Origin of the sequence: Pseudomonas capeferrum (assembly GCF_000731675.1) — a bacterium.
Lineage (GTDB): Bacteria > Pseudomonadota > Gammaproteobacteria > Pseudomonadales > Pseudomonadaceae > Aquipseudomonas > Aquipseudomonas capeferrum.
The window spans coordinates 275013-736385 of sequence record NZ_JMIT01000003.1 but is presented as its reverse complement, the minus strand read 5'-3'; the positions used below and the strand labels follow the sequence as shown (position 1 = coordinate 736385).

400 protein-coding genes, 1 other RNA gene, 5 pseudogenes and 2 riboswitches (2 of these 408 running past the window's edge) are annotated in these 461373 nt (G+C 63.5%); of the genes and pseudogenes, 225 read left to right on the top strand and 181 right to left on the bottom strand.

The genetic code is table 11. From position 1 onward, the window contains the following. Positions 1-70 carry the 5' end (the start) of a DNA-directed RNA polymerase subunit omega gene (gene rpoZ, locus PC358_RS20950; protein ID WP_012312123.1) on the bottom strand. It extends 194 nt beyond the left edge of the window, so 70 of the gene's 264 nt are visible here — the first part of the coding sequence; its start codon is at positions 68-70; the stop codon falls past the left edge of the window. 179 nt (positions 71-249) lie between these two features. After that, on the bottom strand, positions 250-1122 hold the full coding sequence (locus PC358_RS20945) for a LysR family transcriptional regulator (RefSeq protein ID WP_033702318.1): 873 nt from the start codon (positions 1120-1122) through the stop codon (positions 250-252). A gap of 244 nt (positions 1123-1366) precedes the next feature. Here PC358_RS20945 and PC358_RS20940 point away from each other — a divergent pair, with 244 nt between their 5' ends. The 3 genes from PC358_RS20940 (at position 1367) to PC358_RS20930 (ending at position 5142) form a co-directional block, all read left to right on the top strand. Further along, a complete protein-coding gene (locus PC358_RS20940) occupies positions 1367-2710 on the top strand; it encodes a glutamine synthetase family protein (RefSeq protein ID WP_371856399.1) in 1344 nt (447 codons plus the stop codon). A gap of 4 nt (positions 2711-2714) precedes the next feature. Further along, positions 2715-3488 (top strand): gamma-glutamyl-gamma-aminobutyrate hydrolase family protein, encoded by a 774-nt coding sequence (locus tag PC358_RS20935; protein WP_033702315.1) that lies wholly within the window; start codon positions 2715-2717, stop codon positions 3486-3488. 112 nt (positions 3489-3600) lie between these two features. Next, the gene (locus tag PC358_RS20930) at positions 3601-5142 is read left to right on the top strand and encodes an APC family permease (protein WP_033702314.1); all 1542 of its coding nucleotides are present in this window, start codon (positions 3601-3603) and stop codon (positions 5140-5142) included. A gap of 34 nt (positions 5143-5176) precedes the next feature. On the opposite strand, the gene gmk is transcribed toward PC358_RS20930, so the two are convergent. Together gmk and PC358_RS20920 are read right to left on the bottom strand one after the other, a co-directional pair. Beyond that, entirely contained in the window at positions 5177-5797 is a 621-nt protein-coding gene (gene gmk / locus PC358_RS20925; RefSeq protein WP_033702313.1) for a guanylate kinase, read from the bottom strand. Positions 5798-5810: 13 nt separating this feature from the next. Continuing rightward, positions 5811-6674, bottom strand: coding sequence for a YicC/YloC family endoribonuclease (locus PC358_RS20920; protein WP_033702312.1), 864 nt, complete (start codon positions 6672-6674; stop codon positions 5811-5813). A 226-nt stretch (positions 6675-6900) separates the two neighbouring features. Here PC358_RS20920 and rph point away from each other — a divergent pair, with 226 nt between their 5' ends. After that, a complete protein-coding gene (gene rph, locus PC358_RS20915; RefSeq protein WP_033702311.1) occupies positions 6901-7623 on the top strand; it encodes a ribonuclease PH in 723 nt (240 codons plus the stop codon). Positions 7624-7684: 61 nt separating this feature from the next. Here rph and PC358_RS20910 read toward each other — a convergent pair whose 3' ends face one another. After that, a complete protein-coding gene (locus tag PC358_RS20910) occupies positions 7685-8464 on the bottom strand; it encodes an exodeoxyribonuclease III (protein ID WP_033702309.1) in 780 nt (259 codons plus the stop codon). 80 nt (positions 8465-8544) lie between these two features. On the opposite strand from PC358_RS20910, the gene pyrE reads away from it, so the two are divergent. The 4 genes from pyrE (at position 8545) to PC358_RS20890 (ending at position 13329) form a co-directional block, all read left to right on the top strand. Then, positions 8545-9186 (top strand): orotate phosphoribosyltransferase, encoded by a 642-nt coding sequence (gene pyrE / locus PC358_RS20905; protein WP_016394033.1) that lies wholly within the window; start codon positions 8545-8547, stop codon positions 9184-9186. A gap of 130 nt (positions 9187-9316) precedes the next feature. Continuing rightward, positions 9317-9856, top strand: coding sequence for a sigma-70 family RNA polymerase sigma factor (locus tag PC358_RS20900; RefSeq protein WP_050506147.1), 540 nt, complete (start codon positions 9317-9319; stop codon positions 9854-9856). Beyond that, positions 9849-10817, top strand: coding sequence for a FecR domain-containing protein (locus tag PC358_RS20895; protein WP_033702307.1), 969 nt, complete (start codon positions 9849-9851; stop codon positions 10815-10817). Before PC358_RS20900 ends, PC358_RS20895 begins: the two co-directional genes overlap by 8 nt. A 79-nt stretch (positions 10818-10896) precedes the next feature. Continuing rightward, the gene (locus tag PC358_RS20890) at positions 10897-13329 is read left to right on the top strand and encodes a TonB-dependent siderophore receptor (RefSeq protein ID WP_033702305.1); all 2433 of its coding nucleotides are present in this window, start codon (positions 10897-10899) and stop codon (positions 13327-13329) included. 76 nt (positions 13330-13405) lie between these two features. On the opposite strand, the gene argB is transcribed toward PC358_RS20890, so the two are convergent. The 4 genes and pseudogenes from argB to coaBC form a co-directional block, all read right to left on the bottom strand. Next, positions 13406-14311, bottom strand: coding sequence for an acetylglutamate kinase (gene argB, locus PC358_RS20885; protein ID WP_027592158.1), 906 nt, complete (start codon positions 14309-14311; stop codon positions 13406-13408). Positions 14312-14341: 30 nt separating this feature from the next. After that, positions 14342-15715: pseudogene (locus PC358_RS20880) on the bottom strand (phosphomannomutase/phosphoglucomutase); the annotation flags it as partial. 135 nt (positions 15716-15850) lie between these two features. Then, complete coding sequence (dut, locus tag PC358_RS20875) at positions 15851-16306, bottom strand: dUTP diphosphatase (RefSeq protein ID WP_027592160.1); 456 nt, start codon at positions 16304-16306, stop codon at positions 15851-15853. A gap of 5 nt (positions 16307-16311) precedes the next feature. Beyond that, positions 16312-17523, bottom strand: a complete 1212-nt coding sequence (gene coaBC, locus PC358_RS20870; protein ID WP_033702301.1) for a bifunctional phosphopantothenoylcysteine decarboxylase/phosphopantothenate--cysteine ligase CoaBC — start codon at positions 17521-17523, stop codon at positions 16312-16314. A 127-nt stretch (positions 17524-17650) separates the two neighbouring features. On the opposite strand from coaBC, the gene radC reads away from it, so the two are divergent. Beyond that, a complete protein-coding gene (radC, locus tag PC358_RS20865) occupies positions 17651-18331 on the top strand; it encodes a RadC family protein (protein WP_033702300.1) in 681 nt (226 codons plus the stop codon). Between the two features lie 134 nt (positions 18332-18465). Here the strand turns inward: radC and PC358_RS20860 are convergent, their stop codons facing one another. After that, complete coding sequence (locus tag PC358_RS20860) at positions 18466-20055, bottom strand: ABC transporter substrate-binding protein (protein ID WP_033702297.1); 1590 nt, start codon at positions 20053-20055, stop codon at positions 18466-18468. A gap of 360 nt (positions 20056-20415) precedes the next feature. On the opposite strand from PC358_RS20860, the gene rpmB reads away from it, so the two are divergent. Then, positions 20416-20652: a 50S ribosomal protein L28 gene (gene rpmB, locus PC358_RS20855; protein ID WP_003253504.1), complete on the top strand. Its 237-nt coding sequence runs from the start codon at positions 20416-20418 to the stop codon at positions 20650-20652. Between the two features lie 11 nt (positions 20653-20663). Further along, positions 20664-20819, top strand: coding sequence for a 50S ribosomal protein L33 (gene rpmG / locus PC358_RS20850; protein ID WP_003253507.1), 156 nt, complete (start codon positions 20664-20666; stop codon positions 20817-20819). 68 nt (positions 20820-20887) lie between these two features. On the opposite strand, the gene PC358_RS20845 is transcribed toward rpmG, so the two are convergent. Together PC358_RS20845 and PC358_RS20840 are read right to left on the bottom strand one after the other, a co-directional pair. Then, positions 20888-21091, bottom strand: a complete 204-nt coding sequence (locus tag PC358_RS20845; protein ID WP_033702296.1) for an I78 family peptidase inhibitor — start codon at positions 21089-21091, stop codon at positions 20888-20890. A gap of 82 nt (positions 21092-21173) precedes the next feature. After that, positions 21174-21533, bottom strand: a complete 360-nt coding sequence (locus tag PC358_RS20840; RefSeq protein WP_033702294.1) for a cupin domain-containing protein — start codon at positions 21531-21533, stop codon at positions 21174-21176. Between the two features lie 197 nt (positions 21534-21730). Here PC358_RS20840 and PC358_RS20835 point away from each other — a divergent pair, with 197 nt between their 5' ends. Beyond that, positions 21731-23224 (top strand): aldehyde dehydrogenase, encoded by a 1494-nt coding sequence (locus tag PC358_RS20835; protein ID WP_033702292.1) that lies wholly within the window; start codon positions 21731-21733, stop codon positions 23222-23224. A gap of 142 nt (positions 23225-23366) precedes the next feature. Then, a complete protein-coding gene (locus PC358_RS20830; RefSeq protein WP_033702291.1) occupies positions 23367-24506 on the top strand; it encodes an MFS transporter in 1140 nt (379 codons plus the stop codon). A gap of 62 nt (positions 24507-24568) precedes the next feature. Here PC358_RS20830 and PC358_RS20825 read toward each other — a convergent pair whose 3' ends face one another. Both PC358_RS20825 and PC358_RS20820 read right to left on the bottom strand, forming a co-directional pair. Next, entirely contained in the window at positions 24569-26122 is a 1554-nt protein-coding gene (locus PC358_RS20825; RefSeq protein WP_033702288.1) for a phospholipase D family protein, read from the bottom strand. 60 nt (positions 26123-26182) lie between these two features. After that, positions 26183-27613: an aminotransferase-like domain-containing protein gene (locus tag PC358_RS20820; RefSeq protein WP_162181158.1), complete on the bottom strand. Its 1431-nt coding sequence runs from the start codon at positions 27611-27613 to the stop codon at positions 26183-26185. Between the two features lie 178 nt (positions 27614-27791). On the opposite strand from PC358_RS20820, the gene PC358_RS20815 reads away from it, so the two are divergent. Continuing rightward, positions 27792-28022: a DUF1127 domain-containing protein gene (locus PC358_RS20815; RefSeq protein ID WP_033702284.1), complete on the top strand. Its 231-nt coding sequence runs from the start codon at positions 27792-27794 to the stop codon at positions 28020-28022. Between the two features lie 92 nt (positions 28023-28114). Here the strand turns inward: PC358_RS20815 and PC358_RS20810 are convergent, their stop codons facing one another. Next, a complete protein-coding gene (locus PC358_RS20810; protein WP_033702281.1) occupies positions 28115-29407 on the bottom strand; it encodes an NAD(P)/FAD-dependent oxidoreductase in 1293 nt (430 codons plus the stop codon). 161 nt (positions 29408-29568) lie between these two features. On the opposite strand from PC358_RS20810, the gene PC358_RS20805 reads away from it, so the two are divergent. Continuing rightward, positions 29569-29922: a YkgJ family cysteine cluster protein gene (locus PC358_RS20805; protein ID WP_033702279.1), complete on the top strand. Its 354-nt coding sequence runs from the start codon at positions 29569-29571 to the stop codon at positions 29920-29922. 2 nt (positions 29923-29924) lie between these two features. Here PC358_RS20805 and dadR read toward each other — a convergent pair whose 3' ends face one another. Beyond that, positions 29925-30413 carry a transcriptional regulator DadR gene (dadR, locus tag PC358_RS20800; RefSeq protein WP_003258963.1) on the bottom strand — a complete coding sequence of 163 codons (489 nt, stop codon included), beginning with the start codon at positions 30411-30413 and terminating at the stop codon, positions 29925-29927. Between the two features lie 155 nt (positions 30414-30568). On the opposite strand from dadR, the gene dadA reads away from it, so the two are divergent. From dadA to PC358_RS20775, 5 genes are all read left to right on the top strand, one after another. Beyond that, positions 30569-31870 carry a D-amino acid dehydrogenase gene (dadA, locus tag PC358_RS20795; RefSeq protein ID WP_033702277.1) on the top strand — a complete coding sequence of 434 codons (1302 nt, stop codon included), beginning with the start codon at positions 30569-30571 and terminating at the stop codon, positions 31868-31870. Positions 31871-31958: 88 nt separating this feature from the next. Then, positions 31959-33032 carry an alanine racemase gene (gene alr, locus PC358_RS20790; RefSeq protein WP_033702275.1) on the top strand — a complete coding sequence of 358 codons (1074 nt, stop codon included), beginning with the start codon at positions 31959-31961 and terminating at the stop codon, positions 33030-33032. A gap of 122 nt (positions 33033-33154) precedes the next feature. Continuing rightward, positions 33155-33703, top strand: a complete 549-nt coding sequence (locus tag PC358_RS20785; protein ID WP_033702273.1) for a cupin domain-containing protein — start codon at positions 33155-33157, stop codon at positions 33701-33703. A 154-nt stretch (positions 33704-33857) separates the two neighbouring features. After that, on the top strand, positions 33858-34262 hold the full coding sequence (locus PC358_RS20780) for a c-type cytochrome (protein ID WP_033702594.1): 405 nt from the start codon (positions 33858-33860) through the stop codon (positions 34260-34262). Between the two features lie 127 nt (positions 34263-34389). After that, positions 34390-36249 (top strand): acetyl-CoA hydrolase/transferase C-terminal domain-containing protein, encoded by a 1860-nt coding sequence (locus PC358_RS20775; protein WP_033702271.1) that lies wholly within the window; start codon positions 34390-34392, stop codon positions 36247-36249. A gap of 94 nt (positions 36250-36343) precedes the next feature. Here the strand turns inward: PC358_RS20775 and PC358_RS20770 are convergent, their stop codons facing one another. After that, on the bottom strand, positions 36344-36916 hold the full coding sequence (locus PC358_RS20770) for a xanthine phosphoribosyltransferase (RefSeq protein ID WP_033702269.1): 573 nt from the start codon (positions 36914-36916) through the stop codon (positions 36344-36346). A 65-nt stretch (positions 36917-36981) separates the two neighbouring features. Beyond that, complete coding sequence (gene rep, locus PC358_RS20765) at positions 36982-38991, bottom strand: DNA helicase Rep (protein WP_033702267.1); 2010 nt, start codon at positions 38989-38991, stop codon at positions 36982-36984. 285 nt (positions 38992-39276) lie between these two features. Between rep and PC358_RS20760 the strand changes: the two genes are divergently transcribed. Continuing rightward, positions 39277-40941 (top strand): putative bifunctional diguanylate cyclase/phosphodiesterase, encoded by a 1665-nt coding sequence (locus tag PC358_RS20760; protein ID WP_033702266.1) that lies wholly within the window; start codon positions 39277-39279, stop codon positions 40939-40941. Between the two features lie 36 nt (positions 40942-40977). On the opposite strand, the gene PC358_RS20755 is transcribed toward PC358_RS20760, so the two are convergent. After that, positions 40978-42366, bottom strand: coding sequence for a NorM family multidrug efflux MATE transporter (locus PC358_RS20755; RefSeq protein WP_033702265.1), 1389 nt, complete (start codon positions 42364-42366; stop codon positions 40978-40980). A 156-nt stretch (positions 42367-42522) separates the two neighbouring features. Between PC358_RS20755 and PC358_RS20750 the strand changes: the two genes are divergently transcribed. Further along, on the top strand, positions 42523-43476 hold the full coding sequence (locus PC358_RS20750; RefSeq protein ID WP_033702263.1) for a LysR substrate-binding domain-containing protein: 954 nt from the start codon (positions 42523-42525) through the stop codon (positions 43474-43476). Between the two features lie 3 nt (positions 43477-43479). On the opposite strand, the gene hglS is transcribed toward PC358_RS20750, so the two are convergent. Together hglS and PC358_RS20740 are read right to left on the bottom strand one after the other, a co-directional pair. Next, the gene (gene hglS, locus PC358_RS20745; protein WP_033702261.1) at positions 43480-44874 is read right to left on the bottom strand and encodes a 2-oxoadipate dioxygenase/decarboxylase HglS; all 1395 of its coding nucleotides are present in this window, start codon (positions 44872-44874) and stop codon (positions 43480-43482) included. 130 nt (positions 44875-45004) lie between these two features. After that, a complete protein-coding gene (locus PC358_RS20740; RefSeq protein ID WP_033702259.1) occupies positions 45005-45895 on the bottom strand; it encodes a LysR family transcriptional regulator in 891 nt (296 codons plus the stop codon). A gap of 135 nt (positions 45896-46030) precedes the next feature. On the opposite strand from PC358_RS20740, the gene amaB reads away from it, so the two are divergent. Continuing rightward, positions 46031-47521 carry an L-piperidine-6-carboxylate dehydrogenase gene (gene amaB, locus PC358_RS20735; RefSeq protein WP_033702257.1) on the top strand — a complete coding sequence of 497 codons (1491 nt, stop codon included), beginning with the start codon at positions 46031-46033 and terminating at the stop codon, positions 47519-47521. 170 nt (positions 47522-47691) lie between these two features. Continuing rightward, positions 47692-48978, top strand: coding sequence for an L-pipecolate oxidase (amaA, locus tag PC358_RS20730; protein ID WP_033702256.1), 1287 nt, complete (start codon positions 47692-47694; stop codon positions 48976-48978). 157 nt (positions 48979-49135) lie between these two features. On the opposite strand, the gene PC358_RS20725 is transcribed toward amaA, so the two are convergent. Both PC358_RS20725 and PC358_RS20720 read right to left on the bottom strand, forming a co-directional pair. Then, positions 49136-50563 (bottom strand): mechanosensitive ion channel family protein, encoded by a 1428-nt coding sequence (locus PC358_RS20725; RefSeq protein WP_033702254.1) that lies wholly within the window; start codon positions 50561-50563, stop codon positions 49136-49138. Positions 50564-50829: 266 nt separating this feature from the next. Further along, entirely contained in the window at positions 50830-51390 is a 561-nt protein-coding gene (locus PC358_RS20720; RefSeq protein ID WP_033702253.1) for a PBECR2 nuclease fold domain-containing protein, read from the bottom strand. Between the two features lie 352 nt (positions 51391-51742). On the opposite strand from PC358_RS20720, the gene ycaC (PC358_RS20715) reads away from it, so the two are divergent. The 4 genes from ycaC (PC358_RS20715) to PC358_RS20700 all read left to right on the top strand — a co-directional run bounded on the left by ycaC (PC358_RS20715) (position 51743) and on the right by PC358_RS20700 (position 56065). Beyond that, on the top strand, positions 51743-52372 hold the full coding sequence (ycaC, locus tag PC358_RS20715) for an isochorismate family cysteine hydrolase YcaC (RefSeq protein ID WP_033702251.1): 630 nt from the start codon (positions 51743-51745) through the stop codon (positions 52370-52372). 118 nt (positions 52373-52490) lie between these two features. Then, positions 52491-53057, top strand: coding sequence for an antibiotic biosynthesis monooxygenase (locus PC358_RS20710; protein ID WP_081874765.1), 567 nt, complete (start codon positions 52491-52493; stop codon positions 53055-53057). A gap of 46 nt (positions 53058-53103) precedes the next feature. Further along, the gene (locus PC358_RS20705; RefSeq protein WP_033702249.1) at positions 53104-53922 is read left to right on the top strand and encodes an alpha/beta fold hydrolase; all 819 of its coding nucleotides are present in this window, start codon (positions 53104-53106) and stop codon (positions 53920-53922) included. 301 nt (positions 53923-54223) lie between these two features. Continuing rightward, complete coding sequence (locus PC358_RS20700; RefSeq protein ID WP_162181163.1) at positions 54224-56065, top strand: amidohydrolase; 1842 nt, start codon at positions 54224-54226, stop codon at positions 56063-56065. 63 nt (positions 56066-56128) lie between these two features. Here PC358_RS20700 and PC358_RS20695 read toward each other — a convergent pair whose 3' ends face one another. The 4 genes from PC358_RS20695 to PC358_RS20680 all read right to left on the bottom strand — a co-directional run bounded on the left by PC358_RS20695 (position 56129) and on the right by PC358_RS20680 (position 61508). Beyond that, positions 56129-57391, bottom strand: a complete 1263-nt coding sequence (locus PC358_RS20695) for an OprD family porin (protein ID WP_033702245.1) — start codon at positions 57389-57391, stop codon at positions 56129-56131. A 102-nt stretch (positions 57392-57493) separates the two neighbouring features. Continuing rightward, positions 57494-58405, bottom strand: a complete 912-nt coding sequence (locus PC358_RS20690) for a LysR substrate-binding domain-containing protein (RefSeq protein WP_033702243.1) — start codon at positions 58403-58405, stop codon at positions 57494-57496. Positions 58406-58598: 193 nt separating this feature from the next. Beyond that, positions 58599-60386 (bottom strand): monovalent cation:proton antiporter-2 (CPA2) family protein, encoded by a 1788-nt coding sequence (locus PC358_RS20685; protein WP_033702242.1) that lies wholly within the window; start codon positions 60384-60386, stop codon positions 58599-58601. Positions 60387-60533: 147 nt separating this feature from the next. Further along, positions 60534-61508, bottom strand: coding sequence for a GlxA family transcriptional regulator (locus PC358_RS20680; RefSeq protein ID WP_033702240.1), 975 nt, complete (start codon positions 61506-61508; stop codon positions 60534-60536). Between the two features lie 179 nt (positions 61509-61687). Between PC358_RS20680 and PC358_RS20675 the strand changes: the two genes are divergently transcribed. Both PC358_RS20675 and ycaC (PC358_RS20670) read left to right on the top strand, forming a co-directional pair. Then, complete coding sequence (locus tag PC358_RS20675; protein ID WP_050506146.1) at positions 61688-62068, top strand: helix-turn-helix domain-containing protein; 381 nt, start codon at positions 61688-61690, stop codon at positions 62066-62068. Positions 62069-62149: 81 nt separating this feature from the next. After that, positions 62150-62776 carry an isochorismate family cysteine hydrolase YcaC gene (ycaC, locus tag PC358_RS20670; RefSeq protein WP_033702238.1) on the top strand — a complete coding sequence of 209 codons (627 nt, stop codon included), beginning with the start codon at positions 62150-62152 and terminating at the stop codon, positions 62774-62776. An 80-nt stretch (positions 62777-62856) separates the two neighbouring features. On the opposite strand, the gene PC358_RS20665 is transcribed toward ycaC (PC358_RS20670), so the two are convergent. Beyond that, complete coding sequence (locus PC358_RS20665) at positions 62857-67959, bottom strand: trifunctional serine/threonine-protein kinase/ATP-binding protein/sensor histidine kinase (protein ID WP_033702236.1); 5103 nt, start codon at positions 67957-67959, stop codon at positions 62857-62859. A 245-nt stretch (positions 67960-68204) separates the two neighbouring features. On the opposite strand from PC358_RS20665, the gene PC358_RS20660 reads away from it, so the two are divergent. Together PC358_RS20660 and PC358_RS20655 are read left to right on the top strand one after the other, a co-directional pair. Beyond that, a complete protein-coding gene (locus PC358_RS20660) occupies positions 68205-69197 on the top strand; it encodes a response regulator (protein WP_033702234.1) in 993 nt (330 codons plus the stop codon). Next, complete coding sequence (locus PC358_RS20655; RefSeq protein WP_077068701.1) at positions 69194-69580, top strand: response regulator transcription factor; 387 nt, start codon at positions 69194-69196, stop codon at positions 69578-69580. Before PC358_RS20660 ends, PC358_RS20655 begins: the two co-directional genes overlap by 4 nt. A 55-nt stretch (positions 69581-69635) precedes the next feature. Here the strand turns inward: PC358_RS20655 and PC358_RS20650 are convergent, their stop codons facing one another. Further along, on the bottom strand, positions 69636-71123 hold the full coding sequence (locus PC358_RS20650; protein ID WP_033702233.1) for a YifB family Mg chelatase-like AAA ATPase: 1488 nt from the start codon (positions 71121-71123) through the stop codon (positions 69636-69638). A 255-nt stretch (positions 71124-71378) separates the two neighbouring features. On the opposite strand from PC358_RS20650, the gene PC358_RS20645 reads away from it, so the two are divergent. Further along, positions 71379-73406 carry a DUF4034 domain-containing protein gene (locus tag PC358_RS20645; protein ID WP_033702231.1) on the top strand — a complete coding sequence of 676 codons (2028 nt, stop codon included), beginning with the start codon at positions 71379-71381 and terminating at the stop codon, positions 73404-73406. 3 nt (positions 73407-73409) lie between these two features. Here PC358_RS20645 and PC358_RS20640 read toward each other — a convergent pair whose 3' ends face one another. Next, positions 73410-73670 carry an accessory factor UbiK family protein gene (locus tag PC358_RS20640; protein WP_033702230.1) on the bottom strand — a complete coding sequence of 87 codons (261 nt, stop codon included), beginning with the start codon at positions 73668-73670 and terminating at the stop codon, positions 73410-73412. Between the two features lie 384 nt (positions 73671-74054). Between PC358_RS20640 and glnK the strand changes: the two genes are divergently transcribed. The 3 genes from glnK to sutA all read left to right on the top strand — a co-directional run bounded on the left by glnK (position 74055) and on the right by sutA (position 76531). Beyond that, positions 74055-74393 carry a P-II family nitrogen regulator gene (gene glnK, locus PC358_RS20635; RefSeq protein ID WP_002555808.1) on the top strand — a complete coding sequence of 113 codons (339 nt, stop codon included), beginning with the start codon at positions 74055-74057 and terminating at the stop codon, positions 74391-74393. Positions 74394-74440: 47 nt separating this feature from the next. Next, the gene (locus PC358_RS20630; protein WP_033702228.1) at positions 74441-75772 is read left to right on the top strand and encodes an ammonium transporter; all 1332 of its coding nucleotides are present in this window, start codon (positions 74441-74443) and stop codon (positions 75770-75772) included. 432 nt (positions 75773-76204) lie between these two features. Beyond that, positions 76205-76531 carry a transcriptional regulator SutA gene (gene sutA, locus PC358_RS20625; protein WP_033702226.1) on the top strand — a complete coding sequence of 109 codons (327 nt, stop codon included), beginning with the start codon at positions 76205-76207 and terminating at the stop codon, positions 76529-76531. A 94-nt stretch (positions 76532-76625) separates the two neighbouring features. On the opposite strand, the gene PC358_RS20620 is transcribed toward sutA, so the two are convergent. The 6 genes from PC358_RS20620 to lptM are packed head-to-tail and all read right to left on the bottom strand — an operon-like array spanning position 76626 to position 81248. After that, the gene (locus PC358_RS20620; RefSeq protein WP_033702224.1) at positions 76626-77321 is read right to left on the bottom strand and encodes an HAD family hydrolase; all 696 of its coding nucleotides are present in this window, start codon (positions 77319-77321) and stop codon (positions 76626-76628) included. After that, the gene (gene xerC, locus PC358_RS20615; protein ID WP_033702222.1) at positions 77318-78217 is read right to left on the bottom strand and encodes a tyrosine recombinase XerC; all 900 of its coding nucleotides are present in this window, start codon (positions 78215-78217) and stop codon (positions 77318-77320) included. The genes PC358_RS20620 and xerC overlap by 4 nt, the downstream gene beginning before the upstream one ends. Continuing rightward, complete coding sequence (locus PC358_RS20610) at positions 78217-78927, bottom strand: DUF484 family protein (protein ID WP_033702220.1); 711 nt, start codon at positions 78925-78927, stop codon at positions 78217-78219. The genes xerC and PC358_RS20610 overlap by 1 nt, the downstream gene beginning before the upstream one ends. A gap of 13 nt (positions 78928-78940) precedes the next feature. Further along, a complete protein-coding gene (gene dapF / locus PC358_RS20605; RefSeq protein ID WP_033702218.1) occupies positions 78941-79771 on the bottom strand; it encodes a diaminopimelate epimerase in 831 nt (276 codons plus the stop codon). A gap of 4 nt (positions 79772-79775) precedes the next feature. Beyond that, complete coding sequence (gene lysA, locus PC358_RS20600; RefSeq protein ID WP_033702216.1) at positions 79776-81023, bottom strand: diaminopimelate decarboxylase; 1248 nt, start codon at positions 81021-81023, stop codon at positions 79776-79778. Between the two features lie 9 nt (positions 81024-81032). Beyond that, entirely contained in the window at positions 81033-81248 is a 216-nt protein-coding gene (lptM, locus tag PC358_RS20595) for an LPS translocon maturation chaperone LptM (RefSeq protein WP_033702214.1), read from the bottom strand. 191 nt (positions 81249-81439) lie between these two features. Between lptM and cyaY the strand changes: the two genes are divergently transcribed. The 3 genes from cyaY to rnk all read left to right on the top strand — a co-directional run bounded on the left by cyaY (position 81440) and on the right by rnk (position 82529). Then, positions 81440-81772: an iron donor protein CyaY gene (cyaY, locus tag PC358_RS20590; protein ID WP_033702212.1), complete on the top strand. Its 333-nt coding sequence runs from the start codon at positions 81440-81442 to the stop codon at positions 81770-81772. A 1-nt stretch (position 81773) separates the two neighbouring features. Next, a complete protein-coding gene (locus tag PC358_RS20585) occupies positions 81774-81986 on the top strand; it encodes a DUF1289 domain-containing protein (protein WP_033702210.1) in 213 nt (70 codons plus the stop codon). A gap of 132 nt (positions 81987-82118) precedes the next feature. Then, positions 82119-82529: a nucleoside diphosphate kinase regulator gene (gene rnk, locus PC358_RS20580; RefSeq protein WP_033702208.1), complete on the top strand. Its 411-nt coding sequence runs from the start codon at positions 82119-82121 to the stop codon at positions 82527-82529. Positions 82530-82560: 31 nt separating this feature from the next. Here the strand turns inward: rnk and PC358_RS20575 are convergent, their stop codons facing one another. Beyond that, positions 82561-85416 (bottom strand): class I adenylate cyclase, encoded by a 2856-nt coding sequence (locus PC358_RS20575; protein ID WP_033702206.1) that lies wholly within the window; start codon positions 85414-85416, stop codon positions 82561-82563. A gap of 198 nt (positions 85417-85614) precedes the next feature. On the opposite strand from PC358_RS20575, the gene PC358_RS20570 reads away from it, so the two are divergent. Continuing rightward, positions 85615-86070, top strand: a complete 456-nt coding sequence (locus PC358_RS20570; protein WP_033702205.1) for a YaiI/YqxD family protein — start codon at positions 85615-85617, stop codon at positions 86068-86070. Between the two features lie 170 nt (positions 86071-86240). Here the strand turns inward: PC358_RS20570 and elbB are convergent, their stop codons facing one another. Continuing rightward, on the bottom strand, positions 86241-86909 hold the full coding sequence (elbB, locus tag PC358_RS20565; RefSeq protein ID WP_033702203.1) for an isoprenoid biosynthesis glyoxalase ElbB: 669 nt from the start codon (positions 86907-86909) through the stop codon (positions 86241-86243). Between the two features lie 112 nt (positions 86910-87021). On the opposite strand from elbB, the pseudogene PC358_RS28170 reads away from it, so the two are divergent. Continuing rightward, a pseudogene (locus PC358_RS28170) lies at positions 87022-87648 on the top strand (sterol desaturase family protein); the annotation flags it as partial. 501 nt (positions 87649-88149) lie between these two features. Here PC358_RS28170 and PC358_RS20555 read toward each other — a convergent pair. Continuing rightward, positions 88150-88794: a DedA family protein gene (locus PC358_RS20555; RefSeq protein ID WP_033702588.1), complete on the bottom strand. Its 645-nt coding sequence runs from the start codon at positions 88792-88794 to the stop codon at positions 88150-88152. Between the two features lie 216 nt (positions 88795-89010). Here PC358_RS20555 and ppk1 point away from each other — a divergent pair, with 216 nt between their 5' ends. Continuing rightward, on the top strand, positions 89011-91260 hold the full coding sequence (ppk1, locus tag PC358_RS20550; RefSeq protein WP_033702202.1) for a polyphosphate kinase 1: 2250 nt from the start codon (positions 89011-89013) through the stop codon (positions 91258-91260). Here the strand turns inward: ppk1 and ppx are convergent. Beyond that, on the bottom strand, positions 91247-92749 hold the full coding sequence (gene ppx / locus PC358_RS20545) for an exopolyphosphatase (protein WP_033702200.1): 1503 nt from the start codon (positions 92747-92749) through the stop codon (positions 91247-91249). The genes ppk1 and ppx overlap by 14 nt on opposite strands. A 245-nt stretch (positions 92750-92994) precedes the next feature. Between ppx and trxA the strand changes: the two genes are divergently transcribed. The 7 genes from trxA to PC358_RS20510 all read left to right on the top strand — a co-directional run bounded on the left by trxA (position 92995) and on the right by PC358_RS20510 (position 99140). Beyond that, the gene (gene trxA, locus PC358_RS20540; RefSeq protein WP_033702198.1) at positions 92995-93324 is read left to right on the top strand and encodes a thioredoxin TrxA; all 330 of its coding nucleotides are present in this window, start codon (positions 92995-92997) and stop codon (positions 93322-93324) included. 228 nt (positions 93325-93552) lie between these two features. Beyond that, the gene (gene rho / locus PC358_RS20535) at positions 93553-94812 is read left to right on the top strand and encodes a transcription termination factor Rho (RefSeq protein ID WP_003253661.1); all 1260 of its coding nucleotides are present in this window, start codon (positions 93553-93555) and stop codon (positions 94810-94812) included. Positions 94813-95011: 199 nt separating this feature from the next. Beyond that, positions 95012-95332: a type II toxin-antitoxin system RelE/ParE family toxin gene (locus tag PC358_RS20530; protein ID WP_033702196.1), complete on the top strand. Its 321-nt coding sequence runs from the start codon at positions 95012-95014 to the stop codon at positions 95330-95332. Next, positions 95329-95661 carry an addiction module antidote protein gene (locus tag PC358_RS20525; RefSeq protein WP_033702194.1) on the top strand — a complete coding sequence of 111 codons (333 nt, stop codon included), beginning with the start codon at positions 95329-95331 and terminating at the stop codon, positions 95659-95661. Before PC358_RS20530 ends, PC358_RS20525 begins: the two co-directional genes overlap by 4 nt. A 147-nt stretch (positions 95662-95808) precedes the next feature. Next, positions 95809-97275: a 4-hydroxy-3-polyprenylbenzoate decarboxylase gene (ubiD, locus tag PC358_RS20520; protein ID WP_033702193.1), complete on the top strand. Its 1467-nt coding sequence runs from the start codon at positions 95809-95811 to the stop codon at positions 97273-97275. Continuing rightward, on the top strand, positions 97275-98243 hold the full coding sequence (locus PC358_RS20515; protein ID WP_033702191.1) for a CDP-6-deoxy-delta-3,4-glucoseen reductase: 969 nt from the start codon (positions 97275-97277) through the stop codon (positions 98241-98243). Before ubiD ends, PC358_RS20515 begins: the two co-directional genes overlap by 1 nt. A gap of 246 nt (positions 98244-98489) precedes the next feature. Next, a complete protein-coding gene (locus tag PC358_RS20510; protein ID WP_033702189.1) occupies positions 98490-99140 on the top strand; it encodes a gamma-glutamylcyclotransferase in 651 nt (216 codons plus the stop codon). Between the two features lie 94 nt (positions 99141-99234). Here PC358_RS20510 and PC358_RS20505 read toward each other — a convergent pair whose 3' ends face one another. Then, positions 99235-100212: an NADPH:quinone oxidoreductase family protein gene (locus tag PC358_RS20505; RefSeq protein ID WP_033702188.1), complete on the bottom strand. Its 978-nt coding sequence runs from the start codon at positions 100210-100212 to the stop codon at positions 99235-99237. 157 nt (positions 100213-100369) lie between these two features. Here PC358_RS20505 and PC358_RS20500 point away from each other — a divergent pair, with 157 nt between their 5' ends. After that, a complete protein-coding gene (locus tag PC358_RS20500; RefSeq protein ID WP_033702186.1) occupies positions 100370-100774 on the top strand; it encodes a flagellar basal body-associated protein FliL in 405 nt (134 codons plus the stop codon). Here the strand turns inward: PC358_RS20500 and PC358_RS20495 are convergent, their stop codons facing one another. The 4 genes from PC358_RS20495 to PC358_RS20480 all read right to left on the bottom strand — a co-directional run bounded on the left by PC358_RS20495 (position 100775) and on the right by PC358_RS20480 (position 106109). Continuing rightward, the gene (locus PC358_RS20495) at positions 100775-101887 is read right to left on the bottom strand and encodes an ABC transporter permease (RefSeq protein WP_033702184.1); all 1113 of its coding nucleotides are present in this window, start codon (positions 101885-101887) and stop codon (positions 100775-100777) included. 1 nt (position 101888) lies between these two features. Next, the gene (gene rbbA / locus PC358_RS20490; protein ID WP_033702182.1) at positions 101889-104609 is read right to left on the bottom strand and encodes a ribosome-associated ATPase/putative transporter RbbA; all 2721 of its coding nucleotides are present in this window, start codon (positions 104607-104609) and stop codon (positions 101889-101891) included. Then, on the bottom strand, positions 104606-105565 hold the full coding sequence (locus PC358_RS20485) for an HlyD family secretion protein (RefSeq protein WP_033702180.1): 960 nt from the start codon (positions 105563-105565) through the stop codon (positions 104606-104608). The genes rbbA and PC358_RS20485 overlap by 4 nt, the downstream gene beginning before the upstream one ends. Before the next feature lie 94 nt (positions 105566-105659). Then, positions 105660-106109, bottom strand: a complete 450-nt coding sequence (locus tag PC358_RS20480; RefSeq protein WP_033702178.1) for an EVE domain-containing protein — start codon at positions 106107-106109, stop codon at positions 105660-105662. A gap of 178 nt (positions 106110-106287) precedes the next feature. Here PC358_RS20480 and PC358_RS27945 point away from each other — a divergent pair, with 178 nt between their 5' ends. After that, positions 106288-106440 (top strand): hypothetical protein, encoded by a 153-nt coding sequence (locus tag PC358_RS27945; RefSeq protein WP_167334468.1) that lies wholly within the window; start codon positions 106288-106290, stop codon positions 106438-106440. A gap of 19 nt (positions 106441-106459) precedes the next feature. On the opposite strand, the gene PC358_RS20475 is transcribed toward PC358_RS27945, so the two are convergent. The 4 genes from PC358_RS20475 to PC358_RS20465 all read right to left on the bottom strand — a co-directional run bounded on the left by PC358_RS20475 (position 106460) and on the right by PC358_RS20465 (position 107834). Continuing rightward, the gene (locus PC358_RS20475; protein WP_033702176.1) at positions 106460-107068 is read right to left on the bottom strand and encodes a 5-formyltetrahydrofolate cyclo-ligase; all 609 of its coding nucleotides are present in this window, start codon (positions 107066-107068) and stop codon (positions 106460-106462) included. A 69-nt stretch (positions 107069-107137) separates the two neighbouring features. Next, a non-coding RNA gene (ssrS, locus tag PC358_RS27340) (6S RNA) lies at positions 107138-107317 on the bottom strand. Positions 107318-107334: 17 nt separating this feature from the next. Continuing rightward, positions 107335-107655 carry a cell division protein ZapA gene (locus tag PC358_RS20470; RefSeq protein WP_033702174.1) on the bottom strand — a complete coding sequence of 107 codons (321 nt, stop codon included), beginning with the start codon at positions 107653-107655 and terminating at the stop codon, positions 107335-107337. Continuing rightward, entirely contained in the window at positions 107652-107834 is a 183-nt protein-coding gene (locus PC358_RS20465) for a TIGR02449 family protein (RefSeq protein ID WP_033693939.1), read from the bottom strand. The genes PC358_RS20470 and PC358_RS20465 overlap by 4 nt, the downstream gene beginning before the upstream one ends. A gap of 181 nt (positions 107835-108015) precedes the next feature. Between PC358_RS20465 and PC358_RS20460 the strand changes: the two genes are divergently transcribed. The 10 genes from PC358_RS20460 to gcvP all read left to right on the top strand — a co-directional run bounded on the left by PC358_RS20460 (position 108016) and on the right by gcvP (position 120372). After that, on the top strand, positions 108016-108570 hold the full coding sequence (locus PC358_RS20460) for a YecA/YgfB family protein (protein ID WP_033702172.1): 555 nt from the start codon (positions 108016-108018) through the stop codon (positions 108568-108570). A 21-nt stretch (positions 108571-108591) separates the two neighbouring features. Continuing rightward, complete coding sequence (pepP, locus tag PC358_RS20455; RefSeq protein ID WP_033702170.1) at positions 108592-109926, top strand: Xaa-Pro aminopeptidase; 1335 nt, start codon at positions 108592-108594, stop codon at positions 109924-109926. Further along, complete coding sequence (gene ubiH / locus PC358_RS20450; protein WP_033702168.1) at positions 109923-111122, top strand: 2-octaprenyl-6-methoxyphenyl hydroxylase; 1200 nt, start codon at positions 109923-109925, stop codon at positions 111120-111122. The genes pepP and ubiH overlap by 4 nt, the downstream gene beginning before the upstream one ends. Continuing rightward, entirely contained in the window at positions 111119-111601 is a 483-nt protein-coding gene (locus PC358_RS20445) for a DUF4442 domain-containing protein (RefSeq protein ID WP_033702166.1), read from the top strand. Before ubiH ends, PC358_RS20445 begins: the two co-directional genes overlap by 4 nt. Positions 111602-111610: 9 nt before the next feature. After that, entirely contained in the window at positions 111611-112828 is a 1218-nt protein-coding gene (locus tag PC358_RS20440; protein WP_167334469.1) for a 2-octaprenyl-3-methyl-6-methoxy-1,4-benzoquinol hydroxylase, read from the top strand. Positions 112829-112942: 114 nt separating this feature from the next. After that, the gene (locus PC358_RS20435; protein ID WP_033702162.1) at positions 112943-113944 is read left to right on the top strand and encodes an extracellular solute-binding protein; all 1002 of its coding nucleotides are present in this window, start codon (positions 112943-112945) and stop codon (positions 113942-113944) included. A 160-nt stretch (positions 113945-114104) separates the two neighbouring features. Continuing rightward, positions 114105-115727 carry an ABC transporter permease gene (locus tag PC358_RS20430; RefSeq protein ID WP_033702160.1) on the top strand — a complete coding sequence of 541 codons (1623 nt, stop codon included), beginning with the start codon at positions 114105-114107 and terminating at the stop codon, positions 115725-115727. Between the two features lie 123 nt (positions 115728-115850). Further along, entirely contained in the window at positions 115851-116933 is a 1083-nt protein-coding gene (gene gcvT / locus PC358_RS20425; protein WP_033702158.1) for a glycine cleavage system aminomethyltransferase GcvT, read from the top strand. A gap of 51 nt (positions 116934-116984) precedes the next feature. Further along, positions 116985-117368, top strand: coding sequence for a glycine cleavage system protein GcvH (gcvH, locus tag PC358_RS20420; protein WP_033702156.1), 384 nt, complete (start codon positions 116985-116987; stop codon positions 117366-117368). A 130-nt stretch (positions 117369-117498) separates the two neighbouring features. Then, on the top strand, positions 117499-120372 hold the full coding sequence (gene gcvP, locus PC358_RS20415; RefSeq protein ID WP_033702154.1) for an aminomethyl-transferring glycine dehydrogenase: 2874 nt from the start codon (positions 117499-117501) through the stop codon (positions 120370-120372). A 28-nt stretch (positions 120373-120400) separates the two neighbouring features. On the opposite strand, the gene PC358_RS20410 is transcribed toward gcvP, so the two are convergent. The 3 genes from PC358_RS20410 to PC358_RS20400 all read right to left on the bottom strand — a co-directional run bounded on the left by PC358_RS20410 (position 120401) and on the right by PC358_RS20400 (position 123061). Then, positions 120401-120715 carry a DUF2388 domain-containing protein gene (locus PC358_RS20410; protein WP_033702153.1) on the bottom strand — a complete coding sequence of 105 codons (315 nt, stop codon included), beginning with the start codon at positions 120713-120715 and terminating at the stop codon, positions 120401-120403. A gap of 88 nt (positions 120716-120803) precedes the next feature. Further along, positions 120804-122489 carry a GspE/PulE family protein gene (locus PC358_RS20405; RefSeq protein WP_033702151.1) on the bottom strand — a complete coding sequence of 562 codons (1686 nt, stop codon included), beginning with the start codon at positions 122487-122489 and terminating at the stop codon, positions 120804-120806. Positions 122490-122755: 266 nt separating this feature from the next. Continuing rightward, a complete protein-coding gene (locus PC358_RS20400; protein ID WP_033702149.1) occupies positions 122756-123061 on the bottom strand; it encodes a hypothetical protein in 306 nt (101 codons plus the stop codon). A 126-nt stretch (positions 123062-123187) separates the two neighbouring features. Here PC358_RS20400 and PC358_RS20395 point away from each other — a divergent pair, with 126 nt between their 5' ends. Next, complete coding sequence (locus tag PC358_RS20395; RefSeq protein ID WP_033702147.1) at positions 123188-123658, top strand: Lrp/AsnC family transcriptional regulator; 471 nt, start codon at positions 123188-123190, stop codon at positions 123656-123658. A gap of 149 nt (positions 123659-123807) precedes the next feature. Here the strand turns inward: PC358_RS20395 and PC358_RS20390 are convergent, their stop codons facing one another. Then, complete coding sequence (locus tag PC358_RS20390) at positions 123808-125184, bottom strand: CYTH domain-containing protein (RefSeq protein ID WP_033702145.1); 1377 nt, start codon at positions 125182-125184, stop codon at positions 123808-123810. 115 nt (positions 125185-125299) lie between these two features. Between PC358_RS20390 and argE the strand changes: the two genes are divergently transcribed. Further along, a complete protein-coding gene (gene argE, locus PC358_RS20385; protein WP_033702143.1) occupies positions 125300-126442 on the top strand; it encodes an acetylornithine deacetylase in 1143 nt (380 codons plus the stop codon). A gap of 124 nt (positions 126443-126566) precedes the next feature. Next, on the top strand, positions 126567-127865 hold the full coding sequence (gene argA / locus PC358_RS20380; protein WP_033702141.1) for an amino-acid N-acetyltransferase: 1299 nt from the start codon (positions 126567-126569) through the stop codon (positions 127863-127865). Positions 127866-127916: 51 nt separating this feature from the next. Here argA and PC358_RS20375 read toward each other — a convergent pair whose 3' ends face one another. After that, entirely contained in the window at positions 127917-129293 is a 1377-nt protein-coding gene (locus PC358_RS20375; RefSeq protein WP_033702140.1) for a glutamine synthetase family protein, read from the bottom strand. A gap of 574 nt (positions 129294-129867) precedes the next feature. Between PC358_RS20375 and PC358_RS20370 the strand changes: the two genes are divergently transcribed. The 7 genes from PC358_RS20370 (at position 129868) to PC358_RS20340 (ending at position 138179) form a co-directional block, all read left to right on the top strand. Continuing rightward, positions 129868-131226, top strand: coding sequence for a glutamine synthetase family protein (locus PC358_RS20370; RefSeq protein ID WP_033702137.1), 1359 nt, complete (start codon positions 129868-129870; stop codon positions 131224-131226). 48 nt (positions 131227-131274) lie between these two features. After that, entirely contained in the window at positions 131275-132636 is a 1362-nt protein-coding gene (locus PC358_RS20365) for an aspartate aminotransferase family protein (RefSeq protein WP_033702135.1), read from the top strand. A gap of 170 nt (positions 132637-132806) precedes the next feature. Then, complete coding sequence (locus PC358_RS20360) at positions 132807-133904, top strand: polyamine ABC transporter substrate-binding protein (protein ID WP_033702134.1); 1098 nt, start codon at positions 132807-132809, stop codon at positions 133902-133904. Positions 133905-134062: 158 nt separating this feature from the next. Beyond that, a complete protein-coding gene (locus tag PC358_RS20355; protein WP_033702132.1) occupies positions 134063-135157 on the top strand; it encodes a polyamine ABC transporter substrate-binding protein in 1095 nt (364 codons plus the stop codon). A gap of 72 nt (positions 135158-135229) precedes the next feature. Further along, positions 135230-136372, top strand: coding sequence for a polyamine ABC transporter ATP-binding protein (potA, locus tag PC358_RS20350; RefSeq protein WP_033702130.1), 1143 nt, complete (start codon positions 135230-135232; stop codon positions 136370-136372). Between the two features lie 35 nt (positions 136373-136407). Beyond that, positions 136408-137289: an ABC transporter permease subunit gene (locus PC358_RS20345; protein ID WP_177326479.1), complete on the top strand. Its 882-nt coding sequence runs from the start codon at positions 136408-136410 to the stop codon at positions 137287-137289. Then, the gene (locus PC358_RS20340) at positions 137286-138179 is read left to right on the top strand and encodes an ABC transporter permease subunit (protein WP_033702126.1); all 894 of its coding nucleotides are present in this window, start codon (positions 137286-137288) and stop codon (positions 138177-138179) included. Before PC358_RS20345 ends, PC358_RS20340 begins: the two co-directional genes overlap by 4 nt. A gap of 27 nt (positions 138180-138206) precedes the next feature. Here the strand turns inward: PC358_RS20340 and PC358_RS20335 are convergent, their stop codons facing one another. Continuing rightward, positions 138207-139367 (bottom strand): AAA family ATPase, encoded by a 1161-nt coding sequence (locus PC358_RS20335; protein ID WP_033702124.1) that lies wholly within the window; start codon positions 139365-139367, stop codon positions 138207-138209. Between the two features lie 108 nt (positions 139368-139475). Between PC358_RS20335 and PC358_RS20330 the strand changes: the two genes are divergently transcribed. The 8 genes from PC358_RS20330 to PC358_RS20295 all read left to right on the top strand — a co-directional run bounded on the left by PC358_RS20330 (position 139476) and on the right by PC358_RS20295 (position 148887). After that, a complete protein-coding gene (locus PC358_RS20330; RefSeq protein ID WP_033702123.1) occupies positions 139476-140564 on the top strand; it encodes an efflux RND transporter periplasmic adaptor subunit in 1089 nt (362 codons plus the stop codon). Next, positions 140561-141628 (top strand): efflux RND transporter periplasmic adaptor subunit, encoded by a 1068-nt coding sequence (locus PC358_RS20325; RefSeq protein WP_033702121.1) that lies wholly within the window; start codon positions 140561-140563, stop codon positions 141626-141628. The genes PC358_RS20330 and PC358_RS20325 overlap by 4 nt, the downstream gene beginning before the upstream one ends. Further along, positions 141625-144678 carry an efflux RND transporter permease subunit gene (locus PC358_RS20320; protein ID WP_033702119.1) on the top strand — a complete coding sequence of 1018 codons (3054 nt, stop codon included), beginning with the start codon at positions 141625-141627 and terminating at the stop codon, positions 144676-144678. Before PC358_RS20325 ends, PC358_RS20320 begins: the two co-directional genes overlap by 4 nt. A 184-nt stretch (positions 144679-144862) precedes the next feature. Next, positions 144863-145045 (top strand): sulfur starvation response protein OscA, encoded by a 183-nt coding sequence (gene oscA, locus PC358_RS20315; RefSeq protein WP_016489716.1) that lies wholly within the window; start codon positions 144863-144865, stop codon positions 145043-145045. Positions 145046-145095: 50 nt separating this feature from the next. Next, on the top strand, positions 145096-146103 hold the full coding sequence (locus PC358_RS20310) for a sulfate ABC transporter substrate-binding protein (RefSeq protein WP_033702118.1): 1008 nt from the start codon (positions 145096-145098) through the stop codon (positions 146101-146103). A gap of 87 nt (positions 146104-146190) precedes the next feature. Beyond that, positions 146191-147009, top strand: a complete 819-nt coding sequence (gene cysT / locus PC358_RS20305; protein ID WP_033702116.1) for a sulfate ABC transporter permease subunit CysT — start codon at positions 146191-146193, stop codon at positions 147007-147009. 12 nt (positions 147010-147021) lie between these two features. Further along, a complete protein-coding gene (cysW, locus tag PC358_RS20300; RefSeq protein ID WP_033702114.1) occupies positions 147022-147894 on the top strand; it encodes a sulfate ABC transporter permease subunit CysW in 873 nt (290 codons plus the stop codon). A 3-nt stretch (positions 147895-147897) separates the two neighbouring features. Then, on the top strand, positions 147898-148887 hold the full coding sequence (locus PC358_RS20295; RefSeq protein WP_033702112.1) for a sulfate/molybdate ABC transporter ATP-binding protein: 990 nt from the start codon (positions 147898-147900) through the stop codon (positions 148885-148887). 285 nt (positions 148888-149172) lie between these two features. Here the strand turns inward: PC358_RS20295 and PC358_RS20290 are convergent, their stop codons facing one another. Next, on the bottom strand, positions 149173-149529 hold the full coding sequence (locus PC358_RS20290) for a hypothetical protein (RefSeq protein WP_033702110.1): 357 nt from the start codon (positions 149527-149529) through the stop codon (positions 149173-149175). Positions 149530-149905: 376 nt separating this feature from the next. Here PC358_RS20290 and PC358_RS20285 point away from each other — a divergent pair, with 376 nt between their 5' ends. From PC358_RS20285 to PC358_RS20260, 6 genes are all read left to right on the top strand, one after another. Then, positions 149906-150712 carry an energy transducer TonB gene (locus PC358_RS20285; RefSeq protein WP_033702108.1) on the top strand — a complete coding sequence of 269 codons (807 nt, stop codon included), beginning with the start codon at positions 149906-149908 and terminating at the stop codon, positions 150710-150712. 40 nt (positions 150713-150752) lie between these two features. Beyond that, positions 150753-151475, top strand: coding sequence for a MotA/TolQ/ExbB proton channel family protein (locus PC358_RS20280; protein ID WP_033702106.1), 723 nt, complete (start codon positions 150753-150755; stop codon positions 151473-151475). A gap of 1 nt (position 151476) precedes the next feature. Next, complete coding sequence (locus PC358_RS20275; RefSeq protein WP_033702104.1) at positions 151477-151878, top strand: ExbD/TolR family protein; 402 nt, start codon at positions 151477-151479, stop codon at positions 151876-151878. 204 nt (positions 151879-152082) lie between these two features. Next, positions 152083-152664 carry an alpha/beta hydrolase gene (locus PC358_RS20270; RefSeq protein WP_033702102.1) on the top strand — a complete coding sequence of 194 codons (582 nt, stop codon included), beginning with the start codon at positions 152083-152085 and terminating at the stop codon, positions 152662-152664. Positions 152665-152728: 64 nt separating this feature from the next. Then, positions 152729-153559, top strand: a complete 831-nt coding sequence (locus PC358_RS20265) for a sigma 54-interacting transcriptional regulator (protein WP_033702100.1) — start codon at positions 152729-152731, stop codon at positions 153557-153559. Between the two features lie 176 nt (positions 153560-153735). Next, positions 153736-154521, top strand: coding sequence for a MetQ/NlpA family ABC transporter substrate-binding protein (locus tag PC358_RS20260; protein WP_033702098.1), 786 nt, complete (start codon positions 153736-153738; stop codon positions 154519-154521). A gap of 105 nt (positions 154522-154626) precedes the next feature. Here PC358_RS20260 and PC358_RS20255 read toward each other — a convergent pair whose 3' ends face one another. Further along, positions 154627-156990 (bottom strand): penicillin acylase family protein, encoded by a 2364-nt coding sequence (locus tag PC358_RS20255; RefSeq protein WP_033702096.1) that lies wholly within the window; start codon positions 156988-156990, stop codon positions 154627-154629. 86 nt (positions 156991-157076) lie between these two features. Between PC358_RS20255 and PC358_RS20250 the strand changes: the two genes are divergently transcribed. Further along, positions 157077-157643 (top strand): sugar O-acetyltransferase, encoded by a 567-nt coding sequence (locus tag PC358_RS20250; protein WP_033702094.1) that lies wholly within the window; start codon positions 157077-157079, stop codon positions 157641-157643. On the opposite strand, the gene PC358_RS20245 is transcribed toward PC358_RS20250, so the two are convergent. Beyond that, complete coding sequence (locus PC358_RS20245) at positions 157622-158179, bottom strand: DUF6436 domain-containing protein (protein WP_033702092.1); 558 nt, start codon at positions 158177-158179, stop codon at positions 157622-157624. The genes PC358_RS20250 and PC358_RS20245 overlap by 22 nt on opposite strands. Positions 158180-158414: 235 nt before the next feature. Between PC358_RS20245 and bipL the strand changes: the two genes are divergently transcribed. Next, positions 158415-159341: a phospholipase BipL gene (gene bipL, locus PC358_RS20240; protein WP_033702090.1), complete on the top strand. Its 927-nt coding sequence runs from the start codon at positions 158415-158417 to the stop codon at positions 159339-159341. Here the strand turns inward: bipL and PC358_RS20235 are convergent, their stop codons facing one another. Beyond that, positions 159342-160094: a DUF2059 domain-containing protein gene (locus PC358_RS20235; RefSeq protein WP_033702088.1), complete on the bottom strand. Its 753-nt coding sequence runs from the start codon at positions 160092-160094 to the stop codon at positions 159342-159344. It lies immediately after the preceding gene. Positions 160095-160207: 113 nt separating this feature from the next. On the opposite strand from PC358_RS20235, the gene PC358_RS20230 reads away from it, so the two are divergent. Next, positions 160208-160840: a 2OG-Fe(II) oxygenase gene (locus PC358_RS20230; protein WP_033702087.1), complete on the top strand. Its 633-nt coding sequence runs from the start codon at positions 160208-160210 to the stop codon at positions 160838-160840. Further along, positions 160827-161324 carry a 2-thiouracil desulfurase family protein gene (locus PC358_RS20225; protein WP_033702085.1) on the top strand — a complete coding sequence of 166 codons (498 nt, stop codon included), beginning with the start codon at positions 160827-160829 and terminating at the stop codon, positions 161322-161324. The genes PC358_RS20230 and PC358_RS20225 overlap by 14 nt, the downstream gene beginning before the upstream one ends. A gap of 6 nt (positions 161325-161330) precedes the next feature. Here PC358_RS20225 and PC358_RS20220 read toward each other — a convergent pair whose 3' ends face one another. After that, on the bottom strand, positions 161331-161819 hold the full coding sequence (locus PC358_RS20220) for a transporter substrate-binding domain-containing protein (protein WP_033702083.1): 489 nt from the start codon (positions 161817-161819) through the stop codon (positions 161331-161333). Positions 161820-162018: 199 nt separating this feature from the next. Between PC358_RS20220 and PC358_RS20215 the strand changes: the two genes are divergently transcribed. Continuing rightward, on the top strand, positions 162019-162498 hold the full coding sequence (locus tag PC358_RS20215; protein WP_033702082.1) for a DUF4399 domain-containing protein: 480 nt from the start codon (positions 162019-162021) through the stop codon (positions 162496-162498). Positions 162499-162579: 81 nt separating this feature from the next. Here PC358_RS20215 and serA read toward each other — a convergent pair whose 3' ends face one another. Then, a complete protein-coding gene (serA, locus tag PC358_RS20210) occupies positions 162580-163809 on the bottom strand; it encodes a phosphoglycerate dehydrogenase (protein ID WP_027592284.1) in 1230 nt (409 codons plus the stop codon). Between the two features lie 171 nt (positions 163810-163980). Between serA and PC358_RS20205 the strand changes: the two genes are divergently transcribed. From PC358_RS20205 to PC358_RS20190, 4 genes are all read left to right on the top strand, one after another. After that, positions 163981-165378: an FAD-binding oxidoreductase gene (locus PC358_RS20205; protein ID WP_033702081.1), complete on the top strand. Its 1398-nt coding sequence runs from the start codon at positions 163981-163983 to the stop codon at positions 165376-165378. Between the two features lie 25 nt (positions 165379-165403). After that, positions 165404-166069 (top strand): fumarylacetoacetate hydrolase family protein, encoded by a 666-nt coding sequence (locus PC358_RS20200; protein WP_033702080.1) that lies wholly within the window; start codon positions 165404-165406, stop codon positions 166067-166069. A gap of 238 nt (positions 166070-166307) precedes the next feature. Next, entirely contained in the window at positions 166308-167234 is a 927-nt protein-coding gene (locus PC358_RS20195) for an SdiA-regulated domain-containing protein (RefSeq protein WP_033702079.1), read from the top strand. 91 nt (positions 167235-167325) lie between these two features. Further along, entirely contained in the window at positions 167326-168228 is a 903-nt protein-coding gene (locus PC358_RS20190) for an SdiA-regulated domain-containing protein (protein WP_033702078.1), read from the top strand. 121 nt (positions 168229-168349) lie between these two features. Here PC358_RS20190 and rpiA read toward each other — a convergent pair whose 3' ends face one another. Beyond that, on the bottom strand, positions 168350-169024 hold the full coding sequence (gene rpiA, locus PC358_RS20185) for a ribose-5-phosphate isomerase RpiA (protein ID WP_033702077.1): 675 nt from the start codon (positions 169022-169024) through the stop codon (positions 168350-168352). A 133-nt stretch (positions 169025-169157) separates the two neighbouring features. Here rpiA and ilvA point away from each other — a divergent pair, with 133 nt between their 5' ends. Then, entirely contained in the window at positions 169158-170672 is a 1515-nt protein-coding gene (gene ilvA, locus PC358_RS20180; RefSeq protein ID WP_033702075.1) for a threonine ammonia-lyase, biosynthetic, read from the top strand. A gap of 44 nt (positions 170673-170716) precedes the next feature. Then, positions 170717-171142: a DUF2269 family protein gene (locus PC358_RS20175; RefSeq protein WP_033702073.1), complete on the top strand. Its 426-nt coding sequence runs from the start codon at positions 170717-170719 to the stop codon at positions 171140-171142. A 51-nt stretch (positions 171143-171193) separates the two neighbouring features. Here the strand turns inward: PC358_RS20175 and PC358_RS20170 are convergent, their stop codons facing one another. Beyond that, positions 171194-171850: a histidinol-phosphatase gene (locus PC358_RS20170; RefSeq protein WP_033702072.1), complete on the bottom strand. Its 657-nt coding sequence runs from the start codon at positions 171848-171850 to the stop codon at positions 171194-171196. A gap of 141 nt (positions 171851-171991) precedes the next feature. On the opposite strand from PC358_RS20170, the gene PC358_RS20165 reads away from it, so the two are divergent. Then, positions 171992-172471, top strand: coding sequence for an RNA pyrophosphohydrolase (locus tag PC358_RS20165; protein ID WP_003249017.1), 480 nt, complete (start codon positions 171992-171994; stop codon positions 172469-172471). A 22-nt stretch (positions 172472-172493) separates the two neighbouring features. Continuing rightward, a complete protein-coding gene (ptsP, locus tag PC358_RS20160; RefSeq protein WP_033702071.1) occupies positions 172494-174773 on the top strand; it encodes a phosphoenolpyruvate--protein phosphotransferase in 2280 nt (759 codons plus the stop codon). Positions 174774-174815: 42 nt separating this feature from the next. On the opposite strand, the gene PC358_RS20155 is transcribed toward ptsP, so the two are convergent. Beyond that, positions 174816-175562 carry an NRDE family protein gene (locus tag PC358_RS20155; protein WP_033702070.1) on the bottom strand — a complete coding sequence of 249 codons (747 nt, stop codon included), beginning with the start codon at positions 175560-175562 and terminating at the stop codon, positions 174816-174818. Between the two features lie 130 nt (positions 175563-175692). On the opposite strand from PC358_RS20155, the gene PC358_RS20150 reads away from it, so the two are divergent. From PC358_RS20150 to PC358_RS20140, 3 genes are read left to right on the top strand one after another with little or no spacing between them, the layout of a single operon-like run. Continuing rightward, a complete protein-coding gene (locus tag PC358_RS20150) occupies positions 175693-176475 on the top strand; it encodes a sulfite exporter TauE/SafE family protein (protein WP_033702067.1) in 783 nt (260 codons plus the stop codon). Between the two features lie 29 nt (positions 176476-176504). Next, positions 176505-177314: a prolipoprotein diacylglyceryl transferase gene (lgt, locus tag PC358_RS20145; RefSeq protein WP_033702066.1), complete on the top strand. Its 810-nt coding sequence runs from the start codon at positions 176505-176507 to the stop codon at positions 177312-177314. 49 nt (positions 177315-177363) lie between these two features. Next, the gene (locus PC358_RS20140) at positions 177364-178335 is read left to right on the top strand and encodes a thymidylate synthase (RefSeq protein ID WP_033702064.1); all 972 of its coding nucleotides are present in this window, start codon (positions 177364-177366) and stop codon (positions 178333-178335) included. 39 nt (positions 178336-178374) lie between these two features. Here PC358_RS20140 and cadR read toward each other — a convergent pair whose 3' ends face one another. Then, on the bottom strand, positions 178375-178818 hold the full coding sequence (gene cadR / locus PC358_RS20135; protein WP_033702063.1) for a cadmium resistance transcriptional regulator CadR: 444 nt from the start codon (positions 178816-178818) through the stop codon (positions 178375-178377). 83 nt (positions 178819-178901) lie between these two features. Between cadR and PC358_RS20130 the strand changes: the two genes are divergently transcribed. The 5 genes from PC358_RS20130 to PC358_RS20110 all read left to right on the top strand — a co-directional run bounded on the left by PC358_RS20130 (position 178902) and on the right by PC358_RS20110 (position 185940). Then, the gene (locus PC358_RS20130; RefSeq protein ID WP_033702062.1) at positions 178902-181115 is read left to right on the top strand and encodes a heavy metal translocating P-type ATPase; all 2214 of its coding nucleotides are present in this window, start codon (positions 178902-178904) and stop codon (positions 181113-181115) included. Positions 181116-181124: 9 nt separating this feature from the next. Next, the gene (locus PC358_RS20125; RefSeq protein ID WP_033702061.1) at positions 181125-181994 is read left to right on the top strand and encodes a LysR family transcriptional regulator; all 870 of its coding nucleotides are present in this window, start codon (positions 181125-181127) and stop codon (positions 181992-181994) included. Positions 181995-182111: 117 nt separating this feature from the next. Beyond that, positions 182112-183170: a putative 2-aminoethylphosphonate ABC transporter ATP-binding protein gene (locus tag PC358_RS20120; protein WP_033702060.1), complete on the top strand. Its 1059-nt coding sequence runs from the start codon at positions 182112-182114 to the stop codon at positions 183168-183170. A gap of 1 nt (position 183171) precedes the next feature. Then, positions 183172-184896 carry a putative 2-aminoethylphosphonate ABC transporter permease subunit gene (locus PC358_RS20115; RefSeq protein WP_033702059.1) on the top strand — a complete coding sequence of 575 codons (1725 nt, stop codon included), beginning with the start codon at positions 183172-183174 and terminating at the stop codon, positions 184894-184896. 18 nt (positions 184897-184914) lie between these two features. Then, entirely contained in the window at positions 184915-185940 is a 1026-nt protein-coding gene (locus PC358_RS20110) for a putative 2-aminoethylphosphonate ABC transporter substrate-binding protein (protein WP_033702058.1), read from the top strand. 77 nt (positions 185941-186017) lie between these two features. On the opposite strand, the gene PC358_RS20105 is transcribed toward PC358_RS20110, so the two are convergent. Next, positions 186018-187382 (bottom strand): GTPase/DUF3482 domain-containing protein, encoded by a 1365-nt coding sequence (locus PC358_RS20105; RefSeq protein WP_033702057.1) that lies wholly within the window; start codon positions 187380-187382, stop codon positions 186018-186020. Further along, positions 187375-188766, bottom strand: a complete 1392-nt coding sequence (locus tag PC358_RS20100) for a DUF2868 domain-containing protein (RefSeq protein WP_033702056.1) — start codon at positions 188764-188766, stop codon at positions 187375-187377. Before PC358_RS20100 ends, PC358_RS20105 begins: the two co-directional genes overlap by 8 nt. Before the next feature lie 54 nt (positions 188767-188820). Here PC358_RS20100 and PC358_RS20095 point away from each other — a divergent pair, with 54 nt between their 5' ends. After that, positions 188821-189339: a dihydrofolate reductase gene (locus PC358_RS20095; protein ID WP_033702055.1), complete on the top strand. Its 519-nt coding sequence runs from the start codon at positions 188821-188823 to the stop codon at positions 189337-189339. 33 nt (positions 189340-189372) lie between these two features. Here the strand turns inward: PC358_RS20095 and PC358_RS20090 are convergent, their stop codons facing one another. After that, the gene (locus PC358_RS20090) at positions 189373-190764 is read right to left on the bottom strand and encodes an L-cystine transporter (RefSeq protein WP_033702054.1); all 1392 of its coding nucleotides are present in this window, start codon (positions 190762-190764) and stop codon (positions 189373-189375) included. 240 nt (positions 190765-191004) lie between these two features. Here PC358_RS20090 and PC358_RS20085 point away from each other — a divergent pair, with 240 nt between their 5' ends. After that, entirely contained in the window at positions 191005-192060 is a 1056-nt protein-coding gene (locus PC358_RS20085; protein WP_033702053.1) for an HAD family hydrolase, read from the top strand. Between the two features lie 11 nt (positions 192061-192071). Here the strand turns inward: PC358_RS20085 and PC358_RS20080 are convergent, their stop codons facing one another. Beyond that, positions 192072-192740 (bottom strand): FMN-dependent NADH-azoreductase, encoded by a 669-nt coding sequence (locus tag PC358_RS20080; RefSeq protein WP_033702051.1) that lies wholly within the window; start codon positions 192738-192740, stop codon positions 192072-192074. A 141-nt stretch (positions 192741-192881) separates the two neighbouring features. On the opposite strand from PC358_RS20080, the gene PC358_RS20075 reads away from it, so the two are divergent. After that, positions 192882-193742, top strand: coding sequence for a LysR family transcriptional regulator (locus PC358_RS20075; protein ID WP_033702587.1), 861 nt, complete (start codon positions 192882-192884; stop codon positions 193740-193742). A gap of 98 nt (positions 193743-193840) precedes the next feature. Here PC358_RS20075 and ilvD read toward each other — a convergent pair whose 3' ends face one another. Then, entirely contained in the window at positions 193841-195682 is a 1842-nt protein-coding gene (gene ilvD, locus PC358_RS20070; RefSeq protein ID WP_033702050.1) for a dihydroxy-acid dehydratase, read from the bottom strand. 478 nt (positions 195683-196160) lie between these two features. Between ilvD and mgtE the strand changes: the two genes are divergently transcribed. After that, complete coding sequence (gene mgtE / locus PC358_RS20065) at positions 196161-197216, top strand: magnesium transporter (protein WP_033702049.1); 1056 nt, start codon at positions 196161-196163, stop codon at positions 197214-197216. Positions 197217-197255: 39 nt separating this feature from the next. Here the strand turns inward: mgtE and PC358_RS20060 are convergent, their stop codons facing one another. Next, on the bottom strand, positions 197256-198452 hold the full coding sequence (locus PC358_RS20060; RefSeq protein WP_033702048.1) for a class I SAM-dependent rRNA methyltransferase: 1197 nt from the start codon (positions 198450-198452) through the stop codon (positions 197256-197258). Positions 198453-198643: 191 nt separating this feature from the next. On the opposite strand from PC358_RS20060, the gene PC358_RS20055 reads away from it, so the two are divergent. Together PC358_RS20055 and mutM are read left to right on the top strand one after the other, a co-directional pair. Continuing rightward, complete coding sequence (locus PC358_RS20055; protein WP_177326480.1) at positions 198644-199462, top strand: HDOD domain-containing protein; 819 nt, start codon at positions 198644-198646, stop codon at positions 199460-199462. Positions 199463-199465: 3 nt separating this feature from the next. After that, positions 199466-200278, top strand: a complete 813-nt coding sequence (mutM, locus tag PC358_RS20050; protein WP_033702045.1) for a bifunctional DNA-formamidopyrimidine glycosylase/DNA-(apurinic or apyrimidinic site) lyase — start codon at positions 199466-199468, stop codon at positions 200276-200278. Positions 200279-200310: 32 nt separating this feature from the next. Here mutM and PC358_RS20045 read toward each other — a convergent pair whose 3' ends face one another. From PC358_RS20045 to PC358_RS20025, 5 genes are all read right to left on the bottom strand, one after another. After that, a complete protein-coding gene (locus PC358_RS20045) occupies positions 200311-200562 on the bottom strand; it encodes a YfhL family 4Fe-4S dicluster ferredoxin (RefSeq protein WP_027592315.1) in 252 nt (83 codons plus the stop codon). Positions 200563-200671: 109 nt separating this feature from the next. After that, positions 200672-201151, bottom strand: coding sequence for a pantetheine-phosphate adenylyltransferase (coaD, locus tag PC358_RS20040; protein ID WP_016489662.1), 480 nt, complete (start codon positions 201149-201151; stop codon positions 200672-200674). A 111-nt stretch (positions 201152-201262) separates the two neighbouring features. Beyond that, the gene (locus tag PC358_RS20035) at positions 201263-202861 is read right to left on the bottom strand and encodes a GMC family oxidoreductase (protein ID WP_033702044.1); all 1599 of its coding nucleotides are present in this window, start codon (positions 202859-202861) and stop codon (positions 201263-201265) included. 20 nt (positions 202862-202881) lie between these two features. Beyond that, on the bottom strand, positions 202882-203367 hold the full coding sequence (locus tag PC358_RS20030) for a hypothetical protein (RefSeq protein WP_033702042.1): 486 nt from the start codon (positions 203365-203367) through the stop codon (positions 202882-202884). Positions 203368-203377: 10 nt separating this feature from the next. Beyond that, on the bottom strand, positions 203378-204808 hold the full coding sequence (locus tag PC358_RS20025) for a coniferyl aldehyde dehydrogenase (RefSeq protein WP_033702041.1): 1431 nt from the start codon (positions 204806-204808) through the stop codon (positions 203378-203380). 151 nt (positions 204809-204959) lie between these two features. Here PC358_RS20025 and PC358_RS20020 point away from each other — a divergent pair, with 151 nt between their 5' ends. Further along, a complete protein-coding gene (locus PC358_RS20020; protein WP_033702040.1) occupies positions 204960-205625 on the top strand; it encodes a TetR/AcrR family transcriptional regulator in 666 nt (221 codons plus the stop codon). 35 nt (positions 205626-205660) lie between these two features. Next, positions 205661-206515: a sulfurtransferase gene (locus PC358_RS20015; protein WP_033702039.1), complete on the top strand. Its 855-nt coding sequence runs from the start codon at positions 205661-205663 to the stop codon at positions 206513-206515. Positions 206516-206527: 12 nt separating this feature from the next. Here the strand turns inward: PC358_RS20015 and PC358_RS20010 are convergent, their stop codons facing one another. From PC358_RS20010 to PC358_RS19990, 5 genes are all read right to left on the bottom strand, one after another. Beyond that, positions 206528-207520, bottom strand: coding sequence for a hydrolase (locus tag PC358_RS20010; protein ID WP_033702038.1), 993 nt, complete (start codon positions 207518-207520; stop codon positions 206528-206530). Between the two features lie 60 nt (positions 207521-207580). After that, positions 207581-207820, bottom strand: coding sequence for a hypothetical protein (locus PC358_RS20005; RefSeq protein ID WP_033702037.1), 240 nt, complete (start codon positions 207818-207820; stop codon positions 207581-207583). A gap of 107 nt (positions 207821-207927) precedes the next feature. Continuing rightward, entirely contained in the window at positions 207928-208530 is a 603-nt protein-coding gene (gene rsmD / locus PC358_RS20000) for a 16S rRNA (guanine(966)-N(2))-methyltransferase RsmD (protein ID WP_033702036.1), read from the bottom strand. After that, positions 208530-210020, bottom strand: coding sequence for a M16 family metallopeptidase (locus PC358_RS19995; RefSeq protein ID WP_033702035.1), 1491 nt, complete (start codon positions 210018-210020; stop codon positions 208530-208532). Before PC358_RS19995 ends, rsmD begins: the two co-directional genes overlap by 1 nt. After that, positions 210013-211368, bottom strand: a complete 1356-nt coding sequence (locus PC358_RS19990) for a M16 family metallopeptidase (protein WP_033702034.1) — start codon at positions 211366-211368, stop codon at positions 210013-210015. The genes PC358_RS19995 and PC358_RS19990 overlap by 8 nt, the downstream gene beginning before the upstream one ends. A gap of 231 nt (positions 211369-211599) precedes the next feature. Between PC358_RS19990 and ftsY the strand changes: the two genes are divergently transcribed. From ftsY to rpoH, 4 genes are all read left to right on the top strand, one after another. Then, a complete protein-coding gene (ftsY, locus tag PC358_RS19985; protein WP_033702033.1) occupies positions 211600-213078 on the top strand; it encodes a signal recognition particle-docking protein FtsY in 1479 nt (492 codons plus the stop codon). After that, positions 213075-213746: a cell division ATP-binding protein FtsE gene (gene ftsE, locus PC358_RS19980; RefSeq protein ID WP_027592328.1), complete on the top strand. Its 672-nt coding sequence runs from the start codon at positions 213075-213077 to the stop codon at positions 213744-213746. Before ftsY ends, ftsE begins: the two co-directional genes overlap by 4 nt. Then, the gene (gene ftsX, locus PC358_RS19975; protein WP_033702032.1) at positions 213743-214765 is read left to right on the top strand and encodes a permease-like cell division protein FtsX; all 1023 of its coding nucleotides are present in this window, start codon (positions 213743-213745) and stop codon (positions 214763-214765) included. Before ftsE ends, ftsX begins: the two co-directional genes overlap by 4 nt. A gap of 113 nt (positions 214766-214878) precedes the next feature. Beyond that, positions 214879-215733 (top strand): RNA polymerase sigma factor RpoH, encoded by an 855-nt coding sequence (gene rpoH, locus PC358_RS19970; RefSeq protein ID WP_012312302.1) that lies wholly within the window; start codon positions 214879-214881, stop codon positions 215731-215733. Between the two features lie 87 nt (positions 215734-215820). On the opposite strand, the gene mtgA is transcribed toward rpoH, so the two are convergent. Continuing rightward, entirely contained in the window at positions 215821-216531 is a 711-nt protein-coding gene (gene mtgA / locus PC358_RS19965; RefSeq protein ID WP_033702031.1) for a monofunctional biosynthetic peptidoglycan transglycosylase, read from the bottom strand. Between the two features lie 64 nt (positions 216532-216595). Here mtgA and PC358_RS19960 point away from each other — a divergent pair, with 64 nt between their 5' ends. The 4 genes from PC358_RS19960 to trmB all read left to right on the top strand — a co-directional run bounded on the left by PC358_RS19960 (position 216596) and on the right by trmB (position 218851). Continuing rightward, complete coding sequence (locus tag PC358_RS19960) at positions 216596-216967, top strand: DUF423 domain-containing protein (protein ID WP_033702030.1); 372 nt, start codon at positions 216596-216598, stop codon at positions 216965-216967. Positions 216968-217069: 102 nt separating this feature from the next. Beyond that, entirely contained in the window at positions 217070-217270 is a 201-nt protein-coding gene (gene thiS, locus PC358_RS19955; protein WP_033702586.1) for a sulfur carrier protein ThiS, read from the top strand. A gap of 54 nt (positions 217271-217324) precedes the next feature. Next, on the top strand, positions 217325-218119 hold the full coding sequence (locus PC358_RS19950) for a thiazole synthase (protein WP_015272152.1): 795 nt from the start codon (positions 217325-217327) through the stop codon (positions 218117-218119). 9 nt (positions 218120-218128) lie between these two features. Further along, positions 218129-218851, top strand: a complete 723-nt coding sequence (gene trmB / locus PC358_RS19945; RefSeq protein WP_033702029.1) for a tRNA (guanosine(46)-N7)-methyltransferase TrmB — start codon at positions 218129-218131, stop codon at positions 218849-218851. A 141-nt stretch (positions 218852-218992) separates the two neighbouring features. On the opposite strand, the gene PC358_RS19940 is transcribed toward trmB, so the two are convergent. The 9 genes from PC358_RS19940 to PC358_RS19900 form a co-directional block, all read right to left on the bottom strand. Beyond that, complete coding sequence (locus PC358_RS19940) at positions 218993-219319, bottom strand: DUF3392 domain-containing protein (protein ID WP_033702028.1); 327 nt, start codon at positions 219317-219319, stop codon at positions 218993-218995. A gap of 9 nt (positions 219320-219328) precedes the next feature. Next, entirely contained in the window at positions 219329-220516 is a 1188-nt protein-coding gene (hemW, locus tag PC358_RS19935; protein WP_033702027.1) for a radical SAM family heme chaperone HemW, read from the bottom strand. Beyond that, positions 220513-221109, bottom strand: a complete 597-nt coding sequence (rdgB, locus tag PC358_RS19930) for an RdgB/HAM1 family non-canonical purine NTP pyrophosphatase (RefSeq protein WP_033702026.1) — start codon at positions 221107-221109, stop codon at positions 220513-220515. The genes hemW and rdgB overlap by 4 nt, the downstream gene beginning before the upstream one ends. Next, positions 221106-221540: a DUF4426 domain-containing protein gene (locus PC358_RS19925; protein ID WP_033702024.1), complete on the bottom strand. Its 435-nt coding sequence runs from the start codon at positions 221538-221540 to the stop codon at positions 221106-221108. The genes rdgB and PC358_RS19925 overlap by 4 nt, the downstream gene beginning before the upstream one ends. A gap of 22 nt (positions 221541-221562) precedes the next feature. Continuing rightward, complete coding sequence (gene metW, locus PC358_RS19920; protein WP_033702023.1) at positions 221563-222183, bottom strand: methionine biosynthesis protein MetW; 621 nt, start codon at positions 222181-222183, stop codon at positions 221563-221565. Positions 222184-222190: 7 nt separating this feature from the next. Continuing rightward, the gene (gene metX, locus PC358_RS19915) at positions 222191-223330 is read right to left on the bottom strand and encodes a homoserine O-succinyltransferase MetX (RefSeq protein WP_033702022.1); all 1140 of its coding nucleotides are present in this window, start codon (positions 223328-223330) and stop codon (positions 222191-222193) included. A gap of 100 nt (positions 223331-223430) precedes the next feature. Beyond that, a complete protein-coding gene (locus PC358_RS19910; RefSeq protein ID WP_033702021.1) occupies positions 223431-224021 on the bottom strand; it encodes a YggT family protein in 591 nt (196 codons plus the stop codon). Between the two features lie 10 nt (positions 224022-224031). Beyond that, positions 224032-224850 (bottom strand): pyrroline-5-carboxylate reductase, encoded by an 819-nt coding sequence (gene proC, locus PC358_RS19905; protein ID WP_033702020.1) that lies wholly within the window; start codon positions 224848-224850, stop codon positions 224032-224034. Between the two features lie 38 nt (positions 224851-224888). Continuing rightward, positions 224889-225575 (bottom strand): YggS family pyridoxal phosphate-dependent enzyme, encoded by a 687-nt coding sequence (locus PC358_RS19900; RefSeq protein ID WP_033702019.1) that lies wholly within the window; start codon positions 225573-225575, stop codon positions 224889-224891. 65 nt (positions 225576-225640) lie between these two features. Here PC358_RS19900 and PC358_RS19895 point away from each other — a divergent pair, with 65 nt between their 5' ends. Beyond that, positions 225641-226639 (top strand): type IV pilus twitching motility protein PilT, encoded by a 999-nt coding sequence (locus tag PC358_RS19895; RefSeq protein ID WP_033702018.1) that lies wholly within the window; start codon positions 225641-225643, stop codon positions 226637-226639. A gap of 130 nt (positions 226640-226769) precedes the next feature. Here PC358_RS19895 and PC358_RS19890 read toward each other — a convergent pair whose 3' ends face one another. Further along, positions 226770-227393, bottom strand: coding sequence for a C40 family peptidase (locus PC358_RS19890; protein ID WP_033702017.1), 624 nt, complete (start codon positions 227391-227393; stop codon positions 226770-226772). A gap of 167 nt (positions 227394-227560) precedes the next feature. Between PC358_RS19890 and PC358_RS19885 the strand changes: the two genes are divergently transcribed. Next, positions 227561-227980 (top strand): NINE protein, encoded by a 420-nt coding sequence (locus PC358_RS19885; protein ID WP_033702015.1) that lies wholly within the window; start codon positions 227561-227563, stop codon positions 227978-227980. Between the two features lie 59 nt (positions 227981-228039). Here PC358_RS19885 and PC358_RS19880 read toward each other — a convergent pair whose 3' ends face one another. From PC358_RS19880 to PC358_RS19870, 3 genes are all read right to left on the bottom strand, one after another. Further along, entirely contained in the window at positions 228040-228738 is a 699-nt protein-coding gene (locus tag PC358_RS19880) for an SPOR domain-containing protein (RefSeq protein ID WP_033702014.1), read from the bottom strand. A gap of 1 nt (position 228739) precedes the next feature. Then, positions 228740-230476, bottom strand: coding sequence for an arginine--tRNA ligase (argS, locus tag PC358_RS19875; protein ID WP_033702013.1), 1737 nt, complete (start codon positions 230474-230476; stop codon positions 228740-228742). 113 nt (positions 230477-230589) lie between these two features. After that, on the bottom strand, positions 230590-232809 hold the full coding sequence (locus PC358_RS19870) for a primosomal protein N' (protein ID WP_033702585.1): 2220 nt from the start codon (positions 232807-232809) through the stop codon (positions 230590-230592). Positions 232810-232977: 168 nt separating this feature from the next. Here PC358_RS19870 and rpmE point away from each other — a divergent pair, with 168 nt between their 5' ends. The 3 genes from rpmE (at position 232978) to PC358_RS19855 (ending at position 235464) form a co-directional block, all read left to right on the top strand. Next, positions 232978-233193, top strand: a complete 216-nt coding sequence (rpmE, locus tag PC358_RS19865) for a 50S ribosomal protein L31 (protein WP_033702012.1) — start codon at positions 232978-232980, stop codon at positions 233191-233193. Between the two features lie 2 nt (positions 233194-233195). After that, the gene (locus tag PC358_RS19860) at positions 233196-234017 is read left to right on the top strand and encodes a thermonuclease family protein (protein WP_033702011.1); all 822 of its coding nucleotides are present in this window, start codon (positions 233196-233198) and stop codon (positions 234015-234017) included. A gap of 178 nt (positions 234018-234195) precedes the next feature. Then, positions 234196-235464, top strand: coding sequence for a malic enzyme-like NAD(P)-binding protein (locus tag PC358_RS19855; protein ID WP_027592351.1), 1269 nt, complete (start codon positions 234196-234198; stop codon positions 235462-235464). Positions 235465-235640: 176 nt separating this feature from the next. Here the strand turns inward: PC358_RS19855 and PC358_RS19850 are convergent, their stop codons facing one another. After that, positions 235641-238091, bottom strand: coding sequence for a penicillin-binding protein 1A (locus tag PC358_RS19850; protein ID WP_371856397.1), 2451 nt, complete (start codon positions 238089-238091; stop codon positions 235641-235643). A gap of 181 nt (positions 238092-238272) precedes the next feature. Between PC358_RS19850 and pilM the strand changes: the two genes are divergently transcribed. From pilM to PC358_RS19795, 11 genes are all read left to right on the top strand, one after another. Further along, on the top strand, positions 238273-239136 hold the full coding sequence (gene pilM / locus PC358_RS19845; protein WP_033702009.1) for a type IV pilus biogenesis protein PilM: 864 nt from the start codon (positions 238273-238275) through the stop codon (positions 239134-239136). Then, positions 239133-239669 carry a PilN domain-containing protein gene (locus PC358_RS19840; protein ID WP_033702008.1) on the top strand — a complete coding sequence of 179 codons (537 nt, stop codon included), beginning with the start codon at positions 239133-239135 and terminating at the stop codon, positions 239667-239669. Before pilM ends, PC358_RS19840 begins: the two co-directional genes overlap by 4 nt. Before the next feature lie 14 nt (positions 239670-239683). Then, positions 239684-240682, top strand: coding sequence for a pilus assembly protein PilP (locus tag PC358_RS19835; RefSeq protein ID WP_033702007.1), 999 nt, complete (start codon positions 239684-239686; stop codon positions 240680-240682). After that, positions 240606-241874: a type IV pilus secretin PilQ gene (locus tag PC358_RS19830; protein ID WP_050506145.1), complete on the top strand. Its 1269-nt coding sequence runs from the start codon at positions 240606-240608 to the stop codon at positions 241872-241874. Before PC358_RS19835 ends, PC358_RS19830 begins: the two co-directional genes overlap by 77 nt. Positions 241875-241878: 4 nt before the next feature. Beyond that, complete coding sequence (gene aroK, locus PC358_RS19825) at positions 241879-242397, top strand: shikimate kinase AroK (RefSeq protein WP_033702005.1); 519 nt, start codon at positions 241879-241881, stop codon at positions 242395-242397. 96 nt (positions 242398-242493) lie between these two features. Next, positions 242494-243591 (top strand): 3-dehydroquinate synthase, encoded by a 1098-nt coding sequence (gene aroB, locus PC358_RS19820; protein WP_033702004.1) that lies wholly within the window; start codon positions 242494-242496, stop codon positions 243589-243591. 15 nt (positions 243592-243606) lie between these two features. Then, positions 243607-245232 (top strand): SPOR domain-containing protein, encoded by a 1626-nt coding sequence (locus tag PC358_RS19815; protein WP_033702003.1) that lies wholly within the window; start codon positions 243607-243609, stop codon positions 245230-245232. 373 nt (positions 245233-245605) lie between these two features. Continuing rightward, positions 245606-250051 (top strand): glutamate synthase large subunit, encoded by a 4446-nt coding sequence (gene gltB, locus PC358_RS19810; RefSeq protein WP_033702002.1) that lies wholly within the window; start codon positions 245606-245608, stop codon positions 250049-250051. A gap of 122 nt (positions 250052-250173) precedes the next feature. Next, positions 250174-251592, top strand: coding sequence for an FAD-dependent oxidoreductase (locus tag PC358_RS19805; RefSeq protein WP_033702001.1), 1419 nt, complete (start codon positions 250174-250176; stop codon positions 251590-251592). A 151-nt stretch (positions 251593-251743) separates the two neighbouring features. Beyond that, positions 251744-252808 (top strand): uroporphyrinogen decarboxylase, encoded by a 1065-nt coding sequence (gene hemE / locus PC358_RS19800; protein ID WP_033701999.1) that lies wholly within the window; start codon positions 251744-251746, stop codon positions 252806-252808. A 119-nt stretch (positions 252809-252927) separates the two neighbouring features. Continuing rightward, a complete protein-coding gene (locus PC358_RS19795) occupies positions 252928-253275 on the top strand; it encodes a YgiW/YdeI family stress tolerance OB fold protein (protein WP_033701998.1) in 348 nt (115 codons plus the stop codon). A 34-nt stretch (positions 253276-253309) separates the two neighbouring features. Here the strand turns inward: PC358_RS19795 and PC358_RS19790 are convergent, their stop codons facing one another. Next, complete coding sequence (locus PC358_RS19790; protein WP_202883864.1) at positions 253310-254497, bottom strand: MFS transporter; 1188 nt, start codon at positions 254495-254497, stop codon at positions 253310-253312. Between the two features lie 165 nt (positions 254498-254662). Here PC358_RS19790 and PC358_RS19785 point away from each other — a divergent pair, with 165 nt between their 5' ends. From PC358_RS19785 to PC358_RS19770, 4 genes are all read left to right on the top strand, one after another. Then, complete coding sequence (locus PC358_RS19785; RefSeq protein ID WP_033701996.1) at positions 254663-255553, top strand: LysR family transcriptional regulator; 891 nt, start codon at positions 254663-254665, stop codon at positions 255551-255553. A 96-nt stretch (positions 255554-255649) separates the two neighbouring features. Then, on the top strand, positions 255650-256423 hold the full coding sequence (locus PC358_RS19780) for a ParA family protein (RefSeq protein WP_033701995.1): 774 nt from the start codon (positions 255650-255652) through the stop codon (positions 256421-256423). Positions 256424-256493: 70 nt separating this feature from the next. After that, a complete protein-coding gene (locus PC358_RS19775) occupies positions 256494-256802 on the top strand; it encodes a type II toxin-antitoxin system HigB family toxin (RefSeq protein ID WP_033701994.1) in 309 nt (102 codons plus the stop codon). Continuing rightward, on the top strand, positions 256792-257148 hold the full coding sequence (locus tag PC358_RS19770) for a helix-turn-helix domain-containing protein (RefSeq protein WP_033701993.1): 357 nt from the start codon (positions 256792-256794) through the stop codon (positions 257146-257148). Before PC358_RS19775 ends, PC358_RS19770 begins: the two co-directional genes overlap by 11 nt. 2 nt (positions 257149-257150) lie before the next feature. Here PC358_RS19770 and trxC read toward each other — a convergent pair whose 3' ends face one another. The 7 genes from trxC to betI all read right to left on the bottom strand — a co-directional run bounded on the left by trxC (position 257151) and on the right by betI (position 268424). Next, positions 257151-257585 (bottom strand): thioredoxin TrxC, encoded by a 435-nt coding sequence (gene trxC / locus PC358_RS19765; RefSeq protein WP_033701991.1) that lies wholly within the window; start codon positions 257583-257585, stop codon positions 257151-257153. 45 nt (positions 257586-257630) lie between these two features. Then, entirely contained in the window at positions 257631-259091 is a 1461-nt protein-coding gene (gene selO / locus PC358_RS19760; protein ID WP_033701989.1) for a protein adenylyltransferase SelO, read from the bottom strand. Between the two features lie 45 nt (positions 259092-259136). Next, the gene (gene mscK / locus PC358_RS19755; RefSeq protein ID WP_033701988.1) at positions 259137-262454 is read right to left on the bottom strand and encodes a mechanosensitive channel MscK; all 3318 of its coding nucleotides are present in this window, start codon (positions 262452-262454) and stop codon (positions 259137-259139) included. Between the two features lie 37 nt (positions 262455-262491). Further along, positions 262492-264234 (bottom strand): potassium/proton antiporter, encoded by a 1743-nt coding sequence (locus PC358_RS19750; RefSeq protein ID WP_033701986.1) that lies wholly within the window; start codon positions 264232-264234, stop codon positions 262492-262494. A 248-nt stretch (positions 264235-264482) separates the two neighbouring features. Beyond that, a complete protein-coding gene (gene betA / locus PC358_RS19745; protein WP_033701985.1) occupies positions 264483-266180 on the bottom strand; it encodes a choline dehydrogenase in 1698 nt (565 codons plus the stop codon). 76 nt (positions 266181-266256) lie between these two features. Next, a complete protein-coding gene (gene betB / locus PC358_RS19740; RefSeq protein WP_033701984.1) occupies positions 266257-267729 on the bottom strand; it encodes a betaine-aldehyde dehydrogenase in 1473 nt (490 codons plus the stop codon). Positions 267730-267767: 38 nt separating this feature from the next. Further along, a complete protein-coding gene (gene betI / locus PC358_RS19735; protein ID WP_033701981.1) occupies positions 267768-268424 on the bottom strand; it encodes a transcriptional regulator BetI in 657 nt (218 codons plus the stop codon). A 421-nt stretch (positions 268425-268845) separates the two neighbouring features. On the opposite strand from betI, the gene PC358_RS19730 reads away from it, so the two are divergent. Next, entirely contained in the window at positions 268846-270849 is a 2004-nt protein-coding gene (locus PC358_RS19730; protein ID WP_033701979.1) for a BCCT family transporter, read from the top strand. 122 nt (positions 270850-270971) lie between these two features. Then, positions 270972-275645, top strand: a complete 4674-nt coding sequence (locus PC358_RS19725; RefSeq protein ID WP_033701978.1) for a dermonecrotic toxin domain-containing protein — start codon at positions 270972-270974, stop codon at positions 275643-275645. Positions 275646-275649: 4 nt separating this feature from the next. On the opposite strand, the gene PC358_RS19720 is transcribed toward PC358_RS19725, so the two are convergent. The 4 genes from PC358_RS19720 to gpmI form a co-directional block, all read right to left on the bottom strand. Next, a complete protein-coding gene (locus tag PC358_RS19720) occupies positions 275650-276417 on the bottom strand; it encodes a divergent polysaccharide deacetylase family protein (protein WP_033701977.1) in 768 nt (255 codons plus the stop codon). A gap of 8 nt (positions 276418-276425) precedes the next feature. After that, a complete protein-coding gene (locus PC358_RS19715) occupies positions 276426-277742 on the bottom strand; it encodes a S41 family peptidase (RefSeq protein ID WP_033701976.1) in 1317 nt (438 codons plus the stop codon). Between the two features lie 92 nt (positions 277743-277834). Beyond that, positions 277835-279139, bottom strand: coding sequence for a murein hydrolase activator EnvC family protein (locus PC358_RS19710; RefSeq protein ID WP_033701975.1), 1305 nt, complete (start codon positions 279137-279139; stop codon positions 277835-277837). A 140-nt stretch (positions 279140-279279) separates the two neighbouring features. After that, complete coding sequence (gpmI, locus tag PC358_RS19705; RefSeq protein ID WP_033701973.1) at positions 279280-280815, bottom strand: 2,3-bisphosphoglycerate-independent phosphoglycerate mutase; 1536 nt, start codon at positions 280813-280815, stop codon at positions 279280-279282. 206 nt (positions 280816-281021) lie between these two features. On the opposite strand from gpmI, the gene PC358_RS19700 reads away from it, so the two are divergent. From PC358_RS19700 to secB, 3 genes are read left to right on the top strand one after another with little or no spacing between them, the layout of a single operon-like run. Beyond that, positions 281022-281435: a rhodanese-like domain-containing protein gene (locus PC358_RS19700; protein ID WP_033701972.1), complete on the top strand. Its 414-nt coding sequence runs from the start codon at positions 281022-281024 to the stop codon at positions 281433-281435. Between the two features lies 1 nt (position 281436). Then, entirely contained in the window at positions 281437-281691 is a 255-nt protein-coding gene (gene grxC / locus PC358_RS19695; protein WP_033701970.1) for a glutaredoxin 3, read from the top strand. A gap of 39 nt (positions 281692-281730) precedes the next feature. Continuing rightward, positions 281731-282216 (top strand): protein-export chaperone SecB, encoded by a 486-nt coding sequence (gene secB, locus PC358_RS19690; protein ID WP_033701969.1) that lies wholly within the window; start codon positions 281731-281733, stop codon positions 282214-282216. Positions 282217-282304: 88 nt separating this feature from the next. Here the strand turns inward: secB and trmL are convergent, their stop codons facing one another. Continuing rightward, the gene (trmL, locus tag PC358_RS19685) at positions 282305-282766 is read right to left on the bottom strand and encodes a tRNA (uridine(34)/cytosine(34)/5-carboxymethylaminomethyluridine(34)-2'-O)-methyltransferase TrmL (RefSeq protein WP_033701968.1); all 462 of its coding nucleotides are present in this window, start codon (positions 282764-282766) and stop codon (positions 282305-282307) included. On the opposite strand from trmL, the gene PC358_RS19680 reads away from it, so the two are divergent. Beyond that, positions 282765-283202: a hypothetical protein gene (locus PC358_RS19680; RefSeq protein ID WP_033701966.1), complete on the top strand. Its 438-nt coding sequence runs from the start codon at positions 282765-282767 to the stop codon at positions 283200-283202. The genes trmL and PC358_RS19680 overlap by 2 nt on opposite strands. A 298-nt stretch (positions 283203-283500) precedes the next feature. Here the strand turns inward: PC358_RS19680 and ntrC are convergent, their stop codons facing one another. From ntrC to glnA, 4 genes are all read right to left on the bottom strand, one after another. Further along, positions 283501-284937: a nitrogen regulation protein NR(I) gene (gene ntrC, locus PC358_RS19675; RefSeq protein WP_033701965.1), complete on the bottom strand. Its 1437-nt coding sequence runs from the start codon at positions 284935-284937 to the stop codon at positions 283501-283503. Beyond that, positions 284934-286019: a nitrogen regulation protein NR(II) gene (gene glnL / locus PC358_RS19670; protein WP_033701964.1), complete on the bottom strand. Its 1086-nt coding sequence runs from the start codon at positions 286017-286019 to the stop codon at positions 284934-284936. The genes ntrC and glnL overlap by 4 nt, the downstream gene beginning before the upstream one ends. A gap of 267 nt (positions 286020-286286) precedes the next feature. Beyond that, a complete protein-coding gene (locus PC358_RS19665; protein ID WP_033701963.1) occupies positions 286287-286829 on the bottom strand; it encodes a chorismate mutase in 543 nt (180 codons plus the stop codon). 148 nt (positions 286830-286977) lie between these two features. Continuing rightward, positions 286978-288384 (bottom strand): type I glutamate--ammonia ligase, encoded by a 1407-nt coding sequence (glnA, locus tag PC358_RS19660; protein WP_033701962.1) that lies wholly within the window; start codon positions 288382-288384, stop codon positions 286978-286980. 472 nt (positions 288385-288856) lie between these two features. On the opposite strand from glnA, the gene thiI reads away from it, so the two are divergent. Together thiI and typA are read left to right on the top strand one after the other, a co-directional pair. Further along, a complete protein-coding gene (thiI, locus tag PC358_RS19655; protein WP_033701961.1) occupies positions 288857-290311 on the top strand; it encodes a tRNA uracil 4-sulfurtransferase ThiI in 1455 nt (484 codons plus the stop codon). Between the two features lie 128 nt (positions 290312-290439). After that, a complete protein-coding gene (gene typA, locus PC358_RS19650) occupies positions 290440-292263 on the top strand; it encodes a translational GTPase TypA (protein ID WP_033701960.1) in 1824 nt (607 codons plus the stop codon). A gap of 563 nt (positions 292264-292826) precedes the next feature. Here typA and PC358_RS19645 read toward each other — a convergent pair. Beyond that, on the bottom strand, positions 292827-293231 hold the full coding sequence (locus PC358_RS19645; RefSeq protein WP_016712459.1) for a YkgJ family cysteine cluster protein: 405 nt from the start codon (positions 293229-293231) through the stop codon (positions 292827-292829). Between the two features lie 185 nt (positions 293232-293416). On the opposite strand from PC358_RS19645, the gene PC358_RS19640 reads away from it, so the two are divergent. From PC358_RS19640 to PC358_RS19620, 5 genes are all read left to right on the top strand, one after another. Then, positions 293417-295867, top strand: a complete 2451-nt coding sequence (locus PC358_RS19640; RefSeq protein ID WP_033701959.1) for a glycogen/starch/alpha-glucan phosphorylase — start codon at positions 293417-293419, stop codon at positions 295865-295867. A gap of 168 nt (positions 295868-296035) precedes the next feature. Beyond that, the gene (locus PC358_RS19635) at positions 296036-297046 is read left to right on the top strand and encodes a class 1 fructose-bisphosphatase (protein WP_033701958.1); all 1011 of its coding nucleotides are present in this window, start codon (positions 296036-296038) and stop codon (positions 297044-297046) included. A gap of 3 nt (positions 297047-297049) precedes the next feature. Beyond that, positions 297050-297646, top strand: a complete 597-nt coding sequence (locus tag PC358_RS19630; RefSeq protein ID WP_033701957.1) for a DUF924 family protein — start codon at positions 297050-297052, stop codon at positions 297644-297646. Between the two features lie 200 nt (positions 297647-297846). Next, on the top strand, positions 297847-298101 hold the full coding sequence (gene bamE / locus PC358_RS19625; RefSeq protein WP_008094623.1) for an outer membrane protein assembly factor BamE domain-containing protein: 255 nt from the start codon (positions 297847-297849) through the stop codon (positions 298099-298101). Then, positions 298098-298670, top strand: a complete 573-nt coding sequence (locus tag PC358_RS19620; RefSeq protein ID WP_033701956.1) for a lipocalin family protein — start codon at positions 298098-298100, stop codon at positions 298668-298670. Before bamE ends, PC358_RS19620 begins: the two co-directional genes overlap by 4 nt. Positions 298671-298828: 158 nt before the next feature. On the opposite strand, the gene PC358_RS19615 is transcribed toward PC358_RS19620, so the two are convergent. Further along, positions 298829-300193 (bottom strand): formimidoylglutamate deiminase, encoded by a 1365-nt coding sequence (locus PC358_RS19615; RefSeq protein WP_033701955.1) that lies wholly within the window; start codon positions 300191-300193, stop codon positions 298829-298831. A gap of 143 nt (positions 300194-300336) precedes the next feature. Here PC358_RS19615 and hutC point away from each other — a divergent pair, with 143 nt between their 5' ends. The 7 genes from hutC (at position 300337) to hutG (ending at position 308632) form a co-directional block, all read left to right on the top strand. Continuing rightward, positions 300337-301047 (top strand): histidine utilization repressor, encoded by a 711-nt coding sequence (gene hutC, locus PC358_RS19610; RefSeq protein ID WP_177326481.1) that lies wholly within the window; start codon positions 300337-300339, stop codon positions 301045-301047. Further along, the gene (locus PC358_RS19605; protein ID WP_033701953.1) at positions 301044-301616 is read left to right on the top strand and encodes a HutD/Ves family protein; all 573 of its coding nucleotides are present in this window, start codon (positions 301044-301046) and stop codon (positions 301614-301616) included. The genes hutC and PC358_RS19605 overlap by 4 nt, the downstream gene beginning before the upstream one ends. 155 nt (positions 301617-301771) lie before the next feature. After that, a complete protein-coding gene (gene hutU / locus PC358_RS19600) occupies positions 301772-303445 on the top strand; it encodes a urocanate hydratase (protein WP_033701952.1) in 1674 nt (557 codons plus the stop codon). A 69-nt stretch (positions 303446-303514) separates the two neighbouring features. After that, positions 303515-305047, top strand: a complete 1533-nt coding sequence (gene hutH, locus PC358_RS19595) for a histidine ammonia-lyase (protein WP_033701951.1) — start codon at positions 303515-303517, stop codon at positions 305045-305047. A 146-nt stretch (positions 305048-305193) separates the two neighbouring features. Continuing rightward, a complete protein-coding gene (locus tag PC358_RS19590) occupies positions 305194-306597 on the top strand; it encodes an amino acid permease (RefSeq protein ID WP_033701949.1) in 1404 nt (467 codons plus the stop codon). A gap of 15 nt (positions 306598-306612) precedes the next feature. Then, complete coding sequence (gene hutI, locus PC358_RS19585; RefSeq protein ID WP_033701948.1) at positions 306613-307818, top strand: imidazolonepropionase; 1206 nt, start codon at positions 306613-306615, stop codon at positions 307816-307818. Positions 307819-307828: 10 nt separating this feature from the next. After that, positions 307829-308632, top strand: a complete 804-nt coding sequence (gene hutG, locus PC358_RS19580; protein WP_033701947.1) for an N-formylglutamate deformylase — start codon at positions 307829-307831, stop codon at positions 308630-308632. A gap of 49 nt (positions 308633-308681) precedes the next feature. Here hutG and PC358_RS19575 read toward each other — a convergent pair whose 3' ends face one another. Continuing rightward, positions 308682-314255: a dermonecrotic toxin domain-containing protein gene (locus tag PC358_RS19575; protein WP_081874763.1), complete on the bottom strand. Its 5574-nt coding sequence runs from the start codon at positions 314253-314255 to the stop codon at positions 308682-308684. Positions 314256-314402: 147 nt separating this feature from the next. Here PC358_RS19575 and pip point away from each other — a divergent pair, with 147 nt between their 5' ends. The 7 genes from pip (at position 314403) to PC358_RS19540 (ending at position 323217) form a co-directional block, all read left to right on the top strand. Further along, complete coding sequence (gene pip / locus PC358_RS19570; RefSeq protein WP_033701946.1) at positions 314403-315374, top strand: prolyl aminopeptidase; 972 nt, start codon at positions 314403-314405, stop codon at positions 315372-315374. Beyond that, positions 315371-315808: a D-aminoacyl-tRNA deacylase gene (gene dtd, locus PC358_RS19565; RefSeq protein ID WP_033701945.1), complete on the top strand. Its 438-nt coding sequence runs from the start codon at positions 315371-315373 to the stop codon at positions 315806-315808. The genes pip and dtd overlap by 4 nt, the downstream gene beginning before the upstream one ends. Positions 315809-316071: 263 nt before the next feature. Continuing rightward, positions 316072-317796 carry a glucan biosynthesis protein G gene (locus PC358_RS19560; protein ID WP_201773246.1) on the top strand — a complete coding sequence of 575 codons (1725 nt, stop codon included), beginning with the start codon at positions 316072-316074 and terminating at the stop codon, positions 317794-317796. Beyond that, complete coding sequence (mdoH, locus tag PC358_RS19555; protein ID WP_033701943.1) at positions 317789-320362, top strand: glucans biosynthesis glucosyltransferase MdoH; 2574 nt, start codon at positions 317789-317791, stop codon at positions 320360-320362. Before PC358_RS19560 ends, mdoH begins: the two co-directional genes overlap by 8 nt. A 256-nt stretch (positions 320363-320618) precedes the next feature. Then, a complete protein-coding gene (locus tag PC358_RS19550) occupies positions 320619-321416 on the top strand; it encodes a transporter substrate-binding domain-containing protein (RefSeq protein ID WP_033702583.1) in 798 nt (265 codons plus the stop codon). 111 nt (positions 321417-321527) lie between these two features. Continuing rightward, a complete protein-coding gene (locus tag PC358_RS19545) occupies positions 321528-322490 on the top strand; it encodes an amino acid ABC transporter permease (RefSeq protein ID WP_033701942.1) in 963 nt (320 codons plus the stop codon). Beyond that, complete coding sequence (locus PC358_RS19540) at positions 322483-323217, top strand: amino acid ABC transporter ATP-binding protein (RefSeq protein WP_033702582.1); 735 nt, start codon at positions 322483-322485, stop codon at positions 323215-323217. The genes PC358_RS19545 and PC358_RS19540 overlap by 8 nt, the downstream gene beginning before the upstream one ends. Before the next feature lie 166 nt (positions 323218-323383). Here PC358_RS19540 and PC358_RS28485 read toward each other — a convergent pair. The 13 genes and pseudogenes from PC358_RS28485 to ubiE form a co-directional block, all read right to left on the bottom strand. Further along, a pseudogene (locus PC358_RS28485) lies at positions 323384-323963 on the bottom strand (methyl-accepting chemotaxis protein); the annotation flags it as partial. Between the two features lie 141 nt (positions 323964-324104). After that, positions 324105-325193: pseudogene (locus PC358_RS28480) on the bottom strand (methyl-accepting chemotaxis protein); the annotation flags it as partial. A gap of 296 nt (positions 325194-325489) precedes the next feature. Next, entirely contained in the window at positions 325490-326203 is a 714-nt protein-coding gene (locus tag PC358_RS28475) for a methyl-accepting chemotaxis protein (RefSeq protein WP_371856395.1), read from the bottom strand. Positions 326204-326344: 141 nt separating this feature from the next. Further along, positions 326345-327406: pseudogene (locus PC358_RS28470) on the bottom strand (methyl-accepting chemotaxis protein); the annotation flags it as partial. A gap of 101 nt (positions 327407-327507) precedes the next feature. Beyond that, positions 327508-328215, bottom strand: coding sequence for a 16S rRNA (uracil(1498)-N(3))-methyltransferase (locus PC358_RS19525; RefSeq protein WP_033701939.1), 708 nt, complete (start codon positions 328213-328215; stop codon positions 327508-327510). Next, complete coding sequence (tatC, locus tag PC358_RS19520) at positions 328212-329000, bottom strand: twin-arginine translocase subunit TatC (RefSeq protein WP_033701938.1); 789 nt, start codon at positions 328998-329000, stop codon at positions 328212-328214. The genes PC358_RS19525 and tatC overlap by 4 nt, the downstream gene beginning before the upstream one ends. Then, complete coding sequence (tatB, locus tag PC358_RS19515; protein WP_033701937.1) at positions 328997-329374, bottom strand: Sec-independent protein translocase protein TatB; 378 nt, start codon at positions 329372-329374, stop codon at positions 328997-328999. The genes tatC and tatB overlap by 4 nt, the downstream gene beginning before the upstream one ends. Positions 329375-329377: 3 nt before the next feature. After that, the gene (locus PC358_RS19510) at positions 329378-329650 is read right to left on the bottom strand and encodes a twin-arginine translocase TatA/TatE family subunit (protein ID WP_033701936.1); all 273 of its coding nucleotides are present in this window, start codon (positions 329648-329650) and stop codon (positions 329378-329380) included. A gap of 25 nt (positions 329651-329675) precedes the next feature. Continuing rightward, entirely contained in the window at positions 329676-330011 is a 336-nt protein-coding gene (locus PC358_RS19505) for a phosphoribosyl-ATP diphosphatase (protein ID WP_033701935.1), read from the bottom strand. 1 nt (position 330012) lies between these two features. Continuing rightward, a complete protein-coding gene (gene hisI, locus PC358_RS19500) occupies positions 330013-330405 on the bottom strand; it encodes a phosphoribosyl-AMP cyclohydrolase (RefSeq protein WP_033701934.1) in 393 nt (130 codons plus the stop codon). A 72-nt stretch (positions 330406-330477) separates the two neighbouring features. Continuing rightward, complete coding sequence (ubiB, locus tag PC358_RS19495; RefSeq protein ID WP_033701933.1) at positions 330478-332097, bottom strand: ubiquinone biosynthesis regulatory protein kinase UbiB; 1620 nt, start codon at positions 332095-332097, stop codon at positions 330478-330480. Then, positions 332094-332717, bottom strand: a complete 624-nt coding sequence (locus tag PC358_RS19490; RefSeq protein ID WP_033701932.1) for a ubiquinone biosynthesis accessory factor UbiJ — start codon at positions 332715-332717, stop codon at positions 332094-332096. The genes ubiB and PC358_RS19490 overlap by 4 nt, the downstream gene beginning before the upstream one ends. Beyond that, the gene (gene ubiE / locus PC358_RS19485; protein WP_033701931.1) at positions 332717-333487 is read right to left on the bottom strand and encodes a bifunctional demethylmenaquinone methyltransferase/2-methoxy-6-polyprenyl-1,4-benzoquinol methylase UbiE; all 771 of its coding nucleotides are present in this window, start codon (positions 333485-333487) and stop codon (positions 332717-332719) included. The genes PC358_RS19490 and ubiE overlap by 1 nt, the downstream gene beginning before the upstream one ends. Positions 333488-333611: 124 nt before the next feature. On the opposite strand from ubiE, the gene PC358_RS19480 reads away from it, so the two are divergent. Then, positions 333612-333887, top strand: coding sequence for a polyhydroxyalkanoic acid system family protein (locus PC358_RS19480; RefSeq protein WP_033701930.1), 276 nt, complete (start codon positions 333612-333614; stop codon positions 333885-333887). Positions 333888-333899: 12 nt separating this feature from the next. Here PC358_RS19480 and PC358_RS19475 read toward each other — a convergent pair whose 3' ends face one another. Then, positions 333900-338618 carry a dermonecrotic toxin domain-containing protein gene (locus tag PC358_RS19475; RefSeq protein WP_033701929.1) on the bottom strand — a complete coding sequence of 1573 codons (4719 nt, stop codon included), beginning with the start codon at positions 338616-338618 and terminating at the stop codon, positions 333900-333902. Positions 338619-338794: 176 nt separating this feature from the next. Here PC358_RS19475 and PC358_RS19470 point away from each other — a divergent pair, with 176 nt between their 5' ends. After that, positions 338795-339214 carry a phasin family protein gene (locus tag PC358_RS19470; RefSeq protein ID WP_033701928.1) on the top strand — a complete coding sequence of 140 codons (420 nt, stop codon included), beginning with the start codon at positions 338795-338797 and terminating at the stop codon, positions 339212-339214. A 10-nt stretch (positions 339215-339224) separates the two neighbouring features. After that, entirely contained in the window at positions 339225-340019 is a 795-nt protein-coding gene (locus PC358_RS19465; RefSeq protein WP_033701927.1) for a phasin family protein, read from the top strand. Positions 340020-340078: 59 nt separating this feature from the next. On the opposite strand, the gene PC358_RS19460 is transcribed toward PC358_RS19465, so the two are convergent. From PC358_RS19460 to gshB, 14 genes are all read right to left on the bottom strand, one after another. Beyond that, positions 340079-340693 (bottom strand): TetR/AcrR family transcriptional regulator, encoded by a 615-nt coding sequence (locus PC358_RS19460; RefSeq protein WP_033701926.1) that lies wholly within the window; start codon positions 340691-340693, stop codon positions 340079-340081. 13 nt (positions 340694-340706) lie between these two features. Then, a complete protein-coding gene (gene phaC, locus PC358_RS19455; RefSeq protein ID WP_033701924.1) occupies positions 340707-342389 on the bottom strand; it encodes a class II poly(R)-hydroxyalkanoic acid synthase in 1683 nt (560 codons plus the stop codon). A gap of 58 nt (positions 342390-342447) precedes the next feature. Beyond that, positions 342448-343299, bottom strand: coding sequence for a poly(3-hydroxyalkanoate) depolymerase (gene phaZ, locus PC358_RS19450; RefSeq protein WP_033701923.1), 852 nt, complete (start codon positions 343297-343299; stop codon positions 342448-342450). Positions 343300-343361: 62 nt separating this feature from the next. Beyond that, on the bottom strand, positions 343362-345041 hold the full coding sequence (phaC, locus tag PC358_RS19445) for a class II poly(R)-hydroxyalkanoic acid synthase (protein WP_033701922.1): 1680 nt from the start codon (positions 345039-345041) through the stop codon (positions 343362-343364). A gap of 353 nt (positions 345042-345394) precedes the next feature. After that, positions 345395-345772, bottom strand: coding sequence for a gamma-butyrobetaine hydroxylase family protein (locus PC358_RS19440; RefSeq protein WP_033701921.1), 378 nt, complete (start codon positions 345770-345772; stop codon positions 345395-345397). Between the two features lie 139 nt (positions 345773-345911). Continuing rightward, the gene (hslU, locus tag PC358_RS19435; protein WP_033701920.1) at positions 345912-347255 is read right to left on the bottom strand and encodes an ATP-dependent protease ATPase subunit HslU; all 1344 of its coding nucleotides are present in this window, start codon (positions 347253-347255) and stop codon (positions 345912-345914) included. 73 nt (positions 347256-347328) lie between these two features. Continuing rightward, on the bottom strand, positions 347329-347859 hold the full coding sequence (hslV, locus tag PC358_RS19430) for an ATP-dependent protease subunit HslV (RefSeq protein ID WP_003249309.1): 531 nt from the start codon (positions 347857-347859) through the stop codon (positions 347329-347331). 174 nt (positions 347860-348033) lie between these two features. Continuing rightward, positions 348034-349305 carry a dihydroorotase gene (locus PC358_RS19425; protein ID WP_033701919.1) on the bottom strand — a complete coding sequence of 424 codons (1272 nt, stop codon included), beginning with the start codon at positions 349303-349305 and terminating at the stop codon, positions 348034-348036. Then, entirely contained in the window at positions 349302-350306 is a 1005-nt protein-coding gene (locus PC358_RS19420) for an aspartate carbamoyltransferase catalytic subunit (RefSeq protein WP_033701918.1), read from the bottom strand. Before PC358_RS19420 ends, PC358_RS19425 begins: the two co-directional genes overlap by 4 nt. A gap of 12 nt (positions 350307-350318) precedes the next feature. After that, positions 350319-350837 carry a bifunctional pyr operon transcriptional regulator/uracil phosphoribosyltransferase PyrR gene (gene pyrR / locus PC358_RS19415; RefSeq protein WP_033701917.1) on the bottom strand — a complete coding sequence of 173 codons (519 nt, stop codon included), beginning with the start codon at positions 350835-350837 and terminating at the stop codon, positions 350319-350321. 46 nt (positions 350838-350883) lie between these two features. Beyond that, positions 350884-351309 (bottom strand): Holliday junction resolvase RuvX, encoded by a 426-nt coding sequence (gene ruvX / locus PC358_RS19410; RefSeq protein ID WP_033701916.1) that lies wholly within the window; start codon positions 351307-351309, stop codon positions 350884-350886. Further along, complete coding sequence (locus PC358_RS19405; RefSeq protein WP_033701915.1) at positions 351309-351878, bottom strand: YqgE/AlgH family protein; 570 nt, start codon at positions 351876-351878, stop codon at positions 351309-351311. The genes ruvX and PC358_RS19405 overlap by 1 nt, the downstream gene beginning before the upstream one ends. An 89-nt stretch (positions 351879-351967) precedes the next feature. Next, complete coding sequence (locus tag PC358_RS19400; RefSeq protein ID WP_033701914.1) at positions 351968-352873, bottom strand: energy transducer TonB; 906 nt, start codon at positions 352871-352873, stop codon at positions 351968-351970. A 91-nt stretch (positions 352874-352964) separates the two neighbouring features. Next, positions 352965-353918, bottom strand: a complete 954-nt coding sequence (gshB, locus tag PC358_RS19395) for a glutathione synthase (RefSeq protein WP_033701913.1) — start codon at positions 353916-353918, stop codon at positions 352965-352967. A gap of 241 nt (positions 353919-354159) precedes the next feature. On the opposite strand from gshB, the gene PC358_RS19390 reads away from it, so the two are divergent. The 7 genes from PC358_RS19390 (at position 354160) to trhA (ending at position 363780) form a co-directional block, all read left to right on the top strand. Then, positions 354160-354561, top strand: a complete 402-nt coding sequence (locus PC358_RS19390) for a response regulator (RefSeq protein ID WP_033701912.1) — start codon at positions 354160-354162, stop codon at positions 354559-354561. 46 nt (positions 354562-354607) lie between these two features. Continuing rightward, a complete protein-coding gene (gene pilH, locus PC358_RS19385; protein WP_033701911.1) occupies positions 354608-354973 on the top strand; it encodes a twitching motility response regulator PilH in 366 nt (121 codons plus the stop codon). Further along, entirely contained in the window at positions 354970-355524 is a 555-nt protein-coding gene (locus PC358_RS19380; RefSeq protein ID WP_033701910.1) for a chemotaxis protein CheW, read from the top strand. Before pilH ends, PC358_RS19380 begins: the two co-directional genes overlap by 4 nt. A gap of 47 nt (positions 355525-355571) precedes the next feature. Further along, positions 355572-357596, top strand: a complete 2025-nt coding sequence (locus PC358_RS19375; protein WP_156310511.1) for a methyl-accepting chemotaxis protein — start codon at positions 355572-355574, stop codon at positions 357594-357596. A 9-nt stretch (positions 357597-357605) separates the two neighbouring features. Then, on the top strand, positions 357606-362549 hold the full coding sequence (locus PC358_RS19370; protein WP_033701908.1) for a hybrid sensor histidine kinase/response regulator: 4944 nt from the start codon (positions 357606-357608) through the stop codon (positions 362547-362549). Further along, positions 362542-363015 carry a chemotaxis protein CheW gene (locus PC358_RS19365; protein ID WP_033701907.1) on the top strand — a complete coding sequence of 158 codons (474 nt, stop codon included), beginning with the start codon at positions 362542-362544 and terminating at the stop codon, positions 363013-363015. Before PC358_RS19370 ends, PC358_RS19365 begins: the two co-directional genes overlap by 8 nt. A gap of 147 nt (positions 363016-363162) precedes the next feature. Continuing rightward, positions 363163-363780, top strand: a complete 618-nt coding sequence (gene trhA / locus PC358_RS19360) for a PAQR family membrane homeostasis protein TrhA (RefSeq protein WP_033701906.1) — start codon at positions 363163-363165, stop codon at positions 363778-363780. Between the two features lie 8 nt (positions 363781-363788). Here the strand turns inward: trhA and PC358_RS19355 are convergent, their stop codons facing one another. From PC358_RS19355 to PC358_RS19345, 3 genes are all read right to left on the bottom strand, one after another. Beyond that, a complete protein-coding gene (locus PC358_RS19355; RefSeq protein ID WP_033701905.1) occupies positions 363789-364508 on the bottom strand; it encodes a 16S rRNA (uracil(1498)-N(3))-methyltransferase in 720 nt (239 codons plus the stop codon). A gap of 170 nt (positions 364509-364678) precedes the next feature. Further along, positions 364679-366085 (bottom strand): adenosylmethionine--8-amino-7-oxononanoate transaminase, encoded by a 1407-nt coding sequence (locus tag PC358_RS19350; RefSeq protein WP_033701904.1) that lies wholly within the window; start codon positions 366083-366085, stop codon positions 364679-364681. A gap of 79 nt (positions 366086-366164) precedes the next feature. After that, the gene (locus PC358_RS19345) at positions 366165-366656 is read right to left on the bottom strand and encodes a hypothetical protein (protein ID WP_033701903.1); all 492 of its coding nucleotides are present in this window, start codon (positions 366654-366656) and stop codon (positions 366165-366167) included. Between the two features lie 210 nt (positions 366657-366866). On the opposite strand from PC358_RS19345, the gene PC358_RS19340 reads away from it, so the two are divergent. From PC358_RS19340 to PC358_RS19330, 3 genes are all read left to right on the top strand, one after another. Next, positions 366867-368738, top strand: a complete 1872-nt coding sequence (locus PC358_RS19340) for a flavin monoamine oxidase family protein (RefSeq protein WP_033701902.1) — start codon at positions 366867-366869, stop codon at positions 368736-368738. Between the two features lie 191 nt (positions 368739-368929). After that, on the top strand, positions 368930-369481 hold the full coding sequence (locus PC358_RS19335; RefSeq protein WP_033701901.1) for a cytochrome b: 552 nt from the start codon (positions 368930-368932) through the stop codon (positions 369479-369481). A gap of 31 nt (positions 369482-369512) precedes the next feature. Continuing rightward, a complete protein-coding gene (locus PC358_RS19330) occupies positions 369513-370088 on the top strand; it encodes a YceI family protein (RefSeq protein ID WP_033701900.1) in 576 nt (191 codons plus the stop codon). A 118-nt stretch (positions 370089-370206) separates the two neighbouring features. Here PC358_RS19330 and PC358_RS19325 read toward each other — a convergent pair whose 3' ends face one another. The 5 genes from PC358_RS19325 to ahcY all read right to left on the bottom strand — a co-directional run bounded on the left by PC358_RS19325 (position 370207) and on the right by ahcY (position 376754). Then, complete coding sequence (locus PC358_RS19325; RefSeq protein WP_033701899.1) at positions 370207-372102, bottom strand: RNA helicase RhlE2; 1896 nt, start codon at positions 372100-372102, stop codon at positions 370207-370209. A gap of 218 nt (positions 372103-372320) precedes the next feature. After that, positions 372321-373109, bottom strand: coding sequence for a substrate-binding periplasmic protein (locus PC358_RS19320; protein ID WP_033701898.1), 789 nt, complete (start codon positions 373107-373109; stop codon positions 372321-372323). A 51-nt stretch (positions 373110-373160) separates the two neighbouring features. Then, positions 373161-374237: a hypothetical protein gene (locus PC358_RS19315; RefSeq protein ID WP_033701897.1), complete on the bottom strand. Its 1077-nt coding sequence runs from the start codon at positions 374235-374237 to the stop codon at positions 373161-373163. A gap of 93 nt (positions 374238-374330) precedes the next feature. After that, positions 374331-375176: a methylenetetrahydrofolate reductase [NAD(P)H] gene (metF, locus tag PC358_RS19310; RefSeq protein ID WP_033701896.1), complete on the bottom strand. Its 846-nt coding sequence runs from the start codon at positions 375174-375176 to the stop codon at positions 374331-374333. Positions 375177-375344: 168 nt separating this feature from the next. Next, positions 375345-376754: an adenosylhomocysteinase gene (ahcY, locus tag PC358_RS19305; protein ID WP_033701894.1), complete on the bottom strand. Its 1410-nt coding sequence runs from the start codon at positions 376752-376754 to the stop codon at positions 375345-375347. Positions 376755-376774: 20 nt separating this feature from the next. Beyond that, a riboswitch (S-adenosyl-L-homocysteine riboswitch) is annotated at positions 376775-376871 on the bottom strand. Positions 376872-377050: 179 nt separating this feature from the next. Between ahcY and PC358_RS19300 the strand changes: the two genes are divergently transcribed. After that, the gene (locus tag PC358_RS19300; protein WP_012312432.1) at positions 377051-377452 is read left to right on the top strand and encodes an acyl-CoA thioesterase; all 402 of its coding nucleotides are present in this window, start codon (positions 377051-377053) and stop codon (positions 377450-377452) included. 34 nt (positions 377453-377486) lie between these two features. Here the strand turns inward: PC358_RS19300 and PC358_RS19295 are convergent, their stop codons facing one another. Next, positions 377487-378722 (bottom strand): cation:proton antiporter, encoded by a 1236-nt coding sequence (locus PC358_RS19295; RefSeq protein WP_033701893.1) that lies wholly within the window; start codon positions 378720-378722, stop codon positions 377487-377489. A gap of 310 nt (positions 378723-379032) precedes the next feature. Between PC358_RS19295 and PC358_RS19290 the strand changes: the two genes are divergently transcribed. Beyond that, positions 379033-379866 (top strand): EamA family transporter, encoded by an 834-nt coding sequence (locus PC358_RS19290; protein WP_033701892.1) that lies wholly within the window; start codon positions 379033-379035, stop codon positions 379864-379866. Between the two features lie 28 nt (positions 379867-379894). Then, positions 379895-380281: an MAPEG family protein gene (locus tag PC358_RS19285; RefSeq protein WP_033701891.1), complete on the top strand. Its 387-nt coding sequence runs from the start codon at positions 379895-379897 to the stop codon at positions 380279-380281. A 92-nt stretch (positions 380282-380373) separates the two neighbouring features. Here the strand turns inward: PC358_RS19285 and mltA are convergent, their stop codons facing one another. Then, positions 380374-381525, bottom strand: a complete 1152-nt coding sequence (gene mltA, locus PC358_RS19280; RefSeq protein ID WP_033701889.1) for a murein transglycosylase A — start codon at positions 381523-381525, stop codon at positions 380374-380376. A 119-nt stretch (positions 381526-381644) separates the two neighbouring features. On the opposite strand from mltA, the gene PC358_RS19275 reads away from it, so the two are divergent. Continuing rightward, on the top strand, positions 381645-382091 hold the full coding sequence (locus PC358_RS19275; protein ID WP_033701888.1) for a c-type cytochrome: 447 nt from the start codon (positions 381645-381647) through the stop codon (positions 382089-382091). 71 nt (positions 382092-382162) lie between these two features. On the opposite strand, the gene PC358_RS19270 is transcribed toward PC358_RS19275, so the two are convergent. From PC358_RS19270 to PC358_RS19255, 4 genes are all read right to left on the bottom strand, one after another. Continuing rightward, positions 382163-382555 (bottom strand): DUF1090 domain-containing protein, encoded by a 393-nt coding sequence (locus tag PC358_RS19270; protein ID WP_033701887.1) that lies wholly within the window; start codon positions 382553-382555, stop codon positions 382163-382165. Positions 382556-382685: 130 nt separating this feature from the next. After that, positions 382686-384386, bottom strand: a complete 1701-nt coding sequence (gene ligB / locus PC358_RS19265) for an NAD-dependent DNA ligase LigB (protein ID WP_033701886.1) — start codon at positions 384384-384386, stop codon at positions 382686-382688. Between the two features lie 168 nt (positions 384387-384554). Then, positions 384555-385745 (bottom strand): methionine adenosyltransferase, encoded by a 1191-nt coding sequence (metK, locus tag PC358_RS19260; RefSeq protein ID WP_033701884.1) that lies wholly within the window; start codon positions 385743-385745, stop codon positions 384555-384557. Between the two features lie 19 nt (positions 385746-385764). Then, on the bottom strand, positions 385765-386757 hold the full coding sequence (locus PC358_RS19255; protein WP_033701883.1) for an ArsR/SmtB family transcription factor: 993 nt from the start codon (positions 386755-386757) through the stop codon (positions 385765-385767). A 248-nt stretch (positions 386758-387005) separates the two neighbouring features. Here PC358_RS19255 and tkt point away from each other — a divergent pair, with 248 nt between their 5' ends. The 9 genes from tkt to PC358_RS19210 all read left to right on the top strand — a co-directional run bounded on the left by tkt (position 387006) and on the right by PC358_RS19210 (position 396392). Beyond that, the gene (gene tkt, locus PC358_RS19250) at positions 387006-389003 is read left to right on the top strand and encodes a transketolase (protein ID WP_033701882.1); all 1998 of its coding nucleotides are present in this window, start codon (positions 387006-387008) and stop codon (positions 389001-389003) included. A gap of 152 nt (positions 389004-389155) precedes the next feature. Beyond that, the gene (gene epd, locus PC358_RS19245) at positions 389156-390217 is read left to right on the top strand and encodes an erythrose-4-phosphate dehydrogenase (RefSeq protein ID WP_033701881.1); all 1062 of its coding nucleotides are present in this window, start codon (positions 389156-389158) and stop codon (positions 390215-390217) included. A 12-nt stretch (positions 390218-390229) separates the two neighbouring features. Further along, positions 390230-391393: a phosphoglycerate kinase gene (locus PC358_RS19240; protein WP_033701880.1), complete on the top strand. Its 1164-nt coding sequence runs from the start codon at positions 390230-390232 to the stop codon at positions 391391-391393. Positions 391394-391425: 32 nt separating this feature from the next. Then, entirely contained in the window at positions 391426-391644 is a 219-nt protein-coding gene (locus tag PC358_RS19235) for a hypothetical protein (RefSeq protein ID WP_033702581.1), read from the top strand. A 64-nt stretch (positions 391645-391708) separates the two neighbouring features. Beyond that, positions 391709-392038, top strand: a complete 330-nt coding sequence (locus tag PC358_RS19230) for an MliC family protein (RefSeq protein WP_033701879.1) — start codon at positions 391709-391711, stop codon at positions 392036-392038. 100 nt (positions 392039-392138) lie between these two features. After that, complete coding sequence (gene fba, locus PC358_RS19225; RefSeq protein WP_033701878.1) at positions 392139-393203, top strand: class II fructose-bisphosphate aldolase; 1065 nt, start codon at positions 392139-392141, stop codon at positions 393201-393203. Between the two features lie 213 nt (positions 393204-393416). Then, positions 393417-395543 carry a putative bifunctional diguanylate cyclase/phosphodiesterase gene (locus PC358_RS19220; protein WP_033701877.1) on the top strand — a complete coding sequence of 709 codons (2127 nt, stop codon included), beginning with the start codon at positions 393417-393419 and terminating at the stop codon, positions 395541-395543. Between the two features lie 39 nt (positions 395544-395582). Further along, entirely contained in the window at positions 395583-396083 is a 501-nt protein-coding gene (locus PC358_RS19215) for a M48 metallopeptidase family protein (protein ID WP_050506143.1), read from the top strand. A gap of 12 nt (positions 396084-396095) precedes the next feature. Continuing rightward, complete coding sequence (locus PC358_RS19210; protein ID WP_033701873.1) at positions 396096-396392, top strand: winged helix-turn-helix domain-containing protein; 297 nt, start codon at positions 396096-396098, stop codon at positions 396390-396392. 30 nt (positions 396393-396422) lie between these two features. Here PC358_RS19210 and PC358_RS19205 read toward each other — a convergent pair whose 3' ends face one another. Continuing rightward, positions 396423-396875, bottom strand: a complete 453-nt coding sequence (locus tag PC358_RS19205; protein WP_033701871.1) for a GNAT family N-acetyltransferase — start codon at positions 396873-396875, stop codon at positions 396423-396425. Between the two features lie 218 nt (positions 396876-397093). Here PC358_RS19205 and PC358_RS19200 point away from each other — a divergent pair, with 218 nt between their 5' ends. Then, positions 397094-397831 (top strand): substrate-binding periplasmic protein, encoded by a 738-nt coding sequence (locus PC358_RS19200; protein WP_033701870.1) that lies wholly within the window; start codon positions 397094-397096, stop codon positions 397829-397831. Between the two features lie 17 nt (positions 397832-397848). On the opposite strand, the gene yccS is transcribed toward PC358_RS19200, so the two are convergent. The 9 genes from yccS to PC358_RS27810 form a co-directional block, all read right to left on the bottom strand. Beyond that, a complete protein-coding gene (gene yccS, locus PC358_RS19195) occupies positions 397849-400032 on the bottom strand; it encodes a YccS family putative transporter (RefSeq protein WP_033701868.1) in 2184 nt (727 codons plus the stop codon). An 82-nt stretch (positions 400033-400114) separates the two neighbouring features. Continuing rightward, on the bottom strand, positions 400115-401296 hold the full coding sequence (locus tag PC358_RS19190) for a BaiN/RdsA family NAD(P)/FAD-dependent oxidoreductase (RefSeq protein WP_033701867.1): 1182 nt from the start codon (positions 401294-401296) through the stop codon (positions 400115-400117). 101 nt (positions 401297-401397) lie between these two features. Continuing rightward, on the bottom strand, positions 401398-402735 hold the full coding sequence (gene dbpA / locus PC358_RS19185; RefSeq protein WP_236643895.1) for an ATP-dependent RNA helicase DbpA: 1338 nt from the start codon (positions 402733-402735) through the stop codon (positions 401398-401400). 112 nt (positions 402736-402847) lie between these two features. Next, positions 402848-404275 (bottom strand): multidrug transporter subunit MdtD, encoded by a 1428-nt coding sequence (gene mdtD, locus PC358_RS19180; protein ID WP_033701864.1) that lies wholly within the window; start codon positions 404273-404275, stop codon positions 402848-402850. A 128-nt stretch (positions 404276-404403) separates the two neighbouring features. Further along, positions 404404-405735 (bottom strand): TldD/PmbA family protein, encoded by a 1332-nt coding sequence (locus PC358_RS19175; protein WP_033701863.1) that lies wholly within the window; start codon positions 405733-405735, stop codon positions 404404-404406. Then, positions 405735-407177 (bottom strand): TldD/PmbA family protein, encoded by a 1443-nt coding sequence (locus PC358_RS19170; RefSeq protein WP_033701862.1) that lies wholly within the window; start codon positions 407175-407177, stop codon positions 405735-405737. Before PC358_RS19170 ends, PC358_RS19175 begins: the two co-directional genes overlap by 1 nt. A 31-nt stretch (positions 407178-407208) precedes the next feature. Beyond that, a complete protein-coding gene (locus tag PC358_RS19165; RefSeq protein ID WP_033701861.1) occupies positions 407209-409011 on the bottom strand; it encodes an acyl-CoA dehydrogenase in 1803 nt (600 codons plus the stop codon). A 464-nt stretch (positions 409012-409475) separates the two neighbouring features. Continuing rightward, positions 409476-413429, bottom strand: coding sequence for a trifunctional transcriptional regulator/proline dehydrogenase/L-glutamate gamma-semialdehyde dehydrogenase (putA, locus tag PC358_RS19160; protein ID WP_033701860.1), 3954 nt, complete (start codon positions 413427-413429; stop codon positions 409476-409478). Positions 413430-413460: 31 nt separating this feature from the next. Then, on the bottom strand, positions 413461-413787 hold the full coding sequence (locus PC358_RS27810) for a hypothetical protein (RefSeq protein WP_143500709.1): 327 nt from the start codon (positions 413785-413787) through the stop codon (positions 413461-413463). Here PC358_RS27810 and putP point away from each other — a divergent pair. The 9 genes from putP to PC358_RS19115 all read left to right on the top strand — a co-directional run bounded on the left by putP (position 413786) and on the right by PC358_RS19115 (position 424473). Continuing rightward, positions 413786-415264 (top strand): sodium/proline symporter PutP, encoded by a 1479-nt coding sequence (gene putP, locus PC358_RS19155; protein WP_033701859.1) that lies wholly within the window; start codon positions 413786-413788, stop codon positions 415262-415264. The genes PC358_RS27810 and putP overlap by 2 nt on opposite strands. Positions 415265-415370: 106 nt before the next feature. Next, positions 415371-416207, top strand: a complete 837-nt coding sequence (locus PC358_RS19150; protein ID WP_033701858.1) for a 23S rRNA (adenine(2030)-N(6))-methyltransferase RlmJ — start codon at positions 415371-415373, stop codon at positions 416205-416207. 116 nt (positions 416208-416323) lie between these two features. Further along, the gene (locus PC358_RS19145; protein ID WP_027592485.1) at positions 416324-418081 is read left to right on the top strand and encodes a carbamoyltransferase family protein; all 1758 of its coding nucleotides are present in this window, start codon (positions 416324-416326) and stop codon (positions 418079-418081) included. Next, positions 418065-419195: a glycosyltransferase gene (locus PC358_RS19140; protein WP_033701857.1), complete on the top strand. Its 1131-nt coding sequence runs from the start codon at positions 418065-418067 to the stop codon at positions 419193-419195. The genes PC358_RS19145 and PC358_RS19140 overlap by 17 nt, the downstream gene beginning before the upstream one ends. Next, entirely contained in the window at positions 419195-420091 is an 897-nt protein-coding gene (locus PC358_RS19135; protein ID WP_033701856.1) for an antimicrobial resistance protein Mig-14, read from the top strand. The genes PC358_RS19140 and PC358_RS19135 overlap by 1 nt, the downstream gene beginning before the upstream one ends. Beyond that, positions 420088-421491 (top strand): PIG-L deacetylase family protein, encoded by a 1404-nt coding sequence (locus tag PC358_RS19130; protein WP_033701855.1) that lies wholly within the window; start codon positions 420088-420090, stop codon positions 421489-421491. The genes PC358_RS19135 and PC358_RS19130 overlap by 4 nt, the downstream gene beginning before the upstream one ends. A 48-nt stretch (positions 421492-421539) precedes the next feature. Further along, positions 421540-422496, top strand: a complete 957-nt coding sequence (locus PC358_RS19125) for a glycosyltransferase family protein (RefSeq protein WP_033701854.1) — start codon at positions 421540-421542, stop codon at positions 422494-422496. A gap of 65 nt (positions 422497-422561) precedes the next feature. Beyond that, a complete protein-coding gene (locus PC358_RS19120) occupies positions 422562-423335 on the top strand; it encodes a glycosyltransferase family 2 protein (RefSeq protein ID WP_033701853.1) in 774 nt (257 codons plus the stop codon). 46 nt (positions 423336-423381) lie between these two features. After that, a complete protein-coding gene (locus PC358_RS19115) occupies positions 423382-424473 on the top strand; it encodes a glycosyltransferase (protein ID WP_033701852.1) in 1092 nt (363 codons plus the stop codon). Positions 424474-424476: 3 nt separating this feature from the next. Here the strand turns inward: PC358_RS19115 and PC358_RS19110 are convergent, their stop codons facing one another. Continuing rightward, positions 424477-425082 (bottom strand): BUD32 family EKC/KEOPS complex subunit, encoded by a 606-nt coding sequence (locus tag PC358_RS19110; protein WP_033701851.1) that lies wholly within the window; start codon positions 425080-425082, stop codon positions 424477-424479. Between the two features lie 101 nt (positions 425083-425183). Between PC358_RS19110 and PC358_RS19105 the strand changes: the two genes are divergently transcribed. The 3 genes from PC358_RS19105 to hldE all read left to right on the top strand — a co-directional run bounded on the left by PC358_RS19105 (position 425184) and on the right by hldE (position 429735). Further along, entirely contained in the window at positions 425184-426359 is a 1176-nt protein-coding gene (locus PC358_RS19105; RefSeq protein ID WP_033701850.1) for an O-antigen ligase family protein, read from the top strand. Between the two features lie 15 nt (positions 426360-426374). Next, on the top strand, positions 426375-428183 hold the full coding sequence (msbA, locus tag PC358_RS19100; RefSeq protein WP_033702580.1) for a lipid A export permease/ATP-binding protein MsbA: 1809 nt from the start codon (positions 426375-426377) through the stop codon (positions 428181-428183). Between the two features lie 130 nt (positions 428184-428313). Further along, entirely contained in the window at positions 428314-429735 is a 1422-nt protein-coding gene (gene hldE, locus PC358_RS19095; protein ID WP_033701849.1) for a bifunctional D-glycero-beta-D-manno-heptose-7-phosphate kinase/D-glycero-beta-D-manno-heptose 1-phosphate adenylyltransferase HldE, read from the top strand. A 30-nt stretch (positions 429736-429765) separates the two neighbouring features. Here the strand turns inward: hldE and PC358_RS19090 are convergent, their stop codons facing one another. The 4 genes from PC358_RS19090 to PC358_RS19075 are packed head-to-tail and all read right to left on the bottom strand — an operon-like array spanning position 429766 to position 433135. Next, positions 429766-430734: a hypothetical protein gene (locus PC358_RS19090; protein ID WP_033701848.1), complete on the bottom strand. Its 969-nt coding sequence runs from the start codon at positions 430732-430734 to the stop codon at positions 429766-429768. 37 nt (positions 430735-430771) lie between these two features. Further along, positions 430772-431584, bottom strand: coding sequence for an aldo/keto reductase (locus tag PC358_RS19085; RefSeq protein WP_033701847.1), 813 nt, complete (start codon positions 431582-431584; stop codon positions 430772-430774). Then, positions 431581-432756: an NAD(P)/FAD-dependent oxidoreductase gene (locus PC358_RS19080; protein ID WP_033701846.1), complete on the bottom strand. Its 1176-nt coding sequence runs from the start codon at positions 432754-432756 to the stop codon at positions 431581-431583. The genes PC358_RS19085 and PC358_RS19080 overlap by 4 nt, the downstream gene beginning before the upstream one ends. A 46-nt stretch (positions 432757-432802) precedes the next feature. Then, on the bottom strand, positions 432803-433135 hold the full coding sequence (locus PC358_RS19075; RefSeq protein ID WP_033701845.1) for a DMT family transporter: 333 nt from the start codon (positions 433133-433135) through the stop codon (positions 432803-432805). 85 nt (positions 433136-433220) lie between these two features. Between PC358_RS19075 and PC358_RS19070 the strand changes: the two genes are divergently transcribed. Further along, positions 433221-434111: a LysR family transcriptional regulator gene (locus PC358_RS19070; RefSeq protein WP_033701844.1), complete on the top strand. Its 891-nt coding sequence runs from the start codon at positions 433221-433223 to the stop codon at positions 434109-434111. Between the two features lie 11 nt (positions 434112-434122). After that, on the top strand, positions 434123-435394 hold the full coding sequence (gene waaA, locus PC358_RS19065; protein WP_033701843.1) for a lipid IV(A) 3-deoxy-D-manno-octulosonic acid transferase: 1272 nt from the start codon (positions 434123-434125) through the stop codon (positions 435392-435394). 51 nt (positions 435395-435445) lie between these two features. Here the strand turns inward: waaA and PC358_RS19060 are convergent, their stop codons facing one another. Continuing rightward, positions 435446-436879 (bottom strand): TolC family outer membrane protein, encoded by a 1434-nt coding sequence (locus PC358_RS19060; RefSeq protein WP_033701841.1) that lies wholly within the window; start codon positions 436877-436879, stop codon positions 435446-435448. A gap of 160 nt (positions 436880-437039) precedes the next feature. Continuing rightward, a riboswitch (TPP riboswitch) is annotated at positions 437040-437145 on the top strand. 156 nt (positions 437146-437301) lie between these two features. Between PC358_RS19060 and thiC the strand changes: the two genes are divergently transcribed. Both thiC and cytX read left to right on the top strand, forming a co-directional pair. After that, positions 437302-439182 carry a phosphomethylpyrimidine synthase ThiC gene (gene thiC, locus PC358_RS19055; protein WP_033701840.1) on the top strand — a complete coding sequence of 627 codons (1881 nt, stop codon included), beginning with the start codon at positions 437302-437304 and terminating at the stop codon, positions 439180-439182. Positions 439183-439359: 177 nt separating this feature from the next. Next, positions 439360-440643, top strand: a complete 1284-nt coding sequence (cytX, locus tag PC358_RS19050; protein WP_033701839.1) for a putative hydroxymethylpyrimidine transporter CytX — start codon at positions 439360-439362, stop codon at positions 440641-440643. Here cytX and PC358_RS19045 read toward each other — a convergent pair. Continuing rightward, a complete protein-coding gene (locus tag PC358_RS19045) occupies positions 440612-441358 on the bottom strand; it encodes an RsiV family protein (protein ID WP_033701838.1) in 747 nt (248 codons plus the stop codon). The two genes, cytX and PC358_RS19045, sit on opposite strands and share 32 nt — an antisense overlap. Positions 441359-441543: 185 nt before the next feature. Here PC358_RS19045 and PC358_RS19040 point away from each other — a divergent pair, with 185 nt between their 5' ends. The 9 genes from PC358_RS19040 to PC358_RS19000 all read left to right on the top strand — a co-directional run bounded on the left by PC358_RS19040 (position 441544) and on the right by PC358_RS19000 (position 450860). Beyond that, complete coding sequence (locus PC358_RS19040) at positions 441544-442161, top strand: NUDIX domain-containing protein (protein WP_033701837.1); 618 nt, start codon at positions 441544-441546, stop codon at positions 442159-442161. After that, on the top strand, positions 442152-442604 hold the full coding sequence (locus PC358_RS19035; protein ID WP_027592506.1) for a DUF1249 domain-containing protein: 453 nt from the start codon (positions 442152-442154) through the stop codon (positions 442602-442604). Before PC358_RS19040 ends, PC358_RS19035 begins: the two co-directional genes overlap by 10 nt. 85 nt (positions 442605-442689) lie before the next feature. Further along, entirely contained in the window at positions 442690-443496 is an 807-nt protein-coding gene (gene cpdA / locus PC358_RS19030) for a 3',5'-cyclic-AMP phosphodiesterase (protein WP_033701836.1), read from the top strand. Positions 443497-443647: 151 nt separating this feature from the next. Then, positions 443648-444256 carry a YqiA/YcfP family alpha/beta fold hydrolase gene (locus tag PC358_RS19025; protein WP_033701835.1) on the top strand — a complete coding sequence of 203 codons (609 nt, stop codon included), beginning with the start codon at positions 443648-443650 and terminating at the stop codon, positions 444254-444256. Positions 444257-444304: 48 nt separating this feature from the next. Continuing rightward, the gene (gene parE / locus PC358_RS19020; protein WP_033701834.1) at positions 444305-446209 is read left to right on the top strand and encodes a DNA topoisomerase IV subunit B; all 1905 of its coding nucleotides are present in this window, start codon (positions 444305-444307) and stop codon (positions 446207-446209) included. Beyond that, positions 446206-447192: an esterase-like activity of phytase family protein gene (locus PC358_RS19015; protein WP_033701833.1), complete on the top strand. Its 987-nt coding sequence runs from the start codon at positions 446206-446208 to the stop codon at positions 447190-447192. The genes parE and PC358_RS19015 overlap by 4 nt, the downstream gene beginning before the upstream one ends. After that, a complete protein-coding gene (locus tag PC358_RS19010) occupies positions 447189-447707 on the top strand; it encodes a retropepsin-like aspartic protease family protein (protein WP_033701832.1) in 519 nt (172 codons plus the stop codon). The genes PC358_RS19015 and PC358_RS19010 overlap by 4 nt, the downstream gene beginning before the upstream one ends. Before the next feature lie 10 nt (positions 447708-447717). Next, complete coding sequence (parC, locus tag PC358_RS19005) at positions 447718-449976, top strand: DNA topoisomerase IV subunit A (protein WP_033701831.1); 2259 nt, start codon at positions 447718-447720, stop codon at positions 449974-449976. Positions 449977-450149: 173 nt separating this feature from the next. Then, on the top strand, positions 450150-450860 hold the full coding sequence (locus PC358_RS19000; RefSeq protein ID WP_033701830.1) for a PqiC family protein: 711 nt from the start codon (positions 450150-450152) through the stop codon (positions 450858-450860). Positions 450861-451144: 284 nt separating this feature from the next. Here the strand turns inward: PC358_RS19000 and PC358_RS18995 are convergent, their stop codons facing one another. Beyond that, positions 451145-452608: an AhpA/YtjB family protein gene (locus PC358_RS18995; RefSeq protein ID WP_033701829.1), complete on the bottom strand. Its 1464-nt coding sequence runs from the start codon at positions 452606-452608 to the stop codon at positions 451145-451147. Positions 452609-452743: 135 nt separating this feature from the next. Between PC358_RS18995 and serB the strand changes: the two genes are divergently transcribed. After that, entirely contained in the window at positions 452744-453958 is a 1215-nt protein-coding gene (serB, locus tag PC358_RS18990; RefSeq protein WP_033701828.1) for a phosphoserine phosphatase SerB, read from the top strand. A gap of 46 nt (positions 453959-454004) precedes the next feature. Here the strand turns inward: serB and asd are convergent, their stop codons facing one another. The 3 genes from asd to PC358_RS18975 are packed head-to-tail and all read right to left on the bottom strand — an operon-like array spanning position 454005 to position 457267. Then, on the bottom strand, positions 454005-454868 hold the full coding sequence (gene asd / locus PC358_RS18985) for an archaetidylserine decarboxylase (protein ID WP_033701827.1): 864 nt from the start codon (positions 454866-454868) through the stop codon (positions 454005-454007). Between the two features lie 9 nt (positions 454869-454877). After that, positions 454878-455687 (bottom strand): rhodanese-like domain-containing protein, encoded by an 810-nt coding sequence (locus PC358_RS18980; protein WP_033701826.1) that lies wholly within the window; start codon positions 455685-455687, stop codon positions 454878-454880. Positions 455688-455731: 44 nt separating this feature from the next. Beyond that, positions 455732-457267: an HDOD domain-containing protein gene (locus PC358_RS18975; RefSeq protein ID WP_033701824.1), complete on the bottom strand. Its 1536-nt coding sequence runs from the start codon at positions 457265-457267 to the stop codon at positions 455732-455734. A gap of 130 nt (positions 457268-457397) precedes the next feature. Here PC358_RS18975 and motA point away from each other — a divergent pair, with 130 nt between their 5' ends. Together motA and motB are read left to right on the top strand one after the other, a co-directional pair. Continuing rightward, positions 457398-458249 (top strand): flagellar motor stator protein MotA, encoded by an 852-nt coding sequence (gene motA / locus PC358_RS18970; RefSeq protein WP_033701822.1) that lies wholly within the window; start codon positions 457398-457400, stop codon positions 458247-458249. Between the two features lie 3 nt (positions 458250-458252). Then, a complete protein-coding gene (gene motB / locus PC358_RS18965) occupies positions 458253-459278 on the top strand; it encodes a flagellar motor protein MotB (RefSeq protein WP_033701821.1) in 1026 nt (341 codons plus the stop codon). Positions 459279-459394: 116 nt separating this feature from the next. Here motB and PC358_RS18960 read toward each other — a convergent pair whose 3' ends face one another. Continuing rightward, positions 459395-459874: a molecular chaperone Tir gene (locus PC358_RS18960; protein WP_033701820.1), complete on the bottom strand. Its 480-nt coding sequence runs from the start codon at positions 459872-459874 to the stop codon at positions 459395-459397. Between the two features lie 122 nt (positions 459875-459996). Then, positions 459997-461028, bottom strand: coding sequence for a small ribosomal subunit biogenesis GTPase RsgA (gene rsgA, locus PC358_RS18955; protein WP_033701819.1), 1032 nt, complete (start codon positions 461026-461028; stop codon positions 459997-459999). A 141-nt stretch (positions 461029-461169) separates the two neighbouring features. Between rsgA and orn the strand changes: the two genes are divergently transcribed. Next, positions 461170-461373, top strand: partial view of an oligoribonuclease gene (gene orn / locus PC358_RS18950; protein WP_033701818.1) — the 5' end (the start) only. 339 nt of this gene lie beyond the right edge of the window; the window shows 204 of its 543 coding nt (coding positions 1-204); it begins with the start codon at positions 461170-461172; the stop codon falls past the right edge of the window.

Genomic DNA, 461373 nt, shown 5'->3' with positions numbered 1-461373 from the left:
TCGAGAGCATGACCAGCTCAAAACGGTTATCCACGTGTTCCAGGCAGTCTTCAACAGTTACGCGGGCCATGGTCTTCCTCAGTAGCAAATGCGGTAGGCGTGCAGCCCAATTTGGGCAGGCGGACTCAATAGTTTAAAAAATCACCAGCCAATAGGGAAGCGATGTTTTGCCGGGTGCGGATCATAGCGCTCCCTGTGGTAACGGCTTTGCCCGCCAAAGGGCCGCAACAGACACCCTGATCTTGTATCTCACAACATCGCGCCGCGCAACCGTGGGGTCAGTTCTTCGAACAGCGTCTGCACCGAGCGCAATGCCCGGCAATCGGGCCGGGTCAGCAGCCACAGCTGGGTGTCGCAACCGGCCAGCGGCCCGCTCAGCGCATCGACGCCTGGCAAGGCGTGCACCATGTAATCGGGTAACGCCGCCACGCCCAACCCGGTGCTGACCAGCTGCGCGATGGTCGACATGCCGCTGCACTGGTAACGCGGGCTCAGCCCGGGGTATTGCTGGTTGCGCCAGACCACGGTGGGGTGGTCCTGCATCGAATCGTCCGGTGCGATCCACGGCACGCTGTTGGCCGCCTCGTTCAGGCGCTCGCGCCACTGCGGCTGGCCGCAGATCACATAGGAAGTCGAACCCAGGCAGCGGCCGACCAGATGCTCCGGTGGCGTGTTGGTCAGGCGCAGGGCAATGTCGGCATCGCGCCGGCTGAGGTTGGCGAAGGTATTGGAAGTGCCCATTTCCAGCGACAAGGCCGGGTAGTTGGGCATGAATTCGGCCAATGCCGGCAACAGCAGGCTGTGCATCACTGCCTCGGTGCACGTCAGACGAACGGTACCGCTGACTACCTGCTCGCCACTGGTCATGGCGATGCGTGCGGCCTCCAGCGCCTGCTCGGCGCGCTCGGCCTGCTCCGCCAAGGCCTGCGCCGTGTCGGTCGGCAGGTAGCCTTTACGGCTCTTGACGAACAGTGCCGTGCCCAGTGCCGACTCCAGCCGGCGGATCGAACGGAACACCGTCGAAACATCGACTTTGAGCAGTTCGGCAGCCTTTGCCAGGGAGCGGCCACGTTCCAGGGCCAGGACCAGGGAGAGGTCGGCATGGGTAATCTGATATTGCATTGGTGCACGCTCTGCTTGCCGAAATGCCAATGTCTGTTGCGTTGAGGCCATTTTATAGTGGAACCGCCCCTGGGAATCAATGCGCCCGGTCGGGCAACCAATCCCCACGATGGGAAAGTGAAAAAAACAACAGCTGCAACCATCGTCGCCCGTGAGGCGCCAGCCGTATCCCCACATCGCCGCAGCAAATCAAAGGATGTACACCATGACGTCGGTCACTCCGTGCGCCAGTTCTTCCAGCGAGATGAAAGACTTCCTCCAGGCCCATCCAGACACTCAGTACGTCGATCTGCTGATCTCCGACATGAACGGCGTGGTACGTGGCAAGCGCATCGAGCGGGCCAGCCTGCACAAGGTGTACGAGAAAGGCATCAACCTGCCGGCGTCCCTGTTTGCCCTCGACATCAACGGCTCGACCGTTGAAAGCACGGGCCTGGGCCTGGATATCGGCGATGCCGACCGCATCTGTTACCCCATCCCCGGCTCGCTGTGCAACGAGCCGTGGCAGAAACGCCCCACCGCGCAGTTGCTGATGACCATGCACGAAATCGAAGGCCAGCCGTTCTTCGCCGACCCGCGCGAAGTGCTGCGCCAGGTGGTGAGCAAGTTCGATGACCTGGGCCTGGATATCTGTGCCGCATTCGAACTCGAGTTCTACCTGATCGACCAGGACAACCTCAACGGCCGCCCACAGCCGCCGCGCTCGCCGATTTCCGGCAAGCGCCCGCAGTCGACCCAGGTGTACCTGATCGACGACCTCGACGAATATGCCGACTGCCTGCAAGACATGCTCGAAGCGGCCAAGGAGCAGGACCTGCCTGCCGACGCCATCGTCAAGGAAAGCGCCCCGGCGCAGTTCGAGGTCAACCTGCACCACGTTGCCGACCCGCTGAAGGCCTGCGACTACGCGATCCTGCTCAAGCGCCTGATCAAGAACGTTGCCTACGACCATGAAATGGACACCACCTTCATGGCCAAGCCCTACCCAGGGCAGGCGGGCAACGGCCTGCACGTGCATATCTCGCTGCTGGACAAGAAAACCGGCAAGAACATCTTCGCCAACACCGACCCGCTGCAAAGCGACGAGCTGCGCCACGCCATCGGTGGCGTGCTGGAGACGATGCCGGCGTCGATGGCCTTCCTCTGCCCGAACGTCAACTCCTACCGCCGCTTCGGCGCGCAGTTCTACGTCCCCAATGCGCCAAGCTGGGGCCTGGACAACCGCACCGTGGCGGTTCGTGTGCCGACCGACAGCAGCGAAAACGTGCGCATCGAGCACCGCGTGGCCGGTGCCGACGCCAACCCGTACCTGATGCTCGCGGCCATTCTCGCCGGCATTCACCACGGCCTGACCAACAAGGTCGAGCCGGGCGAGCCGATCGAGGGCAATTCGTACGAGCAGCTGGAGCAGACGCTGCCGAACAACCTGCGCGATGCCCTGCGTGCGCTGGATGACAGCGAAGTGCTCAACCAATACATCAGCCCGGACTACATCGATATCTTCGTCGCCTGCAAGGAAAGCGAGCTGGCAGAGTTTGAAGTGTCGATCTCCGACCTCGAGTACAACTGGTACCTGCACACGGTGTAAGCCCATGAGCGCAAATGCGGTCCCTTTGATCGGTATCAGCGCCTGCCGCCAGCAGGTGGGGAAGAACTCGTCGCACACGGTGGGCGACAAGTATGTCGAGGCGGCCGGCTTTGCCGGGCTGCCGGTGATTCTGCCGGCTCGCGACGGGGGCAGTGATACCCCTGGGTTGCTGGCCCGGCTCGACGGCATTCTTTTTACCGGCTCGCCTTCAAATATCGAGCCGCATCATTACAATGGCGCCCCCAGCGCGGAGGGTACCCGGCATGATCGCGCGCGCGATCGCCTGACCTTGCCGCTGCTGCAGGCAGCGATTGCCGCCGGTGTGCCGGTGTTTTGCATCTGCCGTGGTTTCCAGGAATTGAACGTGGCCCTTGGCGGCACCCTGCACCAGCGTGTGCAAGCGCTGCCTGGCTACCTCGACCACCGCGAACCTGAGGACGCACCCCTGGAGGTGCAATACGGCCCTCGTCACCCTGTCGGCATCGAGCCTGGCGGGTTGTTCGAGCGCCTGGGCCTGGCTGCGCAATTCGAGGTCAACTCGTTGCACAGCCAGGGCATCGATCGCCTGGCCCCCGGGCTGCGCGTCGAGGCACGGGCCCCGGATGGCCTGATCGAAGCGGTGTCGATGCCGGATGCGCCGGGCTTCGTGCTTGGTGTGCAGTGGCACCCTGAATGGCGTTTCGCCGAAAACCCGGTCTCCCTGCGCCTTTTCCAGGCGTTTCGCGAGGCCTGTATTGCCCATGCTGCACGGGAGGGTGTGCGCCACAAGGCATGCTGACGTCAGCCGAAAGTCTCGGATGACTCACCCCCGCTGCAAGCTTTCAATGAGTGAAAGCGGGCCTTGCGCGCAAGGCCTGTGAAAACAATTCCAAAATTTACGGCAAATACTCATGAGCGATTACACAGAAGCCGGCCGCCCACCCGATGTGGCGGCCGACGCGGGCAACACCCAGCGCAGCAAGGGCTTGGCCAAAGGTCGCCTGGGCTTGCTGGCCAGCGTGGTGCTGGGCATTTCCACCATCGCCCCGGTCTATACCCTGACCGGCGCGCTTGGCCCTACCGTGCGAGAGGTGGGTGCCCACCTGCCAGCGGTATTCATCGTCGGCTTCCTGCCGATGCTGCTGGTCGCCCTCGGCTATCGCGAGTTGAACTCGGCAGAGCCGGACAGCGGCACTTCGTTCACCTGGTCGGCGCGTGCCTTCGGCCCGATGATCGGCTGGATCGGTGGCTGGGGGCTGGTGGTCGCCACCACCATCGTGCTGTCGAACCTGGCGGGCGTGGCGGTCGATTTCTTCTATCTGTTCCTCGGTCAGATCACGGGCAACCATGGCCTGGCTGCCTTGGCAGACAACCTGCTGATCAATATCGCCACTTGCTGCGTGTTCATTGCCCTGGCGGTGTGGATCTGTTGTCGCGGCATAGCCACCACCATGACGGTGCAGTATGGCCTGGTGGCCCTGCAGTTACTGGTGCTGATCGGGTTTGCCTTCGCTGCCTTCGGGGGCACCACCGCGCCGCCACCGCTGGCGTTCGATTTCGCCTGGTTCAATCCGTTCGGCGTCGAGTCGTTCTCGGCGTTTGCCGCAGGGCTGTCGTTGTCGATCTTCATCTTCTGGGGCTGGGACACGTGCCTGACCGTCAGCGAAGAGTCGGTAGGCAGCGAAGAGGTGCCGGGCAAGGCCGCCACCTGGACGGTGATGTTGATCCTCGGCCTGTACCTGTTCACCGCCATCGCCACACTGCAGTTTGCCGGTATCAGCGAAACGGGCCTGGGCCTGAACAACCCGCGCATCCAGGAGAACGTCTTTGCTCACCTGGCCGGCCCGGTCATGGGGCCGCTGGCGATCCTGATGTCCATCGCCGTGCTGGCCAGCACCGCAGCGTCGCTGCAGTCGACCTTCGTGGCGCCGGCGCGCACCCTGTTGGCCATGGGTTACTACGGTGCGGTACCGCAGAAGTTCGCCAGTGTCTGCCCGCGCTCGCAAACGCCGCGCTACGCCACCATCTGCGCAGGCCTTGCCGCTGGCCTGTTCTACGTGACCATGCGTACCCTGAGCGAGAACGTGCTGGCGGATACCATCACTGCCCTGGGCATGATGATCTGCTTCTACTATTCGCTGACCGCATTTGCCTGCGTCTGGTATTTCCGCGGCAGCCTGTTCGACAGCCTACGCCATTTCATCATGCGTGGCCTGTGCCCGCTGGTAGGTGGGGTGATCTTGTCGGTGATCTTCGCGCGTACCGCCATCGACAGCGCCTCGCCAGACTTCGGCAGCGGCTCGCATGTGGGCGGGTTGGGGCTGGTGTTCGTGATTGCCGCGATCATTTCGGTGCTCGGCATCGGGCTGATGATGCTGTCGCGCCTGCGGGCGCCGGCGTACTTCCTGGGGGCTACCTTGCGTCAGCAGGCGACGCTGCCACTGCAGGACTAAGCAAATGGGGCCGCTAAGCGGCCCCATTCGTTTTCTAACCGACCAACTGCTTCAGCAATGCGCCGTTGCGTTGTTGCTGCTTCTTGAGCAGCAACCGGTTGGCAACGAACACCGCCTTCAACTCCTCCAGCGCGACGCCGAAGTCATCGTTGATGATCAGGTAATCGTACTCGTCGTAATGCTCCATCTCGCTGACCGCCTCCTTCATGCGCCCGGCGATGATCTCTTCGCTGTCCTGGCCACGGCCATCCAGCCGCTGACGCAGGGCTTCCTGGCTCGGCGGCAGGATGAACACCGACAGTGCCTCGGGCATCAGTTTGCGCACCTGCTGAGCACCCTGCCAGTCGATCTCCAGGATCAGGTCGTAACCCTGGTCGAGGGTGTGCTGCAGGGCGCTGCGCGAGGTGCCGTAGAAGTTGCCGAACACCTCGGCATGCTCGAGGAAGTCGCCTTGCTCGATCAGCGCCTTGAATGTTTCGTGCACGACGAAGTGGTAGTTCACCCCGTGCTGCTCGCCCGGGCGCATGGCGCGGGTGGTGTGCGAAACCGAGACGCGGATTTGCGGGTCGTCCTGGGTCAGGGCAGTGACCAGGCTGGTCTTGCCGGCACCCGAGGGTGCCGAAACGATGTAGAGGGTGCCGCTGCTGTGATTCATGGTCGGGGTGGCCTTACTCGATGTTCTGTACTTGTTCACGCATCTGTTCGATCAATACCTTGAGGTTGACCGCCGCTTGCGTGCTGCGCGGGTCGAAAGCCTTGGAGCCTAGGGTATTGGCCTCGCGGTTGAGTTCCTGCATCAGGAAGTCCAGGCGCCGGCCAGCTGCACCGCCCGACTTGAGCACGCGACGCACTTCGGTGACGTGGGTGCTGAGGCGGTCGAGCTCTTCGGCGACGTCGCTCTTCTGCGCCAGCAGCACCATCTCTTGCTCCAGGCGCTGCGGGTCGAGTTCGGCCTGCATGTCGCCGAAGCGGTCGAGGATCTTCTGCCGCTGGGCGGCCAGCATCTGCGGCACCAGGGCGCGCAGGGTGGTGACCTCGCTGGCCATGTTGTCCAGGCGCTCGTTGATCAGCCGGGCCAGCTCCTGGCCTTCACGCAGGCGCCCGGCCTTGAGCTCGGCCAGCGCTTCGTCGAACAGCGCCATGGCTTCGGCGTTCAGGGCCTGGGGGTCGCTGGCGTCAGCGACCAGTACGCCCGGCCACGACAGCACTTCCAGCGGGTTCAGCGGTGCCGGTTGCTTGATCAGGCCTGCGACCTCTTCGGCGGCGGCGACTAGTTGCGCCGCGCGCTCGCGGTCGACCTTGAGCGGCTTGCCGGTGCTGTCTTCGTTGAGGCGCAAGGTGCATTCCACCTTGCCACGCGACAGCCCTTGGCGCAGGCCTTCACGGACTGCGCCTTCGAGGTCGCGCAGGGCCTCGGCCAGGCGCAGGTGCGGTTCCAGGTAGCGGTGGTTGACCGAGCGCAGTTCCCAGACCAGGGTGCCTTGGCTGCCGGCGCGCTCGACACGAGCAAAAGCGGTCATGCTGTGCACCATGGGGAGTACCTCGCGTAGATGAATGAACGGGGGGAGCCTCTCGGCTGCAAGGCGCAGGATTGTAGCGCAGTGGGGGCTCGGCGCCCAATCCAGCCATGTTACAGAGCTGGAAATGAACAATGGGAAAAGGCGACAGGCCGTCAGGGCAGCGACAATAGGCATGTCCTCCCGGGGCCGTGAGCTCTATAATGCTCGGCAGATTCAAGTCCCAGTACAGGTATCCCAGATGAAACGTCCAAGTGGTCGCGCCGCCGATCAGCTCCGCTCGATCCGCATCACCCGCAACTACACCAAGCACGCCGAAGGGTCGGTACTGGTCGAGTTCGGTGACACCAAGGTCATCTGCACGGTCAGCGTGGAGAATGGTGTTCCCCGCTTCCTCAAAGGCCAGGGCCAAGGCTGGCTGACAGCCGAATACGGCATGCTGCCGCGCTCCACCGGCGAGCGTAACCAGCGCGAAGCCAGCCGTGGCAAGCAGGGTGGCCGCACCCTGGAAATCCAGCGCCTGATCGGCCGCTCGCTGCGCGCCGCACTGGACATGAGCAAGCTGGGTGACATCACCCTGTACATCGACTGCGACGTGATCCAGGCCGACGGTGGCACCCGCACCGCGTCGATCACCGGTGCCATGGTCGCCCTGTGCGACGCCCTGGCGGTGATCAAGAAGCGTGGCGGCCTCAAGGCCGGCAACCCGCTCAAGCACATGATCGCTGCGGTTTCCGTGGGCATGTACCAGGGCGCTGCAGTGCTCGACCTGGATTACCTGGAAGACTCCGCCGCCGAGACCGACCTGAACGTGGTCATGACCAGCGCCGGTGGTTTCATCGAAGTACAGGGCACCGCAGAAGGCGCGCCGTTCCAGCCTGAAGACTTGAATGCCATGCTCGCCGTGGCGCAGAAGGGCATGAACGAGATCTTCGAACTGCAGCAGGCTGCCTTGGCCGACTGACTGTTTCTGTAGATACGAAAAAGCCGACATTGATGTCGGCTTTTTCGTATCTGAATACAACTCAGATGGTCAACGTCCAGTCATAGTCCACGATCAGCGGCGCATGCTGCGAGAAGCGCGGCTGACGCGGCAGGCGGGCGTTACGCACGAAGCGGCGCAGGCCCGGGGTGAGGATCTGGTAGTCGAACCGGTAGCCCAGGTTGAGCATCTCGGCCTGTTCGTTGTCCGGCCACCAGCTGTACTGGTCGCCTTCACGGCTGACTTCACGCAGGGCATCCACGTAGCCCATCTCGCCGGTGATCGCGTCCATCCAGGCACGCTCCGGCGCCAGGAAGCCAGGCGTTTGCTGGCTGTCGCGCCAGTTCTTGATGTCGAGCTTCTGCTGCGCCACGTAGAACGAGCCGCAATAGATGTACTCGCGCCGCTTGCGCCGCTGTTTATCCAGGTACTTGGCGAAGTCGTCCATCAACTTGAACTTCTGGTTCAAGTCTTCGTCGCCGTTCATGCCCGAAGGCAGCAGCAGGCTGGCAATACTGACTTTGTCGAAATCTGCTTGCAGGTAACGCCCGTAACGGTCGGCTGTCTCGAAGCCCAGGCCGGTGATGACTGCCTTGGGCTGCATGCGCGAGTAAAGGGCCACGCCACCTTGGGCGGGCACCTCCGCGTCGCAGGCATAAAGGAAATAGCCATCGAGCTGGAAAGCTGGGTCGTCGAGTTCAAAGGCCGAGGCGCGGGTATCCTGAAGGCAGATGACGTCGGCATTCTGGGCTTGTAGCCAGCTGAGCAATCCACGCTCGGCCGCAGCCTGAATGCCATTTACGTTCACACTGATGATCCGCATAAATGGCCCCAAAAATCTCGTGCGTGTATGATACCCGAGCTCAACTCATTTAGCTAAATCCGTGGTGTCCGGGACTTTCCATGCAGCCGTATCAGCGCGACTTCATTCGTTTTGCCATCGACCGCGGCGTTCTGCGCTTCGGTGAATTCACCCTGAAATCGGGGCGTACCAGCCCGTACTTCTTCAATGCCGGCCTGTTCAACACAGGTTCTGCATTGGCGCAGTTGGGGCGTTGCTACGCCGCAGCCATCGTCGACAGCAAGATCCCCTTCGATGTGCTGTTCGGCCCGGCTTACAAGGGTATCCCCCTGGCGGCGACTACCGCCGTGGCCCTTGCCGACCAGCATCAGCTCGATGTGCCGTGGTGCTTCAACCGTAAAGAAGCCAAGGATCACGGCGAAGGCGGCAGTCTGGTAGGCGCACCCTTGGCCGGTGAGGTACTGATCATCGACGACGTGATCACCGCCGGCACCGCCATCCGCGAGGTCATGCAGATCATCAATGCCCAGCAGGCCAAGGCCGCTGGCGTACTGATCGCCCTGAACCGCGAAGAACGCGGCAATGGCGAGCTTTCGGCAATCCAGGAAGTGGAGCGTGACTTCGGTATCCCGGTGGTCAGCATCGTTTCGCTGACCCAGGTGCTGGAGTTCCTGGCGGACGACCCGCAGCTCAAGCAGCACCTGCCGGCAGTCGAGGCCTATCGGGCGCAGTACGGCATCTGAAAAAGCGCCGTGTTCAGGCGGCAGTAAGGCCGCCTGACGTTGCTATACCGAAGGCTGACCCTGCACGTGTACGGGGCCAAGTTTATGCTGATATGATGAGACGAATTCTCATTCACATCTGTAGCCTCCCGTGCAGCACACTTCTTCGGCAAACCACCCTCGGCATCAGGCCATCGACCAGCTCTACAGTCACCACCACGGCTGGCTGCAGGGCTGGCTGCGCAAGCGCTTGGGCAGCGCCGCCGATGCGGCGGATCTGGCCCAGGACACGTTCGTGCGGCTGCTCTGCAGAGCGCCGGGCGAGCCGCTGAACTGCACGACACCGCGCGCCTATCTGGCCACCATCGCCAATCGCCTGGCCCTCAACTTCTACCGTCGCCGCTCGCTGGAGCAGGCCTACCTGGCCGCGCTGGCGCAAATGCCAGAAGACCTCGCTCCGTCGCTGGAACAACAAGCGCTGGTGCTCGAAGCCCTCGACGAAATCGACCAGGTCCTTGCCCTGTTGCCCGCCAAAGCCCGCCAGGCGTTCCTGATGGCGCAGCTGGAGGGTTATACCCAGGAAGAGATCGCCAACCGCCTCAATCTCAGCGTGCGCTCGGTGCAGCGCCACCTTGCGCGGGCCTTTGAAGAGTGCATCGTGCTCGCCAGCCAGGGCGCGCAGCATGAGTGATACGCCCATCGACCGCCGCATCGCCCGTGAAGCGGCCCAATGGTTTGTACGCTTGCAGAACAGCAGCGCCGGCGCCGCCGAGCATGCCGCCGGCGCCGAGTGGCGGGCGCGGCACGTGGATCACGAACGGGCCTGGCAACTGGCCGAAAGGTTTGGCGGTCGAGCCCAGCAGCTTGCCGGCAGTGCCGGGCGGGTGGCGCTGGAGCGCCCACGCAGCCTGGAGCGGCGGCAGGTGCTCAAGACCCTGGCGTTGCTGATCGCCGCCGCCCCCGTAGGCCTCGCGACATACCGCGGGCTGCCGTGGCGCGAGTGGCAGGCGGACGAGCGCACGGCCACGGGGGAGCAACGCTCCCTGCAGTTGCCCGATGGCGGGCAGATTCGCCTGAACACCGGCAGCGCCGTGGATATCGCCTATGACGAGCATGTTCGACGCGTGCGCCTCATCGCCGGCGAGATGCTCGTCGAAGTACCCCATGAGCATGCCGGGCGGCCGTTCATCGTCGATACCGCCGAAGCGGAAATTGCCCTGCTCGGCAGCCGCTTTGTGCTGCGTCAGTACCCGCACAGCACTTACCTTGCCGCCCTGGAGGGCGCTGCCCGGGTGCGCCCGCGGCGGTCACCGGGCGATGAGGGCCTGATGCTCCTGGCGGCCGGCTTACAGACGCACGTCAACAGCCGGGCTGCGCAGCCGCCCATGGTGCTGGCGAAAGATCGTCTCGATTGGTTGAGCCAGGTGCTGCGCGCAGAAAAGATGCGCCTCGATGACTTCATCAACGAGCTCGGCCGCTATCGACCTGGCCTGCTGCGCTGCGATCCGGCAGTGGCCGGGCTGCTGATTTCCGGCGCCTTCCAGTTGCGCGACACCGATCAGGTTCTTCGCGCCCTGAGCCAGACCCTACCGGTGAACGTGCTCTACCGCACGCCCTACTGGGTCACCCTCACCGCGCGTGCGAACGCGTGAACAGAATGCGTGTCGTGTTTTTCTCAAGCTGCGTGTCCCTCCCATAAACACATCACTTTTACAGGGCAGGGGCGAACACATGGCGACGACGCAGGGCATTCAACCACTGGCGCGGGCAGTACACGCTGCCGCACTGGGTCTGATCATCGCGGGCGGCGGCCTGGCTGCGGCATCGCTGCAGGCCGCCGAGCAAGGCGCGCGGCAGAACCGTGCCTATCAGGTGCCGGCCGGTAACCTCAGCAGTGCCCTCTCTGACTTCGCCAGCCAGGCAGGCATCACCCTGCCCATCGAGCCGGGCCTGGTGGAGGGGTTGCGCAGCCCTGGCCTGAATGCCGCCACCAGCGTGCAGGGCGGCCTGCAGCAATTGCTGCAAGGCACCGGTCTGCAAGCCTCGCCGCAAGGTAATGGCCTTTACCTGCTGACGCCGCAGGCAACGGCTGGCACAGGCCTGGAGCTGAGCGCGACCAACATTACCGGCCAAGGCCTGGCGGCGACTACCGAGCACAGCGGCTCCTATACCACCGGGGCCATGCAGACGGCCACCAAACTGCCCTTGAGCCTGCGCGAAACGCCGCAGTCGGTCAGTGTGGTCACGCGCAAGCGTATGGACGACAAGGCCATGAACAGCATCAGCGATGTGGTCAAAAGTGCGCCGGGCATTTTTCTCAGTAACTCCGGCGGTGCAGGGCGGCCCTCGTTCAGCGCCCGCGGTTTCAACGTCGACAGCATCATGTACGACGGTTTTCCTACCAGCTTCCTGACCTACCTGCCCAGCGGGGAAGCCAACCTGGCCATGTATGACCGGGTGGAGATCGTGCGCGGTGCCACCGGGCTGGCCCAGGGCGCCGGCAACCCCGGTGGCGCCATCAACCTGGTGCGCAAGCGCCCGACTCATCAATTTCAGGCCACGCTCACCGGCAGTGCCGGTAGCTGGGACGATTACACCGGCACGCTGGACGTCGGCGGTCCGCTCAATGAAAGCGGCACCCTGCGCGCACGTACCGTGGTCTCGCGGCAGGACGCTAAGAGCTTCCGTGACGCGGTGGAGAGTGACCATGAGCTGTTCTACGGCGTGGTCGACGCCGACCTGAGCGAAAGCACCACCCTGACGCTCGGTGCCTACCGGCAGAAGAACCACACCAACTATATCTGGGGCGGGTTGCCCATGGCCCGTGGCGGTGGCCATCTGGGGCTGCCGCGCGACACCTTCCTCGGCCATGACTGGGAGTATTCGGACGATCGCACCACCGGCTATTTCGCCACCCTGGAGCACGGCTTCGCCAACGACTGGTCGCTGCGCCTGGCAGCCATGCAGTCGAAGACCGACACCGATGTACTGGCCTCTTCGGTCTGGGAATACGATCGCCATTACCTGTGGACAGAGGCCATGGAACAGAAGGAAACCGGCTATGACCTGGCGCTCAGCGGCCCCTTCCAGTTGCTCGGTCAACAGCATGACGTGACCCTGGGCGTCAGCAAGCGCCAGCTGGATTACCGCTCTGGCAAGGCCTGGAGCGCCTACATCGACGCTGGCATCAATCCCTTCGAGTGGAACCCTCGTGGGCATGCCAAGCCCGATTACGTCACTGGCCCTAACGGTCTTCCCGAAACCACCACCCAGGACAGCGTCTATGCCAGCACCCGGTTGCGCTTGAGCGAGCCGCTGTCGTTGATTCTCGGCGGCCGCGTCGACTGGTACGCGTTCGACGACAGCAAAAGCAGTGAGAACAACTACAAGATCACGCGCAACCTGACCCGCTATGCCGGCCTGGTCTACGACCTGGACACCCACCACTCGGTCTACGCAAGCTACACCGATATCTTCAAGCCGCAGACCAGCAAAGGCCTGGACAGCAAAGTGCTTGACCCGGTAATGGGTGAGAACTACGAAGTGGGTATCAAGGGCGAGTACTTTGGTGGTGCGCTGAACGCCAGCATAGCGGTGTTTCAGATCGACCAGAAAAACCGTGCCCAGGAGCTGCCTGACGCCAAAGGTTGCGGGGCGGGCCCCGCCAGCGCCTGCTACGAGGCTGCCGGGCTGGTCCGCAGCAAGGGCATCGACCTTGAAATCCAGGGCGCCCTGGCCGACAACTGGCAACTGGCCGCCGGCTACACCTACACCCAGACGAAATACGTCAGCGACGCCAACAAAGCCCGGGAGGGTGAGGACTTCGACCGCACCAAACCACGCCAGCTGTTCAAGCTGTCGACGATCTACACCCTGCCGGGTGAGTTGCAGCGCTGGCGTGTGGGCGGTGACATCTACCAGCAGAGCCGCATCCGCACCTCGGGTGGTGCCGGCGCCACTGCCTGGCAAAACCAGCAGGGCTCGTACACGGTGGTCGGCCTGGTGGCAGGCTACCAGGCCAGCGAGCAACTGGACCTACAGGTCAACCTCAACAATCTGTTCGACCGTACCTACTACAGCAGTGTGGCCAATGGCGCCTACAGCCCGTACGACATCTACGGCGACCCGCGCAATGTGAAACTGACTGCCCGCTACAGCTTCTAGGCACCTGAGCGCACAAAAAAAGGCGACCTTTGCGGGTCGCCTTTTTGGTGCCTGCCTGAACTGGCCGCTTGATGAATCAGCGTGGCTTGCGATTGGTGATCAACGTGCCCACACCGCTGTCGGTGAAGATCTCCAGCAGCACCGCATTGGGCACGCGGCCGTCGATGATGTGCGAGCTGTTCACGCCACCTTGCACCGCATCCAGTGCGCACTTGATCTTCGGCAGCATGCCGCCGTAGATGGTGCCGTCGGCGATCAGTTCGTTGACCTGCTCGGTGGTCAGGCCGGTCAGGACCTGGCCCTGCTTGTCCATCAGGCCGGCGATGTTGGTCAGCAGCATCAGCTTCTCGGCTTTCAGCGCCTCGGCCACCTTGCCTGCCACCAGGTCGGCGTTGATGTTGTACGACTCACCATTGGCACCGACGCCGATCGGCGCGATCACCGGGATGAAGTCGCCCTTGACGAGCATGTTCAGCAGGTCGGTGTTCACGCTCACGACTTCGCCGACATGGCCGATGTCGATGATTTCCGGGGTGGTCATCTCTGGCGTCTGGCGGCTTACGGTCAGCTTCTTGGCGCGGATCAGTTCCGCGTCCTTGCCGGTCAGGCCGATGGCGCTGCCGCCGTGGCGGTTGATCAGGTTGACGATATCCTTGTTGACCTGGCCACCCAGCACCATCTCCACCACGTCCATGGTCGCCGAGTCGGTGACGCGCATGCCGTCGATGAAGTGGCTTTCGATCGACAGGCGCTTGAGCAGGTCGCCGATCTGCGGGCCACCACCGTGGACCACCACCGGGTTGATGCCCACAGCCTTCATCAGCACGATGTCACGGGCGAAGCCGGTCTTGAGCTCCTCGCTCTCCATCGCGTTGCCGCCGTACTTGATCACCAGGGTCTTGCCGACAAAGCGGCGGATGTAAGGCAGTGCTTCGGACAAAACTTCGGCTACATGGGAAGCGGCATCGCGATCGAGGGTCATGCAGGGCTCCTGTAAGGAACAGATAGTCGGTCAGAACGGCAGTTGCAGCTCAGGGGCAACCCGCAGCAACTGGGCGCGGAAAACATCCTTGATACGTTGCAATTCGGCGTCGCTGTCGGCCTCGAAACGCAGCACCAGCACCGGTGTGGTGTTGGAGGCGCGTACCAGGCCCCAGCCGTGGTCGTAGTCGACCCGCACACCGTCGATGGTGGTCAGGTTGGCCGCGCCCCAGTCGGCGTCGCGTTGCAGTGCATCAATGATGCTGAATTTACCCTCGTCGGTCACATCAATATTGATTTCCGGCGTGGAAATATCGTTCGGGAACGCCGCGAACAGGCTTTCGGCGTCCTGGTCGGCCTTGCTGAGGATCTCCAGCAGGCGCGCGGCACTGTAGATGCCGTCGTCGAAACCGTACCAGCGCTCCTTGATGAAAATGTGCCCGCTCATCTCGCCAGCCAGCAACGAGCCAGTCTCTTTCATCTTCTTCTTGATCAGCGAATGGCCGGTCTTCCACATCAGCGCGCGGCCGCCATGCTGTTCGATCAGCGGGGTCAGGCGACGGGTGCATTTGACGTCGAAGATGATCTCGGCGCCCGGGTTGCGCGACAGCACGTCCTGGGCAAACAGCATCAGCAGGCGGTCGGGGTAGACGATGGTGCCGGTGTTGCTCACCACGCCCACGCGGTCGCCGTCGCCGTCGAAGGCCAGGCCGATGTCGGCACCGGTCTGCTTGACCTTGGCGATCAGGTCTTCGAGGTTTTCTGGTTTGCCAGGGTCTGGGTGGTGGTTGGGGAAGTTGCCGTCGACCTCGCAGAACAGCGGGACGACTTCGCAGCCGAGTGCTTCGATCAGTTGCGGGGCGATAACGCCGGCCGCGCCGTTGCCGCAGTCCACCACCACCTTGAGCTTTTTCGAAAGCTTCACGTCGGCGATGATCTGCTGGTAGTAGCGCTCGAGAATCTCGACCTTCTGCACGCTGCCTTCGGCACGGGTCAGGTCGTTGGTTTTCAGGCGGGTCAGCAGGGCTTGGATCTGTTCGTTGGCCAGGGTGTCACCGGCGATGACGATCTTGAAGCCGTTGTAGTCCGATGGGTTGTGGCTGCCAGTCAGCATCACACCCGATTTGCCGGCCAGCACGTTGGCGGCGTAATACAGCGCCGGGGTCGGCACCAGGCCGACGTCGCTGACCTGGCAACCGGCGTCGGCCAGGCCTTTGATCAACTGCTCGACCAGCATTGGGCCAGACAGGCGGCCATCGCGGCCGACAGCGATCTGTGGCTCGCCCTGGGCGAGGGTCTGGGCGCCGATGGCGCGGCCGATCCAGTAGGCGGTTTCGGCGTGGAGGGTTTTGCCGACCACGCCGCGAATGTCATAAGCGCGGAAAATGCTGTCCGGCAGTGCGGGGACCAGCTGGGCCATTTCGTTCATCTCTGGAAGCTCCATTAGTCAAAGGCTGTCTGGGCAGGCGCAAACTGAACGCTTGGACGGTGGTTTCGCCAGAGAGTTCGCCATCCTTGGCCTGAACGGTCAGCTGTCGGCTCAGTGGCTGCCGGAGTGGCCGAAGCCGCCAGTGCCACGCTGGCTTTCGTCGAAGGCCTCGACGATGTCGAAATGCGCCTGCACCACCGGCACCAGCACCAATTGGGCGATGCGCTCGCCAATGGCGATGGTGAATGGGGTGTTGCCGCGGTTCCAGCACGACACCATCAGCTCGCCCTGGTAGTCCGAGTCGATCAGGCCGACCAGGTTGCCCAGCACGATGCCGTGCTTATGGCCCAGGCCCGAGCGCGGCAGGATCATGGCCGCCAGGCCCGGGTCGCCGATGTAGATCGACAGGCCGGTGGGGATCAGCAGGGTCTGGCCTGGCTCGAGGACAGTGTCCTCCTTGAGCAGGGCGCGCAGGTCCAGCCCGGCGGAACCCGGGGTGGCGTACTGCGGCAGGGGGAATTCGGTGCCCAGGCGTGGGTCGAGGATCTTGGCTTGAAGAGCGTGCATGTAACTTATTGAACCTGGTTGAGCCGTTCGGCGATGAAGGCGACCAGTTGCCGGGCGATCTTGCCCTTGCTGGTCTGCGCAAAGAGGGTCTGGTGCTGCTGGCGATCGATCACGGTCAAGGCGTTTTCTTCGCTGTTGAAGCCGATGCTGGGGTTGGCCACATCATTGGCGACGATCAGGTCGAGGTTCTTGTCCTTGAGCTTGCGCGTGGCGTAATCGAGCAGGTGTTCGGTCTCGGCGGCGAAGCCGACACTGAACGGGCGGTCGCTACGGCCAGCAATGGTTGCAAGGATATCGGGATTGCGCACCATCTGCAGCAGCATGCCGTCGCCGGTCGTAGGATCTTTCTTGAGTTTTTGCGCAGCAACGACCTCTGGCCGGTAGTCCGCGACGGCTGCCGAGGCAATGAACAGGTCGCAGGGCATGGCCGCTTCACAGGCCGCGAGCATGTCGCGCGCGCTGACCACGTCGATCCGGTTGACCCGGTCGGGCGTGGGCAGGTGCACCGGGCCGGTGACGAGGGTCACCCGAGCACCGGCCTCGGCGGCCGCTTCGGCCAGGGCGAAGCCCATCTTCCCGGAGCTATGATTGGTGATGTAGCGCACCGGGTCGATGTTTTCCTGGGTCGGGCCGGCGGTGATCAGCACGTGTTTGCCGGTCAGCGTCTGGCGCTTGAAGCTTTCGGCGGCGCACCAGGCCAGGTCGGTGGCTTCCAGCATGCGGCCAAGGCCTACGTCGCCACAGGCCTGGCTGCCGGAAGCCGGGCCGAATACCTGGATGCCGCGGCTTTTGAGCAGGTCGAGATTGGCCTGGGTGGCCGGGTCGCGCCACATGGCCTGGTTCATGGCCGGGGCCACGGCAACGGTGGCGTCGGTGGCCAGTATCAGGGTGGTTAGCAGGTCGTCTGCCATGCCTTGGGCCATGCGCGCCATCAGGTCGGCAGTGGCGGGGGCGATGAGCACCAGGTCGGCCCACTTGGCCAGCTCGATATGGCCCATGGCCGCTTCGGCGGCGGGGTCGAGCAGGTCCATGTGCACCGGGTGGCCGGACAACGCCTGCAGGGTCAGCGGGGTGATGAACTCTGCACCGCCACGGGTCATGACGACGCGCACCTGCGCGCCGTGCTCCAGGAGTCGGCGGATCAGCTCGGCGCTTTTGTAGGCGGCAATGCCGCCACCGACGCCGAGAACGATGCGCTTGTGATACAGCCGCTGCATAGGCTTTTGCCTTTTTCCAGTGAAAGCGGGCGGCGACAAGAACTGCCTGCGGCAGAACGTCGCATGTACGAGGCGAACTAGATTAACACAGGGCCCAAACGTGCCGCAGCAGGACCAAGGAGCAGGGATGAGTATCAGGGAATGGCCGGCTGAAGAGCGGCCGAGGGAGAAGCTGCTGTCGCGTGGCGTAGCGGTGTTGTCGGATGCCGAGCTGGTGGCTGTGCTGCTGGGTTCGGGGGTTGCTGGGCGTAATGTGATGGACCTGGCGCGAGGGTTGCTGGTGCGCTTTGGTGGCCTGAGGCAGTTGCTCGATGCCGATCGCCAAGCCGTTTTGCGCGAGCCTGGCCTCGGCCCCGTGAAGTACGCCCAGTTGCAGGCCTTGCTGGAGATTGGCCGGCGTTACCTGGATGAGGGTATCGAGCGCACGCCTGCGCTGGAAAGCCCGGTGGCGGTGCGGCGTTACCTCAAGGCCATGCTGCGGCATGAGGCCAGTGAGGTGTTTGGGTGTTTGTTTCTGGATACCAAACATCGGCCGCTGGCGTTCGAAATCCTGTTCAGGGGCACGATCGACCGGGCCAGTATCTATCCGCGGGAAGTGGTGCGCCGGGCGTTGCTGCACAACGCGGCGGCATTGATCTTGTGCCACAACCATCCGTCGGGCAACAGCGAGCCAAGCCAGGATGATGTGCACATGACGCTAGCGCTCAAGCGAGCGCTAGGGCTGATCGATGTGCGAGTGCTGGACCACGTCATCGTGGGTGACGGCGAGCCGTTGTCGATGGTGGAACAGGGGTGGATCGTTGCCTAGGTGCTGCGGTGCATGTGCCGGCCTCTTCGCGGGTCAAGCCCGCTCCCACAGGTACTTCACTGTTCTCAAGGGCAGTGACATCCCGGTGGGAGCGGGCTTGACCCGCGAAGAGGTCGGCACAGGCAGTTGCACCCTCAGCGGGTCACCGAAACCTTGCTGAAATCCAACCGCCCGAACGGGCTCACCTGGTACCCCTCGACCCCCTGGCGCAGCAAGGTGGCCGCCGTGGGGTGCGCCAGCGGCACCCACAGTGCCTGCTGCTGGATCAACGTCTGCGCCTGCTGGTACAAGCGGCTGCGCACGCTCTGGTCGTTGGTGGTGCGGCCAGCATTGATCAACTGGTCAAGGCGGCTGTCGCAGAACCGCGCGAAGTTGGTCCCTGATTTCACTGCAGCACAGGAAAACTGCGGGCTGAGGAAGTTATCCGGGTCACCGTTGTCACCCGCCCAGCCCATGAACAGCAAATCATGCTCGCCGGCCTTGGCGCGGCGGATCAGCTCGCCCCATTCGATCACCCGGATCTCGGCCTTGATGCCGATCTTGCCCAGGTCGGCTTGCAGCATCTGCGCCCCAAGGCTGGGGTTGGGGTTGAGCAGGCTGCCCGACGGGCGGGTCCAGATCGTGGTGCTGAAGCCCTCTGGCAGGCCTGCTTTGGTCAGCAGGGCCTTGGCCTTTTTCAGGTCCATGGGGTAGCCAGGCAGGTCCTTGGCGTAGCTCCAGGTGTTGGGCGGGTAGGGGCCGTTGGCGGCCGTCGCGGTGCCTTCGAACACGGCCTTGAGGTAGGCCTGCTTGTCGAAGGCCAGGTTGATGGCCTGGCGCACCTCTGGCTTGTCCAGCGGCGGGTGTGCGCTGTTGATGGCAACGAAGGCGGTCATGAACGCCGGCGTGCTGGCGACCTGGAGGCTGCCATCCTTGCTGGCTTCAGCGATATCCAGCGGTTTGGGCGACAGGGCGACCTGGCATTCGTTGCGCTTGAGCTTCTGCAGGCGCACGTTGGCATCGGTGGTGATGGCGAAGATCAGCGGGTCGACGCCAGGCTTGCCAGCGAAGTAGTCGGGGTTGGCGCGGTAGCGCACCACGGCGTCCTTCTGGAAGCGCTGGAAGACGAACGGCCCGGTGCCGATCGGCTGGCTGTTGAGCTTTTCCGGGGTACCTGCCTTGAGCAGCTTGTCGGCATATTCGGCAGAATAGATCGAGGCAAAGCCCATGCTCAGGGTGGCCAGGAACGTGGCATCCGGGTGGGCCAGGGTGAAGCGCACGGTCTGCGGTTCAGGGGCGTCGATCGACTTGATCAGGTTGCCCAGTTGCAGCGATTGTGCGTGCGGGTAACCGCCCGGGGCGGTCTTGTGCCAGGCGTGGGCCGGGTAGAGCATGCGCTGGAAGCTGAACAGCACATCGTCGGCGTTCAGCGCGCGGGACGGTTTGAAGTAGGCAGTGGTGTGAAACTTCACGTCATCGCGCAGCTTGAAATCGTAGATCAGGCCGTCGGCCGACACCGTCCAGCTCGCCGCCAGGCTGGGTACTACCTTGCCCTGGGCCGCATCGAACTCCACCAGGCGGTTCATCAGCACGTCGGCCGAGGCGTTGGTGGTGGTCAGCGAGTTGTACTGGACCACGTCGAAACCTTCGGGGCTGGCTTCGCTGCAAACACTCAGCGCGGCTGCCTGGGTGACGCCTGCGGTAAACAGTGAGGTGAACAAGAGGGAAAGGGCGGCGGCACGCATCGTGACTCCTTGGCTGTCAGTGGCCCATCTGCCAGTGCAGTCTGGAAACGTCCTACCCTAGTGCGCCCGCCTGCAAATGACCACACCCTTTTTTACAAATTCGGCGACGAGTGGTCGACGCCTGACGGGGCCTGCCGCTATGCTGCCCCGGCGCACTCGGCGTCGTGTCAATATTCATCATATGTTGTTGCAGCCGAGTCTTTCTGGTATAAAGCAGCGCTCTTTTCTAGGGGCTCGGCCTGTCGCATCAGCGGATCCGGTCGATAAGACCTCCAGAATCACGGCGCCTGGCGCCAAAGACTGAGAGATTAAGCGGCCAACCCATGCCGGGTTGGGCATGTGGTTTTAGAGGGCTGAGTCATGTCGAGAGTCTGTCAAGTTACTGGTAAGGGTCCAGTAACCGGGAACAACATTTCCCACGCAAACAACAAAACCCGTCGTCGTTTCCTGCCGAACCTGCAGCACCACCGTTTCTGGGTTGAGTCCGAGAAGCGTTTCGTGCGTCTGCGTGTTTCCGCCAAGGGCATGCGTATCATCGACAAGCGCGGCATCGACGCCGTTCTGGTTGACATCCGTAAAGCTGGCGCCAAGGTTTAAGGGAGAACATCATGCGTGAATTGATCCGTCTGGTTTCGAGTGCCGGTACCGGCCACTTCTACACCACCGACAAGAACAAGCGCACCACCCCGGACAAAATCGAGATCAAGAAATATGATCCGGTTGTTCGTAAGCACGTGGTGTACAAGGAAGCCAAGATCAAGTAATTGATCGGCGACCTGAAAAAAAAACCCGCATCCGAAAGGATGCGGGTTTTTTTATGGCCTTCGCTCGGTCAGCCGAAGCTGAACCCCTTAATCAGGCCGTTGGCATCGGTCCTGATGTGCACCCGGTTGATATCGTATTCGAGGGTGGACATCTCATTGGGGCCTACCACACGAGTGCGGCCGGTGAGTGCGCTGATGGTGGCTTTAACCCCAGGCTCGTAAGGCGTATCGACCAGATGGGCGAGGGCTTGCAAGGCTTCATCGTTGTTCATGCTTGGTATCCTTCTGAAGTAAATGGCCCGGTGTGGGCAGGGCCATCCTCACGCATGCCAGCTGGCCGGCTGTGTTACATAGTTATTTCTGCTCGAACATTACATAGATCTTGCGGCAAGGCTCCAGCACTTCCCAGGTGCCCTTGAAGCCTGCCGGGATGACGAACCGATCACCGGCACGCAGGGTCTTGGCGCCGCCGTCCTGGTCACGCAGCACCGAAACACCCAGCACGATCTCGCAGTACTCGTGTTCGGTGTAGTTGACCGTCCACTGGCCGACTTCACCTTCCCAGACGCCCGCGGCGAACTGGCCGCACGGGCTGGCGTAGTGGTTGTAGACGGCCTGGTCCGGCTCGCCTTTGAGGATTTTCTCTGCCGCCGGGCGGTAGCGTTCGGCCTCGGTAAGAACCTGGGCGAAGTCGATGATGCTGGCGATGCTCATGGTGCGGCTCCTGTTGTTGTTTAATAAAATGAACATCAGTAGGCGTTTAGGCCTTTCGTGTCAAATATATTGATAGTTTACACGGCCTGGTTTAGGGTATCGCTTGCCCGTGTGCGCTCGTCGCCCGGCCAGAATTTCTGACAACGCCAGTGAGTCCTCAGTGCGGCGTTGCACCTAAACAAGAGGAGGAGTTTCGTATGACCACCCTGACTCGTGCGGACTGGGAACAACGTGCCCAGCAACTGAAGATCGAAGGCCGTGCCTTCATCAACGGCGAATACACCGACGCCGCCTCCGGTGAAACCTTCGAGTGCCTGAGCCCGGTCGACGGACGCTTCCTGGCCAAGGTCGCCAGCTGCGACCTGGCCGACGCCAACCGTGCTGTCGAGAACGCCCGCGCCACCTTCGATTCCGGTGTCTGGTCGCGCCTGGCGCCGGCCAAGCGCAAAGCCAAGCTGATCCGCTTCGCCGACCTGCTGCGCAAGAACGTCGAAGAGCTGGCGCTGCTTGAAACCCTGGACATGGGCAAGCCGATCGGCGATTCCTCGAGCATCGACGTCCCAGGTGCGGCACAAGCCCTGCACTGGAATGCCGAAGCTATCGACAAGGTTTACGACGAAGTCGCGCCGACGCCGCATGACCAGCTCGGCCTGGTAACCCGTGAGCCGGTGGGTGTGGTCGGCGCCATCGTGCCGTGGAACTTCCCGCTGCTGATGGCATGCTGGAAGCTCGGCCCAGCCCTGGCCACCGGTAACTCGGTAGTCCTGAAGCCGTCCGAAAAATCGCCACTGACCGCCATCCGCATCGCCCAGCTGGCCATCGAAGCCGGCATCCCGGCCGGTGTGCTGAACGTGCTGCCAGGCTACGGCCACACAGTAGGCAAGGCCCTGGCCCTGCACATGGATGTCGACACGCTGGTGTTCACCGGTTCGACCAAGATCGCCAAGCAACTGATGATCTACGCTGGCGAATCGAACATGAAGCGTATCTGGCTGGAAGCCGGTGGCAAGAGCCCGAATATCGTCTTCGCCGACGCGCCAGACCTGCAAGCTGCCGCCGAAGCCGCCGCCAGCGCCATCGCCTTCAACCAGGGCGAAGTCTGCACCGCAGGCTCGCGCCTGCTGGTCGAGCGTTCGATCAAGGATACCTTCCTGCCTATGGTGGTCGAGGCCCTCAAAGGCTGGAAGCCTGGCAACCCACTGGACCCGCAGACCACCGTCGGCGCGCTGGTCGACACCCAGCAGATGAACACCGTGCTGTCGTACATCGACGCCGGCCACAAGGACGGCGCCAAACTGCTGGCTGGTGGCAAGCGCATCCTCGAAGAGACCGGCGGCACCTACGTCGAGCCGACCATCTTCGACGGCGTGACCAACGCCATGAAGATCGCCCAGGAAGAGATCTTTGGCCCAGTATTGTCGGTGATTACCTTCGACACTGCCGAAGAAGCCATCGCCATCGCCAACGACACGCCGTATGGCCTGGCCGCCGGCATCTGGACCTCGGACATCTCCAAGGCCCACAAGACCGCCCGTGCCGTGCGCGCTGGCAGTGTCTGGGTCAACCAGTACGACGGCGGCGACATGACCGCACCGTTCGGCGGCTTCAAGCAGTCGGGCAACGGCCGTGACAAGTCGCTGCATGCGCTGGAGAAGTACACCGAGCTGAAGGCGACCTGGATCAAGCTGTAAATCGCTGGGGCCGCGCTGCGGCCCATTCGCGGGGCAAGCCCGCTCCCACAGGCTCACCACTGATTTCAGAATCTCGGTGATGAGCTTGTGGGAGCGGGCTTGTTCCGCGAGTGGGCCCAAGAAAATCCAACAGGAAGAACACATGCGCTGGGGCACCTACTTCGCCGTACTGGCATCCGTACTCAGTGTCGGCCTGGCGCTCGGCGTGAGCATGCCGCTGGTGTCCCTGCGCCTGGACGGGTGGGGCTACGGCAGTTTTGCCATTGGCGTCATGGCCGCGATGCCTGCCTTGGGCGTATTGCTGGGCGCCAGCCTGGCCAGCCGCCTGGCCGGGTGGGTCGGCGTGCCCTCGGCGATGCGCCTGTGCCTGTGGGGCGGTGCGCTGTCGATCGGCCTGCTGGCGCTGCTGCCCAGCTACCCGCTCTGGCTGGCTCTGCGCCTGCTGATCGGCATGTCCCTGACCGTGGTGTTCATCCTTGGCGAAAGCTGGATCAACCAGCTGGTGGTCGAGCAATGGCGGGGCCGGCTGGTGGCGCTGTATGGCAGCAGCTATGCCTTGAGCCAACTGGCCGGGCCATTGGTGCTGGGCTTTCTCGGCTCGGACGACGATTTCGGTTTCTGGGCCGCGACCGCCTTGCTGTTGCTGGCACCCCTGGTGCTGTTGGGGCGCGGCGGGGCGCCTACCACCGAAGCGTACAGCGTCACTTTCCGCGACCTGTTCGCCTTCTGCCGGCGCCTGCCGGTGATCGCCTGGGCGATTGCCCTGTTCGCTTCGTTCGAGGCGATGATCCTGACCTTGCTGCCGGTCTACTGCCTGCAGCAAGGGTTCACTACCGAGATTGCACTGTTCATGGTGAGCACCGTGGTGGTGGGCGATGCGGTGCTGCAATTGCCCATCGGCGCATTGGCCGACCGCATGTCGCGGCGCACCCTGTTCAGCGGTTGTGCGGTGACCTTGCTGTGCTCAAGCCTGGCGATACCGCTGTTGCTGCACACGCCGGTGATCTGGCCGCTGTGGGTGCTGTTCGGGGCCAGTGCCGGTGGCCTGTTCACCTTGTCGCTGGTGTTGATCGGCGAGCGCTATCGGGATGATGCGCTGGTGCGGGCCAATGCCCACGTGGCGCAGTTGTGGGGCATTGGTTGCCTGCTTGGGCCGCTCTTGGCGGGGGCCGGGAGCCAGTGGATCAGCGGGCATGCGTTGCCGTTGCTGATGGCTGTGGGGGCGGCGGGGTTGGTGGTGTTGATTCGGCGGCGGGGGGCTTTCGAGCCGGCTTCGGCTTGAGCATGTATGGGGCCGCTTTGCGGCCCTTTCTGAACGGTCGGGCGGCGCCTAAAGGGCTGCGATCACAGCATCTTTTCAAGGCCGACGGCCTTGCTGACCCAGGCGTTGAACCGTCGCCACATCCCGCCAGGCTCGGACGTCAGTATCCGCTGCTTGCCGTCTTCTTCAGTCACCCACACCAGTTTGTCACCCCGCAACTGCGGCTGGTAGCTCAGCGCCGGGGCCATACCCTGCACCGCCAGCGCGCGCGTGTATTCGGCCAGTTCCGGGCTGTCCACCAGCACACCGACTTCGGTATTCCACAGCACCGATCGCGGGTCGAAGTTGAACGAACCGATGAAGGTCTTGCGCCGGTCGAACACGATCGCCTTGCTGTGCAGGCTCGAATCCGAACCGCCATGGAAGCTCAACCGCCCGGCACTCGGGTCACCCGGCTGGCGGCGTAATTCATACAGCTTCACGCCATGTTCGAGCAGCGCCCGGCGATACGGCGCATAGCCGCCGTGCACCGCAGGTACGTCGGTCGCTTCCAGCGAGTTGGTCAGCAGTTTGACCGAGATGCCGGCATCGGCGTTGTGGGTCAGGTACAGCAAGCCCGATTCACCGGGCACGAAATACGCCGACACCAGGATCAGCTCGTGGCGAACGTTGTTCAGGTCGGGGGCCAGTTGCTGGGTCAGCAACAGTTGCGGGTCTGGCTCGTCATTGGCCAGGACCTTGCTCGGCGCATCCCACAGGGCCTGGCTGTGCGCCCAGATCAACTCGTTGCGCCACACATCCAGGCGCGGCTGCGACTGGTAGGCCATCAAGCGGTCATACAAGGCCTTGCGTCGCGTACGCGCCTCGGCCAGGGAAACTTCCAGGCGATGGCGGCTGGCGTGCAGGTCGTGGGCATCGGGCTGGCGCCAGAGGAAATCGCCGATGGGGCGGCTCAGGGCGCTGTTCCAGTACTGGTCGAAACTGTGGCCAAGTTGTTCGGCCACCGGGCCCACGCCCAGCAGGTCGATGTCGGTGAAGTTGAGGTTGGGTTCGGCATCGAAGTATTCGTCGCCCAGGTTGCGCCCGCCGACGATGGCCATGCTGTTGTCCACCAGGAACAGCTTGTTGTGCATGCGCCGGTGCTGGCGCGACAGGTTGAACAAGCGGCCTACCGCACGCGTCACCCCGGTGCTACGCCCCAGGTGCAGCGGGTTGAAGACGCGAATCTGGATGTTCGGGTGGGCGTCGAGGGTACCCATGATGGTGTCCAGGCCGTCGCTGGTGGTGTCGTCGAGCAGAATGCGCACGCGCACGCCGCGGTCGGCGGCACGCAACAGTTCATGGACCAGCGCACGGGTGCTGAGGCCGTCATGAACGATGTAGTACTGCAGGTCGATGCTGGCCTGGGCGTTGCGGATCAGCTCGGCGCGCGCGCGAAACGCCTCGTTGCTGTTGGGCAGCAAACGAAAGCCCGAACGGCCCTCGTAGGGCGCAGCCTGGCGCAGCACCGAGCGGCCGAAAGCTGAGTCTTTGGCCGGCAGCGCCTGGCTGACTTCGCGGGGGATGTCGACGCTTGCGCAGCCTGCGAGGCCGCACAATAGCGTCAGCAGAAGCGGCAGAGCTCGCTGCAATCTCAAGGTAAGCGTGTCCTGTACAGCAAAGGCCTAAGGGGTTGGACCATGGTGGGCGGCGCAAAGTTACGCGCAGGCGTCGTCCTGATCCAGTAGACGAAGGGCGGTTTCACCCACTTTGCGCACGGCGGCCTCGATTGACGGCGTAGGCAGGGCCGCGAAGTTCATGCGCAAGCAGTGACGGAACTTGCCCGAGGCCGAGAAAATGCTGCCGACCGCGATCTGTACATCTTGCTCCAGTAAAGCGCGGTTCAGCCGCAGCGTGTCGAAATGTTCGGGCAGTTCGACCCACAGCATGAAGCCACCCTGGGGCCGACTGACACGCGTGCCCGGCGGGAAGTAACGGGTCACCCAGTCGCTCATCAGGTCGCGGCTGCGTTGGTACTGGCTGCGCATGCGCCGCACGTGAGGCTGGTAATGGCCGGCTTTGATGAAGTCGGCGATGGCCAGCTGGGGCTGGCTGGCGGTGCTGCCGGTGCTGATGTACTTCATGTGCAGCACCCGCTCCAGGTAACGCCCCGGCGCTACCCAGCCGATGCGCAGGCCGGGTGCCAAGGTCTTGGAGAACGAACTGCACAGCAATACACGGCCGTCGTCGTCGAACGACTTGAGGGTGCGCGGGCGCGGGTAGGTGTAGGCCAGGTCGCCGTACACATCGTCTTCGAGAATGGCCACGTCATAGCGCTGGGCCAGGCTGAGCAAGGCCTTCTTGCGTGCCTCGGGCATGATGTAACCCAGTGGGTTGTTGCAGCTCGGGGTGATCTGGATGAGCTTGATCGGCCACTGCTCCAGGGCCAGTTCCAGTGCTTCGAGGCTGATGCCGGTGACCGGGTCGGTGGGGATCTCCAGCGCCTTCATGCCCAGGCCCTTGAGGGTTTGCATGGCGCCATGAAAGCTGGGCGAGTCGACCGCAACAATGTCGCCTGGCTCGCACACGGCGCGAATGCTGCAGGACAGCGCCTCATGGCAGCCGGTGGTCACCACCAGGTCCGCCGGGCTCAGGCGGCAGCCGGAGTCCAGCGTCAGGCGGGCGATCTGCTCGCGCAGGGCCAGGTTGCCATGGATGTTGTCGTAGTAGAGGCCGGGCATGTCCTGGCGCCGGCTCAGCTGGGCGAGGCTGCGCAGCAGCGGCTTAAGGGTCGGGCTGTTGATGTCGGGCATGCCGCGCCCCAGCTGCATCACATCCTGGCGTGGGGTGCTGCGGACCAGTTCCAGCACCTGCTCCCACTGGGAGATGTCCACGGGGCGCTGGGCCGGGCGGCTGACGGCGGGCAGGGCAGGGAGGTGGCGGCCTTCGCTGACGAAATAGCCGGATTTGGGCCGCGGCGAGACCATGCCGCTGTCTTCGAGCATGCGGTAGGCCTGTTGCACGGTGCTCAGGCTGACCCCGTGCTCCACGCTCAGGGCACGCACCGAGGGCAGGCGCTGGCCGGGGCGATACAGGCCCTGTTCGATACGGGCGCCGAGCAACTCGGCGAGGTTGAGGTAAAGCGTCACGGCATACTCCAGCGCCGCTGAGCTGCAGCGACCAGTACAGTTGCGCTGAAAATACAGCATTCACCCGTCGATTCGCCAATTCTGTATGGGAATAATAAGCCGCTATTGGATCTGTATTGTCATCAGTGCCGACGCGCATGCTTGCTTCACGGTATCAACTGAGCGGGAGAACGCAGCGATGGGTGGCATGAGCGATGTGCGCTTGCAACTGATGGCCAAGGAGCTGGAAACCGGGCAGCACGCCAAGGTCTTCAATGCGCCGGCAGGCCTGAGCCGTTGGGGGCTGATGCTGCACCGCTGGCACACCCGCAGGGCCTTGTTGCAACTGACCGATGATGAATTGCGCGATGTCGGGCTGAGCTGGGAGCAGGCCCGAGAAGAGGGGCGTAAGCCATTTTGGAGGGATTGATTGAGGGCTACGTGGTGCATGGCTTGAGGGTGATGGTGGCGCTCGATTTGCGCGCCACTATCACCCTCAAGGCATGCTCCGCCTCACATCACCTAAACCAATTCCTTGAGCCGGTGCCAGAGCATCCCCAATGCCAGCAGTGGCGAGCGCAGGTGCTTGCCGCCAGGGAAGGTGATGTGCGGCACCTTGGCGAACAGGTCGAAGCGCCCGCTCTGCTGGCCGCTGATGGCCTCGCCAAGCAGGCGCCCTGCAAGGTGGGTGGCGTTGAGCCCATGGCCGGAATAGGCCTGGGCGTAGTAGACGTTCGGCTGGCTGGCCAAACGCCCGATCTGTGGCAGGCGGTTGGCCCCGATGCCAATCATGCCGCCCCATTGGAACTCGATGCGCACATCGGCCAACTGCGGGAATACCTTGAGCATCTTTGGCCGCATGTAGGCGGCAATGTCTTGCGGGTCGCGGCCGGAATAGTGGCAGGCACCGCCGAACAGCAGCCGCTGGTCGGCAGACAGCCGGTAGTAATCCAGCGCCACGCGCTGGTCGCACACGGCCATGTTCTGCGGCAGCAGCGCGCGGGCACGCGCGTCGCCCAGGGGCTCGGTGGCGATGATGTAGCTGCCGGCGGGTAGCACCTTGCCGCCCAGCTCGCGATTGAGGCCATTGTGGTAGGCGTTGCAGCACAGTACCAACGTCTTGGCACGGACCCGGCCTTGAGCGGTGTGTACCTTGACTTCGGGGCCGTACTCGATGCGCGTGACCTCTGACTGCTCGAACAGCCGCACGCCAAGGCGGCTGGCCACGGCCGCTTCGCCGAGGGCCAGGTTGAGCGGGTGCAGGTGGCCCGAGCCCATGTCGATCAGGCCGCCCACATAGCGGTCGGAGCCGACCACGCTGTGAATATCGTCTTTCGCCACCAGACGCAGCGCGTGGCGATACCCCAGGCTGCGCAATGCTTCGGCTTCTTCGGCAAAGCCTTGCAGCTCGCCAGGTTTGTTGGCCAGGTCGCAGTAGCCCCAGGTCAGGTCGCAGGCGATGTTGTGGCGCTCGACCCGCTCGCGGACGATCTCCACGGCCTCCAGGCCCATCAGCTTCATGCTGCGCACGCCTTCCTCGCCGATCACCGGGAGGAACTGCTCCAGGCCATGGCCGACACCGCGGATCAATTGCCCGCCGTTGCGCCCGCTAGCGCCCCAGCCGAGCTTGCGGGCTTCCAGCAGGATCACCGAGAGGCCACGTTCAGCCAGTTCGATCGCGGTGTTAAGGCCTGAATAGCCACCGCCAATGATGCACACGTCGGCGCTGTGCTCGCCTTGCAGGAAGGCATGATCGGCGTGTGGCGCGCTGCTGGCGGCGTAATAGGAAGCGGCGTGCTGCGCGCTATGGATCATGGGGCAGGTCCTGGGCTTTTGGGCAGAGGAGGGAGGATAAGCCGGGGTCGGAAGGTGGGCAACAAGGCGAGAGCCGCGTCCGCGCTCGCGGTTAAAGCTGCGCCCACAGGGCCGGTGCAATGGGCCTATAATTCACCCCACCTTCTTGCTCTGTACCCGCCATGTCCTGCAACCGCCACAAGATTCACTTCCTGCGCGAACTCATCCCTTCTTTCGAGTGCGAGCCCGGCTGCCACGACTGCTGCGGCCCGGTCACCACCTCGGCCGAAGAAATGGCTCGCCTGCCGCGCAAGACCGAGGCCGAGCAAGCCGCTGCGCTGCAGCACCTGGACTGCGTGCACTTGGGCCCCAACGGCTGCACAGTGTATGAAGAGCGCCCGATGATCTGCCGCCTGTTCGGCACCACCCCACGCATGGCCTGCCCGCGCGGCCGTGGCCCGGAGCAGATGATCGAGCCCGAGGCCGAGCAGCTCGTTCATCAATTCATTGCCACCACCCGCCAGGTGCTGGTCTAGCGTCAGTCCGGAATCGGCAGGCAGAGGCTCTCCTTCACCTCTTCCATCACGATGTAGCTCTTCGACTCGCGCACGTGCGGCAGCTTCAGCAGGATGTCGCCCAGCAGCTTGCGGTACGACGCCATCTCCGAAATACGCGCCTTTACCAGGTAGTCGAAATCGCCCGAAACCAGGTGGCACTCCAGCACATGGGGCAGCTTGAGCACCGCACGCCGAAACTCCTCGAAGGTGTCGCCAGACTTGTAGTCCAGGCTGATTTCGACGAACACCAGCAAGCTGCCCTTCAGGTGCTGCGGATTGAGCCGGGCGTTGTAGCCCATGATGATGCCCTCGCGTTCCAGGCGGCGGACGCGCTCGGTGCAAGGGGTGGTGGAAAGCCCAACTTTCTCGCCCAGTTCGGTGAAGGAAATACGCCCGTCATTCTGCAGGATCCGCAGTATGTTGCGGTCGATCTTGTCCAGTTCACGCTTGCTCTGGTGCTGGGTTCTCATAGGGGATGCCCCTCCGTGAAAGGCAATATTGCCGAGAATTCTCGCCAAATATAGGCTTTTATATAGTGAATTGCACTGGTCTGTAATTTTTATACTGCGCGCATCCATGCCATTTCAACAAAAGACAGCGGTGCGCCGCGTGCGAGGGATCAACAATGCGAGTTCTGGTACTTGGTAGCGGTGTGATCGGAACCGCCAGTGCCTATTATCTGGCCCGGCAAGGTTACGAAGTGACGGTGGTCGACCGCCAGCCGGCGGTAGCCATGGAAACCAGCTTCGCCAACGCAGGCCAGATCTCGCCCGGCTATGCCTCGCCCTGGGCCGCCCCGGGTGTACCGCTCAAGGCCATCAAGTGGTTGCTCGAACGCCACGCGCCCCTGGCCATCAAGCTGACCGGCGACGTTGACCAGTACCTGTGGATGGCACAGATGCTGCGCAACTGCACCGCCAGCCGTTATGCGGTGAACAAGGAACGCATGGTGCGTCTGTCCGAGTACAGCCGTGATTGCCTCGACGAGCTGCGTGCCGAAACCGGCATCGCTTATGAAGCCCGCACCCTGGGCACCACCCAGTTGTTCCGCACCCAGGCGCAGGTCGATGCCGCCGCCAAAGACATCGCCGTGCTCGAGCAGTCCGGTGTGCCTTATGAACTGCTCGACCGCGACGGCATCGCCCGCGTCGAACCGGCCCTGGCCGGGGTAAAAGACATTCTGGCCGGTGCCCTGCGCCTGCCCAACGACCAGACCGGCGACTGCCAGCTGTTCACCACCAAGCTTGCCGACATGGCGCTGAAGCTGGGTGTGGAGTTCCGCTTCGGCCAGGACATCCAGCGCCTGGACTTCGCCGGCGACCGCATCAATGGCGTGTGGATCGACGGCAAGCTGGAAACCGCCGACCGCTACGTGCTGGCCCTGGGCAGCTATTCGCCGCAGATGCTCAAGCCGCTGGGTATCAAGGCGCCGGTCTACCCGCTCAAGGGTTACTCGCTGACGGTGCCGATCACCAACGCCGACATGGCGCCGACCTCGACCATTCTCGATGAAACCTACAAGGTCGCCATCACCCGTTTCGACAACCGCATCCGCGTCGGCGGCATGGCTGAGATCGCCGGTTTTGACCTGTCGCTGAACCCGCGTCGACGCGAAACGCTGGAGATGATCGTCAACGACCTTTATCCTCGCGGCGGTGACCTGAGCCAAGCCAGTTTCTGGACCGGCCTGCGCCCGGCGACCCCGGACGGTACACCGATCGTGGGTGCCACTGCGTTCCGTAACCTGTTCCTGAACACCGGTCACGGGACCTTGGGCTGGACCATGGCGTGCGGTTCGGGTCGCCTGCTGGCAGACCTGATTGCGCGCAAGAAGCCGCAGATCAGTGCCGAAGGCCTGGATATTTCCCGTTATGGCAACAGCCGGGAAGCCACCAAGCAAGGCCAGACCGCGCCCGTGCATCAATGATTTGAAGGCCTGCGCTGGCCTCTTCGCGGGGTTACCCGCGAAGAGGCAAACACCGTTATTAAACTGAACCACCATAAGGCATGCCGCCATGCGTCCCGCCCGCGCCCTGATCGACCTCCAGGCCCTGCGCCACAACTACCGCCTTGCCCGTGAACTGACCGGCGCCAAAGCCCTTGCCGTGATCAAGGCCGATGCCTACGGCCACGGCGCGGTGCGTTGCGCCCTGGCACTGGAGGCCGAAGCCGATGGCTTTGCCGTGGCCTGCATCGAAGAAGCGCTAGAGCTGCGCGCAGCTGGCATCAAGGCGCCTGTGCTGTTGCTCGAAGGCTTCTTCGAGGCCAGCGAACTGGCCCTGATCGCCGAGCACGACCTGTGGTGCGTGGTGCATTCGCTGTGGCAGCTTGAAGCAATCGAAAAGACCCAGGTGCACAAGCCGCTGACCGTCTGGCTGAAGCTCGACAGCGGCATGCACCGCGTCGGCCTGCACCCCAAGGATTATCACGAGGCGTATCAGCGCCTGCTGGCTACTGGCAGCGTCCTGCGCATCGTATTGATGAGCCACTTCGCCCGTGCCGACGAACTGGACGCCGACGCCACCGCCGAGCAGATCTCGGTGTTCGAGGCCGCGCGCCAGGGGCTGGCTGCCGAGTGCAGCTTGCGCAACTCGCCCGGGGTGCTGGCGTGGCCACAGGCGGGTGGCGACTGGGTGCGCCCGGGCCTCATGCTGTATGGCGCCACCCCCTTCGAAGTCGCCCAGGCCGAGGCTGAGCGCCTGCAACCGGTGATGACCCTGCAATCGCGGGTCATCAGCGTGCGCGAGCTGCCGGCCGGCGAGCCGGTGGGCTACGGCGCCAAGTTCATCGGCACGCGGCCGACCCGTGTCGGCGTGGTCGCCATGGGCTATGCCGATGGCTACCCACGCCAGGCGCCCAATGGCACCCCGGTGATGGTCGCGGGCAAGCGCAGCCAGCTGATTGGCCGGGTGTCGATGGACATGCTGTGCATCGACCTGACCGATGTGCCCGAGGCTACCGTGGGCAGCCCGGTGGAGCTGTGGGGTAAGCAGGTGCTGGCCAGCGAGGTGGCTGCCCATGCCGGCACCATTCCGTACCAGATCTTCTGCAACCTCAAGCGGGTGCCGAGGGACTACTGTGGTGAGTAGGTGCGACGAATAAGACGCTGAAGCGGACAGGTTGCAGGGTGGTGTGTTGTAAATACTGAACGGCATTGCCATGATATCGTTCACATTCACCCCCTCTCTACCCGTTTCAGGAGGCTCCAGCTTTGGACGTCGGCGAACGACTGCAAGCCATCCGCAAGCTCAAGGGCCTGTCACAACGTGAGCTCGCCAAGCGCGCGGGTGTCACCAACAGCACCATCTCGATGATCGAGAAAAACAGCGTCAGCCCTTCGATCAGTTCGCTGCGCAAGGTGCTGAGCGGCATTCCGATGTCCATGGTCGAGTTCTTTTCGGTCGAACTGGCCGCCGAGAGCCCTACGCAGGTCGTCTACAAGGCCCATGAGCTGATCGACATCTCGGACGGTGCGGTGACCATGAAGCTGGTGGGCAAGTCGCACCCCAACCGCGCCATTGCGTTTCTCACCGAGGTCTACCCACCGGGTGCCGACACCGGCGCCGAGATGCTTACCCACGACGGTGAAGAGACCGGCATCCTGCTTGAAGGGCGGCTTGAGCTGGTGGTCGGCAACGAGATTTTCATCCTCGAAGAGGGCGACAGCTACTACTTCGAAAGTACCCGCCCGCACCGCTTTCGCAACCCCTTCAAGGAACCTGCCCGGTTGATCAGCGCCGCGACGCCTTCAAACTTTTGATCCAGCGCAGTGCATTGTTTCGGCAATACCCCTTTCCTGTGTGGGGTCGTTTCACGGCCTCTGGGTTCCCGCTATACTTTTCAACGCTCGCCGATCCGTGGCCGCGAGCGTGATTAGCCACCATGAGGGTGTACGCGTGAACCAAATCAAGAAGATGCTGGCCGTACCAGCAGCCGTATTCGCCCTCTGGGCAATGAGCGCAACCGCTGCAACCAATGACGACATCGCCAAGCGCCTAGAGCCGGTGGGCCAGGTGTGCGTCCAGGGCCAGGAGTGCAAGGGCATGGCGGTTGCCACTGCGGCGGCTGGCGGCGCTGCCAAGACGCCGGATGACATCATCGCCAAGCACTGCAATGCCTGCCATGGCACCGGCTTGCTGGGCGCGCCGAAAATCGGCGATACCGCCGCGTGGAAGGAACGTGCCGACCACCAGGGCGGCCTGGATGGCATCCTGGCCAAGGCCATTACCGGTATCAATGCCATGCCGCCGAAGGGCACCTGTGCCGATTGCTCGGATGATGACCTGATGGGTGCGATCAAGAAGATGTCGGGGTTGTAAGCAGCCGCTCAATTGCATGAGGCCCGCCTTTGATGGCGGGCTTTGTATATGTGCAGCCAGTGCCGGCAACCAACCCGCTGAACCCCATGTCCAACCCCTGACCCCATGGAAGACTCAGGAGGCCAAGATGCACCTCTGCTCCATCGATCAGGCAGTCGACCAGGCGCTGTCGCGCCTGCCGGCCCACATTCACATGGGCCTGCCGCTGGGCCTTGGCAAACCCAACGCCTTCGTCAATGCGCTGTACGCCCGAGTGCGCGAACTGCCCGAGCGCCAGCTGACGATCTACACCGCCTTGTCCCTTGGCCGTCCACCCTTGGGCGACGGCCTGCAGCGGCGCTTCCTCGAACCCTTCATCGAGCGTGTGTTCGCCGATTACGAAGACCTCACCTACCTCGCCGACCTGCGCAACGACCAACTGCCGCCGAACATCCGCGTCGAGCAGTTCTTCATGCAGCCCGGCAGCCTGCTGCACAGCGAGAGCGCCCAGCAGGACTACGTCAGCAGCAACTACAGCCACGCCGCCCGTGACATCAACGCCAAGGGCCTTAACCTGATTGCCCAGCTGGTGGCCGCCACGCCAGAAAAGCCCGTGCACCTGAGCTTGGCCTGTAACCCCGACATCACCCTCGACCTGCTGCCGATGATCGCCAAGCGCCGCGCGGCCGGTGAAACCATTCTCATGCTGGGCCAGGTGCATGCCGAGCTGCCCTACATGCCGGGTGACTCGGAGCTGAGCATCGACGCATTCGACCTGCTGATCGATGAGGTGGAGCAACGCCGGCTGTTCTCCACGCCGAACATGCCGGTCACCACCCAGGACCATTGCATCGGCCTGCACGCCAGCACCCTGGTGCGTGATGGCGGCACCTTGCAGATAGGCATCGGCGCCATGGGCGATGCCGTGGCCGCTGCGCTGTTAGCGCGCCAGGGCGACAATGCGGGCTATCGGGCATTGATGGATGAACTGGATGTTGGCCCTTGGCAAACCCTGATCCAGCGGGAAGGGGGGCTGGATGCCTTCGCCCAAGGCCTCTACGGATGCAGCGAAATGTTCGTCAACGGCCTGCTGGCGCTGGCCGAGGCGGGCGTGGTGCGGCGCCCGGCAGACGAGCAGGGCGTACTGGTGCATGGCGGGTTTTTCCTCGGCCCACGGGCGTTCTACCAACGCTTGCGGGACATGCCGCTGGAGCAGCGCGCACGGTTTGCCATGACGCGTATCAGTTTCATCAATGAGCTGTATGGCCAGGAAGAACTGAAGCGCCGCCAGCGCCGGGATGCGCGGTTCATCAACACGGTATTCACCATGACCCTGCTGGGCGCGGGGGTGGCCGACCAGCTGGAGGATGGCCGTGTGCTCAGCGGCGTGGGCGGGCAGTACAACTTCGTCGCCCAAGGCCACGCGCTGGAGGGCGGGCGATCGATACTGCTGTTACGTAGCTGGCGCGAGGCGGCGGGCGAGGTCAGCTCGAACCTGCTGTGGGCCTACGGCCACTGCACCATCCCCAGGCACCTGCGCGATATCGTGGTGACCGAGTACGGCATCGCCGACCTGCGCGGGCAGACCGACAGTGAAGTGATTGCACGGTTGTTGGCGGTCAGTGATTCGAGGTTCCAGGGCGAGCTGATCGAACAGGCCAAGAAGGCCGGCAAGTTGGCCAGGGATTTCCAGCTGGAAGCACGCTTTACCGACAACACGCCAGAGCGCCTTGAGGCCATCCGGGCGCGCCATGCAGGGCTGTTTCCGGAGTATCCGCTGGGCACCGATTTCACGGCCGAAGAGCGTGACTTGCTGCGGGCGTTGAACTGGCTGAAGAGCAAGTTCAGGTTGAGCGAGGTACTGGGGCTGGGCAAGGCAGCGCTGGATGCGCCGGGGCCGGAGGGGTATGCGGCGCAGTTGGCGCGCATGGGGTTGGGGGATCCCCAAGGGCTGAAGGAAGAAATCTATCAGCGGTTATTGCTGGCGGGTTTGGCGGCGACCCGATAATTGTCGGGGCCGCAGAGCGGCCCTTTCGCTACGCAAGGCCGCTCCTACAGGCTCGCGCGATCTGCTTCACCTGTAGGAGCGGCCCCAACGGCGATCACTCGATGAAGCTGACCACACCACCTGCCAGCGACTTCACCCGCGCCAGCGATTCAACGCGGTAGCCCTGGCTGTCCAGCTCGGCACGGCCGCCCTGGAACGACTTCTCGATGACGATACCCAGCCCAGCCACCGTGGCGCCAGCCTGCTTGATGATCGAGATCAGTGCCTGCGACGCCTTGCCGTTGGCCAGGAAGTCATCGATCACCAGCACGCGGTCGCTGCTGTTGAGATGGCGCGGCGAGATGGCCACGGTGTTCTCGGTCTGCTTGGTGAAGGAGTACACCGAGGCAGTCAGCAGGTTCTCGGTCAGCGTCAGCGACTGGTGCTTGCGCGCAAAGATCACCGGCACGCCCAGCTTCAGGCCCGTCATCACCGCCGGGGCAATGCCCGAGGCTTCGATGGTGACGATCTTGGTCACGCCGGCGTCGGCGAACAGGCGGGCGAACTCGTCACCGATCAGCTGCATCAGCGCAGGGTCGATCTGGTGGTTGAGAAACGCGTCGACTTTGAGAACCTGATCGGAAAGCACGATGCCTTCTTCGCGAATCTTCTGATGCAGTGCTTCCACTGTGGTTTTCCTCGATGTAGCAAAGGTGGCCGCAACAGCGGCAACGGTTAAAGAGTAAGGGTTGATCAGCGTTTGAGCATCGCCCGAATATCGGCCAGTGCGTTGTTGCCACGCGCAGCTTTGACTTCGACTGGCGCATCGTCCAGGCCTTCCCAGGCCAGGTCGTCCGGCGGCAGTTCGTCGAGGAACCGGCTCGGTGTGCAGTCGATGATCTCGCCGTACTGCTTGCGCTTGGCCGCAAAGGTGAAGGCCAGGGTCTGGCGCGCGCGGGTGATGCCCACGTAGGCCAGGCGGCGTTCTTCTTCGATGGTGTCGGCTTCGATGCTGGAGCGGTGCGGGAGGATCTCTTCTTCCATGCCCATGATGAACACGTAAGGGAATTCCAGCCCCTTGGAGGCATGCAGGGTCATCATCTGCACGCCTTCGGCGTTTTCTTCCTCTTCCTGCTGGCGCTCGAGCATGTCGCGCAGCACCAGCTTGCCGATGGCGTCCTCGATGGTCATGTCACCCTCTTCGTCCTTCTCGAGGGTGTTTTTCAGCGCTTCGACCAGGAACCAGACGTTGCTGATACGGAACTCCGCCGCCTTGTCGCTGGCGGTTTGCTGGCGGATCCAGTTCTCGTAGTCGATGTCGCGGATCATTTCGTGCAGCGCGGCGATCGGGTCGTCCAGCGCCACCTTGTGGCGCACACCGTCCAGCCAATGCTTGAAGCGCTGCAGGCGCTCGGTGTAACGGGCGTCCAGGTGCTCGCCCAGGCCCATCTCCTCGCTGGCGGCGTACATCGAGATACCGCGTTCGGTCGAATAGTTACCGAGCTTTTCCAGGGTCGTGGAGCCGATTTCCCGGCGCGGCACGTTAATGACCCGCAGGTAGGCGTTGTCGTCGTCGGGGTTCACCAGCAGGCGCAGGTAGGCCATGAGGTCCTTGACCTCCTGGCGGCCGAAGAAGCTGTTGCCGCCGGACAGGCGATACGGCACCTGGTGGTGCTGCAGCTTGAGTTCGATCAGCTTGGCCTGGTAGTTGCCGCGGTAGAGGATGGCGAAGTCGCTGTACGGGCGGTTGGTGCGCAGGTGCAGGGTGAGGATTTCCATGGCCACCCGTTCGGCCTCGGCTTCCTCGTTCTTGCAACGGATCACACGGATCTCGTCGCCCACGCCCATCTCGCTCCACAGCTGCTTTTCGAACGCGTGCGGGTTGTTGGCGATCAGCACGTTGGCGCAGCGCAGGATGCGGCTGGTGGAGCGGTAGTTCTGCTCCAGCATGACGATTTTAAGGGAGGGGTAGTCCTCCTTGAGCAGCATCAGGTTCTCGGGCCGCGCGCCGCGCCAGGCGTAGATCGACTGGTCGTCGTCGCCGACCACGGTGAACTGGTTGCGCATGCCGATCAGCATTTTCACCAGCAGGTACTGGCTGGCGTTGGTGTCCTGGTATTCATCGACCAGCAGGTAGCGCACGCGGTTCTGCCAGCGCTCCAGCACCTCGGGGTGTTCCTGGAACAGCTTGACCGGCTGCAGGATCAGGTCGTCGAAGTCCACCGCGTTGAACGCCTTGAGCGTGCGCTGGTAGTGGGTATAGACGATGGCGGCGGTCTGCTCGCGCGGGTTGCGAGCCTTTTCCAGGGCCTCGGGGGGGAGGATCAAGTCGTTCTTCCAGGCACCGATCATGTTCTTGATCTCGTCGATGCCGTCGTCGCCGGAATACTCTTTCTGCATGATGTCCGACAGCAGTGCCTTGATGTCGGACTCGTCGAAGATCGAAAAACCAGGCTTGTAGCCCAGGCGCTCATGCTCCTTGCGGATGATGTTCAAGCCCAGGTTGTGGAAGGTGCACACGGTCAGGCCGCGGCCTTCCCCCGGCCGCAGCAGGGTGGCGACCCGCTCTTTCATCTCGCGTGCGGCCTTGTTGGTGAAGGTCATCGCCACGATGTACTGGGCACGGATGCCGCAGTTCTGGATGAGGTGGGCAATCTTGCGCGTGATCACGCTGGTCTTGCCGGAACCTGCACCGGCGAGCACCAAAAGAGGGCCGCCAACGTAGTCTCGGGCTTCCTGTTGCCGGGGATTGAGTCGGGACATGCTAGAAACCGGGGGTCGCCAGAAAATAGCCGCGCATTCTAACAGGCATGGGCCGGTTATGGCGCGACCGTCTGACGTCTGAGTCAGACTTTTGTCTGCGCATAAGCATTAGTTAGGCTCATGCTATTCATTGAAAAAATCGTATTTGCCGGTTGGCCTGGTTTCGCGCAGGATGCACGACAAAATGCGTCGGGGTGTACATGTCTAAAAATGGAAATCATTTTCATTAATGCAGTAGCATACCTGGCCTCTGCCGCTGCCCCGTCCAAGCCCTAAGGAGCCCGCTTGTCCACGCCTGTCGAACCTCTGCGTTTGCTGCTGTTGGCTGATGAGCCGGAATGGGCCGTGCTGTTGCGTGAGTGCGTGCAGGCCCTTGGCGGCAGCGCAGTGTTGTTGACCGCACCTGACTGGGAGTCGGTCGACAGCCTGTTCAGCCATGACCGCCAGGCCGTGGTCCTGGCCACACCGGCCCTGCAGCCTGCCCCTGGGCGCTGCGAACTGCCCACCATCGTGCTGCTCGATCACGAGCCGGAGGTGGCGCCCGGCGGGGTCAGCGACTGGCTGGTGCGCGACCATCTCAATGCTGATACCTTGCGCCGCTCGCTGCGCCATGTGCGCGAGCGCGGCGTGCTGGTGGCCACCTTGCAACGCCTGGCCGAGCAGGACCCACTGACCGGCATCGCCAACCGCCAGGGGTTTCAGGCCTTGCTGACGGCGCGCCTGGCAGAAGGTGATGGCCGTGGCCTGGCCCTCGGCCACCTCGACCTGGACAACTTCCGCCACGTCAACGACGCCCTCGGCCACCAGAGCGGCGACCGCCTTATCCTGCAGGTGGTGGTGCGGCTCAAGCAGCAACTGGAGGCCGGTGACCTGGTGGCGCGACTGGGCAGCGACGAATTCGCCCTGCTGATCGATACCCGCCGTGACCCGAACCGGGCCGAGTGGATGGCCGAACGCATCATCGAGGCCTTGGCCGAGCCCTACTGGATCGACGGCGAAAGCCTGCTGCTCGGCTGCAGCCTGGGCCTGGCGCATGCCCGCGCGCAGAGCGGTGCCGACCCCCTGATGTGGCATGCGCATATCGCCATGCGCCAGGCCAAGGGCAGCCAAGGCTGTACCTTTCATGTCTTCAATGAACGCATCAACTGCAACGCCCGCAGCCTTGCCGACCTGGAAAGCGAGCTGCGCCGGGCCCTGCGCCGTGACGAGCTGGAGCTGCACTACCAGCCACGGCTGAACCTGGCCGATGGGCGTATTGTCGGCCTGGAGGCGTTGGTGCGCTGGCGCCATGCCGAACGCGGCCTGTTGCCGCCCAGCGAGTTCGTGCCGCTGGCCGAGCAGAGCGGGCTGATCGTGCCGTTGGGCTACTGGGTGATATCGCGCGCGCTGCGTGACATGCAGGCGCTGTGCGAGCATGGCCTGGCGCCGCTGCACATGGCGGTGAACCTGAGCTTTCGCCAGTTTCAGGACAGCCAGCTACTGACGACCCTGAGCCGGTTGATCATCGAACACGGGGTCGATGCCCGCTGGCTGGAGTTCGAGCTGACCGAGACGGCGGTCATGCGTCGCAACGAGCTGGTACGCCAGACCATGGATGCCCTGGGGCGCCTGGGCGTGCGGTTTTCCCTGGATGATTTCGGCACGGGGTTCTCATCGTTCGTGCACTTGAACAGCCTGCCGATCGCGTTGCTCAAGGTCGATCGCAGCTTTGTTGCCGAAATGGAAATGCGCGAAGAGAACCGCAAGCTGGTGCACGCGATGATCAACCTGGCGCACAACCTCAACCTTGAAGTGGTGGCCGAGGGGGTCGAGAGCGAGGCACAGATGGCCTTGCTGCGTGAGTTCGGCTGTGACCAGGTGCAGGGGTTTCTGGTCAGCAAGCCGCTGCCGGTAGGGGAGTTGATGGCGTTTTTGCAGGAAAGTGGCAAGCCGCACCTGGTCAGCGTGTGAAATAGCCGGGGAGGGCAAAGCGCCCCCCCCGGGCATTCAGGCCGACACCGCTGCCTGGCTGCCAGCCCCAGCCTTGCGCAGCAACCGCTTCATCCGCCATTCAAAGCCAAAGGTCAGCGCCACTGCCGCGCAGGCCAGCCCCAGCGCCAGCCCCCACCAGATCCCGACCGCGCCGCCACCCAGGTTGAAGGCGAACAGCCAGGCGCTGGGTGCGCCCACTAGCCAATAGCAGCACAGCCCGATCAGGAAGGTGGTCTTGGCATCCTTCAAACCACGGATCGAGCCCATGGCGATGGTCTGCATGCCATCGAACAGTTCGAACCACGCCGCCACCATCACCAGTTGCACGGCCAAGTGGTAGATGGCCGCGAACGCCGGGTCGTCGCGGTCGATGAACAACCCCACCAAGGCATCCGGCAACAGCCAGAACAGCGCGGCGAAGGCGAACATGATCATCCCGCCGAAACCGATGCCCACCCGGCCTGCGCTGCGGGCGGCGAGCAGGTTGCCGCCGCCGTAGTACAAGCCCACGCGCATGGTCACGGCATAGGACAGCCCGGTGGGCACCATGAACGCCGTCGAAACGATCTGCAGCGCGATCTGATGCGCCGCCAGTTCCGTGCTGCCGAGCACGCCCATGCACAGCGCGGCAAAGGCAAACAGGCCGACCTCGACCATGTACGTGCCGCCAATCGGCAGGCCCAACCGCCACAACTCGCGCAGGGCCGGCAGCGAAGGGCGCGACAGGCCCTTGCGCAGCGGGTAGGCGGCATAGGCCGAATGCCAGCGGATGTACAGTGCCAGGGCAATGGCCATGCCCATCGACACCACCGCAGTGACCAGGCCGATGCCCATCAGGCCCAGCTTGGGCAGGCCGAACATGCCTTCGATCATCGCGACGTTGAGCAGGTAGTTGAGCACCGTGCCAATCACGCTGATGACCATCACCGGCGTCGAGCGGCCGAGGGCGCTGGTGAACCCGCGCAAGGCCATGAAGGTCAGGTAGCTGGGCAGGGCCAGCGGCAGCAGGGTGAGAAACTCGGCTGCCGAGGCGACGTTGTCCGGCTGCTGGCCGAACATCAGCAATACCGGCTCCAGGTTCCACAGCGCCAGCGCCGCGACCAGCGCCAGGCCCCAGGCCAGCCACAAGCCGTTCTGGGCCAGGCGGGTGACGCCTTCGATGTCGTTGGCGCCCTTGCGGATGGCCACCAGCGTGCCGACAGCGGCGATCACGCCCAGGCAGAAAATCGACACGAACGAGTAGCTGGCAGCGCCCAGGCCACCGCCGGCCAGTGCTTGTGGGCTGATGCGGGCCATCATCAGGGTGTCGGTCAGCACCATCAGCATGTGCGCCAACTGCGAGGCGATCAGCGGCCCGGCCAGGCGCAGCAAAGCCTTGAGTTCGGTGGTGGGCGCTACATGCATGTGAGTAGTCCTTCTTCCTGATTCTGTGAGCAAGGGGCGAGTCTGAGGCTTTGGTCAACTTTGCACAAAAGGATAAAAGCGATCATTGGCATGAGTCTGACTCATGGGTATATGCTGCGGTCGATCGGTTTCACAGCCCCGTATGGCAGGTGCCTCATGTCTCGTCAGCTCCCTCCGTTGTATGCCTTGCGCGCATTCGAAGCCGCTGCCCGGCTGAGCTCCTTCACCCGCGCCGGCGAAGAGCTGTCCATTACCCAGAGTGCTGTCAGCCGCCATATACGCACCCTTGAGCAGCACTTCGCCTGCCGCTTGTTCGTGCGCAGCGGCCGCAGCCTGCAACTGACCGAAGCGGCAAGGCTATTGCTGCCCGGCGTGCGCGAAGGCTTCACTGCGCTGGAGCGGGCGTGCGATACCTTGCGCGGTGAAGATGACATCCTGCGCATGAAAGCGCCCTCTACCCTGACCATGCGCTGGTTGCTGGCGCGCCTGAGCCGCTTTCGTCACCTGCAGCCGGGTAATGAAGTGCAACTGACCAGTGCCTGGATGGACGTCGACCATGTCGATTTCAACCAGGAGCCTTTCGATTGCGCAGTGTTGCTCAGCGATGGCGTGTTCCCGGCACATTGGGAGGTGCGCCGGTTGTTTCCCGAACTGCTGATCCCAGTGGGCGCACCCGACCTGCGCGACGAAGCACCGTGGGACGAGCATCGGCTGGCCTGCTTCGAGTTGTTGCACCCGACGGTGGACAAGCGCGACTGGCGAGAGTGGCTGCAGCGCATGGGGCTTGGCGACAAGGTCTCGCTCAAGGGCGGCCAGGTGTTCGACACCCTGGAGTTGGGCATGATCGCGGCGGCGCGTGGCTATGGGATATCCATGGGCGATTTGCTGATGGTGGCCGAGGATGTGGCGCAGAAGCGCCTGAGCCTGCCCTGGCCGACGGCGGTACCCAGCGGCATGGACTATTACCTGGTGTGGCCGCGTACCCGGCCGGGCGGCGAGCGGCTGCGGCGGTTGAGCGCGTTTCTGCACGACGAGGTGGCGGCCATGGACCTGCCGAAGGTGGAAATCCTGCCGGCGATTGGGCCGCAGCGCGACCCAATGCACCCCTGAGCCTTACATCGAGCCCAGGTTCAACGCCTGCGCACAGGCCTGCAACGAGCGGCGCTCGCTTTGCGCATACAAGGCCAGTTCATCCTGCACCTTCAGCCCCAGTGCGGCCTCGAAGGCCTCACGGTTAGCGTTGCTGCCATAGTCTGCCTGCGCATCATCGCCCAGGTTGGACTGGAAGATCCCTGCCGCGCTCACCGGCAGGAAGTCTTCATACACCAGCGCCTCGTAGTGTACATGCCCTGCTTCGATCAGCCCCTGCAGGGTGGTCGGGCGCTCGCGCTGATCGCGTGCGGCCAGGCCTTTTTCGGTGGCAAAGTAACGGAAGTACGCCAGGCCTTGCTCGCGCATCTGCGCCAGGTCATCCGGGAACTCCGCGAAGGTCTGGCTCAACAGTGCCTTGTAACGCTCGGCATTGGCTTCGGCGGGGGCACCGCCCAAGGCCGCGCGCGTGGCATCAAGCAACTTGTCGTAAAGCTGGCGGCCCTTCGGCGTCAGCGCCGCACCGCGCTGTTCGATCTCGCCGAAACGTGCGGTGTGGCTGCCCTCGCTGCCTTGCTGGTCACAGAAGGCGACCTTCTCCTGCAGTGCCTTGAAGCTGGTCTGGCGCAGCAGGATCGGGTGACGACGGGTGGGCGGGCCTTCGACCACGGCTTTTGGCGGGATGCCCTTGGCCGGCATGCCGACCTGGATCGCGTCGATGTCCAGGGTGCGCGGGGTGAGGTGGTTGATGTGCGGGCCTTTGAAGGCAACCACATCGGCGATCAAACGGTGCTGGTCGTGCAGTTGCTGGTACTGCTCGGCGGTTACCGTGGCGTCGTGGTGCCAGCGGAAGGTGTGCAACGCTTCCTGTACGAAGGCTTCGGCGTCGGCCGCGCTCAGGCCGCCGTCACGTTCGCACTGCTCGATCAGTTCAAGCACGCGCGGGGTGAAGATCTCGCGTTTGGCCAGGATGCCCTGCGCCAGCTCACGCAGCTGTGGGTTGTCGATCAGTTCCAGGCGCAGCAACGAGGTGAACACGCGGAACGGGCTGACATGCAGCGATTGCTCGTGCACGGCGCGAAATGCCGTGGAGTGCACCGGTACGCCCGCTGAGCTGAGGTCGTAGTAGCCGACGGGCTCCATGCCCATCACTGCGAACAGTTTGGCGATGGTGGCCAGCTCTTCGGCGGTGCCGACACGGATGGCGCCGTGGCGCTCCTGGTCCAGACGTTCGATTTCGCCGGTCCAGCGCAGCGCTTCGGCCACTTTGGGTTGCTGGGCCATGACCTGCTGGTTGATTTCGCTCACCAGCTCCAGCAACGTGCCATACAGCGGCACTTCCTGTTTGTACATGAGCGACATGGCGGCAGAGAACTGCGCGCGGATGCTGTCTGGGCTGACGAAATCGTGGGCGGGCATCGCTAGCTTCCTGGTTAGGTTCGGACGCTTACATGAAAGCTGGGAATGCACATGGCTCACAAGCGAAAAAAAGTGGGTGTGTCATTCCTTTTTTGATCGACCTAAGGTCCGCAAAGCGGCCCCGGCACGCTCAACGCTGCAACTGCTCGCGCACCCACTCCACCAACGCCCGCACCTTGGGCACTTCCGCTGCATGCTCGGCATACGCCAGGTAATGCGCCCCAGTACTGCGCATCGCATGATTCCACGGAATGACCAGGCTCCCTTCATTCAATTCCTTGGCCACTAGGTACTGCGGCACCAACGCCACCCCACACCCCGCCTGCGCGGCGCTCAAGGCCATGTAGAAGGTATCGAACCGCGGCCCGTGGTAGCTGCTGACACTGTGCAGCCCCAGTTCGAGAAACCACTCATGCCACGCTTCCGGCCGCGATGTGCTCTGCAGCAGCACCAGTTCGGCCAACTCTCCCGCATCGGCCAGCGCCCGCCCGGCCAAAAGCTCCGGCGCGCATACCGGTACCACCTCTTCGCGGAACAGCTCTATGCAGGTCGCCCCCGGCCAGGTGCCCTGCCCATAGAAGAACACCACGTCCGCCGAGCCTTGCAGCAAGGCGAACGGCTCCATCTCGTTGCGGATGTCCAGGTGGATATTGCTGTGGCGTTTGCCAAACCCCTTGAGGTGGGGGATCAACCAACGCACGCCAAAACTCGGTTGAGTGGCTACCTTCAATATCTCGGTCTGCTCGCCATAGGTCAGGACGTAGCGGCTGGAGATGTCGACCTGGGTGAGGATCTTGTTGACCTCGGCCAGGTACAGGCTGCCGGCTGGCGTCAGTTGCAGGCGGCGGCGAATGCGCAGAAATAGGTGGTGGCGCAGCATGTCTTCGAGCTGCGCCACCTGCTTGCTGACCGCGCTCTGGGTCAGGTGCAGCTCTTCGGCGGCACGGGTGAAGCTTAAATGACGGGCTGCGGCTTCAAAGCACTGCAGGGCGGTCATGGAGGGCACCAGGCGTTTGGACATAGCGGTCTCTGCGGCTCAAATCATTACCTGACGGAATGATATGCGGAATAAAGGTCGTTTGTTGCACTGGTGTGATCGGATTAATACTGATCCACATCATTTTTCCACCCCATCACCGATGTAGGAGATGCACCAATGGTTGCTGGATTGCTCGAGCGTCTTGGCGTTGCCGCCGAGGCTTACACCCAGGGCGACTACCCTGTTCACACGCCGATCGACGGCAGCCAGATCGCCTCGGTGAAGCTGCTCGGCAAGGCCGAGACCATCGCCCGCATCGATCAGGCCCACAGCGCCTTCGAAGCCTGGCGCAGCGTACCGGCCCCACGCCGTGGCGAGCTGGTCCGCCTGTTCGGCGAAGTGCTGCGTGAGCACAAGGCCGACCTCGGCGAGCTGGTTTCGATCGAAGCCGGCAAGATTACCCAGGAAGGCCTGGGCGAAGTCCAGGAAATGATCGACATCTGCGACTTCGCCGTCGGCCTGTCGCGTCAACTGTACGGCCTGACCATCGCCTCCGAGCGCCCGGGCCACCACATGCGTGAAAGCTGGCACCCGCTGGGCGTGGTTGGCGTGATCAGCGCCTTCAACTTCCCGGTGGCCGTCTGGGCCTGGAACACCGCACTGGCCCTGGTGGCCGGTAACTCGGTGGTGTGGAAGCCGTCGGAAAAGACCCCACTGACCGCCCTGGCCTGCCAGGCGCTGTTCGAAAAAGCCCTGAAAGCCTTTGGCGATGCACCGGCTGGCCTGGCGCAACTGGTCATCGGTGGCCGTGAAGCGGGCGAAGCCATGGTCGACGACCCGCGTGTGCCGCTGGTCAGCGCTACCGGCAGTACCCGCATGGGCCGTGAAGTCGGCCCACGTGTCGCTGCCCGCTTTGGCCGCAGCATCCTCGAACTGGGTGGCAACAACGCCATGATCCTGGCACCGAGCGCGGACCTGGACCTGGCCGTGCGTGGCATCCTGTTCTCGGCCGTCGGCACTGCCGGCCAGCGTTGCACCACCTTGCGCCGCCTGATCGTGCACCGTTCGATCAAGGATGAAGTGGTTGCCCGCGTCAAAGCCGCCTACGCCAAGGTGCGTATCGGTGACCCACGCAAGGACAACCTGGTGGGCCCGCTGATCGACAAGCTGTCGTTCGATGCCATGCAGGGCGCGCTGGCCAAGGCCCGCGACGAAGGCGGCCAGGTGTTTGGCGGCGAGCGTCAGCTGGCTGACCAGTACCCGAACGCCTACTACGTATCCCCGGCCATCGCCGAGATGCCGGCCCAGAGCGACGTAGTGCGCCACGAAACCTTCGCGCCGATCCTGTACGTGCTGGCCTACGACGACTTCGAAGAGGCCCTGCGCCTGAACAACGAAGTGCCACAGGGCCTGTCCTCGTGCATCTTCACCACCGACCTCCGTGAAGCCGAGCGCTTCCAGAGTGCCTCGGGCAGCGACTGCGGCATCGCCAACGTCAACATCGGCACCAGCGGCGCCGAGATCGGCGGTGCGTTTGGTGGCGAGAAGGAGACCGGCGGTGGCCGTGAGTCCGGTTCGGATGCCTGGAAAGGCTACATGCGTCGCCAGACCAACACCGTCAACTACTCGCGCGAGCTGCCGCTGGCGCAGGGTATCGTGTTCGACTGATGCTGCATGGCCGGGGGCGATGCCCCCGGTTCGCGGGGCAAGCCCGCTCCCACAGAAATCATGCACACAACGCGATCTCTGTGGGAGCGGGCTTGCCTGCGAATGGGCCGCAAAGCGGCGCCAAAACACGAGATGCACCCGCAATAAGAACAACACTGCTGGAGCCGGCCATGTCCGAACTGCGTCAACAATGCTTGTGGGAATTCGTCAGCAAACCCACCGTCGCCGCCCAGGCCCTGGCCGGTGAGCACAAGGCCGATGTCTGTGTCATCGGTGGCGGCATCACCGGCCTGTCCGCAGCTATCCACCTGCTGGAGCAGGGCAAGTCGGTGATCCTGCTGGAAGCCTGGCAAATCGGCCACGGAGGCTCCGGGCGTAACGTCGGCCTGGTCAACGCAGGCACCTGGATCCGCCCCGACGATGTCGAGGCGACCCTCGGCCAGAAGCAGGGCAGCCGCTTGAACAAGGTGCTCGGCGAGGCACCCGGCGAGGTCTTCGCCATGATCGAGCGCCTTGGCATCGACTGCCAGGCCCAGCACAAAGGCACGCTGCACATGGCGCACAACGCCACCGGCATCGCCGACCTCGAAGCCCGCCATGAACAGTGGAGCCGGCGAGGGGCTGATGTGGAGCTGCTGACCGGCGCCCAATGCCAGGAATACTGCGGTACCAACAAAATTTCCGCCGCGCTGCTCGACCGCCGCGCCGGCACCATCAACCCCATGGGTTACACCCAAGGCCTGGCCGCTGCGGTCTCGCGCCTGGGTGGCAAAGTGTTCCAGCAGTCGTCCGTCGAGGGCCTGGAGCGCGAGGGTGATGGCTGGCGAGTGAAGACCGCGCGCGGCTCGGTGCGCGCCGACAAGGTGGTGATGTCCACCGGTGCCTACACTGAAGGCGACTGGAGCAACCTGCAGAAGCAGTTCTTCCGCGGTTACTACTACCAGGTGGCGTCCAAGCCGCTGCAGGGCGCCGCCGCCGACAAGGTGCTGCCGCATGGCCAAGGCTCCTGGGACACCCGCACTGTGCTCAGCAGCATCCGCCGTGACGACCAGGGCCGCCTGCTGCTTGGCAGCCTGGGCCGGGTCGACAACAAGCCGGCCTGGTTCGTGCGCAGTTGGGCGGACCGGATCCAGAGCCATTACTACCCGGAGCTGGGCAAGGTCGAGTGGGAGATGCACTGGACTGGCTGCATCGATTTCACCCCCGACCACCTGATGCGGCTGTTCGAGCCGGCGCCTGGGTTGGTCGCGGTGACCGGTTACAACGGGCGCGGCAACACCACCGGGACCGTGATCGGCCGGGCGTTTGCCGAGTTCCTGCTCAAGGGTGAGGCGGACAGCTTGCCGATTCCGTTCTCGCCGATGACCGGGGTGAGTGCGCCGTCGTTGCGCACGGCGTTCTATGAGTCCGGGTTCTCGCTGTACCACGCGGGGCAGTGCTTGAGAGTGGTGCTGTAAGGTACTGGTACGGTTCTGTAGGAGCGGCCTTGCGTCGCGAAAGGGTCGCGCAGCGGCCCCGGCGATTTTTGCTGCGCCACAGAACTTGGGGCCGCTGCGCTGCCCTTTCGCGACGCAAGGCCGCTCCTACAATCAGCGCCAATTCAGGGGCCCCAGGTCATTTGTGCAACCAGCTGAGGAAGCCGCCCTTCTTGATCAGGGTCGGCTTCTGCAGCAGTAGCGATTCCCGGCTCTGGCGCCGGAACCGCTGCAACTTGCTCAACGCCGTCTGCACCTCGCCGCGCTGCACCAGGCAGCTCTTCACCTGTTCCTTGTCGATGCGGTAAAGCACGCAGCTGGTCAGCGTGCGGAATTCAGCGAAGCCGTCGTCCTCGTCGAGGATGCCCTCGATTCCCAGTACCTCCCCAGGCCCCATGCGCCCAGCCTCCAGCAACTTGTCGCCGTCGCGGACTGACGCCGAAACCACGCCGCTGCCAATCACCAACAGATGCTCCGAGCGTTCGCCCACCCCCAGGATCACCTGGTCGGCCAGGTACTCTACCGCGGTCATGCGCTGGCTCAGCGCATCGCGTTCGTCATCGCTCAGCGAGCGGAACACCCGCACCTCGTCCAGTACTTCGCGCTGGCGGCTACGTGGCGGCATGGCCAGGTCGACGTTCCACATCACGCCACTGGCCTCAAGGTGCCGGTGGGCCAGGTCGAACAGCTGATTGCGCGCTTCGGTCTTGCCGCCCATGTCGGCAATGAAACCACTGGCCTCGTATTCCACCGATTCCAGGGTCGAGGCCTTCACCGTGACTTTCGGCTTGGGCGAGGCCAGTATCGCGCGGGTGCCCTGCAAGGCCTTTTCCAGCGCATCGAATACCCGCTTCGGCCGCACCTTGGCCGGCACCACCACGCTGATCGATACACCGTGCACATCGGCCGGGCGGCTGTGGTTGAGCAGCTTGGCCTTGGCCGCGACCGAGTTGGGGATCACCGCCAGGCTGCCGCACCCGGTCAGCAGGCGGGTGGCGCGCCAGTCGATGTCCAGTACCTTGCCTTCGGTGCCATCGATGGAGATCGCATCGCCGATCTGATAGGGCCGTGTGGTGTTCAGCACGATGCCGCTGAACACATCGGCCAAGGTGCTTTGCAATGCCAGGCCGATAACGATGGCCATCACCCCGGAGGTGGCCAGCAGCCCCTTCACCGGCAGCTGCATTACGTAGCCTGCCGCCGCCACCACCGCCGCCAGGAATATCAGCGCCCCCAGCACATCCTGCAGCAACCGCCCGCCATGGCTGCCGCGCGCCACCAGCAGCAGGCCGAACACCACCGTCACCGTGCGCGCGCCGAACAGCCACCAGCCGATCGTCAGCACCGTGGCCATCAGGTTGCGCGACACATCCTCGGGCCATGGCGGTGGTTGCAACGGGCTCATGCCGGCGGCCAGCAGCACCGAGCTGAACAGCAGGAAGATCACCAGCCGCGCGCCGATACGCCAGGCCCGGCGCTGGAGGGGGATCAGTTGCCAGAGCACGAGGTCGAGCAGAATCAGGGCGCAGCCGAGCAGCAACGGGGAAGACTGGATAAAGGCCAGCATGGTGGTCTCGGGATGAGGGGAGGGCTGTGGGTAGTAATAGAGCAGGTTGGTTCGCCAGGCAATGTTGTCCGGCTGCGCTCACCCTGGTCGCCTGTTGACTTGTCCAAGGACTGTGGTAGCGTTTTACCTGAGCGCGAAACCAGTTGCCATTCAGCGGCAGTAACTGGCGTAGGAACCCCGTCGATGGCTGAATCATCAGCGCAGGGTGAGACCTCCACACCCCGGCTTGAGGGTGTGTATATGAATATCAAGCACCTCTTTCAGGGCTACTGGTTACAGTGGCCCTTTTCTTTGTTCGGCAGAAACGCATAGCGTTTGAAGAGCAGCTCGCCATGGCTATGCTTGTTCAACGCTTTCGCGTCGCACTGCATAAAATTCCACAGCATTTTTCCGCTCTCGAGCGTCACGATCACCAGCATCTGTCGCTTGGTCTCATAGACCCCGATAAATGCCAATCTATGTGTGTCGTTGGTATAGGCGACACTCCACACTTCAAACGGCCCGGTCAAGGTATCCAAGGCTACTTGGACATAACGTTCCCGGGCATCCTGCCTTTTTTCGACGATGTGACAGATACAGCTGCGCCGAACCTGAACACCTCCCAAGGGCGTCTTGAGAACCACAAAGGCGATAGGTGAGTCGCTCAAGCCGAAGTGCTGAGCGACCAGTTCGATAGCATCGTCATGGGAGTCCGCTGCAGCAATCTCCTCGATAGCTTGAGCACGCATCTCACGGTGAAGTGACCTGAGATCGGGTAGCCCCATATCCAGCCAAGTGCGCTGACACCCTTTCTCAGTGATTTTTGCGGGTGGGGTAGTGACGGTCAAGGAGGTACCTGGTGACAAGCGGAGGGCTGAAGCGATAGGGCTCGACAAGCCTAGGGAGCGGGCAGAGCGCGAACAATCAGAAGGGAATCGACACAGTTCGTAGGGGATTTCCCGATGCGACGCGGTTTCGCAGGTAATGACTGACATCGCAGTAGGACATTGCTGGCATTTCAGAATGCTGAGGCCGCTACGCAAACAAGCCAGCAAATCCATTGCCAACTAATCGTTCACAAAATAGAACGCTAAAGCCAAAAACAGCTATCTACCGCTCCAAAGGTGATGGTTTTAATCTTCTCCCATCAACGCGAAACACCCAAATCACTGAAGATCAAAACCCTTAGGAGCAACGACCATGACCCCATTCAAATACAACCGCCTGAACAAAGACGACGCAGCCGTGCTGTTGGTCGACCACCAGGCTGGCCTGCTGTCCCTGGTGCGTGACATCGAGCCGGACGCCTTCAAGAACAACGTGCTGGCCCTGGCCGACCTGGCCAAGTTCTTCAACCTGCCAACCATCCTCACCACCAGCTTCGAGCAAGGCCCCAACGGCCCGCTGGTACCCGAGCTGAAAGCGCTGTTCCCGGACGCGCCCTACATCGCCCGCCCAGGCCAGATCAACGCCTGGGACAACGAAGACTTCGTCAAGGCCGTGAAGGCCACCGGCAAGAAGCAACTGATCATCGCCGGTGTCGTGACTGAGGTGTGCGTAGCCTTCCCGGCCCTGGCAGCCCTGGAAGAAGAGTTCGAGGTGTTCGTGGTGACCGATGCGTCCGGCACCTTCAACGCCATGACCCGCGACGCCGCCCATGACCGCATGAGCCGTGCCGGTGCGCAACTGATGACCTGGTTCGGCGTGGCCTGTGAGCTGCACCGCGACTGGCGCAACGATGTCGAAGGCCTGGCGGCGCTGTGTTCCAACCACATCCCGGACTACCGCAACCTGATGAGCAGCTACAACGCCTTCAACGCCGGCAAGTAACCCGCCACGCCCCCGGGCACCGCCAGTCGGTGCCCGGCAAGGGCAGCACACCCATGCAATCTTCCGCCCGTTCGCCGTTGCACAGTGGATGCGGGCCAGCTCATCCCAAGGAACGCCGATGAACACCGCACTCCAAGACAACCGCAACGTGGTTACCCTGGTCATCCAGCACAAGGTTCGTGCCGAAGCATTGGCAGGCTACGAAGCGTGGCTCAAGCACACGGTCAGCGCCGCACGCCGCCAACCCGGCCACCTCGATGTCAACGTGATCCGCCCGGAAGACGGTGGCCGCCACTTCACCACCGTGGTGCGCTTCAGCGACGCCAGCCTGTTGCAGGCCTGGGTCAACTCCACCGAGCGCCAGACGCTGGTCAGCCAGGTGCTGCCGTTGCTGGAGGAGGGTGACAACACCCAGGTCCACGACGACCCGGAGTTCTGGTTCACCCCGCCGAGCACCACCGCGAAGCAACCGCCGCGCTGGAAGCAGGCACTGCTGACCTACCTGGTGATCTGCCCGATGACCATGATCATCCCGCAACTGCTGGCGCCGTTGTTCGCCCGCGTCCCGCAGCTGGGCGGCCCAATCACCGGCAACCTGATCGTCAACCTGTTCGTCATCCTGCCCGTGGTGTTCTACATCATGCCGTGGGTAACCCGCCGCTGCGCCAACTGGCTGCGTGGCTGAGCCAGCTCCACCCCCCACCCCAAAAGACTTTCAAGGAGATACCGACATGAGCACACTCGTAACCCGCGACGGCACTTCGCTCTATTTCAAGGACTGGGGCAGCGGCAAGCCCGTGCTGTTCAGCCACGGTTGGCCGTTGGATGCCGACATGTGGGACGCGCAGATGGAGTTCCTGGCCAGCCGCGGCTACCGCGCCATCGCGTTCGACCGCCGTGGCTTCGGCCGGTCGAGCCAACCGTGGAATGGTTACGACTACGATACCTTTGCCGATGACATCGCCCAGTTGATCGAGCACCTCGACCTGCGTGAAGTGACCCTGGTGGGCTTCTCCATGGGCGGCGGCGATGTCAGCCGTTATATCGCCCGCCATGGCAACGAGCGAGTTGCCGGGCTAGTGCTGCTGGGCGCGGTGACGCCGGTGTTCGGCAAGCGTGATGACAACCCAGAAGGGGTCGATGCATCGGTGTTCGAAGGCATTCAGGCAGGGCTGCGTGCGGACCGGGCGCAGTTCATCGCTGATTTCGCCACGCCGTTCTATGGTTTGAACCAAGGCCAGCAAGTGTCCCAGGGTGTGCTGACGCAAACCCTGAACATCGCGCTGCTGGCCTCGATCAAGGGCACGCTGGATTGCGTGAGCGCGTTTTCCGAGACCGACTTCCGCCCCGACATGGCCAAGATCGAGGTGCCTACCTTGGTTATCCACGGTGACGCGGACCAGATCGTGCCCTTCGAGACCACCGGCAAGAAGGCTGCCGAGTTGATCCGCGGTGCCGAGTTGAAGGTGTATGAAGGCGCGCCGCATGGCTTTGCCGTGACGCATACGCAGCAGCTGAACGAAGACCTGCTGGCGTTCTTGAACCGGTGAAAATCCAGCGGCCGCCTCGCGCCGAGGCCGGCCGCTGCACAAAAGCTGATCAAGGCTAACCTTCACCCACCCACCGCACATCCATCCAAGCCTTGGCCAGGCACGAACCGGCATGCTCCGCAGTTGCGCTTGCCGCCGCCGCACCCAGACGGAGAAGACCATGTCCCAGGACCCCAACGACAAGAGCCGTCGCCAGTTCCTCGCCACCAGCACCGTGCTCGGTGCTGCTGGCGCGCTCTGGTCCGCATTGCCCTTCGCCGGCTCCGCCGGTTCCGCCCATGCATCCACCCAAGGAGGCTCCATGACCGCCGACCTCATCCTGTTCAACGGCAAACTGCACACCGTTGACCGTGAGAAGCCCACCGCCACCGCCGTTGCCATCAAGGACGGCCGCTTCATTGCCGTCGGCAGTGACGCCGACGCCATGGCCCACAAAAGCGCCGCCACGCAGATCATCGACCTCAAGCAGCGTACTGTCATCCCGGGCCTGAACGACTCCCACCTGCACTTGATCCGTGGTGGCTTGAACTACAACCTGGAGCTGCGTTGGGAAGGCGTACCGTCGGTAGCCGATGCCCTGCGCATGCTCAAAGACCAGGCCGCCCGTACCCCAACCCCGCAGTGGGTGCGTGTGGTCGGTGGCTGGAACGAATTCCAGTTCGCTGAAAAGCGCATGCCGACCCTGGAAGAAATCAACCAGGCCGCGCCCGATACCCCGGTGTTCCTGCTGCACCTGTACGACCGCGCACTGCTCAACCGCGCTGCGCTCAAGGCCGTGGGCTACACCAAGGACACGCCGAACCCGCCAGGTGGCGAGATCCAGCGCAACAAATTCGGCGAGCCGACCGGCATGCTCATCGCCCGCCCTAACGCGATGATCCTCTACGCTACCCTGGCCAAGGGGCCGAAGCTGCCGCTGGAATACCAGGTCAACTCGACCCGCCAGTTCATGCGTGAGCTCAACCGTCTGGGCCTGACCAGCGCCATCGACGCCGGGGGTGGCTACCAGAACTTCCCCGACGACTATTCGGTGATCCAGGAGCTGGCTGACAAAGGCCAGTTGACCGTGCGCATCGCCTACAACCTGTTCACCCAGAAGCCTAAGGAAGAACTCGACGACTTCAAGAAGTGGACGTCGAGCGTGAAGCTTCACAGCGGCACGGACTTCCTGCGCCATAACGGCGCGGGTGAGATGCTGGTGTTCTCCGCCGCCGACTTCGAGGACTTCCTTGAGCCGCGGCCGGACTTGCCGCAAACCATGGAAGAAGAGCTGGAGCCGGTGGTGCGCCACCTGGTCGAGCAGCGCTGGCCGTTCCGCCTGCACGCTACTTACAACGAATCGATCACGCGCATGCTCGATGTGTTCGAAAAGGTTAACCGGGACATTCCGTTCAACGGCCTGCCGTGGTTCTTCGACCATGCCGAAACCATCACCCCGGAAAACATCGAGCGCGTGCGCGCCCTGGGCGGGGGCATCGCCATCCAGGACCGTATGGCCTTCCAGGGTGAATACTTCGTCGACCGCTACGGTGCCAAGGCAGCCGAAAAGACACCGCCGATTCAGCGCATGCTCGACATGGGTGTGCCGGTCGGGGCCGGTACCGACGCAACCCGCGTCTCCAGCTACAACCCGTGGACTTCGTTGTATTGGTTGGTCAGCGGCAAGACCGTTGGCGGCATGGCGCTGTACCCGGAAGGCCTGAGCCGCGACACCGCGCTGCAGTTGTTCACTCAGGGCAGCGCCTGGTTCTCCAGTGAGCAGGGCAAGAAAGGCCAGATCAAGGTGGGCCAGCTGGCCGACCTGGCGGCGTTGTCGCTGGACTTCTTCAGTGTCGATGAAGAGGCGATCAAGGGCATCGAGTCGGTGCTGACCCTCGTCGATGGCAAGGTCGTGTACGGCGCCGGCGAGTTCGACAGGCTCGGCCCGCCGCAGGTGCCAGTACTGCCGGAATGGTCGCCGGTGGCCAAGGTGCCGGGGCACTGGCGGGTGGGTACGCCATCGCTGGCCGCAGCGGTGCACCAGTGCAGCGGCCCGTGTGGGGTGCATGCGCACAGCCATGAAAAGGCGCGGCATTCCAGCGTGCCGGTGAACGATTTCCAAGGGTTCTGGGGGGCGCTGGGTTGTTCGTGCTTCGCGTTCTGAGTTGATGTGAAGAAGGGGCCTGCAGAGGCCCCTTTTTTTGCTTGAGTGAATTATCGGCTCAGTTCAGAAGCTGCCTTTGAGTGGGTATTCGATGATCAGGTAGAGGCGGTCGATATCGTCGCCCGCCTGGGCTTGGTTGGCGCGATGGGTGACGTGGGAAAGCGCTAGGCTGAGGTCTTTGGCGACGCCGGACTGCACCACATACCTGAGGTCGATATCGCGTTCCCAGTGGCGCCCGCCCTGGCCCTGTTGCGCCGCGTAGGCGCCGCTTGCCGGGGCATGCGTGCCGTCGACCCCGCGGCCACTGACGTAGCGGCCCATCAGGCTCAGGCCGGGCATGCCAAGGGTGGCGAAGTCGAGGTCATAGCGCAGCTGCCATGAGCGCTCGCCCGGGCCGTTGAAGTCGGCGTACTTGATCGAGTTGGCCAGGTAGATCGAGTCGCCAGCGACGAAGTCGAAGGGGGTGTCGCCTTCGACCTTCTGGTAGGCGAGGGTCAGGGCCTGGGCACCGAAGCTGTACTTGCCCGCCAAGCTGAAGGCAAGGGTGTCGATGGCGCCGGCGCTGGCGTTGCCGGTATCACGGCTCTTGTAGAGGTTGCCGTCCAGGCGCCAACTGCCTTCGGCCAGGTTGAGATTGAGGTAGGCCTGGCGCCAGGTGTCTTGCAGTTGGCTGGCGTACAGCGCGCCGCCGAACGGGCCATCGGCTGCGAACGTGGCGCCGGCCAGGCTGATGGCGCGGCCATGGGTGGTGGCGCCGTAGCCTGTAAAATCGTCGTGGGTCGAGCTGTTGTCCTGGTTGTTGAACGCGGTAAAGCGTCCGGCCTCCAGGCGCCAGCCGGGCAGGGCGGTGTTCTCCAGCAACCAGCCGGTGGCGTATTCGGGGTGCAGGCGTTTGTCGCCGGTATCGAACACGGGTGTCTCGACGGTCATCTCGCCATAGCGCAGCAGGGTATTGCCCAGGCGCAGCTTGATGGCGGCGCCGGCGCTGGAATAGTCGGACTCGGCACGGCCATCGCTGTCACGCGGCAGCAGCCCGGTACCGGCATGGCCGCGGCCACCGTCGAGCTTGAGGCCGAGAAAGCCATGCGCATCGATGCCGACACCCACAGTGCCTTCGGTGAACCCCGAGCGGATTTCACCGATGAAGCCTTGCGCCCATTCCTGACGGTAGTTCTGGCCGCTGCCGGAAGGCGAGCGGAAGTCGCTGTGCAGGAAGTAGTTGCGGCTGAGCAGCGACCAGCCGGGTTCTTCTGCCTGGCTGAGCGCGGGGCAGAGGGCGAGGGTGGCGAGCAGGGCGCGGCCGGGGCCGTGAGTGGCGCGGATCATGGGGGCTCCGGGATGGATGATCCAGGACTGTGGAGCAAGCGCAGGCGAGGGTCTTGTAAAGGTGTGCTTTCGCGGGTAAACCCGCGAAAGGGCAGTACAGATTCAGGCCATGTCGCTGATGGCGAACTCCTCGGCCAGGTGATCGATCAGCGACCGCACCGACGGCAGCAAGCCGCGTCGCGACGGGAAGATCGCATGCACGATGCCGCAGCGCGGGTGCCAGCCCGGCAACAGCTCCACCAGCCGGCCCTCGGCCAGGTCCTCGCGCACGGCTACCCGGGGCAGGTGCGCAATGCCCACACCGGCCACCACGAAATGGCGCAAGGCAAACAGGTCGTCGGTGACCATGCGCGGTGTGTGCGGGATCACGATGCTGTGGCTTTGGTCTTCCCCTTGGAACAGCTCCCACTGGTACTCACGTTGGGCGCTGCCCCAGTGCACGCTGGGCAGCTGGCCGAGCATCTGCGGGTCGAAGCCCTTGGGCAGTTGCTCCCGGTATTGCGGCTGGCCGACCAGGCACTGGGTACTGTTGCTCAGCACCTTCATCACCATGTCGGTGTTTTCCAGCGGCGGAAAGCGCACGCGCAGCGCCACGTCGAAGCCTTCATGCAGCAGGTCGACGCGGCGGTTGGTACTTTCGATGAACAGCTCTACCTGCGGGTACTTGAGCATGTAGCGCGTCAGCATCGGCCCGACCCAGGAGTTGAGCAGGGTGGTCGGGCAGCTGATGCGCACCAGCCCGCGCGGCTCGCTGCGGTTGCGTTCGATGATCTCCGCCGCGCCCTCGGCCTCCACGCGCATGGCCAGGCAACGGTTGTAGTAGGCCTGGCCGATTTCGGTCAGCGAGCAATGCCGGCTGGTGCGGTGCAGCAGGCGTACGCCAAGACGCTCTTCAAGGTCTGCGATACGCCGGCTGAGCTTGGACTTGGGCATGTCCAGCGCGCGACCTGCCGGGGCGAAACCGCCGTGCTCCACTACCTGGGTGAAGTAGTAGAGGGAGTTGAGGTCTTCCAATGATCGTTCTCCGGGTGGAACGGTAAGGGCAGTTTCGCAGTTTAACGGTTTAATCTGTGGGGCTGGTTAATGGCTTCTAGGCGCCTGTCGATAGGCGTTCAAGGCCTATGAAGTCGAGCGCCGCCCGCGCGGCGCTCGATCTCTATGGCGACAAATCACCTAACGGCGAGCACTCCAAGCCTCAATCCACAACTCAATCCGCATCCGAATCAAACAACCGCTCCAGTTCCACCCGCGCTTCCTTGGCTGTCTGCATCACCTTGGCCCGGTCATCACGCACCTGCCCTTGGGCTACCAGCACTTCTTCGTCGTGTTGGGTAAACCGGGCGATGCGATCCGCCGCTTGTTCATCACTCAACCCTAACCCCACCAGCGCACGGCGGGTCATCTCCAGGCTCGAATAGAACGTCTCGCGAATCGGCTCGGCGCCTACATCGATCAGCTTGTGCACATGCTGGCGGTTACGCGCGCGGGCCAGCACTTTCAGGTGCGGGTACAGGCGCTTGACCCGCTCCGCCGTGCGGGTGGTGACTTCCGGGTCGTCGGTGGTGATGACGAAGTACTCGGCCTCGCCCACCTTGGCCGCATGCAACACCTCGGCGCGCAAGGGGTCGCCGTAGAACACTGGAGCCTGCTCGAACATGCGGGTCATCTCGATGGCGTCCACCGAAGTTTCCAGGGCGATGAAGGGGATCTTCTGGGCGCGCAGGATGCGCGAGACGATCTGCCCCATGCGGCCCATGCCGACGATGACCACACGCGGGGCGTCGGTCTGGATCTGCTTGTACTGCTCCGGCACTTCACGCTGCGGCTGCGGGCGCTTGAGGGCGCGGGCGCAGCCGAGCATCAGCAGGGGGGTGAGGGCCATCGACAGGGTGATGGTCATCATCAGCAGGTCGTAGGTCTGGGTGTCGAACAAGCCCTGGTCCTTGCCCAGCTTGAACACCACGAAGGCGAACTCGCCACCCGCCGCCAGCACCATCCCCAGGCGCAGGGCGCTGGCGCTGTTGAGGCCGCCGGCCAGTCGGCCGACCACGATCAGCAAGGTCAGCTTGACCGCGATCAGCAGCAGGGTCAGGCCCAACAGCACCAGCGGCATTTCCAGCAGCAGGCTCAGGTTGGCGCCCATGCCGACACTGATGAAGAACAGCCCCAGCAGCAGCCCCTTGAACGGTTCGATCTGCGACTCCAGCTCGTGGCGGTACTCCGAGTCGGCCAGCAACAGGCCGGCGAGGAAGGCGCCCAGGGCCATGGAAATGCCGGCCTCTTCCATCAGCCAGGCGGTACCGATCACCACCAGCAGCGCGGTGGCGGTGGAAACCTCCGGCAGGCCGGTACGGGCGACGATGCGAAACACCGGGCGCAGCAGGTAACGGCCGCCGACGATGACCACGGCGATACTGGCGAATACCTTTAGTGCATGTTCGAGGCTGTCACCGTGACTGGTATCCGGACCGCTGGCGGCCAGCAGCGGGACCAGGGCGATCAGCGGGATGGCCGCGATGTCCTGAAACAGCAGAATGGCGAACGCGAGGCGACCGTGCGGCGCGTTCAGCTGCTTGCTTTCGGCCAGGCTCTGCAGGCCGAGGGCGGTCGATGACAGCGCCAGGCCCAGGCCCAGTACCAGGGCCGCCGGCAATGACTGGGCAAAGCCAAACAGGGCGATGGCGCCGATCACCGCACCGGTCAGCAACACCTGCGCAGCCCCCACGCCGAACACTGACTTGCGCATCAGCCACAAGCGTTTGGGTGACAGCTCCAGGCCGATGATGAACAGCAGCAGAACAACGCCCAGTTCAGAAATGTGCGCGACGCTCTCGGTATCGCGGATCAGCCCCAGCGCCTGCGGGCCGATGGCCACGCCAGCCAGCAGGTAGCCGATCACCGCGCCCAGTTGCAGGCGCTTGGCCAAGGGGACGGCAAGGACGGCGGCGAAGAGGAAGATCACCGCGGTTTGCAGAAGGCTGCCTTCGTGTGGCATTGGCTCGAACTCCATGAGCTGCCGGGGCAGCGTTAGAACAGTGTGGCGGACAATTCTGGAGGTGGAGGGGGTGTTAGACAATCTGGCTGGAAGGAGAAACATTGTCTCGCCAGGCGGGACAGTGATGATCCTCCACACGTGTATCTGTCAGCCGCCACCAAACTGCGCCCGGTACTGCGCTGGTGTCATGCCGATGCGCTCGCAAAACACCTTGCGCATATGCCGATCACTGCCAAACCCACACTGTGCTGCCACCACCTTCAACGGCAGGTCGCTGCCCTCGAGCACTTTGCGTGCCTGATCGATACGCGCATTCTGCAGGTACTGCAGCGGGGTGATGCCGACCTCGCGCTGGAAGGTCCGGGCAAAATTGCGGCTGCTCATCGCCACCAGGTCGGCCATCTTGCGCACGGTAAACGGCTGGTCGATATGGTCGACGATATAGGCCTGCACCCGCGCGGTCGGCGAGTCGTCGCGCGGCACGGCCGCCAGCAACGGCCCGTAAGGTGTCTGCCCGCCCTGGCGATGGCGCGCGACCAGCAGCACTTTGGCCACTTCCAGCGCCAGTGCCTTGCCATGGTCTTCGGCAACTACGGCCAGGGCCAGGTCGATACCTGCCGTGATCCCGCCCGAGGTGATCAGGCAGCGGTCGATCACATAGATCTGTTCGGTTTCGACTTTCGCCTCAGGGAAGGCCCGCGCCAGCCGCTCGACGTAGTTCCAGTGGGTGGTACAGCGATAACCGCCAAGCAGCCCCGCCCGGCCCAGCAAGAACACGCCAGTGCAGATCGCGCCGAAACGCTTGGCCCCACGCACGGCCTGCGTCAGCCAGTGCTCGAGCCCCGGCAGCGCAACGTCGTAGGCGCCTGGGCCTCCGGGTACCAGCAACAGGTCGACGGCTTCCGGCAGCGCCTCAAGGCGCAGGTCAGCGATGACCCTCAGCCCGCATGAGCCGCGCACCACCCCATCGCCGTCGGCCAACGTGATCAGCCGGTATCGCCGCTCGGCGGGCAAGAAGCGGTTGGCAATGGCAAAGGCATCCATGGGGCCGGTGACATCCAGCAACAGCACATCATTGAACAGCACCATCGCCACGGTGCGGTGAGCGCGATTTTCCTGCATACCACTTTCGCCTTTAGTACGGGCCGCCGCTGGCGGCGTGAAGCTGAACAGGCGCGCATCTTAAGGTATCGGTATAGCGGCCAGGGCCAGCAATGCACAATTAAGAACTATTCAGGTTTGGCTCAGGACTTTGTCATGTCCTCGGGGCGAGACTTTCCTCATTGAACAGGAGAGTCGCCATGAGCCCTCTGACGATCTGCAGTACCTCACAGGCGCCGGGCGCGCTGACCCCTGCACGCCTGCGCCAGGCCAAGGAACTGATGCTGCACAGCCCCTTGTCGATCATCGAGATCGCTGGCCTGTGCAACCTCACCCGCAGCCACTTTTCTCGCGCGTTCAAGGTCAACACCGGCTTGTCGCCCCAGGCCTGGCGCCTGCTGGCGCGCATGGAGAAGGCCAAGCGGTTGCTGGTCACCGAGGTGCCGATCACCCATGTCAGCCTCGAATGTGGTTTCTGCGACCAGTCACATTTCACCCGGGCGTTCAGCCGCCTGGTCGGCCAGCCGCCCAAGGCATGGCGGCGGACCAGCCAGAACGCCGTGTCTGGCACTCATTCTTAAGCCGCGTTTATCCATTGGTATACCACCTCCGGATAGTACCGCCCCCGTTTTCCAAGCCCAAATCATCCAAGGAGAAACCCCATGAGCCAACCCGATTACAAGCGCCTGAACAAAGACGACGCCGTGGTGCTGCTGGTCGATCACCAGACCGGCCTGATCTCGCTGGTACAGGACTTCTCACCCAACGAGTTCAAGAACAACGTACTGGCCCTGGGCGACCTGGCCAAGTTCTTCGGCCTGCCGACCATCCTCACCACCAGCTTCGAGCAAGGCCCGAACGGCCCACTGGTACCCGAGCTGAAAGAGATGTTCCCGGACGCGCCGTACATTGCCCGCCCAGGCCAGATCAACGCATGGGACAACGAAGACTTCGTCAAGGCGATCAAGGCGACAGGCCGCAAGCAACTGATCATCGCCGGTGTGGTGACTGACGTGTGCGTGGCATTCCCGACCTTGTCGGCGCTGGCCGAAGGCTTTGAAGTGTTCGTGGTCACCGACGCGTCCGGTACCTTCAACGAGACCGTACAGCAGGCTGCGTGGGTGCGTATGACCCAGGCAGGCGCGCAGATGATGAACTGGTTCTCGGTGGCCTGTGAGCTGCACCGCGACTGGCGCAACGATATCGAAGGGCTGGGTAATCTGCTGTCCCAGCGAATCCCCAACTACCGCAACCTGATGAACAGTTATGCGGTGTTGAGCGCGCGTTGATGTAAGCCTGCTCGGGCCTCTTCGCGGCGGTGCGGCGATCCGACTTACCCGCGAAAAGGCCGCACCAGGCTACACAGGCTTCAATCGCCTGCCCGAACCGGCACAGTTACCCGAATCCTGCACCCGCCCAGCTCTGACGCCTGCGCCTGCAGCTGCCCGCCATGGGCCTGAATCACCGAGCTGCATATCGCCAGCCCCATTCCCAGCCCACCGCTCTTGGTGGTGTAGAAGGCGCCAAACACGCGTTCCAGTTCCTCTGGCGCAATGCCCGGCCCATTGTCGTCGACACAGATCTCTACCTCGTCCTCGACAACGGCACAGGTGATCCGCAATACGCCGTCGTTGCGAAACCCCGCCAGTGCTTCCAGAGCGTTAGTGAGCAAGTTGTAGATCAACTGCTGCAACTGTACCGGGTCAGCCATCATGCTCGTCGCCGCTTGCAACCGGGTTTGCACGTTCACGCCGCATTTCAAGGCCTCCGAGGACGTCAGGCGCACCACTTCCAGGATCAGCGCATCAAGCTTCACCGCCTTGCACTGCATCGGCGACTGTTTGGCCAGCGAACGCAGCGCGCGAACGATGTTGGCCGCGCGCTCGCTGTCTCTGCGGATATCCTCCAGGCCATCGATGGCTTCCTGCAGGTCGGGCTGGTCGCGTTTCAGCCAGCGAAGGCTGGCCGAGGCATTGGCGGCGATACCCAGCAGCGGCTGGCTGATCTCGTGGGCGATAGAGGCCGACAACTCGTTCATCACCTGCAGGTGCGCACTGCGCGCAAGCTCTGCCCGTGAGCGACGCAGCTCGGCTTCCATCTGCGCACGGCTTTGATTGTCTTCGGCCAGGCGGGTATAGAACTTGGCGGTTTGCAGCGACACTGCAGCCTGCGAAGCGAGGATCTCGAGCATGGCCAGGCGCTGCTTGCCAAACAAATTGGGCACCAGGCGGTTTTCCAGGTAGACCAGGCCGATAAGCACGCCTTGCAGCAGCAGCGGAAGGCACAGCACCGAGCGGGCGTTGCGCGCGTGCAGTTCCTGGCGGAAGGCTTCCGGGCAGTCGCACTGGGCATCGTTGAGCACCAGTGGCTTCTTGGTGCGCAGGGTGGCGTTGATGATCGACAGCGGGGCCTGGGTCATGAACTTCTGGCAGTTGTCCATGCGCACTTGTAAACCGGCGTCGTCGATGTAGGCCAGCGCAGCCATCTGGAACTCGGCGCCGCTGACGATCAGCAAGGCGCCGTGATCGGCACCGGAGTGCTGGGTCAGGTGCCCCATCAGGGTTTCGATCAGGCCCTCCAGCAGCACTTCTTCGGACAATGCGCGCGCGGCCTCGAGGCCGACTTCCAAGTCCAGCCGGGCCTGGCTGGCAGAGCGGTAGGTCTCCTGCACGGGCTGAGTGCGCAGGAAGGGGTGCAGGGTTTCGAGCTGGCGTACCTTGCCCGTGGCGCCCCAGATGTGGAAGCAGTCGCGGGCTATACGCAGGTGCAGGTTGGCACCGGAGATCAACCCGCTGGGGATGCACACTTCGGCCAGTTGCTCGTGGGCGAGGGCCTGCTCATGGATGAACCCGGCGGCCGTAGCTGCGATCTGGGCCTGGTCGAAGCAGCGGATGGCGGATAGGCCGTCACCGCTGAGCTTGGCAATCACACCCTCGATCAGCAGCAGCTTGCTGCGGAAGGTGACCGGGTTGAAGCCCGACCATGCCGCGAAGCGTTCGCGCAGTTCGTGCAGTGCGGCCAATTTGCCCATCGCGGTGCCGGGGGCCTCTGGGCTGCCCAGGGTCAGGCCGCAGAACAGGTGGTAGTCGGCCAGGTTGATGTGGGCGGGGGCGGCCCAGGCATGGCTGCCGGCGCTGGCAAGTTGGCGTACAGCCTGTTTGATGTCGCCCAGGTAGAAGGCCGACATGCCAGTGAAGAGGTGCTTGAAGAACAGTGTTGTGCAGGATTTTATGGCGTGTACGGTGGCGTCGGCAGGCGCTTCGCACGCCGACCGCGAGGCAAGGCCGCTCCTGCCGCCGCTGCCGATCATGGCGGCGACGAATGCCTGCTGGGCCAGGAGGATATGTTCGACATCGCTGTAGCCGTAGCCGCGAACGGTGAGCAAACCTTGCGCCACTTCGCCGCCGACTTCCTGCAAATGGTGGCCCATGAACAGCGAGTCGGAAACCAGATGATTGCGGGCATAGCAGGCCATCGCCAGGTCGCCGCTCAGGCGCGTCGAGTCGAGCGCCTCCAGTGCCGTGCGTCGGGCGTACTCCATGGGGGCGGTCCAGGCGCTGACCTGGTCCAGGGCAAGCAGGGCGCTGGTCAGGTCCGCCTCGAAAGCGTGCCGTTCGATCAGCTTGAGCGCCGCCAGGCAGTAGGCATGGCCATCGTGGTAGGCGCCAAAGCGTTCGGCAGCCATCACACCGAACCAGGCCAGACCATAGGTGCTGCCAGGGGCCACGCCGTGCAGCAACGACAGCTCCATGATCTTGGCAAGGTGCAGAAAACAGATATCGTCCTTGACGAAAAACGATGACGACAGAGTCGCCAGCAACGCGATCGCCACGGCCACTTCTTCCGAGTCGGTTTTGGGCAGCGACTCTAGGCAGTGCTGACCCTTGTCTTCGATCAGGGCATGCACGCGGCCATAGGCGGCCTCGACCAGATCGGGGTTGGAACCCTGTACCAGCGTGACGCCCAGCAGCTCAAGGCCACTGATGGCGCAGGCGATGGCCGTCGGGTAATCCGAGCGCAGGGTATGTAAGCGGGCCTCAAGCTTGCAGACACGCGCCTTGTCCAAAGCCGATTGCGCACGCAGGTGGCATTCGCGGATGCGGGCTTCGGCCTGCGGCATCCGCGACAATTGCATGTCGCACTCCGCCGCCAGGCAGGCGATGGCAAGCGCATGGGTTGCCTGGGTGCCAGGTGCAGCGCTCAGGCGCAACAGTTCGTCGGCGGCATGCAGGTAGCCGGCCGTCTGCTCGTAGGCGGCGCTGTCACGCGCCCTCAGCGCAGCTTCTTGCAGTAGCAGCACAAACACCTCGCAGTCGCAGGCCTCGAATGCTCGCGGGCTGGCCCGTTGTACCTGGTTGGCGATCTCGAACACGGCCTCGTGCAGCGTCGCCTGCCAGGCTTCGCGCATGGCGTGGGCAATGTGCGCATGCAAGGCCGGCCGCTCTCGTGAGGGCGTGAGTGCGTAGGCGGCTTGCAGTACGCGATCATGGGAAAACCTCAGGCCCTTTTGCCCCGGCAGCAGGAAACCTGCGGCAATCAAGGCTTTGAGCTGTTCGGCCAGGTGCGTGGCGGGCAGTGGCAGCATGCTGCGCAGCAGTGGCTCATCGCATCGGCCACCCGCCGCGCTGGCCACGCGCAGCACATCGCGCTGGGCCGAGGGCAGGCGCGCCAGGCGATGGACCATCAGGTCGGCGACGTTGTCGGCATAGCGGTGTTGCGCCACCGCCGACAGTGACCAGGACCAGCGCATGGTCTGGGTGTCGAAGGTGAACAAGCGGTCCTCGACCATCGCCCCGAGGATCTGGTGAATGAAGAACGGGTTGCCAGCGGTCTTGGCGTGCACCAGCTCGGCGAGTTGCAGCGCGGCCTCAGGTGCGGCGTGGTAGCGTTCGCCGATCATCTCCATCACCGCGCCGACAGTAAGGGGGCGAAGGTCGAGCGTGGTGCTGCGGATGGACACAGGGGGCACACAGGGCTTGCTGTCGGGTGCTGCGTCGCTGCGCCGGGCGAAAATCAGCAGCAGGTTGCCGGGCGCTTGCTCAAGCAGTTCGTCCAGCAGGTGCTGCGTGGCGTCGTCGGCCCATTGCATGTCATCGAAAAACAGTGCCAATGGGCGCCCGGGGCGGCTGAACACCTGCAGGAACTCGACCACGGCGCGCAGTTCTTTTTGCAGTGCCAGCCGCGTGGGTTTGTCGGGGAGCTCGGCCGTGGGGCCGATCACCAGCTTGAGGTCCGGGGCCAACTTGCCGAGCAGCCGGCCACGGCCTTTGATGCGCCGCAGAATTTCACGGCGTAGCAGCTCCAGGTCATCACTGTTCTTGGCCAGCAGTTGGGTGGTCAGTGACCCGAGGATTTCGATCCAGGGCCCGTAGGGCACCGCTCGCTCCAGGCTGTTGCACGTGCCGCTGGCCCAGTATCCCTCGGCGCTGCCCTTGAGTGCCGCCTGAACCAGGCTCGACTTGCCCATGCCCGTGGCGCCTTTGATGAACAGGGCCTGGGATGTGCTGTCCCGGCGCAGTGCCTTGAGCAGCAGGGTGATGACCTTCTGCTCGGCAGAGCGGCCATAGAGGCGGTCGTGGCTGGGGGAAAGGGGGTCGGCGCTGCCGGGTTGGAAATCTGCGATGGCCTGGCCCGCACGCCACTGCCGCTGACAATGGCCAAGGTCGACCGCCAGCGCGCGGGCAGTCTGGTAGCGGGCATCGGGCTCTTTGGCCAGGGCCTTGGCGAGGATGCGGCTGAGCGGCTGCGGTACCCGGTTGTCGACGTCGATGGCCGCCCGCGGTTGAACGCCGGCATGCAGCTGGCGCCAGTGCGGTTTGTCGCGCCCGGCCAGCGGCAGCTCGCCCAGCAACAGCTGGTACAGGATGGCGCCGAGCGCATAGATATCGCTGCGTTGATCGCAGCTGGAGCCGTGTGGGCAGATCTGTTCCGGTGCCAGGTAGCTCCAGGTGCCGAGGGGGGTGCCTGGTTCGCTGATCAACGCCGGCACATCGGCGCTGAAACAGCCAAGCCTGACCCGATGCGCGTGTTGCACGCAGATGTGCGCGGGCTGCAAGGCACCGTGCAGAACATTGCTTTCGTGTGCCAGCGCCAGTGCCGAGGCGGCGTTGACGGCGATGTCGAGGAAGCTGGGGAGCGCTGCGGGGCCTTGGGCAATCAGGTCGGCGACCGAGCGGCCCGCCGGATAGACCAGCAGCGGCCCTTCGGCCGAACGCAGATAGGCCGAGGGGATCACCGCCCACTGTGGGTCGAGGCGCAGACGATAAGCGCGCTCCAGGTGCTGGCAGGCAGCAGGCGACTCAAGGGGCGCGCGTACGGCGAGCCACGACTGACCTGTGCCGGGGTCACGCAGGCGGAAGTAGGTCAGATCACCTTCCTGCCCCAGGCGCGTGATGTCGCACCGGTTCAACCAGCCCTCGTCGATCGACGGGTCATAATCGATGGGCCTGCAAGCGAGGCGTTCATCGAGCATCAAGCACCCCCTGCTAACGACATCCAAGGGCGCGAGTATACGCAGCGAGCACCGTGCGCATGCCCGGGCCAGACGGCTTGGCAGGAACGGGAACCATCTTGACCGTTATCGCCCCCTCGGCTGCGGCGGGTGCTTGTATAGTCCAAGGGCCGACCTATCCCTCGGGATAATTGTATGAATGTGGACGGTGGCCTAGATTGCATGGGGCTGCGCAACCGCCCGGACCCGTGAGATTCGAGACGACCATGATCCGATTTGGCAATGCCCAGGTGTCGCTGGAGCGACGAGAAGCGTTTCTCGACGGCAAGCCGATTACGTTGGGCGGGCGCGCCTTCGAAGTGCTGGCGACGCTGATTCGCGCCAAAGGCCGGGTGGTCGGCAAGGACGAGCTGTTCAGCCAGGTCTGGGCCGGCACCGTGGTCGAGGACAACAACCTGCAGGTGCAGATCTCTTTGTTGCGCAAGGCGTTTGGCGACCGCGGCCTGATCCAGACCGTGCCTCGCCGGGGCTATCGGCTGGCGGCTGAAGTCGCGCTCGACCTACCGGCGAAGGACATTGGGCGCGCGTTGCGACCTGTCGACCTCGATACCGCTGACGCAGCGGGTGACTGCTCGGCCGTGCCCGTGCTGGTGGTAGATGACGACCCTTCGGTGCTCAATGCCCTGGGCCGGCTGTTGCGCTCGCACGGCATTTTGCATCGGCTGTACGCCTCGGCTGAGGCGCTGCTTGAAGCCGATTCGCACGTGCCCTGTGCCTGCTTGTTGCTGGACATGAACCTGCCTGAGGCCAGTGGGCTGGAGCTGCAGGCGATATTACGTCGGCTCGACCTGCCATGGCCGGTCGTGTTCATGACCGGCCACGGCACCATCCCCATGACTGTTCAGGCCATGCGTGCAGGTGCGGTGGAGTTTCTGACCAAGCCTTTTGATGAAGCGCAGTTGCTGGCATTGCTGACGGCACTGCGTGCCCGCGCGCTGGCGGCCGGGCGCACGTGGCGGCATGCTCGGCAGGTTCGGGAGAAGTACGGGCGGCTCACGCAACGCGAGCGCCAGGTGTTCGCGCTGGTGGTCAGCGGGTTGTCGCACAAACAGATTGCCAAGGAGATCGGCACCAGCGAGGTGACGACCAAGGTGCACAAGAAGAACATCATGAACAAGTTGCAGTCCCGCTCGCTGGTCGAACTGGTGGCCATGCACAACGTGCTAGAGGCGCGTGTCGAGGGCCAGGGCGCCGCATGAAGCCACAGGGGGCAAACGACAGGGTGTGGGTGTGCATCGTCGATGACGATGCGTCTGTACGTAAAAGCCTGGCCAACCTGCTGCGGGCGACAGGCTTTGGGGCACTGCTGTTCGGGTCGGGCGAAGAGTTTCTGGCCTCGACGCTGGCGCGTGACGCCGGGTGCGCGTTGCTCGATCTGAGGATGCCCGGGCTGACTGGGCTGGAAGTGCTGCGTGAGCTGGCACACCTGGGCTGGCGTTTGCCGGTGATCTGCATGTCGGCGCATTGGGATGATACGACGCTAGAAGCGTCGCTGCGCCAGGGGGCGGTCGCCTACCTGGCCAAACCGTTTTCCGAAGAGGCGTTGCTGGCGGCGGTACAGGCCGCAATGACCGACCTGTAGGAGCGGCCTTGCGTCGCAATGGGCCGCAAAGCGGCCCCCAAAACCCAAGCCCGTGTCAGCTACCAGGCCGATACTGCAACGCCTCGCCCAGATGCCCTCGGGCAATCGACGCCACGCCCTCCAGGTCCGCCAGCGTGCGCGCCACTTTCAGCAGCCGATGGGCAGCGCGCAATGACAAGTTCAATCGCTCGCAGGCAGTCTCCAGCCAAGCCTGGTCGGCCGCCTCCAGCAGGCAATGGCTGCGCAAACCGTTGAGGTCGAGAAACGCATTGGCGCACCCTTGCCGACGTTGCTGCAGGTCGCGCGCCTCGGCCACCCGCTCGGCGACCGCAGCGCTGGTGTCGCCGCTGGGTTGGTTGTTCAGCGTGGTGGTTTCGCGCGCCACGGTCAGGTGCAGGTCAATGCGGTCCAGCAGCGGCCCCGACAGCTTGTTGCGATAACGCTGGACCTGGTCGGTGCTGCAGCGGCAGCGGCCGCTCGGGTCGCCGAGGTAGCCGCAAGGGCAGGGGTTCATCGCCGCCACCAGCTGAAAACGCGCCGGGAAGCGCACTTTGTCCCGCGCCCTGGCAATCACGATCTCGCCGGACTCGAGCGGTTCGCGCAGTACCTCCAGCACGCGCCGCTCGAATTCCGGCAACTCATCGAGAAACAGCACACCATGATGAGCCAGGGTGATTTCGCCCGGCTGTGGCCGGCTGCTGCCGCCCACCAGTGCAGGGCCTGAGGCCGAGTGGTGCGGGTGGCGGAAAGGGCGCTGTGGCCAGCTGTTCAGCGGCGCATGGCCGCTGACCGACTGAATGGCCGCCACCTCCAGCGCCTCGCGCTCGTCCAGCGGCGGCAACAGCCCTGGCAAGCGGCTGGCGAGCAAGGTCTTGCCAGTGCCGGGCGGGCCGGTGAACAACAGGTTGTGCGCCCCGGCTGCGGCCAGCAGCAATGCACGCTTGGCCGCCACCTGGCCCTGTACCTCGCTGAGGTCGGGGTAGGGCCGGCTGTTCAATACCAGGCCATTGGCGGCATAGGGCGCTAACGGTACCTGGCCGTTCAGGTGGGCGACCAGTTCCAGCAGGTGCCCGATGGCATACACCACCAGCCCACCTGCAAGGCTGGCTTCTTCGGCGTTTTCGCGTGGTACCACCAATGCCCGACCCGCATCCCTTGCCGCCAGCGCCGCCGGCAACACGCCCTGCACAGGGCGCAGTTGCCCGGACAGCGCCAGCTCGCCCAGGCACTCGATGTCGCAGAGGGGGGCCACCGGGACCTGGCCACTGGCGGCCAGAATGCCCAGGGCAATGGCCAGGTCATAGCGCCCGCCATCCTTGGGCAGGTCGGCGGGCGCCAGGTTCTGGGTGATGCGCCTTGCCGGGTAGTCCAGGCCTGAGTTGACGATGGCACTGCGCACCCGGTCTTTGCTTTCCTTGACCGTGGTTTCGGGCAGGCCGACCAGGGTGAGGTGGGGGAGCCCGTTGGCCAGGTGGGTTTCGACGCTGACCGCCGGTGCCTGCACGCCTACCTGGGCGCGGCTGTGGACGAGGGCAAGTGACATGGACGCTCCGTTGTCGCTGAAAAGGGCCGCTTCCTGCGGCTTGGGCAAGGTTAGCGGGCAAAGTGGCAATCAGCGCAAGAAGTGTGCGTCCTGGTTTTTCAGGTCAGGGTTTTCTCCTGATTTTTCATACAATCTGACAAAAATGGATCCAATAACTTTGCGCAGATCCAGGGTATGGCTTAGTGTTGAAAGGCTACTGCGCTTGCCATGGGATGGCAGCGCCGCTTCCCACAAATGGACTTGAGGTATTGCTCCGTGCAAACGCTCACTCGCACTCGCCAGGCAATCCGAGAACTGGTGCAGGCCAGTGCATTCGTTGAACTCAACCGCTACTTCGACATCCTCGAAGCGCGCTGGCGACAGTCGCCACCCGGCGAGTTTCCTGCCTACCTGGAGGCCGTTGAAGGGCACATGCTGGTCGATTGGGACTGCCAGGGCGACAAGGCCCTGACGCAGGTTCTAAAGGCCTGGATCGACGCCTGCCCCAAGGCCTACCACCCTCAGGTGGTGATGGGCTTGCATTGTTTCAGTCGCGCCTGCGATATCCACGACAGTGCCAATGCCGAGCCCCTCAGTGCCGAGCAGCAGTTGGCGGCCGAGCAGGTTTGCGAGCTCGGCGCCGCGCACCTGTTGCGTGCCATGGGGCGCTCGGCGCAGCCGGTGGCGGCGGCCATCGGCATGCTGCGGCTCAGCGCTCAGTTTGCCGAGCCAGGTTGGTTGCGCGAACTGTTCGACGGCCAGCCGGCACGCTTCAGCCCGAGCGCTCACGCGGATGTGGAGGTGCAGGAGGCTGCGGCGCCGCTGCTGGTGAAATACGGCCTGCTACCCCTGGCCCAAGTGCCACAGACCTTGCCGGCGTGCCTGGGCAAACGTGCCGTGCATGGGCGAGAAGCCGCGCAGCACTATTGGCTGCAGCATGCGCTGGGTGCTTTCCCCGGCTGTTTTGAAGCGATTCAGGCGCATGCCATCTACCTGCTGCCCCGTTGGGGCGGCAGTTACGCGGTAATCGACGGATTGGCTGGTGGCATGCTGTGTGAAGGATGGCGAGAGGAGCAGCGCAATGCGCTGCGCTGGCTGGCTATCGAGGACCAGCTCGAACTGCCGCATGCCGGCCAGGTGCAGTCGATCGCTGCCTGGCAGCAGGTGTTCAAGGGGTGGTCGCTGCGTGCGCTCAGGCCTAGGGAGCGCGCCACCTTGCTGGCATGGCGTGGTGCCTTGCGTGGTTGTGCCCTGCAGGACTACACGGGCGCGCTGCGCGATTTTGCCGTCTGTGTGAACCTTTACCCTGACCTGGGCTTTGTCCCGAGTATCGGCCAGCCCTTTCGTAGTTTTGTCTGCCTCATGCTGTTCCACGGCATGGACGATGACCAGCAGGCATTTCGTAGCGCGATCGAGCGGCTGTGCGAGAGCGGTTCGCACCCGGCTGCCTGTGCGCTGCGGGCGGTGGGGCATGCGTTTGGGCGCTGGGGGTTTGCATGTTCGCCTGAGCAGGCACGTATTTGGTCGCAGCGTGCGGTGAAGCGGCAACTTGGCCGCCAGCGGCCGGATTTCGATGTGCTCGAAGTGCCACGTCTGCTCTGGTCTGCCAACCAGCAAGAGGCCGCCTATTTCCTTTATGAACGCTGTGCCGATCTGAGCCTGCCAGAGGCTGCGCTGAGCCTTCATCACCTGCATCGCGGTGCACTGGCCAACACCCCTGGGCACTACCTGGACGCGGATGCGGCCGAATACTGGCTGCTGCGCGCGGTGCAGGCTGGCTGCAAGGTGGCCAAATACACCTTGGCATGCCGGCGTATGCAAAGTGCCGAAGCCTTGAGCGACCGAAGTGCCATGCTGGCAGTGAGGCGGCTATTGAACGATGCGTTGGGCAGTGCGCAGACCGCTGCCGGTGCGCGGCTGCAACTGGGTATTCTGCTGCGGCAGTTTGGCGAGCCGCAGGAGCAGGCCGAGGCCGTCGACTACTTGCTTGGCCTGGTCGAGCACCCGGACGATTGGATTGCCGCCCGTGCCAGCGCAGAGCTGGGGCTGGCCTGGATGCAGGGGCATGGCACACGCAAGCAAAGCCGCTTCGCGGCCATCGAGTGGATCAACCGCGCAGTGGCGTTGCAGCCGGCGGACAACGACATCGAGCATATCCAGGCCGAGATACTCAACTCGCACAACCGGGTGAAAACACTGTTCACCTTGTGCGGTGCCGCTTTGTTTCGGGGGACGCTGCATGCCAGCGAGTTGCCGCCTAAATCGGGCAACCCGGGCGAAGGGCGATTGCAGGCATCGGCCTGAACCTTATGCCTGAGGTGGCGCCATCCGTGCTTCCAGCTCGGCGACCTGTTTCTCCAGGGCTTCCAGGCGAGCGCGGGTGCGGGCGAGGACGACCATCTGGCTGTCGAATTCTTCGCGGCTGACCAGGTCCAGCTTGCTGAAGGCGCCCTGCATCAGCACCTTGAACTGGCTTTCGAGTTCGGCGCGAGGCTGGGCGGTATCGCTGCTGAAAAGGCGCGAGGCCTGGTCGCTCAGGGCGTCGAGGAGGGCTTTGGGCGCGAGCATGTTCGGCTGTCCACTGAATCTGAAAAATGACCCGCAGTGTAGCACGCAGCAAAACACTGTTTTGAGGGCAGGAGCGGGTGAGCCTTGCACATTTTTCGAGCAAGACGCCGACGGGTAGCGCACCGAAATCGTGCATCTTTTTGATGCTGGCGACTGGCCAACGCCGACGCCTTCAAGCAACTCACTGTTTTCTGGTGGTTTAGTGGAACTGGCAAGGTTTCTGCAAAGACCTGTACGAGCCATGCACTGATGCAGTTCCTTGTGACCAGGCAGTGCGCACGCGGAGCCGGATGCCGACGACGCGTTACAAAGCCAACCGCTGCGCTTAGACTTGAGACGGGTTTGTTTTCCTGGGGCAAGTCCACCAAATCGGGAGAGAGTTTCATGAAGCTAGTCACAGCCATCATCAAGCCGTTCAAGCTGGACGACGTGCGCGAGTCGCTGTCGGAAATCGGCGTGCAGGGCATCACCGTCACTGAAGTCAAAGGCTTCGGTCGGCAGAAGGGCCACACCGAGTTGTATCGCGGTGCTGAATACGTGGTCGACTTCCTGCCCAAGGTGAAGATCGACGTCGCCATCGACGACAAGGACCTTGATCGGGTGATCGAAGCCATCACCAAGGCTGCCAACACCGGCAAGATCGGTGACGGCAAGATCTTCGTGGTGAATCTGGAGCAGGCGATCCGCATCCGTACCGGCGAAACCGATACCGACGCGATCTAAGTAACAAAAAAAGCCTCACCAAACCCAACGCCCCAGGAGAAAACAACATGACTCTGCGTAAGATCGCAGGGCTAGGAGCCCTATTGTCCCTCGTAATGCCCGGGCTTGCCCTGGCAGAGGAAGCTGCCCCAGCGCTGAACTCCGGCGACACTGCCTGGATGTTGACCGCTACGGCGCTGGTGCTGTTCATGACCATCCCGGGCCTGGCCCTGTTCTATGGCGGTATGGTGCGTTCCAAGAACGTGCTCTCGGTGATGATGCAGTGCTTCGCGATCACCGGTCTGATGAGCATTCTCTGGGTCGTCTACGGCTACAGCATGGCCTTCGATACCACGGGTATGGAAAAGGGCGTGCTCAACTTCAATTCCTTCGTCGGTGGCTTCTCCAAGGCGTTTCTCAGCGGTGTCACCCCCGACAGCCTCACTTCGGCCACCGCGCTGTTCCCTGAGGCGGTGTTCATCACCTTCCAGATGACCTTCGCCATCATTACCCCGGCGCTGATCGTCGGTGCCTTCGCCGAGCGCATGAAGTTCTCCGCGATGCTGGTGTTCATGGGCATCTGGTTCACCCTGGTGTATGCGCCGATCGCGCACATGGTCTGGAGCGGTGATGGCGCGCTGATGTGGGACTGGGGCGTGCTGGACTTCGCTGGCGGCACCGTGGTGCACATCAACGCCGGTATCGCGGGCCTGGTGTGCTGCCTGGTACTGGGCAAGCGCAAGGGCTACCCGACCACGCCGATGGCCCCGCACAACCTGGGCTACACCCTGATGGGCGCGGCAATGCTGTGGATCGGTTGGTTCGGCTTCAACGCCGGTTCCGCCGCCGCTGCCAACGGCACTGCCGGCATGGCCATGCTGGTGACCCAGATCGCCACCGCTGCTGCGGCGCTGGGCTGGATGTTCGCCGAGTGGATCGGCCACGGCAAACCGAGTGCCCTGGGCATCGCCTCGGGTGTGGTCGCCGGTCTGGTCGCCATCACCCCGGCTGCCGGTACCGTGGGCCCGATGGGCGCCCTGGTGATTGGCTTGGCGTCTGGCGTGATCTGCTACTTCTGCGCCACCACCCTCAAGCGCAAGCTGGGCTATGACGACTCGCTGGACGCCTTCGGCGTGCACGGCATCGGCGGTATCGTCGGCGCCATCCTGACCGGTGTGTTCGCAGCACCAGCCCTGGGCGGTTTCGGCGCTGTGACCGATATCGGCATGCAGGTCTGGATCCAGGCCAAGGGCGTGATTTTCACCGTGGTCTACACCGCCATCGTTACCTACGTGATTCTCAAGGTACTGGACGTGGTGATGGGGCTGCGGGTCAACGAAGAAGAAGAGTCGGTCGGCCTCGACCTGGCTCAGCACAACGAACGCGGCTACAACCTGTAACTGCGACGCTGGAAAATCTTGCCCGGTTCGCCGGGCATTTTTTCGCCTGATTTTTGCCTTTTCCCGCACAGCAAACGGTTTATCCGCCACGTTCGCGACGCAGGCGGAAAACTTACAAGATGATGGGCGTTTATGGCGCTTTGCTTTTTCTACGGGCGCGCTAGAATGCGCGCCGAAGGGTGTTGGACATGCAGTCCGCAGGCGCCCCCAGCCTTTGCTAGGCTTGCCATTAGCGCGTGGCCAGCAGATGGCTCAAGGATTTCGTCAGGCCCTGCCAGGAGCAGGGCCTGCAGGGTACAAACCCTCCCATCAGGAGGTGCATGCCCAAGGCAGTGGCCAACCCACGGCCAGTTGAATTTTCACTGGTGGCTGCCGGTCTACGGCTGCACTGGTCTATAACTAACCTGCTTTTCGCAAGTCATGAGGTAGAACATGAGCGACGATGATCTGGAAAACGACGACCTCGAAGTAGGCGATGATGATGAGGCTGATGAGGGTCTGGAAGCTGCGGCTGATGACGTAGCGGAAGACTCCGGCGAAGACGATAGCCCCGCGCCCACTGCCAAAGGCAAGTCCAAGGCCGCTGTCTCGGTAGACGAGATGCCGAGCTTGGAAGCCAAGCAGAAGGAGCGTGATGCCCTGGCCAAAGCGATGGAAGAATTCCTTTCGCGCGGTGGCAAGGTGCAGGAAGTGGAGGCCAACGTGGTCGCCGATCCGCCCAAGAAGCCGGACAACAAATACGGCAGCCGCCCTATCTGAGTGGTTGCATGCAAAAAAGCCCGCCGTCGCTGCGGGCTTTTTTGTGCGCCATGAATGCGGTCTTGTAGGAGCGGCGTTGAGAAGGTATCGGCTGTCAGCGCCAGCGTGCTATCACTTCAGGCAGTTGCGAGAGGCGCTGAATCTCTGCATCCGGCGCCCGCTCACCGGCCCAGGGCTTGCCTTGCGGGTTGAACCATACGGCACGCAACCCGGCACGCTGGGCGCCGGCGATGTCGTCGCCAGGGTGGTCACCCACATGCACCGCCGCGCCGGCCTCGACCTCGCCACGTTTCAGCGCCTCGAGGAACGGCGCCGGGTCCGGCTTGCCGATCCCCAGGTCCTCGGCGCACAGGGCGAAGCGGAAGTAGTCCGCCAGGCCCAGGCGGCTCACATCGGCATTGCCGTTGGTGACCACGCCCAGGGTGTATTGATGGCGCAGGATTTCCAGCACAGGCTGCACTTCAGGGAAAATTTCCACCTGGTGCCGGGCATGCAGGAACACTTCAAAGCCTTCGTTGGCAAGCGCCTGGGCGTGCTTTTCGCTGTAACCGACCTCTTCCAGGGCATGGCACAGCACCCGCCTACGCAAGGCGCTGATACGGTGCTTGAGGCCCGGTTCGGCCTGCACCAGGCGCTCGCGGAGGGTGAACAGGTGCTCGACCGGTACGCCGCCCAGGATCGGTGCGTTGGCTTCGAGCCAGTCGCGCAGGACGACTTCAGCGCTGGCAATGACCGGCGCGGTGTCCCACAAGGTGTCATCGAGGTCGAAGGTGATCAGCTTGATGCTCATGAGTCTGTGCCTTTGCTGCGTTTGGCCCGAGGGTGGGCGCTGTCGTACACCGCGGCCAGGTGCTGGAAGTCCAGGTGGGTGTAGATCTGCGTGGTGCTGATGTCGGCATGGCCGAGCATCTCCTGCACCGCTCGCAGGTCCTGGGACGATTCCAGCACATGGCTGGCGAAGGAATGGCGAAGCATGTGCGGGTGCAGGTGCTGGCCCAGCTCGCGCTCGCCGGCCGCCTTCACGCGCATCTGGATGGCCCGCGGGCTCAGGCGATTGCCCTGGCGGGTAATGAACACGGCGCTGTCGCGCGGGCCGCCGATGCCTCGCAGGCGCAACCAGGCCTGCAGCGCCTCGCGTGCCTTGCGCCCGACCGGCAGCACGCGTGCCTTGCCGCCCTTGCCAAGCACCTGCACCAGCCCGGCGGCGAGGTCGAGGTATTCGAGGTCCAGGCCGGTCAGCTCGGACAGGCGCAGGCCTGATGAATAGAACAGTTCGAGGATGGCCTGGTCGCGCCGGGCAATGAAGTCGTCGTCGACACCGCCGTCGAGCAGTTGCAGGGCACGGTCGGTATCCAGCGTCTTGGGCAGGCGCCGTTCGCCTTTGGGCGCAGACAGGCCGTTGGCCGGGTCGTGCTGGCACAGCCCTTCACGGTTCAGGTAACGGTACAGCCCGCGTACCGCTGAAAGCAGGCGCGCCAGGCTGCGCGAGGACTGCCCCTGATGGTGCTGACGGGCGATCAGTTGGCGCAATTGCTGGATTTGCAACGCTTGCCAGCCGGCAATGCCGTGTTCGTTGCAATACGCGACGACCTTGTCGAGGTCGCGGCGATAGGCCAGCAGGGTGTGTTCGGACACCTGGCGCTCATTGCGCAGGTGCGCGCAATAAGCTTCCAGCTGGCGGTCCATCAGCGCACCTGGCGCAGGGTCTGGGTCACGCGTGGGACGACGCGGCCGAGCACTTCGGCAATGTAGCCGAGGAACAGCGTGCCGACGCTGCTCTTGTAGTGCTGCGGGTCGCGGCTGCCGATTGCCAGTACACCGTGCAGCCCTTGATATTCGAGTGCTGCAACAGCACTGGAGCCGACCTCGCGTCGCTCTTCTTCACCAAACAGGAAGGCCAGTTCGTGTTCGCGCAGGTTACCGCTGACGGTCTTGCCGCCCCCCAGCAGGCCACCGATGGCCTGGTGTGCCTCGGCATTGCTGACCCAGCGGCCCACCGGAGCGACGTTATCGCCGAACAAGATCAGGCTGACGAAGGGCACCTGAAACTCCTGGCGCAGGCTGTCTTCGACCGCCATCACCACTTCTTCCAGGCTGCCGGCATCGAGCAGGTCGAGGATCAGCCGGCGGGTCTTGTCGAACAGCCGGTCGTTGTCACGCGCCACGTCCATCAGTTGCGACAGGCGATGGCGCATCTCGATGTTGCGATCGCGCAGCAGCTTGAGCTGACGCTCCACCAGCGACACGCTGTCGCCGCGCTGGTGGGGGATGCGCTGCTCGACCAGCAACTCGTCGTGTTCGGCGAAGAAGGTCGGGTGGGCACGCAGGTACGCGACCACCGCCTCGGCATCGAGGTCACTGGATTGCTGGGGTACAACCTTGGGCTGATCGGTCATGGCGGTTACTCACTTAGAGACGAACCTGTCCTTCGTAGACGCGTACGGCCGGGCCGGTCATCAGCACGGGCTTGCCGGGACCGGCCCATTCGATGTGCAGGCGGCCACCCGGCAGGTCAAGGCTGACCGGTGAGTCCATCCAGCCCTGGCTGATAGCCGCCACGGCCGCGGCGCAGGCGCCGGTGCCGCAGGCCTGGGTTTCGCCCGCGCCGCGTTCCCAGACCCGCAGGTTGGCACGGTGACGGTCGATGACCTGGATGAAACCAGCGTTGACCCGCTGCGGGAAGCGCGGATGGTTTTCGATCTTCGGGCCCAGTGCGTGCACGGGCGCAGTATGTACGTCATCGACACGCAGCACGGCATGTGGGTTGCCCATGGACACTGCGGCGATCGAATAGACCTCGCCGTCGACTTCCAGTGGGTAACTCAATGCCTGCTCGTCGGCGACGAAGGGGATTTCGGCCGGCACCAGGCGCGGAGGGCCCATGTCGACACTCACCTGGCCGTCGTTCTGCACGTCCAGCTCGATGATGCCGCTTTTGGTTTCCACGCGGATGCGTTTTTTCGCGGTCAGGCGTTTGTCCAGCACGAAGCGGGCGAAGCAGCGCGCGCCGTTGCCGCACTGCTCGACCTCGGAGCCGTCGGCGTTGAAAATCCGGTAGCGGAAGTCCACTTCCGGATTGTTCGGCGCCTCGACGATCAGCAACTGGTCGAAACCGATGCCGGTATGGCGGTCGCCCCATTGCTTGGCATGCTTGGGCTGGATATGTGCGTGCTGGCTGACCAGGTCGAGGACCATGAAGTCATTGCCCAGCCCATGCATCTTGGTGAAACGCAGCAGCATGGGCTCACTCCGGCAGCAGGCTTTCGCCAGCATACAGTTCGGCGATGGTCTCGCGGCGGCGCACTTCGAATGCCTGGTCGCCGTCGACCAGGATTTCGGCGCAGCGGCCACGGGTGTTGTAGTTCGAGCTCATGACAAAACCATAGGCGCCGGCAGACTGCACGGCCAGCAGATCGCCTTCGGCCAGGTTCAGCTCGCGGTCCTTGGCGATGAAGTCGCCGGTTTCGCAGATCGGCCCGACCAGGTCATAGGCGCGGCCCTGGCCTTCGCGTGGGGTAACCGCGCTGACGCCCATCCAGGCCTGGTACAGGGCCGGGCGGATCAGGTCGTTCATCGCCGCATCGATGATGGCGAAGTCCTTGTGTTCGGTGTGCTTGAGGTACTCGACACGGGTCAGCAGGACACCGGCGTTGGCCACGATGTAGCGGCCTGGCTCGAATACCAGGGCCAGGTCGCGGTCGCCGACGCGTTCGCGGATGGCCTTGATGTAGTCGGCCACCAAAGGCGGCTCTTCATCGCGGTAGCGCACGCCTACGCCGCCACCCAGGTCCAGGTGGCGCAGGTGGATGCCGCAGTCGGCGAGGCGGTCGACCAGGTCCAGCAGGCGGTCGAGGGCATCGAGGAACGGTTCGACGGTGGTCAACTGCGAACCGATGTGGCAGTCGACACCGACCACGTCCAGGTTCGGCAGCTGCGCGGCGCGCACGTAGATGGCTTCGGCGTCAGCGATGGCGATGCCGAACTTGTTTTCTTTGAGGCCGGTGGAGATGTACGGGTGGGTACCGGCATCGACGTCCGGGTTGACCCGCAGCGAGACCGGGGCGACTTTGCCCATCTCGGCAGCCACCACCTGCAGGCGCTCAAGCTCGTCGGTGGACTCGACGTTGAAGCAGTGCACGCCGACTTCGAGGGCGCGGCGCATGTCTTCGCGGGTTTTGCCGACACCCGAGAACACCACGCGATCCGCGCGCCCGCCAGCGGCCAGTACGCGCTCCAGTTCACCGCCGGAGACGATGTCGAAGCCTGCGCCCAGGCGCGCCAGGACGTTCAGCACGCCCAAGTTGGAGTTGGCCTTGACGGCAAAGCAGACCAGGCTGGAAATGCCGTCCAGCGCGTCGGCATAGCTGCGGTACTGGGCCTCGATGTGGGCGCGCGAGTACACGTAGGTGGGGGTGCCGAAGCGTTCGGCGATGGCCGACAGGGCCACGCCTTCCGCAAACAGTTCACCGTCGCGGTAGTTGAAAGCGTTCATCTGATTTCCTTACTGCGCTGGCGACTGCTCGGGCTCGGATTGCAGCTCGGGCTGCTGTTCTTGCGTCTGGGCCGGCTTGGCTTTGGGCTGGTGCTGGTGCGATTTGCGGGTGTCCTTGCCGTCCTTGCCGTCTTCCGGCAGGTAGAGGGGGCCTTTCTGGCCGCAGGCAGAAACGAGGCAGGCAACAGCGACCAGCGCCGCGAGGGAGGAAATCAGGCGCTTCATTGGGTGAAATCCTTTGAAATATGCAGTATTGCGCCCGAGTATACCGAGCGACCGGCGGATTGCCTATGCAAGGGCCGGTCCGCCGGGCGGGCTATTCTTACCGCCTTCAATGGCTAATCTTTGCATTCAGCGCCAAGCGCCCGTATCTTGCCCGGCTTGCCTGTCACGCAGCCAATTTCGAGGTTCCTGCAATGAGTTTGAGCGAAGCGCGTTTCCATGATCTGGTCGACGCGACCCAACAGGCGCTGGAAGACCTGTTCGACGACAGCGACTTGGACCTGGACATGGAAAACTCCGCCGGCGTCCTGACCATCAAGTTCGACAACGGCAGCCAGCTGATCTTCAGCCGTCAGGAGCCGCTGCGCCAGTTGTGGCTGGCTGACAAGTCCGGGGGTTTCCACTTCGACTACGATGAAGAGAGCAAGAAGTGGACCTGCGAGAAGACCGACGAGCTGCTCGGCGAGATGCTTGAACGCATCGTCTGGGAGCGCGCCGGCGAGAAGCTGGACTTCGACGAGATCTGAGATGAGTGAGCAGCCGCGGCCGCCCAAGCCGCTTTACAGCAATGTCAGCACCGCCGTGAAATCGCCGTGCATCAGTGTCTGCCGCCTGGACGAGCAGCGCGTCTGCACCGGCTGTCATCGCCATGTGGAGCACATCCGCGAATGGCGCTCTGCAGATGACCAGCGGCGCCGGCAGATCTGCCAGGAAGCCGATGCCTTGCGCGCGCGGGCTTGAGTATTTGCCCGGCTGTGGTAGTGTCGGGTTATGCGTCGGTGACGCCAAAGCATTCACAAACCCCGCCCTTGGGCGGGGTTTTGCTTTATTTGCCCACAGAAAACCGCCTGTTCAATGGAGTCTGACTGGATCATGAGCACCAAGCCTTCCCTCACCCTCACCCGATTGGACGTACAACGTCTGGAGCGTCTGATCGACAGCCTCGACGAAAGTACGCCGGGTGTGCTCGCCCTGCAGGACGAGCTGGACCGCGCTGAGAAGGTTGTCGGTCATGAGGAAGTACCGGCCGGCGTGGTGACCATGAACTCGCGCGTGCACTGCCGTGAAGAGGCCAGTGGCAAGGATTACCACCTGACCCTGGTGTATCCAAAGGATGCCGGCGGCGAAGGCAAGGTCTCGATCCTGGCGCCAATTGGTTGCGCATTGCTGGGCCTGACGGTGGGCGAGCAGATCGACTGGCCGGCGCCCGGCGGCAAGACGCTGAAACTGAAGCTGGTGGCGGTTGAGTACCAGCCGGAAGCGGCGGGTGATTTCGACCTGTGAGCCTTTGGGGGTGCAAAGCGCCCCCTACTATTCAGAAACCCAGCGCCTGCACCTGCTCCAACCCCTCGTTCAACGCCTGCTCCAGCTCCCGCTTGTAGCGCAGATACAATACGGTCGCCCCCAGCTCGTCCCCCAGTAGCTCGGACAAATCCAGGTCGGTGATGTAACAGCGGTAATGCCCGGCATTGCGCCGTTGGCCGATGATCTGCCGCGCGACCACTGCGTACAGCTGGTCACCATGATCCAGTTCGGAAAACTCCTGTTGGTCACAGTACAAGGTGACCTGCACGGCGCCCGCTGCCCCGGCCTGAATGATGGCCTGGACCTCATAGAAAGGCTGGTCGCTGCCGTCCACCGGCGCCAGGCGCGGCTCGATGCTGCGGGCCTTGCCTGTGCCTGAAGGCAGCAACTGCCCATAGCGGATATCCAGCGAAGCCGCCCCCAGGCTGTCGAGCGGCAGTTGCGCATCGCGGCGCATCAGCACCGAGCGCAAAAAGCGTTGCAGCGGCAGCAGCAAGTGGGCTTCATCCTGCAGTGGCAAGCGTTGCTGCCACAACGCGTTGTACTCATCCAGCACATACAGGTCGGCCCAGTCACCCAACAGGCGATAGAACACCTGGATGCAAGCGGGCCGGCCGCGCTCCAGTACCAGTGGCAGGTCGTGGTCCTGCAGGGCATTGGCGTCCAGGTGCAGCGGGCTGTAGACGCTGCGCTCTTCGCTCAGGCAGTCCAGCACGGCCTCATGGTCGCCCAGGGTCGCCAGGCTGACCTGGCCGGGCAGAAGCTCCAGCACGTGGGTGTGCTGGGCCACCTGCAGCACGTAGCGGTGCTTGGCACCCTGGTCGAGCAGCCGTTGCACCGTGGCGAAAATGTCCTCGACCCGCTGTTCGATGGCCTGCGCGCGGTTGTGGCAGAAGCAGCGCACCCGCAGCCGTGGGCGATGGCCACGCTGGCCGAGGCTGTTGAGGTAGTCGCGCAGGCAGCGCAGCAGCGCGTGCTCGCCGTCGTAGCGCTGCACCAGCACCTCGCTCCAGCTGTTGAGGGTGACCTGGTCGAGCGTCAGCACCAGGTTTTCGCGCACGCCGGCGTAGCTCAACGAGTCGGTGCGCTCGGTGGTCATCAGGATGTTCAGGTCGCGGTGGTGGCGCAGTGGGTCGACGCCGACGTTGACCAGCAACAGGATGTCGTCGGCCACGCTGGGCTGCAGCAGGCGGACTTCGCTGACGGTGGGCAGCGGCAGGTCGATGGCCTGCTGCAGGCTGCCCAGCAGGTTGAACAGTTCGAGCTCCCTGAGATCGCTGGCACCAGGGTGCAGGGCGAAGCGCGTGCTGCTGTCGATCACGCCATTGCGATGGGCCCAGGTCAGTAGTTCGAGCAGTTCGCGGCAGCGTTTGATCGGGCTGAAGTGCTCCACTTCGTGGGTGCTCAAGTTGCCTGTGTACAGTTCCCAGTGATGGCTGCCGGGCTCCTTGCGATTGGGGGCCTGGACCAGGGTGAGGGTGCCCTCGGCCAGGTCCGGGGCAATCCCCGGGTTGATCACCTCGGTCTTGCCGGCTCGGCGTTCGAAGGCGGCATACAGGCGCCGCCCCAGTACATTGAGGTCACGCTGGTCGGCGCGGCTGCTGGCGTTGCGGGTCTGGGCGAACTGGCTGAGGAAGCGGTAGCTGTGGTTCAGTTCGGCCACCAGTTCGCGGCGCTCGACGGCCACCTGGCCGACTTTCCATTGGCTGCGGCTATCGAGCAGGGCCAGTTGGCGCTCGTCCCAGCCCCATTCGTCTGCCAGGCGCTGCAGCAGCTGGCGCTGCCAACCGTTGCCGCGCACCTGGTCGCTGAGTTTCTTGTTCACCTTCAGGTACAGGCTGCGCCTTACCCGTTCGAGGCGTACCGGCTCGCCGCGTTGGTGCAGGTACTGCTCGATGCGCCGGTAGACCATCACGTAGGGGTCCAGCGCGTCGAGGTCGAGCTGGTTGGCGAACACCGCTTGCTTGTAGTCCAGGCTCAGGCAGCGTACGGCGGGGTGCTCACTGGCGTAGGCTTCGGTCAACAGCAGCTTGAGCAGCGATTTGTAAGGCGAGTCGATGCCCTTGAACAGCTGCCACAGCCCAGCACCGACGAACTCGCCGGGCGGGATATGCGCCAAGTTGCCAAGGTCGAGCACGTCCTGGCTGCGGATGAAGCGCTTGCTGAGCAAGGTCTGGGTGTAGGCCTTGTAGTTGTGCTCTTCATACACCGGCACCAGCCACCACAGGGGCGTACGCCCGGCCAACCAGATAGCGGTGCGATAGAACTCGTCGAGCAGCAGGTAATGCTGGGTGGTGCCACAGTCGTCGGAGCCGAGCTGGCCATCCCGCTCGCCTTGAGCAAAGCCTTGTGGGTCGATCAAAAAGAAGTGTGCCTCGGCCCCCAGGCTGGCGGCCCAGGTTTCCAGCAACTGGCATTTGCGCCGAAGCTCGTCCAGCTGGCTGTCGCCCAGGTCAGGCGCGTGGCAGACCCAGAAGTCCATGTCGCTCAGTTCGGCCTGGGCCAGGGAGCCAAGGCTGCCCATCAGGAACAGCCCATGGATCGGGCGCGGTGCGTGCCCCTGGCGAGCCTTGTAGGCAAACGAGCGTGCCAGGCGCTGGGCTTCGGCGACCCGTTCTGCGCCAGGCTCGAAGCCGGCCACCCCGGCAGGGGTGCTGCTCGAGACATAGCCGGGCAGCAGCGGGTGATTGACGTGGAACAGCAGCGGCAACAACGTCAGTACCTGCTGCTGGCGCGTCGACAGCCCCTCTCTCGCACGCTGCAAACGGCCTTGATTGAGCTGCAGGAACCGCGCCCGCAATGTCGCCAGGACCTTGCGGTCGATGCCTTCGTCCAGGTCGGGGCGGATTTCGTGGGGGTGGTTCATTGCACACTCGGGGCAGGCCAGTGGGGCTGCGGCGAGTTTAGCCTGAGTGACGCACTCGGATAAGCGCTAAATGGATGGTTGACGCCATTTTTCAAGCACCGGTATGCCTTGTGCAGGCCAGGCAGCTCCAGCTTTTGCCACGCTTCGGGCATGATGTGAGGCATGAGCGTAGTCTCGCTGATTTAGAGGTGTTTCCCGATGCGTGTATGGATCGATGCCGACGCCTGCCCCAAGCCGGCCAAGGACTTGATCGTCAAGTTTGCCCTCAAGCGCAAACTCGAGGTGGTGATGGTGGCGGGCCAGGCGCAAAGCAAGCCGGCCTTTGCCTGTGTGCGGCTGATCGTGGTGCCCAGCGGCATGGATGCGGCTGATGATTACCTGGTCGACAACGCCGCGCCTGGCGAACTGGTGATCTGCAGCGACGTGCCGCTGGCCGATCGGCTGGTCAAGAAAGGCGTGGCGGCGCTGGACCCACGGGGGCGTGAGTTTGACGAGCGCAACATGGGTGATCGGCTGGCGGCGCGCAACCTGTTCACCGAATTGCGCGAGCAGGGGCAGGTTGGAGGAGGGCAGGCGCCTTATGGCGAGCGGGAGAAACAGGCGTTCGCCAATGCACTGGACCGCATCATCGCGCGCTTGTCCAAGGGCCCCTGACGCGCGCGGGTTCTGGTTTTTGTAGGAGCGGCCTTGCCGGGGCGCCGGACCGGTCGGAAAGGGGCGCGGAGCGGCCCCCTACGTTCTTGCTGGCACCCGAAAACCCGGGGCCGCTCCGCGACCCTCTCGCGACGCAAGGCCGCTCCTACAAAGAGGGTGCAGGCCGGGGGTTACTGGTCGTTCTCGTGGGTCAGTTCCAGCACGCGATCCACCAGCTTGTAGATCCCGCCCGCCGCCTCGCTGATCGACTTCGCCACCATGTATGCCGGGGTCGTCACCAGCTTGCGCTGGGTGTCTTCGACGATATCGTGCACATCGCATTCTTCATGCTTGCCGCCCATTTTTTCCACTGCTGCAGCGGTACCGGCATCGTTGCCGATGGTGCAGACCACACCCGGGCCATAGATTTTCGCTGCCAGCGCTGGCGAGATGCAGATTAGCCCGACCGGCTTGCAGGCGTCGGCAAAGGCTTCGGCCAGGGCCAGCACGTCCGGGTTGACGCTGCAGTTGGCGCCTTCGACGGCAAAGTTGGACAGGTTTTTTGCCGCGCCAAAACCACCGGGCACGATCAGTGCGTCGAAGTCTTCGACATTGGCTTCGCGGATGTCCTTGACCTCACCGCGGGCGATACGCGCCGACTCCACCAGTACATTGCGCGACTCGGGCATTGGCTCGCCGGTCAGGTGATCGATCACATGCATCTGCGCGATGTTCGGCGCAAAGCACTGCACCTGCGCCCCGCGCTGGTCGAGGCGCAGCAGGGTGATCACGCTTTCGTGGATTTCGGCGCCGTCATACACGCCACAGCCTGAAAGAATCACCGCTACTTTTTTTGTCATGCTCATTACTCCAGTGTCGAGGCGCTAAATGTCCTCTAGTTTGGCAGATGTAGCCATAGGGGTTCCCGCAGTTGCGGCCTAATCTTGGTGGATAACGCCTGAGGTCGTTGCCATGGACCTGATACTGCTGGCCGTGCCGTTCTTCTTCGTATTGATTGCCGCCGAACTGGTGGCCGACCGCGTGCGCGGCCAGCGCAATTTCACCTTGGCCGACTCGATCAACAGCCTGAGTACGGGCGCCTTGTCGACCAGTACCGGCCTGCTGACCAAAGGTGTAGGGCTGGTGACCTATGCCCTGGCCTGGGAGCACCTGGCGTTGTTGCGCCTGCCGCAACAGGCGTGGTGGGTGTGGGTGCTGGCCTTTGTGCTTTACGACTTCTGCTACTACTGGCTGCACCGCCTGGGGCATGAGCGCAACGTGCTGTGGGCAGCTCATTCGGTGCACCACCAGAGCGAGGAGTACAACCTCACCACGGCGCTGCGCCAGACCAGCAGCGGGTTCATCTTTGCGTGGGTCTTCTACCTGCCGTTGGCGCTGGTCGGCGTGCCGCCGCTGGTGTTCATCACCGTGGCGTCGCTGAACCTGCTGTACCAGTTCTGGGTGCATACCCGGCACATTCCCAAGCTTGGCTGGCTCGAGTGGATACTGATCACGCCATCCAACCATCGCGTCCACCATGCGCAAAATCCTGTTTACTTGGATCGCAATTACGGCGGCGTGTTCATTCTCTGGGACCGCCTGTTCGGCACGTTCAAGGAAGAAGACCCGGACGAGCCGGTGGTATTCGGGGTGACCACGCCACTGGCCAGCTGGAACCCGTTGTGGGCCAACCTGCAGTTCTATGCCCAGCTTTGGAACGATGCCCGGCGTACCCAGCGTGTGTGGGACAAGCTGCGGATCTGGTTCATGCCCACGGGGTGGCGCCCGGCCGATGTCGCGGCGCGCTATCCGCAGGCCAAGCCGGACCTGGCGCTGTTTCGCAAGTTCGAGGTAGCCCTGGGGCGGGCGCAGCAGGCCTACGTAGCGGTGCAGTTCGTCGTCTACGTGGCCTTGGGCAGCTACTTGATGGAAGTGGCAGAGCGCGTGCCGGGCGCCGCCCTGGTGCTGGGCTGGTCGGTCATGGCCGTGGGCCTGTTCGTGCTCGGCACGCTGCTTGAGAATCGGCCATGGGCCAGGCGCCTGGAGTGGCTGCGGTTGCTGTCGAATGCGCCAGCGCTGTACCTGGCTGGCGCACTGGGTTTAGCGCTGATCACGCCGCTGGGGTGGTTCCTGCTCCTGGTCTACAGCCTGCTCAGCGCCTGCGGCCTGGCCCAGTGCGGCCGCCTTGCGCTCGGCGCGCATGGTGCGAAAGCGCCGGCGCAGCCAGAGCAGGGCGCCAAGCAACAGCAGGCCGCCGAGCACCCATAGCTCGTATCGCTTCACATTACCCAGCAGGCCTTCGAGGATAGCGCCGAAGTGATAGGCCGCAGCACCCAGGGCCAACGCCCAGATGGCGGCGCCGAGGCCGTTGAGCAGCAGGTAGCGGCGCGGCGGATAGCCCGACAGGCCAATGGCCACCGGCATCACCGTGCGCAGGCCATAGACGAAGCGAAAACTCAGCACCCAGATGTCGGGGTGGCGGCGGATGTGGTCCAGCGCCCGATCACCCATGGCCTGCCAGCGCGGCTTGCGTGCCAGAATCTTGCGCCCATGGCGACGGCCCATGAAGTACCACAGTTGGTCGCCAGCATAGCTGCCCAGGAAGGCCACCAGGCACACCAGCTTGATGTCCATGTAGCCGCGGAACGCGAGAAAACCCGCAAGCACCAGGATGGTCTCGCCTTCAAAGAAGGTGCCTAGAAAAAGGGCGAAGTAGCCGAAATCCTGCAGGAATTGTTGAAGCATTTTCTGAGGTGCTGGCGAAATGAACGCGCAGCCTACCCCTTCGCGCGCGTGGATGAAAGTGTCCAAATGTGTCTCGACGTGAACATTTCCTACAAGGACAATGCCTTCGGCCACAAGTCGCAGGCTTGCCAGTGGGTGTAACACAGGCGTCATAATGGCCGCTTATCGTCCCGCTCAATTGATGATAGGGCGTTAACGTCCTCCAGGAACGTCCAGATGAATAATGAAGTGCTCACCCCTGTCGCGATCAAGGACGCCCAGGCCGTCCCCGAAGAGATGGTGCAGACCCCGCCAGACCTGCCGCCAGCGCCAGAGCCCGAGCCAGAACCTGCGCCGGTGGTCGAGGCTGCGGCACCGGCCCCTGCGCCGGCACCAGCGATCGCCGTCCCCGGCCTTGACGACAGCAGCCTGTACATTCATCGCGAGCTGTCGCAGCTGCAGTTCAACATTCGGGTACTGGAGCAGGCGCTGGACGAGAGCTACCCGCTGCTCGAACGCCTGAAATTCCTGCTGATTTTCTCCAGCAACCTCGACGAGTTCTTCGAGATCCGCGTCGCCGGCCTCAAGAAGCAGATCAACTTCGCCCGCGAACAGGCCGGTGCCGACGGGCTGCAGCCGCACCAGGCGCTGGCGCGCATCAGCGAGCTGGTGCACTCCGAGGTGGACCGCCAGTACGCCATCCTCAACGATGTGCTGCTGCCGGAGCTGGAAAAGCACCACATCCGCTTTATCCGCCGCCGTCACTGGACGCCCAAGCTCAAGACCTGGGTGCGGCGCTTCTTCCGCGACGAGATCGCCCCGATCATCACCCCGATCGGCCTCGACCCGACCCACCCGTTCCCTTTGCTGGTGAACAAGAGCCTCAACTTCATCGTCGAGCTCGAAGGCGTCGATGCCTTCGGCCGCGACTCGGGCCTGGCGATCATCCCGGCGCCACGCCTGTTGCCGCGGGTCATCCGGGTGCCTGAAGAGGTCGGTGGCCCGGGTGCCAACTACGTGTTCCTGTCGTCGATGATTCACGCTCACGCCGACGACCTGTTCCAGGGCATGAAGGTCAAGGGCTGCTACCAGTTCCGCCTGACCCGTAACGCTGACCTGGCACTGGACTCCGAAGAGGTCGACGACCTGGCTCGCGCCCTGCGCGGCGAGCTGTTCTCGCGCCGCTATGGTGACGCCGTGCGCCTCGAGGTGGCTGATACCTGCCCGAAACACCTTTCGGATTACCTGCTAAAACAGTTCAGCCTGAGCGAGAGCGAGCTGTACCAGGTCAACGGCCCGGTCAACCTTACCCGCCTGTTCAGCATCACCGGCCTCGACAGCCACCCGCAGCTGCAATACACGCCGTTCACCCCGGCGATCCCCAAGCTGCTGGTGAACGCCGACAACATCTTCAGCGTGATCAGCAAGCAGGACATCCTGCTGATGCACCCGTTCGAGTCCTTCACGCCGGTGGTCGACCTGCTGCGCCAGGCTGCCAAGGACCCGCATGTGCTCGCCGTGCGCCAGACCCTGTACCGCTCCGGTGCCAACTCTGAGATCGTCGACGCGCTGGTGGACGCCGCCCGTAACGGCAAGGAGGTCACTGCGGTGATCGAATTGCGCGCGCGCTTCGACGAAGAGTCCAACCTGCAGATGGCCAGCCGCCTGCAAGCTGCGGGTGCGGTGGTGATCTACGGTGTGGTCGGGTTCAAGACCCACGCCAAGATGATGTTGATCCTGCGCCGCGAGCACGGTGAAATCGTGCGTTATGCGCACCTGGGCACCGGTAACTACCACGCCGGCAACGCCCGTCTGTACACCGACTACAGCCTGCTGACGTCCGACGACGCTCTGACCGAAGACGTCGGCAAGTTGTTCAGCCAGTTGATCGGCATGGGCAAGACCCTGCGCATGAAGAAGCTGCTGCACGCGCCGTTCACCCTGAAGAAGGGCATGCTCGACATGATTGCGCGCGAGACCCAGTTCGCGCTCGAAGGCAAGCCTGCGCACATCATCGCCAAGTTCAACTCGCTGACCGACGCCAAGGTCATCAAGGCGCTGTACAAGGCCAGCCAGTCCGGCGTGCGCATCGACCTGGTGGTGCGCGGCATGTGCTGCCTGCGGCCAGGCATTGCGGGGGTTTCGCACAACATTCACGTGCGCTCGATCATTGGCCGCTTCCTGGAGCACACCCGGGTGTTCTACTTCCTCAATGGTGGCGAGGAGCAGATCTACCTGTCCAGTGCCGACTGGATGGAACGCAACCTCGACAAGCGCGTCGAGACGTGCTTCCCCGTCGAAGGCAAGAAGCTGTTGCTGCGGGTGAAGAAGGAGCTGGAAAGCTACCTGACCGACAACACCCATGCCTGGACGCTGCAGTCGGACGGGCGCTACGTGCGCAGCACCCCGACCGGCAACCAGAACCCGCGCAGTGCCCAGGCGACCCTGCTGGAGCGCCTGAGCAACCCGGTGCTCAACGTACGCTGAGGACGAAACCGACCCGGGCTAGCCACTCCGCCTCGTTGGCGAAGTCGGCCTGGGTCAGCTGGTGTTGCTCCAGCCAACCCTGCGGGAAGACCACTTCGAGGCTGTTGTCGCCGGCTTGCAGCTGCACTTTCGGCATCTGTTGGGTACCACGAATGTGGTGGAACAGGATGGCGAAGCGCAGCAGCACGCACAGGCGAATCAGCTGCACGCCTTCATCGCCGAACTCGGCGAATTTGTCTCTGGGGATGTTGCGGCGATGGCCGCGCACCAGCAGGGCCATCATCTGCTGGTCCTCGCGGGAGAAGCCTGACAGGTCGGAATGTTCGATCAGGTAGGCGCCGTGCTTGTGGTAGTGGTAGTGGGCAATGTCCAGCCCAACTTCGTGCACTTTCGCCGCCCAACCCAGAAGATCGCGCCAATTTCCGTCTTCCAGCTTCCAGGCTTTGGCCACTTGGTCGAAGGCATGCAATGCCTTGCGCTCGACGCGCGCGGCCTGGCCTTGGTCAACGTGGTAGCGCTCCATCAATGAGTTGAGGGTGCGCTCGCGCACGTCTTCGTGATGATGGCGGCCAAGCAGGTCGAACAGCACGCCTTCGCGCAGGGCGCCGTCGCAGTGATCCATGCGTTGCAGCTCGAGGGCATCGAAGATCGCCTCGAGAATCGCAAGGCCAGCCGGGAAGATAGTGCGCCGGTCTGGCTTGACCCCGTCGAAGTCGATCTTGTCGACCTCACCCAGCTTGAACAGCTTGCGTTTGACCCACGCCAGCCCCTCGGCGTTGACCTCGCCATTGCCCAGGCCACTGGCCTTGATGGCTGCGCCGATGGCACGAATGGTGCCGGACGAGCCGATGGCTTCGTCCCAGGTCAGGCGGTGCAGGGCGTTTTCGATGCTCATCAGTTCCAGGCGTGCGGCGGTGTAGGCCTGGGCATAGCGCGCCGGGGTGATCTTGCCGTCGCGGAAGTAGCGCTGGGTAAAACTGACGCAGCCCATCTGCAGGCTCTCGCGCAGCAGCGGCTCGAAACGCTGGCCGATGATGAACTCGGTACTGCCGCCGCCAATGTCGGCGACCAGGCGCTTGCCCGGATTGTCGGCCAGGGTGTGGGAGACGCCCAGGTAGATTAGGCGGGCTTCCTCACGGCCGGAAATCACCTCCACCGGGTGGCCGAGAATGGCCTCGGCGCGCTGGATGAATTCGTTACGGTTGCGCGCTTCGCGCAGTGCGTTGGTGCCAACGATGCGCACGGCGCCCGCAGGCAGGCCGTTGATCAACTGGGCGAAGCGCTTGAGGCAATCGAGGCCTCGTTGCATGGCTTCTTCGCTGAGCTTGCGCTCTTCGTCGATGCCGGCGGCCAGCTGAACCTTTTCCCCCAGCCGTTCGAGAATACGGATCTCGGTGTGGTGGGCCTTGGCCACGACCATGTGAAAACTGTTGGAGCCAAGGTCGATGGCGGCGATCAGAGACAGGTTCTTCGCGTTGGTATGCGGCATGATCTGGATGTTCTCGGTCGTTAACCTGGCAATCGTGCCACGATACGGGGCTGTCGCCAACGCGTGGCACGCCAAGGCTTGATGCAAGGCAATGTGCCATTCGATGTTATGACACACGTATGACAGTTTTCGATTCGCGGCGTCTTGCACAACTATAGTTACACTCAATCGTCTGTGACTTCCTGTAGCCAGCCTCTGCGGCTATCATGGGTCACGTTTTTTTGCTTACGACCCTGGAGATATCCATGAGCAGCGATCTGATCAAACACGTCACCGACGCGGACTTCGAAGCCACCGTACTGCAGGCTCAAGGCCCGGTGCTGGTCGACTACTGGGCTGAATGGTGCGGCCCATGCAAAATGATCGCTCCAGTCCTGGACGACATCGCCAGCACTTACGAGGGCAAACTGACCGTCGCCAAGCTGAACATCGACGAGAACCAGGAAACCCCCGCCAAGCACGGCGTGCGTGGCATCCCAACGCTGATGCTGTTCAAGAACGGCAACGTCGAGGCCACCAAGGTCGGCGCACTGTCCAAATCGCAATTGGCCGCGTTCCTCGACGCCCACCTGTGATGTGAAAAAGCCCCGGAAAAACCGGGGCTTTTCTTTTCCAACCCACTAGACGTCGAAAAAAGCAAGTGTTACATTCGGCCTCGCACTGCTTCTCCAGTGCCCCCTGCACGCCGTCGCCGACGCACTCCTAATTAGAATCTGTGCGCGATCCTATCGCCTTCTAGCGGCGCGGCTTCATTAAGCCAGAAGCTTAATCCTCCCTTCATACATGATTACGTCACTCCCCTTATGAACCTGACTGAACTCAAGCAAAAGCCGATTACCGATCTGCTGGAAATGGCCGAACAGATGGGCATCGAAAACATGGCCCGTTCGCGCAAACAGGACGTGATTTTCGCCCTGCTGAAAAAGCACGCGAAAAGCGGCGAAGAGATTTCGGGTGACGGCGTGCTGGAGATTCTCCAGGATGGTTTCGGTTTCCTGCGTTCGGCTGATGCGTCCTACCTGGCCGGCCCCGACGACATCTACGTCTCGCCCAGCCAGATCCGCCGTTTCAACCTGCGTACCGGCGACACCATCGTCGGCAAGATCCGCCCGCCGAAGGAAGGGGAGCGTTACTTCGCCCTGCTGAAGGTCGACACGATCAACTTCGATCGCCCTGAAAACGCGAAGAACAAGATCCTGTTCGAAAACCTGACGCCGCTGTTCCCCAACAAGCGTCTGAAGATGGAAGCCGGCAACGGTTCCACCGAAGACTTGACCGGCCGTGTCATCGACCTGTGTGCACCGATCGGCAAGGGCCAGCGTGGCCTGATCGTCGCCCCGCCGAAAGCGGGTAAAACGATCATGCTGCAGAACATCGCGGCGAACATCACCCGGAACAACCCCGAGTGCCACCTGATCGTCCTGCTGATCGACGAGCGCCCGGAAGAAGTGACCGAAATGCAGCGCACCGTGCGCGGCGAAGTGGTTGCCTCGACCTTCGACGAGCCGCCGACCCGCCACGTGCAGGTTGCCGAAATGGTGATCGAGAAGGCCAAGCGCCTGGTCGAACACAAGAAGGATGTGGTCATCCTGCTCGACTCCATCACCCGCCTGGCGCGTGCCTACAACACCGTGATCCCGAGCTCCGGCAAGGTCCTCACCGGTGGTGTCGACGCCCATGCCCTGGAGAAGCCGAAGCGCTTCTTCGGTGCCGCACGTAACATCGAGGAAGGCGGTTCGCTGACCATCATCGCCACCGCGCTGGTTGAAACCGGCTCGAAGATGGACGAAGTGATCTACGAAGAGTTCAAGGGTACCGGCAACATGGAGCTGCCCCTGGACCGTCGCATCGCCGAGAAGCGTGTGTTCCCGGCCATCAACATCAACCGCTCCGGCACCCGCCGTGAAGAGCTGCTGACTGCCGACGACGAACTGCAGCGCATGTGGATCCTGCGCAAGCTGCTGCACCCGATGGACGAAATCGCCGCCATCGAGTTCCTGGTCGACAAGCTCAAGCAGACCAAGACCAACGACGAGTTCTTCTTGTCGATGAAGCGCAAGTAAGCTTCGCTGCATCATACAAAAAGCCGGGGAAACCCGGCTTTTTGCTGCTTGTCACAAAAGATCGTTAGCCAGCCCCCTGAACGCAGGCCACCATGCTGCCTGCGGCCACTGAAGGTATCTTGCCTTGCGCCGTATCGAGCCCAAACGACCGGGCGGGTGATAATTCGACATGGATTGTCTTTTATAAGGTACAGTGTGGATGTACACAGTTCATCACGTTCTATCCGTCAACGGCGTGGATCTCTACCAGGCATGGTTAAACACCATTCGCGACACAAGGGCGAAAGCACGAATTACCACGCGAGTGGACCGAGCAGAGCAGGGCCATTTCGGCGCGACCGAGCCAGTGGGTGATGGCGTGTTCGAGATGAAACTGGATTTTGGGCCAGGCTACCGCATCTACTACGCCACTCATGGGCGGAAGATTATTTTCCTGCTCGGCGGCGGCTCGAAAGACAGGCAGCAGGCAGATATCGACCAAGCCAAGGCGCTTTGGCACAGGCAAAAGGTAAAGCTATGACCGGCACGCGCTCGCATGAAGAAAGTGTCCTCGAAATGCTCCGTAACGACGAAGCCTTCGCCATCGATTACCTCTCCGTGGCGCTTGAGGAAATCGATGAGCCTGGTGGCGCTGCAGGTTTTCTGACGGCAGTCCGGCGTGTGGCTGAAGCGCGTGGCGGCATGGGTAATCTTGCGCTGGCCACCGGGCTTGCTCGCCCCAATCTCTATCGGGCGTTGTCAGCGGACGGTGACCCAAGGTTATCCACCGTATTGAAGGTGCTGCAAGCACTCGGAATAGGGCTGTCTAAGGTGGTCTCGCATAGTAGTGAACAGCACCACGGTGGTTGACCCACCCGGAGTGCGGCCCAGGTTACATCGCGTGCCGGGTATCCAGAGTCGGTGAGACTGTGCGCGGCCCAGACTCCCTTGGCCATTTTGCCCTCTTAGGCGCTACACTCTGCACCCCGACCGATACGGCCAACACGAGGCTCCTGCATGCAGTATCGCGACTTGCGCGACTTCATCCGTGGCCTGGAACAGCGCGGCGAACTCAAGCGCATCCAGGTTCCGATTTCTCCCGTCCTGGAAATGACCGAGGTCTGCGACCGCACCCTGCGTGCCAAGGGCCCGGCGTTGCTGTTCGAGAAGCCCACCGGCTACGACATCCCGGTGCTGGGCAACCTGTTCGGTACGCCAGAACGGGTGGCCATGGGCATGGGCGCCGAGTCGGTCGAAGAACTGCGCGAAATCGGCAAGTTGCTGGCCTTTCTCAAGGAGCCCGAGCCGCCGAAGGGCCTGAAGGACGCCTGGTCGAAACTGCCGATCTTCAAGAAGGTCGTGTCGATGGCGCCCAAGGTGGTCAAGGATGCCGTGTGCCAGGAGGTGGTGGTCGAAGGTGACGACGTCGACCTCGGCCAGCTGCCGATCCAGCATTGCTGGCCAGGCGATGTGGCGCCGCTGATCACCTGGGGCCTGACCGTGACCCGCGGCCCCAACAAGGACCGCCAGAACCTGGGTATCTACCGCCAGCAGGTCATCGGCCGCAACAAGGTCATCATGCGCTGGCTGAGCCACCGCGGTGGCGCGCTGGACTACCGCGAATGGTGCGAGAAGCACCCCGGCCAGCCGTTCCCGGTTGCCGTGGCGCTGGGCGCAGACCCGGCGACCATTCTTGGGGCGGTGACGCCCGTGCCGGATACCCTGTCCGAGTACGCCTTCGCCGGCCTGCTGCGTGGCAACCGCACCGAGCTGGTCAAGTGCCGTGGCAGCAACCTGCAGGTACCGGCCACCGCCGAGATCATCCTCGAAGGGGTGATCCACCCTGGCGAAATGGCGCCCGAAGGCCCCTATGGCGACCACACCGGTTACTACAACGAAGTGGACAGCTTCCCGGTGTTCACGGTCGAGCGCATCACCCACCGGCAGAAACCGATCTACCACAGCACCTACACCGGCCGCCCGCCCGATGAGCCGGCCATTCTCGGGGTGGCGCTGAACGAAGTGTTCGTGCCGATCCTGCAGAAGCAGTTCCCGGAGATCGTCGACTTCTACCTGCCGCCGGAAGGTTGTTCGTACCGCATGGCGGTGGTGACCATGAAAAAGCAGTACCCAGGCCACGCCAAGCGCGTGATGCTGGGGGTGTGGTCGTTCCTGCGACAGTTCATGTACACCAAGTTTGTTATCGTCACCGACGACGACATCAACGCCCGCGACTGGAATGACGTGATCTGGGCCATCACCACGCGCATGGACCCCAAGCGTGATACGGTGATGATCGACAACACCCCGATCGACTACCTGGACTTCGCGTCGCCGGTGTCGGGGTTGGGATCGAAGATGGGCCTGGATGCCACCCACAAGTGGCCGGGCGAGACTACACGCGAATGGGGGCGGGTCATCGTCAAGGACGAAGCCGTCACCCGCCGTATCGATGAGCTGTGGGATCAGTTGGGAATAGATTGATGCAGGTAACGTTGCAGCCGTCCGGGGCAGTGCTGGCGCTCGAACCCGGGGAACGGATCCTGGATGGAGCGCGGCGGCTGGGCTATGACTGCCCCAACAGCTGCCGCAATGGCAATTGCCATGTCTGCGCCGCTTTGCTGGTAGAAGGGAGCGTCCGCCAGAACGGCGAAGTACGCGACCATGGCGAGCTGTTCACCTGCATTGCCGAACCGCTGGAGGATTGCGTGTTGCTCTGGGATGGTGTGCTCGCCCTGGGCGAGCTGCCAGTGCGCAAGCTGGCGTGCAGCGTGAGCGAATGCGTCGACGTCGGGGGCGACGTCTGGCGCGTGCGCCTGCGTGCGCCTGCGGGCAAGCCGCCGCGTTATCACGCCGGGCAGTATCTGATGATCGAGCGTGAAGGCGGCAAGCAGGCGGCGTTCTCCCTGGCCTCGGCCCCCCACGGTGGGCGTGAGCTGGAGCTGCACGTGCTGGCGCGTGAACCCAGCGCACTGCAGTTGATCGAGCAATTGCAGCGCGATCGCCTGGCACGTATCGAACTGCCGTTCGGCGATGCGCACCTGGCCGAGCTGCCAGACGGCCCGCTGGTGCTGATCGCTGCCGGTACGGGGATGGGCCAGATGCACAGCCTGGTCGAGCACTGCCGCGCCCAGGGTTTCAAGCATCCGGTACACCTGTATTGGGGTGTGCGCCGGCCCGAGGATTTCTACCAGATCGAGCACTGGGACCAATGGCAGCACTTGCCCAACCTGTTCCTGCACAAGGTCGTCAGTGACCTGTGCGGGTGGGAAGGCCGGTGCGGCATGCTGCACGAGGCGGTTTGCGAAGACATCCCTGACCTCAATACCGTGCATGTGTATGCCAGCGGCTCGCCCAACATGGTCTATGCCACCCTCGATGCGCTGGTCGAGGCGGGCATGGATGCGCACCGCATGCGCGCGGATGTATTTGCCTACGCGCCGCGTGGCTAATAACCGAAGTTTGAACCACTGGGTATAAGGCGGTAATTGTTACCGCCTTGGCTAATAACTTTCACCCGGCTTGAAACAATGCGCTCCAACCGTCGGAAGTTCGCGTGAAACTTTAGCTGCGGGGCTTGAGTATTGGCCTGTTTATATCCTAAGGTTAATCCAGACACCTTGGGTGCGGGGCGCAGGCCCTGGCACACAGCGACGCTCGCTACGACTGTAGTTCACGGGGAATAATGGCGGCAGCTTATGTCGGCACTTCAACAGTTATCCTGGAATAGTTCTTACCCTCCGGCGCTCGATTTCGGCCAGCAATTGACCCGCGAGCAATTGATCAACTCCATGCACACGACCATGTCACGCCATGAAGGCGGGCCGGTGTGGTTGTTTGCCTATGGCTCGTTGATCTGGCGCCCGGAGTGCAGTTCGGTTGAGCGTCAGCGGGCGCGGGTGCATGGGTACCACCGTGGGCTGTACCTGTGGTCGCACGAGCACCGTGGCACGCCGGAAATACCGGGCCTGGTGTTCGGCCTGGACCGTGGCGGGTCGTGCAGCGGTTTTGCCTATCGGCTGGATGAAAGCAACCTGGATGATTCGCTGATGGCGCTGTGGCAGAGGGAGATGCCTTACCCGGCCTACCGCCCGCACTGGCTCAGTTGCCGGTTGGGGGATGGCAGCAAGGTGCAGGCCTTGGGTTTTGTGCTGGAGCGCCACTTGCCGTGCTATGCGGGGAATCTGCCAGATACGCTGCTCAGCCAGATCCTTGCCAGTGCCAAGGGGCGGTATGGCACCACGCGCGAGTACGTGGAGCAGACCTTGAACGCATTGCGCACTCACCAGATGCCGGATCGCAACCTGGAGGCGCGGTTCAGGCGCTGCCATAACCTGCGCGAAGTTTGAGCAAGACAGTTGCTCAGGTTCTCTGCGGTCTTCAGGTTGTGGGAGCGGGCTTGCCCCGCGAAGAGGCCGGTGCTGCCAACCCAGTTGTGATGCCTTATCGGGTTAGCACCACCAACTTACCCACCGCCTTCCTCTGCCCCAATTGCTCGATAGCCGCCCCAGCCTCGGCCAGTGGATAAGTCTTCGACACCAACGGTTTCAGTTTGCCTTCGGCATGCCAGGCAAACAGCTGGCTGAAGTTCGCCGCATTGTCCTCCGGCTGACGCTGTGCAAACGCCCCCCAGAACACCCCCAGCACCGCAGCGCCCTTGAGCAGCACCAGGTTCGCCGCCATCTGTGGGATGGTGCCGCTGGCAAACCCGACCACCAGTAACCGTCCATTCCAGGCCAGCCCGCGCACGGCCTGGTCGAACAGCTCGCCGCCCACCGGGTCGTAGATCACGTCCGCGCCCTGGCCGCCGGTCAGGCGCTTTATCTCGTCCTTGAGGCTGGCCTGGCTGTAGTCAATCAGCTCGTCGGCCCCGGCAGCCTTGGCCACAGCCAGTTTTTCAGCGCTACTGGCCGCGGCGATCACCCGGGCGCCCATGGCCTTGCCTATTTCCACTGCCGCCAGGCCCACACCGCCAGACGCCCCCAGCACCAGCAGGGTTTCACCGGGCCGCAGTTGGCCGCGCTGCTTGAGTGCATGCATCGAGGTGCCGTAGGTCATGCCAAAGGCGGCAGCGGTCGTGAAGTCCATGCTTTCGGGGATCGGCATCACGTTGTAGAAGGGCACCGCGACCTGCTCGGCGAACGCACCCCAGCCCGTCAGCGCCATGACCCGGTCGCCGACCTTGAACGCCCCGGCCTTTTCGCCGACTGCGGCGACCACCCCCGCTGCTTCGCTGCCCGGGGAAAACGGCAGCGGTGGCTGAAACTGGTATTTACCTTCGATGATCAGGGTGTCCGGGAAGTTGACGCCTGCGGCCTGTACCTCCAGCAGGAGCTCGTTCTTCTTCGGCACGGGGCTGGCGACGTCTTCCAGTACCAGGTCGCGCGCCGGACCCAGGGTTTTGCACAACACAGCTTTCATCGGGGCTATTCCTTTGCGGGTAATGGCCGATAAGTGTAGGAGGGCCACCTGCCGGGTCAACGAGCATGGCCCACCCTGATGGGCCGGCATAAGCCTGGGCTTGGGTTTGAGCGGTGTGCTGGGTAAGCTGGCGCCAATTGTATTGAGGAGCGAATTCGTGAAAGCGTGGATCTTGATGGTGCTGGCCCTGATGCTGCCAGTGGCGGCCATGGCCGAAGAGGCCAAGGAAGGGCAGCCAAAAGTCGCCTACATCACCCTGAGCCCACCCTTTGTCGGTAACTACGCGCTCGACGGTGGCCCCAAGCTGCGCGTCTACAAGGCTGACGTGGCCCTGCGCGTGACCGGTGATGAGGCCGCCAAGGCGGTGAAGCATCATGAGCCGCTGATCCGTAACCAGCTGGTGGCGCTGTTCACCCAGCAGACGGTAGACAAGATGAGCAACGTCGAGGCCAAGGAGCAACTGCGCCAGGAAGCCCTCAAGCAGGTGCAGCAGGTAATGGAAGCGGAAGAGGGCAAGCCGATTGTCGAAGACCTGCTGTTCAACAACCTGATCGTGCAGTGATCAAGAGGCCAGGCTGCGCCGAAAGCGCGCCAGTGCCACGCTGAAGAACACCAGGCCGATCACGGCCAGGGCCAGGATATCTGGCCATACCACGGCCAAGCCGGCGTCGCGGAACAGAATCGCGGCGCCGAGGCTGACGAAATGCGTCGACGGCGAACCTTGCATCACCCATTGCAACCACTGCGGCATGCTGTCCAGCGGCGTGCTGCCGCCCGACAGCAACAGCATCGGGATGATCACCGGGATCGCCAGCAGGCCGAACTGAGGCGTCGAACGCGCCAGGGTGGCCAGAAAGATGCCCAGCGCGGTGCTGGCGAACAGGTACAGCGCCGTCACGCCCAGAAACAGCCCCATGGAGCCGGACAACGGCACGCCGAGGGCGCCCTTGACCACCACGATCAGCGAGATCCAGGTGCAAAGCACCACCACCAGTGCGTTGCTGGCGATTTTCGCCAGCATGATTTCCAGCGCGGTCAACGGCAGCACCAGCAAGTGATCGAGCGTGCCGTGTTCGCGTTCACGCAACAACGCGGTGCCGGTGAGGATGATCGCCAGAATCGTGATGTTGTTGATGATCTGGATCACCGCCAGAAACCAGCCGCCCTCGAGGTTGGGGTTGAACAATGCCTTGGGGTTGATCAGCACCGGGCTCTGCGTGGTGGTGCGCTGGGTATAGTCGAGCAGCTCACGTTCGAAGATCCGGCCGATGTAGCCGGCACCCATGAAGGCCTGGCTCATCGCCGTGGCGTCGACGTTGATCTGCAGCTCCGGCGACCGCCCGGCCAGCAGGTCGCTCTGGAAATTTACCGGCACATTGATCACGAAGGTGTACTGGCCACTGTCCATGGCCTGGTCCAGGCGGTCCGGAGGCAGAGGCACGGCAGGCTGGAACTCGGGCGGTTGCAGCGACTCGGTGAGTTTGCGCGAGAGCAGGCTGTGGTCTTCGTCGACCACGGCGACACTGGCGTTGTGCACGCCGATCACCGAGCCGGCCGCAGGCATGTAGATCGCCACGCTAAAGGCATAAAGCAGAAACAGCAGCAGCACGCTGTCATGGCGCAGGCTGGTGAGTTCTTTCAGGCCCAGGCGCAGGGTGTGGTTCAAGCGCGACATGTCAGGCCTCCTGCTTCTTGAGCATGATCAGGCTCAGGCCGGTGAATACGGCAAAGAAACTCAGCAGGATCAGGCACTGCGGCCACAGCTCGCGCAGGCCCAGCGCTTTGGTGAAGGTGCCGACCGCGATGTCGAGGAAATACCCGGCCGGGAACAGCTGGCCCATCACCGCCGCAGCGCCGTCGAGCGACGAGCGCGGCACGATCAGCCCGGAAAACTGAATGGTCGGCAAGCTGGTGATGATCATGGTGCCCAGAATGGCCGCGATCTGGGTGCGGGTGAACGCCGAAATCAGCAAGCCCAGGCTGGTGGTGGCCAGCAGGTAGGCCACGCCGCCACAGGCCAGGGCCAGCACGCTGCCCTTTAGCGGCACGGCGAACAGCCAGCGGTTCATCGCCACCAGCAACGCCAGGTTGACCAGGCTCACGGCCACGTAGGGCAGCTGTTTGCCCAGCAGGAACTCCAGGCGGGTGAGGGGCGTGGCGTAGAAGTTGGTAATGGAGCCGAGCTCTTTCTCGCGGACAATGCCCAGGGCGGTGAGCATGGCTGGTATGAAGGCCAGGATCAGCGCCATCACCCCGGGGCCGATGGCATTCACGCTGACCACATCCTGGTTGTAGCGAAAGCGTGTTTCCAGGCGCACCGGTTCCTGGCGCTGCACCGGTTGCGGGCTGTAGGCGGCAAGCTGTTCGAGGTTCGCCTGGTGCACGGCTTCCACGTAGTTACGGCTGGTTTCCGCACGAAACGGCATGCCGCCGTCCAGCCAGGCCGCCACGACCGGCTGGCGCCCGGCGTGCAGGTCGCGGCCAAACCCCGGTGGGATCTCCAGCGCCAGTTTGATTTCGGAGCGCTGCAAGCGCTGGTGCATCTCGCGAGTATCCCGGATCGGCGCCTGTTCGGCGAAATAGCGCGACCCGCGAAAGGCCTCGAGGTAGGCGCGGCTCTGCGGGCTCTGATCCTGGTCGTGGACGGCGAAGGCGAGGTTCTCCACATCCAGCGAGATGCCGTAGCCGAAGATCACCATCATGAACACGGCGCCGAGCAGGGCAAAGGCCAGGCGCACCCTGTCACGCAGCAACTCCTTGCCCTCCCGGCTGGCCACCGCCAACAGGCGGCGCAGGCTGAAGCCCTGGCGCAACGGCGGTGTGGTCGCTGCTGCCTGCTCCAGTACCGCGTTGCCCGGGGCCTGGGGGCCGGCCTCCTGGGCCTGTTCCAGGCAGCGGACGAAGGCGTCTTCCAGGGTGTTGCCGGCGTAATGGCGCTGCAGGGCGTCGGGTGTGTCGCAGGCCAGCACCCGGCCGGCGTGCATCAGCGAAATGCGGTCGCAGCGCTGGGCTTCGTTCATGAAGTGGGTGGAGAGGAAAATGGTCACGCCCTGCTCGCGGGACAATTCCACCAGCAGCCGCCAGAAGTCGTCCCGGGCGGCAGGGTCGACGCCAGAAGTCGGCTCGTCGAGGATCAGCACTTCAGGGCGATGCAGCACCGCGACCGCCAGCGACAGGCGCTGGCGCAGGCCAAGGGGCAGGGCGCCTGACGGCTGGTCGGCGAAGCTGCCCAGGTCGAAGCGTTCGATCAGTTCGCTGATGCGCTGCGCGCTTTCGGCCTTGGGCAGGTCGAACAGGCGGGCATGCAGCGTCAGGTTCTGGCGGGTGCTGAGTTCGCCATACAGCGAGAAACTCTGCGACATGAACCCCACCCGCTTGCGCGTGGCCAGGTCGCTGGCATCCACCGGGCGGCCGAGCAGGGTGGCGCTGCCCTCGGTGGCGGGCATCAGGCCGGTGAGCACTTTCATGGTGGTGGTCTTGCCGCAGCCGTTGGAACCCAGGAAGCCGAAAATTTCCCCACGGCCAATGGCGAAGCTGACCTTGTTCACTGCGGTGAAATCGCCAAAGCGCAGGGTCAGGTCGTGCGCCTCGATGGCAACCGGGCCGTCATTGGTCGGGCGTGGCGGGATGCTCAAGGGTGCGTGTTGCGTGCTGCCTGCGCCCTGGTAATGGGTAAAGGCGTCGTCCAGCTTGCCGCTGGGCGTGACGGCGGCCAGTACCTGGCTGGGGCCTGCGGCAATCAGCTGGCCGCCATCGAGCATCAGGCAGTGCTCGAACTGCTCGGCCTCTTCCATATAGGCGGTGGCCACCAGCAGCGTCAATTGCGGGCGTTGCGCACGTACCTGCTCGACCAGCTCCCAGAAGCGCCGGCGCGACAGGGGGTCGACCCCGGTGGTGGGTTCGTCGAGGATCAGCAGGTCAGGCTCGTGGATCAACGCGCAGCACAGGCCCAGCTTCTGCTTCATGCCCCCCGACAGCTTGCCGGCCGGGCGCTCGGCGAAACGTTGCAGGTCGGTGGCTTGCAGCAGGTTGGCCATGCGCTGGTCGCATTCATCACGGCCAAGGCCAAACAGGGTGGCAAAAAAACGAATGTTCTCGCTGATCGACAGTTCGGGATACAGGTTGTTGCCCAGCCCTTGCGGCATGAACGCCACTTTTGGGTACAGCGCCGCGCGATGGCGGCGCTGACGGATCGAGCCGCCGAGCACCTGCAGCTCACCCTGTTGCAGGCGCTTCACGCCGGCGATCAGCCCGAGCAGGGTCGATTTGCCGGCCCCGTCGGGGCCAATCAGTGCACAGCGCGTGCCTGCAGGCAGGCTGAAGCCCAGCGTGTGCAAGGCGACCAGGCCGCCATAGCGGTGGCTGATACCCTCGGCCAGCAGTGCCGGCGCGTTCATTGCAGGTTGGCCGGCCAGTCCACATCAGCCGTGCGCACGTAGCCAGCACCCGGCATGCCCGGCTTGGCTTGAGGCACGGCGCTTGGGTCGATCAGGCGCAGTTTGACGCGAAACACCAGCTTCTGCCGTTCGTCACGGGTTTCGACCTGTTTCGGGGTGAACTGTGCCTTGGCCGCAACAAAGGCCACCTTCGCCGGCAAGGCCTGCTCTGGCAAGGCGTCGAGGACGATGCGTGCCTGATCGCCAACGGTCAGCCGGCCGCTGGTGGAGGCCGGCAGGTAGAGGTTCATGTACTGGTCGCTCGGGTCGATCAGCATCAGTACCCGGCCGCCAGCACCCAACACCTCACCCGGTTCGGCCAGGCGCAGCTGGATGATGCCGTCGATGGGCGCGCGCAGGCTGCTGTCGTCGATCTCGCTGGTGAGCTGCGCCACCTGGGCTTGGGCGGCGCCGATGGCGGCCTTGACTGCCGCCAGCTGGGCACGTGCCGCGACAACTGCCGCGTTGGCCGTGTCGAAGCGGGCCTGTTGCTGGTCGAGCAACTGCTGGCTGGCGTACTTGCGCTGGAAGATTTCGCGCACGCGCTTGAGCTCCTGGCCAGCCAGCAGCAGTTCACTTTGGCGCAGTTGCACACTGGCCTGGGCTGCCGCGTAGTTTTCCCGCGCGCGCAGCACTTCGGCCTCGGCCTGGTTGCGTTGGGCCTCCATGGTACGGGTGTCGATACGGGCCAGCAGCTGGCCGCGGACAACCTTGTCGCCTTCGTCGACCCGCACTTCGGCCAAGCGCCCGGGGACCTTGCTGGCAATCTGCACTTCGGTCGCCTCGAGACGGCCGTTGCCCATGCTCAAGCCTTCCGGCAATTGGTCGTGCAGCGACTTCCAGTAACCCAGCCCTGCAGCGGTCGCCAGTAAGGCGATCAACGCGGTGGCGAAGACCCTGGGGGCATATCGATTCATCAGTCAGCATCCTGCTCAATGCACGCCCCTATCGTGGCGTGTGGCTATCCATGGCGTGTTGATATCGGTCAAACCCCATGACCATAGCGCACCTTCAGCTCAGCGCGACAATCGCCGCCCATTGCTCGGGGGTCACCGGCATCACCGACAGGCGGCTGCCTTTCTGTACCAGCGGCAGTTCGGCAAGGGCAGCCTGTTGCTTGAGCCAGCCCAGCTCCAGCACCTTGGGCAGGGTCTGCACGTGCGCCACATCTACGGCGCTCCACGGGTTTTTCTCGGCCGTGGCCTTGGGGTCGTGATAGGGGCTCTCTGGGTCCAGTGCGGTTGGGTCCGGGTAGGCTGCCCGCGTGATCCGCGCGATGCCGGCAATGCCCGGCTGCGGGCAGCTGGAATGGTAGAAGAAGAACGTGTCGCCCACGCTCATGGCCCGCAGGAAGTTGCGCGCCTGGTAATTGCGCACGCCGTCCCAGCGTGTTTCGCCCAGGCGGCCAAGGCCTTCGATCGAGAGCTCGTCGGGCTCGGATTTCATCAGCCAATAGGCCATGGATGCTGCTCCTGAAAAGGTTTGAAATAACCTGTTGCACGAAACCGACAGCCGGTTGGCGTCAATGTTTGCGTGTAGACGCAGGTTGTCGGAAAATGCGCCCCGTTTAAAGCGAGATGCGCTGGCGATACCCAGAAAATCGCCAAGCCGGAACAGTTTGCCTGGGGGGCAATCTTCGATGAATCAACGCAAAAAGCCGGATCTTCTGTGGATCCTGGTGTTCATTTTTGGCCTGGGTGTGGTCACTACCGGTTATGCGCAGGGGTTCTGGGAGCGCAAGCTGGATACCGCCTATCAGATGCCAGTCGACGCCAGCCAGCCACCACGTTGATGCCCTTCGCTGGCGCCGCTCAGCTCGGCGCCAGGTACCAGTCGCAGTCCGAGACCGTCCCCTGCAAGGGTACATCCCAGCTGGCCTGCGCCAGCCGCTCGACCTTCTGGCATTCATGCGCCAGCCCCAGCAGCAAGGGCTTTTTCCAGGTCTTGCGGCGCGCCTGGTAGGCCAGGCTGCGGTCATAGAACCCCCCGCCCATGCCCAGGCGCCCACCCACTTCATCGAAGCCCACCAGCGGCAGCAGGATCAGGTCCAGGGACCAGATCGGGCGTTGGCGTTTGCGGTCGGTCAGTGGCTCTGGAATACGGAAGCGGTTGCGCTTGAGTTTTTCACCCTGCTCGAAACGCTGAAACACCATGCGCGTGCGCGGCCAGGCGTGCAGTACCGGCAGGTAGGTGCGCTTGCCGCGTCGCTGGGCTTCGCGCAGTAGTAGGTATGGGTCTATTTCGCCGTCGTTGGGCAAGTACAAGGCGATGTGCCGGGCGCGGCGGAACAGCGGGTCTTGCGCCAACTGGCGGTACAGGCCGAGGGCGGCCTGGCGCTGCTGGGCAGGCGTCAGTGCGCGGCGGGCATTGCGCAGCAGGCGACGGAGCTGGGGGCGGGTAGGCGGCGCGGTGTCGGTCATGGCACGGGCGTTCCCAGTTGTCGCTACTGGTGTGGAGTCTGCCCGCAGCAAATGCAGGCAAGAGAAATAAGGCTCCCCGATAGGACCGCTATCGGTGTAGCCCTTGAACCCGAAAGTTCAAGGTGGAGATTGCAGGGGGCGTTAAGGCTTTCCGTCGAGCGGACATGCACACCGGCCCCAGCGTGCAACCCCCGTGGTTGTGCGTATCGGCTCAGGGACATAACCGACTGGCGCATCCCCCAGGGAGTGGCGCCAGTATACCAATCTCAGCCGATTTTGGTATCCGTGTCGTCGGACAAAGCCTTATCGACCCGATCCAGCAGCTCGCGCACCTGTTCGCGGTTGGTGCCAGCGGCGGGTGCATCGGTACGCTCTTCCTGGCGGTGCAGCATCTCGTGGGTAATGTTCAACGCCGCCATCACCGCGATGCGGTCGGCACCAATCACCTTGCCGCTGCTGCGGATCTCGCGCATCTTGCCGTCCAGGTAGCGCGCCGCGCTGACCAGGTTGTTGCGCTCTTCCGGCGGGCAGATGATCGAGTATTCCTTGTCGAGGATCTGCACGGTGACGCTATTGCTTGAACTCATGAGTCTTGCTCCAGAGCCTTGAGGCGTAAAATCATCGACTCGACCTTGCGCCTTGCGATCTCGTTCTTTTCGATGAGGTGGGCGCGCTCTTCGCGCCAGGACTTTTCCTGAGCTACTAGGAGTGCATTTTGCCGTTTTAGTTGCTCGACACGTTCGATCAGCAACTCGAATCGGCTCATCAGCGCTTGCAGGTCGTTCTCTTGCGTGGGTTGCACTCGAATCGCTCCGTCGTTCAGTCACCTGGCGATGATGCCTCTCCCTGGCCCGCGACGGCCAGTGCCGATGGTCTTGGCGCGCCTGCCGGTGCTAGGATACAAGGTCTCCATTCTAGTCATTGCGCCGTCTGGCGCCTAGTTGCCCATGCCCAATACCCAATCGCCCTACATCGCCTTCGCCATGCTGCTTTCCAGCAATGGCCACCCTGTCACTCCTGCCGAGCTGCACGGCTTGCTGGTCGGGCGCAGTTGCGCCGGTGCCGGCTTCGATGCCGACGCCTGGCTGGCCGACGCCGCCCAACTGCTGGAAAACGAACCCGGTGATACTGTCCGCAATGCCCTGATCGGCCTGCAGGAGATGGTCAAGGGCGAGCTGACCAGCGATGACATGGCCATCGTCCTGCTGCTGCCCACCGATGACGCCGCGCTGGCCGACCGCGCTGCGGCGCTGGGCCAGTGGTGCCAGGGCTTCATCACCGGCTTCGGCCTGAACGCAGGTGGCAAGGAGCTTTCCACCGAGGCCAAGGACGTGCTGCAGGACCTGGTTGCCATCTCGCAGGTGCAAGAAGCCCTCGAAGAGTCTGAAGACGGCGAGAGCGACTACATGGAAGTCATGGAATACCTGCGCGTAGCGCCGCTGCTGCTGTTCTCCGAGCTGGCCAAGCCGGCCGCACCCGCGTCCAAGCCATCGTTGCACTGATCAACCGGGGGTAGTCTGCCCATGAGCCACATTCCCAAGGCCGAGTATGCCCGTCGGCGCAAGGCGCTGATGGCGCAGATGGTCCCCAATAGCATCGCCATCCTGCCCGCCGCCGCAGTTGCCATTCGCAACCGCGACGTCGAGCACGTGTACCGCCAGGACAGCGACTTCCAGTACCTCAGCGGCTTCCCGGAGCCTGAGGCTGTCATCGCGCTTATCCCCGGCCGGGAACATGGCGAGTACGTGCTGTTCTGCCGCGAGCGCAACCCCGAGCGCGAGCAATGGGAAGGGCTGCGCGCCGGCCAGGAAGGTGCGGTGCGTGATTTCGGCGCCGACGATGCCTTCCCGATCACCGACATCGACGAGATCCTGCCGGGCCTTATCGAAGGCCGCGAGCGGGTCTACAGCGCCATGGGCAGCAACCCCGAGTTCGACCGCCGGCTGATGGACTGGATCAACGTGATCCGCTCCAAGGCGCGCCTTGGTGCCCAGCCGCCGAACGAGTTCGTTGCGCTGGATCATCTGCTGCATGACATGCGCCTGTATAAATCGGCGGCGGAAGTGAAAGTGATGCGCGCTGCCGCAGAAATTTCCGCTCGCGCCCACGTGCGTGCCATGCAGGCATGCCGGGCCGGGCTGCACGAGTACAGCCTGGAAGCCGAGCTGGATTACGAGTTCCGCAAGGGCGGGGCGAAAATGCCGGCCTACGGCTCGATCGTCGCCGCCGGGCGCAATGGCTGCATCCTGCACTATCAGCAGAACGACGCCCCGCTCAAGGATGGCGACCTGGTGTTGATCGATGCGGGCTGCGAAATCGACTGCTATGCCAGCGACATCACCCGCACATTCCCGGTCAGCGGGCGTTTCTCGCCCGAGCAGAAGGCCATCTACGAGCTGGTGCTCAAGGCCCAGGCTGCGGCCTTCGCCGAAATCGCCCCCGGCAAGCACTGGAACCACGCCCACGAGGCGACCGTGCAGGTCATCACCGAGGGCCTGGTGGCACTGGGGCTGCTCAAGGGCGATGTGCAGGGGCTGATCGAAAGCGAAGCCTACCGCGCCTTCTACATGCACCGCGCCGGGCACTGGCTGGGCATGGATGTGCACGATGTGGGCGAGTACAAGGTGGGCGGTCAGTGGCGCGTGCTGGAGCCCGGCATGGCGCTGACCGTCGAGCCGGGCATCTACATTGCCGCCGACAACCAGGCGGTGGCGAAGAAGTGGCGCGGCATCGGCATAAGGATCGAGGACGACGTGGTAGTGACCAGGCAAGGCTGTGAAATTCTGACCTCCGGCGTGCCGCGCACGGTCACCGAGATCGAGGCGCTGATGCAGGCTGCGCGCAAGGACGCGGCATGAATCGAGTAAACCTGGCGATCATCGGCGGCGGCCTGGTCGGCGCGAGCCTGGCCTTGGCCCTGCAAGCCGGGGCCAAGGCGCGCGGCTGGAAGATCCTGCTGATCGAGCCGTTCGCGCCTGGCGACAACTTCCAGCCCAGCTACGATGCGCGCTCCTCGGCGCTGTCGTTTGGCACACAACAGATCTACCAGCACTTGGGGCTGTGGCAGGCCATCGGCCAACGCGCCGAACCGATCCGGCAGATTCAGGTATCCGACCGCGGCCGGTTCGGCGCCACGCGCCTGGATGCCGTCGAGGAGGGCGTGCCAGCGCTCGGCTACGTGGTCGAGAACGCCTGGCTTGGCCAGTGCCTGTGGCAGGGGCTCGACAGTGACGTGGTGAGCTGGCGTTGCCCCGCCGAGGTGCGGGCAATGCACGCCATCGAAGGCGGTTACCGTCTGCAGCTGGATGACGACACCAGCCTGGACTGCGACCTGGCGGTGCTGGCCGATGGCGGCCGCTCCGGCCTGCGTGAGCAACTGGGCATTCATGTGCGCCGCACGCCCTATGAGCAAAGCGCCTTGATCGCCAACATCACGCCTGGCGAGGCCCATCGCGGCCAGGCGTTCGAGCGCTTCACCGAGGCAGGCCCGATGGCGCTGCTGCCGTTGCCGGAAAACCGCTGTGCGTTGGTCTGGACCCGTCAGGGCATGGACGCGCAGCGGCTGGCCGAAATCGATGAGCGCAGCTTCCTGCGCGAGCTGCAGGACGCCTTCGGCTATCGCCTCGGCGCATTGCGCCAGGTGGGGGCAAGGCATCTGTACCCGCTGGCATTGGTCGAAGCCGACGAGCAGGTACGCCCGCACCTGGTGGTGCTGGGCAACGCCGCGCACAGCCTGCACCCCATTGCCGGCCAGGGCTTCAACCTGTCGCTGCGTGACGTTCAGGCACTGGCCGAAGCGCTGCTGGCGGGCCCGCAGCAACCCGGAGACCTGGCTACCTTGCGCGTCTATCACCAGCGTCAGCGCCTGGATCAGGCCCTGACCATCGGCTTTTCCGACCAGGTTACGCGCCTGTTCGGCAGCAACCAGCCGTTGTTGGCCGCAGGGCGCAACATCGGCCTGCTCGGCCTCGACCTGTTGCCCCCGGCGAAAAGCTGGTTTGCCCGCCAGGCCATGGGCCTGGGTACGCGCCCCGACCCGCGAGGCCAGGCATGAGCAATCCGCGCAGGCTGGCGCGCCGGGCCCGTATGTTGCGCTGGTTGTTGAACCTCTACCCACCGTACCTGGGCGCCGGTATCCGTGTGCAGCACATCAGCCCGGACATGCGCAGCGTCAAGGTATGCATGAAGCTCACGCGCTGGAACCGCAATTACGTCGGTACCCAGTTCGGCGGCAGCCTCTACTCGATGGTCGATCCGTTCTACATGTTGCTGCTGATCGAGCAGTTGGGGCGTGAATACATCGTCTGGGACAAGGCGGCGAGCATCGATTTCATCTCGCCGGGCAAAGGCCCGGTGTACGCCGAGTTCCACCTCGATGACGCCCTGCTGGACGAGATCCGCCAGCAGACCGCCACCGGCAAGAAGTGCCTGCCGCGTTTGCAGGTGGATATCCGCGACGCTGCCGGCGAGCTGGTGGCGCGGGTCGACAAAACCCTATACGTGCGGCTCAAGCCGCAAGCGAGGCAGGCGTAAGGCATGGAAATGCGCGCAGATCTGTTGATTGTCGGTGCCGGTATGGTCGGCAGCGCCCTGGCCTTGGCGTTGCGCCACAGTGGCCTGGACATTCTCCTGCTCGACGGCAGCCCGCTGTCGGTCAAACCCTACGATAACGAGGCCGCGTTCGAGCCGCGTGTCAGTGCCCTGTCGGCGGCCAGCCAGCGCATTCTCGAGCGCCTTGGCGCCTGGGACGGTATCGCCCGGCGGCGGGCCACGCCGTACACCGACATGCACGTGTGGGATGGCAGCGGCACGGGCCAGATCCACTTCTCGGCGGCCAGCGTGCACGCTCAGGTACTCGGCCACATTGTCGAGAACCGGGTGGTGCAGGATGGCCTGCTGGAGCGTCTGCATGACAGCGACATCGGCTTGCTGCCCAATGCGCGGCTGGAGCAACTGCGCCGCTCCGGTGACGAATGGCTGCTGACCCTGGCCGACGGCCGCCAGCTGCGTGCGCCGTTGGTGGTGGCGGCTGATGGCGCCAACTCGGCGGTGCGCCGCCTGACCGGTTGCGAAACCCGCGAGTGGGACTACCTGCATCACGCCATCGTCACCAGCGTACGTTGCAGCGCGGGGCACCAGTCCACGGCCTGGCAGCGCTTCACCGACGACGGCCCGCTGGCGTTCCTGCCGCTGACGCGCGATGGCCAGCAGGACTGGTGCTCGATTGTCTGGTCGACCACGCCGGAGCATGCCGAGCAGTTGATGGCGCTGGATGAGCCGGCCTTCCTCAAGGCCCTGGAACGGGCCTTCGAGGGGCGCCTGGGTGAAGTCCTGCAGGCAGACCCGCGCGTCTGCGTGCCGCTGCGCCAGCGCCACGCCAAGCGCTATGTGGATGAAGGGCTGGCTTTGATTGGCGATGCCGCGCACACCATTCACCCGTTGGCTGGCCAGGGCGTCAACCTGGGCTTCCTCGACGCCGCTGTGCTGGCCGAGGTGCTGGTCAATGCCTGCGAGCGAGGCGAACGGCTGGCGGATGTGAAGGTGCTGAGCCGCTATGAGCGGCGGCGCATGCCGCACAACCTGGGGCTGATGGCGGCGATGGAGGGTTTCGAGCGGCTGTTCCAGGCCAACCCACTGCCGTTGCGCTGGTTGCGTAACAGTGGCTTGAAGCTGGTGGAGCAGATGCCGGAGGCCAAGGCGTTGTTCGTGCGCCAGGCACTGGGGTTGAGCGGGGACCTGCCGGCGTTGGCCAGGCCTTGAGCCTACGGGTCCGCCTTGCGGCCCCTGCAACATCCGGTAACGGCTCCAAGGGTGAGTGACAAAATGGGATTCACTACCATTTGCGCCTCTCATACGATCCGAGGAGTGCTTTCCATGTTGCCACGCAAGCCCCTACTGGCCGCCCTGGCCCTGACCCTGTTCGGCGGCACTGCCCAGGCAGCTGAGGAAGTGGTGGTGTACTCCTCGCGCATCGACGAGCTGATCAAGCCGGTGTTCGATGCTTACACCGCCAAGACCGGGGTCAAGATCAAGTTCATCACCGACAAGGAAGCCCCGTTGATGCAACGCATCAAGGCCGAGGGCGAGAACGGTGTGGCCGACCTGCTGCTGACCGTCGATGCCGGTAACCTCTGGCAGGCCGAACAGATGGGCATCCTGCAGCCGATCAAGTCCGACATCATCGACCAGAACATCCCGGCGCAGTACCGTGCCTCGTCCCATGACTGGACCGGCCTGAGCCTGCGCGCCCGGACCATCATCTATGCCACCGACCGGGTCAAACCCGAACAGCTGAGCACCTACGAAGCCCTGGCCGACAAGCAGTGGGAAGGCCGCCTGTGCCTGCGCACCGCGAAGAAGGTCTACAACCAGTCGCTGACCGCCACACTGATCGAGAACCACGGCGAGGCGAAGACCGAAGAGATCGTCAAAGGCTGGGTCAACAACCTGTCCACCGACGTGTTCTCCGATGACAACGCCGTGATCCAGGCCATCGAGGCCGGCCAGTGCGATGTGGGCGTGGTCAACACTTACTACTACGGGCGCCTGCACAAGCAAAACCCCGCGTTGCCGGTGAAGATCTTCTGGCCCAACCAGGGTGACCGTGGCGTACACGTGAACCTGTCGGGCATCGGCCTGACCAAGCATGCTCCGCACCCAGAGGCTGCGAAAAAGCTGGTCGAGTGGATGACCGGCGAAGACGCGCAGAAGCTGTTCGCCGACATCAACCAGGAGTTCCCGGCCAACCCGAAGGTCAAACCGTCGGACGAGGTTGCAGCCTGGGGCAGCTTCAAAGCTGACAGCATTCCGGTCGAGATCGCGGGCAAGCGCCAGGCAGAAGCGATTCGGTTGATGGACCGGGCTGGCTGGAACTAAGCGCCAGGCTTTATCCTTGCGGGGCCTGCAAGGGCCCTTTCGCGGGGCAAGCCCGCTCCCACAGGTGCAGCGCAGCCCAAGCGGCGGCACCGTACCTGTAGGAGCGGGTTTACCCGCGAACGACCGCGCAGCGGTCGCCATCGCCTTCGAGACTTGAGCCTTGCCCCACACCCCCCAACGCCGCTGGTACCTCCCGGTCGCCCTGATCGCTGCCCTGGTGCTCCTGCCCCTGAGCGTCCTGTTGCTGTCGTGGCAGTCGATCGACCAGCAGATCTGGTCGCACCTGCTCGACACCCAGATGAGCCGCCTGCTCGGCAACACCCTGACCCTGGTGCTGGGCGTAGGCATCGGCGTCACTGTCCTGGGTGTCAGCCTGGCCTGGCTCACCAGCCTCTGCGAATTCCCCGGCCGGCGCTGGCTGGACTGGGCGCTGATGCTGCCGTTCGCCATCCCCGCCTACGTGCTGGCATTCGTCTTCGTCGGCCTGCTGGACTTTGCCGGCCCCGTGCAAAGCGCCTTGCGTGAAGCCTTCGGGCCGATGCGCCTGCCCCGCGTACGCTCCACGGGTGGAGTGGTCATCGTGTTGGTGCTGGTGTTCTACCCCTATGTCTACCTGCTTGCGCGCACGGCCTTTCTGGCGCAGGGCCGGGGCCTGATGGAGGCGGCCCGGGTACTGGGGCTGTCGCCGCTGCAGGCGTTCTGGCGCGTGGCGTTGCCCATGGCGCGCCCGGCCATCGGTGCCGGTATCGCCCTGGCGTTGATGGAAACCCTGGCCGATTTCGGTGCAGTGGCAGTGTTCAATTTCGATACCTTCACCACGGCCATCTACAAGACCTGGTACGGCTTCTTCAGCCTGTCCAGCGCCGCGCAGTTGGCCAGCCTGCTGCTGTTGGCGGTGATGCTGGTGCTCTACGGCGAGCGCCGTGCGCGCGGCGCCAGCCGTACCGGCAACGAGCGGCCGCGTGGGCAAGCGCTCTATCACCTGCGCGGGGCAAAGGCGCTGCTGGCCAGCGGCTGGTGCCTGCTGGTGTTCGCCTGCGCCTTCGTCATACCGCTGCTGCAATTGCTGGTGTGGTTCTGGCAGCGCGGGCGGCATGACCTGGACGATCGCTATGTCGGCCTGGTGCTGCACACCTTGTACCTGGGCGGCATGGCGGCATTGATCACGGTGAGCGTGGCGCTGCTGCTGGCATTTGCCCGACGCCAGGCGCCGACGGCTGGCATCCGCGCTGGGGTCGGCCTGGCCAACCTTGGTTATGCCTTGCCAGGCTCAGTGCTGGCGGTGTCGATCATGCTGGCCTTCAGTTACCTCGATAACCAACTGGTGGTGCCGCTCTCCACGTGGCTGGGCGGCGCTGGCAAGCCCTTGCTGCTGGGTAGCCTCGCGGCCTTGCTGCTGGCCTACCTGGTGCGCTTCATCGCCGTGGCCTACGGGCCGCTGGAAGGCAGCCTGGAGCGTATCCGGCCCTCGTTGCCTGAAGCGTCGCGCAGCCTGGGCGTCGGCGGCGTGGGATTGTTTTTCAGGGTGTATCTGCCGTTGTTGGTGCCCGGTGCACTGAGTGCGGCCCTGCTGGTATTCGTCGATGTGTTGAAGGAAATGCCGGCTACCTTGCTGATGCGTCCGTTCGGCTGGGACACCTTGGCGGTACGGGTGTTCGAGATGACCAGCGAGGGGGAGTGGGCGCGCGCCTCGCTGCCTGCCTTGACCCTGGTACTGGTGGGGCTGCTGCCGGTCATCGGGCTGATCCGCCGTTCGGCTCGGCGCCCCGGTCACAGACACTAAGGGTGCCAGCCTGCGCCCATGCGGCTACAATGCGCGGCATTCGCGCGGCGGGTCCTACAAGAAGAGCTGACGACACAACGTCATCGACCGCCGCCGCTTCGCCACGCCCGGAAGGAGAAACCCATGGGACAGCGCACGCTTCTGTATGACCTGCACCTGGCGCTCGGCGCCAAGACGGTCGATTTTGGCGGCTGGGACATGCCCCTGCACTATGGCTCGCAAGTCGAGGAGCACCATCAGGTGCGCAGTGACTGCGGGGTCTTCGATGTCTCTCACATGACCGTCATTGACGTCACGGGCCGTGATGCCTTTGCCTGGTTGCAGCGTTTGCTGGCCAACGACGTCGCACGTCTCGCGGGTATTGGCAAGGCGCTGTACAGCCCACTGCTGAACGCGCAGGGCGGGGTTATCGACGACCTTATCGCCTACCGTACCGAAGGCGGCTATCGCCTGGTGACCAACGCCGCCACCCGCGAAAAGGTGCTTGGCTGGCTGCATGCGCAGCGTGCAGGCTTCGAGGTGGATGTTCAGGTTCGCCCGGACCTCGCCATCCTCGCCATCCAAGGCCCCCACGCCCGTGAAAAGGTGGCCGCCTTGCTGAGCCCCTCGCGCGCCGCGCTGATCCGCGAGCTGCGCCCGTTCGAAGGTATCGCCGAAGGCGACTGGTTCATTGCCCGTACCGGTTATACCGGTGAGGACGGCCTGGAGATTATCCTCCCGGGTGACCAGGCCGTGGCCTTCTTCAACGACCTGGTGGGGGCCGGCATCGCCCCCAGTGGCCTGGGCGCCCGCGATACCCTGCGTCTGGAAGCCGGCATGAACCTCTACGGCCAGGACATCGACGAAGCCCACACCCCGCTGACCTCCAACCTGGGCTGGAGCATCGCCTGGGAGCCGGCTGCGCGCGAATTCATCGGCCGCACTGGCCTGTTGGCGGAAATCGAGCAGGGTGTGAAGGAAAAACTGGTTGGCCTGGTGCTGGAAGAACGCGGCGTTCTGCGTGCCCATCAGGTGGTTCGTGTTACCGGTATTGGCGAAGGTGAGATCACCAGTGGTAGTTTCTCTCCTACGCTGAGCAAATCCATTGCCCTGGCGCGTGTACCCATGGCTACCGGCGACCGCGCCGAGGTCGAGATTCGCGGCAAGTGGTACCCGGTGCGGGTGGTCAAACCGACCTTCGTGCGCCACGGCAAAATCCTGATTTGAACAATTATTAACCGGCGGGCCGACCGCTGAGCCAATCGAGGAATTCAAGACATGAGCAATATCCCCGCCGATCTGCGTTTTGCCGAAAGCCACGAGTGGGCGCGCCTGGAAAGCGACGGCACAGTGACCGTTGGCATCAGCGACCATGCACAGGAAGCCTTGGGTGACGTCGTGTTCGTCGAACTGGCGGAAGTCGGCAAGGTGTTTGCCCAAGGCGATGCCGCAGGCGTGGTCGAATCGGTTAAGGCGGCTTCCGACATCTACGCCCCGATCGCTGGCGAAGTGATCGCGGTCAACGACGCGCTGGCAGACAATCCGGAGCTGTTGAACGCAGAACCTTATGGGGCGTGGATCTTCAAACTGCAGCCAAGCGACAAAGCTGAACTGGACAAGCTGCTGGATGCTGCGGCTTATCAGGCTGCGATCGGCGAGTAACTGATCAAGCCGGGGGGCGCAATGCGCCGCCCGGCAATGGTGCGGCAAAAGCAAGTTTCTCCGCACAATCGGCAATCCTTCCTAGACTTATAAGTCTCCATGAGGCCTGGTCTAGGAAGAGAGCGTCGTCATGTCCCAGTCGCCGTCCCTGCATCAACTGCAAGAGCTCAACCCTTTCCTGCGTCGCCACCTTGGCCCCGATGCCTCGGAGCAGCAGGCCATGCTCAGCGCGCTGGGTGTTGCCAGCCGCAGCGAGCTGATCGAGCAGACGGTCCCGCCAGGGATCCGCCTCAATCGCCCACTCGACCTGCCGCCGGCCCTGGATGAACAGGCCGCACTGGCCAAGCTCGCCGGTTACGCCGAGCAGAATCAGGTCTGGACCAGCCTCATCGGCATGGGCTACCACGGCACCGTCACGCCAACTATCATCCTGCGCAACGTGCTGGAAAACCCAGGCTGGTACACCGCCTATACGCCTTATCAGCCAGAAATCGCCCAAGGCCGGCTGGAAGCCCTGCTCAACTTTCAGCAGATGGTCATCGACCTGACCGGCCTGGCCCTGGCCAACGCCTCGCTGCTCGACGAAGCCACCGCCGCCGCCGAGGCGATGGCCTTGGCCAAGCGCGTGGCACGTAACAAGAGCAACGCCTTCTTCGCCGACGAGCACTGCCACCCGCAAACCCTCTCGGTACTGAAAACCCGCGCCGAGGGGTTCGGTTTCGAGCTGATCGTCGACGCTGTGGATAACCTGGCCAAGCACTCGGTATTCGGCGCTTTGCTGCAATACCCGGACACCCATGGCGAGGTGCGCGACCTGCGCCCATTGATCGACCAGCTGCACAGCCAGCAAGCCTTGGCCTGCGTTGCCGCCGACCTGCTCAGCCTGGTGGTGCTGGCGCCGCCCGGTGAGCTGGGCGCCGATGTGGTGCTGGGCTCGACCCAGCGCTTTGGCGTACCGATGGGCTACGGCGGGCCACACGCGGCCTATTTTGCCTGCCGTGACGACTTCAAGCGGGCCATGCCGGGGCGCATCATCGGTGTGTCACGCGATGCCCGTGGCAATACCGCGCTGCGCATGGCCCTGCAGACCCGCGAGCAGCACATCCGCCGTGAGAAGGCCAACTCCAACATCTGCACGGCCCAGGTACTGCTGGCCAATATCGCCGGCTTCTATGCCGTCTACCATGGCCCAGAGGGCTTGCAGCGCATTGCCCAGCGCGTGCATCGGCTGACCTTTATCCTGGCGGCCGGCCTGGAAGCCAAGGGCATCAAGCGGCTCAACCAGCATTTTTTCGACACCCTGACGCTGGAGGTGGGCGGCGCGCAGGCGGCGATCATCGAAAGTGCCGAGCACGCGCAGATCAACCTGCGCATCCTCGGGCGTGGGCACCTGGGCGTGAGCCTGGACGAAACCTGCAGCGAACAGACCGTGTTGCGCCTGTTCGATGTTTTCCTGGGGGTCGACCACGGCCTGGACATCGCGACGCTCGACCAACTGGCGCTGCCCGAAGGCATACCAGCGGGGCTGGTGCGGCGCACGCCGTTCCTCGCGCACCCGGTCTTCAACTTGCACCACAGTGAAACCGAGATGCTGCGCTACCTCAAGCAGCTGGAAAACAAAGACCTGGCGCTGAACCAGTCGATGATCCCGCTGGGCTCCTGCACCATGAAGCTCAACGCCACCAGCGAGATGATCCCCATCACCTGGCCCGGCTTCGCCCAGCTTCATCCCTTTGCGCCTGCTGCCCAGGCGGTTGGCTACAAAGCGATGATCGACGAGCTGGAGAGCTGGTTGTGCGCGATCACGGGCTTTGACGCCATTTGCATGCAGCCCAACTCCGGGGCCCAGGGCGAATACGCCGGCCTCATGGCCATCACCCGCTACCACCGCAGCCGCCATCAGCCGCAGCGTACGCTGTGCCTGATTCCGTCCTCGGCCCACGGCACCAACCCGGCCTCGGCGCAAATGGCCGGCATGGACGTGGTGATCGTCGATTGCGACGAAGACGGCAACGTCGACCTCACGGACCTCAAGGTCAAGGCCCAGGCGGCAGGGGATCGGTTGTCCTGCCTGATGGTCACCTACCCCTCGACCCATGGGGTGTACGAAGAGGGTATCCGCGAAATCTGCGACGTGGTGCACCAGCACGGTGGCCAGGTGTACATGGACGGTGCCAACCTCAATGCCCAGGTCGGCCTGGCACGGCCCGCAGACATCGGCGCCGACGTCTCGCACATGAACCTGCACAAGACCTTCTGCATCCCCCATGGCGGCGGCGGCCCCGGCATGGGCCCGATCGGCATCCGCGCCCACCTCAAGCCCTTTGTCGCCAGCCACCCGGTGGTGCCGGTACCCGGCCTGGACCCGAACAACAGCGCGGTCAGTGCCGCGCCCTGGGGCAGTGCGAGCATTCTGCCGATCAGCTGGATGTACATCGCCATGATGGGCCCGCAACTGGCCGATGCCAGCGAGGTGGCGATACTCTCGGCCAACTACCTGGCCAGCCAGCTTGCCGGGGCGTTCCCGGTGCTCTACCGCGGGCGTAACCAGCGTGTGGCCCACGAATGCATCCTCGACCTGCGCCCGCTCAAGGCACAGACCGGCATCAGTGAGGAGGACGTGGCCAAACGTTTGATGGACTACGGCTTCCATGCCCCGACCATGTCATTCCCGGTACCGGGCACGCTGATGGTCGAGCCGACCGAGAGTGAGTCCAAGGCCGAGCTGGACCGTTTCGTCGAGGCGATGCTGGCGATCCGTGCAGAAATCGCCCAGGTGCAGGAGGGCAACTGGCCGGCCGAAGACAACCCGCTCAAGCATGCGCCGCACACCTTGGCCGATGTGTTGGCAGCGTGGAACAGGCCGTACAGCCTGGAGCAGGGCATCGCCCCCAGTGCTCACGTACGCCAGCACAAGTATTGGCCAGCGGTGAACCGGGTCGACAATGTGTATGGAGACAGGAACTTGTTCTGCGCGTGTGTGCCGGTGGAGGCTTATCGCTGAGTTTCGGGGGGCTTGGCCCCCCGATTATTTACTCGGCTACTGCGTTCTTGGCCAGAATGGCATTGGCCAGTTCCATGTCGCTGGCTTGCATGCCTGGGTTTTCGGTGCGCACCTGGCGCAGCGCAGACTCCAGGAACGGCCCACGAATGGCGCCTTCGCTGGCCACGAAGCTGCCAGCGTCTTCCTGCGCGGCCAGTACCAGCTTGTGATCCTTGGAGGTCAGGTAGGTGGACGCGGTGGTCGCACCCGAAGAAATCACGTTACGCCAGAAGGTATCGGCCATGGCGGAGCCCATTGGCAGCGAAAGCAAGGCAGCGGTCGCGATGGCGGTTTTGAGACGCATGTTGAAACACCTCGAAGGGTGAGGGTTGAAGATGCGCGGTTTGATCGTGGCAAAGGAGGCAAGTTCCTTGAATACAAGGGATTTTCGCTCAGGAGCAGGCCCGTAGCACTTCCTCTGCGCGGGTCAGCCCGCAGGCCACTTTCGCCTCCCCGCAGCGGCGCAGGTCCAGCAAGCCTTCCGTCAGTGCCTGGCGCCGCAAGTGTGCAAGGTCGGTGTGCGGGCCTATCTGCGCGCGCAAGTTTTCGCTGGGTATCAACAGTTCGAACAGGCCCGTGCGACCGTGAAATCCGGTACCACGACAGGTACGGCAGGGCTGGCCGCTGGCCGCCGAGGCACAACCCTGGCAATCGCCGCAAAGGGTACGAATCAGCCGTTGCGCCATGACCCCGATCAGCGTTGCCTTGATCAGGTAGTCGGCTACGCCCAGTTCCTGCAGGCGGGTGATCGCAGCGCAGGCATCGTTGGTGTGCAGGGTCGACAGCACCAGGTGCCCGGTGAGGGCTGCCTGTACGGCCACCAGGGCGGTTTCACGGTCACGGATCTCGCCGATCATGATGATGTCCGGGTCCTGGCGCAGCATCGCCCGCACGCCGTTGGCGAAGCACAGGCCCAGGGCCGGCTGCACTTGCAACTGGTTGAACGCCGGTTCCAGCCGTTCGATCGGGTCTTCGATGGTGCACAGGTTGATTTGCGGGGTGGCCAGCAGTTTGAGGCTGGCGTAGAGCGTGCTGGTCTTGCCGGAACCGGTGGGGCCCGTTACCAGGATGATGCCTTGGCGGTGGCGCAGCAGCGCCCGCCATTGCTCCAGCTGCTGCCCTTCGAGGCCCAGGCGGTCGAAGCCTTCATGCAGTTGTTGCGGGTCGAACAGGCGCAACACCAGTTTTTCGCCAAACGGCGTCGGTAGGGTCGACAGGCGCAGCTCCACCTCGCCGCCGCCCGGCAGGCGGCTTTGCAGGCGACCGTCTTGTGGCCGGCGTTTCTCCGCTACATCCATACGCCCCAGGTGTTTGAGGCGGCTGACCAGCGCCAGGGTCACGCCTGCGGGAAAGGCGTAGACGGTGTGCAGCAGGCCGTCTATGCGGTACCGCAGTTGCCCCTGTTCGCGGCGGGGCTCCAGGTGGATATCGCTGGCGCGTTGTTCGAGGGCGTACTGCAGCAGCCAGTCGACGATGTGCACGATATGCGCATCGTCGGCATTGGCCTCGGCCTGGCGTTTGCCCAGTTCCAGCAGGTGTTCGAGCTCCCCCAGGCTGGCCGGCTGCTGGTGTTGCGCACCCTGTACCGACTGGGCCAGGCGCAAGAACGATTGCCCCAGCTGGCGGATCTGCAACGGGCTTGCCAGCACCCGACGAATCGGCCTGCCGAGGCTGCGGGCCAGGTCTGCCTGCCAGTCATCCTGATAAGGCTGGGCGCTGGCCACGGTGACGGCCGAGGCGTCGGCGGCCACGACGAGGATGCCATGGCGCTGGGCGAACGCCGGGGAGATCAGCCCGCTGACCTGGGACATGTCCAGTTGCATCGGGTCGATGCGCACAAAGGGCTGGCCGACCTTATCGGCCAGCCACTGACAGAGGCGGTCCAAGTCCAGCGGCTGGCCGGGGTGCATGCGGTCTTCAAGACCAGGGCCGGCGATCAGTTCCAGTGGGTGGCAGGCCGGGCGTGCGGCGGCCTGCTCAAGTACCAGCAGGGTGTCGCTGGCGTCCAGGTGCTGCTCGGTCAGCAGAGCCTGGAGCAGGCGGTTGAGGTCGAGTGCTTGCTTGCCGGGGGTATGCATGTTGGCGTCCTTGCCAGGTGGGGAGTCCTGATGAAGGCTAGCCGGGTGCGGTGAGCTGTCTGCTGGCAAAGGGTTTCGGGATCTTGCTGTCGCCGATAACCCGTCAGCTATCCCATCCCCTTCGCATCCAGATGTTCACGCAGTTCGTTGAAATGATCCCCAACTGTCTGTACCAGGTAGCTCCAGAACGCCGGGTTTTCGACTGTTTGAGTAACCACTTGCATGGGCGATCCGTTGAGAGCGTATTGGGCAGGACAGCAGTCCATTCAGACCACCGCCAGCTCCACGCGCGCAAGGTTCGCCAGGCTCACGTCACCCACGCACACCAGGTTGCGCAATTTTTGCGCAATGACCTCGGCCCGGTGCCAGCTCAGCCCGCCAATGCCGATTTCGATATCGAGCCAGTCCTCCTGTTGGCTGACCTGCACGTGGTGCGGGGTCAGAAACTGCAAGGCAAACAGGTTGAGCACCCGGCACAGGCTGTCGGGCTCGGCCTCGGCCTGCAGGCGGTAGTGCACGGTGCTGTGGGCGTTGCTGGCGGCCCAGGCGTCGGTACGTGGCAGTGCGTTCATGCTGGTCTCCGCGAATGTGGGAGAAATTCTTGCACGTTGCGGCGGGTATTTTTTCGCTATGATTCCATCGATTTGCTGGAATGGCAGATCGTTCAATTCTGATTATATGGTTTTGGGGGATTATTCATGCACAGCGAGCTGGACGCCTATGATCGGCGCATCCTCGAACTGCTTCAGGAGGACGCTTCGCTGTCCAGCGCACAGATTGCCGAGCGTGTCGGGTTGTCGCAATCGCCTTGCTGGCGGCGTATTCAGCGGCTCAAGGAGGAGGGGGTGATACGCGGGCAGGTGACCTTGCTCGACCGCAAGAAAATCGGCTTGAACACGCAGATCTTCGCCGAGGTGAAGCTGAACGCGCACGGGCGCTCGAATTTTACCGAGTTCACCGAGGCGATTCGGGGGTTCCCGGAGGTGCTGGAGTGCTATGTGCTGATGGGGTCGGTGGACTTCCTGCTGCGCATCGTTACCTCGGACATCGAGGCGTACGAGCGGTTCTTCTTTGAAAAGCTGTCGAATGTGCCGGGGATTCAGGAGGTCAATTCGATTGTGGCGCTTTCGGAGATCAAGTCCACGACGAGCCTGCCACTGGGTCGCTGAGGTAGATTTTCGTGAAGCGGCCTTGCCGGGGCGCCGGATCGGTCGGAAAGGGTCGTGCAGCGGCCCCAAGATCTGTGCTGCTTTGGAGATCGTGGGGCCGCTGCGCGACCCGTTCGCGACGCAAGGCCGCTCCTACAGGGGCCGTGTCGTCAGGGCTTGAGCAGGTGCTTCCAGCCGCGGCTCTGATCAACGGCGCGGGCCTGTTCGATACGGGCTTCAAGCAGCTCGTCGGGCTCTTCCGACAGCGGCAGCTCGGCCAGCTCGTGCAGTTTTTTCAGGTCGCCGTACAGGCGGTCCATTTGCGGTGCTTCGAGCACCTGCCGGGCATGGTGCAGCCAGGCCAGCAACTGTTCGATGCGCGGCAGCTGTTCGGCCAGGTCTTCCGGGCGCTGGGTGTACAGCGGCAGCTTCAGGGCACGGCCTTCTTCGCCCAGCAGATGGGCCATCCAGCTGGCCAGCTGCGCATTGCCCTGGCGTTCGCCACGGCCTTTGCGTTCGGCGGTCCAGCCACGGGCCAGCAGCCAGCGCGAGGTTTCCAGGGAGAACTGACCCCAACGCACGTCTTCGAGCTCTTCGGCAAACTGCTCGGGCGCGGCGCGGCGGATGTCTTCGTCATCGTTACCGGCCTGCACCAGCGGGCGCCAGTCTTCGAGCAATGCGTCGAGGCTGCTGCGCAGGGCGCGGGTGGACGGGCGCGGTGCCGCCTGGCCCAGGCTGCTGGTCAGTGCGCGCAACTCGGCCAGGCACTCGACCCAGTCCTGCAACAGGCGCCAGTGGCCATTGTGGCGATATTGCTCGGCCAGGCGCTGGCTGCTGGCCAACAGCTGCCAGGCGAGGGCGGCGTAGGCATCGTCCACGGCCATTTCGGCGTCCAGCTCGGTGTGCGGCAAGCCCAGCTCATAGCTTTCGGGCTCCAGCAGGCGGTAGCCACGCTCGGCCTTGCTGATGTCGCAGGGCATCAACGGCAGGCTGGCGGCGAGCTCGGCGGCCAGCTCTAGCAGGGCTTCAGGCGCACCTTCGCGCAGCTCGAGCTCCAGCTCGCAGATTTCTTCCTTGCGCTTGCCAGCGATCACGAAGCCTTGGTCCAGCGCGGCCTCGATCACGACTTTGCTCTTGCCACGGCCCCAGGCGATTTCCGCGAATTCGCGGGTGAAGTCGGTGGTGAACAGCGGCTTGATGGTTTTCTTGTCGAGCGCGGCCAACTGCTCGGGCCAGCAGGTGGCGTCGAGTTTTTTCAGGTCGAGCTTGACCTTGTCCAGCTGCCACTCGTACTCGTTGCGCTCGGACAGCCCGGCCACGCTTTGGCCACGGCACTTCAAGGTCTGGATGATCGCCTCGCCATCGCGGCGCAGGCGCAGGGCCACGCGGGCAGCGGAAAGGTCACGCTCCGGGGTGTCGAAGTACTGGTTGAGCAGTTCGCGGGTCTGCCAACCGGACTTGTTGCGCTTTTTCAGCAAGGGGTGCTCGCGCAGGGCGGCAAGGGTCTCGCGGCTGGCGCGGAGCTTGAGTTCGGTTTCTTTGTGCATCGCTGGCTCGAAGGAGGGGCTCGTTGGCAACAGAGTCTACAGCAGTCGGCCGCCAACGGTTTATTCCAGACGGCAGATGGTCCTATGATGGGCAACGCTTCCGAGGAGTACGGGCATGCCGTTGCCGACGCTGAAAGACCAGTTCGCCGCTTTGATCGCCGCGCCTTCGGTCAGTTGTACCCAGCCTGCGCTGGACCAGTCCAACCGCCAGGTCATCGACCTGCTGGCCGGCTGGTTGGGCGACCTGGGTTTCACGTGCGACATCCAGCAGGTCAGCCCCGGCAAGTTCAACCTGCTGGCCAGCCGTGGCACTGGCCCGGGTGGCCTGGTGCTGGCGGGGCACAGCGATACCGTGCCCTTCGACGAGCAGCTGTGGTCGAGCGACCCGCTGAAGCTGACCGAAATCGATGGCCGCTGGGTCGGCCTGGGCAGCTGCGACATGAAGGGCTTCTTCCCCCTGGTCATCGAGGCCGTGCTGCCGTTGCTGGAGCACGACTTCAAGCAGCCACTGCTGATTCTCGCCACCTGCGACGAAGAAAGTTCCATGTCCGGCGCCCGCGCCCTGGCCGAGGCCGGCCAGCCGCTGGGCCGCGCAGCGGTAATCGGCGAGCCCACCGGCCTGCGGCCGATCCGCATGCACAAGGGCATCCTCATGGACCGCATCGACATCTTGGGCCGCAGCGGCCATTCGTCGGACCCAAGCCTCGGGCGCAGCGCAATGGAAGCCATGCACGCGGTGATGGGCGAGCTGATGCAGTTGCGCGGGCAATGGCAGCAGGCGTACCGCAACCCACAGTTCACCGTGCCTACGCCAACGATGAACTTCGGCTGCATCCATGGCGGCGACAACCCCAACCGCATTTGTGGCCAGTGTGCACTGGAATTCGACCTGCGGCCGCTGCCGGGGATGGATGCAGAGCAGTTGCGTGCGGCGATTCGCCAGAAGCTGGTACCGCTGGCGGAACGTTATGAGGTGCGCATCGACTATGCGCCGCTGTTCCCTGAAGTGCCCCCGTTCGAGGAGGCTGCGGACGCCGAGCTGGTGCACGTGGCCGAGCGCCTGACCGGTCATCGCGCCGAAGCGGTAGCGTTCGGCACCGAAGCGCCTTATCTTCAGCAGCTGGGCTGCCAGACCATCGTGCTGGGCCCTGGCGACATCGCCTGTGCCCACCAGCCTGGCGAGTACCTTGAAATGTCACGAATCGAGCCTACCGTGCGTCTATTGCGTGACCTGATCCGGCACTATTGCCTGCACTAAACGTCCATTGAGCTGATTCGTTCCTGCCTAGAGGAGACCGCGCGTGACCGCAAGCCTGTTCCGACGATGATCTTGAACGCCCCCTGTATCGCCGTTCTCCGTCCACTTATCCACAGGCCCTGTCATGCCCGATTACGTCAACTGGCTGCGTCATGCTTCCCCGTACATCAATGCCCATCGCGACTGCACCTTTGTGGTCATGCTCCCCGGCGACGGGGTGGAGCACCCTAATTTCGGCAACATCGTCCACGACCTGGTGCTGCTGCACAGCCTGGGCGTGCGGCTGGTGCTGGTGCATGGCTCGCGCCCGCAGATCGAGAGCCGCCTGGCCGAGCGCGGCCTGACTCCGCACTACCACCGCAGCCTGCGCATTACCGATGCGGCCACGCTGGATTGCGTGATCGATGCTGTGGGTGCCCTGCGCCTGGCCATCGAGGCCCGCTTGTCGATGGACATCGCCGCTTCGCCGATGCAGGGCTCGCGCCTGCGCGTGGCGTCCGGCAACCTGGTCACTGCCCGGCCCATCGGTGTGCTCGAAGGCGTGGACTACCACCACACCGGCGAAGTGCGCCGGGTCGACCGCAAAGGCATCAGCCGCTTGCTCGACGAGCGCTCCATCGTGCTGCTGTCGCCGTTGGGGTACTCGCCCACGGGTGAAATCTTCAACCTGGCCTGCGAAGACGTGGCCACCCGCGCGGCCATCGAGCTGGGTGCCGACAAACTGCTGCTGTTCGGCGCCGAGCCGGGGCTGCTGGATGAACAGGGCAAGCTGGTGCGTGAGCTGCGCCCGCAGCAGGTGGCCCCGCATCTGCTGCGCCTGGGCAGCGACTATCAGGGGGAGCTGCTGGATGCTGCCGCCGAGGCCTGCAAGGGCGGCGTGGCGCGCAGCCATATCGTCAGTTATGCCGAAGACGGTGCGCTGCTGACCGAGCTGTTCACCCGCGGGGGTGGCGGTACGCTGGTGTCCCAGGAGCAGTTCGAGGTCGTGCGTGAGGCAACCATCGAAGATGTCGGCGGCCTGTTGGAGCTGATCAGCCCGCTGGAAGAGCAAGGCATCCTGGTGCGCCGTTCGCGCGAGGTGCTGGAGCGGGAAATCGAGCAGTTCAGCGTGGTCGAGCGCGAGGGCATGATCATCGCGTGTGCGGCGCTGTACCCGATTGCCGATTCCGAGGCGGGGGAGCTGGCGTGCCTGGCGGTGAACCCGGAGTACCGGCATGGTGGGCGCGGCGATGAGCTGCTTGAACGCATCGAGAGCCGGGCACGGCAGATGGGTTTGAATACGCTGTTCGTGCTGACGACGCGCACTGCGCACTGGTTCCGTGAGCGTGGCTTTGCGCCAAGTGGCGTGGAGCGGCTGCCGGCGGCGCGGGCTTCGCTGTACAACTATCAGCGCAATTCGAAGATTTTCGAAAAGTCGCTGTAAGCCTGCCTCGGCCTCAATGAAAAACGCCGCCCTGATGGGCGGCGTTTTCAGTTACACGGTATGCAGGTACCAGTTGTACTCGAGGTCGGAGATCGAATGCTCGAACTCCTCCAGCTCGCTTTCCTTGCACGCGACGAAGATGTCGATGTACTTCGGATCGATGTACTTGTTGAGGATCTCGCTGTCGTCCAGCTCACGCAGGGCATCGCGCAGGTTGTTCGGCAGGCTCTGATCCAGCTGCTCGTACGAGTTGCCTTCGATTGGCGCGCCGGGCTCGACCTTGTTGGTCAGGCCGTGGTGCACGCCGGCCAGTACGGCCGCCATCATCAGGTACGGGTTGGCATCGGCGCCGGCTACCCGGTGCTCGAGGCGCACGGCATCGGCAGAACCGGTCGGCACGCGCAGGGCCACGGTGCGGTTGTCCAGGCCCCAACTCGGTGCGTTCGGCACATAGAACTGCGCGCCAAAGCGACGGTACGAGTTGACGTTCGGGCAAAGGAACGCCATGGACGCGGGCAGGGTCTCGAGCACACCGCCGACAGCGTGACGTAGCGCGGCGTTCTGCTCGGGATCCTCGCTGGTGAAGATGTTGTTGCCATCTTTGTCCAGCACGGAGATGTGTACGTGCAGGCCGTTGCCTGCCTGGCCCGGGTAGGGCTTGGCCATGAAGGTGGTGTCCATTTCATGGTCGTAGGCGATGTTCTTGATCAAGCGCTTGAGCAGCACCGCGTAGTCACAGGCCTTGAGCGGGTCGGGGACGTGGTGCAGGTTGACTTCGAACTGCGCCGGGGCGCTTTCCTTGACGATGGCGTCGGCCGGAATACCCTGCTCTTTGGCACCCTCGAGGATGTCCTGCAGGCAGTCGGCGTATTCGTCGAGGTCGTCGATCAGGTACACCTGGGTCGACTGTGGGCGCTTGCCCGAGATCGGCGAGCGGGGTGGTTGCGGGCGGCCGTTCACGTTCTCCTGGTCGATCAGGTAGAACTCCAGCTCGAACGCGGCGCAGATGGTCAGGCCCATGTCGTCGAACTTGCTGACAACCTGACGCAACACTTCACGAGGGTCGGCGAAGAAGGGCTCGCCTTCGATCTCGTGCATGGTCATGAGCAGCTGTGCGGTGGGGCGTTTCTGCCACGGCTCGTTGCACAGCGTGTCGGGGATTGGATAGCAGATGCGGTCAGCATCGCCGATGTCCAGGCCAAGCCCAGTGCTCTCGACGGTGGAACCGTTGATGTCCAGGGCGAAGAGGGAGGCCGGCAGGTTGATGCCTTTCTCGTAAACCTTGTGGAGGCTGGTGCGCTCTATGCGCTTGCCGCGCACCACACCATTCATATCTGCAATCAGAAGGTCAACGTAGAGAACCTCAGGATGTTCCTTAAGGAACGCGTTCGCTTCGTTAAGCTGAACGGCACGCGGGGGTACCGACATGATGCAACACCTTTGTTGTTAAAAATATCAATCAAGGGGGGCTTGCAGGACCAGTCAATCGAAAAGCCATACTGATGTCAAGCCAACCCCATGATGCCCTGAAATGGCACATCTACGGCAGATTTGCTGCATATCGGGGCGTGCCATTATCCGCTATTTACCGCTCAAAGGGCTATCTCAAGCTTGCCGTGTTTTATTTTTTACGGAGGTGTTGTGTAAAAAAATGAACAAGGCTAAGCTCGGTCACAACCCAAAACACAATAATACGAGGGTCATATGGTCCGCTTGTCGCGACCTGAAAGCGCTGCCTGCGCAGTGCAGTCGGGTACCCCTGTCGTTCATGAACGCACCGTCAACGGTGTGGCCGCCCTGGCCGCAATAATTGACGCTTGGCGCACCCGGACCTTCCCCCGTAGCGGCGTTGCGCTACTCGATTCGCCTTCCTGCCCTTCAAACTCATTACGGACACGCTTGGTTTCAGTGTATCCACTGTGCTCGTGCGTGGGGGTTTTTGCTTTAGCAATCTTCTCCATCCAGAATCAATGCGCGGACCACCTTACCTCCTGAGGTATTTATGAGTAACAACCTCGACCAGCTCACCGATTGGTTGAAAGAGCACAAGATCACTGAAGTCGAATGCATGATCAGCGACCTCACTGGTATCACGCGCGGCAAGATCTCGCCGACCAACAAGTTCATCGCCGAAAAAGGCATGCGCCTGCCCGAGAGCGTGCTGCTGCAGACCGTGACGGGTGACTACGTCGACGACGACATCTATTACGAACTGCTCGACCCGGCCGACATCGACATGATCTGCCGCCCCGACGAAGACGCCGTGTTCCTGGTGCCCTGGGCCATCGAGCCGACAGCGCAGGTGATCCACGACACCTACGACAAGAAGGGCAACCCGGTCGAACTGTCGCCGCGCAACGTCTTGAAGAAAGTGCTCAAGCTCTACGCCGACAAAGGCTGGCAGCCGATTGTCGCGCCCGAGATGGAGTTCTACCTGACCAAGCGTAGCGAAGACCCGGACTTCCCGCTGCAGCCGCCGGTAGGCCGCTCGGGGCGCCCGGAAACCGGCCGCCAGTCGTTCTCGATCGAAGCCGCCAACGAATTCGACCCGCTGTTCGAGGATGTCTATGACTGGTGCGAACTGCAGAAGCTGGACCTCGACACGCTGATCCACGAAGACGGCACGGCGCAGATGGAAATCAACTTCCGTCACGGCAACGCGCTGCACCTGGCCGACCAGATCCTGGTGTTCAAACGCACCATGCGCGAGGCCGCGCTCAAGCACAATGTGGCCGCGACCTTCATGGCCAAGCCCATGACCGGCGAGCCTGGCAGTGCCATGCACCTGCACCAGAGCGTGATCGACGCGGCCACCGGCAAGAACATCTTCAGTAACGAAGACGGCAGCATGAGCGAGCTGTTCCTGCACCACATCGGTGGCCTGCAGAAGTTCATCCCCGAGGCGCTGCCGCTGTTCGCCCCCAACGTCAACTCGTTCCGCCGCTTCCTGCCCGACACCTCGGCGCCGGTGAACGTCGAGTGGGGCGAGGAAAACCGTACCGTCGGCCTGCGCGTGCCGGATGCCGGGCCGCAGAACCGCCGGGTCGAAAACCGCCTGCCGGGCGCCGATGCCAACCCTTACCTGGCCATCGCCGCCAGCCTGCTGTGCGGCTACATCGGCATGGTCGAAGGCATCGAGGCCAGCGCGCCGGTGCAGGGCCGTGGTTACGAACGCCGCAACCTGCGCCTGCCACTGACCATCGAAGACGCCCTGGAACGCATGGAAGTCAGCCGTGCGCTGGTGCAGTACCTGGGCAAGAAGTTCATCACCGGCTACGTCGCCACCAAACGCGCCGAACACGAAAACTTCAAACGCGTCATCAGTTCCTGGGAACGTGAGTTCCTGCTGTTTGCAGTCTGATCAACCCTGGTGCCGCAGGAGCGCGGCTGTCGGATAACGGAGAAGCACATGAGCGTCAAAAACCCGCAAACCCGTGAATGGCAAACCCTGAGCGGCGAGCATCACCTCGCGCCCTTCAGCGACTACAAACAGCTGAAGGAGAAGGGGCCGCGCATCATTACCAAGGCCCAGGGCGTGCATTTGTGGGACAGCGAGGGCAACAAGATCCTCGACGGCATGGCCGGCCTGTGGTGCGTTGCGGTGGGGTATGGCCGCGAAGAGCTGGTGCAGGCTGCCGAAAAGCAGATGCGCGAGCTGCCGTACTACAACCTGTTCTTCCAGACCGCGCACCCGCCGGCATTGGAGCTGGCCAAGGCGATCACCGACGTGGCGCCTGAAGGCATGAGCCATGTGTTCTTCACCGGCTCCGGCTCCGAAGGCAACGACACCGTGCTGCGCATGGTCCGTCACTACTGGGCACTGAAGGGTAAACCGCACAAGCAGACCATCATCGGCCGCATCAACGGCTACCACGGCTCCACCTTCGCCGGTGCGTGCCTGGGTGGCATGAGTGGCATGCACGAGCAGGGCGGCCTGCCGATCCCGGGCATTGTGCACATCCCGCAGCCGTACTGGTTCGGTGAGGGCGGGGACATGAGCCCGGACGCGTTCGGGGTGTGGGCCGCCGAGCAACTGGAGAAGAAAATCCTCGAAGTCGGCGAAGACAACGTCGCGGCCTTCATCGCCGAGCCGATCCAGGGCGCGGGCGGGGTGATCATCCCGCCAGAAACGTACTGGCCGAAGGTCAAGGAGATCCTCGCCAAGTACGACATCCTGTTCGTTGCCGACGAAGTCATCTGCGGCTTCGGCCGCACCGGCGAGTGGTTCGGCTCCGACTACTACGACCTCAAGCCCGACCTGATGACCATCGCCAAGGGCCTGACCTCCGGTTACATCCCCATGGGCGGTGTGATCGTGCGTGACACTGTGGCCAAGGTGATCAGCGAAGGCGGCGATTTCAACCACGGCTTCACCTATTCGGGCCACCCGGTAGCGGCCGCAGTAGGCCTGGAAAACCTGCGCATCCTGCGCGACGAGCACATTGTCGAGCAGGCACGCAACGAAGCGGCACCGTATTTGCAAAAGCGTTTGCGTGAGCTGCAAGACCACCCGCTGGTGGGTGAGGTGCGCGGCCTGGGCCTGCTCGGCGCGATCGAGCTGGTCAAGGACAAGGCGACCCGCAGCCGTTACGAAGGCAAGGGCGTGGGCATGATCTGCCGCAACTTCTGCTTCGAGAACGGCCTGATCATGCGTGCGGTGGGTGACACCATGATCATCGCGCCACCGCTGGTGATCAGCCATGCAGAGATCGACGAGCTGGTGGAAAAGGCGCGCAAGTGCCTGGACCTGACCCTCGAAGCGATCAGATGAGCACCTGCTAGGCTAGCGTTGTGACATTAGTTGGTTACAAGGGGCTGCTTTCCTTGAAACAGCGCCTTGTAACTTGCCAGACTAGCGACTGTTTCAGTCGCCCAGCGCGCGTACTGCGGGACCTGGCAGCTGAACGGATGGCTAATCAAAAAAAATCTGGAGCATGACGCATGAAGAAAATGGGCAAGACGTTGCTGGCCGCCGCCCTGATGGGTGCCATGGCGACCGCTGTTCAGGCTGATGACAAAGTACTGCACGTGTACAACTGGTCGGACTACATCGCCCCGGACACCGTGGCCAATTTCGAGAAAGAGACCGGCATCAAGGTCGTCTATGACGTCTTCGACAGCAACGAGACCCTCGAAGCCAAGTTGCTGGCAGGCAAGTCGGGCTATGACATCGTCGTGCCGTCCAACAACTTCCTGGCCAAGCAGATCAAGGCCGGCGTCTACCAGGAGCTGGACCGCTCCAAGCTGCCAAGCTGGAAAAACCTCGACCCAGCCCTGCTCAAGGCTGTTGGCGATGCCAGCGACCCAGGCAACAAATTCGCCTTCCCCTACATGTGGGGCTCCATCGGTATCGGTTACAACCCAGAGAAGGTCAAGGCCGCGCTGGGCGTCGACAAGATCGAATCGTGGGACGTCGTGTTCAAGCCTGAGAACATCGAAAAACTCAAAAGCTGTGGCGTGAGCTTCCTCGATGCACCGACCGAGATGATCCCGGCCGCGTTGCATTTCCTGGGCAAGCCGAGCGACAGCACCAAGAAAGAAGACCTGAAAGCCGCGGAAGATCTGTTCCTGAAGATTCGTCCGTCGATTACCTACTTCCATTCCTCCAAGTACATCTCTGACCTCGCCAACGGCAACATCTGCGTGGCTGTGGGTTACTCGGGTGACCTGGAGCAGTCCAAGGCCCGTGCCCACGAGGCCGGCGACAAGGTCAAGCTGAGCTATGTCATTCCGAAGGAAGGTGCCGGCACCTTCTATGACATGGTTGCCATTCCGAAAGACGCCGAAAACGTCGAAGCTGCCTACACGTTCATGGAATACCTGCTGCAGCCGAAAGTGATGGCCGCCATCACCAACGCCGTGCGTTTCCCGAATGGCAACATGGCGGCGACCGAGTTCGTCGACAAGGACATCACCAGCGACCCGGCCATCTACCCGTCTGATGCAGTGAAGGCGCAACTGTACGCCATCAAAGCGCCAGAGAAGGCCGCCCAGCGCGACATCACCCGCAGCTGGACCAAGATCAAGTCGGGCAAATAAGCCTGATGCGACACCTCTGGGCCGGGCTTTACCGGCTCAGAGGCAGTGAAAGGCAATTGTTGATTGCGGCATCGAAGCTGCGAAGGTAAGTTGCGCGCCGGTTTTGCGTGTGCGGCCACATTGCCGCTACCCATGCACTGATTGTGAGGACCACCCACTTGTCTATTTCTGTATTACGCAAGGCCTTGATGGCTGGAGCGGGCCTGACGCTGGCATGCAGCGTCCAAGCGGCGCCTACGGTGCATTTCTACAACTGGTCCGATTACATCGGCCCAACCACACTCGCGGACTTCGAGAAGGCAACGGGTATCAAGCCCGTGCAGGACGTTTTCGATTCCAACGAAACACTGGAAGGCAAGCTGCTGGCCGGTAACACCGGTTATGACGTCGTCGTGCCGTCCAACCATTTCCTCGGCAAGCAGATCAAGGCGGGCGCGTTCCAGAAGCTCGACAAGAACCTGCTGCCCAATTATGCCAACCTGGACCCGGCGCTGATGAAGCGCCTCGAGAAGAATGACCCGGGCAACCAGTACGCCGTGCCTTACCTGTGGGGCACCAACGGCATTGGTTACAACGTAGAAAAGGTCAAGGCTGCGCTGGGCGTCGACACTATCGATTCCTGGGCTGTGTTGTTCGAACCCGAGAACATGAAGAAGCTCTCCACGTGTGGTGTTGCCTTCCTCGACTCGGCGGACGAAATGCTCCCGGCGGTGCTCAACTACATGGGGCTGGACCCCAACAGCAGCAACCCCGACGACTATAAAAAGGCCGAGAAGAAGCTGCTGGCGGTACGCCCGTACGTGACCTACTTCCACTCGTCCAAGTACATCACCGACCTGGCCAACGGCGACATCTGCGTCGCGGCGGGCTTCTCGGGCGATATCTTCCAGGCCAAGGCCCGTGCGGAAGAAGCCAAGAAGGGTGTGAACTTGGCTTATGCGATTCCCAAGGAAGGCGGCAACCTCTGGTTCGATGTACTGGCGATCCCCAAGGACGCCAAGAACGTCAAAGAGGCCCATGCCTTCATCAACTATTTGCTGAAACCTGAGGTTATCGCCCAGGTCAGTGATTACGTCGGTTACGCCAACCCGAACCCCAAGGCTGGCGACCTGATGGACCAGGCCGTGAGGACTGACGCCGCGGTTTACCCACCGCAGGAAGTGCTGGACAAGATGTTCGTCAACGCTGAGTTGCCACCCAAGGTGCAACGTCTGATGACCCGTAGCTGGACCAAGGTCAAGTCGGGCAAGTAACAATCCAGGCCCGCCGCGGCCCTCTGCAGAACAGGTTGCGCGGGCACACAAATCTTGTTGGGAGTTTCACTCATGGCAGTTGCCTCCGGTGCCTATAAGAAAGCCCTCGAGGGTGGCCAGCAACCCAAGCAGGTGCTGGTCAAGATCGACCGGGTCACGAAAAAGTTCGACGAAACGGTAGCTGTGGACGATGTGTCCCTGGAAATCCGCAAGGGCGAGATCTTCGCCCTGCTGGGTGGCTCCGGTTCCGGCAAATCGACCTTGCTGCGTATGCTGGCCGGTTTCGAACGGCCGAGCGAAGGGCGGATCCTGCTCGACGGCGTCGACATCACCGACATGCCGCCCTACGAGCGGCCGATCAACATGATGTTCCAGTCCTACGCGCTGTTCCCGCACATGACCGTGGCGCAGAACATCGCCTTCGGCCTGCAGCAGGACAAGTTGCCCAAGGCCGACGTCGACGCCCGCGTGGCCGAGATGCTCAAGCTGGTGCACATGACCCAGTACGCCAAGCGCAAGCCGCACCAGCTGTCTGGCGGCCAGCGCCAACGTGTGGCCCTGGCCCGCTCGCTGGCCAAACGGCCGAAGCTGCTGTTGCTCGATGAGCCGATGGGCGCCCTGGACAAGAAGCTGCGCTCGCAGATGCAGTTGGAGCTGGTGGAGATCATCGAACGCGTGGGTGTGACCTGCGTGATGGTGACCCACGACCAGGAAGAGGCCATGACCATGGCCCAGCGTATCGCCATCATGCACCTGGGCTGGATCGCCCAGATCGGCTCGCCGGTGGACATCTACGAGACCCCGACCAGCCGCCTGGTGTGCGAATTCATCGGCAACGTCAACCTGTTCGAGGGTGATGTGGTCGACGACGCCGAAGGCCACGCGATCATTGCCAGCCCTGAGCTGGAGCGCAAGATCTACGTCGGCCACGGCATCACCACGTCGGTCGAAGACAAACACATCACCTACGCGCTGCGCCCGGAAAAAATGCTGGTCACTACCCAGCAGCCGACCTGCGAGCACAATTGGTCGCGCGGCAAGGTCCACGACATCGCCTACCTGGGCGGCCACTCGGTGTTCTACGTCGAGCTGCCGAGCGGCAAGATCGTCCAGTCGTTCGTGGCCAACGCCGAGCGCCAGGGCACGCGTCCGACATGGGGCGATGAAGTGTACGTGTGGTGGGAAGACGACAGCGGCGTGGTACTGCGGTCATGAAACTGCGCAAGCTCAAGCGAGCCTTCCAGCGCTTGATCCCTGAGGGGCGGCACCTGGTGATCGGTGTGCCGTTCATCTGGCTGTTCCTGTTCTTCATGCTGCCGTTCTTCATCGTGTTGAAGATCAGCTTTGCCGAAGCCGACGTGGCGATCCCGCCGTATACCGAGATCTACAGCTACGTCGAAGACAAGATCCAGTTGGTGCTCAACCTGGCCAACTACGGGCTGTTGACCGAGGACGAGCTGTACATCTCGGCCTACCTCGGCTCGTTGAAGATGGCCTTCATCAGCACCCTGCTGTGCCTGTTGATCGGCTACCCGATGGCCTATTCCATCGCCAATGCCCGCAAAGAGTCGCAGACCGTGCTGTTGCTGCTGATCATGATGCCGACCTGGACGGCGATCCTGATCCGCGTCTACGCCTGGATGGGCATCCTCAGCAACAACGGGCTGCTCAACAGCTTCCTGATGTGGCTGGGGCTGATCGACCAGCCGTTGCAGATCCTCAACACCAACCTGGCGGTGTATATCGGCGTGGTCTATTCGTACCTGCCGTTCATGATCCTGCCGCTGTACGCCAACCTGGTGAAGCATGACCCGAGCCTGTTGGAAGCTGCATCGGACCTGGGTTCGAGCACCTTCAACAGCTTCTGGAAGATCACCGTGCCGCTGTCCAAGAACGGCATCATCGCCGGCTGCATGCTGGTGTTCATCCCGGTGGTGGGTGAGTTCGTGATCCCGGAACTGCTGGGCGGCCCGGAAACCCTGATGATCGGTAAGGTGCTGTGGCAAGAGTTCTTCAACAACCGTGACTGGCCGGTGGCGTCCGCGCTGGCGGTGGTGATGCTGGCGATCCTGATCGTACCCATCCTGCTGTTCAACCGCAGCCAGGCCAAAGAGATGGAGGGCAGGGCATGAAGCGTTTCAGTTTCTCCAAGCTGATGCTGGTGCTCGGCTTGCTGTTCATCTACCTGCCGATGCTGATCCTGGTGATCTATTCGTTCAACGCCTCCAAGCTGGTGACGGTGTGGGGTGGCTGGTCGGTGAAATGGTACGTTGGCTTGCTCGACAACACCCAGTTGATGGGGTCGGTGATGCGCTCGCTGGAGATCGCCTGCTACACGGCGGTGGCGGCGGTGGCGTTGGGTACCCTGGCGGCCTTCGTGCTGACCCGGGTCACTCGCTTCAAGGGCCGTACGCTGTTCGGTGGCCTGGTGACCGCGCCGCTGGTCATGCCTGAGGTGATCACTGGCCTGTCGCTGTTGCTGCTGTTCGTGGCCATGGCGCAGATGATCGGCTGGCCGCAGGAGCGTGGCATCGTCACCATCTGGATCGCCCACACCACGTTCTGTGCGGCGTATGTGGCGGTGGTGGTGTCGGCGCGGCTGCGTGAGCTGGACCTGTCGATCGAGGAAGCGGCGATGGACCTGGGTGCCAAGCCGTGGAAGGTGTTCTTCCTGATCACCATCCCGATGATTGCGCCTTCGCTGGCGGCGGGCGGCATGATGTCGTTCGCGCTGTCGCTGGACGACCTGGTGCTGGCCAGCTTCGTGTCCGGGCCTGGCTCGACCACCTTGCCGATGGAAGTGTTCTCGGCGGTGCGCCTGGGCGTGAAGCCTGAGATCAACGCCGTGGCCAGCTTGATCCTGCTGTCGGTGTCGCTGGTGACCTTCATGGTCTGGTTCTTCAGCCGCCGTGCTGAAGAGCGTCGTCGCAAGGCGATTCAGCAAGCAATCGAGGAAGGTGCAGCGGCGAACGTGTCGCAGCCACAGGTCAAGCGCCCGACGGCTGCTGCAGCGTCGGCCTGACCCGGTTTGGGGCCGCTTCGCGGCCCCTCAATCCGGCCAATGCCAAGCCGGCTCATCCAGCATCCCCTGCCCGACGATCACAGTCTGCCCCAGCTCTTTCGTCAGCCTTATGGCATTGCACCCCTCATCCTCTTCCAGCGCCGCCACCAACCGCGGGGCATGCGATACCACCCACACCTGGCACTGCTGCGAAGCCCGCCGGATCAGCCGCGCCAGCGCCGGTAGCAAGTCCGGATGCAAGCTGGTCTCCGGTTCGTTGAGCACCATCATGCTCGGTGGGCGGGGCGTCAGCAGGGCTGCCACCAGCAGCAGGTAACGCAAGGTGCCGTCGGACAGCTCGGCCGCACTCAATGGCCGCAACAGCCCTGCCTGCTGAAAGCGCAGGCTGAACAAGCCACCCGGTGTCGCCTCGATGCCCACCTGTGAGCCAGGGAAGGCATCGCTGACCGCCGCCTGCAGCGCCTCGAAATCGCCGATCTCCTTGATGGTCTGCAACGCCGCCGCCAGGTCCCGGCCATCGTGGTGCAGCACAGGCGTGCGGGTGCCAAGGCGCGCTTGGCGTGCCGGTGCCTCGGGGTCGGTACAGAAGTGATCATAAAAGCGCCAGCTGCGGATCTGCTCACGCAGGTGCAGCACTTCAGGTGAACCCTGCACGCTACCGACCTGGTCGAACAGGCTGTCGAACTCGGTCATGTGCTGGCTCATGACCTGCCACTGGCGCCCCTCGCGGGCGCGCACCATGGCCGCGCTGCGCTCCACCAGCAGGCTGGCGGGGCGGCAGACCGGGCCCGCCCAGATCGCTTCATGCTTGATCTGCGGGTCCAGGGAAAACTTCGACTGGCTTGGCTCCGGCAGCCCAAGGCCAATGGCATAACCGAAATCTTCGTCGGTGAAGCCCATTTTCAGGCGCCGTACCTGCTGGCGCGGCCCACCTTGCACCGGCACCTCGCCCTTGAGCATGCGCCGGCTGAGTTTTTCTGGCCCGGCATGGAACGTGGATTCCAGCCCACCCTCGGCGGCCAAGGCATTGACCACCCCGCCGCGCGCTGTCTCGGCCAGCAGGCGCAGGGCCTTGTACAGGTTGGACTTGCCGCTGCCATTGGCGCCAGTAATCAGGTTCAGCCGACCCAGCGGCATCACCAGTTGGTTGATCGAGCGGTAGTTGGCGATGGCCAAGGTTGTGAGCATGGGGCGCTTCCGTGTGCGGGCGAACAGGCAGTATCGCTGTTTGCTGAACCCTGAACTACGCTAACAGTCGCATTCCTCGAACCATTTGCGCGCAAGCAAGGAGCCCGCATGACGTTGAGGCGTCTTCTGTCGGTCGTCTGCCTGGGGTTGCTGTTCATGTTGTCGGGGTGCGAGAGGGAAGTCTCGAGCCCGGAACTGCCTCGGGTCGGCGTGCTACAAGTACAACCCACTGACTTCGCTGCCAGGGTCACCCTGACCGGCGACGTGCAGGCACGGGTGCAAACCGATTTGTCGTTCCGTGTGGGCGGCAAGATCATTTCACGCAGCGTCGATGTGGGCGATCACGTCAAGGCCAACCAGGTACTGGCGCGGCTTGACCCCAAAGACTTGCAGAACAACGTCGACTCGGCCAAGGCTGAAGTGTTCGCCGCCCAGGCGCGTGTGACACAGACGGCCGCCGCCTTCGTGCGCCAGCAAAAACTGTTGCCCAAAGGCTATACCAGCCAGAGCGAGTACGACTCTGCCGAAGCGGCGCTGCGCAGCAATCAGAGCGCGCTCAAGGCCGCTCAGGCACAGCTGGCCAATGCCCGGGAGCAGTTGAGCTATACCGCGCTGGTGTCCGAGGCCGATGGCGTGATCACCGAGCGCCAGGCCGAAGTCGGCCAGGTGGTGCAGGCGACCATGCCGATCTTCGGCCTGGCCCGCGATGGCGACCGCGACGCGGTGTTCAATGTCTATGAATCGCTGCTGGTGGCACCGCCAAGCGATGCCGGAGTGGTCGTCAGCCTGCTCGATGACCCCAAGGTTCAGGCCCAGGGTTTTGTCCGCGAAATCACCCCGACGGTGTCGGCGCAGAGTGGCACGGTGCAGGTCAAGGTGGCCTTGCGCAACGTGCCGCCGGGCATGCAATTGGGCTCGCCGGTCACCGCCACGGCCAATGCTCAGGGGCGACCGAGCATCGAGTTACCTTGGGCGGCACTGACCAAGGCCTTGCATGAGCCGGCAGTGTGGGTGGTGGGCGAGGGCGACAAGGTCGAGCTGCGCAAAGTGCAGGTCACGCGCTACCTCACCGGCAAGGTCGTCGTCGCCCAAGGCATCAAAGGTGGCGAAACGGTTGTGGTCAGCGGTGGTCAGCTCTTGCATCCGGGCATGCAGGTTGAAAAAGTCGATGCTCAGGATGGAGGCGCCGCGCCATGAAACGTCTAATGCTGATAGGCGCGGCAGGGCTGTTGTTGAGCGCCTGTGGCAGTGAAGAACAGCAACCCGAAGCCGTGCGCCCTGTGCTGTCGACCCTGGTCGAGGCGCAGGCGCAGTCGCAGCTGGGCCGCTTCGCCGGCGCCATCCAGGCGCGTTTTGAAAGTACCCTGGGTTTTCGCGTCTCCGGGCGCATCGCCCGGCGTTGGCTGGATGTCGGCGCCCAGGTGAAACCCGGCGATACCTTGGCCACCCTTGACCCGACCGACCAGCAGAACCAGCTGCGCGCGGCCGAGGGCGACCTCGCCAGGGTTCAGGCGCAGTGGATCAACGCCCAGGCCAACGCACGTCGTCAGCAGCAGTTGTATGACCGCGGCGTTGGCGCCCAGGCCCAGCTGGATATTGCCCAGACCGACCTGAAAACCACCGGTGCCAGCCTGGAACAGGCCCGCTCGGCGGTCAGCCAGGCTCGCGATCAGCTCGACTACAGCACCCTGCGCAGCGACCATGCGGCCGTGATCACCGCCTGGCAGGCCGAAGCCGGGCAGACCGTCACGGCCGGGCAGGCCGTGGTCACCCTGGCCCGACCAGACGTCAAGGAAGCGGTCATCGACTTGCCCATAAACATTGCCGAAGCATTGACCAAGGACCTTACGTTCACCGTTGCCTCGCAGCTGGATACCAGCATCAACACCACCGCCACCCTGCGCGAGCTGGAGCCCCAGGCCGACGCTGCCACGCGCACCCGGCGTGCCCGGCTGACCCTGGCCAGCACCCCGGACGCGTTCCACCTGGGCACGGCGATCAGCGTGACCCTGACCTCGGCGATCACCCCGCGCAGTGAACTGCCCCTGAGCGCGCTGCTTGAGCGTGATGGCAAAACCCAGGTCTGGGTGATCGACCCCCAACAGAAAACAGTCGCCACCCGTGACGTCACGCTGACCGAACGCACCGGCGACAGCTTCATGTTGAGCGCCGGCGTACAACCCGGCGAGCGCGTGGTTACCGCTGGCGTGAACAGCCTCAAGCCCGGCCAGAAAGTTACCTTCGACGAGGACGCGCAATGAAAGGAAGCTTCAACCTGTCCGAATGGGCGCTGCGCCACCAGTCCTTCGTCTGGTACCTGATGTTCGTCGGTTTGTTGATGGGGATTTTTTCCTATTTCAACCTGGGCCGTGAGGAAGACCCGTCGTTCACCATCAAGACCATGGTGATCCAGACCCGCTGGCCGGGTGCGACGCAGGACGAGACCCTTTACCAGGTCACCGACCGCATCGAGAAGAAGCTCGAAGAGCTCGACTCCCTCGACTACACCAAAAGCTACACACGCCCCGGCGAGTCCACCGTCTACGTCTACCTGCGCGACACCACCAAGGCCGCCGACATCCCGGACATCTGGTATCAGGTGCGCAAGAAGATCCAGGACATTCGCGGCGAATTCCCCCAAGGCATCCAGGGGCCGGGCTTCAACGACGAATTCGGCGACGTGTTTGGCTCCATCTACGCCTTTACCGCCGATGGCCTGACCCTGCGCCAGTTGCGCGACTATGTGGAGCAGGCCCGGGCCGAGGTGCGTGAAGTACCCAATATCGGCAAGATCGAACTGGTCGGCACCCAGGACGAAGTGCTGTACCTGAAGTTCTCGACCCGCAAGCTGGCGGCCCTGGGCATCGACCAGCGCCAAGTCATGCAGGCGCTGCAGCAACAGAACGCGGTGACCCCGGCCGGGGTGATCGAAGCCGGGCCAGAGCGCATCTCGGTACGTACTACCGGGCAGTTCGCCTCCGAGAAAGACCTGCAAACCGTCAACCTGCGGATCAATGACCGCTTCTTCCGCCTGGCCGATATCGCCGATATCGAGCGCGGCTACGTCGACCCGCCTTCGCCGATGTTCCGCTACAACGGCCAGACTGCCATTGGCCTGGCGATCGGCATGAAGGCCGGCGGCAACATTCAAGTGTTCGGCGCTGCGCTGAAGCAGAAGATGGACAGCATCGTCAGCGACCTGCCAGTGGGCGTGGGTGTGCACACCGTGTCCGACCAGTCGGTGGTGGTCAAGGACGCGGTGGGCGGTTTTACCAGCGCCTTGTTCGAGGCGGTGGTGATCGTGCTGGCGGTGAGCTTCGTCAGCCTGGGCGTGCGCGCCGGGCTGGTGGTGGCCTGCTCGATCCCGCTGGTGCTGGCCATGGTCTTTGTGTTCATGGAATACAGCGGCATCACCATGCAGCGGATCTCGCTGGGTGCGCTGATCATCGCCCTGGGGCTGCTGGTGGACGATGCGATGATTACCGTCGAGGTGATGGTCACACGGCTGGAAATGGGCGAGAGCAAGGAGCAGGCGGCTACCTTTGCCTACACCTCCACGGCATTCCCCATGCTCACCGGCACCTTGGTGACCGTGGCCGGCTTCGTGCCGATCGGCCTCAATGCCAGTTCTGCCGGCGAGTACACCTATACCCTGTTCGCAGTGATCGCCGTGGCACTGATCGTGTCCTGGGTGGTGGCGGTGTTCTTTGCGCCGGTGCTGGGCGTGCATATTCTCAAGATTGACAAGCTCAAGGCCCACGACGCCGAGCCTGGCCGCTTAGGGCGGGCGTTCGAAGGCGGTTTGCTGTGGTGTATGCGCAACAGATGGCTGACCATCATCGGTACCATCGTATTGTTCGTCCTGGCATTGTTCTGCATGCGCTTTGTGCAAAACCAGTTCTTCCCGTCGTCCGATCGCCCGGAAATCCTCGTCGATCTCAACTTGCCGCAAAACGCCTCGATCGAGGAGACGCGCAAGGTGGTCGACCGCCTGGAGGCGAGAATCAAGGACGACCCGGACCTGGTGCGCTGGAGCACCTATATCGGCCAGGGCGCAATCCGCTTCTACCTGCCCCTGGACCAGCAACTGCAGAACCCGTACTACGCCCAGCTGGTCATCGTCAGCAAAGGCTTCGAGGAGCGTGCAGGCATGATGGTGCGCCTGCAGAAACTGCTGCATGAAGAGTTCGTCGGCATCGGCACCAACGTGCAGTCGCTGGAGATGGGCCCGCCGGTGGGCCGGCCGATCCAGTACCGCGTCAGCGGCAAGGACATCGACCAGGTGCGCAAGCATGCGATCGACCTGGCCACGCTGCTCGATGCCAACGAGCACATCGGCGAGATGATCTACGACTGGAACGAGCCCGGTAAGGTGCTGCGGATCGAAATCGCCCAGGACAAGGCACGCCAGCTGGGGCTGTCGTCCGAAGACGTGGCGAACGTGATGAACAGCATCGTCAGCGGCGCACCTGTGACCGAGGTCAACGACAATATCTACCTGGTGGACGTGGTCGCCCGTGCCGTGGACAGCGAGCGGGGTTCGCCGGACACACTGCAGAACCTGCAGATCGTCACCCCAAGTGGCACCTCGATACCGCTGCTGGCCTTCGCCACTGTGCGCTACGAACTGGAGCAGCCGCTGGTGTGGCGCCGTGACCGCAAGCCGACCATCACCATCAAGGCCTCGGTCAACGGCGACATCCAGCCCACCGACCTGGTGGCCCAACTGAAGCCGAAGATCGATGAGTTCGCCAGCCAGTTGCCGGTCGGCTACGAAGTGGCCACGGGCGGTACGGTGGAGGAGAGCAGCAAAGCCCAAGGCCCGATCGCCAAGGTCATCCCGCTGATGCTGTTCCTCATGGCGACCTTCCTGATGATCCAGCTGCACAGCGTGCAGAAGCTGTTCCTGGTGGTCAGCGTGGCGCCGCTGGGGCTGATCGGTGTGGTGCTGGCGCTGGTGCCGACCGGTACGCCGATGGGCTTTGTGGCGATTCTCGGGATTCTCGCCCTGGCCGGCATCATCATTCGCAACTCGGTGATCCTGGTGACCCAGATCGACGAGTTCGAAGCGCAGGGGTTCTCGCCATGGGATGCGGTGGTGGAGGCCACCAACCATCGGCGGCGGCCGATCTTGTTGACTGCGGCGGCAGCCAGCCTGGGCATGATCCCCATTGCCCGAGAGGTGTTCTGGGGGCCGATGGCCTACGCCATGATCGGCGGCATCATCGTCGCGACGTTGCTGACCTTGCTGTTCCTGCCGGCCCTGTATGTGGCCTGGTACAAGATCCGCGAGCCGCAAAAACAAAACTGAAGCGCTACACCGAACCCTGTGGGCGCGGCTAAACCCGCGCCCGCAGGGTCTTTTTAAAATGGTTATATAAACATTCTTAAACAGTATTTTTAAGAATATCCGCGCCTCACTACTATTGCCCTCAAGCCAGGCGCAAACCCCCTTCAAATCTCTGCCCGGCACCCTCACTCCAAGGAGAACGAGCATGAGTGCATCTCTGCGTAGCATCGACGGTCAGGACGAAGCCACCATTCTGCGTGAGATCCAGAGCGCCTTGCGCGATCTGCGCTTCGGTGCGGTGGAGATTACCGTGCACAACGCTCAGGTCGTCCAGATCGAGCGCAAGGAGAAGTTCCGCCTGCAACAGCCCGGCAACAAGTCCGGCTGATCGCGCCACCCCTTCAAAAAATTAGAAAAATGCCAATCGGGAGCTTCACCATGTCCATCCGCCGTTATGCGCTCGCCGCCCTGGCCAGTGCTGTTTTTGCCGGTTCCGCAATCGCCAAGGACTACGAACTGCTGAACGTGTCCTATGACCCGACCCGTGAGTTGTACCAACAGTACAACGCCGAATTCATCAAGCACTGGCAGCAGTCCCACCCGGACGACAAGGTGAAGATCCAGCAATCCCACGGTGGCTCGGGCAAACAGGGCCGTGCCGTGATCGATGGCCTGCGCGCCGACGTGGTGACCTTGGCCCTGGCCGGCGACATCGACGAAATCGCCAAGCTCGGCAAGACCCTGCCGGACAACTGGCAGACCCGCCTGCCGGACGCCAGCACCCCGTACACCTCGACCATCGTGTTCTTGGTGCGCAAGGGCAACCCGAAAGGCATCAAGGACTGGGGCGATCTGATCAAAAAAGACGTTTCGGTCATCACCCCGAACCCGAAAACCTCCGGCGGCGCACGCTGGAACTTCCTTGCCGCCTGGGCCTACGGCCTGAAGACCGGTGGTAGCGAAGACAAGGCCAAGGCCTATGTGCAAGAGCTGTTCAAGCACGTGCCAGTGCTGGATACCGGCGCCCGTGGCTCGACCATCACCTTCGTCAACAACGGCCAGGGCGACGTCCTGCTGGCCTGGGAAAACGAAGCTTTCCTGGCGCTGAAGGAAGACGGTGGCGCCGACAAGTTCGAAATCGTCGTGCCTTCGCTGTCGATCCTGGCCGAGCCACCGGTGGCCGTGGTCGACAAGAACGCCGAGAAGAAGGGCAATACCGCAATTGCCACCGAATACCTCAAGCACCTGTACAGCCCGGCTGGCCAGAAGATTGCCGCCGAGAACTTCTACCGCCCACGTGACGAGAAGGTCGCTGCCGAATTCGGCAAGCAATTCCCGAAACTGGACCTGGTAACCATCGACAAGGACTTCGGTGGCTGGAAAACTGCGCAACCGAAGTTCTTCAACGACGGCGGTGTGTTCGACCAGATCTATCAGGCCCAGTAATTCTGCGCCTGCGGGAGCAACACCCTTCAGTAGCCTGCACGGGCCCGGCTTAACCGCCGGGCTTCGTGCGTTCAACCAGGGATATTTATGTCACGTCGTATTTCCCCCGTCATACCCGGCTTCGGGCTGACGCTGGGCTACACCTTGGTGTACCTCAGCCTGATTGTGCTGATACCGCTGGCCGCGATGTTCGTGCATGCCGCGCAGCTGACCTGGGAGCAGTTCTGGACCATCATCAGCGCGCCGCGGGTGATCGCCGCGCTCAAGCTGAGTTTCGGCACCGCCCTGTTCGCCGCCATCATCAATGGCGTGATCGGCACCCTGCTGGCCTGGGTGCTGGTGCGCTACACCTTCCCTGGGCGCAAGATCATCGACGCGATGATCGACCTGCCATTCGCCCTGCCGACTGCCGTTGCCGGTATCGCCCTGACTGCCCTGTACGCCCCGGCGGGCTGGGTTGGCCAGTTCGCCACTGACCTGGGCTTCAAGATTGCCTACACGCCGCTGGGCATCACCCTGGCGCTCACCTTCGTCACGCTGCCATTCGTGGTGCGCACGGTGCAGCCGGTACTGGCCGACATCCCGCGTGAAGTGGAAGAGGCCGCCGCCTGCCTGGGCGCGAAACCGCTACAGGTGTTCCGCCATATACTGGCGCCAGCACTGCTGCCCGCCTGGCTGACCGGTTTTGCCCTGGCCTTCGCCCGCGGGGTGGGTGAGTATGGTTCGGTGATCTTCATTGCCGGCAACATGCCGATGAAGACCGAGATCCTGCCGCTGCTGATCATGGTCAAGCTCGACCAGTACGACTACACCGGCGCGACCGCCATCGGCGTGTTGATGCTGGTGGTTTCCTTCATTCTGCTGCTGCTGATCAACCTGCTGCAGCGCCGTATCGAAACCCCTTGAAGGAGGCCGGCTATGTCTAGTTCATCCCTGAGCGCTACTGCCGCCGCCAATGCTGCCCGGCGTGGCAGCGCCACCTCGCGGCGTATTCTGATCGGCCTTGGCTGGCTGGTGTTCGCGCTGTTCCTGCTGCTGCCGCTGGTGATCGTGGTGTCGCAGGCTTTGAAGAACGGGTTTGGCACCTTCTTCGAAGCGATTTTCGAGCCTGATGCGCTGTCTGCGCTCAGGCTGACCTTGCTGGCGGTGGCCATTTCGGTACCGCTGAACCTGGTGTTCGGCGTCAGCGCCGCGTGGTGCGTAAGCAAGTACACCTTCCGCGGCAAGAGCGTGCTGGTCACCCTGATCGACCTGCCGTTCTCGGTGTCGCCGGTGATCGCCGGCCTGGTCTACGTGCTGATGTTCGGCGCCCAAGGCTTCTTCGGGCCATGGCTGCAGGACCACGATATCCAGATCGTCTTTGCCTTACCGGGCATCGTGCTGGCCACCATCTTCGTCACCGTGCCGTTCGTGGCCCGTGAACTGATCCCGCTGATGCAGGAGCAGGGCACCCAGGAAGAAGAGGCCGCGCGCCTGCTCGGTGCCAATGGCTGGCAGATGTTCTGGCACGTGACCCTGCCGAACATCAAGTGGGGCCTGATCTACGGCGTGGTGCTGTGTACCGCGCGAGCCATGGGTGAGTTCGGCGCGGTGTCGGTGGTGTCGGGCCATATCCGCGGCGTCACCAACACCTTGCCGCTGCACGTGGAGATCCTCTACAACGAGTACAACCACGTCGCGGCCTTCAGCGTGGCCAGCCTGTTGCTGATCCTGGCGCTCTTCATCCTGCTGCTCAAGCAGTGGAGCGAGAACCGTATTAACCGCCTGCGCCACAGCGCTGCGGAGGAATAATTCATGTCGATCGAAGTTCGTAACGTCAGCAAGCGCTTCAACAGCTTCCAGGCCCTGGACAACATCAACCTGGATATCCACAGCGGTGAGCTGGTGGCCTTGCTCGGCCCGTCCGGCTGCGGCAAGACCACCCTGCTGCGCATCATCGCCGGGCTGGAAACGCCGGATGACGGCAGCATCGTGTTTCACGGCGAGGATGTGTCTGGCCACGACGTGCGTGATCGCAACGTCGGGTTCGTATTCCAGCATTACGCGCTGTTCCGCCATATGAGCGTGTTCGACAACGTCGCTTTCGGCCTGCGCATGAAGCCCAAGGGCGAGCGCCCGAGCGAGAGCAAAATTGCCGAGAAAGTGCATGAGCTGCTGAACATGGTGCAGCTCGACTGGCTCTCCGACCGTTACCCCGAGCAGCTTTCCGGTGGCCAGCGCCAGCGTATCGCCCTGGCTCGCGCCTTGGCGGTGGAGCCCAAGGTGCTGTTGCTCGATGAGCCGTTCGGTGCCCTGGATGCCAAGGTGCGTAAAGAGCTGCGCCGCTGGCTGGCGCGCCTGCACGAGGACATCAACCTGACCTCGGTGTTCGTGACCCATGACCAGGAAGAGGCCATGGAAGTAGCGGACCGCATCGTGGTGATGAACAAGGGCGTGATCGAGCAGATCGGTTCGCCGGGTGAGGTGTACGAGCAGCCGGCCAACGACTTTGTTTATCACTTCCTGGGTGACTCCAACCGCCTGGCCTTGAGCGAAGGGAACCATGTGCTGTTCCGCCCCCACGAGGTGTCGCTGTCGCGGCATGAGACCGAGGGGCATCACGCCGCCGAGGTGCGCGACATTCGCCCGCTGGGCGCGACGACCCGGGTGACGTTGAAGGTGGAAGGGCAGAGCGAGCTGATCGAAGCTGAGGTGGTCAAGGACCACGATAGCCTGACTGGCCTGGCGCGGGGGGAGACGCTGTTCTTCAGGCCGAAGGTCTGGCAGAAGGTGGCGGATATCTGAGCCGCTTCAAAATAAAAGCCCGGGCATGTTCCCTAATGCTGTTCACTTAAGTTCGCCGGGGGCCGCTCTGCGGCCCTTTCGCGGCACAAGGCCGCTCCTACAGTATCCGCGTGAGCCCCTGAATATTGGCTTACGCGGACGTTGTAGGAGCGGCCTTGTGCCGCGATGGGCTGCGCAGCAGCCCTAAGTGAACAGCATTACGGGCATGGTCCCGGGTTTCTATTGCCTGCAGAATCTCGACGATTCCACCACAGGCTCTGCCCGTCACATCAGCGGATACGCATATCACTTCACATACAAGCACACACTCGCTTCGCAGAGGCTGCCAAACCCTCTCACCGATACATGAGGCATTGTGGTATCGCCTGAAGTGCTTTCGGTCCATGAAAGAATGGCGGGTTGCTTCAGAAACGCGCTATCGGCTTGGTAGGTCGATTTTGCCTGGATGTTGCCCACTGGCTTGCCCTTTTTGAGCAAATATAGCGTCTTATCTGAGGTATTCAGAATCTCCAACGCTGGCCTAGCCTCGGCCTGTGTGATGTCCGGCTGGGTTAGGGAGGTGGTTTCTGAACTCTCTGCGTAAGCGAGCATGGGTGCCGTGCCCACGGCTGCGAGCAGCAGGGCTGAAATGAGTTTGTTCATGGCCGGGTCCCTCCTGGAGATTTAAATCAACATATCAGCGGCCACTACTCACGGCATCTGGTAGAAATGCCAGTTGACGACTGACAAGCAGTGGGCCACGTGCAACTAAACGGATCTCGCGCGTGCCGGCATATGCATTGGAATATCTGCGTGTGGCCACGATTTTCATGCCTTCTGAGAATATTTTTGATGCCTGTTAGGCATTGCTGGCTTGCTCCCTTGCCACACCCCGCGAAAACCGAGGGCTTGAGTGGGGCCTGCAAAAAACATATTCAAAAAAGTTCTAATCATAATTTTAAACATTACTTTAAGAGATAAGCCTCTGGCCCCGATGATTCAGCCACACACCTGAATCGAGACCCCAGGAGTTTGATCAATGGGTAATGTCCAGACGGCCGTCAGGGCCTACGACCAGCCATGGCGCCCGGCATCCGGCGACCTGGTCGAGCTTGGACGCACGCTTCGTCTTCCGCTTGGCCAGCAGCGCCTGCAACGCACGCCTACGAGCGGCCTGAAGCGCCGCGACAAGCTGGCGTTGGCGTTGCTGGTGCTGGCGCTGCATGGCGCCGCCGCCTACTGGGTCAGCCAGGCACCGACGCCTGAGCTGCCAGTGGTGCCGCCGCAGGTGCCGCCCATGACCATCGAGTTCGCCGCGCCGGCGCCGCCCGTGGTCGAGCCGCCACCCCCCGCCCCCGCGCCGCCGGTGGTCGAGCCACCACCGCCGCCGCCGGTAGTCGACGAGCTGGCAGCCAAGCCCAAGCCCAAGCCCAAGCCAAAACCGGTGCCCAAGCCTGTGGTCAAGCAACCACCCAAGCCGCAGCCGAAACCGGTCGAGGCACCGCCGCCTGCACCGGTGGCAGCCCCCGCGCCGCCAGCCCCCGCGCCACACGCGCCGGCCCCGGTGACGCCGGCTTCGGCCAACGCTGCGTATTTGAAGAACCCGGCGCCGGAGTACCCGCAGATGGCCCAGCGCCGCGGTTGGGAAGGCACCGTGCTGCTGCGTGTCGAGGTACTGCCCAGCGGCAAGCCAGGGCAGATCCAGGTGCAGAAGAGCAGCGGCCGCGATGCCCTGGACGCCGCTGCGCTGGCGGCGGTCAAGCGCTGGAGCTTCGTCCCTGCCAAGCAAGGCGACGTGGCCCAGACCGGCTGGGTCAGCGTGCCGATCGACTTCAAGCTTCGATAACTCTTTTCAACGCATCAGCAGAACATAGGAAGACATCATCATGAGCCTGTTGGCATCCCCCCTCGAATCCGTTGAAAGCGCAGTCATCTGGCTGCTGGTCGGCTTCTCCGTCGTCACCTGGGGCCTCGCCCTGGTCAAGGTCGTGCAGTTCGTGCGGCTGAAGCACCAGGACAAACGCTTCCACCAGCAATTCTGGGCCGCCTCGAGCCTGGACTCGGCCGCCGAAATCAGCCACGAGCTGCCTGGCCCGGCCGCTCGCGTCGCGCAGTCCGGCTATGCCGCCATTGCCGTGGGCGATACCACCCAGGCCAACGACCTCAGCCACGCCATCAATCACCAGGACCGCCTCGAGCGCGCCCTGCGCCAGCAGATCGTGCGCGAGCGCCGTTCGCTGGAAACCGGCCTGGCCGTGGTCGCCAGTATCGGCAGTACCTCGCCCTTCATCGGCTTGTTCGGCACCGTGTGGGGCATCATGGAAGCGCTCAAGGGCATCAGTGCGGCAGGTTCTGCCAGCCTCGAAACCGTGGCTGGGCCTATCGGCGCGGCGCTGGTGGCCACGGGTGTGGGTATTGCGGTCGCGGTGCCTGCGGTGCTGGTCTACAACTACTTCCTGCGTCGCCTCAAGCTGACCGCCGCAGACCTCGACGACTTCGCCCATGACTTCTACAGCCTGGCGCAGAAGAGTGCCTTCCGGGTACTGGTGCACCCGGCGGTGCACAAGGCCCAGGCCGGGTTTACCCAGCCAGTGAAGGAGGCGTCCTGACATGGCCTTTTCGACCCAGGACAGCGACGAAGTCCTTAGTGAAATCAACGTCACGCCGCTGGTGGACGTCATGCTGGTGCTGCTGGTGGTGTTCATCGTCACCGCGCCACTGCTGACCAACGCCATCCCCATCAACCTGCCCAAGACCGAGGCGGTGGCCCCGGTGGAGCAGAAGGACCCGCTGGTGGTGAGCATTGACGGGGCCGGCAAGTTGTTCATCAACAAGGACGAGATCCAGCCGGACCTGCTGGAGACCAACCTCAAGGCGGCCAAGGCCAAGGACGCGCAAGTGCGTGTGCAATTGCAGGCCGACGACAGCGTGAACTACGGCGAAGTCGCGCGTGCCATGGCGGCGATCGAACGTGCGGGCATCAGCAAGCTGGCGGTGATCACCGCGCGCTGATACCCGGCAACCCTCTTCAGGCAAGTACGCTCTATGAGCGCTTATGGGCCACATCTCTTGGCAGGGGTTGGCCCTTTTTTTTGGTTGTTGATCGGTACCAGAAAACAACTTTTGGTTATTAATAAATAGCTTCTTATTCCTTTACGAATATAACTGCCTCCCTATACTGGTCTCCAAGCACGCAAACTTACTGGAGGCGTCCCCATGCGCAATGAGTCTATTCGCTACCTGATTGTGCCGGGCTGGCAAGGATCGCCAGACAACCATTGGCAGAGTCATTGGCAGCGCACCCTGCCCAACAGCGCCCGGGTCGAGCAGCACGACTGGCTGACCCCGCAACGGCGCGATTGGGTGCAGGCCCTGGAGCAGGCGATTACCGCCGAACGCTCGCCGGTGATCCTCATCGCCCACAGCCTGGGCTGCATCACCGTCGCCCACTGGGCTGCCGAGGCCAGCCCGGCGTTGCTGCGCCAAGTGCGTGGCGCGCTGCTGGTGGCGCCTGCGGATGTCGAGCGGCCGACCTGTGCGCCGGCTCTGCGCAACTTCGCGCCGATCCCGATGCAGGCGCTGCCGTTCCCAAGCCAGGTGGTCAGCTCCGACAACGACCCGGCAGTGAGCGTGCCGCGTGCACTGCACCTGGCCCAGGCCTGGGGTGCTGAAGCGGGGTTGCTGACCAATGCCGGGCACATCAACGTCAAGTCCGGCCACGAGCGCTGGGAACAAGGCTTCGCCTACCTGTATCGCCTGCAGAGCCGGGTCGAGCAGCGTGCACTGCGCCGCGCCTGATCGCCCCTACTGATTACCGTTAGCCTGACGCCCGGCCATCGAAGGCCTGGGGCGGGAGTTCGTCATGACCTTTCAAAACCCGTTTGGCCAGCCGCTGCTGACCTTCCCCGAGCTGGACAAGAGCCCGCTGAGCATTCGTGCCAAGGCCCTGGTGTTCATCGACCCCCGTTCGCAACAGCTTCGCCAAGACCTCGAACGCCTGGCGCCACTGCCCTTGCCTGTGCTGATTCGTGGCGAGACCGGTACCGGCAAGGAGTTGCTGGCGCGGCAGATTCATCGCGCCAGTGACCGCAGCGGGCTGTTCGTGTCGGTCAACTGCGCGGCCATCAGCCCGACCTACGCCGACGCCGAATTGTTCGGCTACAGCGCTGGTGCCCACAGCGGCACTGCCAGCAGCCGCGCCGGGTGGTTCGGTTCGGCCAACGGCGGCACCCTGTACCTGGACGAGATAGCCGACTTGCCGCTGGAGATCCAAGGCAAGCTGCTGGCCGCGCTGGAAAACCGCGAAGTGACCCGCGTCGGCGCGCAGCAGCCTCAGCCTGTGGATGTGCGCCTGGTGGCGGCGACCAGCATCGACCTGGCGCGGGTGGTGAAGGCTGGCAGGTTTAATGAGCGCCTGTACCAGTACCTGCGCGAGGGCGCGCTGGAACTGCCCCCCTTACGCGAGCGCCGTGGCGATATTCTGCCGTTGGCCGAGTACTTTGTGGGTATCTACACCGCCCGCCTGCAACGCTCTGTGCCGCTGATCAGCGACGCGGCCCAGCAGGTGCTGGAAGCCCATGCCTGGCCCGGCAACACCCGCGAGCTGGAGAACGTCATCCACTGCGCCCTGCTGGTGAATGACAGCGAAGAGATCCAGCCGGAGGACCTCGACCTGCCCAACCCTGCGTGTTAGACAGCGCTCATAAGCAAAGGCGGTGATGGCAGTTTGTTTTTGGAATAAGCAGCTAATTAAAAGATATTGTTGCGGTATAAGAAATCTCGGTATTGTCCGCTTCACGCCCACCCCACACGGGGCAGGGCACACGACTTCGCCATCGCCGATGGCCCAGATTCAGAACAAGGACCACCATGAAGAAGACCCTGCTGACCACTGCCCTGGCCGCCGCCCTGGCGCTCGCTGGCCTGGCCAATGCCGCCGAAAAACTGGTGGTGGCTGCCACCCCGGTGCCGCATGCCGAGATTCTCGAGCTGATCAAGCCGACCCTGGCCAAGGAAGGCGTGGACCTGCAGATCAAAGTCTTCACCGACTACGTGCAGCCCAACGTGCAGGTTGACCAGAAGCGTCTGGACGCCAACTACTTCCAGACCCTGCCGTACCTGCAGAACTTCAACGAGGGCAAAGGCACCCACCTGGAAACCGTGGTCGGCGTGCACGTCGAACCGTTCGGTGGCTACTCGAAGAAGGTCAAAAGCCTGAGCGAGCTGAAGGAAGGCGCCACCGTTGCCATCCCTAACGAGGGCAGCAACAGCGGCCGTGCCCTGCTGCTGCTGCAGAAGGCTGGCCTGATCACACTGAAAGACCCGAAAAATGCCTTGGCCACCCCGAAAGACATCGCCACGAACCCGAAGAATCTGAAATTCCGCGAGCTGGAATCGGCCATGCTGCCGCGTGTGCTGGATCAGGTTGACTTGGACATGATCAACACTAACTACGCCCTGGAAGCCGGCCTGAACCCGGCCAAGGATGCGCTGGTGATCGAAGGTGCCGATTCGCCGTACGTGAACTTCCTGGTGGCTCGCCCGGACAACAAGGACAGCGACGCCATCCAGAAGCTGGCCAAGGCTCTGACCAGCCCGGAAGTGAAGGAATTCATCGCCAAGAAATACAGCGGTGCGGTACTGCCGGCGTTCTGATCCGGTTGTAGCCCTCCCACACGGTCCAGGTACTGCACACACCTGTGTTCCAGTGCCAATCCTGTGGGAGCGGGCTTGCCCCGCGAATGGGCTGCGCAGCAGCCCTTACTCAGCCGGCAGCAATCTCAAGGTGCTCTGCGCCGGTATCACTCCCATCTGTGCCTTCTGATACTGCCCCTCGATATAGCCCTTGGCCTGGTCCGCATAATGCTGGTCAAACGGCACGCCACTTTGCCCAACCGGGTTGCTCGTCAATGCCTGCCCCGTATCGGCAAAGTCGATCAGCCTTCGCGTCGAAGGCCCATAAGTCACCGGCCATGGCGCCGGCCCGATCTTCGCCGACAGATTGTTGGGCACCTCATGCGTGCCTGGCGCGGCAAACGGGCCGACGTTGAACAGCAGGTTCAGCGGCTTTTTCACGCCGAGCGGATGGTTATGGGTCAAGGTATGGGCCTTGCCCCATTGCCAACTGGCCGGGTCGCTGCCCAGGGTATCGCGCAGGTGCTTCAGGCTCTTCTGCCAGGCGATGCGCACGATTGCCGCACGGTCGGTACGTTCGTTGGCACCTCGGGTGCTCCACCAGGGCGACGCGGCATCCGCTGCCAGGCGGGGCAGGGCGGCATCGATGGCACGGGTGCTGATCAGCACCGGGAACCAGGTGTCGCCCAGTTCGTCATGCAGGGCAGCGAATGCCAGTTCATAGAGAAACTGGTTGAACAGCGTCGCGCTGGTCGAGTCCAGGGGGTAGTCACCGCCCCAGGCGGCCAGTTGCTCGACCAGCTCTTTTTCCTCGTCGCCCTCGGCCACCGCGCGCAGCGTCGCCAGCAACGGGGCAAGGGTGCGCGGGCCATAATCGCTGGTGGTGTCCAGTTGCAAGGCCTGGCTGTTCTGGGTGTCCCACTTCACGTCAGGGTTGGCCAGGTGGCGGTCGAGCTGGCGGCCGCGGTCCGGCAAGTTGTAGTAGCCCGGGACGGGCACGGCCGAGGGCGGCTGATAGTTGGCCGAAACGATGTAGCCGCGTGCCGGGTTCTCTTGCTGAGGGTTGGCACTGAAGGGGTAGAAACCGAGCTTGTCCGCCTGCGGGCTGGCGCCATCGAGGATGAACGTCGGGTTGACGCCTTGCGGGCGGATCGGCAGTTGTGCCGCTGCCCACCAGCCGATATCGCCACGGGCATTGGCCCAGACGAAGTTCAGCCCAGGCGCCTGAACCTTAGCGGCGGCCTCGCGCATCTTGCCCAGGGTGTCGGCACGGTTGAGCTGGTAGAACCCGTCGAGAATCGGGTTTTCGGTTTCAAGAAAGGCCCACCACATGGCCACCGGCGTGGTCCCGGCGCTTGCGCCCAGCACCTCGTTGACGATCGGGCCGTGGGGCGAGCGGCGCAGGCTGATGGTGACCGGAGCCTCGCCTTTGACGGCGATGGTCTGTTCAGTCTTTTCCAGTGTTTGCCATATGCCGTCGATCATCACCTGGTCGCTGTTGGCGGGGTTGGTCCGTTCGGCGATCAGGTCGACGTCATCGTTCTGGAACATGGTCAGGCTCCAGCCGAAGTCGCGGTTGTGCCCGAGTAGTGCGAAGGGGTTCAGGGCCTGGAAGTAGCCGTAGAGGTTGAACCCAGGCGCCGAAAGTTCGGCCTCGTACCACACCGCCGGCACTGCGAAACTGATGTGCGGGTCACCGGCCAGCAGGGGCTTGCCGCTGCGGGTACGGCTGCCGGAAACGGCCCAGGCGTTGCTGCCTTCGAACTGCGGGATACCGGCGTCGTTCAGGGCGTCATGGCTGAGCCGGGCAAGTGCCTCCAGGCTGCGCCAGTCGGCGGCGGCCAAGGGGCTAGCCAAGGCACCCTCGGGCTGCCAGTCGAGGTCGAAGATCTTCAGGTACTGCGGACCAAGCTGGTCGCGGATGTAGGTCAGTGCCGGCTCGGTACGGAACGCGGCGGCGAAACTGTAGGCCAGGTAGCCGGCGATGCTGAGGGTGTCTTCGGCAGTGAACGGACGTGGGGTAATGCCCAGCAGGTCGAATTCGATTGGCTTGGGGTGGCTGGCCTGCCAGCTGTCGATGCCTTCAAGGTAGGCTTGCAAGGCCTGCCAGGCGGGCGATTGACGGTCCAGCCGCTGCACCATCAGTGCCGCCTGATCGCGGATGCGCAGGCTGCGGAACAGGGTATCGGTGGGCAGCAGTTTGTCGCCGAGCACCTCGGCCAGCTCGCCTCGGGCCAGGCGGCGCATGATCTCCATCTGGAACAACCGGTCCTGGGCATGCACGTAGCCCAAGGCGCGATACAGGTCCTGTTCGTTCTGCGCCTGCAGGTGCGGCACGCCGCGCGCGTCATAGCGCACACTGACCGGCGCCTGCAGGCCGGCGATCAGCACCTCGCCCTCGCGTTGTGGCAGCTTGCCGTGCACGTACCAGTAACCGGCGCCAGCGGCCACGGCGATCACCACGGCCAACAGGGTCAGGCTGCGCTTCATCGAGACTCCTTGTGCATTCGAACGGAAACTGTGGTCCGATCATCGACGGATTCGCGAACAGAGCATAGCCCTCGAAAGGAGTTTCCATGTCCCTCAGCGAAAAACAGAAAATGCTCAGCGGCCAGCTCTACCACGCTGGCTGCCCCGAGCTGCAGGCCGAGCAGATTGCCAACAAGCACTGGATGCATCGCTACAACAACAGCTTCGAACTGCTCAACGACGCACGTCACAGCCTGCTGGCCGAGCACTTTGGCCAAGCCGGCGAAGGCACGGTGATCCGCCCGCCGTTCTATTGCGACTATGGCTACAACATCAACGTTGGCAGCAATACGTTCATGAACTTCAACTGCGTGATCCTCGATGTGCTGCCGGTGCACATCGGCGACGATTGCCAGATTGGCCCGGCGGTGCAGATCTACACCGCCGACCACCCATTGGACCCTGAGCTGCGCCGCACCGGCCTTGAAAGCGGTCGGCCGGTGACCCTCGGCAACAATGTGTGGATTGGCGGCGGGGCGATCATCCTGCCGGGGGTGACCATTGGCGACAACGCGGTGGTCGGCGCGGGCAGCGTGGTGACGCGCGATGTGCCCGCGGGTGCGGTGGTGGTGGGTAACCCGGCGCGGGTGCGTCAGGCGCCCCAAGGGCAGTAGCAACCCACCGCCAGGGTGTTGGAGGCGGTGACTGGGCGGCCGTCGAGCAACGCCTTGATAATCGGCTCGATGAAGCTGTTGCTGGCGTTGCACACCGCGCCCTCGCTGTAGGGGCCGAAGTAGGCCAGGTGGCCTTGCCGGTCCCAGATGGCCACGGCCGGGGAGGCGGGCAGGTGTTCGCTGCCAGGAAGGCTGGCGAGGGGCTTGAGGGCAGTGAGGTTCGCCGGTAGCTGGCCGTGGCTGCCGGGCTTTTGCAACACATGGAAAGTGACGCCCTGGCCTGTGAACTGGCTGACCAGGTCGCCCAGGTGTTGCTGGTTACCGACATTGCACGGGCAGGCCGGGTCCCAGAAGTGCACGACGCGGATCGGCCCGGGGCCGGCCAGTTGGGGGGGCAGTTGCAGTTGGCTGCCGTCGAACAGGGTGGTCTGGTTGTCGAACGGGCGCAGGTAGCGGGCCTGGAAGGCGTCGTAGGCCAGCCACAGGGTGAGGATGCAGAGCAACAGGGCAAGCAGTTTGATGGCGCGAGAATTCATGAGGGTGTCCGCGGGCCTTTGTAGGAGCGGCCTTGCGTCGCGAACGGGGTGCGGAGCAGCCCCAGCAATGTTGGCGGCGAAGCTGAAATCCTGGGGCTGCTCCGCACCCCGTTCGCGACGCAAGGCCGCTCCTACAAGGACCGATGCCAGGTATTGGTAAGTGATCAAGCTTGCCACGTTGAGGCTCAGAGCTGAATATCACAGATCAATACTCGCTTCGCTCTGGATGTACCCAATGCCCGCTGCCTTACTCCCCGACCTGCTGCGCGCCAGCCTGGCGCCCTTGACCGATCGCCAGCCGTTGTCGGCGCAGGGTCGGGATTACCAGCATTTCTACGGCCTGGATCTGCCTGTACAGCGCTGGCTGGGTGGCTTCCAGGCGGCCGGGTTCGATGTGGTTGGGCAAGTCTGGCTACCGCCGCAGCCGGTGGCCACCGTATTCCTGCTGCATGGCTATTACGACCACATGGGCCTCTACCGGCATGTGATCGAGTGGGCGCTGGGCCAGGGCTACGCGGTGATCAGCTGCGACTTGCCCGGGCATGGCCTGTCCAGTGGTGAGCGGGCCAGCATCAGTGACTTCTCGCTGTATCAGCAGGTGCTCGATACGCTGTTCGAGCAAGCACGCAGGCTGGACCTGCCGCGCCCTTGGCACCTGTGCGGGCAGAGTACGGGTGGCGCCATCGTGGTCGACCACCTGTTGCACCGGGGCGAGCAAAGCCCGGCCGACGGACAGGTGATTCTGCTTGCACCGCTGGTGCGGCCCAGTGCCTGGCGGTGGTCGAAGTTCAGCTACTGTGTGCTGCGCCATTTCGTCAACGGTATCGAACGGCGGTTCAGTGAGAACACCAATGACCCGGCATTCCTGACGTTCCTGGAGGCCGACCCGCTGCAACCGCGCCGCCTCCCGACCGCATGGGTCGGTGCACTGATCGCCTGGGTCAAGCGCATAGAAGCGGCGCCACGCAGCACGCGGCGGCCCTTGATCGTGCAGGGTGAGGCGGATGGCACGGTAGACTGGCCCTACAACCTCGAAGTGCTCAAGGCCAAGTTCACCGAGCCGCAGATCCTGATGCTGCCCGACGCGCGGCACCACCTGGCCAATGAACTGCCCGGCATTCGCCAGCGTTACTTCGCCTTCATCGACCAGCGCCTGGGCTGATCACTTGAGGTCGGCAGCGCTCTGGCCCACCGCCAGCCCCGCGCGCACCGCCGCCAGTGCCGCCTGGTAATACGCCTTGCCTTCGGCCGATTCGGCGAAGGTGGCAAACGCTTCAAGCTCGGCGTCGGACAAGTCGCGGTAGACATACAGCAGGGTATTGTTGAGGTCTTCGCCGATCTGGTTCATCAGCCGCTGGCGCTGGCCGTCGAGCAGGCCCTGGGCCTGACCGCCGCCGAACAGGCCGGGGATCATCGAGCTGAGGCTGTCGGCGGCGACGCCGGCAATCGCCAGGCTGACTTCGGCACCCGCTTCGCGGGCTGGCAACGCCTGGGCCAGGTGGCCGATGAGCAGCAAGCGGTCGTCGCTGGCCTGGATCTTCGGCAGGCCCTTGGCATGCTTGGCCAATTGGTCCTTGCGCGTGGCCTGCAGTTCGGCGGCCACCACCTTGCGGCCCAGCGGCGATTGGAAGAAGGCCAGCGCGGGTGCGGGGTTGTTCAGGGTGGCGCGCAGTTGCGCCTGGGCACGACGGTCCACGGCCTGGGCCTGGAAGCGCTGATTGCTGTTGTTGACCAGCGCTTGGTAGACCGCAGGCGGCAGGCTGTTGCGATAGCGTTCCTGGGCGGCGCTCAGGGCATCGTTGAAGTGGGCGCGCTGGTCGGGCCAGCCGGCGGCCTTGTACAGTTGATCCAGGTTGTCTGCCCAGACAGGCATGGCGCAGATCATCAGCAGAATCAGGGAAAACAGACGGCGCATTCAGGACTCCTGTCGGCAGGCTGCCATTGTCCTTGTCCCAGCGTCGGTTTGTCGAGATACCTGCGCGCTTCTCAGCCAAGTGGCGCTGTGCGAGTGCAGGGCTAATGGATATGATGCGCGCCATGCACACCTCCCCTGAACACCCGATGCTTGCGGCCGTCGTCGACGATCTGGCCACCCATGGCTGGTCCCAGCAGGCGCTCTTTCTGCCTGCCGACCTGGTGCGCGCGCTGGCGGCCGAGTGCCGACGCCGTGATGCCGAAGGCGAACTCAACCCGGCTGGGGTCGGGCGCGGGGCTTCACAGGAGGTACGCGAGGCGATCCGCGGCGACCAGATCCAGTGGATCGACCCCGGCCAGGCCGCAGCCTGCGACCAGTACCTGGCAGCCATGGACCAGCTGCGCCTGGCCATCAACCAGGGGCTGTTTCTCGGCCTGGAAGACTTCGAATGCCATTTCGCCCTGTACCCACCAGGGGCGTTCTACCGCCGTCACCTGGATCGCTTCCGTGACGATGACCGGCGCATGGTCTCGGCGGTGTTCTACCTGAACGAGGGTTGGCAGCCGCAGGATGGCGGCCAGTTACGCATGTTCCTGGCCAATGGTGTCGAGCACGATGTGCAGCCTGTGGCCGGCTGCCTGGTGGTGTTTCTGGCGGGCGATGTGCCCCATGAGGTGTTGCCGGCCGGGCGTGAGCGCCTGTCATTGACCGGCTGGTTCCGCAGGCGTGGCAATGACCCGTTCTGAGCTGCCGAAGGTACTGGTCAGCGCTTGCCTGCTGGGGCAGCCGGTGCGCTATGACGGCCGCGCCAGTGGCCACCCGGGCCTGTTGCAGTGCTGGCAGGGCGAAGGGCGGGTGGTGCCGTTGTGCCCGGAAGTGGCCGGCGGCCTGCCGACCCCGCGCCCGCCTGCGGAGATCCCCGGCGGACAGGGCGGCGAGGTGCTCGACGGCCAGGCACAGGTGTTGACGGTAACCGGTGAGGACGTCAGCGACGCCTTCCTGGCGGGTGCTCAACTGGCATTGGCGCTGGTGCGCCGGCACGGGATTCGGGTCGCGGTGCTCAAGTCCGGCAGCCCCTCGTGTGGTAATCGCCTGACCTACGATGGCACCTTCAGTGGGGTGAAGGTGCCGGGGGAAGGGGTGACCACGGCCTTGCTGCGGCGCGAGGGGGTGCTGGTGTTCAGTGAGCTGGAGCTGGATGAAGCGCAGCAGGCACTGGCGAACGTGTAGGCGCGGTCACTGGCCTGCAGCCGTCTCCTGTACACCCTTGAACCACTTCTGCTCAAGCTCCGCCGTGCGCCCGCTGTCCTTGAGGCGCTGCAAGGCGTTGTTCACCGCGCTCTCGAATGCCGGGTTGTCCTTCTGGAACGGGATGACCAGCTTTTTCTCGCCAAAAGGCTGGCTCAGGTCGAACGGTGTATCGGCTTTGGGCGCGTTGTCCGACGGGGTCAGGGTGATGTCGTACTTGCCACTTTCGACACCTGGCAGCACTTCGGCCGCAGGTGTTTCGATGAACTCGGCACGCAGGTCCAGTTGGTTGGCCAACGCTTGGCCGAAGTCGATTTCAAAGCCCGTCAGGTGGTCGTTTTCCTTGAACGCATACGGCGAGTTGTCGGCCTGCACGGCAATGCGCAGTTCGCCCCGGTCGGCGATTTCGTCGATCAGCTCGGCTTGAGCCAATGGCGTGATCAGTACTGCCAGCAGTACACCTATGGTCGAACGCATGTAATGCCCCTTTATCCTTTGGCAAATGAATAACTTTCGCCACGACTTTCTTCCTCGTCGTGGTCGAGCGCAGCCTATGACCTTGAAGCCTTGGCGAGGTTTAACCCTAACTGAAATATTTCTCTTTGTGGGCTATGGTGAACTACCGCCGCCGATCGTTTACTGGTGGCGGTCAATAAGTGAATCACAGGAGAAGTGAATGAACAGCCTATTTTCGCGTGCTGCCGTAGCCGGTCTGCTGATGGGGGCCTCGGTGTTCGCCAGTGCTGCGGATGCCCTGAAGAGCCAGGAGCCGCCCAAGGATGCCAAGGTCTTCATCGTTTCCCCCGCCGATGGCGCTACGGTCGACAAGACCTTCACCGTCAAGTTCGGCATCGAGGGCATGGGGCTAAAACCTGCGGGTGACCAGACCCCGCATACCGGGCATCACCATTTGCTGGTGGATGTCGACCAGCAGCCGGTGGCCGACATGCCGCTGCCAACCAGCCTGATGCCGGAGAACAACGCGCCGCTGCCGGCCGGCCCGCAAGTGCTGCACTTCGGCAAGGCACAGACCGAGGCGACCATTACCCTGACGCCGGGCAAGCACACCTTGCAGCTGGTGCTGGGTGACCAGTATCACGTGCCGTTCAAGCCGAGCGTTGAATCGAAGAAGGTCACTGTCACTGTGAAAGAGTGAAAAAGGCCTGCGCAGCAGGCCCAGGATCCAAACGAAAAAGGGAGGCCACCAGGGCCTCCCTTTTTCATGATGCAGTGAAACTTAGAACAGTACGCGGGAGCGGATGGTGCCCTTGACGTGCTGCAGCTTCTCCTGCGCCAGGTCCGAGTATTCGGCGTCGACGTCGATTACCACGTAACCCACTTTCTCGTTGGTCTGCAGGAACTGACCGGAGATGTTGATGCCGTTCTCGGCGAAGACCTTGTTGATCTCGCTGAGCACGCCTGGGATGTTTTCGTGGATGTGCAGCAGGCGGTGTTTGCCTGGGTGCGCCGGCAGGGCAACTTCCGGGAAGTTGACCGAAGACACCGAAGTACCGTTGTCGCTGTACTTGACCAGCTTCTCGGCAACTTCCAGGCCGATGTTGGCCTGGGCCTCTGCGGTGGAACCACCGATGTGCGGGGTCAGGATCACGTTGTCCAGGCCGCGCAGCGGGCTTTCGAACTCTTCGTCGTTGGAGCGCGGCTCGACCGGGAATACGTCGATGGCGGCGCCGATCAGGTGCTTGTCCTTGATCGCGGCGGCCAGGTGATCCAGCTCGACCACGGTGCCGCGGGCGGCGTTGATCAGGATCGAACCCTTCTTCATCGCGCGGATTTCCTTCTCGCCGATCATCCACTGGGTGGATGGCAGCTCAGGCACGTGCAGCGACACGATATCGGCCAGGCCCAGCAGCTCGTGCAGGCTGGCGACCTGTACAGCGTTGCCCAGCGGCAGCTTGGTCAGCGGGTCGAAGAAGTAGACCTGCATGCCCAGGTTCTCGGCCAGGACCGACAGTTGGGTGCCGATCGAGCCGTAGCCGACGATGCCCAGCTTTTTGCCGCGGATCTCGAAGGAATTGGCCGCGCTCTTGATCCAGCCGCCACGGTGGCAGGAAGCGTTCTTCTCAGGGATGCCGCGCAGCAACAGGATGGCTTCGGCCAGCACCAGCTCGGCCACCGAACGGGTGTTGGAGTACGGTGCGTTGAACACGGCGATACCGCGCTCGCGGGCCGCTTCCAGGTCGACCTGGTTGGTACCGATGCAGAAGCAGCCAACCGCGACCAGCTTCTTCGCGCAGTCGAAGATCTCTTCGGTCAGTTGCGTGCGCGAACGGATGCCGATGAAGTGGGCATCGGCGATCTTTTCCTTCAGCTCGGCTTCCGGCAACGAACCAGTGAGGTATTCGATGTTGGTGTAGCCGGCAGCCTTGAGGGTATCGACCGCGTTCTGGTGCACACCTTCAAGAAGAAGGAACCTGATCTTGCTCTTGTCGAGAGAAGTCTTGCTCATCTGCGTAAACCTGTATCCCGGAGAAAAAATGGCGAGGGGTGATGCTAGGCGCGGCATCGGCCTTAGCATGAACAGCGGGAGGGCTATGCTAGCATACGCGACACAATCTGAGCTTATCCCGACAGGTGAAGAGTGCTCAGGGTGACTATGAATAAGTCGAGAGTTCCAGCGATGAACCATCCCGCTGTTATTGATGAACTGATGACCCTTGTCGACCCTGGCAAGGTCCTGACCGACGCGGCTTCCCTCGAAGCCTATGGCAAGGACTGGACCAAGCATTACCCGCCCGCGCCGACTGCCATTGTGTTGCCCAAGACTGTCGAGCAAGTGCAGGCGATTGTGCGCTGGGCCAATGCGCACAAGGTGGCCTTGGTGCCATCTGGTGGGCGCACCGGGCTTTCCGGTGGCGCAGTGGCCGCCAATGGTGAAGTCGTGGTCGCCTTCGACTACATGAACCAGATTCTCGATTTCAATGCCTTCGACCGCACCGTGGTCTGCCAGCCAGGGGTGATCACTCGGCAGCTGCAGGCCTATGCCGAAGAACAGGGCCTGTATTACCCGGTGGACTTCGCCTCCAGCGGCTCCAGCCAGATTGGCGGCAACATCGGTACCAATGCCGGCGGGATCAAGGTCATTCGTTACGGCATGACCCGCAACTGGGTGGCCGGGCTGAAAGTGGTCACCGGCAAGGGCGAGCTGCTGGAACTGAACAAGGACCTGATCAAGAACGCCACCGGCTACGACCTGCGCCAGCTGTTCATTGGCGCCGAGGGCACGCTGGGCTTCGTGGTCGAGGCGACCATGCGCCTGGACCGCGCCCCGCGCAACCTAACCGCCATGGTGCTGGGCACGCCGGACTTCGACTCGATCATGCCGGTGCTGCATGCCTTCCAGGGCAAGCTCGACCTGACCGCCTTCGAGTTCTTCTCCGACAAGGGCCTGGCCAAGATCATGGGCCGTGGCGACGTGCCGGCGCCGTTCGAGACCGATTGCCCGTTCTATGCGCTGCTGGAGTTCGAGGCCAGTACCGAGGAGGTCGCCAACGAAGCCTTGGCTACCTTCGAGCACTGCGTCGAGCAAGGCTGGGTGCTGGACGGGGTGATGAGCCAGAGCGAAACCCAGCTTAAAAACCTGTGGAAGCTGCGCGAGTACTTGTCCGAAACCATCTCGCACTGGACACCGTACAAGAACGACATTTCCGTCACTGTGTCGAAAGTGCCCGCGTTCCTGCGTGATATCGACGCCATCGTCGCAGAGCATTATCCGGACTACGAAGTGGTCTGGTACGGCCATATCGGCGACGGCAACCTGCACCTGAACATCCTCAAGCCCGACGCCATGAGCAAGGATGACTTCTTTGCCTCGTGCGCCAAGGTCAACAAGTGGGTGTTCGAAATCGTCCAGCGCTACAACGGCTCGATCTCCGCCGAGCATGGTGTGGGCATGACCAAGCGCGACTACCTGGGCTACAGCCGCTCGCCCGAAGAAATCGCCTGCATGAAGGCAATAAAGGCCGTCTTCGACCCTAACGGCATCATGAATCCGGGTAAGATCTTCGCACCCGTATAAAAAGCAGTATCCAGAGGAGTCGGCCATGAGTTACCAGCACCAGTACGTAGACGGCACGCGCATTCACTTCCCGATGGGCAAGGTGGTGTGCATCGGCCGCAACTATGCCGAGCATGCCAAGGAACTGGACAACCCCATCCCCAGCGAGCCGTTGCTGTTCATCAAGCCGGGTAGCTGCGTGGTGCCGCTGGAAGGTGGTTTCAAGATCCCGACCGACCGTGGTGTCGTGCACTACGAGGCCGAGATCGCCGTGCTGATTGGCAAGCCGCTGTCCACCCGGCCGACCGAAGAGGAGGTGCTCGACGCCATCTCCGGTTTCGCCCCGGCGCTCGACCTGACCCTGCGCGACGTGCAGGCCAAGCTCAAGGAAAAGGGCCTGCCGTGGGAGCTGAGCAAGAGCTTCGACGGCGCCTGCGTGCTGCCGCCGTTCGTTTCGGCGTCCAGTTTCGAGGACGTGACCGACATCCCGGTGCGCCTGACCCTCAATGGCGAAGTGGTGCAGGACGGCACCAGCGCGATGATGCTCAACCCGATCGTGCCGATCATCCAGCACATCGCTGCGCATTTCTCGCTGCAGGCCGGTGACGTGATTCTGACCGGTACACCCGCTGGCGTAGGCCCGTTCAATGTCGGTGATGAGCTGGTGCTGGAACTGCCGGGTGTCAGCCGCTTCGAAAGCCGGGTGCTCTAACCTGGCACCGCCTTGTGTAGGAGCGGCCTTGCGTCGCGAACGGGCCGCAAAGCGGCCCCTCGATTTCAGCGTCGCCGCCAATATCCCGGGGCTGCTTCGCACCCCTTTCCGACCGGTCCGGCGCCCCGGCAAGGCCGCTCCTACACACACCGATGTAATCTGGCGGGTTTTTACCGTTTTTTCACACGGCATCTGGATAATGCGCAAACCTTCGCCCATTCACCCAGGATAACTCTGCATGGCATTGCCTTCCGGCGCCCCCGTTTCTGCAAAGCCCAAGCGACGCTTCTACCTGCGCTGGCCCTTTGGCCTGGCAGTTGCTGCGGTCATCGGCTATGGCGTCGCCGTGGCCATGCACTGGGATGACCGCGGGGCGCTGTGGGTCCAGGAAAGCTTTGAAAGCACGGCCGAGCAGAGCGAGAGCGTGTGGTTGCCGGCCTACCAGGTCGATATCGACGCCAAACCTCTGCCGGGCATGGACGATGACGAAGCCTCGGACATCGCCTTCAACCCGCAAACCCGCACCCTGTTCGCCGTCATGGGCAAGAACCCGTTCCTGGTCGAGCTGAGCCTGGACGGCAATGTGCTGCGCCAGATCCCGCTGCACGGCTGGAACAACCCGGAAGGGGTGGCGGTGATGGAGGGTGGGCACCTGGCGATCGTCGACGAGCGGCTGCACGACCTGACCGTGGTCAAGGTGGATGCGCACACCACAGCGCTCAACCACGGCGATTTCCCAAGCTACGACCTGGGCAAGTCGGTGAAGAGCAACAAGGGCTTCGAAGCTGTGGCCTGGGACCCTTTGCGCCAACGCCTGGTGATCGGCGAAGAGCGCCCGCCCAAGCTATACACCTGGAGTACCGATGGCCGGAGCCCGCTCAAGGGCGACAAACAGCCGCTGCCCAGTGATGAACTTGACCTGCGCAACCTTTCGGCCCTTGGCGTGGACCCGCGTACCGGGCACCTGCTGGTGCTGTCGGCAGACTCCAACATGTTGCTGGAGCTGGATGAGCAGGGCCAGCAAGTGAGCTTCATGACCTTGCTGGGTGGTTTCAACGGCCTTGAAGACACCATTCCGCGTGCCGAAGGCGTGGCCATGGACGACAAGGGCAACCTGTACATGGTCAGCGAGCCGGCGCTTTTCTATCGTTTCAAGAAAAACTGACACGATCATCTGATTTTTCGGATGATGGCATTAAGCTTTAGTTCAGTTGTTCGTGGTTAGATTCGTCACCCCTTCGTCGAGTCTGCCTCAAATGCGTCGTTTTCTTCGCCTGTCACTGATCCCGGCCTTCATTGGCCTGCTCTTGCTCGGTTGGGCCGGGCAAGAGTTTCGCTTGTTCGAGCGGGGCTGGTTCAACCTCAAGACCTGGTGGCAGCCTGCCGAACAAGGCATTGGCCTGGACCGCTATCGGGTAGTGGTCGAGGCGCAGCCTGTCGAGGGGCTGGATGACGACATTTCGGCCCTGACCTACGACCCCGACCGCAAGACCCTGTTCACCGTCACCAATGCACGCTCGGAGCTGATCGAGCTGTCGCTGGACGGCCGCATCCTGCGGCGGGTGCCGCTGACCGGCTTCGGCGACCCGGAAGCGGTGGAGTACGTGGGGCCCAACAGCTATGTGATCACCGATGAACGCCAGCAGCGGCTGATTCGCGTGCGCCTTGATGACGACACGCTGTTCCTCGATGCCGGCGATGCCGAGCAGTTGACCCTGGGCATTGGCCTGAACGGCAACAAGGGCTTCGAGGGGTTGGCTTACGACTCGGCCGGTAAGCGCTTGTTCGTGGCCAAGGAGCGTGACCCGATGCTGATCTACGAAGTGCATGGCTTCCCGCATGAAAACCCCGAGCAGCCTTATGCCGTGAATGTGGTGCAGGATCGCAAGCGTGATTCGCGTTTGTTCGTACGGGATCTGTCCAGTTTGCAGTTCGATGAACGCAGCGGCCACCTGCTGGCGTTGTCGGACGAATCGCGGCTGGTGCTGGAGCTCGACGTGAAGGGCAGGCCGCTGAGCACCCTGTCGTTGCGCAAGGGGTACCAGGGGTTGAAACAGACGGTGCCGCAGGCGGAAGGGATCGCCATGGACGAAGCCGGGACCATTTACCTGGTCAGTGAGCCGAACCTGTTCTATGTGTTCAAACAGCCGGCAGATTGAATGGCCTTGAGGGCCGCTTCGCGGGGCAAAGCCCGCCCCACAGACGCCCCCGCTGGATTGAAAAGGCGGGGATCTATGGGCGCGGCGGTTCGGCGATCCGACTTGCCCCGCGAAGGAGCGGTTACTCGGCCTTCAGGCTCTGCACGCCTTCAGCGGTGCCCAGTAGCAGCAGGTCTGCCGGACGTGCCGCGAACAGGCCGTTGGTGACCACGCCGACGATCGCATTGATCTGCGCTTCCAGCTCGACCGGGTTGGTGATCTGCAGGTTGTACACATCCAGGATCACGTTGCCGTTGTCGGTCAGCACGCCTTCACGGTACACCGGGTCACCGCCCAGTTTGACCAGCTGGCGCGCCACGTGGCTGCGGGCCATCGGGATCACTTCGACCGGCAGCGGGAAGGCGCCCAGCACCGGCACCAGCTTGCTGGCATCGGCGATGCAGATGAAGGTCTTGGCCACGGCCGCGACGATCTTCTCGCGGGTCAGGGCCGCGCCACCGCCTTTGATCAGGTTCAGGTGCGCGTCGCTCTCGTCGGCACCGTCGACATAGAACTCCAGCTCGCTGACGCTGTTCAGCTCGTAGACCGGGATGCCATGGCCCTTCAGACGCTGGGCAGTGGCCTCGGAGCTGGCGACCGCGCCATCGAAGGCGGTCTTGTGCTGAGCCAGGGCGTCGATGAAGAAGTTGGCGGTCGAACCGGTACCGACGCCGACAACGCTCTTTTCATCCAGCTTGGGCAGAATGAAGTCGACAGCGGCCTGGGCGACGGCCTGTTTGAGTTGGTCCTGGGTCATGCGGGCTCCGAGAGGGGCGGGGGAGGTTTCAAAGGGGCTTAGTATAACGGCTTGCGCGGCTTTGCTGTGGTCGCCCGACGTAGCGCTGGGGTAGACTCGCAGCCCTTGTCCTGCGGCCAGTGATGCTTTCCCGATGCTCGAACAGTACGTCAAGAAGATCCTCACCTCGCGCGTCTACGACGTCGCTGTCGAAACCCCGCTGCAAAGCGCCGGGCAGCTGAGCAAGCGCCTGGGCAACCAGATTTTGCTCAAGCGTGAAGACCTGCAACCGGTGTTCTCGTTCAAGATCCGTGGGGCGTACAACAAGCTGGCGCAATTGAGCCCGGAAGAACTGGCCCGCGGTGTGGTCACCGCTTCGGCCGGCAACCATGCCCAGGGCCTGGCCCTGGCGGCCCGCGAGCTGGGTATCAAGGCCACGATCGTGATGCCCAAGACCACCCCGGAGATCAAGATCGAAGGCGTGCGTTCGCGTGGCGGCAAGGTGGTGCTGCATGGCGACTCGTTCCCCGAGGCGCTGGCCTACTCGCTGAAGCTGGTCGACGAAAAGGGCTTCGTCTATATCCACCCTTATGATGACCCGCACACCATCGCCGGCCAGGGCACCGTGGCCATGGAAATCCTGCGTCAGCACCCAGGCCGGCTGGACGCGATCTTCGTGCCGGTCGGTGGCGGCGGCCTGATCGCCGGTATCGCTGCCTACGTGAAGTACCTGCGCCCGGAAATCAAGGTGATCGGCGTCGAGCCGGACGACTCCAACTGCTTGCAGGCCGCCATGGCTGCGGGCGAGCGCGTGGTGCTGCCGCAGGTCGGGCTGTTCGCCGACGGTGTGGCGGTGGCGCAGATCGGCCAGCACACGTTCGATATTTGCCGCCTGCACGTGGATGAGGTGGTTACCGTCAGTACTGATGAGATCTGCGCAGCAATCAAGGATATCTACGACGATACCCGCTCGATCACCGAGCCTGCCGGGGCGCTGGGTGTTGCCGGCATCAAGAAGTATGTCGAGCTGTACGGCGTGACCGGCCAGACCCTGGTCGCCATCGATTCGGGCGCCAACGTGAACTTCGATCGCCTGCGCCATGTGGCCGAGCGGGCCGAACTGGGCGAGAAGCGCGAGGCGATCATCGCCGTCACCATCCCCGAGCGCCCTGGCAGCTTCAAGGCCTTCTGCGAAGCGATCGGCAAACGCCAGATCACCGAATTCAACTACCGCAAGCACACCTCCGACGAGGCGCATATCTTCGTCGGCGTGCAAACCCACCCGGACAACGACCCGCGCGCGGTGCTGGTGCAGCAGTTGATCGAGCAGGGCTTCCCGGTCACCGACCTGACCGACAACGAACTGGCCAAGCTGCACATCCGGCACATGGTCGGTGGCCATTCGGCCGGTGCCAGTGATGAGATCGTGCTGCGCTTCGAGTTCCCGGAGCGTCCGGGTGCGTTGTTCAACTTCCTCAACAAACTGGGCGGGCGCTGGAATATCTCGATGTTCCACTACCGTAACCACGGCGCGGCCGACGGGCGTGTGGTGGCGGGGCTGCAGGTGCCAGAGGACGAGCGCCACCTGGTGCCGGCGGCCTTGGCGAAAATCGGCTACCCGTATTGGGACGAGACCGAGAACCCGGCTTACCGGCTGTTTCTGGGCTGAGCGGCTAAGCTGGGGCTGACGGCCTGCACAAGGAAAATCGAAACATGGAACACCTGACCACACTCAAAACCTTGCACATCCTCGCCACCGCGCTGCTGCTTCTGGGCGCGCTGGGCCTGGCGATCTGGACGGTTCGCGCCCGCAGGCTGGGCGATGGCGAGGCTTACGGCAAATTGCTGCGGCGGCCGCTGGTGTTCGTCTGGCTGGTCATGGGCCTGTGCCTGGTGAGCATGCCGTTCACGGGCTGGTGGCTGGTGCACCTGGTAGGCTGGCCGCTGGGGCAGACCTGGGTGCTGGCCTCCAGCGTCATCTATACCTTCGGGGCATTGGCGGTGTGGTGGTTGCTGGTGCGCTTGAACCGGCTGCGCAAGGCAGAGGTGGTGGGGTTGCGGTTTACCTTGGCCTTGGCGGTGTTCAGCGGGGTGTGCTTCCTGTCGATTGCCGGGCTGATGGGCGCCAAGCCGGTCTGAAGCTGCCGGCCGCTTCGCAGGTATCCGCCAAGCGGCCGACACAGAAAAACATCAATCCCTCAGCGAAATTACCGGCCACCCGCGCTGCTGCGCCTCCGCCTGCAGGTTAGGGTCCGGGTCCACTGCCACCGGGTGAGTCACCTGCTGCAGCAACGGCAAGTCATTCATCGAATCGCTATAGAAATAGCTGTCTGCCAGGTCATAGTCGTTTTCCAGCATCCAGCGCTGCAACCTCGTCACCTTGCCTTCACGGAAACACGGTATATCGGTACTGCGCCCGGTAAACCGGCCATCACGGGTTTCGCATTCGGTCGCCAGCAGGGTGCGCACGCCCAGACGGCGGGCAATCGGCGCGGTCACGAAACGGTTGGTGGCAGTGATGATTACCAGTTTGTCGCCCGCTTCGCGGTGCTGCTGCAGCAATGCCAGGGCCTTGGGCAGGATGATCGGCTCGATGCAGTCGCGCATGAAATCGCGGTGCCACGCGTCGAGCTGGGCCGTAGGCGTTGCCGCGAGAATCTCCATGGAAAAGGCCAGGTAGGCCTGCAGGTCCAGGGTGCCGTGCAGGTAGTCCTGGTAGAAGGCATCGTTGCGTTGTTTGTAGGCAACCGGGTCGAGGATGCCGCGTTCGCACAGATAGTCACCCCAGGCATGGTCGCTGTCGCCACCGAGGAGGGTATTGTCCAGGTCGAATAAAGCCAGGCGCATCGCGTTCACTCGCATCAGCCACAGGGTAGGCCCGCAGAATACGGAGTTTTCACCTCGCTGCACATAAGCTTGGCGGGCGCGTTGCTGCGCTCGCAGGCTTTGTGGAACAATGCGGTGACATGCGTTTGCGAGGTTGCTGCCGTGATCGACCCGGATGGTTTTCGCCCCAATGTCGGGATCATTCTCACGAATGATGCCGGGCAGGTGCTATGGGCTCGACGGATCAACCAGGATGCCTGGCAATTCCCCCAGGGTGGTATCAACCCTGACGAGACGCCGGAAGATGCCCTGTACCGCGAGCTGAACGAAGAAGTTGGCCTTGAACGCGATGATGTGGAAATTCTTGCCTGCACCCGCGGCTGGTTGCGTTATCGTTTACCCCAGCGTCTGGTGCGTACGCACAGCCAGCCGCTGTGCATCGGCCAGAAACAGAAGTGGTTTCTGCTGCGTCTGGTCAGCAATGAACAAAGGGTACGGATGGACCTGACGGGCAAGCCGGAGTTCGACGGCTGGCGCTGGGTCAGCTATTGGTACCCGCTGGGCCAGGTTGTGACATTCAAGCGCGAGGTCTACCGTCGCGCCCTGAAAGAGCTAGCACCGCGTCTGCTGACGCGCGACTGACGACGGAGTTCGACCCCGAGCCATGCTCAATACGCTGCGCAAGATCGTCCAGGAAGTGAACTCCGCCAAAGATCTCAAGACGGCGTTGGGGATCATTGTCTTGCGCGTCAAGGAGGCCATGGGCAGCCAGGTCTGCTCGGTCTATCTGCTCGACCCGGAAACCAACCGCTTCGTGCTGATGGCCTCCGAGGGCCTGAACAAGCGTTCGATCGGCAAGGTCAGCATGGCCCCCAACGAGGGCCTGGTCGGCCTGGTCGGTACCCGGGAAGAGCCGCTGAACCTGGAAAACGCCGCCGATCACCCGCGTTATCGCTACTTTGCCGAAACCGGTGAAGAAAAATTCGCCTCCTTCCTGGGTGCGCCGATCATTCACCACCGTCGTGTGGTTGGGGTATTGGTCATCCAGCAGAAGGAGCGCCGCCAGTTCGATGAGGGCGAAGAAGCCTTCCTGGTCACCATGAGCGCCCAGCTCGCCGGGGTTATCGCCCATGCCGAGGCGACTGGCTCGATTCGTGGCCTGGGCCGCCAGGGCAAGGGCATCCAGGAAGCTCGCTTCGTCGGTGTGCCGGGCTCGCCAGGCGCTGCCGTGGGGCGTGCGGTGGTGATGCTGCCGCCGGCCGACCTCGAAGTGGTGCCGGACAAGACCGTCGAAGACATCGACGCTGAACTCAAGCTGTTCCAGAACGCCCTTGAAGGCGTGCGCGCCGACATGCGCAAGCTGTCGGCAAAGCTGGCCACCCAGCTGCGCCCCGAAGAGCGCGCCTTGTTCGACGTGTACCTGATGATGCTCGAGGACGCCGCCCTGGGTGGCGAAGTGACCGAGGTCATCAAGACCGGCCAGTGGGCCCAGGGCGCGTTGCGCCAGGTGGTCGGCGAACACGTCAACCGCTTCGAACTGATGGACGACGACTACCTGCGTGAGCGGGCTTCGGACGTCAAGGACCTTGGCCGCCGACTGCTGGCCTACCTGCAGGAGGCACGCTCGCAGTCGCTGGTGTACGCCGACAACACCATCCTGGTCAGCGAAGAACTGACCCCGGCGATGCTCGGCGAAGTGCCTGAAGGCAAGCTGGTCGGCCTGGTTTCGGTACTGGGCTCGGGCAACTCCCACGTCGCTATCCTGGCCCGTGCCATGGGTATCCCCACGGTGATGGGCCTGGTCGACCTGCCGTATTCGAAGGTCGACGGCATCGAGCTGATCGTCGACGGTTACAAGGGTGAGGTGTTCACCAACCCCAGCGACGTGCTGCGCAAGCAGTACAGCGAAGTGGTCGAGGAGGAGCGCCAGCTGGCGCAGGGCCTGGATGCACTGCGTGAGCTGCCTTGCATTACCCCCGACGGCCACCGTATGCCGCTGTGGGTCAACACCGGCCTGCTGGCCGACGTCGCACGTGCCCAGCAGCGTGGCGCCGAAGGGGTAGGCCTGTACCGCACCGAAGTGCCGTTCATGATTAATCAGCGCTTCCCCAGCGAGAAAGAGCAGCTGGCGATCTACCGTGAGCAACTGGCGGCCTTTCACCCGCTGCCGGTGACCATGCGTACCCTGGATATCGGCGGGGACAAGGCGCTGTCCTACTTCCCGATCAAGGAAGAAAACCCCTTCCTGGGTTGGCGCGGCATCCGCGTCACCCTCGACCACCCGGAAATCTTCCTGGTCCAGACCCGCGCGATGCTCAAGGCCAGCGAAGGCCTGAACAACCTGCGTATCCTGCTGCCGATGATTTCCGGCATCCATGAGCTGGAAGAAGCCCTGCACCTGATTCACCGCGCCTGGGGCGAGGTGCGTGACGAAGGCACCGATGTGCCGATGCCGCCGGTTGGGGTGATGGTCGAAATCCCCGCGGCGGTGTACCAGACCAAGGAGCTGGCGCGGCAGGTCGACTTCCTGTCGGTCGGTTCCAACGACCTGACCCAATACCTGCTGGCAGTCGACCGCAACAACCCACGGGTCGCCGACCTGTACGACTACCTGCACCCGGCGGTGCTGCAGGCGCTCAATACCGTGGTGCGCGATGCCCACGGCGAGGGCAAGCCGGTGAGCATCTGCGGTGAGATGGCCGGTGACCCGGCGGCGGCGGTACTGTTGATGGCCATGGGCTTCGACAGCCTGTCGATGAACGCCACCAACCTGCCCAAGGTGAAGTGGATGCTGCGCCAGATCAACATGAGCAAGGCCAAGGAACTGCTGACCGATGCCATGAGCCATGACAACCCGCAGGTTATCCACAGCTCGTTGCAGCTGGCGTTGAAGAACCTTGGGCTGGCGCGGATGATCGGGCCTGGGGCCAACAAGACCCTTTGATACCTGCCCCGCGAAGGGGCCGGTACTGCCGAAACACTTCTATCAGACCATTACCTCAACTTCCCCCAAATGCCCCCCAAACGGCCCGAAACTGCGTTCGATAAGCCGCCTTTCACCCTGATCATCCACGATCAGCACCGTACTGGCCCGCGTTCCATAATTCTGGCTGGCAATAAACACACTCGACAGCAGCTTCTCGGTCGCTACCCCCACGCCAGTCTCCGGCAGCTCAGCCTCAGGCGCCGTCTCGCCATCGGCCAGCAACGCCAGCAAACGCTGCGGGTCAGCTGAGCCCAGCAACCGTTCCAGGCCGTCGCGCGCCTTGACCAGCTTGGGCCACGGCGTATCCAGCCCGGCATTGGAAAGCCCGTACACCCCAGCCTCCAGCAAACGCGGCGCCGCGTCTCGAGCGTGCAGATACCCCAACTGCGTACCATCGCCCACCAGCAGGTTGAACCCCGAATACTGGCTGCTGCGGCTGGCCACCTGGTCCAGATACGCTTCAACGCCAAGCTCACCCTGCAGAAACGCCGCCACCAGCTCCCCACGGGAACGCACGCCAAGCGCCTGCCCAGGGTCGCGAATGTTGGTCAGCGCAGCGAAGCGCCCCTGGGGCCCCACGCCGAGCCACGTGCCGCCGGCCTCCAGGTCACGTCCGGCATACACCCCAGGCGCATCCTCCCAGGCCGCCAGGGCCTGCGTGGGGCGGGCATAGAACTCGTCGCGGTTGGCCGCCACGATCAGCGGCAGGGCATGCCCCGGCCGCCAGGCGAATACGATCAGGCACATCGGTTGGGCCTCTGTGTTTTGTGCCACTGTACCCACTGCGGCGGTGCTGATCCATCCTGTCACGAAGTTCACTAGAGCCTCGAGCCCGGCTTCCGTTACCATGCCGGATTGATTTGCTCAGGGGCAACGAATGGAGTTCGTACTCTATCTGCTGTTAGGCGCATGCGCTGGCGTGCTGGCCGGGCTGTTCGGCGTGGGCGGTGGCATCATCATCGTGCCGGTACTGGTGTTCAGCTTCACCTTGCAGGGCTTCGACCCTTCGGTATTGACCCACCTGGCAGTCGGCACTTCGTTGGCAACCATCATTTTCACCTCGATCAATGCGGTGCTCGAGCACCATCGCCGTGGAGCGGTGCAATGGCCGATCTTCGCCTGGATGACCGTGGGCATCCTGCTCGGCGCCGGCGTCGGCGCCAAGACCGCATCCTTGATCCAGGGCCCGCTGCTGCAGAAGATCATCGGTGTGTTCGCCCTGATCATCGCCGCGCAAATGGCCCTGGACCTCAAGCCCAAGGCCAGCCGCGGCATCCCTGGCAAGCCCGCGCTGACCGCAGCAGGCGGGGTGATTGGCTGGGCTTCGGCGATCTTCGGTATCGGTGGCGGCTCGTTGACCGTGCCGTTCCTGACCTGGCGCAGCCTGCCCATGCAGCAGGCGGTGGCAACGTCCTCGGCCTGTGGCCTGCCGATTGCCCTGGCCAGTGCCCTGAGCTTCATGTGGCTGGGCTGGCACCAACAGCACCTGCCGGCGCACAGCCTGGGTTACGTGTACCTGCCAGCGCTGCTCGGCATCGCCGTGACCAGCATGTTTTTCGCCCGCTTCGGCGCGCGCCTGGCGCACAAGCTGTCGCCACGCCTGCTCAAGCGTCTGTTCGCCGCGTTGCTGTTCTGCGTCGGCCTCAGCTTTTTGATTTAGCTCGCTGATTTGAAACTAGAGGAATATCCATGCTGCCTTACCCGCAGATAGACCCCGTGGCCGTGGCCCTCGGGCCACTGAAAATCCACTGGTACGGCCTGATGTACCTGGTCGGTATTGGCGGCGCCTGGCTGCTCGCCTCGCGTCGGCTGAACCGCTTCGACCCCACCTGGTCCCGTGAAAAGCTGTCCGACCTGGTGTTCTGGTTGTCGATGGGGGTGATCGTCGGCGGTCGCCTGGGCTACGTGCTGTTCTATGACCTGCACGCCTACCTGGCCAACCCGACGCTGATTTTCGAGGTGTGGAAGGGCGGCATGTCGTTCCATGGCGGCTTCATCGGCGTGATGCTGGCGGCGTTGTGGTTCGGCAAGCGCAACAACAAGACCTTCTTCGAGCTGATGGACTTCGTCGCGCCGATGGTACCGATCGGCCTGGGCGCCGGGCGTATCGGCAACTTCATCAATGCCGAGCTGTGGGGCAAGGCCACCGACGTGCCGTGGGCAATGGTGTTCCCGCCGTTCAGCGACCCTGAGCAACTGCCACGCCACCCGTCGCAGCTGTACCAGTTCGCCCTGGAAGGCGTGGCGCTGTTCCTGATTCTCTGGCTGTATTCGCGCAAGCCGCGGCCAACCATGGCGGTCTCCGGGATGTTCGCGCTGTTCTACGGCATCTTCCGCTTCATCGTCGAATTCGTCCGGGTACCCGATGCCCAGCTGGGCTACATCGCCTGGGGCTGGCTGACCATGGGTCAGATACTCTGCATCCCGATGATTCTGGCCGGCCTCGGATTGATCTGGTGGGCTTATAATCGCAAACCCACGGCGACACCCGCCATCTGATTCCCGACGGCAGGGGCGATCCCCCTGCCGTTCTTGCTACAGGTAAGCCATGAAACAGTATCTTGACCTGGTCCGTGACGTCATCGAAAACGGCACCCTGCAGGAAAACCGCACCGGCATCCGCACCATCAGCCTGCCGGGCGCCATGCTGCGCTTCGACCTGCAGAAGGGCTTTCCGGCCATCACCACGCGCAAGCTGGCGTTCAAGTCGGCCATCGGCGAGATGGTCGGTTTTCTGCGTGGCGTGAAGAACGCCGGTGAATTCCGCGACCTGGGCTGCAAGGTCTGGGACCAGAACGCCAACGAAAACGCCCAGTGGCTGGCCAACCCGTTCCGCCAGGGGCATGACGACCTGGGTGAGATCTACGGCGTTCAGTGGCGCCAGTGGCCGGGCTACAAGCGTGTACCGCTGAGCAACCCGGCGGCCATCGAAATGGCTGAAAAGCAGGGGTTCCGCAAGATTGCCCAGGACGAGGAAGACGGCCAGGCCTTTGTCATCCTGTACAAGGCCATCGACCAGGTGCGCCAGTGCCTGGACACCATCGCCAACGACCCGGGCAGCCGGCGCATCCTGTTCCACGGCTGGAACTGCGCCCAGCTGGATGAAATGGCCCTGCCGCCGTGCCACCTGCTGTACCAGTTCCACCCGAATGCCGAGACTCGGGAAATTTCCCTGACCCTGTACATTCGCTCCAACGACCTGGGCCTGGGCACGCCGTTCAACCTCACCGAGGGCGCGGCTTTGCTGTCGCTGTTCGGCCGCCTGACCGGCTACACGCCGCGCTGGTTCACGTATTTCATTGGCGATGCCCATGTGTATGAGAACCACCTGGACATGCTCAACGAACAGCTCAAACGCGAGCCGCTGCAAGCGCCGAAGCTGGTGATCAGCGACCGCGTGCCAGCGTTTGCCGAGACCGGCAAGTATGAGCCGCAGTGGCTGGAGCAGATCGAGCCGAGTGATTTCAGCCTGGAAGGGTATGAGCACCATGCGCCGATGACGGCGCCGATGGCGGTTTAACCTTCGCAATTGCTGGGGGGCAAAGCACCCCCAGCATGCTCAATGCCCGTGGCTTCGTCCCACATGCGAATGCTCACCTTCCGGCAACGATACCGCCCCGTTCACCTCCAGTTGCTGCAAGATCGCGCACTCATTCCCTTGCGCATTGCACCGCTGCCGCAGTTCCATCAACTGCTCCTGCAACGCCACCAACCCATCGATCCGCGCCTGCACATGGGCGATATGCTCATCGATCAACGCATTGACGCTGCCGCACGACCCTTCGGGGCTGTCGCGCAGGCGTAGCAGGCTGCGGATCTCGTCCAGGGTCATGTCCAGGGTGCGGCAGTTGCGGATAAAGGTCAGCCGCTCGACGTGGGCTTGGGTGTAGAGCCGGTAATTGCCGTCGGTGCGCGCCGGCTCTGGCAACAGCTGCTCACGCTCGTAATAGCGGATGGTTTCCACGGCACAATCGGTGGCTTTTGCCAGTTCTCCAATCTTCATCGCGAAATCTCCAGCGGATGGCTTGACCCTATAGTGGCTACAGGGTGTTCACTTGGCAACAGGCTCACTTTAAGGATGACCCAATGAACCAGCCTGCCAGCCCCCACCACAAGCATGACCACCACGCCCACAGCTGCTGCGGTAGCGCCGCCGCCCCGGCGTTGGTGCAGTTGAGCGAAAAAGCCAGCGGCGACGCACAGCTCAGCCGCTTCCGTATCGAGGCCATGGACTGCCCCACCGAGCAAACGCTGATCCAGGACAAGCTGGGCAAGCTGGCGGGCATCGAGCAGTTGGAATTCAACCTGATCAACCGCGTACTTGGCGTGCGTCACACGCTGGGCGGCACCGCCGAGATCGAACGGGCCATCGACAGCCTGGGCATGAAGGCCGAACCCCTCATTGAAGGGGACGCGGCAACGGCCGCCAGCGCCTCGCCAAGCAAGACCCGCTGGTGGCCGCTGGGGTTGTCCGCTGTTGCCGCCATTGCCGCGGAAGTGGTGCATTTCACCGGGCTGGCGCCTGAGTGGCTGGTGGCCGCGCTGGCCTTGGCGGCAATCCTGGGTTGCGGCCTGGGCACCTACAAGAAGGGCTGGATCGCCCTGAAAAACCGCAACCTCAACATCAACGCCTTGATGAGCATTGCCGTGACCGGCGCGGTGTTGATCGGCCAGTGGCCGGAAGCGGCCATGGTGATGGTGCTGTTCACGGTCGCCGAGTTGATCGAGGCGCGCTCCCTGGACCGGGCCCGCAATGCCATCAGCGGCCTGATGCAACTCACCCCCGACATGGCGACGGTACAGCAGGCCGATGGCCAGTGGCGTGAAGTGGAGGTGCGTGAGGTGGCCATCGGTGCCCAGGTGCGGGTACGGCCAGGTGAGCGCATCGGCCTGGACGGTGAAGTCACCAGCGGGCAATCCAGCGTCGATCAGGCGCCGATCACCGGTGAAAGCCTGCCTGTGGAAAAGGCCATGGGTGACAAGCTGTTCGCCGGCACCATCAACCAGGCCGGTGCCCTGGAGTACCGCGTAACTGCCGCCGCTGGGCAATCGACGCTGGCGCGCATCATCAAGGCTGTCGAGGAGGCCCAAGGCGCCCGTGCGCCCACCCAACGCTTCGTCGACCAGTTCTCGCGTATCTACACCCCGGTGGTCTTTGCCCTGGCCTTGGCCGTGGCGCTGATCCCGCCGCTGTTCCTGGCTGGCGCCTGGTTCGACTGGGTCTACCGTGCGCTGGTGCTGCTGGTGGTGGCCTGCCCGTGTGCACTGGTCATTTCTACCCCGGTTACCATCGTCAGTGGCCTGGCCGCAGCGGCGCGCAAGGGCATCCTGATCAAAGGCGGGGTTTATCTGGAGGGCGGGCGCAAGCTGGATTACCTGGCCCTCGACAAGACGGGCACCCTCACCCACGGCAAGCCGGTGCAGACCGACGCCAAGGTGCTGGAGCCTCTGTTCGAAGGCCGTGCCCAAGCCTTGGCTGCCAGCCTGGGTGAGCGTTCGGACCACCCGGTGTCGCGTGCCATTGCCCAGTTCGGCAAGGCACAAGGGCTGGCCTTGAGCGAGGTGGGCGATTTCGCCGCCCTGGCCGGGCGTGGTGTGCGCGGGGTGATCGAGGGCGAGGTCTACCACCTGGGTAATCACCGCCTGGTGGAGGAGCTGGGCCTGTGCTCGCCGGCGCTGGAGGCGCAGCTGGATGCACTGGAGCGTCAGGGCAAGACCGTGGTCTTGCTGCTCGACCGCAGCGGCCCGCTGGCGTTGTTCGCCGTGGCCGACACGGTCAAGCAAAGCAGTCGCCAGGCCATCGCCGAGCTGCATGAGCTGGGTATCAAGACGGTCATGCTGACCGGTGATAATCCCCATACCGCCGAGGCCATCGCCGCCCAGGTCGGCATCGATCGCGCCGAAGGCAACCTGTTGCCGGACGACAAGCTCAAGACCATCGAAGCGCTGTACAGCCAGGGCCATCGGGTGGGCATGGTCGGCGACGGTATCAACGATGCGCCGGCCCTGGCCCGTGCCGAAATCGGCTTTGCCATGGCCGCTGCTGGTACCGACACCGCCATCGAGACGGCCGATGTGGCGTTGATGGACGACGACTTGCGCAAAATCCCGGCCTTCGTCAGGCTGTCGCGCCAAAGTGCGGCGATTCTCAGGCAGAACATCATTCTGGCCCTGGGCATCAAGGCGATTTTCCTGGCGATCACCTTTGCCGGCATGGCCACCTTGTGGATGGCAGTGTTTGCCGACATGGGCGTGAGCCTGCTGGTGGTGTTCAACGGCTTGCGCCTTTTGCGCAAATAGAGGACGTGCATGCAGAGTTCCGAGCTCAAAGCCTTCTACATGGTGGCCCGCCTGGGCAGCATCACCCTGGCGGCGAAGAAGCTCGGGCTCAGCCAGCCCACGGTGACCACGCAGATCCGCAACCTCGAAGCCCAGTACGCGGTGGAGCTGTTCTACCGTGGCGGGCGGCGCCTGGTGCTGAGCGAGGAGGGCGTGCGCCTGCTGCCGATGGTCAAGGCGCTGCTGCAGCAAGAGGCCGACATCGAGTTCGAACTGCGCAACAGTGGCCAGGCCCAGGGCAGCCTGCGCATCGCGGCCACTGCGCCTTACTACATTCTCGACCTGGTGAAGATCTTCCGTGAGCGCCTGCCCCAGGTGGATGTGACGGTGGAGATCGGCAACTCGCAGCAAGTGCTGGAAATGCTCGAAGACTACCGGGTCGATATCGCTGCCTCGTCGCAACTGCTGGAGGATGCACGCCTGGTGCGCCGCGTGCTGGGCACCGACCCGCTGGTGGTGGCGGTACACCGTAACCATCCGTTGGCCCATCGCCAGGCGGTGTCCATCGACGTGGTGGCCGGGCATTGCCTGTTGATGCGCGAGCAGGGCTCGACCACGCGCAAGCTGACCGAGCAGATGCTGCAGGAGGCGGGCGTCAAGGCCGCAACATTGCTGGAAATCGGCAGCCGCGAGTCGATCCGTGAGGCGGTGCTGCGCAACATCGGCATCAGTGTGATCGCCCGACATGAAGTGCCGCACAACCCCGAATTACGGGTGTTGGTGCTGGAGGGGGCGCCGCTGATGCATGAATACCTGTACTGCCTGAAGGAGCGGCGCCAGGCGCGTTTGCCTGCAGCGTTTCTGGGGGTTGCACAAGAAGTAGCCGGTTCACAGTTCTAGGTCAGTGGTGCAGATACAAAATCTGCCTATACCACTATCGCCAGCTTTTGCCTGAACGCCACAGAACCGTCGCACAGCCTTCCTAGCATGGCCCCATCTCTTCGATGAGGCCCTGCCATGAACCACGCCACCTCGGGCGCACAAATGAAAGTGCGCAATATCCACAAGCGCTTCGGCGCCTTCACGGCGCTTAACGATGTCTCCCTGGACATCGCCGCGGGCGAGCTGGTGTGCCTGCTCGGCCCATCCGGTTGCGGCAAGACCACGTTGTTGCGCTGCATCGCCGGCCTCGAACGCCAGGACCGCGGCGAGCTGTACATCGGTGAGCGCGACATCTCCGAGCTGCCACCCCAAGCCCGCGACTACGGCATCCTGTTCCAGTCCTACGCGCTGTTTCCCAACCTCACCGTCGAAGCCAACATCGCCTACGGCCTGATGAGCAGTGGCCGTGAGCAAGCGCGCCAGCGGGTGGTTGAAATGCTCCAGCTGGTTGGCCTGTCCGGTAGCGAAAAAAAGTACCCCGGCCAGCTTTCTGGCGGCCAGCAGCAGCGTGTGGCCCTGGCGCGTGCCCTGGCGCCGGCACCTTCGTTGTTGCTGCTGGATGAGCCGATGTCGGCGCTGGATGCGCGGGTTCGCGAGCACCTGTGCACCGAGCTGCGCCAACTGCAACGCCAGTTGGGTATCACCACCTTGATGGTCACCCACAACCAGGACGAGGCCATGCTGATGGCCGACCGCATCGCGGTGATGAACAACGGCCAGGTCGAGCAGTACGCCACGCCGCAGGAAATCTACGACCAGCCCGCCACGCCCTTTGTGGCCGAGTTCGTGGGCCAGGGTAACTGGCTGCCGTTTCAGCGCAGCAGTGACAACCAGGCCCAGGTCGGTGGCATGCGCATGCGCCTGACCCCCGGCTCGGCGCGAGCCAGCAGCGGCCGGCTGTTCTGCCGGCCGGAGGCGATCACCGTCAACCCGGTGGTGCACGAAGAAAACCTGTTTGCGGCCAAGGTCCGCGAGATCACGTTCCTCGGCAACCGCTGCCGCATGAGCTTCGAACTCAAAGACCTGCCCGGCCATGCATTGCTGGCCGAACTGGCCCCCGAGGCCATGCCGCGGCTGGGCTCGCAGGACATCTGGGTGGCGCTGCCACCGCAGAGCCTGCAGGTGTTTGCCTGAGATGGCCGCGCCAATGTCCCTGCCGCTGGCCCAGGCCAAGGCTGCGTCCGAACGTGGCGTCGCCCTCGGTGACCGATTGTTCGTCGTCGGTGGCAAGTGGTTGCTGCTGATGTTGCTGGTGCTGGCCGTGTTGATGCCGCTGCTGGCGATCTTCTGGCGCGGCTTCAGCGGTGAGGCTGGCCAGGGTGGCGGCCTGGCGGCAGCGCGTGAACTGTTCACCAGCGAGGGCTTCCACTGGCTGCTCGGCAATAGCCTGTCGGTGGCACTCACCGTTGCCGCCATCGTGGTACCGCTGGCGTACCTGTTCGCCTACGCCTTGCAGCGCACCCTGATCCCGGCCAAGGGCCTGTGGCGGGGTATCTCGTTGCTGCCGCTGCTGGCGCCGTCGATGCTGCCGGCCATTGCGCTGGTCTACCTGTTCGGCAACCAGGGCCTGCTGCGCGGGCTGCTGAGCGACAACATCTACGGCTTCTGGGGGATCGTGCTGGGCGAGGCCATCTACACCTTCCCGCATGCGCTGATGATTCTGCTGTCAGCCCTGTCACTGGCCGATGCGCGCCTGTTCGACGCTGCTTCCAGCATGGGGGCCGGGCCTTGGCGGGCGTTTTCCAGCATTACCTGGCCTGCCACACGCCAGGCAGTGTTCGCGGCCTTCTGCCTGGTGTTCACCTTGACCATCACTGACTTCGGCGTCCCGGTCGTGGTCGGCGGCGACTATCAGGTGCTGGCCCTGGAAGCCTACAAAGCTGTCGTGGGCCAGCAGCAGTTTGGCCGCGGCGCACTGATCGGCATGGTCTTGCTGCTGCCGGCACTGTTGAGTTTTGCCGTCGATGCCTGGTTGCGCCGACGCCAGGGCGAGGCCATGAGTGGACGTGCGCAAGTGTTCGAGCCCAAGCCCTCGCGCCGCCGCGATGCCTGCTTCCTGGCCATCGTCGTGCTGGTCTGCGCGGCCCTGTTGCTGGTGATCGGCATGGCCGTGTACTCGTCGCTGGTCACGTTCTGGCCCTATAACCTCTCGCTGTCGCTCAAGCACTACATGTTCGAGGACACTGCCGGTGGCGGCTGGCTGGCCTACCGCAACAGCGTGACCATGGCGATCGGCACGGCGCTGATCGGCAGCGTCGTGATCTTCAGCGGTGCCTACCTGATGGAGAAGACCCAGGGCCAACGCCTGCTCAACCAGGCGCTGCGCTTGCTCAGCTTCATCCCCATGGCAGTGCCGGGCCTGGTGCTGGGCCTGGGCTACGTGTTCTTCTTCAACCTCAGCGGCAACCCGCTGCATTTGCTGTACGGCAGCATGGGGCTGCTGGTCATCTGCACCATCGCCCATTATCTGACCACCGCGCAGATGACCGCCACCACCGCCCTGCGCCAGCTCGACGGCGAGTTCGAGGCCGCCGCGTTGTCGCTCAAGGCGCCCTTGTACCGGCACTTCCTGCGGGTGACGGTGCCGATCTGCCTGCCGGCGCTGCTGGACATCATTCGCTACCTGTTCGTCTCGGCGATGACCACCGTGTCGGCGGCGATCTTCCTATACAGCCCCGACACCATCCTTGCCGCCGTCGCCGTGTTGAACATGGACGACGCGGGCAACGTCGGCGGTGCCGCCGCCATGTCGACCCTGATTCTGCTGACCAGTGCCAGCGCTTCACTGCTGCTGGCCGCAGCCTCGCGCGGCCTGCTGCGCCGCTCCCAAGCCTGGCGCCAACGCGCCGCGACCGCCTGACCTGTAAGGAACCCCACCATGTTCAAGCACCTTGCACTTGCCGCTGCCGTTTCTGCCGTGTTCAGCCTACAGGCTTCGGCCGCCGAGACCCAGCTGACGGTCTATACCGCGCTGGAAGCCGAGCAGCTCAAGACCTACAAGCAGGCCTTCGAAAAGGCCAACCCAGACATCGAGATCAAGTGGGTACGCGACTCCACCGGCATCATCACCGCCAAACTGCTGGCCGAGAAAGACCGCCCGCAGGCCGATGCGGTCTGGGGCTTGGCGGCGTCCAGCCTGGCCATCCTCGACCAGAACGGCATGCTCGACGCCTATGCGCCCAAGGACCTGGGCAAGATTTCGGCGAACTACCGCGACGCCGCCAACCCGCCGGCGTGGGTGGGCATGGACGTCTGGGCCGCGACCATCTGCTTCAACACCATCGAGGCCGAAAAGCAGGGCCTGAGCAAGCCGGTAAGCTGGCAGGACCTGGCCAAGCCTGAATACAAGGGCAAGATCGTCATGCCTAACCCGGCCTCGTCCGGTACCGGCTTCCTGGATGTCAGTGCCTGGCTGCAGACCTTTGGCGAGCCGCAGGGGTGGGCCTATATGGACGCCTTGCACCAGAACATCGGCCAGTACGTTCATTCGGGTTCCAAGCCGTGCAAGTTGGCGGCGGCGGGCGAGTTCCCGATTGGTATCTCGTTCGAATACCCGGCCGTGCAGCTCAAGCGCCAGGGGGCGCCGCTGGACATCGTGCTGCCGAAAGAGGGGCTGGGCTGGGAGATCGAGGCGACGGCAGTGATCAAGGGCACGCCAAAGGCCGATGCGGCCAGGCGGCTGGCTGACTTCTCGGCCAGCCCCGCGGCGATGGAGTTGTACAAGGAGAACTTCGCGGTGCTGGCTGCACCGGGGATTGCCAAGCCGCAGACCGAGTTGCCAGCGGATTACGAGCAGCGTCTGATCAAGAACGACTTTGCCTGGGCTTCGAAGCACCGCGACGAGATTCTTGCCGAGTGGCGCAAGCGCTATGACGGCAAATCGGAGAAGGTGGCGCAGCAGTGAGGGCGTAGGGGCTGGGAGGTGCATGCCTTGAGGCGCTACACCCCTCAAGGTATGCACCTCCCTCCCACTCACAACACTCAAATCTGCAAAACCAACGCCTCCAACTGCTCCTGCCGTTCTGCCTGATTCACCCGTGCCCCTGGGTTCAGCGTCGACCATTGCGGATGCGCCCGCGCCTTGATCAAGGCCTCAGGCAACTTGCCCTCGCGCCAGGCCTTCTCATCCAGTTCGCCCAGGCGAATGCTGTCTTGCGCCGCATGCCCGCGATTGTCCAGGGCCACCATCAACTGCTGCTGGCGCAGCGCCAACAGCCGCAACACCGTATCGTCGACGGTCAGCTCGCGCTGGCCCTTGAGCTTGCCCATCAACCGCGACCCATAATTGCGTGCCGTCTGTAGCGCTCCGCCGGCGATGGCCCCGGCCAGGGCGGCGGCGCCAAGGGTGAGGCCGCCGACCAGCAGGTCGACCCCGGCACCCGCCGCAGCACCCGCCGCAACGCCACTGCCCAGGCGCACACCCAGCAGCTTCAAGGTCTCGGGGTTGAACAGGTCATCGCCCCAGCGCCCGTCCAGCAACGGCAAATCGCTGGCATGGGCGTCCTCACGGCGGAAGGCGTACAGCTTGAGCAGCGCCTCGACACAGCGCTGCTCGCGCTGGCGCACGTCCTGGCGCAGCGCTTCGATGGCCTTGGCTTCGGCAGCAGGCTCGGCCACCACGCTGCGCCGGCAGGCGGCGCAATCGAGCAGCAGCTCGGCGATCAGGCGTTTACCGCTGTGGTGGCGGGCCTGGCGTTGCGCCTGCTGGTCGTCGATCAGCCGTTGCAGGGCAGGGCGAGCGTCTTCCAGCAGCAAGGCCAGGCTTTCGTACAAGCGGCGTTCGCCGTCTTCCGGCGGCGCCACGCTGTCGAACCGCACCAAGGCGTGCAAGCCAAGGCGGGCGAGGGCTTCACGCCATTCGGGCTCGCGGTGCTGGCTGCTGGCTACGAAGTTGAGCACCGGCAGCAGGGGCTTGCCACAGCTGGCCAGCACTTCCAGCTCGTCGCGGTACTTGGCCAGCACCGGTTCGCGGGCATCGATCACATACAGGCCAGCATTGCTGGCCAGCAACTGGCGCAGCACCTTGGCCTCCTGCTCGAAGCGCTGGCGCGCCTCGCTGCCCTGAAGGAAGCGCGCCAGACGGGCCGGGCCGTCCAGGCGCTCGCCCGGGCGCTCCAGCCGCTCAAGGTAGTCGAGCAGGGCAATGGCGTCCTCCAGGCCGGGGGTATCGTACAGCTCCAGCAACGGCTCGCCGTCCACCGACAGGCGCGCCCCTTCCACATGGCGCGTGGTGCTGGGGCGGTGAGACACCTCGCCAAAGCCCACATCGCGGGTCAAGGTGCGCAGCAGTGAGGTCTTGCCAACGTTGGTATGGCCGACCACGGCCAGTTTCAGCGGCTCAGTCATGGCCATGCTCCAGCCAGGTCAGGGGCGAGGTGTCGGCGTGGGGCAGGCCGAGACGGTCCAGGGCTTCGTGCCAGTCGCCCAGGCGCTCGGCATCCAGGGCTTGACCTGGCGCCGCCTGCAGCAACCAGATACGGGTGGCGCCGGCATTGCGTGCCAGTTCGGCGAGCAGCGCCAGGCTGCCGCGGTCGGGGGAGCGGCGCGGGTCGCAGGCGATGGCCAGGCGCGCAGGCGGAAAGCGGCTCAGTTGTTCGAGCAGCTTGTTGCGTGACTCGCGGCTATCGAGCACACCGGCATCGGTCACGTTCCTGGGCAGGGCGGGCGGCCAGGGGCGCTGGTCGTCCAGCTCCAGGCCGACCAGCAGGGCACCGCTGCTGCCGCTTTCCAGTTGGCCGGCAGCGAAGTGGGGCAAGGTTTCGGGCGCGGCATCCTGTACACCGATGCGTTCGCTGCGGGGCATCAGGCTTTCGCGCAGGGCTGCGTAGCCGGGCAGGCTGAGGTCCAGCGCCAGGCGCGCGCGGCCCTGGCGCCAGCGCCACAGGCACAACCCGGCCAACAGCAGGCGCGGCAGCAGGCCATACACCAGCACCACGCCGAGCAGCCAGCTGGCCCACGCCTGGCGCGCCAGGTCCAGGGCCGGCAGCGTGTCGCCGCTGGCGCGGATCAGGGTTTCGTCCGGCACCGCAAAGCCCAGCAGCGAAGGCAGGGCGCCGAGCGCCTGGGTCAGATGGATGAACGGTTCGGCGGCGAGCAGGGTGGTTTCCCAGACAAAGCCATAGCGCCGGGTAGCCAGCAGGACCACGAGCATGCCCAGCGCTGTGCTCATCGCCAGCAGCCACAAGCCGTGCACCAGCACGCCCAGCAGCCAGCGGTTCAGCCGCTGGCGCTGCAGCAGCACCAGCAGCGCCGGCGCAAGGTGCGCGGCCTTGGCATCGCGGGCAAAGCGTTCGCTCAGCCACAGCCACAGGCGGCCCAGGCCTGCGCCGTGTTCGCCGCTCAGGCCCAGGCCGATCGCCCAGCCCAGCAACATCAGCAGGTTCAGCCCAAGCAGGCTGCCCAGCGCCCAGAACACATTCACCGGGCGTTGGCCGTCCCCCAGGGCCGCGAAGGCCAGGCCCGCGCCGCTGAAGGCAGCGACGATCAGCAGGGCCAGCAGTGCCAGGCGTGCGCCCTGTTTCCAGTGCCGCAGGGCAGTCGCCATGCCGTCGCGTTCGGCCAGGAACAGCGCACGGGTCTCGATACGGGCCGCCAGGTCGCCGCCGACTTGGCGGGCGCGGCGGTTGGCCTCCTGGTCTTCCAGGGGGCCGGCGTGTTCCTCGCGCAGGCGCACCGCTTCGGTGAGCCAGCGTTTATCCAGTGGCGTCGGTCCAGTCACAAGGTCTTCCATTGCACAGGTCAGGGCAGAAGCATAACCCACGGCGGGTTTGCTATCCTCGCCAGCATGACTAGCACACTCCCTCTCAGCCTGATCGCGGCCCTCGCCGAGAACCGCGTGATCGGCATCGACAATTCCATGCCCTGGCACCTGCCGGGGGACTTCAAGTACTTCAAGGCCACGACCCTGGGCAAGCCCATCATCATGGGGCGCAAGACCTGGGACTCGCTGGGCCGGCCATTGCCGGGGCGGTTGAATATCGTGGTCAGCCGCCAGCCGGGGCTGCAACTGCCTGGCGCCGAGGTGTTTGCGTCACTGGAAGCTGCGCTGGTGCGGGCTGACCAGTGGGCGCGCGAGCAGGGCGTCGATGAGTTGATGCTGATTGGCGGTGCGCAACTGTATGGGCAGGCGCTGGAGAAGGGGCTGGTGAGCCGCATGTACCTGACCCGTGTGGAGCTATCGCCTGAGGGCGATGCCTGGTTCCCGGCGTTCGACGAGCACCAGTGGCGGCGGGTATCGAGTGAGCCGCAGGCGCCTGAAGGGGCTGGGCCGGCTTACCATTTCGACGTTTGGGAAAGGGTTTGAGAGTGTGGGGCTGCGATGCAGCCCCTAGCCATCTCAGCTATGGCTCAACTCTGCATGCTGATCATCGGCCAGCACACCTTTGTCGGTCTCTTTCAACAGCTGGCTGGTAACCACCCCAGCCGTCATCGAACCATTCACGTTCAGGGCCGTTCGCCCCATATCGATCAGCGGCTCCACCGAAATCAGCAGCGCCACCAACTCGACCGGCAAGCCCATGGCCGGCAGCACGATCAGCGCGGCGAAGGTGGCACCGCCGCCAACCCCGGCAACCCCGGCCGAGCTCAGGGTGACGATGGCGACCAGGGTCGCGATCCACAGCGGGTCAAAGGTGTCGATACCAACCGCCGGGGCAACCATCACCGCCAGCATCGCCGGGTACAGCCCAGCGCAACCGTTCTGGCCAATGGTGGTGCCGAACGAGGCGCTGAAGCTGGCGATCGATTGCGGCACGCCCAGGCGGCGGGTCTGTGCTTCGATATTCAGTGGGATGCTGGCTGCGCTGGAGCGGCTGGTGAAGGCGAACGTCAGCACCGGCCACACTTTGCGGAAGAAGCGCAGCGGGCTTACCCCGGTCGCAGCCAGGATGATGGCATGCACCACGAACATCAGCCCCAGGCCGATGTACGACACCACCACAAAGCTGCCCAACTTGAGGATGTCGTCCAGGTTGGAGCTGGCCACCACCTTGGTCATCAAGGCCAGCACGCCATAGGGGGTAAGCTTCATCACCACGCGTACCAGGCGCATCACCCAGGCCTGCAGGGTGTCGATGGCCGACAGGGCGCGCTCGCCTTTTTCGGCATCGTCCTTGATCAGTTGCAGGGCGGCCAGGCCGACGAATACGGCGAAGATCACCACGCTGATGATCGAAGTCGGCTTGGCCCGCGCCAGGTCGCCCACTGGGTTGCTGGGGATGAACGACAGCAGCAACTGCGGGATATTGAGGTCGGCGACCTTGCCCGCGTAGTCACTGTGGATCGCTTGCAGCCGGGCGCTTTCCTGCACGCCCGCCACCAGGCCGTCGGCAGTGAGGCCGAACAGGTTGGTCAGGACGATGCCGATCAACGCGGCGATGGCCGTGGTCAGCAGCAGGGTACCGATGCTCAGCACGCTGATGCGCCCGAGCGAGGAGGCATTGTGCAGGCGCGCCACCGCGCTGAGGATCGAAGCGAAGATCAGCGGCATGACGATCATCTGCAACAGGCCGACGTAGCCGTTGCCGACCAGGTCGAGCCAGGCGATGGTGGCTTTCAGTACCGGGTGGCCTGCGCCATAGATCGTGTGCAGGACCAAACCGAATACCACGCCCAGCACCAGGCCCAGCAAGACTTTCTTGGCCAGGCTCCATTGGGTATGGCGGGTTTGTGCCAGGCCCAGCAACAGGGCCAGGAACGCCAGCAGGTTGAGTGACAGCGGCAGGTTCATTGAAGCTCCAACAAGAACAGAAGAGGCATCGCCTCTGTGAGCGATTGCGAACGGAAATGCTAACAGCCTGAAAACAAACGAATTTATACCCAAATGGAATTTGCTTAGTCGTTAATGGAATAACGGCGTGTCGCAAAAAGCAATGAACACGACGTTTCAAGCTGCCTGGGCGTCGTTGTCAGGGCTGGCGGGTGCGGGATGTTGGGCTAGCGTTGCCTGGTCATTTCAGGAGATTCGTACATGCAGCTTGCTCCGAAAGCCTTCGCCGTCGGTCTTTCCCTGCTGTTCAGTGTCCAGGCCTGGGCCACCGAACTCAAGCACTGGCCCGCCGAGGCCGGCAAACAGCTCGACAGCATGATCGCCGCCAACGCCAACAAAGGTAACTACGCGGTGTTCGACATGGACAACACCAGCTACCGCTACGACCTTGAAGAGGCGCTGCTGCCGTTCATGGAGAACCAGGGCCTGCTGACTCGCGACAAGCTCGACCCTTCGTTGAAGTTGATCCCGTTCAAGGACACGGCCGAGCACAAGGAAAGCCTGTTCAGTTACTACTACCGCCTGTGCGAAATCGACGACATGGTCTGCTACCCGTGGGTGGCCCAAGTGTTCTCGGGCTTTACCCTGAAAGAGCTGAAGGCCCAGGTCGATGCCTTGATGGCCTCGGGCAAGCCCGTGCCCAGCACCTACTTCGAAGGTGACCAGGTCAAGGCCATCGAGGTGCAGCCGCCCAAGGTCTTCGCCGGCCAGGCCGAGCTGTTCAACAAGCTGATGGAGAATGGCATCGAGGTGTATGTAATTTCTGCCGCCTCCGAAGAACTGGTACGCATGGTCGCGTCCGACCCGAAGTACGGCTACAACGTGAAGCCGCAGAATGTCATTGGTGTCAGCCTGCTGCTCAAAGACCGCGCCAGCGGCCAGCTGACCACGGCGCGCAAGCAGATTGGCGCCGGCCACTATGACCCCAAGGCCAATGAAGGCCTCGAACTGACGCCGTACCTGTGGACACCGGCAACGTGGATGGCAGGCAAGCAGGCGGCGATCCTCACCTACATCGATGAATGGAAGAAACCAGTATTGGTCGGCGGCGACACGCCGACCAGCGATGGTTACATGCAGTTCCACGGCGTGGATGTGGGCAAGGGGGGCATCCACCTGTGGATAAACCGCAAGGCCAAGTACATGGACCAACTCAACGGGATGATCGCCAAGCATGCAGCCGCCCAGGCCAAGGAAGGGCTGCCGGTGACGGCTGACAAGAACTGGGTGATCGTCACGCCGGAGCAGATCCAGTAACGGGGCGCACCTCAGCCGCTGCGGCCGACGATGATGGTGCGGGCCTGTGCCTGATCGATGTTGCGCGCCAGCAAGCTCACTTCTACGAGGGCGCTGGCACGGACGCTGGCGCCCGCAGAGCTTAGCGTTTGTTCGGCCACGATGCTGTGCACCCGGTTGATGCCGACAAAGCGGAACCACGCATCGAGGAAGGGTTTTTCCAGGCCAAACGCCTGGTCGGGCGTTTGCGAGTCGGGGCCATACCCCAGTCCGCGGGTGTAGATGGCCACCGCCCGGCGCCCGCCCAGCATGCCGTTCAAGCCTTGCTCGTCGAAGGTGAACAGAACGCCCTTGTGCGAAATCGCGTCAATCAGGTGCTTGAGCTTGTACGGTATGCCGAAATTCCACAGCGGCACGCTGAACAGCAACGTATCCGCCCGATGGAAGCGTTTGGCGAGCGCTGTGATCTGGGCCCATGCAGCGGTTTGCGCGGGTGAAAGCGGGGCATCGGCAAGCCCTGCGTACTTGGCCGCAAGCAGGTCGCCATCCACCTCGGGCAGCGCGCACTCCCAAGGGTCCAGGCGGTCAACCTCTATGGCTTTGCGCTCTGCCAGCGCCGACAGAAAGACTTCGGCAATCTGAGCGGAAACCGAGCGCTCTCCTCTCGGTGAGGCGCACACATACAAGACACGTTCAACCACGGGTGCTTCTCCTTGGCAGCGTTGATGACATGTTCGCTGGTGCTTGAGTGCACAGGCGGGCTGCGCAAAAGTGTGATTGAGGATGATCCATTATAGAAATGACGTATGCTCGGTTCATTGAGTGAGATAGGTGATCAATCCGTGTTCGATACTGTCCTTCTGCGTAGCCTGCTTGCCGTTGCCGACAGCGGTGGTTTTACCCGTGCTGCCGAACGGCTGCACCTGACGCAATCGGCGATCAGCGCGCACATTCGGCGGCTCGAGAGCGAAGCCGGGCAAAAATTGCTGGAGCGCACCACCCGCTCGGTCAGCCTGACGCCAGCAGGTGCGCGGTTGGCAGGCTATGCCCGCACCATCCTGGCGCTGCATGACGATGCCCGTGCAAGCCTTGGTGTGGGGCGGCGGGTTTCAGGCACGGTGCTTGTGGGCTTGAGCGAGGAGATGGTCAAGGCGCCGGTGATCGACTGCCTGCGCCGATTCTTGGTCGCTCACCCGGATACTGAGCTTGTGCTGAAAGTCGGCCTGACCGGGGAGTTGCTCCCGCTGGTGCAGTCCGGTGGGCTGGATTTTGTCTTGGGTAGCCGCTGCAACGGTGATGAGCCTGGTGAGGTGTTGTGGTCCGAGCCGCTGGTCTGGGCGAGAGGGCCGCTGGCGCTGCTTGCAGATGATGAGTCCACCGCTGTTCCCTTGGCCGTGTTTTCTGACCAGTGCCCTTATCGGGCTGCTGCCATCGAGGCGCTGGCGCGCGCGGGGCGGCAATGGCGTATCGTCTGCCAGAGCCCAAGTGCCGGAGGCTTGATGACAGCCGTGAGCGGCGGTCTTGGGGTAACACCGGTCACTCGCACGGCCGCCCTGGCCGCAGGGCTGCTGGAAGTGCCAACGCTGCCGCCCTTGCCCCATGCGCAGTTTGTGCTGACAGCGGCGGCGAAACCGAAACGCTCGGTTGCCCTGCTGCTGGCGCAGTTGCGCCAATGTGTTGCCAGGGTCGGCGCAGACTTGTAAACAAGGTAGTTGCTCTCGTCGCTCGGCGCTGGCCTTTGATCCTTCAGGCATAAAAAAACCGGCGCACAGGGCGCCGGTTTTTCGAACGCTGAAAAGCCTTACAGCCCGTCGAGCATCGCCTTGTTGCGTACCGCACCCTTGTCGGCACTGGTCGCCAGCAGGGCGTAGGCCTTGAGGGCAGTGGTCACCTTGCGCGGGCGCACTTCAACAGGTTTCCAGCCTTTTTTGTCCTGCTCGACGCGGCGCTCAGCCAGCTCTTCGTCGCTGACCAGCAGGTTGATCGAACGGTTGGGGATGTCGATCAATACCTTGTCGCCGTCGCGCACCAGGCCAATGGCGCCGCCAGCGGCGGCTTCCGGCGAGGCGTGGCCGATCGACAGGCCTGAGGTACCGCCCGAGAAGCGACCGTCTGTGAGCAGGGCGCAGGCCTTGCCCAGGCCTTTGGACTTCAGGTACGACGTCGGGTAGAGCATCTCCTGCATGCCCGGGCCGCCTTTCGGGCCTTCGTAGCGAATGATCACGATATCGCCAGCCTTCACTTCGTCGGCGAGGATGCCGCGCACGGCGCTGTCCTGGCTCTCGAAGATCTTCGCGCTGCCTTCGAACACGTGGATCGACTCGTCGACACCGGCGGTTTTTACCACGCAACCGTCGAGGGCGATGTTGCCGTACAGCACGGCCAGGCCGCCCTCTTGCGAGTAGGCGTGCTCGAAGCTGCGGATGCAGCCGTTTTCACGGTCGTCGTCGAGGGTTTCCCAGCGGGTCGACTGGCTGAACGCGGTCTGGGTCGGGATGCCCGCCGGGCCGGCCTTGAAGAAGGTGTGTACCGCTTCGTCGTCGGTCTGGGTGATGTCCCACTTGGCGATGGCTTCTTCCATGCTGCGGCTGTGCACGGTCGGCAGGTCGGTGTGCAGCAGGCCGCCACGGGCCAGCGAGCCGAGGATGCTGAAGATGCCGCCGGCGCGGTGCACGTCTTCCATGTGGTACTTCTGGATATTCGGCGCCACCTTGCACAGCTGCGGCACCACGCGCGACAGGCGGTCGATGTCACGCAGGTCGAACGCCACCTCGCCTTCCTGGGCCGCGGCCAGCAGGTGCAGGATGGTGTTGGTCGAACCGCCCATGGCGATGTCGAGCATCATGGCGTTTTCGAACGCCTTGAAGTTGGCGATGCTGCGCGGCAGCACCGACGCGTCGTTCTCACCGTAGTAGCGCTTGCACAGCTCGACGATGGTGCGGCCAGCCGTGAGGAACAGCTGCTCGCGGTCGGAGTGGGTGGCCAGGGTCGAACCGTTGCCCGGCAGGGCCAGGCCCAGTGCCTCGGTCAGGCAGTTCATCGAGTTGGCGGTGAACATGCCGGAACACGAACCGCACGTCGGGCAGGCGCTGCGCTCGTATTCGGCGACCTTCTCGTCGGAGGCCGAGGAGTCGGCGGCGATGACCATCGCGTCGACCAGGTCCAGGCCGTGGCTGGCCAGCTTGGTCTTGCCGGCTTCCATTGGGCCGCCGGAGACGAAGATCACCGGGATGTTCAGGCGCAGGGCGGCCATCAGCATGCCGGGGGTGATCTTGTCGCAGTTGGAGATGCAGACGATGGCGTCGGCGCAGTGGGCGTTGACCATGTATTCCACGGCGTCGGCGATGATCTCGCGGCTAGGCAGCGAGTACAGCATGCCGTCGTGGCCCATGGCGATGCCGTCGTCGACCGCGATGGTGTTGAATTCCTTGGCCACGCCACCGGCGCGCTCGATCTCACGGGCAACCAGCTGGCCCAGGTCCTTCAGGTGCACGTGGCCCGGGACGAACTGGGTGAACGAGTTGGCGATGGCAATGATCGGTTTCTTGAAATCTTCGTCCTTCATCCCGGTGGCGCGCCACAGGGCACGAGCGCCGGCCATGTTGCGGCCATGGGTGGAAGTCTTGGAACGATAATCAGGCATGAAGCGCTCCTGGCGGCTTAATCAGGTCACAAAAAGGGGAGTGAGCTTCTCTTGTCCTATGCGCCTTAGGCCGGTTGCCACTGGCACGGATGGGGCCGAAGACACCACGGGATCGCCGCGTGCTCGACCAGAGCTCATAAACCCGCCGGGGATGACTGGCGATGAATAGCCCGATTCTACACCGCTGGCGCGGCGAGGGAATGGCGATGTGTCTGGGCGGTGGCTTTGGCCGAATAGCCGGTAGTTTGTAGGACCCTTCCGAAACGGCGCTTCAAGGGCTGACCTGCCGGCCCAGGCTGACTGTGATCCGCCCGCCGCATGTGCGGCTTCACGAGATACACCCTCAATGGACCTTCCCAGTTTCAGTTCATACCGAACTCGTAAATTGGCACTGAGCGCGTCGTCGCCAGGGCCTGCGAAGGCTTGAGCCCGTGTGGCTGAGGTTTGCAGGTGCCTGCGTCGGCGCCTGGAGAACCTCATGCAACACTCTTCCGATTTCTGCGTTTCCCCCCTCGACCTGCGCCAGGCCGCCCAGGCGCGTCGCGACGACCTGCTGCACCCGCACGGCTACCGCGAAGGCACGGCCGGTTACCTGATGACCAGCGAATACTCGTGCCTCGATGCCGGCCTCACTGCCAGCCAGGCCATCGACATGCTGCGCCGCGAGGCCGCCGATGCCGAAACGATCTATCAGTCCTATGTCCTCGATGAGCAGCGCAACCTGCGCGGTACCTTGTCCTTGCGCGAGTTGATCCTGGCCGCCCCCGAGCAGCCGATCGAGCAGATCATGGTGCACAAGGTCATCTGCGTGTGTACCGCGACCCGCCAGGAAGAGGTGGCCCGCCTGATACGCCAGCACGACCTGCTGGCCGTGCCGGTGCTGGACGAGGGCGGGCGTCTGGTGGGGCTGGTGACGTGCGACGATGCGCTCGACGTGGTGGTCGATGAGGCCACCGAGGACTTCCACAAGGGCGCATCCATCACCAACCACGTGGGCAACCTGCGGGATGCCACGGTCAGCCTGTTGTACCGCAAGCGGGTGTTGTGGCTGGTGCTGCTGGTGTTCGGCAACCTGTTTTCGGGGGCGGGCATCGCCGCGTTCGAAGAGACCATTGCCGCGCATATCGTGCTGGTGTTCTTCCTGCCGCTGTTGGTGGACAGCGGTGGCAATGCCGGGGCGCAGTCGGCGACCTTGATGGTGCGGGGCCTGGCGACGGGCGAGGTGGTGATGCGTGACTGGCTGCGGATGCTGGGGCGCGAGTGCGGTGTGGCGTTGGCGCTGGGGGCCACCATGGCGGTGGCGGTGGCATCGCTGGGTGCGTTGCGCGGTGGGGTGGACGTGGCCATCATCGTTGCCAGCAGCATGCTGGTGATCGTGTTGCTGGGTAGCCTGATCGGCATGAGCCTGCCGTTCATGTTCACCAAGCTCAAGCTCGACCCGGCGACTGCCAGCGGGCCGTTGGTGACGTCGATTGCCGATGCGGCGGGGGTGCTGGTGTATTTCGGGATTGCTTCGTACGTGCTGGGGATCTGATGTGCCTTTGGGGCCGCAAGGCGGCCCCAGGGCAGTGCATCAGCTGTTTGGCAGCAACCGGCAGGTAATGCTCTTGATGTAGCGGGTTTCGGCAATGGCCGGGTGCACCGGGTGGTCCGGGCCTTGGCCGCCGCGCTCGAGCAGTTGCAGATTGCGATCCAGGTGACGGGCGCTGGTCAGCAGGATGTTGTTCAGGTCATCTTCGGGCAGGTGCATGGAGCACGAGGCGCTGACCAGGATGCCGTCCTTGTTGAGCATGCGCATGGCCTGTTCGTTGAGGCGGCGGTAGGCCGCTTCGCCGTTTTTCAGGTCTTTCTTGCGCTTGATGAACGCGGGTGGGTCGGCAATGATCACGTCGAAGCGCTCTTCGGCGGCCTTCAGCTCGCGCAGGGCCTCGAACACGTCACCTTCGATGCAGGTCAGTTTCTCGCTGATGCCGTTGAGTGCGGCGTTGCGCTCGACGCCGTCCAGGGCGAAGCCCGAGGCATCCACACAGAACACTTCGCTGGCACCAAATGCGCCGGCCTGCACGCCCCAGCCACCGATGTAGCTGAACAGGTCGAGCACGCGTTTGCCTTTGACGTAGGGGGCCAGGCGCGCGCGGTTCATGCGGTGGTCATAGAACCAGCCGGTCTTTTGCCCTTCACGTACCGGGGCCTCGAATTGCACGCCGTTCTCTTCCAGTGCAACCCAGTCCGGCACTTCGCCGTAAACGGTTTCGACGTAGCGCTGCAGGCCTTCGGCATCACGCGCGGCGGAATCGTTCTTGAACAGAATGCCGCTTGGCTTGAGCACCTGGATCAGGGCGGCGATCACGTCGTCCTTGTGCAGCTCCATGGTGGCCGAGGCCAGCTGAACCACGAGGATGTCGAAGAAACGGTCGACCACCAGGCCTGGGAGCAGGTCGGAGTCGCCGTAGACCAGGCGGTAGCACGGCTTGTCGAACAGGCGCTCACGCAGCGACAGGGCGACATTGAGGCGGTGCACCAGCAGCGACTTGTCCAGTGGCAGCTTGACGTCGCGCGACAGCAGGCGCGCGCAGATCAGGTTGTTCGGGCTCAGCGCCACGATGCCCAGCGGCTTGCCGTTGGCGGCCTCGAGGACCGCCTGCTGGCCGGCCTGCAAGCCTTGCAGCGGGGTCGCGGCGACGTCGACTTCATTGCTGTAGACCCACAGGTGGCCAGCGCGCAGGCGGCGGTCGGCATTGGCTTTGAGGCGAAGGCTGGGCAGGGACATGACGTCGCTCCGGGAAAAAAGAGCGGGAGTATACCGTGTTGGCCCTTGCTGCGGTGCTGGGCGCGACAAAGTGCTGGCCAGCCGTAAAGCCAGACGATCCGGTGTTAGAATTCGCCGTCCTCAACGAGTGTGTACGCATGTCCCAAGAACTCAGCGCCGAACAGATCCAGCAAGCCTTGCAAGGCATTACCATCCCGCCGCAACCGCAGATCATGGTTGACCTGCAGTTCGAGCAGTACATGCCTGACCCAGATCTGGAAACCATCGCCAAGCTGATTTCCCAGGACCCGGGCTTGTCCGGCGCCTTGCTCAAGCTGGTCAACTCCCCGCATTTCGGCCTCTCCAACAAAATTGGCTCGATCCAGCGTGCGGTGAACCTGCTGGGCAGCCGTTCGATCATCAACTTGATCAACGCCCAGTCGATCAAAGGCGAAATGAGCGACGAAACCATCGTCACCCTGAACCGCTTCTGGGACACCGCGCAGGATGTGGCAATGACCTGCCTGACCCTGGCCAAGCGCACCGGCATGCAGTCGGCGGACGAGGCCTACACCCTTGGGCTGTTCCATGATTGCGGCGTGCCGCTGATGCTCAAGCGCTTCCCCAACTACATGGAGGTGCTGGAAGAGGCCTACGCCAAGGCCGACGGCGAAACCCGTGTGGTCGATACGGAAAACCGTGCGTTCAATACCAACCACTCGGTAGTGGGGTATTTCACCGCCAAGTCCTGGCGTCTGCCCGAGCACCTCACTGCGGCCATCGCCAACCACCACAATGCCTTGGCGGTGTTCCGCGACGAGTCTTCGCGCAATACCCAGAGCCAGCTGAAAAACCTGCTGGCGGTGCTGAAGATGGCCGAGCACATCTGCGCGTCCTACCGCGTGCTGGGCAGCCAGAGCGTTGACCACGAGTGGGAGGTGGTGGGGCCGCTGGTGCTCGACTACATTGGCTTGTCGGACTACGACTTCGAAAACCTCAAGCAGAATATCCGAGAGCTGGGCGGGCACTGACACATGCCGGAACTACCCGAAGTAGAAACCACCCGGCGCGGCATCGCGCCCCACCTGGAAGGCCAGCGGGTCAGCCGCGTGGTGGTGCGTGACCGGCGCCTGCGCTGGCCGATCCCCGAAGACCTGGATGTGCGCCTGTCGGGGCAGCGTATCGTCAGCGTCGAGCGGCGCGCCAAGTACCTGTTGATCAATGCCGAGGTCGGCACCTTGATCAGCCATTTGGGCATGTCGGGTAATTTGCGCCTGGTCGAGCTGGGCTTGCCGGCGGCCAAGCACGAGCATGTCGACATCGAGCTGGAGTCGGGGCTGATGCTGCGCTACACCGACCCGCGCCGTTTCGGCGCCATGCTCTGGAGCCTCGACCCGCTCAACCACGAGCTGCTGCTGCGTCTGGGGCCAGAGCCGCTGACCGACCTGTTCGACGGTGAACGCCTGTTCCAGCTGTCGCGCGGGCGCTCGATGGCGGTCAAGCCGTTCATCATGGACAACGCGATCGTGGTCGGTGTGGGCAACATCTACGCCACCGAAGCGTTGTTTGCCGCAGGCATCGACCCACGCCGGGAGGCAGGCGGTATATCGCGGGCGCGGTATTTGAAGCTGGCCATCGAGATCAAGCGGGTGCTGGCGGCGGCCATCGAGCAAGGCGGCACGACCTTGCGCGACTTCATTGGCGGGGATGGGCAGCCGGGGTACTTCCAGCAGGAGCTGTACGTCTACGGGCGGGGTGGCATGCCGTGCAAGCTGTGTGGCACGACCTTGCGCGAGGTGAAGCTTGGGCAACGGGCCAGTGTGTTCTGCCCGCGCTGCCAGCGCTGAATCGGGGCCGCTTGGCGGCCCATTCGCAGGGCTCAGGCCTTGCCAGTGATCAGACGATACTTGGCCATCAGTTGCTCTTCGGTCTCCGGGTGCGCTTCATCCAGCGGGATGCAGTCGACCGGGCAGACCTGCTGGCACTGCGGCTCGTCGTAGTGGCCCACGCACTGAGTGCACAGGTTAGGGTCGATCACGTAGATCTCTTCGCCTTGGGAGATGGCCTCGTTCGGGCACTCGGGTTCGCAGACGTCGCAGTTGATGCAATCGTCGGTGATGATCAGGGACATGGGGACTCCGGCCGGGGCTCACCGCCCGGGCATGTTCAACGCAATGGGCACAATTGTGCCGCATTCGCGCCCGCAGTGCACGCGGGCGCGATATTCAGGCGATCAGGCGTTACTTCTTGAAGCGTTCGGTCAGCGCCTCTGCCACCACGGGGTGGACGAACTTGCTGATATCGCCGCCCAATGCCGCGATTTCCCTGACCAACGTCGAGGAAATAAACGAATAGCGCTCCGAAGGCGTCAGGAACAGGCTCTCGACATCGGGGGCCAGTTGCCGGTTCATGTTCGCCAGCTGGAACTCGTACTCGAAGTCGGACACCGCACGCAGGCCACGCAGGAAGACGTTGGCGCCCTGTTCCTTGGCGAAATGCGCCAACAGGGAAGAGAAGCCGATGACTTCGACATTGGGCAGGTGCTTGGTGACCTCACGGGCCAGCGCCACCCGTTGTTCCAGCGGGAACAGGGGGTTTTTCTTGGGGCTGGCCGCCACCGCGATAATCACATGGTCGAACAGCCGCGAGGCGCGCTCGACCAGATCGCCATGGCCCTTGGTAATGGGGTCGAAAGTACCCGGGTACAACACTCGGTTCATCGCGTCATCCTGGCTGGAGTGCGTTGGGGAGTCGGATGGTAGCGCAGCGATTGCGCCCGGCCAAGTCATGCGGCCGGCTGATGGCACTATAGACAGTGGGTGCATTTGTTGTCATGCGTTGTGTGCCAGGCGGGTGATCAGGGCATCGGTGAGCTTTGCGCTGAGGGCGTAAACCGATAATTGCGGGTTGGCGCCGATGCTGGTGGGGAAAAGCGAGCCGTCGTGAATCGAGAGGTTTTCCAGTTGGTGGTGCTGGCCCAAGCTGTTGCACACCGCCTGGCGCGGGTCTTCACCGAGGGCGCAGCCGCCCATCACATGGGCGCTGCCCAGGCGTGTGCGGTACGGCGCCAGTGACAGCTCGTCGATCATCGTCAGGGCTTCACTCAGGCTGCTGGCGTAGCGGGCATCGCCGTGCACCGGCAGTACCCGCGTGGCACCGGCGGCAAACTGGATGTGCGCCATGCTGCGGTAGGCGCGACGCAAACCGTCGCGCAGGTAATCGTTGACCGGGTAATCCAGCACCGGTGAGCCATCGCCGCGCAGCTCGACGGCGCCTCCCTGGCTTTGGGGGTGGAAGCCATCGCGCAGCAACGCCAGCATCACGTGGGTGTGCGGCAGCTCGGCCATGCGCTGGGCATTGTCGTTGCCATGCCCGCCCAGCAGGGTGCTGGCCAGGGCAGGGTGCAGAGGCGGCACTTCGAGTTTGTAGCCGATCGGGCCGTCGCTGCCGCCCACCCATTGAAAATGGTCGCTGTAGATCGATTGCGGGGCGCCGTAATAGGGGTCGATGCGTGCGTTGAAACGTGCCGCGCTGAAGTTGACCAGGTGCAGGAAAGTGCGTTTGCCCAGGCGCGCGTGCGGGTCGGGAGCGTTGGAGCGCAGCAACAGCGCCGGGCTGTTGATACCGCCTCCCGCCAAAATGTAGTGCCGGGCGCGCACGCTGATCTGCTTGCCGGTGGTGTTTATCCCGTTGGCGTCCAGGGCGCTGCACTGCAACCCGGCGATGCGTTCGCCGTCGTGCTCGAAGCGCTCTGCCCGGGCCAGGTACAGCAGCTCGCCACCGTGGTCGAGGGTGGCCGGTATGCTGGTCACCAGCATCGACTGCTTGGCATTGACCGGGCAGCCCATGCCGCAATAGCCAAGATTCCAGCAACCGCGCACATTGCGCGGTATCACCGCCCAACGATAGCCGAGCTGTTCGCAGCCACGGCGCAGCACTTCGTTGTTGGCATTTGGCGGCAAGGCCCAGGGGCTGATGCCCAGCTGCTGTTCGATACGTTCGAACCAGGGGGCTAATGCTTCGTTGCTCAAACCGCTGACCTGGTGCTCCTGGGCCCAATGGGCCAGGGTCTGTGGCGGTGTGCGAAAGCTCGAAGTCCAGTTGACCAGCGTGGTGCCGCCCACGGCGCGGCCCTGCAGAATGGTGATGGTGCCATCCTTGCTCATCCGCCCCAAGCCCTCCTGATATAGGCTCGCGTAAGCTTCGCTCTCCAGCAGGTGGAAGTCGCTGCTGGTCTTCAGTGGGCCTTCTTCGATCAGCAATACCTTGAACCCGGCGGCGCTGAGCAACTGCGCACTGGTGGCGCCGCCCGCGCCGCTGCCGATCACGGCGATGTCCGCTTGCAGGGTCAGATCATTCGCCAGGCGCGAGCCGTCGTGGGTGATCCAGCCGCGTTCGAGGCCTTGGCGAAACGGGTCGATTACAGGCATTGGCGGTGCTCTTGTTGTGGTCAGATCTTCGGTGGCCCTGGGTAGCCGCAGGCCGCCCAGGCTTCCGGGCGTTCGTACCAGGCCATCAGCAGCAGTTGCAGCAGCGACGCATGGCCCATGCGCAGCAGGTTCAGCGAGCTGCCCTGCCAGCGTTGCAGAAACGCGTTGATCTGCTCGGCGCTGGCTTGCTGCCAGGCGCCCCAGATACCGGTCAGGGGGCCACGGGTCAGCGGCAGGCTGAGCACGTCGAACAATTGCCAGGTGAGCTTGAGCATCTCTGGCGACAGCGCCGCCAGTTTGTGATCAAGGCTGTGCAGCACCAGCCCATCGACGGCCTGGGTGCCGGCAAGCACCACCGGGATCAGCGCGCTCAGCAGGGGCAGGTCGTCGTCGCGCAGTGCCCGATAGCCGGTTGCGGGCGACTGCGCCGTGCAGCCGACCAGGCTGGTGGTGGCGAGGAAGGCACTGGCTCCCAGGCTGAAACGGAGCAGGTCGCGGCGCTGCATGGGCCAGGGCTCAGCGGATGAACAGCTTGTAGACCAGGCGCTGCAAGGCCTTGCCGTAAGGCGGGTAGATCAGCCGGGCAGCGTTCAGGCGTTGCTTGGCCAGCACCGCCTTGGCTTTGCTGAAGGTCAGGAAGCCGTCGTGGCCGTGGTAGTGCCCCATCCCGGAAGGCCCTATGCCGCCAAAGGGCAGGTCGTCCTGGGCGACATGCAGCAGGGTGTCGTTCAGGCACACGCCACCGGAGTGGGTGTGGCGCAGTACATGCTCCTGCTCGCTGCGCTCGTAGCCGAAGTAGTAGAGGGCCAGGGGGCGTGGGCGCTGGTTGATGTAGGCCAAGGCTTGGTCGAGGGTGTCATAGGGCACCAGCGGCAACAGCGGGCCGAAAATTTCGTCCTGCATCACCTGCATGCCATCGTTCACCCCTAGCAGCAGGTGAGGGGGCAGGCGTCGCCCCTGGCGGGGTTCGCCAGGGTACAGGTCGAGCACCTCGGCGCCTTGGTCGCGGGCGTCGTCCAGCAGGTGCTGCAGGCGCTGCAGCTGCCGCGGGTTGATGATGGCGGTGTAGTCGGGGTTGTCGGCGATATGTGGGTACAGGCGGCGAACGGCGAGCTGGTAGGCGTCACTGAAGGCCTGCAGCCGTTCGCGCGGCACCAGCACGTAATCGGGGGCTACGCAGGTCTGGCCGGCGTTCAGGGTCTTGCCGAAGGCAATGCGCTCGGCCGCGCTGTCCAGCGGCACGCTGGCCGAGACGATGGCCGGCGATTTGCCGCCCAGTTCCAGGGTCACCGGGGTCAGGTTGTGGGCCGCAGCCAGCATGACCTGGCGGCCCACGCTGGTAGCGCCGGTGAACAGCAGGTGGTCGAACGGCAGGCGAGCAAAGGCCTGGCCAACCTCGACCTCACCCAGCACCACACTGACCAGGTCTTCGGGGTACACGCGCGCCAGCAACTGCTTGAGTGCCTGGGCACTGGCCGGCGTTGCTTCGCTGAGCTTGAGCATGACCCGGTTGCCCGCTGCCAGGGCGCAGGTCAGCGGGCCGATGGCGAGAAACAACGGGTAGTTCCACGGCACGATGATGCCGACGACCCCCAAGGGTTGGTAGTGCACCTGCGCGCTGGCGGGCTGGAAGGCCAGGCCTACGCGGCGCCGGCTGGGGCGCATCCAGCGTTGCAAATGCCTTTCGGCGTGTCGCAGGCCCTGGATCGAGGGCAGCAGTTCAGCCAGCAAGGTCTCGTCGGCACTACGGCCGTCAAAGTCCTGGTCGATGGCTTCGATCAGTTGCGCCTGGCCCACCAGTAGTGCCTCGCGCAGGCTCTTCAGCCACTGGCGGCGCTGCGCCGCCGGTGGCGTGGGGTTGCCGGCAAAAGCCTGGCGTTGAGCGGCGAACCTCGCCGTCAGGTCGAGGTCGGAATGCACAGGAGGCAAGGCAACGGGCGAGGTCATATCGGCGCGAGTCCGGGCGAGGGAGTTCCTAGAGCCTATACTCTAATCGGTACCATGGTGCGAATTTTTCCTGGGGTTCGAGCGGTGCATTCCACAGCGTATAAGCCGTAAGATGACCCTTTGACCAAGGCCCGCAGACTGGGAGCTGAGCATGGCCCCGCGCATGAAGACCCGAGAGCGCATCGTGCAGAACAGCCTGGAGCTGTTCAACCAGCAGGGCGAACGTAGCGTCAGCACCAACCATATTGCCGCGCACATGGAAATCTCGCCCGGCAACCTCTATTACCACTTCCCCAACAAGCAGGCGATCATCGCCCTGTTGTTCAGCCAGTACGAAGCGCTGGTGGACAGTTTTCTGCGCCCGCCTCAAGGGCGAGCCGCAACGGTGGAAGACAAGCGTTTCTACCTCAAGGCCCTGCTCGCGGCGATGTGGAACTACCGCTTCCTGCACCGCGACCTGGAACACCTGCTGGACAGCGACCCCGAGCTGGCCGCGCGCTATCGGCGGTTTTCCGAGCGCTGCCTGCGCCAGGGCCAGGCGATTTACCGGGGCTTTGTCGACGCCGGGATCCTGGCCATGGCGCCGGCGCAGATCGAGTCGCTGACCATCAACGCCTGGATCGTGCTGACGTCATGGGTGCGTTTTCTCAGCACCACGCGTGAGCACTCCGCGCACCTGGGTGAAGAAGCCTTCAAGCGCGGCGTCTATCAGGTACTGGTGCTGGAGCTCGGCTTCGTCACCGTTGACGCCCGCAATGCCGTGGACGCGCTGTGCCAGGAATTCCATGTACCGTTCAACCAGGCCCTGGAACTGTAAACCAGGGCACGAGTGCCATCGATCAGGAGATAGTCATGCCCCTTGCGCAATTGATCACCCCGCAACAGTTGGCCGAGCGTCTGGGCTCGCCCGATCTGGTGATTCTCGACTGCCGCTTTGCCCTCGAGGATGTGGACTATGGCCAACGCAGCTATGCCGAGGGGCATATTGCCGGGGCCCACTTCGCCGACCTTGAGCGCGACCTCAGTGGCCCGGTAAGCAAGGGACGCACGGGGCGCCACCCATTACCGGATGCGGGGCGGCTGGTTGAGCGCCTGCGCGAGTGGGGGCTGGACGATGACAGCCAGGTGGTGCTCTACGACGACGGCCCCGGTGCATTTGCCGCCCGCGCCTGGTGGTTGCTGGCCTGGCTGGGCAAGCGCAGTGGCGTGTCGATCCTCGATGGCGGCCTCAAGGCATGGCATGCAGCGCACCTGCCGTTGAGCCTGGACCCACCCCCCAAGCACAAGGGTACGTTCACAGGTGAGCCGGATAACACGTTGCTGATCGATGCCGAGCACTTGGCCAAGCACCTGGGCGATGCGGGGCTGACGTTGATCGACGCCAGAGGCTTGCCGCGCTTTCGCGGTGAAGTCGAGCCGATCGACCCGGTTGCTGGGCACATTCCTGGTGCGCAGTGCGCGGCGTTTACCGACAACCTGGGGGCCGACGGGCGTTTTCTACCGGCCGACGCACTCAAGCAACGGTTTGCCGAAAAGTTGGCGGGGCGCTCGCCAGAGCAGTTGGTGGCCTACTGCGGGTCGGGGGTGACGGCTTGCCACAATCTGTTTGCCCTGGCACTGGCGGGCTATCCGCTGGGGCGGCTGTATGCAGGGTCGTGGAGCGAGTGGATCAATGATCCGGCGCGTGGGGTGGCGACCGGGGATTGACCCGGGCTGCTGCTACGCGCCTTCTACCAGCCACTGCGGAATCCGCCGTTCCAGGTAATACCCCGGGTTGCGCAGGCTGCCATCGACAAAACCCACATGGCCACCGCGATTGTGCAGTTCAAACTGCGTCTGCGCTGCCAGTTCGCTGGCCAAGGGCAAGCTGTGGCTGGACACGAATGGATCGTCGCTGGCGTGGATGATCAGGGTCGGCGTGCGGTTCTCGCCCAAGAAGAAGCGGCTCGATGAGCGGCGGTAGTAGTCGTGCGCATCGTTGAAACCATTGAGCGGCGCAGTGACCCTGCCGTCGAAGTCCCAGAAGGTGCGCAGTTTGGTCAGGGGCCCGAGCCGTTGCAGGGCTGCTAGCCGCTCGTGTTCGCCCTTCTCATGGAAGTGGCGCTGCTTGAGCTGTACATAGGCCAGCATCTCGCGCATGAAATGGGCCTGGTAGACCTTCGAAAAACCCTGGCCGATACGGTCGGCACACTGGTCCAGGCGAAACGGCACCGACACCGCGACCGCAGCCTCCAGCTGGCTGGCCGAGCCGCTTTCGCCCAGGTATTTGAGCAGCACATTGCCACCCAACGAATAACCCACAGCATAAAGTGGCGCCAATGGGCGCTGGGCGCGCAGGTGCGCGACGATTTCTGCCAGGTCCTCGCTGGCGCCGGAGTGGTAGCTGCGCGGCAGCAGGTTCGGCTCGCCCGAACAACCGCGCCAGTTCACCGCCACGCTTGCCCAGCCGCGGCCCTGCAGGGCTTGCTGCAAGCCTTTGACGTAAGGCGAGTGGGAAGACCCGGTCAGCCCGTGCAGCACCAGCACCAGCGGCGCATCCGCCTGGTGCGGGCCATGCCAGTCGAGGTCGATGAAATCGCCATCGGCCAGCCACAGCCGTTCGCGGTCGCGCTCCAGCGCTGGCAGCTTGCGCCAGAGCGGGCCCCACAAGGTTTGCAGGTGCGGATTGGACAGGCCGACGGCCGGGCGAAAATGGGCAGTGAGGCTGGGCATGCTGGGCGACTCGTGATGTGCCTGCCTAGAGTGCCATGAAACGCTGCCCCTGTACCGGCGCTATTGGTCGAGAGCCGGCAGCGGTTGTTGGTTCACCAGCGGGCCGACGCTGACAAGCACCTGGCGCGTCTGGTCGAACCTGCGTTGCATGACTTCGCGGACCACCTCCGGGGTTAGCTGGGTCAAGCGCTCGATGTAGGTATTCAGGTGGTCATCCGCTTGCCGCTGATAGGTGGTATTGGTGAGTAGCGCGGCCAGGCTGTTGTTCCTGGCAACACCGCGCAACGGGTGTTCGGACATGGCGCAAGTGCTCCTGCAAGAAACGAAGGAGCAGCTTCAGCCATGGCGCCGGTTACTGTGCTGTAACTAATTACGCCAACACGGTAAACCGGCGTGCAGTCGGGCGGTCAGCCGCGCTGCCAAAGCGCGTAATGCACCTGGCCGGTCTTTTTCTCGCGGTGCAAGCGCCAGTTACCGGGCATTTGCAAGGCCGAGGGCGCGGTCTCGCTTTCGGTGTAGATCCACGCCTGTTCACGCAGCCACTGGTTCTGCTCCAGCAGGTTGCAGGTGTTGGCCAGCAGGTCCTGATGGAAGGGCGGGTCGAGGAACACGACGTCGAACTGCTGCTTGGCCGGGTTTTGCAGGTAGCGCAGCGCGTCGGTCTGCAGGACCTGCCCGCGTGGGCAGCGCAGCAGCTCGAGGTTGTCCTTGAGGTTACTGATGGCGGCTGGGTTGCTGTCCAGGGCCACGGCATCTTCGGCGCCGCGAGACAAGGCTTCGAGCACCAGAGCACCGCTGCCGGTAAAGGCATCCAGCACCCGGGCGCCTTCGATGTAAGGCGCAAGCCAGTTGAACACGGTTTCTCGCACGCGGTCAGGCGTTGGCCGCAGGCCGTCGCCTTCAGGCACCGCCAGGCGGCGGCTGCGCCACTCGCCGGCGATGATGCGCAGGTGGCCCTGGCCCTTGCTTTGGCCCGTTTGAGGGCGGGCGGGAGGGGTGGATCTTGGCATTAGTGCTCCGGTACGCCGGGCGGTTGCTCGGCGGGCTTGTCAGTGGGGGCTGGCAGCGGTTTTTGCGGCACCTTGGGGCCAGCGGTGACGATCACCAGTTTATCGGCTGACAGGTGTTTGTTCATGGCGGCCTTGACCTGTTCGACGGTAAGGGCCTGGGACTGCTGCATGAAGTCCTCGAGCCAGGTCAGCGGCAGGTTGTAGAAGCCGATGGCCCCCAGTTGGCCGACGATACTGGCGTTGCTGGCATTGGACAGCGGGAAGCTGCCGGCCAGCTCGCGCTTGGCGTCGTCCAGCTCTTGCTGGGTCGGGCCGCTTTTCAGGTAGTCGGCAAGGATGTCCTGGACCAGCTTGAGTGTGCCTTCGCTGAGTTCGGCGCGGGTTTGCAGGTTGATCATGAACGGGCCGCGTACCTGCATCGGGCTGAACACCGAGTAGACGCCGTAGGTGAGGCCGCGCTTTTCACGTACTTCACTCATCAGGCGGGTGCCGAACGCGCCACCGCCAAGGATCTGGTTGCCCAGCGACAGGGCTGGCCAGTCTGGGTCCTGACGGTCGATACCCAGTTCAGCCAGCATCAGGTGGGTCTGTTTGGACGGGAAGTCAATGTGGGTCAGGCCCGCCTTGGGCTCAGCGGGCTGGGCCGGTGCGGCCAGCGCCGGGCCCTTGGGCAGGCCGGCGGAAACCTGGGTGGCAATGGCTTCGGCTTCGGCGCGGCTGAGGTCGCCGACCAGGGCGATGACCGCGTTGCCGGCGGTGTAGGCCTTGGCATGGAAGGCGCGCAGCTGTGCCAGGGTGATGCCGTTGATGCTTTCGGCGGTGCCGTCGCTCGGGTGAGCGTAGGGATGGTCGCCGTAGAGCTTGCCGAACAGCGCCTTGCCAGCGATCTTGCCGGGGTTCTGCTTCTCGTATTCGAAGCCGGCCAGCATCTGGTTCTTGATGCGCTTGAGGGCGTCCTCCGGGAACGTGGGCTTGCCAGCGACCTCAGCGAACAGCTTGAGCGCCGGTTCGCGCTTGTCCTGGGTGCTCAGGCTGCGCAGCGAGGCCACGGCCATGTCGCGGTACGAGCCGTTGCCGAAGTCTGCGCCGAGGCCTTCGAAGCCTTCGGCAATGGCGGTTACGTCCTTGCCTGCCACGCCCTCGTTGAGCATGGCGTTGGTCAAGGCGGCCAGGCCTGGCGTGGCGCCGTCCTGGCTGCTACCGGCGGCGAATGTGACGCGCAGGTCGAACATCGGCAGTTCGCGGGCTTCGACGAACAGCACCCGGGCGCCTTCGGCGGTGGTCCAGTTCTGGATGTTCAGCTGGCGCCGGCTGGGCGCCTTGCCATCCAGCTCGGCCAGTGACTGCAGGGTATTGGCCGGGCGGGCCGCAGTGCTGTCGGCCTTCGGCGCGTTGTCGGCCAGGGCCGGGGCCGCCAGCACTGCCGCCAGCGTAAGGGCGCGGATGCCCGTAGCCAGCAGGGTGAGGCGTGGTGCGCGACGATCACTCATGAGCGGACTCCTCGGGCAGTACATGGGCAACGCTCAGGCGTTCGCGGGTGAAGTAGGTGCGCGCAGCGTTCTGGATGTCTTGCGGGGTCACGCGCTTGAGCTCGTCCAGTTCGCTGTCGATCAGCTTCCAGGACAGGCCCACGGTCTCCAGCTGGCCGATGGTGGTGGCTTGGCTGCTGATGGAGTCGCGATCGTAGACCAGGCCGGCGATCACCTGGGCGCGCACGCGTTCGAGCTCTTCGGCGCTAGGGGGCGTGGTCTTGAGCTCTTCGAGCAGTTGCCAGATGCCCTTTTCCACGTCTGCCAGGGTTTTCTGCTTCTGCACGTTCGGCGTGGCCGAGATCAGGAACAGGCTGTCACCACGGGTGAAGGCGTTGTAGCTGGACGACGCCCCGGCCACCAGCTCCTGACCGCGCTCCAGGCGGGCCGGCATGCGGGCACTGTAGCCGCCGTCGAGCAAGGCTGAGATCAGGCGCAGGGCGTGCACCGTGCTCGGCTCCTGGGTGGTCGCCAGGCCGGGTACGTTGAAGCCGTAGATCAGGCTTGGCAACTGCGTGCGCACGTGCAGGGTCAGTTGGCGCTGGCCTGGCTCGGCCAGCTCCAGCGGCAGCTTGGCTGGCGGGACCGCGCGTTTGGGAATGCCGGCGAAGTACTTTTGCGCCAGGCCCTTGACCTCGTCGACGGTGACATCGCCGACCACCACCAGGGTGGCGTTGTTGGGCGCGTACCAGGATTCGTACCAGTGCCGCAGCTCCTCGACCTTCATGCGTTCGAGGTCGGCCATCCAGCCGATGGTCGGGGTGTGATAGCCACTGGCCGGGTAGGCCATGGCGCGGAACAGCTCGAATGCTTTCGAGTTGGGCTGATCATCGGTGCGCAGGCGGCGCTCTTCCTTGATCACTTCGATTTCGCGGCTGAACTCGTCGGCGGGCAGGCGTAGGCTGGCCAGGCGGTCGGCTTCGAGTTCCAGGGCCACTGGCAGGCGGTCGCGGGCCAGCACCTGGTAGTAGGCCGTGTAATCGTCGCTGGTGAAGGCGTTTTCTTCGGCGCCCAGGTCCCGCAGGATGCGCGAGCCCTCGCCGGGGCCGACTTTGGCGCTACCCTTGAACATCATGTGTTCCAGGGCGTGGGACAGGCCGGTCTGGCCCGGGGTCTCGTAGCTGGAGCCAACCTTGTACCAGATCTGCGAGACCACGACCGGTGCGCGGTGGTCTTCGCGCACGATCACCTTGAGGCCATTGTCGAGGATGAATTCGTGAGTCGGTTGCACATCGGCGGCGAAGGCCGCGAGCGGCAGGCAGAGCGTGCCGAGCAACAGGCCAGCGGCGCGGCGGGCTAGAGCATTCATACGGTGTTTAACCTGTTCGGCGGCCCGCAGGGTTTAGCGTCGGCGGGCCAGGAGGTGCTAGGATACTGATCCGGTTGCCTGGCGACCATGCCTGTCGCCGTTCTGGCCCGCAGGACACTAAGACAAAACGTTGCGCATGAACCAGCCGGCTTCAAGATAGTCTGTTCTGCGTATAGAGAATTCCCGATGCGCCATTGCTGGCGCATCGCTACCCTGAGATAGCCGTCCTCCATGTTTGGTTCCAACGACGACAAAAAAGCGCCGGCCGAGTCTGGCGAAAAGAAAGGCCTGTTCAGCTGGTTTCGCAAGAAGCCGCAGCAACCTGTCGCCGAACAGCCGCAAACGCCCGAGCCACAGTCTGCTGAACCGGTAGCGCCGCAGCCTGCCGTCGAGCTGCCTGAAGCGCCGCCGCTCGCGCCTTTGGCCGCGCCGGCCCCGGTTGCTCCCGAGGTGCCTCAACCTGCGCTGCCGCCTGCTGCCTTCAAGGCCCCCGAGCCCGAGCAGCCAGCGGCAGGTGCGGGCTTGCCCGCGAATCCGCAAGCCGCCACACCGGTCGAAAGCCCTTCGCCGCTGGTGCAAGCCCCTGAAGCCCCGTTAGTTCGCGGCGCAGAACCGCCTGTCAGCAACCTGGTGCTGCCGGTCGCCGAAGAGCCCGTGGCCCTGGTGCCGGACCTGGAGCCTATCGCCCCGCCAGCGATCCCTGAACGCCCGGTAGTCGCAGCGCCTGCCCCGGTCGAAGCTGAACCGGTTGCCGTACCGGTCGCCACCGAACAGTCCAAGCCCGGCTTCTTCGCCCGCCTCAAGCAAGGCCTGTCCAAGACCAGTGCCAGCATCGGCGAAGGCATGGCCAGCCTGTTCATGGGCAAGAAGGTTATCGATGATGACCTGCTCGACGAGATCGAAACCCGCCTGCTGACCGCCGACGTCGGCGTCGAAGCGACCTCGGCCATTGTCCAGAACCTGACCCAGAAGGTTGCCCGCAAGCAACTGGCCGATGCCGATGCGTTGTACAAGTCGCTGCAGGAAGAACTGGCCGCGCTGCTGCGCCCGGTCGAGCAGCCGCTGAAGATCCAGGCGCAGAACAAGCCCTACGTGATCCTGGTGGTCGGCGTGAACGGCGCTGGCAAGACCACCACCATCGGCAAGATGGCCAAGAAGCTGCAGTTGGAGGGCAAGAAGGTCATGCTGGCCGCGGGCGACACTTTCCGCGCTGCGGCCGTTGAGCAGTTGCAGGTCTGGGGCGAGCGTAACCAGATCCCGGTGATCGCCCAGCACACCGGTGCCGACTCCGCCTCGGTGATCTTCGATGCCGTGCAGGCCGCCAAGGCCCGTGGCGTCGATGTGCTGATCGCCGACACGGCCGGCCGTCTGCACACCAAGGACAACTTGATGGAAGAGCTGAAGAAGGTTCGCCGGGTCATCGGCAAGCTCGACGCCGAGGCGCCTCACGAGGTGCTGCTGGTGCTCGACGCCGGTACCGGCCAGAACGCCATCAGCCAGGCCAAGTACTTCAACCAGAGCGTCGAGCTGACTGGCCTGGCGCTGACCAAGCTGGACGGCACCGCCAAGGGCGGGGTGATCTTCGCCCTGGCCAAGCAATTCAGCATCCCGATCCGTTTCATCGGTGTCGGCGAAGGTATCGACGACCTGCGCACCTTTGAAGCCGAGCCGTTCGTCAAGGCGCTGTTCGCCGAGCGAGAGCATCCATGATCCGATTCGAACAGGTCGCCAAGCGCTATCCCAATGGCCATGTAGGCTTGCATGAGCTGAGTTTCCGGGCGCGCCGGGGCGAATTCCTGTTCGTCACCGGGCACTCGGGTGCCGGTAAGAGCACTTTGTTGCGTTTGCTGCTGGCCATGGAACGCCCGACCAGCGGCAAGCTGCTGCTGGCAGGGCAGGACCTGGGCCAGATCAGCAATGCGCAGATCCCCTTCCTGCGTCGGCAGATCGGTGTGGTGTTCCAGAACCACCAGTTGCTGTTCGATCGCACGGTGTTCAACAACATCGCCTTGCCGCTGCAGATCCTCGGTTTGTCCAAGGCCGAGATCACCAAACGCGTGGATTCGGCGCTGGAGCGTGTGTCGCTGGCCGACAAGGGCGAGCTGTTCCCGGCGGACCTGTCCACGGGGCAGCAGCAGCGGGTGGGTATTGCGCGGGCCATCGTCCATCAGCCAGCCCTGTTGCTGGCCGACGAACCCACCGGCAACCTTGACCCGCGCCTGGCCGCGGAGATCATGGGCGTGTTCGAGGATATCAACCGCCTGGGCACCACGGTATTGATCGCCAGCCACGACCTGGCACTGATCGCGCGCATGCGCCACCGCATGCTGACGCTGCAGCGCGGCCGTCTGATCGGCGATGGGGAGGCCGGGCAATGAGCACTACACGTACGCCGAAGGTTTCCGAGCGGGTTGCGCCGAAACCCGCTGACCCGCAGCCTGGAAAGAAAAAACGCGACGACGATGACGGCCCGGACTTTCGCACCTTGCTGCATGCCTGGCTGGAGAGCCACCGGGCAAGCATGGCCGACAGCTTGCGTCGCCTCGGCAAGCAGCCGATCGGCAGCTTCTTTACCTGTCTGGTCATGGCCGTGGCCTTGAGCATGCCCATGGGCCTGTCGTTGCTGCTGAAGAACGTCGAGAAGCTCGGCGGGTCCTGGCAGCGCGCCGCGCAGATTTCGCTATACCTGAAGCTTGACGCTGGCAGCAAGGAAGGCGAGGCCCTGCGTGACGAGATCAAGCGCATGCCCGGGGTGGCCGATGCGTTGTATGTCAGCCGCGACCAGGCGCTGGAAGAGTTCCAGCAGCAGTCCGGGCTGGGCGAGGCCTTGCGTGAACTCCCCGAAAACCCGCTGCCTGGCGTGGTGGTGGTGACCCCGAGCGAGGTCGATAAGCCCGCGCTGGAGGCATTACGTCAGCGCCTATCGGAGCTGCCCAAGGTCGAAGTGGCACAGCTGGACTTGGTATGGGTCGAACGCCTGGCGGCGATCCTCAAGTTGGGTGACCGCTTTGTCTTCGGGTTGGCGGTCATGCTGATTTCTGCGTTGCTGTTAGTAATCGGTAACACAATTCGTCTACATATTGAAAACCGCCGCACCGAGATCGAAGTCATCAAGCTGGTAGGCGGCACCGACAGCTACGTGCGCCGGCCTTTCCTGTACATGGGTGCCTTGTACGGCCTGGGTGCGGGTTTCTTGGCCTGGGGTATCCTGGCGTTCGGCCTGAACTGGCTGAACCAGGCGGTTGTCGGGCTGTCCGGCTTGTACGGCAGTGACTTCGCCCTGGGCGGCGTGCCGGCGTCCGATGGTCTGTCGCTCTTGATCGGAGCGGTGCTGTTAGGGTATATCGGTGCATGGATCGCGGTCGCTCGCCACTTGAACGAGCTAGCGCCTCGATAGTTTTTCCCGTGCCAGCATTGACTTTATTACCGTTTTGGGAACTTGTTCATCGGTTTCCGGTCAATGTTGGCAGTGCCCACAAGGCGCGAGTCTAGTAAGTCGGAGGTTCTTGAATGACCACATCGTTGCAACCTGCCTATGCCTTGGTACCCGGTGCAAACCTGGAAGCCTATGTGCACACGGTCAACAGCATCCCGCTGCTGACGGTCGAGCAGGAGCGTGATCTGGCCGAGCGTCTCTATTATGAGCAGGATCTTGAGGCCGCTCGGCAAATGGTGATGGCCCACCTGCGTTTCGTCGTACATATCGCCCGTAGCTATGCAGGCTATGGCCTGGCCCAGGCCGACCTGATTCAGGAAGGCAACGTCGGCTTGATGAAGGCCGTCAAGCGCTTCAACCCTGAGATGGGGGTGCGCCTGGTGTCCTTTGCCGTGCACTGGATCAAGGCAGAAATCCACGAATTCATCCTGCGTAACTGGCGCATCGTCAAGGTGGCTACCACCAAGGCCCAGCGCAAACTGTTCTTCAACCTGCGCAGCCAGAAGAAGCGTCTGGCCTGGCTGAACAACGATGAAGTCCATCGCGTGGCTGAAAGCCTTGGCGTTGAACCCCGTGAAGTGCGTGAGATGGAAAGCCGGCTGAGTGGTCAGGACATGGCCTTTGACCCGGCGGCGGAAGCCGACGACGACAGCGCTTTCCAGTCGCCAGCGCATTATCTGGAAGACCACCGCTACGATCCGGCGGTACAGCTGGAGGATGCCGACTGGAGTGACAACTCCACCAGCAACCTGCACGAAGCGTTGCAAGGCCTGGACGAGCGTAGCCGTGACATCCTCTACCAGCGCTGGTTGGCTGAAGAGAAGGCGACCTTGCACGAGCTGGCGGACAAGTACAGCGTTTCGGCCGAGCGTATTCGGCAGTTGGAAAAGAACGCAATGAACAAGGTCAAGGCGTTGATCGCGGCCTGATTCGCGCCTTGCTGGATGAAAAGCCGTGCCCTGTGAGGGGTGCGGCTTTTTTATGGGCTTCTGGGGCTGCACTGCAGCCCCGGATAATCAGAGTTTGCGCGAGGCATCCAGCTGCATCAGGTAGCTAGGCCCGCCCAGCTGGCTCATCTGCCGCCGGATCCAACCCGCCCGATTGGCCACATAGGCGCTGGGCCGGCTGGCGCTCCACTTGATCGGGCTGGGCAGCACGGCAGCCAACTGCGCGGCCTGCTGGCGGCTGAGGCGGCTGGCATCGACACCGAAGTGGTAGCGCGCGGCAGCCTGGGCGCCAAACACCCCATTGCCCCATTCGGCGCTGTTGAGGTAAACCTCGAGGATCCGCTCTTTCGACCAGAACAGCTCGATCAGCGCGGTAAACCACGCCTCCAGGCCCTTGCGGAACCAGCTGCGGCCCGACCACAGGAACAGGTTCTTGGCCACCTGTTGGGTCAAGGTACTGGCCCCACGAATGTTGCCACCACGTTCGTTATAAGCCAGCGCTGCCTGAATGGCCGGGATGTCAAAGCCCCAATGGCTGGCGAACTTCTGGTCTTCACCGGCAATGACCGCCACCTTCAGGTCATCGGCGATGTTCTCCCACGGTTGCCAGTCGCGCTGCAGGTCGATTGGCTCGCCACTCACCCAGGACTGCACCTTGCGCTCGGCCATCAACGCCGTGCCGGGTGGCGGTACCCAGCGAAACACCAGCACCAGCACGATACTGCCGGCAGCGAACCAGAGCAGGGCGCGGGTGAGGCGGCGGATAAGGGATGGCAGCATGTCGATGGCTTGGCCGGGCAGGTGGAAGGGGCCATTATACAGACCCGATAGTAGGAGTCCTCCCATGCTTCGCAGCTTCCTGATGCTTGCCGCCTTTTTCGGCTTTACCGGTGTGGCCTTGGGCGCATTTGCCGCGCACGGGCTGAAAAACCGCCTTACGGCAGATTACCTGGCCATCTTTCATACCGGGGTTACCTACCAACTGGTGCATGCCCTGGCGATTTTCGGTGTTGCCGTGCTTGCGGCGCACTTGCCTGGGCGCCTGGTCGGCTGGGCCGGCGGTCTGTTCGCGCTGGGTATCGTACTGTTCTCCGGTAGCCTGTACCTGCTGACCCTGACGGGTGTAAGCAAGCTCGGCATCATCACGCCCATTGGCGGGCTGTGCTTCCTGGCCGGTTGGTTGTGCCTGGGCCTGGCAGCCTGGCGGCTGGGCTGACCGAGCGGTCCACAATCGCGACTAATGGCGTGCACCGCCCTTGGGTTCAAGGGTTGTTCAGCGCTAGAATGCGGGCCCCAAAGAACAACGGTGGCCGTGCGCATGCGCATTCAACTGAACGGTGAACCTTACGAACTGCCCGCTGGCGAAAGCGTCGCGGCCCTGCTGACCCGCCTGGAACTCACCGGGCGCCGGGTAGCCGTGGAACTGAACCTGGACATCGTGCCGCGTAGCCTGCATGACAGCACGCAGCTGAACGACGGCGACCAGGTCGAAGTGGTCCACGCCATCGGCGGCGGCTGATTACAGCTCGGCGGTTCACATGCAAGCCCAGTAACCTTTTCCCGAGGAACAACGATGAGCAACGTTCGTAGCGACAAGCCCTTTACCCTGGCCGGGCGCACTTTCCAGTCGCGCCTGCTGGTCGGCACCGGCAAATACCGTGACATGGAAGAAACCCGCCTGGCCATCGAGGCCTCGGGTGCCGAGATCGTCACCGTCGCTGTGCGTCGTACCAACATCGGCCAGAACCCGGGCGAGCCGAACCTGCTCGACGTACTGCCGCCAGACCGTTACACCATCCTGCCGAACACCGCTGGCTGCTACGACGCGGTCGAAGCCGTGCGCACCTGCCGCCTGGCCCGTGAACTGCTCGATGGCCACAACCTGGTCAAGCTGGAAGTCCTGGCCGACCAGAAGACGTTGTTCCCCAACGTGATCGAGACCCTCAAGGCCGCTGAAGTACTGGTCAAGGACGGTTTCGACGTGATGGTATACACCAGCGACGACCCGATCATCGCCCGTCAGCTGGCCGAAGTCGGCTGCATTGCGGTCATGCCGCTGGCAGGCCTGATCGGTACCGGCCTGGGCATCTGCAACCCCTACAACCTGCAGATCATCCTGGAAGAATCCAAGGTGCCGGTGCTGGTCGATGCCGGCGTGGGTACCGCCTCCGATGCCACCATCGCCATGGAAATGGGTTGCGAGGCGGTGCTGATGAACTCGGCCATCGCCCACGCCCAGCAACCGGTGCTGATGGCCGAAGCCATGAAGCACGCCATCGTGGCAGGTCGCATGGCCTACCTGGCCGGCCGCATGCCGAAGAAACTCTATGCCAGCGCCTCTTCGCCGCTGGATGGTCTGATCAAGTAAGAGCTCCTGATGACTGAATCGCAAGAAACGCCGACCACCGCCGAAGGCGAAGAGCGCCCACACCGCCGTATCAAGAGTTTCGTGATGCGCGCCGGTCGCATGACCGAAGGCCAGCAACGCGGCCTGGACCAGGGTGGCCCACAGTTCATCCTGCCCCTGGCCGACAGCCCGGTGGACTACGACCAGGTGTTCGGCCGCGCTGCGCCGCGCACCCTGGAGATCGGTTTCGGCATGGGCCACTCCCTGCTGGAGATGGCGGCTGCCGCCCCTGAACTGGACTTCATCGGTGTCGAAGTACACCGTCCGGGTGTTGGCGCGCTGCTCAATGGCGTGTTGACCCAGGGCCTGAAGAACCTGCGGGTGTACGATTGCGATGCCATCGAAGTGCTGAACCGCTGCGTGGCCGACAACAGCCTCGACCGGCTGATGCTGTTCTTCCCGGACCCTTGGCACAAGGCACGCCATCACAAACGCCGCATCGTCCAGCTGGAGTTCGCCGAGCTGGTGCGCCGCAAGCTCAAGCCCGGTGGCGTGTTCCACATGGCGACCGACTGGGAGCCGTATGCCGAGTACATGCTGGAAGTGATGAGCGCTGCGCCGGGTTACCGTAACCAGGCGGCGGATGGCGCCTATGTGCCGCGTCCGCAAGAGCGGCCGATCACCAAGTTCGAGCGCCGTGGTGAGCGCTTGGGGCATGGCGTTTGGGATTTGAAGTTCGAAAAGGTGGATTGATCAGCTGATTCAGCCGATTGAACCGCAGCGCTTGCAGAAATGCAGGCAAAAAAAACCGCCTTGAGAGAGGCGGTTTTTTTATGAAAGCGAGAGGACGGAGTCTCCGCTTCCACAGAGTAGATGCAGCTCTGCAGGCGTAAATCAACCCCGCCGATCAGCCACCACGCCGATCAACACCAGCACCACCAGCAGCACCGGTGCCAGCGCATAGTTATTGAACTGGCTCAGCCCTTTCACCACCCATGGCGTGGCATAGATCAGCGCCGCACCGCTGCCGATCATCACCAGCAAGGCCATCACTGGCACGCGCAGCGCGCCCGCCAAGCTGCCGATGCGTTGCTCGGCCCAGGCTTTGATATCGGTGCCGAACAGCACCAGCAGGCAGCCTACCAAGGCCAGCGAAATCTCCGACAGGTTGCTGCGGCTCCAGCGGGAAACCGTCGCGAGCAGATCAAGTACCAGATCCATGGGTCATCCTTAGGTCAAGAAATACTGCAGCAGGTCATTGAGGAACAACTGGCCGCGTGGCGTGGCCACCAATCGATCCGGTTCGACCTGCAAAAGGCCTTTTTGTTCGGCGGCACGCCGTGCCTCGACCAGCTGTGCCAGCGGCAGGCCGGTGCGCAGGGTAAACAGTTCGGCTTCCACGCCATCGGTCAGGCGCAAGGCATTCATCAGGAATTCGAAGGGCAATTCTTCGGCCGGCAGCAGCTTTTCACCGGCCTTGAACGGCTTGGCCAGGTTCAGGTAGTCCTTGGGCAGGCGGGTTTTCCAGGTGCGCAGGATGCGCCCGTCGGCGAGGGTCAGCTTGCCGTGGGCGCCGGCACCGATACCGATGAAATCACCAAAGCGCCAGTAGTTGAGGTTGTGCTTGGCTGCACGGCCTGGCTGGGCATAGGCGGAAACCTCGTACTGGCGGTAGCCGTGCTCGGCCATCAGCGCCTGCCCCGCCTCCTGGATGTCCCAGAGGATGTCGTCTTCGGGCAGCTCGGGGGGCTGGTTCCAGAACACCGTGTTGGGCTCTACGGTCAGCTGGTACCAGGACAAGTGGGTTGGCCCCAGCTCGATGGCTTGGCGCAGGTCACCCAGGGCATCGTCCAGCGACTGCTCGGGCAGGCCGTGCATCAAGTCCATGTTGAAGTTGTCGAACCCTGCGGCGCGGGCCATGCCCGCAGCGCGGATTGCTTCGTCGCCATTGTGAATGCGCCCGAGCGCCTCGAGTTTGGCGGGCTGGAAGCTTTGCACGCCGATGGACAGGCGGTTGATGCCGGTTTGCCGGTACGCCTTGAATTTCTCCTGCTCGAACGTGCCTGGGTTGGCCTCCAGGGTGATTTCGATGTCTGGTGCGAACGGGATGCGCTGTTCAACACCGCGCAGCAGGCGGCCGAGCGCATTGGCGCTGAACAGGCTCGGCGTGCCGCCACCGAAGAAGATCGAGCTGATCGGGCGCCCCTGCACGGCTACAAGCTCTTGATCGAGGTCGGTCAGCAGGGCGTCGACGTACGCCTCTTCAGGCAGCTCGGGGCCAGCCGCGTGGGAGTTGAAGTCGCAATAAGGGCACTTGCGCACGCACCACGGGATGTGGATGTACAACGCCAAGGGCGGCAGCACGGCGAAACCCGCCGCCCCCCTCGGGAACGGCTGGGTGGACAACGTTTCGATCATGCCAGGCCCAGGCGTTGACGCAGCAGGGCCATGGCGCGGGCGCGGTGGCTGAGCTGGTTCTTGTCGACCGGGGCGAGGTCCGCGCTCGAGCAATTGCGCTCCGGTACCCAGAACAGCGGGTCGTAGCCAAAGCCGTGCTCGCCGCTGGCTTCGAACATGATGCGCCCGTGCCACAGGCCTTCGCACAGGATCGGCAGTGGGTCGTCGGCGTGACGCACCAGCGCCAGCACACAGACGAACTGCGCGCCACGCTCAGCCTCAGGCACCTCTTTCAAGGCCTCCAGCAGCTTGGCATTGTTCGCCGCATCACCCTTGCCATCGGCATAGCGTGCGGAGTAGATGCCCGGCGCACCACCCAGGTAGTCGACTGCCAGGCCCGAGTCGTCGGCCAGTGCCGGCAGGCCAGAGATGCGCGCGGCATTGCGTGCCTTGAGAATGGCGTTCTCGACGAACGACAGGCCGGTTTCCTCTGGCTCGACCTGGCTGAATTCGCCGATCGAGCGCAGCTGTACGGAGGCTCCGAGCATGGCCTGGAGTTCCTTGAGTTTGCCGGCATTGTGGCTGGCCAATACGAGTTGCTGGAAATTCATCATTCGCCTGGGAACACTTCCTGGTTGAAGCTGAGAGAGTTACTGATGCCGCCGGTTTCGACATTGAGGTCGAAGGTCACGGTTTCGGGCTGTTCGATCTTGAACTGGGCGATGTAGTACACCGCGCCCTGTTCGTTGATCTGCTTGAAGGACAGCGGGCTACTGCGCCCGGTCAGGTCCTTCACCGTGCCGCTGACGACCGCCATGGCCGGCTTGTTGGCCTTGAGCACGGCAATGTTGAGCACGCCCTGGTTCTTGCTGCGCACCAGGCCCGTGGCTGCGGCCACCTCTGGTGTCAGCATGCTCGAGGTGAACGCGCTGTAGTGTACCGTCACGTCGCCAAACACTTCCTTGCGCTCGGGACGGGCGGCATCGGCAGCCAGTACGGGCAGGGCCAGGCACAGGCTGATCAGGAACAGGGTCAGGCGACGCATGGTGCGATTCCTCCAGTGGGCGTCAAACCGCGAGCTGGTGCTCCTGCAGGCCAGGGCTGCTGACGCGATAGATGCCGATCTCACCTAGAAGATTAGGCCATAGCCGGCCGCCCCACCCATTACGGTGCAAGTGGTCGACGGCCAGGCGGTCAAGGACCTTGGCATGGCGCTCGTGGCACAGCTCTTCGAAGTCGGCGAAGGTGCAGAAGTGGATGTTCGGCGTGTTGTACCAGGTATACGGCATGAAGTCCGAAACCGGCATGCGGCCTTTGGTCGCCAGGTACCAACGGCAGCGCCAGTGGCCGAAGTTGGGGAAGGTGATGATGCATTGACGGCCCACGCGCAGCATCTCGTCGAGGATGCGGTCGGGGTACTCCACGGCCTGCAGGGCCTGGGTCATGATCACCACGTCGAAGCTGTTGCTGGCGAAGTTGCCCAGGCCCTGGTCCAGGTCCTGCTCGATGACGTTGACGCCCTTGGCCACGCACGCGGCGATGTTGTCGGGGTCGATCTCCAGGCCGTAACCGGTGACCTGCTTGCGGTCACGCAGCGAGGCCAGCAGTTCGCCACTGCCGCAGCCCAGGTCGAGTACCCGGCTGCCGGCGGGAATCCAGTCGTGGATGATTTCCAGATCGGCTCTCATGCTGTCCTCAGATGGCGATGCGGTTCATGTAGTTCGAGAAACCCTGCATGTAGCGAGGTGTGGGGATCAGGAAGGCATCGTGCCCGTAGGGCGAGTCGATCTCCAGGTAACAGACGTTCTTGCGTGCGGCCATCAGTGCGTCGACGATCTCGCGGGAACGTGCCGGCGAGAAGCGCCAGTCGGTGGTGAACGACATGATGCAGTAGTCTGCCGTGACGCCGGCGAGTGTGGCGGCAAGGTCGCCCCCGTGGGCCGCCGCGGGGTCGAAGTAATCCAGCGCCTTGGTCATCAGCAGGTAGGTATTGGCGTCGAAACGGCCGGAAAACTCCTCGCCCTGATAGCGCAGGTAGCTTTCGACCTGGAACTCGACGCTGTGGAAGTCGTAGTTGAGCTTGTCGCTCTTGAGCTCACGGCCGAATTTTTCACCCATCGAATCATCGGACAGGTAGGTGATATGGCCCACCATGCGCGCCAACATCAACCCGCGCTTGGGGATCACGCCCTGGTCCTGGAAAGAACCACCGTGGAATTCCGGGTCGGTGAGGATGGCCTGGCGGGCCACTTCGTTGAAGGCGATGTTCTGCGCCGACAGCTTGGGCGCCGAGGCGATATCGACGCAGTGCCGCACCCGGTCGGGGTAGGTGATGGTCCATTGCAGCGCCTGCATGCCGCCGAGGCTTCCGCCCACGATCGCGGCCCACTGGCCAATGCCCAGGCGGTCGGCCAGGCGCACCTGGCTGTGCACCCAGTCTTCCACGGTCAGCACCGGGAAGTCGGCACCATAGGGCTTGCCGGTGGCCGGGTTGAGGCTGCTGGGGCCGGTGCTGCCATTGCAGCCGCCGAGGTTGTTCAGGCTGACCACGAAGAAACGGTTGGTGTCGATCGGCTTGCCGGGGCCGATGCAGCTGTCCCACCAACCTGGCTTGCGGTCGGTTTCGGCATGGTAGCCCGCGGCATGGTGGTGGCCGGACAAGGCATGGCAGATCAGCACGGCATTGCTCGCGCTGGCGTTCAGGGTGCCATAGGTCTCATAGACCAGCTCGTAGCTGGCCAGGGAGCGGCCACAGGCCAGTGCCAGCGGCTCTTCGAACCGGGCTGTTTGCGGTGTAACCAGACCGACGGAATCTTCGGGAAGGACAGTGGACATCGACCCTGCTCACGCTTGACGGAGGCGTAAGTCTAAAGAGCGCTACCCCCTGCGGCAAGCAATGGCTTGCCGCAGAAGGCGCCGATGGCCAAGGAGGGTGTCAGATCATCCGCCACAGCTCTTGCGGCATGCCCGCATAGGCGGCAAGCGGAGGCATGACGAACGACTGAATGACCTGAATGGCCAGGAAGGCGAAGATCGGCGAGATGTCCATGCCGCCCAGGTTTGGCACCAGGCGACGGAACGGAGCCAGTACCGGTTCGCTGATCTGGTACGCAAGCTCAGCAGCCGGGTTGTGGCTGTTGGGTGCGACCCACGAGACGATCACCATGACGATCATCGCGACCCAGAAGATCTTCAGGAACAGCGAGGTGATGCCGATGATGGCCCACATCAACAGGTGCAGCACATCACCGAAGGTGCCATAGGTGACCATCAGCACGAAGGCCATCAGCAGCGCCTGAATGATCACCGCCAGCAGCAGGGACGAGGTGTCCAGGCCGCCGATGCTGGGGATGACGCGGCGGATCGGCTTGAGCAGCGGCTGGGTGGCGCGCACCGTGAACTGGCACAGCGGGTTGTAGAAGTTGGCCTTGACCAGTTGCAGTACGAAGCGCAACAGGACGATCACCAGGTACAGGCTGACCAGGGTTTGCACCACGAAAATCGCGGCGCCTGACAGTGCATTCATTTAGAGCTCCTTATTTGCCCAGTTGTTCGGCCAGCTCGGCGGACCGCGTCGCTGCGGCCTGCAGCGCCTGCTCGACGATGGCTTCGAAGCCGCTGGCCTGGAACGACTTGATCGCAGCTTCGGTGGTGCCGGCTGGCGAGGTGACGCGGCGGCGCAGTTCGGCAGCGTCTACATCGCTGGCAACGGCCATGCGCGCAGCGCCCAAAGCGGTCTGCAGGGTCAGCTGGGAGGCGGTTTCGCGGGGCAGGCCGAGTTTTTCGCCGGCGGCGGTCATGGCCTCGATCAACAGGAAGAAGTACGCCGGGCCGCTGCCGGAAACGGCGGTCACAGCGTCCAGTTGCTGCTCTTGATCAAGCCACAGGGCGGTGCCCACGGCAGACAGCAGTTGCTCGGCCTGCTGGCGTTGTGCCGTGCTGACTTGCTCGGTGGCATACAGGCCGCTGACGCCTTGGCGCAGCAACGCTGGCGTGTTGGGCATGCAGCGCACCACCGGGCGTGGGCCAACCCAGCTTTGCAGGCTGGCGCAGGTGATGCCGGCGGCGATGGAAACGATCAGTTGGCCTTCCTGCAGGTGGGCTTGCAGGGCCTGGCAGACGTCCTTCATGACCTGCGGCTTGACCGCCAGCACGATCACGTCGGCACCGGCGATTGCCTGGGCGTTGTCTTCGAAGGTTTCGATGCCGTGCTCGGCCTGGATGCGGGTGCGGGTCTCGGCGCCCGGGTCGCTGGCGCGGATCTGCGAAGCCTCCAGGCCCTGGGCACGCAGGCCGCCGATCAGGCTGGCGGCCATGTTGCCGGCGCCGATAAAGGCAATACGTGTCTTGCTCATGTCAGGTCCTTGTGGGAAAGAGTGAGTAAAGCATGGAATCAGACGGGCCCGTAATCGCGGGCGCCGAACAGGGCGGTGCCGATACGTACCCAGGTCGCTCCCTGGGCGATCGCTGCCTCCAGGTCGTGGCTCATGCCCATGGACAAGGTGTCCAGGCCAAGGTCCAGACCTTGCTGAAGCTCGCGCAGGGTGGCGAACGCGGCCTCCTGCACGGCACGCTCATCGCTAGGTTCAGGGATCGCCATCAGCCCACGCAGGCGCAGATTGGGCAGGCTGGCAACCGCCTTGGCCAATGCCGGAAGGTCGGCAGGGGCGCAGCCGGACTTGCTGTCTTCGCCACTGACATTCACCTGCAGGCAGATGTTCAGCGGCCCCAGTGCGGCAGGGCGCTGCTCCGAGAGGCGTTGGGCGATCTTCAGGCGGTCCACGGAATGCACCCAGTCGAAATGCTCGGCAATGGCTTTGGTCTTGTTCGACTGAATGGGGCCGATGAAGTGCCAGATCAAGGGCAAGTCGCCCAATGCCTGCTGCTTGGTCAGCGCTTCCTGCAGGTAGTTCTCGCCGACATCGCGCACGCCTGCGGCGTGGATTTCACGGATAGCGCTGGCGGGCTTGGTCTTGCTCACCGCCAGCAACTGGATGCTGGCCGGGTCCCGCCCGGCGGCCTGTGCGGCGCTGGCGATGCGGGCGGCGAGGGCGGATAGGTTGTCTGCTATGGTGGACATGGATCGATGCCGGCGGCGATAGGGTCTGCGGCATTCTACCTGCTTGATCGCCTTTGGGGAGTCTCATGGATGTGACCGACCTGTTGGCCCGTGCCGTGGAAGCGGGGGCTTCGGACCTGCACCTGGCTGTAGGCCAGGTACCGATGCTGCGCCTTGATGGCGAGCTGCAACGCATGGACGCGCCGCCACTGCTGTCGGCGGCCCTGAGCGATGCGATGACACCCTTGCTGGCGGATGAGCAGTGCCAGCAATGGGCACAGGGTGATGAGCTGGACGTCGCGTTGCAACTGCCAGCGCTGGGCCGCTTTCGCCTGAACCTGTTTCGCCAGTTGAACGGCCTGGCGGCAACCTTTCGCGTGATCCCGAAACGCATAGCGACGCTCGATGAACTCGACCTGGGCGAAGTGTTTCTAGCTGTTGCGCAGTGTGCCGATGGCCTGGTTCTGGTGGGCGGGCCAACCGGCAGCGGCAAGTCCAGCACCTTGGCGGCGCTGCTCGATCAACTCAACCGCGAACGGCCTGTGCATATCATCACGCTGGAAGACCCTATCGAAGTTATCCACAGCAGCCAGCGCAGCCTGGTCAATCAGCGCGAAATTGGCCGCCATTGTGGCGGGTTCGCTCAGGGGCTGCGCAGTGCGCTGCGTCAGGACCCGGATGTGATCGTGATTGGTGAGTTGCGTGATCTGCAGACCATACGCCTGGCGTTGCGGGCGGCGGAGACGGGGCACCTGGTGCTGGCGACGGTGCACACCCGTTCGGCCATCAATAGCATCGACCGATTGGTCGAGGTCTTTGCTGCCGAGGAAAAGCCACTGGTGCGGGCGATGCTGGCCGAGTCGTTGCGGGTGGTGGTGGCGCAGGTGCTGGTCAAGCGCGTGGGCGGCGGCCGTGTTGCGGCGCGGGAAGTGCTGGTGGCCAACACGGCGGTGCGTAACCTGATCCGTGAGGGGCGGCTGGCGCAGTTGCAGTCGGTGATGCAGTCGGGAGCCGCGGCGGGCATGCGGACGATGGAGGCGGCGTTGCGTGAGCTGCACGCTAAAGGATTGACCGAAACCTTGTAGGAGCGGCCTTGCGTCGCGAAAGGGCCGCAGCGCGGCCCCAGGTTTTCAGCTTCGCATCAAAGATCGTCGGGGCCGCGCTGCGGCCCTTTCGCGACGCAAGGCCGCTCCTACACATTCACACAAAGCTTGATCAGCGCTTGGCCAACGCCAGTTGCTGCTCTTTCGGCAATACGCGCTTGGCCACGACATAGTGCTTCTGCCAGTAAGGCTTGCTCAGGTTGTCGATGCTCACCCGCTTGCCGCGGCGCGGTGCATGGATGAAGCGATCGTTGCCCAGGTAGATGGCAACGTGGTTCACCCGGCGGCTCTTGATGTTGAAGAAGATCAGATCACCCGGCTTGAGGTCGCCCTTGGCTACCTTCACGCCGTGGCCTTGGGCCATGGCATTGGAGGTGCGCGGCAGGTCGACGTCGGCCACGTCGTTGAAGGCGTATTTGACCAGCCCGCTGCAGTCGAAGCCCTTCTTCGGGCTGCTGCCGCCCCAGACATAGGGCGTACCGAGCACATTGACCGCGCGGCTGAGCACATCGCTGCTCTGCTTCGGCGACATGGCAGCCACCGGCGCGCTGCGGCTGCTGGCGGCATTGTTCGGGCGCGCGCGCAGCGTGGTGTGCTTGGCCGGCGCGTGTTTCACCGAGGCATTGGTGGTATAGCCGGTGAAACCATTGGGAAGACGTTGCTCACGATTGGTGGCGTGGGCGGCCAAGGGTAATAATAGACAGAGGGTCAGCCATGTCTTGAGTAAAGGCGGCATAGATGAAGCTCTTTATGAATAGTTATGTGTTGGGCGCGCAACTTTATAACAGCTTTTTGATCAATTTTTGATCCGTTGGTCGATTGGCAGGGTGCCATACGTCGGCCAGCAACGAGAAAGTCACATTTTTTCTTAGAAAATTTTCGGATAACCCACGAGGGCTATGAATGAACAGTTATCAACAGAGTGAACCGCTTCACGACACCCACAGCAAGGTCATCGGTTACCTGTTGTGGATTTTTGGCTTCACCGGCTCGCACCGCTTCTACTATGGCAAGCCGATCACCGGCACCCTTTGGTTCTTCACCCTGGGCTTGTTGGGCATCGGTTGGCTGATCGACCTGTTCCTGATTCCCGCGATGGACCGCGAGGCTGACTTGCGCTTCCGGGCTGGCCGAATCGACTACAACATCGCCTGGATTCTGCTGACGTTCCTGGGCATCTTCGGCGTGCATCGCCTGTACCAAGGTAAATGGGTCACCGCGATCATCTACTTCTTTACCGGTGGCCTGTTCCTGGTCGGCGTGCTGTACGACTTCTGGACCCTGAACAGCCAGATCTCCGAAGCCAACAGCGACCGGCGCTGAGCGTACGAAAAAAGGGTAAGAAAAAGGCCTTGGCGCATCACTGCGGCAAGGCCTTCTGGTTACTGGCGGGTCTGGCGCTGTTGCAACAGCAGGTTGCTGAACCCAGCGCCGGCAAGCTGCTTCTGCGCCCCGGTCAGCTGTTCACGATTGCTGAACGGCCCGACCAGCACGCGGTACCAGGTCTCGTCCTTGACCGTGCCCGACTCCACCTTCACCGACTGGCCCAGCAGAATGATCTGCGCGCGGACCTTGTCGGCGTCAGCCTGCTTGCGGAACGAGCCGGCCTGCAGGAAGAACTGGGTGGTCGCCGCTGGCTTGATCACCGGCGGTGCAGGGGGTGGCGTCTGGCCCAGCAGTGCAGCCTGGGCCCGCGCCGTGTCGATCTTCGCCGCTTCCGCCGGGGTAACCGGTGTCACCGGCTGGGCCGGTACCGGTGGGGTTTTCTCGGGTACCGCTTCCGGCGGCACGATGACTTCGGACTCCGGCAGCAGGGTGTAGAAGTCGTACTTCGGCTTCACCGGCTGCTGCGGGGCGGTCGCTGGGGTCTTGCTGGCTTCGGCGGCCTTTTCCGGTTTCTGCTGCTCCGGCTTGGTGCGCGTAATGTCACCGCCACCCGGTTCCAGCTTCATCAGAAAGACGATGAACGCGCCTACGGTCAGCCCGACCGCCAGCCATACCCAGCCGGGAATCGGCTGTTTGGCCGGCGCCTGTTGGCGGCTGGCGCCGCGCTTTGGAGCAGGTTTTTTCTTGGCAGCCAACTTACATGCGCTCCAGGGTTTCCAGGCCGAGCAGTTCCAGACCTTGCTTGAGGGTGCGACCGGTCAGTGCGGCCAGGCGCAGGCGGCTTTGTTGCTGCTCTGGGGTGTCGGCAGCGAGGATCGGGCAGTTCTCGTAGAAGCTCGAGAACAGGCCCGCCAGGTCGTACAGGTAGCTGCACAGCACGTGCGGAGTGCCCTTGTCGGCCACGCTGTTGAGCACTTCGCCAAACTGCGCCAGGCGCGCGGCAAGGTCCTGTTCCTTCTCGGCCTGCAGCACGATCTGGCCATCGACCTCGTCGAAGCCCTTGCCCAGCTTGCGGAACACGCCCGCCACGCGGGTGTAGGCATACAGCAGGTAAGGCGCGGTATTGCCTTCGAAGTTGAGCATCAGCTCGAAGTTGAAGCTGTAGTCGCTGGTCCGGTGCTTGGACAGGTCGGCATACTTGACCGCGCCGATGCCGACCACTTCACCGATGTGGCGCAGTTCGTCTTCGGACAGGCTCGGGTTCTTCTCCTTGACCAGGGCGTACGCACGCTCCTTGGCCTCGGTGAGCAGGTCGATCAGCTTCACGGTGCCGCCGTCGCGGGTCTTGAACGGGCGGCCATCGGCGCCGTTCATGGTGCCGAAGCCCATGTGCTCCATCTGCATCGGGTGGCCGACGAAGCCGGCGCGGCGCGCCACTTCGAACACCTGGTTGAAGTGCAGGGCCTGGCGCTGGTCGACAAAGTACAGGGCGCGGTCGGCCTTGAGCACATTGCTGCGGTAACGCACCGCCGCCAGGTCAGTGGTGGCGTACAGGTAGCCACCGTCGGCCTTCTGCACGATCACCGGCAGGGGCTCGCCTTCGCTGTTCTTGAATTCTTCGAGGAACACGCACTGCGCGCCCTGGTCCTCGACCAGCAGGCCCTTGGCCTTGAGGTCGGCGACCACGTTGGCCAGGTCGTCGTTGTAGGCGCTTTCGCCCATGACGTCGGCCATGGTCAGTTTGACGTTGAGCAGCTCGTAGGTTTTCTGGCAGTGGGACAGCGAAATGTCCTTGAAGCGGGTCCACAGCGCCAGGCACTCAGGGTCACCGGCTTGCAGCTTGACCACCAGGCCACGGGCACGGGTGGCGAATTCTTCGGATTCATCGAAGCGCTTCTTCGCCGCACGATAGAAGTTCTCCAGGTCCGACAGCTCGTCGCTGGTGATCGGGTTTTCCTGCAGGTAGGCCATCAGCATGCCGAACTGGGTACCCCAGTCGCCCACGTGGTTCTGGCGCACGACCTGGTCGCCAAGAAACTCCAGTACCCGTGCGACGCTGTCGCCGATGATGGTCGAGCGCAGGTGGCCGACGTGCATCTCCTTGGCCAGGTTGGGTGCCGACAGGTCGATCACCACCTTCTCGCTGGCACCGGCCTTGCGCACACCCAGGTGGTCGTCGGCCAGGGCGGCGTCCAGGCGGTTGGCCAGGGCATTGGTGTTCTGGAAGAAGTTCAGGAAGCCCGGGCCGGCGATCTCGACCTTGCTGATGTCGTCACTGGCCGGCAGCGCGGTGATCAGCTTTTCTGCCAGGTCGCGTGGCTTCATGCCGGCCGGTTTGGCCAGCATCATCGCGATGTTGCTGGCGAAATCGCCGTGGGTCTTGTCCCGGGCGTTTTCCACCTGGATCGCCGGCGACAGCCCTTCAGGCAGCACACCGTCGGTGACGAGTTGGGTGAGGGCTTGCTGGATCAGCTGGCGAATGGTGTCTTTCATGGGGTTCTCTTTTCGACCGCAAGCGCGGTGGAGCGCTTCGATGCGCAGGTGGAAAAACTGGGCATTATCCGTTGCCGAGAGCGGGTTGCCAACCTTTGCCAAGGTTCGGGCTGTCAGTAAAGGTCTACCGGGTCCACATCCAGGGACCAGCGAACCTGCCGGCCGCTCGGCATCTGCTCCAACACTAGCAACCAGGCACTGATCAGTCGATGCAGAGGTGCCCGGGTATTGGCCTGTATCAACAGTTGGGCGCGGAAGCGGCCCGCTCGGCGCTCCATCGGAGCCGGTACGGGGCCCAACAGTTCAATGCCTGGGAGCTGCTGTTCGGTCACCAGGCGCTCTGCCGCGCTGCAGGCTTCGTCGAGAAAACCCTCGGCCTGGCCCGGTTTGTGCGCCTCGGCGCGCAGCAGGGCGAGGTGCGAAAAGGGCGGCAGGCCGGCCGCGCGGCGCTCGTCCAGGGCCTGTTCGGCGAAGGCGAAATAGCCTTGTTCGGTCAGCTGTACCAGCAACGGGTGGTCGGCCAGATGGGTCTGGATGATGACCTTGCCGGGCTCTTCTGCACGCCCGGCGCGCCCGGCCACCTGCACGATCAATTGCGCCATGCGCTCGCTGGCGCGGAAATCGCCCGAGAACAGCCCGCCGTCGGCGTCAAGGATGGCCACCAGGGTCACCCGTGGGAAGTGGTGCCCCTTGGCGAGCATCTGGGTGCCCACCAGGATGCTCGGCTGGCCGCGCTGGATGGTGCCGAACAGGTTGTGCATGGCGTCTTTGCGCGCCGTGCTGTCACGGTCTACGCGCAGGATCGGGTAGTCCGGGAACAGCACCTTGAGGCGCTCTTCGGCCCGTTCGGTGCCCGCGCCCACCGGGCGCAGGTCGACGTGGTTGCACTGCGGGCACTGGTGCGGCAGGCGTTCGTCATAGCCGCAGTGGTGGCAGCGCAGCACGCCGGAACGTTGGTGCACGGTCATGCGTGCATCGCAGCGAGGGCATTCGGACAACCAGCCGCAATCGTGGCACAGCAACGTCGGGGCAAAGCCGCGGCGGTTGAGGAACACCAGCACTTGCTGGCCCGCTTCCAGGGTTTGGCGGATGGCCTGCTGCAACGGGCCGCTGATGCCGCTGTCCAGTGGCAGGCTTTTCACATCCAGGCGCAGCATGCGCGGCGGGCGGGCGCCGCCGGCGCGGTGGTTCATGCGTAGCAAGGTGTAACGGCCGGTCTGGGCGTTGTGCAGGGTCTCCAGCGAAGGCGTGGCCGAGCCGAGCAGGATCGGGATGTTCTCCTGGTGGGCGCGCACCAAGGCCAGGTCGCGGGCGTGGTAGCGCAGGCCTTCCTGCTGCTTATAAGAGCCGTCGTGTTCTTCGTCGATGATGATCAGGCCGGGGTTTTTCATCGGCGTGAACAGCGCCGAGCGGGTACCGATGATGATGTCTGCCTCGCCATCACGGGCGGCCAGCCAGGCATCCAAGCGTTCGCGGTCGCCGACGGCCGAGTGCAACAAGGCAATGCGGGCGTTGAAGCGCTGCTCGAAGCGCGCGAGGGTCTGCGGGCCCAGGTTGATTTCCGGGATCAGTACCAGTGCCTGCTTACCGGCCTCGAGTGTTTCGCGGATCAGCTGCAGGTAGACCTCGGTCTTGCCGCTGCCGGTCACCCCGGCCAGAAGGAAGGCATTGAAACTGCCGAACCCCGTGCATACCGCGTCGAAGGCGTTGCGCTGTTCTTCATTGAGCGGCAGTTCGGGCTGCGCCAGCCAGTGCTCGTGGCGCGGGGTCGGCAAGTGGCGGCGAACTTCGACCGTGACCAGTTCCTTGGCCAGCAGCAGGTCGAGGCTGTCCTTGTTCAGGTTGAGCTTGCCCAGAAGGCTGTGCGCCACGCCGTGTGGATGCTGCGCCAGAGTCTTCAGCGCATCGCGCTGGCGTGGGGCGCGGGCGATACGCGGGTCATCGTGGCGGGCATCAGCGGCCACATGCCAGAACCGTTCCTGGCGCATCTCTGCCGGTTCACCCTGGCGCAGCAAGGTCGGCAACGCCCAGTTCAGGGTGTCGCCCAGGCTGTGCTGGTAGTACTGGGCGGTCCATAAGCACAGCTTGAACAAGGCGGGTGGCAGCGGCGACACCGGGTCCAGCAGTGCGGTGGCCGGTTTGAGCTTGTCGGCGGGCACTTCGCTCTGGTCGCACACTTCCACCAGCACCCCGATCATCTCGCGGCGCCCGAAGGGCACGCGAATGCGCATGCCGGGCGTGAGGGGCTGGCGCGCCATGCTCGCCGGTGCCCTGTAGTCGAAAAGGCGACGCAGCGGGGAGGGCAGGGCAAGGCGCAGGATGACATCGGACACGCGGAAGGTCTCGCAAGGGCGTTTCAAAGACTGGCGAGCCTAGCAGACGACAGTCGGTGCAAGCGACAACTTGCGCTGAAGCTGGGCTCTGGTATTATTCGCCGCCTAATTACGTGCGGTATTCAACAATTGGTGTTGGGTGGCGGCACGCAGCTCGAGGAAGTGACCATGAAAGCAAATATTCATCCGAACTACGAAGTAGTTGCAGTCACCTGCAGCTGCGGCAACAAGTTTGAAAGCCGTTCGACCCTGGGTAGCACCCTGGCGATCGACGTTTGCAACCTGTGCCACCCGTTCTACACCGGTAAGCAGAAAGTCCTGGACACCGGTGGTCGCGTACAGAAGTTTGCCGATCGCTTCGGCATGTTCGGTGCCAAGAAGTAATAATGCGCATGGCGAATCCCTCGGGTTTCGCGCTGTTGCAAAAAAAAGCGCCCCTTGTGGGCGCTTTTTTTGTGGCCGCGATCTGGCATTTGCCGGCCCTGGCGTTCTGCCCGCTGCCGGCCAACCCGCAGCCCGTGGCGGTGCGGCAGGTGGTGGATGGCGATACCTTGCGCCTGACTGATGGCCGCAGTGTACGCATGATCGGCATCAATGCCCCGGAGATCGGGCGCAAGGGGCGCACCAGCGAGCCCTATGCCGAGGCCGCCAAGCGGCGCCTGCAGGCCTTGGTCAAGGCCAGCGACGGGCGTGTCGGGCTGGTGCCGGGTGCCGAGGTCAAAGACAAATACGGCCGCACGCTGGCACATATCTACGGCCGCAATGGCAACAATCTTGAAGCACAGCTGCTCAGCGAGGGGCTTGGCTACCGCGTCGCCGTTGCTCCCAATGTGCGCTTGGTGGGTTGCCAGCAACTGGCCGAGCAAGTCGCGCGCAAGGCGGGTATCGGCCTGTGGCGCAGTTCGCCGGTGGTGCGCGCGAGGGATGTCCGGCAGTCCGGCTTCGCTGTCATCGGTGGCCGCATTCAAGGTGTCGAGCGTAATCGCGGCGGCGTCTGGCTGACGCTGGATTCCACCGTGGTGCTGCAGGTTCCCGCTCGTCTGCAACGCAACTTCCCGCCCAGCTTCTTCGATAACCTCAAAGGACGCCAGGTCGAGGCACGTGGCTGGGTGCTGGATCGTTCCCGCAAGGGCGGCCTGCAGCCTGGGCAGCGACGCTGGGTGTTGCCATTGACCGATCCGAGCATGTTGGAACGCATTTCAGGCTGAAAAGATGTAGACATTTCGCTATTGGATTGTACACACTGTCAGTCTTATGCCCCGTGGGTTATAGCGTAAAGTCGTAGGCTAAAGGCCTTGACACAAGTGACCGACCAGTCTTGTGACTCCCCGGCTCTTTGCGTATCCTCGGCGGTCCGTCAGAACAGTAAATAGCGGAATGCCCACCATGTCAGACCTGAAAACCGCCGCTCTCGAATATCACGCTCAACCTCGTCCGGGGAAACTGAGCGTCGAGCTCTCCAAGCCCACCGCCACCGCCCGCGACCTCGCCCTGGCTTACAGCCCAGGTGTTGCCGAACCCGTGCGCGAAATCGGCCGTGATCCAGAGCTGGCCTACAAGTACACCGGCAAGGGCAACCTGGTTGCGGTGATCTCTGATGGTACCGCCATCCTCGGTCTGGGTGACCTGGGCCCACTGGCCTCGAAGCCGGTCATGGAAGGCAAGGGTGTTCTGTTCAAGCGTTTCGCCGGTATCGATGTGTTCGACATCGAAGTCGAGTCGGAGAGCCCGCAAGCCTTCATCGACACCGTTCGCCGCATTTCGATCACTTTTGGTGGCATCAACCTCGAAGACATCAAGGCACCCGAGTGCTTCGAAATCGAGCGCACCCTGATCGAACAGTGCGACATCCCGGTCTTCCACGATGACCAGCACGGCACCGCGATCGTTACCGCCGCCGGCATGATCAACGCCCTGGAAATCGCCGGCAAGAAACTGGAAGAAGCCAAGATCGTCTGCCTGGGTGCCGGCGCTGCCGCCATCTCGTGCATGAAGCTGCTGGTCAGCATGGGTGCCAAGGTCGAAAACATCTACATGATCGACCGCAGCGGCGTGATTCACGCTGGCCGCGACGACCTGAACCAGTACAAGGCGCAGTTCGCCCACGCGACCGACAAGCGCACCCTGGCTGACGCCCTGAACGGTGCCGACGTGTTCGTTGGCCTGTCCGGCCCGAACCTGCTGAGCGCAGAAGGCCTGAAGTCGATGGCGGCCAACCCGATCGTGTTCGCCTGCTCGAACCCCGATCCGGAAATCTCGCCAGAGCTGGCTCACGCCACTCGCAACGATGTGATCATGGCCACCGGTCGTTCCGACTACCCGAACCAGGTCAACAACGTACTGGGCTTCCCGTTCATCTTCCGTGGTGCCCTGGACGTTCGCGCCAAGCGCATCAACGAAGAAATGAAGATCGCCGCCGCCATCGCCCTGAAAGACCTGGCCAAGCTGCCGGTGCCGAAGGAAGTCTGCGAAGCCTACGGCGTCGAAGGCCTGGAGTTCGGCCGTGAGTACATCATTCCGAAGCCTCTGGATGCCCGTCTGATCACCGTCGTTTCCGATGCCGTTGCCAAGGCAGCCATCGAATCCGGCGTGGCGACTCTGCCGTATCCGAAGCACTACCCGCTGAACAGCGTGGATGAAGTGTTCAACGGCTGATTCTGGTCGTAGCCACACAAGAAAGCCCCGGCTCGTGAGAGTCGGGGCTTTTTTTGTCTTGGAGGCGTAGGGGCAGTGGGATTCGTCACCACACTTTTGTCGGCTGCGAAATCGGGCGCCGCGCGGGCGGCGCTCGATTTACGCGCCCACTCAAACCTCAAGACAGCACTGCGCTTTTAGAACAGATCCATCGGCGCCGCTTCATCTGCCGGCAGCGGGCTGCCCGGTGCCGCACCGTTGCCCAGCTCATCCACCGACGGCGGCGAGTCTTCAGCCTTGAACAGCTCGAAATAGGCGTTGGGCGTGCTCGGCGAGGCGGCGCGACCGCTGACCGGGTCAACCCGCAGGCTGAGGATGCCTTCCGGCTCCGCAGGGGCGTGGTTGGGCTTGTCCTTGAGCGCGGCGCCCATGAAGCTCATCCAGATCGGCAGTGCCGCTGTGCCACCGTATTCACGACGGCCCAGGGTTTCGGGTTGGTCGAAACCGACCCATACCGTGGTCACGTAATCGGCGTTGTAGCCGGAGAACCAGGCATCCTTGGACTCGTTGGTGGTACCGGTCTTGCCCGCCAGGTCGGTGCGGCCCAGGGCCAGTGCACGGCGGCCGGTGCCGCGTTTGATCACGTCCTGCAGCATGCTGGTGAGGATGTAGCTGGTGCGCCCGTCGATGATCTGCTCAGCCACTGCCGGCACTTGTGGCGCCGGTGTGACCTGGCCAAAGGCGGCTGGCGCCTCGCCCGGCATCGCTACGGTGCTGATCGGCTGTTCAGGCGCGGCAAGGCCGGCCTGGTCCTCGGCACCTTGAGGTACACGGGCCGGGTTGGCGGTGAACAGTGTCTCGCCGTTGCGGCTCTCGATGCGATCGATCAGGTAGGGGGTGATCTTGTAGCCGCCGTTGGCAAAAGTGCTCCAGCCAGTGGCGATCTCCATCGGGGTCAGGGTAGCCGTGCCCAGTGCCAGCGACAGGTTGCGGGGCAGGTCCTGCTTGTTGAAGCCGAACTTGGCGATGTAGTCGATGGTGCGGTCCACGCCCATTGCCTGCAGCAGGCGGATCGATACCAGGTTGCGCGACTTGTACAGCGCCTCGCGCATGCGGATCGGGCCGAGGAAGGTGTTGGTGTCGTTCTTCGGTCGCCAGACCTTGTCCAGGTACTCGTCGACGAACACGATCGGCGCATCGTTGACCAGGCTGGCGGCGGTGTAGCCGCTGTCCAGTGCCGCGCTATAGATGAAAGGCTTGAAGCTCGAACCGGGTTGGCGCTTGGCCTGCATGGCGCGGTTGTAGTTGCTCTGCTCGAACGAGAAGCCGCCGACCAGGGCACGGATAGCGCCGTTGTAAGGGTCGAGGGTGACCAGCGCGCTCTGTGCGCCCGGCACCTGGCTGAACTTGAGCGTGCCGTCATCCAGGCGTTGCAGGCGCACCAGGTCGCCGACCTGTGCAACATCTGCCGGGCTCTGCGGTGTGCGGCCCTGGGAGTTGCTATTGAGGAACGGGCGCGCCCACTTCATGGTGTCCCAGGCGACGGTTTCTTCTTGGCCGCTACGGGTCAGCACCGTAAGCCCGGCCTTGTCGACCTGGGTGACGATGGCCGGCTCAAGGCCGCCCAGGGTGCGCTGCTTGCCCAGCTCCAGCAGCCAGGCTGCGTGGGTCTTGCCCGGGAAGCGCGCATCGGGGCCGCGGTAGCCGTGGCGTTCGTCGTAGTCGGAAAGGCCGCCGAGAATGGCTTTGTTGGCCATCTCCTGCATGTCGCTCGGCACGGTCGTGGTGACACGGAAGCCTTCGGTGTAGGCATCGCTGCCATAGCGGCCGACCATCTCGGCGCGGGCCATTTCAGCGATGTACGGGGCGTTCACCTCGGGGGTCGGCACGTGGTAGCTGGCGTTGAGCGGTTCGGCCAGGGCGGTCTGGTAGCTGGCCTGGTCAATCTTGCCGAGCTTGTACATGCGGCCCAGGATCCAGTCGCGGCGCTCTTTGGCGCGCACCGGGTTGGCCAGCGGGTTGAAGCGCGAAGGAGCCTTGGGCAGGCCGGCGATCATTGCCATCTGCGCCAGGCTCACGTCGCGGATCGACTTGCCGTAGTAGACCTGTGCGGCCGCATCGATGCCGTACGCCCGGTTGCCCAGGTAGATCTTGTTCACGTACAGCTCGAGGATTTCGTCCTTGGTCAGCTCACGTTCGATCTGCAGGGCCAGGAGGATTTCGTTGGTCTTGCGCGAGAAGCTGCGTTCGCTGGTCAGGAAGAAGTTCTTCGCCACCTGCATCGTGATGGTGCTGCCACCGGTCTGGATATGACCGGTTTTGACCAACTGAGTGGCCGCGCGCATCAGGCTGCTGGGGTCGACGCCATAGTGATTGAGGAAGTTGTCGTCCTCGGCTGACAGAAGCGCCTGGATAAATTGTGGGGGGATTTCCGCGAAGCGGATCGGCGAGCGGCGCATTTCGCCGAACTCGGCAATCAGCTTGCCGTCGCTGCTGTACACCCTGAGGGGGATCTGCAACTGGATGCTTCTGAGTGACTCGACCGAGGGCAGGCTAGGGCTAAGATACAGAAACGCACCGCTCACACCGAGTACGAGCGCGCTAATGACTGCGACGGAAGACCACCAGAAGAACTTCAGCAGACGTATCAAGGCTTTTGGGCGTCCAGGTTGATAAGTGAATTGCGTACGGGTCCAGCGGACCAAAAACGCTGGGCATTATAAGCATTTTTTCGCCTCGCCGGGTGACCGGCCAGGCGGCCCGTCGATCCGTTCGGCCGCGCAGGCCTAGTGTTGACGCGGGTTTGCGGCATACAGCAAAGGAGCAGTGATGCTTGGACGTTTCGGCATGGATGCCGGTTCATTGATGGGGGTGGAAATTGCCCTCGACTCGGTTCGGGTTGTGCAGCTGCGGCAGCGCAATGGGCGTTGCCAGGTCGCGGCCTGGGCGCACGAACCGTATGAACCCTACAGTGGCGGTGACTGGGCAAGCGACCCTGTGCGCGTGGTAGGTGCCTTGCAGCGTGCCTGCAGGCGCAGCGGCATTCGGCAGCGGCGGGCTGCGCTAGCGCTGCCGGCAAATCAGGTGATCTGCAAGCCTTGCCAGTTACCGGCAGGCCAGAGTGAGGCGGACATGGAAGCGCAGTTGCTGGCCGATGCCGATCGCCTGTTCCCCTTTGCGCTGGAGGATCTGGCCTTGGACTTTCAGGTGCTTGGCCCTTCCAAGGACCAGGCCGGCTGCCTGGATGTCATGGTGGCTGCCTGTCGCCAGCGCTCATTGGAGCCGATTGAAGCCCTGCTTGATGCCGCCGGGCTGCAGCTGGAGGTGATGGAAGTCGACAGCGTCGCGTTGCAGCGAATGTTGCCGCAGAGCGAGCTTGCGGGCTCGGCCTTGTTGCGCCTGGAGGCGCAAGGTGCGACGTTGCATTGCTGGCAACAGGGCGTGCCAACGCAGCGCCGCGAGTTGCACCTCGGGCAAATGCCTGCCCAATTGCATGCGCATTTGGCGGGCGAAGCCCAGCTGAAGTGCTTGCTGGTCGTCAGCAGCTCGGTGATTGAGCAGGGGTGGCTTGAAGGCCTGAGTGAAGCGGTGAACCTGCCCTGTCGGCAACTGCCGCTGCGTGCGGGGCTGGCGCCGGAAGACGGCGGCATGCTGCTGGCATGCGCCTTGGCCTCAGGGGGCATGCGCCCATGATGCGTCTGAACCTATTACCTTGGCGCGAGCGGCAGCGCCGCTCGATGCTTCGGCGCTTCCAGTGGATGTTGCTTGGCAGTGCAATCCTGGCGCTTTGTTGCGTGATGCTGATTGACCAACTGGCACGCCAGCGCGCCCAGCAGCAAGCGACGAGCAATGCCAGCCACCAGTCTGCGCTGGCGCTGCTGGGCAAGCAGCTGGAGCAGCACACCGACGTGCGTGCCGACCACGATGCCACCCAGGCGCAGGTTGCGGCCCTGGCCCGCCTGAGGGCCGATCAGGGGGTACTGCCTGCCTTGCTCGCAGATGTGGAGGCCGCGTTGCCCGCAGGCTTGCAGCTCACTGAGCTAACGCTTGCGCACGGCCGTTTGCACGTCACCGGTGTGGCCGCATCCGGCGCCGTGGTCGCCCAGTTCATGCGCGACCTCGAACGCTCCGCAGTGTTGCAAGGCCTGGCACTCAAGCATGTGAAGCACCTGCCTTCGGGTGACGAGTTCGTCCTGACTGCGCGCGTGTCGGCGTTCTGGTCGTGAGTGCAGCGTGGTGGATGCGTTGGCAAGCAAGGGTCGAGCGGTCCCGCCGCTTCCGGTGGGGCGCTTCGTTCCTGCTGGGTGTGCTGGTGTTGGCGCTAGGGTGTGCAGTCCGCCTGCCGGAGCTTCGGCAGGCTCAAGCGCAGGTAACTGCCCAGCATAAGCAGTTGAATGAGGCACATGCGGCCAAGGCGGCGCAGGTAGTTGAGCTGGCGCGCGCAGAGGGTTCTCTGGCTGCCGCGCGGCAGGCATTGCAGCTCGCCCGGTGGCAGCTTTCGGCAGGGCAGCGCATGAGTGACTTGCTCGATGCCCTGGCGGCCTCGGGGCATGAATATGGCCTGTTGTTCGAGCGGCTAGACATACATGACGAAGTGAGCCAGGCCGATTACCGAACCACCCCCCTGGATGTGCACGTGGTGGGGCGATACACGGCGTTGCGCCTTTGGCTGGATGACTGGCTGGGCCAGGCGCGGCTGCTGCGCGTCGAAGACATGAGCCTGCATCAAGCCGAGGGGCGGCCTACCGTGTTGCGCTTGCGCCTGAGGGTTCATGCCTACCATGCCGATGCGGCGCCTCCGGCGCCCGCGTCACTGGCGGACTTGCCCGCCAGGGCAGCGGCCATGCCGCCTTTGCTCGACCCGTTCGCCTCTGGTGCGGCGCGAATGCCGCCCGGCGAACTGGGGGGCGTGCCCTTGGCACAGTTGGAAATGGTCGGCAGCCTGGCACGTGGCACAGCGCATGAAGCCCTGCTGCTGTCCGCAGGGCGGCTGTATCGCGTGCGCCCAGGTGATCGGCTGGGGCGCGATGAAGGTGTTGTGGTGCGTGTCGACGAGCGGCAGGTCGAAGTGCGCGAACGTTGGTTCATGGCCAGTGCCTGGCAAGAACGCACCGCGATACTCACGCTCCGAAAAGCCCTGGACAAGGAGGTCCCGGACCCGCATGAAGAAGCTCTGGAAATGGATGGTGGCGTGGGTCTTGGCGATCCCGCTGGCGTCGGCAATGCCCTATCGGGGTGAGCCACTGTCGCTGAACTTTCAGGATGTGCAGGTGCGCGCGGTGTTGCAGGTGCTGGCGGACTACGCCGGTGTGAACCTGGTCGCCAGCGATTCGGTGCAGGGCAATATCACCCTGCGGCTGCAGGATGTGCCCTGGGACCAGGCGCTTGATCTGGTGCTGCGCAGCAAGGGCCTGGCCCGGCGCGAAGAGGGTAATGTGCTGCTGGTGGCGCCTGCGGCCGAGCTTGCCGGGCAATCGCTCGACGCCCGCATGGGCCAGGTGCTGGATGCCCAGTTGCAACCCCTGCAGCGTGAGCTGATGCCGATCCATCACGCCGAAGCTTCAGCGCTCGCGCAACTGCTGCTGGCGACACTGGCGGACGACGGCATCCTGACCGGGCGAGGCAGTTTGAGCGTCGATGCGCGCACCAACACCCTGGTGGCCTACCAACCCGCCGATCGCCTGGACGAGCTACGCCAACTGGTGGCGCAGCTGGATGTGCCGGTGCGCCAGGTGGCGATCGAGGCGCGTATTGTCGAGGCCAGCGTCGATTACGAAAAGAGCCTAGGGGTGCGTTGGGGTGGGCCTTTGTACGGTGAGCGCGTGCGGCCAGGCAAGGAGCTGTTCGTCGACCTTGGCGTGGAGCGTGCCGGCTCCAGTGTGGGCCTGGGTGTGCTGCGCGGGGGCATCTTGCTCGACCTTGAACTCAGTGCCATGGAGAAGAGCGGCAATGGCGAAATCATCTCGCAGCCGAAGGTGGTCACGGCCGACAAGGAAACCGCCAGGATCCTCAAGGGCACTGAAGTGCCTTACCAGGAAACCAGCAAGAGCGGCGCCACTTCGGTGTCGTTTCGCGAGGCTTCGCTGTCGCTCGAAGTCACCCCGCAAATCACCCCGGACAACAAGGTCATCATGACCGTCAGGGTGACCAAGGACGAGCCTGATTACGTCAATGCCTTGAACAACGTACCGCCGATCCGCAAGAACGAGGTCAATGCCAAGGTTCGCGTGGCCGACGGCGAGACGATCGTGATCGGTGGCGTCTACTCGACCACGCAAAACAATGTGGTCGACAAGGTGCCATTTTTCGGCGATCTGCCGTATGTTGGGCGGCTGTTTCGACGCGATGTATTACAAGAGAAAAAATCCGAGCTGCTGGTCTTCCTGACTCCGCGTATCATGAGTGACCAGGCGATTGCTGTGAGTCGTTGATTCTGTGCGAAATTTGATACTTGTGGGGCCCATGGGCGCTGGTAAAAGCACCATTGGACGCCTCTTGGCCAAAGAGCTGCGCCTGCTGTTCAAGGATTCCGACAAGGAAATCGAACTGCGATGCGGCGCCAACATCCCGTGGATCTTCGACAAGGAAGGCGAGCCGGGCTTCCGTGACCGTGAGCAGGCGATGATCGCCGAGCTCTGCGCGCTCGACGGCGTGGTGCTGGCCACGGGTGGCGGCGCGGTCATGCGTGATGCCAACCGTCAGGCGTTGTACCAGGGTGGCCGGGTCATCTACCTGCATGCCTCGGTGGAGCAGCAGGTCGGTCGTACCGCACGCGATCGCAATCGCCCGCTGTTGCGCACCGCCAACCCGGAAGCGACCCTTCGCGCCCTGCTCGAAGCCCGCGATCCGCTCTACCGCGAGATCGCCGACCTGGTCGTTGAAACCGATGAGCGGCCACCGCGCATGGTGGTGATCGATATTCTCGAGCGCTTGCAGCAGTTGCCGCCCCGATAAGCCGGGACTATTCTCGGCCACCAGCGCCGAGGCGAGGTTCAACTTACCGCGTGCGTCGCCCAAACGGCGCCGCACCCAAGTACATTGTGGGGATACATGCAGACACTAAAGGTCGACCTGGGCGAGCGTAGCTACCCGATCTACATTGGCGAAGGCCTGCTGGACCAGCCTGAGCTGCTGGCGCCGCATATTGCCGGGCGGCAGGTCGCCATCGTTTCCAATGAAACCGTCGCGCCTCTGTACCTCGAACGCCTGGCCAAGACCCTGGGTGCGTATTCAGTGTTGCCCGTGGTGTTGCCGGATGGCGAAGCCTACAAGAACTGGGAAACGCTGCAGCTGATCTTCGATGGCTTGCTCACCGCGCGACACGACCGCCGCACCACGGTGGTAGCCCTCGGTGGCGGCGTGATCGGCGACATGGCCGGCTTTGCCGCAGCCTGTTACCAGCGCGGCGTCGATTTCATCCAGGTGCCGACTACCCTGTTGTCCCAGGTCGATTCCTCGGTCGGTGGCAAGACCGGCATCAACCACCCGTTGGGCAAGAACATGGTCGGTGCCTTCTACCAGCCCAACGCAGTGCTGATCGATACCACCAGCCTCAAGACCCTGCCAGCGCGTGAACTGTCCGCAGGCCTGGCCGAAGTGATCAAGTACGGTCTGATCTGCGACAAGCCTTTCCTCGGTTGGCTCGAGGACAATATGAATGCCCTGCGTGCCCTGGATTCTGCGGCCCTGACCGAAGCCATCAGCCGCTCCTGCGCGGCCAAGGCTGCCGTGGTCGGCGCCGACGAGCGTGAATCTGGCGTGCGGGCGACCCTGAACCTTGGGCATACCTTTGGGCACGCCATCGAAACCCACATGGGCTACGGTGTCTGGCTGCATGGCGAAGCCGTGTCGACGGGCACGGTGATGGCCCTGGAAATGTCCATGCGCCTTGGCTGGATCGACCAGGCCGAGCGTGATCGCGCAATCCGCCTGTTGCAGGACGCAGGTTTGCCGGTGGTGCCACCACAGGAAATGACCCCGGCGCATTTCATGGAGCATATGGCGGTCGACAAGAAGGTGCTCGACGGTCGTCTGCGTCTGGTGCTGTTGCGCCAGATGGGCGAGGCCGTGATCACCGACGACTATCCGAAAGAGATTCTTCAGGCCACGCTGTCGGCGGATTACCGCGCGATCGTGGCCCAGCTTTGAGGTTGTGACAGCGCAATGACCAGTTTGCATGCCGATGAGGCCTTTCTCGACCATTACCAGTTGAGCCACGATCCGTTCGCGCCCCGCGTGCCCGGTTTCAAGTTCTTCCCTGCCCAGCGCAAGCCGGTGCTGGGCCAGCTGCACCACCTGGCGCGTTACAGCCAGTTGATGCTGGTTGTCACCGGCCCCCTGGGCAGCGGCAAGACCCTGCTGCGCCAGGCCCTGGTGGCCAGCACCAACAAGCAGTCGGTGCAGAGCGTGGTGGTTTCCGCCCGTGGCGCCAGCGATGCGGCCAGTGTGCTTGGCCAGGTCGCGCAGTCGCTGGAAGTCGCCCAGCCTGAGGTCCAGGCTATCTTGTCCAAGGTGGTGCAACTGGCGCTGACCGGGCAGGAAGTGTATTTGCTGGTGGATGATGCGGAACAACTCGACGAGTCGGCACTCCAAGCGTTGCTGGAACTGGCGGCGGGTGTTCCGGAAGGGCGCCCGCACGTGTTCCTGTTCGGCGAATCGTCGCTGATTGCCGGGTTGGATGAGCTCAGCATCGAGGAAGAACGTTTCCACGTCATCGAACTCGCCCCCTACAGCGAAGAAGAGACCCGCGAGTACCTGGAGCAGCGTCTGGATGGCGCCGGCCGGGGCATCGAGGTGTTCACCCGTGAACAGATCGTCGATATCCATGAGCACTCCGACGGTTGGCCTGGCACTATCAACCAGGTTGCCCGTGACACTTTGATCGAAGCCATGATCGCCAGCCGTTCGACGGCCAAGCGACCATCCATGGGGTTGAAAATGCCTAAGAAACACGTGCTCGCGCTGTCCGCTGTGGTCGTGGTCGCCGTTGCTGCCGCGGTTCTCATGCCCAAGAAAGGCGACAAGGCACCTGCCGAGGTGCCGGCCGCCCAGGCTCAGTTGCCCCTCGGTGAAGGCCAGCCAGGTGCTGCCCAGGCCAATAATGGCAACCCGGCCATCGAATTCTCCGGCTCGTCCCAGCCGATGCCACTGCCGTTGGTAGGTCAGTCGCAACCGGTGATGCGCGAGCCACTGGCCCAGGCCGCTGGCATGGGTGATGGCGAAGAAGGCAGCCCGGCGGGCAATACCGCACTGCAGCCTGGCAACCCGCCGACCGTGACCACCATCGCGCCACCGCAAGGTGTGCCGGCTGGCCCGGCCCCGGTACCCGCGCAGCCAATCGCCAGTGCCCCGGTTCAGCCGGTTGCGCCTGCGCCAAAACCCGTTGCAACCCAGCCTGCTAAACCGGTTGCACCTGCCAAGCCTGCCCCGGCGCCGACCCAGGTCGCTAGTGCCAAGCCGGCCGCCAAACCTGCCGAAAAACCAGTCGCCAGTGGCAGCGCCGGTGGGGGTTGGTATGCAGGCCAGAAACCGGGCAATTATGTGGTGCAGATCCTCGGTACCAGCTCTGAAGCCTCGGCCCAGGCGTTCGTCAAGGCCCAGGGTGGCGACTATCGCTACTTCAAGAAAAACCTGCAGGGCAAGCCGCTGTACGTCGTAACTTACGGCAGCTTCGCCAACCGCGACGCAGCGGTTGCGGCAATCAAGAACTTGCCAGCGAAGGTCCAGGCTGGTAAACCTTGGCCACGTACCGTCGCCAGCGTCCAACAAGAGCTGGCCTCGGCCCGCTGATACCTGCCGGGCGGCAACACCCCGCCGCCCAGTTGCTGAGCGAATCCTGACTTTTCGTCTAGCCTGCTGCGCCTGAGCGCGGCAGGCTTTTCTGTCCCAGACTGCCGGCCACAAGCCTCTCTTGCAGTCATGGCTGAAACGCTTCAGACTCCAGCCAAGCCGCTATCACGGCGCATGGCGCAAAAACATTCAAAATTGCGACATAAATTTTCAATGGTGAGACATGAAAATTTGTGGGCATCGCTGTCGCTGTGCAACAATGGTTTTCCATGGCCACCGCAAAAAAGCTGGCATTTGATCGGCGTGGATGGTAAGTGGTTGTTAAAAAAGAGATTTACCTCCGTTGAGAGGTGAACCTGGTGAGAAAGTGTCTATGAAAACAGGTCTGTACCATCCCGAAGAATTCAAGGACAACTGTGGTTTTGGCCTGATCGCCCATATGACGGGCGAACCGAGCCACCACCTTCTGCAAACCGCCATGCAGGCGCTGACGTGCATGACCCACCGCGGCGGTATCAACGCCGACGGCAAGACCGGTGACGGTTGTGGTCTGCTCATGCAGAAGCCCGATCAGTTCCTGCGGGCCGTGGCCCAGGAGCATTTTGCCGTCGAACTGCCCAAGCAGTACGCCGTCGGCATGGTGTTCTTCAACCAGGACCCGATCAAAGCAGAAGCTGCCCGCGCCAACATGGACCGCGAAATCCTCGCCGCCGGCCTCACGCTGGTTGGCTGGCGCAAGGTCCCGATCGACACCAGCGTGCTCGGTCGCCTGGCCCTGGAGCGCCTGCCGCAGATCGAGCAGGTGTTCATCGGCGGTGAAGGCCTGAGCGATCAGGCATTCGCCATCAAGCTGTTCAGTGCCCGTCGTCGCTCGTCCGTGGCCAACGCCCACGACACCGACCACTACATCTGCAGCTTCTCGCACAAGACCATCATCTACAAAGGCCTGATGATGCCGCGCGATCTCGCGGCGTTCTATCCAGACCTGGATGACCCGCGCCTGCAGACAGCGATCTGCGTGTTCCACCAGCGCTTCTCCACCAACACGCTGCCGAAATGGCCGCTGGCGCAGCCGTTCCGCTTCCTCGCCCACAACGGCGAGATCAACACCATCACCGGCAACCGCAACTGGGCCATGGCCCGTCGCACCAAGTTTGCCAATGACCAGATCCCGGACCTCGAAGAACTCGGCCCGCTGGTCAACCGCGTCGGTTCCGACTCGTCGAGCATGGACAACATGCTCGAACTGATGGTCACCGGTGGCATCGACCTGTTCCGCGGCGTGCGCATGCTGGTACCGCCGGCCTGGCAGAACGTCGAGACCATGGACGCCGACCTGCGCGCCTTCTACGAATACAACTCCATGCACATGGAGCCGTGGGATGGCCCGGCCGGTATCGTCATGACCGAAGGCCGCCACGCGGTGTGCCTGCTCGACCGCAACGGCCTGCGCCCGGCGCGCTGGGTAACCACCACCAACGGCTACATCACCATCGCCTCGGAAATCGGCGTATGGGGCTACCAGCCTGAAGAGGTGATCGCCAAGGGCCGTGTCGGCCCGGGCCAGATCTTCGCGGTGGACACCGAAACCGGCCAGATCCTCGATACCGACGCCATCGACAACCGGCTGAAGTCGCGCCACCCGTACAAGCGCTGGTTGCGTCAGCATGCCACGCGCATCCAGGCGACCCTTACCGACGACCAGGGCGCGGCCAGCTACGACGCTGACCAGCTCAAGCAGTACATGAAGATGTTCCAGGTCACCTTCGAAGAGCGTGACCAGGTACTGCGCCCGCTGGGTGAGCAGGGCCAGGAAGCGGTCGGCTCGATGGGTGACGACACGCCGATGGCCGTGCTGTCGCAGCGCGTGCGTTCGCCGTACGACTTCTTCCGCCAGCAGTTCGCCCAGGTGACCAACCCGCCGATCGACCCGCTGCGCGAAGCGATCGTCATGTCGCTGGAAATCTGCCTGGGCGCCGAGCGCAATATCTTCCAGGAGTCGCCGGAGCACGCTTCGCGAGTGATCCTCAGCTCGCCGGTGATCTCGCCTGCCAAGTGGCGCTCGTTGATGAACCTGGAGCGCGAAGGCTTCGACCGCCAGCTGATCGACCTCAACTACGAGCAAGGTGTCGGCCTGGAAGCGGCTATCCGCAACATCGCCGACCAGGCTGAAGAAGCGGTGCGCGGCGGCAAGACCCAACTGGTACTGAGCGACCGCTACATCGCCCCGGGCAAATTGCCGGTGCACGCTTCGCTCGCCGTGGGGGCGGTGCACCACCGCCTGACCGAACAAGGCCTGCGTTGCGACAGCAACATCCTGGTCGAAACCGCCACTGCCCGTGACCCGCACCACTTTGCCGTGCTGCTGGGCTTCGGTGCCTCGGCCGTTTACCCGTACCTGGCCTATGAAGTGCTGGCCGACCTGATTCGCACCGGCGAAGTGCTGGGCGACCTGGACGAGGTGTTCAAGTACTACCGCAAAGGCATCTCCAAGGGCTTGCTGAAGATCCTGTCGAAGATGGGCATCTCCACCATCGCTTCGTACCGCGGTGCGCAGCTGTTCGAAGCCATCGGCCTGGCCGAAGACGTGGTCGGCCTGAGCTTCAAGGGTGTATCGAGCCGCATCAAGGGTGCGCGTTTCGAAGACTTGGAAAGCGACCAGAAGCTGCTTGCTGCCGAAGCCTGGAGCGCGCGCAAGCCGATCCAGCAAGGTGGCCTGCTCAAGTTCGTCCACGGTGGCGAATACCACGCCTACAACCCGGACGTGGTCAACACCCTGCAGGCCGCTGTGCAGCAGGGCGACTACGCCAAGTTCAAGGAATACACCTCGCTGGTCGACCAGCGCCCGGTGTCGATGATCCGCGACCTGCTCAAGGTCAAAGTGGCTGACCAGCCGCTGGCGATCGAGCAGATCGAGCCGTTGGAGGCCATCCTCAAGCGCTTCGATTCCGCCGGTATCTCGCTGGGCGCATTGTCACCAGAAGCCCACGAGGCGCTGGCCGAGGCCATGAACCGCCTGGGCGCGCGCTCGAACTCCGGCGAGGGCGGTGAAGACCCGTCGCGCTACGGCACGGTGCGCAGCTCCAAGATCAAGCAAGTGGCCACCGGCCGCTTCGGCGTCACCCCGGAATACCTGGTCAACGCCGAAGTGCTGCAGATCAAGGTGGCCCAGGGCGCCAAGCCGGGCGAAGGTGGCCAGCTGCCAGGCGGCAAGGTCAACGGCCTGATCGCCAAGCTGCGCTACGCGGTACCGGGTGTGACCCTGATCTCGCCACCGCCGCACCACGACATCTACTCGATCGAAGACTTGGCCCAGCTGATCTACGACCTCAAGCAGGTCAACCCGCAGGCGCTGGTTTCGGTCAAGCTGGTGGCCGAGGCAGGCGTTGGCACCATCGCTGCAGGCGTGGCCAAGGCCTATGCCGACCTGATCACCATCTCCGGCTACGACGGCGGTACCGGCGCTTCGCCGTTGACCTCCATCAAGTACGCCGGCGCGCCGTGGGAACTCGGCCTTGCCGAAACCCACCAGACCCTGCGCGGCAACGACCTGCGCGGCAAGGTGCGGGTACAGACCGACGGTGGCCTGAAAACCGGCCTGGACGTGATCAAGGCCGCCATCCTCGGCGCCGAGAGCTTCGGCTTCGGCACCGCACCGATGATTGCCCTGGGCTGCAAGTACCTGCGTATCTGCCACCTGAACAACTGCGCCACCGGCGTAGCCACCCAGAACGACAAGCTGCGCAAGGACCACTACATCGGCACCGTCGACATGGTGATCAACTTCTTCACCTTCGTCGCCGAAGAAACCCGCGAGTGGCTGGCCAAGCTGGGCGTGCGCAGCCTGGGCGAGCTGATCGGCCGCACCGACCTGCTCGACATACTGCCAGGCGACACCGAGCGCCAGCAGTACCTGGACCTGTCGCCACTGCTGGGCAGCTCGCACATTCCGGCGGACAAGCCGCAGTTCTGCGAAGTCGACAAGAACCCGCCGTTCGACAAGGGCGAGCTTGCCGAGAAGATGGTCGAGATGGCCATGTCGGCGATCCGCGACCAGTCCGGTGGCGAGTTCAGCCTCGACATCTGCAACTGCGACCGTTCCATCGGCGCGCGTATCTCTGGTGAGATCGCCCGCCTGCACGGCAACCAGGGCATGGCCGCCGCGCCGATCACCTTCCGCTTCAAGGGCACTGCGGGCCAGAGCTTCGGCGTGTGGAACGCCGGTGGCCTGAACCTGCACCTGGAAGGCGACGCCAACGACTACGTCGGCAAGGGCATGACCGGTGGCAAGGTCACCATCGTGCCACCTGCCGGCAGCCCGTTCGAAACCCAGCACAGCGCCATCGTCGGCAACACCTGCCTGTACGGCGCCACTGGCGGCAAGCTGTTTGCCGCCGGTACCGCGGGCGAGCGCTTCGCTGTGCGTAACTCTGGCGCTCACGCTGTTGTCGAGGGCACTGGCGATCACTGCTGTGAATACATGACCGGCGGCTTTGTCTGCGTCCTGGGCAAGACCGGTTACAACTTCGGTTCTGGCATGACGGGCGGCTTCGCCTACGTGCTCGACATGGACAACAGCTTCGTCGACAAGCTCAACCATGAACTGGTGGAAATCCAGCGCATCAGTGGTGAAGCGATGGAGGCCTACCGCAGCCACCTGGCGCGGGTCCTTGCCGAGTACGTGGACGAGACCGGCAGCGAGTGGGGGCGTGAGCTCTCGGAAAACCTGGACGACTACGTGCGTCGCTTCTGGTTGGTCAAGCCCAAGGCGGCCACCCTCAAGCAACTGCTGTCCAGCACCCGCGCCAACCCGCAGTAACAACAACTGCAAGTGGCAAGCCTCAAGCTGCAGGTAATGCAGTGCGAGGCTTGCCGGACCCAAGTGATCGACTTGCAGCTTGCAGCTTCTAGCTTGCGACTGCGGTAAAGAGGTTTTGAAAAATGGCTGAACGTCTGAACAACGACTTCCAGTTCATCGAAGTGGGGCGTAAAGACCCGAAGAAAAAGCTGCTGCGCCAGCGCAAGAAAGAGTTCGTCGAAATCTACGAGCCCTTCAAGCCGCAGCAGTCCGTGGAGCAGGCGCACCGCTGCCTGGGCTGCGGTAACCCGTATTGCGAGTGGAAGTGCCCGGTGCACAACTTCATCCCCAACTGGTTGAAGCTGGTTTCCGAAGGCAACATCCTGGCGGCGGCCGAGCTGTCGCACCAGACCAACACCCTGCCTGAGGTGTGCGGCCGGGTATGCCCGCAGGACCGTCTGTGCGAGGGTGCCTGCACCCTGAACGACGGTTTTGGCGCGGTGACCATCGGCTCGGTGGAGAAGTACATCACCGACACCGCCTTCGCCATGGGCTGGCGCCCGGACATGTCCAAGGTCAAGCCGACCGGCAAGCGTGTTGCCATCATCGGTGCCGGCCCAGCTGGTCTGGGCTGCGCTGACGTGCTGGTACGTGCCGGTGTGACCCCGGTTGTGTTCGATCGCAACCCGGAAATCGGCGGCTTGCTGACCTTCGGCATTCCCGAATTCAAGCTGGAAAAGACCGTGCTGAGCAATCGCCGCGAAGTCTTCACCGGCATGGGCATCGAGTTCCGCCTGAACACCGAGGTGGGCAAGGACATCACCCTGGAGCAACTGCTCGCCGAGTACGATGCCGTGTTCATGGGCATGGGCACCTACACCTACATGAAGGGCGGCTTCCCGGGTGAGGACCTGCCGGGGGTGCATGACGCGCTGGATTTCTTGATCGCCAACGTCAACCGCAACTTGGGCTTCGAAAAGTCGCCTGAAGATTTCGTCGACATGCAGGGCAAGAAGGTCGTGGTACTGGGCGGTGGTGACACCGCGATGGACTGCAACCGCACTTCGATTCGCCAGGGCGCCAAGTCGGTGACCTGTGCCTACCGCCGTGACGAGGCCAACATGCCGGGCTCGCGCAAAGAGGTGAAGAACGCCAAGGAAGAAGGCGTGAAGTTCCTCTACAACCGTCAGCCGATCGCCATTGTCGGCGAGGACAAGGTCGAAGGCGTCAAAGTGGTCGAGACCCGTCTCGGCGAGCCGGATGCCCGTGGCCGTCGCAGCCCTGAGCCGATCCCGGGCTCCGAAGAGATCCTGCCGGCTGACGCCGTGGTGATCGCCTTCGGCTTCCGCCCGAGCCCGGCGCCGTGGTTCGAGCAGTTTGGCATCCAGATGGACAGCCAGGGCCGCGTGGTAGCACCGGAGAAAGGTAAGTTCAAGCACCAGACCAGCAACCCTAAAGTGTTTGCCGGTGGCGACATGGTGCGGGGTTCGGACCTGGTGGTAACGGCCATTTTCGAAGGCCGTACAGCGGCTGAAGGTATTCTGGACTACCTCGAAGTCTGACCGATTGCGGGGGCTGCAAAGCAGCCCTTGGCATATTTTGTATACAAAATTGCTTGATCCACGGCACCCAATAGACAAAACGCATGGCCTTGGCCGTGCCTTTTGTGCTGGCGTCTGAGAAAATGCCCGCACTTTTTTGCCGGATGCCGACATGACTGCCCTGAAGAACGATCGTTTCCTGCGTGCACTGCTCAAGCAACCCGTAGACGTCACCCCAGTGTGGATGATGCGCCAGGCCGGCCGCTACCTGCCGGAATACCGCGCCAGCCGCGCCAAGGCCGGTGACTTCATGAGCCTGTGCATGAACCCGCAGTTCGCCTGCGAGGTCACCCTGCAGCCGCTGGACCGCTACCCGCTGGACGCGGCGATCCTCTTCTCGGACATCCTCACCATCCCCGACGCCATGGGCCTGGGCCTGTACTTCGAGACCGGCGAAGGCCCGCGTTTCAAGAAGGTGATCAGCACTCCGGCCGACATCGAAGCGTTGCCGATTCCCGACCCGCAAAAAGACCTGGGCTACGTGATGGACGCGGTCAGCACTATCCGCCGCGAGCTCAACGGCCGCGTGCCGCTGATCGGCTTCTCCGGCAGCCCCTGGACCTTGGCCACCTACATGGTCGAAGGCGGCTCGTCCAAGGACTTCCGCAAGACCAAGGCCATGGCCTACGACAACCCAGAGGCCCTGCACCTGCTGCTGGACAAGCTGGCCCAGTCGGTCACCAGCTACCTCAACGGCCAGATCCTGGCCGGCGCACAGGCGGTGCAGATCTTCGACACTTGGGGTGGCAACCTGTCGGCGGCGGCTTACCAGGAGTTCTCCCTGGCCTACATGCGCAAGATCGTCAGCGGCCTGATCCGTGAGCACGATGGGCGCAAGGTGCCGGTCATCATGTTCACCAAAAACGGTGGCCTGTGGCTGGAGAGCATTGCCGAAGCGGGTGCAGATGCGCTGGGCCTGGACTGGACCTGCGACATCGGTGATGCCCGCCGCCGTGTCGGTGACAAGGTTGCGCTGCAAGGCAACATGGACCCGACCGTGCTGTACGCCAAGCCTGAGGCCATCCGCAAGGAAGTGGCGCGCATTCTGGCCAGCTATGGCAAGGGCACTGGCCACGTGTTCAACCTCGGCCATGGCATTACGCCTGAGGTCGACCCGGAGCACGCCGGTGTGTTCATCAACGCCGTGCATGAGCTGTCGGCGCAGTACCACCAGTGATCTGATGCAGCTGCAACGAAGAACCCGGCCTTGATGCCGGGTTTTTTGTTGCATTAAGTTTGAGTTCAGCGATCGTCGTTAATCTGGTCCCATCGAAACCGAAACAGGACCTGATCCCCATGAAAATCCGTTACCTTGCTCTGATCCTCGCTCCCCTGTTCAGCACCGCTGCCCTGGCGGCCAGCTATACCGGCCCGGGTGCCCAGTCGGTGACCACCGTGGCGGCTGCAAACGATGCCGCAGATGACACACCGGTGGTGCTGCAGGGGTATGTGACCAAGAAGGTCAACAACGACGACAAGTACGAGTTCAAGGACAACACCGGCACCATCACCGTCGAAATCGACGATGAAGACCTGCCACCGACCCCATTCAATGACAAGACCAAGGTCAAGCTGACCGGCGAGGTGGAGAAGCACCTGATGAGCCGTGAAATGGATGTGGATATTGTCGAGATCGTCAACTGATCCACGATTTCGGGGCCGCAAGGCGGCCCCCTGTTCAAGGTGTCTTAGGCGCCAACTTGCTCAGGTGCCATGCCACCAGCAACGCTATCGTCAGCAAGCCACCGATGAACAACCCGATCCCGTTCCAGCCCCACTGGTGCCAGAACACCCCGCCCGCCGTCCCCGCCACACTCGACCCCGCGTAATAGCTGAACAGGTACAGCGACGATGCCTGCCCCTTGGCCTTCAATGCCCGTCGCCCGATCCAGCTGCTGGCCACCGAGTGCGCGCCGAAGAAGCCGAAGGTGAACACCAGCATGCCGAGAATCACCATCAGCAGCGGGCTGGCCAATGTCATCAACAAGCCGCTGGCCATCACCACGATACTGACCCAGAACACCTTGCGCCGCCCCAGCTTGTCGGCCAGCGCGCCCACCTGCGCAGAGCTGTAGATACCCGACAGGTACACCACCGACAGCAGGCCGACCAACGCCTGGTTCATGTGGTAAGGCCCTGCCAGCAAGCGGTAGCCGATGTAGTTGAACAGCGTGACGAAGGCCCCCATCAGCAGAAACGCCTCAAGGAACAGCCAAGGCAGCCCGGCGTCCTTGAAGTGCATGACGAAGCCATTCAGCAGGCTACGCGGGTTCGCGGCCTGCGGGCGGAAGTTGCGCGATTCGGGCAATACCTTCCAGAACACCAGCGCCGCGACCAAGGCCAGGCCGCCGATGGTCAGCATCGCCGTGTGCCAGCTGACGAAGTCGATCAGCACCCCGGTGATCAGCCGCCCGCTCATGCCGCCGATGGCGTTGCCACCAATGTACAAGCCCATGGCCAGGCCGATGTGCTGCGGGTGGATCTCTTCGCTCAGGTAAGTCATCGCCACTGCCGCCAGGCCGCTCAGCGACAGGCCGACCAGTGCTCGCGTCGCCAGTACGGCTTCCCAGGTCGGCATCACCGCACTGGCCAGGGTCGACAGGGCCGCACAGACCAGCGCAAAGACCATCACCGGCTTGCGGCCGATGCGGTCAGAGATCGGCCCGGTGATCAACAGGCCGAACGCCAGCATTGCGGTCGAAACCGACAACACCAGGCTGCTCTGGGCCGCGTTGATGGAAAACTCCTGCGACAACAGCGGCATCATCGGCTGCACGCAGTAAAGCAGGGCGAAGGTGGCGAAGCCGCCGCTGAACAGGGCCAGCACAGTCTTCATGAAGGCGGGGGTGCCTTTTTCGATCCACATGTCGTTCAGGGGGGCAGGTTCTGGGTCGGCGGGTAGGGGGGCTACAGCAGTTTTCACGGGCGGGTACCTCTGGCGCAATGAAAAAAGCATATAGCTGGCTAATGATTACATCCAATATATTGTTCGACCTATTTAAGACGTTATACGACTTGTTTGGAGCCGATTATGGAACTGCGCCATCTGCGTTACTTCATCGCCGTGGCCGAAGAGCTGCACTTTGGCCGTGCGGCCCAGCAGCTGGGCATTTCGCAGCCGCCCTTGAGCCAGCAGATCCAGGCGCTGGAGCAGGAACTGGGGGCTCGCCTGTTCGAGCGTACCAACCGTCGGGTCGAACTGAGTGAGGCGGGGCGGTTGTTTCTGGAAGAAGCCCGCCAAGTGCTGGCGCAAGTCGAAAAGGCGGCCGACGTGGCCCGGCGTGCGCAATTGGGTGAGCTGGGCGAGATGAAGATCGGCTTTACCTCGTCGGCACCGTTCACGTCGAAGATCCCCAAGGCCATCCATGCTTTTCGCCAGCGTTTTCCGGCGGTGCACCTCAACCTCAAGGAAATGAGCAGCCGCGATGTTGCCGAAGCGGTTTTCGACGAGTCGATCGAAGTGGGGTTGATGCGGCCCATGCCATTGCCGGAAGGGCTGGTGGCGACCGAGCTGTTTCGCGAACCGTTGGTGGCGGTGATCAATGCCTCGCATCCATTGGCCGTGGGTACCGAGCAGGGGGTGCACATGGCCTCCCTGGCACCGGAGCCGTTCGTGTTCTTCCCGCGCAGCTATGGCAGCGGGCTGCATGCGCAATTGCTCAGCCTGGCGCGCCACGCGGGGTTCAGCCCGCATTTTGCCCAGGAGGCGGGCGAAGCGATGACCATCATCGGGTTGGTGTCGGCGGGCTTGGGGGTGTCGGTGCTACCGGCGTCGTTCCAGCGCATGCGCATCGAGGGTGTGGTGTATCGCACGCTGCTGGACGAAGGCGCGACGACGGCAGTGTGGCTGGTGCAGCGTGAGCGCGGGGGCTCGGCGATGGCCAAGGCCTTCGCCGAGCTGTTGACCGGGCAAGTGTGGTGAGGTGAATGGCTGGCCATCTTCGCCCGACAATTGCCACTGGCCTTAGCTGCCGAGGCGCCACATACTCGGGCATTCGTTGATACACGGAGGTCTCTCATGCGTCGCGTGGTGTTCAATCAGAAAGGTGGCGTGGGCAAGTCGAGCATCGCTTGTAATCTGGCGGCGGTCAGCGCCAGCGAAGGTTACCGGACCTTGTTGATCGACCTGGATGCCCAGGCAAACTCGACTCAGTACCTCACCGGCCTGACGGGTGAAGATATCCCCATGGGGATCGCCGACTTCTTCAAGCAAAGCCTGTCCAGCGGGCCCTTCAGCAAGAAGAACAAAGTCGATATCTACGAAACACCGTTCGACAACCTGCATGTGGTCACGGCGACTTCCGAGCTGGCCGACCTGCAGCCCAAGCTCGAAGCCAAGCACAAGATCAACAAGCTGCGTAAGTTGCTCGACGAGCTGGATGAGGATTACGAACGGATCTACATCGATACGCCGCCTGCGCTCAATTTCTATGCGGTATCTGCGTTGATCGCGGCGGATCGTGTGCTGATACCCTTCGACTGTGACAGCTTCTCGCGTCAGGCGCTCTACGGCCTGCTGGCCGAAATCGAAGAGCTCAAGGAGGATCACAACGAAGACCTGATGGTCGAAGGCATCGTGGTCAACCAGTTCCAGTCCCGCGCCAGCCTGCCGCAGCAGATGCTCGACGAGCTGCTGGCCGAGGGTTTGCCGGTGCTACCGGTGTACCTGAGCAGCTCGGTGAAGATGCGCGAGTCGCATCACGCCAGCTTGCCGTTGATTCACCTGGAGCCACGGCACAAGCTGACCCAGCAGTTTGTCGAGTTGCACGATTTGCTAGAGCGCAGCGAGTAGGCGTCACTCCCAGTCCTTGCACGTTCCCTCGTTGCCGAGCATAATCTCCCAAAACGGGAGATTTGCTTGGATGCGTGTCATTGCCAAAAGCACCTTGGTGAAATTTTGGGAATTACCTGGGCATGACGATGCCAAGGCCCCCTTGGAAAGCTGGCACGATATGGCGATCAAAGCCATCTGGCGAACACCACAAGATGTAAAGGATCAGATAGGCAATGCCAGCGTATGTGGCAATAACCGCGTGGTCTTCAACATCGGAGGAAACAAGTACCGACTAGTGGTCGAGATGCAGTATCGAGCCGGTATTGCCTGGGTGAAGTTCGTCGGTACGCACAAGCGCTATGACGAGATTGACGTGGAGACAATCTGTGAATATTAAGCCGATACGCAATGATGACGATCTTCGAGAAGCATTTCAGCGACTCGAAGCTATTTTTCAGGCAGAGGCGGGCACCCCAGAAGCTGATGAAATGGAAGTACTTGTGGCACTGATCGAAGTGTACGAAAACAAGCACTATCCGATTCACCCCGCCAATCCCATCGAGGCCATCAAATTTTGCATGGACCAACAAGGTCTTACGCCACGGGATCTTGAACCCTTCATAGGCTCAAGCGGGCGGGTTTCAGAAATCTTGAATGGAAAGCGCGGGCTCAGTCTATCCATGATTAAGCGCCTGCATGATGGCCTTCGTATTCCCTACGAGTCTCTTCTAGCAAGCGCTTGAAATTAAACCCCCTGGCTGCGTAGCCACTCCAGCAACGACTGCAGCGGAAACGCCCCAGCCTGGCGACTGACTTCTCGACCGTTCTTGAACAGGATCAGGCTAGGGATCGAGCGGATGCCCAATTGCCCTGCCAGGTTGCGGTTGGCTTCGCTGTCCAGCTTGGCCAAGCGGCAGCGCCCGCTCAACTGGCGGGCCGCCTGTTCGAAGGTGGGGGCGAACGATTTGCACGGGCCGCACCAGTCGGCCCAGACGTCCACCAGCAGCGGCAGGTCGCCTTTGACCTGGCTGGCGTAGCTGGCTTCGGTCAGTTCGAAGGGCTGGCTGAGCAGCACCTCCTGTTTGCAGCGGCCGCATTTTGGGGCGTCGCTCAGGCGTGTGGCGGGCAGGCGGTTGAGGCCGTTGCAGTGGGGGCAGGGGATCAGCAGTGGGTCGGTCATTTGGGTTTCCTTTGGAATTTTGGGGGCCGTGCGCCGGCCCCCGGATCACGAAGAACAGCTGATCTCCAGATGCTTGCCCCACTCAGGCGGCCGCTGGGCATAGGCCTGCATCCCGGCCTGCTCGTCGAACGGCCGGCTCAGTACCTGATGCAGCCGCCGCACCTCACTGTAGTCGCCTGCTTCAGCCGCTTCGATGGCCTTCTGCGCCAGGTAGTTGCGCAGCACATACAGCGGGTTCACCGCATGCATGCGCTCACGGCGTCCTTGTTCATTGCCTGCCTCGCGCTGACAACGGGCCAGGTAATCCACGCACCAGGCATCAAAACCCGCCAAATCGATGAAATCGTCACGCACCACCTGCAGTGCCTCGGCCACTGGCTGGTCGCCCAGCTTGCGGAAGAACAGGGTGTAATCCACGCCCCCCTTTTGCATGCACTGCAGCAGGCGCTCGACCAAGGCCATGTCTTCGTCTTCGGCGCTGGTCAGCCCCAGGCGGCGGCGCATGAGGTCCAGGTAATGCGCCTGGTACAGCGGCAGGAACAGCCCCAGCGCTTCCTTCAGCGGTTCCACCTCGATCACCGTGGTCAGTGCCTGGGCCAGCGCACTGAGGTTCCAGTGGGCAATCGGCACCTGGTTGCTGTAGCTGTAACGGCCGCGATCATCGGAATGGTTACAGATGAAGTTGGCGTCGAAGTCGTCGAGGAAGGCATAGGGGCCGAAATCGAAGGTGATGCCCAGGATCGACATGTTGTCGGTGTTCATCACGCCGTGGCAGAACCCATAGGCTTGCCAGCGGGCGATCAGCTCGGCGTTGCGCTCGACGATGGTGCGGAACATGGCCAGGTAGGGCTGTTCGGCCTCGCGGCATTCGGGGTAGTGCTGTTCCAGCACATGGTCGATCAGCACGCGCTGCTGTTCCGGCTGCTTGGTGTAGTAGAAGTATTCGAAATGGCCGAAGCGCACGTGGCTCTGCGCCAGGCGGGTGAGCATGGCGGCGCTCTCTTGGGTTTCGCGCCAGACCGGGGTGCTGGAGCCGATCACGCACAGCGCCCGGCTGGTCGGGATGCCCAAGGCATACAGGGCTTCGGAGGCAAGAAACTCGCGGATCGACGAGCGAAGCACGGCACGGCCGTCGCCCATGCGTGAGTACGGCGTCTGGCCGGCGCCCTTGAGGTGCAGGTCCCAGTGTTCGCCCGCCTCGTTGAGCACCTCGGCCAGCAGCAGGCCGCGGCCATCGCCCAGGCGCGGGTTGTAGGAGCCGAACTGGTGGCCGGAGTAGACCATCGCGCGTGGGTCGGCCTCTTCCCAGAGTTTCTGGCCGCTGAACACTTCGGCGAACAAGGGCGATTCGGCCTGGGCTGGGTCCAGGTCGAGCAGGGCCATGGCCGACGCGCTTGCCACCACCAGGCGTGGGTCTGCGATGGGCTCGGGCAGGACCTGGGTAGAGAACGCATCGCCCAGGCGGGCGAAGCGGTTGTCGAAGGTGAGTTGGTCGAGGGCTTTCACGGGCTGCTCCTGGGGTTCAGCACAGAATAAAGCATTCGAGCCCACTCAGGCCTGCGCAGTGCCATCCGATTTCGGCTGTTCCACGGGCACCAGCTGCTGCTTGCCGCCCTTCGTGTCCATCAGGAACACCTCGACCTGGCGCACCGAGATCTTGATGTTGTGCGCCTTGAACTCGCGGTTGATGTAGCGGTTGATCTCGTCCAGGGTCGGGTTGCGGTCCCCCAGGTCACGCACGTGCATGCGCAGTTCGTGGTCCAGCGAGCTTTCGCCGAAGTTCAGGAAGTACACGATCGGCTCTGGGTCCTTGAGCACCCTTGGGTTCTCGTGGGCGCCCTTGAGCAGCAGGTCGCGCACCAGGTCCAGGTCGGAGCCGTAGTCGATGCCCAGTTTCAGCGTCACCCGGGTAACCGTGTCGGTCAGCGACCAGTTGATCAACTGGCCGGTGATGAAGGTCTTGTTGGGGACGATGATGTCCTTGCGGTCGAAGTCGGTGATGGTGGTGGCGCGGATGCGGATCTTGCTCACCGTGCCGGACAGGTTGCCGATGGTGATGGTGTCGCCGATGCGCACCGGGCGCTCGAACAGGATCATGATGCCGGAGATGAAGTTGGCGAAGATCTCCTGCATGCCGAAGCCCAGGCCGACCGACAGCGCCGCCACCAGCCATTGCAGCTTGTCCCAGCTGACCCCCAGGGTCGACAGGGTGCTGACGATGCCGATACCGACGATGGTATACGACAGCAGCGTGGTGGTGGCGTAGGCGCTGCCCTGGGCCAGGTTCAGGCGCGACAGCACCAGCACCTCCAGCAAACCTGGCAAGTTACCGGCCAGGGCGAAGGTGATGCCGACGATCACCAGCGCGCCAAGCAGGTCGCCGAGGCTGATCGGCACCATGCTGGCGGCCGCGCCGGTGCCGCTGGTGTATTCGTACAAGGTGAAGTTGTTGAGGTAGGCGAACACCGAGATCAGGTCCGACCATACCCAGTACAGGCCGGCGATGAAGCCGCCGAGCAAGGCCAGGCGGATAAGGCGCAGCGACTGCTGGTTGACCTGTTCGATGTCCAGCGTCGGCTCTTCGGTGATCACTTCGCCATCCAGCCCTTCCTTGGCCGCTGCACGTTTGCTCAGGGCGCGCTGGTAGGCCAGGCGCCGCGCGGCCACAGACAGGCCACGGACAAAGGCGGCCTCGATCACCAGCCAGAACATCAGCAGGTAGAGGGTGTAGATCAGCCGGTCGGTGAGCTTGAGGGCGGTGTAGTAGTAACCGAAGCACACCGCTACGAACAAGGCGATGGGCAGGGCCGTGAACGCCACCCCGACCGCCCGGCGGAACAGCGAGGTGTCGCGATGCGCCGGGCTGCTCAGCAGCAGGCGGCTGAGCAGCCAGGCCATCAGCGCGTAGCAGGTCAGCACTACGCCGATGCCGAGCACGTCATCAGCCAGCGCCGAAGGTTGATGTTCGGCCACCGCCACCACGCCGACCAGTGCCAGCACCACAGTGCCAAGCCTGCGCACCCAACCGCGCAGGAACTCGACCTGGGGCTTGTGCCAGCGGAAGTGGATTTCCGCCACGCCGCCAGGCGCCAGGATGCGGTAGGCGGTGTAGAACACCAGCCAGGCCTGGGCCAGTTGCCAGAGGGCGGCGCCCAGGTTGGCATTCTGCCCGCGGGCGTCGATCTGCAAGGCATAGCTGCACAGCGCCAGGCCCAGGCTCACCGGCATCGCCAGGAGGATATTGATCAGGATCGCCTGGGGCGTGTGCCACTGGCTGTCCCGGCGGAAGTGGCCGATGTCCTGGTGCACCTTGCCGAGCCGTTGATACAGGTACTTGCGCCGCCACAGCAGGCCGCCGATCACCAGCAGCAGCGGCAGGAACAGCAACGGCCGCTGGCTGAGGCCGTCGGCCAGTTCCTTGATGCCCGAGCCCCAGGGCAGGCTGGCGACCTGGTCGGCGAACCGCTCAGGGACGTAGCGCAGCCAGTCCCAGTCCAGCGGCTTGTTGCTGGGGATCCAGAACATCTGCTCGTCGAGGGTGGTGCGCAGGCCTTGGGCGGTGCCCAGCAATTGCTTCTGGTTGAGCTGCAGGGTGATCGATTCGTTGAGCAGGGCCGAGAGTTCGCGGTTGAGGCGCTCCAGCAGGTCGCTGCGGGTGATCGCCACTTCCAGCAGCGCTTTGCGCAGTGGCGGGGTGACGTCTTCCGGCGGTTGGTTGGCCAGCAGCTTGTCGACATAGGTGACCGGGCTGCTCATCTGCTCGCGCTGCTGGTTGATCTCGAACTGGTACAGGCGGGTGTCGGCGATCTGGTCGGCCAGGTCGCGGTCGACCTTCAGGTGCGGCAGGGTCTGCTTCTGCTTGTAGAGGATCTTGGACAGCAGCAGGCTGCCCTTGAGCACGTTGATCTGCTCGTCCAGCGCCTGGTCGGCCTGGGTCAGGCTGTCGAGCTGCTGCTTGGTGCGCAGGTTCTGCTGGGTCAGTTCGTTGAGGCGATCGGTGCTTTTGAGCAGGTAGTCGGAAAGTTTGAGGTTGATCGTGCTTTCGCTGGCCAGCAGGCTGCTGCCGCCGGCCTTCTGGGCTTCGATCGACTGCTGGGTGACGGCCTCCTGGGACTGGGCCAGGCGCTTGTCGTTGATCAGCGTTTGCAGGTCCTGGATTTCCTGCTCCAGGCGCGCCGCGCGCTCGATCAGCAGGTCGTGTCGGGCACTGCCAAGGTCTTGCAGCAGGCTGTTGCCGGCCAGCTCCTGACGGCGCAGCAGGGTCAACGCGTTGAGCGAGGCCAGCTCGGCGTTGAGCTGGTTGCGTTGGTCGGCGTTGAGCGCCTTGCCGTTGTCCTTGCCCGACTTGAGGTTGTTGTTGATCTGCTGGGTGCGGGCCTGGCTGTTGCTGATCTCGGCTTGGGCGCGCTCTGGGCGGGTCTGGGAATTGATGATCAGGCTGTTGGCTTCGGACAGCGCCTTTTGCAGCTCACCCTGCAGGGTGCTGCGCTCGCTGAGCAGTTGCTCAAGCTGCGGCACCGTGAGGGTGGCGTAGCGCTGGGCGACCGGTTGCGGCTTGCTGTCCTTGAGCCTGGCCAGTTCTTTCTGGCTGTCGTTGGTTTCTTTCGGCGCGCCGGCCAACTGTTGCTTGAGCGCGGCCAGCTTCTTCTCGCTGTCTTCCTTGCTGGCAAGCAGGCTCAGGGTTTGCTCCAGCACCTGCTGCAGGGCCTTTTGATCGGCCTCGGGCAGCTTGCGCTCGGCAATCTTGTCGAGGCTGTGCTGGATGCTGGCAGTGGTCGGCGCTTCGGCCGCGGCGTTCGCGGTGGCCGCGAACGAGAAGGACAGGCACAACCCGAGTAGGGCTGTGCGAAGGTACACGCGCAGGGACATAGGCAGACTACATTGTGGATCGGGGCAGAATCGCAGTTTAGAGGAACAATCCTGGTCCGGGTCGCGTTCCTTCGGGGAATCTGACGCCCACTTTCTGCACATTGTTCCCGTCCATGGTCGCCACGGTCCAGATCGTGCCATGCCATTCGACCTGGTCGCCTACTACTGGAGCGCCTCCGACCTTCTGTCGGATGAACTGCGCCAGCGGCATTTTCGCGTCCAGGCCGTCAAGTTTCAGGCCATAAAGCGCCGCCACGGCGCCGAGTTCGGCATCGCCTTCAAGCACGAAGTCGCCGAAGAAGCGCAGGTCCAGGCCACGTTGCGGCGCCTGGCTGAACAGCTTGCCCAGCGCGGGCAAGTTATGTTCGTGGCCGATCACGCAAAGCATGTCGCCGACTTCCAGCACGGTACTGCCCGATGGGTGCAGCAGTTGCTCGCCACGGAACAGCGCGGCGATACGGGTGCCCTCAGGCATCTTCAGCTCGCGCAGGGCAGCGCCGATGCACCATTTTTCCGCCCCCAGGCGGTAGACGAACAGCTCCCACTCGCTGGTGATGTGCACTTCCAGCGCAGAGCGTGAGATGGGCGCAGGGTCTGGCGGTACGGTGACCTTCAGCAGCTTGGCCATCCACGGCAGGCTGGTGCCCTGCACCAGCAGTGACACCAGCACGATGAAGAACGCCAGGTTGAAGAACAGCTGTGCATCCGGCAGCCCGGCCATCAGCGGGAACACCGCCAGAATGATCGGTACCGCACCGCGCAGGCCGACCCAGGAAATGAAGCCCTTTTCGCGACCGTGGAAGGCCTTGAACGGCAGCAGTGCGGCAACCACCGACAGCGGCCGGGCGATCAGGATCATCCACAGGGCCAGGCCCAAGGCGGGCAAGGCGATGGGTAGCAGGTCGTGGGGTGTGACCAGCAGGCCCAGCACCAGGAACATGCCGATCTGCGCCAGCCAGGCCATGCCGTCGAGCATGTGCAGGATGCCATGGCGGCTGCGGATCGGCTTGTTGCCCAGCACCAGGCCGCACAGGTACACGGCAAGGAAGCCGCTACCATGCAGGGCGTTGGTCAGCGAGAACACCACCAGGCCGCCGGCCACGACCAGAATCGGGTACAAGCCGCCGGCCAGGTTGATGCGGTTGACCAACTGCAGCATCAGCCAGCCGCCGCCCAGGCCCAGCAGGCCGCCGATACCGAACTCGCGCAGCAGGTGGCCCAGCAGGCTCCAGTGCAGGCCGGTCTGGCCGCTGGCAATCATCTCGATCAGGGTGACGGTGAGGAACACCGCCATCGGGTCGTTGCTGCCCGACTCGATCTCCAGCGTGGCCGTGACCCGTTCGTTCAGCCCTTTGCCACCCAGCAGCGAGAACACTGCTGCGGCGTCGGTGGAGCCGACGATGGCGCCGATCAACAGGCCCTGGATCAGGCTCAGGTCGAACAGCCAGGCCGCGACCAGGCCGGTGAGGGCGGTGGTGATCATCACGCCGACGGTGGCCAGCGACAAGGCCGGCCACAACGCCACGCGGAAACTGGCCACACGCGTGCGCAAGCCGCCGTCGAGCAGGATCACCGCCAGGGCCAGGTTGCCCACCAGGTACGCGGTCGGGTAGTTGTTGAAGATGATGCCGCCACCGTCCACGCCTGCGACCATGCCGACGGCGAGGATGATGACCAGAATAGGGATACCCAGGCGTGACGACAGTGAACTGACCAGGATACTTGCACCCACCAGCAAAGCGCCGATCAGAAACAGGCTGTTGATGGTGCTGGCATCCAAAGGCAGTACTCCGGGAAACGCGGGGAAGAAGACTCGATAGCGTTGATGACTAGCAGGTCGCGTGCCAATCGATTCTAACCTGATGAATTGGCAGCATGTAAAGCGTTTCTGCAGATGTAGAAAAGGCACCGCGGTGGGTGCCTTTTCTTGTACTGCCAGGGTGGGCCTCTTCGCGGGGCAAGCCCGCTCCCACAGGGATAGGTGGTTCCTGTGGGAGCGGGCTTGCCCCGCGAAGAGGCCAGTGCAGGTCAGCCCTGCTTCACTTCACGCATCGGCTTGCCTTTGACCGGCGCACCGTTAGCCACGTAGTACTTGGCAGTGCTGCGCGCCAATGGCTTGCGGTTGCGGATCTTGTCCGAGATTTTCTCGGCGATCATGATCGTGGTGGCGTTGAGGTTGCCGGTGATGATGATCGGCATGATCGACGCATCGACCACACGCAGGCCCTGCATGCCGTGCACGCGGCCTTCGCCATCGACCACCGCCATGTCGTCGGTGCCCATCTTGCACGAGCAGGACGGGTGGAAGGCGGTTTCGGCGTGCTCGCGGATGAACGTGTCCAGCTCTTCGTCCGTCTGCACGTGCGCGCCCGGGCTGATCTCGCGACCACGGTATGGGTCCAGCGCCGGCTGGGCCATGATTTCGCGGGTCAGGCGGATGCCGTCACGGAATTCCTGCCAGTCCTGCTCGGTGGCCATGTAGTTGAACAGGATGCTCGGGTGCTGGCGTGGGTCTTTCGACTTGGCCTGGATGCGGCCACGGCTTGGCGAGCGCATCGAACCCATGTGCGCCTGGAAGCCATGTTCCTTGACGCCGTTGGAGCCGTTGTAATTGATCGCTACCGGCAGGAAGTGGTACTGGATGTTCGGCCATTTGAACTCAGGACGGGTACGGATGAAACCACCGGCCTCGAACTGGTTGCTGGCGCCGATGCCGGTGCCGTTGAACAGCCACTCGGCACCAATGGCCGGCTGGTTCCACCACAGCAGCGACGGGTACAGCGACACCGGTTGGGTGCAGGCGTACTGCAGGTACAGCTCAAGGTGGTCCTGCAGGTTTTCGCCGACGCCCGGCAGGTCGTGCACCACCGGGATGTCGAGGCTTTCCAGCAGGGCGCGCGGGCCAACACCAGAGCGCTGCAGCAGTTGCGGCGAGGCGATGGCGCCGGAGCTGACGATGACTTCCTTGCGGGCGCGGGCTTCGACGCGCTCTTCGCTGTCGCCGACCAGGTAGGTCACGCCAACGGCGCGCTTGCCGTCGAACAGGATGCGGTCGCTCAGGGCGTGGGTAACGATGGTCAGGTTCGGGCGCTTCTTGGCCTGGTCCAGGTAGCCGCGGGCGGTGCTGGAGCGGCGGCCGTTCTTGGTCACCGAACGGTCCATCGGGCCGAAGCCTTCCTGCTGATAGCCGTTGAGGTCTTCGGTGCGCGGGTAACCGGCCTGCACGCCGGCCTCGACCATGGCGTGGAACAGCGGGTTGTTGCCAGCCTTGGGCGTGGCGACGCTGACCGGGCCTTCGCCGCCGTGGTAGTCGTTAGGGCCGATATCGCGAGTTTCTGCCTTGCGGAAGTACGGCAGGCAGTCCAGGTACGTCCAGTCCTCAAGGCCTGGCAGTTCAGCCCAGCCGTCGAAGTCCATGGCGTTGCCGCGGATGTAGCACATGCCGTTGATCAGCGAGGAGCCACCCAGGCCCTTGCCGCGGCCACATTCCATGCGGCGGCCGTCCATGTGCGGCTCCGGGTCGGTCTCGTACGCCCAGTTGTAGCGACGGCCCTGCAGCGGGAACGCCAAGGCGGCCGGCATCTGGGTGCGGAAGTCGAAGCGGTAGTCGGGGCCACCGGCTTCGAGCAGCAGCACGGTGACGCTGGCGTCTTCGGTCAGGCGCGTGGCCAGGGTGTTACCGGCCGAACCTGCGCCGACGATGATGTAATCGAATTCTTGGGACATGAAAGTACCCTCGTTTGGCGGTGATCAGGGAGCGGGGACGCCCGTGCACGGCGGCACGGGCGTGGCTAGACAGGGTTTAGAAAACCGAGTTGTAGCCGCCCAGCTCGACCTGGACCGACTTGATGCGAGTGTATTGAGCCAGCGAGCTGACGCCGTTTTCACGGCCAACGCCCGACTGCTTGTAGCCACCGACCGGCATTTCGGCCGGCGATTCACCCCAGGCGTTGATCCAGCAGATGCCGGCTTCGAGCTTGTGGATGATGCGGTGGGCACGGGTGATGTCGTTGGTGCACACGCCAGCGGCAAGGCCGTATTCGGTGTCGTTGGCGCGGCGGATGACTTCTTCTTCGGTCTCGTAGCTGAGGATGCTCATCACTGGGCCGAAGATTTCTTCCTTGACGATGGTCATGTCGTCGGTGCAATCGGTGAACACGGTCGGAGCGACGAAAGCGCCCTTGGCGAAATCACCCTCGGTCAGACGCTCACCGCCACACAGCACGCGGGCACCTTGCTCTTTACCCTTGGCGATGTAGCCCAGCACGCTTTCCATGTGCTGGAAGCTGACCAGCGGGCCGAAGTTGGTGTTCTCGTCTTCCGGGTTACCTACACGGATGCGGGCAACGCGCTCGGCGATCTTGGCTTCGAAGGCGGCTTTCATCGGGGCAGGGATGAACACGCGGGTGCCGTTGGTGCACACCTGACCGGAGCTGTAGAAGTTGGCCATCATGGCGATGTCGGCGGCCTTGTCCAGGTCGGCGTCGGCGCAGATGATCAGTGGCGACTTGCCGCCCAGTTCCATGGTGACTTCCTTGAGCGACGAGCTCGAGGCGCTGGCCATGACTTTCTTGCCGGTGGTGGTGCCGCCGGTGAAGGAAACTTTTTCGATGCGCGGGTGTTCGGTCAGCCAGGTGCCGACTTCGCGGCCGCTGCCGGTCAGGACGTTGAACACGCCGTCAGGCAGGCCCGCTGCGGTGTAGATCTCGGCCAGTTTCAGGGTGGTCAGCGAGGTGACTTCCGAAGGCTTGAAGATCATCGCGTTGCCGGCGGCCAGGGCTGGCGCGGACTTCCACAGGGCGATCTGGATCGGGTAGTTCCAGGCGCCGATACCCACGGTCACACCCAGCGGCTCGCGGCGGGTATAGACGAAGGAGCTTTCACGCAGCGGGATCTGCTCGCCTTCGATGGCCGGAACCAGGCCTGCGTAGTACTCCAGCACGTCGGCGCCGGTGACGATGTCGACGTAACGGGTTTCGGAGTACGACTTGCCGGTGTCCAGGGTTTCCAGCTGGGCCAGCTCATCGTTGCGCTCGCGCAGGATGTCGACGGCGCGGCGCAGGATGCGCGAGCGCTGCATGGCGGTCATCGCTGCCCAGACTTTCTGGCCGCGTTCGGCGCTTTCGACGGCTTTTTCGACGTCGGCCTGAGTGGCGCGCTGCACATGGGCGAGGACTTCGCCGGTAGCCGGGTTGATGGCTTCGAAAGTGGCATCGCTGCCAGCGTCGACATAACCGCCATCAATGTAGAGTTTTTGCGTTCCGAAACGGGCCATAGTGTCCTCGCAAGTGCAGTGTGTGGTTGGCTACTGCGTCACGCGCCTGCCTGTTTGGCAATCGCCGTGCGCGGTTGTTCAGAGGCCTGGTCGATTGTGCCCAGGGTCTGCTGTTTAGCCAGTTGTAGATCCATGTATTCGTAAGCGATTCGTATCGCCTGGTCTGTGTCGAAAGCATCTCCCGACAGGGCGCCTCGCAGCCACAGGCCGTCGATCAGGGCCGCCAGCCCGCGGGCTGCCTTGCGCGCATGGTAAAGCGGCAGGACGCGGCGGAACTGACAGCAGAGGTTGGAATACAAGCGGTGATCGTTGATCCGCTGCAACCTGTGCAAGTCGGGCTGGTGCATGCTGGAAGCCCAGAAGGCCAACCAGGTTTTCATTGCCGGGCCGTTCACCTGGCTGGCATCGAAGTTACCTTCGATGATCACTTTCAGGTGGGCACGCGGGCTGTCGTCCGTCAGTGCCTGGCGCCGCGCTGCAACGCCTTCGTTGAGCATGCTCATGATGTAACCCATCGTCGCTGCGATCAGGCCGTTCTTGTCCCGAAAGTAGTGACTGATGATGCCGTTCGACACCCCGGCCAACCGGGCAATCAGCGCAATGCTGGCGTCCCCCAGTCCGACCTGATCGACCGCCAACAAGGTGGCTTCGATCAACTGCTGGCGGCGGATGGGTTGCATACCGACCTTGGGCATCTTGCTATCTCCTCAGGCCTGCGAGCAGACGACGGGCGGCTGACTCGGCGAAGGCCAGTCTATTTTGTTTTGATTGAACGTTCAATCAATAAAGAATAAGCTCTGCGACAATTTGTGCCATTGACACCCTTTGAGGGCAGCCAGGCAGCACGAATCGACACCCCAGGAAAATCGTGTAACCCCCGGAATACAAGGCGTTGACGGGCATGAGCGATGCGAAATGCAGATTCTGCCGAGCGGTCAAAGGCCGCGCGCAGGGCCCTTGGAGCGGGCCTGAGTCTGTTTTTTTTGCAACGATTCGATTCGGGATCACGGTTTCCAGGGTGCTTTTATAACACCTGATGCAGTGGGGGTATTCCACCAATTGCTCGGGAAAACACTGATTAGCCTCCATAGCCGTACTGCCCGGAGCATTCGTGCAATGAGTTCTGCCTCCCTTACCAAACCCCCCGCCGAGAGGGTCCGGGTCAACAGCGTGGTGTTCTACACCTCGGCGCTGCTGATCCTTGCGTTGACTGCCTTGCTTATCGCTGTACCCGAAACCGCAGGCCAAGTGCTGGGCGTGGCCCAGAAATGGCTGACGCGCACCTTCGGCTGGTACTACATGCTGGTGATCTGCGGTTACCTGCTGTTCGTCGTCTACCTGGCGTTCTCCGACTACGGCAAGCTCAAGCTTGGCGGCAAGGATGACCAGCCCGACTTCAGCTACGGCGCCTGGGCCGGCATGCTGTTTTCGTCCGGTATCGGTATTTCGCTGCTGTACTTCGGCGCCTCCGAGCCCCTGGACCACTACTTCAACCCGCCAGAAGGCACCCCTGCCAGCCTCGAGGCCGCGCGCCAGGGCCTGCAGCTGACCTTCCTGCATTGGGGCCTGCACGGCTGGGCGATCTACGCCCTGGTCGGCCTGGCCGTGGGCTACTTCGCCTACCGCCACAACCAGCCGCTGGCACTGCGCTCGGCGCTGTACCCGCTGGTCGGCGAGCGTTGGGTCAAGGGCGCTGCCGGCAATGCCGTGGACATCTTCGGCATGTTCGTCACCTTGCTGGGCCTGGTGACCAACCTGGGTATCGGTTCGATGCAGGTCTCTTCGGGCCTGGAGTACCTGTTCGGCATGGAGCACAGCCAGACCAACCTGCTGATGGTGATCCTGGTGATGGCCGGCGTTGCCACCGTGGCGGCGGTATCGGGCGTGGAGAACGGCATCCGCCGTCTGTCCAACCTGAACATCATGCTGTTCAGCGGCCTGCTGATCTTCGTGCTGCTGGGTGGCGAGACCCTGCACCTGCTCAACGGCTTCGTGCAGAACGTCGGCGACTACCTCAACGGCATCGTGCTGAAAACCTTCGACCTGTACGTCTACGAAGGCGAGGCTGGTAAATCCGAGCGCTGGCTGGGCCTGTGGACCGTGTTCTACTGGGCCTGGTGGATTTCCTGGGGCCCGTTCGTCGGCATGTTCATTGCCCGTATCTCCAAGGGCCGCACTGTGCGCCAGCTGGTCAGCGGCGTGCTGCTGATCCCATTGGGCTTCACCTTGGCCTGGCTGTCGATCTTCGGCAACACCGCGCTGGACCTGGTGATCAACCAGGGCGCCGTGGAGCTGGGCAAGACAGCCCTTGAACAGCCGTCGATGTCGATCTACCAACTGCTGGAATACTTCCCGGCGGCCAAGATCGTGATCGGCGTGGCGGTATTCGTCGGCTTCGTGCTGTTCCTCACCCCGGCCGACTCCGGTGCGGTGATGATGGCCAACCTGTCGTGCAAAGGCGGCAAGGTCGATGAAGACGCCCCGCACTGGATGGTGGTGTTCTGGTCGGTGATCATCACCCTGGTCACCATCGGCCTGCTGTTCGCCGGCAACTTCGAAGCCATGCAGACCATGGTGGTGCTGGCCGGCCTGCCGTTCTCGGTGGTGTTGGTGCTGTTCATGTTCGGCTTGTACAAGGCCATGAAGCAGGACGTCGCCGTCGAGCAGGAGCGCGCCCAATTGGCCGCCCGTGGCCGCCGCGGCTTCAGCGAGCGGCTGACCCAGCTGGACCTGCAGCCAACTCAGGCGGTGGTACAGCGCTTCATGGACAAGCAGGTCAGCCCGGCCTTGAAAGAAGCGGCCGAGCAGCTGCGCACCTTGGGCTTCGAAGTGGAGTCCCGGGTTGGCCAGTCTCGCAACACCATGGGCCTGCGGGTGATGATGGAAGAGGGCAACCCCTTCGTCTACGAAGTAAGCCTGGACGGCTACATGGCCGCGCCGAGCGAGGCCCCGGTCGAGGGTGAGCCGGAAGTGCGCCAGCGCTTCTACCGTGCCGAGGTCTACCTGCATGATGGCAGCCAGGAGTACGACCTGATGGGCTTTGTCCCGGAACAGATCGTGCGTGATGTGCTGGACCAGTTCGAAAGCCACCGCCAGTTGTTGGGGCGTGTGTACAGCTGATGCGGTTGCAACAGGCCCTGCCCGATAAGCAGGGCCTGTTGCCTTTGTGCATGTAATAAGTAGCACCGCTACCGCAGGCGTTCGCGCAAGGCTTCTGGTCCATCCACCAGGAGGCCCTGGACATGTCCAGTTCCGACACTTCGACATTCGATTTCAAACGCGCCGCTGCCCTGCAGTTCGGCGACCGTCCGACCCTGCGTCAGGTCGTCAGCGAGCAACTGCTCACGCTGTTGCTGAGTGAGCTGCCGTGGCTGGCAGTCGTCGAGCCTACCTTGCCGTCTGCCGACGCGCTGATGTTGGACAGCCCTGATCCTTCCACACCTTACTGGTCCACTGAGCCGCTGGTCGACAGGGTGCTGCAGGCCATGCTCCAGACCAACTCGGTCGACCTGGAGCCTGTCGATGGGCGCCACCATAACCTCGGTTTGGTCGATCCGTACCGGTTCGCCGGTTCCGACAGCGCGTTCGACACCCGGCAGCTCAGTGGCTTGACGGGCCCTATCAATGACCTGATCGAACAACTGCCGCAGCACTTTTGCCAGGCGCAGCTCGACTATTGGCGCAGCCAGGGCAGCAGCGGTGCAAGCCGTGATGAGTGGCTGCAGTTGCTGTTGAAAACAGCTCTGCTGCGCGGCCTGCCGTTACAAGGCCTGGATGCGCAAGAGCAAGCCTGCGTCCGTGACCTGATACGGGGCGGTCGTGACCAACCGGCGGTGAGCTTCGTGCAAACCCGGCTGACGACGGGCTCCGGGTATTGGGATGAGACGCTGTGCCATCTGCTGATCACCGGCGAATGGGACGAACGGCAGGTCGTGTTGTGGTGCGCCCCTTCTGGCAATGTGCGAGGTTTTCCATCCTTGGCCGCGTTCGCCCTTGCCCTGCGTGACGAGCTTGCACAGCGCTACAGCTTCGATGGCCTGTCATGGCAACGCTACCCGGTCGAGGGCAATGTATTCGCTCAGCAAGTCGGGCTGCTGCTCGAGACGCTGTTCACTCAGGTCGACAGGGTGCGCTATGGGCAGTTGGCCGATGTCGCGGCACTTGAGCGGCTGTTTGCTCAGATGAGCGACCCCGCACAGTGGTTCGACCGTTACCCCGACGATACCCCGGCGGTCGAGCCTCCGCCTGGCTTGTCGCTGAGCGACGGTGATGACAGCCTGGCTTATCACGCGGGCTTGCTGCAGCTTGCGCTCGACCAGCTCGACGCTGAGAGTATCCCAGCCTTGGATGGCATCCAGGGCCTGGCCGACTACACCCGTCAGCGGCTGAGCGAGCAGATGCGCCTGGCCCACGCCGATCACACATCCCCGGACGATCTGATATTGCAGTTCTTCGTGGCCCGTGGGGTACCGGGTGGCGCCGGAACGGGCACAGGGGGCGGCGAGCCGGTGGTACTCGAAGGCGAGAAGACCCTCACCGAATTCGCCATCGGCAACCTCGGTGCACTCGGGGGTGCCTCGGTGCTGCGTATCCGGTGCGCCAACGGTGCAGACGTACCTGCCTGGCTGGATGCCGACGCAGCCAATCAGTTGGTGAGCCAGGTCGATATCGGTGGCAATTACCCGGCGTACGTTGCCCGCCAACTGGACGACCCGCTGCAGCGTGCACAGCGCGTCAGGCGATTTGGCCGGGAATGGCGCAGCGCCCTGCGGTTCAGCGCGCTGACCAGCAAGCTTGAGGGCAAGCTCACGGATGCCGGCTTGCAGTGTGTGGTTGATTTCTGCGCTGGCCATGTCGACCCGCAAACCCCGCGCATGGTCCTGATGCCGCTGGCATTCAGGCGCCAGCCTCACTCTGGGCAACATGACAACGTGCGTGGCATGTATTTGCTGTTCTGCGTCGAGCCGTCGCGGGTGCTGTTCTATCGCCCTTTGTACAGGCAGGACACCCTGCGGGAATACGCAAGCCTGGCGGCGTTGCTGGAGCACATCCAACAGTCCCCCTTGTTGCAAGTGAGCATTCTGGATTGGCTGGACCCCCAGGTTCGCTCTATCTATGACCATGGTGGGTTCCGCGAACCACATGTCACGAGTCTGGGGCCGGACCCTTTCAGCCTGCCTGAGAAGCCTGAGCCACCCGTCATCGATCCGCAGCTGTGGGGCAGCGATATCGACGACAAACTCTACAACGCCAACCGCGACCTGCTCGTCGAGTTGGCTGACATGCAATCCACCTCCAATGCAGAGCGCCGTTGGCAAACCCTGTGCCAGGGCGCTTGGCTGCTGTTTGACCTGGCCACCCTGGCGCTGCGCGGCCCGGTGGCCAGCGTGGCGTGGCTGGTACAACTGCTGACGTCGCTGGAAAACGACCTGCTGGCCCTCGAGCAGGGTGGGGAATTCGACCGCTCCGCCGCCATCGCTGACTTGCTGCTGAACCTGGGGATGGTGTTGCTGCATGCGCGGCAACCCAGTCTGCAGCTTGGTGTGGCCGGGCAGCCCCCCGGCGCAGACCAGTTCGAAGGCCCTGCCGCGCAACGCGGGGCATTTGCCGAAGTGTCGGTGGCGCCTGCCACTGAAGCCGAAGCGGCGATTGGCGCGCTGGCAGCGCTGCCTGGGCGTCAGCTTGACTTGAGCTGGCGCGGCAACCACGGGTTCAACTGGCTGCCGCCTGCGCAGCGGCAGGCGCTGCGGGCCATGCGGGTGGACATAGCACTGGATGAGTCGAACTTGCAGGCAAGTGGCGATGCTGAAGGTTTGTATCGAGTCCAAGGGAGACTCTACGCGGCCATGGGGGGCGATGCTTACCCCGTTGAAGTGGGCCCGGACGGTGTGCGAGTGATCGACTCTAAAGGCGGGTATGGGCCAGGGCTGGCCTGTACGCTGGGTGTTTGGCGAGTGGATACTGCGTTACGCCTGGTTGGCGGAATGAGGCGGGGCGACACGCGAGCGCAACTGGCCCGGCGCTTTGATAAACTGAGGGAGTTTGCCGACAACCTCAATGGCAAGGTGAACAGTGCGACGGCGCAGTTTGGAACGGTTGGAACTGAAATCACGGAACTGCAACACAAACTCACCCAGCTCAAGACCTTGCGCGCAAGGGCACAGGCCAGGGTGGACGCCGCTGTCAGTGACGGTGAGCGGGAAGCGTCCCAAGCTCTCATCGGTCAGTACGCTGTGCGTATCGCTGAGTGGGAGGCACAAATCGTCAGTAAGCGCGAAGAGGCGGTCGGGTACCTCGAAGAGGCTGTTCAAAGTGACACAGCCATACAAAGTGTTCTTGAAACCCTGTTCGAACCCAAGTTCGCCAGCGCTCGGAGCGGTTGGGAAGAGGTCATTTCACAGCAGCGGCGCACTGTTCTGATCAATCAGATCCGTAACAGCGATTTCATCCTCAATGAGTTGTGGAACCTGGCGGATTACCCAGGGCTGGATCGCATGCAAGCCAGGCTCGATGGGCAGCCGCTGCTGCAGGTGCTCGAGCCCTATCGAGCATTGCGTCGTAGACTCGAATATGTAGTGGGCCTTCAAGACCGCATACTCGCCGCCTACGAGCGCCTGGACGAGCTGTTGCCGGGTGCGCCTGGCGATCTGGTAATCAGCAGCCCCATTGAAATGCACAGTCGCACCGTTGACTCACTCATTGCCCTGCGCAAATTCAGCACAGTGCAGTTCCGTTTCCATCAGGCGATGAACCTAGCGAATCTGGCGCTGCACCTGGACGTCACCACCGGCCAGCGCAAAGTAGCCCGGTTCAGGGAGGAGCTTACCGGGGCTGCCTTGCGCAATGCGGCCGGCGCTCATGGCGAGCTCGATTTCGCCAACCTGCCGGTGGAAGACCGCGTTGTCATCCTTCAGGAAGCGTGGGACGAGTATGCCGAGGCGTTGGTCAACAGCGCACGCATTCGCAGTGATGGTGGGGCGCTGGTCGAAGTCTCGATGACCGACCGGTACCGCACCCAGCTGGAAAAACTGAAGCTCGATGCCGGTCGTCGCCTGGTCGAGGCCATCAAAGAACAGGAAGGCGCAAACGTGCCGCCGAAGCGGGCGGCCTACCTTGTTTCGAGCGAGCCGCAACGGGTAGTGCGAAACGCCGAGGGGCAAACACTCATCGGTACCGAGCGCGATGACGACGGGCAAAAAGTGCTTGAGGTGCGTGAACCTTTCAGCGGCGTCGTACTGGCCATTTTCGACTGGGAGCATGGCCAGTGGCGAGAGCGTGTGGCTGAGCAGGTTCCGCTCGAATCGCAGGCAGAGCCCGTTGATACAGCTATGCGCGTGCAGACCCTGCTGGACGAAAACGACGAGCTGAGCCTCAAGGCGCAAGCGTACATCGACAACGACCTCAAGGGCCCTCGGCTGGCGCGGTTGTTCGAACGCCAGATAGACAAGCTCGGCCGCGCGGCGACATCGCTGGGTGAGGAGGGCGCAAACCCCGCCTTGATAAAAAGCCTGGAAGCGGCCTCGGACCGGCTTCGAGCGGAGAAGAACCTCAAGCTGACCACGCTTTACACCAATACACACTACCCCAGCGCTGAAGCATTGCGGTTCTTGCATGAGCAACGCTTGCTCAAGGTGGAATATGTCAGCCCCAGGCAAGTCATGAGCAATGGCAGCACCTTCGATGAGTACAAGATCATGCGTCTGGCGCAACCTGGAGCAACGTCGGGGCGGCCATTGTGGGTGGCGCATTTTCATATGCGCTCAGCTGATGCGCTTGCCCGGGACTTTACCCAGGGCCACCTGAAAACCTGGAGCCAGCGCCGTATGAGTGGACGCGAAGAAGCTGCCGCGAGCGTTCGTGTACACCGCGGCAAGCTGACCCTGGAGCAGGCGAGCGGCATCATCCCGTTCGATTGAGGGCTCAGCGGTTGCTGTAACGGCCATGCTTGCCGTGGGCAGGCATGGCCTGGTTGCCACGCTCGGCGATCATCTGCGTAAGGCCGATCAGCACGATGCCTTCTGCCTTCAGCCGGGGCAGTTCGCGTTCCAGCACCTGCAGTGTCTGGGGGTAGGGGTGGCCGATCAACACGGCTGAGCCTTGCCGCCGTGCAAGCTCAACCCCCTGGCGCAACTGGCGGTCGATTGCCTCCACGGAGCGCTCGTCATCGAGGAATACATCACGCGAAACGTGCGCCAGGCCAACGGCCTGCGCCTGGGCCGCTGCCACGGTGGCTGCACTGGTACGGCTATCGACGAAGAACAGATGCCGCCGTTGCAGTTCACCCATCAGCCAGGTCATCGGGTCCCGCTGGGCCGTCATTCGGCTGCCCATGTGGTTGTTGATGCCGGCGGCGTAAGGCACCTTGGCCAGGGCCGCATCCAGGCGGCTGGCCAGTTCGGGCAGCGGCAGGCCGGGGTGCCAGGCGTATGGGCCGGTGGCAGGGTCCATGGGCATGTGCAGGATCACCGTCTTGCCGGCCTTGTGCGCCTGGCGGGCGAAGTCGGTGGCGTGCGGGGTGTCGGGCATGATCGCCATCGTGACCGGGCCGGGCAGGGCAAGCGTGCGGTGGTCGCGCTCGCTGCTTTGGCCCAGGTCGTCGATGATGATGCTCATGTAGGCCTCGTTGGTCGGCGCCGCTTGGGCGACGCCAGCCAACACACAGAACAGCAGACACAGCAGATAGCGCATCGGCTGGATCATTTGCCCGAGGTGATGTTCAGGCCCTTGAGCAGGCTCAGCGCCTGGCTCAGCTGGAAGTCATCATCCTGCGGGCGTTCCTTGCGCTTGCTGCTGCCGGTCGGGCGGTCGGCGCCGCCGTTGCCGTTGCCCAGGTGGCCCTGCAGGTCGGCTTCCTTGAAGTTGTCGGTGTCGACCTCGGCGGTGAGCTTGGCCGGGCGCACCTCGATGTCGGGCACGATGCCCTGGGCCTGGATCGAACGGCCATTAGGGGTGTAATACAGTGCGGTGGTGAGCTTCAGGGCGCGATCGTTGGCCAGCGGCAGCACGGTTTGCACCGAGCCTTTGCCGAAGCTGTCGGTGCCCATCAGCACCGCACGTTTCTGGTCTTGCAGGGCGCCGGCGACGATTTCCGAAGCCGAAGCGCTGCCGCCGTTGATCAGCACCACCAGCGGTACGCCTTCACTGGCATCGGCCGGGTCGGCAGAGAAGCGCAGTTCGGAGTTGGCGATACGGCCTTTGGTGTAGACGATCAGGCCCTTGGTCAGGAAGTGGTCGGCCACTTCTACCGCCGACTGCAGCACGCCGCCGGGGTTGTTGCGCAGGTCGAGCACCACGCCGCGCAATTTCTTGCCGTTGTCCTTGCGCAGCTTGGCCAGGGCCTTGCCCACTTCGTCACCGGTCTTGACCTGGAACTGGGTGATACGGATGTAGCCGTAGTCGTTTTCCAGCAGTTGGCTCTTCACGCTCTTGACCTGGATCACCGCGCGGGCGAGGGTCACGTCGAACGGGTTACCGCCGTCACGGACCAGGGTCAGGGTGATCTTCTCGCCGATCTTGCCGCGCATCTTGTCGACCGCTTCGGTCATGGTCTGGCCCCGAGTCGGTGCGCCGTTGATCTTGACGATCAGGTCACCGGCCTGCACACCGGCCCGCGACGCTGGGGTGTCATCGATAGGCGAGACCACCTTGATGAAGCCGTCTTCCTGGCCAACTTCTATGCCCAGGCCACCGAATTCGCCGCTGGTGCTTTCTTGCAGCTCCTGGAAGTCTTCGGGGCCAAGGTAGGCCGAGTGCGGGTCCAGGTTGCTGAGCATGCCCTTGATGGCGTTTTCCAGCAGGGTCTTGTCGTCCACAGGCTCCACATAGGCGGCCTTGATGCGGTCCATGACCTCGGCGAAGGTGCGCAGCTCCTCCAGCGGCAGCGGCGCCTTGGCCGTCACCTCGGTGGCCGGCACCGCGGCTGGCTTGGCCGGCTCTGCGGCAGTGGCCAGGGGCGCACCGACCGCCAGGGCGATGGACAGGGCCAGCTGGGTGAGACGAGGCGAGTGCAGCATGTCGAACGAACTCCTGATCCTGTAGGCGCTCCTTGAGGAGCATCGGCGCAGCATTCAGGCTACGCCGTAAAAAGGTGAATTGGGTTGCAACCCTAACCTCTGCACCACTGTGAAGGGTCGGTAGGCCGGCCCTGCTGGCGGATGGCGAAGTACAAGCCTGCGCTGTCCTGGCCACCGCTGTCACCCACGGTGGAAATGGCGTCGCCGGCCTTGACGATGTCGCCGGCGCTCTTGAGCAGGCTCTGGTTGTGACCGTACAGGCTCAGGTAACCATTACCATGGTCGAGAATGACCAGAAGTCCAGCTCCGCGCAACCAGTCGGCAAACACCACACGGCCGCCGTGTACGGCGCGTACTTGAGTGCCTGGGTTGGCGCTGATCATCACCCCGTCCCATTTGGCGCGGGCGTCACTGCCGCGTGCATCGCCGAAGCGTGCCAGCAATCGACCATTGACGGGCCACGGAAGTTTTCCCCGCGCAGCAGAAAATGCGCCGCCGTAGTTTGCGCCATCGCTGGACACTATCGGGCCAAGGGTGGTGCGGGCTTTTTTCGGTGGCTCTGCGGCTTCGCGGGCATCGTTGCGTGCGGCGGCGGCAGCCAGGGCTTCCTGTTGGCGGCGTTTTTCCGCCTCCTGCTGGGCCAGCAGGGCTTTCTTGCGCGCTTCCTCGGCTTCGCGGGCCTGGCGCGCCAGGGTTTCCTCGATGGTCTTGAGGACTTTGCCAAGGTCGGCCTGGTCTTGCTCGCGGGCCTGCAGCTTCTGGTCGCGGTCTTTCATGTCGCTGTTGAGCTTGGCCAGTACTTGCTGGCGCTTGCTGCGTTCGGTTTCGAGCGCCTGGCGGCGGCTGTCGAGGTCGCCGCGCTGGGCCAGCAGCTGCGCTTGCTGGCGGCCGATGTCCTGTTCGACATTGGCCAGTTGGCGCAGGGTCTCGTTGAAGGTGCGCAGTTGTTCCAGGCGCGCCTTGCTCAGGTAATCGTAATAGGTCAGGGTGCGGGCGAATTTCTCGGGGTTCTGCTGGTTGAGCAGCAGCTTGAGGTATTCCTCGCGGCCGTTCTGGTAGGCGGAACGGGCCTGGATGGCGATCAGTCGTTGTTGTTCAACGCGGGCGCTCTGGAGTTTTTTTTTCTCGGTATCAAGGCGCTCCAGCTCGCCCTCGGTCTTTTTTAGTTCTTGTTGCAGTGCCTCCACCTGCTTTTCGAGATCGCCGATGTCGGTCTCGGTGGACTTGAGGTCTTTCTGCACGCCCGACTTCTCTTCCTGGAGCTTGCCCAGCATCTTTTTGAGCTCGGCGATGTCCTGGCGGGTGGCGTCCAGTTGTTGCTGGGTCTGCGCACGCTCATCGGCGAACGCCGGGCTGAGCAGGCAAGACAGGGCGAGTAGGATCAGGGCGCGAAGCATGGGGTTGGGCGTACCAGGGATGGAGACTGGCCTAGTATGCCCGCGCGGGCCTGCAAAAAAAACGCCTCGCGGCAGATGCGGCGAGGCGTTTGTCTGGAATTCATCGGTAAAGGGGCTGCAAAGCGGCCCCGATACACCGATCAGGCATCGACCAGAATCGACGTGCCGGTCATTTCCACAGGCTTTTCCAGCCCCAGCAGTTGCAGCATGGTCGGCGCCACGTCGGCCAGCACGCCGCCTTCGCGAACCTTGAGCTTGCGCTTGCCAACATAGATGAACGGTACCGGCTCGGTGGTGTGGGCGGTGTGCGCCTGGCCGGTGCATTCGTCTTCCATCTGTTCGACGTTGCCGTGGTCGGCGGTGATCAGTGCCTCACCGTCGACCTTTTCCAGCGCCTCGACGATACGCCCGACACAGGTATCCAGCGCTTCGACCGCCTTGACCGCAGCCTCGAACACGCCGGTGTGGCCGACCATGTCGCCGTTGGCGTAGTTGACCACGATCACGTCGTAACGCTGCTGCTCGATGGCTTCGACGATACGGTCGGTGACTACAGGCGCGTTCATCTCCGGCTGCAAGTCATAGGTGGCGACCTTCGGCGATGGGATGAGGATGCGCTCTTCGCCTTCGAACGGCTCTTCGCGGCCACCGGAGAAGAAGAACGTGACGTGCGCGTACTTCTCGGTCTCGGCGATGCGCAGCTGGGTCTTGCCGTTCTTGGCCAGGTACTCGCCCAGTACGTTGTTCAGGCTGGAGGGGGCGAAGGCGGCTGGGGCCGGGATTTTCGCCGAGTACTGGGTCAGGCCGATATAGGCCGCCATCTTCGGCAGGCGCGCCCGGGGGAACTCGTTGAATTCCGGCTCGACGAAGGCACGCGACAGTTCGCGGGCGCGGTCAGCGCGGAAGTTCATGAAGATCACCGCGTCGCCGTCTTCGACCTTGACTGCCTCGCCAATGCGCGTGGCTTTGACGAATTCGTCGTTCTCTTCACGGGCGTAGGCGGCTTCCAGGCCGGCGAGGGCGGTTTCTGCCGTGTAGTCGGCAACGCTGTCGACGATCAGGTTGTAGGCAGCGGCGACGCGGTCCCAGCGGTTGTCGCGGTCCATCGCGAAGTAGCGGCCGATGAGGCTGGCGATGCGGCCCTTGCCGAGCTTGGCAAAGGTTGTGTCGAGCAGTTCGATGGACGACTGCGCGCTGCGTGGCGGCGTATCGCGGCCGTCGAGGAAGGCGTGCAGGTAGATTTTTTCGGCGCCACGCTGTGCGGCCAGTTCGGCCATGGCAATCAGGTGGTCCTGGTGGCTGTGCACGCCACCGTCGGACAACAGGCCGAGGATGTGCACGGCCTTGCCAGCACCGGCCGCCTTGTCCACCGCGCCGGTGAGCACCGGGTTGCTGAAGAACTCGCCATCACGAATGGCCTTGGTGACGCGGGTGAAGTCCTGGTAGACGACACGGCCGGCACCGAGGTTCATGTGGCCGACTTCGGAGTTGCCCATCTGCCCGTCCGGCAGGCCCACATCCATGCCTGAACCGGAAATCAGGCCATGCGGCCGTGTGGCGCGCAGGCGGTCATAGACCGGTGTGTTGGCGGCAAAGATGGCGTTGTATTCGGGGCTTTCGCTGTGGCCGAATCCATCCAGGATGATCAGGACCAGGGGTTTGGGCGTACTCGTCATCAATCAAACTCACGGTTGTTCAAAGATGATAAAGACACGCATTTTAGGGCAAATGCGCCATCAGCGGCGAATATTCGTCCTATCCCCCGACCGGCGCGGCCACGCTGACAGGGCCAAGGTGCTTTTCCGGCCGGCCGGTCGGGCTTTGGTGGCACTGGGGGGCTGTGTATACTGGCCGGCATTTTCAATCGCCTGGAACACCGCTGATGGTTGCTCACCTGATTCAATTCGCGACAGATCACTACATCCTGGTTGCGATCTTCGTTGTTCTGCTGGTCCTGTTGCTCATCAATGAAGTCCGCCGTGGCGGCCAGAGCCTGAGCAATGGCCAGCTGACTGCCCTGGTCAACGCCGACAAGGCCTTGGTCATCGACATCCGCACCTCCAAGGAGTATGCCGCGGGCCACATCGTCGGTGCGGTGAACATCCCGCAAGACAAACTGGTCAGCCGCATGGCCGAGCTGGAAAAACACAAAGAGAAGACCCTGATCATCGTCGATGCGATGGGCCAGCAGTCCGGCACGCTCTGCCGCGAACTGCTCAAGGCTGGTTTCACCGCTGCCAAGCTGAGCGGTGGCGTTTCCAGCTGGAAAGCCGATAACCTGCCCCTGGTGAAGTGATATGAAGCCCGTCATCGTTTATTCCAGCGACTACTGCCCCTACTGCATGCGCGCCAAGTACCTGCTCGAGAGCAAGGGCATTGCGTTCGAGGAAATCAAGGTCGATGGCAAGCCGCAGGTTCGTGCCGAAATGAGTCAGAAGGCCGGCCGTACTTCGGTGCCGCAGATCTGGATCGGCAGTACCCATGTCGGTGGATGCGATGACCTCTATGCCCTGGAGCGCGCGGGCAAGCTCGACGCGCTGCTGGCGGCCTGATTTGCACTGCATTCAAAAACATTAGGATAAGGATCTGCCATGACTGACCAACAGACCAACGGCGCAGCTGCCGAAGACAACAGCCCTCAGTTCTCGCTGCAGCGTATCTACGTGCGTGACCTGTCGTTCGAGGCCCCGAAAAGCCCGCAGATCTTCCGCCAGCAGTGGGAGCCGAGCGTTGCGCTGGACCTGAACACCAAGCAGAAAGCCCTGGAAGGCGACTTCCACGAGGTGGTGCTGACCCTGTCGGTTACCGTCAAGAACGGTGACGAAGTGGCCTTCATCGCCGAAGTGCAGCAGGCCGGCATCTTCCTGATCGCCAACCTCGACGCGGCTTCGATGAGCCACACCCTCGGCGCGTTCTGCCCGAACATCCTGTTCCCTTACGCCCGTGAGACCCTGGACAGCCTGGTGACCCGTGGTTCGTTCCCGGCACTGATGCTGTCCCCGGTCAACTTCGACGCCCTGTACGCGCAAGAGCTGCAGCGTATGCAGGAAACTGGCGAAACTCCGACCGTTCAGTAACGCTGCCCGGTTGTAAAAAGGCGACCTTCGAGGTCGCCTTTTTTGTGTGAGCGGGTTTATCCGCCAAGAGGCCGGCACAGGCGATGGATCAGCTCCCGGCAAACCCATTCTGGCGCCACGCCTCATACACCGTAACCGCCACAGTGTTGGACAGGTTCAGGCTGCGGCACCCCGGCCGCATTGGCAGGCGCAGGCGCTGCTCGGCGGGCAGGCTGTCCAGCACCTCGGCCGGCAGCCCACGGCTTTCGGGGCCAAACAGGAAGGCATCGCCCGGCTGGTAGGTGACTTCATGGAAGGGGTGCGAGCCCTTGGTGGTGAAGGCGAACAGCCGGGGGTTGCCCAGGCTTTCCAGGCATCCAGCCAGGCTCTCGTGGCGCTTGAGCGTGGCATACTCGTGGTAGTCCAGCCCCGCCCTGCGCAGGCGCTTGTCATCCAGCTCGAAGCTGATGGGCTCGATCAGGTGCAGGTCGCAACCGCTGTTGGCGCACAGGCGAATGATGTTGCCGGTATTCGGCGGAATTTCTGGTTGAAAAAGGATGACGTGAAACATGCACGGCTCCAGGCGTGAAGATGACGAGCATTCTACCCCTGAACCGGACCTGCGTTCCAAGGCCTTCCCGCGGGTAATGCTTTCGCTGGCCATTGTCGGCCTGATGGTGGGCCTGATGATCGGCCGCCTGACCACCCCTTATGAGCGGGTGCTGGAGCAGGTCGTGGTGGTGCAGGACGGGCTCGACCTGTGGTTCAACGAAGAACCCAAGCTGCACGGCGAAAACGTTGAAGGGACGGTTGCGGTGCTGTTCGAGGCCCAGGGCAAGGCCCAGCGAGGGCAATTGTACCTGCAGGGCAAACCGGTCGGCTGGCGCGTGCAGAAAAGCGAGGAAGGCTTGTTGCTGACGGTGGTTGCCGCGCGCCCCCTGCACGGTGAATGGGCCGGTGCAGAGGACGCTGGGCGTTGGCGTGTGCAGGTGAGGCTGCACGAATAAAAGAGGGGATGTCCCGGCCTGCCTGTACCAGGGTCCCCAAAACTTGCGCTGCTGCAAATAAAAGTGGGGTTTTCCCGGCCTGCCTGTACCGAGGACCCCGAAACTGGGAGATACAGTACTTATTGCAGGGGGCGTGCCAGTTTTGCAAAACCCGGAAACATTGGCTTTCAGGGCTTTTTTGCCAAGTTTTGAGGGGTTTTGTGCCTTCGGGCGGTGCAGGGGGCACAGGATCGGTGCATGGGGCTTAAAAGGTTGGGGGCTGCAAAGCAGCCCCCGGATGTCATGGCCTACCTATGACTCAATGCTCTTCGCTGTCGTCATCATCCCCGCCGGCGACATTCATCCCCAGCTCCTTGATCTTGCGCGTCAAGGTATTGCGCCCCCAGCCCAGCAGAAGCGCCGCATCCCTGCGCCGCCCGGCGGTATGCTTGAGCGCGGTCTCGATCATGATCCGTTCAAAGCTGGGCACCGCACTGTCGAGCAGATTGGTCTGGCCGCGGGCCAATGCCTGGTCGGCCCACTGGCGCAGCGCCTGCTCCCAATTGGTCACGGGGGCCGCGTCCTGCGGCAGGTTCAGTAGCTCTGGCGGCAGGTCACCAATCAGCACTTCACGGCTGGAGGCCATCACGGTGATCCAGCGGCAGGTGTTTTCCATCTGCCGCACGTTGCCCGGCCACGGCAGGTTGCGGATGAACTCTTCGGTCTCCGGCTTCAGCAGCTTCGGCTCCACGGCCAGCTCCTGGGCCGCGCGGGCGAGGAAGTGGCGGGCGAGGGCGGGGATGTCTTCGCGGCGGTCGGCCAGGCGCGGTATATGAATGCGGATCACGTTGAGGCGGTGGAACAAGTCCTCGCGGAACTTGCCCGCCTGCACCAGCGATTCCAGGTTCTGGTGGGTGGCGGCAATGATGCGCACATCGACCTTGACCGGCACGTGGCCGCCAACCCGGTAAAACTCGCCATCGGCCAGTACCCGCAGCAGGCGGGTCTGGGTATCGGCGGGCATGTCGCCGATCTCGTCGAGAAACAGCGTGCCGCCATCGGCCTGCTCGAAGCGGCCGCGGCGCAGGTTGGCGGCACCGGTGAAGGCCCCTTTCTCGTGGCCGAACAGCTCGGACTCCATCAGGTCCTTGGGGATGGCTGCCATGTTCAGGGCAATGAACGGTGACGCCGCACGCGGGCTGTGCCGGTGCAGCGCATGGGCCACCAGCTCCTTGCCGGTGCCGGACTCGCCGTTGATCAGTACCGTGATGTTGGAGTGGCTCAGGCGCCCGATCGCGCGGAACACCTCCTGCATCGCCGGCGCTTCGCCGATGATCTCCGGCGTGCGGGCCAAGGCCTGCGGTACATCCAGGCCTTGCTGCTCCTGGGCATGCTGATTGGCGCGCTTGACCAGCGACACCGCCTCGTCGACGTCGAACGGTTTGGGCAGGTATTCGAAGGCACCGCCCTGGTAGGAGGCCACGGCGCTGTCGAGGTCGGAATGGGCGGTCATGATGATGACCGGCAGGCGCGGGTGCTGCTCGCGAATCTGGGCCAGCAGATCGAGGCCACTGGTACCGGGCATGCGGATATCGGAAATGATCACATCCGGTTGCTGGCGTGCCAGGCGGCCCATGACGCCATCGGCGCTGTCGAAGCTCTGGGTGGTCATGCCTTCTTGTTGCAGGGCTTTTTCCAGGACCCAGCGGATGGAGCGATCATCGTCGACGATCCATACGGTTTCACTTCGGCTCATGAGGCGGTGGCTCCTTGTTCCAGAGGCAGGTAGATCGAAAAGGCGGTGTGGCCTGCATGGCTTTCACATTCGATCAAGCCCTGGTGCTGGCTGATGATGTTCTGGGTGATGGCCAGGCCCAGCCCGGTACCGTCCGGGCGGCCACTGACCATGGGATAGAAGAGGGTGTCTTGCAGTTCCGACGGGATGCCCGGGCCGTTGTCGATGATCTCGACCCGTGCCACCAAGCGATGCCGCACGTGGCCGATGGTGAACTGGCGCAGGGCACGGCTGCGCAAGGTGATGCGGCCCAGGCGCAGCTCGTTCTGCGAGCTGATCGCCTGCATGGCGTTGCGCACGATGTTGAGCACCGCCTGGATCATCTGCTCGCGGTCGATCAGCACATCCGGCAGGCTCGGGTCATAGTCGCGCACCAATGTGATGCACCCCTGGCTTTCGGCCTCCACCAGGCTGCAGACCCGCTCCAGCACTTCGTGAATGTTGGTCATGGCCAGCGAGGGCAGCTTGTTCGAGCCGAGCATGCGGTCGACCAGGTTACGCAGCCGGTCGGCTTCTTCGATGATCACGTTGGTGTAGTCGCGCAGGCCGTCTTCGGGTAGCTCGCGGGCCAACAGTTGCGCCGCGCCGCGGATGCCGCCGAGTGGGTTCTTGATTTCGTGTGCCAGGCCACGCACCAGCATTTTGGTGGTTTCCTGCTTGCTCAGCTGGGCCTCTTCCTTGGTGATGCGCAGCAGCCGGTCGCGCGGGTGCACCTCCAGCAGCAGCAGGGTCTGGCCCTGGTGCAGAATGGGGGTGACGGCGTAATCGACGGTGATGGTCTGCCCGGTCAGCGAGGTCAGTTGCGCTTCGCGCTTGGTGAACGGGTGCGCCTGCTCGACCGCTTGGCGCAATGAGCTGAGCGCTTCTGTCGATTCGGTGAACAACTCGCTGATGAACTGCCCGTGGCTGCGCTGGCCGCTGACGGCCAACAGCATTTCCGCGGCCGGGTTCATGTACTCCAGGCGCAGCTCGGCATTGAGCAGGAGCGTGGCAGTGGTCAGGTTGTCCAGAAGCAGACGGTGCTGTGCATCGCTGATGGTCATAAGGCGTCGTTGACCTCTTTTTGCGCTTGCCTGGCAGAAGTGGCCAGAGCTGGGCGCGCTGTGGATCCGCTGATGCGAGACTCTGTGCTTTCAAGAAATGCAAGAAACAAACCAAGGCTCCGAAAAGAAGCGGATTTACCTGAGAAAGCCCTGGGTTTGCGCTTATTCGGACCAGAAAGCGCTGTTCGAGCGCTCATTACGACCCGTTTTGGGCCGCAGGACAGAGCACTCGTAGCTGTTATGCACCAATATAGAGCATTGCTGTGTTCAGCGTTTAGGGCACAGCTGCCCGGTAGCGCGAACCATGGCCAGGTGGCGTAACGGGTCGTTGGTATGGCTGATCAAGGCATCAGCAAGTTTGCGCGCGCAATCGGCCGGGGGGTGTCGGTCAAATCGGCCCAGTTCGAACAGCAGGGTGGCCTGCAGTTTGTCCAGGCGTGGGCGCAGTTGATCAATCAGGTCCAGGGCCTCAGTTGGCGGCCTTTGTCCCCGTAGGGTCCAGCGGTCGAGCAAAGCGTACTGAATGAGTTTGTTGGCCTCTATCTGGTCGTTGAAGAAGGCGGCGGCACGATCAGCATTGATGTCATAGCTGTCAGCGTGTTGACGAACACGGGTGATGACCTGTCTTTCGCGTTCAGGCGCCTCTACCGGCAATTGGTGATCCCACTTGTGCCGCGCAACCGAGCTTGCCAGGTCCAGGCGGTGCTCGATATGGGCAAGCAGTGGGTGGAATTCAGGTTGGGAGGGCGTGGCAACGCTGCAGCCGAGGAGTACGAGCGAGCAGCAGAGCGAAGGGATGACAAGGCGCATGGTGTTCTCCTTATTGATGGAGACTTGATTGTGCGTAGTCGGTCAGGTTCTGCTTGTAGGAGGTGTCTGATTTGGCCAGCGATAAACAAAAACGGCCTCCCGAAGGAGGCCGTCTTGGTGATGTCATCGGCGCCAGGCGCCAATCAGATCAGCAGCTGTAGTACAGCTCATATTCCAGCGGGTGTACGAAGGTACGGACCTTGATCTCTTCTTCGCTCTTCAGCTCGATGAAGGCATCGATGAAGTCGTCGGAGAACACGCCGCCCTTGGTCAGGAACGCACGGCCTTTGTCCAGCTCTTCCAGGGCTTCTTTCAGGCTGCCACAAACCTGCGGGATGTCCTTGGCCTCTTCAGGCGGCAGGTCGTACAGGTTCTTGTCGGCAGCATCGCCTGGGTGGATCTTGTTCTGGATGCCGTCCAGGCCAGCCATCAGCAGGGCCGCGAAGGCCAGGTACGGGTTGGCCGATGGGTCCGGGAAGCGCGCTTCGATACGACGGGCCTTCGGGCTGCCGACGTAAGGAATGCGGATCGAGGCGGAACGGTTGCGCGCCGAGTAGGCCAGCATGACCGGGGCTTCGAAACCTGGGACCAGACGCTTGTAGGAGTTGGTCGACGGGTTGGTGAAGCCGTTCAGGGCCTTACCGTGCTTGATGATACCGCCGATGAAGTACAGGGCGGTGTCGGACAGGCCGGCATAGCCTTCACCCGAGAAGGTGTTCTTGCCGTCTTTCCAGATCGACATGTGTACGTGCATGCCCGAGCCGTTGTCGCCGTACAGCGGCTTAGGCATGAAGGTGGCGGTACGGCCGTAAGCGTCGGCAACGTTGTGCACGACGTATTTCAGGGCCTGTACTTCGTCAGCTTTCTTCACCAGGGTGTTGAACTTGACGCCGATTTCGTTCTGGCCGGCAGTCGCCACTTCGTGGTGGTGAACTTCAACGGTCTGGCCCATTTCTTCCAGTGCGTTGCACATGGCAGTACGGATTTCGTGGTCGTGGTCGAACGGCGGGACTGGGAAGTAGCCGCCTTTCACGCCTGGACGGTGGCCTTTGTTGCCGCCTTCCACGTCAGCGCCGGTCATCCACGAGCCTTGCTCGGAGAAGATCTTGAACATCGAGCCGGAGATGTCCGAGTGGAACTTCACTTCGTCGAAGATGAAGAACTCAGGCTCCGGGCCTGCGAATACGGTGTCACCGATGCCGGTGCTCTTGAGGTACTCTTCGGCGCGCTTGGCGATGCCGCGCGGGTCGCGATCGTAGCCCTGCATGCTCGACGGGTCGACGATGTCGCAGGTGATGATCAGGGTCGGCTCTTCGGTGAACGGGTCCAGCACGGCGGTGTCGTCGACCGGCATCAGGATCATGTCGGAAGCTTCGATGCCTTTCCAGCCAGCGATGGAGGAACCGTCGAACATCTTGCCGACTTCGAAGAAGTCTTCGTCCAGAGCGTCACGCGCTGGCATGGTCACGTGGTGCTGAATGCCTTTGGTGTCCGTGAAACGCAGATCAATCCACTTGACGTCATGATCTTTGATGAGTTGAACCGACTTCGACATGTTGTCCTCCGGATGGTCTAGAGCGCGGTGGGCCGCTGCCCTGGAAAAAGGGGTGTTGCCGGGCGCGGATAGTCGGCCAAGCTTACCTGCCTCACAAGGGAGCAAATTGCATGCCAGTGCCCGAAAATGGCGAGGGCGGGATAAAAGGGGGCGTTTGCGGGCATTAACTTAGGGTTGATGACTGAAAAACGCACCCATTAGAGGCAAGAAAACATCTTGTTGCACCATGTTGGTGCGCTGGTGGAGGGTGGTGCTTTGTTTGAGGGCCTGTTGACGGGTAAAGCCGCTGCCACAGGCCAAATCCACCCCTGCGGGGGTAGGTGTACCCGCGAAAGGCCCGGGGCAGGCGGCGCAAATACTGACTCTGGCCACATCGGCAAACCTTCTGTACAAAAGTTGGTCAAATCCTGAGCAATTTCCGCTATAATTCGCGCCCCTCATTTTCGGCAGGCCCTGCGCGCGCTGTTAACCAATGAAACTTATCGTCAAAGTCTTCCCAGAAATCACCATCAAGAGCCGGCCGGTGCGCAAGCGCTTCATCCGTCAGCTCGGCAAGAACATCCGCAACGTGCTCAAGGATCTCGATCCTGAGCTCGCGGTCGATGGTGTCTGGGATAATCTCGAAGTGGTCACCCGCGTCGAGGACGAAAAGGTCCAGCGCGAGATGATCGAGCGCCTCACCTGCACCCCGGGTATCACCCACTTCCTGCAGGTAGAGGAATACCCGCTCGGCGACTTCGACGACATCGTCGAGAAGTGCAAGCAGCACTTCGGTCATCTGCTCGCGGGCAAGCACTTTGCCGTGCGCTGCAAGCGCGGCGGCCACCATGACTTCACTTCGATGGACGTCGACCGCTACGTCGGCAGCCAGCTGCGCCAGCAGTGCGGCGCCGCCGGCATCGAGCTGAAGAACCCGGAAGTCCTGGTGCGCATCGAAATCCGCAACCAGCGCCTGTACGTGATCCACAACCAGCACCAGGGCATCGGCGGCTACCCGCTGGGCGCCCTGGAGCAAACCCTGGTACTGATGTCGGGTGGCTTCGATTCCACCGTGGCGGCCTACCAGATGATGCGCCGTGGCCTGATGACCCACTTCTGCTTCTTCAACCTCGGCGGCCGTGCCCACGAGCTGGGCGTGATGGAAGTGGCCCACTACCTGTGGAAGAAGTACGGCAGCAGCCAGCGCGTGCTGTTCATCAGCGTGCCGTTTGAAGAAGTGGTCGGCGAGATTCTCAACAAGGTCGACAACAGCTACATGGGCGTGACCCTCAAGCGCATGATGTTGCGCGGCGCTGCCCATATGGCCGACCGCCTGCAGATCGAAGCGCTGGTCACCGGCGAGGCGATTTCCCAGGTCTCCAGCCAGACCTTGCCGAACCTGTCGATCATCGACTCGGCGACCGACAAGCTGGTACTGCGCCCGCTGCTGGCCAGCCACAAGCAGGACATCATCGACCAGGCCACCGAAATCGGCACCGCCGATTTCGCCAAGCACATGCCTGAATACTGCGGCGTGATCTCGGTAAACCCGACCACCCACGCCAAGCGCCACCGCATGGAGCATGAAGAAAAGCAATTCGACATGGCCGTGCTGGAGCGCGCCCTCGAACGCGCCAAGTTCATCTCGATCGACCACGTGATCGACGAGCTGGGCAAAGACATCGAGGTAGAAGAAGTTCGCGAAGCGCTGCCTGGCCAGATCGTCATCGACATCCGTCACCCCGATGCACAGGAAGACGAACCCTTGGTGATCGAGGGCGTCGAAGTTCAGGTGATGCCGTTTTATGCAATCAATAGTCGCTTCAAGCAGCTGGATGAAACTCGCCAGTACCTGCTGTATTGCGACAAGGGTGTGATGAGCCGTCTGCACGCACACCACCTGCTCAGTGAGGGACATGCCAATGTGCGTGTTTATCGTCCGGCATAAGACGCCAGGGCTGTATGGCGGCAGCATCCGCCATCGCCCTCCCGACCGCCGGCCCTGCTGAGCCTTATACCTTACATATTGGTCGCCTAGACTAGGCGGCAACCGAATCCTCTGATCGAGATACACTTGTGATCGAAAATCTGCGTAACATCGCCATCATCGCCCACGTTGACCATGGTAAAACCACGTTGGTCGACAAACTCCTGCGTCAGTCCGGCACGCTGGAGCGTAACGAGCTCAACGACGAGCGCGTCATGGACTCCAACGACCAGGAAAAAGAGCGCGGTATTACCATTCTGGCGAAAAACACCGCCATCAACTGGAACGGCTACCACATCAACATCGTCGACACCCCCGGCCACGCCGACTTCGGTGGCGAGGTTGAGCGTGTAATGTCGATGGTCGACTCCGTGCTGCTGCTGGTCGACGCCCAGGACGGCCCTATGCCGCAAACCCGCTTCGTGACCAAGAAGGCCTTCGAAGCCGGCCTGAAGCCGATCGTCGTGATCAACAAGGTCGACCGTCCGGGCGCGCGTCCTGACTGGGTTCTGGACCAGATCTTCGACCTGTTCGACAACCTCGGCGCTACCGACGAGCAGCTGGACTTCAAAGTGGTCTACGCCTCGGCCCTGAACGGCATTGCCGGTCTGGACCACGCCGAAATGGGCGAAGACATGACTGCCCTGTACCAGGCTGTCGTCGACCACGTTCCAGCGCCAGCTGTTGACCGTGACGGCCCGTTCCAGATGCAGATCTCCGCACTGGACTACAACAGCTTCCTGGGTGTGATCGGTGTTGGCCGTATCGCCCGTGGTCGCGTCAAGCCTAACACCCCGGTTGTCGCCATCGACGCCGACGGCAAGAAGCGTAACGGCCGTATCCTCAAGCTGATGGGCCACCACGGTCTGCACCGCGTCGACGTCGAAGAAGCCCAAGCTGGCGACATCGTCTGCATCAGCGGTTTCGACGAGCTGTTCATCTCCGACACCCTGTGCGACCCGACTGCCGTTGAGGCGATGAAGCCGCTGACCGTTGACGAGCCTACCGTTTCGATGACCTTCCAGGTCAACGACTCGCCGTTCTGCGGCAAGGAAGGCAAGTTCGTCACCAGCCGTAACATCAAGGACCGTCTGGACAAAGAGCTGCTGTACAACGTTGCCCTGCGCGTTGAAGAAACCGACTCCCCAGACAAGTTCAAGGTCTCGGGCCGTGGCGAGCTGCACCTCTCGGTACTGATCGAAACCATGCGTCGCGAAGGCTTCGAACTGGCCCTGGGCCGCCCGGAAGTCATCATTCGCGAAGTAGACGGCGTCAAGCAAGAGCCGTTCGAGAACGTCACCATCGACATCCCTGAAGAATCGCAGGGCAAGGTCATGGAAGAGATGGGTCTGCGTAAAGGCGACCTGACCAACATGGTCCCGGATGGCAAAGGCCGTGTACGCCTTGAATACAACATCCCGGCGCGTGGTCTGATCGGTTTCCGTAACCAGTTCCTGACCCTGACCAACGGTGCAGGCATCCTGACTTCGATCTTTGATCGCTACGACACCGTGAAGTCCGGCCACATGTCCGGCCGTCAGAACGGCGTACTGGTTTCGGTCGAAACCGGCAAGGCGCTGACCTACTCGCTGGAAACCCTGCAGGCGCGTGGCAAGCTGTTCGTCGAGCACGGTCAAGAGATCTACAACGGTCAGATCGTCGGCCAGAACAGCCGCGACAACGACCTGGGCGTCAACCCTACCAAGGGCAAGAAGCTCGACAACATGCGTGCTTCGGGTAAAGACGAAGTCATCGCTCTGGTTCCACCTGTTCGCTTCACCCTGGAACAGGCTCTGGAATACATCCAGGAAGACGAGCTGTGCGAAGTAACGCCGAAGTCCATCCGTCTTCGCAAGAAGATCCTGGATGAAAGCGAGCGTACCCGCGCTGCCAAGAAAGCCAAAAACAGCTGAGTTAGCTCTGGCTGAATGAAAACGCCCCCGGTCGAAAGGCCGGGGGCGTTTTTTTTGTCTTTTTCACCATGTTTCACTGGAAGTAATTGCTTGCTAAGGAGTTTTTGGCAATAGCACACCCCCCCAGTACGCTGCCTTTTGAATTATTTCATGGGGCAAATGATGAAGGGCAAGGGATGGAAAGAGCACTTGGCACGCGGCCGGTTTGATGTGGGTGGGGTCACCTGGAGCCTGTTACACCTGCGCACACGTTGAAAGCGCCTACATACGCGACCCTGGCCACCCTTCCAGTCGTCCAATCCGGCTCAAGCGACATGAAAAAATAAAAGGTTGGCTATTGATGGTGAAGAAGCTGAGAGGTGAGCCGATTCGACGACCAGTAAGGCGATAGCTGCCTGTAGAAATACGAAACCCCCAATAAAGGGGGTCGTATCGCGGATGCCCTTAGAGATTTCTCTCATCAACCGGCACGGCCGGAACCAGGTGGCGGCGTCTAGACACTTCCAAAGGAAGCTCCGTGTACATCGAGACGGCTCAAATTCTATTCAGTCTCTCTGGGATCGTCAACGGCCGACCACCTTCGGTTTGTAAGCACAGTACCCAGGCCGTGGCCCGACCTTGGGGTGGTTGCGGCAGGTATCTGGCCGCTTGTCATAAATGGTGCACAGCCGGCTCTTGCGGTCCAGATACATGCAGTCATCGTTGCTCATCCGGGTCAGGGTGAAGATGCCCGACTTCTGGTTGAAGCGCTCGATGATGCCTTCCTTCTGCAGGCGTTTGGCCACGTTTTTCGGTGGTTCGTCTTTTTCGAACTCGTCGACCACGCCGATGCGGATCAGATCCTTGATCTTCACTTCCACGGGCAGCGTGCAGCAGGTCGAGTGGCAGCCACCGCACATGTGGCTGGCATAGCGTTGCCAGGTTTCCAGGCGGTCGACTTCGGCCGCGGCAATCAGGGTCGTTTTCATCGTTATGGGGGTGAATCACGGTCTTGGGGCGCGCGATCATACCGGAGTTGTTCAATTTGTGAACAACCTTTTGCCTGATTCCTTCATCAGGCATGAAAACTGCGAACAGGTACTGTCAGTCCCTGTCGAAGGGTCTAGTCTCATCAATCTCCCTCCGTATTCGTCTACTTGCCCGAGGATGCCGCATGTCCCAGGAACCCAAAGCACGTGACGCCGAGGTGGCCGATTTTCGCGCCGCTGTGCTGGATAAGCTGACCTACGCGGTCGGCAAGGACCCCGAGCATGCCTTCGACCATGACTGGTTCGAAGCCATTGCCCTGGCGGCGCGTGATCACATGGTCGATCACTGGATGGACCATACCCGTCAGGCCTACAGGCGCAGTCAGAAACGGGTCTATTACCTTTCCCTGGAATTTCTCATCGGGCGGCTGCTGTATGACAGCCTGAGCAACCTGGGTTTGCTCGACATCGCCCGCGAAGCCCTCGACGGCCTGGACGTCGACCTGGAGCGCATCCGCCTGCTGGAGCCGGATGCCGCACTGGGCAATGGTGGCTTGGGGCGCCTGGCGGCTTGCTTCATGGAAAGCATGTCGACCCTGGGCATTGCCGCCCATGGCTACGGTATCCGTTACGAGCACGGCCTGTTTCGCCAGGCGGTGGTCGATGGTTGGCAGCAGGAGCAGACCGAGAACTGGCTGGACTTCGGCAACCCCTGGGAGTTCGAGCGCGCCGAGGTGATCTACCCGATCAGTTTCGGCGGCAGCGTCGAGACCGTGCAGGACCCCCAAGGCCAGCAACGGCAGGTGTGGTCGCCCGGCGAGACGGTGCGGGCGGTGGCCTATGACACGCCGGTGGTCGGCTGGCGTGGCGCCAGCGTCAATACCTTGCGCCTGTGGCGGGCGCGGGCGCTCGAGGAGCTGCACCTGGAGCGCTTCAACGCCGGTGACCACCTGGGTGCGGTCGCCGAAGTGGCGCGCGCCGAGAGCATTTCGCGCGTGCTGTACCCGGCCGACAGTACCGAAGCCGGGCAGGAGCTGCGCCTGCGCCAGGAGTACTTCTTCGTTTCGGCTTCGCTGCAGGACTTGCTGCGCCGCCACCTGAACATGCATGACAGCCTGCTCAACCTGCCCGATGCCGCGGCCATTCAGCTCAACGATACCCACCCCTCGATCGCCGTGGCCGAGTTGATGCGGCTGCTGGTCGACCAGCACGAAGTGCCTTGGGATACTGCCTGGGAGCTGACCGTCGGCACGCTGGCCTACACCAACCACACCTTGCTGCCGGAGGCACTGGAAACCTGGCCGGTGGCGCTGATGGAGCGCATGCTGCCGCGGCACATGCAGATCATCTACCTGATCAACGCCTACCATATCGACGCCCTGCGCGCGAAAGGGCTGCACGACTTCGACGTGTTGCGGGCCGTGTCGCTGATCGAAGAAGACAACGGCCGCCGGGTGCGCATGGGCAACCTGGCGTTTCTCGGCTCGCACAGTGTCAACGGTGTGTCGGCACTGCACAGCCAGCTGATGAAGAGCACGGTGTTCGCCGAGCTGCACAAGCTGTACCCGCAGCGGATCAACAACAAGACCAACGGCATCACCTTCAGGCGCTGGCTGTTCCAGTCCAACCCGCCACTGACCGAGATGCTGGTCGAGGCGCTTGGGCCCGAGCTCAAGGATGACCCTGAAGGGCTGCTGGCCAACCTCGTGCCCTTTGCTGACAAAAGCAGCTTCCGCAAGCAGTTCGCCGCCCAGCGCCTGCACAGCAAGCGCGCCCTGGCCAGCATCATCCAGGACCGTATCGGCGTTACGGTGAACCCCGAGGCGATGTTCGATGTGCAGGTCAAGCGCATCCACGAGTACAAGCGCCAGTTGCTCAACCTGCTGCACACCGTGGCGCTGTATCAGGCCATTCGCAACGACCCCGGTACCAATTGGGTACCACGGGTGAAGATCTTTGCCGGCAAGGCTGCGGCCAGCTACCACCAGGCCAAGCTGATCATCAAGCTGGCCAACGACATCGCCCGTGTGGTCAACAACGACCCCACCGTGCGTGGCCTGCTGAAAGTGGTATTCCTGCCCAACTACAACGTCAGCCTGGCCGAAAGCATCATCCCGGCGGCAGACTTGTCCGAGCAGATCTCCACGGCAGGTTACGAGGCGTCAGGCACCAGCAACATGAAGTTCGGCCTCAATGGCGCGCTGACCATCGGCACCCTGGACGGCGCCAACGTCGAGATGTGCGAGCAGGTGGGGGCCGACAACATGTTCATCTTCGGCCTCACGGCGCAGCAGGTCGAGGCGCGCCGGCGCGCCGGAGACTTTGGCGCCAGTGCAGCGATTGCGGCGTCCAATCGCTTGAACGATGTGCTCCAGGCCATTCGCAGCGGGGTGTTCTCGCCCGATGACCCTTCGCGTTATACCGGGCTGATCGACGGGTTGGTGGCCTATGACCGTTTCCTGGTGTGCGCCGATTTCGACGCCTACTGGGATGCCCAGCGGCGGGTCGATGAGCTGTGGCACACGCCGCAGGAATGGTGGCGCATGGCGGTGCTGAACACGGCGCGGATGGGGTGGTTCTCGTCGGACCGAACCATTCGCGAGTATGCCACCGACATCTGGAAAGCACTGGACTGACTTACCAGGGCCGCATAGCGGCCCCACTCGACAGCCGGCCTGGCCACGGCTGAACTACCGACCTATTGTGCCGTCAGACAGCCCAGGCGAGTCTCATTGCTCGCTAGCATCGCACTCTCCCTGTAAACTGCGGGGGTTTTTCTCCCCCTTTCCATTTCGGAGCCATACATGTCCCGCGTTACCCTGAGTCGCTATCTGATTGAGCAGACCCGCAGCAACAATACCCCTGCCGATCTGCGCTTCCTGATCGAAGTGGTGGCGCGCGCGTGCAAAGAGATCAGCCACCACGTGTCCAAAGGCGCCCTGGGCGGCGTACTGGGCAGCATGGGCACCGAGAACGTTCAAGGTGAAGTGCAGAAGAAGCTCGACGTGATCTCCAACGATATCCTGCTGGAGGCCAACGAGTGGGGCGGCCACCTGGCCGGTATGGCTTCCGAAGAAATGGACAACGCCTACCAGATCCCGGGCAAGTACCCTAAAGGCGCCTACCTGCTGGTCTTCGACCCACTGGACGGTTCGTCGAACATCGACGTCAACGTCTCGGTCGGCACCATCTTCTCGGTACTGCGTTGCCCCAACGAGTACCTGAGCCAGAACGAAACCCTCAACGAAAACGCCTTCCTGCAGCCAGGCACCGAGCAGGTCGCCGCCGGTTATGCCATCTACGGCCCGCAGACCATGCTGATCCTGACCCTGGGCAATGGCGTCAAGGGCTTCACCCTGGACCGTGAGCTGGGCAGCTTCGTGCTGACTCACGAGAACATCCAGGTACCGGCAACCACCGCCGAGTTCGCCATCAACATGTCCAACCAGCGTCACTGGGAAGCCCCGGTGCAGCGCTACGTCGATGAGCTGCTGGCCGGTGAGACTGGCCCGCTGAAAAAGAACTACAACATGCGCTGGATCGCCTCGATGGTAGCCGACGTGCACCGCATCCTGACCCGTGGCGGTCTGTTCATGTACCCGCGCGACGCTCGCGACCCGAGCAAGCCGGGCAAGCTGCGCCTGATGTACGAGGCCAACCCGATGTCGTTCATCATCGAACAGGCTGGCGGCGCATCCACCAATGGTTACGATCGTATCCTCGACATTCAGCCACAAAGCCTGCACGAGCGCGTGTCGGTCATTCTGGGCTCGAAGGAAGAGGTCGAGCGCGTCACCGCGTATCACAAGGAGTAAGTCATGCTCGCACCTTGGCAGCCGTTGTTGGAGTGGTGGTTCGGTTGGGGCACCAGCCCCCAGGCCGTGGCTGACGAGAAGAGCACGCTGTGGTTCGGCAAGCATCACGATGCCGAAGCTCAGGCGCTGTTTGGCGAGCTTGTCGAGCATGCCCTGGCGGGTGGGCTCGACGAGTGGCAGCAGAGCCCGCAAGGCTGGCTCGGCCTGCTGATCCTGCTGGACCAGCTGCCGCGCATGATCCACCGCGACACGTCGCGCGCCTTCGAGGGCGACCGGCGTGCCCAGGTGGTGGCCATGCAGGGCCTGCAGAAAGGCTGGGATTACCAGCTGCTGCCGATCCAGCGAGTGTTTGTGCTGCTGGTGCTGGAGCATGCCGAGGTGCTGGACTGGCAGAACCTGTGCGTCGAGCGTTACCAGGTCCTGCTGGACGAGCAGCCCGAGGCCCATCGGCGCTTGTTCGAGGGGTTCCTCGACTATGCCGAGCAGCACCAGCGGGTGATTGCCCGGTTCGGGCGCTTCCCGCACCGCAACCTGATGCTGGAACGGCCGAGTACCAGTGAAGAGATGGACTTTTTGCTGGAGCCTGGGTCCAGGTTCTGAGATTCATCGGCCTGCCACGCAGCCCTGACGTAGCAAAAAACCGCCCCTGCCCCCGCAGCGGCGGTTTTTTTTACGCCGCCATTGGCTACCCGACCAATGGTGTAGGTGGAAAGGGGGGAGGGCAGGGAACCAGGGAGGGATTTTCTCGTCGAAGGTCACTGCAGGCCACTCGCCTGTATCCCCTGTCCAGGAGTGTCCTCATGTCGTTGCGTTCCCTCGCCCTGTTGTCCTTGTGCGTCGTTCTGACCGCGTGCAGCAAGATCAACCAGGAAAACTATTCCAAGCTCAAGGCCGGCATGAACAAGGCCGAGGTCGAGCAACTGCTCGGCACGCCTGCCGAGTGCTCTGGCGCGCTGGGCATGAGCAGCTGTACCTGGGGGGACGAGAAGAGCTTCATCAGCGTGCAGTACGCGGCTGACAAGGTGCTGATGTATTCAGGGCAGGGCCTTAAATGAGGCGTCTGCACCTGCTGCTGGGGTTATGCCTGGTGATGCTGCTGGGCGGCTGCGCCAGCTCTGCGCATGACCCGCTGGCACCGAAAACCGCCGGTAACGTCGACCTCAAGCGCTACCAGGGCAAATGGTATGAGCTGGCGCGCTTGCCGATGCGCTATCAGCAAGGCTGCGAGCAGTCCGAGGCCCACTACAACCTCAAATCTGACGGCTCCTACGGCGTGCTCAACCGCTGCCGTACCCTGGGTGATGAATGGTTGCGCGCAGAAGGGCATGCCAACATCCAGGAGCCTGGGCATACCGACAAGCTGTGGGTCGAGTTCGACAACTGGTTCACCCGCCTGGTACCGGGCGTGGCCAGGGGTGAGTACTGGATTCTCTACGTGGACGAGCGTTACCACACGGCGATCGTCGGCAGCCCGGACCGCAAGTACCTGTGGATCTTGTCGCGCACGCCAAGCCTGCCGGCCTGGCAGCGCGAGAGTTTGCTGTCCAAGGCGCGGCAGCAGGGTTATGACACCAGCCGGCTGATCTGGCGCACGGCTGACCAGCAGATCGTCAAGAGCCATTGACCCCGCACGCGCTTGCATGTGGTGGTGTGTGTGTAGGAGCGGCCTTGCGTCGCGAAAAGGGGCGCGCAGCGGCCCCAGGCTTTAGCGTCGCCGCTGGTATCGATGGGGCCGCTTTGCGGCCCTTTTCGCGACGCAAGGCCGCTCCTACACACACACGGTCAACCCAGCAGTTGGCGCAAGACCTCGACAAACGCCTGTGCGCTTTCCCCTTCCTGGGCATGCCGCCCCTGGCGCACGACCCACTGGCCGTTGACCATCACATCGCGCACCTGGCGGTCGCCGCCTGCGAACAACCAGCGATTGAGAATGGCATCGCCATCTGCCGTGGCGATGTACGGGTCTTGACCATCGAGCACCAGCCAGTCGGCCCGCTTGCCCACCGCCAGTTCACCGACCGCCTGGCCAAGCGCCTGGGCACCGCCGCTCAAGGCTGCGTCATACAGCGTGCGCCCGACCATCGGCTGGTCACCGCGGTACAGCCGGTTGCGCCGCTGATCGCGTAAGCGCTGGCCATACTCCAGCCAGCGCAGTTCTTCCACCACGCTGAGCGACACATGGCTGTCCGAGCCAATGCCCATGCGCCCACCTTGCGCCAGGTAATCCACCGCCGGGAAGATACCGTCGCCCAGGTTGGCCTCGGTGGTCAGGCACAGCCCCGCGACCGCACCACTGCGGGCCATGGTGGCAACTTCATCGGTTTCGGCGTGGGTGGCGTGAACCAGGCACCAGCGCGCGTCCACCTCGACATGCTCGTACAGCCACTGCAACGGGCGCAGGCCACTCCAGGCCAGGCAATCGTCGACTTCCTTCTGTTGTTCGGCAATGTGGATATGCACCGGGCTATTTGGGTTGCCGGCTTCCAGCACGCTGGCGATCTGCCTTGGGGTGACTGCGCGCAGCGAGTGGAAGCACAGGCCCAGTTGCTGTGCCGGCTGCGCGCCCAGCAGTGGCGCGAGTTGTTCCTGCAGGCGCAGGTACTGCTCGGTAGAGTTGATGAAACGCCGTTGCCCTTCGGTGGGCGCCTGGCCGCCGAAGCCTGCGTGGCTGTACAGCACGGGCAGCAAGGTCAGGCCAATGCCGCTGCTGGCTGCTGCGGCGCTGATGCGCCGGGACAGCTCGGCGGGGTCGGCGTAGGCCTTGCCTGCCGAGTCGTGGTGCACATAGTGGAATTCGGCCACCGAGGTGTAGCCGGCCTTGAGCATCTCGATATACAGCTGGCGGGCGATGACCTGCAACTGCTCTGGGGTGATCTGGCCAACCAGGCGATACATCAGGTCGCGCCAGGTCCAGAAGCTGTCGTTGGGGTTGCCCGCCACTTCCGCCAACCCTGCCATCGCCCGTTGGAAGGCATGCGAGTGCAGGTTGGGCATGCCGGGTAGCAGCGGCCCGGCCAGCCGTTCGGCACCGTCGGCCGAAGCGCCGGGCTCGATGCGGGTCATGTTGCCATCGCTGGCGACCTCGATTCGGACATTGCTGGCCCAGCCATTGGGCAGCAGGGCGCGTTCGGCGAAGTAGGCGGACATCGGTGAAATCCTGTTATTGTCAACTTGTATATACATATACAGGCGTTTGCCTGCCGGGTAAACTGCGGCAAGCTACCGCTCATTCAATCGCACAAGGATCCAACGCCGTGCCGACACCTCCTGTCTCCGCGCTGGTTGCCCAGATGGGCGAGGGCCCGGCGCCGCTGTACGCGCGGGTCAAACAGATGATCATCCAGCAGATCGACAACGGCAGCTGGCCGCCCCATCACCGGGTCCCTTCAGAAAGCGAGCTGGTCAGCCAACTGGGCTTCAGCCGCATGACCATCAACCGCGCCCTGCGTGAGCTCACGGCCGAAGGGCTGTTGGTGCGCATGCAAGGGGTCGGTACCTTCGTCGCCGAACCCAAGAGCCGTTCGGCGCTGTTCGAAGTCAACAACATCGCCGACGAGATTGCCGGGCGTGGCCACCAGCATAGCTGCCAGGTGGTCATCCTCGCCGAGGAGGCCGCCGGCTCCGAGCGTGCCCTGGCGCTGGACATGCGCGAAGGCCAGCGGGTGTTCCATTCGCTGATCGTGCATTACGAAAATGGCATACCGGTGCAAATCGAGGACCGCTACGTCAATGCGGCGATCGCGCCCGATTACCTCAAGCAGGACTTCACCCGGCAAACGCCTTACGCCTACCTGTCCCAGGTCGCGCCGCTGACCGAGGGTGAGCACGTGGTCGAGGCGATTCTGGCCGAGCCGCACGAGTGCCAGCTGCTGCAGATCGAGCGGGGCGAGCCTTGCCTGCTGATTCGCCGCCGCACCTGGTCCGGCCGCCAGCCGGTCACAGCCGCGCGGTTGATCCACCCCGGTTCCCGTCATCGCCTGGAAGGACGATTCAGCAAATGAGCCAATTGCAGGTGTTGCGTGCGCAGGGCTACCCGCGCATGCCGTGGAAGAACGGGGGCGGCTTCACCGAGGAAATCACCCGCGACAGCGGCGAAGGCCTCGAAGGGTTCGGCTGGCGCCTGTCGATTGCCGATATCGAAGAGTCTGGCGGTTTCTCGTCGTTCGCCGGTTACCAGCGGATCATCACGGTGCTGCAGGGCGATGGCATGCGCCTGCTGGTCGACGGGCAGGCCAGCCGGCCGCTGTTGCCATACGACGCGTTTGCCTTCGCAGGCGAGAGCCAGGTCAGTTGCAAGCTGCTGGGTGGGGCGATTCGTGATTTCAACCTGATCTACTCGCCACAGCGCTATCGCGCGCGCTTGCAGTGGTTCGATGGCACCACCCGGCTGTTCAGTTCGGCGTCGACGGTGTTGTTGTTCGCCGCCAGCAATCAGGTCGAGGTGCAGTTGGCAGGGGGTGAGGTGCAGCGGCTGGGGTTGCATGACTGCTTGCGGCTTGAGGGTAACGACGCGCTGGTGGGGTTGGAGGTTCAGGGGCGGTTTTGCCTGATCGAACTGATTTCACGTTGAGATAGCCGGGGCCGCAACGCGGCCCCAGCTTTTTCTGGTTACCAACGCAGAGGTCCAATTATTTTGGTTGTCCATGCTTGTACATACAAGTAAAGGTGTGTTTGTATATTGCCCACGACACATCTGCCCGCGGACGACCGCAGAGGACCCTTCCCGTGACCGACAACAACAAATACCGTGACGTTGAAATCCGTGCCCCACGTGGCAACAAGCTGACCGCCAAAAGCTGGCTGACTGAAGCGCCGCTGCGCATGCTGATGAACAACCTCGATCCGCAGGTCGCGGAAAACCCCAAGGAGCTGGTGGTCTACGGCGGTATCGGCCGGGCCGCCCGCAACTGGGCCTGCTACGACAAGATCGTCGAGACCCTGACCCGCCTGGAAGACGACGAAACCCTGCTGGTGCAGTCGGGCAAGCCGGTCGGCGTGTTCAAGACCCACAGCAACGCCCCGCGCGTGCTGATCGCCAACTCCAACCTGGTGCCGCACTGGGCCAACTGGGAACACTTCAACGAACTGGATGCCAAGGGCCTGGCCATGTACGGCCAGATGACCGCCGGCAGCTGGATCTACATCGGTAGCCAGGGCATCGTCCAGGGTACCTATGAAACCTTCGTCGAAGCCGGCCGCCAGCACTACGGTGGCAGCCTCAAAGGCAAGTGGGTACTGACCGCAGGCCTGGGCGGCATGGGCGGTGCCCAGCCACTGGCCGCGACCCTGGCCGGTGCCTGCTCGCTGAACATCGAATGTCAGCAGAGCCGCATCGATTTCCGCCTCGAAACCCGCTATGTCGACGAGCAGGCCACCGACCTCGACGACGCCCTGGCGCGCATCGCCAAGTACACTGCCGAAGGCAAGGCCATCTCCATCGCCCTGCACGGCAACGCCGCTGAAGTGCTGCCGGAGCTGGTCAAACGTGGCGTGCGCCCAGACATGGTCACCGACCAGACCAGCGCCCACGACCCGCTTAACGGCTACCTGCCGGCCGGCTGGACCTGGGAGCAGTACCGCGACCGTGCGCAGACCGAACCGGCTGCCGTGGTCAAGGCCGCCAAGCAGTCCATGGCCGTGCACGTGCAAGCCATGCTCGACTTCCAGAAGCAAGGCATCCCGACCTTCGACTACGGCAACAACATTCGCCAGATGGCCAAGGAAGAGGGCGTGGCCAACGCCTTCGACTTCCCTGGCTTCGTGCCGGCCTATATCCGCCCGCTGTTCTGCCGCGGCGTGGGTCCGTTCCGCTGGGCCGCGCTGTCTGGTGAGGCCGACGACATCTACAAGACCGATGCCAAGGTCAAAGAACTGATCCCCGACGACGCCCACCTGCACCGCTGGCTGGACATGGCCCGCGAGCGCATCAGCTTCCAGGGCCTGCCAGCGCGTATCTGCTGGGTCGGCCTGGGCCTTCGCGCCAAACTGGGCCTGGCGTTCAACGAAATGGTACGCAGCGGCGAGCTGTCGGCGCCGATCGTCATCGGCCGCGACCACCTGGACTCCGGTTCGGTATCGAGCCCCAACCGTGAAACCGAAGCCATGCGTGACGGCTCCGACGCTGTCTCCGACTGGCCGCTGCTCAACGCCCTGCTCAACACCGCCAGCGGCGCCACCTGGGTTTCGCTGCACCACGGCGGCGGTGTAGGCATGGGCTTCTCGCAGCATTCGGGCATGGTCATCGTCTGTGACGGCACCGATGAAGCCGCCGAGCGCATCGCCCGCGTGCTGACCAACGACCCGGCCACCGGTGTCATGCGCCACGCCGACGCCGGCTACGACATCGCCGTCGACTGCGCCAAAGAGCAAGGCCTTGACCTGCCAATGATCACGGGCTGATCGCTGCACTTTGAGTGATACTGAACAACAAGAAGGGGCCTGCGGGCCCCGACAGAATGGAGTAGCGAAGTGACCGAACTGACCCTCAAGCCTGGCACCCTGACCCTGGCCCAGCTGCGCGCGATCCACGCCGCACCCGTGCGCCTGCGCCTGGATGCCAGCGCCGACCAGCCGATCAACGACAGCGTTGCCTGCGTCGAACAGATTCTTGCCGAAGACCGTACCGCCTACGGCATCAACACCGGTTTCGGCCTGCTGGCTTCGACCCGCATTGCCAGCCATGACCTGGAAAACCTGCAGCGTTCGCTGGTGCTGTCCCACGCCGCCGGCATCGGCGCGCCGCTGGACGACGACCTGGTGCGGCTGATCATGGTGCTCAAGATCAACAGCCTCAGCCGTGGTTTCTCTGGCATTCGCCGCAAGGTGATCGATGCGCTGATCGCCCTGGTCAACGCCGAAGTCTACCCACACATTCCGCTCAAAGGCTCGGTCGGTGCGTCCGGCGACTTGGCACCGCTGGCGCACATGTCGCTGGTGCTGCTCGGCGAAGGCAAGGCGCGTTACCAGGGCCAATGGCTGTCGGCCACTGAAGCGCTGGCCGTTGCCGGCCTGGAGCCACTGACCCTGGCCGCCAAAGAGGGCCTGGCCCTGCTCAACGGCACCCAGGCTTCCTCGGCCTACGCCTTGCGCGGGCTGTTCTACGCCGAAGACCTGTACGCCGCCGCCATTGCCTGCGGTGGCCTGACCGTGGAAGCGGCGCTGGGCTCGCGTTCGCCGTTCGATGCACGGGTGCATGCCGTGCGTGGCCAGCGTGGCCAGATCGACACCGCCGCCTGCTTCCGCGACCTGCTGGGCGAGTCCAGCGAAGTGTCGCAGTCGCACAAGAACTGCGACAAGGTCCAGGACCCGTACTCGCTGCGCTGCCAGCCGCAGGTCATGGGCGCCTGCCTGACCCAGTTGCGCCAGGCTGCCGAAGTGCTCGGCGTCGAGGCCAACGCGGTGTCGGACAACCCGCTGGTGTTCGCTGCCGAAGGCGACGTGATCTCGGGCGGCAACTTCCACGCCGAACCGGTGGCCATGGCCGCTGACAACTTGGCCCTGGCCATCGCCGAAATCGGCTCGCTCAGCGAGCGCCGCATCTCGCTGATGATGGACAAGCACATGTCCCAGCTGCCGCCGTTCCTGGTGGAAAACGGTGGGGTCAACTCTGGCTTCATGATTGCCCAGGTGACCGCTGCCGCATTGGCCAGCGAGAACAAGGCCCTGTCGCACCCTCACAGCGTCGACAGCCTGCCCACTTCGGCCAACCAGGAAGACCACGTGTCGATGGCCCCGGCCGCCGGCAAGCGCTTGTGGGAAATGGCCGAGAACACCCGTGGCGTGCTGGCCATCGAATGGCTGGGCGCCTGCCAGGGCCTGGACCTGCGCAAGGGGCTGAAGACCTCGGCCAAGCTGGAGCAGGCACGCCGAGCGCTGCGCAGCGAAGTGCCGCACTACGACCGCGACCGGTTCTTTGCGCCGGATATCGAGAAGGCCGTCGAGCTGCTGGCTAAAGGCAGCCTGAGCGGGCTGCTGCCAGCTGGGGTTCTGCCTAGCCTGTGATGCCTCTGGGGCCGCCTTGCGGCCCATTCGCGGGGCAAGCCCGCGCCCACACAGAGCTGAACCTGTTGGGGGCGGGCTTGACCCGTGAAAGGGCTGCAACGCGGCCCCTCGATCTCACGACCACAAAAACAAAATTAGGACGTGACATGCAACAAGCTCAAGGTCTTAAGCGCGGGCTGTCGGCCCGACACATCCGTTTCATGGCGCTCGGCTCCGCTATCGGTACCGGGCTTTTCTACGGTTCTGCCTCGGCCATCCAGATGGCCGGCCCAGCAGTGCTGCTGGCGTACCTGATCGGCGGCGCCGCCGTGTTCATGGTCATGCGCGCCCTTGGCGAGATGGCCGTGCACAACCCGGTCGCCGGCTCCTTCGGGCACTACGCCACCACCTACCTCGGCCCCATGGCCGGCTTCATCCTCGGTTGGACCTACGCCTTCGAGATGGTCATCGTCGCCATCGCCGACGTGACGGCCTTCGGTATCTACATGGGCTTCTGGTTCCCTGAAGTGGCCCGCTGGATCTGGGTGCTGGGCATCGTCTTCCTGATCGGCGGCCTGAACCTGTGCAACGTCAAGGTGTTCGGCGAGATGGAATTCTGGCTGTCGCTGCTCAAGGTCGGCGCCATCGTCGCGATGATCCTTGCCGGCCTCGGCATCATGGCCTTCGGCTTCAGCCAGGTCGGCACCGGGCATGCGGTCGGGTTGAGCAACCTGGTCGAGCACGGCGGCTTCATGCCTAATGGTGTCGGTGGCCTGATCGCCTCCTTCGCAGTGGTCATGTTCGCCTTCGGTGGTATCGAAATCATCGGCGTCACTGCCGGTGAGGCCAAGGACCCACAACGGGTCATTCCCAAGGCCATCAATGCCGTGCCGCTGCGTATCCTGCTGTTCTACGTGCTGACCCTGTTCGTGCTGATGTGCCTGTACCCGTGGCCGCAAATCGGCAGCGAAGGCAGCCCGTTCGTGCAGATCTTCAGCAACCTGGGGATTGGTTCGGCGGCGGCAGTGCTCAACGTCGTGGTGATTTCCGCTGCCATTTCGGCCATCAACAGCGACATTTTCGGCGCGGGCCGCATGATGTACGGCCTGGCCCAGCAAGGCCACGCGCCACGCGGGTTCAGCAAGCTGTCCCGGCACGGTGTGCCTTGGATGACCGTGGTGGTGATGGGCGCGGCGCTGCTGATCGGCGTGGTGCTCAACTACCTGATCCCCGAAAACGTGTTCCTGCTGATTGCCTCGATCGCCACCTTCGCCACCGTGTGGGTGTGGTTGATGATCCTGCTCACCCAGGTGGCCATGCGCCGCAGCATGAGCCGCGAGGAAGCCGCCCAGCTGAAGTTCCCGGTACCGTTCTGGCCCTATGGCCCAGCCATGGCCATCGCGTTCATGGTGTTCATCTTTGGCGTGCTCGGTTACTTCCCGGACACTCAGGCAGCCTTGCTGGTGGGTGTGGTCTGGGTGGTGTTCCTGGTCGCGTCCTACCTGCTGTGGTGCAAGCCGCGGGCAGGGCAGGGCAAAGCGGCCCAGGCGCAGGCCGGGCTGCACCGCTAGTACAGGAGATTGCAAATGAGAACCCTCTGGCAGCACTGCCATGTGGCAACCATGGTCGACGGCCGTTACTCGATCATCGAGGACGCGGCGATCGTCACCTGCGACGGGCTGATCGAATGGATCGGCCCACGCAGCGCGCTGCGGCCGGTCGAAGTGGAGCGCACGGTGAACCTGGGCAATGCCTGGGTCACCCCCGGGCTGATCGACTGCCACACTCACGCGGTGTTTGGCGGCAACCGCAGCGGCGAGTTCGAGCAGCGTCTGCAGGGCGTGAGCTATGCCGAAATCGCCGCGCAAGGCGGCGGCATCGCCAGTACCGTGCGGGCCACCCGTGCGGCCAGCGAGGATGAGCTGTTCGCCAGTGCCCGCCAGCGGGTTCAGGCGTTGATGCGTGATGGCGTGACCACCCTCGAGGTCAAGTCCGGCTATGGCCTGGACCTGGCCAACGAGCGCAAGATGCTGCGCGTGGCACGGCGCCTGGCCGACGAGTTGCCGCTTGCCGTGCGCGCCACCTGCCTGGCCGCCCACGCCCTGCCGCCGGAGTACGCCGGCAGGGCCGACGACTACATTGCGCACATCTGCGACGAGATGCTGCCTGCCCTGGCCGCAGAAGGGCTGGTGGATGCGGTGGATGCGTTCTGCGAACACCTGGCGTTCTCCCCGGCCCAGGTCGAGCGGGTATTCATCAAGGCGCATGAGCTGGGCCTGCCGGTGAAGCTGCACGCCGAACAGCTGTCGTCGCTGCACGGCTCGAGCCTGGCGGCGCGCTACCAAGCATTGTCGGCCGACCACCTGGAATTCATGACTGAGGAAGACGCCATTGCCATGGCCGCGGCCGGCACGGTCGCCGTGCTGCTGCCGGGCGCCTTCTATTTCCTGCGCGAAACCCAATTGCCGCCGATGGACGCCCTGCGCCGTCACGGTGTGAAGATTGCCCTGGCCAGCGACCTCAACCCGGGCACCTCGCCGGGGTTGTCGCTGCGCCTGATGCTGAACATGGGCTGCACGCTGTTCCGCATGACCCCGGAAGAAGCCCTGGCCGGTGTGACCACCCATGCCGCCACGGCGCTAGGCCTTGGCGACAGCCATGGCACGCTGGAAGCCGGCAAGGTGGCGGACTTTGTCGCCTGGCAGATCGAGCGCCCCGCCGACCTGGCCTACTGGCTGGGTGGCGACCTGCCCAAGCGTGTGGTGCGCAAGGGCCACGAGATACTCAACTGAGCGAGGCGAAATGAACAAGGTACTGAGTTTTCACCAGGGCCGTTTACCCCTGCTGATCAGCATGCCCCACGCAGGCCTGCAACTGACCCCAGCGGTGCGCGAGGGCCTGGTCGACCAGGCGCGCAGCTTGCCTGACACCGACTGGCACATTCCGCAGCTCTACGATTTTGCCCGTGAACTGGGCGCCAGCGTGGTGGCGGCGGAGTATTCGCGTTTCGTCATCGACCTCAACCGGCCCGACGACGATAAGCCGTTGTACGTCGGGGCAACCACCGGCTTGTATCCGGCCACGCTGTTCGAAGGGCAGCCCTTGTTCAAAGACGGGCAGGTGCCCTCTGCCGAAGAGCGCGCGACCTACCTGGAGCAGATCTGGCGGCCGTATCACGACACGATCAGCCAGGAGCTGGCCCGCCTGCGTGAGCAGTTCGGCTATGCGTTGCTGTGGGACGCCCACTCGATTCGCTCGCTGATCCCGCACCTGTTCGACGGCAAGCTTCCGGATTTCAACCTTGGTACTTTCAACGGCGCCAGCTGCGATCCTGAGCTGGCGCAGTTGCTTGCGGGCGTGTGCGCCGAAGCGCCGGCTTACAGCCATGTACTCAACGGGCGTTTCAAGGGCGGCCATATCACCCGCCACTATGGCAACCCTGCCAACCATATCCATGCGGTGCAGTTGGAGCTGGCGCAAAGCACGTACATGGAAGAAAGCGAGCCGTTCGCCTATCGCGAAGACCTGGCGCAACCGACCCAGGCCGTGCTGCGGCGTTTGCTCGAAAGCGTGCTGGCCTGGGGCGTGCAACGCTACGGGAAGTGAGCGCAGGGGGGGCGGCCTGCACACAGTGGCCGCCCAGGCGAGTGGCTGCCTACTCGGTCGATGAACGGGGCTTGCGATCAGGGTCTGCAAACGATGTGAGTTCGCGAATCAGGCGTAACTCGCGTGTTTGCCTGTTGCGCTCCAATGCCTCGAACTCCTCTGCCAACGAAGAGAGGGGCCTGTCAGGGTATTGGTCCGGTAGTTCGGATACCTGGGTCTGGTACGTGTGCTCGATGTCTGCAAAACGGTCGGCATAGGCTTGGCGCAAGTACTGGACCCAGCGCGGGTTGGCGGCGGCAAAATTCAGGAAATCCTCCGCCAGCTCGCGACGCTGCACTTCCAGCTCGGCATACGCCAACTCATCGATATTGGCATTGATCGCGTAGCGCAAGGTGTCGTTGGGTAGGCCCAGTTCAAGCGGGGCATTCAGTTCACGACGGTAGGTGAGGCGAACCTCCGCTTCATCCCGGTTGGCCGCCTCGCTTTGGGCAACCTCATCCAGGGCCTGCAAGCGATACAGGCGGCGCAGTTCCCGATAAAGGTTGCCCTCGGTATCTGCCGCATCGATCTGCAGGCGCTGGTTGGCGATGTACAGTTCGATGTTCTGGAATACCAGCAGCGCGCCGTCGTGGCAGGTCTGGTCGCCATTGTCCTGCACCAGTGCTTCCCTGGCCTGAAGGTTGAACAACGCAAGGTCTTGCGTGTTGACCACTGCACTGCCCAGCACCTTGCGCACACGTTGGCAGAATGACACGCGGGTCTTGCCGTTCTGGTACGGGGCCGCGTTGCGCAGGCGACCGACCAGCGCCAGAAGATGCTCGGCTTCACCTGAACCCTGGAGTGTCTCCCAGCTGTCCCGCAGTGCTTCGTTTTCGAGGTCCGTCGCGAGCAGCCAGTTTTCCACATTGGGTGCATCAGCCATTGGGTCCAGGAAGGGGAAGTGGCGGTGGCCGCCCATCCCGCCCTCTCCCGATGACTCGCTTATGCTGTCGGACAGGTCGATGGCAAAGGTATAGCTGCGCTGGCTGTCGGAAGAGGCACGGGCGCGCATGACGGCTTCGTCCGTCAGCGGGTTACTGAACAACAGAATCGAGCTGATGGGGAAGTCGTTATCCAGGTTGGCCAGGATGTGCTCTGGCAGTTCGGTGAGCTGGTTATCACTCAGGTCCAGCATCTCCAGGGGCAGCAGGCCGTCTACCCAGGCCGGCCACTGGTCCAGGGCCATGCTGTTCAGGTCGAGGCGGCGAATCGTTTGCAACGCCTGCGGCGCGTGTGTGATCGTCCCCATGCGGTTGCCCGTGAGGTCCAGTGAATTGAGGTTGGGCAGACCGCCCAGGGTGTCGAGCACCTGCTGGTCGATCAGCAGGTCTGACTGGCGCAGGGCAATGTCGGTCAACCCAGGCAAGCGCAGAAGGGCAGAAGGCAACGTTTGCTCGGCGTGCTGGTATTCGTCGATCGTCAGGCGCGTCACCCGTGCCAACCGGCTCAGCAATGCATCGAACTGTGCGGTTGAGCCGCTGACGCGATCAAGCGCCAGGTTATGTACCTGCGCGGTGAAAAAGGCAGGCAAGCGTCTCGGGAAATGCTCCAGGTCAACATCGTTCAGGCGCAATGCCGCGCGCGTCAGCCCTATCTCCTGGTTATGCCAGAACTCGTTCAGTGCTGCTGCGATACGGGTCCTGGCCGCCATGACCGCCTGGCTGACAGGGGCGGCCGAACTGGAGGCGTTTACATAGTTGTCGATGGCGTCGCGTAGCTGTTGGCGTTGTGCCAATTGGGCGGCCAGGCGCGCTCTGACGTCTTCAGGCTGGTCCATTTCGAAGCGAGAGGCGCGGCCATCTTCGCTTAGCATCACGCGCCTCACCTCATCCTCGAAGAGCGGATTGCCCTGCATCGAGACCAGCGCGTGCTCGGCAATATTGATGTGGTTATCCCGCAGAAAGTGCGGGAGGATCCTGATGTGGTTGTTGCGCAGGCCAATGTGATGCACCTGGGTCAGGGTATTGAACCCCACCCCCTCTGGCCAATGATCCAGTGCCATGTTGTCCAGGCCCAGGTAGTCCAGTGTCAGCTCGTTGAAGCGCGGGGGGTAATGCTCGGAAAACCGGTTGCCGCTCAGGTCCAGGCGTCGCAGCTGAGTGAGCCCTGCCAGGCTGTCGATGTCAGTCGAGGACAGCGAGATATTCTGGTTGGTCAGGCTGAGCGATTCGAGCGCCGGTAGACGCTGGGCGATCATCGGCAGGCTGAACTGCAGGGCGGAAGGCGTCCCTTCAGGCCGGTAGTTCCGGCTGATCTCCAGCGACCTCAGGTTTGCGAACTGTCGCGTCAGGCTGTCCAGTTGCGGGCCGTGCTGGTTCCAGCCTTCATAGTTTTCGGGTGACGTTTCTATCAGTTGCAGGTCCGTGACGCTGGCGCTGAAAAATTCAGGCAGTTCGAGCGGAAACTGCGCCAAGGACAGGCGTTCAAGGCGAAGCGGCCCGACGGCATCGCTGGCGGTCAGGAATGCGCGGTCATACCAGTGCTGGGAAATGGCGTTCATCAACCGCTCGAAGTCATCCGGGGGCTGATGGGGCATCCGTGCGGCCAGCTGGCGCCAGTCAGCCAGGCGGCTTTGCAGCTGGTTGCGTTGCTCCAGCAGCACGCTGAGCATGTCATCGATCTGGGCGCGGGTCAGGTTTCTGTTTTCCAACGCTGCCAGGGTCTGTTCGGCGGGGCGAGGAATGGGGGCGTATTGGCCAATCTGGCGTATTGAATTGAGCAATGTTTGCCTCGAGATGCTGGCAACGCGCGGGCGATTGCCACCCAGCGGGTAACCCAAGCGACCATCTGCCAGGCGCATTGGCGAGCGAAAGCCCGGGCGCACGCTCTGCATGCCGAGGACCTTGCGCAATGCCGCGCGGGGCAACAGAGGCGCTTGTTGAACCCTGCGTCTGAGCGCCTGCTCATCCTCAACACCCAGTGCCTCACGTTGCTCGGCAGTCAACACTTCGAACAGCGCTCCGGGCAATGAGCTGTGCACCGAAAGCAGATCGTCGGGCCGGGTACTGTCCATGACCACGTAACCCGCACGTGCGCTGATGATCAACGTGGTCGCGGGTACTTCGCTGGCGCCGATGCTGGCGACCTGGGCGGGCGAGCGCTGACGCTGCTCAACGGTGATGGGGGTCTCGGTTGACCAGCCGGGGAGCTGCTCCAGGGTGTGCAAGACCAGTACATCGCTGTCCCAGTTACGCACGCTCTCCAGGTAGAGCCCTTCGTAGGCGCGGTTCAGCCTGACCTGCTGCGCAAGGCAACGAACCTCTTCGGCGAGCCGGGTGGGGACTTTGCCGTGGGCCAGCTCAGCCCTTTCGGAGGGGCTGGCATGGCGCAACAACTCTTCGGTGAGGGGCGCTGGAAGCTGTGGGTAGCGAGATTGGATCACTTCGGCGCCGGGCATCCGGGGTGTGGGCAGCGCTCGATAGTGCCTCTCGAATTCGCTGTGGAGCACGTTCGGCTCAGCCAATTCAGGGCGTTGCTCAAGTGCCTGATAGAGCTTGAAGCGCGACAGGGTGTCTTCCAACTGCGCGGGTAAGCGCAGACTGTCGCACAGCGCCCTGCGCAGCACATCCTCCTGCGTGCCACTTACGCGCAGGATACGCAGTGCAGTCTCATCGTCGAAATGCGCGCCAAGGTGGCCAGCGCGCCTGAACAAGGGCAGTTCTGGCCATTGCTCGGGCCGGTCTGCGGGGAGCAGCCAGGCGCCAGCACCGTTGTGGCGCAGCGGTGGTTCATAGCTGAGTGCCTTGCTGGGGTGCACAAGGCGGTATTCAGTGCTGCCAGGCGCCTGCGTGACGGAGTAGGTGTTGCCTTCGATTGCCAACCAGGCCTTGCCATCATGGTGATACAGGCCGAACTCATCGGCCTGCAGGCCAGCCGGCAGCACGGTGTCATGGGCGAACGGCCGGGCGTCCGGTAACCACAGACGGCTACCGCCATCGGGCATGACCACAGGCTCGAGCTCCTCGATGAACGAGGGCATGTCTACGGGTATCTTCTCGACGGCCGGGGTGCCATCGGCCGCGCCTGTTGCCACGGCCACTGCGGTGAGTGCGACGTTCTCGACGATGTCCATCAGGTAGTCGAGCGCTTGCTCACGATCGCCGTCGGCCCAGTTCTCGATGCCCTCGAAAACCTCGTAGCTGAGTTGAATCAGTGACAGACCAAGCATCAACTGGCCCAGGCCAGGCACGACGAAGGCACCGAGGTTCAAAGCGCCCAATGCCAGTTGGGCAAAGTAGGCCCTGCGCTTTTCGGTGGTTTTTTGATCTTCCTGGGCCGTTGAAACGGCATGGTACGAGGCATCGTCCATGCGCCGTTGGCGTTTCTGGCTGACCAGTTCGTCGAGCAGCGAGCGGTTGAAGGGCTGCAGCGTCACCGCTACCCATGCTTCGGGGTCACGTACGCGGTTGGTCAGCTCACCCTGGTGCGTCGGGGATGGCTGCACACGGCTCCAATCTACCGGTTGCAGGCAGTCGCGTAGTTTTTCCATGAAGGTGGCGCTGTCGCGGGCAGGTACGCCCTGCTGCAGATGGCGGATCTGCATTGCCCACAGTTGCTCGCGCAAGTGCACTTGAACTTCAAGAACAGTGCTGTGCACTTTCAGCGGCACTGGCGCGCCCGGCAGATAGGTTACCAGGACGTTCTTGTAAGGAAGGCGAGTTGTATCGTAGCTCAGAAACAACTCGGGAAAAGGCACCACGCCGATCACCAGCGCGCCGGTCACCGACACGTCGAACAGCTTGAGGAACGCCCACCGCATGGGGCTTTCCAGGTAGTGCACCTCGTCGCCCCGGATGAGCTTCAACAAGGCCTCATACAGGGGCAGGTCAAGCATGTTGCTCAGGTAGGCCCTGTGCAGCTCGAGGCGAAAGGCGCATTGCTCAGCCTTGCCAAGCGTCTCGCTTACCGCTGCGCCATCACCCCCGGAGTCCGGCTGGTAGACGGCAGCGAGCAACGCCTGATACTGGCCGCCGATGTCCAGCTCGCGGACTAAGGAGGCAAAAGCCTGCGGGGCTATCTGAACCGGGTTGCCGGTGGGCAGATGCGCCAGGAACTGATTGCTGTCGAGCACCACGGACTTCAACGTCTGGCCATCGAGACCGCCAGGCTCGGCTTCGGCCGCTTCAAAATTTTGCAGGGCGCAATGCAGCAGGCTCTGGGTGGCCAGCTTGAACGCCCGCTGGGCAGCGGTGAACGGGTCTGCACCCATGCTTGCCTGATAGGCTTCGGCCTTGCCGGCGTTGAACAGGTAGGTCCGGGTGACATCCAGCGCCAGGCCGAAGCGCGCTTCGATGGCCGAGGTCAGCTGTTCCCTGGCGAATGTCTCCAGGTCGGGAAGGGCTTTGAACAGTGCGTTTGCGTCGCTGCTGGCGTGCCTATAGGCCTCATATTCCCTGGCCAGCTTGCGGGCATCAGCCGGTTGCTCCTGGCAAGCCTTGGCAAACCAGGGGGCTGGGGTGTTCAGTGCTGTGCGCATGTGCTGATGAGTGGCAGGCGTGGTACTGACCATCCAGGCTGGGATTTTACCCTCGATCAGGGCCTGAGGATGGGAAGTGTCATCGCTGGCGTCGGGAAGGTGAGTCATTGGCTAGCCTCGCTTGATAAAGCAGCGAGGCTAGCCAGCGTGGCCTGTGGCATGTGCATAACATGATCTGAGCACAGACACATGCTCTAAGCGCAATTCAGGTTTATGATGCCAAACGGCAGACTTAATCCTCACACGGAGTGCGCAATGCAGACCCTCTACCCGCAGATCAAACCCTACGCCCGGCACGATCTGGCCGTGGAAGCGCCGCATGTGCTGTATGTCGATGAAAGCGGCTCGCCTGAAGGTCTGCCGGTGGTGTTCATCCACGGTGGCCCGGGTGCCGGTTGTGATGCCCAGAGCCGTTGCTACTTCGACCCCAACCTGTACCGTATCATCACCTTCGACCAGCGTGGCTGTGGCCGCTCCACGCCGCACGCGAGCCTGGAGAACAACACCACCTGGCACCTGGTCGAGGACCTGGAGCGTATCCGCAAGCACCTGGGCATCGACAAGTGGGTGCTTTTTGGTGGTTCGTGGGGGTCGACCCTGGCCCTGGCCTACGCCCAGACCCACCCTGAGCGCGTGCATGGCCTGATCCTGCGCGGCATCTTCCTGTGCCGCCCGCAGGAGATCGAGTGGTTCTACCAGGAAGGCGCCAGCCGCCTGTTCCCCGACTACTGGCAGGACTACATTGCACCGATCCCGCCTGAAGAGCGCGGTGACCTGGTCAAGGCCTTCCACAAGCGCCTGACCGGCAACGACCAGATCGCCCAGATGCACGCCGCCAAGGCCTGGTCCACCTGGGAGGGCCGCACCGCTACGCTGCGCCCCAACCCGCTGGTGGTCGACCGCTTCTCCGAGCCGCAGCGCGCGCTGTCGATTGCCCGCATCGAATGCCACTATTTCATGAACAATGCCTTCCTCAAGCCGGACCAGCTGATCCGCGACATGCCGAAGATCGCCCACCTGCCGGCGGTGATCGTGCATGGCCGCTACGATGTGATCTGCCCGCTGGACAACGCCTGGGCGCTGCACCAGGCCTGGCCCAACAGCGAGCTGAAGGTCATTCGCGATGCTGGCCACGCGGCCTCTGAGCCGGGCATCACCGATGCCCTGGTGCGCGCTGCCGAGCAGATGGCCCGTCGCCTGCTCGACCTGCCCCTGGAAGAAGCGTGAGGGGGCTGCTACAGCGTGTGCGTGGCGCACGGGTAGAGGTTGCCGGGGAGGTCGTCGGTGCCATCGACCATGGCCTGTTGGTGCTGGTGGCGGTCGAGCCTGAAGATTCCCGCGAATCGGCCGATAAGCTGCTGCACAAGCTGCTTAACTATCGGGTGTTCAGCGATGAGCAGGGCAAGATGAACCTGTCGCTCAAGGATGTCGGCGGCGGTTTGTTGCTGGTGTCCCAGTTCACGCTGGCGGCAGATACCCGCAACGGCATGCGGCCGAGCTTCTCGACGGCGGCGCCACCGGCCCTCGGCGCCGAGCTGTTCGACTATCTTTTAGAACAGGCGAAGGGCAAGCACGCCGATGTGGCGAGTGGGCGATTTGGCGCAGACATGCAGGTGCAACTGGTCAATGATGGCCCCGTAACATTTATGTTACAAATGTGAGGCTAAAAAACCCCTTGTTTGTAGGAAAACAAGGGGTTTTGTACGATAAATAGTTAGTCCAGCCTGATGCGTTGTCACGCGACCTGCTGGATAATCGCGCGCTGCATGGACCTGCGTTCGCAGGTTCGTTTCACTCTGACTCGAGTATTGTCTGGATCCGTTTGGGGAATCATTGCGCCCTTACGGGGTCCGAACAGTGCTCGCCAACCCGGCATTTGTAGCTGGCCGTTGGTTTCATGATCTGTTTTCGGCGAGGGTTGCTCGTGATTGTTAGTCCCCATAAAGCATCAAGAATCCCCGGCATTCGGCTACGCAAGGCCCTGATGGCCAGCGTGGCACTGGTCGGCCTGATGAGCGCGGGCCAGCTGTGGGCATTCAATCTTGACGATGTTGCAGCCAAGGCAAAGGATCTGGCCGGCCAGAAGTACGAAGCACCGAAGAGCAATCTGCCGGCAGTCTTCCGCGACATGAAGTTCGCCGACTACCAGAAGATTCACTTCCTGCAGGAAAAGGCCGAGTGGGCCAAGGACAAGACCCCCTTCAAGCTGTCCTTCTATCACCAGGGCATGCATTTCGACACCCCGGTGAAAATCAACGAAGTCACCGCCTCCAAGGTCGAGGAAATCAAGTACGACCCGAGCCGTTTCGAGTTCGGTGACGTGCCGCACGACCCGGAAACCACCAAGAACCTGGGCTATGCCGGTTTCCGCGTGCTTTACCCGATCAACAAGGCCGACAAGCAGGACGAGATCATGACCCTGCTTGGCGCCAGCTACTTCCGCGTGGTCGGCAAGGGCCATGTATATGGCCTGTCGGCCCGTGGCCTGGCCATCGACACCGCGCTGCCGTCGGGTGAAGAGTTCCCGCGGTTCACCGAGTTCTGGGTCGAGAAGCCAAAGCCTGCCGACAAGCACCTGGTGATCTATGCCCTGCTGGACTCGCCGCGCTCCACCGGTGCCTACAAACTGACCCTGCGTCCGGGCAGCGACACCGTGGTCGACGTCAAGTCGCGGGTCTACCTGCGTGATCACGTCAGCCGCCTGGGCATCGCACCGCTCACCAGCATGTACCTGTTCGGCCCTAACCAGCCGTCCAAGGTCATGAACTACCGCCCGGCCCTGCACGATTCCGAAGGCCTGTCGATCCATGCCGGTAACGGCGAGTGGCTGTGGCGCCCGCTGAACAACCCGAAACACCTGGCTGTCAGCAACTTCAGCGTCGAGAACCCGCGTGGTTTCGGCCTGATGCAGCGTCATCGCGACTTCAAGGACTATGAAGACCTCGACGACAACTACCAGAAGCGTCCAAGCGCCTGGATCGAGCCCAAGGGCGACTGGGGCAAGGGCACCGTCGACCTGGTTGAAATCCCGACCGCCGACGAGACCAACGACAACATCGTGGCGTTCTGGAGCCCCGAGGCCCTGCCAGAGCCTGGCAAGCCGTTCGAGTACGACTACCGCCTGCACTGGACCATCAACGAGGCCCAGTTCCAGGCCCAGGACGTGGCCTCGGTCACCCAGACCCTGCGCTCCACCGGTGACGTCAAACAGTCCAACCTGATTCGTCAGCCTGACGGCAGCGTGGCGTTCATCGTCGACTTCGCTGGTGCCAACCTGGCCGCCCTGCCGGAAGACACCGCAGTACGCAGCCAGATCAGCGTCGGCGACAATGCCGAGGTGGTCGAGAACAACCTGCGCTATAACCCAGAGAGCAAGGGCTGGCGCCTGACCCTGCGGCTGAAGGTCAAGGAAGCCAACAAATCGACGGAAATGCGCGCTGCGCTGGTTCGCGACGTGCCTGTCGAACCCGCCAAGCCTGCTACCAAGGACGCCAAGCAGGACAAGGCCGCTGCCAAGCACGCCAAGGCCGAGAAAAACGCCAAGGCCGAACAACCTGCCGCCGACGCGGCGTCCACCAACGGGACCCCGGCCACCACCGAACAAGTGCTGACCGAGACCTGGAGCTATCAGTTGCCTGCCGATGAGTAACTCAAGCGCAAGGCCGGAATCGCTTGGCGAATACCTGGCCCACCTCCCACTGAGCGATGAGCAGCGCGCGGAACTCGCCAGCTGCACCTCGTTCGGTGAGCTGCACCAACGCCTGGCGGCCAACCCGGCCGCCAACGCCGCCGAGGCCGTGCAGGCTTCGGTGGGCCCGCGGCTGACCGTGGGCAGCGCCGCCGAGCTTGAAGAAGCCGAAATGCTCGGCGTCGACGGCAGCGGCCGGCTGTGCCTGAAAATCGCACCGCCGATCAAGCGCACCCGCGTGGTGCCCGAGCCATGGCGCACCAACGTGCTGATCCGCATGTGGCGGCGCATGACCGGGCGCACCAACGCGCCGCAGCCAGAGCAGCGCGAGCTGCCCAAGGCCCGCTGGCGCACGGTTGGTTCGATCCGCCGCTATATTTTGCTGACCCTGATGATCGGCCAGACCATCGTCGCCGGCTGGTACATGAAGGGCATCTTGCCGTATCAGGGCTGGTCGTTCGTCGACCTCGACGAGATCGTCAACCAGTCGCTGTGGGAAACCGTCGTGCAGGTGTGGCCGTATGCCCTGCAGACCTCCATCCTGATTCTCTTCGGCATCCTGTTCTGTTGGGTGTCGGCGGGCTTCTGGACGGCGCTGATGGGCTTCCTTGAGCTGCTCACCGGGCGCGACAAGTACCGCATTTCCGGCAGCAGTGCCGGCAGTGAGCCGATCGCGCCCGAGGCACGTACCGCGCTGGTCATGCCCATCTGCAACGAAGATGTGCCGCGGGTGTTCGCAGGCCTGAGGGCGACGTTCGAATCGGTAGCCGCCAGCGGCAACCTCGACCGTTTCGACTTCTTCGTGCTCAGCGACACCAACGACACCGACATTGCCGTCGCCGAGCAACAGGCCTGGCTGGACGTGTGCCGCGAAACCAAGGGCTTCGGCCGCATCTTCTATCGCCGCCGTCGGCGCCGGGTGAAGCGCAAGAGCGGCAACCTCGACGACTTCTGCCGTCGCTGGGGCGGCGAGTACAAGTACATGGTCGTGCTCGACGCCGACAGCGTCATGAGCGGCGAGTGCCTGAGCAGCCTGGTGCGCCTGATGGAGGCCAACCCGGACGCCGGCATCATCCAGACCGCGCCCAAGGCGTCCGGCATGGACACCCTGTATGCGCGCATGCAGCAATTCGCCACCCGTGTGTACGGCCCGCTGTTCACCGCCGGCCTGCACTTCTGGCAGCTGGGCGAGTCGCACTACTGGGGCCACAACGCGATCATCCGCATGAAGCCGTTCATCGAGCACTGCGCCCTGGCGCCGTTGCCGGGCAAGGGCGCCTTCGCCGGTGCCATCCTCTCCCACGACTTCGTCGAAGCCGCGCTGATGCGCCGTGCCGGCTGGGGCGTGTGGATCGCCTATGACCTGCCGGGTAGTTACGAAGAGTTGCCGCCGAACCTGCTCGACGAGCTCAAGCGTGACCGCCGCTGGTGCCACGGCAACCTGATGAACTTCCGCCTGTTCCTGGTCAAGGGCATGCACCCGGTGCACCGTGCGGTGTTCCTCACCGGCGTGATGTCGTACCTGTCGGCGCCGTTGTGGTTCTTCTTCCTGGTGCTGTCGACCGCGCTGCTGGCGACCAACACGCTGATGGAGCCGCAATACTTCATCGAACCGTACCAGCTTTACCCGCTGTGGCCTCAGTGGCACCCGGAAAAAGCCGTTGCGCTGTTCTCCACCACCATCGTGCTGCTGTTCCTGCCCAAGCTGCTGAGCATCATCCTGATCTGGGCCAAGGGCGCCACCGAGTTTGGCGGGCGTATCAAGGTCACCCTGTCGATGCTGATGGAGATGCTGTTCTCCATGCTGCTGGCGCCGGTCCGGATGATCTTCCACACCCGCTTCGTGCTGGCCGCGTTCCTCGGCTGGGCCGCGACCTGGAACTCGCCGCAGCGTGACGACGACTCCACGCCGTGGAGCGAGGCCGTGCGCCGCCATGGCCCGCAGACCCTGCTGGGCTTTGCCTGGGCAGCGCTGGTTGCCTGGCTTAACCCGAGCTTCCTGTGGTGGTTGGCGCCGATCGTGGGTTCGCTGGTGCTGTCGATCCCGGTGTCGGTGATCTCCAGCCGCACCCGCCTGGGCCTGGCGGCCAAGGACGAGAAGCTGTTCCTGATACCTGAGGAATACGCAACGCCGCAGGAGCTGCTGGCTACTGACCAGTACACCCACGAGAACCGTTGGCATGCCCTGCACGACGGTTTTGTGCGGGCAGTGGTCGACCCGCGGCAGAATGCTCTGGCCTGCGCCATGGCGACGGCTCGCCACGGCCAGGCTGCAGCGATCGAAGCGCTGCGTGCCGAGCGTGTGGCCAAGGCGCTGGACGTTGGGCCGCAGGGGCTGGACCTGAATACCCGCCTGGCCTTGCTGAGCGACCCGGTCGCCTTGGCGCGCCTGCATGATCGGGTCTGGGCCGAGCACAACGCTGCCTGGATCGATGTGTGGCGTGCTTCGATCAACAACGACCCGCATTCGCCGTTGTTGCCGTTGCATCCAGAGAATGAAGGCCAGCCGGCACTCGTCGGCGCCTGATCCATAGCATTCGCGGGGCAAGCCCGCTCCCACTGCGACTTCACAGTGCTTCAATGCTGTGCTGTCCCTGTGGGTGCGGGCTTGCCCCGCGAAGCGTCAGACCGGCCATGCAATCGATTTTGGCCAACAAAGTCCCCCCCGGCGCTAGGTCCCTGAGCCGCCATGCGTTAGCATCCGTCTCCGATAGACGCTTCGGCCAGTACGGCCGTGCCAACAATAAGATTTGCTTCTTTTCTTGCTAGGGGACTTGGTGATGATCAAGAAATACCTTTCGCGACTGCTGGTCGGTGTTACCGCCCTGGTCGCCGTCTCGGCAGCCCAGGCTGGCGCCATCGAAGACGCGGTCAAGCGCGGCACCCTGAAAGTGGGCATGGACCCAACCTACATGCCGTTCCAGATGACCAACAAGCGTGGCGAGATCATCGGCTTCGAGGTCGATATCCTCAAGGCCATGGCCAAGTCCATGGGCGTCAAGCTGGAGACCGTCTCCACCGCCTATGACGGCATCATCCCGGCCCTGCTGACCAACAAGTTCGACATGATCGGCAGCGGCATGACCCTGACCCAGGAACGCAACCTGCGCCTGAACTTCAGCGAACCCTTCATCGTGGTCGGCCAGACCTTGCTGATCCGCAAGGACCTGGCGGGCGAGATCAAGACCTACAAAGACCTGAACAACGAGAAGTACCGCATCACCTCCAAGCTCGGTACCACCGGCGAGATGGTTTCCAAGAAGTTGATCGCCAAAGCCAAGTACCACGGCTACGACAACGAGCAGGAAGCGGTGATGGATGTGGTCAACGGCAAGGCCGACGCCTTCGTCTACGATGCACCCTACAACGTGGTGGCGGTGGAGAAGGCCGGCGCTGGCAAGCTGCTGTTCCTCGAAGAACCCTTCACCTACGAGCCGCTGGCATTCGGCCTGAAGAAAGGCGACTACGACAGCATCAACTTCATCAACAACTTCCTGCACCAGATCAAGCATGACGGGACCTACGATCGTATCCACGACAAGTGGTTCAAGAACAAGGACTGGCTGAAGGAAATGGAATAAGAAGTAGCTTCAAGCCGCAAGCTGCAAGCTGCAAGAGAAGGTGGGCCAATACGCGGTCTGGTTTTCCTTGCAGCTTGTAGCTTGCGGCTTGCCGCTTTCTGGAGTAACCCCGTGATCAAACACAAGAAAGCCCAGTGGCCCTGGCACGCGCTGACTGCGCTGGTGCTGGTTGGCCTGGCGGTCAGTCTGTATCTGGCCACCTCGTTGATGTCCTATGAATGGCGCTGGAACCGCGTCCCTCAGTATTTTGCCTACCAGGCCGAAGACGCCCAGCGTGCCGCCAGCAATGGCACCGTGCAGGACATCGTCATAACCGGTGACACCGCCCGCGTCTCGCTCAAGGGCGAAGACGGCGCCGAGCAGGTGCTCGATGTGGACAGCAACAGCCTGCAATTGAGCCGTGGCGATGACGTCGCCGAAGGCGACCAGGTCGGTGTGACCCGCCACTGGGCGGCTGGCCCGTTGGCGTGGGGCCTGTGGACCACGCTGTGGTTGTCGGTGGTGTCGGGCGCCCTGGGCCTGGTGATCGGCCTGTTCGCGGGCCTGTGCCGGTTATCGAACAACCCGACCCTGCGTGACTTGTCGACGGTGTACGTCGAACTGGTGCGGGGCACACCGCTGCTGGTACAGATCTTCATCTTCTACTTCTTCATCGGCACCGTGCTCAACCTGTCCCGCGAATTCGCCGGGGTTGCGGCGCTGGCGCTGTTCACCGGGGCCTATGTGGCCGAGATCGTCCGCGCCGGTGTGCAGTCGATCGCCCGCGGCCAGAACGAGGCGGCCCGCTCGCTGGGCTTGAACGCCAGCCAGTCGATGCGCCATGTGATCCTGCCCCAGGCCTTCAAACGCGTGCTGCCGCCGTTGGCCGGCCAGTTCATCAGCCTGGTCAAGGACACCTCGCTGGTCTCGGTGATCGCCATTACCGAACTGACCAAGAGCGGCCGCGAGGCCATCACCACCTCGTTCTCGACCTTCGAGATCTGGTTCTGCGTGGCAGGCCTGTACCTGCTGATCAACCTGCCGCTGTCGCACCTGGCCAGCCGGCTCGAGCGGAGGCTTGCGCAAAGTGATTGAAGTCCGTGACCTGGTAAAAGTCTTCGACACCCGCGGCCAAGTGGTTCGCGCGGTAGACAATGTCACCACGCGTGTAGCCAAGGCCGAAGTGGTGGTGGTGCTTGGCCCGTCGGGTTCGGGCAAGTCGACCTTCCTGCGCTGCCTCAACGGCCTGGAGCATTTCGACGAAGGCCATGTGGCCATCGACGGCCTGCAACTGGCCGACCCGAAGACCGACATCAACGCCTACCGCCGCGAAGTCGGCATGGTGTTCCAGCATTTCAACCTGTTCCCGCACATGACCGTGCTGGAGAACCTGTGCCTGGCGCAGAAGGTGGTGCGCAAGCGCGGCAAGGCCGAGCGTGAGGCCAAGGCCCGGGCGCTGCTGGAGAAGGTCGGTATCGCGCAGAAGGCCAATGAGTACCCGTCGCGGTTGTCCGGCGGCCAGCAGCAGCGCGTGGCGATTGCCCGTGCCTTGGCCATGGAGCCGAAGGTGATGCTGTTCGACGAACCGACCTCGGCGCTCGACCCGGAAATGGTCGGCGAAGTGCTGGATGTGATGAAGACCTTGGCTCAGGAAGGCATGACCATGGTCTGCGTTACCCACGAGATGGGCTTTGCCCGGGAAGTGGCTGACCGGGTGCTGTTCTTCGACCATGGCAAGTTGCTGGAAGATGCCTCGCCGGCGCAGTTCTTTGATACGCCGAAGGACCCGCGGGCGCAGGCGTTCTTGCGCCAGGTGCTGTAACCGCTTGGGGGCGCATTGCGCCCCCGGCAATCTCACAGGCTGAACCGCCCGACCATCCCCCGCAACTGCCGCCCCAGTTGCTCCAGCTCGCCACTCGAAGCCGCCGTCTGTTCACTGGCCGCACTGGTCTGGTCAGACACATCGCGCACATTCAGCACACTGCGGTTGATCTGCTCGGCCACCACGCTCTGCTCTTCGCTGGCCGTGGCAATCTGCTGGTTCATGCCCTGGATACTCGACACCGTATCGGTGATCTGCCCCAGCGCATGCCCTGCCTTGCGGCTCAGCTCGACACTCTGCTCGGTCAGGCGCTTGCTGTTGTCGAGCAGGTGCGTGACCTCGTCTGTGCCGCTGTGCAGGCTTTCGATCAGTTGTTCGATCTCCTCGGTCGACTGCTGGGTCCGTTGCGCCAGCCCGCGTACCTCATCGGCGACCACCGCAAAACCACGCCCGGCTTCACCGGCCCGGGCTGCTTCGATCGCTGCGTTCAAGGCCAGCAGGTTGGTTTGTTCGGACACCGACTTGATCACATCGAGGATGCTGCCGATGCGCTGGCTTTCGCCCGCCAGATGCTGCATGGCTGCCAGGCAATCGTCCATCTGCCCAGCCAGTTGCTCGATGCGGCTGATGGCTTCGGCCACCACCTGATCGCCCACCTGCGCCTGCTGGTCGGCATTGGTTGCGGCCAGCGATGCTTGTTCGGCGTTCTGCGCCACCTCTTGCACGGTCGCGCTCATCTGGTTCATGGCGGTGGCCACCTGGTCGGTTTCCTCGCGTTGCTGGTTGATGCGCAGCTTGGTGTCCTCACTGCTGGCGGCCAGTTGCGTGGCCGCCTGTGACAGGTGGCCGACGCCTTGGTCGATGCCGCCGATCAGCTCGCGCAGGCTCAAGGTCATGTCGCGCATGCTGGACTGCAACTGGCCCATCTCGTCACGGCGCAGCACCGGCTCGACCTGGCTCAGGTCGCCCTTGCTGATACGCGCGGCCACGGCCAGTGTCTGGCGCAGCGGCTGGGTAATCTGCAGGGTGATCAGCCAGCCGGCGATGACCCCCACCACCAGCGCCAGCACGGCCACGCTGGTCAGCAACGAGCGGGCTGCCAGGGCCTCGCTGTCGCGTTGCTCGACCTTGCGCTCGCCCAACTCCACGCTTACGGCGCTTAACTCATCACCCATGTTTTCCATGTTGCCTTGCAACTGCTCGACCCGCACGGCGGCGTTACGGTACTGGTCCAGGCTGGTGCGGTACTTGGCCAACTCGACACCGGGCTGTTCCGTCAGCGTGCGCGGCAGGCTCAGGGGCGCAAGCCCCTTGAGCAACTGGCCAAGGCTGCTGTCGGCGGCGTCAAGTGCGCCATCGCCGACTTTGGCGAAACCCTCGACGGGCGAGAAGGTATAGGCGGGTACCAGGCTCTGCTGGTTGGCGCCGTCGACGTGACGGCTGAGGGTATCCATCAGGCCCAGCACGCCGCTTTGCTGGCTGTCGGCAGGCATCTTCAGCAAGGCCTGGGTCTGCAGTTCGTCGATGACGTCGTTGAGTTTCTGCTCCTGCGCCTGCATGGCCTCGCGCAGCGCGTGCCGCTGTGCGACCGTGCGCTGCAGTTCGGCGAAGTCGTCGCGCAGGCGCTGCAACAATTGCAGCTTCTGGGTGAGCATCTGGCGTGAATCATCGACATGGCTGCGTTGCTGCAGGGTGGTCAGCATGCCTTCGAGCTGGTCGAGGATGCGCATGATGCGCGACTTGCTGGCGTCGTCGCCGAGCACGCGATAGGTGATGCGCTCTGCGCGCAGGTCCTTGACCAGGTCGTTGATCAGGCCGATTTCACTGAGTTGTTCCGAGCGGGTGATAGCGCCATCCAGCGCGCGCCAGCCGCTGAGGGTGGTGGCCAGGGTAAGCAGCAAGACCACGGCGAAGCCGAGGGCAAGCTTGGCGCCGACACCGACGTTGCCGAGCCTGCGGTTGAGGTAGCCGAGCATGATGAGTCTCCGTCCGTTTGAGAGAGGGCATGCCGGCGCAATGCCGGCATGACACCCCTGCCCATCGGCCGCGGAGGCGTAGGACTTGACCTGATAATCCCGTAGGAAAATTCAGCAAAGACTGTATGAATTTCTGCAGGCCCGCCGCGACGCTTGTGTAGGAGCGGCCTTGCGTCGCGAACGGGGCGCGTAGCGGCCCTGGTTTTTCAGCTTCGCCGCAGAGAGTGCTGGGGGCGCTACGCGCCCCGATCGCGACGCAAGGCCGCTCCTACACCACGCCCGCAGGCCTTGCACGATCAGAGCCTGAACCGCCCTACCAGCCCTTGCAGGTGCGTGCCTAACCGCGCCAGTTCCACACTGGAGCTGGCCGTCTCTTCACTGGCCGCCGAGGTCTGATCGGAGATATCCCGCACATTCATCACGCTGCGGTTGATCTCCTCGGCCACCGCGCTCTGTTCTTCCGCCGCCGTGGCAATCTGCTGGTTCATCGCCTGGATCGACGACACGGTACGGGTGATGGTCTCCAGAGAGCCCCCGGCGCGGCGGGTCAGCTCGACACTGCTGTCGGTCAGCTGGCGGCTGTTGTCCATCACGCTGGCCACACGTTGCGTGCCGCTTTGCAAGCCGGCAATCAGTTCTTCGATTTCTTCGGTCGACTGCTGCGTACGCTGGGCCAGGCTGCGCACTTCGTCGGCGACTACGGCAAAGCCACGCCCGGCCTCGCCGGCCCGTGCTGCCTCGATCGCCGCGTTGAGGGCCAGCAGGTTGGTCTGCTGGGCCACCGATTTGATCACATCGAGCACGCTGCCGATCTTGTCGCTCTCGGCCTTGAGCTGGTTCATCGCTTCGCTGGAGTTGGCCACCTCAGAGGCCAGGCGCTCGATCTGGGCCACCGCCTCACCCACCACCCGATCACCCTCGCGGGCTTGTTGGTCGGCCATCAACGCGGCTTCCGAGGCCTGTTCGGCATTGCGTGCCACCTCGTGCACGGTGGCGGTCATCTGGTTCATGGCTGTCGCCACTTGGTCGGTTTCTACCTTCTGGTTGTTGACCCCGGCGCTGGTCTGCTCGGTCACCGCCGACAGTTCCTCGGCGGCGCTGGCGATCTGCGTGACACCGTCGCCGATGCCGCCGATCAACTCACGCAGGCCCTGGGTCATGCGCTGCATGCTGGCCTGCAACTGGCCCAGTTCGTCGCGGCGTTGTACCGGCAAGTCCTGGCTCAGGTCGCCACTGGCCACGCGCTCGGCAGCGTTCAGGGTCTGGCGCAGCGGGATGATGATCTGCCGGGTGATGGCCCAGGCCGCCAGCAGGCCCAGCGCCAGGGCCAGGGCGGTGGCGGCGGCGAGTAGAGTCTTGGCCTGGCTGGCACCGGCGTTGCGCACTGCCGTCTGTGAGGTGGTCATCGTCTGGCTGGTCTGCAGCAGCACCGAGCCTTGGTCGGCCATGTGTTGCAGCGCCTGCTCGCTGGCAGCCTGCGCACTGCCGAACTGGTTGACCGCGTCACGGTAGCCGGCCAGGGCGGTGGCGGCATCGTCGAGGCTGGCGGCATGTTCGGCGGGCACCTTGGCCGGCAGCGCCTTGAGTTCGGCCAGGGCCTGGTCGATGGCCTTCAGTGCGGTCTGCTGGTACTGCGCATCGCCGCTGTAGGTATAGCCACGGACCTGGAAGCGCGCTTGTTGCAGCAGTGCGCTGACGTCCACCGCATACTGGTATTGGCTGATATCGCCGCCCTGCAGCAGGCCCCGCTGGACCCGGCCGACCAGCTCGACGGCCTTGTCGGCGCTGTCGCCAAGCACGGCACGGCTGGCCTCGCGGCGCTGGCCGGCCTGTTTCAGGTCGTTGAACGCTTGTTGATAGATGCGCACGGCCTCGCGCTGCTGTTCAAGTCGCTGGCGGTCGGCGGGGAGTTCGATCTGGCCCAGCATCAGTTGCACCTGGCGATCAAGATTGGCCAGGGCCTTTTCCAGCTCGGCCACAGCGGCGTCATTGCGGTCGCGCTGGTAATGCTGGCGGGCGATGCGCAGTTCCTGGGTATATTGCTGGATCACCGAGATATTACCCAGCTTGTCGCCGCGGTCGATGACGCTGTCCAGGCCGTGCCAGCCGGTCAGGGTAATGGCCAGGGTCAGTAGCAGTACCAGGCCGAAGCCCAACCCCAGCTTGCGATTGACGCTTACATTTCCCAGCACGTGGGCTAACCATCGGTACATGTTCGACTCCCCGGTAACTTGGCAGCACGGTTAATTATTGTGTTGCCAAGGCATCGGCCCGGGAGAGAGAAACTTGATGGGTGAAAAGCCTGACGATTGCGTCAGAAAATACGCGATAACAGCGCGATTACGGCAGTCTCCACGCGCAGGATGCGCTCACCCAGTTGCACAGGCGCCAGGCCAGCCTTGCCCAGCAGCTCGACTTCATAGGGGATCCAGCCACCCTCAGGGCCGATGGCCAGGGTCACCGCTTGCTCGACGGCCCGCGGGCAGGCAGGGTAGGGGCCGGGGTGGCCCACCAGGCCCAAGGTGCCTTCGGCGATGGCCGGCAGGCGGTCTTCGACGAACGGCTTGAAGCGCTTCTCGATGATCACCTCGGGCAACACCGTGTCGCGGGCCTGCTCCAGGCCCAGGATGAGGTTTTCGCGAATGCTTTCGGGGTTAAGGAAAGGCGTTTGCCAGAAACTCTTCTCGACCTTGTAGCTGTTCACCAGGATCAGGCGCTCGACACCCAGGGTGGCGACGGTCTGGAACAGCCGGCGCAGCATTTTCGGCCGCGGCACCGCCAGCACCAGGGTCAGCGGCAGCTTGGCTGGCGGCGGCTGGTCGAAGCCCACTTGCAGTTCCGCTTCATGGCCTTCCAGGCGCACCACGGTGGCGCGGCCCATCAACCCGTTGACCTGCCCGACGCGCAGGCTATCGCCCACCGCCACCCGGTGAATCTCCTGCATGTGGGTGAAACGCCGGTCGGCCAGGACCACGCGGTCGGCCGCGATGAAATCGGCTTGTTCGAGTAACAGCAGGTTCACGGTTGCGTCGCAGGGGGTTGGTCGTTGTGATCGTTTGCGGCTTCATCGTGCTCGCTGCGCTTGCGGATCAGGCTGCCACACAGCACACCGACCTCGAACAACAGCCACATGGGCACTGCCAGCAAGGTCTGGGAGAAGATGTCCGGTGGGGTCAGGACCATGCCGACCACGAAGCAGCCGATGATCACGTAAGGGCGAACCTTTTTCAGGTACTTCACGTCGACCACGCCGATCCACACCAGCAACACCACGGCCACCGGGATCTCGAAGGCGACGCCAAAGGCGAAGAACAGGGTCATGACGAAGTCGAGGTAGCTGGCGATGTCGGTCATCATCGACACGCCTTCCGGTGTGGCGCTGGCGAAGAAGCCGAAAATCAGCGGGAACACCAGGAAATAGGCGAAGGCCATGCCGGCGTAGAACAGGAAGATGCTCGACACCAGCAGCGGAATGGCGATGCGTTTTTCATGGCGGTACAGCCCGGGTGCGATGAAGCCCCAGATTTGTTGAAGAATGAACGGGATCGCCAGGAACAACGACACGATCATGGTCAACTTGAACGGCGTGAGGAACGGCGAGGCCACGTCGGTGGCGATCATCGTCGCATTGGCCGGCAGGTGGTCGCGCAGCGGCGCCGAGACCAGGGTGTAGATCTGCTGGGCGAAGGAGAACAACCCGGCAAAGATCAGGAAGATGACGGCGACACAACGCAGCAGGCGAGTGCGCAGTTCGGTCAGGTGCGAGACCAGCGGCATGGGCTGGTCGTGTTCCGGATTTTCGCTCATGGGGCTCGCGGCGGTTGTGGCGGTTCAGAGGGTGCGGCCGGGGCGGCAGGCGTGGCGTCTGGCGTAGCTTCGAGCCCTGCGGGAGGTTGCACCGTGGCCATGGTGACCGGTGGCTGCACCGGTGGCGTCTGCGGGTTGAGGATGCGCCGGGCTTCCTCTTCCATGTGCAGGATGTGCTCGTTGTGCAGCTGCCGACGGATATCGTCGGCGCCGATCTCGCGCTCGACTTCCATCTTGATGCTGTTGAAGCTGCGCTTGAGGCGCCCGATCCACAGCCCGGCCGTACGCGCGGCGCCGGGCAGGCGCTCGGGGCCGAGCACCAGCAGGGCGACGAGGCCGACGAGCAGCAGCTCACTGAAACTGATGCCGAACATGGGTCAGTCTTTCCGCTGTGGCTCTTGGACCGGCTGGGCCTGGCCCTCGATGGTGTGGCCCTGGGCCTGCTGGGCAGTGTTCTGCACTGGCGGAACGGGCTGTGCAGGCGGCGGCGTCTGCTCGGCCGGCTTGTTCTCTTCGTCGCTCATGGCCTTGCGAAAGCCCTTGATCGACTCGCCGAGGTCGCTGCCGAAGTTTTTCAGCTTCTTGGTGCCGAACACCAGCACTACCACCACCAGCAGTACAATCCAGTGTTTCCAGTCAAAGATACCCATGTTGCTCTCCTAGAATTCTATTCAGTCAGGCGGAAGGTTGACGCGCAGCCTTCTCGTCATGCCCGGAAAGCCCGAAACGGCGCTCCAGTTCATCGAGCACGGCCTGTGGATGCTGCCCCAACGCGCTGAGCATCACCATGCTATGAAACCACAGGTCGGCGGTTTCATAGATGACATCGCTGTAATCCTTGCTGATCGCAGCATCCTTGGCGGCAATGATCGTCTCGATGGACTCTTCGCCGAGCTTCTCGAGGATCTTGTTCAGGCCCTTGTGATGCAGGCTTGCCACGTAGGAGCTGTCGGGCGCCGCGTGCTTGCGTTGTTCAAGCACTTCGGCCAGGCGGTTGAGGGTGTCGCTCATGTCAGTGTCCTGCGCTATAGATGGCGTCCGGGTCCTTCAGGACCGGGTCGACGGTTTGCCATTGGCCGTCTTCGTAGACGCGGTAGAAGCAGCTTTCGCGGCCGGTATGGCAGGCGATATGGCCCAGTTGCTCGACCATCAGGATGATCACGTCGGCATCACAGTCCAGGCGCATTTCGTGCAATTTCTGTACATGGCCGGACTCCTCGCCCTTGCGCCACAGTTTGCCACGCGAGCGCGACCAGTAGATGGCGCGTTGCTCGGCGGCAGTCAGGGCCAGGGATTCGCGGTTCATCCAGGCCATCATCAGCACGCGTCCGGTCTTGTGGTCCTGGGCAATGGCCGGTACCAGGCCATCGCTGTTCCACTTGATCTCGTCCAGCCAGTCTTTCATCGTCGACTCCAAAACGGACCCGCTCCTGTGCCGGGCCCTTTGCGCTAGTGTGCCAGCCAGAGGCGCGGCTGGCTATTGGCGCACGATCAGGTAAAGGCCAGCGGCCAGCATCAGCCATGCCGGCCAGGCGGCCGGGGCGGCCAGGCTGGCGGCCTCGGCGGCACCTGCGGCCAGTACCGCGCCACCGCCGAGCAGGCCGGCGCCGAGCAGGCGCAGTGCCCAGCGGTCGCCCTGGCGGCGCCGCTGGGGCAGTTGCGGGTCGTGCAGGTGCGGTTGCGACAGGCGTTCGAGCAGGTCGCGGGTCATGCCGGCCAGGTGCGGCAGTTGCTCGGCCTGGCTGTACAGGTTGCCGACCATGGCCTTTGGGCTGTAGCGCTCGCGCATCCAGCGTTCCAGAAACGGTTTGGCGGTGCTCCACAGGTCCAGGTCGGGGTACAGCTGGCGGCCCAGGCCCTCGATGTTGAGCAGGGTCTTCTGCAGCAACACCAGTTGCGGCTGGACCTCCATGTTGAAGCGCCGGGCGGTCTGGAACAGGCGCATCAGCACCTGGCCGAAGGAAATGTCTTTCAACGGTTTTTCGAAGATCGGCTCGCACACGGTACGGATCGCGGCTTCGAACTCATTGACCTTGGTGTGCGCCGGCACCCAGCCCGAATCGATGTGCAGTTGCGCGACGCGGCGGTAATCACGCTTGAAGAAGGCGATCAGGTTGCGCGCCAGGTAGTCCTGGTCCTCTGCGGTGAGGCTGCCGACGATGCCGCAGTCGATGGCGATGTACTGCGGGCTCCACGGCTTTACCGTGCTGACGAAAATGTTGCCGGGGTGCATGTCGGCATGGAAGAAGCTGTCACGGAACACCTGGGTGAAGAACACCTCCACACCGCGCTCGGCCAGCAGCTTCATGTCGGTACGCTGGTCGGCCAGGGTTGCCATGTCGGTGACCGGCACGCCGTAGATGCGCTCCATCACCAGCACCTTGGGCCGGCACAGGTCCCAGTAGACCTGGGGCACGTACATCAGCTCGGAGCCCTCGAAGTTGCGCCGCAACTGGCTGGCGTTGGCCGCCTCGCGGAGCAGGTCGAGTTCGTCGTAGATGGTCTTTTCGTAATCGTTGACCACTTCGACCGGGTGCAGGCGGCGAGCGTCGGCAGACACCCGCTCGGCGCCCTTGGCGATCAGGAACAGCCAGGCCAGGTCCTGGGCAATGATCGGTTTGAGGCCCGGGCGTACCACCTTGACCACGACTTCTTCGCCGCTCTTCAGGCGCGCGGCGTGTACCTGGGCCACCGAGGCCGAGGCCAGCGGTTCGACGTCGAAACGGCTGAACACCTCACCGACCTTGGCGCCGAGCTGCTCCTCGATCAATGCCACGGCCTTTTTCGGGTCGAACGGCGGCACGCGGTCTTGCAGCAGCATCAGTTCGTCGGCGATGTCGGTGGGCAGCAGGTCGCGGCGGGTGGACAGCAGCTGGCCGAACTTGATGAAGATCGGCCCCAGGTCCTGCAGCGCCAGGCGCAGGCGCGCGCCACGGCTGAGCGCGGAGGGCGTGCGCGGCAGCCAGCGCCAGGGCATCAGCAGGCGCAGGCTCATCAGCCACCAGGGCAGGGGCAGGTCGAACAGCAGGTCATCGAGGCGGTAGCGGATCACCACACGCTGGATGCGAAAGAGACGGCGGACGGCGAGCAGCTTCATGCGTTATCGCTGGTATCAAGGGATCGGGAGAGGCGCAGCAGGCGCGCCTCTAAGCGTTCTGTATCGACCTTCAAGGCATCGAGCTCGCTGAAGGCGGCTTCGGCTTCGCGTTTGCCGACCAGGGTGCGGGACTCTTCGGCCAGGTACTCGGAGAGGTTCTGGCTGAAGCGCGTCAGGCCTTGGCGGGTCCAGCGCGCACGCAGGCGGATGTGGCCTGCCAGCAGCGCGGTGGCGACCGGGCCGAGCCAACGCTGCAGTTCGTGCTCCCAGTCCAGCTCCAGGTCCTGCAACACGCCGAACAGGTCGAGCAGTACGGCGCTGTCGCCATGCAGTTCGACCTGCGGGCTGTGCAACACGGCGGTCTTGTCCCTGGCCAAGGCCAGTTGCGCCAGGCTGCCAGCGGGGGCGCGCAGGCTGCAGTCGACCTCGCCTTCCCAGTGCGCGGCCAGCATCAGGCCGTCTTCATCGGGCAGGATGAACACCTGCAGGGCCGGCTGACGGCAATCGATCTCGATGACCTTGCCTTCGAGCGCAGCCAGCCGCGGCAATGCCGTGCTGTCCATGCGCAGGACGCGGTTCAGGCCATGTTCGACGCTGGCGAGCAGCCCGGCCAGCAGCATCAGGGCTTGATTCCCCGGTGTACGGCGACGATGCCGCTGGTCATGTTGTGGTAGGTGACGCGGTCGAAGCCGGCGTCGACCATCATGGCCTTGAGGGTTTCCTGGTCGGGGTGCATGCGGATCGATTCGGCCAGGTAGCGGTAGCTTTCCGAGTCGTTGGTGATCAGCTTGCCGGCCAGTGGCATGAAGGCGAACGAGTACGCGTCATAGGCCTTGGACATCAGCTTGCTGGTCGGCTTGGAGAATTCGAGGATCAACAGGCGCCCGCCCGGCTTGAGCACGCGCAGCATCGAGCGGATGGCTTCGTCCTTGTGGGTGACGTTGCGCAGGCCGAAGGCGATGGTCACGCAGTCGAAGTGGTTGTCCGGGAACGGCAGCTTCTCGGCGTCGGCCTGGACGAACTCGATGTTGCCCGCCACGCCACGGTCGAGCAGGCGGTCACGGCCAACCTTGAGCATCGACTCGTTGATGTCGGCCAGCACTACCTGCCCGGTCGGGCCGACCAGCCGCGAGAACTTGGCGGCCAGGTCACCGGTACCGCCGGCAATGTCCAGCACGCGGTTGCCGCTGCGCACGCCCGACAGCTCGATGGTGAAGCGCTTCCACAGGCGGTGCATGCCGCCGGAAAGCACGTCGTTCATCAGGTCGTACTTGGCCGCCACCGAGTGGAACACCTCGGCGACTTTCTTGGCTTTCTGGCTCTCGGGGACGTCCTGGTAGCCAAAATGGGTGGTGGGTTCGGCGTGTTCGCCTTTGCGCTGGTCGTTCATATCGCTTCACCGGAAAAAATTACCGCCATTCTAGGGCGAACGGGCGGATTTGTCTTGGCGGGGTGTGCCGGGGGGCAGGGGCGGGCATAATGCCGATTATGTCTTCATATTCAGGAACACCCGCATGACCCAGATCAGCGTCGAACGCAAACACTCCCTTGGCCGCGAGGCCGCTCGCGCCAAGGCCGAAGCGCTGGTGGACAAGCTGAGCCGCGAATATGACCTCAAGGCCACCTGGAACGGCGACCGCGTCGACGTGGCACGCAGTGGCGCCAACGGCAGCGTGCACATCGGTGACGACAGCATCCGCGTCGAGCTGAAACTGGGCATGATGCTGTCGATGATGAGCGGCACCATCAAGGGCGAGATCGAGCGGGCGCTGGACAAGGCGCTGGCCTGACCCGAGCGGTTTTCAGACGGACGGGAACGGGATCACCCCATCGATCTGCTCAAGGCGCAAATCGCCCCGGTAGATGTTTATCCGCTCTGCCGAGTCGTGTGAGCGCTGCAGGCGTTCGTCTCGGTTCATCGCCCGTGGCTCCCAGAACTTCAAGTGGCCTTTGGCGAACTCACGCGGCGCGGCTTGGGCACTGGTGTAGTGAAAGTGCGCTTCCCAGAGTTTCTGCCTGGGTTGTATGCGATGGATGGCATACACATCCAGGTAGTCATTTTGCTTGAGCCGTTTGCGCGTCTTGGCCAGTGCGATCTCGATATGGCCCTCCTGGTACAGGTAGCGCAGAGCCGTGCTGTCCGGGTGTTGGGTGTTGAAGTAGGCATCGGTTAGCAAGCGGCGCTTTTCTGCCTGCAACTGCGCGACGGCTTCGTTCAGCTGCACCGCCAGGGCCTGGCCGTCGGCTGGCCCGGCCGTCAGTTGACGGGCGATGTCGGCCATGTCCTGAATCTGCCAGTCCATCAGGTCTGCCAGGCTATTGGGTTCCTTCGAGTAGCGGGCGATCAGGGCAAGCTTGTCGGCTTTCTGCGCGAGCAGGCTGGTGCCGACCTGACGCAAGTAGGCATTGCTGCGAGGGGTGGCGATGCTGGGGAGTTGTTCCCACTGATCGCTGCGCTGCTGGTACTCAATGGTCTGCTGGGTCAATGGGTCGTTCTGCGTCGCCACGCCGTTGTCCTGAGCCTGTTCGGCCAGGATCGTTCTGCCTTGCGTGGTGCGGATCAGCTTGCGTTTGCCTGGCCGCCCTCGGTAAGTCACCTGGCGGGCTTGCGCCGGCTCACCGCTTTCACCGGCGCGCAGCGCGTTGTTCAGGTCATGCTCGGCCGATGACTTCAAGGCCGTCAACTGGCTTATGTATTGCTCCACGCGTGCAGCGTTCAGTGCTGGCTCGTTCAATGACAACAAGTAGTTGGCTTTACCCAGCGATGTCTCGTATTCACGCAATGCAGTGCCGAGGATTTCTGCCTGTTCCTCGGCGGGCAAGTTTGCCGCGGCCAGGCCATCATGGCTTAGCAATGCCGCTTGGAAGCCAGGGTTGCGCAGCGCTGCCTGCATGCGCAGCAGCTCGTTGAAGTTTTCACGGGTGAGTTGATCTCTGTCGACACTCAGCTGGGCCAGGTCGGCGAGTAACTGAGCGCGCATGATGACGGTTGAAAAGTGGCGTTGGCCGATGACCTCCTCAAGCTTTGCCTGCTTGCCTTCGAACTGCAGGCTGGTGTCGGCCAGGGCTTGGGCGAGGTTCTGGTCGAGGCGTTCACTGACCGCCAGCAAGCGCTTGTGGGTGGCGTGGGCAGCTTCCACGTTATCGCGGTAGGCAAGGTACAGCAGCCCCTGTTCTTCACCAAAGGGTAGCCTGGCCAATTGCTCGGACTGTTGCTTGAGGACGTCATAGTCGGTCAGGTCGAGCAAACGGTGATAAAGATGCACGTCCGTTTCGAGCAGTTGCTCCGACCACTGGCCGCGGGCGTAAGCCGATCTGCTGTTTGGGTCGAACCTGGCGAATCGGGGCTCGCTCATTTGGCCAAACAGCTCGATTTGCGAGGTTAGCAAGTTGACCTGTTTTTCGTACGTCAGTGACAGTATCTGCAGGTGTGGCTGGGCCTCGTTGCGCATGGTCTGAAGCGTGCGCAACTGCGTCTGCAGTGCTTCGGGTAGCTCGTTGCGGGCCACGCCCGGGTACTGTTTCACCGTCTGCCTGAATGCCGCTGCGGCATTGTCGTAGGCTTGGGTCAGCGTCAGGTAGCGTTCAATGAAGCGCTCGTTCTTCACCAGTTCGTCGTCGTTGCGTTTGCGGTTTTCCTGCAAGGCAACCATTGCCCGTCGATTTTCATCGAGCATCGTCTTGCGCGACCTGGGCATGCCGCCCGCCAGCCGCAAATCGATCGCCCATTCGCCGTTCCAGCGGGTCAGCCACGGCCCTCTGCTGCGCTCGCGGCCGACGATGAGGTAGCCATCCCATTCGCCCCCCTGCGCCGCCCAGTCGCCTTTGCTGGTGTCGGGCCCGATGATGCGAACCCCCGACCAGCTCTCTTCGACTTCGTAGGTGGCGGCTCCCAGCTTCACGTAATAGCGCCCGTCGATGTTGTAGAGCCCGCGCAGGCGTCCTTGCGGCTGTGCAGCCAGCCCATGCAGGTCAACGTTGGCGCGCAGTTCGAGCAGGGCGCTGCGTGCTGCGTCGGGCAAATTGCCCAGGCGTTGGTTGTCGCTCCAGGCGCTCACCCTGAACGTCGTGGGCATAGCGTGTTCTGTGGGGGGGAGCCAGTCTCTGGCCTGAGGCTGTTCCTGTGGCGTCGCGCTGCCCGCTTGCCGAGGCAAAGGCCCACCCAGGTGCACCCCGGTTTGCCCGGGCGGGCTCGTTTCAGGGCGCGCCGTGGCAGGCGTATGCACCAATAGCATGGCGATACTGAACAACAGGTCGGAGCAGGCCAGGGCCTTTTCCTCAAGGCTGCCCTGGGACAGTGCTGCCAGGTCGGCTTTCACGCTGATAAACGCCGAGACCAGCCAGGCTACTGTCGCCGCAGGCCCGCGCAGCAGCACGGTGACCGTGTTGAACGCCAGCCAGCCCAGTTGGATGACCATCGCCCAGCGCTGTTGGGCATTGGAGACACTCTGCCGTGAGGCCAGCAGCAACATCGCCTCGGCATGTGCCTCGAGCAGTTGGCTGTCCAAGTCGTCTGCCCACGCCTTGAAGGCCAGACTGGCCGGCGCACGCAACTGCTCCAGGGCATGGTCGCTCATCATTGTGCCGGGCCCCAGCAGATCTGCCAGTTCGGACAGGTGAGGGTGCAAGTGGGGGAGGGTGAAACCATCGTTTTCGTAGATCGGGCGGTCAGCATCATCCAGCCAGGCCAGAATATTTCGTTGCAACTCACCGGCGGCACGGATGCTGGCCATGAGCTGCGCCTGGCTGGCGTACTCGTGCAAGCTTCGGCTTGCGCCAAGAGGGCAGTAGAGTATCCAGGACCGGGTCTGTACAACCTCGATCAGAAACATGCCACGTACCCGGTTCGCCTTGGTGGCGCCCGCTGCACAGTTGAAGGCCAGAGGGGCCACTTTTATCGCGGTCGCGGCAGCTGTCGAGTCATCGCAGAATTCAGCCAGTGCCTGGCATGCACGCTCACTCAGATGCCCCTCGATCTTGGCTTGCAGCGCGTCAAACAGCAGGGTGCTGCGCCATTGCCTGGCGAAGCCCTGGATGCGCTTGACTCGATCAGTCGGGTCTTGCAGCCGGGCATGGAGGTATAGGGGGTACTGACCCCCGACGTCGAGCGTGTGTACCAGCCCGTTGATGTAGTCGAGGGTCAGCCAACCCTCGGCGGCCTGGGTGCTGTCCATGGTTACGGCCGAGGCCACTTCATGCTGGCTCGGCTGCAAGCGCGCGATAGCCAGTTCGGTAAGGGTGATGTTTTCAAGGGGTTCCAGGCGGGCCGGCCCGTTGGACGATGCCTCGACGACCTGCGAGATCGTGATGAGCAGGTGGTCGGGGTCCACGCTTGTTTTGTCTGGGTGGTCCGCGTGCATCTGTTCTCGCAGGCGCCGGGCGGTGTAGTGCTGAAGGTCCTCGAGATCAGCAAGCGCCGGCGTGCCCTTTGCCAACGCTTGACGCGAGGACAATGCCAGCATTGCCATGTGGTAGCGGAAACGGTCGGTGGCACTGGCCTGGGCAAGCCAGCCCGGCAGGGGGATGGCGGGCGCCTGCTGGTCGGTGCTGCCGGCGTCGGTGAACGCAGAGGAGGGGTCGCTGAGTTGGCTGTAAAGGCTTTCCAGCTCACGCGCCTGGGCGATCGGGTAAAGCTGCACGCGCTCGATGTTCTGCAGGGCAGCGTTGAGCAACTGGCTGGCCTGGTAGCGGAAGGCGCAGCCGTTAACCGGTTCGCAGGCCCAAGAGAGTGTGTCGAAATCATAGCGGTCGGCCAGCGCGTCGCGCAGCGCGCAGGCGAACTCGGCGAGGTCGTCGAAGCGACGTACAGTGCCTGATGGCTGGCACCAGAGCACCAGGCGACGCTCATCGCGCTCCGCGATCACCAGCAGGTCCGCCGATACCAGCCGATGCTCGACACTTTGCTGCTGAAGCGATACCTGCAGGCCCTGCACGGCAGGGGTGGCGTTGTCTTCGGCGACCAACCCGTACAACAGGTTCTTCTCGTCCTCGTTCAGGCCCATGCGCTCGATCGCATTGAGCAACGCGGCCTTGAGCACCTGCTCCAGCCAGCGCAAGCGGGACACATCCGAGTCGCCATCGCGCCCACACCAGAAGCTGGCCTGCGCGTGTTGGAACGTTTCGATGAGGGTTGCCAGCACCTCGTCGAATACCTGGTTCACCTCAGCCATGCGCAGTTCAATGACGGGGGCTTGCGGCTGTGGGCGAAAAACCTCGGGCGGCGACAGGCTGAGCTGGTCGGTGGCGGCCAGGGCCATGGGGCTGCTGCTCAGGAAGTGCTCGAGCAACGTCTCGACCAGATCACGCTGCCAGACTGAGCCATCGCCTGCTGGCGCGGGGAGGATGGTCATGCCTTCGAGAGACTGGAGCTGCGGGTGGTTGCTGCGAATCCAGGGGTAACGGTCTGCCAGCGCTTCGAAGGCGGCCCTGGCCATGACGCTACGCAAGCTGGGGCGTTCGGCAAAGCAGGCAGCAACCAGGTGCCTGAAGGAGAGATGACCAAGGGGGGCGGCGGGGGGCATGTCAGGAGCGCTCCAGTCGGATGGGAGCTGCATGCTTGTCCGCTTTCCAGGGGCCGTGGTGGTAGATACGTAAGCGCCGAGCTTAGGGTGAAGATTCTAATTTGGCCCACTACCTTATGCTCAAGCCCAACCTCCATGGGCGGTTCCTCTCCACTCATGAGCATGAGGTACAGAGCATGGCCAAAGTGAATGTGAAGAAAAAGGACGACGCCCTGGGCACCCTGGGCGAGGTGCGCGGCTACGCGCGCAAGATCTGGCTGGCAGGTATCGGCGCTTACGCCCGCGTCGGCCAGGAAGGTTCCGAGTACTTCAGCGAGCTGGTCAAGGCCGGCGAAGGCGTTGAAAAACGTGGCAAGAAACGCATCGACAAAGAGCTCGATGCCGCCAATACCCAGATCGACGAAGCGACCCAGGAAGTCAGCCGCGTACGCGGCAAGGTCGAAGTTCAACTGGACAAGATCGAAAAAGCTTTCGACGCACGGGTTGGTCGCGCCTTGAATCGCCTCGGCATTCCGTCTAAACATGACGTTGAGGCGTTGTCCATCAAGCTTGAACAGCTGCACGAGCTGCTTGAGCGCGTCGCGCACAAACCATAAGGAGAGCAGGATGGCTGGCAAGAAGAATTCCGATAAAGAAAGCAGCTCCTGGGTCGGCGGGATCGAGAAATACTCCCGCAAGATCTGGCTGGCCGGGCTGGGTATCTATTCGAAGATCGACCAGGACGGCCCGAAGCTGTTCGACACGTTGGTGAAAGACGGCGAGAAGGCCGAGAAGCAGGCCAGGAAGACCGCTGAAGATGTCGCCGAAACCGCCAAGTCTTCGACCACCTCGCGGGTGTCTGGCGTGAAGGACCGTGCGCTGGGCAAGTGGAGCGAGCTCGAAGAAGCCTTCGACAAGCGCCTGAACAGCGCCATCTCGCGCCTGGGCGTACCTAGCCGCAACGAGATCAAGGCCCTGCACCAGCAGGTAGACAGCCTGACCAAGCAGATCGAGAAGCTGACCGGTGCTTCGGTCACGCCGGTTTCCAAGGCTGCTGCGAGCAAAGCTGCTGCGAGCAAGACTGCGGCCAAGCCGTTGGCCAAGGCGCCTGCCAAACCGGCTGCTAAAACCGCTGCTGCCAAGCCTGCGGCCAAGGTTGCTGCGGCCAAACCCGCGGCCAAACCCGCAGCCAAGGTTGCCGCTGCCAAGCCGGCGGCAAAACCGGCTGCCAAGTCTGTTGCAGCCAAGCCTGCTGCAGCGAAGAAACCTGCGGTGAAGAAGGCCCCGGCCAAACCGGCTGCGGCCAAACCGGCAACACCGGCCACCAGCGCCGCACCCGCTGCCACCGCAGCGCCAGCGCCAAGCGCGGCACCGGCCAGCAATACACCGTCGGCACCGGTGAGCGCAGTTACCGAAGCCTGATACTGCGTGGCTTCTTCGCGGGCTTGCCCCGCGAAGAAGCCACTGCCGATTGAACAGCTTTACCCCTCCAGGTACCTCACCGCCAACTGCTCCGCCGCCGCCCTTGCCGGGGGCTGCAGGTGCGGTGCCACCAGCATCATCACCTGATACACGACAATCCCCACATCCCCCTCGCGCCCCAGCACGCGCTGGTAATCCAGCGAGAACATCAGCGTCAGGGTGATCTGCTCCACCAGTTGCCCCAGTGCCTGGGTCTCGCTTACCACCTGCCCCTGGCCCTTGAGGCTGGCGAGCAACGCGGCAAGGGTGCGCTTGAGCGCGTTGATCAGGCTGCGCATGCCACGGGCCAGCTTGGGCAGGCGCCCGGTCAGGTTCGACAAGTCCTGGAACAGGAAACGGTACTGGGCCATGCGTTCGACGATCAGGTGCAGAAACAGCCAGTAGTCCTCGGCATCCAGGCGCACCTCCAGGGGCGGGTCGAGCAGCGGCATCAGCGCCTCTTCGAAGCGCTCGAACAGGCCCAGCACCACAGGCTCCTTGCCATGGAAGTGGTAGTACAGGTTGCCAGGGCTGATGCCCAGCTCGTTGGCGATCTCCAGGGTCGAGACGTTCGGTTCGCCCTGCTGGTTGAACAGCTGCAGGGCGCATTCAAGGATACGGTCGCGGGTTTTCATCCAGGCGGTGTGCTCATCGGGTCAGGACATAGGTGCCTGGCGCAGGGCCCAGCGGCGGATAGGTTGCATTACCAAGCTCGGTGCGTGGCGCCTTCAGTGGGCCGGAACGGGGTGTGACCCACTCCAGCCACAAGGGCCACCAACTGCCCTCGCTACGTTGGGCGTCGTGGAACCACGCGCGCGGGTCGCTCGACAGCTTGGGGTTGGCCAGGTAATAGGCCTTGGGGTTGCCGGGTGGGTTGATGATGCTCTGGATATGCCCGCTGTTGGCCAGTACAAAGCGCCGTTCGCCGCCCAGCAACAGGGCCGAGCGATACACGGCGTCCCAGGGGGTGATGTGGTCGTTGCTGCCGGCCACGGTGAAGCTGTCGAGGTCGACCTGTTTGAGGTCGATGGGCGTGCCGCAGACTTCCAGGCCCGCCGGGTGGGTCAGTGGGTTGAGCTTGAAGAAGTCGAGCAGGTCGCCATGCAGTGCGGCGGGCAGGCGCGTGCTGTCGGCGTTCCAGTAGAGAATGTCGAAGGCTGGCGGGGTCTTGCCGAGCAGGTAGTTGTTGACCCAGTAGTTCCAGATCAGGTCGTTGGGCCGCATCCAGGCGAAGATGCGCGCCACCTCGGCGCCGTCCAGCACACCGCGCTGGTAGGAGCGGCGCTTGGCCGCCTCGAGGGTCTGCTCGTCGGCGAACAGGCTGGCAGGGCTTTCGAACTTGCTGTCGAGCAGGCTGACCAGGTACGTAGCGCTGCGTACCCGGCGCAGCTGGTGCTTGGCTTGCAGGTGGCCTTGCAGCGCCGCCATGGTCAGGCCGCCGGCGCAGGCGCCCATCAGGTTGGGGTCGCGGTTGCCGCTGATGCTGCGGCAGGCATTGAGCGCTTCTTCCAGGGCCTGAACGTAGCTGGACAGGCCCCACTCGCGGTGCCGTGGATCGGGGTTGCGCCAGCTGACCATGAACACCTGCAGGCCATTCTTGAGCATGTACTGGACGAAACTGTTGGTCGCGCTCAGGTCGAAGATGTAGAACTTGTTGATTTGCGGCGGCACCACCAGCAGGGGGCGGGTGTGCTGCTTTTCACTCATCGGCTGGTACTGGATCAGCTCCAGCAACTCGTTGCGAAACACCACGGCGCCTGGGGTTGCCGCCACATTGCCGCCCACCTCGAAGGCGCGCTCGTCGACCTGGCGAGGCAGGCCGTCGTTGTGGCGCAGATCGTCGAGTAGGTGCGCGGCGCCACGCAGCAGGCTCTGGCCGCCGGTATTGAGCAGCTCCTTCACCGCCAGCGGGTTGAGCAGCGAGTTGCTGGGCGCCAGGGCGTCGTTGATCAGGGTGAACAGGAACTGCGCACGGGCCCGGTCATCGGCGTCCAGGTGGCTTTCCTCGATCCACAGGCGGGTCTGCTTCTGCCAGGCCAGGTAGGCTTGCAGGCCACGCCGGTACAGCGGGTTCTGGCTCCATGTCGGGTCGCTGAAGCGCGTGTCGCGCGGGTTTGGCTGGTAGGGCGTGTCGCCGAGCATCACCCGGCCGAGTTGGCCGCTCAGGGCCAGCAGGTGGCGGGCGGTGTGCAGCGGGTTACGCAGCCCGTGGCGGCCGACGCTGCGCAGGGTGGATATCAAATCGCGGCCGCGCAGGCCGAGCATGGCGTTCTGCACGTTCATGCTGGTGGCGGGAAGCGTTGGCGTTCCTTTGGCCGGTTTGTCTTTCATGGCAACACTCCCTGGTCTTGACCCTTGCGCCTGATGCCCATCGCAGGCAAAACCGCGCCTACACGCCCGAAGCCGGGCGAGGGTGCATGACTGCGCGCTGACGCTCTTGCTGAAGGAACTTCATGATGATCGGGGCGACGGCCTCGGCCCGGGTGATCAGAAACAGATGGCCGTCGTCGATAATGTGTAGCTGGGCATTGGGAATCCGCCAGGCCAGCAGGCGCATGTTGATCAGCGGGATCAACGGGTCGTCATCGCCTGCCAGCACCAGCGTGGGCTGTTGGATCTTGTGCAGCCAGTGAATGCTGGTCCAGCCTAGCCCTGCGAACAGTTGCCAGTAGTAGCCCAGCTTGCCGCCGGAACGCACCTTGGATGCGTGGTGCATGGCCAGGTCCGGGTCGCGGCGAAAGCCGCCGCCGTAGATCAGCGGGGCGATGCGGATCACATGGGAGGGCTGGATGTAGCGCCGGGGGCTGGCCATCATCCACAGCACCTTGGGCTTGCCCGGCACCATTACCGCGCCCGCAGCCGTGGCTGCCAGCACCAGCTTCTTGCAGCGCTCGGGGTAGTCGTGGGCGAATTGCTGGGCCAGCGCGCCGCCCCAGGACACGCCAATCACATTGACCTGGCCATAATCGAGGTAGTCGAGCATGCGTGCCGTCAGCTTGGCCAACCCCGGAAAGCGGTAGGGCTGGCGCGGCGTGGACGAGCCGCCCACGCCCGGTACGTCGAAGGCGATGACTTCCAGGTCCGGGTCCAGTGCTTCGATGAACGGGAACACCAGCTCCAGGTTGGCGCCGATGCCGTTGAAGATCAGCAGCGGCGTCAAATGCGGCTTGCCAGGGCGCACGGCAGTGCGGATGGACTGCTGGTCCAGTTCGACGGTCCTGAAGATATAGGGTTGCGGCATGCGCGTGGCTCTGTGGTGAAGTAAACACCGTGGTCACCCGCAGGTGGCCACGGCGCTGCAACTCAACGTTCGTGAACGTAGGTGCCCGGTGATGCCTCGCCTGCGGCATAGGCGCGGTTGCCGAGGCGGGTCGGCGCTTTTTTCAGCTCGCCGGCACGCTCGCCCAGCCAGCTCTGCCAGTGCAGCCACCACGAGTCGGCATGCTTGGTGGCGTTCTCCTGCCAGGCCGCCGCGTCGCCCGGGCGATCGGCGCCGGTCATGAAGCGTGCCTTGGGGTTGCCCGGCGGGTTGAGGATGCTCTGGATATGGCCGCTGTTGGACAACACGAACTCGATCTTGCCGCCAAACAGGTGCGCCGAGCGGTAGCAGGATGGCCACGGGGTGATGTGGTCGTTGGTGCCAGCAAGGCTGTAGATGTCGCACGTGACCTGCTTCAGGTCGATCGGGGTGCCGCACACTTCCAGTGCACCGGGGCGGGTCAGCGGGTTACTTTTGAACATCTCGATCAGGTCGCCATGGAAGGCGGCCGGCAGGCGCGTGGTGTCGTTGTTCCAGAACAGGATGTCGAACACCGGTGGCTCGTTGCCCAGCAGGTAGTTGTTGACCCAGTAGTTCCAAATCAGGTCATTGGGGCGCATCCAGGCGAACACCTTGGCCATCTCGCTGCCTTCCAGCACGCCGGCCTGGTAGGAGTGGCGCTTGGCGGCTTCGAGGGTCTGCTCGTCGACAAACAGCGCGACTTGGGTGTCCATTGTGGTGTCCAGCACGCTCACCAGCAGGGTCAGGGCATTGACCTTCTTCTCGCCAAGGGCGGCGTAATGGCCCACCAGCGCGGTGCAGGTGATGCCGCCGGAGCAGGCGCCGAGCATGTTCAGGTCTTTGCTGCCGGTAATCGCCAGCACCGCGTCGACCGCTTCCTTGAGCGCATCGATGTAGGTCGAAAGGCCCCATTCACGCTGGGCCTTGGTCGGGTTGCGCCAGCTGATGATGAAGGTCTGCTGCTGGGCGCGCAGGCAGAAGCGCGCCAGGCTCTTTTCCGGGCTCAGGTCGAATACATAGAACTTGTTGATCTGTGGCGGCACCACCAGCAGCGGCCGCGCATGCACCTGTTCGGTGATGGGGCTGTACTGGATCAGCTCGAGCACGTCGTTGCGGTACACCACGGCGCCGTCGCTGGTGCCCAGGTTCTTGCCCACCTCGAAGGCGTCCATGTTGACCTGACTGGGCATGCCACCGTTGTTGACCATGTCCTTGGCCATGTTGGACAGGCCATCGAGCAGGCTCTTGCCACCGGTTTCGAAGAAGCGTTTGACCGCCGCCGGGTTGGACAAGGTGTTGGTCGGCGCCATGGCTTCGGTCATCAGGTTGATGACGAACTGGCCACGGCTGATGTCCTGGGGCGACAGGTCGCTGCTGCCGATCCATTCGTGCAGTTCTTTGCGCCAGGCCAGGTAGGTTTGCAGGTAGCGGCGGTAAAGGGGGTTGTTGCTCCAGGCGGGGTCGTTGAAGCGACGGTCGTCGCTTTCGGGCGTCAGGCTGGACTTGCCCAGCAGCACGTTCTTCAGCTCCAGGCCGAAGTGCGCCACGTGCTTGGCGCTGTGCAGCGGTTGGCGCACGGCCTGGCGCAGCACGGTGCGTGCCGAACTCAGCAGGTCCTTGCGGCGGATGCCGATGACCGGGTTCAGCCCCAGGGTGTTCTCCGAGGCCTGCCGCTGCAACTCATCGTTGTTCTTGTTACTCATCTACGACGCTCCGTTGTCCAGAGACGAGTACCGGTTGCCTGTGGCGGGGTGCACAGTCCAGAGCCCGGTACTGCTACTCGGGTGACCAGTGATAAGGAACAGCGGTGCTGCGGGCCGGTTGCATGGGGTGATGAGCTGCGGGGAGTTCTGCGTGTGAAGACAGCCTGCTTTCGCTCGCGACCTCTACATACCGGCCTGGTCCTGGTTGCCTTGAAGACAATGCAGGGACCTTGCCAGCTCCATTGGTTACCCGACTTTCATGTAATGCGCAAGACAGCTCGTCACTGAGCTGTCTGTAGGGCATTCAAGCAGATGAGATTAGAAAATGCGCTCTAAACCGCAGGCGGCTTGAGCTAGAGCATGAGTTTCACAACGGATTCGGCCGGATCGCGGGACTTTCCGGCCTGATGCAACGCGTCGAGGTACTCGGCCCACAGTTGCGCCTGGCGCAGGCACAGCTGTTCCAGGTACTCCCAGGTGAACAGGCCGCTGTCATGGCCGTCGTCGAAGGTCAGTTTCAGTGCATATTGGCCGGCGGGTTCGAGGCCGGCGAGGCCGACGTTGATCTTGCCGACTTGCAGGATGGGGTTGCCGTGGCCTTGGACCTCGGCGGAAGGCGAGTGCACGCGCAGGAATTCGGCGGGCAGGTGGTAGACCTCGTCTGGGCCGTAGGTCAGGCTCAAGGTCTTGGAGGCTTTGTGCAGGTTGATGGCGGTGGGCAGGCGGGCCATGGGTTGAATCTCTTCTGAGCGATAAGCTACAAGCTTCAAGCTACAAGAAGTGATATTCAAGCCATCGCGGAAAAATCATGTCTCGCGGTGCTGCAAGCGACACTGAACAGCTTGTCGCTTGCAGCTCAAGGCTTGCCGCTTACAGGATGTAGCGCGACAGGTCTTCGTTCTGCGCCAGCTCACCCAGGTGGCTGTTCACATACCCGGCATCGATCTGGATCGGCGCTTCGTCGTGCGTGCTGGCCAGGTCACCGGCACTGAACGACACCTCTTCGAGCAGGCGCTCGAGCAGGGTGTGCAGGCGGCGGGCACCGATGTTCTCGGTCTTCTCGTTGACCTGGTAGGCAATTTCGGCCAGGCGCTTGATACCGTCGGTGAGGAACTCGATGTTCAGCCCTTCGGTCTTGAGCAACGCCTGGTACTGCTCGGTCAGCGAAGCGTGCGGTTCTTGCAGGATGCGCTCGAAGTCTTCCGGGGTCAGAGCCTTGAGTTCGACACGGATCGGCAAACGGCCCTGCAGCTCAGGCACCAGGTCGCTCGGTTTGCTCAGGTGGAACGCACCCGAAGCGATGAACAGGATATGGTCGGTCTTGACCATGCCCAGTTTGGTGTTGACGGTGCAGCCTTCGATCAGCGGCAGCAGGTCGCGCTGAACGCCCTCGCGGGACACATCGGCGCCGCCGACGTTGCCGCGCTTGGCCACTTTGTCGATTTCGTCGATGAACACGATACCGTGCTGTTCAACCGCTTCCAGGGCCTTGGCCTTGAGCTCTTCTTCGTTGACCAGGCGGCCCGCTTCTTCCTCGCGGACCATCTTCAGCGCTTCCTTGACCTTGAGCTTGCGCGCCTTGCGCTTGCCCTTGCCCATGTTGGCGAACAGGTTCTGCAACTGGTTGGTCATCTCTTCCATGCCAGGCGGCGCGGCAATCTCGACGCCCACGGCATCCGCCACTTCGATCTCGATTTCCTTGTCGTCCAGCTGGCCTTCGCGCAGGCGCTTGCGGAACAGTTGGCGAGTGTTTGAATCGCTGCTGGTCTGCGCGGCTTCCTCGCTGAAATTGGTGACCCGCGCCTGCGGCAGCAGCGCGTCGAGGATGCGGTCTTCGGCGGCGTCTTCGGCGCGGTGGCGCACGCGGATGATCTCCTGCTCGCGGAGCATCTTCAGCGCGGCATCGGCCAGGTCGCGGATGATCGATTCGACGTCACGGCCCACATAGCCGACTTCGGTGAACTTGGTCGCTTCGACCTTGATGAACGGCGCGTTGGCCAGCTTGGCCAGGCGGCGGGCGATTTCGGTCTTGCCGACACCGGTCGGGCCGATCATCAGGATGTTCTTCGGCGTCACCTCGGCACGCAGCTCGGCCGGCAGCTGCATGCGCCGCCAGCGGTTGCGCAGGGCGATGGCCACGGCGCGCTTGGCGTCGTCCTGGCCGATGATGTGGCGGTTCAGTTCGTGAACGATTTCGCGGGGGGTCATGGACATGATGAAAATGGTCCTCGAGCAGAGCAATCAGTGTGGAAAAGTCCCGCCGCGGGCGGGACGCCAAAACAACTGATCAGTCGGCCAGGTCCTGCTCCTCGATGGTCAGGTTATGGTTGGTGAACACGCAGATGTCACCAGCGATGTTCAGGGCAGTCTCGGCGATTTCGCGGGCCGAGAGGTCGGTCTTGTTCAGCAGGGCACGGGCTGCTGCCTGGGCGTAGGCGCCACCGGAACCCATGGCGATCAGGCCGTCTTCGGGTTCGACCACATCGCCGTTGCCGGTGATGATCAGCGAGGCGTCCTTGTTGGCCACGGCCAGCATGGCCTCCAGACGGCTCAGGGAGCGGTCGGTACGCCATTCCTTGGCCAGCTCGACGGCGGCACGGACCAGGTGGCCCTGGTGTTTTTCCAGTTGCCCTTCAAAACGCTCGAACAGGGTGAACGCATCGGCGGTGGCGCCGGCGAACCCGGCAATGACCTGGCCGTGGTACAGGCGACGGACCTTTTTGGCGTTGCCTTTCATCACGGTGTTGCCGAGGGAAACCTGGCCGTCGCCGCCCATGACGACTTTGCCGTTACGGCGGACAGAAACGATGGTGGTCAAGGGGAGAGTCTCCACGCAGCGGGGCGAAAGTGCCTGATGCAGACTCATATGGGGGTGGGGGGAAGGATTTCAACCATTAGCGACCAGCTGCAAGCTGCAAGCTGCAAGAAAAAGCGCGTCGGCGCCATGCCTGCTTTTTCTTGTGGCTTGCAGCTTGAGGCTTACAGCTGGTGGTCAGGCTTCGTGGCAGACGTGCCCATCGACCAAGGTATAACGCACCGCCCCTGGCAGGCAGTGGCCGATGAACGGGCAGTTCTCGCCACGCGAGAGCCATTGCTCGCCGGCGACCGTCGAGGCTTTCGGGTCGAACAGCACCAAATCCGCTGCGCCACCGACCTTCAGCTCACCTGCCGGCAGGCGCATGGCGGCAGCCGGGCCGCTGCTCAGGCGCGCGAGCAAGGTCGGCAGGTCGAGCAGGCCGTCCTCGACCAGGGTCATGGCCAGTGGCAGCAGCACTTCGACGCTGCTGATACCCGGCTCCGTGGCGCCGAACGGGGCCAGCTTGGCATCGCGCTCATGGGGCTGGTGATGGCTGGAAATCGCCTGGATCACGCCCGACTTGACCGCCGCGCGCAGGTCGTCACGGTCGGCGGCGGTGCGCAGCGGTGGCTGCACGTGGTACAGGCTGGAGAACTCGCGCAGCGACTGGTCGGTGAGAATCAGCTGATACAGCGCCACGTCGGCGGTAACCGGCAGGCCCAGCTCCTGCGCCTGGGCGATCAGCCGCGCGCCGCGGGCACTGGTGATCTGGGTGAAGTGCGCGCGCACGCCGGACTGTTCGACCAGCAGCAGGTTGCGTGCCAGGGCCACGGTCTCGGCAGTCTCGGGGATGCCGGGCAGGCCGAGGAAGCTGGCCATTGCGCCCTCATGGGCCAGGCCGCCCTGGGACAGGTCACGGTCCTGGGAGTGGAACACCACGGTCAGGTCGAACGTGGCGGCGTACTCCAGGGCACGGGCCAGGGTGCGGTTGTTGGGGATTTCCTTGAGGCCATTGCCGAAGGCCACGCAACCGGTGTCGCGCAGGGCCACCAGCTCGGCCAGCTGTTCGCCTTCCAGGCCCTTGGTCAGGGCGCCGATCGGGTAGACCTTGCTGTTGCCGGCTTCGCGGGCGCGGTCGAGGATCAGCTCGGCCACGGCCGAGGTGTCCAGTACCGGTTTGGTCTGCGGTGGGCAGCACAGGCTGGTCACGCCACCGGCCACGGCGGCGCGGGTTTCGCTGGCGATGCTGCCCTTGCGGCTGTAGCCCGGCTCGCGCAGGGCCACGTCGAGGTCGACCAGGCCAGGTGCTGCGATCAGGCCCTCGGCCTGGATCGTGCGGCTGGCGCTGAAACCGGCCGGTGCCGCGCCGATCGCGGCAATGCGGCCGCCATCCAGGTGCAGGTCGGTGACCTGGTCCAGGCCGCTGTTGGGGTCGATGACCCGGGCGCCAAGAATGCTGATGCTCACAGGGCGTTCTCCTGGTCGAGTTGGCGTTGCGTGTTTTGCCCGCTCATGGCCATGGACAGCACGGCCATGCGCACGGCGATGCCGTACGTCACTTGGTTGAGGATCACCGAGTGCTTGCCGTCGGCCACCGCCGATTCGATCTCCACGCCGCGGTTGATCGGGCCAGGGTGCATGACGATGGCATCGGGCTTGGCGCCGGCCAGGCGCGCGGTGGTCAGGCCGAACAGGCGGTAGAACTCGCCCTCGCTGGGCAGCAGGCCGCCGGCCATGCGCTCACGCTGCAGGCGCAGCATGATCACCACATCGACGTCTTTGAGGCCTTCGGCGAGGTCGGTGTACACCTTCACGCCGTATTGCTCGATGCCGATCGGGATCAGGGTTTTCGGGCCGATCACGCGGATGTCCGGGCAGCCCAGCGCCTTGAGCGCGAGCATGTCGGAGCGGGCCACGCGCGAATGCAGGATGTCGCCGACGATGGCCACGGAGAGGTTCTCGAAGCTGCCCTTGTGCCGGCGGATGGCCAGCATGTCGAGCATGCCCTGGGTCGGGTGCGCATGGCGGCCATCGCCGCCGTTGATCACGGCAACGTCAGGGCACACGTGTTCGGCGATGAAGTGCGCGGCGCCCGAGTCGGAATGGCGCACGACGAACATGTCGGCGGCCATCGCTTCCAGGTTGCGCAGGGTGTCGAACAGGGTTTCGCCCTTGCTGGTCGAGGAGGTCGACACGTTGAGGCTGATCACGTCGGCCGACAGGCGCTGCGCGGCCAGTTCGAAGGTGGTACGGGTGCGGGTCGAGTTTTCGAAGAACACGTTGCACACGGTCTTGCCGCGCAGCAACGGGACTTTTTTCACGGCCCGGGCACCGACTTCCAGGAAGGAGTCGGCGGTGTCGAGGATCTCGGTCAGCAGTTCGCGGGGCAAACCGTCGAGCGAGAGAAAGTGGCGCAGCTGGCCCTGATCATTGAGCTGCAGCGGGCGCTTGGCGTCGATTGGCGTCATCGCGGGGGACTCTTAAAGGGCGGAAGCGGAGGCGAGGTCCTGTCGCTCGAGGGCGAGCGGTGCGGGTCCGGTCAATTTTACCCGTTCATGGGCCGCCAGCGACAGGGTGGCACCGAGCACATTGGGACGAATCGGCAGTTCACCGGCGTCAAGGTCGAGCAGGCAGACCAGGGTGACGCTGGCCGGACGGCCGTAATCGAACAGTTCGTTGAGCGCGGCGCGAATGGTGCGGCCGCTCATCAGCACGTCGTCGATCAGCACCAGGTGCTGGCCTTCGATTTCGAATGGCAGGTCGGACGGGCGCACCTGCGGGTGCAGGCCGTTCTGGCTGAAGTCATCACGGTAGAACGACACATCCAGGGTGCCCATGGGGCTGGTATCGCCCATTTCTTCCTGCAGCGCCTGGGCGACCCAGACGCCGCCCGTGCGGATGCCGATGAAGCGCGGCTCGGTGATAGCACGGCGGGCCAGGTGGGCGCGAAGGTCGACAGCCATCTGCCGGATCAGATCGGCGGGATTGGGTAGGCTCATTGCGTGCTCCTCGGGGGCCGCCGGCTTGGCCCGGCGGCAAAGATGATCAGGTGTTGGCCTCCAGCCAGCCTTGCAGCAGCAGGGCGGCGGCAATGGCGTCGACCGGGTTGTCGCGGTAGCTGCCGCGCTGGCCGCCTCGGCTCAGGCGTTCGCCCTTGGCCTCGAAGGTAGTCAGGCGTTCGTCGTGGGTGTGCACGGGCAGGTTGAAGCGGCCGTTCAGGCGCCGGGCGAACTTCTCGGCGCGCGCGCTCATTTCACTCGGCGTGCCGTCCATGTTCAACGGCAGGCCGACGACGATGGCGTCGGGTTTCCATTCGGCGACCAGTTTTTCCACCTGGGCCCAGTCCGGCACACCGTTTTGCGCCTTCAGGGTGCACAGCTCGCGGGCTTGGCCCGTGATGACCTGGCCAACGGCCACGCCGATCTGTTTGGTGCCGTAGTCAAAGCCCAGCAGCAGGCGTAGTTCGGCCATCAGGCGTGGCCCGCCTGGCTGGTCAGCAGGCTGAGGTTGATGCCAAGGCTGGCGGCCGCGGCGTTCAGGCGCTGGTCGCTGGCAAGGCCGAAGATGATGTCGGCGTCGAACGGGCAGTTGAGCCAGGCATTGTCGGCCAGCTCCGCTTCCAGTTGGCCTGCTTCCCAGCCGGCGTAGCCCAGGGTGATCAGGCTGTTTTGCGGCCCGACGCCTTCGGCGATGGCAAACAGCACATCCTGCGAGGTGGACAACGACAGGCCCTGCAGCTCGACGGTGGCCTGGTAGGTGCACTCGCTGGAGTGCAGCACGAAACCGCGATCGGTCTGCACCGGGCCACCTTGGTAGATCGGCACGTGCAAGGTGCTGGCCGGCGGTTCGTCGTCCGGGCGCAACTGCTCGAGGATGTCGCCCAGGTTGAGCTCCTGCGGTCGGTTGACCACCAGGCCCATGGCGCCATTGGCGTTGTGCTCGACGATGTACGTGAGGGTCTGGGCAAAGTTCGGATCGGCCATGTGTGGCATGGCGATCAGGAACTGATGCTTGAGGTAGCTCGGGGCGAGGGTTTTCATGGGGGATAGTGTGGCGCCAGGTGGCGAGGCTGACAAGGTGGTTTGTGTCGCCTGTGCTTGCTCCGCGCAAGGGCCGGCACAGGCGTAAATCAATTACTGGACAACCGGTCCCCACGGGCAAACCGCCAGGTACGAATGATCTCCAGCCGGTCATATTCGGCCAGGTCGCCGGTAAAAGGCGCAAACGGCGCCGCCAGCCTGACGATGCGTTGCGCGGCCTGGTCCAGCACCGCTTGCCCGGACGACTCCAGCACCAGCACCTCGTAGAGCGAGCCATCGCGGTTGATCGACACCATCATGCGCAGGTTGCCGTAGATTTGCTGGCGCCGCGCTTCGTCGGGGTAATTCAGGTTGCCCACCCGCTCAACCTTCTTGCGCCACTCTTCCTTGTACCAGGCGCCCTTGTCGCGCATGGTCGAGGCCGCATTGAGGCGATGGATGCGCGGGCGCTTGGCGTACAACTGCTGTTCGTTGGACAGCTCCGCTTCAAGGCTGGCGATCTGGCTGGATAGCTGCGAGCTGTCGAAATCGGGCGTCGGCGTTGCCGGCTTGGGCTGCGCCTTGCTTTCCTTGGGCTTGGGCTCGACTTTATGAGGCTTGGCGGCCTGGGTCACCACCGCCGACTTCTCGGGCGTGGGCGGCGGCACCACTTCGGGCCTGGCTGCAGGCGGCGGCGTGACCTTGTTGATCTTGCTGTCCTGGAAGGGGGCGACCTCGGTGGTCTTGGGCACCGCCTTCTTCTCCAGGGTACCGCTGCCTTGCTGGTTGTCCTGGGCCTGGTAGTCAGCCTTCTCGGGCGCTTTCTCGCTTTTGAAGGTGGCCAGGGTGATGTCCATGGTGTGGCGGATTTCGGCAGGTTTGACCACGCTGAAGCCGACCCCAAGGATCAGCGCCAGGTGCACCAGGGCAGCCAGAAACAAGGTAAAGCCAAGCCGGTCCACCGGGCGAACGCGGGGTGGCAGCAGGTCGGAGGGGATGTCAGCGGGCAGCGTCATCAGGTATCCAGCAACCGCAGGGCGGGGCAGCGGGTCAGGTAAAAGGGACCCGCATCATACCCCACTCTGGGTTTATGCCGCGCGTTGCCGGTCAGCGCGCCTTCAGCTGGCGATCAATGGCGTCCATCAATTGCCCGCCGATATCGGTGCCGAAGGCGTTGTCGATCTCGCGGATGCAGGTCGGGCTGGTGACGTTGATTTCGGTGAGGTAGTCGCCAATCACGTCCAGGCCGACGAACAGCAGGCCTTTCTCGCGCAAGGTCGGGCCGACCTGGGCTGCGATCCAGCGGTCACGCTCGCTCAGCGGGCGCGCTTCGCCACGGCCACCGGCGGCCAGGTTGCCACGGGTTTCGCCGCTGGCCGGGATGCGCGCCAGGCAGTAGGGCACCGGCTCGCCGTCGATCATCAGGATGCGCTTGTCGCCGTCCTTGATCGCCGGCAGGTAGGCCTGCGCCATGATCTGCTGCGCGCCCAGCGCGGTCAGGGTTTCGAGGATCACCGACAGGTTGGGGTCGCCGACCCGGTGGCGGAAGATCGAGGTGCCGCCCATGCCGTCCAGCGGCTTGAGGATTACATCGCCATGCTGGGCGGCGAACTCACGAATGATGTCCGGGCGGCGGCTGACCAGAGTCGGTGGCGTGCACTGCGGGAACAGCGTAGCGAACAGCTTTTCGTTGCAGTCGCGCAGGCTTTGCGGGCGGTTGACCACCAGCACGCCGTCGGCCTCGGCCTGCTCCAGCAGGTAGGTGCTGTAGACGAACTCCATGTCGAACGGTGGGTCCTTGCGCATCAGGATCACGTCCAGCTCGGCCAGGGTGCTGTCCTGCTCCTCGCCCAGTTCGTACCAGCGAGCCGGGTCGGCGAATACCTTCAGTGGGCGCATCCGCGCACGCGCTTTGCCTTCGCCCTGGTACAGGTCGCGCTGTTCCATGTAGAACAGGCTCCAGCCGCGTGCCTGGGCGGCCAGCAGCATGGCCAGCGAACTGTCCTTCTTGTAGGAGATGGACGCGATGGGGTCCATGACAATGCCGAGGCGAACGCTCATGGGTGGTTCCTCTTTGGCGGCGTGCAGCCGCGATGGATCGAAAGAAAAGTGGCTCAGGGTGGCGCCGGGAGCGCCGATGGTCAAGGGGCGCAGCAGATGGAATGGCCACCCGGAGTATGCTAAAAATGCAGCTGCAAGCCTTAAGCTACGAGCCTCAAGAAAAGAGCATCCATGCGCCGAGCCGCTGTTCTTGTAGCTTGCCGCTTGCAACTTGCAGCTTCATTTCTATTGGTAGGCGTCTATGGAACAACCCCTGAAGGTGATGGTGATCGACGACTCACGCACGATCCGCCGTACCGCGCAGATGTTGCTCGGCGAAGCGGGTTGCGAGGTGATTACCGCCAGCGATGGCTTCGATGCCCTGTCCAAGATCGTCGACCACCAGCCACAGATCATCTTCGTCGATGTGCTGATGCCGCGCCTGGACGGTTACCAGACCTGCGCCGTGATCAAGCACAACAGTGCCTTCAAGGACATACCGGTGATTCTCCTGTCGTCGCGCGACGGCCTGTTCGACAAGGCCCGCGGGCGGGTGGTGGGGTCCGACCAGTTCCTCACCAAGCCGTTCAGCAAGGAAGAACTGCTCGATGCGATCAGGGCCCATGTGCCCGGTTTTGCCGAACACCAACAACACGCACCCTGACCGCGTCCGCCATGGCGCGGTCTTTCTTTCCTGATGGGGAAACAGCATGGCCCGAGTTCTGATTGTCGACGACTCGCCGACAGAGATGTACAGATTGACCGAATGGCTGGAAAAGCACGGTTACGAGGTGCTCAAGGCCAACAACGGTGCCGACGGCGTGGCCCTGGCGCGTCAGGAAAAGCCCGACGCGGTGCTGATGGACATCGTCATGCCCGGCATGAACGGCTTCCAGGCCACCCGCCAGTTGAGCAAAGACTTGGAAACCAGTGCCATCCCGGTGATCGTGGTCACCACCAAGGACCAGGAAACCGACCGCATCTGGGCCACCCGCCAGGGCGCTCGCGACTTTTTGACCAAACCGGTCGAAGAGGACGCGCTGATCGCCAAGCTCAACGCAGTGCTGGGGGGTTGACCACCCGCCCGCAGGGCGCGTCGCTGACCGCCTTCGAGTTGTTGCTGGACATCGACCGGCGCTGCCGCCTGCTGGTGGCGGACCAACCCCCGCAGGACACCCGCCTGCAGCAGTGGAGCGGGATCGGCTTTCGCATTGCCGGGCAATGGTTCGTCGCGCCCATGGGCGAAGTCGCCGAAGTGCTGCGCGAGCCGCGCAGCAGCCGTGTGCCGGGGGTGCAACCCTGGGTCTGCGGGGTGGCCAACCTGCGCGGGCGGTTGTTGCCGGTCATGGACCTGAGCAGTTTCTTCGGGCTCGGCCCGGCGGCGCCCGGCAAGCAGCGGCGGGTGCTGGTGCTCGACCACGAAGACTTGTTCGTCGGCCTGCTGGTGGACGAGGTGCTGGGCCTGCAGCACTTTGCCCTGAGCAGCCTGGAACTGTCACCGCCGCAGCCATTGATCCGCGCGGCTGCCCGCTTCGTGCAGGGGCACTTCCCGCGTGAACGCAACTGGGCGATCTTCAGCCCCTTCGCCCTGGCCCAGGCGCCGGGCTTTCTCGATGTGGCGTTATAGGACCTGCGAACGTGAACAACCCCGCCACCCGTGCTACCGCAACGCCCATGGCTCCGCGCACGCGCAGCATCGCGCAGATCACCGTGCTGTTTCTGATCCTGATCCTGTCGATCATCCTGCTGTTCGCCAATTTTGCCTACCTGAGCACCCAGTCCAACTACGACAAGCAGTACATCGGCCATGCCGGCGAGCTTCGCGTGTTGTCCCAGCGCATTGCCAAGAACGCCACCGAGGCGGCGGCCGGCAAGGCCTTGGCGTTCAAGCTGCTGTCGGATGCACGCAACGATTTCGAACGGCGCTGGAGCTACCTGCGTGAAGGCGACAAGTCCACCGGCCTGCCGGCGGCGCCAGTCACGGTGCGCGATGAGATGGAGGCGGTGCGCCAGGACTGGGAGAACCTGCGCAAGAACACCGATACCATTCTGGCCAGTGAGCAGACGGTGTTGTCCCTGCACCAGGTGGCCGCGACCCTTGCCGAGACCGTGCCGCAATTGCAGGTCGAATACGAAAAAGTGGTCGAGATCCTGCTGCAGAGCGGCGCCCCGGCCAACCAGGTGGTGGTGGCCCAGCGTCAGTTACTGCTGGCCGAACGCATCCTCGGCTCGGTCAATACCGTGCTGGCCGGTGATGACACCGCGGCCCAGGCCGCCGACGCCTTCGGCCGCGATGCCGGGCGCTTTGGCCAGGTGCTCGAGGGCATGCTCGGCGGCAACCCGGCCATCCAGGTGACCCGCGTCGAGGACGCCGATGCGCGGGCGCGGCTGGCCGAAATCGCCGAGCTGTTCCAGTTCGTCGCAGGCTCGGTTGACGAAATCCTCGAAACATCGCCTGAGCTGTTCCGCGTGCGCGAAGCGGCGGGCAACATCTTCAGCCTGTCGCAGACCCTGCTCGATGAGGCCTCGCACTTGGCCAACAGCTTCGAGAACCTGGCCGGCGGGCGCACCCTCGATACCGTCGGTGGCTACGCCCTGGGCCTGTTGGCGCTGGCCTCGATCATCCTGATCGGCCTGGTCATGGTGCGCACCACCAACCGGCAGTTGCGCGAGACGGCGGAAAAAAACGAACGCAACCAGCAGGCGATCATGCGCCTGCTCGACGAAATCGAAGAGCTGGCCGATGGCGACCTGACCGTGACCGTGTCGGTTACCGAGGACTTCACTGGCGCCATCGCCGACTCGATCAACTATTCGGTCGACCAGCTACGCGACCTGGTCGCCACCATCAACCACAGCGCCGTACAGGTGGCCGCTGCCGTGCAGGACACGCAGAACACCGCCCGCCAGCTGGCCAAGGCGTCCGAACACCAGGCCGAGCAGATCAGCGAGGCGTCCGAGGCGGTGGGCGACATGGTCGAGTCGATCGACCGGGTTTCGGCGCATGCGTACGAGTCGGCCAAGGTGGCCGAGCGCTCGGTGGCGATTGCCAACAAGGGCAACGAGGTGGTGCACAACACCATCAACGGTATGGACAACATTCGCGAGCAGATCCAGGACACCGCCAAACGGATCAAGCGCCTGGGGGAATCTTCCCAGGAGATCGGCGACATCGTCAGCCTGATCGACGACATTGCCGACCAGACCAATATCCTCGCCCTCAACGCGGCGATCCAGGCGTCGCTGGCCGGTGAAGCCGGGCGCGGGTTTGCGGTGGTTGCCGACGAGGTGCAGCGGCTGGCCGAACGGTCGTCGTCGGCCACGCGACAGATCGAAGCGCTGGTACGGACCATTCAGGCCGATACCAACGAGGCGGTGATCTCCATGGAGCAGACCACCGCCGAAGTGGTACGCGGCGCGCGCCTGGCCCAGGATGCCGGGGTGGCGCTGGCGGAAATCGAAGGGGTGTCACAGACCCTGGCCGAACTGATCCACAGTATTTCCGACGCGGCCCAGTTGCAGACGTCCTCTGCCGGGCAGATTTCCCACACCATGGCGGTCATCCAGCAGATCACCGCACAGACATCGGCAGGGTCTGGCGCCACGGCCGACAGCATCCGCCACCTGGCACGCATGGCCAGCGAAATGCGCCGGTCGGTCTCTGGTTTTACCCTGCCGGCACCCGCCGAGCCGCGCTGAGGAATGCCCATGGCTTCTGCTGCTGTAAGCCCCGAGCGCCACGAAACGGTAGCGCTGGCCTGGACCAAGGCCGCCATCCTCGACTGCCTGGGCCAGGCGCGACAGGCCCTGGAGCGCTTTGCCGGCGAGCCGGGCGACTTGTCCATGCTGGCGTTCGTGGTCGACAACCTGCACCAGGTGCACGGTTGCCTGCGCATGCTCGAACTGCGCGGCGCGACGCGCCTGGCCGAAGAGCTGGAGCTGTTCGCCCGGGCCTTGGCCGAGGGTCAAGTCAGCCCTCGGGGTGACTGCCTGGGGGCATTGTTCCGAGGCCTGGAGCAACTGCCGTCGTACCTGGAGCGGCTGCGCGGCGCCCGCCACGACCTGCCGTTGGTGATGCTGCCGTTGCTCAACCAACTGCGCGCCTGCCGTGGCGTGGAGCCCCTGGCCCAGGCCAGCCTGATCAGCGGCACGGCGCAGCGCTTTGCCGGTTCCGACGATTTGGCCAACCTCGACCTGTCGCTGGGCAACTGGCGGGAGCAGATGCAGGCCGGGCCCGGTCGCGATGCCTTGCGCTCGGTGGTGAGCGCGCTGTGCGACGACCTGATGCGTATCAAGGAGCGCCTGGACCAGTTCGTGCGTGGCGGCCTGCCGCACAGTGAACAATCGCAAGCCTTGCTCGCCCCCTTGCGCCATGTCGCCGACACCCTGGCGGTACTGGGCTTCCAGCAGCCGCGGCGGGTGATCATCGACCAGGTGCTGGCGCTGCAGGCCCTGGCACCGGGCGAGGGCTCGGTGGATGACGCGGTATTGATGGATGTGGCGGGTGCCCTGTTGTATGTGGAGGCGACGCTCAATGGCATGGTCGGCCCGCTGGAAGAAAGCGGCCAGGGCGGCATGCCGGGCTCGGACCTGGCCGAGATCCGCCAGTTGGTGCTGAGCGAGTCGCTGGCGGTCTTGCAGCAGGCCAAGGACTTGATCGGTGATTGCCTGGAGTCCGATTGGCCGCGGCAACGCCTGCAGCCGCTGCCGGGGTTGCTGCAGCAGGTGCGCGGGGCGTTGGCGATGCTGATGCTGCCCGGGCCAGCCGAGGTCTTTGCCGGGTGCGCGAGCTACGTGCAGCGCTGGTTGCAGCACCTGGACGTCGAACCACCGGCCGATGAGCTGGCACACCTGGCCGACGCCCTGAGCGCTGCCGAGTGCTATCTGCAATGGCGGGTGGCCGACCCGCTGGCCGATGGCCAGCCCTTCATCGACATGGCGCGTGTCAGCCTGGCGGCGCTGGGCGTGACGTGCCTGGTCAGCGAAACGGGCCTCGGCCTGGACGACAACGGCGACGGCATCGATGACGAGCTGCGCGAAGTGTTCCTGGAAGAAGCGGGTGAGCTGCTGCCGGAAATCGAACGCCACTGGTTGCGCTGGCGAGCCGACAACCAGCAGCGCGATGCCTTGCTGGAGGTGCGCCGCGCGCTGCATACGCTCAAGGGCAGCGGCCGAATGGTGCATGCCGAGGCGGTGGCGGAACTGGCCTGGGGCGCGGAGCACTTGCTCAACCGCATGCTCGAAGGCCGTATCGTGCTTACCCCGGAAGGGGTGGTGGCCTTGCAGCAGGCGTTCGTGCACCTTCCGGACCTGTTGTCCGACTTTGCTGCCGGGCAGTTGCCGCAACTGACCGAAATCGAGCAACTGGCCGGGCATCTGCACGCGCTGGCCGAAAACGATGCGCCACCCGCCGCCGACATCGATGGCCTCGACCCACAATTGCTGGATATCTTCCGCAACGAGGCGCACGGCCACCTGGACAGCCTTGAGGCATTTTTGCAGGGCGCCGAAGGCCAGGACACGCCGGTCAGCGACAGCCTGCAGCGTGCCCTGCATACGCTCAAGGGCAGTGCTGCGATGGCCGGGGTGATGCCGGTCGCCGAGCTGGCCACCGCGTTCGACCGCCTGGCGCGCGAGTACAAGGGCCACCAGTTGCCCCTGCAAGTGGCCGAGCTCGAATGGCTGGAAGCGGGGCGTTCACTGTTCCACTTGGGGCTGGCACAACTGGACAGCACGCCGCTGGCGGCCATCCCCGGCGCTGGCGATTTGATCGAACAGGTCGGCCAGGCGGTGGATGTGCGCCTGGCCAGCCTGCATGAAGATGCCCAGCATGCGCGGCGCAGCAAGCGCGACCCGCAGCAGACCGCCAGCTTCCTGGCCCAGGCCATGGACATTCTGCTCGACGCCGAGTCGTTGCTGTCGCGTTGGCAGGAGCAGCCGGGCCAACGCGGGCCCCTGGATACCCTGCTCGATGAGCTGACCAGCCTTGGCCATGCGGCGCACCTGGCCGACCTGTGGCAGATGGACGACGTCTGCGAGGCCCTGCTCGATGTCTATGGCGCCGTGGAGGAGGGCAGCCTGGCCGCCGACCCGCGCTTTTTCGCCCACGCGCAATCGGGCCACGAAGCCCTGCTCGACATGCTCGACGAAGTGGCCGCAGGGCAAGAAATTTCGTCCCGGCCAGCACTGGTCGACAGCTTGCGCAGCCTGTTGGCGCAGGCCCTGGCCCCGGACGCCACCGGCCTGGTAGGTATCGATTCGGTCACGCCGCTGCACCCCGACATGGAGCTTGGCTTGGGGCTGTCGCGCCCTGCGTTGCTGCCGGCTGCAGGCGACGTGTCGGCCGAGGAGCCTGACAGCCCAGGCGACAAGGAGCTGCTGGACGTCTTCCTGGAAGAAAGCTCGGACATCGTCGAGAGCGCTGCGGCGGCCTTGGCGCGCTGGCAGGCTGACCCGCGCAACAGCGTCGAGGTGGAAAACCTGCTGCGCGACCTGCACACCCTCAAAGGGGGCGCGCGCATGGTCGAGATCGCCGCCATCGGCGACCTGGCCCACGAACTGGAATTTCTGTACGAACTGCTCGCCGCCGGCCGCCTGCCGCCGAGCCCGCCCCTGTTTGCCCTGTTGCAGAATTGCCATGACCGCCTGGCGCACATGCTCGATGCCGTGCGCCTGGGGCAGCCGCTGCACGCGGCCACGGCGCTGATCGACTACATCCGCAACTTCAGCAGCGCGGCCCTGACCGACAGCGCCGCGGGCCAGGGGCCGCAGGAGGCTACGGCCCTCGAGGCGCCCGTGGCGGCACCGGAGCGGGTGGCGGGTGACATGGTCAAGGTCGATGCCGAACTGCTCGACGACCTGGGCAACCTGGCCGGTGAGCATTCGGTCATCCGTGGCCGCATCGAGCAGCAGGTCAACGATGCCCAATTCACCCTCAACGAAATGGAAACCACCCTGGAGCGCATGCGCGACCAGCTGCTGCGCCTGGACGTCGAGACCCAGGGGCGAATCTCCAGCCGGCAGGCGTTCGAGGGCGACGCCTACGACGACTTCGACCCGCTGGAAATGGACCGCCACTCGCAGTTGCAGCAGCTGTCACGGGCCTTGTTCGAGTCGGCGTCCGACCTGCTCGACCTGAAGGAAACCCTGGCCCAGCGGGCACAGGAGGCCTATAGCCTGTTGCAGCAGCAGGCGCGGGTGAACAGCCAGTTGCAAGAAGGCCTGACCGCCACCCTGATGGTGCCGTTCGAACGCTTGGTGCCGCGCTTGCAGCGCGTGGTGCGCCAGGTTGCCAGTGAGCTGGGCAAGCAGGTCGAGCTGGTGGTCGGCAATGCCGAGGGCGAGCTGGACCGCAGCGTGCTCGAACGCATGGTGGCGCCCCTGGAGCACATGCTGCGCAACGCTGTAGACCATGGCCTGGAAAGCCGCGAAGCGCGCCTGGCGGCGGGTAAGCCGGAGCACGGCACGATTCACCTGAACCTGTTGCACGAAGGCGCCGACATTGTCATCGAGATGACCGACGACGGCGCCGGCGTGCCGTTGGAGGCGGTGCGGCGCAAGGCGATCAAGCGTGGCCTGCTGGACCCGCAGGCGCACTTGAGCGACCACGAGGTGTTGCAGTTCATTCTGCGCCCCGGTTTCTCCACCGCCGAGAAGATCACCCAGATCTCCGGGCGTGGCCTGGGCATGGACGTGGTGCACGAAGAGGTCAAACAGTTGGGCGGCTCGATGACCATCGAGTCGGCCCAGGGCAAGGGCGCGCGCTTTTTGATCCGGCTGCCGTTCACCGTGTCGATCAACCGTGCGCTGATGGTGCACCTGGGCGAGGACCAATACGCGATCCCGCTCAATACCATCGAGGGCATCGTCCGCGTGCCGCCGGCGGAGCTGGCGGCCTGTTACCAGCTGGATACCCCGCAGTACGTCTACGCGGGCCACACCTACGCGTTGCGCTACCTGGGTGAGCTGCTGCAAGGGTTGCCACGGCCCAGCCTGCTTGGCCAGAGCGTGCCGCTGCCAGTGCTGCTGGTGCATTCCCAGGAACAGTCGTTCGCGATCCAGGCCGACAGCCTGTCGCCTAGCCGCGAGATCGTGGTGAAGAGCCTCGGCCCACAATTCGCCGCGGTTGCCGGGTTGTCTGGGGCGACCTTGCTGGGTGACGGCCGGGTGGTGCTGATTCTCGACCTGCTTGGCCAGTTGCGTGGTCAGCAAAGGCGCCTGGCGCGCCTGCCGGGTGGTGGCGACGCGCAGCGCCAGCTGTTCGGCCCGGCGCCGCGACGGGCACTGCTGGTGATGGTGGTGGACGATTCGGTGACGGTACGCAAGGTCACCAGCCGGCTGCTGGAGCGTCATGGCATGAACGTACTGACGGCCAAGGACGGGGTCGATGCCATGGCGCAGCTGGAAGAGCATCGCCCCGATGTGTTGCTGCTGGATATCGAGATGCCGCGCATGGACGGTTTCGAGGTGGCCACGCGCATCCGCCGTGACGAGCGCCTGAAGGGCTTGCCGATCATCATGATTACCTCACGCACAGGGCAGAAGCACCGCGACCGTGCCATGGCCATCGGTGTCAACGAGTACCTGGGCAAGCCTTATCAAGAGTCTGTGTTGTTGCAGAGCATCGCCCATTGGAGCCAGGCCCATGCTTGAACTTATCTCCAGCCAGCGCAGCAGCCTGACCGGCCTGTTGCTGCCCTTGGGCGACCGGACTTTGGTCTTGCCCAATGTTGCCGTGGCCGAACTGATCGCCCAGCGCAACCTGCTGTGTCAGCGTGGCGAGCCTGCCTGGCACCTGGGCTGGATAGACTGGCGCCAGCAACGGTTGCCGCTGATCGGTTTCGAGGCGGCGTGCGGGGGGGATACCCCGTGTGGTGAGCGGGCACGTATCGTGGTGCTCAATGCGCTGGGCGATACCGGGCTGCGTTACCTGGCGGTACTGCTGCAGGACATCCCGCGTTCGTGCAAGCTCGACAGCCAGCTCAATTACGTGGACGTGGCGCTGGGCAGCCTGGAGTTGGCAGCGGTGCAGGTGGGCGAGCAGGTGGCGCGGGTGCCGGACCTGGTGGCGCTGGAGCGCTTGGTGCGTGACGCGCAATTGCAACCTGAGCCTGGATAATAGGGCGTTTGATCGGGCCTCTTCGCGGGGCAAGCCCGCGCCCACAGGCACAGCATTTTGTCCAACCTGAGGGAGCGGCTTGCCCCGCGAAGAGGGACGAACGGAACACCTCAGGAACCCAGCCCGCCAAAGGAGGTCTGTGTTTGCATGTATTACGGTGAACGCTTCAACGCCTGGACCCACCTGGTCGGTGCCGTCCTGGCCTGCATAGGTGCCATCTGGCTGATCGTCGTCGCGGGCCTGCAGGGCGACCCCTGGAAGATCGTCAGTTTCTCCATCTACGGCGGCACGCTGCTGCTGCTGTACAGCATCTCCACCCTCTACCACAGCACGCGCGGGCGGGCGAAGGTGATCATGCGCAAGCTCGATCACCTGTCGATCTACCTGCTGATCGCCGGCAGCTATACGCCATTCTGCCTGGTCAGCTTGCGTGGGCCTTGGGGCTGGAGCCTGTTCGGGGTGGTGTGGGGGCTGGCGGTAATCGGCATGCTGCAGGAGATCAAGCCCCGCTCCGAGGCGCGGGTGCTGTCCATCATAATCTATGCGGTGATGGGCTGGATCGTCCTGGTGGCGGTCGACCCGCTACTGCGCAGCCTCGGCACCGCCGGCTTCGCCTGGCTGGCGGCCGGCGGCGTGTTCTACACGGTGGGCATCATCTTCTTTGCCTTCGACAGCCGTTTTCGACACTGGCACGGCATCTGGCACCTGTTCGTGATCGCCGGCAGTGTGATGCACTTCATTGCCGTGTCGTTCTACGTGCGCTAGGCGCTGGGTTAAAAGTCGCCCCACAACTGCTGTGCCACCGACAACGCCACCACTGGCGCGGTTTCGGTGCGCAGCACGCGTGGGCCGAGGCGGGCGGCGTGGAAGCCGGCGGCCTTGGCCTGGTCGACTTCGGCGTCGTTCAGGCCACCTTCAGGGCCAATCAAGAAGGCCAGGCGTGACGGCGTGGCGTGGCTGGTCAGCGGTTCGGCCACGGGGTGCAGCACCAGTTTCAGGTCGGCCTCGGTGTGCTTGACCCATTCGGCCAGTGTCACCGGCGAGTGAATCACCGGCACGCTCGACCGGCCGCACTGTTCGCACGCACTGATGGCCACCTGGCGCCAGTGGGCCAGGCGTTTGTCGGCGCGTTCGTCTTTCAGGCGGACTTCACAGCGTTCGCTGACGATCGGGGTAATTTCATTGGCGCCCAGTTCGGTGGCTTTCTGGATCGCCCAATCCATCCGTTCGCCACGGGACAAGCCCTGGCCGAGGTGGATGTGCAGCGGCGATTCGGCCTGGCCGGCAAGGGTCTGGTCCAGTGCTACGCGCACGGTTTTCTTGCCGACTTCGAGCAATTGGCCGCGAAACTCCTGGCCGCTGCCGTCGAACAGTTGCACGGCATCGCCCGGGGCCATGCGCAGCACGCGGCCGATGTAATGGGCCTGGGCCTCGGGCAAGTCATGCTCGCCAAGGCTCAGGGGAGCGTCGATGAAGAAGCGGGACAGTCTCATGGTTAAGCTCAGGAAGTGAAGAAGTCATCGACCCTTGTAGGAGCGGCCTTGCGTCGCGAAAGGGGCGCGCAGCGGCCCCAGGTTCTGTGGCGCAACAAATATCGCCGGGGCCGCTGCGCGCCCCTTTCGCGACGCAAGGCCGCTCCTACCAGGGAATGCGTGGTGTTGGGTTAGCCCGGGTCGCGGAAATCGGGGTGGAAGTTGGCCGGCACCGCCACGCTGACGCTGTCTCGCGTGGCGATGTCGATGCCTTCACTGGCCACCTCGGCAAGGAAGTCGATCTGCTCGGGCGTGATCACGTACGGCGGCAGGAAGTACACCACGCTGCCCAGCGGGCGCAGCAAGGCGCCACGGGTCAGGGCGTGCTCGAAGACCTTCAAGCCACGGCGTTCCTGCCAGGGGTAGGCGACCTTGCCAGCTTTGTCCTGGACCATCTCGATGGCCAGGGCCATGCCGGTCTGGCGGATCTCGGCCACATGCGGGTGATCGGCCAGGTGCGCGGTGGCCGTGGCCATGCGTGCGGCCAGGGGCTTGTTGGCCTCGATCACGTTGTCCTGCGCGAAAATATCCAGCGTCGCCAGCGCGGCGGCGCACGCCAGCGGGTTGCCGGTGTAGCTGTGCGAGTGGAGGAACGCGCGCAGCGTCGGGTAGTCGTCGTAGAAGGCCTGGTACACGGTGTCGGTGGTCAGGCACGCCGCCAGCGGCAGGTAACCCCCGGTCAGTGCCTTGGACAGGCACAGGAAATCTGGACGGATACCCGCCTGTTCGCAGGCGAACATCGTCCCGGTGCGGCCAAAGCCCACGGCGATTTCGTCGTGGATCAAGTGCACGCCGTAGCGGTCACAGGCTTCGCGCAGCAGCTTGAGGTAGATCGGGTGGTACATGCGCATGCCGCCCGCGCCTTGGATCAGCGGCTCGATGATGACCGCGCTGATGCTGGCGTGGTGTTCGGCCAGGGTCTGCTCCATGGCCTGGAACAGGTTGCGCGAGTGTTCTTCCCAGCTCATGCCGTCGGGGCGCAGGTAGCAATCCGGGCTGGGCACCTTGATGGTATCGAGCAGCAGCGCCTTGTAGGTTTCGGTAAACAGCGGCACGTCGCCCACTGACATCGCGGCAATGGTTTCGCCGTGGTAGCTGTTGGTGAGGGTGACAAAGCGTTTCTTCTCGGGTTTGCCGATGTTCTGCCAGTAATGGAAGCTCATCTTCAGCGCGACTTCGATGCAGGACGAGCCGTTGTCGGCGTAGAACACCCGGTCCAGCCCCGCCGGGGTCATGGCGACCAGGCGTTCGGACAGCTCGATTACCGGCTGGTGGCTGAAGCCGGCCAGGATCACGTGTTCCAGCTGGTCGACCTGGTCCTTGATGCGCTGGTTGATGCGCGGGTTGGCATGGCCAAACACGTTGACCCACCAACTGCTCACGGCGTCCAGGTAGCGTTTGCCTTCGAAGTCTTCCAGCCACACGCCTTCACCGCGCTTGATCGGGATCAGCGGCAACTGCTCGTGGTCTTTCATCTGGGTGCAGGGGTGCCACAGGACCTTAAGGTCACGTTGCATCCACTGATCGTTGAGGCCCATGGGTACTTCTCCTGGCTGCACTGCTGGCTTGGACCGCGTAAGCCTAAGCAAAGCTGCCGGGCAGGACAACCGCTGCTCATCAATGACGCTGGGTGCCGGTCCATTCGAGCTTGCGAATATGTACGGTGCCGGCCTGCGAGGTGGAAATGGTCAGACGCCGGAAAGGCCCGTCGATGACCTGGTGATAGGGTTGTGTGGAGATGGGGCCGGGCATCAGGTCAGTAAAACCGCTGCCTTCGATCGTGATCCAGTAGAAGTTGCGTGGCGCGGGAGCAGCCAGGTCGTAATCGTGGCCTTCGGCATCGAACAGCATGTGCAGGTCGTCACAAAGGAAGTCGCTGACCACGTAGTACTCCAGTCGCAAGCATTCGACCTCTTGGGCGAAGGTGATATCCACATCGCTGTTTTCGCCAATTACCAGTTCCGTGCCATCGTCGCCCCTGTACGCTTCGTGAAAGCCCGTCCAGGATGTGCTGTTGGCGCGAATACTGAGGCCAGATGCCGTGCACAAGGTTTGTTTGTGCCAGAGAAATTGCCGTGCGACGTGAGTGAAACACTCCTCGAAGATCATCTGCAGGCCCTCCTGGCGGGCGCTTGGCCATTCGCGTCAGCATTACCTGCCGTGGTGCGAGCTGGCTACTGACAAAAATGTCAGTTGCCAAAAGGACTTGATGTCGCTGTGGTGGCAGGGTTGGCAGACCTGACGTATTCTTAACGCATCTGTCTCGGGGCATTTCTGCCTCCCTTTTTTTCTGAAACGTCTGACTCGGAGTTCGCCAACATGGCTGCTGCTTGGGTGCGCCTGTGCGCGTTGGTATTGATCGGTGTGTCCAGCGGCGCCGCGCTGGCGAAGGACAAAACGCCCACGGCCATCGTCGTGGGTGGCGGCCTGGCGGGCCTTACCGCAGCCTACGAGCTGCAGAGCAAGGGCTGGCAGGTGACGCTGCTGGAAGCCAAGTCGGGCATGGGCGGCCGCTCGGGCCTGGCGACCAGCGAGTGGATCGGCAATGCCAAGGCGCAGCCGGTGCTCAACCAGTACCTCGACCGTTTCAAGCTTGAAACACTGCCTGCGCCGGAGTTCGTGCGCACGCCGGGTTACCTGATCGACGGTGAATACTTCAGTGCCACCGACCTGGCCACCAAGCAGCCCGCCACCGCCGAGGCGCTCAAGCGCTATGAGAAAACCCTCGATGACCTGGCCCGGTCGATCGACGACCCGCTGAACCCCCAGGCGACCAGCACATTGTTCGCGCTCGACCAGATCAACGTTTCCACCTGGCTCGACAAGCTGCAACTGCCAGCCACCGCGCGTCAGCTGGTCAACCAGCAGATCCGTAGCCGCTACGATGAGCCGTCACGCCTGTCGCTGCTGTACTTCGCCCAGCAGAATCGCGTGTATCGGGGTGTCAGTGACCGTGACCTGCGCGCCGCGCGCCTGCCCGGTGGCAGCCCGGTACTGGCTCAGGCTTTTGTCAAACAGCTGAAGACTATCAAGACCAGCTCGCCGGTCACCGCCATCGTCCAGGACAAGGACGGCGTCACGGTCAAGGTGGGCAGCGTGGGCTACCAGGCCGATTACCTGGTCATGGCTGTGCCCCTGCGCGCCCTGGCCAAGATCCAGATGACCCCGGGCCTGGACAACCAGCACCTGGCGGCGATCAAGGGCACCAACTATGGCTGGCGCGACCAGCTGATGCTCAAGTTCAAGAAGCCGGTGTGGGAAAGCCGGGCGCGCATGTCTGGCGAAATCTTCAGCAACGCCGGCCTGGGCATGCTGTGGATCGAACCGGCACTCAAAGGCGGCGCCAACGTGGTGATCAACCTGTCCGGCGACAACGCCCGCCTGTTGCAGGCGTTCGGTGACAAGCAGATGGTCGACCAGGTGCTGATCCGCCTGCACGCGTTTTATCCACAGGCCCGGGGCTCGTTCACCGGCTACGAGGTCAAGCGCTACAGCACCGACGCCGGTATGGGCGGCGCCTACCTGGCCTATGGCCCGGGGCAGATCAGCAAGTACTGGCGCCTGTGGGAGCGCCCGGTGCAGCGCATCACCTTTGCCGGCGAGCATACCGACGCCCTCTACCCTGGCACCCTGGAAGGCGCTCTGCGCAGCGGCCAACGTGCGGCCAGCCAGGCACAGGACCTGTTGGCCGGCAAGTCATTCGACCCCGCCAAGGCTGTGCCGGTTGCGGCCGCAGCCGCAGCAGGTGCTGCTGCGGCCAAGGACAAGGGCGGGTTCTTCTCGAACATGTTCGGTGGCGGGTCCGGCAAGACCGACAAGTCTGAAAAAGCCCCCGCCAAGGCCGAGCCGCTGAAAGATGAGGCCAAGCAGGACAAGCCAGGGTTCTTCTCGCGCCTGTTTGGCGGGGCTGACAAGCCCGAGGTGAAAGCCGAGCCGCTTGCCAAGGCCGACGAAGTGGCACCGGCGCCTGCTGCGCCAACCCCCGTTGCACCGGCAGTTGAGGCCAAGCAAGAGGCGGCCAAGCCTGCTGCCGCCAAGCCCGCCGCAACCAAGGTAACCCCTGCCAAGCATGCGCCAGCACACAAGCCGGCGGCAAAACAGGCGCACAAGCCTGTCGAGGCTAAAAAGGCCACGGCAAAATCGGCGCCGGCCAAGAAGCCAGTGGCCGATACCCAGGCCAAGGCAGGCTGACCTCCTCCCAGTGCCGGCTCAAGGGCCGGCACTGGCGGCCCGCGTTAATCCAACTATCGTTAATGTTTCCTTAATGGGAAGCTTACACAATACATATCGGATTTCTCGATAATCCGAAGCAATTTTTTCCGCTTTTATTCGATACGTTACGCGTTAGTCTGTGCACAGCTTTCACGGGGAAACACGCCAACATGCAACTGCGCAATTCACCTTCTCGCTACGGCGTGGTCAGCATCATCCTGCACTGGGGTGTAGCGCTGGCAGTCTTCGGCCTATTCGGCCTGGGGCTGTGGATGGTCGGTCTGGACTACTACGACCCTTGGCGCAAAGCTGGCCCGGACTTGCACAAAAGCATCGGCCTGATGCTGCTGGGTGTGATGCTGCTGCGTCTGATCTGGCGTTTCATCAGCCCGCCACCGCCGGCGCCGGCCAACCACGGGGCACTCACCCGCGTGGCCGCCAAACTGGGCCATCTGGCACTGTACGTGGGGCTGTTCGCGGTGATGATCGCCGGTTACCTGATCTCCACCGCCGACGGCGTCGGTATTCCGGTATTCGGTCTGTTCGAAGTACCGGCACTGGTCAGCGACCTGCCCGATCAGGCGGACCTGGCTGGTGTGATTCATCTTTGGCTGGCCTGGGGCCTGGTGATTTTTGCCGTGCTTCATGGCCTGGCCGCATTGAAACACCATTTCATCGACCGTGACGCGACCCTGACCCGTATGCTGGGCCGCAAAGCTTGACTCTCAACCTCAATTGCAAGGAATAGAAAGGATGTTGAAAAAGACTTTTGCCGCTCTGGCGCTCGGTACTGCACTGTTCTCCGCTGGCGCCATGGCCGCCGAGTACAAGATCGACAAGGAAGGCCAGCACGCGTTCGTCGACTGGAAGATCAGCCACCTGGGCTACAGCTTCATCCACGGTACTTTCAAGGACTTCGACGGCAACTTCACTTGGGACAGCGCCAAGCCTGAAGCGAGCAAGATCAGCGTCGACGTGAAGACTGCCAGCCTGTGGTCCAACCACGCCGAGCGTGACAAGCACATCGCCAGCAAAGACTTCCTCGATGTGGGCAAGTTTGCAGACGCCAAGTTTGTTTCCACTGCCGTCAAATCGACCGGTGACAAGACCGCTGACGTGACCGGTGACCTGACCCTGCACGGCGTGACCAAGCCGGTCACCTTCAAAGCCACCTTCAACGGTGAAGGCAAGGACCCATGGGGTGGCGAGCGTGCTGGCTTCAACGCCACCACGACGCTGAACCTGAATGACTTTGGCATCAAGGGGCCAGGCGCGACTTCGCAGACCGTGGACCTGGATATCAGCCTTGAAGGCGTGAAGCAGAAGTAATGTGTTGTAGCTGAAAAAGCTGGGGCCGCTGTGCGGCCCTTTCGCGACACGAGGCCGCTCCTACACAGAGCGGCCTTTTGCCGTGAAAGGGCCGCGCAGCGGCCCCAGCTTTTTACGATCAGCGGTTGCGAGTCAGCAGCGCCGGGCGCTCGCCACGTGGGCGGCTTGGCAGATCGTCCAGTTGCTCAGGCGTCGGGTAACGGTCGAGCTTGGATTCCTTGCGGATGATCACCGGCTGGTTCTGCGGCTCACGCGAGCTGCGTACTGCAGGTTCCTGACGGGCAGCATCATCGCGAGCCGGGCGACCGCGGCCACCGCCACCGCCATCACGGCGTGCACCGCCACCGTTGTTGTTGCGCGGCGGGCGCTTCTCGCCGCTGGTGCTGCGTGGCTGGGCGCCATTGCGAGCTTGGCCACCGCCACCACCGTTGCTGCGCTGGGCAGCACCTTGGCTTTGGCCTGCGCCAGTACCAGCGCCACCACCACCACCAGGACGACGGTTACGCCCCTGGTTCTTGCCCTGGTACGGGCTGACGTAGTCGGCGCGGTTGCCGAAGTTGTCGACTTCGTCATCCAGGAACTCATCCGGCGCACGGTCAGATGGCGCTTTGGGTGTGCTGTTCTGGCTGGCTTGCTGCTGGCGTGGCTTGTTGTCACGCGGCTTGCGCTGCTGCGGCTTGTCGCCGGACCTTTCCTTCTCGGCAGGCTTGTCGGCAGCGGGCTGCTTGGCCTTGCCTTTATCCTTGCCTTTGTCCTTGCGGCCACCGTTGGCGTCTTTGCCGCCTTCGCCGCGTGGCTGGTTGCGACCGCCACGGCCGGTGTTCTGCGGGCGTTCGCGTACTTCAGGCTTCTCGGCTTCCACCTGGCTTGCATCAAAGCCCATCAGGTCGCCATCGGCAATCTTCTGCTTGGTGACCCGCTCGATGCTCTTGAGCAGCTTCTCTTCGTCTGGCGAGACCAGGGAAATAGCCTCACCCGAACGGCCTGCACGGCCAGTACGGCCGATACGGTGCACGTAATCTTCTTCGACATTGGGCAGCTCGAAGTTGACCACGTGGGGCAACTGATCAATGTCCAGGCCGCGGGCGGCGATGTCGGTGGCAACCAGCACCCGTACGGCATTGGCCTTGAAGTCGGCCAGGGCTTTGGTGCGAGCGTTCTGGCTCTTGTTGCCGTGGATGGCGGCGGCGGTCAGGCCGTGCTTTTCCAGGTACTCGGCCAGGCGGTTGGCGCCGTGCTTGGTACGGGTGAACACCAATACCTGTTCCCAGGCACCCAGGGTGATCAGGTGTGCCAGCAGTGCACGCTTGTGGCTGGCGGGCAGGCGGTAGATACGCTGCTCGATGCGTTCGACCGTGGTGTTGGGCGGCGTGACTTCGATGCGCTCCGGGTTGTGCAGGAGCTTGTCGGCCAGGTCGGTGATGTCTTTGGAGAAGGTGGCCGAGAACAGCAGGTTCTGGCGCTTGGTCGGCAGTCGGGCGAGGACCTTCTTGACGTCGTGGATGAAGCCCATGTCGAGCATGCGGTCGGCTTCATCGAGGACCAAAATTTCTACATGGGACAGGTCAACCTTGCCTTGACCGGCCAGGTCGAGCAGGCGACCAGGGCACGCCACCAGGACGTCGACACCTTTGGCGATGGCCTGGATCTGCGGGTTCATGCCGACACCGCCGAAGATGCAGGCGCTGACCAGTGGCAGGTCACGAGCATAGACCTTGAAGCTGTCATGCACCTGGGCCGCCAGTTCGCGGGTCGGGGTCAGGACCAATACGCGGGGCTGGCGTGGGCCATGGCGCTGCGACTTGTCGGGGTGGCCACCGGGGAACAGGCGCTCGAGGATCGGCAAGGCAAAACCGCCGGTTTTACCAGTACCTGTCTGTGCGGCGACCATCAGATCGCGGCCTTGCAACACGGCGGGAACAGCCCGCTGTTGCACCGGAGTCGGCTGGGTATAGCCCGCAGCCTCGATAGCGCGGACAAGAGCCTCGGAGAGACCGAGGGAAGCAAAGGACATGGGCGATCCTGTTCTCGTGTGGGCTGGGCCCGTTGGGATGTTCTGCCTGGCGCGACGGGCATCGGTGAGATGCGATCGCGTCCGGTCCAGCTTGGCTTTCACTGCACATCCAGGAAGCGGAGGGCTGACGCGGTAGGGCGTCGATGCCGATCGGGATGCCTGTTGCTAGGCCGAGCGTCCGGGCGTAAGCCTGGCGGGAAGGCCCGAGTATAACAGAGCTATCGCGGCGTGCTGCTTTCCTGCTGCTCAACGGCGTTGAGAATGTTTCCGATGTCGCCTGTGTAACGGTTGTTGATGGCGGCATAGGCGGGTTCTTGCTTGAAGCGCTGCAATTCTTCAGCGAACGCCTGGGCCAATGCTTCGCGCCCAGGTTTACGGGTCAGCCCCAGGTACTGCGTCTGTCGGCTGATCAGCAGCGGCAGTTCTTCGACCTGCTGTTCCAGGCCCAGTTGACGCATCAGGTAGCGGCCAACCCTGCGGTCGGTAATCAGCAGATCGATACGGCCAAGCATCAACTTGCCGAAGTTGGCTTCATGGGTGGGGGCTGCTTCGCGTCGGAAACGGGGCGAGTCGTTGAAGGCCGCGCCGTAGATATAGCCGGGCGATGTGCCTACGCTGAGGCCAGCGAGGTCATTCAGGCCGGTCACTGCGTGCCGACGGCTGCGGGCCTGAAACAGCACGAACTCGACATCCGACATGGGCTCCGACGGGTAGATCAGAAAAGGCCTGCGCGCGTCGATCTGAAAGATATCGACAATACCGTCCGCCAGCCCTTGCTCGATCATCGCCAGGCAGCGCTTCCAGGGCAGAAATTGCCATTCCACCTCTACACCCAAGCGCTTGAAGACCTGGGTGGTGACCTCGTAATCGATACCTCGGGGCTGGCCTTTCTGCTGGTAGACATATGGCGCCCAGTCGTCGGACACCAGGCGCAAGCGTTCGGCCAGGGCCAACGGGCTCAGGCAGGCGAGCAGCAGGATCCAGAAGAGGCGGATGATGGCGGACATGGGCCGCAGATTACGCGCTCGGCCTGCTCAAGGCCAGTAAGAGGAGGCTGTTCAGGCCTGCGCCGAGCTTAACAGGTGCGCTTCGATATCCTTGCGCCGCGCCCCCAGCGACAGGCGCAAGCCCGGGTGGCGCAGACACTGGCGCAACTGCTCGGGCTCGATGCGGCCGTGGCGCGCATTGAAGTTTTCCAAGGCTTTGTCCCACCAGGCCGATGCACAGGCGCGGTCGAATTCATTGGGGTAGGGGTAGCTGCCGTAAAGCAATTCGCGGGCAAACTGCCGCTCGTTTCGGGGCAGGGTCAGGCTCAGTGCCTTGTAGCCCAAACGGTGCAGGGTTGGCGGCCGTGGCAGTTGATCGTTGACCCGTGCGACATCGGCCAGCGCCGCCTCGCAAAGCGGCGCATCGCCGTGCTTGCGTAGCCAGGCCTGGATCTTGGCGCGAAACTGGGCTTTGCGGCTCCAGTAGTGGTGAATGACGTCGGTGCATTCGGCCACCTTCAGCCTGCGGTAGGCCGCCACCGCCAGGCAGAACTCCTCCAGGGTGTAAGCCTCGCGGGCCAGTGGGTAGAACTCGTCCATCATGGCGATGGAGTGGTCCAGGGTCGGCGCGTCTTCGGCGCTGAGCCCGATCACGCCAGAGTTGATCAGCGGCATCTGGCAATCGGCCAGGCCTCGGCTCTGGAGAACGGCCAGCAGGTTCTTGTACAGCAGGCACTTCTGGTTGGCGCCGTAGCGGCCACCGATGGCGTTGCACAGCAGTTGGCCGGGCTTGACGCGCTCGAACAGGCGCATCGGCGATTGCCGGAAGAAGGTGTCGGTATCGATCAGTATGGCCAGTGGGTGCTGCTCGAGTACCTGGCGGAGCAGCACGTGCTTGCTGCGAAAGTGATAACCGTGGGGCGCATTCCACGCTGTGCGCGTGGCTTCGTCGAGCAGATGCACCGTGACTGGCAGCTTGGCATACGGCGCTGGGTTGTCGGTGTAGACCTGGATGTCCAGGGCCTCGTCTGCCGACCGGCCCAGGTGGGCAAGGGCACTGACGATGCTGAAGCAGGCTTCCTGATGGTAGGTGGCCGGGCCGAAAGCCAGGTAGACGAGCTGAGGGCGCGATGGCTGGGGATGCTGCATGTCAGGCAAGACCTGTTTAACCCGAAAATAAATAAGGCCTTAGTCTATGACCAAAGCCTTAATCATTTCTTAAGCAGATATTGCCAAGAAGTTTCAGCGAGGCAGCTTCAGGTTGTTCCAGATCGCGAGGCTCGCTTCGGCCTGGTTCAACGTATAGAAGTGCAGGCCCGGTGCGCCGCCTTGCAGCAGCTGTTCGCACATGCGGGTGATCACTTCTTCGCCGAATGCCTGGATACTGGCGGTGTCGTCGGCATAGGCTTCCAGTTGCTTGCGGATCCAGCGCGGGATCTCGGCGCCACAGGCGTCGGAGAAGCGTGCCAGCTTGCTGTAGTTGGTGATCGGCATGATGCCGGGCACCACCGGGATCTCGACGCCCAGTTTCTGCGCACGCTCGACAAAGTAGAAATAGCTGTCGGCGTTGAAGAAATACTGGGTGATGGCGCTGTCGGCACCGGCTTTGACCTTGTGCACGAAGTTGGCAAGGTCGATCTCGAAGTTACGCGCCTGCGGGTGCATCTCGGGGTAGGCGGCCACTTCCAGGTGGAAGTGATCACCGGTTTCCTGGCGGATGAACTCGACCAGGTCGCTGGCATAGCGCAGCTCGCCGCTGGCCATGCCCATGCCCGAGGGCAGGTCGCCGCGCAGGGCGACGATACGCTTGATGCCCGCTGCCTTATATTCGGCCAGCAGGCTGCGCAGCTCTTCTTTGCTATCGCCAACGCACGACAGGTGCGGCGCTGCAGGTACCTTCACTTCACTTTCCAGCTGCAGCACGGTGTTCAGCGTGCGGTCGCGAGTAGAGCCGCCGGCACCGTAGGTGCAGGAGAAGAAGTCCGGGTTGTAGGTGGCCAGCTGGCGGGCAACGCCCATCAGCTTTTCGTGACCGGCATCGGTCTTGGTCGGGAAGAATTCGAAGCTGTAGCGGCGTTCTTGTGACATCACTCTTTCCTCAAGCAGCAAGCTGCTAGCGGCAAGCTGCAAGTAAAAGCCAGATCGGTGATGGCCGATCTGGCTTGGCATCGTTCAAGATCGTTAGTGCATGAACCACAAGCGACAGCGGCACGGGGCGCCTTTTCTTGCCGCTTGCAGCTTCAAGCTTGCCGCTTATCAGTAGCGGTAGGCGTGCGGCTTGAACGGGCCTTCGACAGTCACACCGATGTATTCGGCTTGCTGCGCGGTCAGTTTGGTGACGACGCCGCCGAAGCCGCGGACCATTTCCAGGGCCACTTCTTCGTCGAGTTTCTTGGGCAGCACTTCAACGGTCAGGCGCTCGGCTTTCTTCTCGGCCGACAGGTCGGCGTACTTCTGCTCGAACAGGAAGATCTGGGCCAGCACCTGGTTGGCGAACGAACCGTCCATGATGCGGCTTGGGTGACCGGTGGCGTTACCCAGGTTCACCAGGCGGCCTTCGGCCAGCAGGATCAGGTAGTCGTCGTTTTGCGGGTCGAAATCGCCAGCGCCGGTACGGTGAATCTTGTGTACCTGCGGCTTGACCTCTTCCCAGGCCCAGTGCTTGCGCATGAAGGCGGTGTCGATCTCGTTGTCGAAGTGGCCGATGTTGCACACCACGGCGCGCTTTTTCAGGGCCTTGAGCATGTTGGCGTCGCAGACGTTGACGTTACCGGTGGTGGTGACGATCAGGTCGATCTTGCCCAGCAGGGCCTTGTCGATGCTGGCTTCGCTGCCATCGTTGATGCCGTCGATGAACGGCGAGACCAGCTCGAAGCCGTCCATGCATGCCTGCATGGCGCAGATCGGGTCGACTTCGGTGACCTTGACGATCATGCCTTCCTGACGCAGGGACTGGGCCGAGCCCTTGCCCACGTCACCGTAGCCGATCACCAGGGCTTGCTTGCCCGACAGCAGGTGGTCGGTGCCGCGCTTGATGGCGTCGTTCAAGCTGTGACGGCAGCCGTACTTGTTGTCGTTCTTGCTCTTGGTGACCGAGTCGTTGACGTTGATCGCCGGGACTTTCAGCTCGCCCTTGGCCAGCATGTCCAGCAGGCGGTGCACGCCGGTGGTGGTTTCTTCTGTCACACCGTGGACGCGGTCCAGCACGGCCGGGTATTTCTTGTGCAGCAGCTCGGTCAGGTCGCCGCCGTCGTCGAGGATCATGTTGGCGTCCCATGGCTGGCCATCCTTGAGGATGGTCTGCTCCAGGCACCACTCGTACTCTTCCTCGGTTTCACCTTTCCAGGCGAACACAGGGATACCGGCGGCGGCGATGGAGGCAGCGGCCTGGTCCTGGGTGGAGAAGATGTTGCAGGACGACCAGCGCACCTCGGCACCCAGGGCAACCAGGGTTTCGATCAGCACGGCGGTCTGAATGGTCATGTGGATGCAGCCCAGGATCTTCGCGCCCTTGAGCGGTTGCTCGGCGAGATACTTACGGCGCAGGCCCATCAGTGCAGGCATTTCCGATTCGGCGATGATGGTTTCGCGACGGCCCCAGGCGGCCAGGGAGATGTCAGCGACTTTGAAATCGGTAAAACCAGCAGGCGTGTTTACAGCGCTCATGAGAGCCTCCATTCGTAGTGTGCGAATGGGCGCCGTTGTGCGTTGAGCGTCCGCAGAAGCGGACAACGCCCCATCCGAGCCTGACAGGCCTAGCCTGCTGCAGCGCCCCTCGGACAGGTGGCGGGCATGGCCCCGCGGCGGGTGGCCATGTAAAACGGCACAGATTATAGCCGTGACCGGGACCTTCGCCCAAGGTTTTCTGTCGATTAATCGAGACGATAGTCGATGTTCAATGGAGCGGTGACGGCGGCTCTGCCATCATGAGTACACGTTAGCCAAGCAGGTCAGGAGTACAGATGAACTTTCACACCCGCAAATGGGTAAAACCCGAAGACCTCAACCCCAATGGCACCCTGTTCGGTGGCAGCCTGTTGCGCTGGATCGACGAGGAGGCGGCCATCTACGCCATCGTTCAGCTGGGCAACCAGCGTGTGGTGACCAAGTACATGTCGGAGATCAACTTCGTCAGTGCATCGCGCCAGGGCGACATCATCGAGCTGGGTATTACCGCAACCGAGTTTGGCCGTACCTCGATCACCCTCAAGTGCGAGGTGCGTAACAAGATCACCCGCAAGAGCATCCTGACGGTCGACAAGATGGTCTTCGTCAACTTGGGTGAAGATGGCCAGCCAGCGGCGCATGGGCGGACCGAGATCAAGTACGTGCAGGACCAGTTCCCGGATTCTGCGGTGGAGTGAAAACCCGGGGGCCGCAAAGCGGCCCCGTGGTTTTTCAGGGTTGGGCGCTGACCTTGCGCACCACGCGGCCAATGCTCAGCCCCTGCACCAGGATCGACGACAGCACCACGATATAGGTGATCGACAGCAGCAGGTCACGCTCTTCGCCCAGCGGCAGCGACAGCGCCAGGGCCACCGAAACCCCACCGCGCAAACCACCCCAGGTCAGCACCCGCACAGTGCCTTTGGGGACCGGGCGCCAGCGCCGCAGCAGCACGATTGCCGGGGCCACGGTCAACAGCCGCGACAGCAGTACCGCCAACGCCAGCACGCTACCGGCCGCCAGGTGCATCCAGTTGAACGGCAGCAGCAGAAGCTCCAGGCCGATCAGCGCGAACAGCAAGGCGTTGAGCATGTCATCGATCAACTCCCAGAAACCGTCCATGTAACGACGGGTCATATCGTTCATCGCCAGGTTGCGCCCCATGTTGCCGATGATCAGGCCGGCCACCACCATGGCGATCGGCGCCGAGACGTGCAGCTCGTAGCACATCGCCGAGCCACCGATGACCAGTGCCAGGGTCAGCATGACCTCGACTTGGTACTGTTCGATGCTCTTGATCATGCGGTAGGTGGCGTAGCCGATCAGGCCGCCGAATACCACGCCGCCAATGGCCTCACGGGCGAACAGCACCGCCGTGTCGTAGGCACTGGGGGTTTCGCCCAGCTGGATGATGCCCAGCAGCACGGTGAATACCACGACTGCGGTGCCATCGTTGAATAGCGATTCGCCGACGATGGTGGTTTTCAGTGGCTTGGATGCATTGGCGGTACGCAATGCGCCGAGCACGGCAATCGGGTCGGTGGGCGAAATCAGCGCGCCGAACAGCAGGCAATAGATCAGCGGCACCTGCCAGCCGAACATCGCGAACACCCAATGCGACAGGTAGCCGATGACCACGGTTGCGATCAGCACGCCGATAGTGGCCAGCAGGCCGATCGGCCAGCGATAGCTGCGCAGGTCCGAGAGGTTGACGTGCAAGGCGCCGGCGAACAGCAGGAACGCCAGCATCCAGTGCATCAGCAAATCGTTGAAGTCGATCTGGTTCATCAGGCCTTCGACGCGTTCTTCCAGGCCAGGGAAGCCGATCAGGCTCAGGCCCTGCAGCATCAGGGAGAACAATAACGCGGTGACCATCACGCCAATGGCGGGTGGCAGGCCGATGAAGCGGTAGTTGACGTAGGTGAGGAGGGTGGTGAGGCAGATAAACGCGGCAACTAATTCAAGCATCCCGAATCCTGTAACAGTGGCTTCCAAGTCGTACCCGAATGGCTCGGGCAGTTCTTTGATGACCTGGCGAGGGGTTCGGGACACACGATTTGACCGGAATTGTTGGAATCGTTCCGGATGTGTTGGGTTTAGGGCGTATTGGGGCTGTCAGGTGCATGCCTTTAGGGCTTTTTGCGCCTGGGAGATCGAGCGCCGCCCGCGCGGCACTCGATGTCAAAGCGCTGAAGCACTTTCGCCATGCAAATGCCAGACTGCGCCCTTCTGAAGGCGATATATTCAGGCCTCAATAACGTCACAAGGACCTCACGGCGTGTTGGCAACTTCCCTGGTACTGGTCGCCGCCTTGCTGCATGCGACCTGGAACACCCTGATCAAATTCAGCGGCGAGCGCCTGTTGGTGATCGCCAGCATGGACACCGTCGCACTGGCCTTCGCAGTGCTCGCCGTCGCCTTCGTCGAGGTGCCCCCCGCTGAAATCTGGCCCTGGCTGATCGCCTCGGCGCTGGCTGAGCAGCTGTACCGTTTCCTGCTGATCCAGGCCTATCGGGTCGGTGACCTGGGGCTGGTCTATCCTCTGATGCGTGGCTTGTCGCCGTTGGTGGTGCTGGGGCTGACCCTGGCGTTTGCCGGGGAGTCACTGAGCCAGCAGCAGATCATCGGCATCCTGCTCATCCCTTGCGGCATGGCATGCCTGCTCTGGCAGGGGGGAGGGGGTGATCGCCTGCCGTGGTCGATGTTGCCGGTAGTGGCGCTGATTGGCCTGTGCATCGGTTGCTACACCTGGTTCGATGGGCAGGCGGTGCGGCTGTGGGGCAAGCCGTGGGACTACCTGGTATGGCTGACCTTGCTCAGCGCCTGGCCCTTCCCGCTGCTGGCCAGTGTGGCGCGGCGGGCACCCTTCGTGCTGTTCTGGCGAACCCAATGGCGGCTGGGGTTGGCCGTAGGGTTTTGCGTGTTGTTCAGTTATGCCCTGGTGCTGTGGGCCATGCACTTGGGGTCGGTGGCTGAAGCGGCAGCGTTGCGAGAGTTGAGCGTAATTCTGGTGGTGCTGTTTGGCATGCGCTACCTCAAAGAACCTTTTGGCGGGCCAAGACTCCTAGCTTGCGGGCTGGTGCTGGCAGGCATGCTGGTAATGAAGCTCTAACCCGATTATTGAACAAGGAGTCCTGTCCATGACCGTTGCCCTGTGGTGCATCCTGATCGCGCTGGCACTGCCGCCGCTTTGTGCGTTGATCGCCAAGGTGAGCAGTGGCCGTTTCGGCCTCAAGGACAATCACGACCCGCGCGCCTTCCTCGATACGCTATCGGGCCTGCCGCGCCGTGCCCACGCCGCGCAGCAGAACAGCTACGAGGCGTTTCCGGCATTTGCGGCGGCCGTGCTGGTGGCCGATATCGTCGGCAATGCCGAACAAGTGACGCAGGACGTGCTGGGCGTGATGTACATCACCAGTCGGCTGCTCTACATCATCTGCTACCTGGCGGACTGGGCGGCGTTGCGCTCGCTGGTGTGGTTTGCCGGGTTGGCGCTGATCGTGTCGTTCTTCGTCGTTTCGGCCTGAATCGTCGCTCTTTTCGCGGGTAAACCCGCCCCCACAGGGGCCATTGCGATCCCTGTGGGGGCGGTTTTATCCGCGAAGCATTCAGCACCGTATCAAAGGACTTTCGGCACTTCAGGCAGCGGTTTGCCTTTGGGCCACAACATCCAGATCTGCCCCTGCTGCTTCATGTTACCGGCCAGCTCGCCTGCCTCAGGCCCGGTGCCCCAGAACAGGTCCGCACGCACTTCGCCAGCAATGGCTCCGCCCGTATCCTGAGCGCCTACCGGCCGCACCACCGGCGTACCGTCCGGGCGCGTGGTCGACAACCAGAGCAGGCTGCCCAGCGGAATCACCTTGCGGTCGATTGCCACACTGTACCCGGCCGTCAATGGCACATTGAGCGAGCCGCGCGGGCCTTCGTTGCTGTCGGGGCGGGTGCTGAAAAACACGTAGCTGGGGTTGCTGGCGAGCAATTCCGGTACTCGCTGTGGGTTGGCCTGGGCCCAGGCGTGAATGGCGCCCATGCTCACCTCTTCCTTCTTCAATTGGCCCTGCTCCACCAGCCAGCGGCCTATCGGCCGATAGGGGTGGCCGTTCTGGTCGGCGTAGCCCAGGCGCAGTTGGCGGCCATCTTCCAGTTGTACCCGGCCCGAACCCTGGATCTGCAGGAACTGCAGGTCCATCGGGTCGGTCAGCCAGGCCAGCACCGGTGCCTTGACGCCCTCACGGTTGATCACCTCGGCGGTGTCGTAAGGCTTGAGCACGCGGCCGTCCAGGCGCCCACGCAAGCGCTTGCCCTTGAGCTCTGGGTACACGCTGGCCAAGTCGACCACGATCATGTCGTCGGGCACGCCGTAAACTGCGACGTGGTTGGCCTCGGTAGGCTTCAGGCTGCCGGGGTAGACCGGCTCGTAGTAACCGGTGATCAGGCCGTTGGCATTGTTTTCGGCCGAGCGCAGGCCATAGACCTGCAGGTTCTGCTGCAGGAAAGCGCGTATCTGCAGGGCATCGTCGGGCACGCTGGCAGCGGCCTCGCAGGTGGCGGCCCAGACTGTGTCGCGCTTGAGCTTCTCGCAACCATTACGCCACGCGTGGAAGCCGGCAACCAGGTCGGCGTCGCTGACGCTGGGCAGGTCCTGCCAGGTGGCGTTGGCATAGGTGGCAATGGCATGGGGCTCTGGCTTGGCGCTTTCGCCGCCGTTGCAGCCGGCCAGCAGGGCCAGCGCCGGGAGTGTCCAGGCCAGGTGGCGCAGGGCAGATTTCATGTGGGGCTTCCTGTCACGGGCGAAGATGAATATTCGCCCCTGTTTTTTATGTGGCTATTGGTGTTTGGCCCCTGGGCAGCGATACTGGCTGCCCATTTTCGTAGGCCGTAGTGACCGTGATGTTCAAGCGATTGACCGTTGTTCTGCTCGCAGCCCTGGCCCTGAATGCCTGTGACCGTGTTGACCCGAATTCGCCGTTGGGCAAGCGTAAGGTGATCTTCAAGGACATGCTCAAGGCCAGCGAAGACCTGGGCGGCATGTTGCGCGGTCGTTTGCCCTTCGACGGGGTGAAGTTTGCCGAGGGGGCCGTGAAGCTCGACACCCTGTCGCAGCAGCCGTGGCAGCACTTCCCGCAGGTGCGCGATGGCGGCGACAGCAGTGCACGAGCAGAGGTGTGGGAGCGTCAGGCGCGTTTCCATGACCTTGCCCGGCAACTGGAGGGCGTGACTGGCGAGCTGGTCGATGCGACTCGGGGCCAGCCGCTGGACGCTGCGCAATTGAAAGGGCCGATGGACAAGGTCGAGGCAGCATGCAAGGCCTGTCATACCGAGTTTCGCAATCATTGAGGGTAAATGCCCTGGCTCCATCACCGGGAAACCGCTGATGGAGCCAGGGCAGGCAGCATAAGCAGGGCCTGTCAGCGGTCCAGTTCGTCCACTGCTTCCTGCAGTTCCTTCCTGGACTCTGCGAGCTTGTCTTTACGCTTGTTTATCTTTTCGGCGTCGCCTTTTTTCTCGGCTTTCTTCAGGTCTTTTTCGCGCTGTGCGACTTCATGACGTGCATCGAGCACTTTTTGTTCGCGCTCTTTGCGCAGGCTGTTATCGGTGCAGTTTTTTACGCCTTCCAATGCCTGCTCGAGCCCCGCGACCTGGTCGCTGTTGCCATGTTCACGGGCAATCTTCAGCTGGTTTTCGATGGCGCTGCGTTTGGCGTCGCAGCCGGTCAGGCCGGCATCCGGCTGGGCGGCCTGCACGGCGCCAGCGGTCAGACCAAGGGTTGCGAGCAGGAAAAGAGTCGAAATACGTTTCATGAAAAGCCTCCTGAACGGGGCGGGCAGAAAAGTTGGGGGAAATCCTGCCTTGGTTTTGCCTATTTAGAAACCCTTGTTGGTTTTTTCTGGTCGATATTCAGACTTTCCTTACATGGATTTTGGTAATAATTCATTGCGCGGGGGCTTTGTCGCTGAATTGGAATGCGTTGACGCCGGCCTCGTTCAACCGCACTGCGATGGCTCGAACCTCGTTGGCCATGAAAAACGCCTCAAGCTGATGCGCGCGTACGGCGCCGATACCCGGCAATGCTCGCCAGTCACCGGCAGTACGCAAGGATAGCTGGGCCCACTCACCTTCCAGTTGCATGCCGCCGGGGGCGGGTACGCCAAGCGCCCGCAGCCATCGGGCAAAGGGTTGTGACCGCGCGCCCTCGAAGCTGTTCACCAGCTGTGCGGCCGTCGCTTCGCTGATACCTGGCACCTCACTCAGGCGCTGGGCATCGAGGTGCAGCCAGTCTGTCGTCGAGGTAACCAACCCCGCATCGACCAGGCGCCGCCACGTACCCGGCCCGGTGCGTGGCATGGCCAGCCCCTGCTTGCCACTGAGCCATGTGAGCCGTGCGATGAACTGCTCGTTGCAGCCATCGCCTGCGTGCCAGCAACTGTGCGGGTGATAGCGCCCTGGCGGCGGCACCTCCACCGGCTGGCGCACGGCCGCGCGATGCACCACGCGCTCGAAACGCGGGATGGTCAGCCCTGCCAGGCTGATTGCCACCTGGTCACCCGGGGCAATGTCGAGGTGCTGCCAGCGGGCCAGTGACCCCAGGCTTACCTGGGTGATCAGCCGGTCGTCCAGTTTGACCGGTTGAAGCTGCAGCACCGGTGTGATCCTCCCGGTGCGGCCGACCCGCAAGCTAACTTCGCGCACGTCTGCCAGGGCTTGGGCGTAAGGGTGTTTCCAGGCTGCGAGCCAGTAAGGGGCCTTGGCCTGCCAGCGCTCGGCGGGCGGCCGCGTACCCTGGCGCAGAATCACGCCATCGGTGGCGAAGGGCAGGGGTGAGCGGTACCAGTGCTGGCGCCAGTGCGCGGCTTGGGTGGCGGAGTCGATCGCGATGCTGTAGCGCTGGCTGTCGGGGAAGCCCAGTTGCGCCAGTTGCGAGACCCGTTCGGCCTGGCTAACGGGGCCTTGTGGCCAGTCCCAGACGAACAGGCCGATGCCGGCCCCTTGTTCCACGCTGAACTGCTTGCGGGCGAGCAGCCCGGCCACGGTCCCGCGCGCATTGGCGCTGCCAGCCTGGGCTTGGATATGTGCGTCCAGGCGCAGGTACAGCTCACCTTGCAGCACCAGGTCGCGCGCTTGGGGCAGCTGCCGCGTGATGGCGCCGAGCCGAGGGATATGGCGACTCCAGTCGTGCCCTTGCACCCCATCACCGCGGCTCAGCAACTGCACCAGCTGCCCCTGCCGATAGCGAGCGGAGACCGCCACGCCATCGACCTTGGGCTGTATCCACAGGCCCGTCTTGCCAGCCATCCAGCGGCCAACGGCCTGCTCGTCGGCGAGCTTGTCGACGCCGGTATGCGGGATGGGGTGGGGAACCGGGCCACGTGCCGTCGCCAGGGGGTCAAGTCCTGCCAGCAGGCCGAAACATTGCTGCAAGTGGTGCAGGCGTTGTCGGCTTTGGTCATACAGCTCATCTGCCACCAGCGCGATGCCCTGGCGGTGGTAGTGGTCATCCCATTGGGCAAGTGTGTCGCGCAGGTGGGCAACTTCGGTTTCGGCTTGTTGCATGGGCCAGTCGGGGCATGAGGCGGCCTTTGCCAGCGAGGCCTGCAGTGAGAGCAGCAGTGCAAATAGCAGTATGAACGACATGGCCAGCATCCTTGCATGGCGGGAGGAGCCTTCAGCCTAGGCAGGTAGCGCGCTGGTTGCTGTGAGCAGTTGTCAGTCGATATGTCACAACGCTCACGGCGAAAACCTGAAAAGCAAAAGCCCCTGCCGATCGCTCGGCAGGGGCTTTCGTTTACCGCTGTAGGAAAATTACAGCCCGGCAGCGTCACGCAGCGACTGGGCGCGGTCGGTGCGCTCCCAGGTGAAGGTGGTGAAGGTGTCGTCGCCGACAGTCTTCTGCTGTGGCGTGCGGCCGAAGTGGCCGTAGGCAGCGGTTTCCTGGTACATCGGGTGCAGCAGGTCGAGCATCTTGGTGATGGCGTACGGGCGCAGGTCGAAGCACTCGCGCACCAGCTGTACGATCTTCTCGTCCGAGACCTTGCCGGTACCGAAGGTGTTGATCGAGATGGACGTCGGCTGGGCCACGCCGATGGCGTAGGACACCTGGATCTCGCAGCGCTCGGCCAGGCCGGCAGCAACGATGTTCTTGGCCACGTAGCGGCCGGCATAGGCGGCCGAACGGTCGACCTTGGACGGGTCCTTGCCGGAGAACGCGCCACCACCGTGACGGGCCATGCCGCCGTAGGAGTCGACGATGATCTTGCGGCCAGTCAGGCCGCAGTCACCCACCGGGCCACCGATGATGAAGTTGCCGGTCGGGTTGATGTGGTACTGGGTGCCCTTGTGCAGCAGCTCGGCCGGCAGGGTGTGCTTGACGATCAGCTCCATCACCGCTTCCTGCAGGTCTTTTTGCGACACCTCAGGGTTGTGCTGGGTGGACAGGACGACGGCATCGATACCGACCACCTTGCCGTTTTCGTAGCGGCAGGTGACCTGCGACTTGGCGTCCGGGCGCAGCCACGGCAGCAGCTTGGACTTGCGCGCTTCGGCCTGGCGCTCGACCAGGCGGTGCGAGAAGCAGATCGGGGCCGGCATCAGCACGTCGGTTTCGTTGCTGGCGTAGCCGAACATCAGGCCCTGGTCGCCAGCGCCCTGGTCTTCCGGCTTGGAGCGGTCGACGCCTTGGGCGATGTCTACCGACTGCTTGCCGATGATGTTCATCACGGCGCAGGTGGCGCCGTCGAAGCCGACGTCGGAGCTGTTGTAGCCGATGTCGATGATGACCTTGCGTACCAGCTCTTCGAGGTCGACCCAGGCGGAAGTGGACACTTCGCCGGCGATGATGGCGACACCGGTCTTGACCAGGGTTTCGCAGGCTACGCGGGCGTATTTGTCCTGAGCGATGATGGCATCAAGGACAGCGTCCGAAATCTGGTCGGCGATCTTGTCCGGATGCCCTTCGGACACGGACTCGGAGGTGAAAAGGGAGTATTCGCTCATCTCGAAGGGTTCCTAAAATTTACCGATGGTGTATGTCGCCAGTCGCCCGCTGAAAGTGGCGGACCTGTATCTGGAAACCGTTACGCAAGCCCACGTAGAGGCTGTCCCCGGGGACCAGCCCGGCAACGTTGGCCCAACGGGCCAGGTCGTCCTGTTCGAAGCCCAGCCAGAGGTCGCCGCAGGCATCCCGCGCCCACCCCTGGTCATGGCTGCACAGTTCGGTGACCAGCAGGCTGCCGCCCGCTTTCACCCGTTTGGCCAGCAGGCGCAGGGCCAGGGCCGGGTCGCTGAAATGGTGCAGGACCATGTTCAGCACAACGCAGTCGGCTGCCACATCCGTTGCATCCAGTGCATCGGCCAACTGCAGGTTCACATTGTCCAGGCCTTCACGCTGGCAGACCTGGCGGGCCAGCTCGAGCATGGTCGGGCTGTTGTCCAGCGCGGTCACCGTGCCGAAGCGCCGCGCCAGGTCCGGCAGGAAGCCGCCGTCGCCGGGGCCTACCTCCAGTGCACTGGCAGCCGGGCCAAAATTCAGTTTGTCGAGCATGGCCAGCAGGCTTTCGCGGTACTGCGGCAGGCCGGCGATCAGGTCTTGCTGGGCGCGGAATTTTTCTTCCACGCGCTGGAAGAAGTCCTGGCTGGTGGCCGCACGGCGCTGCTGCACCTGGGCGATACGTGCCTGTACCGCCGGTGGCAAGGTCAGGTCGTCGACCTCCTCGAGCAGCGCCGTGTGCAGGCGCCCGCCAAGGCGCAGGCTGTCGGGCAGGGCGCGGCGGTAGAAGATGGCGTTGCCTTCGCGGCGGGTAGCCACCAGCTCGGCCTGGGCCAGTACCTTGAGGTGATGGCTCATGCCGGACTGGCCGATGTCGAAGATTTGCGCCAATTCCAGCACGCCAAACGAATCGCTGGCCAGCGCACGCAAGACATTCAGGCGCAGCGCATCGCCACTGGCTTTGCACAGGGCAGCCAGTGTGTCGCTTCGCTCGGGGATCGATTGCGCACGGAGGTTCATGGGGCGGCAGTCTAGACAGGCATCGTTGCCCCCGCAAGACCAATATCAAAAAGTTTTGATATTGGCGATGAGCTGCAAGCCGCAAGGCTCAAGCTGCAAGAATAGAGCGTTCCGCGCGCGGGTCTGCTTTCGCTTGCAGCTTAAAGCTTGCCGCTCGCAGCTTTAATGTTTGCCCCCAGCCCCCCCAGTGGGCGAAAATGGCCGCCTTTTTTCGTTTCACTACTTATTCAAGCCCCAGGAGATCAGCGATGCCCAGCCGTCGTGAACGTGCCAACGCCATTCGTGCACTCAGCATGGATGCCGTGCAAAAGGCCAACAGCGGCCACCCAGGTGCCCCTATGGGCATGGCGGATATCGCCGAAGTGCTTTGGCGCGACTATCTGAAGCACAACCCGAGCAACCCGAGCTTCGCCGACCGTGACCGCTTCGTGCTGTCCAACGGCCACGGCTCGATGCTGATCTACTCGCTGCTGCACCTGACCGGCTACGACCTGTCGATCGACGACCTCAAGGCCTTCCGCCAGTTGCACAGCCGTACCCCGGGCCACCCGGAATACGGCTACACCCCGGGTGTCGAGACCACCACCGGCCCGTTGGGCCAAGGCCTGGCCAACGCCGTGGGCTTTGCCCTGGCCGAGAAAGTGTTGGGCGCGCAGTTCAACCGTGACGGCCACAACATCGTCGACCACAACACTTACGTGTTCCTCGGCGACGGCTGCATGATGGAAGGCATCTCCCACGAAGTCGCCGCTTTGGCTGGCACCCTGGGCCTGGGCAAGCTGATCGCGTTCTACGACGACAACGGCATCTCCATCGACGGTGAAGTCGAAGGCTGGTTCACCGATGACACGCCCAAGCGTTTCGAAGCCTACAACTGGCAGGTGATCCGCAACGTCGACGGCCACGATGCCGAAGAAATCAAGATGGCGATCGAGACCGCGCGCAAGAGCGAGCAGCCGACCCTGATCTGCTGCAAGACCATCATCGGCTTCGGCTCGCCGAACAAGCAGGGCAAGGAAGACTGCCACGGTGCCCCGCTGGGCAACGACGAAATCGCCCTGGCCCGCAAAGCACTGAACTGGAACCACGGCCCGTTCGAAATCCCGGCCGACATCTATGCCGAGTGGGACGCCAAGGCCGCCGGTGCCAAGGCTGAGGCCGAGTGGAACCAGCGCTTCGACGCCTACGCCAAGGCGCATCCGGAGCTGGCTGCCGAGTTCAAGCGCCGTGACAGCGGCGAGCTGCCGGCCGACTTCTCGGAAAAGGCCCAGGCCTACATCAATGAAGTCGCTGCCAAAGGCGAGACTATCGCCAGCCGCAAGGCCAGCCAGAATGCCCTGAACGCTTTCGGCCCGCTGCTGCCTGAGTTCCTCGGCGGCTCGGCTGACCTGGCCGGTTCCAACTTGACCCTGTGGAAAGGCTGCAAGGGCGTCGAAGCCCATGACGCCAGCGGCAACTACGTGTACTACGGCGTGCGCGAGTTCGGCATGACCGCGATCATGAACGGCGTTGCCCTGCACGGCGGCCTGGTGCCTTACGGCGCGACCTTCCTGATGTTCATGGAATACGCCCGCAATGCAGTGCGCATGTCGGCCCTGATGAAGCAGCGCGTGATCCACGTCTACACCCACGACTCCATCGGCCTGGGCGAAGACGGCCCGACTCACCAGCCGATCGAGCAGCTGACCAGCCTGCGCAGCACGCCGAACCTGGACACCTGGCGCCCAGCCGACGCGGTCGAAGCGGCCGTGTCCTGGAAAAACGCCCTGGAGCGCAACGACGGCCCATCGGCGCTGATCTTCTCGCGCCAGAACCTGCAGCACCAGGACCGCGACGCCCAGCAGATCGCCGACATCAGCCGCGGTGGCTACATCCTCAAGGACTGCGCTGGCGAGCCTGAGCTGATTCTGATTGCCACCGGTTCCGAAGTGGGCCTGGCGGTTCAGGCCTTCGACAAGCTGACCGAGCAGGGCCGCAAGGTCCGCGTGGTCTCCATGCCGTGCACCAGCGTGTTCGATGCCCAGGACGCTGCCTACAAGCAGTCGGTACTGCCACTGGAAGTGGGCGCGCGCATCGCCATCGAAGCTGCCCATGCCGACTTCTGGTACAAGTACGTCGGCCTGGAAGGTCGTATCATCGGCATGACCACCTACGGTGAGTCGGCCCCGGCCTCTGCCCTGTTCGAAGAGTTCGGCTTCACCCTGGAGAACATCCTGGGTACCGCCGAAGAGCTGCTGGAAGACTGATACAGGCAAAGTGAGGGCCGCAGGCCCTCATTCGCGGCACAAGGCCGCTCCCACAGGATCTGCATAAACCGCAGTACCCTGTGGGAGCGGCCTTGTGCCGCGAATGGGCCGCATGGCGGCTCCGTTCAACCGCCGGAGTTCAAGAGCTACCTATGTCCCACCCGCGTCCCTACAAAGTTGCACTCAACGGTTATGGCCGCATCGGCCGCTGTGTCCTGCGCGCGTTGTTCGAGCGGGGGGCGAAGGCCGGTTTCGAGATTGTCGCGCTGAACGACCTGGCCGATCAGGCCAGCCTTGAATACCTGACACGCTTCGACTCCACCCACGGGCGTTTCCCCGGTGAGGTGAAGGTCGACGGCGATTGTCTGCATATCAATGGTGACTGCGTGAAGGTAATGCGCAGTGCCACCCCGGAAGGCATCGACTGGGCCGCCCTGGGCATCGACCTGGTGCTGGAGTGCTCCGGCGCTTACAACACCCGCGCCGATGGCCAGCGTTTTCTGGATGCCGGCGCGCCACGCGTGCTGTTCTCGCAGCCCATGGCCAGCGAGGCGGACGTGGATGCCACGGTGGTCTACGGCATCAACCAGGCGTGCCTGACCGGCAGCGAGCGCCTGGTGTCCAACGCGTCGTGCACCACCAACTGCGGCGTGCCGCTGTTGCGCGTGCTGGACCAGGCGTTCGGCATCGAATACGTGCAGATCACCACCATCCACTCGGCGATGAACGACCAGCCGGTGATCGACGCCTACCACCACGAAGACCTGCGCCGCACGCGTTCGGCGTTTCAGTCGGTGATCCCGGTGTCCACCGGGCTGGCACGGGGCATCGAGCGGTTGCTGCCGGAACTTGCCGGGCGAATCCAGGCCAAAGCGGTACGCGTGCCGACCGTCAACGTGTCGTGCCTGGACATCACCCTGCAGACCGCCCGCGACACCAGTGCCGCCGAGGTCAACCGGGTGCTGCGCGAGGCAGCGCTGGAAGGCCCGCTCAAAGGATTGCTGGCCTACACCGAGCTGCCCCATGCCAGCTGTGATTTCAACCACGACCCGCATTCGGCGATCGTCGATGCCAGCCAGACCCGTGTTTCCGGCCCCCGCCTGGTGAACCTGCTGGCCTGGTTCGACAACGAATGGGGGTTCGCCAACCGTATGCTCGACGTCGCCGAACACTTTCTGCACGTCGTTCACCCAACCCGCAACAAACAGCCCTGAAGGACTGCATTCATGACCGTGTTGAAGATGACCGACCTCGACCTGCAAGGTAAACGCGTACTGATCCGCGAAGACCTCAACGTGCCTGTGAAGGACGGTGTGGTAACCAGCGACGCGCGTATCCTGGCTGCGCTGCCGACCATCAAGCTGGCCCTGGAGAAGGGTGCGGCGGTAATGGTCTGCTCGCACCTGGGCCGCCCTACCGAAGGTGAATTCTCGGCCGAAAACAGCCTTAAGCCGGTCGCCGAGTACCTGAGCAAGGCCCTGGGCCGCGACGTGCCGCTGGTCGCCGACTACCTGGCCGGTGTCGAGGTCAAGGCCGGTGACCTGGTGCTGTTCGAGAACGTGCGCTTCAACAAGGGCGAGAAAAAGAACGCCGACGAACTGGCGCAGCAATACGCTGCCCTGTGCGACGTGTTCGTGATGGACGCCTTTGGTACTGCCCACCGCGCCGAGGGTTCGACCCATGGCGTGGCCAAGTTCGCCAAGGTTGCCGCTGCTGGCCCACTGCTGGCTGCCGAGCTGGACGCCCTGGGCAAGGCCCTGAAGGCCCCGGCCAAGCCAATGGCGGCCATCGTTGCCGGCTCCAAGGTTTCCACCAAGCTGGACGTGCTGAACAGCCTGAGCAGCGTCTGCGACCAACTGATCGTAGGTGGCGGTATTGCCAACACTTTCCTGGCCGCTGCTGGTCACCCTGTGGGCAAGTCGCTGTATGAGCCTGACCTGCTCGACACCGCAAAAGCCATCGCCGCCAAGGTCAGCGTACCGCTGCCAGTCGACGTGGTGGTCGCCAAGGAATTCGCCGAAAACGCTGAAGCCACCGTCAAGGCTATCGCCGACGTTGCCGCTGACGACATGATCCTGGACATCGGCCCACAGACTGCAGCCAACTTCGCCGAGCTGCTGAAGTCGTCGAAGACCATCCTGTGGAACGGCCCAGTCGGCGTGTTCGAGTTCGACCAGTTCGGCAATGGCACCAAGGTGCTGGCCAAGGCCATCGCCGAAAGCCCTGCGTTCTCCATCGCCGGTGGCGGTGACACCCTCGCGGCGATCGACAAATATGGCGTCAGCAAGGAAATCTCCTACATTTCTACCGGTGGTGGTGCCTTCCTCGAGTTCGTCGAGGGCAAGGTACTGCCGGCTGTGGCGATCCTGGAAGAGCGGGCTAAAGCCTGACAATGGCGGCGCCTGGCAAAGGGAGCGACCTGATGGTCAAGCAATTGCCTGTGATGATCCTGGCCGGCCTGCTGAGCGCCTGCTCCGGCAGCCCCTCTTCGGACGATGACCCGGCGCAGCCGCCCAAGGGCGGTTGCTACCAGTCCGAGTGGCAGGCCGAAACCGTACCGGTCATCAACAAGCGCGTGGGCCCTGAAGGCCTGGAGAAGTATGACGAAGACCACCAGCGCAAGGCTCCAGGCTGCCCTTGAACCGATGCGCTTCGTCGGAGCAGGCAACCAAGCGACCGTTGTGTGGTCATCTAGAGGATACGTAATGAAAGCGCTGATGGCCTTGATGGCCCTGGCGACACTGGCAGGATGCTCACTGCTGCAGCCGGCGCAACCCGCCCCGGCAGACGACTGGACCCGTTGGGTCTGTGACAGCCAGACCGAGGTGCTGTGGCGCTTCGCTGACCCGCAGCAGGACTCGGTCGACGTCCGCCTCGGTGGCGGCGACCAGGTCTACCGGCTCAAGTCCGAGCCGAGCGCGTCGGGGGCGATGTACAGCGATGGCGTGCTGGCCTTCCACACCAAGGGCGAAGAAGGCCTGGTGTACTGGGTGGCAACCAACGATCTGATTGGGCGGGGCTGCAAGGCACCGTGACTGGCCGGGCCGCCATGGTGGCCCACACTACTTGAACAGCAACCGCCCCTGCGGCAGGCTTGCACGAAACAAACGACGCTTGTCGGGAGAGAGATACACAATGGCACTCATTAGCATGCGCCAGATGCTGGACCACGCCGCCGAGTTCGGTTACGGCGTTCCAGCTTTCAACGTCAACAACCTCGAGCAGATGCGCGCCATCATGGAAGCGGCCGACAAGACCGATTCCCCCGTGATCGTCCAGGCTTCGGCCGGTGCCCGCAAGTACGCCGGCGCGCCCTTCCTGCGTCACCTGATCCTGGCCGCCATCGAAGAATTCCCGCACATCCCGGTGTGCATGCACCAGGACCACGGCACCAGCCCTGACGTGTGCCAGCGTTCGATCCAGCTGGGCTTCAGCTCGGTGATGATGGACGGCTCGCTGGGCGAAGACGGCAAGACCCCGACCGACTATGAGTACAACGTCCGCGTTACCCAGCAGACCGTTGCCATGGCACACGCCTGTGGCGTTTCGGTAGAAGGCGAGCTGGGCTGCCTGGGTTCGCTGGAAACCGGCATGGCCGGTGAAGAAGACGGTATCGGCGCCGAAGGCGTGCTGGACCACAGCCAGATGCTGACCGACCCGGAAGAAGCGGCCGACTTCGTCAAGAAGACCCAGGTCGATGCCCTGGCCATCGCCATCGGTACCAGCCACGGTGCGTACAAGTTCACCAAGCCACCTACCGGTGACGTGTTGGCGATCGACCGCATCAAGGAAATCCACAAGCGCATCCCCAACACCCACCTGGTCATGCACGGTTCGTCCTCGGTGCCACAAGAGTGGCTGGCGATCATCAACCAGTACGGCGGCGACATCAAAGAGACCTACGGTGTACCGGTCGAAGAGATCGTCGAAGGCATCAAGCACGGCGTGCGCAAGGTCAACATCGACACCGACCTGCGTCTGGCGTCCACCGGTGCCATGCGTCGCCTGATGGCGCAGAATCCAAGTGAGTTCGACCCGCGCAAGTTCTTCGGTGAAACCGTCAAGGCCATGCGTGACGTGTGCATCGCCCGTTACGAAGCCTTCGGTACTGCCGGCAATGCCTCCAAGATCAAACCGATCTCCCTGGACGGCATGTACCAGCGCTACCTGAAAGGTGAGTTGGCCGCCAAGGTCAACTGATTCGCAGGCCGCACTGAAAAACCCGCAGCGATGCGGGTTTTTTTATGCCTGCGCTCAAGCGCGCAGATATTCACGGCAGAGCAACCGTTAGTCGGCTACCGTACAGTTTAGGCACTGATAGCGTTCTGATTGCATTGCTTGTTACAAACTCGGGTCTAGAGTAGTTATCGGATCCAACCGCGATGTGAAGTCGGTCACAAATAGAGAAGCAGCATGGATGGCGCTCACCCTCAACCTCAGCCAGTGGATGGCAGCTCGGTTCTGCTGGTAGTAGACGATTACCCCGAAAATCTCATCAGCATGCGGGCCTTGCTGGCCCGGCAGGATTGGCAAGTGTTGACTGCCAGTTCAGGGACAGAAGCCCTGAGCGCCTTGCTCGAGCACGACGTCGACCTGGTTTTGCTGGATGTACAAATGCCGGAAATGGACGGCTTCGAAGTCGCCCGGCTAATGCGCGGCAGCCAGCGTACACGGCTGACCCCGATCATTTTCCTCACCGCCAACGAGCAGTCCGATGCCGCTGTGCTCAAGGGTTACGCCAGTGGCGCCGTGGACTACATGTTCAAGCCGTTCGACCCGCAAATTCTCAAGCCCAAGGTCCAGGCCCTGCTCGACCAGCAGCGTAACCGGCGCATGCTGCAACGCCTGAGCCGCGAGCTGGAAGCGGCGAGGGCATTCAACGCCTCGATCCTGGAGAACGCTGCCGAAGGCATTCTGGTGGTGAATGCCGCAGGTACCATCAGTTTCGCCAACCCGGCCATTTCACGCTTGCTGGCCGCTGCGGTGGAGCAATTGCAGGGCGCCCAGTTGCTTGACCTGGTGCAGATGGCCAATGCCAATCTGTGGAACGAGTCGGACTTCTACCAGGCCTACCTGGGGCGGCAGATCTTTCGCGTGCACGATGCGCAGTTGCGCACCCTGGGTGGCCAACTGGTGCCGGTCGCGCTGTCCTGTGCGCCGTTGCCAGCCGATCAGCAGGCGATGGTGGTGACGGTGCTGGACATGTCGGTGGTGCGCAACCTGCACCAACAGCTTGAGTACCAGGCGGTGACCGACCCACTCACCGGCCTGCTCAACCGCCGCGGCTTCTATCAGTCTGCCGAGGGCGTGCTGCTGCGCAACGAGCGTTCGGACAAGGCCCAGGCGCTGATGTACATGGACCTGGATGGCTTCAAGCGGATCAACGACTCATTGGGCCATGAGGCGGGCGATCGCGTGCTGCGCTGGGTGGCAGAACAGCTCAAGGACTGCCTGGGCAGCGAGGCGTTATTGGCGCGGATGGGCGGTGACGAGTTCACGGCGTTGTTCGACAGCCTGCCGTACCCCGAGCAGGCCGGGCGTTACGCCGAGCGACTGCTCGAGCGCGTTTCGATCAGCCAGCAGATAGAAGGGCTGGATGTATGCCTTGGCGTCAGCATTGGCATCGCCACCTTTCCTGACTGTGGCGCAACTGTCGAAGGCCTGTTGCGGGCTGCGGATGCGGCGATGTATGCGGCCAAGCAGGCCGGGCGTCAGCAGTATCGCTTCTATGACCAGGAGCTCAACGGCCGGGCGCGCTCACGGCTGATGCTCGAAGACAGCGTGCGCGCCGCTATCGAGCAGCACGATTTCAGCCTGGTGTATCAGCCCCAGGTGGCTTTCGCCGACGGCCACTTGCGCGGTTTCGAGGCGTTGCTGCGCTGGCAGCACCCCAGTGTTGGCGATGTGCCCCCGGGGCTGTTCATCCCCTTGCTGGAAGAGGCGCGGCTGATCAACCGCCTGGCCAGCTGGATCTACCGCCAGGGCGCGGCCCAGCGCCAGGCCTGGTGCGAACGTTTTGCCCAGGGGCTGGTGCTGGGCATCAGCCTGAGCCGCGCCCAGTTCGTCATGCCGGGCCTGGTCGAGGAGCTGCAGCGGGTGATCCAGGACTACCAGCTGGACCCGGCGCAGCTAGAGGTCGAGGTGGCAGAGACGTCGTTGATGTACAACATCGACGCGGCCGTGAAGCAGATACACCGGCTGCGCGAACTGGGCGTGCGGGTGGCGCTGGATGATTTTGGCGCCGGTGACTGCTCGTTGCGCATGCTACGTGACTTGCCGATCGACACCCTCAAGCTCGACCGCCACCTGGTTGCGCGCTTGCCGGGCTCTGCGGTAGACGCCGCGCTGGTGCGCAGTGTGATCGGCTTGTGCGCCGACTACCGCATCACGGTGATTGCCGAAGGCGTGGAAACCCCGGCCCAGGCCGACTGGCTCAAGGCCAATGGCTGTGCCTACGTGCAGGGGTTTCTGGTTGCACACCCGATGACGGCGGCGGATGCCAGCGGCTTCCCGGCGATTTTCTCCTGGCCCCGGCCATGATTGGCTAGAATCGCCATTCGCCCCGCCGAATGCAGTGCCATGACCGTATTACGTTACTTGCAAGCCTACCCGCCACACCTGCAGGAGCAGGTACGGCAGATGATCGACAGCGACCGCCTGGGGGACTACCTGCAGCGTCGCTACTCCGACCGCCATGACGTGCAGAGCGACAAGGCGTTGTACAGTTATGCCCAGGACCTGCGCCAGCAGTACCTGCGCAGCGCGCCCAGCCTGGACAAGGTGCTGTTCGACAACCGCCTCGACCTGACCCACCGTGCCCTGGGGCTCAACACGGCGGTATCGCGGGTTCAGGGTGGCAAGCTCAAGGCGAAGAAGGAAATCCGCATCGCCTCCTTGTTCAAGGAGGCCGCGCCGCAGTTTCTGCGCATGATCGTGGTGCACGAGTTGGCGCACCTGCGTGAGCGCGACCATAGCAAGGCGTTTTACCAGCTCTGTCAGCACATGGAGCCGGACTACCACCAACTGGAATTCGACCTGCGCGTCTACCTGACCTATCGGGAGCTGCCGGGCAACTGTTAAGGACCACGCAGCATGGAAGTGAGCAAGACCAAGAGCAGCTTCTACCGGCGCCTGTACGTGGCCTGGCTGATCGACAGCCAGACTGCGACCAGCGTGCCGGCCCTGATGGAGGCCACCGGCATGCCACGGCGCACCGCCCAGGACACCATCGCCGCCCTGGCCGACCTGGATATCATCTGCGAGTTCGAGCAGCAGGAGGGCGCGCGCAATCATGCCGGGCACTACCGCATTCATGACTGGGGCGCGATCGACAAGCAGTGGATCATCCAGCATTTGCGGCAGATCCGAGAAGTGCTGGGGTATCGGTGATTGTGGGGGCGCAAAGCGCCCCCGGCTTTCTCAGCCCTTACGCATGCCGATGTGCGGTATGTCATCCTCCAGGTATTGCTCGCCAACCGCTTCGAACCCATGCCCTGCGTAAAACCCTTGCAGATGCGCCTGCGCCGACAGATACACCGGCGTCCCCGGCCAGCAATGCTCGGCAGCCTCCAGCCCTTTCAGCAGCAACGCATGCCCAAGCTTCAGCCCACGCGCCGCCGGTGAGGTCACCACGCGCCCGATCACCACATCACCCCCCTGGGATTGCGGGTCGAGCAGGCGCAGGTAGGCCACCAGCTTGTCGTCCTGCCACGCCATCAAGTGCAGGGTATCGCCGGTCAGGTCCTGGCCATCGACTTCCTGGTAACTGCAGCGCTGCTCGACCACGAACACTTCGGTGCGCAATTGCAGGATGGCGTAGAGCTGGTCCTTGCTCAGGTCGGTGTGGTGCTTGCAGAGCCAGTCGATAGACATTGGCGAACTCCTTGAATGGGCCGTCGATCATCGCAAATCCTGTGGCTGTGGACGAGTGGATGATTGCTGCAGGGCATTGCCTGCGTGTCTCGGCCAAAATAGAGGCAAAATGACACTATTGCCCGCTGCCGTGAGCCACGGCTTTGTGTACTCTCATCCGCAGTCGCGGCAAAGGCCGCCTACACAGTGTGCGCCCTCCATTGCAAAAGGACTTGAGCATGCGGCCACTGCTTGGTGTTCTGGGATTGCTGGCAGCCCTGCTGGCTGCGCCAGCCCTGGGTGAAGACAAGCTGCGGCTGGTGGCAGACAAATGGCCACCGTTCACCGATGCAAGCATGCCGGGCGGCGGTTTGGCGACCAGCATCGTTACCACGGCACTGACCCGGGCCGGCTACGCCAGCGGGTTTGAGGAGGCGCCATGGGCACGGGCCTTGATGGGCGTCAGCGAAGGGCGCTACGACGTGTTGATCAATGCCTGGTACAACGACTCACGTACACGCATCGGGCATTTTTCCAACGCTTATCTGAACAACAAGATTCACCTGCTCAAACGCAAGGGTGAGGCCTTCGCCTACCAGCAGCCGTCCGACTTGTACCCCTACAGCATCGCCGTGGTGCGCGATTATGCCTATTCACCCGAGTTCGACAGCGACACCCGCTTGCACAAGGTAGCGGTGCGCAACTTCTCGTCGGCCGTGCGCATGCTGGCGGCCGGCCGGGTGAACCTGGCGGTGGAGGATGAATACGTGGCCCGTTACAACCTGCAACGTGAACCGCAGGCGGTGCGCGATGGCGTGGAGATGGTCGAGCCGCCTCTGGGGGAGAACAGCCTGCATATTCTGGTCAGCCTTAAGCACCCCCAGCACCAGCAGATCGTCGAACGTTTCGAGCAGGCGATAGCGGCGATGAAGGCGGATGGCAGCTATGCGCGCCTGCTGCGCCAGCATGGTTTTTGACCCAGGCCACAAAGCACTCAGCCCGTAGGGCTTTCCTTGACCAGGTGCGCCGCCAGCGTGCGCAACGGTGCCAGTTGCCGGCAGATCAGCGCCAGTTGGGTCTGCACCAGCCGCTGATGTTCATCCAGCTCTTCCGGCATCTGCTCCAGGTCGTTGGCCAGCGCCTCTTCGGCATCACTGTGGATGGCGACCGGTAGCCGCGCTGCCAGGCCGTTGGCGATTTCGTCCAGGCTGTTGGCCAGGCTTTGCCCGGCGCCCTCGATCAATTGCTCCTGAACCTCCGCCGGCAGGGCGGTATCACGGTGCGCGCCCAGTCCCGAGAGGTAGCTGAGCAGGGTGTGCGACAACACCAGGAAGCGGAAGCCGACGTCCGCCTCCTTACGGAAGTGCCCTGGCTCCATGAGCATGTTCGCCAGCGTGGTGGACAGCGCTGCATCGGCGTTGTGGGCGTTGCGCCGAGCCAGGCGGTAGGCGAGGTCGTCGCGCTTGCCATGGGCATACTGCTGCATGATCTGGCGCAGGTACACGCTGGCGCAGGCCAAGGTGTTGGCCAACGCCTTGTTCAGGCGCCGGCCTTGCCAGTCGGGCAGGAACAGGAACACCGCCAGAATGGCGATCAGGCTGCCCACCAGAGTATCGAACAGGCGCGGCAGGAACAGGCCGTAGCCGTCGCCGATCTGGTTGAAGCAGAACAGCACCATCAAGGTGATCGCCGCCGTGGCCAGGGTGTAACGGGTAGTCCGGTTGACGAAGAACACCACCCCGGCGACCACGGCGAACATCGACTGGATGATCGGGTTGGGGAACAGGTCGAACAGCGCCCAGCCAACCGTCAGGCCGATGGCCGTGCCGAAAATCCGCTGCACCAGCTTGCGCCGGGTGGCACCGTAGTTGGGTTGGCAGACGAACAGTGTGGTGAGGATGATCCAGTAGCCCTGGGTGGGGTGGATCAGGTGCACCATGCCGTAGCCGATCGACAGTGCCAAGGGCAGGCGCAAGGCATGGCGGAACAGTAGCGAGGTGGGTGTGAGCTGGGTGCGCAGGCGGCTCCAGACGTCCTTCAGGGAGCGTGGCGAACGGTCGAGCAGACTGCTGTCACTGGCATCGGCCAGGCTGTCCGGGTTGCTGGCGGCACCCAGCAGGCGGTCCAGGGTGGCCAGGTTGGCCGCCAGGGCCCGCAGCGAGCGCAGCAGGCTGCGCCAGGCTGGGTTGTTCTGGTTGCGCAGGTGCTCCAAGGAGGCGTTGAGGTCTTCCAGGGTGTCGGCAAATCGGCTGTCGAGGACAAACGGCTGACGCATGCGGATCGAGCGCGCCAGGTCTTGGCAGGCCGAGCCTTGATGGCGCAGCAGGCGCTGGCAGCGGAACATCACGTCGCTGTGGAAGAACGCTTCGGCCAGTGCGTTGTAGGGGTAGTGCGAGGCGCTAACCCGCTCGTGGATGTCCTGGGCCAGGAAGTACAGCTTCAGGTAGCGGCTGACCTTGGAATTTGGCTGGCTGTTGCCGACCCGGTGCAGGATGATTTCCTTGGCGGCGTTGAGCGCCGCGACCACCTTGCCGTTTTGCTGGGCCAGCTCCAGGCGCCGGGCCTCCAGGTCGTGGTGGCGGATCGGTTCGAACAGGTTGGCCTTGAGCTTGAGGTAGCGCCCCAGCTCGAAAAACAGCTTGGCCAGGCTTTGCTGTACCGGCTGGTTGGAGAACAGCGCCTGCCACAGCACCGACAGCAGGCCGTACCAGGCTGCGCCCGCCACCAGCAGCATCGGCTCGTGCCAGAAGTCGGTGACCAGGCCGCCGCGTTGGTCCACGCCGATCATGGTGTACACCGCCGTGATCAGCGTTGCCGAGGCGATTGCGCCATAGCGCTCGCCCAAGGCGCCCAGCATGGTCAGGCCGAACGCCGCCAGGGCCAGGGCAATGGCGAACACCCACGGGTAGGGGAACAGCAGCTCCACGGCCAGGGCAGCGATGGCAAAGCACACCAGGGTCACGGCCAGCGCACTGAGACGGCCCTGCCAACTGTCGTCGGTCTCGGCCAGTGCGCTGGCGATGATGCCCAGGAACAACGGGATCAGCAGGGCCATTTCATCCTGGTACCAGCACAAGGCCATGCTGCCGGTGAGGGCGACCGTTACCCGGATGCTATAGCTGAACTTGTCTTGGCCCCACAGGCGACGCAGTGACTGACGGAACGAGCTCGATGACATGATGGCCTTGGGCTGTGATCGAATGAATACATTGCCGCACGGACCAGCAAGAAGCGTTCCGTGCTGCTGAATGGATTCTACTCTACACGAACTGTGCCGCTGCGTTAGCCGATGCCCACGCCCACTGGAAATTGAACCCGCCCAGGTGGCCGGTCACATCCAGCACCTCGCCAATGAAGTACAACCCTGGGCTCTTGAGCGACTCCATGGTCTTGGACGACACCTCGCGGGTATCCACGCCGCCTAGGGTCACTTCGGCGGTGCGATACCCCTCGGTGCCGGCAGGTACGACCTGCCAGGCCGCCAGTTTGTCGGCGATCTGCGCCAGTTCGGCTGGGGTGTACTGCTTCATCGGCTTCGATTCGAACCACTGCTCGGCCAAGAGGTTGGCCAGCTTGCGGGTGAACACCTCGCCGAGCACGGTCTTGAGTTCTGCATTGGCGCGCTCGGCCTGCTGCTGTTGCAGCCAGGTCAGGGCGTCACGGTCGGGCAGCAGGTTGATCTCCACCGTGTCGCCCGCCTCCCAGAACGAAGAAATCTGCAGGATCGCCGGGCCACTCAGGCCGCGGTGGGTAAACAGCAGGTTTTCGCGGAAATGGGTGCCGTTGCAGCTGGCAGTGCAGTCCAGCGAGGTACCCGACAGTTCTGTGCACAGTGCCTTGAGTTGGGGCTCGGTGATGGTGAAGGGCACCAGCCCGGCGCGGGTCGGCAGCAGGGTGTGGCCGAACTGGCGAGCCACCTGGTAGCCGAAACCGCTGGCGCCCAGGGTCGGGATCGACAGGCCGCCGGTGGCGATCACCAGCGACTGGCAGGCGAACTGCCCGGCACTGGTCTGCAGCAGGTAGCCGGTTTCGGTCTTTTCGATGTGCGAGATGCTGGTGTCCATGCGCAACTCGGCACCGGCTTCGTCGCACTCGGCCAGCAGCATGTTGAGGATGTCGCTGGCCTTGTTGTCGCAGAACAGCTGGCCGAGCTTTTTCTCGTGGTAGGGCACACCGTGCTTGGCCACCAGCTCGATGAAGTCCCACTGGGTGTAGCGGGCCAGGGCCGACTTGCAGAAATGCGCGTTGTGCGAGAGGAAGTTGGCCGGCTCGGTGTACATGTTGGTGAAGTTGCAGCGCCCGCCGCCGGACATGAGGATCTTCTTGCCTGGCTTGTTAGCGTGGTCGAGCAGCAGCACCCGGCGGCCACGGCGGGCGCTGAGCTGGGCGCACATCAGGCCGGCGGCGCCGGCGCCGAGGATGATCACGTCGGTGGAATGCACGGGGTACCTCTTGGAGATTGCTGGGCTGCGGCAGGGATATGCATGCCCCTGTAGGAGCGGCCTTGTGTCGCGAACGGGCCGCAAAGCGGCCCCAAAGGATTTCAGAGAATACGAACTTTCAGAACGCGGCCCTTGATCTTGCCGCTGTTCAGCCGCTGCATGGCCTGCTTGGCCAGTGCTCGCTCCACCGCCACAAAGGCCTGGAAGTCGAAGATGGCGATCTTGCCCACCTGCTTGCCCGGGATGCCGGCATCACCGGTCAGTGCACCCAGGATGTCACCCGGGCGCAGCTTGTCCTTGCGCCCGGCAGCGATGCACAAGGTGCTCATCACCGGCAGCAGCGGCTCACCGCCCTTGTTTTTCAGGCTGTCGAGCTGGTCCCAGCGCAACGGGCTCTTCTGCAGTGCCTCGATGGCCTGGGCGCGATGCCCTTCGGCCGGGGCCACCAGGCTGACCGCAACGCCTTTCTCACCCGCACGGCCGGTGCGGCCGACACGGTGCACATGGATTTCGGCATCCCGCGCCAGTTCGACGTTGAGCACCATGTCCAGGCCGTCGATGTCCAGGCCGCGTGCGGCCACGTCGGTCGCCACCAGCACCGAGCTGCTGCGGTTGGCGAACATCGCCAGCACCTGGTCGCGGTCGCGCTGTTCGAGGTCACCGTGCAGGGCCTGGGCGACGATACCTTTGGCGGTGAGGTGGGCGACCACGTCTTCGCACTGCTGCTTGGTGAAGCAGAACGCCACGCACGATTGCGGGCGGTAGTGGCCGAGCACGCGGGTCACCGCATCCAGGCGCTGCTGCGCGTCGATTTCGATGAAGCGTTGTTCGATCTGGTTGTCGGTGTGCAGGCTCTCGACCTTGACCTGCTGCGGCTTGCGCATGAAGTCTGCGGCCAGTTGCTCGATGCCGGCCGGGTAGGTGGCCGAGAACAGCAGGGTCTGGCGACGCGCCGGGGTCTTGCCGATGATGCTGGCGATGGCGTCGAAGAAGCCCATGTCGAGCATGCGGTCGGCTTCGTCCAGCACCAGAGTGTTGAGCCCGTCGAGTACCAGCGTGCCCTTTTCCAGGTGCTGCTGGATGCGCCCCGGGGTGCCGACGATGATGTGCGCACCGTGCTCCAGAGAGGCAATCTGCGGGCCGAGCGAGACGCCGCCGCACAGGGTCAGGATCTTGATGTTGTCCTCGGCACGGGCCAGGCGGCGCAGCTCTTTGGCGACCTGGTCAGCGAGCTCGCGGGTCGGGCACAGCACCAGTGCCTGGCAACCGAAGTAACGCGGGTTGATCGGGTTCAGCAGGCCGATGCCGAACGCAGCGGTCTTGCCGCTGCCGGTCTTGGCCTGGGCGATCAGGTCCTGGCCCCTGAGGATGACCGGCAGGCTCTGGGCCTGGATCGGCGTCATCGAGGCGTAGCCGAGGGCGTCCAGGTTGGCCAGCATGGCGGCGGACAGCGGCAGAGTGGCAAAGGCGGTGGTTTCGGTGGTCACGAGGCGGGCCTGTGTAGCGAAGCGAAAAATGCCGCACAGTCTACCAGCCTCGTGGCCATTCGCCCTACGACTCCATGTGTTGTTCCGGACGACGGGCACGCCTTCCGTCTGTCGGCGCCAGTTGCAGGAAGATCGCCGCTGCCAGCATCGACATGATGCCGATGGTGACGAAGGTCAGCTGGAACGCCCCCAAGGTGCTTTCCACGCCTTCGGCACTGCCCGCGGCGGTGAAGCCGCCGAGCAATGCCCCGGCGCAGGCCACGCCCAGGCTAAGGGCCAGCTGGGCGACCACCGACAGCAGGCTGTTGCCGCTGCTGGCGCTGGCATCGTCGAGGTCGATCAGGGTCACCGTGTTCATGGCCGTGAACTGCATGGAGTTGACCGCGCCGAGCAGGCCCAGGTGTATCAGCAGTACGGCGTAGGGGGTCTGTTCGTCGATCAGCCCAAGGCTGGCCAGCAGCAGCCCCAGCAGCAGGGTGTTGCCGGTGAGGATGATGCGGTAGCCAAGGCGCTCGATCAGCGGCCGGGCGATGGACTTGGCGAGCATCGCCGCCGCTGCCAGCGGGATCATGCTCATGCCGGCCTGGGCCGGCGAATAGCCTAGCGCCACCTGCAACAGCAAGGGCACAAGGAAGGGCAGGGCACCGCTGCCCAGGCGGGCGAACAGGTTGCCGAGGATGCCGATGGCAAAGGTGCGTACACGGAACAGGCTGGGTGAGAACAGCGGCTCTGGGTCGCGCCCGGCACGCAGCCAGTACGCGGCCAGGCAGGCCATGCCGGCGAACAGCAGCAACATTACCCGCAGGTGTGGCAAGTGCAGCTCACCCAAGCCTTCCATGGCGATGGTGATCAGCACCATCGCCGCGCCGAACAGCAGAAAACCCGGGCCATCGAAGCTGGTGCGCTCGGCACCGCGCAGGTCGGGGATAAACTTCCACACGGCATAACAACCGATGGCGCCCACCGGCAGGTTGAGCAGGAAGATCCAGTGCCAGCTGAGGATCTCTACCAGCCAGCCGCCGACCGTAGGGCCTAGCAGAGGGCCGAGCAGGCCGGGGATGGTGATGAAACTCATGATGCGCACCAGTTCGGTGCGTGGATAGGCGCGCAGCACCACCAGCCGCCCGACCGGCAGCATCAGCGCGCCGCCCAGGCCCTGCACGACCCGCGCCAGGATCAGAAAGCCCAGGCTGTTGGCGGCCGCGCACAGCAGCGAGCCAAAGCTGAACAACAGGATGGCGCTGAAGAAGATGCGCTTGGTGCCGAAGCGGTCGGCGATCCAGCCGGAGGCGGGTATCAGCAAGGCCACGGTGAGCATATAGGCGATGATCACGCCTTGCATGCGCAGCGGGTCCTCTTCCAGCGAGCGGGCCATGGCCGGCAGCGCGGTGTTGAGGATGGTGCCGTCCAGGGACTGCATGAAGAAAGCGATGGCCACTACCCACGGGATCCAGCGGGCGGTGACGGGGTCGAGCGGTGTGCGTTCGGGCATGACGTCCTCGTTTGTCAGTACCGGCCTCTTCGCGGGGCAAGCCCGCTCCCACAAGTACCGCTCAGCCACCAGAAGCGGCGGCTATGTGTGGGAGCGGGCTTGCCCCGCGAAGAGGCCAGCAACGCCAATCACAATGTCAGGGTAAGGCCTTTGACCAGAGCCCCCGGCAAATGACTCGACCCGGTACTGCGCTGTCCATAGGTACTGGTGGAAAGGATCATCTCGCGCTCGCGGGTCAGGTCTTCCAGTTGGTTGCCCAGCAGGCTGTACAGGCTGTCATCGAAGCGCATGGTGCTCACCGGCCCCTGAATCTCACCATTCTCTACCCAGAAGGTGGCAAAGCGGGTCAGGCCGGTCATGCGCGCCGCTGGCAGGTCCGAGTAGTTCAGGTACCACAGGTTGCTGATATACAGCCCGGTGCCAAGCCGTTCGAGGATCGCCTCACTGGCCAGGTTGCCCGGCGCCAGGCTCAAGGCGCAGGGCGACTCGTAGCTGTCGGCGCCATTGGCCTGCAGTGCGAACTCGGCCGCGCTACGCGCGCTGATCAAACGCTGCACGGCCTGGCCTTGGGTGATCAGCGGCACATCGAGGCGCGGTGAACCCTCATCCGAGAACGCCGGGCTCAGCGAGCCGCTGACCTGCTCGTCGAAGCTGACCAGCGGGCTCAAGCGGGCATCGCCGTTGTACAGGCGTTGCAGGGCGCTGTTGCCGGTGGCCAGCGCCTGCGCGGAAAAACCGCCCCAGCACAGCATGCCGGCAATCTCGTCCATGGCCGCAGGCGCCAGGTAGGCGCGGTAGCTGCCCGGCTTCAAGGTAATCGCCGGGCGGCCGAGGAAGGCCAGCTGTTCGCGGGCCTGGCGCAGGCGGGCGGTGAAGTCGTCGGCGTGCCAAACCTGCCCGGCATAGTTGGCTTTCACTGCTTGGCCGTTGCTGTGGAACAGGCTCCAATCCATGTTGAAACTGTTGGCCTGGTGCCAGCCGAAGGCGCCGAACGAGTTGGCGAAACCGCGACAGATCGGCCCGGCGGCATAGATGCCGACCAAGTCCAGGTCGCCGGCTTCACGTTCGATCAGGGCAAGGACCTCATCCAGCTCCGGCAGCGGGTGATCCTGCTGGCTATGGCTGTGCCATGGGGTATCGTCCAGGCGCAGGTAGGGGTCGACCGGCAACAGCGGCAGGGTCTGGCGCAGTTGGCTGAGGGCATCGGCCAGGCGCGTGCGGTCCAGCACGGCATCATCGCCGAGGGTGATCTGCTGCTCGGCCTGGCGGCCGTCACGCATCAGGCGCAATTGCACGCTGGCCTGGCTGACCTCGCCGGCCTGGCGCACCAGGGCGTGGTTGAAGCGGATGAACTGCGACTGTTCGGCGCTGTAACCAAGGGTGAACTGCTCGCCCACCTGAAGGGTATCGCGCAGGGCGCCAAGCAGGGTTTCGAAGCGTTGCTGGGGTGTGGCGCTCATCAGGCGTCGCCTCCGAATACGTCGATCTGGCGGAACACGCAGGCCGGCGAGGCGTGGCCGACCCGTACCACCTGGTTGGGTTCGCCTTTGCCGCAGTTGGGCGTGCCCAGCACCTGGAAGGTGCTGCGGTCGCCGACTGCCGACAGGTTGCGCCAGAACTGCGCCGAGATGCCGCGGTAGTTGGGGTTTTTGACGACGCCCTTGAGTTCGCCGTTCTCGATCAGTTGGCCCCACTCGCAGCCGAACTGGAACTTGTTGCGTGCATCGTCGATGGACCACGAGCGGTTGGTGCGCATCAGGATGCCGTGCTCGATGCCCTTGACCAATTGTGCCAGCGAGCGGTCGCCTGGCTCGATGTTGAGGTTGGCCATGCGGTCGATCGGTGCGCGGTTCCAGCCACAGGCACGGCTGTTGGCCACGCCGTCCAGGCCCGAGCGGAACTGCGACAGGGCGCCGCCCAGCGGGCGCAACAGCAAGCCGTCGCGGATCAGGAATTGCTTGCTGGCCTGGGTGCCGTCATCGTCGTAGCTGTAGCTGGCCAGCTCTTCGCCGATGGTCGGGTCGAAGGTCACGTTGAGCAGCGCCGAGCCGTATTGCAGGTGGCCGAAGTCGCTGGCTTTGACGAAGCTGGTGCCGGCGTAGTTGCGCTCGTCGCCGAGAATGCGGTCCATCTCCAGTGGGTGGCCGATGGACTCGTGAATCTGCAGCATCATCTGGTCGGGCATCAGCAGCAGGTCGTGCGGGCCGCTGGGTGTATTGGGTGCCAGCAACAGTTGCAGCGCTTCGTCGGCGACGCGACTGGCGGCGCTGATCAGGCCACAGCGCTCGACGATCTCGAAACCGCCCTGCTGGCCGAAGTTGTCACGGCCCAGGCTGCGGCTCTGGCTGTCCTGGCCGTCGCTGGCGGTCACGCTCAGGCCTGGGAACAGGAAACGCTGGGCGTGGCGCAGTTCGGCGCCGGCAGAGTTGAGGTAGGTTTGCTCGACTACGCTCATGCCCAGGCCGGCCTGCCAGTCCACCAGGCGGCTGTCCTTGGGCACGCTGGCCGATTCGGCGGCGAGCAGGCCGAGGCAGTCGGCAAGGCTGGGCAAGGGTTGATCGAAGTGGGGCGAAACGTGGTCGTGGCGCGCGCTGGTCACCGGTTGCTCGCGCAGGTCCAGCAGGCTATGCCCGGCGATCTGCCGGGCCAGGGCTTCGGCGCGTTCGAGTGCCTGTTGCAGGCCGTGCTGGGACAGGTCTGCGGTGGCTGCATAAGCCTCCACGCCATTGACCCGCACGGTGAGCATGGCGCCCTCGTCCTGGCTGAAGAACGGTGGCTCGGCCACATTGCGGCGCACCGACAGCGCCTGGTGCGACTGTTTCACATGGCGCAGGGAAAACAACTCCGCCGTGCTGCGCAGCGCGGCGAAGCGCTGGCGCAGCAGGGCGCTGGAATCGAACATGCGGGAACCTCCGAGTCAGTGGTGGCTCCCCCTAGAACCACTCCTCTTGCATGCTCAGGCACGTATCGTCGCGGGCCTCGAGCAATGCCAGCTCATTATGGCAGCCAGGCACTTCCCAGGTGAGGAAATAACGGGCGGCCTGCAGTTTGCCCTGGTAGAAGTCGCGGTCTGCGGCATTGCCCTTGAGCAGGCCAAGTTCAGCGTGGAGGGCTTGCTCCAGCCAGCGCCAACCGATCACGCAATGGCCGAACGCCTTCAGGTACAGGGCCGAGTTGGCCAGGGCGGCATTGACCTTGCCTTGGGCGAGATCGCCCAGCAGGGCGAGGGTGACGGCTTGCAGGCGATTGACCAGTTGCTCCAGTGGCTGGCGCAGGGTGTCGAGGCCGGGGTGGTGGCTGGCGCGCTCGGCCGTGCTGGCGATCAGGCGGATCAGTTGCTTGAGCCCGGCGCCGTTGTGTTGCGCCAGTTTGCGGCCGAGCAGGTCGAGTGACTGGATGCCCTCAGTGCCCTCGTGGATCGGGTTCAGGCGGTTGTCGCGGTAATACTGCTCGACCGGGTATTCGCGGGTGTAGCCGTGCCCGCCGAGGATCTGGATGGCCAGTTCGTTAGCTTTGAGGCAGTACGCCGACGGCCAGGATTTGACGATCGGGGTCAGCAGGTCGAGCAGTGTCTGGGCCTGTTGCCGAGAGCTCTGGTCGTCGGCGGTCTGGGTGTCGTCGAACAGGCGCGCGGCGTACAGGCCCAGGTCGAAGGCGCCTTCCACGTAGGCTTTTTGGGTCAGCAGCATGCGCTTCACGTCGCTGTGCCCAATGATAGGGACGGCGGGGCTCTGCGGGTCCTTGCTGTCTGGCAGGCGCCCCTGCGGCCGTTGGCGGGCGTACTCCAGCGAATACAGGTAGCCGGCATAACCGAGCATCACCGCGCCCATGCCGACGCCGATACGTGCCTCGTTCATCATCTGGAACATGCAGGCCAGGCCCTGGTGCGGCTGGCCGACCAGGTAGCCGACGCACTGGCCGTTGTCACCGAAGTTGAGCGCGGTAGAGGTGGTGCCGCGCCAGCCCATCTTGTGGAACAGGCCGGCCAGCAGCACGTCGTTGCGTTCACTGCGGCTGCCGTCCTGGTTGACCAGGTACTTGGGCACGATGAACAGCGAGATCCCCTTCACGCCGGGCGGTGCGTCCGGCAGCTTGGCAAGGACCATGTGCACGATGTTTTCCGACAGTTCGTGGTCGCCGCCGGAGATGAAGATTTTGTTGCCCTTGAGCCGGTAGCTGCCATCGCCGGCGGGTTCGGCGCGGGTGCGGATATCGGCCAGTGAAGACCCGGCATGCGGTTCGGTCAGGGCCATGGTGCCGAAGTAGCGGCCTTCGATCATCGGCTGCAGGAACAGGCGCTTTTGCTCCTCGCTGCCGAAGCTTTCGATCAGGTTGGCCGCGCCCATGGTCAGGAACGGGTAGGCCGTAGTGCTGGCGTTGGCAGCCTGGAAGTGGGCGAAGCAGGCTTGCGAGACCAGGCTGGGCAGTTGCATGCCGCCGGCTTCGAAGTCGCGGTTGGCGTTGAGAAACCCCGCATCGAGGAAGGCATCGACTGCCGGTTTGACCTCCGGGATCAGCTCGGCGCGGCCGTCCACATAGCGCGGCTCGTTTTCGTCGGCCTTGCGGTTGTGGGGCGCGAAGTACTTTTCGGCGATGGTGCGGGCGGTGGTCAGGGCCGCGTCGAAGGTTTCGCGGCTGTGCTCGGCGAAGCGCGGGCGCTGGGTCAGGGCTTCGGCGTCGAGCACTTCGTAGAGTTCGAAGGCGAGGTTGCGGGGGCTGAGCAGGGTCTCGGGCATCGGGGCGGTCCTTGGGCGGGGTTGGACCGAGTCTAGGATTTAAATAGAGGTGGGAGACAGGTTAATAGGTGCGGGTGATATGGGTTTAGAAGGTGTGGGGGCGGGCAGGCGCTAGCCGTGACGTATTTGCTGGTCCTGAGATCGAGCGCCGCCCGCGCGGCGCATCGCGAGCCAGCTCGCTCCTACATTTGTTTCGGGCCAGTGAGGCCTATGGCATTTGCGCGCGACCGCCTTGTTCGCATGACGCAATATCGAGGCGGGCGCCAAAGGGCCGCGCGCCAATACCTCAGGAATAATTGGCCCGAAACAAATGTAGGAGCGGCCTTGCGTCGCGATGCGCCGCGCGGGCGGCGCTCGATCTCGAGCGCGCCCGAGAAGCCAGTGGCATGCACCTGGTGGCCGTAACACCAAACCCATAAAAAAAAGGAGAGCCTAAGCTCTCCTTCTTCACCAACCGTCAGCTATCAACCAATGGTCATCAAGCTGGCATTACCGCCAGCAGCAGCGGTATTCACACTCACCGCCCGCTCGATCACCAAGCGCTCCAGCGCAATCTGATGATCCCCGCTGGACAACCCGTGCACCCCGACGATCGCCCCGGCGCGCTTGGCCACCTGCTGGCAAACGCCACGCAGCTGGTCCGAGTCACCATGGTGGATCACGGCATCGAACGCCACGTCATCCTTGTTCCAGTCTGCCACCAGCTTGACCTTGCCCTGCAGCTCCTTCGGCAGGCGGCCGCGCAGGCCTTTGCCTGGCTCGCCATCCACCCACACCGCCGAGCTGCCAACGGCCAGCACCGCGGCAAACTGCGCCAGCAGGTCAGCCTCGTTGTCCGCCAGGCACAGCACGTGCTCGCGCGGCAGGATGGTGTAGCTGTTGCGCTCGCCGGTAGGCCCTGGCAGCAGGCGGGCGATGCCGCTCTGCGACTGGCCGGCGAACTGTGTGCACAGCGCGGCCAGGTCGGCCTGTTGGTTGCTCTCGGCCCAGGCCTTGAGACTGTGCAGCGGCTTGATCAACTGCTCGTGCAGGGTGCGGTCCGGCTTGCCTTCGCCATCCTGAAGCTGGAAGTGACGGCCAATCGCGTCAGCCGGGCGGGTCGACAGCAGGCGGTACAGGTACAGCGGGCCACCAGCTTTCGGGCCGGTACCAGACAGGCCTTCACCACCGAACGGCTGCACGCCCACCACCGCACCAACGATGTTGCGGTTGACGTACATGTTGCCGGCGTTGGCGTTCTCCACCACCTTGGCAATGGTCTCGTCGATGCGGGTGTGCACGCCGAGGGTCAGGCCGTAGCCGGAGTTGTTGATCTGCTCGATCAACTGGTCGAGGTTGCGGCGGTTGTAGCGCACCACGTGCAGCACCGGGCCGAAGATCTCGCGCTTGAGCTCATCGAAGCTGTCCAGCTCGATCAGGGTCGGCATGACGAAGGTGCCGCGCTTGACCTCGCCAGCATCGGCGATGGCGACCTGGTACACCGAGCGGCCTTTTTCACGCATGCCCTGGATGTGTTTTTCAATACCCGCCTTGGCTTCGGCGTCAATCACCGGGCCAATGTCCACGGCCAGGCGGTCCGGGTTGCCCAGGCGGTTTTCGGCCATGGCACCCTTGAGCATTTCGATCACGCGGTCGGCAGAATCTTCCTGCAGGCACAGTACGCGCAGGGCCGAGCAACGCTGGCCGGCGCTGTCGAAGGCCGAGGACACCACGTCGATCACCACCTGCTCGGTCAGCGCCGAGGAGTCGACGATCATCGCGTTCTGGCCGCCGGTTTCGGCGATCAGCGGGATCGGCCGGCCCTGGTTGTCCAGGCGCCCGGCGACGTTGCGCTGCAGCAGACGGGCGACTTCGGTGGAGCCGGTGAACATCACGCCTTTGACGCGCTCGTCACCGACCAGGCCAGCACCCACGGTCTCGCCACGGCCTGGCAGCAGTTGCAGGACGCCTTCGGGAATGCCGGCCTCAAGCAGCAGGCGCACGGCCTGGGCCGCGATCAGCGGGGTCTGTTCGGCAGGCTTGGCCAAGACCGGGTTACCGGCCGCCAGGGCAGCGGCCACCTGGCCGGTGAAGATCGCCAGTGGGAAGTTCCACGGGCTGATGCAGACCACCGGGCCCAGCGGGCGGTGGGCGTCGTTGCTGAAGTCGTTGCGTGCCTGCACCGCGTAGTAGCGCAGGAAGTCCACGGCCTCGCGCACTTCGGCGATGGCGTTGGCGAAGGTCTTGCCGGCTTCGCGGATGAGCAGGCCCATCAGCGGCTGGATCTCGGCTTCCATCAGGTCGGCGGTGCGCTCCAGGATCGCAGCGCGCTCGGCGGGCGGGGTGGCCTGCCAGATCGGCGCGGCATTGAGTGCGCACTGGATGGCGTTGTCGACGTCGGCAACGGTGGCTTCCTGAACATGGCCGACCACGTCGCGGTGGTCTGCCGGGTTCAGTACCGGTGCTACGGCTGCTTCACTGGCGGCGCAGGCCAGCAGCGGGGTGGCTTTCCAGTCGTTATGGGCGGTGGCCAGCATGGCGCAGGACAGCGACGCCAGGCGGTGTTCGTTGGCCATGTCGATACCGGCCGAGTTGGCCCGCTCGCTGCCATACAGCTCACGCGGCAGCGGAATGCGCGGGTGCGGCAGGCCGAGGCTGCCTTCCTGGGTACCCATGCGCTCGATGCTGGCGACCGGGTCGGCGACCAGTTCCTGGATGGAAATGGAATGGTCGGCAATGCGGTTGACGAACGAGGTGTTGGCGCCGTTTTCCAGCAAGCGGCGGACCAGGTAGGCCAGCAGGGTTTCGTGGGTGCCGACCGGCGCGTACACGCGGCACGGGCGGTTCAGCTTGCCTTCGGAGATCTTGCCGACCACTTGTTCGTACAGTGGCTCGCCCATGCCGTGCAGGCACTGGAACTCGTACTGGCCTGGGTAATAGTTCTGGCCGGCGATGTGGTAGATGGCCGACAGGGTGTGGGCGTTGTGCGTGGCGAACTGCGGGTAGATGGCTTCGGGTACTGCCAGCAGCTTGCGTGCACAGGCAACGTAGGAAACGTCGGTGTACACCTTGCGGGTATAGACTGGGTAGCCTTCCAGGCCTTCAACCTGGGCGCGCTTGATCTCGCTGTCCCAATAGGCGCCTTTCACCAGGCGGATCATCAGGCGGTGGCGGCTGCGCTTGGCCAGGTCGATGACATAGTCGATGACGTACGGGCAGCGCTTCTGGTAGGCCTGGATAACGAAACCAATGCCGTTCCAGCCAGCCAGCGAAGGTTCGAAGCACAGGCGCTCGAGCAGGTCGAGCGACAGCTCCAGGCGGTCGGCCTCTTCGGCGTCGATGTTCAGGCCGATGTCGTATTGCTTGGCCAGCAGGGTCAGCGACAGCAGGCGCGGGTACAGCTCTTCCATCACGCGCTCGTACTGGGCGCGGCTGTAGCGTGGGTGCAGCGCCGACAGCTTGATCGAGATGCCCGGGCCTTCATAGATGCCGCGGCCATGGGAGGCTTTGCCGATCGAGTGGATGGCCTGCTCGTAGGACGCCAGGTACTTCTGGGCGTCGTGCTCGGTCAGTGCAGCTTCGCCGAGCATGTCGTAGGAATAACGGAAACCCTTGGCCTCGAAACGGCTGGCGTTGGCCAGGGCTTCAGCGATGGTTTCGCCGGTGACAAACTGCTCGCCCATCAGGCGCATCGCCATGTCGACGCCCTTGCGGATCATCGGCTCGCCGCTTTTGCCGATGATGCGGGTAAGCGACGAGGTCAGGCCAGACTCATTATGGGTAGACACCAGCTTGCCGGTCAGCAACAGCCCCCAGGTGGCGGCGTTGACGAACAGTGACGGGCTGTTGCCCAGGTGCGGCTGCCAGTTGCCGTTGCTGATCTTGTCGCGGATCAGCGCGTCACGGGTGCCTTTGTCGGGGATGCGCAGCAAGGCTTCGGCCAGGCACATCAGCGCCACGCCTTCCTGGGACGACAGCGAGAACTCTTGCAGCAGCCCTTGGACGATGCCGGCACGCCCGCCTGCGCTCTTCTGGTTGCGCAGTTTCTCGGCGATGCCGGCGGCCAGTTTGTTGGTGGCCTCTGCCAGCGGCGCACTCAGGCGAGCCTGCTCCAGCAGCATCGGGATGACTTCCTGCTCGGGGCGGCGATAGGCGGCAGTGATGGCCGAACGCAGGACCGATTGCGGCAGGATGCTCTCGGCGAACTCAAGGAAGCACTGGTGAGCATGGTCGGGCTGGATTTCGCCCGCGTCGTCGGCCAGGTTGCTGGCCTGACCGTTCAGTTCGGTCAGGGTGGCGCCACCCTCGAGCTTCTCCAGGTAGTTGAAGATCGCTTGCTTGATCAACCAGTGCGGCGTGCGGTCGATGGACTGCGCAGCTGCTTTGAGTCGCTCACGGGTAGGGTCATCAAGTTTGACCCCAAGGGTGGTCGTCGCCATTTCTTATCCTCGTTATTGCCACGGTTGTGGCCTAAGCTGACGCCAAGAGTATCTGTAGGGCAATTCGGGTGCAACCAGGTGCAACCCGTTTTTTTGGCAGAAAAGGTGCAACTCGTCCGGCGAACATTCCTACACGTAATAAAGGGTTGTTTATGGTGCGTTTTAATCTGAAAAACGCGGTTTTTGCTCCAAAAAGGAGCAAAAAGTAGGCAATAACTGAAAATGCATAAGTAGGTGCAACTACAGGAAGAAAAATGGTTGCACCTCGTTTGTGTTGTTGCATAGGATTCGTCGCCTGGGTGCAACCACCTCGTTGTGGTTGTGCATGAAATAAAAACAAACGCCAGGGCACACGCATGGGCAATCCACTAACGATCACCTTCGTGATCTACATCGCGGCAATGGTGCTGATCGGCTTCGCCGCCTATCGCGCCACCAATAACCTTTCCGACTACATCCTTGGCGGGCGCAGCTTGGGCAGTGTGGTTACCGCGCTTTCCGCCGGTGCCTCCGACATGAGCGGCTGGCTGTTGATGGGCCTGCCGGGCGCCATCTACTTCTCGGGCCTTTCCGAAGCCTGGATCGCCATCGGCCTGACCGTTGGTGCCTACCTGAACTGGCTGTTCGTTGCCGGCCGCCTGCGGGTGCAGACCGAGCACAACGGCGATGCACTGACGCTGCCGGACTACTTCGCCAGCCGTTTCGAAGACCAAAGCGGCCTGCTGCGGATCATCTCGGCCATCGTCATCCTGGTGTTCTTCACCATCTATTGCGCCTCTGGCATCGTGGCCGGTGCTCGTTTGTTCGAAAGCACGTTCGGCATGCCGTATGAAACCGCGCTGTGGGCCGGTGCTGCGGCGACCATCGCCTACACCTTCGTCGGTGGCTTCCTGGCGGTGAGCTGGACCGATACCGTGCAGGCATCGCTGATGATCTTCGCGCTGATCCTTACCCCGATCATCGTGCTGATCTCCACCGGTGGCGTCGACACCACCTTCCTGGCCATCGAGGCGCAGAACCCGGCCAACTTCGACATGCTCAAAGGTGCAACCTTCGTCGGCATCATCTCGCTGATGGGCTGGGGCCTGGGTTACTTCGGGCAGCCGCACATCCTGGCGCGCTTCATGGCCGCCGATTCGGTCAAGTCGATCGCCAAGGCACGCCGCATCTCCATGACCTGGATGATCCTGTGCCTGGCTGGCACCTGCGCCGTGGGCTTCTTCGGCATCGCCTACTTCTCGGCGCACCCTGACCTGGCAGGCCCGGTCACCGAGAACCGCGAGCGCGTGTTCATCGAGCTGGCGAAGATCCTGTTCAACCCATGGATCGCCGGTGTGCTGCTGTCGGCCATCCTGGCGGCGGTGATGAGCACCCTGAGCTGCCAGTTGCTGGTTTGCTCCAGTGCCTTGACCGAAGACTTCTATAAAGCCTTCCTGCGCAAGAATGCCTCGCAGCGCGAGCTGGTCTGGGTTGGCCGCCTGATGGTGCTGGCCGTGGCGCTGATCGCCATCGCCATGGCAGCCGACCCGGACAACCGTGTACTGGGCCTGGTGGCTTATGCCTGGGCAGGCTTCGGTGCTGCCTTTGGTCCGGTGGTGCTGATCTCGGTGCTGTGGAAGGGCATGACCCGTAACGGTGCCCTGGCCGGTATCGTGGTGGGTGCGCTGACCGTGATCGTGTGGAAGCAGATCGATGTCTGGGGCCTGTACGAAATCATCCCGGGCTTCCTGTTGGGCAGCATCGCCATCATTCTGGTGAGCAAGCTGGGCAGCCCATCGCAAGCGATGGTGCAGCGCTTCGAGACGGCCGACGCGGCGTATCACGCCGACAAGTAATACCTGTTGAATGAGCGGTGCCTGCTTCGCGGGCGCCGCTGATCGACAGCCAGGCCTGACTCCGCCTGCAAGGCAAGGTAAACTTGCCACCCCCGCAGGAGTTGCCATGAATTATCGTCACGCCTTCCACGCCGGCAACCACGCCGACGTCCTCAAGCACATCGTGCTGACCCGCCTCATCGCCCTGATGTCGCGCAAGGAGCAGCCGTTCGCCTATATCGACACCCACGCAGGCCTTGGACTGTATGACTTGCAGGGCGACCAGGCGACCCGCACCGGTGAATACCTCGAGGGCGTTGCCCGGCTGTGGAATCGCGACGACCTGCCGGCCATGGCCGGCGATTACCTGCGCATCATCAAGCGGCTCAATGCCGATGGCGAACTGCGTTACTACCCAGGCTCGCCAGAGCTCGCCCGCCGCCTGATGCGTCAGCAGGACCGCGCCCTGCTCAACGAGAAGCACCCCGAAGACGGGCCGCTGCTCAAAGAGAACATGAAGAAGGACCCGCGCGTATTCGTGCACCTGGGCGAGGGCTGGCATGTGCCGCGTGCCCTGCTGCCGGTGCAGGAAAAACGCGCGATCATGCTGATCGACCCGCCGTTCGAGCAGGCCGATGAGCTCAAGCGCTGCACCAACTCGATGAAAGAGGCAATCGGGCGCATGCGCCAGACTGTCGCGGCCATCTGGTACCCGATCAAGGATCAGCGCTCGCTGACCCGCTTTTATCAGGACCTGACCAGCACCGGCGCGCCCAAGCTGTTGCGTGTCGAGTTGTACGTGCACCACCAGGACAGCCCGCAGGGGCTCAATGGCTCTGGCCTGGCCATTGCCAACCCGCCGTGGGGGCTGGAAGAAGAGCTCCACGAGCTGCTGCCGTGGTTGGCCAAAGAGCTGGCGCAAACCGCTGGCAGCTACCGGATGGACTGGCTGATCGCCGAATAACCAGGCGCCTACAAGGGGCGGTGTGTCCTTGTTGTTTGCGTTATAATCCCGCCCTTTAGCCGCCATCCGCCCACAAGGCCGCTGGCGCATCTCTACCGAATGAAGAGGCTAATCCCTTGGCATTGACGATTCTTGGCCTGTCCGGCGCCCTTAGCCATGACCCTTCCGCGGCCCTGTACATTGACGGCAAGCTGATTGCCGCCGCCGAAGAAGAGCGCTTCGTGCGTGACAAGCATGCGAAGAACCGCATGCCCTACGAGTCGGCGAAGTTCTGCCTGGAGCAGGCGGGCATCAAACCGTCCGACGTCGACGTGGTAGCCATTCCGTTTGCCCCGATCAGCCTGTTCGGCAAAGCCCGCTGGCACTATGCCAAGCGTTACTGGTACGCCCCGGACCGCGCCCTCGACGCGATCCTGATGGGCAACCGCCGCTACAAGCGCTACCGCAAGAAGATCGTCTGGTGCCTGGAGCAATTGGGTTTCGACCCGAAAAAGGTCAAGATCGAGCCGGTCGAGCACCACCTGGCCCACGCCTCCAGCGCCTACCACTGCTCGGGCTTCAAGGAAAAAACCGCGATCCTCGGCATCGACGGTAAGGGCGAGTACGCCACCACCTTCTTCGGCTACGGCGAAAACGGCAAGATCCACAAGATCAAGGAGTTCTTCGATCCGGACTCCCTGGGCGGCCTGTATGGCGCGATCACCGAGTTCCTCGGTTTCGAGATGCTCGACGGCGAGTTCAAGGTCATGGGCATGGCGCCGTACGGCGATGCCAGCAAGTATGACTTCTCGCGCCTGGCCAGCTTCGAGAACGGCGAGTTGGTGATCAACACCGAATACGCCAACGTCATCGGCCTGCGCCGCTATAAAGAGAAGGGCAAGGGCTTCTACTTCTCGCCGAAGCTGATCGAATGGCTGGGCCCCAAGCGCGAAGGCGACATTGCCGACGAGCCGTACATCCACTACGCAGCCAGCATGCAGGCGCTGTTCGAAAAGCTGGCCCTGCAGATGATCGACCATTACCTGGGCGACACCTTGAAGCAGACTGGCAAGCTGGCTTTCGCCGGCGGCTGCGCGCTGAACGTCAAGCTCAACCAGAAGATCATCGCCCGCCCGGATGTGAAGGAGCTGTTCGTCCAGCCGGCATCCGGTGACGCCGGTACTGCGGTGGGTGCTGCTGCTTATGTTTCCCACGCCCGTGGCGTGCCGGTCGAGAAGATGGAGCACGTCTACCTTGGCCCGTCGTACTCCAACGAGGACGTGATCGCCGCCTGCGCCCGTCACCCGGACCAGCCGAAGTGGCGCAAGCTCGACAACATGCCAGAGCAGATCGCCAAAATCATGGTCGACGGCAACCCGGTGGCCTGGTTCCAGGGCCGCATGGAGTTCGGCCCACGCGCCCTGGGCGGTCGTTCGATCATCGGTTGCCCGAGCGTCGAAGGCGTGGCTGACCGCATCAACCACCAGATCAAGTTCCGCGAGCGCTGGAGGCCTTTCTGCCCGTCGATGCTCGACACCGTCGCGCCGCAGATGATCAAGGTCGACCACCCGGCGCCCTTCATGACCTTCACCTTCGAAGTGGCTGAAGAGTGGAAAACCCGTGTGCCGGAAGTGGTCCACGAGGACGGCACTTCGCGTGCCCAGGTGCTGAAGCGCGAGTACAACCCGCGCTACTACGACATGATGAAGGCGCTGGAAAACCTGACCGGCAACGGCGTCTCGCTGAACACCTCGTTGAACCGCCGTGGTGAACCGATGATCTGCTCGCCGACCGATGCCTTGAACATGTTCTTTGGCTCGGACCTGCAGTACCTGATCATGGAAGACATCCTGGTAGTGAAGGACGGCGCGGCCGCGTATGACCAGCCGCTCTGAACCGCGCATCCTGCAGTTCTGCCATGGCTATGACGGGCCGTTCCTGGACTGTGCCCGTCAGTACGCCAGCCTGTTTCAGGGGCGTGGCTACCAGGTCACCACGGTATTTCTCACCGGCGCCGCCGACCCGCAGGTTGCGGCGGGCTGCGCGTCGGACGAGGTGCTGTTTCTGGAGTTCAGCTCCAAGGCTGTGCGTGGCCTGAAGCTAGGCGCCATCCGCGCCTTGCGGCGGATTGCTGCCGAGCGCAATTTCAGTTTCTGCATCGCCCACCGGTTCAAGCCGATCTATGTGGCATTGCTGGGTACCGGCCTACCGGTAATCGGCGTGCACCATGCCTTTGGCGACTATCAGCGCAAGGGGCGGCGGCTGTTTGCCAACCTGTTCAGCAAGCGCCTGAGCCTGCTGGGTGTTTCGGATGCGGTGCGTGACGACATGCGCCGTTGCCTGCCGCAGTGGCCGGCCGAACGCATCCAGACCCTGTACAACCGTATCGATATCCAGGCCCTGCAAGCGGCATTGGTGCCGCGTGAAGCGGCGCGCCAGGCTCTTGGCCTGGACCCTCAGGCGTGGATTGTCGGCAATGTCGGGCGCCTGCACCCGGACAAGGACCAGGCCACGCTGCTGCGTGGTTTTGCCGAAGCGCTGCCGGGGCTTCCCGCAGGCGCGCGCCTGGCGATTCTGGGTAAAGGCCGCCTCGAAGCCCAACTCAAGGCATTGGCGGCCGAGCTCGGCATTGCCGGCCAGGTGGATTTCCTCGGCCAGGTGCCGGACGCGCGGCGCTATTTCAAGGCGTTCGATGTGTTTGCCCTGAGTTCCGATCATGAGCCGTTCGGCATGGTCCTGCTCGAAGCCATGGTCGCGGGCGTACCACTGCTGGCCACGGCCTGTGGTGGGGCACGCGAAGTGGTCGAGGGTGTGGGTGTGCTGTTCCCCCTTGGCGATAATGCGCAGCTGGCTCAAGGCCTGAAGCACATGGCCGCGCTAGACGACCAGCAGCGCGAGGCGTGCGCCGAGCACATGCTGCAACGCCTGCACCAGCGCTTCTCTGACTCGGCGGTACGCGAAGCCTTCTGGCAACTGCCGCAGGTGCGTGCCTTGGTGGCGAAGGCGTGATGCTTAATCGTATTCAAGCCTTCCGCGAGCGCGGCTGGCAAGTCATCGACGCCAAGGCGTATGCCGAGGCTTGGGCGCGGTTTGGTGGCAGCGTTGCCACCCATCCGCGGGTGGTCGAGCAGTTGGCTGAGCTGGCGCAGATCCCCGTGCGCTACCTGGGTTGGCTGCAAGACGGCGAGTTGAAAGCGGCGATTCCGACTTGGGGGCGCCACCTGGCGCTGTCCAAGGACGTGCTCAAGCGCGCGGGCAAGAAGGGCCTGTTCGACCTGGGCAATGCCGAGATCATCCTGCCGGCCGCCGCCGATGCCAGCGCGCCGCTGCGCCATGCCGCGCGTTACCTGTCCGAGCTGAATCAGGGTCGTTTTACCGGCCTCAAGGCACAGACCGAGCAGTTGGCCATGGCCCGCGCTCATGAAGACCTGTCTAAGAAGTTCCGCTACAACCAGCGCCGCGAGTTGCGCCTGCTGGAAGAGGCGGGCGGGGTGGTGCGGCCGATTAGTGACTTCGACGCCGGCCAGATAGCCGCCATGTACCGTGACCTCTTCCAGCGCCGCTGGGGCTTCCCGGCTACCGGCGCCGAGCGCCTGGCCGAGGTGCTCGAGCGTTTACGCGAGCTGCTGATCGGTTCGGTGCTGCTGCTGGACGACAAACCGATCGCGATTCAGCTGGTGTACCGGGTCGAAGCGCCCGAGTGGATCAGCGTCGAGTACGTCAACGGCGGCGTCGACCCCGAGACCAAGGCATTCAGCCCCGGTAGCGTGCTGAGCTTCCTCAACACCCAGGCAGCCTGGGAAGACGCCCGCGCACGTAACAAGCCACTGCGGTTCTCGTTCGGCCGTGCCGACCGCGAGTACAAGGATCGCTGGTGCAACCCCGTGCCGGTGTTCCAGGCGTGAGCCGCAAGCAGCAATTGCTCAAGCACCATCGGCGCAACAAGCGCCTGGGCCTGCTTGCCGGCCTGGTCGCACTGATCGCGCTGGGGGTACTGGCCTGGTGGTGGCTGCCGCTCTTGCTGCTGCCGTTGGTCTGGGCCGCCCATGAGGCCTGGTTCGCCGATCACTTGTTCTACGCACCCGGCGAGGATTACGCCTACAACTTCGGTGAGCAAACCCGCGCGGCGGCGGTCAGCCTGCAGGGTGGGCTGCTGCAGGCCGATGTGACACTGCAAGGTGACGAGACCCTCGTCCTGGAACTGCGGATAAAGAGCACCTGGCTGGGGCGCTTTCTCGACCCGCGGGTGGAGCTTTCTGCGGATGCGCTGAGTGATCGGCAAACCTTCGAGCGCGGCGTCAACGGGGTGCGCTTCCTGAACCTGACCGGCATGGCCTTGCCGCTCAAGGCCGGCACGCTGCGTGTGCGTGGCCGCCATTGCCAGCTGCAGGGCGAACCGCGCCTGTGGATAACCCCCAGCGTCGAGTTGCAGCGCCGCCGCGTCATGGTGATTGCGCCGCATGCCGATGATGCCGAGCTGGCGGCTTATGGGCTGTACAGCCAGGCTGACGAAACCTGGGTGGTCACCCTGACTGCCGGCGAGATCGAAGCCGAGCACTATCAGAAAATGGGCCTGGGCAAGGCCCAGGCGGCACGCCTGAAAGGGCGCTTGCGCGCCTGGGACAGCATTGCCGTGCCGCGCTGGGCTGGCGTGCCGCAATCGCGCTGCGTGCAGTTGGGCTACTTCTGCCTGCAACTGCCCGCCATGCAGGCCGCGCCAGATGTACCGGCGGCTTCACGCGAAGCCGACATGGCTGATATCCGCCCGTTCCGCCAGTTCAATCCGTTCCCGCTGCCGGCCGACAATGACGGTGCGCCGACCTGGCACAACCTGCTGGCCGACCTGCGTGCGCTGTTGGCAATGGCCAAGCCCGAGGTGCTGGTCATGCCGCACCCGCAACTCGACCCGCACCCCGATCATGTCTGTGCCCAGGCGGCCGTGCTGGAAGCCCTGCAAGGCCTAGCGTGGCAGCCGCAAACGCTGCTGTGCTACGCCAACCACCTGCATGACAACGACCGCTGGCCGATGGGTGACAGCGGCGACGGTGTGGCCTTGCCACCACAACTGAGTGCCGAGCAGCCGTGGGCACCGTGCTCGCTGGTGCTGGACGTGCCGACCCAGCACGACAAAGCCATGGCCCTGGGCATGATGCACGACCTGCAGCCTCCCGCGCCGTTCAAACGCCGCCTGCGGCGGTTGTTGCAACGCTGGCTTGCCGGGCGCAGGCCGTCGCCCTATGGCGAAAACGAATTCTTCCGCAAGGCTGTGCGCCGGCATGAACTGTTCTGGCGCCGTGAGCTGTAAACAATGCCCATGGTTGACCGCGATGGCGCAGCGCGCCCAAGGAAAGCAATGAAAGTCTTATTTCTGGTGCAGAAGGAACAGCGGGCGATCCTCGACCGCCTGTACGATGGCGTCGCGGCCAACTGCGAATGTGACCTGCGCTGGCTGACCAGTGAAGACCAGCGTAACCTGCGCCGCTACTTCAAGCGTGAAGTGCAGGTGGAGCGTTACGACCGCATCGTGTTCTTCCTGCGCTTCAAGCAGGAAATCCGCCAAGTGGCGTTCATCCAGACGGTGCCAAACCTGGTCATCCTCGAACATGACGCCTACCAGAACTACATCCCCTGCAAGTACACCGGCAAGTTCAGCGCGCATTACCGCAAACTGCCGTGGGCGCGGGTGATCAGTTCGGGCTACATGGTCAGCGAGCGCCTGCGCCAGGAAGGCTTTGACGCGGTATTCGTGCCCAAGGGCTACGATGAGCAGCTGCTGACCGACCAGGAACGTGAGCGCGATATCGACCTGGCGTTCGTCGGCAGTACCAACAGCGTTGCCTACAGCGGGCGCAAGGCGCTGCTGGACGAGTTGGGGCGGGTCGAGAACCTGGTGGTGACCCGCACCAAGTCGGGTGAGGACTATTGCAACACGCTCAACCGTATTCGTTTCTTCGTCAGTGCCGATGTCGGCATGGGCGAGTACATGATCAAGAACTTCGAGGCCATGGCCTGTGGCTGTGTGTTGCTGGCGTTCGACCAGGGCGAGGAAGAAAACCGCGCCCTGGGCCTGCAGGACATGCACAACGTGGTGTTCTATGACAGCATCCCGACCCTCCAGGAAAAGCTGCGCAGTTTGCGCGCCGACCCTGCGCTGGCCCAGCGGATTGCTGAAAATGGCCGCCATCTGGCGGTTTCTCGTTTCAGTTTCGGTGAAGTTGGACGTAGCATCGTCGACCACATGCGCCCTGCGCTCAGGCCTCATCCGCCGTTGTCTGCCTGGCAGCGGCTACGTCTGAAACTGGGCATTTAATAAAGCACTTTCGTGCCTACGGAGCGGGTGCTGGAAGTCGATTGTCGCAATGCGGAGGGAGTCCGGTGCGCTTTTCAAATGAGAGTGATGTCACGCTGGTCGTGACCAGCTGTGGGCGGTTCGATCTGCTCAAAGACACCCTTGAGAGTTTCGATCGCTACAACACCGCGCCCATTCGCGAAGTCTTCATCACCGAAGATTCCGGTGACGATGCCGTGCATGGGGCAGTGCCAGAGCACTGGAAACCGCATTGCAAGGTGTTCGTCAATCGGCCGAAGCTGGGCCAGCTGCCGTCGATCGACCTGGCTTACAGCCACGTCAAGACGCCTTACATCTTCCATTGCGAGGATGACTGGCATTTCTACCGGCAGGGCTTTGTCGAAGATTCCCGGGCGATCCTGGAGGTCAGCCCCAACCTGCTGCAGGTCTGGCTGCGCAGCCATGCCCATGACCTGTCCGTGCACAGCCCTTACATCCACCTGGGCGACCGTCAGGTGATCGCGGGCGTGCCTTGCTACCCACTGCTTTCCGAAAAAGCGGAGTGGCAAGCGTTTTCGCTCAACCCCGGCCTGCGTCGTTTGAGCGATTATCAGCGCTGTGCACCATTTGCCGCCTATGCTGGAGAAAAGGCGCTTTCCCGTCGTTATGCTGAGTTAAATCTGACAGCGGTCACCTTGGAGGGTGATGCAGTATTGCACACAGGATTTGGTAATCACGTGACCTTGCCCATAGAAGTGGAGCGCAAGGCCAAACGTCGTCAACGTGATCGGATAAAGCTGGCATTGACGCTGGTGGCAGGTGCCGTGATCGGCATGGGTATCACCATTTTTGTTCAATGAAGTCGCAGTCCCACCTGACTTTGAGCGGGAGAGGGGCGCTAACCCCATGAACATCGTCAATATGATGTGGGCAGGCGGTTCGCCGTACATGTCCATCCACAAGGTTCACCGACAGGTGCTGTCCCACGCCGGGCCCGATGCCAGGATCAGCAACTGGCTGCTGTTGGGCAGCGGGCTGTGCTGTGGGCTCGGCTCGACCCGGGAGTGGCACATGCCGCCGCGTGCGCTCAAGGGCCGGCACCTGTGGCGCCTGCTGCGGCCGTGGCTGCGCATGCGCCTGCGCAAGGCGCTGGCCGAGGCCCAGGCCGAGATCGTGCTGCTCGACGGTGTCGGCGTGGCAAGGCTGGTGCTGCCGCTGCTGCAGCAGATTCCCGAGGTGCGTGCCAAGGTACTGTTCCACGGCAAGACGCGCCTGACGGCGAGTGATATCCGCCTGTTGCGGGCATTGCCCGCCGAGCGCTTGAGCATCGCAGCGGTTTCGCACACGCTTGCCGAAGCCCTGGAGCACGACCTTGGGCGGCCGGTACAGACCCTGCGCATGGCCCTCGACCCTCGGGCCTTCGTCGAAACGCTGTTGAGCCGCGAGCAGGCCAGGCAGGCACTGGCGTTGCGGCCAGGCAGCGGCCAGGTGCTCGGTGCGGTGGGGCGGCTGGTCGAAAGCAAGGGCTTTGAAATGCTGATCGAGGCGTTTGCCAAGGCCGTTGTCGACAAGCCCGACCTGCAGATGGCAATCATTGGTGAAGGCCCTCTGCATGCCGTGCTGCAAGCGCGCATCGACGAACTGGGCCTGGCCGGGCAGGTCCATCTGTGCGGCCATCGTGAAGACCTGCAGCGGCTGTACCGGGCATTTGACTGGCTACTGGTGCCTTCGCGTTCGGAGGGCCTGGGGCTGGTGGTGCAAGAGGCGGTGATGGCCGACGTGCCGGTGGTGTGCAGTGACCTGCTGGTGTTCCGTGAGCAGTTGCTGGACACCGGTGGCTACCTGCCCATTGCCGATGAGCATGCCTGGGCCGAGGCGATAGCGCGCTGCAGCCTGCCAGACGCCGCAGCCGTGGCCGCCCGACAACGCCAGGCACTGGCGCCGGAGCAGGCCTGGCAAGCCTTCCAGAATGGCTCGCAAAACCTGCTGCGAGGTTGACCCTCAGCGGGCCAGCAGGGCTGCCTCGAAGTCGGCGAGGGGGAACTGGTCACCCAGGTTCTCCCGCTCGATGTAGCGCACCATGTGCTGCACGTTGCGACGAATCATGCGGGCAGATAACGGCGGGCGCAGGAACCGCATGTCGGCCACATCAATCAACCCCAGGCGCTGATCGGGGGTGACCACGACATTGCCCAGGTGCAGTGAGCGGAAGTAGACACCCGCGCGGTGCAACTGGCGTATGAGTTCGATCAATCGCGGCAGATAGGTGTCCCAGCTGAAGTCGGCGTCGCGCGACATCTGCAGCAGGGTCCGCCCGGGCAGCGGGCGATACAGCACCGCGGTTCTGCCGGGCAGGTCGAGTTTGTGCTGGCTGATCACCTCGAGGGTGGGAATGCCCAATTGCGCCAGTCGCGCGGCGTTGTCGACGAAGCGCTGCGAGTAGGGGCGCAACAGGGCAGATGAAATCAATCGTTTACGGCGAAAAACCTTAAGGAAATTACCATCCTTGAGCAGGTAGACTTTGGCGCCATGGCTGTCTGCCTCTAGCACCTGTGCGCCTAGTGTCAGCTGATCGAAGTCGATCTGGGTGAGCCGGGAGCATTGCATGAATAGAGCCTTGTCGTCTGGCGAGCAAAATGACCGGCAATAATGCCGAAAATAATGCGGTAGCACCATGGATGGTGTCTTTGATTCATCGGGGGAAAAGGATGTTGTATGAAAAACGCTGGGCTCGGGCCTGGTTAGGTTTGGGTCTGGTCTGGTTCCTGGCGGCAATTGCATTGGCGCCCAGCAACAAGATCTACCAGCAAGGGCTGGTGTTGTTTTTGTGGTTACCGACGCTCGTGCTGGCGTGGTCTGCCCGGCAGGTGTTTGCCCAGGCCTGGCGGCGTCAGCCGGCATTGTGGGGCAGTATCTTGTTGCTGCTGGCCTGGAGCGGGTTGAGCCTGGCCTGGTCGCCGGCCGAAGAGCCGGGGCGTGAAATCAAGCGCCTGATCTACATTCTGGTCTTCCTGATGGCGTTCCCGTTGCTGGCCCAGCTGGGGCTGGCCCGGATCCGCCAGTTGTTGCTGCTGGGGAGTGGCCTTTTGGCCTTCGCCGCGCTGGTGTCGATCATCAACTTCTACGGGTTGCAGGGCAAATCGCTGCTGGCCCGGCTGGCAGGTATCGGTGAAATTTCACACCCCATCCTGGGTGCCTATGTGGTCGGGGCCGCCGCGCTGTTCCTGTTGTACGAGCCGCCGCAAAAGCGTGGCATGCAGTTGCTGTGGCTGGCGGCGCTGGCCTGCCTGGGCGCGTTTGCAGTGCTCAGCCAGAGCCGCGGGGCGATCCTGGCCCTGGTGATCACGGTGGTGATGGCGCCGCTGTGGTTCCGTGATCGTCACAGCCGGGTGTTCTCGATCCTGGCGGTCATCGCCACGGGCGCTGCGTTCTATGTGATGTACGACCTGATCGCCAAGCGCGGCTCGTCCTACCGGCCGGAGATTTTCCATGCGGTGGTGGACATGATTGCCGCCCATCCTTGGACAGGCCTGGGCCTGGGCGCTGGGTACGATGTGAGCGCAGTCGGCAAGCACTTCGACCATACCCACAACATGTTCACCCACGTTGCGGTGGAAATGGGCCTGCCCGGCATGCTGCTGTGGGTGACCGTGTGGCTGTACACCCTCGGTGAAATCGTCCGGGCCCGTGCCACACTGTTCGGCAAGGTACTCTTGTGCTTCTGGGTCTACTCGACCCTGGCCATGCAGTTCGATGCCGCCAGCCTGACCGGTACGCCGCGTGCGGAGTGGTTCATCAGCTGGTTGCCGGTCGGCCTGGCCATGTTGTTGCCCTGGGGGCGTGCCGAAAATGAAGCCTGTGGTAAAATTTCCGGTTCAACCTGAACAGCGAGCTCGATGATGGCCGAAACACCGCGAACCGCGGAGCACACCTCCAGCCTGAAGATCTATTTCCGGCTGTTGAGCTACGTGAAACCCTATGCCGGCATTTTCCTGTTGAGCATCGTCGGTTTCGTGATCTTCGCCTCGACCCAGCCAATGCTGGCCGGCATTCTCAAGTATTTCGTCGATGGCCTGAGCAATCCGCAAGCGGTGTTGTTCCCTACCGTGCCCTACCTGCGCGACCTGCAGTTGCTGCAGGCGGTGCCACTGCTGATCATCCTGATCGCGGCCTGGCAGGGGTTGGGCTCGTTCCTGGGCAACTACTTCCTGGCCAAAGTGTCGTTGTGCCTGGTGCATGACCTGCGGGTCGAGTTGTTCAACAAATTGCTGGTGCTGCCCAACCGCTACTTCGACAACCACAACTCGGGCCATCTGATCTCGCGCATCACCTTCAACGTGACCATGGTCACCGGTGCCGCGACCGATGCGATCAAGGTGGTGATCCGCGAGGGCCTGACGGTTGTCTTCCTGTTTGCCTACCTGCTGTGGATGAACTGGCACCTGACCCTGGTCATGGTTGCCATCCTGCCGGTGATCGCGGTGATGGTCAGCGTCGCCAGCAAGAAATTCCGCAAGCAGAGCAAAAAAATCCAGGTGGCCATGGGGGATGTGACCCACGTCGCCTCCGAGACCATCCAGGGTTATCGCGTGGTGCGCAGCTTTGGTGGCGAGGCCTACGAACAGCAGCGCTTTGGCCGCGCCAGCCAGAGCAACACCGACAAGCAGCTGCGCATGACCAAGACCGGCTCGCTGTACACGCCGATGCTGCAACTGGTGATCTACAGCGCCATGGCCGCCTTGATGTTCCTGGTGCTGTACCTCCGTGGTGACTCCACCGCCGGTGACCTGGTGGCCTACATCACCGCAGCGGGCTTGTTGCCGAAACCGATTCGCCAGCTTTCCGAAGTCAGTTCGACCATCCAGAAAGGCCTGGCAGGCGCAGAAAGCATCTTCGAGCAGCTCGACGAAGAGCCTGAAGTGGACAGCGGCACCATCGAGAAGGCAAAGGTCGAAGGCCGTCTGGAAGTGCGTGATCTCAGCTTCACCTACCCAGGCACCGACCGTGAGGTGTTGAGCGACATCAGCTTCGTCGCCGAGCCGGGGCAGATGATCGCCCTGGTGGGCCGCTCTGGCAGTGGCAAGTCGACCCTGGCGGCATTGATTCCACGTTTCTATCACCACGACAAGGGGCAAATTCTGCTCGATGGCGTGGAGATCGAAAACTATCGCCTGCGCAACTTGCGTCGCCATGTTTCCCAGGTTACCCAGCACGTCACCTTGTTCAACGACACCGTCGCCAACAACATTGCCTACGGTGACCTGGCCGGTGCGCCGCGTGAACACATCGAGGCTGCGGCTGCAGATGCCTACGCCAAGGAGTTCGTCGACAAGCTGCCGAAGGGCTTCGACACCGAGGTCGGCGAGAACGGCGTGCTGCTCTCCGGCGGCCAGCGCCAACGCCTGGCCATTGCTCGGGCGCTGCTCAAGGACGCGCCGTTGTTGATTCTCGACGAGGCGACCTCGGCGCTGGATACCGAGTCCGAGCGGCACATCCAGGCGGCACTGGACCATGTGATGGAGGGCCGTACCACGTTGGTGATCGCCCACCGCCTGTCGACTATCGAAAAGGCCGACATGATCCTGGTCATGGACCAGGGCCGCCTGGTCGAGCGTGGCACCCATGCCGAGCTGCTTCAGGCTAATGGCCATTATGCCCGCCTGCATGCCATGGGCCTGGATGAGCCGGCCAAGGCCGATATCACCTGAACCTCTTTGATCGGGGCCGTGCCGGCCCCGATTGTCACCGGAATTTTCAAGGGCCCGATCTGGCCGTAAAGCCGTCGCTTGCCCTGTGCTAATATCCTGCCCCTGTTCATTATTTTCATATGGGTTGCCCATGAAGTTGTCCATGCCGCGTTTCGATCAAGCCCCGGTACTGGTGGTCGGCGATGTCATGCTCGACCGCTACTGGCATGGCGGTACTTCGCGTATCTCGCCTGAAGCGCCAGTCCCGGTGGTCAAGGTCGATCAGATCGAGGATCGCCCCGGCGGCGCGGCCAACGTTGCCTTGAACATCGCCGCCCTGGGTGCGCCCGCGTCGCTGATCGGTGTTACCGGCCAGGACGAGGCGGCCGACAGCCTGGCCAACAGCCTGCAAGCTGCGGGCGTGCGCTCGGTGTTCCAGCGCATCGCGCACCAGCCGACCATCGTCAAGCTGCGGGTCATGAGCCGCCACCAGCAGCTGCTGCGTATCGATTTCGAAGAACCGTTCGCCACCGACCCGCTCTCGCTGGGTACGGAGGTCGACAGCCTGCTCGATGGCGTCAAGGTGCTGGTGTTGTCCGACTATGGCAAAGGCGCGCTGAAGAACCACCAGAGCCTGATCCAGGCTGCACGCGCCAAGGGTATTCCAGTATTGGCCGACCCCAAGGGCAAGGATTTCTCCATTTACCGCGGCGCCAGCCTGATCACCCCGAACCTCAGCGAGTTCGAAACCATCGTTGGCCGTTGCGCCGATGAGGCAGAGCTGGTCGCCAAAGGCCTGCAGTTGCTGCTGGACCTGGACCTTGGCGCCTTGCTGGTGACCCGTGGCGAGCACGGCATGACCTTGTTGCGTACGGGCCACCCCGCACTGCACCTGCCGGCCCGCGCCCGCGAAGTGTTCGATGTCACCGGTGCCGGCGACACGGTGATCTCCACCCTCGCGGCGGCCATCGCGGCCGGTGAAGACCTGCCGCACGCGGTGGCCCTGGCCAACCTGGCGGCGGGTATCGTGGTCGGCAAGCTGGGTACCGCCGCCATCAGCGCCCCTGAGCTGCGCCGGGCGATCCAGCGCGAAGAGGGCTCCGAGCGCGGGGTGCTGGGCCTCGAGCAGTTGCTGCTGGCGATCGATGATGCGCGTGCGCACAACGAGAAGATCGTCTTCACCAACGGCTGCTTCGACATTCTGCATGCCGGCCATGTCACCTACCTGGAGCAGGCGCGTGCCCAGGGCGACCGGCTGATCGTCGCGGTCAACGACGATGCGTCGGTCAGCCGCCTGAAAGGCCCGGGCCGCCCGATCAACAGCGTCGACCGCCGCATGGCGGTGCTGGCAGGGCTGGGGGCGGTGGATTGGGTGATCAGCTTCCCCGAGGGTACGCCGGAAAACCTGCTGAGCCAGGTCAAGCCGGATGTGCTGGTCAAGGGCGGCGACTATGGCATCGACCAGGTGGTGGGTGCCGACATCGTCAAGGCCTATGGCGGCACCGTGAAGGTGCTGGGGCTCGTCGAGAACAGCTCGACCACAGCCATTGTCGAGAAGATCCGCAAAAACTGATGTAACTGGGGCCGCGTTGCGGCCCCAGTGTTACTTGTGCAACGAAGTCCGCGCCTTGGCCAGCAATGCCCGCGCCTTGTCGCCAAACCGCTGCAGATGTGAAGCCCGCCCGGGCTTGGCCTCCACCAACCCTTGCTGCTTCACCCAATCCCGCCAGCGAATCCGCTCATCCCTGACCACCCAACCTTCTTGCCGGGCAAAGCTCTCGGCCAGGTACAGCCCGCGTGTGCTCGCCGGCACCAGCTCGTCCTTTTTCAGCGTGTAGAGTTCGGCCAACGGTTGCCCGTCCTTCAAGGGCATCAGGTACAGGTCCGGCCGTTTGCGATTGAGCCGGGCCACCAACTGGTCGCCTTCCAGGCGTTCATCGACATGGAACAGGCTGAGCTTCTTGGCGTCCCTGGGCACCTGCAGGCGCATGTCATAGATGAGCTGCAACGAGGCGGTCGGCAAATGCACATAGGCCCGTGGCCGTTCGAGCAGCATCAGGTTGGCGCAGTGCACCGGCCGTGCGGCACCAGACTCCGGCGTCAGCACAAACGGCAGCGCTTCGCGGTAGTGCAGAGCGGCGGCGTAGGGGGCCGGCAGCCAGGTGTCATTGAAACGCCCACCCAGCCAGCCTTCCGGGGTTTCCAGCAGGCATTCTTCGGCCACTTCCTGCACGGCGGTGTGCAGCGGCAAGTTGAGTTCTTGGGCGGGGACGTAGCCAGAAATCAGCTTCAGCACCACGTCGCCGCGGTCCTGGCGCCGCTGACGGACCAATACCCAGTAGTCACGGTTTTGCCAGTGCAGGGTCAGGCGTACCGAGACACCCAGGTTGGCAAGCTCGGCCACGAAGCGCTGCGTGTCGGGCAGCTGGATGGCACGGCGCCGCTGTTGGGTCTGGGCGAAGTTCAGCGGCATGCCGATGCTTTGGTAAACCAGGCCTTCGGCGGTGGCCTCGACATGCAGCGGCAGTGTCTTGAAGTTGCTCGGGTTCTTGCGGATCAGCGTTCGCGGCACGAGGTTCCTCCTCCTGTCGGACGCCCGCGAGGGCGGCTCAATGCTGGCCCAGAATTCGGGCGACGGTGGCCACGTTATGGGCCAGGTGCAACGGATTGATGGTGCCGACGATAGCACTGCTGACGCCCGGGTGGGAAAACAGCAGCTCGAAGCTGGCCTGCACCGGGTCGACCCCGGGTGCCAGGCAGATGTGCCCGCTGGCCAGGGCCTTCTTCACCAGGATCGCCTTGCCGTGTTCGGCAGCGTAGTCCAGCACCGGGCGTTCTGCCTGCTCGTTCAGGTTATAGGTGACCATGGCGCAGTCGCCCTGTTCCAAGGCCTTGAGACCACCTGCGACGGTCTTGCCCGACAGCCCGAAGCCAAGGATCTTGCCTTCTTGCTTAAGGGCCGCAAGTGTCTGGTAGACCTCCTGCTGCTCGAGGATCGCCAGGTCATTACCGTCGGAATGCACCAGCACCAGCTCGATGTGGTCGGTTTCCAGGCGGCGCAGGCTGCGCTCCACTGAGCGGCGGGTGTGGGCGGCGCTGAAGTCGAAGTGCGAGCTGCCGTTGTCGAACTCTTCACCGACCTTGCTGACGATCACCCACGCATCACGCTGGCCGCGCAGCAGCGGGCCAAGGCGCTCTTCACTGCGGCCATAGGCCGGCGCGGTGTCGATCAGGTTGATGCCCAGTTCGCGGGCCTGGGCCAGCAGCATGCGGGCTTCGTCATCATCGGGGATGGTGAAGCCGGTGGGGTATTTCACGCCTTGGTCGCGGCCAAGCTTGACCGTGCCCAGGCCCAGGGGCGAGACCTTGAGGCCGGTACTGCCCAGGGGGCGATGGAAGTCGTGCAGGGTCGGCAGGCTCATGGCAGCAGTCGCTCCCAGGCAGGCACGCCCAGCGCAGGGCGCGGCAGGCCACTGAGGTCGGCCTGGGCGCCTGGGCGGATGCCGTCGCGTTCAAACATGGCGATTACCCGGTCGCTGAAGTCCGGGGCCAGCGCCAGCTTGGTCGGCCAGCCCACCAGCAGGCGTTGCTGGTCGGCGATAAAGGCGTTGTCCGGGCGCACCAGGCCCGACTGCGCGGGCTCGGCGCGATCCACGCGCAGGGTTGCCCAGCGGACCTGACCTTGGTCGACCCAGGGCAGCAGGTTGGCGATTTCCTTTTGCGCCGCGGCAATCTGCGCGGCCGGCTCGCGGGCCACGCCATCGGCCTCGGCCAGGTCGCCGCCGAGGTACCAGACCCACTGGCCATCGGCCGCCGGGTGGGTGGTAATGGTGACCCGTGGCTTGGGCCCGCCGCCCAGGCAGTGCGCATACAGCGGCTTGAGGTTCGGCCCCTTGGCCATGACCATGTGCAAGGGGCGGCGCTGCATGGCCGGCTGGCTCAGGCCCAGCGCATGCAACAGGTCTTCGGTGCCGGCGCCGGCGCTGAGCACGATACGCTGCGCGCGGATTTCACGGTCGTCCACGCGCAAACCCACCAGCTCATCGCCGTCACGCAGGGGTTCGATGCGCTCGCCGGCGAGCAGGCTGTCGCCGGCCAGTTCGGCCAGGTTGGCCAGCAGGCTGGGCACGTCGATGACCAGTTCCGCCAGGCGATAGACCTTGCCCTTGAAGGCGCGGTCCTGCAGGGCCGGCGGTAGTTGCTCGCCCTTGACCTGATCGACCCGGCCGCGCACGGCCTTGCTGGCGAAGAAACTGGTGAGGTTGCCGGCCAGGGTGCCGGGGGACCACAGGTAGTGTGCCTCGGACAGCAGGCGGGTGTTGCCCAGCGGCAGTTCGCCATTGCCCGCCAAAGCCTCCCGCCAGCGCCGCGGCATGTCGGCGATGGCTTCAGAGGCGCCGGTCAGGGCGCCGTGCAGGGCGTACTTGGTGCCGCCGTGGATGATGCCCTGAGACTTGATGGTCTGCTCGCCACCGAGGCTGGCGCGCTCCACCAGCACGGTCGAAAAGCCCTGACGGCGCAACCGGGCATTGAGCCAGAGGCCTGCGACCCCGGCGCCGACGATCAGTACGTCAGTGGAAATGGCGGTTGGCATGGCGGTACCTCGAAGACTGGGACAGCTGGCAAGTATACAGCCCGTATCAATGCCCGGCAGTCTTCGAGAACAGCTGAATCACCACCACCCCACCGACGATCATCGCCATGCCCAGCATTGCCGGTACATCCAGCTTCTGCCCATAGATCACCAGTGCCGCCACGCTGATCAGCACAATGCCCAGCCCCGACCAGATGGCATAGGCGATCCCCACCGGAATGCTGCGCACCACCAGGGTCAGCATCCAGAACGCGATGCCGTAGCCGACCACCATCAGCAGCAACGGCAGAGGCGTGCTGAACCCCTTCACCGCTTTCATGGAGGCAGTGGCGATGACTTCGGCGCAGATGGCGATGGCAAGGTAGGTGTAGGCGTTCATGGCGGTTCTCCGGTGACTGGTCGGGCATTCTAGACGTTGCCTGGATGGGGTAAAGTCATTACCTATCACCCATGGAGATAGGTTGATGGCCGAACAGTGGAACCTCGAGCAACTACGCACCTTCGTGCGCGTTGTTGAACTGCGCTCGTTCTCCGCCGTTGCCCGTGAACAGCGCAAGGCCCAGTCGGCGGTGAGCAACGCCATCGCCCTGCTGGAGGCGGACCTGGGCGTAACCCTGTTCGAACGCAGCAGCGGCCGCCAGCCCAAGCTGACCGAAAACGGCACCGCGCTGCTGGAGGACGCCCGTGAATTGCTGCGCCAATGCGAGCGCCTGGACGGGCGCGCCTTGGCCCTGATGCGCGGGCAGGAAGCCCTGTTGCGGGTCGCCCAGGACGAGGCGATGCCTTATCAGCCCGTCATCGACAGCCTGGACGAGCTGGCCAGCCGCTACCCGTACCTGGATGTGCAACTGGCCAGCGCCGCCCAGGGTGATGTGGCGCGCAAGCTGGTGGAGCGGCGCGCCGACCTTGGCCTGTTTTTTCATCATGAAAGCATGCCGGCGTCGCTGGAGCGTCGTGCCCTGGGCAGTGTGGAAATGGTCACGGTGTGCGCGGTCGGCCATCCGCTCGCGCAGCAGGCAAGGGTCAGCCGCCAGCAGTTGGCACGCCACCGGCAGTTATTGATCACCCCGCAGCAGAGTGGCTACCCCGGCGGCGAAGCGATCAGCCCGCAGGTCTGGCGTGCCGACAGCTTCTACGCCATGGCTGAACTGCTGATGCGCGGCCTGGGTTGGGCCTGGCTGCCCCGGCATGTGGTGCAGTACCCCACCTACCAGGCGCAAATGGTCGAGCTTGCCAGCGAGTGGCGGCCGCCGGCGCTGGTCGTCGAGCTGGCCTGGCGCCGTGACGAGCCGTTGGGGCCGGCCGCGCAATGGCTGGCCGAGCGCTTTGCGGTGCACCTGCGCGCGATCGGGTAAACTTCGCCGCCATGAACAGAACTCTCTATACCTTGCTGTTTCACCTGGGCCTGCCACTGGTTGCGCTGCGCCTGTTCCTGCGGGCGCGCAAGGCACCGGCCTACGGCCAGCGCATCGGCGAGCGCTTCGCCTTCAACCTGCCGGCCATGCAGCGGGGCGGCATCTGGGTGCATGCCGTGTCGGTGGGTGAAAGCATCGCCGCCGCACCCATGGTGCGGGCGCTGCTCAAGGCCTACCCAGGCCTGCCGATCACGCTTACCTGCATGACCCCGACCGGTTCCGAACGCATTCGCGCCATGTTTGCCGACGAACCGCGCGTGCAGCATTGCTACCTGCCCTACGACCTGCCATGGGCCGCCGGGCGTTTTCTCGACCATGTGCAGCCGAAGCTGGGCATCATCATGGAAACCGAGTTGTGGCCTAACCACATCCACCAGTGTGCCAAGCGGGGCATCCCGGTGGCGCTGGCCAATGCCCGGTTGTCCGAGCGCTCCGCCCGTGGTTATGCGCGTTTCGCCAAGCTGACCCGGCCGATGCTCGCCGAGATGAGCCTGATCGCGGTGCAAACCGACACCGAAGCGCAGCGCTTTCGCAACCTGGGCGCGCTGCCTGCGTGTGTGCAGGTGACCGGTTCGATCAAGTTCGACCTGAAGGTCGATGACCAACTGCTGCCGCGCGCCAGGGCGCTGCGCGAGCAATGGGGCGCAAGCCAGCGCCCGGTGTGGATCGCCGCCAGCACCCATGAAGGTGAGGATGCCTTGATCCTGCAGGCCCATCGGGCGTTGCTGCAGGTGCACGGCGATGCCCTGCTGATACTGGTGCCGCGCCACCCTGAGCGGTTCAATTCGGTGCATGCCCTGTGTGCCGAGCAGTTCGCCACCGTGCGCCGTTCAACCGGTGCCGCAGTCGATAACCAGACCCGCGTACTGCTCGGCGATACCATGGGCGAGTTGCTGTTCCTCTATGCACTGGCCGACATCGCCTTCGTCGGCGGCAGCCTGGTCGCCACTGGCGGGCACAACCCGCTGGAACCGGCAGCGCTGGCATTGCCGGTGATCATGGGGCCACATGTGTTCAACTTCCTTGAAATCAGCGCGATGCTGAAGGCAGCCGGGGCGTTGCAGCAGGTCGAGGATGTCGAAGGGCTGGCCGAGGCGGTACGGCGGCTGATCGAATTGCCGCAGGATCGTCAGCGCATGGGCGAGGCGGGCAGGGCGGTGATGCAGGCCAATCAGGGGGCCTTGCAGCGGTTGCTGGATGGGCTGGGTGCGCTTATTCGCTGATTCTGGTTCTGGCTTCCTCGCGGTTTTACCCGCGAAGAAGCCCTACCCATCTCAAGGCCTGCGTTCGAAGTTCTTCGCTGCAGCTGCCGCCAGGTCTGGTGGCAGGAAGTCCTTGTCCGGGTTGTAGTCCGGTTTCAGATACCGCCCCAGGTCCTGCAGGTCTTGCGGGCTCAGGGTGCCGGCCGCTTGCTTGAGGCTCAGGTTGTCGAGAATGTAGTCATAGCGGCTGTTGTTGTAGTCACGCACCGAGGTGTACAGCTGGCGTTGGGCGTCGAGCACGTCGACGATGTTGCGGGTACCGACCTGGTAGCCGATTTCGGTGGCTTCCAGCGCGCTCTGGTTGGAAATGATCGACTGCTTGCGCGCCTGCACCTGTTCCACATCGGTATTCACCGCACGGTGCAGGTTGCGCGTGTTCTCTACCACCTGGCGGCGCAGGCTTTCGCGCTGTTGCTCGCTCTGGCTCAGGCGCTGGTAGGCCTCGCGCACTTGCGAACTGGTCAGGCCGCCGCTGTAGATCGGAATATTCAGCTGCAGGCCGATGCTGGTCTGCTCGACGTCGCCGCTGTAACGCACGCCCAGTTGCGAAGGGTTGGTGAAGCCGAGGCTGTCGTTGTCACCCTTTTGGTACTTGGCCACCGCATCCAGGGTCGGGGCATGGCCGGCCTTGCGCTGGCGCAGGGTTTCTTCAGCGGCGTTGACGGCGTAGTTGGTCGCCAGCAGGTTGAGGTTCTGCCGCCCGGCGGTCTCGACCCAGGCTTTGGCATCGTTGGGCGTGGGCACCTGAATCGGCAGGGTGTGGACAACGCCCTGGATCGACGCGTACTCGCGGTTGGTCAGGGTCACCAGGGCTTCGAAGGCATCCTGTACCTGGCGCTCGGCGATGATCCGGTTGGCGCGGGCGGTGTCGTAGCTGGCCTGGGACTGCAAGACGTCGGTCTTGTCGGAAAGGCCCACGTCGAAACGCTCGTTGGACTGGTCGAGCTGGCGCTTGAAGGCTGATTCTTCAGCCTTGGTCGCGGCCAGGTTGTCCTGGGCGCGCAGCACCGCAAAATAGTTTTGCGCCGTCTGTAGAATGAGGTTCTGCTCGGTGGCCGACAGCTCAAGCGCTGCCTGCTCGTTGACCGCCTCGGCGGCCTGCAACTGGAACCAGCGGTCGGCACGGAACACCGGCTGCGCCAGGGTCGCACTCCAGGCGTTGCCGCTGCGGTTGGAAGTCATCGACGGTTCGTCGAGCTTGGTACGGGTGTTCAACATTTCGGCACCGGCCGACAGGTTCGGCAGCAGGCCGGCGCGGGCCTGCGGTACCACCTCGCGGCGGGCGCCATAATCGGCGCGGGCCGCTGCAAGGTCGGCGTTGTTGTCGACCGCCTCCTGGTAGACGCTGACCAGGTCGGTCTTCACCGTCATGGGCACATCCGCTGCCCAGACCACTCCGTTGGACGCACAAGACACGGCTATCGCCAGTGAGAGTTTGCGCAGCATAGAGGCAATCCTTGTACGAAAATTAATTACTGAACTGTTGAGTATCGAGCGATGGGCCAGTGTAGTGCCATGCGCCCCCGGCAACAATCGCCCAGTGCGCCTTTCATCATCCCCGCATTTACCCGCTTGGCTTTGCCGGCCACTCCAGTCTAGACTGCGCATGTTCTTGTCGGGGTGCCTTGTTGCAAAGGCTGAGATCGGAAGTTCCGGATCCCGTTGAACCTGATCAGGTTAGCGCCTGCGTAGGGAACAAGATTGCTCGCTTTCCCGGTGAGCCTCTTGTGCCAGGTCCGGGATTGTCGCCGCTGTAAAAAGCGCAAGGCACCCCCATGTCCGGCACTGCATCCATCTCTGGGTGCGTCCGCGTCTTTCAGGTTCTCCCCGACATTCCATCCGCTAGGAAGCTGTCTGGAGAGCCCGTGATGAGCAAACAAGAAAAAACGATCAACCTCAGCGAATCGGCACAAGTCGATCAGCAGTCCGTGCAACCGTTCCCCCGTTCGCGCAAGGTCTATGTCGAGGGCTCTCGCCCGGACATCCGCGTGCCCATGCGCGAAATCAGCCTGCACGACACCCCGACCGACTTCGGCGGCGAAACCAATGCCCCGGTGCTGGTCTACGACACTTCCGGCCCGTACACCGACCCTGACGTCATCATCGACGTGCGCAAGGGCCTGGCCGACGTCCGTTCGGCCTGGATCGACGCCCGCGGCGACACCGAACGCCTGGGCGGCCTGACCTCGAACTTCGGCCAACAGCGCCTGAACGATGCAGAGCTGGCCAAGCTGCGCTTCAACCACGTGCGCAACCCGCGCCGCGCCAAGGCTGGCGTCAACGTCTCGCAGATGCACTACGCCCGCCAGGGCATCATCACCGCCGAGATGGAATACGTGGCCATCCGCGAGAACATGAAGCTGCAGGAAGCCCGCGCTGCCGGCCTGCTCGACCAGCAGCACGCCGGCCACAGCTTCGGCGCCAATATCCCGAAAGAAATCACCCCCGAATTCGTCCGCGAAGAAATCGCCCGCGGCCGCGCGATCATCCCGGCCAACATCAACCACACCGAGCTGGAACCGATGATCATCGGCCGCAACTTCCTGGTGAAGATCAACGGCAACATCGGCAACAGTGCGCTGGGGTCCTCGATCGAGGAAGAAGTGGCCAAGTTGACCTGGGGCATTCGCTGGGGCTCGGACACGGTCATGGACCTGTCCACCGGCAAGCACATTCACGAAACCCGCGAGTGGATCATCCGTAACTCGCCGGTGCCGATCGGTACCGTGCCGATCTACCAAGCCCTGGAAAAAGTCGGCGGCGTCGCCGAAGACCTGACCTGGGAGCTGTTCCGCGACACCCTGATCGAGCAGGCCGAGCAGGGCGTGGACTACTTCACCATCCATGCCGGCGTGCTGCTGCGGTATGTACCGCTGACCGCCAAGCGCGTCACCGGCATCGTCAGCCGGGGTGGCTCGATCATGGCCAAGTGGTGCCTGGCGCATCATCAGGAAAACTTCCTGTACACCCACTTCGACGAAATCTGCGAAATCATGAAGGCCTACGACGTCAGCTTCTCGCTGGGCGACGGCCTGCGCCCGGGCTCGATTGCCGACGCCAACGACGCTGCACAGTTCGGTGAGCTGGAAACCCTAGGCGAACTGACCAAGATCGCCTGGAAGCACGACGTGCAGTGCATGATCGAAGGCCCAGGCCACGTGCCGATGCAGTTGATCAAGGAGAACATGGACAAGCAGCTGGAATGCTGCGACGAGGCGCCGTTCTACACCCTCGGCCCGCTGACCACCGACATTGCGCCGGGTTACGACCACATCACCTCGGGTATCGGCGCGGCGATGATCGGCTGGTTCGGTTGCGCCATGCTCTGCTACGTGACGCCCAAGGAGCACCTGGGCCTGCCGAACAAGGACGACGTCAAGACCGGCATCATCACCTACAAGATCGCCGCCCATGCCGCCGACCTTGCCAAGGGCCACCCGGGCGCGCAGATTCGTGACAACGCCTTGTCCAAGGCGCGTTTCGAGTTCCGTTGGGAAGACCAGTTCAACCTTGGCCTGGACCCAGACACCGCTCGCGCGTACCACGACGAAACCCTGCCCAAGGAGTCGGCCAAGGTCGCGCACTTCTGTTCGATGTGCGGGCCGAAGTTCTGCTCGATGAAGATCACCCAGGAAGTGCGTGAATACGCCGCCAAGATCGAAACCGTGGACGTGACGGTTGCAGATGGCATGCGTGAGCAGGCCGAGCGGTTCCGCCAGGAAGGCAGCCAGCTGTACAAAAAAGTCTGACTGCAAAACTGCCCTCTGTAGGAGCGGCCTTGCGTCGCGAAAAGGGGGCGCGAAGCGGCCCCGGCACGATCAGCGGCGAAGCTGAAACCGGGGGGCCGCTTCGCGCCCCTTTCGCGACGCAAGGCCGCTCCTACAGCGACCGTGTTCAACCACCTTTAATGCCGAGTGTCTGCAAGCATGACCACCCCCAGCCAATTCTCCCCCGACCACCCGGTCCCCACCCAGCAACGCATCTTTGGCGCACGTGACCTGTTCGCGCTGTGGTTCTCCCTCGGCATCGGCCTGATGGTGCTGCAGGTCGGCGCCATGCTGGCACCAGGCCTGGGCCTTGCCGGCGCGGTACTGGCCATCGCGCTGGGCACCGGTGTGGGTGTGCTGTTGCTAGGGGCTGCCGGGGTTATCGGCAGCGACACCGGCCTGTCCGCCATGGGCACCCTGCGCCTGAGCCTGGGCAGCCATGGCGCGCGTTTGCCGGCACTGCTCAACCTGCTGCAACTGGTCGGTTGGGGCGCCTTCGAGATCATCGTCATGCGCGATGCCGCCAGCCTGCTGGGCGCGCGGGCGTTCGGTGAAGACAGTGCCTGGAACAGTCCGGTGCTGTGGACCCTGTGCTTCGGTGCGCTGGCCACTGTGTTGGCAGTCAGCGGGCCACTGGCTTTCGTGCGCAAGGTGCTGCGCGCCTGGGGTATCTGGTTGTTGATGGGCGCTTGCCTGTGGCTGACCTGGAACCTGTTTGCCAAGGCCGACCTGGCTGAGCTGTGGAGCCGCGCCGGGGATGGCTCTATGTCGCTGGCGGTGGGTTTTGACATCGTCATCGCCATGCCGCTGTCCTGGTTGCCGTTGATCGCCGACTACTCGCGCTTCGCCCGCAATGGCAAGCATGTGTTCGGCGGCACGGTAGTTGGGTACTTTATCGGCAACACCTGGCTGATGAGCCTGGGCGTGGCCTACACCCTGGCCTTTGCCGCCAGCGGCGAAGTCAATGCCCTGCTGCTGGCCCTGGCTGGCGCCGGCATGGGTATTCCGCTGCTGCTCATTCTGCTGGACGAGTCGGAAAAGGCCTTCGCCGACATCCATTCGGCAGCGGTTTCAACCGGGGTGCTTTTGCCACTGAAGGTCGAGCACCTGGCGCTGGCCATCGGCGTGCTGTGCACCCTGATCGCCCTGCTGGCGCCGCTGGCCCAGTACGAAAACTTCCTGCTGCTGATCGGTTCGGTGTTCGCACCGCTGTTCGGCGTGGTGCTGATGGACCACTACGTGATCCGCCGCCGGCGCTTGCCGGCGCGGGTCGATGGCTTGCACTGGCAGGCGTTGCTGGCCTGGGCCGCGGGGGTGGCGGCTTATCATCTGATCGCCGCGCAAGCGCCGGACCTGGGTGCGACCCTGCCAGCGCTGGTGCTGGCAGGTGTGCTGCATGCGCTACTGAGCTTCAGCCGCGGCCGGGAAACAGCTCAGGCTTGATCACGCCGTTCAGGCGCGGGTAGGGGATCTTCAGCTCGACGTGGCCCATGGAGTAGGGCGCGATGGCATAGACCTCATACTTGACCACCACCGCGCCGTACGTCAGGGCGACGTGCGGCGACTTCTTGAAGGGCCAGGTCTTGATGAATTCGGCGTCCTTGTCCATGCCCACGCTGATCATCCACGCGCGGTGCGACTCTTCGACGGTTTTCCAGAAGGTCTCTTCCTGGCCTGGCACCAGCATGTCCTGCAGGGTCAGGACTTTGTCCAGTTTGCGCGAATAGTTGATGAAGCCACGCCCCGGCATGCCGTGGGCACCCCCGCTGTCCAGGTAGCTGGACAGTTCGATGATCACCAGTCCGTCATGCTGCTCGCGTACCTTAGCCTGCAGGTAGCTGCTGTTGCGCTTGTCGGCGCTGGCCAGGTACTGCTGCTCGTACGCCTGCAAGGTGGTTGGCGCGGCGCCACGCTGGTTGTCTTCGGTCAGTTGCAGCAGGCGCTGTTCGACGATGCCGTCGAGCTTGGGCAGGGCCGGGAAGTGAATGGTGTCGATGTTCACCAGGGGGCAGTCGCTTTCGCTGCAGCCGGGTTTGACGTGCTCCCAGGCGTCACGCTTGACCTCGAGCGGTGCCCGGTAATTAGGCGTGAACAGGCTCTGGCAGGCACCCAGGGCCAGTGCCAGCACGGCCACGGAAGTCAGTTTGACAAGTGTCATGATGATCCTTGCAGAACAGGGAAAAGTCGGCCTTTGACCGTCGGCGCGGCCTTCAGTTCGCCACTAAGCTAACAGACAGAAGGCGCGCTGTCCCGAGTGCGCGAACGGTTGCTGGAAACGGATGAAAGAGGCCGGCAGGCGGAGTAGGATGGCGCGAAGCGGTAAATGAGGTAACGAGGATTTCTATGTCAGACACGCTCAATTCAGTCCCCAAGGCGGTCGAGATCGTCAAGCGGGCCAACTGCTTCCAGGGCTTCTACAAGCTCGACAAGGTGCACCTGCGCCACGAACTGTTTGCCGGGGGCATGGGCCGCGAGATCAGCCGCGAACTGTTCGTGCGTCATGATGCGGTCTGTGTGCTGCCTTATGACCCGCTACGCGATGAAGTGGTGTTGATCGAGCAGTTTCGTGTCGGCGCCCTCGACAAGGTCGCCAACCCGTGGCTGATCGAGATGGTCGCCGGGCTGATCGACAAGGACGAGCAGCCTGAAGAGGTTGCACACCGCGAGGCAGAAGAAGAGGCCGGTTTGACCTTCAGCGCCTTGTGGCCGATGACCCGCTACTTCCCGTCGCCCGGTGGCAGTGACGAATACGTCCATCTGTTCCTTGGGCGTTGCACCAGCGAGGGCGCGGGCGGCCTGCATGGCCTGGAAGAAGAGGGCGAGGACATCCGCGTGCGCGTCTGGTCGTTCGAAGATGCCTTGCAGGCGGTGCGTGACGGCCGTATCTGCAACGCTGCGACGATCATTGGCCTGCAATGGCTGGCGCTCAACAGAGACGAAGTTCGAGGTATGTGGAAGTGAACCTGCTGCGCGAGCGATATCGGGTCGACTTGGTCGGGCTGCAAGCAGCCTGCGAGGCCAACTACGCCCGCTTGATGCGCTTGTTGCCTGACATGCGCACCACCCAGAGCTCGCGTCGTATCGGCATGACCCAAGGCGATCAGATGCTCGGTGTGCTGGTGCTCGATGTGGTGCTGGCCTGCCCGTATACCACCACGCTGCACGTGCGCCAGGAGCACAGCTTGCCGTGGCTGCCAGTGCCGCACCTGGAGGTTCAGGTGTACCACGATGCGCGCATGGCCGAGGTGGTCAGCGCCGAGCACGCGCGGCGCCTGCGCAGTATCTACCCGTACCCCAATGCAGGCATGCACCAGCCCGATGAAAAGGCGCAGCTCAACCTGTTCCTCGGCGAGTGGCTGAGCCACTGCCTGGCCTGTGGTCACGAATTGGCAAGCGTTCGCTGAAATGTGATGTGCGTCGGCTTCGGGTGTTTGCTCGCACCCGTTGCACAGCCATAATTCGTGCTGAATCCGTTCGAGGAGACGGCCGTTGCCGCACCTAGACCCAACCCGCCCCGTGCATGTGGTGCAACTCACCGATGCCCACCTGTTCGCCGACCCGGCCGGCACCCTGCTGGGTCTCAATACCCGGGACAGCCTGCGCCATGTGGTTGCCCAGGTGCAGCGCGAGCAACCGGCCATCGACCTGCTGCTGTGCACGGGGGACCTTTCCCAGGACGCCAGCGTGGCGTCGTATGAAGCGTTCCGCGAGTTGACCGCAGGGTTTGGCGTGGCGACGCGCTGGTTGCCGGGTAACCATGACGAAGCCAGGGTGATGGCCGACATCGCGCAAGGCACGGACCTGGTGCAAGCGGTTACCGATATCGGTGGCTGGCGCATCGTGATGCTCGATTCTGCGGTGGCCGGCGCGACCCATGGCCTGCTCGAAGAGGCTCAGCTGAGCCTGCTTGAGGGTGCATTGAAGACAGCGGGCGAGCGCCATTGCCTGGTGTGCTTCCATCATCAGCCGGTGGACATCGGCTGCGCCTGGATCGCCCCGATCGGCCTGCGCAATGCCCAGGCGCTGTTCGGCATCGTTGAACGTTATCCACAGGTGCGCGGGCTGCTTTGGGGGCATGTCCACCAGCCGTGGGATGAAATGCGCGAGGGGTTGCGCTTGCTGGCCACGCCGTCTACCTGCATTCAGTTCGCGGCGCACAGCGAGGACTTCAAGGTGAGCGAGGAACAGCCGGGCTATCGCTGGCTGCGTCTGCACGCCGACGGGCGGTTGGAGACTGGTGTAGAGCGGGCGCGGGACTTCGACGTGAAGCTGGACTTCGACAGCCCGGGGTATTGACGACCTTGGGGCTGCTGCGCAGCGGCCCTTCAGGTTGCCGAAGAAATTGTTGCGAAAACCCCGCCGCTGCGTCAAAACCCGGCGAACGCGCTACACTGCGCGTCCCTGCGCCTGCCAGATTGGGCGCGAAGCCACAGATTCCGGGGGCAGCATGTCGGGTTCCATCCTCTATATCCATGGCTTCAACAGCTCGCCGCTGTCGAAGAAGGCGCGCCAGCTCGAGGCCGTCATGCAGCAGCTGGGGTTGTCCGAGCGATTGCGCGTACCGGCCTTGCACCATCACCCGCGCCAGGCCATTGCCCAACTGCAAGGCGCTATTGCCGAGTTGGGCGCGCCCCTGCTGGTCGGCAGTTCGCTCGGCGGCTACTATGCCACCTATCTGGCCGAGCGCCATGGCCTCAAGGCCCTGCTGATCAACCCGGCAGTGGCACCGCATCGGTTGTTCGATGGCTACCTCGGCACCCAGCGCAACCTTTACACCGATGAGGCCTGGGAGCTGACTCACGATCACGTGCAGGCCCTGGCCGAGCTGGAAGTGCCCGCCCCCGTGGATGCCAACCGCTATCAAGTGTGGTTGCAGACCGCCGATGAAACCCTGGACTATCGCCACGCCGAGCGCTATTACCGTGCTTGTGCCCTGCGTATCCAGGCCGGTGGCGACCACAGCTTCCAGGGCTTCGTCGAGCACTTGCCGGCGATGCTGGCCTTCGCCGGTGTTGCCCCGAGTTTGTATGCGGCGCTCGACTTTTCTGTGCTCTGACTTTTGTACTCTGACCTTTTGCATTCACCTGACTGACGACGAGACCCCATGGCCAATCCCAGCGCTAGCGCCTATAACGCAGACGCCATCGAAGTCCTCTCGGGCCTTGATCCGGTCCGCAAGCGACCGGGCATGTACACCGATACCAGCCGACCGAACCACTTGGCCCAGGAGGTCATCGACAACAGCGTCGACGAAGCCCTGGCCGGTCACGCCCGTTCGGTGCAGGTCATCCTCCACGCCGACCACTCGCTGGAAGTCAGCGACGACGGCCGCGGCATGCCGGTGGACATTCACCCGGAAGAAGGCGTGTCCGGGGTCGAGCTGATCCTTACCAAGCTGCACGCGGGCGGCAAGTTCTCCAACAAGAACTACCAGTTCTCCGGCGGCCTGCACGGCGTCGGTATTTCGGTGGTCAACGCCCTGTCGACCCAGGTGCGCGTGCGCGTCAAGCGTGACGGCAACGAGTACCAGATGACCTTCGCCGATGGTTTCAAGGCCAGTGAACTGGAAGTGGTCGGCTCGGTCGGCAAGCGCAATACCGGCACCAGCGTGTACTTCAGCCCCGACCCGAAGTATTTCGATTCGCCTAAATTCTCCATCAGCCGCCTCAAGCATGTGCTCAAGGCCAAGGCCGTTCTGTGCCCGGGCCTGCTGGTCAGCTTCGAGGACAAGGGCAGCGGCGAGAAGGTCGAGTGGCACTACGAGGACGGCCTGCGTTCCTACCTGGTCGACTCGGTCAGCGAGTACCTGCGCCTGCCGGACGAGCCGTTCTGCGGCAGCCTGGCTGGCAACAAGGAAGCCGTGGACTGGGCCTTGCTGTGGCTGCCCGAGGGCGGTGACAGCGTTCAGGAAAGCTACGTCAACCTGATCCCCACCGCCCAGGGCGGCACCCACGTCAACGGCCTGCGCCAGGGCCTGCTGGACGCCATGCGCGAGTTCTGCGAATTCCGTAACCTGCTGCCGCGCGGCGTCAAGCTGGCGCCGGAAGACGTCTGGGAGCGCATCACCTTCGTGCTTTCGATGAAGATGCAGGAGCCGCAGTTCTCCGGGCAGACCAAAGAGCGCCTGTCGTCCCGTGAGGCGGCCGCGTTTGTTTCCGGTGTGGTCAAGGACGCCTTCAGCCTGTGGCTCAACGCACACCCCGAGCTGGGCATGCAGTTGGCTGAACTGGCCATCAGCAACGCCGGCCGTCGCCTCAAGGCCAGCAAGAAGGTCGAACGCAAACGCATCACCCAGGGCCCGGCGCTGCCAGGCAAGCTGGCGGATTGCGCAGGCCAGGACCCGATGCGCGCCGAGCTGTTCCTGGTCGAGGGTGACTCGGCCGGTGGCTCGGCCAAGCAGGCGCGGGACAAAGAGTTCCAGGCGATCCTGCCGCTGCGCGGCAAGATCCTCAACACCTGGGAAGTGGACGGCGGTGAAGTCCTGGCCAGCCAGGAGGTGCACAACATTGCCGTGGCCATCGGCGTCGACCCCGGCGCCGCCGACCTGTCGCAACTGCGCTATGGCAAGATCTGCATCCTCGCCGACGCCGACTCCGACGGCTTGCACATCGCCACCTTGCTGTGCGCGCTGTTCGTTCAGCACTTCCGCCCCCTGGTGGAGGCCGGTCATGTCTACGTGGCCATGCCGCCGCTCTACCGCATCGACCTGGGCAAGGAAATCTACTACGCCCTCGACGAAGCCGAGCGTGATGGCATCCTCGACCGCCTGGTGGCCGAGAAGAAGCGCGGCAAGCCGCAAGTCACGCGCTTCAAAGGGCTGGGCGAGATGAACCCGCCACAGCTGCGCGAAACCACCATGGACCCGAATACCCGGCGCCTGGTGCAGCTGACCCTGGAAGACGTCGAGGCCACCTGCGAGCTGATGGACAAGCTGCTGGCCAAGAAGCGTGCCGGTGATCGCAAGAGCTGGCTGGAAACCAAAGGCAACCTGGCCGAGGTCATGGTTTGATTCGGCTGCTACTTGCCGCTTGCCTTGCACTGTTTGCCTTGCCGAGTTTGGCGGGCAACTGGCCGCAGTTGAAGATGGCCGCCGAGCACCCGATCGAGGGTATGCGCGGCGGCAACCTGTCTGGCCTGGCCCAGTGCCGAGGTGCGCTATGGGGCGTTTCCGACCGTGACGACGACCGCGTTTACCGGTTCGATCAACAAAATGCCGTGTGGCGTGCCCAACCGCTGACCTTCATCCCTGCGCCGGTACCGGAGAGCGGTTTGCCGTGGGGGCTGAAGTCGCGCAACTGGGCGGCGTCCTATGTCCGCGGTGGTGAGCTGGACTTCGAAGGCATCACCTGTGACCAGGCCGGTAACCTTTACCTGGTCAGTGAGGCCCACGCTGCTGTCTTGCAGGTCCCCGTCGAAGGCGAGCCGGACTGGTTGAAGATCGACCCGGCCATGGTACGACAGGCCCGGGCCAGCGGCATGCTGCTGAACTTCAATGCCTTGTTCGAAGGCTTGGCGATCAACCCGGCGGGCGACCGCATCTGGCTTGCCGCCGAGCGCGAGCGCCGGGGGCTGGTGGCGATCGAGCGCCAGCAATCGTTGTGGACGTGCGGGCGCAGTTGCGTGCTGCTGAGCGAGGCCGGGGTCGAGATGCAACCGCCGCAGATGCCCAACGCGCGCGCGCTGTCGCGTGACTTCGCCGACCTGGCCTGGTTCGAGGGCAAGCTGTTTACCCTTGAGCGTAACGCCTACCGCATCTGTCGCCGCGACGCCGACAGCGGCAAGGTCGAGCGTTGCTGGTCGTTTGCCGCCGATGCGCTGGTGGATGCTCGCCGCTATGATCAGCCGTTCGGCCTGGCAGAAGCCCTGGTGATCGACGCCAAAGGCGCCTGGATTGGCCTGGACAACAACAATGGCCGCCGCGCCGATGGCGAGGTGCGGCCGATTGTCTGGCGCTTCGAAGCGCCAGAGGGCGGTTGGAGCGCCAAACCATGAGCCAGGCACCGGGCAAGCGTGCTGGCAAGGTACTGATGATCGTCGCCTGGGCGGCGGCGCTGTTCCTTGCCACGCGCTTTTTCGGTCAATGGGAAGATAGCCAGCGCAATCCCAATGCCCATGTGCGTTCCGAGCACGGCGAAGGCTTTATCGAGGTGCGCCTGCTGAGCAATGGCCAGGGGCATTTTGTGGTGAATGGCGCGATCAATGGCCAGGCGGTGCATTTCATGCTCGACACCGGGGCCACCGACGTGGCGATCCCCGAGGCCCTGGCCAGCGAGCTGGACCTGGCGCGAGGCAGCCCGGTGCTGCTCAGCACCGCAAATGGCCGCACCGAAGGCTACCGCACCCGCTTGAATACCCTGCAACTGGGCGATATCCGTTTACAGGGCGTGCGTGCAACCGTGGTGCCAGGCCTGGACGGCCAGACCGTGCTGCTGGGCATGAGCGCCCTGAAACAACTTGAATTTACCCAGCGCGGCGGCACCATGCTGTTGCGCCAGAACCTGAAATGACGAGGCCCGCATGAGCGACCCACTGGAACTCAGCCTCGACGGCGTCGAACGCCGCTCGCTGGCTGACTTCACCGAACAGGCCTACCTCAACTACTCCATGTACGTGATCATGGACCGGGCCCTGCCGCACATCGGCGACGGCCTGAAGCCGGTGCAGCGACGCATCATCTACGCCATGAGCGAGTTGGGGCTCGATGCCGATGCCAAGCACAAGAAGTCGGCGCGTACCGTCGGTGACGTGCTCGGCAAGTTCCACCCCCACGGCGACTCGGCCTGCTACGAAGCCATGGTGTTGATGGCGCAGCCGTTCAGCTATCGCTACACCCTGGTCGATGGCCAGGGCAACTGGGGTGCACCGGACGATCCGAAGTCGTTCGCTGCCATGCGTTACACCGAGGCGCGCCTGTCGCGCTACGCCGAAGTGTTGCTCAACGAAGTGGGCCAGGGCACCGTGGACTGGGTGCCGAACTTCGACGGCACCCTGCAGGAGCCCGCAGTACTGCCGGCGCGCCTGCCCAACATCCTGCTCAACGGCACCACCGGCATCGCCGTGGGCATGGCCACCGACGTGCCGCCGCACAACCTGCGTGAAGTGGCCAGTGCCTGCGTGCGCCTGCTGGACGAGCCCAAGGCTACCATCGAGCAGTTGTGCGAGCATATCCAGGGCCCGGACTACCCGACCGAAGCCGAAATCATCACGCCCCGCGCCGAGATCCTGAAGATCTACGAAAGCGGCCGCGGCTCGATCCGCATGCGTGCCGTTTATCGCGTCGAAGATGGCGACGTGGTGGTCACCGCACTGCCGCATCAGGTCTCCGGGGCCAAGGTGCTGGAGCAGATCGCCGCACAGATGCAGGCCAAGAAGCTGCCGATGGTGGCCGACCTGCGTGACGAGTCGGACCACGAGAACCCGTGCCGTATCGTCATCATCCCGCGCTCCAACCGGGTGGATGCCGACGAGCTGATGCAGCACCTGTTCGCCACCACCGACCTGGAAAGCAGCTACCGGGTCAACGTCAACATCATCGGCCTGGACGGCCGGCCGCAGTTGAAGAACCTGCGGGCACTGTTGCTGGAGTGGCTGGAGTTTCGTACCAACACCGTCCGGCGCCGCCTGCAGCACCGCCTGGACAAGGTGCAGAGGCGCCTGCACCTGCTCGAAGGCTTGCTGACTGCCTTCCTCAACCTGGATGAAGTGATTCATATCATCCGCACCGAGGAGCATCCCAAGCAGGCGCTGATCGAGCGTTTCGAGCTGACCGAAATCCAGGCTGACTACATCCTCGAGACCCGCCTGCGACAGCTGGCGCGCCTTGAAGAGATGAAAATTCGCGGCGAGCAGGACGAGCTGCTCAAGGAGCAGGCCAAGCTGCAGGCCCTGCTCGGCAGCGACGCCAAGCTGCGCAAGCTGGTGCGCAGCGAGCTGATCAAGGACGCCGAAACCTACGGCGACGACCGCCGCTCGCCGATCGTCGAGCGTGCAGAAGCCAAGGCGCTGTCGGAAAACGAGCTGATGCCGACCGAGCCGGTCACCGTTGTGCTGTCGGAAAAGGGCTGGGTGCGCTGCGCCAAGGGCCACGACATCGACGCCACCGGCCTTTCGTACAAAGCTGGCGATGGCTTCAAGGCCGCAGCCGCCGGGCGCTCCAACCAGTTTGCCGTATTGATCGACTCCACCGGCCGCAGTTACTCGGTGGCCGCGCATACCTTGCCGTCTGCGCGGGGGCAGGGCGAGCCGCTGACGGGCCGCCTGGCGCCGCCACCTGGGGCGACCTTCGAGTGCGTGCTGCTACCTGAGGACGATGCGCTGTATGTGGTGGCGTCGGATGCCGGTTACGGCTTCGTGGTCAAGGGCGAAGACCTGCAGGCCAAGAACAAGGCCGGCAAAGGCCTGCTCAGCCTGCCCAACGGCGCCAAGGTCATGACCCCGCGCCCGGTGGCCAACCGCGAGCAGGACTGGCTGGCGGCGGTCACCACCGAGGGCCGGCTGCTGGTGTTCAAGGTCAGCGACTTGCCACAGTTGGGCAAAGGCAAGGGCAACAAGATCATCGGCGTGCCTGGTGATCGGGTGGCCAGTCGTGAAGAATTTGTCACCGACCTTGCGGTAATCCCTGAAGGCGCAACCCTTGTATTGCAAGCCGGCAAGCGTACGCTATCGCTGAAAGCGGACGATCTGGAGCACTACAAGGGCGAACGGGGCCGGCGCGGCAGCAAGCTGCCACGCGGCTTCCAGCGCGTCGATGGGTTGCAGGTGGAAGGCCCGGCGTAAGCTGCTGAAATGTCTGGAACGGCAATTTCAGGGCCGTTCCGGGCAGAAATGCTGGAGTCGGACAGCTATTTCGCGGATGATATGGCCCTTGCGGTGCCGGCGTGGCCGTGTGCCCGATTGAATCTACATGAGTATCACTGCGGTCTGCCTGTGGCGACCGCCTGGATGGGATGATGAAACTTCTGCGCCTTCCATTTGCGCTGTTGATGACGGGCCTTCTGGGGCTGGGCGGATGCAGCATGCATCAGCCTGTGGCCTTGTACCAGCTCGACAGCGGTGATCCTGGCCAGCCGTCGCAAAGCGCGGGCATGGCCGTGGTGCTGGGCCCGGTATCGGTTGCCGATTACCTGCAACGCGAGACGTTCCTGCAGCGTCAGGCCGATGGCAGCCTGAGTTCGGCGACCGACGGTCGTTGGGCCGGCAGCCTCTCGTCGGACATTGACCAGTTGCTGGTTCGCCAGCTGGCCTGGCGCCTGGACAGCCAGCGCGTGGTGCTGGCCCCGGCGACCACCGGTTTCAGCCCGGACGTGCAAGTGTTGCTGTCGATTACCCGCCTGGACTCGGGCAAGGACCAACCGGCGATTCTGGACGCCCAATGGCGCCTGCTCGACCGTCGTGGCCATGTGCGTGACAACCGCATCGTTCACCTTGAGCAGCAGCATGAGGGCAGCGAAGCGTCGCAGGTGCAGGCTCAAGGGCAACTGCTGCAAAAGCTGGCCGAACAGCTGAGCACGGCGGTCAAGCCGCTGGCCAATCAGCCAGCCATTGCCGAAGAGGCGCCGAAGAAGCCCGCTGCGCCGGTACAGGTCAAGAAGGCACCCGAGAAGTCCAAGATCCCGATGGCTTCGCCGATTCGTACCGATATGGAAGTCTATCGGTTCTGATGGTTCCGCCTGATACAAAAAAGCCCGCATCGATGCGGGCTTTTTTGTATCAGCTGCGCGGGCCTTTGTAGGAGCGGCCTTGCGTCGCGAAAGGGCTGCGCAGCGGCCCCCGATTTCAGCGTCGACGCCACTATTGCTGGGGCCGCTGCGCGCCCCTTTCGCGACGCAAGGCCGCTCCTACAAGGGGCGCTGCGTAGTCCTTTCGCGACGCAAGGCCGCTCCTACAAGGGCAGCTGCGCGCCCCTTTCCGACCGGTCCGGCGCCCCGGCAAGGCGGCCTTTGTGTCAGGCCCGGCGCTCGTGCATCCGCGCCAATTGCCGCTCCAGCATCGACGGATACGGCTCCATCAACCGCTCTACACAGCAAGCGCCTTCCGGGCTGGCAATCGGGCGGATCCGCGCGCGTTGACGGATCAGCGCGTCATCACTGATCTGGCGCTCCACCAGCAGCAGGTTACGGCTGTGCTGCGACAGCGCCAGGGCATCCTGGGCTTTTTCGGCCATCAGCAGGTCAACCAGCTCCAACCCTTGCAGGTCATTACCCAGCGCCAGGCCCAGCTGCAGTTGCAGGGTAATGCCGCTGTCGGCCACTTCGATCTGCAAGGCATGGCCCAGCGCACGCAGTAACTCGCCACAGCAGATCGCGTTGGTCAGGTAGTCCTCGCCACAGTCGCGGCTGTGGAACAGCACCAGGGTGCTGCCGTCGTTAAGCGTGTGGGTTTCACCCTCATACAGCGAAGCGGCCTGTTCCAGGCAGTCGCGGTAGCGCTCGAGCAATTCGGTCAGGCGCGTGCGCGGCAGGCGGCGCAGTTGCTCCTGGGAGCCGAGCTGAACGGCCAGTACAGCGCTGTTCTGCGGCTCGTCCGAATCGTATGGCACATGCTTGGGCGCGCTTTCGTCGTTGTCCAGCAGCCCGGCAAAGGCATCGTCGTCCTCTTCGTCAACCTGGGCGACAACCTTGGCGCGCGGCGCAGTCTTAGGGGCCGGCGCGTGATCGTGCAGGTCGTCGAAGTCGTCTTCGTCGTCCTCTTCTTCCGGCTCTGGCTCAGGTGGCGGCGGCGGCGCCAGGCGAGTATGCAGCTGGCGGGCAATATCGCCGATCTCGTCCTGGCGGTCGGTGGCCGGCGTATAGGGCTGCGGGTCGCGCAGCCACACCCGCAACTGCAGCAGCGGTGTGGTGATATGGCGTGCCTGGCGCAGGCTCAGGCTCAGCGCCAGGGCCAGCAGGATGGCGGCGAGGATGCCCATGCTCTGCAGGCTGATCAGCATCGGCTGCTGGAACTGGCTCATGTCCAGGCTGATGCGCAGTTGCCCGGCCGTGACGTCCTGGAAGGTGATCTTGGTCTGGTACAGGCCTTCGGCTTCACCCAGCAGGCTATTGCGCGGACGCTGGCCAGCCTCGGCGAGGATGCGGTTGTCCACGCTGTAGATGGCCGCATGGGCCACCAGCGGGTTTTTCACCAGGTTGCCCAGCAGCACGTTGAGGCTGAGGATGTCGTTGGACACCAACAGCTCGGTGGCCGACGTGGCCGTCTGCGTGGTCAGGCTCTGGCCGAGCGCGTCGGCCTGCTCGTGCATGGCCTGCTTGAACTGCAGGCCCATCACACAGGCATAGATGACCAGTGCCAGTGCCACCAGGAATATGTTGGTGCAGGCGATGCGTAGCGCCAGAGGGACGCGACGTTGACTCAGGGCACGATAGATCATCAGGAAGAAGTTGTCTGGCTTGACGGGGGTGGGCCGGTTCACAGCGCTCGGCTCTTAATGGCATAAAAGTGTTGGGCAGTATAGCGACACCGGTTTTGTCGGCAAAGCATCGTTCGCGCCCGATGGTCACTGAAAATCGGTAGAATGCGCATTTTTCATCGAAGTCGGAGTCCGGTCTTGCGCGAAATCGTCCTGATCAACATCACAGGTGAAGACCGTCCAGGTCTCACTGCGGCCATCACTGGCGTCCTGCTGCAGGGCGGTGTGAGCATTCTCGACATCGGCCTGGCGGTCATGCACGGCACGTTGTCGTTCGGCATTCTGGTCGATATCCCGGACAACGAAGTGGCCACTCGCCTGCTGCAAAGCGTGCAGGCCAAGGCCCACGAACTGAATCTGCAGGCCCGTTACACGCCGATTTCCGAGGCGGATTACCAGCATTGGGCCGATGGCCACGGTGAGGCGCGTCATATCGTCACCCTGCTCAGCCGCAAGATCACCCCTGAGCAGTTGCAGCGCGTCAGTGCGGTCATCAGCCAGTACGGCCTGACCATCGAGCGCATCGAACGGCTGTCTGCCCGCGTGGGGCTGGATGCCGAGACCGAGAAGGGCAAGGCGGCCATCGAGATCTCCGTGCGCGGCGTGCCGAGCGATGCTCAGGCGTTGCGCGCAGACTTCTTCGCCCTGGCAGAAGCCTTGAGTGTCGACATCGCTTTCCAGAAGGACGACTTGTTCCGTCGCAACCGCCGCCTGGCGGTATTCGACATGGACTCGACCCTGATCGAGGCCGAAGTCATCGACGAGCTGGCCAAGGCCGCTGGCGTTGGCGAGCAGGTGGCAGCGATCACCGAGCGGGCGATGCGTGGCGAGCTGGACTTCCGCGCCAGCTTCAAGGAGCGCATGGCGTTGCTCAAAGGCCTGGATGTAGGGGTGCTGGATGAGATCGGTGCGTCGCTGCGCCTGACCGAAGGTGCCGAGAACCTGTTCGCCGAGCTCAAGCGCCTGGGTTACAAGACTGCGATCCTGTCCGGTGGCTTCACGTACTTCGCCAAGCAGGTGCAGGCGCGCCTGGGTATCGACTATGTGTTCGCCAATGAGCTGGAAGTGGTCGACGGCAAGGTGACCGGCGTTGCCGTGGAGCCGATTGTCGATGCTCAGCGCAAGGCTGAACTGCTGCAGCAACTGGCCAGCGAAGAAGGCTTGCAACTGGACCAGACCATCGCCGTGGGGGATGGCGCCAACGACCTGCCAATGTTGTCGCTGGCCGGCCTGGGCGTGGCCTTCCGCGCCAAGCCGCTGGTGCGTCAATCGGCCAAGCAGGCGATTTCCACCCTGGGGCTGGATGGGGTGCTGTACCTGTTGGGCCTGCGCGATCGCGACGCCCGCGGTTGATCTGAACGACCGGGGCTGCACAGCAGCCCCAGCTTCTACAAGGCGATCAAGCCTGCGCAGGCGCTGCCAACTGCTGGCCCATGCGCACTGCCGACCCAGCACCCAGGCTTTCAGCCCACTTCACCTGCTCTGGCCCGAACAGCACGATGGCGGTCGAGCCCAGTTTGAAGCGGCCCAGCTCGGCACCTTTTTCCAGGTGGATCGGCGCACGGCTGGCTTCGTCGTAACGGAAGGTCTTCAACTCACGCTTGGGCGGCGTTACCAGGCCGGCCCAGACCGTCTCGATCGAAGCAACGATCATCGCACCTACCAGCACCACGGCCATCGGGCCGCGTTCGGTGTCGAACAGGCAGACGACGCGCTCGTTACGGGCAAACAGCTCGGGCACGTTTTCGGCCGTGGTCTGGTTCACCGAGAACAGGCGGCCCGGTACGTACACCATCTCGCGCAGGGTGCCGGCCAGCGGCATGTGCACGCGGTGGTAATCCTTCGGCGACAGGTAAATGGTGGCGAATTCGCCGCCCATGAACGGCGCGGCCAGGGCCGGGTCGCCACCCAGCAGCTCCAGGGCGCTGTAGCCGTGGCCCTTGGCCTGGAAGATGCGGCCGTGCTCGATCGGGCCAAGCTGGCTGACAGCACCGTCGGCTGGGCACAGGATGGCGCCGGGGGTTTCGTCCAGCGGACGGGCGCCGGGCTTCAAGGCACGGGTGAAGAACGCGTTGAAGTGTTCGTAAGCGCTCAAGTCCTCGACCAGGGCCTCGGACATGTTCACCTGGTAGCGCTTGGCAAACCAGGCGGTGAAGGCGTTTTTGAACCAGCGTGCACGGCACTCGGCAATGCAGCCGGCCAGCCGCGACAGCAGGTGGTGCGGCAGCAGGTACTGGCTGATGATGAACAAACGGGATTTCATGCAGGTTCCTTAAACTTCAACAGGCGTGTCCGGGTGGTTGCCCCATTCGCTCCACGAGCCAGCGTAGGCCTTGACGCGTGGGTAACCGAGGGCTTTGGCCACCAGGTAGGTGAAACCGGAGCGGCGGTGGCTCTGACAATGGGTGATCACTTCCTTGTCGGGCGTGATGCCCAGCTTTTGCAGGACTTCGGCGATGTCGTTGCGGATGCGCAAGTGGTCGTTGAGGTCCATGCCGGCCGTCCACTCGAAGTTGACCGCGCCGGGGATGTGGCCGCCTTTGGCTGCCAGCACCTTCTCGCCGCTGTACTCCAGCGGGCCGCGGGCGTCCCAGATGACCAGGTCATCGGCGCCCAGGCGGCTTTGCAGGTACTCGCGGGTGGCCGTTGGCTCACTGTGCACCTGCAGGCGCACGGTGGCATTGCCGCTGGCCGGCACGTCGGTGGAGAGCGTGTCCGCCGGCCAGGCCTGAATGCCGCCATTGAGGTAGTGGTAGGCCTTGTGGCCGATCACGTCGAGCAACCAGATGAAGCGCCCGGCCCAGCCGCCGCCTTCATCGTCATAGACCACGTAGACGGCATCGTCGCGATGACCGAGCTCGCTGAACAGTTTTTCCAGGTCGGCCAGTGCCGGCAGCAGGCCCGGCGCTGGTGGCAGGCCCAGCTGAGTGCGCTTGCCTTCGACGAAGCGGGCGCCGGGGACGTGCCCGCTGACATAACGGTTCGCGCTGCTCAAGTCGACCAGGATCAAGTGCGGCGAACCCAGGCGCGGCAAGAGATCCGCGGCTTCGATCACCAGGGGCAGGCCGGAAAAGTCAGTCATCCACGGTCTCCAGTGTGGAAAGAGGGGCGATTGTAGCGCAAGGCTCAGCCCTTGCGGTTGGCAAACACGGACAGCGCGCGCTCGATGCATTGCGCGGTTTTACCAAAGGCTTGCACGCTGATATCGGCCAGAGGGTTGCCGCCTTGGTCGGCCACCGCCAGCATCATGACCTGGTCGTTGACTGCCAGCGAGCGCAGCAGCAGGTGCTCGCTCCGGAAGAGGGCGCGCAGCGGTGCAGGCAGCAGGGCCGAGAACTGGCCGTGGTTTTCCGGGGTCAGGCGCAGTTGCCCGGCCTTGCTCATCAGTTTTTGCAGCAGCTTGCTTTGCGGCACTTGCAAGGCCATGGCAGCGGCTTCCTTGGGCAGGCCGGCGGTCTGCTGTACGCGCAGGTAGTCGGTCGCCTTGTCTAGGGTCAGCAGCATGATGCGCTGCATGCCGCAGGCCAGCAGGGCCTCGCGGGCCTGGGTGGCCAGGTGCACGGTATTGGTGAACGGGCTTGGCTGCGCCAGCAGGTCCTGGCACAGCGTGCGCCAGCGGTTCAGTTCTTCACTGCTGGGCGGCGGTGGCGCCAGCATGCCTGGGTGCGGGCGGCGTTGCTGCCAGGGCCAGATCAGCGCTTCGGCCGGGTGGAACAGTGCCTGGTGGGCATGGCGCCGGGCGCTGGCCGCCGCTTGTTGGTGAACCTGCTGCTGCACGTCATCCAGCGACGTCTGCAGGTACAGCGCGGTCAGCAACTGCCAGCGCAGCAGGTGCGGGTTGTCCCAGCCCACCTGCGCCGCCAGGGCCAGGCCGTTGGCCAGCAGCGCGGTATTGGCCGGCTGGTTGAACCAGCGGCGCAGGCCGGGCTCCTCATCCAGGCGGTGTTGCTGGCTCAGCACGTCCTGATCGCGGGCAATGTTGAACACCTGCGCCAGTTGCTCGCGTTCATCCAGCAGCATGCGGTAGCCCTGGGTCACCCATTGCGGCAGGCGCCAGTACTCGGCCATGGTCTGGCACAGCGCCATGATGCGCACACCGAACAGTTCCTGCTCCACCTCGGCGGCTTTCTCACCCTTGTGGATAACCCGCAGCTCCCAGGTGTCGAGCAGCTTCGGGTAGGCCAGTGCCAGCGGCCAGAGTGGGGCGAGGAACAGCAGGCTGCCCCAGTGGATTTCTTGCCACAAGCGCGCCAGGCGGCTGGCGAACAGGCCGCTGGCCTGCTGCGAGGCGTGCTGGCTGATCAGCTGGAACTGGCCCAGTACCGGCGGGACCTCGTCGGCTGGCAGCGAGGGCAGGCGCTTGAGCAACTGCTCGATACGCGTCAGGCCCAGCCGGTTCAGGGCAATTTCCAGGCTCTCGGCGGGCTCGGCCTGGCTGGCGTTGGTCGGGTGATTGGCCTCACGCATGACCGAAAGCACCAGTGCCGGGCTATCCTGCATCAGTTCGGCGATATCGCGCAGGGAGCGGCGGCTGTCGTTTATGGCCGCCAATACCCGGTCGTAACTCTGTTTCGGCACAGGTATGCGAACACTCTCCAGCAGCTTTACCCAGGCCTCTAACGTACGTGGCGGCTGAGCGGGCACCTTGGTTTCAATTGGCATTTTGACATCAGTCCGAACTGGCTTTTCGCTTTGAGTGGCTATAGTCTGGCGCAGTTCTGCCGATAAGTAGAAGAAGAGTTTTAACGCTCCCGTCTCTCACCCTGACCACGACAGCAAGTGCTTTGAACCTATGGCTAAAATTATCGGCATCATCGTCGTATTCGCGAGCGTGCTCGGCGGATACGTGCTCTCCCACGGCAAGATCGCGGCGCTGATCCAGCCGTTCGAAGTACTGATCATCGGCGGTGCGGCCTTCGGTGCATTCTTGCAGGCCAACCCTGGCCACATGACTATGCACGTCATCAAGAAGTCGATGAAGATGTTCGGCTCGCGCTTCACCCACGCCTATTACCTGGAGGTGCTGGGCCTGGTGTACGAGATCCTCAACAAGAGCCGTCGTGAAGGCATGATGGCCATCGAGAGTGATATCGAGGACGCCGCGGCCAGCCCCATCTTCGCCAAGTACCCCACCGTACTGGCTGATGAGCGCATGACCGCGTTCGTCTGCGACTACTTGCGCATCATGTCCACCGGCAACATGGCCCCGCACGAGCTCGAAGGCTTGTTCGACATGGAGCTGCTGAGCATGAAGGAAGAGCTCGAACACCCCTCCCATGCGGTGAACGGCATTGCCGACGGCATGCCGGGCTTCGGTATCGTTGCGGCGGTACTCGGCATCGTGGTGACCATGGCCTCGCTCGGCGAGGGCGACCAGGCGGCCATCGGCATGCACGTGGGTGCGGCACTGGTCGGTACCTTCTTCGGTATCCTGGCGGCCTATGGCTTCTTCGGCCCGTTGGCCAAGTGCCTGGAGCACGATGCCAAGGAAGAGATCAACCTGTACGAGTCGATCAAGGCCTCGCTGGTCGCGTCGGCCTCGGGCATGCCACCGTCCCTGGCTGTCGAGTTCGGTCGCAAGGTGCTTTACCCCAAGCATCGCCCAAGTTTTGCCGAGCTGGAACAAGCGGTTCGCGGTCGCTGAGTCATGGAGAACAATCAGCCGATAATCATCAAGCGCGTCAAGCGCTTCGGCGGCGGCCACCATGGCGGCGCCTGGAAAATCGCCTTTGCCGACTTCGCCACGGCGATGATGGCGTTTTTCCTGGTGCTCTGGCTGTTGTCCACAGCCACGCCTGAGCAGAAGATCGCCATTGCCGGCTATTTCAAGGACCCGATCGGCTTTTCCGAGAGTGGCACGCCCTACGTCATCGACCTGGGCGGTTCGCCCGAGATGGCACCGGAGAAGACTATCAACCCTGAAGTGAAGTCCGAACCGACGCCTGAATCCAGCGTTCAGCTGAGCAAGGACCAGGTCGAGACCATGGCCGAGCAGGTCGAACGCGAGCGCCTCGAGTTGTTGCTGCAGGAGCTGCAGAACAAGGTCGAGGAAAACCCGCAACTGCAGAAGTTCAAGGACCAGATTCTGTTCGAGATCACTCAGGACGGCTTGCGTATCCAGATCATGGATGCCGAGAACCGGCCGATGTTCGACATCGGCAGTGCGCGCTTGCAGCCGTATTTCGAGGACATCCTGCTGGCCATGGCCGACACCATCAAGGCGGTGCCGAACAAGATCAGCATCAGTGGCCACACTGATGCCAAGCCGTTTGCTGGCACCGGTGAGTTCGGCAACTGGGAACTGTCGGCCAACCGTGCCAACGCGGCGCGGCGCGCGCTGGTCGCTGGCGGCTATCCGGACGAGCAAGTGGCCCGGGTGGTGGGTTACGCCTCGTCGTCGTTGTTCGACCGCAAGGACCCGTTCAACCCGGTCAACCGGCGCATCGACATCATCGTGCTGACCAAGAAGGCCCAGCGCAACATCGAGGGTGAACAGGCAGCGCCCGAAACGCCGCCGGCCGAGCCAGCAGCACCTGCCGACACCGCACCGGGCGCCTCGGCCCCGGCTGTACCAGAGGCCGAGCAGGCACCGATGCAGCCGCGTGAGCTGCGCGAGAAGCTGAACATCTTCGAAGATGGGGCGCTGAAGCTGGACGACGCCAAAGAGCAGTAACCCCTCGCGCAGCCGCTCCGATAGACAAACAGTTATCGCATTGATAGCTGTGCCTCTGTGGGGGCGGGCTTGCCCCGCGAGCACCGGCGAAGCCGGTGCCAGCCATCACATGGCCCTCAAAACCCTCGGCGGATCTTGGCCTTGAGATCGGCATGAAAGAAATCGGCATTATCCCTGTCAGCACCCAACCCTCGCCCTGGCGGCAGTGTCATGGCCCGCTCGAACGTGCGCTCGTCATGATAGGCCCGCACGAACAGGTCGATATGCGCCCGCTCACGCATGCACGGCCACCTGCCCAGGCATTCCGGTAGTGGCGCGGGCCCTTTGCGATAGAAGCTGATCCGCCGGCAGGCCATTGCCGCAGCCCCAAGCAGCCAAGCAGTCCACCAGTCTTCGGCAGCGTCGGCGGGCAGCACCCCGACCCAATGAGTAGCATCGCTCATCTGCTGGCAAAAACTGCCATGCAGGTCATCGCGGGTATGCCCTTCGCTGTCAAGCTGTACCACTTGGGTGGCGATGCCTTCGAGCAGCAGGCGCTCATTGAGGATGAACGCATCGAGCCGCTCTTCGTGGCGGTAGCTGATAAGAACCGGCATGGCGGTTGCCCTCCCTGATAGAAGGCATGACCATCAGCGAAAGCAGTAGAAGGGGCAATAGATGACGGTAAAACCGGAGCAGTCCTACATGCCCCGGTAATACTTCCTACAATAAAGGCTAATCAGTAGCTGTCTTCCGGCAGGCTGGCGATGATCGAGCGGTAGCTGTTCATGCGCTGCTGCTTGATACGGCCATCGTCCAAGGCCTGGAGCAGTGCGCAGCCTGGCTCGCGGTCATGTTTGCAATCGCGGAAGCGGCAGGTGCCGAACAGGTCGCGAAACTCGATGAAACCGTCTTCCACGTCATCGCGGCTGACATGGCCCAGGCCAAATTCGCGAATGCCCGGCGAGTCGATCAGGTCGCCGCCGTTGGGGAAGTGGTACAGGCGCGCGGTAGTGGTGGTGTGCGTGCCCTGGCCCGACCACTCGGACAGGTCACCGACGCGGGTGTCGGCGGCAGGCAGCAGGCTGTTGACCAGGGACGACTTGCCCACGCCCGACTGGCCGACGAATACGCTGATGTGCCCGTCCAGCATCTGTTGCAGGCGTTGCATGCCATCACCCTGGTGGGCAGAAACCTCCAGCAAGGGGTAGCCGAGGTCGCGATAGACTTCGAGCAGCGCATGCAGGGCCGGGCCGTTCTCGTCGTTGATCAGGTCGGCCTTGTTCAGCAGCAGCAGCGGACGGATGCCGGCATGCTCGGCGGCTACCAGGTAGCGGTCGATCAGGTTCGGGTGTGGCTCGGGCGCTGGCGCGAAGACGATCACGATCAGGTCGACGTTGGCCGCGACCGGCTTGAGCTGGCCGTGGTTGTTCGGCCGGCACAGTTCGGTGCTGCGCGGCATCTGCGCGACGATCACGCCGATGCCTTGGTTACCTGCACGCCAGACCACACGGTCGCCTGTGACCAGTGCAGGCAGGTTGGCCCGCAGGTGGCAACGGAACACCTGGCCGGCCGTATCGCCGTCCTGGGCCTCGACCTCGACCTGCACACCAAAGTGGGCAATCACCAGGCCCAGTTGTTCTGGCCCCAGGTCGCCGCCCTCCAGTTCATGCAGCGTGTGCTGCTCGCGTTTGGCGGCGCGAGCGGCGCGCTCGTTCTGGATTTTTTCGATACGCCAGTTTTGGCGACGATTGAGCTGGCGTTTGGCCATGAAGGTTCCGTGCTGGGACAGATTGAAAACGGCAGGCAGTTTAGCACGCCGGGCGCTCGACCATTGGGCTTACCTTTGCGCCGCGCATGCGCCGGCCGCCCCCGCTAGGCTACTATGACGGCCTATACGAGGAGCCCCTGCATGCACAACCCACAGAACCTGATCTGGATCGACCTGGAAATGACCGGCCTGGATCCGGACAGCGACGTCATCATCGAGATGGCCACGATTGTCACCGACAGCGATCTGAACACCCTGGCCGAAGGCCCGGTGATCGCCATTCACCACAGTGACGAAGTGCTGGCGCGCATGGACGAGTGGAACACCCGTACCCACGGCGGCTCG

Excerpts from the sequence above, each read along its gene's own strand:
- PC358_RS19040 (WP_033701837.1), top strand. The coding sequence starts at position 441,544 with ATGTCAGACACGCTCAATTCAGTCCCCAAGGCGGTCGAGATCGTCAAG.
- ligB (WP_033701886.1), bottom strand. The coding sequence starts at position 384,386 with ATGTCGTTCATACTGCTATTTGCACTGCTGCTCTCACTGCAGGCCTCG.
- PC358_RS20295 (WP_033702112.1), top strand. The coding sequence starts at position 147,898 with ATGTCGATCGAAGTTCGTAACGTCAGCAAGCGCTTCAACAGCTTCCAG.
- dadA (WP_033702277.1), top strand. The coding sequence starts at position 30,569 with ATGCGAGTTCTGGTACTTGGTAGCGGTGTGATCGGAACCGCCAGTGCC.
- sutA (WP_033702226.1), top strand. The coding sequence starts at position 76,205 with ATGAGCGACGATGATCTGGAAAACGACGACCTCGAAGTAGGCGATGAT.
- PC358_RS19165 (WP_033701861.1), bottom strand. The coding sequence starts at position 409,011 with ATGCCCGAGACCCTGCTCAGCCCCCGCAACCTCGCCTTCGAACTCTAC.
- PC358_RS20115 (WP_033702059.1), top strand. The coding sequence starts at position 183,172 with ATGGCCGCGCCAATGTCCCTGCCGCTGGCCCAGGCCAAGGCTGCGTCC.
- PC358_RS20495 (WP_033702184.1), bottom strand. The coding sequence starts at position 101,887 with ATGTCGCGCTTGAACCACACCCTGCGCCTGGGCCTGAAAGAACTCACC.
- ntrC (WP_033701965.1), bottom strand. The coding sequence starts at position 284,937 with ATGAGCCGAAGTGAAACCGTATGGATCGTCGACGATGATCGCTCCATC.
- PC358_RS19070 (WP_033701844.1), top strand. The coding sequence starts at position 433,221 with ATGGCCGAACAGTGGAACCTCGAGCAACTACGCACCTTCGTGCGCGTT.
- PC358_RS19615 (WP_033701955.1), bottom strand. The coding sequence starts at position 300,193 with ATGTCCGCCTACTTCGCCGAACGCGCCCTGCTGCCCAATGGCTGGGCC.
- PC358_RS19240 (WP_033701880.1), top strand. The coding sequence starts at position 390,230 with ATGACCGTGTTGAAGATGACCGACCTCGACCTGCAAGGTAAACGCGTA.
- glnA (WP_033701962.1), bottom strand. The coding sequence starts at position 288,384 with ATGTCGAAGTCGGTTCAACTCATCAAAGATCATGACGTCAAGTGGATT.
- PC358_RS19080 (WP_033701846.1), bottom strand. The coding sequence starts at position 432,756 with ATGCCAACCGCCATTTCCACTGACGTACTGATCGTCGGCGCCGGGGTC.
- PC358_RS20700 (WP_162181163.1), top strand. The coding sequence starts at position 54,224 with ATGACCGCCGACCTCATCCTGTTCAACGGCAAACTGCACACCGTTGAC.
- PC358_RS20335 (WP_033702124.1), bottom strand. The coding sequence starts at position 139,367 with ATGCTCACAACCTTGGCCATCGCCAACTACCGCTCGATCAACCAACTG.
- PC358_RS19465 (WP_033701927.1), top strand. The coding sequence starts at position 339,225 with ATGGCTGGCAAGAAGAATTCCGATAAAGAAAGCAGCTCCTGGGTCGGC.
- PC358_RS19315 (WP_033701897.1), bottom strand. The coding sequence starts at position 374,237 with ATGCAGCATCCCCAGCCATCGCGCCCTCAGCTCGTCTACCTGGCTTTC.
- rsmD (WP_033702036.1), bottom strand. The coding sequence starts at position 208,530 with ATGCCAAGATCCACCCCTCCCGCCCGCCCTCAAACGGGCCAAAGCAAG.
- PC358_RS19060 (WP_033701841.1), bottom strand. The coding sequence starts at position 436,879 with ATGCTGCGCAAACTCTCACTGGCGATAGCCGTGTCTTGTGCGTCCAAC.
- PC358_RS19730 (WP_033701979.1), top strand. The coding sequence starts at position 268,846 with ATGAGTTCTGCCTCCCTTACCAAACCCCCCGCCGAGAGGGTCCGGGTC.
- ahcY (WP_033701894.1), bottom strand. The coding sequence starts at position 376,754 with ATGAGCGCTGTAAACACGCCTGCTGGTTTTACCGATTTCAAAGTCGCT.
- hslU (WP_033701920.1), bottom strand. The coding sequence starts at position 347,255 with ATGTCCATGACCCCCCGCGAAATCGTTCACGAACTGAACCGCCACATC.
- PC358_RS20255 (WP_033702096.1), bottom strand. The coding sequence starts at position 156,990 with ATGAAGCGCAGCCTGACCCTGTTGGCCGTGGTGATCGCCGTGGCCGCT.
- cyaY (WP_033702212.1), top strand. The coding sequence starts at position 81,440 with ATGAGTTTGAGCGAAGCGCGTTTCCATGATCTGGTCGACGCGACCCAA.
- PC358_RS19620 (WP_033701956.1), top strand. The coding sequence starts at position 298,098 with ATGAGGCGTCTGCACCTGCTGCTGGGGTTATGCCTGGTGATGCTGCTG.
- gshB (WP_033701913.1), bottom strand. The coding sequence starts at position 353,918 with ATGAGCGTTCGCCTCGGCATTGTCATGGACCCCATCGCGTCCATCTCC.
- fba (WP_033701878.1), top strand. The coding sequence starts at position 392,139 with ATGGCACTCATTAGCATGCGCCAGATGCTGGACCACGCCGCCGAGTTC.
- PC358_RS19135 (WP_033701856.1), top strand. The coding sequence starts at position 419,195 with ATGCTTAATCGTATTCAAGCCTTCCGCGAGCGCGGCTGGCAAGTCATC.
- PC358_RS19075 (WP_033701845.1), bottom strand. The coding sequence starts at position 433,135 with ATGAACGCCTACACCTACCTTGCCATCGCCATCTGCGCCGAAGTCATC.
- PC358_RS19275 (WP_033701888.1), top strand. The coding sequence starts at position 381,645 with ATGTTCAAGCGATTGACCGTTGTTCTGCTCGCAGCCCTGGCCCTGAAT.
- yccS (WP_033701868.1), bottom strand. The coding sequence starts at position 400,032 with ATGTCATCGAGCTCGTTCCGTCAGTCACTGCGTCGCCTGTGGGGCCAA.
- PC358_RS20910 (WP_033702309.1), bottom strand. The coding sequence starts at position 8,464 with ATGCGGATCATCAGTGTGAACGTAAATGGCATTCAGGCTGCGGCCGAG.
- pilM (WP_033702009.1), top strand. The coding sequence starts at position 238,273 with ATGCTTGGACGTTTCGGCATGGATGCCGGTTCATTGATGGGGGTGGAA.
- cysW (WP_033702114.1), top strand. The coding sequence starts at position 147,022 with ATGTCTAGTTCATCCCTGAGCGCTACTGCCGCCGCCAATGCTGCCCGG.
- rdgB (WP_033702026.1), bottom strand. The coding sequence starts at position 221,109 with ATGATGAATTTCCAGCAACTCGTATTGGCCAGCCACAATGCCGGCAAA.
- PC358_RS19990 (WP_033702034.1), bottom strand. The coding sequence starts at position 211,368 with ATGAATGCTCTAGCCCGCCGCGCCGCTGGCCTGTTGCTCGGCACGCTC.
- PC358_RS19105 (WP_033701850.1), top strand. The coding sequence starts at position 425,184 with ATGTTGTATGAAAAACGCTGGGCTCGGGCCTGGTTAGGTTTGGGTCTG.
- argE (WP_033702143.1), top strand. The coding sequence starts at position 125,300 with ATGCCGTTGCCGACGCTGAAAGACCAGTTCGCCGCTTTGATCGCCGCG.
- PC358_RS20445 (WP_033702166.1), top strand. The coding sequence starts at position 111,119 with ATGAGCAATCCGCGCAGGCTGGCGCGCCGGGCCCGTATGTTGCGCTGG.
- PC358_RS19715 (WP_033701976.1), bottom strand. The coding sequence starts at position 277,742 with ATGCTGCACTCGCCTCGTCTCACCCAGCTGGCCCTGTCCATCGCCCTG.
- motA (WP_033701822.1), top strand. The coding sequence starts at position 457,398 with ATGGCTAAAATTATCGGCATCATCGTCGTATTCGCGAGCGTGCTCGGC.
- PC358_RS19940 (WP_033702028.1), bottom strand. The coding sequence starts at position 219,319 with ATGGATCTGGTACTTGATCTGCTCGCGACGGTTTCCCGCTGGAGCCGC.
- PC358_RS19285 (WP_033701891.1), top strand. The coding sequence starts at position 379,895 with ATGACCGTTGCCCTGTGGTGCATCCTGATCGCGCTGGCACTGCCGCCG.
- PC358_RS19255 (WP_033701883.1), bottom strand. The coding sequence starts at position 386,757 with ATGAACCTCCGTGCGCAATCGATCCCCGAGCGAAGCGACACACTGGCT.
- PC358_RS20460 (WP_033702172.1), top strand. The coding sequence starts at position 108,016 with ATGCCCAATACCCAATCGCCCTACATCGCCTTCGCCATGCTGCTTTCC.
- phaC (WP_033701922.1), bottom strand. The coding sequence starts at position 345,041 with ATGAGTAACAAGAACAACGATGAGTTGCAGCGGCAGGCCTCGGAGAAC.
- thiS (WP_033702586.1), top strand. The coding sequence starts at position 217,070 with ATGCGCATTCAACTGAACGGTGAACCTTACGAACTGCCCGCTGGCGAA.
- PC358_RS20650 (WP_033702233.1), bottom strand. The coding sequence starts at position 71,123 with ATGTCACTTGCCCTCGTCCACAGCCGCGCCCAGGTAGGCGTGCAGGCA.
- PC358_RS19375 (WP_156310511.1), top strand. The coding sequence starts at position 355,572 with ATGGCTCCGCGCACGCGCAGCATCGCGCAGATCACCGTGCTGTTTCTG.
- PC358_RS18980 (WP_033701826.1), bottom strand. The coding sequence starts at position 455,687 with ATGACTGACTTTTCCGGCCTGCCCCTGGTGATCGAAGCCGCGGATCTC.
- PC358_RS19645 (WP_016712459.1), bottom strand. The coding sequence starts at position 293,231 with ATGAAAACGACCCTGATTGCCGCGGCCGAAGTCGACCGCCTGGAAACC.
- PC358_RS19960 (WP_033702030.1), top strand. The coding sequence starts at position 216,596 with ATGCTTCGCAGCTTCCTGATGCTTGCCGCCTTTTTCGGCTTTACCGGT.
- xerC (WP_033702222.1), bottom strand. The coding sequence starts at position 78,217 with ATGGACCGCCAGCTGGAAGCTTATTGCGCGCACCTGCGCAATGAGCGC.
- PC358_RS19480 (WP_033701930.1), top strand. The coding sequence starts at position 333,612 with ATGACCCAGATCAGCGTCGAACGCAAACACTCCCTTGGCCGCGAGGCC.
- PC358_RS19490 (WP_033701932.1), bottom strand. The coding sequence starts at position 332,717 with ATGCTGCTGGCCGGGCTGCTCGCCAGCGTCGAACATGGCCTGAACCGC.
- PC358_RS20935 (WP_033702315.1), top strand. The coding sequence starts at position 2,715 with ATGAGCGCAAATGCGGTCCCTTTGATCGGTATCAGCGCCTGCCGCCAG.
- PC358_RS19805 (WP_033702001.1), top strand. The coding sequence starts at position 250,174 with ATGGCTGAACGTCTGAACAACGACTTCCAGTTCATCGAAGTGGGGCGT.
- ptsP (WP_033702071.1), top strand. The coding sequence starts at position 172,494 with ATGCTCAATACGCTGCGCAAGATCGTCCAGGAAGTGAACTCCGCCAAA.
- PC358_RS20195 (WP_033702079.1), top strand. The coding sequence starts at position 166,308 with ATGGCATTGCCTTCCGGCGCCCCCGTTTCTGCAAAGCCCAAGCGACGC.
- parE (WP_033701834.1), top strand. The coding sequence starts at position 444,305 with ATGGCCAATCCCAGCGCTAGCGCCTATAACGCAGACGCCATCGAAGTC.
- PC358_RS20025 (WP_033702041.1), bottom strand. The coding sequence starts at position 204,808 with ATGACCTCGCCCGTTGCCTTGCCTCCTGTGCATTCCGACCTCGACCTG.
- PC358_RS19835 (WP_033702007.1), top strand. The coding sequence starts at position 239,684 with ATGCGTTGGCAAGCAAGGGTCGAGCGGTCCCGCCGCTTCCGGTGGGGC.
- PC358_RS20320 (WP_033702119.1), top strand. The coding sequence starts at position 141,625 with ATGAAAGGAAGCTTCAACCTGTCCGAATGGGCGCTGCGCCACCAGTCC.
- serA (WP_027592284.1), bottom strand. The coding sequence starts at position 163,809 with ATGAGCAAGACTTCTCTCGACAAGAGCAAGATCAGGTTCCTTCTTCTT.
- PC358_RS20020 (WP_033702040.1), top strand. The coding sequence starts at position 204,960 with ATGGCCCCGCGCATGAAGACCCGAGAGCGCATCGTGCAGAACAGCCTG.
- PC358_RS20375 (WP_033702140.1), bottom strand. The coding sequence starts at position 129,293 with ATGTCGGTACCCCCGCGTGCCGTTCAGCTTAACGAAGCGAACGCGTTC.
- PC358_RS20225 (WP_033702085.1), top strand. The coding sequence starts at position 160,827 with ATGACCCGTTCTGAGCTGCCGAAGGTACTGGTCAGCGCTTGCCTGCTG.
- pyrR (WP_033701917.1), bottom strand. The coding sequence starts at position 350,837 with ATGAGCCTACCCAATCCCGCCGATCTGATCCGGCAGATGGCTGTCGAC.
- alr (WP_033702275.1), top strand. The coding sequence starts at position 31,959 with ATGCGTCCCGCCCGCGCCCTGATCGACCTCCAGGCCCTGCGCCACAAC.
- PC358_RS19575 (WP_081874763.1), bottom strand. The coding sequence starts at position 314,255 with ATGACTCACCTTCCCGACGCCAGCGATGACACTTCCCATCCTCAGGCC.
- PC358_RS20060 (WP_033702048.1), bottom strand. The coding sequence starts at position 198,452 with ATGTCCCTGCCCAGCCTTCGCCTCAAAGCCAATGCCGACCGCCGCCTG.
- amaA (WP_033702256.1), top strand. The coding sequence starts at position 47,692 with ATGTCCGAACTGCGTCAACAATGCTTGTGGGAATTCGTCAGCAAACCC.
- PC358_RS19405 (WP_033701915.1), bottom strand. The coding sequence starts at position 351,878 with ATGAAAACCCTCGCCCCGAGCTACCTCAAGCATCAGTTCCTGATCGCC.
- hglS (WP_033702261.1), bottom strand. The coding sequence starts at position 44,874 with ATGCCCGCCCACGATTTCGTCAGCCCAGACAGCATCCGCGCGCAGTTC.
- hldE (WP_033701849.1), top strand. The coding sequence starts at position 428,314 with ATGAAGTTGTCCATGCCGCGTTTCGATCAAGCCCCGGTACTGGTGGTC.
- hemE (WP_033701999.1), top strand. The coding sequence starts at position 251,744 with ATGACTGCCCTGAAGAACGATCGTTTCCTGCGTGCACTGCTCAAGCAA.
- PC358_RS20680 (WP_033702240.1), bottom strand. The coding sequence starts at position 61,508 with ATGCAGGAAAATCGCGCTCACCGCACCGTGGCGATGGTGCTGTTCAAT.
- PC358_RS20940 (WP_371856399.1), top strand. The coding sequence starts at position 1,367 with ATGAAAGACTTCCTCCAGGCCCATCCAGACACTCAGTACGTCGATCTG.
- mutM (WP_033702045.1), top strand. The coding sequence starts at position 199,466 with ATGCCGGAACTACCCGAAGTAGAAACCACCCGGCGCGGCATCGCGCCC.
- PC358_RS19085 (WP_033701847.1), bottom strand. The coding sequence starts at position 431,584 with ATGAGCCTGCCGACCCTGCACGACTTCCATCGCCCCCTGGGCAGTACC.
- ubiE (WP_033701931.1), bottom strand. The coding sequence starts at position 333,487 with ATGAACGACCAGCGCAAAGGCGAACACGCCGAACCCACCACCCATTTT.
- PC358_RS19885 (WP_033702015.1), top strand. The coding sequence starts at position 227,561 with ATGAACAGTTATCAACAGAGTGAACCGCTTCACGACACCCACAGCAAG.
- PC358_RS20095 (WP_033702055.1), top strand. The coding sequence starts at position 188,821 with ATGACTAGCACACTCCCTCTCAGCCTGATCGCGGCCCTCGCCGAGAAC.
- PC358_RS19860 (WP_033702011.1), top strand. The coding sequence starts at position 233,196 with ATGCGCATGGCGAATCCCTCGGGTTTCGCGCTGTTGCAAAAAAAAGCG.
- PC358_RS19010 (WP_033701832.1), top strand. The coding sequence starts at position 447,189 with ATGAGCCAGGCACCGGGCAAGCGTGCTGGCAAGGTACTGATGATCGTC.
- PC358_RS20525 (WP_033702194.1), top strand. The coding sequence starts at position 95,329 with ATGACCGGCACGCGCTCGCATGAAGAAAGTGTCCTCGAAATGCTCCGT.
- PC358_RS20920 (WP_033702312.1), bottom strand. The coding sequence starts at position 6,674 with ATGGTGCACAGCATGACCGCTTTTGCTCGTGTCGAGCGCGCCGGCAGC.
- PC358_RS19470 (WP_033701928.1), top strand. The coding sequence starts at position 338,795 with ATGGCCAAAGTGAATGTGAAGAAAAAGGACGACGCCCTGGGCACCCTG.
- PC358_RS20945 (WP_033702318.1), bottom strand. The coding sequence starts at position 1,122 with ATGCAATATCAGATTACCCATGCCGACCTCTCCCTGGTCCTGGCCCTG.
- PC358_RS19150 (WP_033701858.1), top strand. The coding sequence starts at position 415,371 with ATGAATTATCGTCACGCCTTCCACGCCGGCAACCACGCCGACGTCCTC.
- PC358_RS19780 (WP_033701995.1), top strand. The coding sequence starts at position 255,650 with ATGCGTCGCGTGGTGTTCAATCAGAAAGGTGGCGTGGGCAAGTCGAGC.
- PC358_RS18960 (WP_033701820.1), bottom strand. The coding sequence starts at position 459,874 with ATGCCGGTTCTTATCAGCTACCGCCACGAAGAGCGGCTCGATGCGTTC.
- epd (WP_033701881.1), top strand. The coding sequence starts at position 389,156 with ATGTCCCACCCGCGTCCCTACAAAGTTGCACTCAACGGTTATGGCCGC.
- PC358_RS20555 (WP_033702588.1), bottom strand. The coding sequence starts at position 88,794 with ATGCTTCAACAATTCCTGCAGGATTTCGGCTACTTCGCCCTTTTTCTA.
- PC358_RS19345 (WP_033701903.1), bottom strand. The coding sequence starts at position 366,656 with ATGATCTTCGAGGAGTGTTTCACTCACGTCGCACGGCAATTTCTCTGG.
- ftsX (WP_033702032.1), top strand. The coding sequence starts at position 213,743 with ATGAGCACTACACGTACGCCGAAGGTTTCCGAGCGGGTTGCGCCGAAA.
- ycaC (WP_033702251.1), top strand. The coding sequence starts at position 51,743 with ATGACCCCATTCAAATACAACCGCCTGAACAAAGACGACGCAGCCGTG.
- PC358_RS20105 (WP_033702057.1), bottom strand. The coding sequence starts at position 187,382 with ATGACTGAGCCGCTGAAACTGGCCGTGGTCGGCCATACCAACGTTGGC.
- secB (WP_033701969.1), top strand. The coding sequence starts at position 281,731 with ATGACTGACCAACAGACCAACGGCGCAGCTGCCGAAGACAACAGCCCT.
- PC358_RS20235 (WP_033702088.1), bottom strand. The coding sequence starts at position 160,094 with ATGCGCCGTCTGTTTTCCCTGATTCTGCTGATGATCTGCGCCATGCCT.
- PC358_RS20005 (WP_033702037.1), bottom strand. The coding sequence starts at position 207,820 with ATGTCCGAACACCCGTTGCGCGGTGTTGCCAGGAACAACAGCCTGGCC.
- PC358_RS19795 (WP_033701998.1), top strand. The coding sequence starts at position 252,928 with ATGAAAATCCGTTACCTTGCTCTGATCCTCGCTCCCCTGTTCAGCACC.
- PC358_RS19890 (WP_033702017.1), bottom strand. The coding sequence starts at position 227,393 with ATGCCGCCTTTACTCAAGACATGGCTGACCCTCTGTCTATTATTACCC.
- PC358_RS19775 (WP_033701994.1), top strand. The coding sequence starts at position 256,494 with ATGCGTGTCATTGCCAAAAGCACCTTGGTGAAATTTTGGGAATTACCT.
- PC358_RS20805 (WP_033702279.1), top strand. The coding sequence starts at position 29,569 with ATGTCCTGCAACCGCCACAAGATTCACTTCCTGCGCGAACTCATCCCT.
- PC358_RS20230 (WP_033702087.1), top strand. The coding sequence starts at position 160,208 with ATGCGCGCCATGCACACCTCCCCTGAACACCCGATGCTTGCGGCCGTC.
- PC358_RS20090 (WP_033702054.1), bottom strand. The coding sequence starts at position 190,764 with ATGAACCTGCCGCTGTCACTCAACCTGCTGGCGTTCCTGGCCCTGTTG.
- PC358_RS20695 (WP_033702245.1), bottom strand. The coding sequence starts at position 57,391 with ATGATCCGCGCCACTCACGGCCCCGGCCGCGCCCTGCTCGCCACCCTC.
- hisI (WP_033701934.1), bottom strand. The coding sequence starts at position 330,405 with ATGAAAGACTGGCTGGACGAGATCAAGTGGAACAGCGATGGCCTGGTA.
- cytX (WP_033701839.1), top strand. The coding sequence starts at position 439,360 with ATGACCACCCCCAGCCAATTCTCCCCCGACCACCCGGTCCCCACCCAG.
- PC358_RS19785 (WP_033701996.1), top strand. The coding sequence starts at position 254,663 with ATGGAACTGCGCCATCTGCGTTACTTCATCGCCGTGGCCGAAGAGCTG.
- PC358_RS19400 (WP_033701914.1), bottom strand. The coding sequence starts at position 352,873 with ATGACGCTGCCCGCTGACATCCCCTCCGACCTGCTGCCACCCCGCGTT.
- PC358_RS19790 (WP_202883864.1), bottom strand. The coding sequence starts at position 254,497 with ATGTGGATCGAAAAAGGCACCCCCGCCTTCATGAAGACTGTGCTGGCC.
- dut (WP_027592160.1), bottom strand. The coding sequence starts at position 16,306 with ATGCACGCTCTTCAAGCCAAGATCCTCGACCCACGCCTGGGCACCGAA.
- parC (WP_033701831.1), top strand. The coding sequence starts at position 447,718 with ATGAGCGACCCACTGGAACTCAGCCTCGACGGCGTCGAACGCCGCTCG.
- PC358_RS20290 (WP_033702110.1), bottom strand. The coding sequence starts at position 149,529 with ATGAACAAACTCATTTCAGCCCTGCTGCTCGCAGCCGTGGGCACGGCA.
- PC358_RS20780 (WP_033702594.1), top strand. The coding sequence starts at position 33,858 with ATGCTGGCCGTACCAGCAGCCGTATTCGCCCTCTGGGCAATGAGCGCA.
- PC358_RS20030 (WP_033702042.1), bottom strand. The coding sequence starts at position 203,367 with ATGCAGCGCCGCGACCTGCTCCGTTTCAGCCTGGGAGCCAGTGCCTTC.
- PC358_RS19910 (WP_033702021.1), bottom strand. The coding sequence starts at position 224,021 with ATGAATGCACTGTCAGGCGCCGCGATTTTCGTGGTGCAAACCCTGGTC.
- gcvT (WP_033702158.1), top strand. The coding sequence starts at position 115,851 with ATGGGACAGCGCACGCTTCTGTATGACCTGCACCTGGCGCTCGGCGCC.
- PC358_RS20740 (WP_033702259.1), bottom strand. The coding sequence starts at position 45,895 with ATGTCCAAACGCCTGGTGCCCTCCATGACCGCCCTGCAGTGCTTTGAA.
- rpmE (WP_033702012.1), top strand. The coding sequence starts at position 232,978 with ATGAAAGCAAATATTCATCCGAACTACGAAGTAGTTGCAGTCACCTGC.
- PC358_RS19110 (WP_033701851.1), bottom strand. The coding sequence starts at position 425,082 with ATGCAATGCTCCCGGCTCACCCAGATCGACTTCGATCAGCTGACACTA.
- PC358_RS20130 (WP_033702062.1), top strand. The coding sequence starts at position 178,902 with ATGAACCAGCCTGCCAGCCCCCACCACAAGCATGACCACCACGCCCAC.
- betI (WP_033701981.1), bottom strand. The coding sequence starts at position 268,424 with ATGCCCAAGGTCGGTATGCAACCCATCCGCCGCCAGCAGTTGATCGAA.
- hemW (WP_033702027.1), bottom strand. The coding sequence starts at position 220,516 with ATGATCGAAACGTTGTCCACCCAGCCGTTCCCGAGGGGGGCGGCGGGT.
- PC358_RS20330 (WP_033702123.1), top strand. The coding sequence starts at position 139,476 with ATGACGTTGAGGCGTCTTCTGTCGGTCGTCTGCCTGGGGTTGCTGTTC.
- dbpA (WP_236643895.1), bottom strand. The coding sequence starts at position 402,735 with ATGCTGGCCAACCTGGACGCCCTCGGCTACGCCTCGATGACGCCGATC.
- rbbA (WP_033702182.1), bottom strand. The coding sequence starts at position 104,609 with ATGAACGCGCCGGCACTGCTGGCCGAGGGTATCAGCCACCGCTATGGC.
- pilH (WP_033701911.1), top strand. The coding sequence starts at position 354,608 with ATGGCCCGAGTTCTGATTGTCGACGACTCGCCGACAGAGATGTACAGA.
- PC358_RS20480 (WP_033702178.1), bottom strand. The coding sequence starts at position 106,109 with ATGGCCTATTGGCTGATGAAATCCGAGCCCGACGAGCTCTCGATCGAA.
- lptM (WP_033702214.1), bottom strand. The coding sequence starts at position 81,248 with ATGAAGCGCCTGATTTCCTCCCTCGCGGCGCTGGTCGCTGTTGCCTGC.
- gltB (WP_033702002.1), top strand. The coding sequence starts at position 245,606 with ATGAAAACAGGTCTGTACCATCCCGAAGAATTCAAGGACAACTGTGGT.
- PC358_RS19590 (WP_033701949.1), top strand. The coding sequence starts at position 305,194 with ATGCAACAAGCTCAAGGTCTTAAGCGCGGGCTGTCGGCCCGACACATC.
- PC358_RS19000 (WP_033701830.1), top strand. The coding sequence starts at position 450,150 with ATGAAACTTCTGCGCCTTCCATTTGCGCTGTTGATGACGGGCCTTCTG.
- PC358_RS19325 (WP_033701899.1), bottom strand. The coding sequence starts at position 372,102 with ATGTCCTTTGCTTCCCTCGGTCTCTCCGAGGCTCTTGTCCGCGCTATC.
- PC358_RS19635 (WP_033701958.1), top strand. The coding sequence starts at position 296,036 with ATGTCCCGCGTTACCCTGAGTCGCTATCTGATTGAGCAGACCCGCAGC.
- PC358_RS19200 (WP_033701870.1), top strand. The coding sequence starts at position 397,094 with ATGCGGCCACTGCTTGGTGTTCTGGGATTGCTGGCAGCCCTGCTGGCT.
- ubiH (WP_033702168.1), top strand. The coding sequence starts at position 109,923 with ATGAATCGAGTAAACCTGGCGATCATCGGCGGCGGCCTGGTCGGCGCG.
- PC358_RS19950 (WP_015272152.1), top strand. The coding sequence starts at position 217,325 with ATGAGCAACGTTCGTAGCGACAAGCCCTTTACCCTGGCCGGGCGCACT.
- mltA (WP_033701889.1), bottom strand. The coding sequence starts at position 381,525 with ATGAAATCTGCCCTGCGCCACCTGGCCTGGACACTCCCGGCGCTGGCC.
- ubiB (WP_033701933.1), bottom strand. The coding sequence starts at position 332,097 with ATGAAGCTGCTCGCCGTCCGCCGTCTCTTTCGCATCCAGCGTGTGGTG.
- PC358_RS19330 (WP_033701900.1), top strand. The coding sequence starts at position 369,513 with ATGTTGAAAAAGACTTTTGCCGCTCTGGCGCTCGGTACTGCACTGTTC.
- argS (WP_033702013.1), bottom strand. The coding sequence starts at position 230,476 with ATGAAAGACACCATTCGCCAGCTGATCCAGCAAGCCCTCACCCAACTC.
- PC358_RS19460 (WP_033701926.1), bottom strand. The coding sequence starts at position 340,693 with ATGAAAACCCGCGACCGTATCCTTGAATGCGCCCTGCAGCTGTTCAAC.
- rpmG (WP_003253507.1), top strand. The coding sequence starts at position 20,664 with ATGCGTGAATTGATCCGTCTGGTTTCGAGTGCCGGTACCGGCCACTTC.
- PC358_RS20655 (WP_077068701.1), top strand. The coding sequence starts at position 69,194 with ATGAAGCCACAGGGGGCAAACGACAGGGTGTGGGTGTGCATCGTCGAT.
- rph (WP_033702311.1), top strand. The coding sequence starts at position 6,901 with ATGAAACGTCCAAGTGGTCGCGCCGCCGATCAGCTCCGCTCGATCCGC.
- PC358_RS19140 (WP_033701857.1), top strand. The coding sequence starts at position 418,065 with ATGACCAGCCGCTCTGAACCGCGCATCCTGCAGTTCTGCCATGGCTAT.
- PC358_RS20685 (WP_033702242.1), bottom strand. The coding sequence starts at position 60,386 with ATGCCACACGAAGGCAGCCTTCTGCAAACCGCGGTGATCTTCCTCTTC.
- argA (WP_033702141.1), top strand. The coding sequence starts at position 126,567 with ATGCCCGATTACGTCAACTGGCTGCGTCATGCTTCCCCGTACATCAAT.
- aroB (WP_033702004.1), top strand. The coding sequence starts at position 242,494 with ATGCAGACACTAAAGGTCGACCTGGGCGAGCGTAGCTACCCGATCTAC.
- PC358_RS20285 (WP_033702108.1), top strand. The coding sequence starts at position 149,906 with ATGGGTAATGTCCAGACGGCCGTCAGGGCCTACGACCAGCCATGGCGC.
- PC358_RS19220 (WP_033701877.1), top strand. The coding sequence starts at position 393,417 with ATGGATGGCGCTCACCCTCAACCTCAGCCAGTGGATGGCAGCTCGGTT.
- coaBC (WP_033702301.1), bottom strand. The coding sequence starts at position 17,523 with ATGCAGCGGCTGTATCACAAGCGCATCGTTCTCGGCGTCGGTGGCGGC.
- PC358_RS19370 (WP_033701908.1), top strand. The coding sequence starts at position 357,606 with ATGGCTTCTGCTGCTGTAAGCCCCGAGCGCCACGAAACGGTAGCGCTG.
- hutG (WP_033701947.1), top strand. The coding sequence starts at position 307,829 with ATGAACAAGGTACTGAGTTTTCACCAGGGCCGTTTACCCCTGCTGATC.
- argB (WP_027592158.1), bottom strand. The coding sequence starts at position 14,311 with ATGACCCTCGATCGCGATGCCGCTTCCCATGTAGCCGAAGTTTTGTCC.
- dapF (WP_033702218.1), bottom strand. The coding sequence starts at position 79,771 with ATGCTGCTGCGTTTCACCAAGATGCATGGGCTGGGCAATGACTTCATG.
- PC358_RS19855 (WP_027592351.1), top strand. The coding sequence starts at position 234,196 with ATGTCAGACCTGAAAACCGCCGCTCTCGAATATCACGCTCAACCTCGT.
- PC358_RS20100 (WP_033702056.1), bottom strand. The coding sequence starts at position 188,766 with ATGGAAGACCTTGTGACTGGACCGACGCCACTGGATAAACGCTGGCTC.
- ftsY (WP_033702033.1), top strand. The coding sequence starts at position 211,600 with ATGTTTGGTTCCAACGACGACAAAAAAGCGCCGGCCGAGTCTGGCGAA.
- trxC (WP_033701991.1), bottom strand. The coding sequence starts at position 257,585 with ATGACCGACCCACTGCTGATCCCCTGCCCCCACTGCAACGGCCTCAAC.
- PC358_RS19125 (WP_033701854.1), top strand. The coding sequence starts at position 421,540 with ATGAAAGTCTTATTTCTGGTGCAGAAGGAACAGCGGGCGATCCTCGAC.
- PC358_RS20360 (WP_033702134.1), top strand. The coding sequence starts at position 132,807 with ATGAAGAAAATGGGCAAGACGTTGCTGGCCGCCGCCCTGATGGGTGCC.
- PC358_RS19665 (WP_033701963.1), bottom strand. The coding sequence starts at position 286,829 with ATGCGCCTTGTCATCCCTTCGCTCTGCTGCTCGCTCGTACTCCTCGGC.
- metX (WP_033702022.1), bottom strand. The coding sequence starts at position 223,330 with ATGTCCACTGTCCTTCCCGAAGATTCCGTCGGTCTGGTTACACCGCAA.
- tatC (WP_033701938.1), bottom strand. The coding sequence starts at position 329,000 with ATGAGCGAAAATCCGGAACACGACCAGCCCATGCCGCTGGTCTCGCAC.
- PC358_RS20085 (WP_033702053.1), top strand. The coding sequence starts at position 191,005 with ATGCAGCTTGCTCCGAAAGCCTTCGCCGTCGGTCTTTCCCTGCTGTTC.
- gmk (WP_033702313.1), bottom strand. The coding sequence starts at position 5,797 with ATGAATCACAGCAGCGGCACCCTCTACATCGTTTCGGCACCCTCGGGT.
- pyrE (WP_016394033.1), top strand. The coding sequence starts at position 8,545 with ATGCAGCCGTATCAGCGCGACTTCATTCGTTTTGCCATCGACCGCGGC.
- PC358_RS20245 (WP_033702092.1), bottom strand. The coding sequence starts at position 158,179 with ATGAATTCTCGCGCCATCAAACTGCTTGCCCTGTTGCTCTGCATCCTC.
- ilvD (WP_033702050.1), bottom strand. The coding sequence starts at position 195,682 with ATGCCTGATTATCGTTCCAAGACTTCCACCCATGGCCGCAACATGGCC.
- PC358_RS20275 (WP_033702104.1), top strand. The coding sequence starts at position 151,477 with ATGGCCTTTTCGACCCAGGACAGCGACGAAGTCCTTAGTGAAATCAAC.
- PC358_RS19295 (WP_033701893.1), bottom strand. The coding sequence starts at position 378,722 with ATGCTTGAATTAGTTGCCGCGTTTATCTGCCTCACCACCCTCCTCACC.
- PC358_RS19840 (WP_033702008.1), top strand. The coding sequence starts at position 239,133 with ATGATGCGTCTGAACCTATTACCTTGGCGCGAGCGGCAGCGCCGCTCG.
- PC358_RS20485 (WP_033702180.1), bottom strand. The coding sequence starts at position 105,565 with ATGAATCGATATGCCCCCAGGGTCTTCGCCACCGCGTTGATCGCCTTA.
- PC358_RS19175 (WP_033701863.1), bottom strand. The coding sequence starts at position 405,735 with ATGAGCGCCACACCCCAGCAACGCTTCGAAACCCTGCTTGGCGCCCTG.
- PC358_RS19210 (WP_033701873.1), top strand. The coding sequence starts at position 396,096 with ATGGAAGTGAGCAAGACCAAGAGCAGCTTCTACCGGCGCCTGTACGTG.
- PC358_RS20570 (WP_033702205.1), top strand. The coding sequence starts at position 85,615 with ATGCGTGTATGGATCGATGCCGACGCCTGCCCCAAGCCGGCCAAGGAC.
- PC358_RS19320 (WP_033701898.1), bottom strand. The coding sequence starts at position 373,109 with ATGTCCGCCATCATCCGCCTCTTCTGGATCCTGCTGCTCGCCTGCCTG.
- PC358_RS19115 (WP_033701852.1), top strand. The coding sequence starts at position 423,382 with ATGAACATCGTCAATATGATGTGGGCAGGCGGTTCGCCGTACATGTCC.
- PC358_RS20150 (WP_033702067.1), top strand. The coding sequence starts at position 175,693 with ATGGAGTTCGTACTCTATCTGCTGTTAGGCGCATGCGCTGGCGTGCTG.
- coaD (WP_016489662.1), bottom strand. The coding sequence starts at position 201,151 with ATGAACCGAGTGTTGTACCCGGGTACTTTCGACCCCATTACCAAGGGC.
- msbA (WP_033702580.1), top strand. The coding sequence starts at position 426,375 with ATGGCCGAAACACCGCGAACCGCGGAGCACACCTCCAGCCTGAAGATC.
- ppx (WP_033702200.1), bottom strand. The coding sequence starts at position 92,749 with ATGCCGCATACCAACGCGAAGAACCTGTCTCTGATCGCCGCCATCGAC.
- PC358_RS20710 (WP_081874765.1), top strand. The coding sequence starts at position 52,491 with ATGAACACCGCACTCCAAGACAACCGCAACGTGGTTACCCTGGTCATC.
- PC358_RS20035 (WP_033702044.1), bottom strand. The coding sequence starts at position 202,861 with ATGCCTGTAATCGACCCGTTTCGCCAAGGCCTCGAACGCGGCTGGATC.
- PC358_RS19895 (WP_033702018.1), top strand. The coding sequence starts at position 225,641 with ATGGATGTGACCGACCTGTTGGCCCGTGCCGTGGAAGCGGGGGCTTCG.
- PC358_RS20750 (WP_033702263.1), top strand. The coding sequence starts at position 42,523 with ATGTCTCGTCAGCTCCCTCCGTTGTATGCCTTGCGCGCATTCGAAGCC.
- PC358_RS20370 (WP_033702137.1), top strand. The coding sequence starts at position 129,868 with ATGAGTAACAACCTCGACCAGCTCACCGATTGGTTGAAAGAGCACAAG.
- trmL (WP_033701968.1), bottom strand. The coding sequence starts at position 282,766 with ATGTTTCACGTCATCCTTTTTCAACCAGAAATTCCGCCGAATACCGGC.
- PC358_RS20810 (WP_033702281.1), bottom strand. The coding sequence starts at position 29,407 with ATGATCCATAGCGCGCAGCACGCCGCTTCCTATTACGCCGCCAGCAGC.
- PC358_RS20840 (WP_033702294.1), bottom strand. The coding sequence starts at position 21,533 with ATGAGCATCGCCAGCATCATCGACTTCGCCCAGGTTCTTACCGAGGCC.
- PC358_RS20365 (WP_033702135.1), top strand. The coding sequence starts at position 131,275 with ATGAGCGTCAAAAACCCGCAAACCCGTGAATGGCAAACCCTGAGCGGC.
- amaB (WP_033702257.1), top strand. The coding sequence starts at position 46,031 with ATGGTTGCTGGATTGCTCGAGCGTCTTGGCGTTGCCGCCGAGGCTTAC.
- metF (WP_033701896.1), bottom strand. The coding sequence starts at position 375,176 with ATGTCACAAGAACGCCGCTACAGCTTCGAATTCTTCCCGACCAAGACC.
- PC358_RS20170 (WP_033702072.1), bottom strand. The coding sequence starts at position 171,850 with ATGCGCCTGGCTTTATTCGACCTGGACAATACCCTCCTCGGTGGCGAC.
- PC358_RS20755 (WP_033702265.1), bottom strand. The coding sequence starts at position 42,366 with ATGCATGTAGCGCCCACCACCGAACTCAAGGCTTTGCTGCGCCTGGCC.
- PC358_RS27945 (WP_167334468.1), top strand. The coding sequence starts at position 106,288 with ATGAATCAACGCAAAAAGCCGGATCTTCTGTGGATCCTGGTGTTCATT.
- PC358_RS20325 (WP_033702121.1), top strand. The coding sequence starts at position 140,561 with ATGAAACGTCTAATGCTGATAGGCGCGGCAGGGCTGTTGTTGAGCGCC.
- rep (WP_033702267.1), bottom strand. The coding sequence starts at position 38,991 with ATGTCCCGACTCAATCCCCGGCAACAGGAAGCCCGAGACTACGTTGGC.
- PC358_RS20015 (WP_033702039.1), top strand. The coding sequence starts at position 205,661 with ATGCCCCTTGCGCAATTGATCACCCCGCAACAGTTGGCCGAGCGTCTG.
- PC358_RS18975 (WP_033701824.1), bottom strand. The coding sequence starts at position 457,267 with ATGCCAATTGAAACCAAGGTGCCCGCTCAGCCGCCACGTACGTTAGAG.
- PC358_RS20405 (WP_033702151.1), bottom strand. The coding sequence starts at position 122,489 with ATGCATACCCCCGGCAAGCAAGCACTCGACCTCAACCGCCTGCTCCAG.
- trxA (WP_033702198.1), top strand. The coding sequence starts at position 92,995 with ATGAGCAGCGATCTGATCAAACACGTCACCGACGCGGACTTCGAAGCC.
- PC358_RS19830 (WP_050506145.1), top strand. The coding sequence starts at position 240,606 with ATGAAGAAGCTCTGGAAATGGATGGTGGCGTGGGTCTTGGCGATCCCG.
- PC358_RS20475 (WP_033702176.1), bottom strand. The coding sequence starts at position 107,068 with ATGACCGACACCGCGCCGCCTACCCGCCCCCAGCTCCGTCGCCTGCTG.
- PC358_RS20830 (WP_033702291.1), top strand. The coding sequence starts at position 23,367 with ATGCGCTGGGGCACCTACTTCGCCGTACTGGCATCCGTACTCAGTGTC.
- putA (WP_033701860.1), bottom strand. The coding sequence starts at position 413,429 with ATGGCGACGACCACCCTTGGGGTCAAACTTGATGACCCTACCCGTGAG.
- PC358_RS20110 (WP_033702058.1), top strand. The coding sequence starts at position 184,915 with ATGTTCAAGCACCTTGCACTTGCCGCTGCCGTTTCTGCCGTGTTCAGC.
- ilvA (WP_033702075.1), top strand. The coding sequence starts at position 169,158 with ATGCTCGAACAGTACGTCAAGAAGATCCTCACCTCGCGCGTCTACGAC.
- PC358_RS19510 (WP_033701936.1), bottom strand. The coding sequence starts at position 329,650 with ATGGGTATCTTTGACTGGAAACACTGGATTGTACTGCTGGTGGTGGTA.
- PC358_RS20585 (WP_033702210.1), top strand. The coding sequence starts at position 81,774 with ATGAGTGAGCAGCCGCGGCCGCCCAAGCCGCTTTACAGCAATGTCAGC.
- pepP (WP_033702170.1), top strand. The coding sequence starts at position 108,592 with ATGAGCCACATTCCCAAGGCCGAGTATGCCCGTCGGCGCAAGGCGCTG.
- PC358_RS20815 (WP_033702284.1), top strand. The coding sequence starts at position 27,792 with ATGGGTGGCATGAGCGATGTGCGCTTGCAACTGATGGCCAAGGAGCTG.
- PC358_RS19725 (WP_033701978.1), top strand. The coding sequence starts at position 270,972 with ATGTCCAGTTCCGACACTTCGACATTCGATTTCAAACGCGCCGCTGCC.
- PC358_RS20510 (WP_033702189.1), top strand. The coding sequence starts at position 98,490 with ATGTCGGCACTTCAACAGTTATCCTGGAATAGTTCTTACCCTCCGGCG.
- gcvH (WP_033702156.1), top strand. The coding sequence starts at position 116,985 with ATGAGCAATATCCCCGCCGATCTGCGTTTTGCCGAAAGCCACGAGTGG.
- ubiD (WP_033702193.1), top strand. The coding sequence starts at position 95,809 with ATGCAGTATCGCGACTTGCGCGACTTCATCCGTGGCCTGGAACAGCGC.
- PC358_RS20505 (WP_033702188.1), bottom strand. The coding sequence starts at position 100,212 with ATGAAAGCTGTGTTGTGCAAAACCCTGGGTCCGGCGCGCGACCTGGTA.
- PC358_RS20530 (WP_033702196.1), top strand. The coding sequence starts at position 95,012 with ATGTACACAGTTCATCACGTTCTATCCGTCAACGGCGTGGATCTCTAC.
- PC358_RS20630 (WP_033702228.1), top strand. The coding sequence starts at position 74,441 with ATGACTCTGCGTAAGATCGCAGGGCTAGGAGCCCTATTGTCCCTCGTA.
- thiC (WP_033701840.1), top strand. The coding sequence starts at position 437,302 with ATGAGCAAACAAGAAAAAACGATCAACCTCAGCGAATCGGCACAAGTC.
- PC358_RS20465 (WP_033693939.1), bottom strand. The coding sequence starts at position 107,834 with ATGAGCCGATTCGAGTTGCTGATCGAACGTGTCGAGCAACTAAAACGG.
- ftsE (WP_027592328.1), top strand. The coding sequence starts at position 213,075 with ATGATCCGATTCGAACAGGTCGCCAAGCGCTATCCCAATGGCCATGTA.
- PC358_RS19640 (WP_033701959.1), top strand. The coding sequence starts at position 293,417 with ATGTCCCAGGAACCCAAAGCACGTGACGCCGAGGTGGCCGATTTTCGC.
- PC358_RS20155 (WP_033702070.1), bottom strand. The coding sequence starts at position 175,562 with ATGTGCCTGATCGTATTCGCCTGGCGGCCGGGGCATGCCCTGCCGCTG.
- ppk1 (WP_033702202.1), top strand. The coding sequence starts at position 89,011 with ATGAATAATGAAGTGCTCACCCCTGTCGCGATCAAGGACGCCCAGGCC.
- PC358_RS19440 (WP_033701921.1), bottom strand. The coding sequence starts at position 345,772 with ATGGCCCGCCTGCCCACCGCCATCAACCTGCACAAAGCCTCCAAGACC.
- mdoH (WP_033701943.1), top strand. The coding sequence starts at position 317,789 with ATGAGTAACTCAAGCGCAAGGCCGGAATCGCTTGGCGAATACCTGGCC.
- PC358_RS20220 (WP_033702083.1), bottom strand. The coding sequence starts at position 161,819 with ATGCGTTCGACCATAGGTGTACTGCTGGCAGTACTGATCACGCCATTG.
- ycaC (WP_033702238.1), top strand. The coding sequence starts at position 62,150 with ATGAGCCAACCCGATTACAAGCGCCTGAACAAAGACGACGCCGTGGTG.
- PC358_RS19420 (WP_033701918.1), bottom strand. The coding sequence starts at position 350,306 with ATGACGCCAATCGACGCCAAGCGCCCGCTGCAGCTCAATGATCAGGGC.
- PC358_RS19925 (WP_033702024.1), bottom strand. The coding sequence starts at position 221,540 with ATGCGTCGCCTGACCCTGTTCCTGATCAGCCTGTGCCTGGCCCTGCCC.
- PC358_RS19505 (WP_033701935.1), bottom strand. The coding sequence starts at position 330,011 with ATGAGCGACACCCTCAACCGCCTGGCCGAAGTGCTTGAACAACGCAAG.
- PC358_RS20470 (WP_033702174.1), bottom strand. The coding sequence starts at position 107,655 with ATGAGTTCAAGCAATAGCGTCACCGTGCAGATCCTCGACAAGGAATAC.
- PC358_RS19215 (WP_050506143.1), top strand. The coding sequence starts at position 395,583 with ATGACCGTATTACGTTACTTGCAAGCCTACCCGCCACACCTGCAGGAG.
- PC358_RS20610 (WP_033702220.1), bottom strand. The coding sequence starts at position 78,927 with ATGACCGATCAGCCCAAGGTTGTACCCCAGCAATCCAGTGACCTCGAT.
- PC358_RS20435 (WP_033702162.1), top strand. The coding sequence starts at position 112,943 with ATGTTGCCACGCAAGCCCCTACTGGCCGCCCTGGCCCTGACCCTGTTC.
- grxC (WP_033701970.1), top strand. The coding sequence starts at position 281,437 with ATGAAGCCCGTCATCGTTTATTCCAGCGACTACTGCCCCTACTGCATG.
- motB (WP_033701821.1), top strand. The coding sequence starts at position 458,253 with ATGGAGAACAATCAGCCGATAATCATCAAGCGCGTCAAGCGCTTCGGC.
- mdtD (WP_033701864.1), bottom strand. The coding sequence starts at position 404,275 with ATGCCCGAACGCACACCGCTCGACCCCGTCACCGCCCGCTGGATCCCG.
- PC358_RS20215 (WP_033702082.1), top strand. The coding sequence starts at position 162,019 with ATGAACAGCCTATTTTCGCGTGCTGCCGTAGCCGGTCTGCTGATGGGG.
- cadR (WP_033702063.1), bottom strand. The coding sequence starts at position 178,818 with ATGAAGATTGGAGAACTGGCAAAAGCCACCGATTGTGCCGTGGAAACC.
- PC358_RS20250 (WP_033702094.1), top strand. The coding sequence starts at position 157,077 with ATGTCCCTCAGCGAAAAACAGAAAATGCTCAGCGGCCAGCTCTACCAC.
- PC358_RS20705 (WP_033702249.1), top strand. The coding sequence starts at position 53,104 with ATGAGCACACTCGTAACCCGCGACGGCACTTCGCTCTATTTCAAGGAC.
- rpoH (WP_012312302.1), top strand. The coding sequence starts at position 214,879 with ATGACCACATCGTTGCAACCTGCCTATGCCTTGGTACCCGGTGCAAAC.
- gpmI (WP_033701973.1), bottom strand. The coding sequence starts at position 280,815 with ATGACGAGTACGCCCAAACCCCTGGTCCTGATCATCCTGGATGGATTC.
- radC (WP_033702300.1), top strand. The coding sequence starts at position 17,651 with ATGAGTATCAGGGAATGGCCGGCTGAAGAGCGGCCGAGGGAGAAGCTG.
- PC358_RS20205 (WP_033702081.1), top strand. The coding sequence starts at position 163,981 with ATGAACCATCCCGCTGTTATTGATGAACTGATGACCCTTGTCGACCCT.
- PC358_RS28475 (WP_371856395.1), bottom strand. The coding sequence starts at position 326,203 with ATGAACCAGATGACCGCCACCGTGCACGAGGTGGCACGCAATGCCGAA.
- waaA (WP_033701843.1), top strand. The coding sequence starts at position 434,123 with ATGAACAGAACTCTCTATACCTTGCTGTTTCACCTGGGCCTGCCACTG.
- PC358_RS19605 (WP_033701953.1), top strand. The coding sequence starts at position 301,044 with ATGAGCCAATTGCAGGTGTTGCGTGCGCAGGGCTACCCGCGCATGCCG.
- PC358_RS19365 (WP_033701907.1), top strand. The coding sequence starts at position 362,542 with ATGCTTGAACTTATCTCCAGCCAGCGCAGCAGCCTGACCGGCCTGTTG.
- oscA (WP_016489716.1), top strand. The coding sequence starts at position 144,863 with ATGAGTGCATCTCTGCGTAGCATCGACGGTCAGGACGAAGCCACCATT.
- PC358_RS20575 (WP_033702206.1), bottom strand. The coding sequence starts at position 85,416 with ATGAACCACCCCCACGAAATCCGCCCCGACCTGGACGAAGGCATCGAC.
- PC358_RS20665 (WP_033702236.1), bottom strand. The coding sequence starts at position 67,959 with ATGCTCGATGAACGCCTCGCTTGCAGGCCCATCGATTATGACCCGTCG.
- rnk (WP_033702208.1), top strand. The coding sequence starts at position 82,119 with ATGAGCACCAAGCCTTCCCTCACCCTCACCCGATTGGACGTACAACGT.
- gcvP (WP_033702154.1), top strand. The coding sequence starts at position 117,499 with ATGTCCCAGTCGCCGTCCCTGCATCAACTGCAAGAGCTCAACCCTTTC.
- PC358_RS19235 (WP_033702581.1), top strand. The coding sequence starts at position 391,426 with ATGGTCAAGCAATTGCCTGTGATGATCCTGGCCGGCCTGCTGAGCGCC.
- PC358_RS20660 (WP_033702234.1), top strand. The coding sequence starts at position 68,205 with ATGATCCGATTTGGCAATGCCCAGGTGTCGCTGGAGCGACGAGAAGCG.
- PC358_RS20190 (WP_033702078.1), top strand. The coding sequence starts at position 167,326 with ATGCGTCGTTTTCTTCGCCTGTCACTGATCCCGGCCTTCATTGGCCTG.
- tatB (WP_033701937.1), bottom strand. The coding sequence starts at position 329,374 with ATGTTCGGCATCAGTTTCAGTGAGCTGCTGCTCGTCGGCCTCGTCGCC.
- PC358_RS20895 (WP_033702307.1), top strand. The coding sequence starts at position 9,849 with ATGAGTGATACGCCCATCGACCGCCGCATCGCCCGTGAAGCGGCCCAA.
- bipL (WP_033702090.1), top strand. The coding sequence starts at position 158,415 with ATGCCCGCTGCCTTACTCCCCGACCTGCTGCGCGCCAGCCTGGCGCCC.
- PC358_RS19025 (WP_033701835.1), top strand. The coding sequence starts at position 443,648 with ATGTCGGGTTCCATCCTCTATATCCATGGCTTCAACAGCTCGCCGCTG.
- phaZ (WP_033701923.1), bottom strand. The coding sequence starts at position 343,299 with ATGCCGCAACCCTATATCTTCAGGACCGTCGAACTGGACCAGCAGTCC.
- dadR (WP_003258963.1), bottom strand. The coding sequence starts at position 30,413 with ATGAGAACCCAGCACCAGAGCAAGCGTGAACTGGACAAGATCGACCGC.
- PC358_RS20125 (WP_033702061.1), top strand. The coding sequence starts at position 181,125 with ATGCAGAGTTCCGAGCTCAAAGCCTTCTACATGGTGGCCCGCCTGGGC.
- PC358_RS19270 (WP_033701887.1), bottom strand. The coding sequence starts at position 382,555 with ATGAAACGTATTTCGACTCTTTTCCTGCTCGCAACCCTTGGTCTGACC.
- PC358_RS20390 (WP_033702145.1), bottom strand. The coding sequence starts at position 125,184 with ATGCACAAAGAAACCGAACTCAAGCTCCGCGCCAGCCGCGAGACCCTT.
- PC358_RS19230 (WP_033701879.1), top strand. The coding sequence starts at position 391,709 with ATGAAAGCGCTGATGGCCTTGATGGCCCTGGCGACACTGGCAGGATGC.
- PC358_RS19995 (WP_033702035.1), bottom strand. The coding sequence starts at position 210,020 with ATGAGTGATCGTCGCGCACCACGCCTCACCCTGCTGGCTACGGGCATC.
- ruvX (WP_033701916.1), bottom strand. The coding sequence starts at position 351,309 with ATGGCCGAACTACGCCTGCTGCTGGGCTTTGACTACGGCACCAAACAG.
- PC358_RS19355 (WP_033701905.1), bottom strand. The coding sequence starts at position 364,508 with ATGAGACTGTCCCGCTTCTTCATCGACGCTCCCCTGAGCCTTGGCGAG.
- mtgA (WP_033702031.1), bottom strand. The coding sequence starts at position 216,531 with ATGCTGCCATCCCTTATCCGCCGCCTCACCCGCGCCCTGCTCTGGTTC.
- bamE (WP_008094623.1), top strand. The coding sequence starts at position 297,847 with ATGTCGTTGCGTTCCCTCGCCCTGTTGTCCTTGTGCGTCGTTCTGACC.
- PC358_RS20440 (WP_167334469.1), top strand. The coding sequence starts at position 111,611 with ATGCGCGCAGATCTGTTGATTGTCGGTGCCGGTATGGTCGGCAGCGCC.
- proC (WP_033702020.1), bottom strand. The coding sequence starts at position 224,850 with ATGAGCAAGACACGTATTGCCTTTATCGGCGCCGGCAACATGGCCGCC.
- PC358_RS19630 (WP_033701957.1), top strand. The coding sequence starts at position 297,050 with ATGCTCGCACCTTGGCAGCCGTTGTTGGAGTGGTGGTTCGGTTGGGGC.
- PC358_RS20340 (WP_033702126.1), top strand. The coding sequence starts at position 137,286 with ATGAAGCGTTTCAGTTTCTCCAAGCTGATGCTGGTGCTCGGCTTGCTG.
- PC358_RS19710 (WP_033701975.1), bottom strand. The coding sequence starts at position 279,139 with ATGCTTCGCGCCCTGATCCTACTCGCCCTGTCTTGCCTGCTCAGCCCG.
- metK (WP_033701884.1), bottom strand. The coding sequence starts at position 385,745 with ATGAGCGAATACTCCCTTTTCACCTCCGAGTCCGTGTCCGAAGGGCAT.
- PC358_RS20775 (WP_033702271.1), top strand. The coding sequence starts at position 34,390 with ATGCACCTCTGCTCCATCGATCAGGCAGTCGACCAGGCGCTGTCGCGC.
- PC358_RS19390 (WP_033701912.1), top strand. The coding sequence starts at position 354,160 with ATGGAACAACCCCTGAAGGTGATGGTGATCGACGACTCACGCACGATC.
- PC358_RS20010 (WP_033702038.1), bottom strand. The coding sequence starts at position 207,520 with ATGCCCAGCCTCACTGCCCATTTTCGCCCGGCCGTCGGCCTGTCCAAT.
- PC358_RS20835 (WP_033702292.1), top strand. The coding sequence starts at position 21,731 with ATGACCACCCTGACTCGTGCGGACTGGGAACAACGTGCCCAGCAACTG.
- rho (WP_003253661.1), top strand. The coding sequence starts at position 93,553 with ATGAACCTGACTGAACTCAAGCAAAAGCCGATTACCGATCTGCTGGAA.
- glnL (WP_033701964.1), bottom strand. The coding sequence starts at position 286,019 with ATGACCATCAGCGATGCACAGCACCGTCTGCTTCTGGACAACCTGACC.
- PC358_RS19680 (WP_033701966.1), top strand. The coding sequence starts at position 282,765 with ATGCACGGCTCCAGGCGTGAAGATGACGAGCATTCTACCCCTGAACCG.
- PC358_RS20310 (WP_033702118.1), top strand. The coding sequence starts at position 145,096 with ATGTCCATCCGCCGTTATGCGCTCGCCGCCCTGGCCAGTGCTGTTTTT.
- PC358_RS19170 (WP_033701862.1), bottom strand. The coding sequence starts at position 407,177 with ATGTTCGATTCCAGCGCCCTGCTGCGCCAGCGCTTCGCCGCGCTGCGC.
- lgt (WP_033702066.1), top strand. The coding sequence starts at position 176,505 with ATGCTGCCTTACCCGCAGATAGACCCCGTGGCCGTGGCCCTCGGGCCA.
- hutI (WP_033701948.1), top strand. The coding sequence starts at position 306,613 with ATGAGAACCCTCTGGCAGCACTGCCATGTGGCAACCATGGTCGACGGC.
- PC358_RS20890 (WP_033702305.1), top strand. The coding sequence starts at position 10,897 with ATGGCGACGACGCAGGGCATTCAACCACTGGCGCGGGCAGTACACGCT.
- PC358_RS27810 (WP_143500709.1), bottom strand. The coding sequence starts at position 413,787 with ATGCGTGTGCCCTGGCGTTTGTTTTTATTTCATGCACAACCACAACGA.
- PC358_RS20120 (WP_033702060.1), top strand. The coding sequence starts at position 182,112 with ATGAACCACGCCACCTCGGGCGCACAAATGAAAGTGCGCAATATCCAC.
- PC358_RS19475 (WP_033701929.1), bottom strand. The coding sequence starts at position 338,618 with ATGCCCCCCGCCGCCCCCCTTGGTCATCTCTCCTTCAGGCACCTGGTT.
- PC358_RS20265 (WP_033702100.1), top strand. The coding sequence starts at position 152,729 with ATGACCTTTCAAAACCCGTTTGGCCAGCCGCTGCTGACCTTCCCCGAG.
- PC358_RS20845 (WP_033702296.1), bottom strand. The coding sequence starts at position 21,091 with ATGAACAACGATGAAGCCTTGCAAGCCCTCGCCCATCTGGTCGATACG.
- asd (WP_033701827.1), bottom strand. The coding sequence starts at position 454,868 with ATGAAATCCCGTTTGTTCATCATCAGCCAGTACCTGCTGCCGCACCAC.
- metW (WP_033702023.1), bottom strand. The coding sequence starts at position 222,183 with ATGAGAGCCGATCTGGAAATCATCCACGACTGGATTCCCGCCGGCAGC.
- PC358_RS20260 (WP_033702098.1), top strand. The coding sequence starts at position 153,736 with ATGAAGAAGACCCTGCTGACCACTGCCCTGGCCGCCGCCCTGGCGCTC.
- PC358_RS19300 (WP_012312432.1), top strand. The coding sequence starts at position 377,051 with ATGAACTTTCACACCCGCAAATGGGTAAAACCCGAAGACCTCAACCCC.
- PC358_RS20200 (WP_033702080.1), top strand. The coding sequence starts at position 165,404 with ATGAGTTACCAGCACCAGTACGTAGACGGCACGCGCATTCACTTCCCG.
- mscK (WP_033701988.1), bottom strand. The coding sequence starts at position 262,454 with ATGTCCCTGCGCGTGTACCTTCGCACAGCCCTACTCGGGTTGTGCCTG.
- rpiA (WP_033702077.1), bottom strand. The coding sequence starts at position 169,024 with ATGACCCAGGACCAACTCAAACAGGCCGTCGCCCAGGCCGCTGTCGAC.
- PC358_RS19205 (WP_033701871.1), bottom strand. The coding sequence starts at position 396,875 with ATGTCTATCGACTGGCTCTGCAAGCACCACACCGACCTGAGCAAGGAC.
- PC358_RS20930 (WP_033702314.1), top strand. The coding sequence starts at position 3,601 with ATGAGCGATTACACAGAAGCCGGCCGCCCACCCGATGTGGCGGCCGAC.
- PC358_RS20395 (WP_033702147.1), top strand. The coding sequence starts at position 123,188 with ATGCACAGCGAGCTGGACGCCTATGATCGGCGCATCCTCGAACTGCTT.
- hutC (WP_177326481.1), top strand. The coding sequence starts at position 300,337 with ATGGGCGAGGGCCCGGCGCCGCTGTACGCGCGGGTCAAACAGATGATC.
- PC358_RS20140 (WP_033702064.1), top strand. The coding sequence starts at position 177,364 with ATGAAACAGTATCTTGACCTGGTCCGTGACGTCATCGAAAACGGCACC.
- pip (WP_033701946.1), top strand. The coding sequence starts at position 314,403 with ATGCAGACCCTCTACCCGCAGATCAAACCCTACGCCCGGCACGATCTG.
- lysA (WP_033702216.1), bottom strand. The coding sequence starts at position 81,023 with ATGAACGCTTTCAACTACCGCGACGGTGAACTGTTTGCGGAAGGCGTG.
- PC358_RS20860 (WP_033702297.1), bottom strand. The coding sequence starts at position 20,055 with ATGCGTGCCGCCGCCCTTTCCCTCTTGTTCACCTCACTGTTTACCGCA.
- phaC (WP_033701924.1), bottom strand. The coding sequence starts at position 342,389 with ATGAAAGACAAACCGGCCAAAGGAACGCCAACGCTTCCCGCCACCAGC.
- PC358_RS19700 (WP_033701972.1), top strand. The coding sequence starts at position 281,022 with ATGGTTGCTCACCTGATTCAATTCGCGACAGATCACTACATCCTGGTT.
- potA (WP_033702130.1), top strand. The coding sequence starts at position 135,230 with ATGGCAGTTGCCTCCGGTGCCTATAAGAAAGCCCTCGAGGGTGGCCAG.
- tkt (WP_033701882.1), top strand. The coding sequence starts at position 387,006 with ATGCCCAGCCGTCGTGAACGTGCCAACGCCATTCGTGCACTCAGCATG.
- PC358_RS19335 (WP_033701901.1), top strand. The coding sequence starts at position 368,930 with ATGCAACTGCGCAATTCACCTTCTCGCTACGGCGTGGTCAGCATCATC.
- putP (WP_033701859.1), top strand. The coding sequence starts at position 413,786 with ATGGGCAATCCACTAACGATCACCTTCGTGATCTACATCGCGGCAATG.
- trhA (WP_033701906.1), top strand. The coding sequence starts at position 363,163 with ATGTATTACGGTGAACGCTTCAACGCCTGGACCCACCTGGTCGGTGCC.
- rpmB (WP_003253504.1), top strand. The coding sequence starts at position 20,416 with ATGTCGAGAGTCTGTCAAGTTACTGGTAAGGGTCCAGTAACCGGGAAC.
- PC358_RS20675 (WP_050506146.1), top strand. The coding sequence starts at position 61,688 with ATGAGCCCTCTGACGATCTGCAGTACCTCACAGGCGCCGGGCGCGCTG.
- PC358_RS20620 (WP_033702224.1), bottom strand. The coding sequence starts at position 77,321 with ATGAGCATCAAGCTGATCACCTTCGACCTCGATGACACCTTGTGGGAC.
- mgtE (WP_033702049.1), top strand. The coding sequence starts at position 196,161 with ATGCAACACTCTTCCGATTTCTGCGTTTCCCCCCTCGACCTGCGCCAG.
- PC358_RS20280 (WP_033702106.1), top strand. The coding sequence starts at position 150,753 with ATGAGCCTGTTGGCATCCCCCCTCGAATCCGTTGAAAGCGCAGTCATC.
- betA (WP_033701985.1), bottom strand. The coding sequence starts at position 266,180 with ATGTCCCAAGAATTCGATTACATCATCGTCGGCGCAGGTTCGGCCGGT.
- PC358_RS19815 (WP_033702003.1), top strand. The coding sequence starts at position 243,607 with ATGACCAGTTTGCATGCCGATGAGGCCTTTCTCGACCATTACCAGTTG.
- PC358_RS20515 (WP_033702191.1), top strand. The coding sequence starts at position 97,275 with ATGCAGGTAACGTTGCAGCCGTCCGGGGCAGTGCTGGCGCTCGAACCC.
- rsgA (WP_033701819.1), bottom strand. The coding sequence starts at position 461,028 with ATGGCCAAACGCCAGCTCAATCGTCGCCAAAACTGGCGTATCGAAAAA.
- PC358_RS20175 (WP_033702073.1), top strand. The coding sequence starts at position 170,717 with ATGGAACACCTGACCACACTCAAAACCTTGCACATCCTCGCCACCGCG.
- PC358_RS19720 (WP_033701977.1), bottom strand. The coding sequence starts at position 276,417 with ATGCGCTATCTGCTGTGTCTGCTGTTCTGTGTGTTGGCTGGCGTCGCC.
- PC358_RS20400 (WP_033702149.1), bottom strand. The coding sequence starts at position 123,061 with ATGAACGCACTGCCACGTACCGACGCCTGGGCCGCCAGCAACGCCCAC.
- elbB (WP_033702203.1), bottom strand. The coding sequence starts at position 86,909 with ATGACAAAAAAAGTAGCGGTGATTCTTTCAGGCTGTGGCGTGTATGAC.
- betB (WP_033701984.1), bottom strand. The coding sequence starts at position 267,729 with ATGGCCCGTTTCGGAACGCAAAAACTCTACATTGATGGCGGTTATGTC.
- PC358_RS19340 (WP_033701902.1), top strand. The coding sequence starts at position 366,867 with ATGGCTGCTGCTTGGGTGCGCCTGTGCGCGTTGGTATTGATCGGTGTG.
- PC358_RS19045 (WP_033701838.1), bottom strand. The coding sequence starts at position 441,358 with ATGACACTTGTCAAACTGACTTCCGTGGCCGTGCTGGCACTGGCCCTG.
- thiI (WP_033701961.1), top strand. The coding sequence starts at position 288,857 with ATGAAACTTATCGTCAAAGTCTTCCCAGAAATCACCATCAAGAGCCGG.
- PC358_RS19350 (WP_033701904.1), bottom strand. The coding sequence starts at position 366,085 with ATGGGCCTCAACGATCAGTGGATGCAACGTGACCTTAAGGTCCTGTGG.
- PC358_RS20725 (WP_033702254.1), bottom strand. The coding sequence starts at position 50,563 with ATGCTGGCCTTTATCCAGTCTTCCCCGTTGCTGCTCGGCTGCGCCCTG.
- cysT (WP_033702116.1), top strand. The coding sequence starts at position 146,191 with ATGTCACGTCGTATTTCCCCCGTCATACCCGGCTTCGGGCTGACGCTG.
- PC358_RS20640 (WP_033702230.1), bottom strand. The coding sequence starts at position 73,670 with ATGCTCGCGCCCAAAGCCCTCCTCGACGCCCTGAGCGACCAGGCCTCG.
- PC358_RS19900 (WP_033702019.1), bottom strand. The coding sequence starts at position 225,575 with ATGTCCACCATAGCAGACAACCTATCCGCCCTCGCCGCCCGCATCGCC.
- PC358_RS20410 (WP_033702153.1), bottom strand. The coding sequence starts at position 120,715 with ATGCGTCTCAAAACCGCCATCGCGACCGCTGCCTTGCTTTCGCTGCCA.
- trmB (WP_033702029.1), top strand. The coding sequence starts at position 218,129 with ATGACTGAATCGCAAGAAACGCCGACCACCGCCGAAGGCGAAGAGCGC.
- glnK (WP_002555808.1), top strand. The coding sequence starts at position 74,055 with ATGAAGCTAGTCACAGCCATCATCAAGCCGTTCAAGCTGGACGACGTG.
- PC358_RS20270 (WP_033702102.1), top strand. The coding sequence starts at position 152,083 with ATGCGCAATGAGTCTATTCGCTACCTGATTGTGCCGGGCTGGCAAGGA.
- PC358_RS20045 (WP_027592315.1), bottom strand. The coding sequence starts at position 200,562 with ATGTCCCTGATCATCACCGACGATTGCATCAACTGCGACGTCTGCGAA.